This is a genomic window from Micromonospora sp. A3M-1-15 (assembly GCF_024213425.1).
Classification (GTDB): Bacteria; Actinomycetota; Actinomycetes; order Mycobacteriales; family Micromonosporaceae; genus Micromonospora; species Micromonospora chersina.
Window position 1 is genome coordinate 1 of sequence record NZ_JANAVK010000001.1, and the last position, 454,447, is coordinate 454,447.

The 454,447-nt window shown below is 74.3% G+C and carries 412 protein-coding genes, 7 pseudogenes and 2 riboswitches (1 of these 421 cut by a window edge); of the genes and pseudogenes, 180 read left to right on the forward strand and 239 right to left on the reverse strand.

Features of this window, described 5'->3' with window-relative positions; all coding sequences use genetic code 11:
* Positions 1-627: 627 nt before the first annotated feature.
* On the reverse strand, positions 628-1,911 hold the full coding sequence (gene tyrS / locus NLX85_RS00005; protein WP_254333519.1) for a tyrosine--tRNA ligase: 1,284 nt from the start codon (positions 1,909-1,911) through the stop codon (positions 628-630).
* A 104-nt stretch (positions 1,912-2,015) separates the two neighbouring features.
* Between tyrS and NLX85_RS00010 the strand changes: the two genes are divergently transcribed.
* From NLX85_RS00010 to NLX85_RS00025, 4 genes are all read left to right on the forward strand, one after another.
* The gene (locus NLX85_RS00010; RefSeq protein ID WP_091309546.1) at positions 2,016-2,405 is read left to right on the forward strand and encodes a PaaI family thioesterase; all 390 of its coding nucleotides are present in this window, start codon (positions 2,016-2,018) and stop codon (positions 2,403-2,405) included.
* 83 nt (positions 2,406-2,488) lie between these two features.
* Positions 2,489-3,715, forward strand: a complete 1,227-nt coding sequence (locus NLX85_RS00015; protein WP_254330970.1) for an NRAMP family divalent metal transporter — start codon at positions 2,489-2,491, stop codon at positions 3,713-3,715.
* Positions 3,712-4,092, forward strand: coding sequence for a hypothetical protein (locus tag NLX85_RS00020; RefSeq protein WP_254330971.1), 381 nt, complete (start codon positions 3,712-3,714; stop codon positions 4,090-4,092). The genes NLX85_RS00015 and NLX85_RS00020 overlap by 4 nt, the downstream gene beginning before the upstream one ends.
* Positions 4,079-4,396, forward strand: a complete 318-nt coding sequence (locus NLX85_RS00025) for a PRC-barrel domain containing protein (protein ID WP_254330972.1) — start codon at positions 4,079-4,081, stop codon at positions 4,394-4,396. Before NLX85_RS00020 ends, NLX85_RS00025 begins: the two co-directional genes overlap by 14 nt.
* A 28-nt stretch (positions 4,397-4,424) precedes the next feature.
* On the opposite strand, the gene NLX85_RS00030 is transcribed toward NLX85_RS00025, so the two are convergent.
* From NLX85_RS00030 to NLX85_RS00040, 3 genes are all read right to left on the reverse strand, one after another.
* On the reverse strand, positions 4,425-5,759 hold the full coding sequence (locus NLX85_RS00030; protein WP_254330973.1) for a hemolysin family protein: 1,335 nt from the start codon (positions 5,757-5,759) through the stop codon (positions 4,425-4,427).
* A 124-nt stretch (positions 5,760-5,883) separates the two neighbouring features.
* Complete coding sequence (locus NLX85_RS00035) at positions 5,884-6,510, reverse strand: YgjV family protein (protein WP_254330974.1); 627 nt, start codon at positions 6,508-6,510, stop codon at positions 5,884-5,886.
* Between the two features lie 10 nt (positions 6,511-6,520).
* Entirely contained in the window at positions 6,521-7,024 is a 504-nt protein-coding gene (locus NLX85_RS00040) for a GNAT family N-acetyltransferase (protein WP_254330975.1), read from the reverse strand.
* Between the two features lie 143 nt (positions 7,025-7,167).
* Here NLX85_RS00040 and ppdK point away from each other — a divergent pair, with 143 nt between their 5' ends.
* The 3 genes from ppdK (at position 7,168) to NLX85_RS00055 (ending at position 10,766) form a co-directional block, all read left to right on the forward strand.
* The gene (gene ppdK, locus NLX85_RS00045) at positions 7,168-9,828 is read left to right on the forward strand and encodes a pyruvate, phosphate dikinase (protein WP_254330976.1); all 2,661 of its coding nucleotides are present in this window, start codon (positions 7,168-7,170) and stop codon (positions 9,826-9,828) included.
* Between the two features lie 13 nt (positions 9,829-9,841).
* Complete coding sequence (locus tag NLX85_RS00050) at positions 9,842-10,294, forward strand: hypothetical protein (protein WP_254330977.1); 453 nt, start codon at positions 9,842-9,844, stop codon at positions 10,292-10,294.
* A gap of 178 nt (positions 10,295-10,472) precedes the next feature.
* On the forward strand, positions 10,473-10,766 hold the full coding sequence (locus NLX85_RS00055; RefSeq protein ID WP_254333521.1) for a hypothetical protein: 294 nt from the start codon (positions 10,473-10,475) through the stop codon (positions 10,764-10,766).
* On the opposite strand, the gene NLX85_RS00060 is transcribed toward NLX85_RS00055, so the two are convergent.
* Complete coding sequence (locus NLX85_RS00060; protein WP_091309580.1) at positions 10,730-11,206, reverse strand: cyclic nucleotide-binding domain-containing protein; 477 nt, start codon at positions 11,204-11,206, stop codon at positions 10,730-10,732. The genes NLX85_RS00055 and NLX85_RS00060 overlap by 37 nt on opposite strands.
* Before the next feature lie 208 nt (positions 11,207-11,414).
* Between NLX85_RS00060 and NLX85_RS00065 the strand changes: the two genes are divergently transcribed.
* On the forward strand, positions 11,415-12,311 hold the full coding sequence (locus tag NLX85_RS00065; protein WP_254330978.1) for a universal stress protein: 897 nt from the start codon (positions 11,415-11,417) through the stop codon (positions 12,309-12,311).
* Positions 12,312-12,421: 110 nt separating this feature from the next.
* Positions 12,422-13,312 (forward strand): universal stress protein, encoded by an 891-nt coding sequence (locus NLX85_RS00070; RefSeq protein ID WP_254330979.1) that lies wholly within the window; start codon positions 12,422-12,424, stop codon positions 13,310-13,312.
* A gap of 20 nt (positions 13,313-13,332) precedes the next feature.
* Here NLX85_RS00070 and NLX85_RS00075 read toward each other — a convergent pair whose 3' ends face one another.
* The 5 genes from NLX85_RS00075 to NLX85_RS00095 all read right to left on the reverse strand — a co-directional run bounded on the left by NLX85_RS00075 (position 13,333) and on the right by NLX85_RS00095 (position 17,371).
* On the reverse strand, positions 13,333-13,959 hold the full coding sequence (locus NLX85_RS00075) for an FMN reductase (protein ID WP_254330980.1): 627 nt from the start codon (positions 13,957-13,959) through the stop codon (positions 13,333-13,335).
* Positions 13,956-15,095, reverse strand: coding sequence for an LLM class flavin-dependent oxidoreductase (locus NLX85_RS00080; RefSeq protein WP_254330981.1), 1,140 nt, complete (start codon positions 15,093-15,095; stop codon positions 13,956-13,958). Before NLX85_RS00080 ends, NLX85_RS00075 begins: the two co-directional genes overlap by 4 nt.
* Before the next feature lie 218 nt (positions 15,096-15,313).
* Entirely contained in the window at positions 15,314-15,589 is a 276-nt protein-coding gene (locus NLX85_RS00085; RefSeq protein WP_254330982.1) for a ubiquitin-like small modifier protein 1, read from the reverse strand.
* Positions 15,590-16,672 (reverse strand): exo-alpha-sialidase, encoded by a 1,083-nt coding sequence (locus tag NLX85_RS00090; protein WP_254330983.1) that lies wholly within the window; start codon positions 16,670-16,672, stop codon positions 15,590-15,592. It lies immediately after the preceding gene.
* 81 nt (positions 16,673-16,753) lie between these two features.
* Positions 16,754-17,371: a DNA-3-methyladenine glycosylase gene (locus NLX85_RS00095; protein WP_254330984.1), complete on the reverse strand. Its 618-nt coding sequence runs from the start codon at positions 17,369-17,371 to the stop codon at positions 16,754-16,756.
* A 92-nt stretch (positions 17,372-17,463) separates the two neighbouring features.
* Between NLX85_RS00095 and NLX85_RS00100 the strand changes: the two genes are divergently transcribed.
* Together NLX85_RS00100 and NLX85_RS00105 are read left to right on the forward strand one after the other, a co-directional pair.
* Positions 17,464-17,889 carry a DNA-binding protein gene (locus NLX85_RS00100; RefSeq protein ID WP_091321695.1) on the forward strand — a complete coding sequence of 142 codons (426 nt, stop codon included), beginning with the start codon at positions 17,464-17,466 and terminating at the stop codon, positions 17,887-17,889.
* 63 nt (positions 17,890-17,952) lie between these two features.
* Positions 17,953-18,306: an MmcQ/YjbR family DNA-binding protein gene (locus NLX85_RS00105; RefSeq protein ID WP_254330985.1), complete on the forward strand. Its 354-nt coding sequence runs from the start codon at positions 17,953-17,955 to the stop codon at positions 18,304-18,306.
* A 40-nt stretch (positions 18,307-18,346) separates the two neighbouring features.
* Here the strand turns inward: NLX85_RS00105 and argH are convergent, their stop codons facing one another.
* The 14 genes from argH to NLX85_RS00175 all read right to left on the reverse strand — a co-directional run bounded on the left by argH (position 18,347) and on the right by NLX85_RS00175 (position 33,856).
* Positions 18,347-19,810, reverse strand: coding sequence for an argininosuccinate lyase (gene argH, locus NLX85_RS00110; protein ID WP_254333523.1), 1,464 nt, complete (start codon positions 19,808-19,810; stop codon positions 18,347-18,349).
* 14 nt (positions 19,811-19,824) lie between these two features.
* Complete coding sequence (locus tag NLX85_RS00115) at positions 19,825-21,030, reverse strand: argininosuccinate synthase (protein WP_254330986.1); 1,206 nt, start codon at positions 21,028-21,030, stop codon at positions 19,825-19,827.
* Entirely contained in the window at positions 21,027-21,542 is a 516-nt protein-coding gene (locus NLX85_RS00120) for an arginine repressor (RefSeq protein ID WP_254330987.1), read from the reverse strand. Before NLX85_RS00120 ends, NLX85_RS00115 begins: the two co-directional genes overlap by 4 nt.
* Positions 21,539-22,462 carry an ornithine carbamoyltransferase gene (gene argF, locus NLX85_RS00125; RefSeq protein WP_254330988.1) on the reverse strand — a complete coding sequence of 308 codons (924 nt, stop codon included), beginning with the start codon at positions 22,460-22,462 and terminating at the stop codon, positions 21,539-21,541. Before argF ends, NLX85_RS00120 begins: the two co-directional genes overlap by 4 nt.
* Positions 22,459-23,658, reverse strand: a complete 1,200-nt coding sequence (locus NLX85_RS00130) for an acetylornithine transaminase (RefSeq protein WP_254330989.1) — start codon at positions 23,656-23,658, stop codon at positions 22,459-22,461. Before NLX85_RS00130 ends, argF begins: the two co-directional genes overlap by 4 nt.
* The gene (argB, locus tag NLX85_RS00135; RefSeq protein ID WP_254330990.1) at positions 23,655-24,542 is read right to left on the reverse strand and encodes an acetylglutamate kinase; all 888 of its coding nucleotides are present in this window, start codon (positions 24,540-24,542) and stop codon (positions 23,655-23,657) included. Before argB ends, NLX85_RS00130 begins: the two co-directional genes overlap by 4 nt.
* On the reverse strand, positions 24,539-25,711 hold the full coding sequence (argJ, locus tag NLX85_RS00140) for a bifunctional glutamate N-acetyltransferase/amino-acid acetyltransferase ArgJ (RefSeq protein ID WP_254330991.1): 1,173 nt from the start codon (positions 25,709-25,711) through the stop codon (positions 24,539-24,541). Before argJ ends, argB begins: the two co-directional genes overlap by 4 nt.
* 55 nt (positions 25,712-25,766) lie before the next feature.
* On the reverse strand, positions 25,767-26,768 hold the full coding sequence (argC, locus tag NLX85_RS00145; RefSeq protein WP_254330992.1) for an N-acetyl-gamma-glutamyl-phosphate reductase: 1,002 nt from the start codon (positions 26,766-26,768) through the stop codon (positions 25,767-25,769).
* Positions 26,769-26,860: 92 nt separating this feature from the next.
* A complete protein-coding gene (locus tag NLX85_RS00150; RefSeq protein ID WP_254330993.1) occupies positions 26,861-28,039 on the reverse strand; it encodes an MFS transporter in 1,179 nt (392 codons plus the stop codon).
* Positions 28,036-29,457, reverse strand: a complete 1,422-nt coding sequence (locus NLX85_RS00155; protein ID WP_254330994.1) for a hypothetical protein — start codon at positions 29,455-29,457, stop codon at positions 28,036-28,038. The genes NLX85_RS00150 and NLX85_RS00155 overlap by 4 nt, the downstream gene beginning before the upstream one ends.
* Positions 29,454-30,524 (reverse strand): ABC transporter substrate-binding protein, encoded by a 1,071-nt coding sequence (locus NLX85_RS00160; protein WP_254330995.1) that lies wholly within the window; start codon positions 30,522-30,524, stop codon positions 29,454-29,456. Before NLX85_RS00160 ends, NLX85_RS00155 begins: the two co-directional genes overlap by 4 nt.
* Positions 30,525-30,813: 289 nt before the next feature.
* The gene (locus NLX85_RS00165) at positions 30,814-31,839 is read right to left on the reverse strand and encodes an NAD(P)-dependent oxidoreductase (RefSeq protein WP_254330996.1); all 1,026 of its coding nucleotides are present in this window, start codon (positions 31,837-31,839) and stop codon (positions 30,814-30,816) included.
* 8 nt (positions 31,840-31,847) lie between these two features.
* Entirely contained in the window at positions 31,848-32,648 is an 801-nt protein-coding gene (locus tag NLX85_RS00170) for a glycosyltransferase family 2 protein (protein ID WP_254330997.1), read from the reverse strand.
* Positions 32,645-33,856: a nucleotide sugar dehydrogenase gene (locus NLX85_RS00175; RefSeq protein WP_254330998.1), complete on the reverse strand. Its 1,212-nt coding sequence runs from the start codon at positions 33,854-33,856 to the stop codon at positions 32,645-32,647. Before NLX85_RS00175 ends, NLX85_RS00170 begins: the two co-directional genes overlap by 4 nt.
* Before the next feature lie 182 nt (positions 33,857-34,038).
* Here NLX85_RS00175 and NLX85_RS00180 point away from each other — a divergent pair, with 182 nt between their 5' ends.
* A complete protein-coding gene (locus NLX85_RS00180) occupies positions 34,039-34,203 on the forward strand; it encodes a hypothetical protein (RefSeq protein ID WP_254330999.1) in 165 nt (54 codons plus the stop codon).
* Positions 34,204-34,251: 48 nt separating this feature from the next.
* Here NLX85_RS00180 and pheT read toward each other — a convergent pair whose 3' ends face one another.
* The 10 genes from pheT to NLX85_RS00230 all read right to left on the reverse strand — a co-directional run bounded on the left by pheT (position 34,252) and on the right by NLX85_RS00230 (position 43,287).
* Positions 34,252-36,801 carry a phenylalanine--tRNA ligase subunit beta gene (gene pheT, locus NLX85_RS00185; protein ID WP_254331000.1) on the reverse strand — a complete coding sequence of 850 codons (2,550 nt, stop codon included), beginning with the start codon at positions 36,799-36,801 and terminating at the stop codon, positions 34,252-34,254.
* Between the two features lie 40 nt (positions 36,802-36,841).
* Positions 36,842-37,915 (reverse strand): phenylalanine--tRNA ligase subunit alpha, encoded by a 1,074-nt coding sequence (gene pheS / locus NLX85_RS00190; RefSeq protein ID WP_254333525.1) that lies wholly within the window; start codon positions 37,913-37,915, stop codon positions 36,842-36,844.
* A 172-nt stretch (positions 37,916-38,087) separates the two neighbouring features.
* On the reverse strand, positions 38,088-38,972 hold the full coding sequence (locus NLX85_RS00195; protein ID WP_254331001.1) for an RNA methyltransferase: 885 nt from the start codon (positions 38,970-38,972) through the stop codon (positions 38,088-38,090).
* A gap of 32 nt (positions 38,973-39,004) precedes the next feature.
* Positions 39,005-39,397, reverse strand: a complete 393-nt coding sequence (rplT, locus tag NLX85_RS00200) for a 50S ribosomal protein L20 (RefSeq protein ID WP_091263835.1) — start codon at positions 39,395-39,397, stop codon at positions 39,005-39,007.
* Between the two features lie 32 nt (positions 39,398-39,429).
* Complete coding sequence (rpmI, locus tag NLX85_RS00205) at positions 39,430-39,624, reverse strand: 50S ribosomal protein L35 (RefSeq protein ID WP_148426695.1); 195 nt, start codon at positions 39,622-39,624, stop codon at positions 39,430-39,432.
* 19 nt (positions 39,625-39,643) lie between these two features.
* Positions 39,644-40,294 (reverse strand): translation initiation factor IF-3, encoded by a 651-nt coding sequence (gene infC, locus NLX85_RS00210; protein WP_088970981.1) that lies wholly within the window; start codon positions 40,292-40,294, stop codon positions 39,644-39,646.
* Positions 40,295-40,626: 332 nt separating this feature from the next.
* Positions 40,627-41,085, reverse strand: a complete 459-nt coding sequence (locus NLX85_RS00215) for a PH domain-containing protein (protein ID WP_254331002.1) — start codon at positions 41,083-41,085, stop codon at positions 40,627-40,629.
* A gap of 89 nt (positions 41,086-41,174) precedes the next feature.
* Positions 41,175-42,137 carry a DMT family transporter gene (locus NLX85_RS00220; protein WP_254331003.1) on the reverse strand — a complete coding sequence of 321 codons (963 nt, stop codon included), beginning with the start codon at positions 42,135-42,137 and terminating at the stop codon, positions 41,175-41,177.
* On the reverse strand, positions 42,134-42,979 hold the full coding sequence (gene hisG, locus NLX85_RS00225) for an ATP phosphoribosyltransferase (RefSeq protein ID WP_254331004.1): 846 nt from the start codon (positions 42,977-42,979) through the stop codon (positions 42,134-42,136). The genes NLX85_RS00220 and hisG overlap by 4 nt, the downstream gene beginning before the upstream one ends.
* Positions 42,980-43,023: 44 nt before the next feature.
* Positions 43,024-43,287 carry a phosphoribosyl-ATP diphosphatase gene (locus tag NLX85_RS00230; RefSeq protein WP_189198339.1) on the reverse strand — a complete coding sequence of 88 codons (264 nt, stop codon included), beginning with the start codon at positions 43,285-43,287 and terminating at the stop codon, positions 43,024-43,026.
* 135 nt (positions 43,288-43,422) lie between these two features.
* Here NLX85_RS00230 and NLX85_RS00235 point away from each other — a divergent pair, with 135 nt between their 5' ends.
* Together NLX85_RS00235 and NLX85_RS00240 are read left to right on the forward strand one after the other, a co-directional pair.
* The gene (locus NLX85_RS00235; protein ID WP_254331005.1) at positions 43,423-44,037 is read left to right on the forward strand and encodes a helix-turn-helix domain-containing protein; all 615 of its coding nucleotides are present in this window, start codon (positions 43,423-43,425) and stop codon (positions 44,035-44,037) included.
* Positions 44,034-45,389, forward strand: coding sequence for an MFS transporter (locus tag NLX85_RS00240; protein ID WP_254331006.1), 1,356 nt, complete (start codon positions 44,034-44,036; stop codon positions 45,387-45,389). The genes NLX85_RS00235 and NLX85_RS00240 overlap by 4 nt, the downstream gene beginning before the upstream one ends.
* A gap of 60 nt (positions 45,390-45,449) precedes the next feature.
* Here NLX85_RS00240 and ribH read toward each other — a convergent pair whose 3' ends face one another.
* From ribH to rpe, 7 genes are all read right to left on the reverse strand, one after another.
* A complete protein-coding gene (gene ribH, locus NLX85_RS00245) occupies positions 45,450-45,947 on the reverse strand; it encodes a 6,7-dimethyl-8-ribityllumazine synthase (protein ID WP_254331007.1) in 498 nt (165 codons plus the stop codon).
* Positions 45,948-45,949: 2 nt separating this feature from the next.
* Entirely contained in the window at positions 45,950-47,215 is a 1,266-nt protein-coding gene (locus NLX85_RS00250; protein ID WP_254331008.1) for a bifunctional 3,4-dihydroxy-2-butanone-4-phosphate synthase/GTP cyclohydrolase II, read from the reverse strand.
* Positions 47,212-47,907: a nicotinamide riboside transporter PnuC gene (pnuC, locus tag NLX85_RS00255; RefSeq protein WP_254331009.1), complete on the reverse strand. Its 696-nt coding sequence runs from the start codon at positions 47,905-47,907 to the stop codon at positions 47,212-47,214. The genes NLX85_RS00250 and pnuC overlap by 4 nt, the downstream gene beginning before the upstream one ends.
* Positions 47,907-48,518 (reverse strand): riboflavin synthase, encoded by a 612-nt coding sequence (locus tag NLX85_RS00260; protein ID WP_254331010.1) that lies wholly within the window; start codon positions 48,516-48,518, stop codon positions 47,907-47,909. The genes pnuC and NLX85_RS00260 overlap by 1 nt, the downstream gene beginning before the upstream one ends.
* Before the next feature lies 1 nt (position 48,519).
* A complete protein-coding gene (gene ribD, locus NLX85_RS00265) occupies positions 48,520-49,581 on the reverse strand; it encodes a bifunctional diaminohydroxyphosphoribosylaminopyrimidine deaminase/5-amino-6-(5-phosphoribosylamino)uracil reductase RibD (protein ID WP_254331011.1) in 1,062 nt (353 codons plus the stop codon).
* Positions 49,582-49,750: 169 nt separating this feature from the next.
* A riboswitch (FMN riboswitch) is annotated at positions 49,751-49,923 on the reverse strand.
* A gap of 81 nt (positions 49,924-50,004) precedes the next feature.
* Positions 50,005-50,961 carry a response regulator gene (locus NLX85_RS00270; protein ID WP_254331012.1) on the reverse strand — a complete coding sequence of 319 codons (957 nt, stop codon included), beginning with the start codon at positions 50,959-50,961 and terminating at the stop codon, positions 50,005-50,007.
* 1 nt (position 50,962) lies between these two features.
* Entirely contained in the window at positions 50,963-51,643 is a 681-nt protein-coding gene (gene rpe / locus NLX85_RS00275; protein WP_254331013.1) for a ribulose-phosphate 3-epimerase, read from the reverse strand.
* A gap of 259 nt (positions 51,644-51,902) precedes the next feature.
* Here rpe and NLX85_RS00280 point away from each other — a divergent pair, with 259 nt between their 5' ends.
* Positions 51,903-52,790 (forward strand): septum formation family protein, encoded by an 888-nt coding sequence (locus NLX85_RS00280; RefSeq protein ID WP_254331014.1) that lies wholly within the window; start codon positions 51,903-51,905, stop codon positions 52,788-52,790.
* Between the two features lie 87 nt (positions 52,791-52,877).
* Positions 52,878-53,768 (forward strand): septum formation family protein, encoded by an 891-nt coding sequence (locus tag NLX85_RS00285; protein WP_254331015.1) that lies wholly within the window; start codon positions 52,878-52,880, stop codon positions 53,766-53,768.
* A gap of 43 nt (positions 53,769-53,811) precedes the next feature.
* On the opposite strand, the gene NLX85_RS00290 is transcribed toward NLX85_RS00285, so the two are convergent.
* From NLX85_RS00290 to pyrR, 22 genes are all read right to left on the reverse strand, one after another.
* Entirely contained in the window at positions 53,812-55,551 is a 1,740-nt protein-coding gene (locus NLX85_RS00290) for a M28 family peptidase (protein ID WP_254331016.1), read from the reverse strand.
* Positions 55,552-55,740: 189 nt separating this feature from the next.
* Entirely contained in the window at positions 55,741-58,071 is a 2,331-nt protein-coding gene (locus NLX85_RS00295) for a M4 family metallopeptidase (RefSeq protein WP_254331017.1), read from the reverse strand.
* Between the two features lie 222 nt (positions 58,072-58,293).
* Positions 58,294-59,694 (reverse strand): helix-turn-helix transcriptional regulator, encoded by a 1,401-nt coding sequence (locus tag NLX85_RS00300; protein WP_254331018.1) that lies wholly within the window; start codon positions 59,692-59,694, stop codon positions 58,294-58,296.
* Between the two features lie 93 nt (positions 59,695-59,787).
* Positions 59,788-61,347 carry an RsmB/NOP family class I SAM-dependent RNA methyltransferase gene (locus tag NLX85_RS00305; RefSeq protein WP_254331019.1) on the reverse strand — a complete coding sequence of 520 codons (1,560 nt, stop codon included), beginning with the start codon at positions 61,345-61,347 and terminating at the stop codon, positions 59,788-59,790.
* Positions 61,344-62,270, reverse strand: coding sequence for a methionyl-tRNA formyltransferase (gene fmt / locus NLX85_RS00310; protein WP_148426965.1), 927 nt, complete (start codon positions 62,268-62,270; stop codon positions 61,344-61,346). Before fmt ends, NLX85_RS00305 begins: the two co-directional genes overlap by 4 nt.
* A 5-nt stretch (positions 62,271-62,275) precedes the next feature.
* On the reverse strand, positions 62,276-62,836 hold the full coding sequence (gene def, locus NLX85_RS00315) for a peptide deformylase (protein WP_254331020.1): 561 nt from the start codon (positions 62,834-62,836) through the stop codon (positions 62,276-62,278).
* Between the two features lie 42 nt (positions 62,837-62,878).
* Positions 62,879-64,123 carry a cytochrome P450 gene (locus tag NLX85_RS00320; RefSeq protein WP_256566181.1) on the reverse strand — a complete coding sequence of 415 codons (1,245 nt, stop codon included), beginning with the start codon at positions 64,121-64,123 and terminating at the stop codon, positions 62,879-62,881.
* A gap of 114 nt (positions 64,124-64,237) precedes the next feature.
* Positions 64,238-65,221 (reverse strand): AAA family ATPase, encoded by a 984-nt coding sequence (locus NLX85_RS00325; protein ID WP_254331022.1) that lies wholly within the window; start codon positions 65,219-65,221, stop codon positions 64,238-64,240.
* Between the two features lie 226 nt (positions 65,222-65,447).
* On the reverse strand, positions 65,448-67,580 hold the full coding sequence (locus tag NLX85_RS00330) for a primosomal protein N' (protein WP_254331023.1): 2,133 nt from the start codon (positions 67,578-67,580) through the stop codon (positions 65,448-65,450).
* 59 nt (positions 67,581-67,639) lie between these two features.
* Entirely contained in the window at positions 67,640-68,830 is a 1,191-nt protein-coding gene (metK, locus tag NLX85_RS00335) for a methionine adenosyltransferase (RefSeq protein WP_229791991.1), read from the reverse strand.
* Positions 68,831-68,928: 98 nt separating this feature from the next.
* Positions 68,929-70,137 carry a bifunctional phosphopantothenoylcysteine decarboxylase/phosphopantothenate--cysteine ligase CoaBC gene (coaBC, locus tag NLX85_RS00340; protein ID WP_254331024.1) on the reverse strand — a complete coding sequence of 403 codons (1,209 nt, stop codon included), beginning with the start codon at positions 70,135-70,137 and terminating at the stop codon, positions 68,929-68,931.
* A 15-nt stretch (positions 70,138-70,152) separates the two neighbouring features.
* The gene (rpoZ, locus tag NLX85_RS00345; protein WP_007075826.1) at positions 70,153-70,416 is read right to left on the reverse strand and encodes a DNA-directed RNA polymerase subunit omega; all 264 of its coding nucleotides are present in this window, start codon (positions 70,414-70,416) and stop codon (positions 70,153-70,155) included.
* A 46-nt stretch (positions 70,417-70,462) separates the two neighbouring features.
* On the reverse strand, positions 70,463-70,996 hold the full coding sequence (locus NLX85_RS00350; RefSeq protein WP_254331025.1) for a guanylate kinase: 534 nt from the start codon (positions 70,994-70,996) through the stop codon (positions 70,463-70,465).
* 25 nt (positions 70,997-71,021) lie between these two features.
* Entirely contained in the window at positions 71,022-71,339 is a 318-nt protein-coding gene (mihF, locus tag NLX85_RS00355) for an integration host factor, actinobacterial type (protein ID WP_013285515.1), read from the reverse strand.
* A 179-nt stretch (positions 71,340-71,518) separates the two neighbouring features.
* Complete coding sequence (gene pyrF / locus NLX85_RS00360) at positions 71,519-72,355, reverse strand: orotidine-5'-phosphate decarboxylase (protein ID WP_254331026.1); 837 nt, start codon at positions 72,353-72,355, stop codon at positions 71,519-71,521.
* A gap of 146 nt (positions 72,356-72,501) precedes the next feature.
* Complete coding sequence (locus NLX85_RS00365) at positions 72,502-73,776, reverse strand: adenosylmethionine--8-amino-7-oxononanoate transaminase (RefSeq protein WP_254331027.1); 1,275 nt, start codon at positions 73,774-73,776, stop codon at positions 72,502-72,504.
* A gap of 30 nt (positions 73,777-73,806) precedes the next feature.
* Complete coding sequence (locus tag NLX85_RS00370) at positions 73,807-74,823, reverse strand: quinone-dependent dihydroorotate dehydrogenase (RefSeq protein ID WP_254331028.1); 1,017 nt, start codon at positions 74,821-74,823, stop codon at positions 73,807-73,809.
* A 97-nt stretch (positions 74,824-74,920) separates the two neighbouring features.
* Complete coding sequence (gene carB, locus NLX85_RS00375; protein WP_254331029.1) at positions 74,921-78,268, reverse strand: carbamoyl-phosphate synthase large subunit; 3,348 nt, start codon at positions 78,266-78,268, stop codon at positions 74,921-74,923.
* On the reverse strand, positions 78,261-79,406 hold the full coding sequence (gene carA / locus NLX85_RS00380; protein ID WP_254331030.1) for a glutamine-hydrolyzing carbamoyl-phosphate synthase small subunit: 1,146 nt from the start codon (positions 79,404-79,406) through the stop codon (positions 78,261-78,263). Before carA ends, carB begins: the two co-directional genes overlap by 8 nt.
* Positions 79,403-80,734 (reverse strand): dihydroorotase, encoded by a 1,332-nt coding sequence (locus NLX85_RS00385; protein ID WP_254331031.1) that lies wholly within the window; start codon positions 80,732-80,734, stop codon positions 79,403-79,405. Before NLX85_RS00385 ends, carA begins: the two co-directional genes overlap by 4 nt.
* Positions 80,731-81,657 carry an aspartate carbamoyltransferase catalytic subunit gene (locus tag NLX85_RS00390; RefSeq protein ID WP_254331032.1) on the reverse strand — a complete coding sequence of 309 codons (927 nt, stop codon included), beginning with the start codon at positions 81,655-81,657 and terminating at the stop codon, positions 80,731-80,733. The genes NLX85_RS00385 and NLX85_RS00390 overlap by 4 nt, the downstream gene beginning before the upstream one ends.
* Positions 81,654-82,235: a bifunctional pyr operon transcriptional regulator/uracil phosphoribosyltransferase PyrR gene (pyrR, locus tag NLX85_RS00395; protein WP_148426723.1), complete on the reverse strand. Its 582-nt coding sequence runs from the start codon at positions 82,233-82,235 to the stop codon at positions 81,654-81,656. The genes NLX85_RS00390 and pyrR overlap by 4 nt, the downstream gene beginning before the upstream one ends.
* A gap of 286 nt (positions 82,236-82,521) precedes the next feature.
* Between pyrR and NLX85_RS00400 the strand changes: the two genes are divergently transcribed.
* Positions 82,522-83,010: a transcriptional regulator gene (locus NLX85_RS00400; protein WP_013285505.1), complete on the forward strand. Its 489-nt coding sequence runs from the start codon at positions 82,522-82,524 to the stop codon at positions 83,008-83,010.
* Positions 83,011-83,071: 61 nt separating this feature from the next.
* Here the strand turns inward: NLX85_RS00400 and nusB are convergent, their stop codons facing one another.
* The 4 genes from nusB to aroB form a co-directional block, all read right to left on the reverse strand.
* Positions 83,072-83,482 (reverse strand): transcription antitermination factor NusB, encoded by a 411-nt coding sequence (gene nusB / locus NLX85_RS00405; protein ID WP_210406048.1) that lies wholly within the window; start codon positions 83,480-83,482, stop codon positions 83,072-83,074.
* 23 nt (positions 83,483-83,505) lie between these two features.
* Entirely contained in the window at positions 83,506-84,063 is a 558-nt protein-coding gene (gene efp, locus NLX85_RS00410; protein WP_212836907.1) for an elongation factor P, read from the reverse strand.
* Between the two features lie 128 nt (positions 84,064-84,191).
* Positions 84,192-84,623: a type II 3-dehydroquinate dehydratase gene (gene aroQ / locus NLX85_RS00415; RefSeq protein ID WP_254331033.1), complete on the reverse strand. Its 432-nt coding sequence runs from the start codon at positions 84,621-84,623 to the stop codon at positions 84,192-84,194.
* Positions 84,620-85,696, reverse strand: a complete 1,077-nt coding sequence (gene aroB / locus NLX85_RS00420) for a 3-dehydroquinate synthase (protein ID WP_254331034.1) — start codon at positions 85,694-85,696, stop codon at positions 84,620-84,622. Before aroB ends, aroQ begins: the two co-directional genes overlap by 4 nt.
* 137 nt (positions 85,697-85,833) lie before the next feature.
* Here aroB and NLX85_RS00425 point away from each other — a divergent pair, with 137 nt between their 5' ends.
* Positions 85,834-86,358 (forward strand): DUF2243 domain-containing protein, encoded by a 525-nt coding sequence (locus tag NLX85_RS00425; RefSeq protein ID WP_254331035.1) that lies wholly within the window; start codon positions 85,834-85,836, stop codon positions 86,356-86,358.
* Entirely contained in the window at positions 86,355-87,131 is a 777-nt protein-coding gene (locus NLX85_RS00430; protein WP_254331036.1) for a cytochrome c oxidase assembly protein, read from the forward strand. Before NLX85_RS00425 ends, NLX85_RS00430 begins: the two co-directional genes overlap by 4 nt.
* On the opposite strand, the gene NLX85_RS00435 is transcribed toward NLX85_RS00430, so the two are convergent.
* From NLX85_RS00435 to NLX85_RS00490, 12 genes are all read right to left on the reverse strand, one after another.
* The gene (locus tag NLX85_RS00435) at positions 87,121-87,630 is read right to left on the reverse strand and encodes a shikimate kinase (RefSeq protein WP_254331037.1); all 510 of its coding nucleotides are present in this window, start codon (positions 87,628-87,630) and stop codon (positions 87,121-87,123) included. The two genes, NLX85_RS00430 and NLX85_RS00435, sit on opposite strands and share 11 nt — an antisense overlap.
* Positions 87,627-88,805 carry a chorismate synthase gene (aroC, locus tag NLX85_RS00440; protein WP_254331038.1) on the reverse strand — a complete coding sequence of 393 codons (1,179 nt, stop codon included), beginning with the start codon at positions 88,803-88,805 and terminating at the stop codon, positions 87,627-87,629. Before aroC ends, NLX85_RS00435 begins: the two co-directional genes overlap by 4 nt.
* A 125-nt stretch (positions 88,806-88,930) precedes the next feature.
* On the reverse strand, positions 88,931-89,746 hold the full coding sequence (locus tag NLX85_RS00445) for a shikimate dehydrogenase (RefSeq protein ID WP_254331039.1): 816 nt from the start codon (positions 89,744-89,746) through the stop codon (positions 88,931-88,933).
* The gene (mltG, locus tag NLX85_RS00450; RefSeq protein WP_254331040.1) at positions 89,746-90,966 is read right to left on the reverse strand and encodes an endolytic transglycosylase MltG; all 1,221 of its coding nucleotides are present in this window, start codon (positions 90,964-90,966) and stop codon (positions 89,746-89,748) included. The genes NLX85_RS00445 and mltG overlap by 1 nt, the downstream gene beginning before the upstream one ends.
* Complete coding sequence (ruvX, locus tag NLX85_RS00455) at positions 90,963-91,424, reverse strand: Holliday junction resolvase RuvX (RefSeq protein WP_254331041.1); 462 nt, start codon at positions 91,422-91,424, stop codon at positions 90,963-90,965. Before ruvX ends, mltG begins: the two co-directional genes overlap by 4 nt.
* 75 nt (positions 91,425-91,499) lie before the next feature.
* Positions 91,500-94,178 carry an alanine--tRNA ligase gene (gene alaS / locus NLX85_RS00460; protein WP_254331042.1) on the reverse strand — a complete coding sequence of 893 codons (2,679 nt, stop codon included), beginning with the start codon at positions 94,176-94,178 and terminating at the stop codon, positions 91,500-91,502.
* Positions 94,175-94,480: a DUF6167 family protein gene (locus NLX85_RS00465; RefSeq protein WP_148426735.1), complete on the reverse strand. Its 306-nt coding sequence runs from the start codon at positions 94,478-94,480 to the stop codon at positions 94,175-94,177. The genes alaS and NLX85_RS00465 overlap by 4 nt, the downstream gene beginning before the upstream one ends.
* Positions 94,481-94,511: 31 nt before the next feature.
* Entirely contained in the window at positions 94,512-94,973 is a 462-nt protein-coding gene (locus NLX85_RS00470; RefSeq protein WP_254331043.1) for a DUF948 domain-containing protein, read from the reverse strand.
* 152 nt (positions 94,974-95,125) lie between these two features.
* Entirely contained in the window at positions 95,126-95,743 is a 618-nt protein-coding gene (locus tag NLX85_RS00475) for a hypothetical protein (RefSeq protein ID WP_254333527.1), read from the reverse strand.
* Positions 95,744-98,640: 2,897 nt separating this feature from the next.
* A complete protein-coding gene (locus tag NLX85_RS00480) occupies positions 98,641-100,131 on the reverse strand; it encodes a replication-associated recombination protein A (protein WP_254331044.1) in 1,491 nt (496 codons plus the stop codon).
* Positions 100,132-100,205: 74 nt separating this feature from the next.
* Entirely contained in the window at positions 100,206-100,418 is a 213-nt protein-coding gene (locus tag NLX85_RS00485) for a hypothetical protein (RefSeq protein ID WP_091309808.1), read from the reverse strand.
* A gap of 108 nt (positions 100,419-100,526) precedes the next feature.
* On the reverse strand, positions 100,527-101,081 hold the full coding sequence (locus NLX85_RS00490; protein ID WP_254331045.1) for a GNAT family N-acetyltransferase: 555 nt from the start codon (positions 101,079-101,081) through the stop codon (positions 100,527-100,529).
* Between the two features lie 26 nt (positions 101,082-101,107).
* Between NLX85_RS00490 and NLX85_RS00495 the strand changes: the two genes are divergently transcribed.
* Positions 101,108-101,848 (forward strand): GNAT family N-acetyltransferase, encoded by a 741-nt coding sequence (locus tag NLX85_RS00495; RefSeq protein ID WP_254331046.1) that lies wholly within the window; start codon positions 101,108-101,110, stop codon positions 101,846-101,848.
* 39 nt (positions 101,849-101,887) lie between these two features.
* Here the strand turns inward: NLX85_RS00495 and NLX85_RS00500 are convergent, their stop codons facing one another.
* The 4 genes from NLX85_RS00500 to aspS form a co-directional block, all read right to left on the reverse strand.
* Positions 101,888-103,264: an MFS transporter gene (locus tag NLX85_RS00500; protein WP_254331047.1), complete on the reverse strand. Its 1,377-nt coding sequence runs from the start codon at positions 103,262-103,264 to the stop codon at positions 101,888-101,890.
* A complete protein-coding gene (locus NLX85_RS00505; RefSeq protein ID WP_254331048.1) occupies positions 103,261-103,854 on the reverse strand; it encodes a transcriptional regulator in 594 nt (197 codons plus the stop codon). The genes NLX85_RS00500 and NLX85_RS00505 overlap by 4 nt, the downstream gene beginning before the upstream one ends.
* Positions 103,855-103,923: 69 nt before the next feature.
* Entirely contained in the window at positions 103,924-104,733 is an 810-nt protein-coding gene (locus NLX85_RS00510) for a sugar nucleotide-binding protein (RefSeq protein ID WP_254331049.1), read from the reverse strand.
* Positions 104,734-104,795: 62 nt separating this feature from the next.
* A complete protein-coding gene (aspS, locus tag NLX85_RS00515; protein ID WP_254331050.1) occupies positions 104,796-106,601 on the reverse strand; it encodes an aspartate--tRNA ligase in 1,806 nt (601 codons plus the stop codon).
* A 145-nt stretch (positions 106,602-106,746) separates the two neighbouring features.
* Here aspS and NLX85_RS00520 point away from each other — a divergent pair, with 145 nt between their 5' ends.
* Positions 106,747-107,460, forward strand: coding sequence for a DUF998 domain-containing protein (locus tag NLX85_RS00520; RefSeq protein ID WP_254331051.1), 714 nt, complete (start codon positions 106,747-106,749; stop codon positions 107,458-107,460).
* Here the strand turns inward: NLX85_RS00520 and NLX85_RS00525 are convergent.
* From NLX85_RS00525 to NLX85_RS00535, 3 genes are all read right to left on the reverse strand, one after another.
* On the reverse strand, positions 107,429-109,033 hold the full coding sequence (locus tag NLX85_RS00525) for an MFS transporter (RefSeq protein ID WP_254331052.1): 1,605 nt from the start codon (positions 109,031-109,033) through the stop codon (positions 107,429-107,431). The two genes, NLX85_RS00520 and NLX85_RS00525, sit on opposite strands and share 32 nt — an antisense overlap.
* Positions 109,034-109,130: 97 nt before the next feature.
* On the reverse strand, positions 109,131-110,180 hold the full coding sequence (locus NLX85_RS00530) for a S1 family peptidase (RefSeq protein WP_254331053.1): 1,050 nt from the start codon (positions 110,178-110,180) through the stop codon (positions 109,131-109,133).
* A 209-nt stretch (positions 110,181-110,389) separates the two neighbouring features.
* The gene (locus NLX85_RS00535) at positions 110,390-110,863 is read right to left on the reverse strand and encodes a helix-turn-helix domain-containing protein (RefSeq protein ID WP_254331054.1); all 474 of its coding nucleotides are present in this window, start codon (positions 110,861-110,863) and stop codon (positions 110,390-110,392) included.
* Between the two features lie 56 nt (positions 110,864-110,919).
* Here NLX85_RS00535 and NLX85_RS00540 point away from each other — a divergent pair, with 56 nt between their 5' ends.
* On the forward strand, positions 110,920-111,429 hold the full coding sequence (locus NLX85_RS00540) for a PaaI family thioesterase (RefSeq protein ID WP_254331055.1): 510 nt from the start codon (positions 110,920-110,922) through the stop codon (positions 111,427-111,429).
* A 14-nt stretch (positions 111,430-111,443) separates the two neighbouring features.
* Here NLX85_RS00540 and NLX85_RS00545 read toward each other — a convergent pair whose 3' ends face one another.
* The 3 genes from NLX85_RS00545 to NLX85_RS00555 all read right to left on the reverse strand — a co-directional run bounded on the left by NLX85_RS00545 (position 111,444) and on the right by NLX85_RS00555 (position 114,581).
* The gene (locus NLX85_RS00545; RefSeq protein ID WP_254331056.1) at positions 111,444-112,379 is read right to left on the reverse strand and encodes an acyl-ACP desaturase; all 936 of its coding nucleotides are present in this window, start codon (positions 112,377-112,379) and stop codon (positions 111,444-111,446) included.
* A gap of 51 nt (positions 112,380-112,430) precedes the next feature.
* Positions 112,431-113,771 carry a histidine--tRNA ligase gene (gene hisS, locus NLX85_RS00550; RefSeq protein WP_254331057.1) on the reverse strand — a complete coding sequence of 447 codons (1,341 nt, stop codon included), beginning with the start codon at positions 113,769-113,771 and terminating at the stop codon, positions 112,431-112,433.
* A gap of 90 nt (positions 113,772-113,861) precedes the next feature.
* The gene (locus NLX85_RS00555) at positions 113,862-114,581 is read right to left on the reverse strand and encodes an MBL fold metallo-hydrolase (protein ID WP_254331058.1); all 720 of its coding nucleotides are present in this window, start codon (positions 114,579-114,581) and stop codon (positions 113,862-113,864) included.
* A gap of 260 nt (positions 114,582-114,841) precedes the next feature.
* On the opposite strand from NLX85_RS00555, the gene NLX85_RS00560 reads away from it, so the two are divergent.
* Positions 114,842-115,711 (forward strand): peptidylprolyl isomerase, encoded by an 870-nt coding sequence (locus NLX85_RS00560; RefSeq protein ID WP_254331059.1) that lies wholly within the window; start codon positions 114,842-114,844, stop codon positions 115,709-115,711.
* A 66-nt stretch (positions 115,712-115,777) separates the two neighbouring features.
* Positions 115,778-116,617 (forward strand): peptidylprolyl isomerase, encoded by an 840-nt coding sequence (locus NLX85_RS00565; protein WP_254331060.1) that lies wholly within the window; start codon positions 115,778-115,780, stop codon positions 116,615-116,617.
* A 72-nt stretch (positions 116,618-116,689) separates the two neighbouring features.
* Here NLX85_RS00565 and NLX85_RS00570 read toward each other — a convergent pair whose 3' ends face one another.
* The 8 genes from NLX85_RS00570 to ruvC form a co-directional block, all read right to left on the reverse strand.
* Positions 116,690-119,161: a bifunctional (p)ppGpp synthetase/guanosine-3',5'-bis(diphosphate) 3'-pyrophosphohydrolase gene (locus NLX85_RS00570; RefSeq protein ID WP_374628038.1), complete on the reverse strand. Its 2,472-nt coding sequence runs from the start codon at positions 119,159-119,161 to the stop codon at positions 116,690-116,692.
* Positions 119,162-119,394: 233 nt separating this feature from the next.
* Entirely contained in the window at positions 119,395-119,961 is a 567-nt protein-coding gene (locus NLX85_RS00575) for an adenine phosphoribosyltransferase (RefSeq protein WP_254331061.1), read from the reverse strand.
* A 93-nt stretch (positions 119,962-120,054) separates the two neighbouring features.
* Positions 120,055-121,248 (reverse strand): protein translocase subunit SecF, encoded by a 1,194-nt coding sequence (gene secF / locus NLX85_RS00580; RefSeq protein WP_254331062.1) that lies wholly within the window; start codon positions 121,246-121,248, stop codon positions 120,055-120,057.
* A gap of 1 nt (position 121,249) precedes the next feature.
* The gene (gene secD / locus NLX85_RS00585) at positions 121,250-123,187 is read right to left on the reverse strand and encodes a protein translocase subunit SecD (RefSeq protein WP_254331063.1); all 1,938 of its coding nucleotides are present in this window, start codon (positions 123,185-123,187) and stop codon (positions 121,250-121,252) included.
* Between the two features lie 222 nt (positions 123,188-123,409).
* On the reverse strand, positions 123,410-123,700 hold the full coding sequence (yajC, locus tag NLX85_RS00590) for a preprotein translocase subunit YajC (protein WP_374628039.1): 291 nt from the start codon (positions 123,698-123,700) through the stop codon (positions 123,410-123,412).
* 194 nt (positions 123,701-123,894) lie between these two features.
* Complete coding sequence (gene ruvB, locus NLX85_RS00595; RefSeq protein WP_254331065.1) at positions 123,895-124,959, reverse strand: Holliday junction branch migration DNA helicase RuvB; 1,065 nt, start codon at positions 124,957-124,959, stop codon at positions 123,895-123,897.
* On the reverse strand, positions 124,956-125,558 hold the full coding sequence (gene ruvA / locus NLX85_RS00600; protein ID WP_254331066.1) for a Holliday junction branch migration protein RuvA: 603 nt from the start codon (positions 125,556-125,558) through the stop codon (positions 124,956-124,958). Before ruvA ends, ruvB begins: the two co-directional genes overlap by 4 nt.
* Positions 125,555-126,082, reverse strand: coding sequence for a crossover junction endodeoxyribonuclease RuvC (ruvC, locus tag NLX85_RS00605; RefSeq protein ID WP_254331067.1), 528 nt, complete (start codon positions 126,080-126,082; stop codon positions 125,555-125,557). Before ruvC ends, ruvA begins: the two co-directional genes overlap by 4 nt.
* A gap of 181 nt (positions 126,083-126,263) precedes the next feature.
* On the opposite strand from ruvC, the gene NLX85_RS00610 reads away from it, so the two are divergent.
* On the forward strand, positions 126,264-127,046 hold the full coding sequence (locus NLX85_RS00610; RefSeq protein WP_254331068.1) for a 3-hydroxybutyrate dehydrogenase: 783 nt from the start codon (positions 126,264-126,266) through the stop codon (positions 127,044-127,046).
* Positions 127,047-127,060: 14 nt separating this feature from the next.
* Entirely contained in the window at positions 127,061-128,980 is a 1,920-nt protein-coding gene (locus NLX85_RS00615; RefSeq protein WP_254331069.1) for a helix-turn-helix domain-containing protein, read from the forward strand.
* A 13-nt stretch (positions 128,981-128,993) separates the two neighbouring features.
* Here the strand turns inward: NLX85_RS00615 and NLX85_RS00620 are convergent, their stop codons facing one another.
* The 11 genes from NLX85_RS00620 to NLX85_RS00670 all read right to left on the reverse strand — a co-directional run bounded on the left by NLX85_RS00620 (position 128,994) and on the right by NLX85_RS00670 (position 140,865).
* Positions 128,994-129,602 (reverse strand): TetR/AcrR family transcriptional regulator, encoded by a 609-nt coding sequence (locus NLX85_RS00620; RefSeq protein WP_254331070.1) that lies wholly within the window; start codon positions 129,600-129,602, stop codon positions 128,994-128,996.
* 11 nt (positions 129,603-129,613) lie between these two features.
* Positions 129,614-131,179 carry an MFS transporter gene (locus tag NLX85_RS00625; RefSeq protein ID WP_254331071.1) on the reverse strand — a complete coding sequence of 522 codons (1,566 nt, stop codon included), beginning with the start codon at positions 131,177-131,179 and terminating at the stop codon, positions 129,614-129,616.
* A 68-nt stretch (positions 131,180-131,247) separates the two neighbouring features.
* Positions 131,248-131,925, reverse strand: coding sequence for a transcriptional regulator (locus NLX85_RS00630; protein ID WP_254331072.1), 678 nt, complete (start codon positions 131,923-131,925; stop codon positions 131,248-131,250).
* A 118-nt stretch (positions 131,926-132,043) separates the two neighbouring features.
* Positions 132,044-133,204: an acyltransferase gene (locus tag NLX85_RS00635; RefSeq protein ID WP_254331073.1), complete on the reverse strand. Its 1,161-nt coding sequence runs from the start codon at positions 133,202-133,204 to the stop codon at positions 132,044-132,046.
* Between the two features lie 53 nt (positions 133,205-133,257).
* The gene (locus NLX85_RS00640) at positions 133,258-134,574 is read right to left on the reverse strand and encodes a glycosyltransferase 87 family protein (RefSeq protein ID WP_254331074.1); all 1,317 of its coding nucleotides are present in this window, start codon (positions 134,572-134,574) and stop codon (positions 133,258-133,260) included.
* Positions 134,575-134,803: 229 nt separating this feature from the next.
* Positions 134,804-135,823, reverse strand: a complete 1,020-nt coding sequence (locus NLX85_RS00645; RefSeq protein ID WP_254331075.1) for a branched-chain amino acid ABC transporter permease — start codon at positions 135,821-135,823, stop codon at positions 134,804-134,806.
* Positions 135,820-136,701, reverse strand: coding sequence for a branched-chain amino acid ABC transporter permease (locus NLX85_RS00650; RefSeq protein WP_091309901.1), 882 nt, complete (start codon positions 136,699-136,701; stop codon positions 135,820-135,822). The genes NLX85_RS00645 and NLX85_RS00650 overlap by 4 nt, the downstream gene beginning before the upstream one ends.
* A 7-nt stretch (positions 136,702-136,708) precedes the next feature.
* The gene (locus NLX85_RS00655) at positions 136,709-137,959 is read right to left on the reverse strand and encodes an ABC transporter substrate-binding protein (RefSeq protein ID WP_254331076.1); all 1,251 of its coding nucleotides are present in this window, start codon (positions 137,957-137,959) and stop codon (positions 136,709-136,711) included.
* Positions 137,960-138,006: 47 nt separating this feature from the next.
* Positions 138,007-138,699 carry an ABC transporter ATP-binding protein gene (locus NLX85_RS00660; RefSeq protein WP_254331077.1) on the reverse strand — a complete coding sequence of 231 codons (693 nt, stop codon included), beginning with the start codon at positions 138,697-138,699 and terminating at the stop codon, positions 138,007-138,009.
* Positions 138,686-139,447 (reverse strand): ABC transporter ATP-binding protein, encoded by a 762-nt coding sequence (locus NLX85_RS00665; protein WP_254331078.1) that lies wholly within the window; start codon positions 139,445-139,447, stop codon positions 138,686-138,688. The genes NLX85_RS00660 and NLX85_RS00665 overlap by 14 nt, the downstream gene beginning before the upstream one ends.
* Before the next feature lie 218 nt (positions 139,448-139,665).
* Complete coding sequence (locus NLX85_RS00670) at positions 139,666-140,865, reverse strand: FAD-dependent monooxygenase (RefSeq protein WP_254331079.1); 1,200 nt, start codon at positions 140,863-140,865, stop codon at positions 139,666-139,668.
* Positions 140,866-141,009: 144 nt separating this feature from the next.
* On the opposite strand from NLX85_RS00670, the gene NLX85_RS00675 reads away from it, so the two are divergent.
* Complete coding sequence (locus NLX85_RS00675; protein ID WP_254331080.1) at positions 141,010-141,942, forward strand: TetR/AcrR family transcriptional regulator C-terminal domain-containing protein; 933 nt, start codon at positions 141,010-141,012, stop codon at positions 141,940-141,942.
* Here the strand turns inward: NLX85_RS00675 and NLX85_RS00680 are convergent.
* From NLX85_RS00680 to NLX85_RS00695, 4 genes are read right to left on the reverse strand one after another with little or no spacing between them, the layout of a single operon-like run.
* Positions 141,926-143,002: an alcohol dehydrogenase catalytic domain-containing protein gene (locus NLX85_RS00680; protein ID WP_254331081.1), complete on the reverse strand. Its 1,077-nt coding sequence runs from the start codon at positions 143,000-143,002 to the stop codon at positions 141,926-141,928. The genes NLX85_RS00675 and NLX85_RS00680 overlap by 17 nt on opposite strands.
* Entirely contained in the window at positions 142,999-144,441 is a 1,443-nt protein-coding gene (locus tag NLX85_RS00685; RefSeq protein ID WP_254331082.1) for an aldehyde dehydrogenase family protein, read from the reverse strand. Before NLX85_RS00685 ends, NLX85_RS00680 begins: the two co-directional genes overlap by 4 nt.
* Before the next feature lie 45 nt (positions 144,442-144,486).
* On the reverse strand, positions 144,487-145,140 hold the full coding sequence (locus NLX85_RS00690) for a TetR/AcrR family transcriptional regulator C-terminal domain-containing protein (protein WP_308210622.1): 654 nt from the start codon (positions 145,138-145,140) through the stop codon (positions 144,487-144,489).
* A 2-nt stretch (positions 145,141-145,142) separates the two neighbouring features.
* Complete coding sequence (locus tag NLX85_RS00695; protein ID WP_254331083.1) at positions 145,143-146,564, reverse strand: hypothetical protein; 1,422 nt, start codon at positions 146,562-146,564, stop codon at positions 145,143-145,145.
* Between the two features lie 178 nt (positions 146,565-146,742).
* Here NLX85_RS00695 and NLX85_RS00700 point away from each other — a divergent pair, with 178 nt between their 5' ends.
* Positions 146,743-147,915, forward strand: coding sequence for an acyl-CoA dehydrogenase family protein (locus NLX85_RS00700; RefSeq protein ID WP_254331084.1), 1,173 nt, complete (start codon positions 146,743-146,745; stop codon positions 147,913-147,915).
* Positions 147,916-147,962: 47 nt separating this feature from the next.
* On the opposite strand, the gene NLX85_RS00705 is transcribed toward NLX85_RS00700, so the two are convergent.
* Positions 147,963-149,000 carry an aminotransferase class V-fold PLP-dependent enzyme gene (locus tag NLX85_RS00705; RefSeq protein ID WP_254331085.1) on the reverse strand — a complete coding sequence of 346 codons (1,038 nt, stop codon included), beginning with the start codon at positions 148,998-149,000 and terminating at the stop codon, positions 147,963-147,965.
* A 142-nt stretch (positions 149,001-149,142) separates the two neighbouring features.
* Complete coding sequence (locus NLX85_RS00710; protein WP_254331086.1) at positions 149,143-150,570, reverse strand: cation:dicarboxylate symporter family transporter; 1,428 nt, start codon at positions 150,568-150,570, stop codon at positions 149,143-149,145.
* 134 nt (positions 150,571-150,704) lie between these two features.
* On the opposite strand from NLX85_RS00710, the gene NLX85_RS00715 reads away from it, so the two are divergent.
* The 3 genes from NLX85_RS00715 to NLX85_RS00725 all read left to right on the forward strand — a co-directional run bounded on the left by NLX85_RS00715 (position 150,705) and on the right by NLX85_RS00725 (position 153,378).
* Positions 150,705-152,291, forward strand: a complete 1,587-nt coding sequence (locus NLX85_RS00715) for a sensor histidine kinase (protein ID WP_254331087.1) — start codon at positions 150,705-150,707, stop codon at positions 152,289-152,291.
* Complete coding sequence (locus NLX85_RS00720) at positions 152,288-152,968, forward strand: response regulator (RefSeq protein ID WP_254331088.1); 681 nt, start codon at positions 152,288-152,290, stop codon at positions 152,966-152,968. The genes NLX85_RS00715 and NLX85_RS00720 overlap by 4 nt, the downstream gene beginning before the upstream one ends.
* A 68-nt stretch (positions 152,969-153,036) precedes the next feature.
* On the forward strand, positions 153,037-153,378 hold the full coding sequence (locus NLX85_RS00725; RefSeq protein ID WP_254331089.1) for an NIPSNAP family protein: 342 nt from the start codon (positions 153,037-153,039) through the stop codon (positions 153,376-153,378).
* A gap of 10 nt (positions 153,379-153,388) precedes the next feature.
* On the opposite strand, the gene NLX85_RS00730 is transcribed toward NLX85_RS00725, so the two are convergent.
* Together NLX85_RS00730 and dnaE are read right to left on the reverse strand one after the other, a co-directional pair.
* Positions 153,389-154,015 carry a suppressor of fused domain protein gene (locus NLX85_RS00730; RefSeq protein WP_254331090.1) on the reverse strand — a complete coding sequence of 209 codons (627 nt, stop codon included), beginning with the start codon at positions 154,013-154,015 and terminating at the stop codon, positions 153,389-153,391.
* A gap of 111 nt (positions 154,016-154,126) precedes the next feature.
* Complete coding sequence (gene dnaE, locus NLX85_RS00735; protein ID WP_254331091.1) at positions 154,127-157,663, reverse strand: DNA polymerase III subunit alpha; 3,537 nt, start codon at positions 157,661-157,663, stop codon at positions 154,127-154,129.
* A gap of 186 nt (positions 157,664-157,849) precedes the next feature.
* Between dnaE and NLX85_RS00740 the strand changes: the two genes are divergently transcribed.
* Positions 157,850-158,191, forward strand: a complete 342-nt coding sequence (locus NLX85_RS00740) for a PadR family transcriptional regulator (RefSeq protein ID WP_212836962.1) — start codon at positions 157,850-157,852, stop codon at positions 158,189-158,191.
* Positions 158,188-159,132, forward strand: coding sequence for a permease prefix domain 1-containing protein (locus NLX85_RS00745; RefSeq protein ID WP_254331092.1), 945 nt, complete (start codon positions 158,188-158,190; stop codon positions 159,130-159,132). Before NLX85_RS00740 ends, NLX85_RS00745 begins: the two co-directional genes overlap by 4 nt.
* Before the next feature lie 63 nt (positions 159,133-159,195).
* Here the strand turns inward: NLX85_RS00745 and NLX85_RS00750 are convergent, their stop codons facing one another.
* Complete coding sequence (locus NLX85_RS00750; RefSeq protein WP_254331093.1) at positions 159,196-159,765, reverse strand: GNAT family N-acetyltransferase; 570 nt, start codon at positions 159,763-159,765, stop codon at positions 159,196-159,198.
* A 165-nt stretch (positions 159,766-159,930) separates the two neighbouring features.
* Here NLX85_RS00750 and NLX85_RS00755 point away from each other — a divergent pair, with 165 nt between their 5' ends.
* Both NLX85_RS00755 and NLX85_RS00760 read left to right on the forward strand, forming a co-directional pair.
* Complete coding sequence (locus tag NLX85_RS00755) at positions 159,931-160,470, forward strand: RNA polymerase sigma factor (protein WP_254331094.1); 540 nt, start codon at positions 159,931-159,933, stop codon at positions 160,468-160,470.
* The gene (locus NLX85_RS00760) at positions 160,463-161,005 is read left to right on the forward strand and encodes a hypothetical protein (RefSeq protein WP_254331095.1); all 543 of its coding nucleotides are present in this window, start codon (positions 160,463-160,465) and stop codon (positions 161,003-161,005) included. The genes NLX85_RS00755 and NLX85_RS00760 overlap by 8 nt, the downstream gene beginning before the upstream one ends.
* Before the next feature lie 9 nt (positions 161,006-161,014).
* Here the strand turns inward: NLX85_RS00760 and NLX85_RS00765 are convergent, their stop codons facing one another.
* Positions 161,015-162,400 (reverse strand): serine/threonine-protein kinase, encoded by a 1,386-nt coding sequence (locus NLX85_RS00765; RefSeq protein WP_254331096.1) that lies wholly within the window; start codon positions 162,398-162,400, stop codon positions 161,015-161,017.
* Positions 162,401-162,586: 186 nt separating this feature from the next.
* Here NLX85_RS00765 and NLX85_RS00770 point away from each other — a divergent pair, with 186 nt between their 5' ends.
* Complete coding sequence (locus tag NLX85_RS00770; RefSeq protein WP_254331097.1) at positions 162,587-163,183, forward strand: hypothetical protein; 597 nt, start codon at positions 162,587-162,589, stop codon at positions 163,181-163,183.
* Positions 163,184-163,316: 133 nt separating this feature from the next.
* The gene (locus tag NLX85_RS00775) at positions 163,317-163,910 is read left to right on the forward strand and encodes a hypothetical protein (RefSeq protein WP_254331098.1); all 594 of its coding nucleotides are present in this window, start codon (positions 163,317-163,319) and stop codon (positions 163,908-163,910) included.
* A gap of 67 nt (positions 163,911-163,977) precedes the next feature.
* On the opposite strand, the gene NLX85_RS00780 is transcribed toward NLX85_RS00775, so the two are convergent.
* From NLX85_RS00780 to pgsA, 7 genes are all read right to left on the reverse strand, one after another.
* The gene (locus NLX85_RS00780) at positions 163,978-164,727 is read right to left on the reverse strand and encodes a YebC/PmpR family DNA-binding transcriptional regulator (RefSeq protein ID WP_254331099.1); all 750 of its coding nucleotides are present in this window, start codon (positions 164,725-164,727) and stop codon (positions 163,978-163,980) included.
* Positions 164,728-164,988: 261 nt separating this feature from the next.
* Positions 164,989-165,594: a pyridoxal 5'-phosphate synthase glutaminase subunit PdxT gene (pdxT, locus tag NLX85_RS00785; protein WP_254331100.1), complete on the reverse strand. Its 606-nt coding sequence runs from the start codon at positions 165,592-165,594 to the stop codon at positions 164,989-164,991.
* 56 nt (positions 165,595-165,650) lie between these two features.
* The gene (gene pdxS, locus NLX85_RS00790) at positions 165,651-166,568 is read right to left on the reverse strand and encodes a pyridoxal 5'-phosphate synthase lyase subunit PdxS (RefSeq protein WP_308210623.1); all 918 of its coding nucleotides are present in this window, start codon (positions 166,566-166,568) and stop codon (positions 165,651-165,653) included.
* 136 nt (positions 166,569-166,704) lie between these two features.
* Complete coding sequence (locus tag NLX85_RS00795) at positions 166,705-167,208, reverse strand: hypothetical protein (protein WP_254331101.1); 504 nt, start codon at positions 167,206-167,208, stop codon at positions 166,705-166,707.
* 82 nt (positions 167,209-167,290) lie between these two features.
* The gene (locus NLX85_RS00800) at positions 167,291-168,451 is read right to left on the reverse strand and encodes a glycosyltransferase family 4 protein (protein ID WP_254331102.1); all 1,161 of its coding nucleotides are present in this window, start codon (positions 168,449-168,451) and stop codon (positions 167,291-167,293) included.
* A 13-nt stretch (positions 168,452-168,464) separates the two neighbouring features.
* Complete coding sequence (locus NLX85_RS00805) at positions 168,465-169,400, reverse strand: phosphatidylinositol mannoside acyltransferase (protein WP_254331103.1); 936 nt, start codon at positions 169,398-169,400, stop codon at positions 168,465-168,467.
* Positions 169,397-170,017: a phosphatidylinositol phosphate synthase gene (gene pgsA, locus NLX85_RS00810; RefSeq protein WP_254331104.1), complete on the reverse strand. Its 621-nt coding sequence runs from the start codon at positions 170,015-170,017 to the stop codon at positions 169,397-169,399. Before pgsA ends, NLX85_RS00805 begins: the two co-directional genes overlap by 4 nt.
* A gap of 252 nt (positions 170,018-170,269) precedes the next feature.
* Between pgsA and NLX85_RS00815 the strand changes: the two genes are divergently transcribed.
* Complete coding sequence (locus tag NLX85_RS00815) at positions 170,270-172,432, forward strand: elongation factor G-like protein EF-G2 (protein ID WP_254331105.1); 2,163 nt, start codon at positions 170,270-170,272, stop codon at positions 172,430-172,432.
* A 121-nt stretch (positions 172,433-172,553) separates the two neighbouring features.
* On the opposite strand, the gene NLX85_RS00820 is transcribed toward NLX85_RS00815, so the two are convergent.
* The 4 genes from NLX85_RS00820 to thrS all read right to left on the reverse strand — a co-directional run bounded on the left by NLX85_RS00820 (position 172,554) and on the right by thrS (position 177,103).
* Positions 172,554-173,612 carry an aldo/keto reductase gene (locus tag NLX85_RS00820; RefSeq protein ID WP_254331106.1) on the reverse strand — a complete coding sequence of 353 codons (1,059 nt, stop codon included), beginning with the start codon at positions 173,610-173,612 and terminating at the stop codon, positions 172,554-172,556.
* Between the two features lie 74 nt (positions 173,613-173,686).
* The gene (locus NLX85_RS00825; RefSeq protein ID WP_254331107.1) at positions 173,687-174,307 is read right to left on the reverse strand and encodes a hypothetical protein; all 621 of its coding nucleotides are present in this window, start codon (positions 174,305-174,307) and stop codon (positions 173,687-173,689) included.
* A gap of 137 nt (positions 174,308-174,444) precedes the next feature.
* The gene (locus tag NLX85_RS00830; RefSeq protein ID WP_374628040.1) at positions 174,445-175,011 is read right to left on the reverse strand and encodes an HIT domain-containing protein; all 567 of its coding nucleotides are present in this window, start codon (positions 175,009-175,011) and stop codon (positions 174,445-174,447) included.
* A gap of 67 nt (positions 175,012-175,078) precedes the next feature.
* Positions 175,079-177,103 (reverse strand): threonine--tRNA ligase, encoded by a 2,025-nt coding sequence (gene thrS, locus NLX85_RS00835; RefSeq protein ID WP_254331108.1) that lies wholly within the window; start codon positions 177,101-177,103, stop codon positions 175,079-175,081.
* 205 nt (positions 177,104-177,308) lie between these two features.
* Between thrS and NLX85_RS00840 the strand changes: the two genes are divergently transcribed.
* Positions 177,309-178,196, forward strand: coding sequence for a DUF1775 domain-containing protein (locus tag NLX85_RS00840; protein WP_254331109.1), 888 nt, complete (start codon positions 177,309-177,311; stop codon positions 178,194-178,196).
* A gap of 41 nt (positions 178,197-178,237) precedes the next feature.
* Here NLX85_RS00840 and NLX85_RS00845 read toward each other — a convergent pair whose 3' ends face one another.
* Positions 178,238-179,164 carry an ADP-ribosylglycohydrolase family protein gene (locus NLX85_RS00845; RefSeq protein WP_254331110.1) on the reverse strand — a complete coding sequence of 309 codons (927 nt, stop codon included), beginning with the start codon at positions 179,162-179,164 and terminating at the stop codon, positions 178,238-178,240.
* Between the two features lie 73 nt (positions 179,165-179,237).
* Between NLX85_RS00845 and NLX85_RS00850 the strand changes: the two genes are divergently transcribed.
* The 3 genes from NLX85_RS00850 to NLX85_RS00860 all read left to right on the forward strand — a co-directional run bounded on the left by NLX85_RS00850 (position 179,238) and on the right by NLX85_RS00860 (position 181,856).
* On the forward strand, positions 179,238-179,927 hold the full coding sequence (locus NLX85_RS00850) for a response regulator transcription factor (protein ID WP_089155714.1): 690 nt from the start codon (positions 179,238-179,240) through the stop codon (positions 179,925-179,927).
* A gap of 29 nt (positions 179,928-179,956) precedes the next feature.
* Positions 179,957-181,345 (forward strand): HAMP domain-containing sensor histidine kinase, encoded by a 1,389-nt coding sequence (locus NLX85_RS00855; RefSeq protein WP_254331111.1) that lies wholly within the window; start codon positions 179,957-179,959, stop codon positions 181,343-181,345.
* Positions 181,346-181,580: 235 nt separating this feature from the next.
* Positions 181,581-181,856, forward strand: a complete 276-nt coding sequence (locus NLX85_RS00860; protein ID WP_254331112.1) for a hypothetical protein — start codon at positions 181,581-181,583, stop codon at positions 181,854-181,856.
* Here the strand turns inward: NLX85_RS00860 and NLX85_RS00865 are convergent.
* Both NLX85_RS00865 and NLX85_RS00870 read right to left on the reverse strand, forming a co-directional pair.
* Positions 181,813-182,838, reverse strand: a complete 1,026-nt coding sequence (locus NLX85_RS00865) for an adenosine deaminase (protein WP_254331113.1) — start codon at positions 182,836-182,838, stop codon at positions 181,813-181,815. The genes NLX85_RS00860 and NLX85_RS00865 overlap by 44 nt on opposite strands.
* Positions 182,835-183,662 carry a trans-aconitate 2-methyltransferase gene (locus tag NLX85_RS00870; protein ID WP_254331114.1) on the reverse strand — a complete coding sequence of 276 codons (828 nt, stop codon included), beginning with the start codon at positions 183,660-183,662 and terminating at the stop codon, positions 182,835-182,837. Before NLX85_RS00870 ends, NLX85_RS00865 begins: the two co-directional genes overlap by 4 nt.
* Positions 183,663-183,746: 84 nt before the next feature.
* Here NLX85_RS00870 and NLX85_RS00875 point away from each other — a divergent pair, with 84 nt between their 5' ends.
* Both NLX85_RS00875 and NLX85_RS00880 read left to right on the forward strand, forming a co-directional pair.
* On the forward strand, positions 183,747-184,730 hold the full coding sequence (locus tag NLX85_RS00875) for an aldo/keto reductase (RefSeq protein ID WP_254331115.1): 984 nt from the start codon (positions 183,747-183,749) through the stop codon (positions 184,728-184,730).
* A 91-nt stretch (positions 184,731-184,821) separates the two neighbouring features.
* On the forward strand, positions 184,822-185,019 hold the full coding sequence (locus tag NLX85_RS00880) for a hypothetical protein (protein WP_254331116.1): 198 nt from the start codon (positions 184,822-184,824) through the stop codon (positions 185,017-185,019).
* 93 nt (positions 185,020-185,112) lie between these two features.
* Here the strand turns inward: NLX85_RS00880 and NLX85_RS00885 are convergent, their stop codons facing one another.
* The 7 genes from NLX85_RS00885 to NLX85_RS00915 form a co-directional block, all read right to left on the reverse strand.
* Positions 185,113-185,316 carry a cold-shock protein gene (locus tag NLX85_RS00885; protein WP_091424054.1) on the reverse strand — a complete coding sequence of 68 codons (204 nt, stop codon included), beginning with the start codon at positions 185,314-185,316 and terminating at the stop codon, positions 185,113-185,115.
* A gap of 288 nt (positions 185,317-185,604) precedes the next feature.
* Positions 185,605-185,877 (reverse strand): DUF4235 domain-containing protein, encoded by a 273-nt coding sequence (locus NLX85_RS00890; protein ID WP_254331117.1) that lies wholly within the window; start codon positions 185,875-185,877, stop codon positions 185,605-185,607.
* On the reverse strand, positions 185,874-186,215 hold the full coding sequence (locus NLX85_RS00895; protein ID WP_091310072.1) for a DUF3618 domain-containing protein: 342 nt from the start codon (positions 186,213-186,215) through the stop codon (positions 185,874-185,876). The genes NLX85_RS00890 and NLX85_RS00895 overlap by 4 nt, the downstream gene beginning before the upstream one ends.
* Entirely contained in the window at positions 186,212-186,646 is a 435-nt protein-coding gene (locus tag NLX85_RS00900; protein WP_254331118.1) for a phage holin family protein, read from the reverse strand. The genes NLX85_RS00895 and NLX85_RS00900 overlap by 4 nt, the downstream gene beginning before the upstream one ends.
* A 300-nt stretch (positions 186,647-186,946) precedes the next feature.
* Positions 186,947-188,143, reverse strand: a complete 1,197-nt coding sequence (locus tag NLX85_RS00905; RefSeq protein WP_254331119.1) for a mechanosensitive ion channel family protein — start codon at positions 188,141-188,143, stop codon at positions 186,947-186,949.
* 77 nt (positions 188,144-188,220) lie between these two features.
* Positions 188,221-189,042, reverse strand: coding sequence for a DUF1206 domain-containing protein (locus NLX85_RS00910; RefSeq protein ID WP_254331120.1), 822 nt, complete (start codon positions 189,040-189,042; stop codon positions 188,221-188,223).
* A gap of 61 nt (positions 189,043-189,103) precedes the next feature.
* Positions 189,104-189,469: a hypothetical protein gene (locus NLX85_RS00915; protein ID WP_254331121.1), complete on the reverse strand. Its 366-nt coding sequence runs from the start codon at positions 189,467-189,469 to the stop codon at positions 189,104-189,106.
* 74 nt (positions 189,470-189,543) lie between these two features.
* Here NLX85_RS00915 and NLX85_RS00920 point away from each other — a divergent pair, with 74 nt between their 5' ends.
* Positions 189,544-190,770, forward strand: coding sequence for a cysteine desulfurase-like protein (locus NLX85_RS00920; RefSeq protein WP_254331122.1), 1,227 nt, complete (start codon positions 189,544-189,546; stop codon positions 190,768-190,770).
* Positions 190,767-191,054: a GNAT family N-acetyltransferase gene (locus tag NLX85_RS00925; protein ID WP_254331123.1), complete on the forward strand. Its 288-nt coding sequence runs from the start codon at positions 190,767-190,769 to the stop codon at positions 191,052-191,054. The genes NLX85_RS00920 and NLX85_RS00925 overlap by 4 nt, the downstream gene beginning before the upstream one ends.
* A 39-nt stretch (positions 191,055-191,093) precedes the next feature.
* On the opposite strand, the gene NLX85_RS00930 is transcribed toward NLX85_RS00925, so the two are convergent.
* Positions 191,094-192,596: a glycoside hydrolase family 3 protein gene (locus NLX85_RS00930; RefSeq protein ID WP_254331124.1), complete on the reverse strand. Its 1,503-nt coding sequence runs from the start codon at positions 192,594-192,596 to the stop codon at positions 191,094-191,096.
* 136 nt (positions 192,597-192,732) lie between these two features.
* On the opposite strand from NLX85_RS00930, the gene NLX85_RS32910 reads away from it, so the two are divergent.
* Positions 192,733-192,855, forward strand: coding sequence for a hypothetical protein (locus NLX85_RS32910; protein ID WP_256566104.1), 123 nt, complete (start codon positions 192,733-192,735; stop codon positions 192,853-192,855).
* An 85-nt stretch (positions 192,856-192,940) separates the two neighbouring features.
* Entirely contained in the window at positions 192,941-193,891 is a 951-nt protein-coding gene (locus NLX85_RS00935) for a TIGR03557 family F420-dependent LLM class oxidoreductase (protein ID WP_254331125.1), read from the forward strand.
* Here NLX85_RS00935 and NLX85_RS00940 read toward each other — a convergent pair.
* Together NLX85_RS00940 and NLX85_RS00945 are read right to left on the reverse strand one after the other, a co-directional pair.
* Positions 193,858-194,529, reverse strand: a complete 672-nt coding sequence (locus tag NLX85_RS00940) for a TetR/AcrR family transcriptional regulator (RefSeq protein ID WP_254331126.1) — start codon at positions 194,527-194,529, stop codon at positions 193,858-193,860. The genes NLX85_RS00935 and NLX85_RS00940 overlap by 34 nt on opposite strands.
* Positions 194,530-194,608: 79 nt before the next feature.
* Positions 194,609-195,448 carry a class I SAM-dependent methyltransferase gene (locus tag NLX85_RS00945; protein ID WP_254331127.1) on the reverse strand — a complete coding sequence of 280 codons (840 nt, stop codon included), beginning with the start codon at positions 195,446-195,448 and terminating at the stop codon, positions 194,609-194,611.
* 116 nt (positions 195,449-195,564) lie between these two features.
* On the opposite strand from NLX85_RS00945, the gene NLX85_RS00950 reads away from it, so the two are divergent.
* The 3 genes from NLX85_RS00950 (at position 195,565) to NLX85_RS00960 (ending at position 198,930) form a co-directional block, all read left to right on the forward strand.
* Entirely contained in the window at positions 195,565-197,196 is a 1,632-nt protein-coding gene (locus NLX85_RS00950) for an ATP-dependent DNA helicase RecQ (protein WP_254331128.1), read from the forward strand.
* A 66-nt stretch (positions 197,197-197,262) separates the two neighbouring features.
* The gene (locus tag NLX85_RS00955; protein ID WP_254331129.1) at positions 197,263-197,766 is read left to right on the forward strand and encodes a hypothetical protein; all 504 of its coding nucleotides are present in this window, start codon (positions 197,263-197,265) and stop codon (positions 197,764-197,766) included.
* 123 nt (positions 197,767-197,889) lie between these two features.
* Positions 197,890-198,930, forward strand: a complete 1,041-nt coding sequence (locus NLX85_RS00960; RefSeq protein WP_254331130.1) for a helix-turn-helix domain-containing protein — start codon at positions 197,890-197,892, stop codon at positions 198,928-198,930.
* 170 nt (positions 198,931-199,100) lie between these two features.
* Here the strand turns inward: NLX85_RS00960 and NLX85_RS00965 are convergent, their stop codons facing one another.
* Genes NLX85_RS00965 through NLX85_RS01000 form a run of 8 tightly spaced genes read right to left on the reverse strand, consistent with a single transcriptional unit; the run spans position 199,101 to position 207,831 of the window.
* Positions 199,101-200,087, reverse strand: a complete 987-nt coding sequence (locus NLX85_RS00965) for a DNA topoisomerase IB (protein ID WP_254331131.1) — start codon at positions 200,085-200,087, stop codon at positions 199,101-199,103.
* Positions 200,071-201,042: a glycosyltransferase family 9 protein gene (locus NLX85_RS00970; RefSeq protein WP_254331132.1), complete on the reverse strand. Its 972-nt coding sequence runs from the start codon at positions 201,040-201,042 to the stop codon at positions 200,071-200,073. The genes NLX85_RS00965 and NLX85_RS00970 overlap by 17 nt, the downstream gene beginning before the upstream one ends.
* A complete protein-coding gene (locus tag NLX85_RS00975) occupies positions 201,039-201,746 on the reverse strand; it encodes an SDR family oxidoreductase (protein WP_254331133.1) in 708 nt (235 codons plus the stop codon). Before NLX85_RS00975 ends, NLX85_RS00970 begins: the two co-directional genes overlap by 4 nt.
* Positions 201,743-203,239 carry a PfkB family carbohydrate kinase gene (locus NLX85_RS00980; protein ID WP_254331134.1) on the reverse strand — a complete coding sequence of 499 codons (1,497 nt, stop codon included), beginning with the start codon at positions 203,237-203,239 and terminating at the stop codon, positions 201,743-201,745. The genes NLX85_RS00975 and NLX85_RS00980 overlap by 4 nt, the downstream gene beginning before the upstream one ends.
* 11 nt (positions 203,240-203,250) lie before the next feature.
* Positions 203,251-203,943 carry an SIS domain-containing protein gene (locus tag NLX85_RS00985; protein ID WP_254331135.1) on the reverse strand — a complete coding sequence of 231 codons (693 nt, stop codon included), beginning with the start codon at positions 203,941-203,943 and terminating at the stop codon, positions 203,251-203,253.
* Positions 203,943-205,160, reverse strand: a complete 1,218-nt coding sequence (locus NLX85_RS00990; protein WP_254331136.1) for a glycosyltransferase — start codon at positions 205,158-205,160, stop codon at positions 203,943-203,945. Before NLX85_RS00990 ends, NLX85_RS00985 begins: the two co-directional genes overlap by 1 nt.
* Entirely contained in the window at positions 205,145-206,119 is a 975-nt protein-coding gene (locus NLX85_RS00995) for a glycosyltransferase (protein ID WP_254331137.1), read from the reverse strand. The genes NLX85_RS00990 and NLX85_RS00995 overlap by 16 nt, the downstream gene beginning before the upstream one ends.
* Positions 206,116-207,831, reverse strand: coding sequence for an HAD-IIIA family hydrolase (locus NLX85_RS01000; RefSeq protein ID WP_256566106.1), 1,716 nt, complete (start codon positions 207,829-207,831; stop codon positions 206,116-206,118). The genes NLX85_RS00995 and NLX85_RS01000 overlap by 4 nt, the downstream gene beginning before the upstream one ends.
* Before the next feature lie 153 nt (positions 207,832-207,984).
* Between NLX85_RS01000 and NLX85_RS01005 the strand changes: the two genes are divergently transcribed.
* The 3 genes from NLX85_RS01005 (at position 207,985) to NLX85_RS01015 (ending at position 209,743) form a co-directional block, all read left to right on the forward strand.
* Entirely contained in the window at positions 207,985-208,422 is a 438-nt protein-coding gene (locus NLX85_RS01005; protein WP_308210624.1) for an SRPBCC family protein, read from the forward strand.
* Positions 208,419-208,862 (forward strand): SDR family NAD(P)-dependent oxidoreductase, encoded by a 444-nt coding sequence (locus NLX85_RS01010; protein ID WP_254331140.1) that lies wholly within the window; start codon positions 208,419-208,421, stop codon positions 208,860-208,862. The genes NLX85_RS01005 and NLX85_RS01010 overlap by 4 nt, the downstream gene beginning before the upstream one ends.
* Before the next feature lie 113 nt (positions 208,863-208,975).
* Positions 208,976-209,743 carry a polyprenol monophosphomannose synthase gene (locus NLX85_RS01015; protein ID WP_254331141.1) on the forward strand — a complete coding sequence of 256 codons (768 nt, stop codon included), beginning with the start codon at positions 208,976-208,978 and terminating at the stop codon, positions 209,741-209,743.
* A 302-nt stretch (positions 209,744-210,045) separates the two neighbouring features.
* On the opposite strand, the gene NLX85_RS01020 is transcribed toward NLX85_RS01015, so the two are convergent.
* On the reverse strand, positions 210,046-211,638 hold the full coding sequence (locus NLX85_RS01020; RefSeq protein ID WP_254331142.1) for an NAD(P)/FAD-dependent oxidoreductase: 1,593 nt from the start codon (positions 211,636-211,638) through the stop codon (positions 210,046-210,048).
* A gap of 72 nt (positions 211,639-211,710) precedes the next feature.
* Here NLX85_RS01020 and NLX85_RS01025 point away from each other — a divergent pair, with 72 nt between their 5' ends.
* Positions 211,711-213,144 (forward strand): aldehyde dehydrogenase, encoded by a 1,434-nt coding sequence (locus tag NLX85_RS01025; protein ID WP_254331143.1) that lies wholly within the window; start codon positions 211,711-211,713, stop codon positions 213,142-213,144.
* A 60-nt stretch (positions 213,145-213,204) separates the two neighbouring features.
* Here NLX85_RS01025 and NLX85_RS01030 read toward each other — a convergent pair whose 3' ends face one another.
* A complete protein-coding gene (locus NLX85_RS01030) occupies positions 213,205-213,609 on the reverse strand; it encodes a ChaB family protein (protein WP_254333534.1) in 405 nt (134 codons plus the stop codon).
* Between the two features lie 144 nt (positions 213,610-213,753).
* Here NLX85_RS01030 and NLX85_RS01035 point away from each other — a divergent pair, with 144 nt between their 5' ends.
* The 4 genes from NLX85_RS01035 to NLX85_RS01050 all read left to right on the forward strand — a co-directional run bounded on the left by NLX85_RS01035 (position 213,754) and on the right by NLX85_RS01050 (position 216,112).
* Positions 213,754-214,728, forward strand: coding sequence for a YihY/virulence factor BrkB family protein (locus NLX85_RS01035; protein WP_254331144.1), 975 nt, complete (start codon positions 213,754-213,756; stop codon positions 214,726-214,728).
* Between the two features lie 86 nt (positions 214,729-214,814).
* Positions 214,815-215,231, forward strand: a complete 417-nt coding sequence (locus NLX85_RS01040) for a DUF2795 domain-containing protein (RefSeq protein ID WP_254331145.1) — start codon at positions 214,815-214,817, stop codon at positions 215,229-215,231.
* Positions 215,232-215,286: 55 nt separating this feature from the next.
* The gene (locus tag NLX85_RS01045; RefSeq protein WP_254331146.1) at positions 215,287-215,748 is read left to right on the forward strand and encodes an SRPBCC family protein; all 462 of its coding nucleotides are present in this window, start codon (positions 215,287-215,289) and stop codon (positions 215,746-215,748) included.
* Between the two features lie 100 nt (positions 215,749-215,848).
* Complete coding sequence (locus NLX85_RS01050; protein ID WP_254331147.1) at positions 215,849-216,112, forward strand: hypothetical protein; 264 nt, start codon at positions 215,849-215,851, stop codon at positions 216,110-216,112.
* 43 nt (positions 216,113-216,155) lie between these two features.
* On the opposite strand, the gene NLX85_RS01055 is transcribed toward NLX85_RS01050, so the two are convergent.
* The gene (locus NLX85_RS01055) at positions 216,156-217,394 is read right to left on the reverse strand and encodes a sugar MFS transporter (protein WP_254331148.1); all 1,239 of its coding nucleotides are present in this window, start codon (positions 217,392-217,394) and stop codon (positions 216,156-216,158) included.
* Positions 217,395-217,561: 167 nt separating this feature from the next.
* On the opposite strand from NLX85_RS01055, the gene NLX85_RS01060 reads away from it, so the two are divergent.
* Positions 217,562-217,774, forward strand: coding sequence for a hypothetical protein (locus NLX85_RS01060; protein WP_254331149.1), 213 nt, complete (start codon positions 217,562-217,564; stop codon positions 217,772-217,774).
* Here the strand turns inward: NLX85_RS01060 and NLX85_RS01065 are convergent, their stop codons facing one another.
* Positions 217,775-218,221 (reverse strand): hypothetical protein, encoded by a 447-nt coding sequence (locus NLX85_RS01065; RefSeq protein ID WP_091310182.1) that lies wholly within the window; start codon positions 218,219-218,221, stop codon positions 217,775-217,777.
* 164 nt (positions 218,222-218,385) lie between these two features.
* Between NLX85_RS01065 and NLX85_RS01070 the strand changes: the two genes are divergently transcribed.
* Positions 218,386-218,748 carry a DUF6401 family natural product biosynthesis protein gene (locus NLX85_RS01070; RefSeq protein WP_254331150.1) on the forward strand — a complete coding sequence of 121 codons (363 nt, stop codon included), beginning with the start codon at positions 218,386-218,388 and terminating at the stop codon, positions 218,746-218,748.
* 57 nt (positions 218,749-218,805) lie between these two features.
* Here the strand turns inward: NLX85_RS01070 and NLX85_RS01075 are convergent, their stop codons facing one another.
* A complete protein-coding gene (locus NLX85_RS01075; protein WP_254331151.1) occupies positions 218,806-219,669 on the reverse strand; it encodes a hypothetical protein in 864 nt (287 codons plus the stop codon).
* A gap of 200 nt (positions 219,670-219,869) precedes the next feature.
* Between NLX85_RS01075 and NLX85_RS01080 the strand changes: the two genes are divergently transcribed.
* The 3 genes from NLX85_RS01080 (at position 219,870) to NLX85_RS01090 (ending at position 224,169) form a co-directional block, all read left to right on the forward strand.
* On the forward strand, positions 219,870-222,005 hold the full coding sequence (locus NLX85_RS01080) for a SpoIIE family protein phosphatase (protein WP_254331152.1): 2,136 nt from the start codon (positions 219,870-219,872) through the stop codon (positions 222,003-222,005).
* A gap of 41 nt (positions 222,006-222,046) precedes the next feature.
* The gene (locus tag NLX85_RS01085; RefSeq protein ID WP_254331153.1) at positions 222,047-222,808 is read left to right on the forward strand and encodes an HAD family hydrolase; all 762 of its coding nucleotides are present in this window, start codon (positions 222,047-222,049) and stop codon (positions 222,806-222,808) included.
* A gap of 65 nt (positions 222,809-222,873) precedes the next feature.
* A complete protein-coding gene (locus tag NLX85_RS01090) occupies positions 222,874-224,169 on the forward strand; it encodes a cation:proton antiporter (protein WP_308210625.1) in 1,296 nt (431 codons plus the stop codon).
* Here NLX85_RS01090 and NLX85_RS01095 read toward each other — a convergent pair.
* Positions 224,119-225,174, reverse strand: a complete 1,056-nt coding sequence (locus NLX85_RS01095; protein WP_308210626.1) for an anti-sigma factor RsbA family regulatory protein — start codon at positions 225,172-225,174, stop codon at positions 224,119-224,121. The two genes, NLX85_RS01090 and NLX85_RS01095, sit on opposite strands and share 51 nt — an antisense overlap.
* Positions 225,175-225,237: 63 nt before the next feature.
* Positions 225,238-226,185, reverse strand: coding sequence for an NAD(P)/FAD-dependent oxidoreductase (locus NLX85_RS01100; RefSeq protein ID WP_254333536.1), 948 nt, complete (start codon positions 226,183-226,185; stop codon positions 225,238-225,240).
* 102 nt (positions 226,186-226,287) lie between these two features.
* Between NLX85_RS01100 and NLX85_RS01105 the strand changes: the two genes are divergently transcribed.
* On the forward strand, positions 226,288-226,575 hold the full coding sequence (locus NLX85_RS01105; RefSeq protein ID WP_254331154.1) for a DUF3072 domain-containing protein: 288 nt from the start codon (positions 226,288-226,290) through the stop codon (positions 226,573-226,575).
* Here the strand turns inward: NLX85_RS01105 and NLX85_RS01110 are convergent.
* A complete protein-coding gene (locus NLX85_RS01110; RefSeq protein ID WP_254331155.1) occupies positions 226,506-227,006 on the reverse strand; it encodes a metallophosphoesterase in 501 nt (166 codons plus the stop codon). The two genes, NLX85_RS01105 and NLX85_RS01110, sit on opposite strands and share 70 nt — an antisense overlap.
* A 41-nt stretch (positions 227,007-227,047) precedes the next feature.
* Positions 227,048-228,832, reverse strand: coding sequence for a glycoside hydrolase family 15 protein (locus NLX85_RS01115; RefSeq protein ID WP_254331156.1), 1,785 nt, complete (start codon positions 228,830-228,832; stop codon positions 227,048-227,050).
* Between the two features lie 111 nt (positions 228,833-228,943).
* Between NLX85_RS01115 and NLX85_RS01120 the strand changes: the two genes are divergently transcribed.
* Positions 228,944-229,531 carry a general stress protein gene (locus NLX85_RS01120; protein WP_254331157.1) on the forward strand — a complete coding sequence of 196 codons (588 nt, stop codon included), beginning with the start codon at positions 228,944-228,946 and terminating at the stop codon, positions 229,529-229,531.
* Positions 229,532-229,583: 52 nt separating this feature from the next.
* On the opposite strand, the gene NLX85_RS01125 is transcribed toward NLX85_RS01120, so the two are convergent.
* Complete coding sequence (locus NLX85_RS01125) at positions 229,584-230,168, reverse strand: DUF1684 domain-containing protein (protein ID WP_254331158.1); 585 nt, start codon at positions 230,166-230,168, stop codon at positions 229,584-229,586.
* A gap of 126 nt (positions 230,169-230,294) precedes the next feature.
* Here NLX85_RS01125 and NLX85_RS01130 point away from each other — a divergent pair, with 126 nt between their 5' ends.
* Both NLX85_RS01130 and NLX85_RS01135 read left to right on the forward strand, forming a co-directional pair.
* Positions 230,295-230,777: a MarR family winged helix-turn-helix transcriptional regulator gene (locus NLX85_RS01130; protein WP_254331159.1), complete on the forward strand. Its 483-nt coding sequence runs from the start codon at positions 230,295-230,297 to the stop codon at positions 230,775-230,777.
* A 10-nt stretch (positions 230,778-230,787) separates the two neighbouring features.
* The gene (locus NLX85_RS01135; protein WP_254331160.1) at positions 230,788-231,774 is read left to right on the forward strand and encodes a pirin family protein; all 987 of its coding nucleotides are present in this window, start codon (positions 230,788-230,790) and stop codon (positions 231,772-231,774) included.
* 50 nt (positions 231,775-231,824) lie between these two features.
* Here the strand turns inward: NLX85_RS01135 and NLX85_RS32915 are convergent, their stop codons facing one another.
* On the reverse strand, positions 231,825-231,953 hold the full coding sequence (locus NLX85_RS32915; RefSeq protein WP_255509960.1) for a hypothetical protein: 129 nt from the start codon (positions 231,951-231,953) through the stop codon (positions 231,825-231,827).
* Between the two features lie 139 nt (positions 231,954-232,092).
* Between NLX85_RS32915 and NLX85_RS01140 the strand changes: the two genes are divergently transcribed.
* Positions 232,093-233,682, forward strand: a complete 1,590-nt coding sequence (locus tag NLX85_RS01140; protein ID WP_254333538.1) for a phospholipase D-like domain-containing protein — start codon at positions 232,093-232,095, stop codon at positions 233,680-233,682.
* On the opposite strand, the gene NLX85_RS01145 is transcribed toward NLX85_RS01140, so the two are convergent.
* Positions 233,631-234,386: a hypothetical protein gene (locus tag NLX85_RS01145; RefSeq protein WP_254331161.1), complete on the reverse strand. Its 756-nt coding sequence runs from the start codon at positions 234,384-234,386 to the stop codon at positions 233,631-233,633. The genes NLX85_RS01140 and NLX85_RS01145 overlap by 52 nt on opposite strands.
* A 357-nt stretch (positions 234,387-234,743) precedes the next feature.
* Between NLX85_RS01145 and NLX85_RS01150 the strand changes: the two genes are divergently transcribed.
* Positions 234,744-235,568, forward strand: coding sequence for a SigB/SigF/SigG family RNA polymerase sigma factor (locus tag NLX85_RS01150; protein WP_254331162.1), 825 nt, complete (start codon positions 234,744-234,746; stop codon positions 235,566-235,568).
* Between the two features lie 91 nt (positions 235,569-235,659).
* Here NLX85_RS01150 and NLX85_RS01155 read toward each other — a convergent pair whose 3' ends face one another.
* Complete coding sequence (locus NLX85_RS01155; RefSeq protein ID WP_254331163.1) at positions 235,660-236,391, reverse strand: class I SAM-dependent methyltransferase; 732 nt, start codon at positions 236,389-236,391, stop codon at positions 235,660-235,662.
* 96 nt (positions 236,392-236,487) lie between these two features.
* Between NLX85_RS01155 and NLX85_RS33600 the strand changes: the two are divergent.
* Positions 236,488-238,023: pseudogene (locus NLX85_RS33600) on the forward strand (helicase-related protein); the annotation flags it as partial.
* 120 nt (positions 238,024-238,143) lie between these two features.
* A pseudogene (locus NLX85_RS33605) lies at positions 238,144-239,130 on the forward strand (ATP-dependent helicase C-terminal domain-containing protein); the annotation flags it as partial.
* Positions 239,131-239,135: 5 nt separating this feature from the next.
* Here NLX85_RS33605 and NLX85_RS01165 read toward each other — a convergent pair.
* A complete protein-coding gene (locus NLX85_RS01165; RefSeq protein ID WP_254331165.1) occupies positions 239,136-239,861 on the reverse strand; it encodes a PP2C family serine/threonine-protein phosphatase in 726 nt (241 codons plus the stop codon).
* 205 nt (positions 239,862-240,066) lie between these two features.
* Between NLX85_RS01165 and NLX85_RS01170 the strand changes: the two genes are divergently transcribed.
* The 4 genes from NLX85_RS01170 to NLX85_RS01185 all read left to right on the forward strand — a co-directional run bounded on the left by NLX85_RS01170 (position 240,067) and on the right by NLX85_RS01185 (position 244,526).
* Positions 240,067-242,676, forward strand: a complete 2,610-nt coding sequence (locus tag NLX85_RS01170) for a glycoside hydrolase family 9 protein (RefSeq protein WP_254331166.1) — start codon at positions 240,067-240,069, stop codon at positions 242,674-242,676.
* 64 nt (positions 242,677-242,740) lie between these two features.
* Positions 242,741-243,061, forward strand: a complete 321-nt coding sequence (locus NLX85_RS01175; RefSeq protein WP_254331167.1) for a multidrug efflux SMR transporter — start codon at positions 242,741-242,743, stop codon at positions 243,059-243,061.
* A gap of 50 nt (positions 243,062-243,111) precedes the next feature.
* Positions 243,112-244,017 (forward strand): hypothetical protein, encoded by a 906-nt coding sequence (locus NLX85_RS01180; protein ID WP_254331168.1) that lies wholly within the window; start codon positions 243,112-243,114, stop codon positions 244,015-244,017.
* Positions 244,014-244,526, forward strand: a complete 513-nt coding sequence (locus tag NLX85_RS01185) for a hypothetical protein (RefSeq protein ID WP_254331169.1) — start codon at positions 244,014-244,016, stop codon at positions 244,524-244,526. Before NLX85_RS01180 ends, NLX85_RS01185 begins: the two co-directional genes overlap by 4 nt.
* 7 nt (positions 244,527-244,533) lie before the next feature.
* On the opposite strand, the gene NLX85_RS01190 is transcribed toward NLX85_RS01185, so the two are convergent.
* Complete coding sequence (locus tag NLX85_RS01190; protein WP_308210693.1) at positions 244,534-245,088, reverse strand: GNAT family N-acetyltransferase; 555 nt, start codon at positions 245,086-245,088, stop codon at positions 244,534-244,536.
* A gap of 108 nt (positions 245,089-245,196) precedes the next feature.
* Here NLX85_RS01190 and NLX85_RS01195 point away from each other — a divergent pair, with 108 nt between their 5' ends.
* The 3 genes from NLX85_RS01195 to NLX85_RS01205 are packed head-to-tail and all read left to right on the forward strand — an operon-like array spanning position 245,197 to position 248,036.
* Positions 245,197-246,237, forward strand: coding sequence for a serine hydrolase (locus NLX85_RS01195; RefSeq protein WP_254331171.1), 1,041 nt, complete (start codon positions 245,197-245,199; stop codon positions 246,235-246,237).
* Entirely contained in the window at positions 246,237-247,490 is a 1,254-nt protein-coding gene (locus tag NLX85_RS01200) for an MFS transporter (protein WP_254331172.1), read from the forward strand. The genes NLX85_RS01195 and NLX85_RS01200 overlap by 1 nt, the downstream gene beginning before the upstream one ends.
* Before the next feature lie 12 nt (positions 247,491-247,502).
* A complete protein-coding gene (locus tag NLX85_RS01205; protein WP_254331173.1) occupies positions 247,503-248,036 on the forward strand; it encodes a GNAT family N-acetyltransferase in 534 nt (177 codons plus the stop codon).
* A gap of 4 nt (positions 248,037-248,040) precedes the next feature.
* On the opposite strand, the gene NLX85_RS01210 is transcribed toward NLX85_RS01205, so the two are convergent.
* The 4 genes and pseudogenes from NLX85_RS01210 to NLX85_RS01225 all read right to left on the reverse strand — a co-directional run.
* A complete protein-coding gene (locus NLX85_RS01210; RefSeq protein ID WP_254331174.1) occupies positions 248,041-248,298 on the reverse strand; it encodes a UBP-type zinc finger domain-containing protein in 258 nt (85 codons plus the stop codon).
* Positions 248,295-249,875 (reverse strand): Na+/H+ antiporter, encoded by a 1,581-nt coding sequence (locus NLX85_RS01215; RefSeq protein WP_254331175.1) that lies wholly within the window; start codon positions 249,873-249,875, stop codon positions 248,295-248,297. The genes NLX85_RS01210 and NLX85_RS01215 overlap by 4 nt, the downstream gene beginning before the upstream one ends.
* Before the next feature lie 11 nt (positions 249,876-249,886).
* The gene (locus NLX85_RS01220) at positions 249,887-250,726 is read right to left on the reverse strand and encodes a YafY family protein (RefSeq protein WP_254331176.1); all 840 of its coding nucleotides are present in this window, start codon (positions 250,724-250,726) and stop codon (positions 249,887-249,889) included.
* A gap of 7 nt (positions 250,727-250,733) precedes the next feature.
* Positions 250,734-250,928, reverse strand: a pseudogene (locus NLX85_RS01225) (HTH domain-containing protein); the annotation flags it as partial.
* On the opposite strand from NLX85_RS01225, the gene NLX85_RS01230 reads away from it, so the two are divergent.
* The gene (locus tag NLX85_RS01230) at positions 250,927-251,373 is read left to right on the forward strand and encodes a VOC family protein (RefSeq protein ID WP_254331177.1); all 447 of its coding nucleotides are present in this window, start codon (positions 250,927-250,929) and stop codon (positions 251,371-251,373) included. The pseudogene NLX85_RS01225 and the gene NLX85_RS01230 sit on opposite strands and share 2 nt — an antisense overlap.
* Before the next feature lie 23 nt (positions 251,374-251,396).
* On the opposite strand, the gene NLX85_RS01235 is transcribed toward NLX85_RS01230, so the two are convergent.
* The 3 genes from NLX85_RS01235 to NLX85_RS01245 are packed head-to-tail and all read right to left on the reverse strand — an operon-like array spanning position 251,397 to position 254,083.
* A complete protein-coding gene (locus NLX85_RS01235) occupies positions 251,397-252,362 on the reverse strand; it encodes a TIGR03885 family FMN-dependent LLM class oxidoreductase (RefSeq protein WP_254331178.1) in 966 nt (321 codons plus the stop codon).
* Between the two features lie 41 nt (positions 252,363-252,403).
* Positions 252,404-253,816, reverse strand: a complete 1,413-nt coding sequence (locus tag NLX85_RS01240) for an NADP-dependent succinic semialdehyde dehydrogenase (protein ID WP_254331179.1) — start codon at positions 253,814-253,816, stop codon at positions 252,404-252,406.
* Between the two features lie 12 nt (positions 253,817-253,828).
* The gene (locus NLX85_RS01245) at positions 253,829-254,083 is read right to left on the reverse strand and encodes a DUF6343 family protein (protein WP_254331180.1); all 255 of its coding nucleotides are present in this window, start codon (positions 254,081-254,083) and stop codon (positions 253,829-253,831) included.
* Between the two features lie 174 nt (positions 254,084-254,257).
* On the opposite strand from NLX85_RS01245, the gene NLX85_RS01250 reads away from it, so the two are divergent.
* Together NLX85_RS01250 and NLX85_RS01255 are read left to right on the forward strand one after the other, a co-directional pair.
* The gene (locus NLX85_RS01250; RefSeq protein ID WP_254331181.1) at positions 254,258-254,878 is read left to right on the forward strand and encodes an antibiotic biosynthesis monooxygenase; all 621 of its coding nucleotides are present in this window, start codon (positions 254,258-254,260) and stop codon (positions 254,876-254,878) included.
* 113 nt (positions 254,879-254,991) lie between these two features.
* Positions 254,992-255,834 carry a GDSL-type esterase/lipase family protein gene (locus NLX85_RS01255; protein ID WP_254331182.1) on the forward strand — a complete coding sequence of 281 codons (843 nt, stop codon included), beginning with the start codon at positions 254,992-254,994 and terminating at the stop codon, positions 255,832-255,834.
* Between the two features lie 33 nt (positions 255,835-255,867).
* On the opposite strand, the gene NLX85_RS01260 is transcribed toward NLX85_RS01255, so the two are convergent.
* From NLX85_RS01260 to NLX85_RS01270, 3 genes are all read right to left on the reverse strand, one after another.
* Positions 255,868-256,653 carry an EcsC family protein gene (locus tag NLX85_RS01260; RefSeq protein ID WP_254331183.1) on the reverse strand — a complete coding sequence of 262 codons (786 nt, stop codon included), beginning with the start codon at positions 256,651-256,653 and terminating at the stop codon, positions 255,868-255,870.
* A gap of 40 nt (positions 256,654-256,693) precedes the next feature.
* Entirely contained in the window at positions 256,694-256,840 is a 147-nt protein-coding gene (locus NLX85_RS01265) for a hypothetical protein (protein ID WP_254331184.1), read from the reverse strand.
* A gap of 93 nt (positions 256,841-256,933) precedes the next feature.
* Complete coding sequence (locus NLX85_RS01270) at positions 256,934-257,812, reverse strand: peptidase M23 (protein WP_254331185.1); 879 nt, start codon at positions 257,810-257,812, stop codon at positions 256,934-256,936.
* Positions 257,813-258,204: 392 nt separating this feature from the next.
* Here NLX85_RS01270 and NLX85_RS01275 point away from each other — a divergent pair, with 392 nt between their 5' ends.
* From NLX85_RS01275 to NLX85_RS01285, 3 genes are read left to right on the forward strand one after another with little or no spacing between them, the layout of a single operon-like run.
* Positions 258,205-259,131 (forward strand): proteasome assembly chaperone family protein, encoded by a 927-nt coding sequence (locus NLX85_RS01275; protein ID WP_254331186.1) that lies wholly within the window; start codon positions 258,205-258,207, stop codon positions 259,129-259,131.
* A gap of 37 nt (positions 259,132-259,168) precedes the next feature.
* Positions 259,169-259,966: an exodeoxyribonuclease III gene (locus tag NLX85_RS01280; RefSeq protein ID WP_091310320.1), complete on the forward strand. Its 798-nt coding sequence runs from the start codon at positions 259,169-259,171 to the stop codon at positions 259,964-259,966.
* Between the two features lie 22 nt (positions 259,967-259,988).
* The gene (locus NLX85_RS01285; protein ID WP_254331187.1) at positions 259,989-260,309 is read left to right on the forward strand and encodes an antibiotic biosynthesis monooxygenase; all 321 of its coding nucleotides are present in this window, start codon (positions 259,989-259,991) and stop codon (positions 260,307-260,309) included.
* Positions 260,310-260,316: 7 nt separating this feature from the next.
* On the opposite strand, the gene NLX85_RS01290 is transcribed toward NLX85_RS01285, so the two are convergent.
* A complete protein-coding gene (locus NLX85_RS01290; protein WP_254331188.1) occupies positions 260,317-260,520 on the reverse strand; it encodes a hypothetical protein in 204 nt (67 codons plus the stop codon).
* A 248-nt stretch (positions 260,521-260,768) separates the two neighbouring features.
* On the opposite strand from NLX85_RS01290, the gene NLX85_RS01295 reads away from it, so the two are divergent.
* Complete coding sequence (locus NLX85_RS01295; protein ID WP_091310330.1) at positions 260,769-260,993, forward strand: winged helix-turn-helix domain-containing protein; 225 nt, start codon at positions 260,769-260,771, stop codon at positions 260,991-260,993.
* A gap of 337 nt (positions 260,994-261,330) precedes the next feature.
* On the opposite strand, the gene NLX85_RS01300 is transcribed toward NLX85_RS01295, so the two are convergent.
* Positions 261,331-262,005, reverse strand: a complete 675-nt coding sequence (locus NLX85_RS01300; RefSeq protein ID WP_254331189.1) for a class F sortase — start codon at positions 262,003-262,005, stop codon at positions 261,331-261,333.
* An 8-nt stretch (positions 262,006-262,013) separates the two neighbouring features.
* Positions 262,014-262,604: a hypothetical protein gene (locus NLX85_RS01305; protein ID WP_254331190.1), complete on the reverse strand. Its 591-nt coding sequence runs from the start codon at positions 262,602-262,604 to the stop codon at positions 262,014-262,016.
* Between the two features lie 132 nt (positions 262,605-262,736).
* Between NLX85_RS01305 and trmB the strand changes: the two genes are divergently transcribed.
* Together trmB and NLX85_RS01315 are read left to right on the forward strand one after the other, a co-directional pair.
* Positions 262,737-263,441, forward strand: coding sequence for a tRNA (guanosine(46)-N7)-methyltransferase TrmB (trmB, locus tag NLX85_RS01310; protein WP_254331191.1), 705 nt, complete (start codon positions 262,737-262,739; stop codon positions 263,439-263,441).
* A gap of 47 nt (positions 263,442-263,488) precedes the next feature.
* Positions 263,489-265,993, forward strand: coding sequence for an RNA helicase (locus tag NLX85_RS01315; RefSeq protein WP_254331192.1), 2,505 nt, complete (start codon positions 263,489-263,491; stop codon positions 265,991-265,993).
* A 58-nt stretch (positions 265,994-266,051) separates the two neighbouring features.
* On the opposite strand, the gene NLX85_RS01320 is transcribed toward NLX85_RS01315, so the two are convergent.
* Positions 266,052-267,680, reverse strand: coding sequence for a peptidase (locus NLX85_RS01320; protein WP_254331193.1), 1,629 nt, complete (start codon positions 267,678-267,680; stop codon positions 266,052-266,054).
* Between the two features lie 159 nt (positions 267,681-267,839).
* Between NLX85_RS01320 and NLX85_RS01325 the strand changes: the two genes are divergently transcribed.
* The gene (locus tag NLX85_RS01325) at positions 267,840-268,484 is read left to right on the forward strand and encodes a hypothetical protein (RefSeq protein ID WP_254331194.1); all 645 of its coding nucleotides are present in this window, start codon (positions 267,840-267,842) and stop codon (positions 268,482-268,484) included.
* 91 nt (positions 268,485-268,575) lie between these two features.
* Here the strand turns inward: NLX85_RS01325 and NLX85_RS01330 are convergent, their stop codons facing one another.
* The 6 genes and pseudogenes from NLX85_RS01330 to NLX85_RS01355 form a co-directional block, all read right to left on the reverse strand.
* Complete coding sequence (locus tag NLX85_RS01330) at positions 268,576-270,066, reverse strand: MFS transporter (protein WP_254331195.1); 1,491 nt, start codon at positions 270,064-270,066, stop codon at positions 268,576-268,578.
* Positions 270,063-271,841: an IucA/IucC family siderophore biosynthesis protein gene (locus NLX85_RS01335; RefSeq protein WP_254331196.1), complete on the reverse strand. Its 1,779-nt coding sequence runs from the start codon at positions 271,839-271,841 to the stop codon at positions 270,063-270,065. Before NLX85_RS01335 ends, NLX85_RS01330 begins: the two co-directional genes overlap by 4 nt.
* Positions 271,838-272,413: a GNAT family N-acetyltransferase gene (locus NLX85_RS01340; protein WP_254331197.1), complete on the reverse strand. Its 576-nt coding sequence runs from the start codon at positions 272,411-272,413 to the stop codon at positions 271,838-271,840. Before NLX85_RS01340 ends, NLX85_RS01335 begins: the two co-directional genes overlap by 4 nt.
* On the reverse strand, positions 272,410-273,690 hold the full coding sequence (locus NLX85_RS01345) for a lysine N(6)-hydroxylase/L-ornithine N(5)-oxygenase family protein (RefSeq protein ID WP_254331198.1): 1,281 nt from the start codon (positions 273,688-273,690) through the stop codon (positions 272,410-272,412). The genes NLX85_RS01340 and NLX85_RS01345 overlap by 4 nt, the downstream gene beginning before the upstream one ends.
* 25 nt (positions 273,691-273,715) lie before the next feature.
* A complete protein-coding gene (locus NLX85_RS01350) occupies positions 273,716-275,248 on the reverse strand; it encodes an aspartate aminotransferase family protein (protein ID WP_254331199.1) in 1,533 nt (510 codons plus the stop codon).
* Positions 275,249-275,371: 123 nt separating this feature from the next.
* A pseudogene (locus tag NLX85_RS01355) lies at positions 275,372-275,839 on the reverse strand (siderophore-interacting protein); the annotation flags it as partial.
* A gap of 51 nt (positions 275,840-275,890) precedes the next feature.
* Here NLX85_RS01355 and NLX85_RS01360 point away from each other — a divergent pair.
* A complete protein-coding gene (locus NLX85_RS01360; protein WP_254331200.1) occupies positions 275,891-277,942 on the forward strand; it encodes a penicillin acylase family protein in 2,052 nt (683 codons plus the stop codon).
* A gap of 14 nt (positions 277,943-277,956) precedes the next feature.
* Positions 277,957-278,514: a GNAT family N-acetyltransferase gene (locus NLX85_RS01365; protein WP_254331201.1), complete on the forward strand. Its 558-nt coding sequence runs from the start codon at positions 277,957-277,959 to the stop codon at positions 278,512-278,514.
* Positions 278,515-278,570: 56 nt separating this feature from the next.
* Here NLX85_RS01365 and NLX85_RS01370 read toward each other — a convergent pair whose 3' ends face one another.
* Genes NLX85_RS01370 through NLX85_RS01385 form a run of 4 tightly spaced genes read right to left on the reverse strand, consistent with a single transcriptional unit; the run spans position 278,571 to position 282,483 of the window.
* The gene (locus NLX85_RS01370) at positions 278,571-279,515 is read right to left on the reverse strand and encodes an ABC transporter substrate-binding protein (protein ID WP_254331202.1); all 945 of its coding nucleotides are present in this window, start codon (positions 279,513-279,515) and stop codon (positions 278,571-278,573) included.
* Positions 279,516-279,554: 39 nt separating this feature from the next.
* Positions 279,555-280,397, reverse strand: coding sequence for an ABC transporter ATP-binding protein (locus NLX85_RS01375; protein ID WP_374628041.1), 843 nt, complete (start codon positions 280,395-280,397; stop codon positions 279,555-279,557).
* Positions 280,394-281,440: an iron chelate uptake ABC transporter family permease subunit gene (locus NLX85_RS01380; protein ID WP_254331203.1), complete on the reverse strand. Its 1,047-nt coding sequence runs from the start codon at positions 281,438-281,440 to the stop codon at positions 280,394-280,396. The genes NLX85_RS01375 and NLX85_RS01380 overlap by 4 nt, the downstream gene beginning before the upstream one ends.
* On the reverse strand, positions 281,437-282,483 hold the full coding sequence (locus NLX85_RS01385; RefSeq protein WP_254331204.1) for an iron ABC transporter permease: 1,047 nt from the start codon (positions 282,481-282,483) through the stop codon (positions 281,437-281,439). The genes NLX85_RS01380 and NLX85_RS01385 overlap by 4 nt, the downstream gene beginning before the upstream one ends.
* A 122-nt stretch (positions 282,484-282,605) precedes the next feature.
* Between NLX85_RS01385 and NLX85_RS01390 the strand changes: the two genes are divergently transcribed.
* Both NLX85_RS01390 and NLX85_RS01395 read left to right on the forward strand, forming a co-directional pair.
* Complete coding sequence (locus NLX85_RS01390; protein WP_254331205.1) at positions 282,606-283,538, forward strand: MerR family transcriptional regulator; 933 nt, start codon at positions 282,606-282,608, stop codon at positions 283,536-283,538.
* A gap of 4 nt (positions 283,539-283,542) precedes the next feature.
* The gene (locus NLX85_RS01395) at positions 283,543-283,902 is read left to right on the forward strand and encodes a YciI family protein (RefSeq protein WP_212837058.1); all 360 of its coding nucleotides are present in this window, start codon (positions 283,543-283,545) and stop codon (positions 283,900-283,902) included.
* Positions 283,903-283,912: 10 nt separating this feature from the next.
* On the opposite strand, the gene NLX85_RS01400 is transcribed toward NLX85_RS01395, so the two are convergent.
* Together NLX85_RS01400 and NLX85_RS01405 are read right to left on the reverse strand one after the other, a co-directional pair.
* Positions 283,913-284,743, reverse strand: coding sequence for a phytanoyl-CoA dioxygenase family protein (locus NLX85_RS01400; RefSeq protein ID WP_254331206.1), 831 nt, complete (start codon positions 284,741-284,743; stop codon positions 283,913-283,915).
* Between the two features lie 88 nt (positions 284,744-284,831).
* Positions 284,832-285,302 carry a cytidine deaminase gene (locus NLX85_RS01405; protein ID WP_254331207.1) on the reverse strand — a complete coding sequence of 157 codons (471 nt, stop codon included), beginning with the start codon at positions 285,300-285,302 and terminating at the stop codon, positions 284,832-284,834.
* Between the two features lie 192 nt (positions 285,303-285,494).
* On the opposite strand from NLX85_RS01405, the gene hrpA reads away from it, so the two are divergent.
* Complete coding sequence (hrpA, locus tag NLX85_RS01410) at positions 285,495-289,490, forward strand: ATP-dependent RNA helicase HrpA (protein ID WP_254331208.1); 3,996 nt, start codon at positions 285,495-285,497, stop codon at positions 289,488-289,490.
* Positions 289,491-289,573: 83 nt separating this feature from the next.
* On the opposite strand, the gene NLX85_RS33340 is transcribed toward hrpA, so the two are convergent.
* Both NLX85_RS33340 and NLX85_RS01420 read right to left on the reverse strand, forming a co-directional pair.
* The gene (locus tag NLX85_RS33340; RefSeq protein WP_374628042.1) at positions 289,574-291,685 is read right to left on the reverse strand and encodes a multicopper oxidase domain-containing protein; all 2,112 of its coding nucleotides are present in this window, start codon (positions 291,683-291,685) and stop codon (positions 289,574-289,576) included.
* A 166-nt stretch (positions 291,686-291,851) separates the two neighbouring features.
* Entirely contained in the window at positions 291,852-292,787 is a 936-nt protein-coding gene (locus NLX85_RS01420; protein WP_254333540.1) for a LysR family transcriptional regulator, read from the reverse strand.
* Between the two features lie 29 nt (positions 292,788-292,816).
* On the opposite strand from NLX85_RS01420, the gene NLX85_RS01425 reads away from it, so the two are divergent.
* The 7 genes and pseudogenes from NLX85_RS01425 (at position 292,817) to NLX85_RS01460 (ending at position 300,587) form a co-directional block, all read left to right on the forward strand.
* A complete protein-coding gene (locus NLX85_RS01425) occupies positions 292,817-293,548 on the forward strand; it encodes a succinate dehydrogenase cytochrome b subunit (RefSeq protein WP_256566110.1) in 732 nt (243 codons plus the stop codon).
* A 1-nt stretch (position 293,549) separates the two neighbouring features.
* Positions 293,550-295,484, forward strand: coding sequence for a fumarate reductase/succinate dehydrogenase flavoprotein subunit (locus NLX85_RS01430; protein ID WP_254331210.1), 1,935 nt, complete (start codon positions 293,550-293,552; stop codon positions 295,482-295,484).
* The gene (locus NLX85_RS01435; protein WP_254331211.1) at positions 295,481-296,242 is read left to right on the forward strand and encodes a succinate dehydrogenase/fumarate reductase iron-sulfur subunit; all 762 of its coding nucleotides are present in this window, start codon (positions 295,481-295,483) and stop codon (positions 296,240-296,242) included. Before NLX85_RS01430 ends, NLX85_RS01435 begins: the two co-directional genes overlap by 4 nt.
* A 155-nt stretch (positions 296,243-296,397) precedes the next feature.
* Positions 296,398-297,583, forward strand: a pseudogene (locus NLX85_RS33235) (zinc-dependent alcohol dehydrogenase).
* Entirely contained in the window at positions 297,580-298,524 is a 945-nt protein-coding gene (locus tag NLX85_RS01450; protein WP_254333544.1) for an SDR family NAD(P)-dependent oxidoreductase, read from the forward strand. Before NLX85_RS33235 ends, NLX85_RS01450 begins: the two are co-directional and overlap by 4 nt.
* A 128-nt stretch (positions 298,525-298,652) precedes the next feature.
* On the forward strand, positions 298,653-299,798 hold the full coding sequence (locus NLX85_RS01455) for an MBL fold metallo-hydrolase (protein ID WP_374628043.1): 1,146 nt from the start codon (positions 298,653-298,655) through the stop codon (positions 299,796-299,798).
* A gap of 135 nt (positions 299,799-299,933) precedes the next feature.
* Positions 299,934-300,587 (forward strand): GNAT family N-acetyltransferase, encoded by a 654-nt coding sequence (locus NLX85_RS01460; RefSeq protein ID WP_254331213.1) that lies wholly within the window; start codon positions 299,934-299,936, stop codon positions 300,585-300,587.
* Positions 300,588-300,648: 61 nt separating this feature from the next.
* Here the strand turns inward: NLX85_RS01460 and NLX85_RS01465 are convergent, their stop codons facing one another.
* Complete coding sequence (locus tag NLX85_RS01465; RefSeq protein WP_254331214.1) at positions 300,649-302,160, reverse strand: deoxyguanosinetriphosphate triphosphohydrolase family protein; 1,512 nt, start codon at positions 302,158-302,160, stop codon at positions 300,649-300,651.
* A 154-nt stretch (positions 302,161-302,314) separates the two neighbouring features.
* Here NLX85_RS01465 and NLX85_RS01470 point away from each other — a divergent pair, with 154 nt between their 5' ends.
* Positions 302,315-304,864 (forward strand): Tex family protein, encoded by a 2,550-nt coding sequence (locus NLX85_RS01470; protein WP_254331215.1) that lies wholly within the window; start codon positions 302,315-302,317, stop codon positions 304,862-304,864.
* Positions 304,865-304,983: 119 nt separating this feature from the next.
* A complete protein-coding gene (locus tag NLX85_RS01475; protein ID WP_254331216.1) occupies positions 304,984-305,418 on the forward strand; it encodes a hypothetical protein in 435 nt (144 codons plus the stop codon).
* On the opposite strand, the gene NLX85_RS01480 is transcribed toward NLX85_RS01475, so the two are convergent.
* Entirely contained in the window at positions 305,381-306,391 is a 1,011-nt protein-coding gene (locus tag NLX85_RS01480; protein ID WP_254331217.1) for a DUF389 domain-containing protein, read from the reverse strand. The two genes, NLX85_RS01475 and NLX85_RS01480, sit on opposite strands and share 38 nt — an antisense overlap.
* Before the next feature lie 210 nt (positions 306,392-306,601).
* On the opposite strand from NLX85_RS01480, the gene NLX85_RS01485 reads away from it, so the two are divergent.
* From NLX85_RS01485 to NLX85_RS01535, 11 genes are all read left to right on the forward strand, one after another.
* Positions 306,602-307,285 (forward strand): sugar transferase, encoded by a 684-nt coding sequence (locus tag NLX85_RS01485; RefSeq protein WP_308210630.1) that lies wholly within the window; start codon positions 306,602-306,604, stop codon positions 307,283-307,285.
* Between the two features lie 77 nt (positions 307,286-307,362).
* Positions 307,363-308,511: a DegT/DnrJ/EryC1/StrS aminotransferase family protein gene (locus tag NLX85_RS01490; RefSeq protein ID WP_254331218.1), complete on the forward strand. Its 1,149-nt coding sequence runs from the start codon at positions 307,363-307,365 to the stop codon at positions 308,509-308,511.
* A complete protein-coding gene (locus NLX85_RS01495; RefSeq protein ID WP_254331219.1) occupies positions 308,508-309,146 on the forward strand; it encodes a NeuD/PglB/VioB family sugar acetyltransferase in 639 nt (212 codons plus the stop codon). Before NLX85_RS01490 ends, NLX85_RS01495 begins: the two co-directional genes overlap by 4 nt.
* The gene (locus NLX85_RS01500; RefSeq protein ID WP_254331220.1) at positions 309,143-311,833 is read left to right on the forward strand and encodes an O-antigen ligase family protein; all 2,691 of its coding nucleotides are present in this window, start codon (positions 309,143-309,145) and stop codon (positions 311,831-311,833) included. The genes NLX85_RS01495 and NLX85_RS01500 overlap by 4 nt, the downstream gene beginning before the upstream one ends.
* Entirely contained in the window at positions 311,830-313,032 is a 1,203-nt protein-coding gene (locus tag NLX85_RS01505; protein WP_254331221.1) for a glycosyltransferase family 4 protein, read from the forward strand. Before NLX85_RS01500 ends, NLX85_RS01505 begins: the two co-directional genes overlap by 4 nt.
* Positions 313,029-313,943, forward strand: coding sequence for a D-glucuronyl C5-epimerase family protein (locus NLX85_RS01510; protein WP_254331222.1), 915 nt, complete (start codon positions 313,029-313,031; stop codon positions 313,941-313,943). The genes NLX85_RS01505 and NLX85_RS01510 overlap by 4 nt, the downstream gene beginning before the upstream one ends.
* Before the next feature lie 25 nt (positions 313,944-313,968).
* The gene (locus tag NLX85_RS01515) at positions 313,969-315,108 is read left to right on the forward strand and encodes a glycosyltransferase family 4 protein (protein WP_254331223.1); all 1,140 of its coding nucleotides are present in this window, start codon (positions 313,969-313,971) and stop codon (positions 315,106-315,108) included.
* Positions 315,109-315,180: 72 nt separating this feature from the next.
* A complete protein-coding gene (locus tag NLX85_RS01520; protein WP_254331224.1) occupies positions 315,181-316,461 on the forward strand; it encodes a glycosyltransferase family 4 protein in 1,281 nt (426 codons plus the stop codon).
* A 102-nt stretch (positions 316,462-316,563) separates the two neighbouring features.
* A complete protein-coding gene (locus NLX85_RS01525) occupies positions 316,564-318,423 on the forward strand; it encodes a nucleoside-diphosphate sugar epimerase/dehydratase (protein ID WP_254331225.1) in 1,860 nt (619 codons plus the stop codon).
* Positions 318,424-318,588: 165 nt separating this feature from the next.
* Positions 318,589-321,699 (forward strand): M14 family metallopeptidase, encoded by a 3,111-nt coding sequence (locus NLX85_RS01530; RefSeq protein ID WP_254331226.1) that lies wholly within the window; start codon positions 318,589-318,591, stop codon positions 321,697-321,699.
* 90 nt (positions 321,700-321,789) lie between these two features.
* Entirely contained in the window at positions 321,790-322,713 is a 924-nt protein-coding gene (locus NLX85_RS01535; protein WP_254331227.1) for an NAD(+)/NADH kinase, read from the forward strand.
* 9 nt (positions 322,714-322,722) lie between these two features.
* Here NLX85_RS01535 and pgm read toward each other — a convergent pair whose 3' ends face one another.
* Both pgm and glgC read right to left on the reverse strand, forming a co-directional pair.
* The gene (gene pgm, locus NLX85_RS01540; RefSeq protein ID WP_254331228.1) at positions 322,723-324,366 is read right to left on the reverse strand and encodes a phosphoglucomutase (alpha-D-glucose-1,6-bisphosphate-dependent); all 1,644 of its coding nucleotides are present in this window, start codon (positions 324,364-324,366) and stop codon (positions 322,723-322,725) included.
* A 31-nt stretch (positions 324,367-324,397) separates the two neighbouring features.
* Positions 324,398-325,630 carry a glucose-1-phosphate adenylyltransferase gene (glgC, locus tag NLX85_RS01545; RefSeq protein ID WP_254331229.1) on the reverse strand — a complete coding sequence of 411 codons (1,233 nt, stop codon included), beginning with the start codon at positions 325,628-325,630 and terminating at the stop codon, positions 324,398-324,400.
* A gap of 95 nt (positions 325,631-325,725) precedes the next feature.
* Between glgC and glgA the strand changes: the two genes are divergently transcribed.
* From glgA to NLX85_RS01565, 4 genes are all read left to right on the forward strand, one after another.
* Complete coding sequence (gene glgA / locus NLX85_RS01550; RefSeq protein ID WP_254331230.1) at positions 325,726-326,934, forward strand: glycogen synthase; 1,209 nt, start codon at positions 325,726-325,728, stop codon at positions 326,932-326,934.
* A gap of 38 nt (positions 326,935-326,972) precedes the next feature.
* On the forward strand, positions 326,973-329,075 hold the full coding sequence (locus tag NLX85_RS01555; protein WP_254331231.1) for an alpha-1,4-glucan--maltose-1-phosphate maltosyltransferase: 2,103 nt from the start codon (positions 326,973-326,975) through the stop codon (positions 329,073-329,075).
* Complete coding sequence (glgB, locus tag NLX85_RS01560; RefSeq protein WP_254331232.1) at positions 329,063-331,165, forward strand: 1,4-alpha-glucan branching protein GlgB; 2,103 nt, start codon at positions 329,063-329,065, stop codon at positions 331,163-331,165. The genes NLX85_RS01555 and glgB overlap by 13 nt, the downstream gene beginning before the upstream one ends.
* Before the next feature lie 291 nt (positions 331,166-331,456).
* Positions 331,457-332,914 (forward strand): hypothetical protein, encoded by a 1,458-nt coding sequence (locus NLX85_RS01565; protein WP_254331233.1) that lies wholly within the window; start codon positions 331,457-331,459, stop codon positions 332,912-332,914.
* A gap of 131 nt (positions 332,915-333,045) precedes the next feature.
* Here the strand turns inward: NLX85_RS01565 and NLX85_RS01570 are convergent, their stop codons facing one another.
* On the reverse strand, positions 333,046-334,086 hold the full coding sequence (locus NLX85_RS01570) for an App1 family protein (RefSeq protein ID WP_212837085.1): 1,041 nt from the start codon (positions 334,084-334,086) through the stop codon (positions 333,046-333,048).
* 78 nt (positions 334,087-334,164) lie between these two features.
* Here NLX85_RS01570 and NLX85_RS01575 point away from each other — a divergent pair.
* The 6 genes and pseudogenes from NLX85_RS01575 to NLX85_RS01600 all read left to right on the forward strand — a co-directional run bounded on the left by NLX85_RS01575 (position 334,165) and on the right by NLX85_RS01600 (position 344,160).
* Positions 334,165-335,815: pseudogene (locus tag NLX85_RS01575) on the forward strand (hypothetical protein).
* A 22-nt stretch (positions 335,816-335,837) separates the two neighbouring features.
* Complete coding sequence (yaaA, locus tag NLX85_RS01580) at positions 335,838-336,635, forward strand: peroxide stress protein YaaA (protein WP_254331235.1); 798 nt, start codon at positions 335,838-335,840, stop codon at positions 336,633-336,635.
* Between the two features lie 108 nt (positions 336,636-336,743).
* A complete protein-coding gene (locus NLX85_RS01585) occupies positions 336,744-337,409 on the forward strand; it encodes a hypothetical protein (RefSeq protein ID WP_254331236.1) in 666 nt (221 codons plus the stop codon).
* A 164-nt stretch (positions 337,410-337,573) separates the two neighbouring features.
* Positions 337,574-339,841: a helix-turn-helix domain-containing protein gene (locus NLX85_RS01590; protein ID WP_254331237.1), complete on the forward strand. Its 2,268-nt coding sequence runs from the start codon at positions 337,574-337,576 to the stop codon at positions 339,839-339,841.
* Positions 339,842-340,030: 189 nt separating this feature from the next.
* Complete coding sequence (locus NLX85_RS01595) at positions 340,031-343,078, forward strand: S8 family serine peptidase (RefSeq protein WP_254331238.1); 3,048 nt, start codon at positions 340,031-340,033, stop codon at positions 343,076-343,078.
* 122 nt (positions 343,079-343,200) lie between these two features.
* Positions 343,201-344,160, forward strand: a complete 960-nt coding sequence (locus NLX85_RS01600; RefSeq protein ID WP_254331239.1) for a TAXI family TRAP transporter solute-binding subunit — start codon at positions 343,201-343,203, stop codon at positions 344,158-344,160.
* Between the two features lie 6 nt (positions 344,161-344,166).
* Here the strand turns inward: NLX85_RS01600 and NLX85_RS01605 are convergent, their stop codons facing one another.
* Positions 344,167-345,621, reverse strand: coding sequence for a HAMP domain-containing sensor histidine kinase (locus tag NLX85_RS01605; protein ID WP_254331240.1), 1,455 nt, complete (start codon positions 345,619-345,621; stop codon positions 344,167-344,169).
* 10 nt (positions 345,622-345,631) lie between these two features.
* Positions 345,632-346,300, reverse strand: a complete 669-nt coding sequence (locus tag NLX85_RS01610; RefSeq protein ID WP_254331241.1) for a response regulator transcription factor — start codon at positions 346,298-346,300, stop codon at positions 345,632-345,634.
* A gap of 109 nt (positions 346,301-346,409) precedes the next feature.
* Between NLX85_RS01610 and NLX85_RS01615 the strand changes: the two genes are divergently transcribed.
* Positions 346,410-347,660 (forward strand): glycosyltransferase family 39 protein, encoded by a 1,251-nt coding sequence (locus NLX85_RS01615; RefSeq protein WP_254331242.1) that lies wholly within the window; start codon positions 346,410-346,412, stop codon positions 347,658-347,660.
* Between the two features lie 35 nt (positions 347,661-347,695).
* On the opposite strand, the gene NLX85_RS01620 is transcribed toward NLX85_RS01615, so the two are convergent.
* Positions 347,696-348,007 carry a hypothetical protein gene (locus NLX85_RS01620; RefSeq protein ID WP_254331243.1) on the reverse strand — a complete coding sequence of 104 codons (312 nt, stop codon included), beginning with the start codon at positions 348,005-348,007 and terminating at the stop codon, positions 347,696-347,698.
* Between the two features lie 113 nt (positions 348,008-348,120).
* On the opposite strand from NLX85_RS01620, the gene NLX85_RS01625 reads away from it, so the two are divergent.
* Both NLX85_RS01625 and NLX85_RS01630 read left to right on the forward strand, forming a co-directional pair.
* Positions 348,121-348,459, forward strand: a complete 339-nt coding sequence (locus NLX85_RS01625; RefSeq protein ID WP_254331244.1) for a DUF952 domain-containing protein — start codon at positions 348,121-348,123, stop codon at positions 348,457-348,459.
* 151 nt (positions 348,460-348,610) lie between these two features.
* Positions 348,611-349,153 carry an acyltransferase gene (locus tag NLX85_RS01630; RefSeq protein ID WP_091310492.1) on the forward strand — a complete coding sequence of 181 codons (543 nt, stop codon included), beginning with the start codon at positions 348,611-348,613 and terminating at the stop codon, positions 349,151-349,153.
* 57 nt (positions 349,154-349,210) lie between these two features.
* On the opposite strand, the gene NLX85_RS01635 is transcribed toward NLX85_RS01630, so the two are convergent.
* The 4 genes from NLX85_RS01635 to NLX85_RS01650 all read right to left on the reverse strand — a co-directional run bounded on the left by NLX85_RS01635 (position 349,211) and on the right by NLX85_RS01650 (position 355,629).
* On the reverse strand, positions 349,211-350,959 hold the full coding sequence (locus NLX85_RS01635) for a CDP-glycerol glycerophosphotransferase family protein (protein WP_254331245.1): 1,749 nt from the start codon (positions 350,957-350,959) through the stop codon (positions 349,211-349,213).
* Between the two features lie 200 nt (positions 350,960-351,159).
* Positions 351,160-352,443: a nucleotide sugar dehydrogenase gene (locus tag NLX85_RS01640; RefSeq protein ID WP_254331246.1), complete on the reverse strand. Its 1,284-nt coding sequence runs from the start codon at positions 352,441-352,443 to the stop codon at positions 351,160-351,162.
* 4 nt (positions 352,444-352,447) lie between these two features.
* Entirely contained in the window at positions 352,448-354,019 is a 1,572-nt protein-coding gene (locus tag NLX85_RS01645) for a glycosyltransferase (protein ID WP_254331247.1), read from the reverse strand.
* Entirely contained in the window at positions 354,016-355,629 is a 1,614-nt protein-coding gene (locus tag NLX85_RS01650) for a glycosyltransferase family 4 protein (protein ID WP_374628044.1), read from the reverse strand. Before NLX85_RS01650 ends, NLX85_RS01645 begins: the two co-directional genes overlap by 4 nt.
* Before the next feature lie 243 nt (positions 355,630-355,872).
* Here NLX85_RS01650 and NLX85_RS01655 point away from each other — a divergent pair, with 243 nt between their 5' ends.
* Positions 355,873-357,063, forward strand: coding sequence for a hypothetical protein (locus tag NLX85_RS01655; protein ID WP_254331248.1), 1,191 nt, complete (start codon positions 355,873-355,875; stop codon positions 357,061-357,063).
* 29 nt (positions 357,064-357,092) lie between these two features.
* Here NLX85_RS01655 and NLX85_RS01660 read toward each other — a convergent pair whose 3' ends face one another.
* Complete coding sequence (locus NLX85_RS01660; protein ID WP_254331249.1) at positions 357,093-358,973, reverse strand: hypothetical protein; 1,881 nt, start codon at positions 358,971-358,973, stop codon at positions 357,093-357,095.
* 401 nt (positions 358,974-359,374) lie between these two features.
* Here NLX85_RS01660 and wecB point away from each other — a divergent pair, with 401 nt between their 5' ends.
* From wecB to NLX85_RS01675, 3 genes are read left to right on the forward strand one after another with little or no spacing between them, the layout of a single operon-like run.
* Positions 359,375-360,460 carry a non-hydrolyzing UDP-N-acetylglucosamine 2-epimerase gene (gene wecB / locus NLX85_RS01665; protein WP_254331250.1) on the forward strand — a complete coding sequence of 362 codons (1,086 nt, stop codon included), beginning with the start codon at positions 359,375-359,377 and terminating at the stop codon, positions 360,458-360,460.
* 34 nt (positions 360,461-360,494) lie between these two features.
* Positions 360,495-361,901: a glycosyl transferase gene (locus NLX85_RS01670; protein WP_254331251.1), complete on the forward strand. Its 1,407-nt coding sequence runs from the start codon at positions 360,495-360,497 to the stop codon at positions 361,899-361,901.
* Entirely contained in the window at positions 361,898-364,021 is a 2,124-nt protein-coding gene (locus tag NLX85_RS01675) for a glycosyltransferase (protein ID WP_254331252.1), read from the forward strand. Before NLX85_RS01670 ends, NLX85_RS01675 begins: the two co-directional genes overlap by 4 nt.
* 73 nt (positions 364,022-364,094) lie before the next feature.
* Here NLX85_RS01675 and NLX85_RS01680 read toward each other — a convergent pair whose 3' ends face one another.
* The 5 genes from NLX85_RS01680 to NLX85_RS01700 all read right to left on the reverse strand — a co-directional run bounded on the left by NLX85_RS01680 (position 364,095) and on the right by NLX85_RS01700 (position 370,427).
* On the reverse strand, positions 364,095-365,732 hold the full coding sequence (locus NLX85_RS01680; RefSeq protein ID WP_254331253.1) for a glycosyltransferase family 4 protein: 1,638 nt from the start codon (positions 365,730-365,732) through the stop codon (positions 364,095-364,097).
* 81 nt (positions 365,733-365,813) lie between these two features.
* The gene (locus tag NLX85_RS01685; RefSeq protein WP_254331254.1) at positions 365,814-367,472 is read right to left on the reverse strand and encodes a glycosyl transferase family 1; all 1,659 of its coding nucleotides are present in this window, start codon (positions 367,470-367,472) and stop codon (positions 365,814-365,816) included.
* Positions 367,473-367,504: 32 nt separating this feature from the next.
* Positions 367,505-368,533, reverse strand: a complete 1,029-nt coding sequence (locus NLX85_RS01690) for a Gfo/Idh/MocA family protein (protein ID WP_254331255.1) — start codon at positions 368,531-368,533, stop codon at positions 367,505-367,507.
* Positions 368,530-369,639, reverse strand: a complete 1,110-nt coding sequence (locus tag NLX85_RS01695; RefSeq protein WP_254331256.1) for a DegT/DnrJ/EryC1/StrS aminotransferase family protein — start codon at positions 369,637-369,639, stop codon at positions 368,530-368,532. Before NLX85_RS01695 ends, NLX85_RS01690 begins: the two co-directional genes overlap by 4 nt.
* 155 nt (positions 369,640-369,794) lie before the next feature.
* Positions 369,795-370,427 carry a TetR/AcrR family transcriptional regulator gene (locus NLX85_RS01700; RefSeq protein ID WP_107074716.1) on the reverse strand — a complete coding sequence of 211 codons (633 nt, stop codon included), beginning with the start codon at positions 370,425-370,427 and terminating at the stop codon, positions 369,795-369,797.
* Between the two features lie 161 nt (positions 370,428-370,588).
* Here NLX85_RS01700 and NLX85_RS01705 point away from each other — a divergent pair, with 161 nt between their 5' ends.
* The 4 genes from NLX85_RS01705 to NLX85_RS01720 all read left to right on the forward strand — a co-directional run bounded on the left by NLX85_RS01705 (position 370,589) and on the right by NLX85_RS01720 (position 375,659).
* The gene (locus NLX85_RS01705; protein WP_254331257.1) at positions 370,589-371,491 is read left to right on the forward strand and encodes an ABC transporter permease; all 903 of its coding nucleotides are present in this window, start codon (positions 370,589-370,591) and stop codon (positions 371,489-371,491) included.
* Complete coding sequence (locus tag NLX85_RS01710; protein ID WP_254331258.1) at positions 371,484-372,284, forward strand: ABC transporter ATP-binding protein; 801 nt, start codon at positions 371,484-371,486, stop codon at positions 372,282-372,284. The genes NLX85_RS01705 and NLX85_RS01710 overlap by 8 nt, the downstream gene beginning before the upstream one ends.
* Before the next feature lie 144 nt (positions 372,285-372,428).
* Entirely contained in the window at positions 372,429-373,940 is a 1,512-nt protein-coding gene (locus tag NLX85_RS01715; RefSeq protein WP_254331259.1) for a bifunctional cytidylyltransferase/SDR family oxidoreductase, read from the forward strand.
* A gap of 21 nt (positions 373,941-373,961) precedes the next feature.
* Complete coding sequence (locus NLX85_RS01720) at positions 373,962-375,659, forward strand: CDP-glycerol glycerophosphotransferase family protein (RefSeq protein ID WP_254331260.1); 1,698 nt, start codon at positions 373,962-373,964, stop codon at positions 375,657-375,659.
* Positions 375,660-375,667: 8 nt separating this feature from the next.
* Here NLX85_RS01720 and NLX85_RS01725 read toward each other — a convergent pair whose 3' ends face one another.
* The 5 genes from NLX85_RS01725 to NLX85_RS01745 form a co-directional block, all read right to left on the reverse strand.
* The gene (locus NLX85_RS01725; RefSeq protein WP_254331261.1) at positions 375,668-376,420 is read right to left on the reverse strand and encodes an alpha/beta fold hydrolase; all 753 of its coding nucleotides are present in this window, start codon (positions 376,418-376,420) and stop codon (positions 375,668-375,670) included.
* Between the two features lie 105 nt (positions 376,421-376,525).
* Positions 376,526-377,356 carry a C39 family peptidase gene (locus NLX85_RS01730; RefSeq protein ID WP_254331262.1) on the reverse strand — a complete coding sequence of 277 codons (831 nt, stop codon included), beginning with the start codon at positions 377,354-377,356 and terminating at the stop codon, positions 376,526-376,528.
* A 208-nt stretch (positions 377,357-377,564) separates the two neighbouring features.
* Positions 377,565-377,706, reverse strand: a riboswitch (cyclic di-AMP (ydaO/yuaA leader).
* A gap of 305 nt (positions 377,707-378,011) precedes the next feature.
* Entirely contained in the window at positions 378,012-378,788 is a 777-nt protein-coding gene (locus NLX85_RS01735) for a hypothetical protein (RefSeq protein WP_254331263.1), read from the reverse strand.
* A 159-nt stretch (positions 378,789-378,947) separates the two neighbouring features.
* On the reverse strand, positions 378,948-379,400 hold the full coding sequence (locus NLX85_RS01740) for a hypothetical protein (protein WP_254331264.1): 453 nt from the start codon (positions 379,398-379,400) through the stop codon (positions 378,948-378,950).
* Positions 379,401-379,563: 163 nt separating this feature from the next.
* Positions 379,564-380,766, reverse strand: a complete 1,203-nt coding sequence (locus NLX85_RS01745) for an acyltransferase (protein WP_254331265.1) — start codon at positions 380,764-380,766, stop codon at positions 379,564-379,566.
* 87 nt (positions 380,767-380,853) lie between these two features.
* Here NLX85_RS01745 and NLX85_RS01750 point away from each other — a divergent pair, with 87 nt between their 5' ends.
* Positions 380,854-381,489: an alpha-ketoglutarate-dependent dioxygenase AlkB gene (locus NLX85_RS01750; protein WP_254333557.1), complete on the forward strand. Its 636-nt coding sequence runs from the start codon at positions 380,854-380,856 to the stop codon at positions 381,487-381,489.
* Positions 381,490-381,584: 95 nt separating this feature from the next.
* Positions 381,585-382,922, forward strand: a complete 1,338-nt coding sequence (locus NLX85_RS01755) for a uracil-xanthine permease family protein (protein ID WP_254331266.1) — start codon at positions 381,585-381,587, stop codon at positions 382,920-382,922.
* 60 nt (positions 382,923-382,982) lie between these two features.
* On the opposite strand, the gene NLX85_RS01760 is transcribed toward NLX85_RS01755, so the two are convergent.
* Together NLX85_RS01760 and NLX85_RS01765 are read right to left on the reverse strand one after the other, a co-directional pair.
* Positions 382,983-385,472 carry a DNA topoisomerase (ATP-hydrolyzing) subunit A gene (locus tag NLX85_RS01760; protein WP_254331267.1) on the reverse strand — a complete coding sequence of 830 codons (2,490 nt, stop codon included), beginning with the start codon at positions 385,470-385,472 and terminating at the stop codon, positions 382,983-382,985.
* Between the two features lie 31 nt (positions 385,473-385,503).
* On the reverse strand, positions 385,504-387,618 hold the full coding sequence (locus NLX85_RS01765; protein ID WP_254333559.1) for a type IIA DNA topoisomerase subunit B: 2,115 nt from the start codon (positions 387,616-387,618) through the stop codon (positions 385,504-385,506).
* Between the two features lie 144 nt (positions 387,619-387,762).
* Between NLX85_RS01765 and NLX85_RS01770 the strand changes: the two genes are divergently transcribed.
* Together NLX85_RS01770 and NLX85_RS01775 are read left to right on the forward strand one after the other, a co-directional pair.
* Positions 387,763-388,419: a class I SAM-dependent methyltransferase gene (locus NLX85_RS01770; protein ID WP_254331268.1), complete on the forward strand. Its 657-nt coding sequence runs from the start codon at positions 387,763-387,765 to the stop codon at positions 388,417-388,419.
* A 121-nt stretch (positions 388,420-388,540) separates the two neighbouring features.
* Positions 388,541-389,797, forward strand: coding sequence for a hypothetical protein (locus NLX85_RS01775; protein WP_254331269.1), 1,257 nt, complete (start codon positions 388,541-388,543; stop codon positions 389,795-389,797).
* A gap of 69 nt (positions 389,798-389,866) precedes the next feature.
* On the opposite strand, the gene NLX85_RS01780 is transcribed toward NLX85_RS01775, so the two are convergent.
* Both NLX85_RS01780 and NLX85_RS01785 read right to left on the reverse strand, forming a co-directional pair.
* Positions 389,867-390,499, reverse strand: coding sequence for a class I SAM-dependent methyltransferase (locus NLX85_RS01780; RefSeq protein WP_254331270.1), 633 nt, complete (start codon positions 390,497-390,499; stop codon positions 389,867-389,869).
* Positions 390,499-390,936, reverse strand: a complete 438-nt coding sequence (locus NLX85_RS01785) for an Rrf2 family transcriptional regulator (RefSeq protein WP_254331271.1) — start codon at positions 390,934-390,936, stop codon at positions 390,499-390,501. Before NLX85_RS01785 ends, NLX85_RS01780 begins: the two co-directional genes overlap by 1 nt.
* 161 nt (positions 390,937-391,097) lie before the next feature.
* Here NLX85_RS01785 and NLX85_RS01790 point away from each other — a divergent pair, with 161 nt between their 5' ends.
* The gene (locus tag NLX85_RS01790; RefSeq protein ID WP_254331272.1) at positions 391,098-392,306 is read left to right on the forward strand and encodes a globin domain-containing protein; all 1,209 of its coding nucleotides are present in this window, start codon (positions 391,098-391,100) and stop codon (positions 392,304-392,306) included.
* Positions 392,307-392,779: 473 nt separating this feature from the next.
* Here NLX85_RS01790 and NLX85_RS01795 read toward each other — a convergent pair whose 3' ends face one another.
* Both NLX85_RS01795 and NLX85_RS01800 read right to left on the reverse strand, forming a co-directional pair.
* Positions 392,780-393,484: a YwiC-like family protein gene (locus tag NLX85_RS01795; protein WP_256566255.1), complete on the reverse strand. Its 705-nt coding sequence runs from the start codon at positions 393,482-393,484 to the stop codon at positions 392,780-392,782.
* A gap of 179 nt (positions 393,485-393,663) precedes the next feature.
* The gene (locus tag NLX85_RS01800; protein ID WP_254331274.1) at positions 393,664-393,993 is read right to left on the reverse strand and encodes a cupin domain-containing protein; all 330 of its coding nucleotides are present in this window, start codon (positions 393,991-393,993) and stop codon (positions 393,664-393,666) included.
* Between the two features lie 217 nt (positions 393,994-394,210).
* Between NLX85_RS01800 and NLX85_RS01805 the strand changes: the two genes are divergently transcribed.
* The 12 genes and pseudogenes from NLX85_RS01805 (at position 394,211) to NLX85_RS01860 (ending at position 407,006) form a co-directional block, all read left to right on the forward strand.
* Entirely contained in the window at positions 394,211-395,863 is a 1,653-nt protein-coding gene (locus NLX85_RS01805; RefSeq protein WP_254331275.1) for a carbamoyltransferase C-terminal domain-containing protein, read from the forward strand.
* Entirely contained in the window at positions 395,860-396,894 is a 1,035-nt protein-coding gene (locus NLX85_RS01810; RefSeq protein ID WP_254331276.1) for a glycosyltransferase family 2 protein, read from the forward strand. The genes NLX85_RS01805 and NLX85_RS01810 overlap by 4 nt, the downstream gene beginning before the upstream one ends.
* Before the next feature lie 35 nt (positions 396,895-396,929).
* The gene (locus NLX85_RS01815; RefSeq protein WP_254331277.1) at positions 396,930-398,507 is read left to right on the forward strand and encodes an HAD-IIIA family hydrolase; all 1,578 of its coding nucleotides are present in this window, start codon (positions 396,930-396,932) and stop codon (positions 398,505-398,507) included.
* A gap of 44 nt (positions 398,508-398,551) precedes the next feature.
* Entirely contained in the window at positions 398,552-399,526 is a 975-nt protein-coding gene (locus NLX85_RS01820) for a glycosyltransferase (RefSeq protein WP_254331278.1), read from the forward strand.
* Positions 399,511-400,728 (forward strand): glycosyltransferase, encoded by a 1,218-nt coding sequence (locus tag NLX85_RS01825; protein ID WP_254331279.1) that lies wholly within the window; start codon positions 399,511-399,513, stop codon positions 400,726-400,728. The genes NLX85_RS01820 and NLX85_RS01825 overlap by 16 nt, the downstream gene beginning before the upstream one ends.
* Positions 400,728-401,298, forward strand: a pseudogene (locus NLX85_RS01830) (SIS domain-containing protein); the annotation flags it as partial. The gene NLX85_RS01825 and the pseudogene NLX85_RS01830, both read left to right, overlap by 1 nt.
* 370 nt (positions 401,299-401,668) lie before the next feature.
* Positions 401,669-403,081 (forward strand): PfkB family carbohydrate kinase, encoded by a 1,413-nt coding sequence (locus NLX85_RS01835; RefSeq protein ID WP_254331280.1) that lies wholly within the window; start codon positions 401,669-401,671, stop codon positions 403,079-403,081.
* A 70-nt stretch (positions 403,082-403,151) separates the two neighbouring features.
* Positions 403,152-403,847: an SDR family oxidoreductase gene (locus NLX85_RS01840; protein WP_374628045.1), complete on the forward strand. Its 696-nt coding sequence runs from the start codon at positions 403,152-403,154 to the stop codon at positions 403,845-403,847.
* The gene (locus tag NLX85_RS01845) at positions 403,844-404,836 is read left to right on the forward strand and encodes a glycosyltransferase family 9 protein (RefSeq protein ID WP_254331281.1); all 993 of its coding nucleotides are present in this window, start codon (positions 403,844-403,846) and stop codon (positions 404,834-404,836) included. Before NLX85_RS01840 ends, NLX85_RS01845 begins: the two co-directional genes overlap by 4 nt.
* Positions 404,837-404,859: 23 nt before the next feature.
* Positions 404,860-405,717 (forward strand): alpha/beta fold hydrolase, encoded by an 858-nt coding sequence (locus tag NLX85_RS01850; protein ID WP_254331282.1) that lies wholly within the window; start codon positions 404,860-404,862, stop codon positions 405,715-405,717.
* 125 nt (positions 405,718-405,842) lie between these two features.
* Positions 405,843-406,481, forward strand: a complete 639-nt coding sequence (locus tag NLX85_RS01855; protein ID WP_254331283.1) for a hypothetical protein — start codon at positions 405,843-405,845, stop codon at positions 406,479-406,481.
* Between the two features lie 132 nt (positions 406,482-406,613).
* Complete coding sequence (locus tag NLX85_RS01860; protein WP_254331284.1) at positions 406,614-407,006, forward strand: hypothetical protein; 393 nt, start codon at positions 406,614-406,616, stop codon at positions 407,004-407,006.
* 70 nt (positions 407,007-407,076) lie between these two features.
* Here NLX85_RS01860 and NLX85_RS01865 read toward each other — a convergent pair whose 3' ends face one another.
* Positions 407,077-407,280: a GTPase activator gene (locus NLX85_RS01865; protein ID WP_254331285.1), complete on the reverse strand. Its 204-nt coding sequence runs from the start codon at positions 407,278-407,280 to the stop codon at positions 407,077-407,079.
* A gap of 61 nt (positions 407,281-407,341) precedes the next feature.
* Positions 407,342-408,232, reverse strand: coding sequence for a DUF72 domain-containing protein (locus NLX85_RS01870; protein ID WP_254331286.1), 891 nt, complete (start codon positions 408,230-408,232; stop codon positions 407,342-407,344).
* Between the two features lie 119 nt (positions 408,233-408,351).
* On the opposite strand from NLX85_RS01870, the gene NLX85_RS01875 reads away from it, so the two are divergent.
* Together NLX85_RS01875 and NLX85_RS01880 are read left to right on the forward strand one after the other, a co-directional pair.
* On the forward strand, positions 408,352-408,858 hold the full coding sequence (locus NLX85_RS01875; protein ID WP_254331287.1) for a DinB family protein: 507 nt from the start codon (positions 408,352-408,354) through the stop codon (positions 408,856-408,858).
* A 95-nt stretch (positions 408,859-408,953) separates the two neighbouring features.
* Positions 408,954-409,730 carry a hypothetical protein gene (locus NLX85_RS01880; RefSeq protein ID WP_254331288.1) on the forward strand — a complete coding sequence of 259 codons (777 nt, stop codon included), beginning with the start codon at positions 408,954-408,956 and terminating at the stop codon, positions 409,728-409,730.
* Positions 409,731-409,812: 82 nt separating this feature from the next.
* Here the strand turns inward: NLX85_RS01880 and NLX85_RS01885 are convergent, their stop codons facing one another.
* Positions 409,813-411,030: a S8 family peptidase gene (locus NLX85_RS01885; RefSeq protein WP_254331289.1), complete on the reverse strand. Its 1,218-nt coding sequence runs from the start codon at positions 411,028-411,030 to the stop codon at positions 409,813-409,815.
* A gap of 292 nt (positions 411,031-411,322) precedes the next feature.
* Between NLX85_RS01885 and shbA the strand changes: the two genes are divergently transcribed.
* The 3 genes from shbA to NLX85_RS01900 are packed head-to-tail and all read left to right on the forward strand — an operon-like array spanning position 411,323 to position 413,970.
* Positions 411,323-411,895: an RNA polymerase sigma factor ShbA gene (gene shbA, locus NLX85_RS01890; RefSeq protein WP_254331290.1), complete on the forward strand. Its 573-nt coding sequence runs from the start codon at positions 411,323-411,325 to the stop codon at positions 411,893-411,895.
* The gene (locus NLX85_RS01895; protein ID WP_254331291.1) at positions 411,892-413,193 is read left to right on the forward strand and encodes a hypothetical protein; all 1,302 of its coding nucleotides are present in this window, start codon (positions 411,892-411,894) and stop codon (positions 413,191-413,193) included. Before shbA ends, NLX85_RS01895 begins: the two co-directional genes overlap by 4 nt.
* A 30-nt stretch (positions 413,194-413,223) precedes the next feature.
* Complete coding sequence (locus NLX85_RS01900) at positions 413,224-413,970, forward strand: Pr6Pr family membrane protein (protein WP_254331292.1); 747 nt, start codon at positions 413,224-413,226, stop codon at positions 413,968-413,970.
* A gap of 25 nt (positions 413,971-413,995) precedes the next feature.
* Here the strand turns inward: NLX85_RS01900 and NLX85_RS01905 are convergent, their stop codons facing one another.
* Both NLX85_RS01905 and NLX85_RS01910 read right to left on the reverse strand, forming a co-directional pair.
* On the reverse strand, positions 413,996-416,083 hold the full coding sequence (locus tag NLX85_RS01905) for a glycogen debranching N-terminal domain-containing protein (RefSeq protein ID WP_254331293.1): 2,088 nt from the start codon (positions 416,081-416,083) through the stop codon (positions 413,996-413,998).
* Entirely contained in the window at positions 416,080-416,466 is a 387-nt protein-coding gene (locus tag NLX85_RS01910) for an SCP2 sterol-binding domain-containing protein (RefSeq protein ID WP_254331294.1), read from the reverse strand. The genes NLX85_RS01905 and NLX85_RS01910 overlap by 4 nt, the downstream gene beginning before the upstream one ends.
* Positions 416,467-416,614: 148 nt before the next feature.
* Here NLX85_RS01910 and NLX85_RS01915 point away from each other — a divergent pair, with 148 nt between their 5' ends.
* On the forward strand, positions 416,615-417,595 hold the full coding sequence (locus NLX85_RS01915) for a glycoside hydrolase family 88 protein (RefSeq protein WP_254331295.1): 981 nt from the start codon (positions 416,615-416,617) through the stop codon (positions 417,593-417,595).
* On the opposite strand, the gene NLX85_RS01920 is transcribed toward NLX85_RS01915, so the two are convergent.
* Positions 417,579-418,088, reverse strand: coding sequence for a DinB family protein (locus tag NLX85_RS01920; protein ID WP_254331296.1), 510 nt, complete (start codon positions 418,086-418,088; stop codon positions 417,579-417,581). The genes NLX85_RS01915 and NLX85_RS01920 overlap by 17 nt on opposite strands.
* Positions 418,089-418,171: 83 nt before the next feature.
* Between NLX85_RS01920 and NLX85_RS01925 the strand changes: the two genes are divergently transcribed.
* Positions 418,172-418,687, forward strand: a complete 516-nt coding sequence (locus NLX85_RS01925; RefSeq protein WP_254331297.1) for a 2'-5' RNA ligase family protein — start codon at positions 418,172-418,174, stop codon at positions 418,685-418,687.
* A gap of 21 nt (positions 418,688-418,708) precedes the next feature.
* Here NLX85_RS01925 and NLX85_RS01930 read toward each other — a convergent pair whose 3' ends face one another.
* Positions 418,709-419,167, reverse strand: a complete 459-nt coding sequence (locus NLX85_RS01930; protein WP_254331298.1) for a GNAT family N-acetyltransferase — start codon at positions 419,165-419,167, stop codon at positions 418,709-418,711.
* Positions 419,168-419,388: 221 nt separating this feature from the next.
* On the opposite strand from NLX85_RS01930, the gene NLX85_RS01935 reads away from it, so the two are divergent.
* The 4 genes from NLX85_RS01935 (at position 419,389) to NLX85_RS01950 (ending at position 424,046) form a co-directional block, all read left to right on the forward strand.
* Positions 419,389-420,492: a hypothetical protein gene (locus NLX85_RS01935; protein ID WP_254331299.1), complete on the forward strand. Its 1,104-nt coding sequence runs from the start codon at positions 419,389-419,391 to the stop codon at positions 420,490-420,492.
* A 105-nt stretch (positions 420,493-420,597) separates the two neighbouring features.
* A complete protein-coding gene (locus tag NLX85_RS33345; RefSeq protein ID WP_254331300.1) occupies positions 420,598-421,425 on the forward strand; it encodes an MEDS domain-containing protein in 828 nt (275 codons plus the stop codon).
* A complete protein-coding gene (locus NLX85_RS01945) occupies positions 421,422-422,384 on the forward strand; it encodes a sensor histidine kinase (protein WP_254331301.1) in 963 nt (320 codons plus the stop codon). Before NLX85_RS33345 ends, NLX85_RS01945 begins: the two co-directional genes overlap by 4 nt.
* Before the next feature lie 111 nt (positions 422,385-422,495).
* Complete coding sequence (locus tag NLX85_RS01950) at positions 422,496-424,046, forward strand: hypothetical protein (RefSeq protein WP_254331302.1); 1,551 nt, start codon at positions 422,496-422,498, stop codon at positions 424,044-424,046.
* Positions 424,047-424,193: 147 nt separating this feature from the next.
* Here NLX85_RS01950 and NLX85_RS01955 read toward each other — a convergent pair whose 3' ends face one another.
* A complete protein-coding gene (locus NLX85_RS01955) occupies positions 424,194-427,466 on the reverse strand; it encodes a BTAD domain-containing putative transcriptional regulator (protein ID WP_254331303.1) in 3,273 nt (1,090 codons plus the stop codon).
* A gap of 132 nt (positions 427,467-427,598) precedes the next feature.
* On the opposite strand from NLX85_RS01955, the gene NLX85_RS01960 reads away from it, so the two are divergent.
* From NLX85_RS01960 to pip, 3 genes are all read left to right on the forward strand, one after another.
* Entirely contained in the window at positions 427,599-428,468 is an 870-nt protein-coding gene (locus tag NLX85_RS01960; RefSeq protein ID WP_254331304.1) for an alpha/beta fold hydrolase, read from the forward strand.
* A 79-nt stretch (positions 428,469-428,547) separates the two neighbouring features.
* Positions 428,548-428,922 (forward strand): hypothetical protein, encoded by a 375-nt coding sequence (locus NLX85_RS01965; protein ID WP_254331305.1) that lies wholly within the window; start codon positions 428,548-428,550, stop codon positions 428,920-428,922.
* A gap of 43 nt (positions 428,923-428,965) precedes the next feature.
* Positions 428,966-429,922 (forward strand): prolyl aminopeptidase, encoded by a 957-nt coding sequence (gene pip, locus NLX85_RS01970; protein WP_254331306.1) that lies wholly within the window; start codon positions 428,966-428,968, stop codon positions 429,920-429,922.
* A gap of 6 nt (positions 429,923-429,928) precedes the next feature.
* Here the strand turns inward: pip and NLX85_RS01975 are convergent, their stop codons facing one another.
* A complete protein-coding gene (locus NLX85_RS01975; protein ID WP_254331307.1) occupies positions 429,929-430,687 on the reverse strand; it encodes a hypothetical protein in 759 nt (252 codons plus the stop codon).
* A 157-nt stretch (positions 430,688-430,844) separates the two neighbouring features.
* On the opposite strand from NLX85_RS01975, the gene NLX85_RS01980 reads away from it, so the two are divergent.
* The 3 genes from NLX85_RS01980 to NLX85_RS01990 all read left to right on the forward strand — a co-directional run bounded on the left by NLX85_RS01980 (position 430,845) and on the right by NLX85_RS01990 (position 433,998).
* On the forward strand, positions 430,845-431,678 hold the full coding sequence (locus NLX85_RS01980) for a metallophosphoesterase (RefSeq protein WP_254331308.1): 834 nt from the start codon (positions 430,845-430,847) through the stop codon (positions 431,676-431,678).
* Positions 431,675-432,340 carry a 4'-phosphopantetheinyl transferase superfamily protein gene (locus NLX85_RS01985; RefSeq protein WP_254331309.1) on the forward strand — a complete coding sequence of 222 codons (666 nt, stop codon included), beginning with the start codon at positions 431,675-431,677 and terminating at the stop codon, positions 432,338-432,340. Before NLX85_RS01980 ends, NLX85_RS01985 begins: the two co-directional genes overlap by 4 nt.
* A gap of 278 nt (positions 432,341-432,618) precedes the next feature.
* Complete coding sequence (locus NLX85_RS01990; protein ID WP_254331310.1) at positions 432,619-433,998, forward strand: glycosyl hydrolase family 18 protein; 1,380 nt, start codon at positions 432,619-432,621, stop codon at positions 433,996-433,998.
* Positions 433,999-434,050: 52 nt separating this feature from the next.
* Here NLX85_RS01990 and NLX85_RS01995 read toward each other — a convergent pair whose 3' ends face one another.
* The 3 genes from NLX85_RS01995 to NLX85_RS02005 all read right to left on the reverse strand — a co-directional run bounded on the left by NLX85_RS01995 (position 434,051) and on the right by NLX85_RS02005 (position 437,477).
* The gene (locus NLX85_RS01995; protein ID WP_254331311.1) at positions 434,051-435,031 is read right to left on the reverse strand and encodes a DUF2804 domain-containing protein; all 981 of its coding nucleotides are present in this window, start codon (positions 435,029-435,031) and stop codon (positions 434,051-434,053) included.
* Positions 435,032-435,078: 47 nt separating this feature from the next.
* Entirely contained in the window at positions 435,079-435,492 is a 414-nt protein-coding gene (locus NLX85_RS02000; RefSeq protein WP_254331312.1) for a hypothetical protein, read from the reverse strand.
* Positions 435,493-435,590: 98 nt separating this feature from the next.
* Complete coding sequence (locus NLX85_RS02005) at positions 435,591-437,477, reverse strand: P-loop ATPase, Sll1717 family (RefSeq protein WP_254331313.1); 1,887 nt, start codon at positions 437,475-437,477, stop codon at positions 435,591-435,593.
* Positions 437,478-437,637: 160 nt separating this feature from the next.
* Between NLX85_RS02005 and NLX85_RS02010 the strand changes: the two genes are divergently transcribed.
* Positions 437,638-438,204 carry a snapalysin family zinc-dependent metalloprotease gene (locus NLX85_RS02010; protein WP_254331314.1) on the forward strand — a complete coding sequence of 189 codons (567 nt, stop codon included), beginning with the start codon at positions 437,638-437,640 and terminating at the stop codon, positions 438,202-438,204.
* Positions 438,205-438,268: 64 nt separating this feature from the next.
* On the opposite strand, the gene NLX85_RS02015 is transcribed toward NLX85_RS02010, so the two are convergent.
* Both NLX85_RS02015 and NLX85_RS02020 read right to left on the reverse strand, forming a co-directional pair.
* The gene (locus NLX85_RS02015) at positions 438,269-439,162 is read right to left on the reverse strand and encodes a hypothetical protein (protein ID WP_254331315.1); all 894 of its coding nucleotides are present in this window, start codon (positions 439,160-439,162) and stop codon (positions 438,269-438,271) included.
* A 347-nt stretch (positions 439,163-439,509) separates the two neighbouring features.
* A complete protein-coding gene (locus tag NLX85_RS02020; protein WP_254331316.1) occupies positions 439,510-440,268 on the reverse strand; it encodes a peptidylprolyl isomerase in 759 nt (252 codons plus the stop codon).
* 162 nt (positions 440,269-440,430) lie between these two features.
* Between NLX85_RS02020 and NLX85_RS02025 the strand changes: the two genes are divergently transcribed.
* The gene (locus tag NLX85_RS02025; RefSeq protein ID WP_308210636.1) at positions 440,431-440,778 is read left to right on the forward strand and encodes an STAS domain-containing protein; all 348 of its coding nucleotides are present in this window, start codon (positions 440,431-440,433) and stop codon (positions 440,776-440,778) included.
* A 42-nt stretch (positions 440,779-440,820) separates the two neighbouring features.
* A complete protein-coding gene (locus NLX85_RS02030) occupies positions 440,821-441,210 on the forward strand; it encodes an ATP-binding protein (protein WP_254331317.1) in 390 nt (129 codons plus the stop codon).
* 6 nt (positions 441,211-441,216) lie between these two features.
* On the opposite strand, the gene NLX85_RS02035 is transcribed toward NLX85_RS02030, so the two are convergent.
* The gene (locus NLX85_RS02035) at positions 441,217-442,776 is read right to left on the reverse strand and encodes a PP2C family protein-serine/threonine phosphatase (RefSeq protein ID WP_254331318.1); all 1,560 of its coding nucleotides are present in this window, start codon (positions 442,774-442,776) and stop codon (positions 441,217-441,219) included.
* Between the two features lie 200 nt (positions 442,777-442,976).
* Here NLX85_RS02035 and NLX85_RS02040 point away from each other — a divergent pair, with 200 nt between their 5' ends.
* From NLX85_RS02040 to NLX85_RS02065, 6 genes are all read left to right on the forward strand, one after another.
* Complete coding sequence (locus NLX85_RS02040; RefSeq protein ID WP_254331319.1) at positions 442,977-444,158, forward strand: RNA ligase RtcB family protein; 1,182 nt, start codon at positions 442,977-442,979, stop codon at positions 444,156-444,158.
* Positions 444,155-444,775: a peptide chain release factor H gene (gene prfH, locus NLX85_RS02045; protein ID WP_254331320.1), complete on the forward strand. Its 621-nt coding sequence runs from the start codon at positions 444,155-444,157 to the stop codon at positions 444,773-444,775. Before NLX85_RS02040 ends, prfH begins: the two co-directional genes overlap by 4 nt.
* 174 nt (positions 444,776-444,949) lie before the next feature.
* Positions 444,950-446,002: an ATP-dependent DNA ligase gene (locus tag NLX85_RS02050; protein WP_254331321.1), complete on the forward strand. Its 1,053-nt coding sequence runs from the start codon at positions 444,950-444,952 to the stop codon at positions 446,000-446,002.
* A 132-nt stretch (positions 446,003-446,134) separates the two neighbouring features.
* Positions 446,135-446,293 (forward strand): hypothetical protein, encoded by a 159-nt coding sequence (locus tag NLX85_RS02055; RefSeq protein WP_254331322.1) that lies wholly within the window; start codon positions 446,135-446,137, stop codon positions 446,291-446,293.
* Between the two features lie 266 nt (positions 446,294-446,559).
* Positions 446,560-447,552: a GGDEF domain-containing protein gene (locus NLX85_RS02060; RefSeq protein WP_254331323.1), complete on the forward strand. Its 993-nt coding sequence runs from the start codon at positions 446,560-446,562 to the stop codon at positions 447,550-447,552.
* A 214-nt stretch (positions 447,553-447,766) separates the two neighbouring features.
* Positions 447,767-448,594, forward strand: a complete 828-nt coding sequence (locus tag NLX85_RS02065; RefSeq protein WP_254333565.1) for a DUF72 domain-containing protein — start codon at positions 447,767-447,769, stop codon at positions 448,592-448,594.
* A 9-nt stretch (positions 448,595-448,603) separates the two neighbouring features.
* On the opposite strand, the gene NLX85_RS02070 is transcribed toward NLX85_RS02065, so the two are convergent.
* A complete protein-coding gene (locus NLX85_RS02070; RefSeq protein WP_254331324.1) occupies positions 448,604-450,028 on the reverse strand; it encodes an ATP-binding protein in 1,425 nt (474 codons plus the stop codon).
* Positions 450,025-451,683, reverse strand: a complete 1,659-nt coding sequence (locus NLX85_RS02075; RefSeq protein WP_254331325.1) for an FAD-dependent oxidoreductase — start codon at positions 451,681-451,683, stop codon at positions 450,025-450,027. Before NLX85_RS02075 ends, NLX85_RS02070 begins: the two co-directional genes overlap by 4 nt.
* A 207-nt stretch (positions 451,684-451,890) precedes the next feature.
* Here NLX85_RS02075 and NLX85_RS02080 point away from each other — a divergent pair, with 207 nt between their 5' ends.
* On the forward strand, positions 451,891-452,349 hold the full coding sequence (locus tag NLX85_RS02080; RefSeq protein ID WP_254331326.1) for a DUF5709 domain-containing protein: 459 nt from the start codon (positions 451,891-451,893) through the stop codon (positions 452,347-452,349).
* A 338-nt stretch (positions 452,350-452,687) separates the two neighbouring features.
* Positions 452,688-454,447 carry the 5' portion of a phosphocholine-specific phospholipase C gene (locus NLX85_RS02085; RefSeq protein WP_256566114.1) on the forward strand. 313 nt of this gene lie beyond the right edge of the window, so only the first 1,760 of its 2,073 coding nucleotides appear in the window; it begins with the start codon at positions 452,688-452,690; the stop codon falls past the right edge of the window.

Below are 454,447 nucleotides of genomic sequence, written 5' to 3' on the forward strand. Positions count from 1 at the left end.
AGGATCAAACTCTCCAACAAAAATCTTTGTTGAACAATCATCCTGACAACAAAAGTGTTGCCAAAGGAATCCCAACCAATCAGACCAGAGCCTGACCAGTCCGGGGTATAAATCAATTTGGCACTGGCTTATCAAGCACCCTGTTGAGTTCTCAAAGAACAACCACACACCATCCGGAAACCCCACACCGTGGAGCCCCCGTCCGGGGCATTTCGTTCATCCCGCACCGCCGCTCTCGCGCCGGGCACTTTTACTACGTTACCCGGTGGTTTCTGCCGTGTCAAACCGGTGTTTCGCGGTTTGTCGCGCCTTCCACCCTTTTGCCGGGCACCACTATTCGACCGGCTCGCGCCGGGCGCCTCGTGGAATTCGGCAGGACGGCCGCTGCGGTTTCCCGCTCGCTCGTCCGTGTCCCTGCCGGCCGATAACCTTACCCGGTCGGTTCCGCCTCGCCAAATCCGCCTCCCGGCGAATCCGGGGCACCGCCCGTATTCGGTCCTGCGCTCCGGCCTTCCAGGTCTTTCGCCTGTTTCGTCCGTTCCGCGCTGGCAGAGAGAAAGTTACGCGCCCGGCGGATTGATCGTCAAATCCGCCGGGCGCGTCCCGCGTCACACCGTCGACGTGGAGCTATCTGCCCAGCTCAACGCCGGCGAAGCTGCGCTTGCCGCGGCGCAGGACGAGGTAGCGGCCGTGCAGCAGGTCTGCCGGCGACACGGTGGCGTCCACCTCGGCGATGCGCACGTTGTTGACGTACGCGCCGCCCTCGGCGATCACCCGGCGCGCCTCCTTCATGCTCGGCACCAGGCCGGACTCCTTGAGCAGGCCCGCGACGTCGGGCAGCTCGTCGAGGTGCACCAGACCGGCCTCGGTGAGCGCGGCGCGCAGCGTCTCCGGGGACAGCTCGTCGAGCGAGCCCCGGCCGAACAGCGCCTGGCTGGCCGCGACGGCCTGGGCCATCTCCCGCTCGCCGTGGACGAGCGTGGTCAGCTCCTCGGCGAGCGCCCGCTGGGCGAGCCGCGCCTGCGGCCGTTCCGCCGTGGCCTTCTCCAGCTCCTCCAGCTCCTCGCGGGAGCGGAAGCTGAAGTACCGCAGGTAGCGGCTGACGTCCCGGTCGTCGGCGTTGACCCAGAACTGGTAGAAGGCGTACGGGCTGGTCATCTGCGGGTCGAGCCAGACGGCGCCGGTCTCGCTCTTGCCGAACTTGGTGCCGTCCGACTTGGTCACCAGCGGCGTGGTGAACGCCTCCACGGGGCCGGCGCCCCGGCGGCGGATGTAGTCCACGCCGGCGGTGATGTTGCCCCACTGGTCGGAGCCGCCGTACTGGAGCTGGCAGCCGTGCCGGCGGTGCAGCTCGAAGAAGTCGTTGGCCTGCAGGAGCTGGTAGCTGAACTCGGTGTAGCTGATGCCGGTCTCCAGCCGGGCCTTGACCACCTCGCGCGCCAGCATCTTGTTGACCGGGAAGTGCTTGCCGACGTCCCGGAGGAACTCGACCACCGACATCTCGCCGGTCCAGTCCAGGTTGTTGACCAGTTGCGCCGCGTTCTCCCCGGTGTACGAGACGAACGGCGAGAGTTGGTCGTGGATGCGCTGCACCCAGCCGGCGATGACCTCAGGCGGGTTGAGGGTGCGCTCGGCGCTCTCCTTCGGGTCGCCGATCTGACCGGTGGCGCCACCCACCAGCAGCAGCGGCCGGTGCCCGGCCAGCTGGAGCCTGCGGGCCATCACGACCTGCATGAGGTTGCCGACGTGCAGGCTCGGCGCGGTCGGGTCGAAGCCCACATAGAAGGTCGCACTCCCGCCGTCGAGCAGCGCGCGCAGCTCGTCGAGGCCGGTCGAGTCCTGGATCAGGCCCCGCCACAGCAGTTCTTCGGTCAGGGAGTCCCGCCCCTGCGGGAGGTTGCTGTCGGTCACGGTCACCGATTCTCCCCCATCACCGGCCCCGGCCCGTACCGGGTTTGCCTCTCGGGGGCCGCGACTAGGCTGGCGACGGCGTCGCGCGAGAGGGAGGGGTCGCCGTGGAGGAGCCGGATCTGACCGGGGGCTTCGTCGCCCTGCTGGGCCTGAAGTTCGACGAGGTGAGCGGGGACCGGGTGGTGATCCGCTGGCAGGTCCGTCCCGAGCTGCACCAGCCGTACGGGATCCAGCACGGCGGGGTCTACTGCTCGGTGGTGGAGACGGCGGCCAGCATCGGCGGCGCCCTGTGGCTGGGTGACAAGGGCAAGGTGGTCGGGGTGTCCAACCAGACCGACTTCCTGCGTGCCGTCCGCGACGGCGAGCTGACCGCGGTCGGCACCCCGATCCACCGGGGCCGCAGCCAGCAGCTCTGGCTCGTGGAGATCACCGACGAGGGTGGCCGGCTGGTCTCGCGCGGCCAGGTGCGGTTGCAGAACCTCACCGGCGCCTGACCCCGGGCTGGTCGATTCGCCCGAAAAGAGGGATCTGACGCCGATATCGTCGCGTCGATGAGACCGTCCGCTCCCGACCCGACGTGAGGAAGCTGCTCGCCGCCACACTCGGCGTGCTGTCCGCCATCGGCGGCTTCGTCGACATCGGCGACCTCGTGGCGGCGAGCCAGGCCGGGGCCCGCTTCGGGATGGCCCACGCCTGGGTGCTGCTCGTCGGGGTGGTGGGCATCTGCGCGTACGCGGAGATGGCCGGACGGATCGCGGCGGTGAGCGGCCGGGCGGTGTTCGACCTGGTCCGGGAGCGGCTGGGGCCGCGCGTCGCGCTGCTCAACCTGGTCGCCTCCTGGCTGGTCACGGTGATCACGCTGGCCGCGGAGCTGGGTGGGGTGGCGCTGGCGTTGCAGCTCGCGACCGGGCTGAGCTACCTGCTCTGGGTGCCGGTGGCCGCGGTGGCGGTCTGGTTGGTGCTCTGGCGGATGCGCTTCGAGCTGATGGAACGGGTCTTCGGCCTGGCCGGGCTGGCCCTGCTGGTCTTCGCGGTCGCGCTGCTCGCGCTGCCCACCGACTGGGCGGAGCTGGGGCGCGGGGCGCTGCGGGTGAGCTCCGGTGGCGAGACCTGGTCGGTGTACTGGTTCGTGGCGGTGGCGCTGTTCGCCTCGACGGTCAGCCCGTACGAGGTGTTCTTCTTCTCCTCCGGCGGGGTCGAGGAGCGGTGGAGCGCCGCCGACCTGGCGCACGCCCGCTCGAACGTGCTGATCGGCTTCCCGGTCGGCGGGTTCCTGGCGCTGTCGCTGATCGCGGTGGCGACGGTGGCGTACCACCCGTCCGGGGCGTCGCTGGACACCCTCGACCAGGTGGCCCGGCCCGTGCTGACCGCGCTGGGCGGGGCCGGGCTGGCCGCCGCGGTGCTGGCGTTCTTCGCGGTGACCTTCGGGGCGGCCCTGGAGACCGGGCTGTCGGCCGCCTACGCGGCGTCGCAGTACTTCGGCTGGCAGTGGGGCAAGCGGGTCAGCCCACGGGAGGCGGCCCGGTTCCACAGCGTGCTGCTGGTCGGGTTGCTGCTCGGCGTGCTGCTGCTGATGACCGCCGTGGACCCGGTCCGGCTCACCGAGTACATGCTGGTGCTCAGCGCGGTGGTGCTGCCGCTGACCTACCTGCCGATCCTCGTGGTGGCGAACGACCGCGGCTACCTCGGCGACCGGGTCAACGGGTGGTGGACGAACCTGCTCGGGGCGGTGTTCCTGCTGCTCATCGTCGCCGCCTCGGTGGCGGCGATCCCCCTGGCGATCATCACGAGGATGGGGCGATGAGGATCCAGCTCGCCAAGCAGTTGCTCGACCGGCAGATCGTCGACGTCGACGGCCGGCTCGTCGGGCGGGTCGACGACATCGCGTTCGCCGTCGACGAGGAGGGCTACCCGTACGTGGACTGCCTGCTCACCGGGCAGGCGGCGCTCGGGCTGCGGGTCGGCGGCCGGATCGGGCGGATCCTGACGGCGGTGGCCGACCGGTTCACCGACGACCCGCCGGCGGCGCCGCTGCGCGTGGCGCTCACCCAGGTCGACCGGGTGGACAGCGTGGTGCGGCTGCGCTGCCCGGCGGCCGACCTGCCGCCCTCGCCGGTGGAGGCCTGGCTGCGCCGGCACCTGATCGACCGGATCCCGGGAGCCGGCCGTGCGAGCGGGTGAGCTGCTCGGCCGGACCGCGTACGACCTGCGCGGGCGGCGGTTGGGCCGGGTGGTCGACGTCGTGGTGCGGGGCGGCTGGCCGCCGGAGCGGCTGCGGATCACCGACGTCATCGTGGCCGGCCACTGGTGGGCCCGGGTGGCCAGCCGGCTGATCGGGCCGGAGCGGCACCCGTCGGGGCCGTGGCTGCTGCGCGCCGTGACCCGGCTGCTGAGCCGGAGCACCCGTCAGTTCCCCGCCGACACGGTGCAGCTCCTCCCGCCGGTGTCCGGCTTCCCGTTCGGGTCACCGGCCGACCGGAGCTGAGGGCGGGGGACGGCGGGGCGGCGCCGGCTCAGCCCCGCGCCTCGTCGAGGACCGGCGCCTCGACCTCCTCGGAGTCGTCGCGCCGGTCGTGGCGGCTGTGGCGGCGGAGCCGGACCTCGGTGATCGCGTGGTGGTCGACGCCGGCCACCGCCAGGTCCCAGCCGTCGACGCGGACGCTCTCCCCGGCGACGGTCGGGATGTGCCCGAGGCAGATGAGCACGAGCCCCGCGATGGTGGTGTAGTCGCCCGCCGGGCGGTTGGGCAGGTCGACGCCCAGGTCGGTGAGGTCGTGCACCGGGAAGGTGCCGGGCAGGACGATGGTCCCGTCCTCCTCGGTGCGGACCGAGCTGAGGTCCCGGTCGGTCTCGTCGTAGATCTCGCCGACGATCTCCTCGAGGATGTCCTCCAGGGTGACGATGCCGTCGACCGCGCCGCGCTCGTCGACCACCAGCGCGATGTGCTGGCGTTCCGCCTTGAACTGGCGCAGCGCGTCGACCACCGGCAGCGAGTCGGGCAGCAGCATGGGGGGTCGCGCGATCTCGTCGACCGGCCGGTCGTCGGGGACGCCGACCAGGTCGCGCAGGTGGATCACACCGACCGCGTCGTCCAGGCCGCCGTGCCGGACCACGGGCGCCCGGGAGTGGCCGGTCGCGGCGAGGACCAGCCGGGCGGCGTCCGCGGTCGTCCCGCTGTCCAGGGTGAAGACCTGCAACCGGGGTACGAGCACCGCGCGCAGTTGCCGGTCGGCGATCTCCACGGCGCCGGCGATGATGGTCCGCTGCTCCTTGGTGAAGCCGTGGTTGCCGGCCACGATGTCGCGCAGCTCGTCCGGGCCGATCTCCTCCGGCTCGTGTTTCGGGTTCAGCCCGAAGAGGCGGACCACCAGGTCGCTGGTGGCGCCGAGGGCCCAGACCGCCGGTCGGGTGACGCTGGCCAGGAGGTCGAGCGGGCGGGCCACGAGGAGGGCCCACCGCTCGGCGGACTGCATGGCGATCCGCTTCGGGGCCAGTTCCCCGAAGACCAGGGTGACGAAGGTGAGCGCCAGGGTGACGCCGACGATGGCGACCGTCTCGGCGGCGTCGCCGAGGGCGCCGAGCAGCGGGACGAGGGGCTTCGCCAGCGACACCGCGGCGGCGGCGGAGGCCAGGAAGCCGGCCAGGGTGATGCCGATCTGGATGGTGGCCAGGAACCGGTTGGGGTCCTTGGCCAGCCGGGCCAGGGTGCGGCCGGCGCGGCTGCCGCGTTCCAGTCGCTGGAGCTGGCTGTCGCGCAGCGACACCAGGGCCATCTCGCTGCCGGCGAAGGCCGCGTTGACGATCACCAGAACTCCGACCAGGGCCAGTTGGCTCCAGTAGCTCTGCACGCGCGGTTCTCTCCCTCGACCCGACCCGGGCCGGCCGCAGTGGCCGCCCCGTCGCCGCCCGGGGCCCGGGCGGCGTCGCCCCTCTGTGCCCCGCGGGCGGGCCGCGCAATCCTCCGGCGGCGGGTCAGGCGGGAGCGGGCAGGTCCAGCACGTACGCGTCGCCCTCGGGGCGGAAGCCGAGCCGGTGGTAGTAGGGGGCGACCATGCCGGGCGGGCTCACCACCCGGCGGAAGCCCCGGTCGGTGAACAGGCGGCTGCGTCGGTAGACGAACTCGCCCGGGGTGAAGTCGCGGAACGGCGGGGTCACGTAGTCCAGGTCGATCTGGGCCACCCCGCCCGCCTCGGCGTGCGAGACCACCACGCCGACCACCTCGTCGGCGCGGACCACCAGGAACGCCGAGCGGTCGGCGGCGCCCGGGTCCCAGCGGAAGTCGGGGTTGAACCGGGCGATGTCGGCGGCGTGCACCCGCAGGGTGTGTGCCAGGAAGGCGTCACCGGTGCCCACCTCGACCACCTCGTAGGTCTGCGCGTCGTGCCGGGTGGCCAGCATCCTCCGCAGGTACCAGACGTTGATCACCGCGAGCACCACGTTGAGCCCGACCATGGGCCACACGTGCACGGCGGCGTTGTAGCCGATGAGGATGAGGCAGCCGAGCAGGTTGAGCGCGCGCAGCCGCAGGATGCGGGTCTGCAGAAGCGACCAGACCAGCAGCGCGGAGCCGGCCCAGCCGACGAGTTCCAGCCAGTTCACCCCGGGGAGACTAGTGGCCGCCCTGGTCAGTCGCCTCGGCGGGCAGCTCCAGCACGTACTCCTCGACCTCGGCGCCGCGGCCGTTGGCGTACCCGGAGTCCTCGCCGACCACCACGAAGCCGCACTTGCGCAGCACCGCCAGGGAGGCGGCGTTGTCCTTGGCGGCGCGGGCGTGCACCGGCCGCTGCGGCAGCTCGCGCAGCAGCGCGGCGAGAGCGGCGGTGGCATGGCCGCGACCCCAGTGAGCGGAGTCGATCCAGTAGCTGACCTCGGTGCGGTCCCCCACCGGGAAGGCGGCCACGCGCCCGACCACCGCGCCGTCGACCGTCACGGTGCGGTTGACGATGCGCGGGTCGGCCCGGATGCGGGCCCAGTGGGCGTCGAAGGCGGCCCGGTCGGCCGGGTCCTTCGGGCCGAAGGCGGCCATCCAGTTGGCCTGCGGATCCTGCTCGTGGGCGAAGAACGCCGACAGGTCCTCGTCGCGTACCGGCCGGAGTCGCATCTCACTGGTCACCCGGCGGACCATACGCGGACCCACCGACAGGTTCGGGACCTCCGGCCCGGCCCGGGTCCCGTCCGGCCCTGCCGCGGCGGCCGGTCGCACCGGTTACCTGGACGTGGGACACCGGGTCCCGTGCTGAGCCGAGGAGGCCGGACATGGCCAGGTACGTCTACGACTTCATCGAGGGTGACCGGAGCCGGGCCGACGTGCTCGGCGGCAAGGGCGCCAACCTGGCCGAGATGACCCGGCTCGGGCTGCCCGTCCCGCCCGGGTTCACCGTCACCACCGACGCCTGCCGGGCCTACCTCGCCACCGGCGCGCCTCCCGCCGGGCTGTTCGAGGAGGTCAACGCGCACCTGCGGGAGATCGAGGCGCGGCTGGACCGGAGGCTCGGCGACCCGGGCGACCCGCTGCTGCTGGCCGTCCGGTCCGGCGGCCGGTACTCGATGCCGGGGATGATGGAGACGATCCTCGACATCGGGCTCAACGACACCACCGTCGGCGGGCTGGCCGCGCACAGCGGCGACGAGCGGTTCGCGTGGGACTCGTACCGGCGGCTCATCCAGATGTTCGGCCACACCGTGCACGGCATCCCGCCCGAGGAGTTCGCCCACGAGCTGGCGGCGGTGCGGGCCACCGCGGGGCCGGCCGGGCCGAGCGCCGGGCAGCTGCGGGACCTGGTCGACACGTACAAGAAGATCTTCGCCCGGCACGTCGGGCACGACTTCCCGCAGGCGCCGCACGAGCAGCTCTTCCTGGCGATCCGCTCGGTGTTCGCGTCGTGGAACTCGGAGCGCGCCCGGATCTACCGCCGGCAGGAGCGCATCCCGGACGACCTCGGCACCGCGGTGAACGTGATGGCCATGGTCTTCGGCAACCTGGGCCCGGACTCCGGCACCGGGGTGGCGTTCACCCGCGACCCGGCCACCGGCGCCCCCGGCGTGTACGGCGACTACCTGGCCGACGCGCAGGGCGAGGACGTGGTGGCCGGCATCCGCAACACGGTCCCGCTGGCCGAGCTGGAACGGCTGGACCCGGTGAGCTTCCGCCGGCTGGGCGAGATCATGGCGACGCTGGAGCGGCACTACCGGGACCTCTGCGACATCGAGTTCACCATCGAACGCGGCCGGCTCTGGATGTTGCAGACCCGCGTCGGCAAGCGGACGGCGGCGGCGGCGTTCGTGATCGCCGCGCAGCTCGTCGACGAGGGGCTGATCGCCCCGGACGAGGCGCTGACCCGGGTCACCGGCGCGCAGCTCGCCCAGCTCATGTTCCCCGCGTTCGACCTCACGGGCGCGCCCGAGCCGCTCGCGGTCGGCGTGGGCGCCTCGCCGGGCGCCGCCGTGGGGCGGGTCGTGTTCGACTCGGCCGCCGCCGCGGCCGCCACCGAGCCGGTGATCCTGGTACGCCGGGAGACCAACCCCGACGACCTGCCCGGCATGATCGCGGCGGCCGGGGTGCTCACCTCCCGCGGTGGCAAGACCTCGCACGCCGCCGTGGTCGCCCGCGGCATGGGGCGGACCTGCGTGTGCGGGGCCGACGCGCTGCGGATCGACAGCGAGCGCGGCGAGGTGGCCGTCGGCGACCGGGTGGTCCGGGCCGGCGAGGTGATCTCGATCGACGGTGACACCGGCCGGATCTGGCTCGGCGAGATCCCCGTGCAGCCGTCCCCGGTGGCCCGCTACCTGGCCGGCGAACTGGACGCCGAGGCGGACCCGCTCGTCGCCGCCGTGCACCGGCTGCTCGGCCACGCCGACACGGTGCGCAAGCTGGGCGTACGGGCCAACGCGGACACGCCGCAGGACGCCGGCCGGGCCCGCCGCCTCGGCGCCACGGGCGTCGGGCTGTGCCGCACCGAGCACATGTTCCTGGGCGAACGCCGGTCCCTCGTCGAGCGGCTGATCCTGGCCGACGGGCCGGCGGAGCGGGAGGCCGCGCTGGCCGCGCTGCTGCCGTTGCAGCGCGCCGACTTCGTCGGCATCCTCGCCGCGATGGACGGGCTGCCGGTGACCATCCGGCTGCTCGACCCGCCGCTGCACGAGTTCCTGCCCCCGCTGGCCGAGCTGACCGCCCGGGTGGCCCGCGCCGAGGCGCTCGGCGAGGACCCGGGCCGGGACGGCACGCTGCTCACCGCGGTGCGCCGGATGCACGAGGCCAACCCGATGCTGGGGCTGCGGGGCGTCCGCCTCGGGCTGGTGGTGCCGGGCCTGTTCGCCATGCAGGTGCGGGCGGTGGCCGAGGCGGCCGCCGAGCGGGTCCGGGCCGGCGGCGACCCGCGCCCGGAGATCATGGTGCCGCTGGTCGGTGACGTACGGGAACTCGCCGCGGTCCGGGACGAGGCCGAGCGGGTGCTGGCCGGCGTCGACGGGGCACCGGAGATCCCGATCGGCACCATGATCGAGGTGCCGAGGGCGGCGCTGACCGCCGGGGAGATCGCCGCCGAGGCGCACTTCTTCTCCTTCGGCACCAACGACCTGACCCAGACCACCTGGGCGTTCTCCCGGGACGACGTGGAGGGCTCGTTCTTCGGGGCGTACCTGGAGCGCGGGATCTTCCCGGTGTCGCCGTTCGAACGGATCGACGCCACCGGCGTCGGCCGGCTGATCCGGCTGGCCGTCGCCGAGGGCCGGGCGGCCCGGCCCGGGCTGACCGTCGGGGTCTGCGGGGAGCACGGCGGCGACCCGGACTCGGTGGCGTTCTTCGCCGAGGCCGGCCTGGACTACGTGTCCTGCTCGCCCTACCGGGTGCCGATCGCACGGCTGGCCGCCGGCCGGGCGGCCGTCGCCCCCACCACCGGCACGTCCGACTCCCGCTAGGAGGGCAGCTGCGATGACCGCCATCTTCAACCCGACGGGTCCGGCCCCGGCCCCGGTGCCGACCCGTCCGCTCTCCACCCCCGCGCCCACGCCGGCGCCGGCCGGGCCGGTCGGCCCGGTGCTGGAACTGCCCGGCACGCCGGCCGCCGCGCTGGTGCCGGTCACCCACGCGGGCCGGCCGGTCGGGGCGTTCGTCGTGGCCGGCGGGCGGGTCCGTTACCGCCGGCTGGCCGACCCGGACCGGCTCGTCGCGGCCGCCGCCGGGGCCTTCGCCGTGGCCGCGCTCGCCGCCGCCGTGGGGGTGGTGGCGACGACCCGGCGCCGGCCGCCGGCGATCCGCACGGTCACCATGGGCCCGGGCGGCTGGGTCAGCCTGCGCGGCGCCCCGCTGCCTCCGCTGCGGCCGGACCGGCGGCCGTGGTGGGCCCGGGCGCTGCGGGCCCGCCGCCTGGTCGTCGACCGCTGACCCGCACCGGGTACGGCCGCCGCCTCCGTCGAGGCCGGCGGCCGTGCCCGGTCCGGGGGCTGCCGGACCGTCGGTGTGCCCGGTGGACCCGACCCGCCACGTCACACGGCGGGTGGACCGGCACCTCGACCGGCACCGGACGGACCGGGTGGGGCGGAGGATCGTCGGGGTGAACAGAATGCTGCAGCGCCCGCGCGGCCGGGCACTTCCCATGCGTACCCGCCGACCCACCGTCACGGGGCCGAGCGCGGCCGGCCCGCGTGCCCTGGGCCCGACGGCGGCCGCGCCGCTGGCGCTCGCCGCGGCGGCGCTCGGCGCGGTGGCGATCGGCCGGCTCATGATCGCCCGCCTGGCCGTCAAGCGGGCGGTGATCCGTGAGCTGCGGATCGGCCGGCTGGAGGTGGACGACCTGGTCGTCCACCGGCACACGGTCGGTCAGCCGGTCGGCGGGAGCACCGCCGGGAGGTCGTAGAGGTCGAGCAGGCGGACCCGGGCGGCGTGGAGCCGGTCCACCACGACGCTCATGAAGCGGGTGGTGAGCTGCCGGCCCAGCGCGTCGTCGGACTCCATCAGCCGGCGTACGCCCGCGGCGCTGAGCTCGACCGCCGTGCTGCGCTGGACCGCGACCGCGCCGAACTGCCAGCGGTAGGGCGGGAAGAGCCACGACCAGCCGAGCACCCCGCCCGGGCCGATCGTCTCGATCCCCACGTCGCCGCGGCCGGGCACCGGGAAGTCCAGCGCCACCTGGCCGCCGCGGACCAGCCAGAACCGCTCGGCCGGCTGCCCGGCCCGGAACAGCCGGTGCCCGGGGTGCCAGACCACCGGGCGGGCGTAGCCGGTCAGCGGGGGCAGCCACTCCTCGGGCAGCCCGGCGAGGAAGGGGTGTACGCGGAGCATCTCCAGCGGGGTCATCGGTCGCTCGCCTCCCAGGGTCGGACGGGGATCCCCGGCCGCCCACCGGGTCCCGGTGCGCACGCGTCACGGGCGGATCGTCCCGACTCCATCGGACTCCCGTCCGGCCCGAAATGTCAGGGCCGTTGGTCCCGAACCGGCCGGGTGCAAGGCCTCTGCCTGCGCGGCGCCCACCGGAGGACCCTGGAGGTGGACGAAGGAGGACGTGATGACCGACAGATCCGGTGCCCCCGTTGTGGTGGGCGTGGACGGTTCCGCCACCGCTCTGGACGCGGTCCGGGTGGCCGCGCGGGAGGCAGTGGCCCGGCACCGGCCGCTGCGGGTGGTGCACGCGTTCCTGTGGCCGCTGCTCGGCACCCCGCTCGGTCCGCTCGCGGCCGGCATCCCCCACGAGGAGCTGCGGCAGGAAGCGGACAAGCTGGTCGCCGAGGCCGTCGACGAGGCCCGCAAGGTCGACGCCGAGCTGCCGGTGACCGGCGTCGCGCGCGACGGCGGCGCCGTCGCGGTGCTGCTGGAGGAGAGCCGGAACGCCGCGCTGCTGGTCCTCGGCCACCGCGGACTGGGCGGCTTCGCCGAGCTGCTGGTCGGCTCGGCGGCCGTCGGGCTCTCGGCCCGGGCGGACTGCCCGGTGCTGGTGGTGCGGGGCGAGCCGCGCGCCGACGGCCCGGTGGTGGTCGGGGTGGACGGCTCCGCGCTCTCCACGGAGGCGATCGGCTTCGCGTTCGCCGAGGCGGCGCAGCGCGGCACCGACCTGGTGGCGGTGCACGCCTGGCTCTACCCGGCCCCGGTCGGACCCGGCGACATCGTGCCGCTGGTCTACGACCCGGAGCAGCTGCGCGCGGAGGAGGAGCGGGTGCTCGCCGAGGCGGTCGCCGGCTGGGCCGAGCGCTACCCCGAGGTCCGGGTACGGCGGAAGCTGGTCGCCGGCGCTCCCGCTCCCGTGCTGGTGGCGGAGTCCGCCGACGCGCAGCTGGTCGTGGTCGGCGCGCACGGCCGGGGCAGCCTGGGCGGGCTGCTGCTCGGCTCGGTCAGCCACGCGGTGCTGCACCACGGGCGCAGCCCGCTGGCCATCGTCCGGCACCGCCGGGGCCACGCCGCGAGCTGACCCCGACACCCGTCCGCGCCGGCCACTTCCCCCCTCGGCCGGCGCGGACGGCCGTGTTCGGGAGCTACGGGCCGGGTCATGGTCGACAATGGGCGGAACCGACCGGAAGGATGCCGATGAACCGACCTGTCGTGGTGGGCGTCGACGGATCGTCGACCAGCCTCACCGCCGCCGAACACGCCGCCCGGGCCGCCGTCGCGCGGTCCCGGCCGCTGCACCTGGTGCACGGCTACCTGCATCCGCTCGGCTACGGCGTGCCGCTCAACCCGTACGACCTCGGGGTGCCGGCGCCCACCGAGGAGTCGCGGAAGATGTTGGAGCAGGTGGCCGCGGAACTGGTCGGCCGGCATCCGACCCTGCGGGTGGAGGTGCGCCAGGTGGCCGGTGGCCCCGGCGTCACGCTGGTCGAGGAGTCCCGCCGGGCCGAGCTCGTCGTGGTGGGCAGCCGGGGTGTGGGCGGCTTCGCGGGGCTGCTGCTCGGCTCGGTCAGCAACCAGGTCGCGCAGCACGGGCACTGTCCGGTGCTGGTGGTCCGCCCGGCGGAGCAGCCGATCCCGGTGCGGGGCCCGGTGCTGGTCGGGGTGGACGGGTCCGAGTCCGCCGGGTACGCCGTCCGGCTCGCCGCCGACGAGGCGGTCCGCCGGGACGCCGACCTCGTGCTGGTGCACGTCCGCACACCGGAGCGGGGCGCGGTGGCGCCCGACGCCGCGGCGGAGGCCACCGCCGCCGGGCAGGCCGAGTCCGTCGAGCTGCTGGCCGGGGCGGCCGCCCGGATCCGCGCGGACCATCCGGTGCTGAGCGTCGTCGAGCGACCGGTGGTGGCCGCCTCCCCGGAGCAGGCGCTCATCGAGGCGAGCGGGGAGGCGGCGCTGGTGGTGGTCGGCTCCCGGGGCCGGGGCGGCTTCGCCGGGCTGCTGCTCGGCTCGGTCAGCCAGGCGCTGGTGCAGCACGCCCACTGCCCGGTGCTGGTGGCCCACCCGTACGAGCCGGCCGACGACTGAGTCGCCGGCCGGCGTCGGGCTCAGGCCGGGTCGCGGCCGGCGAGCAGGTTCTCGAAGCTGGTGGTGAGGGCGAACGGGTCGGCCGGGCCGGTGGCCGCCGGGCGGCGGTCCACCTGCTCGGCCAGCTCCGTTCCGGCCCGCCGGATCCGGGCCCGCAACGCGCTGTCGTCGCCGTCGCCGGCCCAGTCCTCGGGCGCGGCGAAGACCGCCGTGGGCAGCACCACGGCCCGCAGGTACGCGAACATCGGCCGGACCGCGTGCTCCAGGGCGAGCGAGTGCCGGGCCGTGCCGCCGGTGGCCCCGATGAGCACCGGCCGGTCGGCCAGCGCCTCCTTCTCCACCACGTCGAAGAACGACTTGAACAGCCCGCTGTACGAGGCGTTGAAGATCGGGGTGACCGCGATCAGCCCGTCCGCGCCGGCGACGGTGTCCAGCGCCGTGCGCAGGGCGGCCGGCGGGAAGCCGGTGAGCATGTGGTTCACCACGTCGTGGGCGTGCTCGCGCAGCTCCACCGTTCGGATCTCCACCTCGGCGCCGCGCCGGACCAGCTCGTCGCGGGCTGCCGCGGCGAGCTGGTCGGCGAGCAGCCGGGTCGACGAGGGCTGGCCGAGGCCGGCCGAGACCACGGCCAGGGTGCGGCGGGTCATCGGGCCTCCTCGGGCGCCTTGCCGGTCACGTCGTCGACGGCGTGGACGGTGCTGTCCTTGGCGCCGCCCGCCGCGGCCAGCAGCGAGGCGTGCGTGGGCGCCTCGGGCACGTGCGCCGGGCGCAGCGAGTCGAACTCCTTGCGCAGCACCGGGACGACCTCCTCCCCCAGGATGTCGAGCTGCTCCAGGACGGTCTTCAGCGGCAGCCCGGCGTGGTCCATGAGGAAGAGTTGGCGCTGGTAGTCGCCGACGTACTCGCGGAAGCCCAGCGTCCGGTCGATGACCTGCTGCGGGCTGCCCACGGTCAGCGGGGTCTCCCGGGTGAACTCCTCCAGCGACGGCCCGTGCCCGTAGACCGGGGCGTTGTCGAAGTACGGCCGGAACTCGCGCACCGCGTCCTGCGAGTTCTTCCGCATGAACACCTGGCCGCCGAGGCCGACGATGGCCTGGTCGGCGGAGCCGTGGCCGTAGTGCGCGAAGCGCTGCCGGTAGAGGCCGACCATCCGCTGGGTGTGCTCCTTCGGCCAGAAGATGTGGTTGGCGAAGAAGCCGTCGCCGTAGTACGCGGCCTGCTCGGCGATCTCGGGGCTGCGGATCGAGCCGTGCCAGACGAACGGCGGCACGCCGTCGAGCGGGCGCGGGGTGGAGGTGAACGACTGCAGCGGGGTGCGGAAGCGGCCCTTCCAGTCGACCACGTCCTCGCGCCACAGCCGGTGCAGCAGGTCGTAGTTCTCGATGGCGAGCGGGATGCCGTTGCGGATGTCCTGCCCGAACCAGGGGTAGACCGGACCGGTGTTGCCGCGGCCCATCATGAGGTCCACCCGGCCGTCGGCCAGGTGCTGGAGCATCGCGTAGTCCTCGGCGATCTTCACCGGGTCGTTGGTGGTGATCAGCGTGGTCGCGGTGGACAGCAGCAGCCGCTCGGTGCGGGCGGCGATGTGGCCGAGCAGGGTGGTGGGCGACGACGGCACGAACGGCGGGTTGTGGTGCTCGCCGGTGGCGAACACGTCCAGCCCGACCTCCTCGGCCTTGAGCGCGATGGCCACCATGGCCTTGATCCGCTCATGCTCGGACGGCAGCCGCCCGTTGGTCGGGTCGACCGTGACGTCGCCGACGGTGAAGACTCCGAACTGCATGACCGGCTCCTCGCGTGGGGCCCGGACCACTCCGGCCCGGGATCGCTCCGCACAACATATTTGACGAGTCAACTATTCCGGAGCGACCTCGGCACCACGTGGCCCACCTCACCCCACCCCCCGCCAGAACGATCAAGAGGTTTGCGTCAGGAACCGGGCCGATTCCGACGCAAACCTCTTGATCAACGGCGCTGGGCGGGGGATGCGGGAGGGCGGGGTCAGCCGCCCGCCACCGAGGGGAGGATCTGGATCTCGGCGTTGTCGGGGACGGCGGCATCCAGGCCGCCGGCGTGGCGGCAGTCCTCGCCGTCGATGTAGACGTTGACGTAGCGGCGCAGCTCACCCCGCTCGTCGCGGATCCGGCGCGCCAGCCGGGGCCAGGTGGCGGCCAGCTCGTCGAGGACCGCCCCCAGGGTGCCGGTCGCGGCCACGGCCAGCCGGCTCTCCCCGCCGGCCTCGGGCCGGAGCGGGCCGGGCAGCAGCACGGTGACCACTCAGACCTCCGCGGCCCGGACGCAGAGCACGTCGGGCAGGTGCGCGGCGACCCGCGACCAGGAGTCGCCGTCGTCGGCGCTGGCGTAGACCTCGCCCGAGCGGGTGCCGAAGTAGACCCCGGCCGGGTCGTGGTCGTCGGCGCACATGGCGTCGCGCAGCACCGAGGGATAGAACGGTCCCTCGGGCAGGCCGGCGGTCAGGGGCTCCCAGCTCTCCCCCGCGTCGGCGGAGCGGTAGACCCGGCAGCGCCGGTCGGTCGGGAACCGCTCGCCGTCCGCGGTCAACGGGAAGGCGTAGACGGTGCCGGGGCGGGACGGGTGGGCGACGATCGGGAAGCCGAAGTCGCTGGGCAGGCCCGCGGCGATCGAGCTCCAGCTGAGGCCGTCGTCGTCGGAGCGGTAGACCCCGTGGTGGTTCTGCGCGTAGAGGCGCTCGGGGTCGCCGGCGTCCCGGGCGATCTTGTGGACGCACTGGCCGAACTCGGGCCACTCGTCCGGCAGGAAGTACGCCCGGATGCCGCTGTTGCCGGGCGCCCAGCTCGCCCCGGCGTCCTCGGTGCGGTAGACGCCCCCGGTGGACATCGCCACCGCCATCCGGCCCGGGTCGCGCGGGTGCGGGAGCACGCTGTGGACGGCCTGGCCGCCGAAGCCGGCGGCCCACTGCTCGCGGTGGGGGTGGTCCCAGAGCGCCCGGACCAGGCTGAAGCTGCGCCCGCCGTCGTCGGAGCGGAACAACGCGGACGGTTCGGTGCCCGCCCAGACCACCTCGGGCTGGTCCGGGCCGGCGGGGGTGAGCTGCCAGACCCGGCCCAGGCTGGCCCCGGTGTCGGCCGGGAACGCCACCGGCGCCTGCTCGGGCTCCTGCCACGAGCCGCCCAGGTCGTCGCTGGTGGCCACGCTGGGGCCGAAGTGCGAGCTGGTCATGCCGGCCAGCAGCCGGGGCCGGCCGGGGCGCTTGTCGACGGCGACCGCGTAGACCCCGGTCATGGGGAAGTGCGGGCCGCTCACCGCCCAGTCCCGCCGGTCGGTGCTGGTGGCCAGGAAGAGTCCCTTGCCGGTGCCGATCGCGAGCAGCGTCGTCATGCCGGTCCTCCCTCGTCGACGGGTGCCGTGATTATCGCCACACCCACCGACAGGAATCCCACCCGGCGCGCCGAGCGCCGGTCAGCTTCGGGTCCGGGGCACGTGCCGGCGGTACGCGCTCACCGTCGGGTCGCCCGCGATCCAGAACCGCCACGGGACGTCGTGGGCGCCGGTGACGCCCACCCGGGGCCCGGCGGTGACCGCCGCCTCCGGCACCGGCGCGAGCGGAGGCCGCAGGCGCACCGGACCGTCGCCGAACAGGTCGGCGCCGTAGACGGACCGGTCGATGCCGAGCGCCGCGCAGAGCCGGGCGGGCCCGCGCGCCAGATCGACGTCCTTGCGTACGGCCGGTCGGCGCTCCCGGGCGACGTCGAGGCCGTCAACCACCTCGCCGGCACGCAGCAGCACGGCCGACGCCTCTCCGTCCGGCCCGGTCACCACGTTCATGCACCAGTGCATGCCGTAGGTGAAGTAGACGTAGGCGTGCCCGGCCGGGCCGAACATCACGGCGTTGCGCGGGGTCCGCCCCCGGTGGGCGTGCGAGGCGGGGTCTCCGGCGGTGCCGGCGTACGCCTCGACCTCGGTGATCCGGACCGTGACCCCGTGGCCGCTGAGCCGGCAACCGAGCAGCCCCTCGGCGGCGGGAACCACCGGGCCGGCGAGCAGGTCGGAGAGAGCGGAGAGGTCGGTCGCGGTCACCGCAGAACCCTAACCGGATCCCCGAAGGTGAGCACGAATTGCTTTCAACGGGGCGTTGACAAAATGTTGTTCAAGGGTGTGGGATGAACGACATGGTCACGCTGGATAACGACCCGTTCACCGCTCCGGATGCTGCCCAGGCGCGGGCCCACCGCAACTACGCCGCGCTGCTGCGGATCGCCGAGCGGCACGCCGGCACCGACGCCCGCCGCCGGCGCTACGCGCACCCCGACGTCCCCGACGCCTACGAGGCGGCGACGCTCGTGATGGCCCTCGCCGGCGGGGCGGAGCTGGCGGAGGGCGAGGAGCCGGTCGACCAGGCCGACCTGATGGCCGCGCTGACCCTGATCCCGCACGTGCGCGCCGAGGTCGACGCCCTGGAGGCCGGGCTGCTGCAGGTGGCCCGCGGCCGGGGGCTGACCTGGCAGGCCATCGCCTTCGGGCTCGGGCTGGGCAGCGCCCAGGCCGCCCGGCAGCGCTACGAGCGGCTCACCGTGCGCACCGGCACCGGCGACTGACCACCGCCGGAGGAGTCACAGCGGCGGGCGAGACTGTCCCGGACGACGGCACGGGAGGACGCGATGACGCGCGAGGAGATGCTGGCCTACTGCCTGGCCAAGCCGGGCGCCTGGCTGGACCGGCCGTGGGAGGGCGACGAGGTGGTGAAGGTGGGCAGCCGGATCTTCGCCTTCCTGGGCGCCCCCGAGGGCGAGGGCCGGGTCGGGGTCAAGTGCGGCCCGTCCCGGGAGGTGGCCGACGAGTGGCTGCACCGGTTCCCCGACGACGCCCGCTCCTCCCCCTACATCGGCCGCTCCGGCTGGAACACCCTGCGGCTCGGCGGCGGCATCCCGGACGACGAGCTGATCGAGGCGGTCGACGGGTCGTACGACGCGGTGGTGGCGAAGCTGCCCAAGCGCGAGCGACCGACGGCCTGACCCCGCGCGGCGGCCGGGGCCACCGCGCGGGGCGTCGGACTCAGCGGGGCACGACCCGCTCGGCGGTCCAGTCCCGCCAGCCGGCCAGCCGGTCCGCGGCGGCCGCGAGCTGATCGGCCACCGGCCCGGGGCCGGTCGAGCCGGGGGTGATCCGGGCGGCCAGGGCGGAGCGCACCGACAGCACGTCCCGCACCGACGGGTCGAGATGCTCGCTGACCGCGGCCAGGTCGTCGTCGGAGACCTCGTCGAGAGCGCAGTCGCGGGCCACGCACAGCGCCACCAGCCGGCCGGTGATCTCGTGCGCGTCGCGGAACGGCACGTTCCGGCGGACCAGCCAGTCGGCGACCTCGGTGGCCAGCGAGAAACCGACCGGAGCGGCGGCCACCAACCGGTCGACCCGGACCGTCATCGTGGAGATCATCCCCGCGAGGGCGGGCAGCAGCAGCTCCAGGGTGTCGACCGCGTCGAAGGCCGGCTCCTTGTCCTCCTGCATGTCCCGGTCGTAGGTCATCGGCAGGCCCTTGAGCATGGTGAGCACGCTCATGAGGCCGCCGACCAGGCGGCCGGACTTGCCCCGGGCCAGCTCGGCGATGTCCGCGTTCTTCTTCTGCGGCATGATCGACGACCCGGTGGCGAACGCGTCGTCCAGCTCGACCCAGCCGAACTCGTGCGACGTCCAGAGCACCACCTCCTCGCCGAGGCGGGACAGGTGCACGCCGATCATCGCGGTGACGAAGAGGAACTCGGCGACGAAGTCCCGGTCGGCCACCGCGTCCATCGAGTTGGCGAAGGACGTGCGGAAGCCCAGCTCCTTGGCGACCGCCACCGGGTCCAGCGGCAGGCCGGACCCGGCGAGCGCGCCCGCGCCGAGCGGGCTCACGGCACACCGGTGGTCCCAGTCGCGCAGCCGCTCCAGGTCCCGCAGCAGCGGCTGCACGTGGGCGAGCAGCCAGTGCCCGAAGGTGACCGGCTGGGCGTGCTGAAGGTGGGTCATGCCGGGCGCGGCCGTGTCCACGTGCCGCTCCGCCTGCTCGACCAGGGCCTCGGCCAGCTCGACCAGCCGGGCGGCCACGCCGCGGGCGTGGTCGCGCAGGTAGAGCCGCAGGTCGGTGGCGACCTGGTCGTTGCGGGAGCGGCCGGCGCGCAGCTTGCCGCCGAGGCTGCCGAGCCGCTCCAGCAGGCCGCGCTCCAGGGCCGTGTGCACATCCTCGTCGTCGACCGTGGGACGGAACGCCCCGGAGGCGCAGGCGGCCTCCAGGTCGTCCAGCGCGGCCAGGATCCGCCCCAGCTCCTCCGGGTCGAGCAGGCCGGCGCCGGCCAGGACCCGGGCGTGCGCCCGGGAGCCGGCGATGTCGTACGGGGCGAGGCGCCAGTCGAACTGGACGCTCACCGACAGCCGCGCGAGCGCCTCGGCGGGCCCGCCGGCGAACCGGCCTCCCCAGAGACTCGTCCGGTTGGCGGGGGCGCTGTTCTCGGTCAGGCTCTTGTCGTCCACCCCACCCATTGTGCTGTTCACGATCAGGAACCGCCCAGCCGGGCGTCCCGCGCGGCGGCCATCTTGCTCGGCAGGCCCCAGAGCTGCACGAAGCCCTTGGCGAGGGACTGGTCGAAGGTGTCGCCGGTGTCGTAGGTGGCCATGCCGAAGTCGTAGAGGCTGGCCTCGGAGCGCCGGCCCGTGACGGTGGCCCGGCCGCCGTGCAGGGTGAGCCGCACCTCGCCGGAGACGTGCTGCTGGGCGTCGTCGATGAACGCGTCGAGGGACTTCTTCAGCGGCGAGAACCAGAGGCCGTCGTAGACCAGCTCGCCCCAGCGCTGGTCGACGCCGCGCTTGAACCGGGCCAGGTCCCGCTCGACGGTGACCGCCTCCAGTTCCTGGTGGGCGGCGATCAGGGCGATCGCGCCGGGGGCCTCGTACACCTCGCGGCTCTTGATGCCGACGAGGCGGTCCTCGACCATGTCGAGCCGGCCGACGCCCTGGGCGCCGGCGCGCCGGTTCAGCTCCAGGATCGCCTGGTACGGGGTGACGGTCTCGCCGTCCACGGCGACCGGCACGCCGGCGTCGAAGGTGATGACGACCTCGTCGGCGTCGCGCGGCTCGGCCGGGTCGGCGGTGTACGAGTAGAGGTCCTCGATGGGACCGTTCCAGATGTCCTCCAGGAAGCCGGTCTCCACCGCGCGTCCCCACAGGTTCTGGTCGATGGAGTACGGCGACTTCGCCGACACGTCGATCGGCAGGCCCTTCTCCTCGGCGAAGGCGATCGCCTTGTCCCGGGTCCAGGCGAAGTCCCGGGCCGGCGCGATGATCTTCAGGTCGGGGGCGAGCGCGTTCAGGCCGACCTCGAAGCGGACCTGGTCGTTGCCCTTGCCGGTGCAGCCGTGCGACACGATGGTGCCGCCGTGCTTCTGCGCCGCGGCCACCAGGTGCTTGACGATCAGCGGCCGGGACAGCGCGGAGACCAGCGGGTAGCGGTCCATGTAGAGGGCGTTGGCCCGGATCGCCGGCAGGCAGTACTCGGCGGCGAACTCGTCGCGCGCGTCCACCACCTCGGACTCGACTGCGCCGCAGTCCAGCGCGCGCTGCCGGATGGCGTTCAGGTCCTCGCCGCCCTGCCCGACGTCGACCGCGACCGCGATCACCTCGGCGCCGGTCTGCTCGGCCAGGTAGGGAATGGCGACGGAGGTGTCGAGACCCCCGGAGTACGCCAGGACGACCCGCTCGGTCATGGTGTGGTGCTCCCTTCAACGTTCTCTTCCCGGCGGGCCCACGCGGCGAGCTTCTCGCCCAACGCGGCCCCGCCGACGGCCTCGCGGGCCACGACGAGGATGGTGTCGTCGCCGGCGATGGTGCCGACGATCTCGGACAGGCCCGCTCGGTCCAACGCGCTGGCCAGATAGTGGGCTGCGCCCGGCGGGGTGCGCAGCACGGCGATGTTGCCGCTGGAGTCGACCCCGTTGAGCAGCTCGCGCAGCAGCCGGACGAGGCGGGCCGGCGCGGCCTCGGCCTCGCGCAGCGGCCGGTGGCCGTCCTCGGGGATCAGGTAGACGCCCCGCCCGTCGCCGCCGCGCGCGGTGACCGCCCCGAGTTCCTTGAGGTCCCGGGACAGGGTGGCCTGGGTGACCTGGATGCCGTCACCGGCGAGCAGGTCGGCCAGCTCGGTCTGCGAGTGGATGGCCTTGTCGCGGATCAGCTCGACGATGCGGCCGTGCCGCGCGGCACGGGTCAGCGGGGCGGTCATGATGCCTCCAGGAGAAAGGTCAGCAGCGCCTTCTGGGCGTGCAGGCGATTCTCCGCCTGGTCGAAGACGGCGCTGTGCGGCCCGTCGAGCACCTCGTCGGTGATCTCCTCGCCCCGGTGCGCGGGCAGGCAGTGCAGCACGATGACGCCGGCCGCGGCGTGGCCGAGCAGCGCGTCGTTGACCTGGTACGGCAGGAACGGGGTGATCCGGTCCTGGCCGTCGGACTCCTGGCCCATCGAGGTCCAGGTGTCGGTGGCGACCACGTCGGCGTCGCGGACCGCCTCGACCGGGTCGGTGACGACCCGCACCGACCCGCCGGTGCCGGCGGCGATCTTCTCGGCCCGGGCGACGATCTCGGGATCCGGCTGGAATGCGGCCGGGCCGGCGATCCGCACATGCATCCCGGCGGTCGCCCCGGCCAGCAGGTACGAGTGCGCCATGTTGTTCGCCGCGTCCCCGACGTACGCCAGGGTGCGCCCGGCCGTGGCGCCGAAGTGTTCCCGGACGGTGAGCAGGTCGGCGAGGAGCTGGCAGGGGTGGTAGGTGTCGGTGAGCGCGTTGACCACCGGCACGGTGGCGTGCGCGGCGACCTCGGCGATCCGGTCGTCGCCGTGGGTGCGCAGCACGATCGCGGCGACGTAGCGGGACAGCACCCGGCCGGCGTCGCCGAGGGTCTCCCCCCGGCCGAAGTGGGTGACCTGGGTGTCCACCACGAGCGGGTGCCCGCCCAGCTCGGCGATGCCGGCGTCGAAGGAGATCCGGGTGCGCAGGCTCTGCTTGTCGAAGAGCACCGCCACCGACCTCGGCCCGGCGAGCGGCTTGTGGGCGAACCGGTCGGCCTTCATCCGGGCGGCCAGGTCGAGCACGGCCGCCTGCTCGGCGGGCGAGAGGTCGTCGTCCCGCAGGAAGTGGCGGATCATGCGGGGACCTCCGTGGCGGTGGTGGGGGCGGGCGCCGCGGCGTCCAGGGCGGCGGGCAGCGCGGCGAGGAAGGCGTCGGCCTGCTCGGCGGTGAGGATCAGCGGCGGGGCGAGCCGGACCACGCCCGGCTGCACCGGGTTGACCAGGAACCCGGCCTCGCGCAGCGCGCCGGCCACCGCGCCGGAGACCGGCGCGTCGAGCACGATGCCCAGCAGCAGGCCGGCGCCGCGGACCTCGGTGACGAGCGGGTGGCCGAGCCCCTCGACGCCGCGCCGCAGCCGCTCCCCGATCCGCTTCACGTGGTCGAGCAGCCCCTCGTTGGCAATGGTGGCGACCACGGCGAGCGCGGCGGCGCAACTGACCGGGTTTCCCCCGAACGTGGTGCCGTGCGAGCCGGGCGTGAGCAGTTCGGCGGCCCGCCCGAAGGCCAGGCAGGCGCCGAGCGGCAGCCCCCCGCCGAGCCCCTTGGCCAGGGTGACGACGTCCGGCTCGACGCCCTCGGCCTGGTGGGCGAACCAGTGCCCGGTGCGGCCGACGCCGGTCTGCACCTCGTCGAGCACCAGCAGCGCGCCGTGCGCGGCGGTGATCCGTCGGGCCTCGGCCAGGTAGCCCGGCGGCGGGACGACGACACCGTTCTCGCCCTGGATCGGCTCGACGATCACCATGGCGGTGGCGTCGGTGACCGCCTCGGCCAGGGCGGCGGCGTCGCCGTACGGCACGTGGGTGACCTCGCCGGGCAGCGGGCGGAACGGGTCGGCCTTGGCCGGCTGGCCGGTGAGCGCCAGGGCGCCCATGGTCCGGCCGTGGAAGCCGCCGTGGGTGGCCACCACGTGGGTGCGTCCGGTGAGCCGGGAGAGCTTGAACGCGGCCTCGTTCGCCTCGGCGCCCGAGTTGGCCAGGAACACCCGGCCGGGGCGGCCGGCCAGGGCCAGCAGCAGCTCGGCCAGGGCCACCGGCGGTTCGGCGACGAACAGGTTCGACACGTGCCCGAGGGTGGCGACCTGTCGGGACACGGCGGCCACCACGGCCGGGTGGGCGTGGCCGAGGGCGTTGACCGCGATGCCGCCGAGCAGGTCGACGTACTCCCGGCCGGTCTCGTCGACCACGACGGCGCCGGAGCCGGACACGAGCGCCAGCGGCGGGGTGCCGTAGTTGTCCATCATGGCCGCGGACCAGCGTTTCACAAGGTCACTCATCCGGCGCTCACCATCGTTCCGAACCCTTCCGACGTGAAAACTTCGAGGAGCGTGGAGTGGGCGACCCGGCCGTCGACGACGTGCGCGGCGGGCACTCCCCCGCGCACCGCCCGCAGGCAGGCCTCCATCTTCGGGACCATCCCGGACTCCAGGGACGGCAGCAGCTTCGCCAGGTCGTCGGTGGTGATCTCGCTGACGAGGCTGGCCGTGTCGGGCCAGTCGGCGTAGAGGCCGGGCACGTCGGTGAGGACGACCAGCTTGCGGGCGTCCAGGGCGACGGCGAGCGCGGCGGCGGCCGTGTCGGCGTTGAGGTTGTGCAGCACCCCGTCGACGTCCGGCGCGACAGTGGAGATGACCGGGATCCGGCCGGCCGCGATGAGGTCGGCCACCGCGGAGACGTCCACCGACTCCACGTCGCCGACCTGCCCGACGTCGACCGGCTCCCCGTCCACGTACGCGGGGCGGCGCACCGCCGTGAACAGTCCGGCGTCCTCGCCGGAGAGGCCGACGGCGAACGGGCCGTGCGCGTTGATCAGCCCCACCAGCTCGCGGCCGACCTGCCCCACGAGGACCATCCGGACCACGTCCATGGCCTCGGGCGTGGTGACCCGCAGGCCGCCCTTGAACTCGCTGGCGATGCCGAGCCGGCCGAGCATGGCGGAGATCTGCGGGCCGCCGCCGTGCACGACGACGGGCTTGAGGCCGGCGTACCGGAGGAAGACCATGTCCGCGGCGAACGCCCGCTGGAGTTCGGGGTCGACCATGGCGTTGCCGCCGTACTTGACCACGACGGTGGCCCCGGAGAAGCGGGCCAGCCAGGGCAGGGCCTCGATGAGCGTCTCGGCCTTGGCCTGGGCCCGGGTGAGGTCTGCGGTGAGGCTCATGTCGAGTAGGCCGAGTTCTCGTGCACGTACGCGTGCGACAGGTCGTTGGTCCAGATCGTCGCGGCCGCCTCGCCGGCGTGCAGGTCGATTCGGATGGTGACGTCGCGCCCGGCGAGGTCCACCTTGGCCCGGTCCTCGGCGGCGGCGCCGCCCCGGCACACCCAGATCCCGTTGACCGCGACGTCCACGCCGTCCGGCTCGAACGCGGCGGTGGTGGTGCCCACGGCGGCGAGGATGCGCCCCCAGTTCGGGTCGTTGCCGAACAGCGCGGTCTTCACCAGGTTGTTCCGGGCCACCGAGCGGCCCACCTCGACCGCGTCGTCCTCGTCGGCCGCGCCGACCACGTCGATGGCGATCTGCTTGGTGGCGCCCTCGGCGTCGGCGACGAGCTGCTGGGCCAGGTCGTGGCAGGCGGCGGTCACCGCGGCGGTCAGCTCCGCGTCGCTGGGCTCGATGCCGGAGGCGCCGCTGGCCAGCAGCAGCACCGTGTCGTTTGTGGACATGCAGCCGTCGGAGTCGACCCGGTCGAAGGTGACCCGGGTGGCGGCGCGCAGCGCGGCGTCCAGGGTCTCCGGCCCGGCCACCGCGTCGGTGGTGAGCACGCAGAGCATGGTGGCCATGGCCGGGGCGAGCATCCCGGCGCCCTTGGCCATGCCGCCGACGGTCCAGCCGCTCCCCCGGGCCACGGTGGTCTTGGACCGGGTGTCGGTGGTCATGATCGCCTCGGCGGCCGGGTGGCCGCCGTCGCGGGACAGGCCGCGCACCGCGCCGCGGACGCCCGGGAGGAGCTTGTCCATGGGCAGGCGCTCGCCGATCAGGCCGGTGGAGCAGACCGCCACCTCACCGGCGCCGACCATGAGCCGGGGGCTGCTGGCGGTCAGCACGGCGGCGGTGTGCTCGGCGGTGGCGTGGGTGTCCTGGAAGCCGGCCGGGCCGGTGCAGGCGTTGGCGCCGCCGGAGTTGAGGACCACGGCGCGGACCACGCCGCCGCGGACGACCTGCTGGGTCCAGAGCACCGGCGCGGCCTTGACGCGGTTGGCGGTGAAGACGCCGGCGACCCCGGCGTCGGGGCCGTCGTTGACGACGAGGGCGACGTCGCCGGCGCCGCTGGCCTTGAGGCCGGCGGCCACGCCGGCGGCGCGGAAGCCCCGGGGGGTGGTGACGGTCACTGAGCCGTCCCTTCGCTCGCGACTGCGGGGCTCCGCTTCGCTGCACTCCGCGCGCTCACGGTGCCACTCCAAAAACAGGAAGGCCGGTGGTCTCGGGGAGGCCGAACATCAGGTTGGCGTTCTGCACGGCCTGGCCGGCCGCGCCCTTGCCCAGGTTGTCGATGGCGCTGACCACGACCACCCGGCCGGAGTCGACGTCGACCGTGGCCTGGAGGTGGCAGGAGTTGCCGCCCGCGGTGGCGGCGGTGTGCGGCCAGGCCCCCTCGGGCAGCACGTGCACGAAGGGCTCGTCGGCGTACGCCGCCGCCAGCGCCTCGCGCGGGTCGGCGTCGCCGGTGGGTACGGCCGTGACGGTGGCCAGGATGCCCCGCGGCATGGGCGCCAGGACCGGGGTGAAGGAGAGGCTGGTCGCGCCCGTGGCCTGCTTGATCTCCGGCACGTGCTGGTGGGCGCCGACCTTGTAGGGCGACAGGTCGCCCATCACCTCGCTGCCGAGCAGGTGCGGCTTGGCGGCCCGGCCCGCACCGGAGGTGCCGGAGGCGGCGACCACCACCACGTCGGTGGGGAACACCGCGCCGGCGGCGATCAGCGGGGCGAGCGCCAGGGTGGTAGCGACCGCGTAGCACCCGGTGTTCGCGACCCGGTCGGCCGCGGCGACGGCGGCCCGCTGGCCGGGCAGTTCGGGCAGCCCGTAGGTCCAGGCGCCGGCGTGGTCGCCGCCGTAGTAGCGGGCCCAGGCGTCGGCGTCGCGCAGCCGGTGGTCCGCGCCGAGGTCGACCACCTTGACGGGGCCGGGCAGGGCCGCGGCGAGGGCCGCCGACTGGCCGTGCGGCAGGGCCAGGAAGACCAGGTCCGCGTCGGCCAGGGTGGTCGGGTCGGTCGCCCCGAACACCAGGTCCAGCCCGGCGAGCTGCGGGTGTACGGCGGCGACGGGCCGGCCGGCCGAGGCGTGGGCGGTGGCGGCGACCAGGTCGAACTCGGGGTGCCCGGCGAGCAACCGGAGCAGTTCGCCGCCGGCGTACCCGCTCGCGCCGGCGACCGCGACTCGGATGCCCATACTCACCTCCGCATGACTATGCAGAGAAGATATCAGCCCGGTCGGCGCGACTGCAAGTCTATGCAGTGCTCAGCATGACCAAACATGCATGGTCAGTGCGCCGGCGGCCGCCCCGGCAGTTTCCGGATCTTCCACAGCGCCAGGGCCACCACCGCGACACCGAACCCGGCCCAGATCCCGGCGGCGTACGGGGTGGAGTGGGTCTCCGCCAGCACGCCGAGGAAGGGGCGGGCCAGCGCGATGCCGACGCCGGCCAGGCAGGAGACCAGGCCGAAGATCATGGCGCGGACCGGCCGGGGGCTGACCTCGTTGGTAAACACCTCCAGCAGCGTCATGCCGAGGGCGTATCCGAAGCCCATCACCGGCAGGAACACGAACGGGCCCAGCCGCGCGGCCTGGCTGAGCGCGGCCAGGGCGCCGAGCACCAGAAGGAACGCGCAGGTCAGCGCCGTTCTGCGGTGTCGCATGCCCAGGTGTCCGGCGGCCAGCCCACCCAGCACGGAGGCCGCCGCGAAGGCGGCGTACATCCAGCCGGTGACCTGGGCCGGCAGGCCCAGTTCCAGCGCCAGCGGCTGGAACAGGATCCGCGCGCTCCAGCCGAACAGCAGCAGCAGAGCCCCCAGCCAGACCGCCTGCCGGACGCGAACCTCGGCCATCGCGCCCCGGACCCCCGCCAGCACCGAGGACAGCCGGGCCACCAGCCGCGGCCCGGTGATCTCGGGCAGGGTGAGCGCGAGCAGGAAGGCGCCTGCGGCCAGGGCGGCCGTGACCGCGAACGGCAGCCGCGGGTCCGCCTCGTACAGGTAGCCGGCAGCCAGCAGCGAGAGCAGCACCGACACGTTGCCGGCCGCCCGCGACAGGCCGAACGCCTTCGACGGGTCGATCTCCCGGTCGCCCCGGGTGCAGAGTTCGTACAGGTACGTGCTGGCCGCCCCGGACGTCAGGGCCCAGAGCACTCCCCAGAGGATCCAGGCCGCGAACAACATCCGCACCGAGTGGATCTGAGTGATCAGCACGAACGTGACCACCGAGCCACCGGCCAGTGCCAGGTACGTGCGCCGCCGCCCCAGCAGGTCCGCGAGCGCCCCGACCGGGAACTCGCAGAGGACCGAGACGATCCGGAAGACCCCGTCGGCGAGCACCGCCGTGGTCAGCGGGAACCCGAGATCCAGCAGGTAGATGAGCCAGATCGGAAACCAGAACTGCACCTCGAGCAGGAACTGGGTGACGATGAACGTGCGGATCGGCCGGCTCCGCAGCGCCGCTCTCATGAGCTCTTGTCGCGGCGGAAGAAGAGGTAGAGGGTCACCAGCAACGCCGACACCACCCCGGAGCTGACCAGGATCGCATCCGCCGGCTGCGCCGCGACCCAGTCCACCAGGCCGGACCGCCCCAGGTCGTAGGCCGCCATTTCCGGGTCGCTGGCGATCGACCGCCCGAACTCGGTCAACGCCAGGGCCGTGCCGAGGACCGAGGTCATGGCGATGCCCAGGAGGATGAGGTCGGTGAACATCGCGGACCGGGCCGTCCGCCGGGCGGCCAACTCCGCCAGCCGCCGGGAACAGATTTCGATCTTGTACCGTACCGGCTCCTCCAGGAGCTGGGCGTAGTCCCAGAACTCGAGGATCGCGTCCATCTCGGCCCGGACCGCGCGGGTGAGGTACTTCGACAGGTCCCGGCGCTCGATGATGGCCAGCTCCGCCCGCTGGCTCAGGCTGGTCAACTGCCCCTTGAGCCGCTCCAGCTCCCACCGGGAGCCCGCCGCCGCCGAGTCCGCGAGGATCTGCGACAGCCGGTTGTCGATCCGGTCCAGCACGCCGTAGAAGACCTGGGCGTAGCGCAACGCCTCCCACTGGTCGTGGAACGGGTCGCCGGGCGCCATCCGCCCGCCCACCCGGGTGTGGTCCAGGAAGAGATAGTTCAGCCAGCGGACCAGGTGGTTGACCTCGCCGTCGAGCAGCCGGTCCGCGGGGGCCCGGTCGTCCCCCGGGATCACCACGTCCTTGAGCCAGTGCCGCACCGCCTGCGCGGCGGACGGTTCGCCCGGATCCACGACCAGGCTGCGGGTGACCCACAGCGGCTCGCCGAACTCCGGGGTCACCGGGTCGTGCTCCGGGGTGGCCGCGAGGATGATCCGCTCGTCGGGGTCCGCGCGGCGCAGCAGCGCCAGCACCGGTTGCAGGTACCGCCGCACGGTCTCCCGCGCCACCCGCTCACCCGTCGCCACCGCGCGAGCCTGGAGGTCGTCGAGGCTGCCCGGCACGTCGCCGGCACCCTCGGCGAGCGCCGACGAGACGTCCGCCAGCAACTCCAACAGCAGCAGGCCGTGGTCGTACAGCCGGAAACTGATCTCCGCGATCCCGGGCAGGCCGTCGGACCGTCCGCACAGCGCCGTCGGCAGGTGCTCCGGGCGCAACGTGCCGGCGAGGACGTGCACCGGCCGCTCCACCGCGTGGTCGCTGATCGTCCGATACCGGTTCAGCGTGCTGACCGCCCAAACGTGCGCCAGCACGACCTCCGGGGGCGGGACGGCCTCGTCGCCGCCGGGCGCCAGCCGCGCGACCAGGTCGTCGACCGCGGGTTGCTGCCCGGCCCAGAAGTCGGCGTACCCGGTGGGGTCGCGCAGCGGCGCGCCGGGCACCGCGTAGTAGTCCACCACCACCGGGGCGAGGATCCGGAGCTGGGTCACGACCCCTCCGGCGTGAGCAGCAGGGCCCGGGCGTCGACGTACAGCGCCCGCCCCTGCGCCGGACCGTTCGTGATCTTCACCGGCACCAGGATCCGTTTCGCCGGGGCACGGGCGGCCGGGGTACGGGCGGAGCTGACGAACGCCTCCGGCCAGCTGATCACCCGGGCCCGCGTGCCCCGGGGCGCCAGCAGCAGCACGTCGCCCCTGTCGTCGAGCAGCTCCACCAGCCCGCCGTCGGTGGTGGGCTCCAGTGTCACCTCCTGTGTCGCCGACGGCTCCAGCTCGGCGACGATCTCCTCGTAGTCCCTGCTCCGGCGCATCTGTGCCAGCTCCGCGTTGAACTCCCGCATCACGGTGGCGGCCTCACGGGTCTTCGGCATCATGAAGTACAGGCCCTCGACCGAGTGCACCAGCGGGTCGTCGCCGCGCAGGTGGCCGAAGTCCCCCGCGTCGGCGGCCAGGGAGGGATCGGCCAGCGCCGCCTGCCCGGACAGCAGCCCCTCGGCGAGCACGTCGATCTTGCCGTCGGCCAGCGCCTGGAAGCCCTGCACCGTCGAGTCGAACTCCACCAGCCCGGTCACCGCGGAATCCAGCTCGTCCCAGTAGTCGTAGCCGGCGATGCCGCCCACCCGCAGTCTCGACAGGTCGGTGGCGGAGGAGATCCGCGGCTCGCCCTCGCGGCGGTCGTAGAACAGGACGTACTCGAAGTCGATGAGCCGGTCGGAGAGCAGGAAGCGGTCGCGTCGCGACTGGCTGCCCACCAGGGGGAACATGCCGATGGAGGCGCCGGAACCGAGCTGGTCCTCGGTCAGGGCCCACGACGACGCGTACCGGACCTCGGGCCGGTAGCCGGACCTGCTGAGGACCTCGACGACCAGCTCGGTCATCGGACCTCCGTGCGGCAGGTCCGGACCGACGAACGGCGCCCAGTCTCCACTGGAGATCACCACCGGCCGGGGCGGCGACGTGGGCGAGGAACGCACCCCGACCGCCACGATCGCCGCGGCGACCAGCACCGTCGCGACCAGCGCCACCACCGGTCCCCAGGTACGCAGCCGTCGGAGCACTGTGGACACCTGGCGCGGATTCCGGGTCACACTGGGTTCCCATCCGGAGAGAGTGGACGAGGCGTTGTTGGCGGCACCGCGTGTCGCCCCGTGTCTGAGGAACCCGTAGCGTACAAGATCCGGTCATCCGGTCCCGGTGCGCGAGATCCCCGCCGACCGACCCGTCCGCCGCCAGTTCATGCACCGCATCGCCTGGGCATGAGGGCAGGACGAAGATCACCGCGCCGGAGACGCCGACGGCCCGCGTCGCGGAGAGCGACACGGGCCGTGCGGGGACGAACGGCGGACGTCAGAGGCGGCCCTCCTCGACCGCCCGGGTCACCCACGGGATGACCTCGTCGAGCATCGCGTCCAGCGAGGTGGTGGCGGTGAAGCCGAGCACCTCGCGGGCCTTGGTCACGTCCGGCACCCGCTTCTGCACGTCGTACTGGAAGGGTTCGTCGGAGACGTGCCGGAATGGCACGTCCGGGCCCTTGATCTTGCGCCAGATGAGCTCGGCCAACTCCAGCACGCTTGTCGACTCGGCGGTGGAGAGGTTGAAGTCCTCGTTGTGGGCCGCCGGATGCTCGATCGCGGTGGCGATGCCCCGGGCCAGGTCCCCGCCGTAGGTGTAGTGCCGCACCTGGCCGCCCTCGCCGAGGATGTGCAGCGGGTCCTGCCCCTTGACGATCTTCTGCACCAGGTCGGGCACCACGTGCGACATGGCCAGCTTGACGTTGCCGGAGAGCACCTCGACCTGGCCGAGCGCGCGCCCCTCCCCCACGCCGACGCAGTTGAACGGCCGCACGATCGTGTACGGCAGCCGGTACTGCTCCCAGGCGGCCCGGGCGTAGTACTCCACGGCCAGCTTCTGGAACCCGTACGACGACAGTGGCGGTGGGATGCGCCGCTCGTCGCCCTCCCTGCTCGGCCAGTGCTCGGTGGACTCGAAGACCATCGAGGAGGAGAGGTAGGTGACCTTCGCCAGCCGGCCGTCCCGATGTGCACGGATGGCCGCGTCGCAGGTGGCCGCCATGATCCGCTCGTTGGTCGCGAGCAGGTCGTAGGCGTACGCGTGGAAGTAGGAGATGCCGCCGATCATCGCCGCACCCGCGACCAGGTGGTCACAGCCGTCCAGCAGCGTGGTCAGCAGGTCTGCGTCCCGCGCGTCGCCCTCGACGAACCGGAACCGCGGGTGGTCGTCGTAGCTGTGCGTGACCGGGCCGTACTTGGAGAAGTTGTCGATCCCGACGACCTCGTGGCCCCGGCCCAGCAACTCCTGCACCAGGTAGCCGCCGATGAAGCCGGCCGAGCCAGTTACCAGGACTTTCGCCACGTGCGCTCCTATGCGGTCTTCTCGTACTCGGTGCTGTCGTGCGGTGCGCGCGGCGGCGGCGCCGGAACCGACCGCGAGCCGGCCGCCCGGGCCGCCAGCGTCTCCCGGTTCAGTCGTCGACCGTAGGCGAAGAAGTACCAGCGCAGGTAACCGGGGAGGAACCGACCCAGGTCGAAGTGGGACTCCCCGAGCGGCCGATCCAACCAGATCGTGGGTATCTCGGCGACCGGCAGGCGCAGCCGGTTGGCCTTGGCGGTCAACTCGAGCCCGATCTCGAAGCCGGTCCGCGACTCGATGCCCACCTCGCGGACGAACGCGGTGTCATACGCCTTGAAACTGTTGGTGGCGTCCCGGGTACCGACCCGGGCGAACGTGTACAGGCTGCGCCCCGCCCAGCGGGACATCATCCGCTTCAGCCGCGGCCCGCCCACCTGCTGGCCGCCCGGCATGTAGCGGGACGCGGCCGCGACCACCACGCCGCGGTCCACCAGCCGGGCCAGCTCGTCGATCTGGCGCGGGTCGTCACAGCCGTCGGCCATCGTCACCACCACGACCGGGGCGAGCGCCGCGTCGATGCCGAACCGGATGGCGTTCGCCGGGCCCCGGCCGTAGGTGTTGAGCACCGCCCGCACCCTCGGGTCGGTGCGGGCGACCTGTTCCACGTACGGGACGGTGGTGTCCTCCGGCATGTCGTGCACGATCAGCACCTCGGCCGGCAGCAGCATCTCCCGCAGCATGCGCTCCAGGCAGCGCAGGATCGCCTCGCCCTCGTTGTAGACCGGCACGATCACCGACACCCGCGGCGTCATACCCGCACCCCGGTTCCGGTCAGGCCCCACATGTCGATGACCGGCAGGTCGGTCTCCAGCCGGGCGTACTGCTCGTGCGGAGCGGCGATCACCAGCAGGTCCGCGCGGCGCAGCACCTCGTCCAGGTCGACGAGACGGTCGTCGGCGACGTACGGGTCGGTGCAGAGCGTCTCACGGGTCTTCAACGCGAGGATCTTGCGCAGCTTGTACGCGAGACTCTCCCGCGGATCGTCGCTGCCGCCCTTGAACGCCATCCCGAGGATGCCCACCGTCAGATCCGCAAGATCGAACCGGTCTTCGAGGCGGGACACCAGGTAGAGGGGCAGCCCCTCGTTGATCAGCATCGCGGAGTGGCCGAGCACGAAGTTGTTCCGGTTGAACGCGGCCAGCTGCATGGTGTCCTTGAACAGGCAGGGGCCGGCGGCGAAACCGGGCATCGGCAGATCGGCGGCCCGCGGGTAGTCGTGCGCGACCGCGTGCCGGATGCGGGCGAAGTCGAGCCCGAAGTCGTTGGCCATCATCCAGAACTGGTTCGCGGTGGCGAACTTGATGTACCGCCAGGTGTTGGTGAACAGCTTCGCCAGCTCGGCCTCCTCCGGCTCGAGCGGCACGATCTCCTCGGTCAGGTGCCGGAAGAGCTTCTCCGCCCGGTCGAGGGCGTGCGGCGTACGGGCGGCGACGATCTGCGGCAGCGTGAACAGCTCCGTCATCGCCCGACCCTCGGCGATCCGCTCCGGGCAGAACGCCACGTCGGCCCGGATGCCCTTGCCGACCAGGAGCTTCTCCGTCAGCGCCGTCACCCCCGGGTAGACGGTGCTGCGCAGCACCACCAGCTGCCCGTCGCGCAGGTGCTCGGCGCAGCGCTCGAGCGCCCGGGGCACCGCACCCAGGTCCGGGTTCAGGTGCTCGTCGACAGGAGTGCCGACGACCACGACCAGGTGCTCGGAGGCGCCGACGCTGACCGGGTCGGTGCTGGCCCGCAGCCGGCCGGCGGCCACCGCCTCGGCGAGCGGCTCGGCGGCGTCCGGCTCGGCGAAGGGCAGGATGCCGGCGTTCACCGTGGCCACCGCGTCGGCGTTGATGTCGTACAGCACGACGGACAGGCCGCGGGAGGCGAATGCGATGCCCAGCGGCAGACCTACCCGACCGCAGCCGCCGACGATGCACACGTCGATGGAGATGGGCGGCGGAGCCGGATCCTCGGACATGGCTGGACTCCCGTGGGGTGGCGGGGGTGTGATCCCGGCGATGGCCGGAATCCAAGCAGGTTAACCGCTCACAAGTGACCCGTGGGTAGCCGAAGATGCCGTCGCCGCTGACCTTTCGGACGATCCTTGACGCTCCGCGACATCCCGATCACCGCGGGCGAGCGACGAATTGACAGCCGCCCATGGACGGCGGCGCGCTGGCCGCGCCGAACGACCTGGTGGTCGGCCCGATCGCCCGGACCCTTCGCGCCGACCAACCGCTACTCGCGCACCGTGCGGTCGGGGGCACCCCGAGCACGCTGGGCGTCGGCGGCTCCTCCCGGATCACGCTGCCCTGCACCGGCTGAGCACGCGAACGGGCCCCGCCCGCGGTGGGCGGGGCCCGTCCGGTGCGCTCAGGCGCCGCGCAGGGTGGCGCCGAAGCGTTCCGCGGCCCGGGCAACCGCCGCGTCCCGGGCGGCCACCGCCTCCTCGCCCGCGAGGGTCCGGTCCGGTGCCCGGAACGTCAGCTTGTACGCCAGCGACCGGCGGCCCGCGCCGAGCTGCTCGGACGCGTACACGTCGAAGAGCCGGACGTCCTCCAGCAGCGGGCCGGCGCCCTCGACGAGGGCCCGCTCCACCTCGGCGGCCGGGACCGACTCGTCCACCACCAGCGCCACGTCGATGAGGGCGGGCGGGAAGGTGGAGACGGCCGGGCCGGCCACCACCGGCGCGGCGGGCAGTGCGTCCAGGTTCAGCTCCATGGCGCTGGTCCGCCGGGGCAGCTCCAGCGTCGCCACCACGGTCGGGTGCAGCTCACCGGCGTGCCCGACGACCGTGTCGTCCACCAGCAGCTCGGCGCAGCGGCCGGGGTGCCAGGGGGCGCGCTCGGCGGCCCGGACGGTGACCCGGTCGGCCGGGATGCCGGCGGCGGCCAGCACCGTCCGGCCGGCCTCGACGGCGTCCGCCCAGCCGGCCGCGCGTCCCGCGCCCCACCAGCCGGCCGGATCCAGCTCGCCGGTGAGCGCCACGGCGACGTGCCGCGGCTGGTCCGGCACCACCGCGTCGGCGCGGGCGAACTCCTCGTCGGTCGGGCGCCGGTCCACGCCCATGGCGGGCGGCGCGCCGGCGCCCGGACGGGGGTGGAACACCGTGCCGATCTCGTAGATCGCCACGTCCCGCTGGCCCCGGCCGACGTTGCGCTTGAGGATGCCGAGCAGCGGGCCGAGCAGCGTGGTGCGCAGCAGCGGCTCCTCCTCGGACAGCGGGTTGGCCACCCGCACCGCGGGGCGGCGCGGGTCGTCGGCCGGCAGGCCGAGCTGGTCGGCCAGCTCCGGAGCCACGAACGGGTGCGCCAGGACCTCGACGTACCCGCGCTCGGCGAGCGACCGGGCGACCGACCGGCGGCGCTGCTGCGGCGCGGTGAGGCCGCGGCCGGGGGGCGCGGTGGGCAGCACCGACGGCACCCGGTCGTAGCCGTCGAGGCGGACCACCTCCTCGACCAGGTCGGCCGGGTCGGTGAGGTCGGGCCGCCAGCTCGGCGGGGTCACGCTCAGCACGTCACCGCCGGCCGCGGCGGTGGCACCGGTCTCGCCCGGGTCCTCGCCGAGCCGGTCGGCGCCCCGGGTGACCGTGCAGCCGACCCGCTCCAGCAGCTCCACCACCCGCTCCGTCGGGTACGCCACGCCGACCCGGCGCGTCGGCAGGTCCGCCGGCAGGGTCACCGGGGTGCGCGGCCGGACGTGGTCGAGGTCGAGGACCTCGGCGCCGACCGTGCCGCCCGCGTGCTCGGTGAGCAGCCGGACCGCCTTCTCCAGCGCCACCAGCGGCAGCGCCGGGTCGACGCCCCGCTCCCAGCGCTTGGCCGCCTCGCTGAACAGCTTGTGCCGCCGGGCGGTGCGGCCCACCATGGCCGGGTCCCAGTGCGCCGCCTCGAAGAGCACGTCGGTGGTGGAGGCGACGACCTCGCTGGTCTCGCCGCCCATCACCGCGGCGAGCGAGATGGGGCCCGTGTCGTCGCAGATCACCATGTCCTCGGCGACCAGCGTGCGGGTGACGCCGTCCAGCGTGGTCAGCTTCTCGCCCGCCTCGGCCCGGCGGACCACCAGCGGTCCGCTGATCCGGTCGGCGTCGAAGGCGTGCATCGGCTGGCCGAGTTCGAGCATCAGGTAGTTGGTGATGTCGACCGGCAGCGAGATGCTGCGGACGCCGGCCACGGTGAGCCGCCGGGACATCCAGCCGGGGGTCTGCGCGGTCGGGTCGACGCCGCGGACCATCCGGGCGGCGAACCGGTCGCAGCCCACGGTGTCGCGCACCTCGACGGGGTACGCCGGCTCGGCGGTCGCGCCCGGGGCCGGCAGGTCGGCCGGGTCGCGGAACGGCACACCGAGGGCGTGCGACAGCTCGCGGGCGAGGCCCCGCACGCTGAGCGCGTACCCGCGGTCCGGGGTGATCTCCAGCTCGACCACGACGTCGTCGAGGCCGACCACCGGGCGCGCGTCGTCGCCGGGCTTGGCAGGGGTGTCCTCGGGCAGCACGATGATGCCCGAGTGGTCGTCGCCCAGGCCCAGCTCCTTGGCGGAGCAGATCATGCCGTTCGAGTTGCGCCCGTACGTCTTGCGCGCGCCGATGTGGAAGTCGCCGGGCAGCACGCCGCCGGGGAGGATCACCACGACCAGGTCGCCCTGCGCGAAGTTGCGCGCCCCGCAGACGATCTCCTGCGGCTCGCCGGTGCCGTTGGCGGCGCCGACGTCCACCCGGCAGAACCGGATCGGCTTCTTGAAGCCGGTCAGCTCCTCGATCTCCAGCACCTCACCGACCACCAGCGGGCCGGTGACGGTCTCCCGCAGGTCCACCACGGAGTCGACCTCGATGCCGAGGTCGACAAGCGCCTGCTCCAGGTCGCCGGTGGGCAGGTCGGCCGGGAGGTCGACGTGCTCCCGCAGCCAACTGACAGAAACTCGCATGACTGTTAAACCACCGTCTCCGTAACTCGTGCCCGCACCGTCAGACCCCGAACGCGCGGGTGAACCGCACGTCGCCCTCGGCCATGTCCCGCATGTCGCTGACCCCGTGCCGGAACATCACGGTCCGGTCGATGCCCATGCCGAAGGCGAATCCGGAGTAGACCTCCGGGTCGATGCCGCAGGCGCGCAGCACCCGCGGGTTCACCATGCCGCAGCCGCCCCACTCGACCCACTGCGGACCGTCCCGGTGCTCCGGGAACCACACGTCGAACTCGGCGGACGGCTCGGTGAACGGGAAGTAGTGCGGCCGGAACCGGGTCTTCGCGCCCTCGCCGAACATGGCCCGGGCGAAGTGGTCGAGCGTGCCGCGCAGGTGCGCCATGGTGATGCCCTTGTCGACCACGAGGCCCTCGACCTGGTGGAAGACCGGGGCGTGGGTGGCGTCCAGCTCGTCGGTGCGGTAGACCCGGCCGGGCACCACCACGTAGATGGGCGGCTTGCGGGTCAGCATGGTGCGCGCCTGCACCGGCGAGGTGTGGGTGCGAAGAACAAGGCCCGAGCTCTCCGCACCGGCCGGGGGTGCGATGTGGAAGGTGTCCATGAGGCCGCGCGCCGGGTGGTCGGCGGGGATGTTCAGCGCGTCGAAGTTGGTCCACTCCAGCTCGACCTCGGGGCCCTCGGCCACCTCGTAGCCCATCCCGATGAACAGGTCGCTGATCTGCTCCATGAGGGTGCTCAGCGGGTGGCGGGCGCCGCGCGGCCGCCGGGCGTAGGGCAGGGTCACGTCGACCCGCTCCTCGACCAGCACCCGCTCGGCCTGCTCGCGCTCCAGGATCTCCTGCCGGGCCGCGTACGCGGTCTCGATGGCACGGCGGGCCTCGTTGACCCGCTTGCCGGCGTCGGACTTGGCGGCCGGCGGCAGCGCGCCGATCTCCCGGCGCGCGAGCGACACCGGGGACCGGTCCCCGAGGTGCGCGGGGCGCAGCGCGGTCAGCGCGTCCGGGTCGGCGGCCGCGGCGAACGCCTTCTCGGCGTCGGCCACGGCCGCGGCCAGGGCGTCCGGGTCGAGCAGGGCGACCTGCTTCGGGTCGTACGGATCGTTGCGGTAGCTCATGGCGTACGGGCACTCCCTCACGGCGGCGCCGGCCCTCACGGGCGGCTAGGCGAGTCTACGGACGCGCGGCTTCGCCGCAGCCCGCCGGTGGGAGTTTCGCGCAGGAGGAAGGGTCAGGCCCGCCGCCCGCCGACACCGGCGGGCTGGCTAAACGAACGCCGTGGCGCGTTCATCATCCGGCTGACTCCCCTGCTGTGTGTCCACGCGGACCCGCGGGTCGGCGCAGAGCTCTGGCTGAAGCGTACAGGCAGACGGCCGCGGCCGCAGCCAGGTTCAGGCTCTCGGCGCGCCCGTGCAGCGGCACCCGCACCCGGGCGTCGGCCGCGGCGGTCAGCTCCTCGGGCAGCCCGTGCGCCTCCGAACCGAAGAGCCAGGCGGTCGGGGCGGCGAGCCGGCCGGCGTCGGCGAGGTCGTCGAGGTCGCTGTCGCCGTACCCCGTCGTGGCCAGGACGGTGAGCCCGGCGGCCCGCAGCGCGGCGACCACGGCGACCGGCCCGGTGGCGCGGACCACGTCGACGTGGAACAGGCTGCCGGCGGAGGCCCGCACGCACTTGCCGTTGTAGGGGTCGACGGCGTCGCCGGCGAAGATCACCGCGCCGGCGCCGGCCGCGTCGGCGGTGCGCAGCACGGTCCCGGCGTTGCCCGGGTCGCGGATCTCGGCGAGCACCGCGACCAGGCGCGGTCCGCGCGCCAGGGCGGAATCCAGGGGTACGTCGAGGTGCCGGCAGACGGCGACCAGCCCCTGCGGGGCGACGGTCTCGGCGAGCGCGGCGAGGGCCTCGTCGGTGACCTCGGAGACCGGCACGTCGGCGCGGGCCGCCTGCGCCGCGAGGTCGGCGTGCCGGTCCAGGGCGGCCGGGGTGCCGAACAGCTCGACCACGGTGCCGGCGCGGGCCAGCGCCTCGCGGACGGCCTGCGGTCCCTCGGCCAGGAACCGGCCGGTGGCCTCCCGGTCCCGCCGGCGCTGGAGCCGGCGGGCGGCGACCACCCGCGGGGTACGCGGGGTGAACGGGCCGGGGACAGCGTCGAGGCGCCTCCCGTGCGGTGCTGTCGGCATGGGAGACGCCTCGATCTGCTGGTGCGGGTGGATCAGGCGGCCTGGGCCGCGGCGCCACCGGTGCCCTCGGCCGCCACGGCGGCGCGGGCCAGCTCGACGATCGCGGCGAACGCCGCGGCGTCGTTGACGGCCAGGTCGGCCAGGATCTTGCGGTCGACCTCGATGCCGGCCAGGCGCAGGCCCTGGATCAGCCGGTTGTAGGTCAGGCCGTTGGCCCGGGCGCCGGCGTTGATCCGCTGGATCCAGAGCTGCCGGAAGTCGCCCTTGCGGTCGCGACGGTCCCGGTAGGAGTACTGCATCGAGTGCAGCACCTGCTCCTTGGCCTTGCGGTAGAGCCGGGAGCGCTGACCGCGGTAGCCGCTCGCGGTCTCCAGCAGGGTACGACGCTTCTTCTGGGCGTTAACAGCCCGCTTGACGCGTGCCATCTCAACTCCTTCTTCGGTTCAGGTGGCGCGCGTCAGCGGCCGAGCAGCTTCTTGATGCGCTTGGTTTCGGCCTTGGCCAGCTCAACGGTGCCGGTCAGCCGCCGGGTCTGGGTGGAAGGCTTCTTCTCCAGGTTGTGGCGGAGGCCGGCCTGCTGGGCAACGATCTTGCCCTTGCCGGTCACCTTGACCCGCTTGCCCATACCCGTGTGGCTCTTCATCTTCGGCATGTGGAACGTCTCTCCCCTGTTACTGGCCGCTGGTGTCAGCGGTCGTGCCGGTCTCGCCGGCTGCTGCGGTCTCGCCGGCCGCCGGGGTCTCGCCACCTGCCGGGGCGGCCGACTCCTCCGCGGCCCGGTCGCGGGGCCCGCCGCGGGACGCCGTGGCGGCGACCGCGGAGGCCTTCACGGCCCGGTGCGGAGCGAGAACCATGATCATGTTTCGACCGTCCTGCTTCGGAGCGGCCTCGACGTATCCCAGGTCCGTGATCTCGGACTCGAGCCGGCGCAGGAGCCGGTAACCCAGCTCCGGGCGGCTCTGCTCGCGACCGCGGAACATGATCGTCACCTTGACCTTGTCGCCGGCCTTGAGGAACCGCACCACGTGACCCTTCTTGGTCTCGTAGTCGTGCGGGTCGATCTTCGGCCGGAGCTTCATCTCCTTGATGACGGTCTGCTGCTGGTTACGCCGCGCTTCGCGCGCCTTGAGTGCGCTCTCGTACTTGAACTTGCCGAAGTCCATGAGCTTGCACACCGGCGGGCGCGCCATCGGCGCAACCTCGACCAGGTCCAGGTCGACGTCCGCGGCCAGCTGCAGGGCGCGCTCCAGCGGGACGATGCCCACCTGCTCACCCTCAGGGCCGACCAGTCGGACCTCACGTGCCCGGATCTGCTCGTTCACGCGTGGTTCGACGCTGATGGGGCCTCCTCGAGTCGAGTCTTCCGTGGTGCCGACTCCGCGGGCTCCCGGACGGGAGCCGACCCGGAAAGCAGAAGGCCCCGGCGCATGCCAGGGCCCACTCGACCGGTCGGCACGATCACAGGATCGCGCATCCGGGACCGGGACGTGCCCGGAACCGGGAGACCGGGACCCGGCCACCTACGGTGGGCGACTCGGGTGGGAGCAGGCGCTCCGCTTCAGGACCGCCCGGAGGGCAGTCTGGTCGACTCCGCAACACTACACCCTCGCCCCAGCCCACCCCAAACCGGCCGGGCCGGGGCGCGGCGGGGCGGTCAGCGCGGCGTGGCCGCGTCGGCCAGGGCGGCCAGTTGGGCCTGGTGCAGGCGGCGCAGGGCACGGACCGCCTCGACGGCGCGCTCCTTGTCGGCGGCCTGGAGGGCGACCATCGGCAGCAGGTCGTCGTCGTGCAGCTCCAGGCTGGCCCACGGAGCGCCCCGGTCGAACCGGACCCCGCGGATCACCTCCCAGGGCAGCTCGTACGAGCCGATCACGTTGCGGACCCGGACACCCCGGGCGTCGGCCACCACCCGGGGACGGGTGAAGAGCAGGAAGCCGAGGGCCCCGAAGACGCCCAGCCCCACCATGGCGAGCTGGTCGCCCCGCTGGAACGAGCCGTAGCCGTCGCCTGTCGCGCCGGTCAGGGAGGTGGCCACCAGGCTGAACACCACCAGCAGCGTGACGGCCGACGCCCAGCAGACCACCCGGACCCGCCGCGGCCGCACGGTCACCACAGAATCGCCTCGAACCGCCGCCTCGCTTCGCTCCGCGCCGGCGCGAGGCGCCGCGCTGCTGAGCCTGCTGGTTCGCTCGCTCCGCTCGCTCACGGAACCAGTCTGCCATCCGGCTCGGGCTCGCGTTCCGCCGCCACGCGCCGCGGCGCGCGCCGGCCCCGGCCCGCCACCAGCACCGCCACCCCGGTGAGCACCGCCCCCGCCAGCACGGGCAGGCGCACCCCGGGACCGCCGGGCACCGCCACGTCCAGCAGCAGGGCCCCGCCGAGCTGCCCGGCCACCAGCGCCAGGCCGGTGCGCAGCACCCCGGCGGCGCGGACGCCGACCAGCAGCGCCAGCACGATGCCGACGCCGAACAGGCCGCCGACGTAGAGCCACCACTGGGTGGGCCAGCTCGGGTGGTGGGCCAGCGCGCCGGCCAGCGCCGCCACCGCGGCGATCACCGAGGTGCTGACCGCGAAGTTCACCGCCAGGCCGGCGGCCGGGCCGACGGCCGCGGCGACCCGCCCGTTGAGCGCGGACTGCAACGCCACCGCCAGGCCGCCGGCGACCGAGAGCAGCACCAGCCCGACCGCCAGGTCACCGACCGGACGGCCGAGCTGGGCCAGGGTCACCGCGGCGATCCCGAGCAGCGCCCCGGCGACCCGGGGCCCGGTGAGCGGCAGCCGGCCCGTCGCGGCCAGCCCGGCCCGGTCGACGGCCAGGCCGCCGAGGCTGCCCCCGGCCACCTGGGCGATCGTGAAGATCGCCACCCCGAGCGCCGGCACCACGTACGGGCCGATCACCACGATCGCCGCCCCGCCCAGCCCGCCCAGGAAGGCCCACCAGGGCAGGCCGGAGCGGCGCAGCCCGGCCAGCCCGGCGCGCATCGAGGGGACGGCGACCAGACCGAGCAGCACGATCAGGGACCCGCCGAGGTTGTTGACCACCGCGCCGATGAGCGGGTCGCCGGCCCGCTCCCCCAGCTCGGCGTTGACCACGCCCTGCGCGGCCGAGGCCACCCCGCCGAGGACGACCACGGCCAGGGCGGCCGGGACCGGCAGCGGCCTCACAACCGGCAGGCGTGGATGTTGGTGACGAGGATGGCCCGGGCGCCCAGCTCGTACAGCTCGTCCATGATCCGGTGCACGTCGTCGCGCAGCACCATGGCCTGCACGGCCACCCAGCCCTCCCGGTGCAGCGGGGAGACCGTCGGCGACTCGATGCCCGGCGTGAGCGAGCTGGCCCGGTCCAGCAGGCCGGCCGGCACGTCGTAGGCGAGCATCACGTAGCGGCGGGCGACCAGCACGCCGTGCAGCCGGCGCAGCAGCTGCTCCTGCTGGGCACTGCCGGGGGCGCCGGCCCGGCGGACCAGCACCGCGGAGGAACGCAGCAGCGGCTCGCCGAAGACCACGAGGCCGGCCTGGCGGAGGGTGGCGCCGGTCTCGACCACGTCGGCGACCACGTCGGCCACGCCGAGCCGGATGGCGTTCTCCACCGCGCCGTCCAGCCGGATCACCTCGGCCTTGACGCCCAGCTCGGCCAGGTGCCGCTCGACCAGCCCCGGGTACGCGGTGGCGATCCGGCGCCCGCCGAGCTGCTGGACCGAGTCCACGTCGTCGGGGCGGGCGGCGAACCGGAAGGTGGCCCGGCCGAAGGTGAGGTCGACGACCTCCTCGGCCGGCGCGCCGGAGTCGACCAGCAGGTCGCGCCCGGTGATGCCGACGTCCAGGTCCCCGGAGCCGACGTAGGTGGCGATGTCCTTGGGGCGCAGGTAGAAGAACTCGATGTCGTTGGGCTCGTCCCGGCAGACCAGGTCCTTCGGGTCGGTGCGCTGGCGGTAGCCCGCCTCGCGCAGCATCCCGGCGGCCGACTCGGCCAGGGCGCCCTTGTTGGGTACGGCGACACGCAGCATGGGAGTGCTCCTTCGATCGATGAACTGATCAGCGGACGGGGCACTCACAGATGTCGGTAGACGTCCTTCAGGTCGAGACCGGTGGCCAGCATCAGCACCTGGGCCTGGTAGAGCAGCTGGGAGATCTCCTCCGCGGCCCGCTCCGGGCCCTCGTGCTCGGCGGCCATCCACGACTCGGCCGCCTCCTCGACGACCTTCTTGCCGATGAAGTGCACGCCCTTCTCCAGAGCGGCGACCGTGCCCGAGCCCGGGGTGCCGGCGGCGGCCTTGGCCTGCAGCTCGGCGAACAACTCCTCGAACGTCTTCACGGAAGGCGATTCTTCCAGCCGCCCCGGGTGACCACTCGGCCCGGGTCCGGCGCGGCGGGACGCAGACCACATGGTGGACGCAATCCTGGAAGCAGGCCTTTCGAAACTTGCCTTTCGAAGGATACCCTTCGACGCGTGACAGAGCAGCGTTCCCGCGAGATCACCGACGTCGACACCCTGCGCGCCTTCGCGCACCCGCTACGGCTGCGCATCCTCGATGCGGTCGGCGTGCACGGCCCGCTGACGGCCACGGAGGTGGCCGAGCGGGTCGGGGAGAGTCCGGCCAACTGTTCCTGGCACCTGCGCCAACTCGCCAAGTACGGGTTCGTCACCGAGGCCGGCGGCGGCACCGGCCGGCAGCGGCCGTGGCGGCTGGTCACCGACGGGCACCAGTGGGGCAACGGCGAGGAGAGCCCCGAGCTCGCGCGGGCCGGCGACGCAGCCGCCCGGGTCCTGCTCGACCTGGAGTACCGGAAGCTCTGGGACTGGATGGCGGCCCGCCGGCAGCAGTCCCCTGAATGGCGGGACGCAGGTTTCTTCAGCCAGTTCGTCAGCTGGTACACCGCCGACGAACTCCAGGAGCTCCAGGAGGAGCTCCGCGCGCTGCTCGCCCGCCACCTGGACCGGCTCGCCGACCCCACGGCCCGCCCGCCCGGCTCGCGGCCGGTGCGGCTGATGGCGTGGGGCGTGCCCGAGGTCGACGGCCCCACCGTCACGGACACCGACACCGAGGGGAACGGGGAACGATGAGGCAGCTGCTGCGCCGGCCGGACTTCCGGCGTTTCTTCCTGGCGTTGACCGTCAGCATGATCGCCGAGTCGGTGCTCCTGCTGGCCCTGGCGGTGTGGGTGAAGGAGCTCACCGGCTCCGACGGGCTGGCCGGCGCCACCTTCGTCGCGCTGACCGCGCCGATGGTGCTGGCCCCGCTGGTCGGCTGGGCGGTCGACCGGGCGCCCCGCCGGACGCTGTTCGTGGCGCTCAACGCGGCCACCGCCGTGCTGCTGCTGCCGCTGCTGGCAGTTCACGACGCCAGCCGACTCTGGGTGGTCTACGCCGTGGCCGCCGGCTACGGGCTCTCCTACATCGCGCTCGGCGCCACGGTCACCGCGCTCGTGCAGGAACTGGTCTCCGCCGACCTGCTACCCGACGCCAACGGGGCGTCCCAGACCGTCAAGCAGGGGCTACGGCTGGTCGGTCCGCTGCTGGGCGCCGGGCTCTACGTGCTGCTCGGTGGTCCGGCGCTGGCCGCCGCCTGCGCGCTCGGGTTCCTGTTGGCCGGCGCGGTCGGGTTGACCGTGCGCCCGGCTCCGCTGTTGGCGGCGCCGGCACCCGGGTTCCCGTCGGCGGGATCGGACGGGATCGGAACTGCCGTGACGGCGCCGACCGCAGCGGAGGCCCGCACCGGCGAAGGCGGGCGCGGCGAACTGGTCGCCGGGGTCCGGCATCTGGTGGGCGAGCCTGCGCTACGTCGAGCGCTGGTGGCGGCGGTGGCCGCTACGATCGGGTTGGGCTTCGGGGAGACGCTCTGGTTCGCGTACGTGGACCAGGGGCTCGGGCGGGAGCCGGCCTTCCTGGGGGTGCTGGTCTCCCTGCAGGGGGTCGGCGGCCTGGTCGGCGGACTTGCCTCGGCGACACTCCTGCGGCGGCTCGGGGAACTGGGCGCCATGGCACTCGGCGTGGCCGCCGTCGCGCTGGGGTGTCTGGCGCCGGTCTGGCCGACCCTCGGCCTCGCCGTCGCGGCCAGCCTGCTGATCGGGCTGGGGCTGCCGGTCGCGCTGGTCGGCACGATGACACTGGTGCAGCGACGCACGTCGACGGACCTGGTAGGTCGCGCCTCAGCGGCACTCGACGCCCTCGCGAGCGGACCGCAGGCGGTGGCGATCGGCGCGGGCGCGCTGCTGGTCGGCCTGGTCGACTACCGACTGCTCTACGCAGTGACCGGGGCCTTGCTGCTGGCCACCGCCGGCTACCTGCTCAACGGCCGCCGCCTCACCGCCCCGGTTACCGAGCCGAACGCGGCTATGCCGGCCGGGTCCGCGGCGGCCGACCCCACGAGGGCCGGCGCCGCATCCCGGTCGTCCAGCGGTGCCACCGCCCCCTGACTCTGCTCCGCCCCGCCGAGCGGGAGCCGATCACACGGCGGCGGCCACCTGCGGCTCGGATCAGGCGAAGCCCACCCGGCGACCGGTGGCGGCGTCGAGGTCGCGGACGGCCAGCGAGGCGTCCAGCGCCGCCACCGTGGCCGCCCAGCCCTTGTCCTCGGCCGAGCCGGGCAGCCCGGCCCGGTCCCGGGCCTGCTCGATGGTCTCCACGGTGAGCACCCCGTGGGCCACCGGCTTGCCCTCGTCCAGCGCCACCCGGGTCAGCCCCTCGGTGACCGACTGGCAGACGTAGTCGAAGTGCGCGGTCGCGCCCCGCACCACCACGCCGAGGGCGACCACCACGTCGTACCGGCGGGCCATGGCCTGGGCCACCACGGGCAGCTCGACCGAGCCGGCCACCCGGGCCACCACGGACCGCGCGCCGCACGCCTCGGCCGCGGCCACCGCCCGGTCCACCATGTGGTCGGTGAGGTCGCCGTGCCAGCGCGCGGCCACGATGCCGACGGTCAGCCCGGCGGCGTCCACCACGGTCACGCCCGGTTCGCCGAAACCCGCCATGTCTATGCTCCGATCTCGTCGCCGGCGACCGGGCGGCCCATCGGCGCCTCGGTCACCTCGTCCAGCCCCTCCAGGAGGTGGCCCATCCGGTCCCGCTTGGTGCGCAGGTAGCGCACGTTCTCCGGGTTGGACCGCACGGGCAGCCCCTCCCGGCCGCTCACCGTGAGGCCGTACCCCTCCAGGCCGGCCCGCTTGGCCGGGTTGTTGGTCAGCAGCCGCATCGAGCGGACGCCGAGGTCGTAGAGGATCTGCGCGCCGGTGCCGTAGTCCCGGGCGTCGGCCGGCAGACCCAGGTCGAGGTTGGCGTCGACGGTGTCCCGCCCCTGGTCCTGGAGCTGGTACGCCTGGAGCTTGTGCAGCAGGCCGATGCCCCGCCCCTCGTGGCCGCGCACGTAGAGCACCACGCCCCGGCCCTCCTGGGCCACCCGGGCCAGCGCGGCCTGCAACTGCGGGCCGCAGTCGCAGCGCAGCGAGCCGAAGACGTCGCCGGTGAGGCACTCGGAGTGCACCCGCACCAGCACGTCCTTCCCGTCGCCCAGGTCACCCATGACCAGCGCCACGTGCTCGGCGGGGTCGTGCTCGGCGCGGTAGCCGAGCGCCCGGAACACCCCGTACGGGGTGGGCATCCGCGCCTCGGCGACCTGCTCGACCTGCTTCTCGGTGCGCCGCCGGTAGGCGATCAGGTCGGCGATGGTGACCAGGGTCAGCCCGTGCTCGGCGCAGAACTTCTCCAGGTCGGGCAGGCGCATCATGGTGCCGTCGTCGTTGACCAGCTCGCAGAGCACCCCGGCCGGGCGCAGCCCGGCCAGCCGGGTCAGGTCCACGGCCGCCTCGGTGTGCCCGGGGCGGCGCAGCACCCCGCCCTGGCGGGCGCGCAGCGGCACCACGTGCCCGGGGCGGGCCAGGTCGGTCGGGTCGGTCGACGCGGCGGCGAGCAGCCGGATGGTGTGCGACCGGTCGGCGGCGGAGATGCCGGTGCTGATCCCCTCCCGGGCGTCCACGGTCACCGTGTACGCGGTGCCCCGCCGGTCCTGGTTGGTGTGGTGCATGGGCGGCAGGTCCAGCCGGTCGCACTCGCTGTCGGTGAGCGGCACGCAGATGTAACCGGACGTGTAGCGGACCATGAACGCGACCAGCTCCGGGGTGGCCAGCTCGGCCGCGAAGATCAGGTCGCCCTCGTTCTCCCGGTCCTCGTCGTCGACCACGACGACGGGCCGGCCGGCGGCGATGTCCGCCACCGCCTGCTCGATGCTGCCAAAGCTCGTCATGCCACGGCCTCCGAGTACGTCGGCGGGATCGGGGTGCGGGTGGGCGGGGTCGCCCGGGAGGTGCGCCACCAGGCGTACATGCCGGCGGCGCAGAACCCGCCGTAGACCAGGTACATTGCGGCCGACGGGTAGAAGCCGCCCTGGAGCAGCAGCGGCACGCCGACCGCGTCGACGGCGATCCAGACCAGCCAGAACTCCACCCAGCCGCGGGCCATGCCGTAGGTGGCGAGCAGGCTGCCGACCAGGATCCAGGCGTCCGGCAGCGGCCCCCAGGAGCCCAGCGCGGCCAGCACCGGGTACGCGGCGGCGGTGCCGACCACCGCGGCGGCGAGCAGGCCCAGCCGCTCCGGCCGGGTGGCCCAGCGCGGGGTGACCGCCGGCTGCTCCCCGCCCCCGGCGCGGCGGTTGCGCGACCAGCGCCACCAGCCGTAGACGCTGACCGCGAAGAAGAAGACCTGCCGGCCGGCCTGGCCGTAGAGGTCGTGCGCCTGCGGGGTGGCGAACACCCCGCCGAGGAAGACGGTGAACAGCAGCGCGTTGCCGATCATGCCGACCGGCCAGGCCCAGACCAGCCGGCGCAGCCCGAGCAGCGCCGAGGCGAGGCCGAAGACGTTGCCGACGATCTCCCGGACCAGCACCGGCGAGCCGGCCACGTGCACCTGGGCGTCGAGCAGCCAGCCGAGCGGGCCCATCAGCGGTCGCCTCCCGCCGCGCGGTCGCCGAGCAGCCGCTCGACGTACTTGGCCAGCACGTCCACCTCGAGGTTTACCGGGTCGCCGGCGCCCTTGGCGCCGAGGGTGGTGAGCTTCAGGGTGGTGGGGATCAGCCCGACCGAGAACCAGTCGTCGCCGACCCCGGCGACGGTCAGCGAGATGCCGTCGACGGTGATCGAGCCCTTCTCCACCACGTAGCGGGACAGGCCCGCGGGCAGCCGGAACCGGACCGTCTCCCACTGCGCGGCCGGCTCCCGGCTCAGCAGCTCGCCGACCCCGTCGACGTGCCCCTGCACGAGGTGGCCGCCGAGGCGGCTGTTCAGCCCGGCGGCCCGTTCCAGGTTGACCGGGTCGCCGGGGCGCAGCGCGCCGAGCGCGGTGCGGCGCAGCGTCTCCCCCATCACGTCGGCGGTGAAGACCCCGCCGTCGACGTCGACCACGGTGAGACAGACCCCGTTGACCGCGATGGAGTCGCCGTGCCGGGCGTCCGAGGTGACCAGCGGGCCGCGGACCGCGACCAGCGCCGAGTCACCCCCGGTGTCGGTGGTCCGGACGATCTCGCCCAGTTCCTCGACGATGCCGGTGAACATGTCAGGCCTCCCTCTTCCGGGGCAGCGCGGTGATCCGCAGGTCGGGGCCGACCTGCGTAACGTCGGTGAGCTCCAGGTCGATGGCGTCGGCGATGGTGGTCACGCCGGCGTCCAGCAGCGCGGTGGGGCCGGCGCCGAGCAGCTTGGGCGCGACGTACCCGACGATCCTGTCGACCAGGCCGGCGGCGAGGAACGCGCCGGCCAGGGTGGGGCCGCCCTCCAGCAGCGCGGCCCGCACGCCGCGGTGGTGCAGCTCGGCGAGGAGCGCCGCGAGGTCGACCCGGCCGTCCGGGCCGGCCCCGACCTCCGCGGCGGTGGCCACCCAGGTCCGGGCGGCGCCGTCGCGGACCCGGGCCTCGGCCGGGGTACGCCCCGAGCTGTCCACCACCACCCGCAGCGGCTGCCGGATGGCGAGGGTGCCGTCGCGCAGGTTGCGGGCGGTGAGCCGGGGGTCGTCGGCGAGCACGGTGCCCACCCCGGCGATGACCGCGTCGACGGTGCCGCGCAGGGCGTGCACGTCGATCCGGGACGCCTCGGAGGTGATCCACATGCTGGTGCCGTCGGCCGCTGCGGAGCGCCCGTCGAGGGTGGCCGCGTACTTCCAGATGAGGTACGGCCAGCCGCGGCGCATCGAGGTGAGCCAGGCGATGTTGCCGGCCTCGGCCTCCTCGGCGCGTACCCCGACCTCGACCTGGATGCCGGCGGCGCGCAGGGTGGCCGCGCCGCCGGAGGCGACCGGGTTCGGGTCCGGGACGGCGACGACGACGCGGGCGACGCCGGCGGCGATGAGGGCGTGGCTGCAGGGGCCGGTGCGGCCGGTGTGGTCGCACGGTTCCAGGGTGACCACCGCCGTGCCGCCGCGGGCGCGCGTGCCGGCCTGGGCCAGCGCGACGATCTCGGCGTGCGGACCGCCGGCGTACGCGTGGAAGCCCTCGCCGACGACCTCGCCGTCGGCGTCCAGCAGGACGCAGCCGACCACGGGGTTGGGGCTGGTGGCGCCGAGGCCGCGGGCGGCCAGCGCGATCGCGCGACGCATCGCCTCGTCCACGGAGACGCTCGCCATCGCCAGCCCTGTCCTCTCGCTCGCCGGTCACGCGCGGGCGGTGCGGGGAGAAGGCGGCACGGGTGCCGCGGACACGCGGCGGCGGAGATCCGGGGACGGCACAGCCGGCCCCGGGGAGCCCACGCGGCGGCTGAGGGTGCTCAGCGCCCGGCAGGGCCCTCCCCGTCCCGCGCGCTGTCTCCCATCCGGACTTTCTGGGGGCGGACGAGCCGCACCCCAACCGTCGGCCCCGGATTCTCACCAGGTCCACCGTCCGGCCGAAGCCGTCCGGGTCGCGGGCTTACCACGGTCGGACCGTGGATCACCGCCGGTTCGGAATTTCACCGAGCCCCGCCAGCGCGTGGTGGGTACACCGGAAGTCTTACACGCCGGGCGGCGGGTCGCGCCACAGAGGCGAGCTACTTCACAGCGCGGGCCGGTTCGTCACGTCACGCCCCGGCGCCGGTCGACCGCGACGTATGACCCGGGTTGGCTCTTGGCGACCGTCTTCATCTCGGAGGCGACGGCGATCGCCTCGAGGGGGTCGCTGAAGCGCTTGCCGGAGTCGGAGAGGGAGACGCCGATGGAGAGGGTGACGAGGGCGGCACGGCGGATGTTGCCCCGCCGGTCCTTCAACTCGACGAAGCCGCGCTCCCGGTCGGTCGGGTCGTAGAGGGTGTCGGCGGCCGTCTCGAAGTCGACCACGGCCCGGCTGGTGAGCGGCCGGACCTGGGACGGGGTGCAGACGATGACGAAGTCGTCGCCGCCGACGTGGCCGAGGAAGGCCGGTGGCAGCCCGATCGAGACCACCGCCCGGTGCAGGCTGCGGGCCAGGGCGGAGATGAACTCGTCGCCGCGGACGAAGCCGTACCGGTCGTTGACGCTCTTGAACCGGTCGATGTCGATGTAGCCGACGGCGTAGTCGACGCCGCTGCGCACCCGGTCGCTGATCTCGCGCCGGATCCGGCTGTTGCCGGGCAGCCCGGTCAGCGGGGAGACCTCCCGGAACTCCTTGTTGCGGCGCAGCGTGGAGCTGACCCGGGCGACCAGTTCGGCGGTGTCGAAGGGCTTGACCAGGTAGTCGTCGGCGCCGGCGCTGAGGCCGTTGACCTTGTCGGAGGTCATCCCCTTGGCGGTCAGCATGATCACCGGCAGGGCCGAGGTCATCGGGTCGGCGCGCAGCCGCCGGGTCAGCTCCAGGCCGTCGATCCGCGGCATCATGAGGTCGACCACGGCGAGGTCCGGCCGGTGCCGCTCGATGACCTCCAGGGCCTCCTGGCCGTCGCCGGCGTGCAGCACCTCGAAGCCGTGCAGCCGGAGGTTGAACTCGACGAAGCGGGCGATGTCCTCGTCGTCGTCGACGACCAGGATGACGTCGGGTCGGTCGCCGGCCGGGTCCACGTCAGGCCCCGGTCGTCGCGCGTTCCGCCAGGCCGCGCAGCCGGCGGACCGCCTCGGCCGGGTCGTCGGCGCCGTAGACCGCGGTGCCGGCCACGAAGGCGTCGGCGCCCGCCGCGGCGGCCTGCTCGATGGTGTCCGCGGCGATGCCGCCGTCCACCTCGATGCGCAGTTCCAGGTGGCCGCTCGCGACGTGCCGCCGGGCGGCGCGCACCTTGTCGAGCAGGTGGGGGATGAACCGCTGGCCGCCGAAGCCCGCCTTGATCGTCATGATCAGCAGCGTGTCGAAGCTGGGCAGCAGGTCCAGGTACGGCTCGATCGGGGTGTCCCGGTCGATCGCCAGCCCGGCCTTCGCCCCGGCCGAGCGCAGGTCCTTGGCCAGCGCCACCGGGTCGTCGCACGCCTCGGCGTGGAACGTGACGTTGTACGCGCCGGCGTCGGCGTACCCGGGCGCCCAGCGGCGCGGGTCCTCGATCATGAGGTGCACGTCGAAGGGGAGCTCGGTCGCCGCGCGCAGGCTCTGCACCACCGGGAGCCCGATGGTCAGGTTGGGCACGAAGTGGTTGTCCATGACGTCCACGTGCAACCAGTCGGCGGCGTGCTCGACGGCGCGGACCTCTTCGGCGAGGCGGGCGAAGTCGGCGGCCAGGATGCTGGGCGCGACGATCAGCGGCGGTACGGTCACGGGGCCAGTGTACGAACGCGGTCACCCGCCACCCGCAGGGCGGCACCGCCGGGAACCCGCTGTGACCCCGCCGTGACCCCGGGTGCAGAATCGGCCCGTCCGGCGCGAGAAATCGACACGAAAAGCCATCCGCGACTGGCCGATCGATCGAAACGGGGCGAAACTCCTACAGGGACGGTCACGTATGCTGCTCGCCCGGTCACGGGGAACGCCGCACGGGCCGTGACGACCGGCTGTCATCTCCCGGAAAGGGCGGACGATGCGACGGTGGCTCCTGACGCTGGCGCTGGCCGGCACGGCGACGGTGGTCCTGGCCGGCTGCGTCCCGCCGCACCGCGCCGACGGGGACCTCACCGACGACTGGGCCGCGCTGCCGGCGCCGCGGCTGTTCGTCCCCGCCACGGACGCCTGCCTGCCCCGGCTCACCGCGGTGGTGCAGGCCGCCACCTACGAGACGGTGGACTGCGCGGGCAGCCACCTGGCCGAGGCCGTGCACGTCGGCACCTTCACGGGACCGACGGCGCAGGGTGCCCGGCCGGAACCGGGGTCGCCCGCGCTGCGGTCCGCCCGCGCCGAGTGCGACCAGCGGGCCCGTGAGGTGATCGGCGGGGACTGGCACTCCGCCCGGCTCACCCTCAACATCGCGCTGCCCCCGGTGACCGCCTGGGTGGCCGGGGCCCGCTGGTTCCGCTGCGACCTGGCCGAGACCGACAGCATCGACAACACCCGGCCGGTCAACCGGCTGGGCAGCCTGCGCGGCGCCATGGTGGGCGACAACACGCTGGTGCACCGCTGCTTCGACCCGAAGCTGATCGGCGAGAACCTGAACTACATGGCCCCGGTGCTCTGCACCGAGCCGCACCGGGCCGAGTTCGTCGGCGTCTACGAGGAGCGGGACCGGACCTGGCCGGACTTCACCCGGGCGGCCCCGGAGGTGCACCGCCGCTGCATGGCGCTCATCGCCGCGTTCGCCGCCGTGCCGAACAACGCCGACCTGCCGTACCGGGCCGGTTCGATCTTCTACCCACCGTCGCAGCGGGAGTGGGAGGAGGGCGACCGGGGGGTGCGCTGTTTCCTGTGGAGCGACGACCGCAGGCTGACCCGGTCGATGCGCGGGGCCGGGCCCGAGGGACTACCCGTCATCTGAGCCCCGGTGCCGTATGCTGCACCGCCGAGGCGTACCCGGCGCTCGGCGCCGGTGGCCCGACCACGGACGACGGGGAGGTCGGTCGCGATGCGGCGATGGTGGGCGGCGGTCGCCGTGGGCGTGACGGCGGCGTTGGCACTGGGCGGCTGCGGCGCGCCGGCCGGGGTCGACCGCGACCTGGCCGACGACTGGCCCGCCTTCGGCGCCCCGACGGCCTTCGTGCCCGAGTCCGGCACCTGCCACCGCACCATCCAGGACGTCGGCTACCTGAGCGGCTACAGCCCGGTCGACTGCGCGACCACGCACCGGGCCGAGACGCTGCACGTGGGCACCCTCACCGGCCCGGACGCGGAACGCGGCGCTCCCCCGCGGGCCGGCTCGGCCGGCACCCGGACCGCGCACGCCGAGTGCACCAGGCAGGTCAACAAGGCGGTCGGCGCGGACTGGCACGCGGGGCGGCTGCGGCTGTCGGTGGTCTTCCCGTCGGCCCTGGCCTGGACCGGCGGGGCCCGCTGGTTCCGCTGTGACGTCTCCGAGGTGGCCGGGCTGGACGACGGCAGCGTCACCGCGCGCAGCGGCAGCCTGCGCAACGCCCTGAAGGCCGGCTCGCCGCTGGCGCTGGGCTGCTTCGACCCCAAGCTCAAGAAGGACGACGTGGAGGAGATGAAGCCCGTCGCCTGCACCGCCAAGCACCACGCCGAGTTCGTCGGGGTCTACCACTTCCCCGACATCGGCTACGCCGAGTTCCAGCGCACCTCGCTGCGGGCGCACAAGGGCTGCCGCGGGCTGATCGCGAAGTACGTGAAGGTGCCGAACAACGGCGACCTGGTCTACCGGGCCGGCACGATCATCTACCACCCCTTCGAGGAGGAGTGGAACGACGGCGACCGGGGCGTGCAGTGCTTCCTCTGGGTCTCCGACCGGACGCTGACCCGCTCGCTCAAGGGCGGCGGCAGCAAGGCCCTGCCGGTCACCTGAGCGGGAACGGGGTGGGCCCGCGAGCCCACCCCGCCCCGGTCGCTCAGCCGACCTGGAGGGTGACGTCGTCGATGACGAAGCTGGTCTGGAGCGATGCGTCCTCCACCCCGGTCCACTTCAACGTCACCGTCTGCCCGGCGTACGCCGCCAGGTTGAAACTGCGCTGCGCGTAACCGCTCGCCGCGTTCAGATTCGAATACGTCGCCAACGTCGCCGACCCCACCTGCACGGTCAGCTTGTCGTACGCCGTGCCCGTCGTGGTCTCCGCCGTGTCGATGTGCAACCAGAACGACAGCGTGTAGCTCGAACACCCGGCCGGAACGCTCACCGGCTGCGACAACGTGTCCGTGTGACTGCTGCCGTACCCGTCCAGCCACGCCTTGTACGAACCCGTCCGCGCCGCCTGACTCGACGAGTTCGTGATGACACCCGACGACGCCGTCCACGGCGCGCTGCCCGACTCGAAACTACTGTTACCGATGAGCTGGCCGCCGGTGCAGCCGCCCGTGCCGGTCACCGTGACGGTGTAGGCGGCGCTGCGGGTGACCGAGCCGGTGCCGGTGACTGTGATGGTGAAGGTGCCGGTGGTGGCCGTCGCGGAGGCGCTGACGGTCATGGTGGCCGAGCCGCCGGAGGTGACCGAGGTCGGGCTGAAGCTCACCGTCACCCCGCTCGGGGCGCCGGTGGCCGACAGGCTCACGGTCTGGGCGCTGCCGCTCGTGGTGGCGGTGCTGACGGTGGCGGTGGTCGAGCCGCCCCGGGCGACGCTGCCGGAGGTCGGGCTGACCGCGACCGAGAAGTCGTTGGTCGGGGTGCCGCCGCCGACCGCGAGCTGCCAGATCGCGTACGCGACGCCGTCGGCGCTGCGGTTGAGCACCGTCGCGCTGATGTTGCTCGTGGTGTCGCAGGAGCGGTGGTAGCAGGAGTCGTACGCCACGTTCGCGGTGCCGCCCCACTTGGCGGCCTGGGCGCTGGTCTTGCGGGCGCTGGCGCCCGCCGCGTAGCCGGAGGTGGGGATGCCGGCCTGCTGGAAGGAGTAGTCGTCGGAACGGCCCTGGCCCTCGACGTTCTCCTCCGGCTGGAGGTTCAGCGAGTCCCAGTACGCCTTCAGCGGCGCCGCCGTGGTGGAGGTGAGCCGGTTGATGAAGTAGCCGCCGTTGGTCGAGCCGACCATGTCGAAGTTGTAGTAGCCCTTGATGTAGCCGCGCTGGGTGGCGCTGAGCTGGTTGACGTAGAACTCCGAGCCGTTGAGGCCCTGCTCCTCGTCGGTCCACCAGGCGAACCGGACGCGCTTGGTCATGCTCGGGTTCTGCTGGGCGAGGACCAGCGCGTTCTCCAGCAGGGTGGCCGATCCGGAGCCGTTGTCGTTGATGCCCGGGCCGGCGGAGACGCTGTCCAGGTGCGCGCCGAACATGACCACCTGGTCGGCCGGGCCCTGCGGCCAGTCGGCGATCAGGTTGTTCGACGGGTAGGTGCACGCGGAGCAGTACTGCTCGGTGACCGTGTAGCCGGCGGCCTGGAGCTTGGCCTTCACGTAGCTGACCGAGGCGGTGTAGCCGGCCGAGCCGGCCCGCCGGGTGCCGCCGTTGTTCGTGGCGATGGTGTTGAGCTGGGTGAGGTGGGCCTGGACGTTTGTCACCGAGATGTCCGGCGCGGCGGCGGCGAGCGCGGGGGCGGCGCTCACCGGCGCGGGGGCGGCGGAGGCGGCCGTGGTGGTGAGGGTCGCCGTCACGGCGGCGAAGAGGGCGATCGCGAGGCCCGCGGTCGGCGTTCTGTGTCTCATGGAGACTCCTCGTGGGGTTGGCGGGGACGTGCTGGCGGGGTGGCGCGACCCGTGGACCCCGGTGGGAGCCCCGGTGTCGGCGGACCGGTGATCGGAACAGTTACATGTATCGATGAAAGAGTCAACGGGGGTGTCACATGGTGCGCGGAGCGGGACCGCCGTCGCCGGTCGGCCCCGCCCCGCGATCACCTAGCCGACCTGGAGGGTGACGTCGTCGATGACGAAGCTGGTCTGGAGCGAGGCGTCCTCCACCCCGGTCCACTTCAACGTCACCGTCTGCCCGGCGTACGCCGCCAGGTTGAAACTGCGCTGCGCGTAACCGCTCGCCGCGTTCAGATTCGAATACGTCGCCAACGTCGCCGACCCCACCTGCACGGTCAGCTTGTCGTACGCCGTGCCCGTCGTGGTCTCCGCCGTGTCGATGTGCAACCAGAACGACAGCGTGTAGCTCGAACACCCGGCCGGAACGCTCACCGGCTGCGACAACGTGTCCGTGTGACTGCTGCCGTACCCGTCCAGCCACGCCTTGTACGAACCCGTCCGCGCCGCCTGACTCGACGAGTTCGTGATGACACCCGACGACGCCGTCCACGGCGCGCTGCCCGACTCGAAACTACTGTTACCGATGAGCTGGCCGCCGGCGCAGCCGCCCGTGCCGCCCACGGTCAGCACGTACTGGGCCGTGTGGCTGGTCGAGCCGCTCCCGGTGACCGTGATGGTGTACGTGCCGGCCGCCGCCGACGTGGAGGCGCTCACCGTCATCGTCGACGAGGCGCCGGAGGTCACCGAGGACGGGCTGAAGCTCACCGTCACCCCGCTCGGGGCGCCCGTGGCCGACAGGCTCACGGTCTGGGCGCTGCCGCTCGTGGTGGCGGTGCTGACCGTCGCGGTGGTGGACGCGCCCGGCTGGACCGAGCCGGACGCCGGGCCGACCGTCAGCGAGAAGTCGTTGCCCGGGGTGGCCGAGCAGGTGGGGTCGGCGGTCTGCGCCGGCACGCTGACCGCGTCCCACGCCGCCTTGGTCCGGCTGAACAGCCCGCAGGTCGCGTCGAGGTTCTTCGCCGCGGTCAGGGTCGCGGTCCGGTACTTCTTGTAGGTCATTCCGGAGGTCTTGAGCAGCATGCCGCCGTAGAAGATCCGGCCGGCGTTCTGGATGCCCACCCCGGTGACCGTGGAGCCGTTGCAGGTCGGGCTGGTCGGCTTGCCGCTGCCCGGGTTCGAGCCCTCGGCGAGCAGGTAGAACCAGTGGTTCATCGGGCCGGCGGCCGCGTGCTCCTCGGTGCTCGGGATGGCGGAGCTGTAGCAGTTCGGGTCGCTCAGCGCGCTCGGGTCGTACATGTTGCGGATCGGCCCCTGGCCCACCAGGTTGATCATCTCGCCGACCAGGTAGTCGCCGGGGGTGTCGTAGGGAGCCGGCTCGTTCGCGTACGCCTCGGTCAGCGCGCCCATGATGTCCCCGGTGGCCTCGCCGAGGCCGGACTCGTTGCTGCTGGCGCCGCCCGGCGTGAACTGGTCGATGCCGTGGCCGAACTCGTGGGCGACGACGTCCATGGCGCCGATCCACTCGTTCGCGTTGTTGTGCCCGATGGCGATCTTCGTGCCGTCCCAGTACGCGTTGACCTGGTTCAGCCCGACGCGGACCGGCCAGCTGCCGCCGTTGCCGTCATGCCCGTTGCGGCCGAGCCAGTTCTTGAGCATGTCCCATTCCTTCTGCGCCCCCCACATGACGTCGACGCAGCCGGTCTCCTTGCTGGTGGGGTTTCCGGTGCCCCACGAGTCGGTGGACTTGGACATGACCGTGCCGGTGCTGAAGTCGGCGCAGCTCAGCCCCGGGCGGTTCGGGTCGCGCAGCGAGTACGTCCCGCCCGAGGCGGTGGTGCTGATGCTCAGCGGGTTGGGCCCGTTCCACCTGCTGTTGCCGGTGCCGGCCTTGACCTCGTCCCACGTGTCGACCACCGCCCCGGTCCGGGCGTCGACGAAGACGTGCAGGCGACTCGGCGCGGTGCGGGTGGCGCCGGTCAGCACGGTCTCCCAGGCCAGCCGGGGCCGGTCGTCCCGGATCCGGACCACCAGTCGCTGGGAGTCCACCTGCTCCACGGTGGCCAGTTGCCGGCGGGCGGTGGCCGCGGCGGCGCCGGCGGTGACCGTGGCGGTGGTCGGCACGGCGATCCGGGCCGAGGTCGCCCCGCGCACGGCGCGGACCAGGCCGTCGCCGTCGGCCAGCACGACCGCGTCGCCGCCGACGACCGGCAGGCCGCGGTAGGTCCGCTCGTACGCGACGGAGTAGAGCCCGTTCACCCACGGGGTGACCAGCGCCCGCTCGTAGCGCTCGTCGGAGCCCTTGGCCAGGGCGTCGACGCCGGCCGCGGCGGCCCGGTCGGCGGCGGCCAGCGCCCGGTCCAACGGGGTGGCGGGGGCTGCCGGGGTGGCGGGGGCGGCCGAGGCGGCCGGGATGGCGACCGCCGCCACGGCGGCCACGACCGCCAGGGCGAGTCCGGCCGTACCGGATCTGCGTCTCATGGTGACTCCTCGCTGGCGCGCGGTTCGGCGCGCGATGGGGGTTGGAGGCGCCCGGACGTGTCCGCGGGTGCTGTCGCGCCCGGCTGACTGAGGGGTTCGCCGGTCGGCACGACACGTTCACGTCCGGGCCAGGAGACGTTCACATTCGCCGATCTTCTGGTCAACGAGGATGAACCAGGGTCGTGAATGCTTGTCACATTCCGGCACATCCGCCGGGGCGGGTCACTCCCCCGCGACGCGCGTCCGCTCGGCCAGCTCCCGGACCTCGGGCAGGTCGGACCAGCCGCGCGCCAGCCGGGCCCGCAGGCCGCGCAGCTCGTGCCGGATGGTGGTCCGGCCGCTCCCGGCCGCCTCCTCGGCCACCGGGGCGAGCACCGCGACGGCCGCGTCGGGTTCGCCGGCGCAGGCGTGCGCGTCCGCCAGCCGCACCGTGAGCAGCAGGTACGACGGACGCATCCGGGCCGGCAGGTGGGCCAGCGAGCGCGCGGTCGCGTGCACGGCGCGGCGGGCCTCGGCCCGGTCCCCGGTGTGCGCGGCGAGGTCGCGCAGCGCCCCGCCGATCGAGGACTCCGCGCGCACCACACCGGCGTCCCCGGTGAGCCAGGGCGCCTCCGCCGCGTCCCGGTCGTCCAGCCGGTCCAGCCGCCGGCGGGCCAGCAGCACCTGGCGGCGGCATTCGGCGGCGTCCCCGCCCAGGCCGTGCGCCCGGGCCTGGTAGAGGTGGGAGAGGGTGGACATCCAGCCGCGCTGCCGGTCGACCGCGCCGAGCGCCCGCGCGTACGCCAGCGACGAGGCCGGATCCCGGTCCAGCCGGGTCAGCGTGCAGAAGTCGCTGAACAGGGTCGCCCGCGCCACCGCGTCGTCACCCGCCCCCGCCCACCGCAGCCCGTGCGCCACCCAGGCCATGCCCACGACGCTCTGCCCCCGCTGCATGCGCAGCCGGGCGGCGAGCTGGGCGTACTGGGCGGCGAGGCGGAGCAGCGGCAGCGGCGAGCGGCCGGCCCGGTCGACCGTCTCCGCCCAGGCCACCAGCAGGTGCAGGATCCGCTCGATCGAGGTGACCACCTCGGTGGAGACCTGCTCGACCGCTGCCCGCGTGTAGCCGGGCAGCAGCGCGGTGAGGCCGTGCACCAGGTCCGGCACGGGCCGGTCCGGCAGCGCCGCCGGGCCGCCGTGGATCAGTCGGGCGAGCGCCGGCAGCACGTCGTGCGGCCCGGCCACCGCGCACCCGGCGGCGCCGTGCTGCGGGCAGGCGAAACCCGCGTACGGCAGCCGGGTCGGCCAGACCGGCACCCCGGGCGCGGCCAGCGCCTCGGCGCCCTCCACGGCGGGCAGCACCGGGAACAGTGTCGGGTCGGACGGCGCGCCGGACGGCCGGCGGCCGTCGCCCGGCTCGGCCAGCGCCACCAGCGCGCCGCCCGAGCCGAGCAGCGTGTCGAGCCGGGCCGGCAACCCCATCGGGGGCTCCCGCAGGCCGCTCTCCAGCTTGCTGATCACGCTGTAGTGGTAGCCGACGCGCAGGCCGAGCTGCCCCTGGGTCAGCCCGGCCCGCCGGCGCCACACGCGCAGCTCACGGCCGAACCCGGCCCACGGCCGGCCCGGCGGCGGATCCTCGGCATCCATGCGCCCCTCCCACCCGCCCGGCACGCGGGCGCGCGCCGGGCCGGGTGGTGCAGGCATACCCCAACCATCCGAACCCGTCAATCGGGTCCGCGTTCAGCCCCGACGCAGCACGGCCAGGAACATCGCGTCGGTGCCGTGCCGCTGCGGCCACAACTGGACCGTGGGGCCGTCCCCCAGGCCCGGCATGCCGGCGGGCAGCAGCGGCCGGGCGTCGACGAAGTCGACCGGGAAGCCGCACCGCCGGGACGCCTCGGTCACCGTCACGTGCGTCTCCACCGTGTGCGGCGAGCAGGTCACGTACGCGACCAGGCCGCCCGGCCGGACCGCGCGCAGCGCCGCGGTGAGCAGTTCCCGCTGCAACCGGGTCAGCGGCGGCAGGTCCGACGGCTGGCGGCGCCAGCGGGACTCCGGCCGGCGGCGCAGCGAGCCGAGCCCGGTGCACGGGGCGTCGACCAGCACCCGGTCGAAGTGCCCCTCCGGCAGCTTCGGGTCGGCCCCGACCGTGCGCCCGTCGGTGTGCAGCACGGTGACCGGCAGGCCCCGCGTGGCCTGGGCGACGAGCCGGGCCCGGTGCTCGGCGACCTCGACCGCGGTGAGCCGGGCGCCGCGCTCCTCGGCCAGGGCGCCGAGCAGGCCGGCCTTGCCGCCGGGGCCGGCGCACAGGTCGAGCCAGCGGCCGTCCGGCCCGTCCAGCGGCGCCACCGCTAGGGCGTTCGCCACCAGCTGGGAGCCCTCGTCCTGGACGTGCGCGCGCCCCTCGGCCACCGCCGCCAGGTCGCCCGGGGCGCCGCCCGCGAGGTAGACCGCGTACGGCGAGAAGGCGCCGGGCGCCCCGCCGACCTCGTCGGCCAGCGCCACGGGGTCGGCCAGGCCGGGCCGGGCGCACAGGTGCACCGGCGGGCGCTCGTTGTCCTCGATGAGCAGGCGGGCGGTCTCGCGCAGGTCGCCGCCGAGCGCCTCGGCGAAGGCTCGCACGATCCACTGCGGATGGCTGTACGCCAGCGCCAGGTGGCCGATCGGGTCGGTCTCCTCGGACGGGGCGAGCTTCGCCACCCAGCCGTCCGTGTCGCGGCCGGCCACCTCGCGCAGCACCGCGTTGGCGAAGCCGGTGGCCCCGGGACCGACCGTGCGGACCAGGTCCACGGTGGACGACACGGCCGCGTGCGCCGGCACCCGGGTGTGCAGGAGCTGGTAGGTCCCGAGCCGCAGCGCGTCCCGCACCGGCGGGTCGATCCGCTGCACGTCCCGGCCGGCCGCGTCGGTGATGATCGCGTCCAGCGTGCCGGTGTGGCGCAGCGTGCCGTAGGTCAGCTCGGTGGCGAAGGCGGCGTCCCGGCCGGTCAGCCCCTCGTCGCGGAGCATCGCGGGCAGCACCAGGTTGGCGTACGCGTCGTCCCGGTGCACCGCCGCGATCGCCTGGTACGCGACGTGCCGGGGCAGGTCCACGGCCGGACGGACCGGACGCCGGACGCCGCCGCGCCGGTCGGCGCCGAAACGCCCCTCGCGCGGCGGCCCGTCGCCCCGGCGCCCCGGGCGCTCACCGCGCTCCGGGCGGCCCCGGTCCCGGTCCCGCTCGCCACCGCGCCCGGCGTCGCCGGAGCGGCCGCCACGCGGACCGTCGGAGAACCGCCCGGGCTCGGACGGCCCGGTCACGCGAGCACCTCGCCGGCGGCGACCCGGGCGCCGCGCGCCCAGTCGCCGGCCGACATGGCCTTCTTGCCGGCCGCGCGCACCTCGCCGAGCTGCACCGGCACGGTGCCCGTGCCGGCCAGCACGCGGGCCTTCTCGACCAGCAGCTCGCCGGGCTTCAGCTCCGGGCCGTTGGCCACCGGGGTGACCGGGCCGAGCTTGACCCGGTCGCCGCGGAAGGTGGTCCACGGGCCGGGGGCCGGGGTGCAGGCGCGGATCCGGCGGTCCACGGCGAAAGCCGGGTCGGCCCAGCGGACCCGGGCGTCCTCGACGGTGAGCTTCGGCGCGAGGGAGACCCCGTCGGCCGGCTGCGGCTCGGCCCGGGCGGTGCCGGCCTCCAGCGCGTCGAGCACGGCCACGAGCAGCCCGGCGCCGGAGTGGGCGAGCCGCTCCAGCAGGTCCCCGGAGGTGTCGGCGGGCCGGACCTCGTCGGTGACCGTGCCGTAGACCGGGCCGGTGTCCAGGCCCTCCTCCAGCTGGAAGACGCTGGCACCGGTCAGCTCGTCGCCGTGCAGCACGGCGTGCTGCACGGGCGCGGCGCCGCGCCAGGCGGGCAGCAGCGAGAAGTGCAGGTTGATCCAGCCGAGCCGGGGGATCTCCAGCGCCGCCGGCGGCACCAGCGCGCCGTAGGCGACCACCGGCACGCAGTCGGGGGCCAGCTCGCGAAGCCGGTCGAGGAACTCGGGCTCGCGCGGCCGCGCCGGGGTGAGCACCTCGACGCCGTGCGCGTCGGCCCAGGCGCCGACCGGGGAGCGGACCAGGCCCCGGCCGCGGCCGGCGGGAGCGTCGGGGCGGGTGACCACGGCGAGCAGCTCGTGGCCGGAGGCGGCGATGGCGTCGAGCGCGGGCACGGCGACGGCCGGCGTGCCGGCGAAGACCAGGCGCATCCGGGTCACCGCCCCAGGCCGAAGGGGTTGCCGGTGGCGTGCGGGCTGAGCTTGACGGTCGGCGGGGCGGCGGCGTCGTACCACTCGGCCTGCCGGATCGCCTTCATGGCCTCCTTGCGGCCGGCCGGGTCGAGCCGGTCGACGAAGAGCACCCCGTCGAGGTGGTCGGTCTCGTGCTGCACGCAGCGGGCCATGAGGCCGGTGCCGACGATCTGCAGCGGGTCGCCGTAGCCGTTGAAGCCCTTGGCGATGACGTTCTGCCGGCGCTTGGTGTCGAAGTAGAGCCCCGGGATGGACAGGCAGCCCTCGGGGCCGTCCTGTTCCTCCTCGTCGGGGAACTCCAGCACCGGGTTCACCAGGTGGCCGAGGATGTCGTCCACCTCGAAGGTGAACACCCGAAGGCCCACCCCGAGCTGCGGCGCGGCCAGGCCGGCGCCGTTCTGCTCGCGCATCGTGTCGGTCAGGTCGGCGATGAGCTTGCGCAGCTCGGCGTCGAAGTCGACGACCGGGTCGGCCGGCGTGCGCAGCACCGGATCGCCGAACAGACGGATGGGCTGGACGGTCACGCGGAGTGGCTCCTTGTCTGGGACGAGTGGTGCCGTACCAGTCTACGGAGTCGATCCGGTCGCCCCGGCCGGCGTACCGCGATCGGTGACCGGCGACGCTTCGTCACCGACGGTGACCGGCAGGGTGGCGTACCCGCGCAGGGTGAGCCGGACCCGTCGCTCGCCCGGCCCGGCCAGGGCGAGGCCGGGCAGCCGGCGCAGCAGCAGCGGGAACGCCACCTGCGCCTCCAGCCGGGCCAGGCCGGCGCCCAGGCAGTAGTGCGGGCCGGCGCCGAAGGACAGCGGGTGGATCTGCGGGCGCCAGGGGTCGAAGCGCTCCGGCTCGGGGTAACGGCGGGGATCCCGGTTCGCCGCGCCGAGCATCACGATCATCCAGCTCCCCGCGGGCAGGTCGACGTCGCCGTGCCGGGACGGGGCGGTGCTCATGCGGGAGGTGAGCTGCACCGGTGAGTCGTACCGCAGCAGCTCGTCGACGTAGGCGGGCGCGAACTCGGGGTGCTCGCGCAGCGTCGCCGTCTCGCGGGGGTGGTCGAGCAGCACCACCAGGCCGTTGCCGAGCAGGTTGGTCGTGGTCTCGAAGCCGGCCACCAGCAGCACGATCAGGTTCGCCAGCAGCTCGTCGCCGGAGAGGCGATCGCCGTCGGCGTCGTGGGCCTGCACCAGCGCGCTGGTCAGGTCGTCGGCAGGGGCCCGGCGGCGGGCCGCGACCAGGTCCATGAAGTAGTCGCGCAGCTCGCCCGCGCCCCGGTCCGCCACCGCCAGCTCCTCGGGGGTGATCTCGGGCTCCAGCACGCCGGTCAGGTCGGTGGCCCAGCGCCGGAACAGCGGCCGGTCGGCCGCCGGCACGCCGAGCAGCGCGCAGATCACCGCCACCGGCAGGGGGTACGCGAACTCCGCCATGAAGTCCACCGGCGCGCCGTCCCGGCCGCGGGCCATCATCCCGTCGATCAGCAGGTCGGCCTGCGCCTCGACCACGTCGTGCATGGCGGCGATCCGGCGCGGGGTGAAGGCGCCGGCCGCCAGTCGCCGCATCCGGCTGTGGTCGGGCGGGTTGGTGCGCAGCATCGACCGGGAGATCGACAGGACGGCCGGGCTCTCCCGCCAGCCGGGCAGGAACTGGTCGCGCAGGTCGTCGTCCATCACCCCGAACCGGGCGTCGCGGAGCATCGCGTCGGCCTCGGCGTAGCCGGTCACCAGGTAGAAGACCGGACCGGCCTGGACCACCGGGCCGTGCGCGCGCAACCGCTCGTACGTCGGGTACGGGTCGACCCGTCCCGATGGTGACATCAGCAGCGCGAGATCGTCGGCAGCGTCCACGGTCGGCCTCCCCAGGCATCGGAGACCTTCATCATGCTCCGGTCCGCCCGATCGGGCGATCCCGTGCCCCGCCCGGCGGCCCGCTCAGGCGCCGGCGCCCGGCTCCCCCGCCAGCACGGCGCCCCCGCCGAGCAGGGCGTGCTCGGGCAGCGGCAGCTCGAGGCCGTGCGCGGCCTCCCAGTCGTGGATCAGGCCGGGTCGGGCCTGGGCGGCGAAGAAGTCGACCGCGCTCATCCCGCCGACCACCGGCTCGTCCACCTCGGCGACCAGCCGGGCGGGGACCAGCGGGAAGCCGCTCTGGAGGGCGGCGCTGAGCCGGCGGTGGCCGTCGACCACGAAGAAGTACTCGCCGGTGTAGCCGATGTTCACCGGCTCCAGGGCCTCGTCGCCGGATCCGGCCACCTCACCCACGAACTCCGAGTCCCACAGCCCGCGCAGGGTGGTGATGTCCTCGGTCGGGTAGACCCGGGCCGGGTCGAGCAGCAGCAGCGGCTGGCCGTCGCGCAGCACGTCCGCGCCGAGCCGGCCCTCGTAGACGTCGATGACGTGCTGGATCACCTGCTCCGGGGTGGCCCGGGTGGTGTCGCAGACCAGGTCGTAGTTGCGCAGCCGGGCCTTGTCGACGCCGTAGCGCACGATGAACCGGCCGCGCTCGCTCTCGCTGCGCTCGCGGAGCTTGGCCTTCGCCTCCTCCATCGAGGTGTAGCTCTCGGCCGGGCCGGACGGGCGGGCCAGCACCCGCCGGGCCGCCTCGGTCGGCTCGGTGATCATGTGCACCTTGAGCGCGTCGGTGAAGAAGTGCCAGGCCAGCCGGGAGTCCATCACGAGGCTCTCACCGGAGGCGGCGATGTCCCGCTGGAGCTGGTCGACGTAGCCGTCGACGGCCTGGTCCAGCTCGGCGTGCAGGTTGAGCTGGAGGGCGGTCATCTGCCGCTCCTGGGCCATCTGGCGGTAGAGGTCGCCGACGCTGACCCGGCGCAGCCCCAGCCGCTTGGCGATCTCGACGGAAACGGTGCTCTTGCCGCTGCCGAGGTCACCGTTGAAGACGATCGACTGACGAACGGTCACGACTGGTCCACCCCTGATCACCGGCTGATTGACATCATCGAATCCGCGTCGGCTCGACGCACTCCCGCTGCACCGCGCCGCGCCCGGGAGCCGTCGTGCGCCTGGGCATGACGGGCGATGCTATCACGCGTCTTCCACCCATTTGCCGGACGAGGTGTCCGACAAACCCCAGGTCACGACCGTACGCGACGGCTCGGGTGCGCCACGTCACGGGTGGCGGGCGGGCTCAGAACAGGCTGAGCGGGTCGATCTGGAGCCGCACCGGGTCGGCCGCCTTGCGGGCGCTGCGCTGCCCGGCGGCCGTGTGCAGCGCCCCGGCCAGGGCGGCGGCCCGGGCCCGGGGCACCCGGACCAGCATCCGTTCCCGCCCCTCGTCGGCCGGCACCGGGCCGAGCACCTCGGCGCCGTCGGGCAGCCGGGCGCCGGCCAGCAGGTCGGCCACCGCGTCGGCCACGCCGGTGACGCTGGCCATCCGCACCGCCGGCGGGAAGCCCAGCTCGCGGCGCTCGGCCAGTTCCCGGGTGGCGAACCAGGCGGAGTCCCAGCGCAGCAGCGCCTGCACCGGCGCGAGGGCGCCGTCGGCGACCACCACCACCCGGCCGCCGGCCGGGCCGGGTCGGGCCAGCGCCGCGGCGGCCAGCCAGCGGCGCAGCGCCTCCTCACCGGCCCGCAGGTCGGCCCGGGTGAGCAGCGCCCACGAGTCGAGCAGCAGCACCGCCCCGTAGCCGCCCTCGGCGACCGGTTCCGCGCCGGGGGTGGCGATCACCAGGCCGGCGCCCGCCGGCACCGTGGCGAGCACCTCCTCCCGTCCCGAGGTGCGCACCGGCACCCCCGGGAAGGCCCGGCCCAGCTCCTCGGCGGTCCGCCGGGCCCCGGTGACCGAGGCGCGCAGCCGCCGCCCGCCGCACTCCGGGCAGGCGTACGCGGCGGCGACCCGGCCGCACCAGCGGCAGGCGGGCACCCCCTCGGCCGACGGCAGGCCCAGCGGCCCGGCGCAGTGCGGGCAGCGGGCCGGGGCCCGGCAGTCGGCGCAGGCCACCGAGGGCAGGTAGCCGCGGCGGGGCACCTGCACGAGCACCGGCAGGTCGGCGCGGAGCGCGTCCCGGGCGGTGGTCCAGGCCAGGCTGGGCAGCCGGGCGGAGGCGGCACCGGGGTCCCGGGCCAGGTGCGGGTCGTCCCCGGTGGGCGCGATCGCCGGCATCCGGGCCCGTACGGTCGCGCGGTCGGCGACCACCTCGCGGGCCCAGCCGGTCTCCACGAGCAGTTGGGCCTCGGCGGTGCGGGCGTACCCGCCGACCAGGGCCGCGACCCCGGCGAGCTGGGCCCGGGTGAGCAGCACGTCGCGGGCGTGCGGGTAGGGCGCCCGGGGCTCGGCGTGCAGGTCGTCCCCGTCGTCCCAGACGGCGACCAGGCCGAGCCGCTCGACCGGGGCGAACATGGCCGCCCGGGTGCCGATCACCACGGGCACGTCGCCGCGGCGGGCGGCCAGGAAGGCGCGGTAGCGGCGGGCCGGTCCGGCCGCCGCGGAGAGGCAGGCGTGCCGCCCGGTCCCGAGGACGGCGGTCAGGGCGGCGTCCAGCCGGTCCAGGTCGCGGGCGTCGGCCACCACGACCAGGGCGCCCCGGCCGCCGGCCACGGTGGCGGCCACGGCGTCGGCGTACCGGTCGGCCCAGTCCTCGCCGGGCAGCGCCGACCAGACGGCCCGGGCGGCCCGGCCGGCGGTGAGGGCCCGCAGGAACGCCGGTCCGGCCGGGTAGTCCCGCCACCCACGCGGGTCGACCTGGGCGACAGCGTCCGGGCCGGCGTCCGCGGAAGCGTCCGCCGGGGCGGCGGGGTCGGCGGCATCGGCGGAGGCCGGAGTGGCGGCATCGGCGGAGGCCGGGGTGGCGGCATCGGCGGAGGCCGGAGTGGCGGGAAGGGCCGGCCCGGCGGCACCGGCGGAGGCCGCGGTGGCGGGGCTGGTGGCATCGGCGGACGCGGGGACGGTCGGATCGGCGGCGGCCGGCGAGGTGGCCTCGGCGCCGGCCGCGTCGGTCGCCGTGACGTCCTTCTCGACGCGGGCGTGCCGGGGCGGGACGGCGAGCCGGAGCACGTCGGCGAGGCTGCCGGCGTAGCGGTCGGCGACCGCGCGGGCCAGCTCGGCCACCTCCGGCGCCAGCACCGGCACCGGGGAGACCACCTTCTCCAGGTACGCCAGCTTGGGGTGCGCGGACTCCGCGACGCGCTCCAGCAGCCAGCCGTCGACGAGCTGCCCGGCGAAGCGGACCTTCACCCGCACCCCCGGGCGGGCGTCGGCGTCGAGGGTGTCCGGAACGAGGTAGTCGAAGGGGCGGTCGAGGTGCGGCAGGGGCACGTCCACGCAGACGCGAGCGACCGGCGACCCCTCGGCGGGTCGCCGGTCGCCGCGCCTGGTGCCGGTCAGGCTCCCGCGGCCGACTTGAGGTCGGCGGCCCGGTCGGTGCTCTCCCAGGTCAGGTCCGGCAGCTCCCGGCCGAAGTGGCCGTAGGCGGCGGTCTGCTGGTAGATCGGGCGGAGCAGGTTGAGGTCCCGGATGATCGCGGCCGGGCGCAGGTCGAAGACCTCGGCCACGGCCTTCTCGATCGAGGCGACCGGCACGGTCTCGGTGCCGAAGGTCTCGATGAAGAGGCTCACCGGGTGGGCCTTGCCGATCGCGTACGCGACCTGCGCCTCGCAGCGCTCGGCCAGGCCGGCGGCGACGACGTTCTTGGCCACCCAGCGCATGGCGTACGCGGCGGAGCGGTCCACCTTGGACGGGTCCTTGCCGGAGAACGCGCCGCCACCGTGGCGGGCGTAGCCGCCGTACGTGTCGACGATGATCTTCCGGCCGGTGAGGCCGGCGTCGCCCATGGGACCGCCGATCTCGAAGCGCCCCGTCGGGTTGACCAGCAGCCGGTAGCCCTCGGTGTCCAGGCCGAGGCCCTCCAGCTCGGGGGTGATGACGTGGTCGCGGACGTCCGGGGTGAGCAGCGACTCCAGCGAGATGTCGGCCGCGTGCTGGCTGGAGACCACGACGGTGTCGAGCCGGACCGGGCGCAGCCCGTCGTACTCGATGGTCACCTGGGTCTTGCCGTCGGGCCGCAGGTAGGGGATCGTGCCGTCCTTGCGCACCTGGGCGAGCCGGCGGGCGAGCCGGTGGGCGAGCGCGATCGGCAGCGGCATGAGCTCGGGCGTCTCGGAGCAGGCGAAGCCGAACATCATGCCCTGGTCGCCGGCGCCCTGCGCGTCCAGCGCGCTCTCCGACGAGCCGGTACGCAGCTCGAACGCGTTGTCCACGCCCTGCGCGATGTCCGGCGACTGGGCGCCGATGGAGACGCTCACGCCGCAGGAGGCGCCGTCGAAGCCCTTCTTCGACGAGTCGTAGCCGATCGACAGGATGGTGTCCCGCACGATGGTCGGGATGTCGGCGTACGCCTTCGTGGTCACCTCGCCGGCGACGTGCACCTGGCCCGTGGTGATCAGCGTCTCGACCGCGACGCGGCTGTGCGGGTCCTTGGAGAGCAGTGCGTCGAGAATGCCGTCACTGATCTGGTCGGCGATCTTGTCCGGGTGGCCTTCCGTGACCGATTCGGACGTGAAGAGACGTGTCACGGCACTCCTAAGCATGTGAAGACTTTTAAAGGTCGCTCGGCGGCAGTTTAGTCACCGTGCTTCCAGGGTGACCCGGGGAACCGGAGAGTGACCAACCGTCAGGACCGCTCCCGCAACCGGGCGGCCACGAGGTCCCAGACGGCGTCGGCCAGGTCCTCCTTGGGCTGCTCGGGCATCCGGTGCACCGACCCGTCCGCCCCGATCACCGTGGCGGCGTTGGTCTCGGCTCCGAAGACCTTGTCCACCCCGACCTCGTTGATGACGATGAGGTCGGCGCGCTTGCGGGCCAGCTTGGCGCGGCCGTTGGCCTCCGCGTCGCCGGTCTCCGCGGCGAAGACCACCAGCACCTGCTCCGGCCGCCGGCGCCGGCCCAGCTCGGCCGCGATGTCCGGGTTGGTCACCAGCTCGATGGTGGGCGCGCTGCCGTCGTCCGACTTCTTGATCTTACCCGGCGCGTACGTCGCCGGACGGAAATCGGCGGGCGCGGCGGCCATCACGACGGCGTCCGCGTCGGCGGCCGCCTCCAGGGTCGCCTTGCGCAACTCCTCCGTGCTGCCCACCCGGACCAGGTCGGCGCCGGCCGGGTCGGCGAGCGCGACGTTGGCCGAGACCAGGGTGACCCGGGCGCCCCGGGCCACGGCGGCGCGGGCGAAGGCGTAGCCCTGCTTGCCGGAGGAGCGGTTGCCGAGGAAGCGGACCGGGTCGAGCGGCTCCCGGGTGCCGCCGGCGGTGACCACCACGTGCCGGCCGGCCAGGTCGGCGGGGGCGGCGCCGCCGCGGGCGAGGGCCCGGCGGGCGACCGCGAAGATCTCGGCCGGGTCGGGGAGCCGACCCTTGCCGGTGTCCTTGCCGGTGAGCCGGCCGACCGCGGGCTCGATCACCACGACGCCGCGGGACCGCAGGGTGGCCACGTTGGCGACGGTGGCCGGGTGCTCCCACATCTCGGTGTGCATGGCCGGCGCCAGCACCACCGGGCAGCGCGCGGTCAGCAGCGTGTTGGTGAGCAGGTCGTCGGCGAGGCCGTGGGCGGCCTTGGCGAGCAGGTCGGCGGTGGCGGGCGCCACCACGACGAGGTCGGCGTGCTGCCCGAGGCGGACGTGCGGCACCTCGTGCACGTCGGACCAGACGTCGTCGGCGACCGGCTGGCCGGAGAGCGCGGCCCAGGTCGGCGCCCCGACGAACCGGAGCGCCGACGCGGTCGGCACGACCCGGACCCGGTGGCCCGACTCGGTGAAGAGCCGGAGCAGCTCACACGCCTTGTAGGCGGCGATGCCGCCGCCGACCCCGAGGACGATCTCGGCGGCCATCGGCGCGGGCGGGGCTTACGGCTGGTCGGTCGGCTCGGCGGTGAGCAGACCCGCGTTGATCTCGCGCATGGCGATGGAGAGCGGCTTCTCCTGGGGGGTGGTCTCCACCAGCGGGCCGACGTACTCCAGCAGGCCCTCACCGAGCTGGCTGTAGTAGGCGTTGACCTGGCGCGCGCGCTTGGCGGCGAAGATGACCAGCGCGTACTTCGAGGTGGTCTTCTCGAGGAGCTCGTCGATCGGCGGGTTGGTGATGCCCTCGGGGTTGGCGATGGATCCCACGAAATAACCTCTGCGTCTTTGTGCACCGCCCGGAGGCGGTGGCCTCTCAACCGCTCGGGCGCGGTCGGGCCGGAGCCAGGAAGGAAGAACCGAGCAAGCCTACCAGCTCCTCGGCCGCGCGCTCGGTCCGGTCGTGCAGCACGGCGTGTGCGAAGGCGGCCGCGACGGCCGGGTCCGGCCGGTACGCCGGCGGGGTGAGCAGCACCAGCCGGGCGTCCGGGGCCACGGCCCGGACGGCGAGCGCGCCGGGCAGGTCCAGCGGGAGCAGGACCGGCTGCCCCTGCGCGAGCCGGGACCGCACGCCCGCGCGCGGCACCCCGCGCCGGTACGGCCCGATCCGGCTCCACTCCAGCAGCTCGTCGGCCGCGACCATGCGGTCGAAGCCGGTCGCGTCGAGGAAGAGCCGGTCGACGCCGTCCACCTCGCCGGGGCAGGCCGGCCGGGTGGTCGCGGCCACCGGCACCCACACGGACGGGAGGCGCGCCCGGACCAGCTCGACGACACTCCCCCCGCCGGCCCCAGAAGGTCCGGCCAGGACAGTGAGCCGAGCCGCCGGGCGCGCCTCGTCATCCATGCTCACCGCTTGTTTCTACACGGTGGGCCGTTCAGTTGGCGGCGAACTCTCCAAGCAGCGCCTTGCGCTGCTGCTCGCCCAGGCCACGCAGCCGACGGCTGTCAGCGATCTTGAGCTTCTCCATGATCTGGGTGGCTCGGATCTTGCCGATGCCCGGCATCGCCTGGAGCACGGCCGAAACCTTCAGCTTGCCCACGACGTCGTCGGACTCGGCCCGCTCGAGGACGGTGGCGAGGGTGGTCTTGCCCTGCTTGAGCTGCTCCTTCAGCTCAGCACGGGCCTTGCGGATCTCCGCGGCCTTCTCCAGCGCGGCAGCGCGCTGTTCGGGGGTCAGTGACGGGAGCGGCACCAGTTCTCCTCAGGTCCCTAGTACGACGGGCGGGGCGCACCGCCGCATCTGTGAAACGTGGTGTCGCTGGCAACCAAAGGGGTCCGTGGTTCCCAGCGCGGGGAAAACTAGCGGTCAACGGAGTTTTCGGCAACGTGGACGCGCGAAGATCAACGGAAAGTGACCGAGCCGTCAGTCAGTCACGAGGTGGCCAGGGCGGCCCGGCACTCGGCCAGCACCCGGTCGGTGGCGGCCCGCAGAGCCTCCTGGTCGGGCCCCGCGCCCAGCACCTCGCGGGAGTAGGACGGCAGCACCGAGGGCAGGCTGGAGCCGAACACGGTACGCAGGTCCGCGGCCGTCGCGCCCTGCGCGCCGAGCCCGGGGGCGAGCAGCGGACCGTTCACCGCGGCGAGGTCGTGACCCGTGTCGCCGATCGTCGCGCCGACCACGAGTCCGAAGCTGCCGAGGGGATCGGCACCCCGGTTGAGCTGGGAAATCTCGTCGATGACGGTCTGCGCGACGGTGCGCCCGTCGGCCCCGACGGCCCGCTGCACGGCGGCTCCCTCGGGGTTCGAGGTGAGGGCCAGGACGAACACCCCGCCGCCGTGCGCGGCGGCCAGCTCGAACATCGGCGCGAGCGAACCTACTCCGAGGTAGGGACTCGCGGTGACCGCGTCGACATACAGCGGGCTGGATGGATCGAGGTACGCCGAGGCGTACGCGCTGACCGTCGAGCCGATGTCGCCGCGCTTGACGTCCAGCAGAACGAGCGAGCCCGAATTTCGCAACTGTCGGATAGTTGACTCAAGAATTCCGACACCACGGGACCCGAAGCGCTCGAAGAACGCCGACTGGGGCTTGACCACGGCCACGCGGTCGCCGATGGCCTCCACCACGATCCGGCAGAACCGGTCGAGGCCCTCGACGTCGTCGGGCAGTCCCCAGCGGGCGAGCAGCCCGGGGTGCGGGTCGATCCCCACGCAGAGCGGTCCCCGCTCGGCCACGGCCCGGTGCAGGCGGGCGCCGAAGGTCTCCATGCGACTCTCCCTCTCCCTCGCGCGGTCTCGCGCCGCGCTGTCCGGCGACGGGTGCGCCGCCGCTCGTGCTCCTGTCCCGGCCGCCGTGCGGTGGCCGGACCGTCCTGCCGCCACCGGGCGCCGGTCGCCGGTGGCCTCCCGCCGGCTCAGCCCGCCTTGACCGCCGCCTCGATCCCGGCCGCGATCCGGGCCACGTCCGCCTCGTCGGTGACGTACGGGGGCATGGTGTAGACCAGGTCCCGGAACGGCCGCAGCCAGACGCCCTGCCCGACGGCGGCGGCGGTCGCCCGCGGGATGTCCACCTCGTGGTCGAGCTGCACCACGCCGATCGCGCCCAACACCCGCACGTCGGCCACTCCGGGGGTGCCACGGAGCGGCTCCAGACCGGCCCGCAGCCCCTCGGAGATCCTCGCCACCCGCCCCGCCCAGTCCGCGCCCCGCAGCAGGCCCAGGGAGGCGTTGGCGACCGCGCAGGCGAGCGGGTTGCCCATGAAGGTCGGGCCGTGCGCCAGCACCCCGTCGGTGGAGATGCCCCGCGCCACCTCCGGCGTGCAGAGCGCCGCGGCCAGGGTGAGGTAGCCGCCGGTGAGCGCCTTGCCGACGCAGAGCACGTCCGGGGCGACCCCGGCGTGCTCGGCGGCGAACATGGTGCCGGTCCGGCCGAAGCCGGTGGCGATCTCGTCGAAGACCAGCAGGATGCCGTGCGCCCGGGTCACCTCGCGCAGTACCCGCAGGTAGTGCGGGTGGTGGAACCGCATCCCGCCGGCGCCCTGCACGACCGGCTCCACGATCACCGCCGCCAGCTCGCCCGCGTGCCGCTCCACCGCGTCCACAAGCGCCGCCTCGTACGCCGGGTCGGGCGGGGTGTCGAAGCCGGCCGGCGGCACCGGCGCGAACACCTGCCGGGGCAGCACGTCGCCCCAGAGGTGGTGCATGCCGCCCTCGGGGTCGCAGACGCTCATGGGGTGGAACGTGTCGCCGTGGTAGCCGCCCCGCCAGGTGCCCAGCCGGCGGCGTTCCGGCCGCCCCAGGGCCCGCTGGTACTGCAGGCACATCTTCACGGCGACCTCGACGCTTACCGACCCGGAGTCGGCCAGGAAGACGTGCTCCAGGCCGTCCGGGGCCAGCTCCACCAGGGTCCGGGCCAGGCGTACGGCGGGCTCGTGGGTGAGGCCGCCGAACATCACGTGGCTCATCCGGCCGAGCTGGTCGGTGACGGCGGCGTCCAGCACCGGGTGCCGGTAGCCGTGGATCGCCGCCCACCAGGACGACATCCCGTCGACCAGTTCCCGCCCGTCGGCCAGCCGCAGCCGCACCCCCTGGGCGCTCTCCACGACGTACGGCGCGCCGGCCGCCGGCAGGGCCGCGTACGGGTGCCAGACATGCCGCCGGTCGGCGGCGAGGATCTCCTCGGGCGTCACGGTTCTCCTTCGTGGTGTCCGGGCGGCCGGTCAGCGTCGGGCGGCCGCCCGGGCCGCCGACCGGACCAGGGCCGGGCCGCGGTAGATGAAGCCGGTGTAGAGCTGGATCAGGCTCGCGCCGGCGTCGAACATCCGGGCGGCGTCGTCCGGGTCGAGGATGCCGCCGACGCCGACGACCGGCAGCCGGCCGCCGGTCTCCCGGTGCACGAAGGCGACCACCTCCCGGGCGCGGGCGGCCAGCGGGCGGCCGGAGAGGCCCCCGGTCTCCGCACCCCGTGCCCGGTCGGCCGGGGCGAGCCCGTCGCGGGCCAGCGTGGTGTTGGTGGCGATCACCCCCGCCGCGCCGCGGTCGAGGCAGACCTCCAGCAGCTCGGCGATCGCCGGCTCGCTGAGGTCGGGGGCGATCTTCACGAGCACGGGCTTCTCCCCCACCAGGGCCGAGAGCAGCGCGTCCAGGTGGGACCGGTCCTGAAGGGACCGCAGCCCCGGGGTGTTCGGTGAGGACACGTTGACCGCGAAGTAGTCCCCGTGCCCCTTCAGCGCGCGGTAGGAGGCCAGGTAGTCCTCGACGGCCCCGTCCAGCGGGGTCACCTTGGACTTGCCGAGCGAGATGCCCAGCGGCACGCCGATCGGGCGCGGCAGCGCCGCAAGCCGGGCCGCGAGGGCCTCCGCGCCGGCGTTGTTGAAGCCCATCCGGTTGACCACGGCCTCGCTGTCGCGCAGCCGGAACAGCCGGGGCCGGGGGTTGCCCGGCTGGGCGTGCGCGGTGACGGTGCCGACCTCGACGAAGCCGAAGCCCAGCGCCGGCCACGCCGGCAGCGCCACCCCGTTCTTGTCCATCCCGGCCGCCAGCCCCACCGGGTTCGGGAAGTCCACCCCGAACACCGTCCGCGGCGCCGCCTGGAAGTACCGCGCCCGCAGCGCCCTGAGCACGGCCGCCCGCCGGGACACGGAGGCCAGCCGCTCCAACGTCCACTCGTGCGCCGCCTCGGCGTCCCCACCCCCGATCCCGAACAACCGAGGCCGCACAACCTTCTCGAAGATCACGCCGGCCTCCCCCGCCCGGCCGCGTCGATCATGAAGTTGTCGCCACGACACGCCGGCGCGCCGGGCAACAACTTCATGATCGACGGCAGCGGGGGTGTCACTCGCCAGCCCGGAGGGCGGCGTGGAGTTCCTGGAGGGGGCGGACGCGCATGTCGCCGCGGATCCTCGCCTCGATGCCCATTACCGCGGCCGCGGCGCCGGGCACCGTGGTGATGCACGGGATGTCGGCCGTCACGGCGGCGCTGCGGATCTCGTAGCCGTCGGAGCGGGCGCTGGCGCCGGAGCCCTGCGGGGTGTTCACCACCAGGGCCACGTCGCCGCCGAGGATCAGCGAGACGGCGTCCTCGCCCTCGCCCGACTCGTAGTGCTTGCGGATCTGCTCGCAGGCGATGCCGTGCCGGCGCAGCACCTCGGCCGTGCCGGTGGTGGCGACGATCTCGAAGCCCAGGTCGGCCAGGCGCTTGATCGGGAAGATCATGCCGCGCTTGTCCCGGTTGGCCACCGAGACGAAGATCTTGCCGGCGGTCGGCAGCGACCCGTACGCGGCGGACTGCGACTTGGCGAAGGCGTGCCCGAAGTTGGTGTCGATGCCCATCACCTCGCCGGTGGACTTCATCTCCGGGCCGAGCAGCACGTCGATGCCCTTACCGGACGGGGTGCGGAACCGCTTGAACGGCAGCACCGCCTCCTTGACCGCGATCGGGGCGTCGACGGGCATGGTCCCGCCGTCCCCGGTGGGCGGCAGCATCCCCTCGGCGCGCAGCTCGGCGACGGTGGCGCCGAGCGCGATCCGGGCCGCCGCCTTGGCCAGCGGCACGGCGGTGGCCTTCGAGACGAACGGCACCGTCCGGGAGGCGCGCGGGTTGGCCTCCAGCACGTACAGCATGTCGCCCTGGAGCGCGTACTGGACGTTGAGCAGGCCCTTGACCCCGACGCCGCGGGCGATTTCCTCGGTGTAGCGGCGCACCTGGGCCAGGTGCGAGCCGGCCAGGGTGATCGGCGGCAGGGCGCAGGACGAGTCGCCGGAGTGGATGCCGGCCTCCTCGATGTGCTCCATGACGCCGCCCAGGTAGACCGCGCCGTCGGCGTCGACGAGGGCGTCCACGTCGATCTCGATGGCGTCGTCGAGGAAGCGGTCCACCAGCACCGGGTGGTCCGGCGAGATGTCGGTGGCCCGGCCGATGTAGTCGCGCAGGGTGGCGTCGTCGTAGACGATCTCCATGCCCCGGCCGCCGAGCACGTACGACGGGCGGACCAGCACCGGGTAGCCGATCTCGTCGGCGATCGCCTTGGCCTCGTCGTAGGAGGTGGCCATGCCGTGCGCCGGGGCGCGCAGCCCGGCCCGGGCCAGCACCGTGCCGAACGCGCCGCGCTCCTCGGCGAGGTGGATCGACTCCGGGGAGGTGCCGACGATCGGCACGCCGGCGTTCTTGAGCCGCTGGGCCAGGCCGAGCGGCGTCTGCCCGCCGAGCTGCACGATCACCCCGACCACGCCGGGGCCGCCGGCCGCCTTGCCGGAGGTGTCCTCGGCGTGCCAGACCTCCAGCACGTCCTCGAAGGTGAGCGGCTCGAAGTAGAGCCGGTCGGCCGTGTCGTAGTCGGTGGAGACGGTCTCCGGGTTGCAGTTGACCATGACCGTCTCGTAGCCGACCTCCCGGAGCGCCATGACGGCGTGCACGCAGGAGTAGTCGAACTCGATGCCCTGCCCGATCCGGTTCGGCCCGGAACCCAGGATGAGCACCTTGGGCCGGTCCGAGGGCCCGACCTCGGTCTCCTGGTCGTAGGTCGAGTAGTGGTACGGGGTGGTCGCCTCGAACTCGGCCGCGCAGGTGTCCACCGTCTTGTAGACGGGCCGGACCCCGAGCCGGTGCCGCAGCGTGCGGACGCCGTCCTCGGCGGCCAGCTCGGGGCGGAGCGCGGCGAGCTGCCGGTCGGACAGGCCGGACCGCTTGGCCCGGCGCAGCAGGTCGCCGTCGAGCACCGGGGCGTCGACGATCTCGGCCCGCAGCTCCACCAGCGCGGCGATCTGGTCCAGGAACCAGGGGTCCATCCCGCCGGACGCCTCGGCCACCTCGGCGATGGAGGCGCCCAGCCGCAGCGCCCGCTCCACCGTGTAGATCCGGCCGTCGTGCGGCATCCGCAGCGCGGCGAGGGTGTTCTCCTTGGTGGCCCCCTCCGGGTCCGGCGTGGTCCAGAAACCCGATGATTTGGTTTCCATCGAGCGCATGGCCTTGTTCAGCGCCTCGGTGAAGTTGCGCCCGAGGCTCATGGCCTCGCCCACCGACTTCATGGTGGTGGTCAGCTCCGGGTCCGCGCCGGGGAACTTCTCGAACGCGAACCGGGGGATCTTCACCACCACGTAGTCCAGGGTCGGCTCGAACGCCGCCGGGGTCTTCAAGGTGATGTCGTTGGGGATCTCGTCGAGGGTGTAGCCGATGGCCAGCTTCGCGGCGATCTTGGCGATCGGGAAGCCGGTGGCCTTCGACGCGAGGGCCGAGGAGCGGGACACCCGCGGGTTCATCTCGATCACGACGATCCGGCCGTCGGCCGGGTTCACCGCGAACTGGATGTTGCAGCCGCCGGTGTCGACGCCGACCTCGCGGAGGACCGCGATGCCCAGGTCGCGCAGGCGCTGGTACTCCCGGTCGGTCAGCGTCATGGCCGGCGCCACGGTGACGCTGTCGCCGGTGTGCACGCCCATCGGGTCGACGTTCTCGATCGAGCACACCACCACCACGTTGTCGTGGCGGTCGCGCATGAGTTCGAGCTCGTACTCCTTCCAGCCGAGCACGCTCTCCTCGATGAGCACCTCGTGCACGGGGCTGGCGGCCAGGCCGGCGCCGGCGATCCGCTCCAGGTCCTCGTCGGTGTGCGCCATGCCGGACCCGAGGCCGCCCATGGTGAACGACGGCCGGATCACCACGGGCAGGCCCAGCTCGCCGGCGGTGTCGCGGACCTCGTCCATCGAGTGGCAGACCCGGGAGCGGGGCACCAGCGACGACGGGTCGGCCAGGCCCAGGCGTACGGCGGCCTTGGCCACGATGTCCTTGAACAGCTGCCGGTCCTCGCCCCGGTTGATGGCGTCGATGTTGGCGCCGATCAGCTCGACGCCGTACTTCTCCAGGACGCCGGCCTCGTGCAGGGCGACCGCGGTGTTCAGCGCGGTCTGCCCGCCCAGCGTGGGCAGCAGCGCGTCGGGGCGCTCCTTGGCGATGACCAGCTCGACGAACTCGGGGGTGATCGGCTCGACGTACGTGGCGTCGGCGAACTCCGGGTCGGTCATGATCGTCGCCGGGTTGGAGTTGACCAGGCTGACCCGGATCCCCTCGCTGCGCAGCACCCGGCAGGCCTGCGTGCCGGAGTAGTCGAACTCGCAGGCCTGGCCGATGACGATCGGACCGGAGCCGATCACCAGGACGTGCTTGAGGTCGGTCCGCTTAGGCATCCTTGCGCCCCTCGATGAGTTCGGCGAAACGGTCGAAGAGGTAGTCCGCGTCGTGCGGGCCGGCCGCCGCCTCCGGGTGGTACTGGACGGTGAAGGCGGGCACGTCCTTGGCCCGCAGCCCCTCGACCACGTTGTCATTGAGGCAGACATGGGAGACCTGCACGCCGCCGAACTCGGTCTCGATCACCTGGTCGGGGACGACCGCGCCGTGCGCCGCGCCCGGCACCTCGACCGCGAAGCCGTGGTTGTGGCTTGTCACCTCGACCTTGCCGGTGGCCCGGTCGAGCACCGGCTGGTTGATGCCGCGGTGGCCGTAGCCGAGCTTGTAGGTGCCGAAGCCGAGCGCCCGGCCGAGGATCTGGCTGCCGAAGCAGATGCCGAACAGCGGGATCCGCCGGCCCAGCACCTCCCGCGCCAGGGCGACCGGGCCCTCGGCGGTGGCCGGGTCGCCCGGCCCCGGCGAGAAGAAGACCGCGTCCGCGCCGGTGGCCAGCAGGTCCTCGATCGAGGAGCCGGCGGGCAGCACGTGGGTGGTGACGCCGCGGGCGGCGAGCCGGCGCGGCACGTTGCGCTTGATGCCGAGGTCCAGGGCCGCGACGGTGAATCGGTGCTCGCCGACCGCCTCGACCACGTACGGCTTCTCGGTGGTCACCTCGGCGGAGAGGTCCGCGCCGACCATCTGCGGCGCGTGGCGGACCCGGTCGAGCAGCGCCGCCGGGTCGTCGTCGACGCTGGAGATGCCGACCCGCATGGCGCCGCGCTCGCGCAGGTGCCGGGTGAGCGCCCGGGTGTCGACACCGCTGATGCCGACCACGCCCTCGGCGGCGAGCCGGTCCTCCAGGCCGCCGGTGGCCCGCCAGTTGGAGCCGATCCGGGCCGGGTCGCGCACCACGTAGCCGGCCACCCAGATCCGGCCGGACTCGTCGTCCTCGCCGTTGACGCCGGTGTTGCCGATGTGCGGCGCGGTCTGCACCACCACCTGCCGGTGGTAGGAGGGGTCGGTGAGGGTCTCCTGGTAGCCGGTCATGCCGGTGTTGAAGACCGCCTCACCGAAGGTCTCCCCGACGCTGCCGTACGCCTCGCCGTGGAACGTGCGCCCGTCCTCCAGGACGAGGATCGCGGGCCTCCGCTTGGTCATCGAACTGCCTTTCCGTCCAGGACCGTCGGCTCGCCGCGCAGGAAGGTCGCCACGATGCGACCCGGCAGCGTCATGCGGGCGTACGGGGTGTTGCGACTGCGACTGGCCAGTTCCGCCGGCTCGATCACGCGGCGGGCGGCCGGGTCGACCAGGGTCAGGTTGGCCGGCACGCCGGGGGCCGGGTCGAGGCCGTGGGAGTCCAGCCCGGCGATCCGGGCCGGGGCGCGGGACATCCGCTCGGCGATGAGGTCCCACTGCGGCCCGAGCACGTCCAGCGCGATGGAGAGCGCCGTCTCCAGGCCGAGCATGCCCGGCCGGGCGTACGCCCACTCGCACTCCTTGTCCTCCACGGCGTGCGGCGCGTGGTCGGTGGCCACGATGTCGATCACGCCCTCGGCCAGGGCCGCCCGCAGCGCGGCGACGTCGGCCGCGGTGCGCAGCGGCGGGTTGACCTTGTAGACCGGGTCGTAGGGGCCGGTCGGGCTCCAGTTGTCCGCGAGTGCGGGGCTCGCAAGCTCACCCCTCCCGCTCACGACCTCGTCGGTCAGCAGCAGATGGTGCGGGGTCACCTCGGCGGTGACCTTCACCCCCCGCGCCTTGGCGTGGCGCAGCACCTCGACGCTGCCGGCGGTCGAGACGTGGCAGATGTGCAGCCGGCTGCCGACGTGCTCGGCCAGCAGCACGTCGCGGGCGATGATCGCCTCCTCGGCGACCGCCGGCCAACCGGTCAGCCCGAGCCGGGTGGAGACCTCGCCCTCGTGCATCTGCGCGCCCTCGGTGAGCCGGGGCTCCTCGGCGTGCTGGGCGACCACCCCGTCGAACGCCTTGACGTACTCCAGGGCCCGGCGCATCAGCTTCGGGTCGGCGACGCAGTGCCCGTCGTCGGAGAAGATCCGCACCCGGGCCGCCGAGTCGGCCATCGCGCCCAGCTCGGCCAGGCGCTCGCCGGCCAGGCCGACGGTGACCGCGCCGATGGGCTGCACGTCGACCAGGCCGGCCTCCCGGCCGAGCCGCCAGACCTGCTCGACCACGCCGGCCGTGTCGGCCACCGGCGAGGTGTTCGCCATGGCGCACACGGCGGTGTAGCCGCCGAGCGCCGCCGCCCGGGAACCGGACTCGACGGTCTCGGCGTCCTCCCGGCCCGGCTCGCGCAGGTGGGTGTGCAGGTCGACGAGGCCGGGCAGGGCCACCAGGCCGGTGGCGTCGAACACCGTGGCGTCCGGCGCGGTCAGCCCGGCGCCGGCCTCGGCCACGACGCCGTCGCGGATCAGCAGATCGGTCGGCGCGCCGCCGACCACACTCACGTTCCTGATCAGGTACGCGGTCACCGGTTGTTCCCTCCGAGCAGCAGGTAGAGGACGGCCATCCGCACGGAGACCCCGTTGGCGACCTGTTCGACGATGGTGGAGCGGGGCGAGTCGGCCACCTCGGGCGTGATCTCCATCCCCCGGTTCATGGGGCCGGGGTGCATGACGATCGCGTGCTCGGGCAGCCGGCGCATCCGCGGGCCGTCCAGCCCGTAGCGGCGGGCGTACTCGCGGGCCGAGGGGAAGTAGGAGTCGTTCATCCGCTCCCGCTGCACCCGCAGCATCATCACCACGTCCACACCGGGAAGAACGGTGTCGAGGTCGTAGGAGACGTCGGTGCCGGGAGCGAGCGCGGGTGAGATGTCGACCGGAATGAGGGTCGGCGGGCCGACCAGGGTGACCTTCGCGCCGAGGGTGGACAGCAGCAGCACGTTGGAGCGGGCCACCCGGGAGTGCAGCACGTCGCCGACGATCGCCACGTGCAGGCCGTCCAGGCGGCCCAGCCGGGAGCGCATCGTGTAGGCGTCGAGCAGCGCCTGGGTGGGGTGCTCGTGGGTGCCGTCACCGGCGTTGACCACCGAGCCGTCCACCCAGTTGGCCAGCCGGTGCGGGGCGCCGGAGGCGGGGTGCCGGACGACCACCGCATCGGCCCCCATGGCCTGGAGGGTGAGCGCGGTGTCCTTCAGGCTCTCGCCCTTGGCCACGCTGGAGCCCTTGGCGGAGAAGTTGATCACGTCGGCGCTGAGCCGCTTGGCGGCCGCCTCGAACGAGATCCGGGTGCGGGTGGAGTCCTCGTAGAAGAGGTTGACCACGGTGCGGCCGCGCAGCGCGGGGAGCTTCTTGACCTCACGCCCGGCCACGGTGGCCATCTCGGCCGCGGTGTCCAGGATCTGGACGGCGGTGGCCGCGTCCAGGTCGGCCCCGGAGAGCAGGTGGCGGATCATGAGGTGCCTCCGTGCAGCCGGACCTCGTCCGCGCCGTCGGTCTCGGCCAGGGTGACCTTGACGTTCTCGGCGAGCGCCGTGGGAATGTTCTTGCCGACGTAGTCGGCGCGGATCGGCAGCTGGCGGTGTCCCCGGTCGACCAGGACGGCGAGCTGCACCGAGGCCGGGCGGCCGACGTCGGACAGCGCGTCGAGGGCGGCCCGCACGGTGCGGCCGGAGAAGAGCACGTCGTCGACGAGGATCACCCGCCGGCCGTCGATCCCGCCCGGGGGCAGGTCGGTGGGGCCGACCGCGCGGGTGGCGTTGCGGCGCAGGTCGTCGCGGTAGAGCGTGATGTCGAGCACGCCGACCGGGACGGTGACGTCCTCGAAGGTGCTGATCCGGGCGGCGAGGCGCCGCGCGAGCGGGACACCGCGGGTGGGGATGCCGAGCAGCACGGTGTCGGCGGCGCCCTGGGTCTTCTCCAGGATCTGGTGGGCGATGCGGTCGACCACCCGCGACACGTCGGCGGCGGCGAGGATCACCTTCACCGAGGGTTGTCGCGGCGGCGACGGGTGGGCAGCCGGTGGGTAGGCCACGGCGGACCTCCTTCCCCGCCTCACGGGACGGGTCGTTAAAGGACGTCTGGTTGGCTCCGGCGGGCCGCGGAGGGCCCGGACCGGGGCTTCACGCCACGTTACCAGCGGTCACCGGCTGGACCGCCGCCGGTCCTGACCAGTGGGTCAGCGTGGAGAAATGCGGACAAGCCGTACGCCCTCCCCAACTGGGGTCGTCACCAACACTTGACCCCGTGTCGCAATCCCCGTACCGTCACGCTCCGTAGCGATAGCTGGGAGAACCCCGAGCAGCACTGGGAGTGTCCGAATGCCCTCTGAATACGCCAAGTCGCTGGGCGCCCGCCTGCGCTCCATCCGCCAGCAGCAGGGCCTGTCCCTGCAGGGGGTGGAGGAGAAGTCGAACGGGCGGTGGAAGGCCGTGGTGGTCGGCTCGTACGAGCGCGGCGACCGTGCCGTCACCGTGTCCCGCCTGGCGGAGCTGGCCGACTTCTACCGCGTTCCCGTCTCGGAGCTGCTGCCCGACGGCAGCGGAGTGCGCCACGAGCCCACCAGCAAGATCGTTCTGGACCTGGAGCGGCTCTACGACGAGGCCTCCGAGGACCTCGCCTACGTCGCCCGGTACGCCCGCGCCATCCAGCAGCAGCGCGGCGACTACAACGGCCGGGTGCTCTCCATCCGCGCCGACGACCTGCGCGCCCTCGCGATCGTCTACGACGCCTCCCCGTCGGGCCTGATCGAGCGGCTCACCGAGCACGGTGTGCTGGTCGCCGACCCGCGGGCGTTCTTCGCGTCCTGACCCGCACGACACCAAGGGCCCGCGCCGTCCGGCGCGGGCCCTTCGTCGTGCACGAGGTGGTTCAGCGGGTGGCGTACTCGGCGATGCGGCCGAGGATGCCGTTGAGGAAGCGCGGCGAGTCGTCGGTCGACATCTGGCGGGCCAGCTCGACGGCCTCACTGATCGCCACCGCGTCGTCGATCTCGTCGACGTAGAGCAGCTCGTAGACCGCGATGCGGGCCAGGTTGCGGTCGACCGCCGGCATCCGGTCCAGCGTCCACCCCTCGGCGTAGCTGGCGATCACCTCGTCGATCCGGTCCAGGTGCGCCGCGACGCCCTCGACCAGGCCGACCGCGTAGCCCACGTGCTCGGGTCGGGGCTTCTCGATCCGCTCCAGGTAGCCGGCGAGCACCTCCACGGGCGGCCGGTCCCGCAGGTCGGCCTCGAAGAGCACGTCCAGCGCCCGCTTGCGCGCCTTGCGGCGCGCCGGCATCTGCTGCTTGGGACCCTCGGCCATCAGGCTCGGCCGAGGTAACGGCCGTCGCGGGTGTCGACCTTGATCTTCTCGCCGGTGGTGATGAAGAGCGGCACCTGGACGGTCGCGCCGGTCTCGACGGTGGCCGGCTTGTTGCCGCCGGTCGACCGGTCGCCCTGCAGACCCGGCTCGGTGTAGGTGATCTCCAGCACGACCGAGGTCGGCAGCTCGATGTAGAGCGGCACGCCCTCGTGGGTGGCGACGGTGGCCTCGGCCTCCGGGAGGAGGTAGTTGGCCGCCTCGCCGACGGTGCCGCCAAGGACGGTGATCTGGTCGAACGTCTCCAGGTCCATGAAGACGTAGTCCTCGCCGTCGGCGTAGAGGTACTGCATGGTGCGCTTGTCGACGGTCGCGGTCTCGACCTTCGTGCCCGCGTTGAAGGTCTTGTCGACCACCTTGCCGGACAGCACGTTCTTCAGCGTGGTACGCACGAACGCACCGCCCTTACCGGGCTTGACGTGCTGGAACTCGACGACGGCCCACAGCTCGCCGTCGAGGTTGAGTACCAGGCCGTTCTTGAGGTCGTTGGTGGTGGCCATTTCCTGCCTTGATCATCAATTGGCGGACAGACCTGTGAAGTCTACTAGCTGTGTCGAACCGGGACCGCCGCGCTGAGCGCCGGCCACCGCCCACCGACCCGGTCCACCCGCCCCGGACGTGCCGAACGTCACCTGACGCGGCCGGCCAGGTGGTGCAGAGCCAGCCGGTAGCCGTCCACGCCCAGCCCGCAGATCACCCCGGTGGCCACCGCCGAGACCACCGAGTGGTGCCGGAACTCCTCGCGGGCGTGGATGTTGGAGATGTGCACCTCGACCAGCGGGCCGCGGAGCATGGCGCAGGCGTCGCGGACCGCGATCGAGTAGTGCGACCAGGCGGCCGGGTTCAGCACCACGGCCGCGCCCTCGTCGGCCGCCGCGTGCAGCCAGCCCAGCAGCTCGTGCTCGGCGTCGGTCTGCCGGACCACCACGTCCAGCCCCAGCTCGCGACCGGTCTGCTCGCACATCGTGACCAGGTCGGCGTAGCTGGTCACCCCGTAGACGTCGACCTGGCGGGTGCCGAGCCGGCCCAGGTTGGGCCCGTTGAGCACGTACACCCTCACGAGCTGATCTCCCGGTACGCCTCGGCCAGCAGCTCGTCCGGCGGCGCCTCCAGGATCGCCGGGCGGGCCAGGCCGTCCAGCACCACGAAGCGCAGCCGGCTGCCCCGGGCCTTCTTGTCCACCCGCATGGCGGCCAGCAGCTCGGGCCAGGCGTCGGCCCGGTAGCCGGTGGGCAGGTCGAGCGCCGCCACCACGGCCCGGTGCCGCTCCGCGGTGGCCGCGTCCAGCCGCCCCGCGAGCCGGGCCAGGGTGGCCGCGTAGACCAGGCCCACCGCGACGGCGTGACCGTGCCGCCAGCGGTAGCCCTCCACCTTCTCGATGGCGTGTGCCAGTGTGTGCCCGTAGTTGAGCACCTCGCGCACCCCGGACTCCCGGAGGTCACCCGAGACGACGTCGGCCTTGACCCGGACCGCCCGCTCGATCAGCTCGCGGGTCACCGGCCCGGTCGGGTCCAACGCGGCGGCCGGGTCCCGCTCCACCAGGTCGAGGATCACCGGGTCGGCGATGAACCCGCACTTGACCACCTCGGCCATCCCGGCGGCCAGGTCGGCCCGCGGCAGGCTGTCCAGCGTCGCCAGGTCGCAGATCACGCCGGCCGGCGGATGGAAGGCGCCCACCAGGTTCTTGCCGGCCGCGGTGTTGATCCCGGTCTTGCCGCCGACGGCGGCGTCGACCATCCCCAGCAGGGAGGTCGCCACCGGCACCCAGCGCACCCCGCGCAGCCAGCTGGCCGCGACGAACCCGGCCAGGTCGGTGACCGCGCCGCCGCCCACCCCGACCACCGCGTCGGTGCGGGTGAAGCCGGCCTCGCCGAGCCGGTCCCAGCAGGCCGCCGCCACGTTGACGTGCTTGCCCGCCTCGGCGTCCGGCACCTCGATGAGCAGCGGCGCCACGCCCGCCGCGCGCACCCGCCCGGCCAACTCCTCGGCCAGCCCCTTGAGCGGGGGCGCGTGCAGGAAGGCCACCCGGTCGGCGCCGGGCAGCAGCCGGGGCGGCGGGTCGAGCAGGTCGCGTCCCACCAGCACGTCGTACGGCCGGTCGCCGCCGACCGGGATCCGGGTCACCTCGTCCATCGCCGGCAGCCTAGTCGAGCCGACGGCGCCGGGGCGGCGACTGTCCACTTCGTGGCCGGTCCGCCGTCACCGACGTTTGACGGGACGGGTGCGGGCAGTAACGGTGGGACGAAACCCCCAACGGCGGAGGTGCGGGCATGAACCGACCAACCATCGACGGCGCGGACATCCGGGTACCGGCCACGATCCTCGGCGTGGGACTCGGCGGCTTCGCCGACGGCATCCTGCTCCACCAGCTGCTCCAGTGGCACCACATGCTGAGCAGCACCGACAGCGACCGGGTCGGGATCAAGCCGTACCCGGTCGACACCGTGCCCGGGTTGCAGATGAACACCGTCTGGGACGGGCTGTTCCACACGGTCACCTGGGTCGCGGTGCTGACCGGCCTGGCGCTGCTCTACGCCCGGGTCACCCGGTCCCGGGGCCGGCTGTGGCGCTCCCCCGCCCTGTGGGGCTGGGCGCTTGTCGGCTGGGGCCTGTTCAACCTGGTCGAGGGGATCGTCGACCACCAGATCCTCGGCATCCACCACGTGCACGGCGGCCCGCACCAGCTCTGGTGGGACCTGGGCTTCCTGGCCCTCGGCGCGGTCCTCGTCGCGGTCGGCTGGGCGGTGCAGCGGCGGGCCACCGTCGTCGACCTCTGCGCCGCGGACCGGCGGTGAGCCTCACCCACGCCGGGCACGCGGCCGGCGGCTTCCCGGCCGCCGCGCTCGTACCCCTGGCGCTGTTCTGGGCCTATCTGGCGGCGGCGCTGCGGCAGCGGGACCCGGGCCGGCCCGGGTGGGACCACCGGCGGACGGCGAGCTTCGGCCTCGGCGCGGCGCTGCTCGCCGCGGGGCTGCTGCTGCCCGCGGCCGACCTGCCCGGGCACATGGCGCAGCACCTGCTGCTGGGCATGCTGGCACCGCTCGCCCTGGTGCTCGGCGCCCCCGGCACGCTGGCGCTGCGCACGGTGGACCGGCGGGTCGGGCGGGCGGCGCTGCGGCTGCTGCGGCACCCGGTCCCGCGGGTGCTCGCCCACCCGGTGACCGGGCTGGTGCTCACGGCCGGCGGGCTCTGGCTGCTGTACCTGACCCCGCTGTACCGGGCCACCCTCGCGAGTCCGGCGCTGCACGGGCTGGTGCTGCTGCACTTCGTGCTCAGCGGCTACCTCTTCACCTGGTCCGTCGCCGGCCCGGACCCGGGACCGCACCGCCCCCGGGTACCGGTCCGCCTCGTGGTGCTCGGTGCGGGGGTGGTGGCGCACGCCGTGCTCGCCCAACTGCTCTACGCCGGCGTGCTGGTGGACGTGCCGGCGACCGGCAACGAACTGCGGGCCGGCGCCACGGTCATGTACTACGGCGGCGACCTGGCGGAGATCCTGCTCGCCCTCGCCCTGCTCGTCACCTGGCGGCCGGAGCGGGCGGCGCCCCGGCCCGCCGCGGTCAGGGCTTGAGCAGGGCGGCGACCTCGGTGGCGATCTCCTCGGGGTCACGCCCGTCGGTGCGCACGGTCGCGGTGGCCACCTCGGCGTAGAGCGGGCGGCGCTGCTCCATGAGGTGCTTGAGCGTGGCACGCGGGTTCAGCGCCAGCAGCGGGCGGCCGGAGCCCAGGCCGACCCGCTTCACCGCGTCGGACAGCTCCACCGACAGGTGCACCACGGTGTGCCCGATCAGCGCGGCGCGGTTCTCCTCGGCGAGGACCGCGCCGCCGCCGAGGGCGAGCACCCCCGGGTGCGAGGCCAACCCCGCCGCCACCGCGGCGCGTTCGAGGGTACGGAAGTGCTCCTCTCCCTCGTCCACGAAGATCTCCGGGATCGGCTTGCCGGCGAGCTGCTCGATGTCGGCGTCGGTGTCCCGGAACTCGACGCCGAGCGCCGCGGCGAGCGCCCGCCCCACCGTGGTCTTGCCCGAGCCGGGCGCCCCCACCAGCACGCAGACCGGCCGGGTGCTCATTTGATCACCAGCGCGTCGAGGTAACCGGACAGGTTGCGGCGCATCTCGGCGACCGAGTCCCCGCCGAACTTCTCCACCGCCGCCTCGGCCAGCACCAGCGCCACCATGGCCTCGGCCACCACGGCCGCGGCCGGCACCGCGCACACGTCGGAGCGCTGGTTGATCGCGGTGGCCGGCTCGCCGGTGACCACGTCGACCGTGGACAGGGCCCGGTTCAGCGAGGAGATCGGCTTCATGGCCGCCTTCACCCGCAGCGGCTCGCCGGTGGTGATGCCGCCCTCCAGACCGCCGGCCCGGTCGGTCACCCGCCGCACGCCGGTGGCGGTGGGCAGGATCTCGTCGTGCGCCTCCGACCCGCGGGAGCGCGCCTGCTGCCAGCCGTCGCCGATCTCCACGCCCTTGATGGCCTGGATCGACATCAGCGCGGTGGCCAGCCGGGCGTCGAGCTTGCGGTCCCACTGCACGTGGCTGCCCAGGCCCGGCGGCACCCCGTACGCCAGCACCTCGACCACGCCGCCGAGCGTGTCGGCGGCCTTCTTCGCGGCGTCGACCTCGGCGACCATCCGGGCGCTGGCCTCCGGGTCGAGGCAGCGCAGCGGGTCGGCGTCGATCCGGGCGGCGTCCTCCGGCGTGGGCCGCAGGCCGGGCTTCGCGGCGACCGGACCCAGCTCCACCACGTGGGAGACGATCTCGATGCCGAGAGCCTGCTTGACCAGGGCCTTGGCGACCGCGCCCACGGCCACCCGGGCGGCGGTCTCCCGGGCGCTGGCCCGCTCCAGGATCGGCCGGGCGTCGGTGTGGCCGTACTTCTGCATGCCGGCCAGGTCGGCGTGGCCGGGGCGGGGGCGGGTGAGCGGGGCGTTGCGCGCCTGCCCGGCCAACTCCTCCGCGTCGACCGGGTCGGCGGCCATCACGGTGCGCCACTTCGGCCACTCCGAGTTGCCCACCCGGACGGCCACCGGGCTGCCGATCGTCACGCCGTGCCGGAGCCCGCCGATGATCTCGACCTCGTCCTGCTCGAAGGACATCCGGGCGCCCCGGCCGTAGCCGAGCCGGCGCCGGGCCAGCTCGCCGGAGATCTCCGTGGTGGTCACCTCGACGCCGGCGGGCACACCCTCCAGCAGCGCGACGAGGGCGGGTCCGTGCGATTCACCTGCAGTCAGCCAGCGCAACACAGCGGTCAGTCTGTCACGCCCGGTGTCCGCCGCGTCGCCCTGCCCGCCGCGTCCCGCCCTGCGGACGCGCCCGTCCGGACGGCGGGCGCGCGGCGACGTTCTTGAGGCCGGAGCGGGCCTCGTCGTCAGGCCGTGGGGCGCGCCCGCGCCAGCGCGGCGCGCATGGCCGCCCGGGGGGCGGCCACGCCCGTGAAATGCTCGAACTGGCCGACCGCCTGCGCGAGCAGCAGGTCCAGCCCGGAGACCACCCGGCAGCCCGCGGCGAGCGCCGCCGCGGCCAGCGGCGTGGGCCACGGGTCGTAGACCACGTCGAAGAAGACCGTCGCCGGCCGCCAGTCGAAGTTCTCAGCGAGCGGGTCGGCCACGCCCTTCGGCACCGTCGAGACCACGAGGTCGGCACGGGCGTGCGCCGGGTCGCCGTCCCAGGGCGCGCCGACCAGCGGGACACCGACCGCCTCGGCCATCGGGCACAGCTCCTGCACGGCCTCGGGCCGGCGGGCCACCACGGTCACCTCGGCCGCGCCGATCCGGGCCGCCGCCGCGACGGCCGCCCGGGCGGTGCCGCCCGCGCCGAGCACGGTGACCGTGGCGCCCGACGCGCAGCCGGCGGCCGTGAGCACGTCGACCATGCCGGCGACGTCGGTGTTGTCGGCGTACCAGGTGCCGTCCGGCCGGCGTACCAGCGTGTTGGCGGCGCCCACCGCGGCGGCGACCGGCGAGACCTCGTCGGCCAGCGCGAGCGCGGCCTCCTTGCCCGGCATGGTGACCGACAGGCCGGCCCACTCCGGGCCCAGGCCCGCGACCAGGCCGGCCAGCTCGTCGGCCGCGCACTCGATCCGGGTGTACGACCACCCGGTCAGCCCGGCCGCCGCGTACCCGGCGTTGTGGATCACCGGGGAGAGCGAGTGGGCGATCGGCCGGCCGACGACGGCGGCCCTCATCAGGTGCAGTTCTCCCCGGTGAGCACCTTGTTGTCGCACATCTTCTTCTGGAGCTGGCGGAAGTCGGCGTCGTTCGAGCCGTAGCCCATGGTGCCCTTCTGGTCGACCGTCATGAAGAAGATCCAGTCGCCGGGCGGGGGCTCCAGGGCGCCCTTGAGCGCCGCCTGGCCCGGGTTGCTGATCGGGGTGATCGGCAGGCCGGCCACGTTGTGCGTGTTGTACGGGTTCTTCAGGTCGTTGATCTCGCTCTGCAGCAGGTCGTCGGAGTCCTTCGGATCCTTGCCCTGGAGGCGGAAGTAGTAGTTGATGCCGCTGTCGATGCCGAGGCACTTGCAGGGGATCTTGCCGGCGTAGACCCGGTTGTAGATCACCCGGGAGACCTTGGGCAGGTCGACCGCGTTGACCGACTCGGCCTCGGCGATCGAGGCGGTGATCAGCGCCTCGTACGGGGAGATCTTGCGCTCCTTCTGCGCCCGGTCGACGAAGTTGAGCTCCTGGCTGACGCGCAGGAACTCGTCCACCATCATCGACAGGATCTGCTCGGCGGTGGCCTTCGGCGGGATCTCGTAGGTCGACGGGTAGAGGAAGCCCTCGATGCTCTTCGGGCCCTTCTTGCCGTCCTCCCGGTTGAACCAGAAGGCGGGCACGCCCAGCTTGACCGGGTCCTTCGCGGCGTCCTGGAAGTCCTTGACCGGGATCTTCGTCTGCTTCGAGAGGATCTGGTAGATGTTCAGGCTGATCGTGCCCTCGGGGATGGTCACCCCGTTGACCACCCGGCTCTTCGGGTCGAGCATCAGCGTGATCACGTCCGCGGCCTTCATCTGCTTGCGGACCTTGTACCGGCCGACCTGGATGTTCTTGCTGCGCGAGTTCGCGTCGGCGGCCTCGATGAACGCCTTGGTGCTCTTCACCACGCCGGCGTCGTAGAGGGTGTTGCCGATGTCGGTGAGGGTGTCGCCGCCCTTCACCTCGACCAGCGCCTCGCCCGTGCCCGGACCGTCGTAGTCGGGGGTGACGAAGTGGTTGCGGATCCGGTCGAAGCCGACGTACGCGCCACCACCGATGCCACCCAGCAGCACGAGCGCCATCAGCAGGGCGAAGATGGTCTTGCCCCGGCCGCCACCCGACTTGCCGTTGCGCTTGCGTACGGCGCCGCGCCGGTGCCGGCCCTTCTCCCCCCTCTCCGCGTCGTCGAAGCCCAGGTCAAGATCGTCGATCATTGCGTCCGCCTCCGCTGCGCGTCCAGCCAGCTCTGCAGAATCTCCACCGCGGCGGCCTGGTCGACCACCGCCCGTTGGCGCTTTCCCCGGACGCCCCGTTCGGCCAGCCTACGACTCGCCACCACGGTCGACATCCTCTCGTCCGTCAGCGTCACCGGAATCGGCCCCATTACATCGGCCAATCGGTCAGCGTAAGCCGAGACGTTCACCGCGGCCGGGCCGTGCTTTCCGGCGAGGTTGACCGGCAGGCCGACCACGATCTCGACCGCCTCGTGCTCGGCGGCGAGCCGCACCAGCTCGGCGATGTCGGTGGGCACCGCGTCCGGCGCGGCCGTCAGGTCGCGGGCGAGGGTGACCAGCGGGGTGGCCAGGATGCCGTGCGGGTCGGAGCGGGCCACCCCGACACGGACCTGGCCGACGTCGACCCCGAGCCGGACACCACGGGACAGTTCAGCCATCTACCGGACACCCTTCCTCCGGTACGGGCCAGGGCGGACCCGGCGGTCCGCCCTGGCGTCGATCGGTGCCGTACATCAGGCGTCGGCGATCGCCTTTTCCACGGTGGCCAGCAGGTTCGGCGCCTCCGCGGCGGGCAGGCCGCCGCCCTGAGCGAGGTCGTCGCTGCCGCCGCCCCGACCGGAGAAGGCCGCCTTCACCAGGTCCTTCGCGGTCAGGCCCCGACCCCGGGCGGCCTGGTTCACGGCCACCACGAGGGACGCCTTCCCGTTGGCCCGGGCGGCCACCGCCACCACGGCCGGGCGGGCCGGGTCGATCCGGCCCCGGATCTCCTGGGCCAGGGTCCGCACGTCGTTGCCGGCCGCGCCCTCGGGCGCCTCGGTGCCGACGTACGCGACGCCGCGGACGTCCTTCGCCTGCGCGGCGAGGGCCGCGGCCCCGCCGAGCACGAGCTGGGCGCGGAGCTTCTCCAGCTCCTTCTCCGCGTCGCGGAGCTGCGTGACGGTCTGCTCCACCCGGTCGGCGACCTGGTCGCCCGGCACCCGGAACAGCTCCGCGAGCCGGGAGACCAGCAGGTGCTCCCGGGCCAGGAAGCCGAAGGCGTCCATGCCCACCAGCGCCTCGATCCGGCGCACACCGGAGCCGACCGACGCCTCGGAGAGGATCTTGACGAGGCCGAGCTGGGCCGAGCGGGCCACGTGCGTGCCGCCGCACAGCTCCCGGGCGTAGTCGCCGACCTCGACGACCCGGACCCGCTCGCCGTACTTCTCGCCGAACAGCGCCATGGCGCCGATCCGGCGCGCCTCCTCCTGGGTGGTGATGAAGGCGTGCACCTCCAGGTCCGCCAGGAGCACCTCGTTGACCTGCTGCTCCACGTCGTGCAGCACGCTCGGCGCCACCCCGGTCGGGGTGTTGAAGTCGAACCGCAGCCGGCCCGGCGCGTTCAGCGAACCCGCCTGGGTGGCCGACTCGCCGAGGAAGTTGCGCATGGTCTGGTGCACCAGGTGGGTGGCGGTGTGCGAGCGGGAGATGGCCCGCCGGCGCGACACGTCGATCTCGGCGTAGCCGGTCTCGCCGGCGCGCACCTCGCCGCGGAGCACCTTGGCCCGGTGCACGATCAACCCGGGCACCGGCTGCTGCACGTCGAAGACCTCGAGCTGGCCGCCGCCGACCGTGATGAGGCCCTGGTCGGGCTGCTGGCCGCCGCCCTCGGCGTAGAACGGGGTGGTGTCGAGCACCAGCTCGATGGTGTCGCCCTCGACCGCCGCGGCCACCTCGGCGCCGCCGGCCAGCAGCGCGCGCACCCGGGACTCCCGGTTCAGCTCGGTGTAGCCGGTGAACTCCACCGCCCCGCCGCCGTCCAGCACCGACCGGTACGCCGACACGTCGGTGTGCCCGGTCTTGCGCGCCTGCGCGTCGGCCTTGGCCCGGCTGCGCTGGTCGGCCATCAGCCGGCGGAAGCCCTCGGCGTCGACCTGGAGGCCCTGCTCGCCGGCGATCTCCAGGGTCAGGTCGATGGGGAAGCCGTACGTGTCGTGCAGCTGGAACGCCTTGTCGCCGGAGATCGACGCCTTGCCGGCCGACTTGGTCTCCGCGATGGCGGTGTCCAGGATCGTGGTGCCGGCCCGCAGCGTGGCGAGGAAGGCGTCCTCCTCGGCGTACGCGTACTGGGAGATCCGGCCGAACTCCTCGGCCAGCTCCGGGTAGGACGGGGCCATGCAGTCCCGGGCCACCGGCAGCAGCTCGGGCAGCGCCCGGTCCTGGTAGCCGAGGAGGCGCACCGCGCGGATGGCCCGGCGCATGATCCGGCGCAGCACGTAGCCGCGGCCCTCGTTCGACGGGGTCACCCCGTCACCGATGAGCATGAGCGCGGTGCGGACGTGGTCGGCGATCACCCGCAGCCGCACGTCGTCCGGATGCGACTCGCTGGCCACGTGGCCGGAGTGCGCGCCGTAGCGCTTGCCGGTCAGCTCGGCGGCCCTGGCGAGGATCGGGCGGACCTCGTCGATCTCGTAGAGGTTGTCGACGCCCTGGAGGATGGAGGCCATCCGCTCCAGGCCCATGCCGGTGTCGATGTTCTTCGCCGGCAGCTCGCCGAGGATCGGGTAGTCCTCCTTGCCGGTGCCGGGCCCCCGCTCGAACTGCATGAAGACGAGGTTCCAGAACTCCATGTAGCGGTCCTCGTCGACCGCCGGCCCGCCCTCGCGGCCGTACTCGGGGCCACGGTCGTAGAACAGCTCGGAGCACGGGCCGCACGGGCCGGGGATGCCCATCGACCAGAAGTTGTCGGCCTTGCCCCGGCGGACGATCCGCTCGGCGGGCACGCCTACCGAACGCCAGATCTGGAACGCCTCGTCGTCGTCCAGGTAGACCGTCGGCCAGATCCGCTCCGGGTCCAGCCCGAAGCCGCCCGCCTCGACCGGCTTGGTGACCAGGTCCCAGGCCAGCGGGATGGCGCCGTCCTTGAAGTAGTCGCCGAAGGAGAAGTTGCCGTTCATCTGGAAGAACGTGCCGTGCCGGCTGGTCTTGCCGACCTCGTCGATGTCCGGCGTCCGGATGCACTTCTGCACGCTGACCGCGCGCCGGTACGGCGGGGTCTGCTGGCCCAGGAAGTAGGGGACGAACTGCACCATGCCGGCGTTGACGAACAGCAGGTTCGGGTCGCTGATGGCGGGCAGCGGAGCGGACGGCACCACGGCGTGGCCGTTGGCCTCGAAGTGGGCGAGGTACCGCCGCTTGATCTCCGCCGTCTTCATCGCTGGTGCTCCTCCGGGAAAATCTCTCGGTCGCCGATACGCGGGTCCTCCCGCAGCTCGGCGAACTGGTCGTCGTACGCCTCGCCGCGGGCGAAGGCCTCGTGGATCTCCTGCTCGCGCTCGGCCATCCCGGCCCGGACGTCGTCCACGAAGCTCCGGACCGACTCGACGAGACCACCGGCGGACTCGGACAGCCCGCTGGCGATGCCCGCCGGCGTGTACGCCTGCGCCGTCCGGGTGGCCTTACGGACCACCAGGACGCCCACGGCCAGCCCGATGCCCAGCCAGAACAACCGCCTCATGCTCTCATCCTCCCGCTGTTCGCCGGCCGGGTCAGCGGTTGCCGCGCCTGGCGGCCCGGCGCTGCTGCTTGATGGTGTCGCGCACCTCGCGCTCGGTCTCCGCGTGCCGGCGGGCGGCGGCGGCCTTGCGCACGCCGTAGCCGAACGCGGCGACCTTGACCAGCGGGTTCGCGGCGGCGGCGGAGACCACGGTGGCCAGGTTCGCCACGTTGGCGGTGACGTTCTGCGCGTGGGTGGTCATGGTGTCCACCTTGGCGAGTTGCAGGTTGACCCCGTCCAGGGAGGTCTGCACCTGCTCCAGGGCGGTGTTGACGTTCTTCACGGTGGTGTTCACGTCACCGAGCAGCGGCGCCGTGCGGTCGTTCAGGTCGGCGATCATGCGGGTCGTCGCGTCCACGGTGTGCCGCAGCCGCAGGATCGGCACCGCCAGCACGAGCACCAGCATCAGGAACGCGCCGGCCGCGATCAGCGCAGCGATCTCTCCACCACTCACGCCCATGTCCTCCTCAAGCAGTGTCCCGGGGCCCGACGCCCCGGGACGCGCGACCGTACCTACCCGGTCCGCCGCACGCCGACCCGTGACCGGTCAACGGGGCGGACGGGCCCCGCCAGCCCCAGACCCTACCGTCCGTGATGGAAACCGGCTCACGACGGTGAGGGTGTCGCCTCGCCGAGCGGATCGTCGGTGAGGGTCGGGTACGGGTCCTCACCGGTGAGTGACGGATCGGTGCTCGGCTGTGGTCCGGTGCGCTCGTCGTCGATCGCGTTGCGCACCTTCACCGACACCAACGAGCCGGCGCACTCCCCCGCTGCGGGCGCGGGCGCCGGAGACGGCGGTGCCTCGCCGTCCGCGGGAGCCGGCACGCAGGTGGGCTCGCGGACCCAGAGGTCGAGGGTGAGTTCGTCCCGGCGCCAACAGGTGTAGCTCCCCTTGACCTTCTGCTCCGGGCAGCGGTTCACCTTCCAGCGCTCCCAGCCGTCGCGGGTCAGCGCAGCCTCGTAGACCTGGGCGGTCTCCTTCCACGCCTTCTGCGACTCGACGGTGCGTTCGCGCAGCCGACAGTCCTGGAAACACCACCGGCTGCCGCTCACGTTGTCCACCGTCTTCGCCGCCGCCCAGGACGGCACGCCCAGCGCGTCGAGGGTGTCGAAGACCGGGTCGTGGCTCAGCGTGCGCAGCCCGAAGAAGAGCGGCACGGCACCGAGCAGCACCACGCTGACCAGGGCGAGGATGCCCATCCGCAGCCGCCGCCGCTCGCGCATCTGCCGGCGCAGCTCCGAGCGGGCGCCACGCAGGCCGCCCGCCGCGTCGTCGGTCTCCCCCGGCGTGGCGTCGGCCCGCCGCAGCGCCGGTCCGGCGCCGTCGCCCGGTCCCGGCCGCGCCCCCGCCGGCTCGCCCGGCGGTACGACCGCCGCGGCCCGCGCCACCGCCGGCGCGCCGGGTCCCGGCGGCACGGCACCCGGGCCGGGTCGGGTGGGTTCCGGCGCGAGCGGGGCCCGGCCGGCCGGCCGGTCCTCCGGCGCCTCGGGGCGGCCCACCGAGGCGGCCGCGCGGGCCACCGGGGGCGCACCGGCCGCGGCGCGCGGCCCCGGCTCGCCCGCCGGGTGCGGGTCACCCGCCGGCGGCATGCCGCCGTCCGGGCGCGCCGAGCCACGGGCGGGACCACGCGGGTCGCCGCCCGCGGGGAAGCCACCGGTCCGTGCGGGATCACCGGCGGGGAAGCCCCCGGTGCGCGACGGGTCGCCACCGGTGCCACGCCCACCGGCGCCGCCCGGGCCCCGTCCGCCGTGACGGTCGCCGGCCGGCACACCGCCGGTGCGGGCCGGGTCACCGCCGACCGGGAATCCGCCCGTGCGCGCCGGGTCACCACCGGCGGGGAAACCGCCCGTGCGGGCCGGGTCCCCACCGGCGGGGAAACCGCCGGTGCGGTCGCTGTCCGGTCGGGCGGCGCCACGGGTGCCGTCGTCCGGGGTGGTCGGCCGGCCGGCCGGGCCACCGGGCCGGGCCGCGCCGCGCGCGGGGCCGGGCTGGTCGGGCTTCACCGGCGGCACGGCCGCGCCGGCGCGGCCGGCCGCGCCGTGGTCGGGGCCTACCGGCCCGGCGCGCCGGGCTGCGGTCAGGTCGTCGGCCGGGGGACCGCCGGGGTGGCGGACCGCCGGCATGGCGGGGTCGCTGTGCGAGGTGCGGCCGGCCTGCCGCAGCCAGTCGGCGGGCCGCTCGGGCCGCTGCGGGCGCGGCTCGTCGGCCTCCCCGCGCGCCCCGCGACGCGGGGCGGGCGGAACGTCCCCGCTCACGCCGGGTCCGCTCGCCGCTTCGGACGCGGCACGGCGGCCGGCCGCACCGTCGGGCGCGGCGCGGCGGCCGGGCGCGGCCGGACCGTCACCGGCGGACCGTCGGCCGGACGGCATCGCGGCGTCGTCGGGTGCACCCCGGCGACCCGGTCCCGTGGCGGCGTCGTCGGCGGCGGCACGCCGGCCGGACGGCATCGCCCCGTCGTCGGGTGCGCCCCGGCGACCCGGCGCCTCGCCGGCGGCACGGCGGCCGGACGGCATCGCCGCGTCGTCCGGGACGGCGCGGCGGCCGCGCGACACAGCAGGGCTCTCGGGCGCCGCGTGCCCGCCGGCCGGCATGGCGGCTCCGTCGGGAGCGCCGCGGCGACCGGGCGGGACCGCGGGTGCGTCCGGGGCCGTGCGGCCGCCGGGCGTCGACGGGGCGGCGCCGGCCCGCCGGCCGGTGGGCGGCACGTCGGCGCCGGCACCGGGCCGGGAGCCGGGCGGGGCGTCGGCCGGGGCGCGGCGCGGGGTCGGCGCCGGTCCGTCCGGCCGGCGGTCCGCGTCGGGTCCGGCACCGGGCACCGGCGGGGCGTTCCCGGTGCGCGGCACCGCGGGCTGGTTCGGTTCGCCGGCGCGGCGACGGCCACCGGGCCGACCGCCGGCGGTCTCCACGGGGGGCATCCCGGCCGTGGACGGTTCGGGGCGCTGCGGGGCACGGCCACGGCCCGACGCGGCGTCGCCCGGGTGCGGAGCGCCGGTCACCGGGTCGGCGGCCCGGCCGACGCCGGGCGCGCCGGCGCGCGCCGAGGGCACGCCCGTGCGGCCGGTATCGGGCTCGACGGCGGCCCGCCGGCCGGAACCGGAGACGGGTCGGAGCGCGGGGTCGACGGCGCCGGAGGCCGGCCGGCGGCCGGCGCCGGGCGGAGCACCGTCGGGCGTCGCGCGGCGGCCGGCGCCGGAGACCGGGCGGACGCCCGGGTCGGCGTCGTCGGGAAGGGCGCGCCGTCCGCCACCGGAGACGGGCCGGACCGCCGGGTCCACGCCACCGGGCCGCGCGCCGGTGGGCGCCTCGGCGCCGTGCCGTCCGCGCGGGATGGGCGGGGTGGGCGGAACCGCGGGCCGGGCGCCGTCCGGGCCCGGGGCCTGCGGCCAGCCGGGACCGGGATTCGGGCCGCCGTAACCGCGTTCGGGTGCGGGGCCGCCGCCCGGACCGGTGCGGCCGGAAACCGGGCCGCCGCCCGGAGCGGTGCGGCCGGGAACCGGGCCGGCGGGGGGCGCGACGCGCGGGCCGGGCGGCCCGCTCATCCGGCCGGGAGCCGGCGGGACCGGGGGTTGCTGCCCGGTCGGCGGGTCCGGGTTACGACGGGGCGGGCGGGACGGCTCGCCGGGGCCGCGCGCGGGCTCGGCGGGGCGCCGGGACGGTTCGGGTGTGCCGGGCCAGGGGCCGTCCACGGGGCGACGCGGGGCCGCCGGATCGGGGCCGCCGGGGCGGACCGGTGGCGCGGCCGGACCGGCCGGGCCGGCCTCCGGGACGCGGCGGGCGGGCGGGGTCTCCGGCCCGGGCCGGGTGGCTCCGGGCGGTGGCGCCGCGCCCGGGCGGGCAGCCCGGGGCGGTTCGGCCGCGGGCGGGCCGGGCCGGGGCCCGGGAGCGGCCGGTGGCATCCCGCCCCGCGCGGGCGGCACGGCGCCGGGCGCCTCCCCGCCCGGGCCCAGGTCACTGCGCTGCTGCTTGGCCGTCCGCAGGTCGTCGATCCAGCCGAACTCCTCGCCGGCGGTCGCCTCGTCCGGCTCGGCGTCGGCCTTGCCCCGCCCCCACCGGCGGCCCTTGGCACGCGGGTCGCGCCGCTCGTCGGGGCCGTCCGCCGGCCGCTCCGGACCACGCGCCATCACTGCTGACCCTCCCCCACGGCGTCGCTGCCGCCCTCGCTCGCCCCGTCGACCCGCTCGGCGCCCGCCGGTCGGGCGCCGTTCACCGCGGCCTCCGCCCGCGCCGGCGGCGCGGGCAGACCGCGCACGATCCGGCGCAGCAGCGGCAGCCGGGTGGCCACCGCCCGCTCCGCGCCGTGCGCGCTGGGCTGGTAGTAGTCGGTCCCGACGAGGTCGTCCGGAGCGTACTGCTGGGTGACCACGCCGCGGTGGTCGTCGTGCGGGTAGCGGTAGCCGGCCCCGTGCCCGAGGCCCCGGGCGCCGGCGTAGTGGGAGTCGCGCAGCCCGCGCGGCACCGCCCCGCCGCGACCGGCGCGCACGTCGGCGATAGCCGCGCCGATGGCAGTGGTGGCCGAGTTGGACTTCGGTGCGGTGGCCAGGTGGATGACCGCCTGGGCCAGGTTGAGCTGGGCCTCGGGCAGGCCGACGTATTCGACGGCGTGCGCGGCGGCGGTGGCGACGGTCAGCGCGCTGGGATCGGCCATGCCGACGTCCTCGCTCGCGAAGATCACCATGCGTCGGGCGATGAACCGGGCGTCCTCGCCGGCGACCAGCATCCGGGCCAGCCAGTGCAGCGCGGCGTCCACGTCCGAGCCGCGCATGCTCTTGATGAACGCGCTTGTCACGTCGTAGTGGGCGTCACCGTCGCGGTCGTAGCGCACGGCCGCCACGTCGACCGCCTGCTCGGCGACGGCGAGGTCGATCCGGCCCACGCCGCGCGCGGTCGCGGTGGCCGCCGCCGCCTCCAGCGCGGTCAGCGCCTTGCGGACGTCGCCACCGGCGAGGCGGACGAGGTGGTCCTCGGCGTCCGTCTCCAGGCTGAGCGCGCCACCGAGCCCGCGCTCGTCGGCGACCGCGCGGCGCAGCAGGCCGCGGACGGCGTCGTCGTCGAGGGGCTGGAGGGTGAGCAGCACGCAACGGGACAGCAGCGGTGAGATGACCGAGAAGTACGGGTTCTCGGTGGTCGCCGCGAGCAGGGTGACCGTGCGGTCCTCGACGGCGGCGAGCAGCGAGTCCTGCTGGGTCTTGCTGAAGCGGTGCACCTCGTCGATGAAGAGCACGGTCGGCGGGCCGCCGGCCCGGCGCTGCCGGCGGGCGGTCTCGATCACCGCGCGGACGTCCTTCACCCCGGCGGTCAGCGCGGACATGGCGACGAAGCGGCGGTCGGTGGCCCGGGCCACCAGGTGGGCGATGGTGGTCTTGCCGCTGCCGGGCGGCCCCCAGAGGATCACCGACATCGGGGCCGCGGCCTCGACGAGTTGGCGCAGCGGGGCGCCCGGGGCGAGCAGGTGGTCCTGACCGACCAGCTCGTCGATGCTGGCCGGGCGCATCCGGACGGGCAGCGGCGAATCCGCCGCGGCGGCGGTGAACCCGTCGACGCCGCCGGAACCCGCGTGGGCGCTGGGCGCTCCGGCGGGTTCGCCGAGGGTGAAGAGGGCGTCGGATTCCATCACGAGAACAGTACCGGGCCGGGCCGACGGCGCTGGAATCGCGCCGCCGGCCCGGCCCGGATGGTCGTTTCCGGTCAGCCGCGACCCGGGCGCCGACCCCGGTACCACCGGCCGCCACCGCCGCCGCGCGGGCCGGAGCCGACCCCGGCCAGGTAGAGGGAGAGCAGCAGGAAGCCGATGAGCATGAGGGTGTGGGTGTTGAACAGGTCGGGCGCGCCGAAGTTCGTGTTCAGGAAATCGATCAACAGGGCGAAGCCGAACACGATGGCCGCGAGAATGGCGAGCATGGTCGTTCCTCCGGTGGGGGGTCCCAGTAGGTCGGCCACCGATGTACCCAATCGGTCTGTTCGTCAATCTCCACCGTGGAACGCCGGCTCCGCCGCCGGCGGGCGCCGTCAGCGGTCGGTGGCGAGGATCGCGTACCGCACCGAGTCCCACCAGGAGCCGCGGACGAGCAGGTGGTCGCGGCTGATCCCCTCGTAGCGCAGGCCGGTCTTCTCCAGCACGCGCCGGGAGGCGGCGTGGTCCGGCCGGGTGGTCGCCTCCACCCGGTGCAGTCCCACCGGCCCGAACGCCAGGTCGAGCAGCAGCCCGGCGATCTCGGTGCCGAGGCCCCGGCCCCAGTGGTCGGGGTGCACCACGTAGCCGATCTCGCCGCGCCGGTGCGGCACGCTCTCCACGGTCAGGGTGCCCAGCCCGAGCAGCCGGTCCCCGTCGACGGCGGCCAACCGGTATTCCGGCCGCGGCTCGCCGGCCGCCTCCTCCCGCCAGCCGGACAGGGCGGCGCGGACCTCGTCCCGGGAGGGCGCCCGCTCGTCGAGCACCCGGTCGAGCACCCGCGGCTCGGTGAGCAGCGCGTGCAGCGCGGGCACGTCGTCGTCGGCCCATTCGCGCAGCACGCAGCGCCGGCCTGGCAGGCGCACCGGTCGTACGGAGTGGACGGGGGTCACGATTTCTCCTCTCGTAGGCTGGCCGCATGATCACTGCCGAGGAGGTCCTGTCGGGGCGGGACACCCTGCTCGCCGCCACCGGCCACCACCCGTACGCCCGGCACGCCCTCTGGCGGGACCACGAGGCGCGGGGCTGGCGGCGGGGCGGCACGGTCGGCTGGCTCCTCCCGCCGGGGCAGGGGCCGGCGGGCGGGGCGGTCGGGGCGGCCGGGCCGGCGCTGGACGTCTTCGCGGGCCTGGTGGCGGACGGGACGCTGCACGCCGGCCAGTGGCTGCACCTGCCCCGGACCGCCGCCGAGGAGGTCGCCGACCGGTTCACCGTGGCCCGGCTCGACGAGTGGGACTTCCTGTGGACCAGGACCGCCCCGCCGCAGCAGCCGGCGGAGGAGCGGGTCGTCCGCCTCGGCGAGGCCGACCACCCCGCGCTGGCGGCGCTGATCGAGGAGGCCTTCCCCAGCACCACCTCCCGCCCGGGTGACCCGCGGATCGTCGACTGGTACGGCATCCGCGACGGCGACCGCCTGGTGGCCTGCGGCGCCGACCGCAGCCGGGGCGACGTCGGCTTCCTCGCCGGGCTGACCGTGGCGCCGGACCGCCGGGGCCGGGGGCTCGGCGCAGCGCTCACCGCCGGGATGACCCGTGCCCTGTTCAGCCGGTACGACCACGTGGCGCTCGGCGTCTACACCGCCAACGCCGGCGCGATCCGGCTGTACCGCCGGCTGGGCTACACCGGCACCGAGCCGCGTACCTCGGTCCACCTGGGCTGATCCCCCCACCACGACCACCTCCCCGGGCCGGGCACGGGCTCAGTCCGACCGCGCGGGTGTGGAGACGGCGACCGTGACCGGGTCCACCGGGCCGGCGGGGTCGAGCGCCGGACCGGGGTGGCCCGGACCGGAGGCCGAGTCACCGGGCCGGCGCTCGCCCGGGTCGGGCTCCGCGTCCGCCGTCCGGCGCCCGGCCCGCCAGGCCGGCAGGTAGAGCGGGGCGGCCACGGCGAGCACCACGGCGCCGACCAGCATGGCGACGCTGATGCTGGTGGCGTCGGCCAGGGCGGTCAGCACCACGGCGCCGAGCGCGCCGGCCGGCTGGCCCATCATCGAGTTCAGCGAGAGCACGCTGGTCCGGTACGGGCCGTCGACCTGCCGGTGCAGCAGCCCCATGTGCAGCGGGTTCGACGCGCCGTGCACGGTGTAGCAGGCCAGGTAGGCGATGAGCACACCGACCGGGCCGGCGAGCAGGCCCATCCCGACCACGGTGACGCCCTGGAGGACCCGCATGAGCGCGGCGGCGGGCGCGGCGCCGAGCCGGCGCAGCAGCAGCGGGGTCAGGGCGGCGCCGGCCGCGTTGGCGAGCCAGGCCGCCGAACTGGCCGGGCCGAGCAGCGCGGCGGCCCGGTCGGCGCCGCCGACCACCTCGGCGAGGCGCACGGGCAGCAGCGACTCGAAGGTGATCATGCCGAAGCCCCAGAACAGCTCGACCGCGACAAGCGCGAGCAGCACCCGGTTGCGGCGCAGCAGGCCGACGGCCTGGACGACCATCCGGGGCGCCTCGGCCACCGAGGCCCGCACGGCGGCGGCGCCCCGGGCCGGCCGGTGCTCGACGAGCAGCACGGTGAGCGCGACCAGCGCGGCCCCCTGGAGGGCGATGGCCACCAGCACGGGCAGGGTCAGCGCGCTGAGCGGCCCGACCGGCCCGAACGCGACCAGGCCGCCGCCGAGCAGCGCGCCGGCGCCGATGGCGACGCCGGCCACGGTGCCCGCCCAGCCCAGGCCGCGCTCGTACTCGGCCTTCGGGTCGGCGGCCAGGGTGGCGTCGACGTACCAGGACTCCAGCGGGCCGCTGTCGAGCGCCCGGTAGATCCCCTGCAGGGCCCAGACCAGGAAGAACAGCCAGAAGGAGTCGGCCACCGCGAAGAGCACCAGCGAGGCCAGGCAGACCGCCCACGCGACGACCAGCACCGGCTTGCGGCCGAGCGCGTCGGCCAGCCCTCCGGTGGGCAGCTCCAGCGCCAGCACGGCCAGGCCCTGCGCGGTGGCCAGCAGGCCGATCTGGGACAGCGACAGGCCGCGCTCCTGCATGAGCAGGATCATCACCGGGACGAGCAGGCCGGTGGGCAGCCAGCGCAGCCCGTAGAGGGTGAGGTAGCGGAACCGGACCTGGCGTACGGAGAGCGCGGTCACCGGAACTCCTTCAGCAGGGGGTAGGTGGCGAAGTAGATCTGGACCGGCTCGGCGCCGGGCTCGGCCGGGTCGGCCTCGCCGCGGTGGCGTTCGAGGATCGCCCAGACCTCGGCCTGGATCCGCTCCAGCCGGGCGGCCGGGACGGTCAGGAAGCTGTCGCTCATCCCGAAGGCGTCCCGCCACTCCGGCGCCCATTCCTGCTTCGTGGCGAACCACTGCTCGGCGTGCTGCGCCAGGAGGCGCACCTGGTCGCCCTGGATCCAGTCGATGGCGGCGCGGGCGTCCGGGTCGTCGTCGTAGTCGCTCGGTTCGAAGTTGGAGACGTCGTGCGCCGCCTGCCACCAGCGTTGCCGGCCGGTGCCCCGGTCCGGGTCCTCCACGACGAGCCCCACCTCGGCGAGCTGGCGCAGGTGGTAGCTGGTGGCGCCGGTGTTGGTGCCGAGCATCTCGGCGAGGGCCGTGGCGGTGGACGGGCCCTTCACCCGGAGCGCGCCGAGCAGGCGCATCCGCAGCGGGTGGGCCAGCACCCGCACCTGTCGATGGTCCAGCCGCACTTCACGCGGCTCGGGACGCGACCTCTCGTTCTCCATGCCATGCACAATATCTGTGCACAGTTTCTGTGCACAAGAGTTCTGCACAGAAACTGTGCAAGCGGGGAATCAGGCCAGCACCTCGGTGATGCCGCGCAACCGGGTACGCAGTAGCCCGGCCGCCCGTGACGAGTCGAGGCGTACCAGGGCTGGACGGTGCAGGCCGGACTCGGCGATGGTGGCCGTCTTCAGGCCGGCCGGGTCCAGGCCCTCGTGCCGGGCCACGAGCAGGCCCATCTCGGCGCGGCTGACCGCCTCCGGTCCGGCCACGTTCAGCGGGCCGGCCAGGTCGGAGGGCACCAGTTCCAGCACCGCCGCGGCGAGGTCGGCCACGTGCACCGGGCAGCGGGCCTCGTCGGTGAAGAGGACGGCCCGGCCGGCCAGGGCGTCCCGGCAGAGCTGGATCTGCTTGCTCCCCTCCCCCACGATCAGCGAGGTCCGCACCAGCACCGCCCCCGGGTCGACGGCCCGCACCGCCGTCTCGGCGGCCGCCTTCGCCGCCCCGTACGGGTGCACGGGCGTGGGCACGTCGTCGTCCAGGTAGGGCGTCGGCCGGCCGGCGTGCAGCGCGTCGCTGGACAGGTGCACGAGCCGGGCCCCCACCTCGGCGGCGGCGTACGCGATGTGGGCCGCCCCGTCCGCCGTGACCGCCCAGTCGTCGTACCGGTAGGGGGTGGCCACGACGGCGTCGGGGCGTACCTCGGTCAGCAGCGCGCGCACGGCGGCCCGGTCGGTGACGTCGAGCCGGCGCGGCGCGACGCCCGGCACCGCGACGGCGGTCGAGTGGTACGTGCCGACCACCCGGTGCCCGGCCGCCACCGCCTGCCGGCACACCTCGGCGCCGAGGAGGCCGCTGGCCCCCACCACGAGCAGGTTCATCCCGTCCTCCAGACGTCGACAGGCCCGCGCCATCATGACGCGGGCCCTTCGTCGACCGAGGATCAGGTCGGGTCGGCCACCGGGGCGGCCGGGCCGGCGGTGCCGGCGTGCGGGCCGGTCGGCGCCTTCGGCTTGGCGTCGATGCCGGCCTCGGCGCGCTGCTGGCCGGTGATCGGCGTCGGTGCGCCGGTCAGCGGGTCGAAGCCGCCGCGGGTCTTCGGGAAGGCGATGACCTCGCGGATCGAGTCGGCGCCGGCCAGCAGCATGCAGACCCGGTCCCAGCCGAAGGCGATGCCGCCGTGCGGCGGGGCGCCGTACTTGAACGCCTCCAGCAGGAAGCCGAACTTGTCCTGCGCCTCCTCGGCGGTGATGCCGAGCAGGTCGAACACCCGCTGCTGCACGTCGCCGCGGTGGATACGGATCGAGCCGCCGCCGATCTCGTTGCCGTTGCAGACGATGTCGTACGCGTAGGCCAGCGCCCGGTCCGGCGCCTCCTCGAACCGGTCCACCCACTCGGCGTTCGGCGAGGTGAACGGGTGGTGCACGGCGGTCCAGCCACCCTCGTCCGTCTTCTCGAACATCGGCGCGTCGACCACCCAGCAGAACGCCCAGGCGCTCTCGTCGACCAGCTTGGCCCGCTTGGCGATCTCGACGCGGGCCGCGCCGAGCAGCTCCTGTGCCTCCCGGGCGTCCGTGCCGGCGGCGAAGAAGACGGCGTCGCCCGGCTTCGCGCCGACCGCGTCGGCCAGCCCGGCCAGGTGCGCCTCGGAGAGGTTCTTGGCCACCGGGCCGCGCGCCTCGCCGGTCTCCGCGTCGAGCACCACGTAGGCCAGGCCGCGCGCGCCGCGCGCCTTGGCCCAGTCCTGCCAGCCGTCCAGCTCCTTGCGGGTCTGGCTCGCGCCGCCCGGCATGACCACCGCGCCGACGTAGCCGCCCGCGTCGATCGCGCCGGCGAAGACCCGGAACTCGGTGCCGCGCAGGTAGTCGGTCAGCTCGGTCAGCTCGACGCCGTAGCGCAGGTCCGGCTTGTCCGAGCCGTAGCGGGACATGGCGTCGTGCCAGGTGATCCGCGGGATCGGCCGGGGGATCTCGTAGCCGGCCAGGTCGGACCAGAGCTTCGCCACGATCGCCTCGCCGAGGTCGATCACGTCGTCCTCGGTGACGAAGGACATCTCGATGTCGAGCTGGGTGAACTCGGGCTGCCGGTCAGCGCGGAAGTCCTCGTCGCGGTAGCAGCGGGCGATCTGGTAGTAGCGCTCCATGCCGCCGACCATGAGCAGCTGCTTGAACAGCTGCGGCGACTGCGGCAGCGCGTACCAGCTGCCGGGCTGGAGGCGGACCGGGACCAGGAAGTCGCGGGCGCCCTCCGGGGTGGAGCGGGTCAGCGTCGGGGTCTCGATCTCCAGGAAGTCCCGCTCGTGCAGCACCGTGCGGGCGAGCTGGTTGGCCCGCGAGCGCAGCCGCATGGCCTTCGCCGGGCCGCCGCGGCGCAGGTCGAGGTAGCGGTACTTGAGCCGGATGTCGTCGCCGGCCTCGATCTGGTCGTCGACCGGCAGCGGCAGCGGCGCGGCCTCGGAGAGCACCTCCAGGGCGGTCGCGGTCACCTCGACCTCGCCGGTCGGCAGGTCCGGGTTCTCGTTGCCCTCGGGGCGGCGGGTCACCTCGCCGGTCACCTTGACGCAGAACTCGTTGCGCAGCGCGTGCGCGTCCTCCTCGCGGAAGACCACCTGCACGACGCCGGAGGCGTCGCGCAGGTCGACGAAGATGACGCCGCCGTGGTCGCGTCGGCGGGCCACCCACCCGGCGAGCGTCACCGTCGAGCCGGCGTCCGCGGCGCGCAGGCTTCCGGCATTGTGGGTACGGATCACGGCTTGCGTCTCCTCATCTGGTCCACGTCTGCTCCCCGCATTCTGTCAGGGCGGGCGGGCCGCCTCCCGGGCACCCGCCGAGCCGGTCGGGTCGGTCCGCGGCGAACGCCGGGCCCCGGCCGGGCCGGACGGTTACCGTGGCCGGGTGCGTGCCGTACCGAGCTGGGCCGTGGCGACGGCCGCGGCGGCGCCCGTCCTGCTGGTGGCGGGCTCGACGGTGGCGGCCGCCCGGCAGCCGGCCGGCTACGACCCGGTGCGCGACACCATCAGCGAGCTGGCCGGGGTCGGCGCGACCGACTCGTGGCTGATGGCGGCCTGCCTGGTGCTGCTCGGCTGCTGCTACCTGGGCACCGCGCTGGTCCTGCACGCGGCCGGGCTGCCCAGCCGGTTCCTGCTCGCCGTCGGCGGGATGGCCACCATCGCGCTGATCGCCTTCCCCCGGCCGCAGGTCGGCGGCTCCCCGGCGCACGGGACGGTGGCCACGGTCGCGGTGCTCGCCCTGTCGCTCTGGCCGGCCGGGTCGGCGTTGCGGCTGCCCCGGGCCGTCCGGCGCGGCGTGGCCGCCTCCCCCGCCGGCGCGCCGCCGTGGGCGTTCCGCCGGCCGGTGGCCCTGGCCGTCACCGCGGTGCTGCTGCTCCTCTTCGGCTGGTTCGTCGTCGAGGTGACCGGCGGGTCGCGGACCGGGCTGGCCGAGCGGGTGGCCGCGCTGGCCGTCGCGCTCTGGCCGCTGGCCGCCGTCCTCTCCGCCCGGCGGGCGCACCGCCGCTGGTCGGCGCGGCCCGCGGGGCCACCGGTGGCGGACCCGTCCCGGCCGGGCGGGCCGCCGGTCAGTCCGGGTCGGCCGGGAGCAGGTGGTTGACCCGTACGTCGTCCCCGGCGAGCGCCCGGGCCCGCTCCTCGACCGCCCGGTCCGCCCCGGTGAGCCGGCCGCCGTGCTGGCGCAGGTGCTCCTCCCAGGAGGGCACCTGGTAGACCTCGACGAAGCCGTGCGTCCGCTCCCCGGACCGGAACAGCCCCCAGCGCATCGCCCCGGTCCGCCGCCGGGACCGGCCGACCGCCCGCATCGCCTCGACGAACTGGGCCTGTCGCTCGGGGTGGACGGTGTAGGAGACGGTGACCAGCACCGGGCCGCCGCGCGGGTGCGGCTCCAGCGCCAGGTGCGGCTCGGGCCAGTAGATCGCCGGGTCGCGGTCCACGCCCCGGGTCTCGCGCAGCGGCCACAGCAGCACGCTGAGCGCGCCGGCCGCCATCACCACGGCGGCCGCGGTGAGCGCCCCGACCAGGCCGGTGACCTCACCGAGCGCGCCCCAGGCGACCGCGCCGAGCGCCTGCCCGCCGGCGAAGACCATCTGGTAGACCGACAGGCCGCGGGCGCGTACCCAGCCGGGGAGGAAGAGCTGCATGGCGGCGTTGACGCTGGACAGCACGGTCATCCAGGCCAGCCCGGCCGGCACCAGCGCGGCCACCGCCACGGCCGGCGCCGGCACCAGCGCGAGGACCAGCAGCACCCCGGCGTAGAGGAGACCGGCGAGGAGCAGCAGCCGGTTGGTGGAGAGCGCCCGGCGCAGCCGGGGCAGGACGAGGGCGCCGGCCACCGCACCGACGCCGAGCGCGCCGAGCAGCACGCCGTACCCGCCGGCGCCCAGGCCGAGCCGGCGGCTGGCGACCAGCGGCAGCAGTGCCCACAGCGCGCTGCCCGGCACCACGAACACGGCGGCCCGCAGCAGGATCCGGCGGACCACCGGGGAGTGCCGCACGTACCGGCCGCCGGCGCGCAACGCCGCGGTGAACCGTTCGGGCGTCGGCTCGGTCTCCGGCCGCTCGGGCCGCCAGCGCAGCAGCGCCAGCGCGAAGATCGCGAACGAGACGGCGTTGACCGCGAAGACCACCGCGACGCCGGCCCGCGCCACGAGCACACCGGCGACCGCGGGCCCCACCGAGCGGGCCAGGTTGACGCTGATCGAGCCGAGCGCCGCGGCGGAGACGAGCTGCGCCCGGGGCACGAGTTCGGGAATCACGGCCTGCCAGGCCGGCAGGGTGAGCGCCTGTCCCACGCCGAGGCCGAAGGTGAGGGTGAGCAGCAGCGCCGGCGGCATCCGGTCGGCGGCGGTCAGCGCGGTGAGCAGGACGCCGACCGCGACCAGGAAACCCTGCACGGCGATCAGCAGCCGCCGCCGGTCGAAGGTGTCGGCGAGGGCGCCGGCCGGCAATGCCAGCAGCAGCACCGGCAGCATGCTGGCGGTCTGCACCAGCGAGACCAGGGTCGGCGCGTTGGGCCGGTCCACCAGCAGCCACTGGGCGCCGACGGTCTGCATCCAGGTGCCGACGTTGCTGGCCAGCACCGCCAGCCACAGGCCGCGGAACGCGGCGATCCGCAGCGGTGCCCAGGCGGACGCGGGCTGCGCGGTCGGGGTGGTCACGGGGGCGCTCACCAGGCGGAACGTACCCCGCGCGGCGGCGGTCAGTCCGGTGATCCACGAACGCGGAACGGGCCGCCGGTTCCCCGGCGGCCCGTGCGCGTGCGGTCGGTCAGTAGACGCTCACGCCGTAGACGCTGAGCGGCTCGGTGACCGGCTGGAAGTAGGTGGTGCCACCGGAGGAGCAGTTGCCGCTGCCGCCGGAGGTGAGGCCGAGCGCGGTGCTGCCGGAGAAGAGGGAGCCGCCGCTGTCGCCGCCCTCGGCGCAGACGTTGGTCCGGATCAGGCCGTACACGCTGCCCTCGGCGTAGTTCACCGTCGCGTTGGTGGCGCTGACGCTGCCGCTGCGCAGGCCGGTGGTGCTGCCGCTGCGCCGGACGCTCTGGCCGACGTACGCGTTGCCAGCCGTGGTGATGTCCTGGTAGCTGCCGTTGTAGAGGTAGACGTTGCCGGGCGGCGTGCTGCCGTTGGTGTAGCGCACGATCCCGTAGTCGTTGCCCGGGAAGCTGGTGCCGGCACGGCTGCCCAGCACGGTGGTCTGGCTGGAGTTGGAGTACCAGGTCGAGCCCAGGTTGGTGCAGTGCCCGGCGGTGAGGAAGTAGTACGTGCTGCCGCTGCGGACGTTGAAGCCGAGCGAGCAGCGGTACCCGCCGGTGTAGATGGCCTGGCCGCCGGAGAGGCGCTTGCTCAGCACGCCGGGCTCGGACACGATCCGGGTCGCGCCGCCGGTGCGGGCCACCGCGGCCTTGACCTTGTCCAGCTTGGCGCCGGTGACGGTGCTGTCGACGGAGACGACGACCTGGTTGGTGGCCGGGTCGGTCCACCAGGCGGTGCCGGGGATCTTGGCGGACCGCTCCAGTTCGTTGGCGGCGGCCGCGAGCTTGTCGGCGCCCCGGGTGACGAGCTTCGGGGTGGCGCCGGCGGCGCGGACCTGGCGGGCGGCCGCGGCGTCGGTCACCGCGACGACCATGGCGCCGCTGCTGTCGGCGTACGCGCCGGCGGCGCGGTCACCGAGCTTCGTGGCGAGGGCGGCGGCGGCGTCGGGCGACGCGGGCGAGGCGGGGGCGGCCTGGGCGGGTGCGCCGAGCAGCGAGCCGGTGACCAGGGTGCCGGCCATGGCGACGACGGCGGCGCGGCGGAGCATTGACCTCGTGGGTCGCATGTAACAACCTCCGGATGGGGGCGACGGGCACTGTCACGCGGACGCGCCCGGGGACAGCCCGGCCGACCTGGGGAAACCGGCCGGACGACCAAAGTATTCACATATTTAAGATCATGAGCAAGACGTGGCTTTGCCCGAATTCGCAGGGCCGCACGATGTAACCGCGAAGCAACATCGCCGACATCGGCTGTCAGAGCCGGCCGGGGCGCTCAGGCGCGGCGGCGGGCGCCCGGGCCCGGGCGCGGCACCACGTCGCGCGGGTCGGTCACCTCGTGCCCCTCGGCGCAGCGCAGCGCCACCCGGACCTCGGCGCCGCAGTCGCGGTGGGCGACGCTCAACGGCGAGCCGTCCGGGTCGGCCAGGTAGCGGTCGCCCCAGCCGAGCACCGCGACCAGCACCGGCCAGAGGTCGAGCCCCTTGTCGGTGAGCCGGTACTCGTGCCGCAGCCGGCTGCCCGGCTCCCGGTAGGGCTCCCGGCGCAGCACCCCCTGCTCGACCAGCATGGCCAGCCGGTTGGTGAGCACCTGCCGGGGAATGCCGGTGCGCACCCGCATGTCGTCGAAGCGGCGCACGCCGTTGAAGACCTCGCGGAGCACGACCAGGGTCCACCGCTCGCCGAGGATCTCCATGGCGCGGGCGATGGTGCAGTTCTCCACCGACCAGTCCAGTGCCGCGGGTCTCATGCCGACCAGGCTAGGTCTGATTGACAGACTCAGCAACGCGCTGCGAGGCTGAGTCCATGACACAGACGCAGGAGCGCAGCCGCACCTTCACCTGGTCCGACCCCGTCGCCGGGGCCGCGCACATCGGCCGTCGCAGCGGCCTGGAGCTGCTGCGCGCGATGATCGCCGGGGAGCTGGCCGCGCCGCCCGTCATGCACCTGCTCGACATGTCCCGGATGGAGGCCGACGAGGGCCGCGTCGCGGTCGAGCTGGTGCCGCAGGAGTTCCACTACAACCCGCTGGGCACCGTGCACGGCGGCGTCCTCTCCACACTGCTGGACACCGCGGCCGCCTGCGCCGTGCACACCACCCTGCCGGCCGGCGTCGGCTACACCTCGCTGGACCTGAACGTGAAGTTCCTCCGCCCGGTCACGGTCGCCAGCGGCACCCTGCGCTGCGAGGGCACCGTGCTCCAGCGGGGTCGCCGCACCGCCCTGGCCGAGGCCCGCCTGACCGACGCGAAGGCCCGCCTGATCGCCCACGCCACGTCAAGCTGCCTCCTGTTCCCGCTGGACCAACCCGCCTGACCCCCCGCCCGCCGTCAGCGGGTGGCGGCGAGGCGGGCGGCGCGGGCCGCGCGCTTCTCTTCGAACCGGGACGCCTGGGTCTCCAGGGTGTCCAGTTGGGCGGCGATCTGGTCGCGGGCGGCCTCGCCGTCGGCGTCCAGGCCGGTCACCTCGAACAGGTTCCACTGGCGCAGCACCGGGACCACCACCTCGTCCCGGTGCTGGCGCAGGTCGTAGATGCCGGCCAGGGCGATGGCCACCGACTTGCGGGCGAAGCCGTCGATGCCGACGCCCGGCATCTGGAAGTCGGCCAGCACGTCGGCGACGGCCCGCATGGCCTGGCTCGGGGCCAGCTCGACGGCGGCGCCCAGCAGGTTGCGGTAGAAGACCATGTGCAGGTTCTCGTCGGCCGCCACCCGGGCCAGCAGGGCCTCGCAGGTCGGGTCGCCGGTCGCCCGGCCGGTGTTGCGGTGCGAGATGCGGGTGGCCAACTCCTGGAACGAGACGTACGCCAGCGAGTGCAGCACCTCGTCGTCGTGGGTGTTGACGTAGCCCGCCGACATGTGGGTCATCCGGGCCCGTTCGAGGGCCACCGGGTCGACCGCCCGGGTCACCGTCAGGTAGTCGCGGATCGCCGTGCCGTGCCGCCCCTCCTCGGCCGTCCACCGGTGCACCCAGGTCCCCCACGCGCCGTCCCGCCCGAACAGCGTGGCGATCTCGTGGTGGTACGAGGGCAGGTTGTCCTCGGTGAGCAGGTTGACGATCAGCGCGGTCCGAGCCACGTCGGGGATGGTCGAGTCGCCCTCGGCCCAGGGCTCGCCGCCGAGGGGGCCGTCGAAGGTCCGCCCCTCGCTCCACGGCACGTACTCGTGCGGGAACCACTCCTTGGCCAGCGACAGGTGCCGGTCGAGGTTCTTCTCGACCACGGGTTCGAGCTCGCGGAGCAGAGCGGTCTGGCTGAGCACGGTCACGACGATCTCCCTACGGTGGCGTAACTTACGCCACCGTAGGTCCAATCGTCGTCAGGCGCCAGCGGTCGCGGGCCCGACCAGCGGTTTCAGGTCGGCCCGGGGCGGGGTCCACTCCCCCGCTGCGGCGGCCACCTGCTCGCCCGAGCGGATGTCCTTCACCTCGTCGCCCTCGGCCCCGGGGAACCAGACGTACGGGATGCCGCGCCTTTCGGCGTACCGGATCTGCTTGCCGAACTTGGCCGCGCTCGGCGACACCTCGGTCGGGATGCCCCGGGAGCGCAACGCCTCGGCGACCCGGTTGCTGGCCGGCCGCTCCTCCTCGGCGCTCACCGCGACCAGCACGCAGGTCGGCACGTCCCGGGAGACCGACAGCGCGCCCGCGCCGAAGAGCAGGCCGAGCAGCCGGGTCACCCCGATGGAGATGCCCACCCCGGGGAAGCGAGCGTTGCCGGAGCTGGCCAGGTTGTCGTACCGGCCGCCGGAACAGACCGAGCCGAACCGCTCGTAGCCGATCATCTGCGTCTCGTAGACGGTGCCCGTGTAGTAGTCCAGGCCGCGGGCGATCCGCAGGTCGGCCACGCAGAGACCGGGCGAGTGCGCGGCGGCGGTCTCCACCACGGCGGTCAGCTCCGCGATGCCCTCGTCGAGCAGCGGGTCGGTCACCCCTAGGGCGCGGACCGCGTCGGCGAACGAGGCGTCCGGCGCGGAGATCTCCGCGAGGGCCAGGCACGCCTTGGCCTGCGCCTCGCTCGCCCCGGCGGTCTCCGCCAGCAGCTCGGCCACCTTCGCGGGGCCGATCTTGTCGAGCTTGTCGACGGCGCGCAGGGCCGCCTCCGGGTCGGTCAGCCCGACCCCCCGGTAGAAGCCCTCGCAGATCTTGCGGTTGTTCACCTGGATCCGCACCGGCGGGATCGGCAGCGAGCGCAGCGCGTCGCCGATGACCAGCGGCATCTCGGCCTCGTAGTGGGCCGGCAGGGTGTCCCGGTCGACGATGTCGATGTCGGCCTGGAGGAACTCCCGGTAGCGCCCCTCCTGCGGGCGCTCACCCCGCCACACCTTCTGGATCTGGTAACGGCGGAACGGGAACTGGAGCTTGCCGGCGTTCTCCAGCACGTAGCGGGCGAACGGCACGGTCAGGTCGAAGTGCAGGCCGAGCGCGTCGTCGCCGGCCGGCCCGTCGGTGTCGGCCTGGAGCCGGCGCAGCACGTAGACCTCCTTCGAGGTCTCCCCCTTGCGCAGCAGCTGGTCGAGGGGCTCGACCGAGCGGGTCTCCAGCGGCGCGAAGCCGTACAGCTCGAAGGTGGCGCGGATCCGGTCGAGCACGAACTGCTCGATCATCCGCTGGGCGGGCGTCCACTCCGGGAAGCCGGAGATGGGCGTGGGCTTGCTCATGGCGTACTCCCTTGGCAGCCGCGCCCCGCGCGGCAGAGTCTCCGTAGGCGCCGCGCGGACCGCGCGGTGAGGTCGTGGGCCGCGGCCGGGCTACAGGCCGCGGGTGGGCGCCGCCGGGCGCGCGCCGCCGGTCCCCGACACCTCGACGAGGTACGGGTTGGTCACGCGCTCGCGGCCGATGGTGGTCTGCGGGCCGTGGCCGGGCAGGACGACCGTGTCGTCGGCCAGCGGGAGGACCTTCTCCCGGAGGCTGGCCAGCATGCGGGGCATGCTGCCGCCCGGCAGGTCGGTGCGGCCGATCGAGCCGGCGAAGAGCACGTCACCGGAGAGGCAGATCTGCTCGGCCTCCCAGGGCGAGCCGGCGCCGGGCATCCGGAACAGCACCGACCCGCCGGTATGGCCGGGGGCGTGGTCGACGGTGATCTCCAACCCGGCCAGCGACAGGGTCGCGCCGTCGGTCAGCTCCGCCACGTCGTCCGGCTCGGCGTAGGGCAGCCGCCCGCCGAAGAGCTGCGTGAGGTCCATCGAGAGCGCCTTGGACGGGTCGGCCAGCAGCTCCCGGTCCTCCGGGTGGACGTACGCGGGGATGCCCCGCGCGCCGCAGACCGGGGCCACCGAGAAGGTGTGGTCGAGGTGGCCGTGGGTGAGCAGCACGGCGGCCGGGTGCAGGCGGTGCTCGGCGAGCACGGCGTCGAGCCGGTCGAGCACGCCGATGCCGGGGTCGACCACCACGCACTGCTCCCCCGGCGCGGTCGCCACCACATAGCAGTTGGTGCCGAAGGCGTCCGCGGGAAAGCCGGCCACGAGCACGTCCGCTCCCCTTCCGTCCAGGTCGTCGTCCCTGTCAGCAGCCTAGTCGCACGGGCGACCCGGTTTCGCCGACCACCGGCCCCACCAGCCCCGCCCGGCACAGTGACAACGCCCGATAAACCCAGGCCGGACCTCGTACACCACTTTCCCAGCCGGTACCCGTACACTCTGGCGGGCGTGTGGCGTGGCGCACCCTCCCAGCGGACGGGCGGGCAGCGCCCGGCGCTGGCCAGAACCAGGGTAGAGGAAGGGGAGCACGGGTGGCTTCCAGCAGGGACCGGCAGCGCAAACTGGCGCGGGCCAAGCTCGACCGGCAGCTCGCCCGGCGGGCCGCGGCCGTGAAGCGCCGCCGGCAGATCCAGGCCGGTGTCGGCGCCGCCGTGGTGCTCGCGCTGATCGTGGTCGGTTCGGCCTGGGCGCTGGGCGCCTTCGACTCCGAGCCGAAGAAGCAGGCCGCCGAGGACACCTGCCTCTGGACCCCGCAGGACGCCACGGCCAACACCAACCTCAAGGACGTGGGCACCCCGCCCACCACCGGCCTGCCCACCACCGGCACCCGCACCATGACGGTCACCACCAACCAGGGCGGCCCGATCACCGCCGACCTGGACCTGGCCGCCGCCCCGTGCGGCGCGGCCAGCATCTCGTTCCTGGCCGGCAAGTCGTTCTACGACAACACCAAGTGCCACGAGATCACCACCGAGGGGGCGCTGCGCTGCGGCGACCCGAGCGGCAGCGGCATCGGCGGCCCGGCCTACTCGTTCTACAACGAGAACGTCCCCACCGCGCCGGAGGCCAGCCCCTCCGCCTCGCCGGCGCCGGCGCAGCCCCCGGCGTACCCGAAGGGCACGGTCGCCATGATCGGCAACCCGCCCGGCAGCAACGGCAGCCAGTTCCTGATCTTCTTCAAGGACTTCAACCCGCCCACCCCCGGCTACACGATCGTCGGCAAGGTCACCGGCGGCCTCGACGTGGTCGAGAAGATCGGCGCCCTGCCGACCGTGGACAATGGGAGCGGGGCCAAGGTCAAGCCGAAGACGGACGTGGTGATCCAGAGCCTCACCGTCGGCGAGCCGAACGCCGCGCCGGCCGCCACGAGCGCCCCGGCGGCGAGCCCCAGCGCCGGCTGACCCGGCCCGCCCCACCCTGAGCAGCGGCGAGCACCGCCGTACCCGAGAAGCATGTGAGGAGTGACCGTGACGTCCACGAGAGAGCGGCAACGCGCGGCGGCGCGGGCCCGCCTCGAGCGGGAGATGGCCGAACGCGCCGCCAAGGCCCGCAAGCGCCGGCAGACCCAGGCCATCGTCGGCGCCGCGGCCGTGCTGGTGCTCGTCGTGGCCGGCACCGTCTGGCTCGCCACCTCGCTCGGCGGTGACGACAAGAAGCAGAACACCGCCGGCGGCGACGGGTTCTCCCAGTGCGTGTTCAACGAGGTCCCCAAGGAGGGGCGCTCGAAGCAGATCAAGGATGTGGGGCTGCCCCCGACCCAGCAGGCCAACAAGGGCACCCAGACCATGACGATCGACACCAACCTGGGCCCGATCACCGCCAAGATCGACCGCGGCAACGTGCCCTGCACCGCGGGCAGCTTCACCCACCTGGCCAGCAAGGGCTTCTTCGACAACACCAAGTGCCACCGGCTCGTCACCGAGGGCATCAAGGTGCTCCAGTGCGGCGACCCGAGCGCGTCCGGCAAGGGCTGGCGGGAGACCGACGGCACCGGCGGCCCGAGCTACAACATGGCCGAGGAGAACCTGCCCACCGACAAGCGGCCCCCCTACCCGGAGGGCGTCATCGCGATGGCCAACTCCGGCCAGCAGGGCAGCACCGGCAGCCAGTTCTTCATCGTGTACGGCGACTCCCAGCTCGACCCGAACTACACCGTGCTGGGCACGATCACCGGCGGCATGGACCTGGTGAAGCAGGTCGCCGCGGCCGGTGACGACGGTGCCTTCGCCCAGCAGGCCGGCGGCGGTCACCCGAAGAAGGAGATCGTCATCAACAAGCTCAGCATGAGCGACATCCAGGGCGGCTGACCCGCCCGTACGACGCGAAAGCGCCCGCCGGCTGACCGCCGGCGGGCGCTTTTCGGTGTTCCGGGGGCCGGCTCAGGCGCCCGAGGTGACCCGGTAGGCGTCGAAGACGCCGTCGACCTTGCGGACCGCGGCCAGCAGGTGCCCCAGGTGCTTCGGGTCCGCCATCTCGAAGCTGAACCGGCTCACCGCAACCCGGTCCCGGGTGGTGGTGACCGTCGCGGAGAGGATGTTGACCCGCTCGTCGGAGAGCACCCGGGTGACGTCGGCCAGCAGCTTGTGCCGGTCCAGGGCCTCCACCTGGATGGCCACCAGGAACGTCGAGGCGGAGGTGAGCTTCCAGCTCACCTCGACCACCCGCTCGCTCTGCGCCCGCAGGTCCTCGGCGTTGGCGCAGTCGTCCCGGTGCACGCTCACCCCGCCGGAGCGGGTGACGAAGCCGAACACCGCGTCCGGCGGCACCGGGGTGCAGCAGCGGGCCAGCTTGATCCAGACGTCGCTGACCCCCCGGACCACCACGCCCGGGTCGGCGCTGCTCTGCCGGCTGCGCGGCGGCCGGGTGGCGACGGCGGTCTCGGCGATGTCCTCCGCCGCGCCCTCCTCGCCGCCGTACGCGGCCATCAGCTTCTGCACCACCGACTGGGCGGAGACCTGGCTGTCGCCGACCGCCGCGTAGAGCGAGGCCACGTCGGCCAGGTGCAGGTCTCGGGCGATCGCCATGAGCGCGTCCGAGGTGAGCATCCGCTGCAGCGGCATGCCCTGCTTGCGCATCGCCTTGACGATCGAGTCCTTGCCGGCCTCGATCGCCTCCTCCCGCCGCTCCTTGTTGAAGTACTGGCGGATCTTGGTGCGGGCGCGCGGGCTCTTGACGAAGCCCAACCAGTCCTGCGTGGGGCCGGCCGTGTCGGACTTCGAGGTGAAGATCTCGATCACGTCGCCGTTGGAGAGCGTGGACTCCAGCGGCACCAGCTTGCCGTTGACCCGGGCGCCGATGCACTTGTGCCCGACCTCGGTGTGCACCGCGTACGCGAAGTCCACAGGCGTCGACCCGGTCGGCAGCGGGATGACGTCGCCCTTCGGGGTGAAGACGTACACCTCCTGGCTGGACAGGTCGAACCGCAGCGCGTCGAGGAACTCACTCGGGTCGGCCGCCTCGCGCTGCCAGTCCAGCAGCTGGCGCAGCCAGGTCATCTCGTCGATGTGCGCCGGCGGACCGACCACCGGGACGCCCTTGTGCTCCTTGTACTTCCAGTGCGCGGCGATGCCGAACTCGGCGGTGCGGTGCATCGCGTAGGTGCGGATCTGCATCTCCACCGGCTTGCCGGTGGGCCCGATGACCGTCGTGTGCAACGACTGGTACATGTTGAACTTGGGCATGGCGATGTAGTCCTTGAACCGGCCCGGCACCGGCTGCCAGTTGGCGTGGATGACGCCCAGCGCCGCGTAGCAGTCCCGCACCGTGTCGACCAGGATCCGCACCCCGACCAGGTCGTAGATGTCGTTGAAGTCGCGCCCCCGCACGATCATCTTCTGGTAGATCGAGTAGAGGTGCTTCGGCCGGCCGGTCGTCTCCGCCTTGATCTTGGCGGCCTTCAGGTCGGTGGACACCTTCTGGGTCACCTGGCGCAGCAGCGCCTCGCGCTGCGGCTGGTGCTCGCCGATCAGCCGGTTGATCTCCTCGAACCGCTTCGGGAACAGGGTGCCGAAGGCGAGATCCTCCAGCTCCCACTTGATGGTGTTCATACCGAGGCGGTGGGCCAGCGGGGCGAGGATCTCCAGCGTCTCCTTGGCCTTCTGCTCCTGCTTGGGGCGGGGCAGGAAGGTCAGGGTACGCATGTTGTGCAGCCGGTCGGCCAGCTTGATCACCAGGACCCGGGGGTCCTTGGCCATGGCCACGACCATCTTGCGGATCGTCTCCGCCTTGGCCGCGTCGCCCAGCTTGACCTTGTCGAGCTTGGTGACGCCGTCGACCAGCAGGGCCACCTCGCCGCCGAAGTCGGCGCGCATCTGGTCGAGGGTGTATTCCGTGTCCTCGATCGTGTCGTGCAGCAGCGCCGCGACAAGCGTGGTGGTGTCCATGCCCAGGTTGGCCAGGATGGTCGCCACCGCGAGCGGATGGGTGATGTAGGGGTCACCGGACTTGCGGTACTGACCCGAGTGCCACCGCGCGGCCGTGTCGAAGGCGCGCTGGAGCAGCCGGGCGTCGGCCTTGGGGTGGTTCTCGCGGTGGGTGGAGATCAGCGGCTCCAGCACCTCGCTGACCTGCGAGGTCTGCCAGGGCGCGTTGAACCGGGCCAGCCGGGCGCGCACCCTCCGGCCGGTCGGCGCGTTGGAGAGGGCGAAGCCGCTGGCGGGCGAGGGGTCCGCCCCGGCGTCGGTCGGGAACGGCACCACGACCGCGCCGCCGTCCGCCTGCCCGTCGGGCCCGCTGCCGGGTCCGGTCACCCGGGCCGGCGGGTTGCCGCCGCTCCGCTCGGTCACCGAGCCGTCCGCGTCGCCTGTCGGGTGCACCGTGCCCTCCACCGGAGGGACGACATCGTGGGACACCGGCCTCCTCACCGCTCGCCGGGATGCGCCGGCCGTCCGGCCGACATCCTGTCCAACCGGCCGAGGGGCCGGAGTTGTTCCGCGCCGGTCACCGGGGGCCTCGCGGCCCCGGCGGCCCCGCACCGCCGGACGGTCACCCGCCCGGTCAAGCAAAGGGCAATGCTACCCGTACGCAGGGTACGCCGCCGCTCCGCCGGACGGACCGCGCCGGGTCGGCCCGACGGGCCGGCGGGTCAAACGGTCAGCAGGGCATGGACCGGACGCGGGGCGAGCCGCTCCCGCCCCTTGAGGAAGCCCAACTCCATGAGCACCGTGAAGCCGGCCACCGTGCCGCCGGCCCGCTCCACCAGGTCGAGGGTGGCCTCGGCGGTGCCGCCGGTGGCGAGCACGTCGTCCAGGACGAGGACCCGGCGGCCGGCCGTGAAGGCGTCCTGGTGCACCTCCAGCGTCGCCTCGCCGTATTCGAGGGCGTAGGAGGCCGAGTGGGTGGCCCGGGGCAGCTTGCCGGCCTTGCGCACCGGCACCACACCCACCCCGGTGGCGTACGCGACGGCCGCGGCCAGCACGAACCCGCGCGCCTCGATGCCGACCACCGCGTCGAACGAGTCCCGCCCGTGGTACGCGATGATCCCGTCGATCACCTCACGGAAAGCCGTGCCGTCGGCGAAGAGCGGCATCAGGTCCTTGAACATGACACCGGGCTTCGGGAAGTCCGGCACGTCCAGCACACGGCTGGCGACCAGTCGGGCGACCTCCGGGCCGCTGTCTCCCCGTACCCCGGTGGTGTGGGTCTCCGTCACGGTACGTCCCATGTCCTCTCGAACGACGGCGGCGTCCGTCATGCCGCTTTCACAGCATGGCGGACGCCGTCCGGTCGATCCCTACCGGGTGGGTCAGCGGCGCTTGCCGCCACCGGGCCGGTTGCCCCCGCCGCCGGCGGGACGCCCGCCCCGGGCGCCGGTGGGGCGCTTGGCGCCCGGCCGGGCGCCGACCTTCGGTGCGGCGCCGGCCAGGGCGGCCGCCTCGGGGTCGATGGTCTCCTCGGCGGTGGCCGCGGCGGCCCGCGGCGCGCCCTTCGGGGTGACCTCGCCGCGGGCGATGGCGCCCCGGCGGGCCAGCACCCGCTTGTTGTGCGCGCTGATCCGCGGGTCCTGGTTCTTCAGCAGCACCAGCAGCGGGGTGGCCAGCAGGATCGAGGTCAGGAAGGCCACCGCCATACCGACGAAGAGCACCAGACCCAGGTCCTTCAGGGTGCCCGCGCCCAGCAGGCCGGCACCGATGAAGAGCAGACCGCCGACCGGGAGCAGGGCGACCACCGAGGTGTTCAGCGACCGCATGAGGCTCTGGTTCAGCGCCAGGTTGGCCGCCTCGCCGTAGGTCTGGTTGTTGTTGGCGGTGATGCCCCGGGTGTTCTCCTGGACCTTGTCGAAGACCACCACCACGTCGTAGAGCGCGAAGCCCAGGATGGTGAGGAAGCCGATGATCGTCGACGGGGTGACCTCGAAGCCGACCAGCGAGTAGATGCCGGCGGTGAGCAGCAGGTTCGTGAAGAGCGACGCGATCGCGGCGGCCGCCATCCGCCACTCGAAGCGGAGGATCAGGTAGATCGCCACCACCGCCACGAAGATCACCAGGCCGAGCAGGGCGCGGGAGGTCACCTGACTGCCCCACGCCTCGGAGACCTGGCTGCCGCTGATCTGGTCGGGCTGGATGCCGAACGACTGCGCCATCTCGGTCTTGACCTGGTTGGCCTGCTCCGCGGTGAGCTGCCCGGTGCGCAGCTCGTAGTACTCGCCGCTGGTGCTGCCGACCTTCTGGGCGGTGACCACCTCGGCGCCGCCGCCCTTGGCCGCGAGCGCCGCGTCGACCTTCGCCTCGGCCTGCTCCAGCGTGCCGACGCTTGCCGGCACCTGGAACGAGTTGCCGCCGGCGAACTCGATGCCGAGCTTGAAGCCGCTGATCGCGAAGCTCAGCACCGCGATCAGCACCAGCACGCCGGCCACGCCGAACCAGAGCTTGCGCTTGCCGACGATGTTGAGATCAGCCTCGCCCCGGTAGAGCCGGGCGGCCAGACCACTCTTAGCCATCTCAGGCCTCCTTGACGCGCGGGTTGCGGCCGGTGCCCGCCTCGGCCGAGCGGGCCGGGAGCGCCCGGCCCAGGCCGCTGACCCGCGGGGACAGGAACGCCCGGGTGCGGGCGAACATCGTCATGATCGGGTGGCGGAAGAGGAACACGACGACCAGGTCGAGGATGGTCGCCAGGCCGAGCGCGAAGGCGAAGCCCTTCACCGCGCCGACCGAGACGATGTAGAGCACCACGGCCGACATCAGGGTGATGGCGTTCGCCGAGATGATCGTCCGACGGGCCCGGACCCACGCCCGCGGCACCGCGCTGCGTGGGCTGCGCCCCTCCCGGATCTCGTCCTTGAGCCGCTCGAAGTAGATGACGAACGAGTCCGCCGCCACACCGAGTGAGACGATCATGCCGGCGATGCCGGCGAGGGTGAGCGTGAACCCGATCGACCGGCCGAGCACCACCAGCGCGCCGAAGACCAGCAGCGCCGAGAGCACCAGGCTCAGGAAGATGACCGAGCCGAGCAACCGGTAGTAGAAGAACGAGTAGATGATGACCAGCAGCATGCCGATGCCGGCCGCCAGCAGGCCCGCCTTGAGGTGGCTGTCGCCCAGGGTCGCGGTGACGTTCTGCTGCTCCTGCGGCTCGAAGGTCACCGGCAGGGCGCCGTAGCGGAGCTGGCTGGCCAGCGCGTTGGCGCTCTTGTTGTCGAAGCTGCCGGTGATCTGTGAGTCACCGGTCAGCACGCCCTGGATCTCCGGGGACGAGACGATCTCGTTGTCCAGCACCACGGCGACCCGGCACTTGCCGTCCTGGCCGAGCGCGGTCTGGTCGCAGGCCTGCCCCTCGTTGGTGAACGCCTCGCGGGTCAGCGCGGTCCACTTCTCCTGGCCCTTGCCGGTGAAGTTCAGGCTGACCACCCAGGCGCTGGTCTGGTCGAGCTGGGCGGAGGCGTTCTTGACGTCGGTGCCCAGCACCTTGGCCTTGTCGAGCAGGTACTTGGCGCCGGACTCGCAGGCGACCGCCTGCTGGTTCTCGTCCTTGATCGACGCCGCCGGCCGGTCGTCGAGCTGGGCGCAGGTGATGGTCGGGACGTTGAACTGCATCCCGACCGGCAGCACCGCCACTTCCTGCGGGGAGAGCGTGCCGAACGGCTTGAGCTTGGCGGCCAGCGACGGGTCGGCGGTCAGGTCGGCCGGCGCCTGGAGGCCGGACGCGGCGGCCCAGGCGGCCGCACCCACCTTCTGCTCGATGGCCTTGCGCTGCTGCTCGACGCTCTGCGGCACCGGTTCGGCGCTCGGGCTCGGGCTCGCGGCGCTCGGCGTCGCCGACGGGGTCGGCGCGGCGGCGCTGGCGCTCGGCGTCGGGGCCATGCCGCCCTGCCCGCCGGCGCTCGGCGACGCGGTCGCCTTGGGGGCGCTGCCGGAGGGCTTCGGGGTGGCGCTGCCCGACGGAGCCGGGGTGGCGCTGCCCGACGGAGCCGGGGTGGCGCTGCCCGAGGGAGCCGGGGTGGCGCTGGCGGTCGGGGCCGGCGCGGCGGCGGCGCCGCTGCCGTCGGTGGCCTTGAGCACCTTGCGGAAGCGCAGCTCGGCGGCCTCACCGACGTCCGTCAGGTCCCGGTTCTGGCCGGGCAGGGAGATGACGATGTTCCGGTTGCCCTCGGTGACCACCTCGGCCTCGGCCACGCCGAAGGCGTTGACCCGGTTCTCGATGATCTGCCGCGCCTCCTCCAGGTTGGCGGCGGTCGGGGGCTTGCCGTCCACGGTGTTGGTGGCCTCGAGCGTCAGCCGGGTGCCGCCGACGAGGTCCAGGCCGAGCCGGGGCTCCAGCCGATCCTTCCAGCCACCGCTGGCGCCGCCCGAGAAGAACACCAAAAGATAGAGGACGACGAAGATGAACCCGAGCACGGCGAGCTGCCGTCCGGGCCGCATCTGTCCCTGAGGTGGTGCCACGGCTGTCCTGTCTCCCTGTACGGTCGCGCCGCTTCGGCAGCGGCGAGATGGTCGGGCCGGGGGTGTCCGCCCGACTGCTCCGGGGGTCGGCGCCGCCGGACGGCACGCCTCCCCGGCGCACGACGCGGCGGCGTCGCGCGGGGTACCTCGCGTGCCGGCGTCGGACGCCGACCCAACTATCCACTTGTGTGAGTGAATCCGCTGCCCCGTCCGGGGCCGGTGTCACTCCTTGACCGACTCGGCTTCCTCGGAGATCGTCTCGGCCTCCGGAACCTCGACCCGCTTGACCACGCGGGCGATCGCCGGGCGGGCGTACCGGGTCTGCACGCCCGGGGCCACCTCGATCAGAACGGTCTCGTCCTCGACGCCGGTCACCGTGCCGTAGAGCCCGCCGATGGTGACCACCTCGTCGCCCACGCCGAGCGCGGACTGCATCTGCTCGGCCTCACGGCGACGCTTCTGCTGCGGGCGGATCATCATGAAGTACATGACGCCGAAGAGCAGAGCGATCATGAGGATCGGCGTCAGACCGCCGGCCCCTCCGCCACCTGCTGCAAGGTTCTGCACGGTTGTCGACCTTCCCATTGGCCTCTGCTCCCCCCTGTGGGGTGCCGGAGCGGAGGCGACTTCTCACGTCCTGTACAAACCGCGGCGAAGTCTAATCCCTGCACCTGAGAACACCGAATGCGGCACAGATCACGTTCGGATCACGGCTGATCGGTCTGCGCCGAGAACAGATCGGGCACCGGAGGGGCATCCGCACCAAATGTACCATTCGGCGGCGTACGCCCCAGATGGTGCCAGGCGGCCGCGGTGGCGACCCGGCCGCGGGGCGTCCGCGCCAGCAGCCCGGCCCGGACCAGGAAGGGCTCGCACACCTCCTCGACCGTGTCCGGCTGCTCCCCCACCGCCACGGCGAGGGTGGAGAGCCCCACCGGGCCGCCCCGGAACGAGTCGACCAGGGCCGTGAGCACCGCCCGGTCGAGCCGGTCCAGGCCGAGCGCGTCGACGTCGTAGACGGTCAGGGCGGCCCGGGCGGTCTCCAGGTTGACCACCCCCTCGGCGCGGACCTCGGCGAAGTCGCGGACCCGGCGCAGCAGCCGGTTGGCGATCCGGGGCGTGCCCCGGGACCGGCCGGCGATCTCCGCCGCGCCCTCGACGGTGATCGGCACGCCGAGGATCCGGGCGGACCGGTGCAGCAGCGTCTCCAGGTCGGCCGGGGAGTAGAAGTCGAGGTGGGCCACGAAGCCGAACCGGTCCCGCATGGGCCCGGTGAGCAGCCCCGAGCGGGTGGTCGCGCCGACCAGGGTGAACGGCTCGACGTCGAGCGGGATGGCGGTCGCCCCCGGACCCTTGCCGACCACGACGTCGACCCGAAAGTCCTCCATGGCGCTGTAGAGCAGTTCCTCGGCCGGCTTGGCGATCCGGTGGATCTCGTCGATGAACAGCACGTCGCCCTCGGCGAGGCTGGTCAGGATGGCGGCCAGGTCGCCGGAACGCTCGATGGCCGGCCCGCTGGTCACCCGGATCCCCGAGCCCAGCTCGGCGGCCACGATGTTGGCGAGGGTGGTCTTACCCAAGCCAGGCGGCCCGGACAGGAGGATGTGGTCGGGCGGGGAGCCGCGCCGCATGGCACCCTGCAGCAGCAGGTCGAGCTGGTCGCGGACCCGGTGCTGGGCGATGAACTCCTCCAGCCGCCTGGGCCGGACGCTGGCCTCCGCGTCCCGTTCCGCGTCGCTGACGTACGCGGAGACCAGGTTCTCGTTGCTCATCGCGTGCGGCCCAGGAGGCGGATGGCCTGCTTGAGCAGGACCGGCACGGGCGGGGTCTCCCCGTCGATCGTCTCCGCGACCGCGGCCACCGCCTGCTCGGCCTGGGCGGCGGTCCAGCCGAGCCCGACGAGGGCCTGGCGGACCTGCTCGGGCCAGGCGCCGGCGGTCACCCCGGCCGCGCCGTCGGCGCCGATCGGCACCGGGCCGATCCGGTCGCGCAGTTCGAGGACGAGCCGCTCGGCGCCCTTCTTGCCGATGCCGGGCACCCGGGTCAGCGCGGCGGTGTCGGCGTTGGCGATGGCCTTGCGGACCGCGTCGGGGGTGTGCACGGCGAGCACCGCCTGGGCCAGGCGCGGGCCGACCCCGCTGGCGGTCTGGAGCAGCTCGAAGAGCTGCTTGGCGTCGTCGTCGGCGAAGCCGTAGAGGGTGAGCGAGTCCTCCCGGACCACCAGGCTGGTGGCCAGCCGGGCGGGCTGGCCGACGCGCAGCTCGGCGAGGGTGCCGGGGGCGCACTGCACGGCCAGGCCGATGCCGCCCACCTCCACCACCGCGTGGTCCGGACCGGTCGCGGTCACCGTGCCGCGCACGCTGGCGATCATCGTGCTCCTCCTCGTCGTGCCCGCTCCGCCGCGGCGGCCAGCTTGGATCGGGTGCCGCCACGCCAGACGTGGCAGATGGCCAGCGCCAGGGCGTCGGCGGCGTCGGCCGGGCGGGGCGGCTCGGGCAGCCGCAGCAGCCGGGTGACCATGGCGGTCATCTGCGCCTTGTCGGCCTGACCGGAACCGGTCACCGCGGCCTTCACCTCGCTCGGGGTGTAGGTCTGCACGGGCAGCCCGGCCCGGGCCCCGGCGAGCACGGCGATCCCGCTGGCCTGGGCGGTGCCCATCACGGTGCGGACGTTGTGCTGGCTGAACACCCGTTCGACGGCCACGGCGTCGGGCCGGTGCTCGGCGACCAGGTCGGTGAGCGAGCGGTCCAGGTGCAGCAGGCGCAGCGGCAGGTCGTCGGCGGGGTCGGTGTAGACCACGTAGTAGGCGACGAGGGTGCAGGGGCGGCCCGGCACGCCCTCGACCACGCCGACCCCGCACCGGGTTAGCCCCGGGTCGACGCCCAGCACGCGCACGCCGCCTCCTCCCCGAGCCGCCAGCAGTACGTGTGTTCGACACCTTACTGGTGCTCCCCGCCGCCCGGCCGGGCGGACACGCCGGGAGCCGGGGACGCGGCGGGCGCCACACACTGAAGCGGTCGAGTATGTGTCGCCGCCCCATGTGCCGCCGGCCACACAGCTCGTAACTTCTTGCGCCATGACGGCAGAACCCGTGGCGGTCCCCCACGTCGTGAACGTCGACCTCTCCGGTCGCGCCGCGCTGGTGACCGGTGGTGGCAGCGGCATCGGACGGGCCTGTGCCCTGCGCCTGGCGGCGGCCGGCGCGGCGGTGCTGGTGGTCGACCGCAACGTGGAGGCGGCCAAGGCGGTGGCCGCGGAGGCGGGCGGCCGGGCGGAGGGCGTCGACCTGGCCGACTCCGAGGCGGTGGACCGGCTCGGCGTCGACGTGGACATCGTCGTCAACAACGCCGGCCTGCAGCACGTGGCGCCGGTGCAGGACTTCCCCGTCGAGCGCTTCGAGTACATCCAGCGGGTGATGGTGGAGGCGCCGTTCCTGCTGATCCGCCGGGCGCTGCCGCGGATGTACGCGAACGGGTGGGGCCGGATCGTCAACATCTCGTCGGTGCACGGGTTGCGCGCCTCGCCGTACAAGGCCGCGTACGTTTCGGCGAAGCACGCGCTGGAGGGGCTGTCGAAGGTGGTGGCGCTGGAGGGCGCCGCGCACGGGGTGACGGCCAACTGCATCAACCCGGCGTACGTGCGGACCGCGCTGGTGGAGAGCCAGATCGCCGACCAGGCGGCCAGTCACGGCATCGGCGAGGACGAGGTGGTGGAGAAGATCATGCTGGCCCGGGCGGCGATCAAGCGGCTGATCGAGCCGGAGGAGGTGGCGGAGTTGGTGGCCTACCTGTGCTCGCCGCCCGCCGCGTTCATCACCGGCGCGTCGATCGCCCTCGACGGGGGCTGGACGGCCAACTAGTGGCCTCGCGCACAATGTCGGTCATGTCGTCGCCGGTCGAGTTCCTGGAGCTGCTGGCGCGGGAGGCCGCCCCGGTCGAGTTCGAGGGTCCGCTGGTCGCCGCCCGCGCCGCCGGCCTGCCCGCCGAGCGCCTCGCCGAGCTGGAGCAGGCGAAGCTGGTGGCGCTGCGGGTCCGCGCGCTGCTGGAGCGGCGGCGCCGCCGGGAGACCGAGCTCTCCGGCCTGTACGACACGGCCAGCGACCTGGCCGGGCTCCGCGACCTGGACGACGTGCTGCGGGCGATCGTGCACCGGGCGCGGATCCTGCTCGGCACCGACGTGGCGTACATGACGCTCAACGACGACGAGCGCGGCGACACCTACATGCGGGTCACCGACGGCTCGATCTCGGCGCGGTTCCAGCGGCTGCGGCTGGAGATGGGCGACGGCCTGGGTGGCCTGGTGGCGCAGACCGGCACCCCGTACGTCACGTCCAACTATCAGGAGGACGACCGCTTCAAGCACACCGGGGAGATCGACGGCGGGGTGGGCGAGGAGGGCCTGGTGGCCATCCTGGGCGTCCCGCTGCGGCTCGGGTCGAGCGTGATCGGCGTGCTGTACGCGGCCAACCGCTCGGCCCGGCCGTTCGCCCGGGAGGAGGTGTCGCTGCTGGTCTCCCTGGCCGCGCACGCCGCCGTGGCGATCGACACCGCCCGGCTGCTGGCCGAGACCCGGTCGGCGCTGGAGGAGCTGTCGGCGGCGAACAGCACGATCCGGGCGCACAGCAGCTCGGTGGAGCGGGCCGCGGCCGCCCACGACCGGATGACCGCCCTGGTGGTGCGCGGCGGCGGGATGGAGGACGTGGCGGCGGCGGTCACCGAGGTGCTCGGCGGGGCGCTGCTGGCGCTGGACGCCGAGGGGCGGCGGCTGGCCCGGGTGGGCGAGATCGAGGAGCCCGACCGGGCGGACATCGTCGAGGCGGTGGCCGCGTCCCGCACCGAGGGGCGCAGCGTGCGCCGGGGTCCGCTCTGGTACGCCGCCGTGGTGGCCGGCGCGGAGAACCTGGGTGCGCTGGTGCTGCGCCCGGACGGCGAGCTGGTCGACGCCGACCAGCGGATCCTGGAGCGGGCCGCGCTGGTGACCGCGCTGCTGCTGCTGTTCCGCCGCACGGTGGCGGAGGCGGAGGGGCGGGTCCGGGGCGAGCTGCTGGACGACCTGATCGCCCGGCCGCTGCGGGACACCGACGCGCTGCGCAGCCGGGCGCGCCGGCTCGGCGTGGACCTGGACGCACCGCACGTGCTCGTGGCGGTCGGCGACGACGCGATCGCCGCCACCGGCTCGGCCCGGCAGCGGGTGCTCTCCTGGGCCACCACGTACGCCTCGACCCGGGGCGGGCTGGCGGCGGCGCGCGACGGGCGGGTGGTGCTCATGCTGCCCGGCCAGGACGCGGGCGGCGCGGCCCGGGCGGTGGCCCGGGACCTGTCCCGGGTGACGGGCCGGCCGGTGACCGCCGGGTCCAGCGGGCCGTCCACGGGCCCGGCCTCGCTGGCGGTCACCTTCGCCGAGGCGGAGCGGTGCCTGACGGCGCTGGGCGCGCTGGGCCGGGCCGGGCAGGGGGCGAGCACGGCCGAGCTGGGCTTCGTGGGGCTGCTGCTGGGCGCGGTCGGGGACTCGGGCGACCGGGACGTGGCCCGCTTCCTCACCGCCACCGTGGGGCCGGTGGTCGACTACGACGCCCGGCGGGGCACCGCGCTGGTGAAGACGCTGGAGGCGTACTTCGGGGTGGGTGGCAGCCTGGCGCGGGCGGCGGAGCTGCTGCACGTGCACGTCAACACGGTGACCCAGCGGCTGGAGCGGGTCGGGCAGCTGCTCGGCGCGGACTGGCAGAAGCCGGAGCGCGCCCTGGAGGTGCAGCTCGCGCTGCGCCTGCACCGCCTGCGCACCCCGGCGGCCTGACCCGCCCAGCGGTTCAGCGGGCGCGGATGCCTTCGAAGACGCTGTCCACGATCCGCTCGGGGAGGATCCGCTCGTCCAGCTCGGGGTGCCAGCGCAGGACCCGCTGGATCAGCATGGGGCCGGTGAGCAGCGCCATGGCCAGCTCGATGTCCAGGTCGGCGCGGAGCTCGCCGCTGTCCACCCCGCGGCGCAGCACCTCGCGCATCAGCTTCCGCCGCGGCTCGATGATGTTCTGGTAGAGCTGGAAGTGGTCGGGGCTGCGGTTCACCTCGGGCACCAGGCACGGCATGATCCTGGCGGCGCGCGGGTCGACGTTGTGGCCGACGGCGCCGACGAGCAGCACCAGGTCGTCGCGGACGGAGTGCCCGGCGGGCTGGGGCGGCACCCCCTTGAGCCGGCGCAGCGCGTCCATGAGCAGCGCGTCCTTGCCCGACCAGCGGCGGTAGATGGTGGCCTTGCCAACTCCGGCGCGGGCGGCGATCGCCTCGATGGAGAGCGCCTCGAGGGTGCTGCCCTCGGCGAGCAGGTCGAGGGTGGCCTCGATGATCGCTTCGTCCGCGCGGACGCTCCGCGGTCGCCCGGGCGACCGCGGAGCATCAGCCGTAGAGGTCATGTCAGACATTGTCGCCGAACCTACGCGGTCCCGGCCAACTCCCGCTCGGTGGCCGGCCGGGCGTCGGTCTCGATCACCGGGCGGCCGGGCATCCAGCGCAGCACGATGACGAAGCCGAGAAGCGCCACCAGCGCGGACACCCCGGCCGCCCAGTGCATCGCCGAGACGAACGAGCTGTTCGCCGCGTCGATGAGCCGGGGGGCGCCGGCGCCGAGCCGGCCGGCGACGGCGTACGCCCCGGAGATCGACTCCTGGGCCGCGTCGCGCACCGGGCCGGGCAGGCCGGACACGGCCGAGGCCACGTCGTTGCGGTAGACGGCGGAGAGCACCGAACCGAGGACCGCCACGCCGAGCGCGCCGGCCACCTGGCGGACGGTGTTGCTCACGGCTGAGCCCACGCCGGCCTTCTCCCGCGGCAGCGCCGACATGATCGACTCGGTGGCCGGCGGCATGATGTTGGCCATCCCGGCGCCCTGCACGAAGCCCAGCGCCGAGAAGATCCAGATCGGGGTGTCCGCGTCGATGAACACGAACGCGCCGAGCGCGGCGGCGGTGAGCAGCAGCCCGACCGCGGCGACCGCCCGGCCGCCGTAGCGGCGCACCATGGCGGCGCTGCGCGGCGCGAAGATCAGCTGGGCGGCCGCGAAGGGCAGGAAGAGCAGGCCGCTCTCCAGCGGGCTGTACCCGCGGACCAGCTGGAGGTAGAACGCGCCGAAGAACATCACGCCCATGGCGGCGAAGAAGACCAGGCCGACCAGCGCCACCGGGGCGGCGAAGCGGGGCACCCGGAACAGCCGGACGTCCAGCGACGGGTGGTCGCTGCGCAGCTCGTGGGCGACGAACCAGCCGAGCACCGCGAGCCCACCGACGATCGCCAGCCACACCCGCGGCCGGTCGAAGCCGTGCTCGCCGCCGTCGATGATGCCGTAGGTGAGGGCGACCAGGCCGACCACGGAGAGCAGCACACCGAGCACGTCCACACGGCCCGGCCGCGGGTCGCGGGACTCCGGGACGAGGGCGGCCACGAGCACCACGCCGAGCACCACGACCGGCACGTTGATCAGGAAGACCGAGCCCCACCAGTAGTGCTCCAGCAGGGCGCCGCCGAGCACCGGGCCGATGGCCACGGCCAGGCCGACCGCCCCGGCCCAGATGCCGATCGCCTTGGCCCGTTCCCGGGGGTCGAACACGTTGGAGATGATCGACAGGGTCACCGGCATGATGGCCGCGCCGCCGACGCCCATCAGCGCGCGGGTGGCGATCAGCTGGCCCGGGTCCTGGGCGTACGCGGAGAGCAGCGAGGCCAGCCCGAACAGCGCCAGGCCGACCATCAGGAAACGCTTGCGACCGAGGCGGTCGCCGAGGACGCCGAAGGTGAACAGCAGCCCGGCGAAGACCAGGGTGTAGGAGTTGATCGCCCACTCCAGCTCGCCCTGGCTGGCCCCGAGGCCGTGCACCGGGTCGGCGAGGGTACGCAGGGCGACGTTGAGGATGGTGTTGTCGAGGACGACCACGAGGAGGCTGATCACCAGCACCCCCAGGATCGCCCACCTCCTCGGGTGTCCGGTGTTCTCGTGCGGTTCCACTCGGGTTTCTCCCCCCGACTCACCCGCGTCAAATACGATACGGGACAGACTCGTAAACGCTGCTGAGCCTAAGTGAGAGTGTTTCGATACGGAACCGGTTCGTATCGTTTGTGCTCCAGGTCACCCCGTCGGGTCAGGCAGGCGGCGGTCGCCTCGGCCAGCGAGGTGAGGCGGGCCGAGAGCGGCGCCACGGGCTCGATCCAGCCCGGACCGGCGGCGTGCAGGCGTACCCCGGGAAAGTCCTTCCGGAGGCGGACCAGACGGTGGGCGCGGCCGGTGGCCGGGCTCTGCGACCAGACCACCACGACGCGCGGGCGGACCCGGGCCACCGCCCCGGCCAGCGCCGTCCAGGGCAGCGCCGGTCCGAGGTGCAGGCAGCCCCGACCCCGCTCGCGCAGCGCCGCGGCGAGCGCGTGCAGCCCGAGGCAGTGCGTCTCCTGCTCGGCGCCGGCGAGCAGCACGCCGTCGGCGGGCAGCGGCCGGCCCGGCTCGCGGCGGAACACGTCCAGGCCGACCCGGATGCCCTCGGCGAGGGCGTGCTCGACGGCGATCTCGGCCGCGCCGTCACCGCCCAACATGGCCAGCAGCGGCAGGCAGACCTGCTCCCAGGCCGCCGCGACCCCGGCCTCGGCGGCCAGGTCCAGCACCAGCGCCGCGACCCGCTGGTCGTCCAGGTCCTCGGCGGCGGCGCGGAGCTGCTTGCGGGCCGGCTCGACGGCGTCGGCCGGCATCGGTTGGGTCAGCACCAGACGTACCCCCGGGTAGCACTCCACTACCCGGGATTCGTCGGGACGGCGCGGTCCGGATGCGCCCTCCGGAGGAATTTGTCGGCGCCGCGGGGCCAGGTCGTGCCCCGCGGCCTCGTCAGCTCGCCTCGCGCACCTGACGCATGGACGCGCTGAGCTGCCGCTTCATCCAGCGGGCGACGGGTCGCTCGATGAGCCGGTGGATCAGCCACGCGGCAAGGAGCAGGGCCGCGACCAGAGCGGTGATCAGCACCCACGGCGGCATGAGGTCCTGGGCCCGCTCGATGACGGCGAGCCCGACCGTCTGGTGGATGAGGTACAGCGGGTAGGTCAGCGCTCCGGCCGTCGCGACCCAGCCCGCCTTGACCCAGGCGAAGCGGTTCAGGGCGACCGCCGCCATCACGAGGAAGAAGAGCGTCACGATGACGGCCGTCGGCGCGAAGGCGACGTCGCGTGCCTGGGCGAGGTTGGGCAGCCGGGTGAGCGCGATCAGCCAGGAGAGGCCGACGATCGACCACAGCAGCAGGCTCGGGCCGAAGCGGTGGATCAGGTAGAGGGCGATGCCCGCGATGAAGTAGCTGGAGTGGTTGGCCGCCACCACGTTGGTGAGCCACGGGTTGCCGAGCTTCGGCACGATCAGCGAGGCGACCGTCCAGATGGCGCAGAAGGCCACCACGCCGCGGTAGGACAGGCCGCGCGCCACGAGGATGGCGAAGAAGATGTAGAAGGCCATCTCGACGGTGAGCGTCCAGTACGACAGGTCGAGGTGCCGGATGCCGAGGAAGTCCTGCATCATCGTCAGGTTGCCCAGCACCTCGCGGGCCTGGACACGGGGGCCCCGGGGCACGGCCACGAGCACGGCGGCCGTGAGCAGGACGGCGAACCAGTAGGCGGGGTAGAGCCGCACGACCCGGGAGACGAAGAAGTCCCCGACGGAACGGCCCCAGGCGCTCATGCAGATGACGAAGCCACTGATGATGAAGAAGAGCTGCACGCCGAGGAAGCCGTACTTGGCGACGGAGTGCACCGGGCCGAAGTTGGTCGCGGCGGAGGCGTCCCAGACGCCGATCTTGTCGCCCACGAGGTGGTACGCGACAACCATGAGGGCCGCGCCCAGACGCAGTCCGTCGAGGACCAGCAGGCGCGGCCGTCGGGCGGGAGCGGTCCCGGCGGCCGGGGCCGGCGCGCCGGCCTGCCGCGGCAGCTCCGGGCGCTGGCCGGGCTGAACCGGGCCGGTCGTCGGCGCGGCGACCGCGCGCTCGTCCATCGCCTGCGTCATCGACGCCTCCTGGTGGTCGTGACGGTCGAGTCGGTGACGGTCGGGGAAGGTGGTCATGGGGCGGCGGCGACGCTGACGGCCGGCATTGCCGTCGGCTCCCGCTCGGAGCGCCAGTACAGCCACACCGCGGCGAGCGCGAACAGTACCAGCATGGTCGGCACGTAGGGGTCGACGGCGAACCGCCGGGCCAGGCCGTCCAGGTGGCCCGCCTGCCAGATCAGCCCTCTCGGGATGGTGTCGCCGTTCCGGGCGGGCCCCGGCCACATGAGGAAGGGCAGGATCGCGGCCACCGCCACGACGGCGGTGAGCACCCGCGCCCGGACGGGTGAGCGGCGCACGACGTCGACGAGGACGACCGCCATCGGGCCGATCCAGATCCAGTAGTGCGACCAGCTCACCGGCGAGATGAGAAGCATGGTGAAGGCCACGAGGACCATGGCCATGGCCTCCTCGCCGTGCCGCTGGAGCGCGGTGGCGAGGGCGAGGCCGGCGACCAGGACGACGACCACGGACAGCATCCACCAGATCGTGTTCTGCTGGTCCGTCTCGAGCAGGCGTGCCGTGAAGCCCTGCAGGGACTGGTTGCCGCCGTAGCGCGGGCCGGAGGTCATCAGCACCCGGTGCGAGTCGAACGCCCGTCCGGTCAGCCAGTAGTCGTACGAGCCGCCCGGCTGGATGATCGCGCCCAGCAGCGTGAGCACGACGAAGGTGCCCGTCGCGACGACGGCGGCCCGGATCCGCCGCGTGAGCAGCAGGTAGAGCACGAAGAGGCCGGGCAGCAGCTTGGTCGCGGTCGCGGCGCCGATGCCGATGCCCTTGAACCGGCTGCGGTCGGACAGCGCGAGGTCGGCCACGACCAGCAGCATGACCAGGATGTTGATCTGGCCGAGACCGAGGTTGCGCTGCAGCGGCTCGGTCCAGACCAGCACCGCTCCGACGGCGGCGACGACACCGAGGCGGCCGCGGGTGCCCTCGTAGCCGAGCATCCTGGTGGTGAACCACAGGGCCACGAGCATCGCCGCGATACCCAGAGTGGTCATGAGATGGAGGGCCACCCGCTCGTCGAACCAGGTCAGCGGGACCAGGAACGGCAGGGTGATCGGCGGGTAGGTGTAGGGAAGCCCCAACCCGGTGTACCCGAGCTGGTAGACGGGCTGCCCGTCCAGGAACGCGTGGGTGGCCCCGAGGTACATCATGAAGTCCGTCCCGCCGAACGGATAGGCACGCACGAATGCGATGTATGCCGCGAGCGAGACGGCCAGCATGGCCACGCCAGGGAAGAGGAGCCAGTTCGGTACGGCGGTGCGCGGGCGGGCGGCGTGATCGGCCGCCACGCCGGCGGCGAACCGGCGGATGCGCTGGATGACCATAGTGGGCCGAATCTTAGCCCGGATCGCCCGCACCGTGGGTAACGACCCCTCTCGCATTCAGTGACTTACCGTAGTTGACGGATCGCTCACCGTAACGGTCCGCCGAGCAGGTCAACGGCCACCATGGCGATCACGCCCGGCAGCGAGGCGTGGGCGTGCGGAGCCCGGGGCGACCGTGACCGGCGCGAGGCCGTACGGGCACGATCGCCCCGAGCCGCCGTGGTGGGGACTATCCGCGGCGGGCCGCTCCCCAGCGCCGGAGCAGGTGGGCGACCGTGCCCCAGATGCCCCGCCGGAACAGCAGCACGACGAGGACGAAGATGCCGCCGGTGACCAGGCCGATGGCCTCGAAGCCGGAGAACGACAGCCAGTCCTCCAGGCGGACCACCAGGGCCGCCCCGAGCACGCCGCCCCAGAGGGTGCCGATGCCGCCGAGCACCACCACGATGACCGCCTTGCCGGAGGTCGTCCAGTGCAGCACGTCCAGCGAGACGAACCGGTGGCCGACCGCGAAGAGCCCGCCGCCCAGACCGGCCAGGAAGCCGGACAGGACGAACGCGGTCAGCTTGTAGCGGTGCACCGGGTAGCCCAGCGCGCGTGCCCGGGCCGGGTTGTCCCGGATGCCGACCAGCACCCGGCCGAACGGCGAGTGCACGATCCGCCAGGCGGCGAGCAGGCCGAGCAGCACGATCGGCAGGATCGCGTAGTAGAAGTAGTAGTCGTCGGTGAGGTCGACCCCGAAGAAGGAGCGGGGCACGCCCTGGAGGCCGTTCTCGCCCTGGGTGACCGACCGCCACTCGTTGGCCACGTAGTAGACCATCTGCGCGAAGGCCAGGGTGACCATGGCGAAGTAGATGCCGGTGCGCTTGACCGCGAGGTAGCCGATCGGCAGCGCGAGCAACGCCGCGGCCAGGGCGCCGGCCAGCACGGCCGCCGGGAAGGGCAGGCCGACGTGGATCGCGACCAGCCCGGTCACGTACGCCGAGGTGCCCCAGAAGGCGGCGTGCCCGAAGGACATCAGCCCGGTGAAGCCGAGCAGCAGGTCCACCGAGACGGCGAAGAGCGCCCAGCACAGGATGTCCACGGCCACCGCCGGGTAGAGCCCGTTCGGCAGCCAGAGCGCCACGGCCAGGCCGGCGGCGAGCAGCGCGTACCGGACCCAGCCGGGCGCCCGGGCGACGGTGAGCAGCCCCGAGGGCGGGGCGGGCCGGGCCGACTCCTCGGCGGGGGTGTCGACGGCGCTCGTCATGCCGGTGCCTCCTCACGGCCGAACAGGCCGGCCGGCCGCCAGAGCAGCACCGCGGCCATCACCACGAACACGACGGTCTGCGACACGATCGGGAAGTCCGACAGGTACGCCTCGCCCCAGGCCTGGATCAGGCCGATGCCGAAGCCAGCCGCGACCGAGCCGAAGATCGAGCCGAGGCCGCCGATCACCACGACCGCGAACACCACGATGATCAGGTCGGCGCCCATGAGCGGGTTCACCGCCCGCATCGGGGCGGCGAGCACCCCGGCCAGCCCGGCCAGGGCGATGCCGAAGCCGAACACCGGGGTGACCCACTTCCCCACGTCGATGCCGAAGGCCCGGGTCAGCTCGGGACGCTCGGTGGCGGCCCGGACCACCATGCCGACCCGGGTCCGGCCGAGCACCCACCAGACCGCGACGCAGAGCAGCACGGTGAAGCCGAGGATGAAGACCCGGTAGGTGGGGAAGTCGAAGAGTCCGAAGTCGACCGTCCCGCTCAGCTCGGCCGGGGTGGCGTACGGGCTGGACTGCACGCCGTACCGGGACTTCACCAGGTCCTGCAGGATCAGCGTGAGGCCGAAGGTGAGCAGGAAGTTGTAGAGCGGGTCGAGTCGGGTCAGCCGGTGGATCACCGCCCGCTCCAGCACCATGCCGAGCAGGCCGAGCGCCAGCGGCATGATCACCAACGCGGCCCAGAACGGCACGCCCGCCTCGGCGAGCAGCACGTACGCCCCGAAGGCGCCGAGCATGTAGAAGGCGCCGTGGGCGAAGTTCACCACCCGGAGCATGCCGAAGATGACCGCGAGCCCGAGGGCGAGCAGGGCGTAGAACGCCCCGCCCACCAGCCCGTTGAACGTGTTCTGCAGGAACCCTGACATCAGCGCGTCACATCTTGCAGTCCGGCGACGGCGTACGGAACGCCTCGGCCGCCGGGATGGTCTTGAGGATCTTCACGTAGTCCCAGGGCTCGCCGACCTCGGCCTGCGGCTTCACCTGGGCCAGGTACGCGTCGTGGATGACCCGGTGGTCCTCGGCGCGGATCTTGCCGTTGCGCAGGAAGAGGTCGTTGACCTCCTTGCCCTCCAGGCCCTTCACCACGGTGTCCGCGTCGTCCGTGCCGGCGGCCTGCACGGCCTCCAGGTACTGCATGGCGGCGGAGTAGTTGGCCGCGTGGGCGAAGGACGGCCGGGTGCCGGTCTCCTTCTGGAACTTGTCGGCCCACTCCCGGTTCTGCTGGTCGAAGTTCCAGTACCAGGCGTCGGTGTAGGTGGTGCCGGCGAGCGCCGCCGGGGTGAGCGAGTGGATGTCGGTGATGAACATGAGGCCGACGGCCAGCCCGACGCCCTTGTCCCGCAGCTTGAACTCGTTGTACTGCTTGACCACGTTGACCAGCTCGGCGCCGGCCTGCATGGTGCCGAGCACCTGCGGCTTCGGGTTGAGCGTGGGGGCCTTGAGCAGGAACGAGGAGTAGTCGCCGCTGGTGTTCGGGAACGGCGCGCCGTCCTTGCCGACGACCTGCCCTCCGGCGGCGGTGATGGCGGCGGAGAAGCTCTTCTCCATGTCCTGCCCGAAGGCGTAGTTCGGGTAGAGGATGTACCAGTTCTTGCCGACCTGCTCGGTGGTCACCGTGCCGGTGCCGTGGGCCAGCATGTAGGTGTCGTACGCGTAGTGGAACGTGTACTTGTTGCAGCTCTTGCCGGTCAGATCCGTGGTCGCCGCGCCGATGTTGAAGTAGAGCTTCTTCTTCTCCTTGGCCACGTCGGCGACCTTCAGGGCGGCCGAGGAGGTCGGCACGTCGAGGATGGCGTCGACGCCCTTGCGGTCGTACATCTCCTGGGCCTTGCTGTTGGCCACGTCCGGCTTGTTCTGGTGGTCGGCGGTCTCCACGCTGATGTTCTTGGTGACGGCCTTGTCGCCGTACTTGGCCTTGAAGTCGGCGATGGCCATCTCCACCGCCTTCACCGAGTTCTTCCCGGACAGCTCCGAGTAGGCCCCGGACTGGTCGTTGAGCACGCCCAGCACGATCTTGTCGCCGGTCAGCTTCGAGTCGCCACCGGACTGGGGGCCACCGCCGCCGCAGCCCGCGACCAGCAGCGCCGCCGCCGACGCGGCGGCCACACCCACGCTTCTACGCATGTCCAAATCCCTTCGTACCGCGCGGTCCACGCGGGTCAGCCGTCGTTTCAGATGCCGAGGTACGCCAGCAGCTCGCGCTCCCGCGAGCGCACCTCGGAGTTGTCCATCGCCTCCGCGATCCGTCCCTCGGCCAGCAGGTAGTGCCGGTCGGCGACGCCGGTGGCGAAGTGCAGGTTCTGCTCGACCAGCAGCACGGTCACGCCGTGCTTCTTGGCCTCCCGCAGCAGGTCGCCGACCTGCTGCACGAGCAGCGGCGACAGGCCCTCGGTGGGCTCGTCGCAGAGCAGCAGCCGGGCGCCCATCCGCAGCACCCGGGCCAGGGCGAGCATCTGCTGCTCGCCGCCGGAGAGCATGGTGGCCGCCGAGTCCCGCCGGCTGTAGAGGGCGGGGAACGCCTCGTACACCCGCTCCAGCGACCACGGGTCGGGGCCGACGCGCGGCGGCAGGGTCAGGTTCTCGGTGACGGTCAGGGTGGCGTACGCGCCCCGGTCGTCGGGGACCCAGCCGAGCCCGAGCCGCGCCCGCTTGTACGCGGGCAGCTTCGTGACGTCCCGGTCGGCGAAGCTGACCGTGCCGCGCTGGCCGGGGTGCAACCCCATCACCGACCGCAGCAGGGTGGACTTGCCGGCGCCGTTGCGCCCGACCAGGGTGACCACCTCGCCGGCGGCCACCTCCAGGCTCACCTCCCGCAGCACCTGGGCCTCGCCGTACCAGGCGGAGAGGTTCTCAATGCGCAGCATCCGCGGCTCCCAGGTAGGCGGTGATGACCCGCTCGTCGGCGCGGACCTGCTCGTACGGCCCCTCGACCAGGATCTTGCCGGCCTGGAGGACGGTGACCGTGTCGGCGAGCCGGCCCACCACGCTCATGTTGTGTTCGACCATGACCACGGTCCGGCCCTCGCGGACCCGGGCGATCAGGTCGACGGTGCGGTCGACGTCCTCCAGCCCCATCCCGGCGGTGGGCTCGTCGAGCAGCAGCACCTTCGGGTCGAGGGCGAGCGCGATGGCCAGTTCCAGGGCGCGCTTGCGCCCGTAAGCGAGGGCCTCGGCCGGTGCCTCGGCCAGCTCGGCGAGGCCGACCATGGCGAGCAGTTCGTCGGCCCGGGCCCGGTAGCGGCGCATCAGCTTCGCGGAGCGCCAGAACCGCCAGCCCAGGCCGCTCGGCGACTGGAGGGCCAGCTCGACGTGCTCCCGCGCGCCCAGCTGCGGGAAGAGGCTGGTGATCTGGAAGGAGCGGGCCACGCCGAGCCGGGCGACCCGCTCCGGAGGCAGGCCGGTGACGTCCCGGCCGGCCAGCTCGATCCGGCCGCCGCTGGGCGGCAGGAATCCGGTGAGCAGGTTGAACAGGGTGGTCTTGCCGGCGCCGTTCGGCCCTACCAGGGCATGCACGGTCTCCGGCGCCACGTCGAGGTCGACCCCGTCGACCGCCCGGAAGCCCCGGAAGTCCCGGGTCAGCCCACGGGCCGACAGGATCGCTTGGCCGGCCATCGCCTCACCCTCCGCACGTCCGTCCCGCGGCGGCCAGGTCGGTGACCGGGGTCACAGGGCCGTCGCGTGGAGGAAACCTACGGCGCACCGGCAGAGTCGAGCCATGTCGATCCTCCACACATTCGGCCGGGAGGGGACGGGCTCGCCCCCCATAGGGGGCGGGCCCGTCCGGGGGCGACCCGACCGATCGGCGGCCGTCGACATGTGGTGCGGCACCGTCACCGGGCCGCCGCGTACTCCGGCAGGTCGAACCCGTCGGCCTTGCTGAAGAAGAGCCGGGTGGCGAGCCCGCGCAGCGGGCGGGAGGTCATGGCCCGCATCGACGCGTCACGCATCCGGATCGCGGTCCGGCTGGCCGGCAGGAACCCGGAGATGCCCCCGCCGGGGAGCTCCTGGCCGCGGGTCACGTGCGGCCGCAGCAGCTCCTCGTAGCGGCGGTACGCGAGCGCGTGGTCGCTCCGGGCCGCGGCCAGCTCGCCGGCCAGCAGGTACGCCCCGACGAGCGCCAGGCTGGTGCCCTGCCCGGTGAGCGGGGACGGGCACCAGGCGGCGTCGCCGAGCAGCGCCACCCGCCCGGCGCTCCAGCGCTCCATCCGCACCTGGCCGTACCGGTCGAAGTAGAAGTCGCCCGCATCCGGGGCGGCGGCCAGCAGCTCGGCGGCGCGCCAGCCGACGCCGGCGAAGCGCTCGGCGAGCAGCCGCTGCTGGGCGGCCTGGTCCCGGCGGTCCACGTCGAGTTCCGGGGAGCGGAAGCTGAAGAACGCGGCGGTCCGGCCGTCCCGGGTGGGGCGGGTGCCGACCACCCGGCCGTCGGGCGCGTTGTGCAGCAGGAACCAGCCGGTCTCGTCCGGGTGCGGGGTGGAGAAGTAGGCCAGGTACGCGCCGAGCGGCCGGACGTACGCCGACTCGGGGCCGAAGGCGAGCGCCCGGGTGCGGGAGTGCGAGCCGTCCGCCCCGACCACCAGGTCGACGGTGCGCGGGGCGGAGCGGTCGAAGGTGAGCCGCACCCCGTCCCCGGTCTGCTCCAGCGTCTCGATCGAGTCGTCGAAGACGTACTCGACGTCGTCCCGGGTCGCCTCGTACAGCAGCCGGGCCAGGTCGCCGCGCTCGATCTCGATGTCGGCGACGATGCCCTCCCCGCCGAAGGCGTGCACCGGCAGCCGGGCGCGCACCCCGCCCCGCTCGTCGACGTACGCCATGCCCTTCTCCCGGAGGGTCTCGGCCCGGATCCGGGCGGTCAGCCCCATCCGGTCGACCACCTCCCGGGCGGTCCCCCGCACGTCGACCGCCTGCCCGCCGGGGCGCAGCCCGGGGGCGCGTTCCACCACGGTCACGGCGAAGCCGTGCCGGCGCAGCCAGAAGGCGAGGGCGGGGCCGGCCACGCCGGCGCCGGAGATGAGCACGGTCCTGTCGTTCATGGTGTTCTCCCGAGTTCGCGCGTACACCGTCCATCCGGTGTGCGGTCGACGCTAAGGTCCGGCGCGTCCGAGCGCTTCCGGCGACCTAGTACGCTGCCGGTTTCGGGGGGTCCCGGCGAGGCGGTGTACTAGTACGCTGCCGGGATGGCGCAACGGGGTCAGGGTCAGGAGCCGCCGTACCGGCGGATCGCCGCGGAGATCCGCCGCCGGATCGACCTGGGCGAGCTGCGGCCGGGCGACCGGGTGCCCTCGGCCCGCCAGCTCACCCGCGAGCACGGGGTGGCCATCGCCACCGCGACCCGGGTGCTCGCCCTGCTGCGCACCGAGGGGCTGGTGCTGACCCGCCCGGGCGCCGGCACCGTGGTCGCCGAGCCACGGCGGGAGCCGGGGCGGGCGGAGCCGGAGCTGAGCCGGGATCGGGTGCTGCGCACCGCGGTCGCGCTGGCGGACGAGGGCGGCCTGGCCGCGGTGTCCATGCGGCAGATCGCCGGCGAGCTGGGCGTGGCCACCATGTCGCTCTACCGGCACGTGCGTGGCCGGGACGAGCTGATCCTGGCGATGGCCGACGCGGTGCTGGCCGACGCCCCGCTGCCGGCCGCCGAGCCGGCCGGCTGGCGCGCCCGGCTCGACGTGCTCGCCCGGGCGCAGTGGGCCGTCTACCGACGGCACCCTTGGGTGCCGCACGTCATCTCGATCGCCCGGCCGCAGCCGCTGCCGCACGGCATGGCGCACACCGACCGCGCGCTGCGGGCGACCGCCGGCCTGGGCCTGGAACCGCAGGTGCGCTGGCACGTCGCGGTCACCCTGATGGCATACGTGAAGGGCATCGCCACGAACCTGGAGATGGGCGCGCAGGCGGTGCAGGACACCGGCCTCAGCCACGAACAGTGGGTGGACCGGCAGCAGGCCACGTTCCAGCAGCTGATGGCCGGTGGCGGGCTGGCCACCATGGACGCCCTGACCGCCGGCGGCGTCGACCTGGACCTGGAGAGCGTCTTCGACTTCGGCCTGCGCCGGCTGCTCGACGGGTTCGCCGCGCTGGTCGAGGGCCGGCCCGGGGTCAGTCCGGGAAGGTGACCACCCAGCGGGCGCCCTCGCCCCGGGCCAGCCGGCCCAGGGCCGCGGGCGCCTCGTCCAGGGGGACGGTGCCGCTGACCAGCGGAGCCAGGTCCAGGCTGCCGTCGGCGAGCGCGCCGGCCAACTCCGGCACCTCCCGGTCGGGGTCGGAGGAGCCGTAGACCGAGGACCGCAGGGTGCGCGCCGAGTGGAAGATGTCCAGCGCCGACAGGCTGAGCAGGTCGTCCTTGGCGCCCATGCCGACCACGGTGACCGCTCCCCCGCGCCGGGTGCAGCGCCAGGCGGCCCGGATGGTGACGGACCGGCCGACGCACTCGAAGGCGTGGTCGACGCCGCGACCCTCGGTGCGCGCCCGGACCTCCTTGGCCAGGGTGTCGTCGGAGCGGAGGAAATCGGTGGCCCCGGCGGCGAGGGCCAGGTCCCGCTTCGCCTCGGCCACGTCGACCGCGAGGATCGGGCCCGCGCCGGCCCGCCGGGCGGCCGTGAGCACGGCGAGGCCGACCCCGCCGAGGCCGATCACCGCGACCGACTCGCCGGGCGCGACCCGGGCGGTGTTGCGGACCGCGCCGGTGCCGGTGAGCACCGCGCAGCCGAGCAGCGCGGCCTGCTCCGGCGGCAGGCCGGGCGGGACCGCGATGGCGGCCCCCTCGGGCACCACCACCTCCTCGGCGAGCGCGCCGAGACCCAGGGTGACCTGGAGCGGGCCGCCGTCGGCGGTCTGCCCCCGGGCCACCGAAGCGCCGGTGTTGGCGGTGCAGAGCCAGGGCTCGCCGTGCCGGCAGTGCCAGCAGGCCCGGCAGGCGGGCGCCCAGTTGAGCACCACGGGCGTGCCGACGGCCAGCCGGGTGCCGGGGCCGGCCTCGGCCACCACGCCGGTCGCCTCGTGCCCGAGCACCAGCGGGTACGCGGGCGCCACGGTGCCGTCCACCATGGCCAGGTCGGAGTGGCAGATGCCGGCGGCCCGGATCCGGACCCGCAGCTCGCCGGGGCCGGGGTCGGGCAGGCGTACCTCCTCGACGGCCGGGGAGGCGCCCCGGCCGCGGACCACGAGCGCCCTCACCGCTGGATCGCCTTCAGCTCGGTGAACTCCTCGACGCCGTACCCGCCCAGCTCACGGCCGAGACCGGACTGCTTGTAGCCGCCGAACGGGGCGAGCGGGTTGAACGCGCCGCCGTTGACGTCCACCTGCCCGGTACGCAGCCGCCGGGCCACGGCCAGCGCCGCCTCCTCGTCGGCGGACCAGACCGCGCCGGCCAGCCCGTACCGGGAGTTGTTGGCGATGGCGACCGCCTCGTCGGTGTCGGCGAACGGGATGACGGCGAGCACCGGGCCGAAGACCTCCTCCTGGGCGAGGGCGCTGTCCGGGTGGACGTCGGCGAAAACGGTGGGCGCGACGAAGTGCCCGCGCGGCGGCAGCGGCGCGTCCGGGCCGCCGGCGACGAGCCGGGCGCCGTCGGCGAGGGCCCGGTCGACGTGCCCGCGGACCCGCTCGGCCTGGGCCGCGGAGACCAGCGGGCCGAGCCGGGTGGCCGGGTCGAACGGGTCGCCGAGCCGATATCCGGCGACGGCCGCCGCGACCAGGTCCACCGCCTCGGCGTAGCGGTCGCGGTGGACCAGCATCCGGGTCCAGGCCGTGCAGGTCTGGCCGGAGTTGAGCAGGGCGTTGCCGACGCCCACCTTGACGGCGGTGGGCAGGTCGGCGTCGGCGAGGATGACGTTTGCCGACTTGCCGCCGAGTTCCAGGGCGACCCGGGCGATCCGGTCGGCGGCCAGGTGGGCGATCCGCCGGCCGGTGGCCGTGGAACCGGTGAACGAGACGAGGTCGACGTCGGGGTGGGCGGCGAGCGCCTCGCCGACCACCGGCCCGGTGCCGGGCACCAGGTTGACCACCCCGGGCGGCAGCCCGGCCTCGGTGACCGCGTCGAAGAGCAGGTACGCGGTGAGCGGGGTCAGCTCGCTGGGCTTGAGCACCACCGTGCAGCCGGCGGCGAGGGCCGGGGCCACCTTGGCCACGACCTGGTGCAGCGGGTAGTTCCACGGGGTGATCGCGCCGACCACGCCGACCGGTTCGCGGACGACGAGGGAGTTGCCGACGGTCTCCTCGGCCGGCGGGCGGGCGGCGAGGTCGACCATGCTCCGCAGCACCGTCAGCGGCAGCCCGGCCTGCACCCGGGTGGCGAGCTTGAGCGGGGTGCCCAGTTCGAGGGCCACGGTGCGGGCGATCTCGTCGGCGCGGGCGGCGAGCGCGGCGTGCAGCCGGTCCAGGTGCGCGGCCCGTTCGGCGGGGAGGGTGGCGGCCCAGCCGGGGAAGGCGGCCCGGGCGGCGGCGACGGCCCGGTCCACGTCGGCCGGGTTGCCGGCGGGAACCTGCCCGATGACCTCCCCGGTGGCCGGGTTCTCGACCGGGATCGTCCCGCCGTCCGCCGGGTCGACCCAGTCCCCGGCGACGTGCAGATGGCGGCGGACCAGCAGGGCGGGGGGCGCGTCGGCGAGATCCATGGCGTCCCTTCGGGGGGCGGGAAACTAGCAGTGGGAGTTTTGACGCTACCCCGGACCGCTGCCCGGTTCCAGAGGGGCCACCGTCCGGGCGTACTCGGCGGCGAGGCCGTGCAGCAGCGCGTCCAGGCCGAGGGTGAACGCGCCCTCGTCGACGCTGCGCTGGTGGCCGCGCAGCCGGTGGGCCTGCGTGAGGTGCGGGTGGGCCGCGTACAACTCCGGGTCCTCCACGAAGCCGCGGGCGAACGAGCCGAGCGCCGACCCGGCCACGAAGTAGCGCAGCGCGGCGCCGATGTGGGTGGCCCGGGCCGGCGGCCAGCCCGCCCGGACCAGCGCGCCGTAGACGGCGTCGGCCATGGCCAGCGCGGCCGGCCGGCGGCCCGGGCCCTGCGCCAGGTAGGGAACGATGTTCGGGTGCGCGGCCAGCGCCTCCCGGTAGGAGCGGGCCCAGCGGCGCAGCGCCTCGACCCAGTCGTGCCGGTCGAAGACGCTCACGTCGACGGTCCCGGTGACGCTGTCCGCCACGGCGTCGAGGATCTCGTCCTTCGTGGCGAAGTGGTTGTAGAGCGAGGGGCCCTGCACGCCGAGCGCGGCGGCCAGCCGGCGGGTGGAGAGCGCGCCGAGACCGTCGGCGTCGATGAGCACGAGCGCGGTCTCGACGATCCGGTCCCGGTTGAGCAGGGCCTGGCGGGGACGCGGCACGGTCAGACCTCCCCGGTCGGCGAGGTCGCGGCGGCGCCCAGGATCCCCGCCTCGGCAAGGATCCGCTCGATCAGCTCGGCGGGCAGGTTGCGGTTGCGCGCCGCTGCGCCGGCCGTGGCGGGATCGTCCAGCAGTTCGGCCAGCCGGTCGAGGTGCAGGCGGGGGTCGGCGGCCACACTCGACCGGACGTGCGCGTCGGGATCGCGGCTGAGCCGGTCGATGAGGTCCGCCGGGGCCTCCGGATCGTGACGGACGAGCATCCGCGCCCGCGGGTCGGCGGAGTCGGCCAGGCGGGCCAGCCCGACACGCGGGAAGTTCGGTCGGCCGACGAGCATGCCCGCGGTGATGACCTGGGCCTCCAGATAGGTGGCGAGCAGAACGTCCCCCGGGACCCCGTCGTGGTTCTCGCAGAGGAGCAGCCGGACCGCGAAGTCCTCGTCGGCGGCGAGCCGCGCCACCTGGTCCGGCCGCAGATGCGGGCTGTACGCCGCGCTGCGCCGCAGCCCGACGTGGGCCGAGCCGACGGCCTCGTCGAGCGCGTCGGGGTCGTCACGACGGTCGAGCACCCAGCGGGCCGGGCTGAGCCGGTCGGTGGGGCGCACCCGGTAATCGACGGCGGCACGCTCGGCCTCGGTCAGCCCGGGACGAAGGGAGAGCCGCAGCCGGACCGTCGGATCGGGATCGACGACCAGCTCGTCGACGAGATCGCGGGGCAGGTGCGGATTCTCCGCCACCGCCGCGCGCACGCCCGTGTCGTCGTGGCGGGCCAGCCGCTCCGCCGACGCCCGGTCGAGCGGCGCGTCGACGGCGACGGCGGCCAGGTGCCAGCCGTCGGACCACGCCGCGTCGAGCACCTCGGCCAGCAGCGCCGGCCGCCGCCGGCAGGCGCGCCGGGCCGCCGCCCGGCGCACGTCCGGGTCGGGGTCGGCGAGCAGCCGGTCGGTGACCTCCTCCGGCGGGTCGGCCCAGCGGGCGTACGCCGAGATCCGCACCACCGGGTCCGGATCGTCGACCAGCCCGGCGCGGACGCTCGCCGGGCACTGCCAGGAGTCGGCCACCGCCTCCCGCACCCGCCTGACCGGGTCCGCGGCCAGGCGGGCGTACGTCGGCTCGGGCAGCGGGTCGGGCGTGGCCCGGAAGACATCGGGCCCGGCCGCGAGCGCCGTGCGGACCGTCGGGTGGGGGTCGTCGACGAGCAGGGCGCGCTGCTCGGGCGTGGCATGCCAGCTGTCGGCCAGGGACAACCGGATCGGCACGTCCGGATGCGCCGCCGCCGCGCGGCAGACCTCGTCGGGCAGGTCGGCGCGGAAGATCAGCACCGCCTGGCCCGCGGTGCGGTGGTCGAGCATCCGCACCAGCAGCTCCGGCGGCGTCGCCGGGTTGCCGGCCACGCCCCGCACCCGTTCCCGGACCAGCTCCGGCAAACCACCCTCCCCCGGTCGGAACCACCTGCTCACGCACCCTATCGGTGCGTACCCGGGCCAGGGGTCGCCGCGTCGGCGGAAGGAGGGGTCTGGACGGATTAAAACTTACACCGCTAGTTTAAGAGCGAGCGCCGCCACACCGCGGCGGTTCCACCGCCACGCCGACCGAGGGAGCATCGTGGACTTCGCACTGTCCGACGAGGAACGGGCCGTCCGGGACACCGTGCGCGCCTTCGTCACCCGCGAGGTGCTGCCGCTGGAGCAGGAGGTGCTGCGCCGCGAGCGCGCCCACCAGCCCGGCCTGGACCGCTCCGAGCTGCGCGAGTTGCAGCTCAAGGCGAAGAAGTTCGGCTTCTGGGGCCTGGCCACCCCCGAGGAGTACGGCGGGATGGACCTCCCCGCGGTGCTCCAGTCGCTGATCTGGACCGAGCTGGGCCGCTCCTTCGTGCCGTTCCGTTTCGGCGGCGAGGCCGACAACATCCTGTTCCACGCCACCGAGGAGCAGAAGCGCGAGTTCCTCCTCCCCACCATCGAGGGCGAGCGGATCTCCTGCTTCGCGATCACCGAACCGGGCGCCGGCTCGGACGCCGCGAACATCAAGCTGCGCGCCCGCCGCGACGGCGACGACTGGGTCCTCGACGGCGAGAAGACGTTCATCACCAACGGCAACGACGCCGACTTCGCCATCGTCGTGGCGGTGACGGACCCGGAGAAGGGCGGCCGCAACGGCGGCGCGACCGCGTTCCTGGTGGATCGGGCGATGGGCTGGCGGTCGGAGTTCATCCAGACCATGGGCGAGGGCGGCCCGGCGTCGTTGATCTTCGACGGCGTACGCGTGCCGCACCGCAACATCCTCGGGGAGGTCGGCCAGGGCTTCACGCTGGGCATGGAGTGGATCGGCAAGGGCCGCTACACCATCCCCTCGCACGCCATCGGCATCGCCGAGCGGGCCCTCCAGATGGCCATCGACCACGCCAACACGCGGGAGACCTTCGGCGCGAAGATCGGCACCAACCAGGCGATCCAGTGGATGATCGCCGACTCGGAGACCGAGCTGGAGGCGGCCCGCTGGCTGGTGCTGAAGTCGGCGTGGACGGTCGACCAGGGCCTGGACCCGCGGCACGCCTCCTCGATGGGCAAGCTCTACGGCGCCGGCATGGTCAACCGCGTGGTCGACCGGGTGCTCCAGATCCACGGCGGCATGGGCTACACCCGGGAACTGCCGATCGAGCGCTGGTACCGGCAGGTCCGGCTGTACCGGATCTTCGAGGGCACCGACGAGATGCAGCGGCTGATCATCTCCCGCGACCTGCTGCGCGGCTACACGAAGATCGGCGGCCACCTGGCCTGACGCGGTGGTGGCTCCCACCCGGTCCCGGGGTGGGAGCCACCGTCACCTCAGCCGGTCAGCGCCGCGAGGGCCAGGTCGACGTCCTCCTCGGTCGTGTAGAGGTGGAACGCGGCACGGACCCGTCCGGCGCGCACCGCCGCCCGCACCCCGGCCCGCTCCAGCTTCTCCTGCGCGCCCGGCACCTCGACGGCGACGATCGCGCTGTCGCCCGGCGGCCGGCCCAGCCCGGCGAGGAACCGGTTGGCCAGCGCCACGTCGTGGGCGTGCACGGCGGGCAGCCCGATCTCGGCGAGCAGTTCCAGGGCGGGCGCCGCACCGACGTAGCTGAACCAGGCCGGCGAGATGTCGAACCGCCGGGCGTCGTCGGCCAGCCGCAGCGGCGGGCCGTAGTAGGAGGCGTGCGGGTCGGCGCCCGCGTACCAGCCGGCGGCGTCGGGACGCAGCCGCTCGCGCAGCGCCGGCGCCAGGTAGCCGAAGGCCGCGCCGCGCGGCGCCATCAACCACTTGTAGGCGGCCACCGCCACCACGTCGGCCAGCCCGGCGTCGAAGGGCAGCCAGCCGGCGGCCTGGGTGGCGTCCACCGCGACGAGGGCGCCGTGCGCGCGGGCCGCCGCGACGATCGTCTCGTACGGGGCGACCGCGCCGTCGGCGGACTGCACGAGGCTGAACGCGACCAGGTCGGTGTCGGCGTCGATCGCGTCGACCAGGCCGTCCAGCGGCACGGTGCGGACCCGGACGCCCCGCTCCTGCTGCACCAGCCAGGGGAACAGGTTGGACGTGAACTCGACCTCCGGGACGACCACCGTGGCGCCGGCCGGCAGCGCGGCCGCCACCGGGGCGAGCAGCTGCGAGGCGGTGCTGCCGATCGTCACGTCCGTCGGGGCCACCCCGACCAGCCGGGCGAACCCGGCGCGGGCCCGCTCGGCGGCGACACCCCAGCCCTCCCAGGAGATCCGGCCCACCCGCCAGTCCGCCAGGGCGTCCTGCAACGCCTGCCAGGCCGGCTCGGGCGGCAGCCCGTAACTGGCGGTGTTCAACCAGCCGGGCTCCGGCTGCCACAGCTTCTGCGCCTGTTCCACGTCCATGGCACCGACGCTAACGATCATCGCGGGCCACCGGGACGGCCAATCCTCGCCTCGTGGTCCCCGCCGGCCCGCCGCCATGCCGACCGGACCTCGCCGGCCGGACCTCGCCGGGCCGCGGCGACCGGGCCCGCCGGACCGGGGGTCAGGCGGGCCCGGGGCGGGCGGCGGTCGGGTCAGGCCGGCGCGTGGCCGGGGTGGCCGGTCGCGGCGCCGGGACCGGCTCGAGGGCTTCGTCGGCCCGGTCCTCGTCGTCGTCGAGCATGGTGGCCTCGTCGAACGGGCGCTGGCCGCTGAGCACGGCGCGGGCCTGCGCCCGGTCGAACTCGCCGGTCCAGGTGCCGACCAGCACGGTGGCCACCGCGTTGCCGGCGAAGTTTGTCAGCGCCCGGGCCTCGGACATGAACCGGTCGATGCCGACGATCAACCCGACGCCGTCGACCAGGTCCGGGCGGTGCGACTGGAGGCCGCCGGCCAGGGTGGCCAGCCCGGCGCCGGTCACGCCGGCCGCACCCTTCGAGGCGATGATCATGAAGGCCAGCAGGCCGATCTGCTCGCCGATCGCCATGGGCTTGCCCAGCGCGTCGGCGATGAACAGCGCGGCCATCGTCAGGTAGATGGCCGTGCCGTCGAGGTTGAAGGAGTAGCCCGTGGGCACGGTGATGCCGACGACCGGCTTGCTGACGCCGAAGTGCTCCATCTTGGCGATCAGCCGGGGCAGCGCCGACTCCGACGACGAGGTGGACAGGATCAGCAGGAACTCCCGGCCCAGGTAGCGCAGCAGGGAGAAGATCGAGACACCCGACACCAGCCGCAGCAGCGTGCCGAGCACCACGATCACGAAGATCAGGCAGGTGGCGTAGAAGCCGAGCATGATCTGGGCCAGGCTGGTCAGCGCGTCCACGCCGGTCGCGCCGACCACGGCGGCGATCGCGCCGAAGGCGCCGATCGGGGCCACCCACATGATCATCGCCAGCACCTTGAAGACGAGGCGCTGGATCACCTCGACGGCACGCAGCACGGGCTCACCGCGCCGGCCCATGGCCTGGACGGCGAAGCCGACCAGCAGGGCCACGAGCAGGGTCTGGAGCACCGAGCCCTCGGTCAGCGCGGAGAACAGCGAGGTCGGGATGATGCCGAGCAGGAACTCGACGGTGTCGCCGCTCTCGCCGCCGGCGGCGGACTTGCCCGCGTCGGCCACCTCCGGGCCGAGGTTCAGGCCCGAGCCGGGGTGGATGATGTTGCCGACCACCAGGCCGATGGCCAGCGCCACCGTCGACATGAGCAGGAAGTAGCCGAGCGCGAGGCCGCCGACCTTGCCGACCCGGGCCGCCTGCCGGACGGAGCCGACGCCGAGGACGATCGTGCAGAAGATGACCGGGCTGATCATCATCTTGATCAGGTTCACGAAGCCGGTGCCCAGCGGCTTCAGCTCCTTGCCGACCTCGGGCGCGGCGAGGCCGACCACGATGCCGGCGAGGACGGCCACGATGACCGCCAGGTAGAGGTACCGGGTCCGGTCCCGGCGGGCGGGCCGGGCGGCCTCGGGGGTGGATGTGGTGGTGGTGTCCATGCCGACAATGTGACGCCGGTCTCAGCGCAGGGCACGCTTGCGTTCATTCTGTTCACCTCCGCGGCTCGCGGCCGAAACCGGACCGGGCGGGTGCGCCAGACTTGCGGGACGACCGGGGCGGGAGGAGGGGATCGGTGGCCCGACGGCAGTGGAGCATCGCGGGGCAGCTCTTCGCCCTCCAGGCGGTGGTGGTGACGCTGCTCGTGCTGGCCGGCGCTGCCGGCGCCGTCTGGCTGGCCCGCAGCGACTCCCAGCAGGCCGCGAAGGACGAGGTGCTGGCCGTGGCGCAGGCGGTCGCCGGCTCCCCCAACGTCCGCGCGGCCCTCACGACCGCCGACCCGCCGGCCACCCTCCAGCCGTACGCGGAGGCCACCCGGGTGGCCACCGGAACGGACTTCGTGGTGGTGATGGCCCCGGACCGGACCCGCTACTCGCACCCGAGCCCGGAGCTCATCGGGCAGCCGTTCATCGGCGACATCGGCCCGGCGCTGTCCGGCGAGCCGTTCACCGTCACCAACGTCGGCACGCTCGGCGAGTCGGTGCGCGCGGTCGTCCCCGTGTACGACGACGAGCACCGCATCATCGGGCTGGTCTCGGTGGGCATCACCACCCGGGCGATCAACCGGAAGCTGCTCGCCCAGGTGCCGGTGCTGCTCGGCGCCGCCGCACCCGCCCTGGCCCTGGCGGCCACCGGTTCCTGGCTGCTCAGCCGCCGGCTGCGGCGGCAGACCCACGGCCTCGGGCCGGGCGAGATGACCCGGATGTACGAGTACTACGACGCGGTCCTGCACTCCGTCCGCGAGGGGCTGCTGGTGCTGACCCGCGACCGCCGGGTGGCGCTGGTCAACGACGAGGGCCGCCGCCTGCTCGGGCTGGCCGACGACGCCGCGGTGACGGACCGGCCGGTCACGGGAATCGACCTGCCGCCGGCGGTGGCCGAGCTGCTCGCCTCCGGCCGGGACGCGCACGACGAACCGGTCCTGGCCGGCGACCGGGTGCTGGTGGCCAATCAGCGGACCACCCGCTTCGAGGGAGCGGCCCTCGGCACCGTGCTGACCCTGCGCGACCAGACCGAGCTGCGCAACCTGGCCAGCGAGCTGGACTCGGTCCGCGCCCTCACCGAGGCGCTGCAGGCGCAGACCCACGAGTCGGCGAACCGGCTGCACACCGTGCTCACCCTGGTGGAGCTGGGCCGCACCGACGAGGCGGTCCGCCTGGCCACCCGCGACCTTGCGCTCGCCCAGCAGCTCACCGACCGGGTGGTCGGCGCGGTGACCGAACCGGCACTGGCCGCCCTGCTGCTCGGCAAGTCGGCGCAGGCCGGCGAGCGCGGCGTGGACCTCGTGATCGAGCCGGACTGCCGGCTCGACGACAGCCCGCTGCCCACCACCGACCTGCTCACCGTGGTCGGCAACCTGGTCGACAACGCCCTGGAGGCGGTCGCCGGCGCCCCGCCGCCGCGCCGGGTCCGGGTCTTCGTCGGCGCGGTCGACGACGAGCTGGTGGTCCGGGTCGGCGACAGCGGCCCCGGACTGGACCCGGACCGGGTGGCGGACGCGTTCCGGCGCGGCTGGTCCACCAAGAGCGCCGGCCGGGGGCTCGGCCTGGCGCTGGTCGGGCAGGTGGTCCGCCGGCACGGCGGCGCCGCGGAGGTGACCCGCACCGACGGCGGGGAGACCCTGTTCACCGTCCGGCTGCCGGTGCCGAAGGTGGCCCGATGAGCGACGTCCGGGTGCTGGTGGTCGAGGACGAGCCGCTGCTGGCCGAGGCGCACCGGGCGTACACCGAACGGGTGCCCGGCTTCGTGGTGGTCGGGGTGGCGCACACCGCGCGGGACGCGATGGCGGCGCTGCGCCAGCGCGGCGGCACGGACGTCGACCTGGTTCTGCTCGACTTCCGCCTGCCCGACCTGCACGGCCTGGACGTGTGCCGGGCCCTGCGGGCGGCGGGCAGCAGCGTCGACGTGCTGGCGGTGACCTCGGCGCGGGACCTCGCCGTGGTCCGCACCGCGGTGTCCCTCGGGGTGACCCACTACCTGCTCAAGCCGTTCACCTTCGCCGCGTTCCGCGACAAGCTGGAGCGGTACGCCGACTACCGGCGGCAGGCCCTCGCCGACGGCGAGGTGGGCGCCCAGCACGAGGTGGACCGGATGTTCGCCACCCTGCGCGGGGCGAGCCGGCACACCCTGCCCAAGGGCCTGGACGAGCAGACCCTGCACACCGTGCTGGCCGCCCTGGGCGACGGCGGGTTGTCCGCCACCGAGGTCGGCCGGCGCACCGGGATCTCCCGGGTGACCGCCCGGCGCTACCTGGAGTACCTGGTCTCCGCCGACCGCGCGGTCCGCGCCCCCCGCTACGGGACGCCGGGCCGCCCCGAGGTGGAGTACCGGCCGACCTGACGGCAGGGGTGGATCGGGCGGCGCGGGGACGGATAGCGTCAGCCTCGCAGCCACTCCGGAGGTCGTCGATGATTCTCGAGATCCGCACCTACCGCCTGAAGCCCGGGACGATCGACGAGTTCGTCCGGGTGATGCGCGAGGAGGCAGCCCCGCTGCTCGCCCGCTTCGGCATCAGGGTGGTGGCCGCCGGGGCGTCCCTGGCCCGGGAGGACGGCCACGAGGAGGCGTACCTGATCCGGGGTTTCCCGTCCCTGGCGGTGCGGGACGAGCAGGAGGCGGCCTTCTACAGCAGCGACGCCTGGCGCGACGGCCCCCGCGATGCCGTCCTGTCGCGCATCGAGAGCTACCACACGGTGGTGCTGGAGACCTCCGACGCCGCCGCCGACGTCCTGGGCGGCCATCGGCTCTGAGCCGCGCGTCCTAGCCGCGACGACGCAGCAGCCGGCGCAGCCGACCGGGTTCTTCCTCCACCACCGAGGCCCGCGCCGGATCCGCCGGGTCGATGCCGGCGTCCTCCAGTCGCTGTTCCAGCGCCTCGAGACCGTGCGTGTGGCGGAACGTCTTCTCGGCCCTGGTGATGGGCAGCAGCCAGAGCACCCGGATGTGCCCCTCGGGCAGGGCGCAGACCTCCAGGTCCGGGCCCCAGAGGTACGGGAGGCTCACCAGCAGGTGGTCACAGCGCGACCCGGGCGTCCACGGGCGACCGATCGGCACGGTGTGTCCCACGTCCAGCGCGTTGCGTCCGCCCGCGGCGTGGTAGTACGCGTTCATCGTGACCGTCTCGACGTGCTGGTCGGACGGCTCGGCCGTGTAGAGGACGAATTCGAGACCGTGTCCGTGGTGCTGGGTCACGTCCCACAGGCCGGCGCTCACGTACAGCCAGCCGCCCTCCCCCGGCCCGGGCGAGAGGCGGAAGACGTGGAAGGCGGGAACCCGGCCGTGGATGGGCCCGACGGCCGGCGGCAGCACGTCCAGCGCCCGGGTGGGGAACCGCGCCCGCAGGTGGTCCCGCAGGTGGACGGCGGACGGCGACAGCTCATGATCCACCGGCCGATCCTGTCACGGGAGCGTCCCCGCACACGCGTCGAGGCAGGCCAGGAAATCGGGCACCAGGTCCCGGACCCGCAGCAGTTGGCTGGAGGGCACGGGACCCGGCGCTCAGCTCACATTGGCCGGGCCGAGGACGCTCTTCAGGTCGCCCATCAGCGCGGTGGTGGCGGCCACCCGGAACGGGCCGAGGCGCAGCGTGGTGACCTTGCCGCCGTTGAGCAGCTTGACGTGCACCTCGGTGTCGCCCGGGTGCAGCACCAGGGTCTCCTTGAGCTTCTCCACGAGCGGCGGCGTGCAGCGGTGCACCGGGATGGTGAGGGTGACCGGCTTGTTCGCCGGGTTGCTGGTGACGTCCGGCATGGACATGTCCATCGCCATGATCCGCGGCGTGTCGTCGCGGCGGTCGACCCGCCCCTTCACCACCACGATGGCGTCCTCGGCGATGTACTGCCCGATCACCTCGTAGGTGTTGGGGAAGAAGAGCGTCTCCACCCCACCGGCCAGGTCCTCCAGCGTGGCCGAGGCCCAGGCCCGGCCCTGCTTGGTGACCCGGCGCTGCACGCCGGACAGGATGCCGGCCAGGGTGACCACCGCGCCGTCGGGCACGGTGCCCTCCTCGGACAGCGCGGCGATGGTGGTGTCCGCCGCCGCGCCGAGCACGTGCTCCAGACCGAAGAGCGGGTGGTCGGAGACGTAGAGGCCGAGCATCTCGCGCTCGAAGGCGAGCTTGTCCCGCTTGTCCCACTCGCTCTCGCCGATGACGGGCATGACCGTGGTGCTGCCCCCGCCGCCGTCCACGTCACCGAAGCCGGCGCCGAACAGGTCGTACTGGCCGACGGCCTCCTTGCGCTTGACGTCGGCGTACGCGTCGATGGCGTCGGCGTGCACGGCGAGCAGGCCCTTGCGGGTGTGCTTCAGCGAGTCGAAGGCGCCCGCCTTGATCAGCGATTCGATGGTCTTCTTGTTGCAGGCCACCGCGTCCACCTTGGACAGGAAGTCGTAGAAGTCGGCGTACTCGCCCTTCTCCTCCCGGCACCGCATGATGGCCGCCACCACGTTCGCGCCGACGTTGCGCACGGCGGCCAGGCCGAACCGGATGTCCTCGCCGACCGGGGTGAACGGCCCGGCCGAGGTGTTGACGTCCGGCGGGAGGACCTGGATGCGCATCCGGCGGCACTCCGAGAGGTAGAGCGCCATCTTGTCCTTGTCGTCGCCGACGGAGGTGAGCAGCGCCGCCATGTACTCGGCCGGGTAGTGCGCCTTGAGGTACGCGGTCCAGTACGACACCAGCCCGTACGCGGCGGAGTGCGCCTTGTTGAACGCGTAGCCGGCGAACGGGACGAGGACGTCCCACACGGCCTGGATGGCCTCGTCGGAGTAGCCGCGCTCGCGGCAGCCGTCCCGGAACGGGACGAACTCCTTGTCGAGGATCTCCTTCTTCTTCTTGCCCATGGCCCGGCGCAGCAGGTCGGCCTGGCCGAGGGTGTAGCCGGCGAGGATCTGCGCGGCGCGCTGCACCTGCTCCTGGTAGACGATCAGGCCGTAGGTGGGAGCCAGGATCTCGCGCAGCGGCTCCTCCAGCTCCGGGTGGATCGGCGTGATCTCCTGGAGGCCGTTCTTGCGCAGCGCGTAGTTGGTGTGCGAGTCCACGCCCATCGGGCCGGGCCGGTAGAGCGCCAGCACGGCCGAGATGTCCTCGAAGTTGTCCGGCTTCATCAACCGCAGCAGCGAGCGCATCGGCCCGCCGTCGAGCTGGAACACGCCCAGGGTGTCGCCGCGGGCCAGCAGCTCGTAGGCCGCCTTGTCGTCCAGCGGCAGGCCCAGCAGGTCCAGCTCCGTGCCGTGGTTGAGCTGGATGTTCTTGACCGCGTCGTCGATGATCGTGAGGTTGCGCAGGCCGAGGAAGTCCATCTTCAGCAGCCCGAGCGACTCGCAGGTCGGGTAGTCGAACTGCGTGATGATGACGCCGTCGGCGTCCCGCCGCATCAGCGGGATGTGCTCGATGATCGGCTCGGCGGACATGATGACGCCGGCGGCGTGCACACCGGTCTGCCGGATCAGGCCCTCGATGCCCTTCGCGGTCTCGATGACCTTCTTGACGTCGGGGTCGGACTCGTAGAGGCCGCGGATCTCGCCCGCCTCGGCGTAGCGCGGGTGCTTCGGGTCGAAGATGCCGGAGAGCGGGATGTCCTTGCCCATCACCGCGGGCGGCATGGCCTTGGTGATCCGGTCGCCCACCGCGTACGGGTAGCCGAGCACCCGCGCCGAGTCCTTGATCGCGGCCTTTGCCTTGATGGTGCCGAAGGTGGCGATCTGCGCGACCTTGTCCTCGCCCCACTTGTCGGTGACGTAGCGGATCACCTCACCGCGCCGGCGCTCGTCGAAGTCGATGTCGACATCGGGCATCGAGATGCGCTCGGGGTTGAGGAACCGCTCGAAGATCAGGCCGTGCGGGATCGGGTCCAGGTCGGTGATGCCCAGGGCGTACGCGACAAGCGAGCCGGCGGCCGAGCCGCGGCCCGGGCCGACCGCGATGCCCTGGCTCTTCGCCCACTGGATGAAGTCGGCGACCACGAGGAAGTAGGACGGGAAGCCCATCTGGATGATGACGCCCAGCTCGTACTCCGCCTGGACGACGTGGCCCTCCGGGATGCCGTTCGGGAACCGGCGCTTCAACCCCGCGAAGGTCTCCTTGCGGAACCAGGACTCCTCGGTCTCGCCCTCCGGGATCGGGAACCGCGGCATCAGGTTGTGGAACTCGAACATCCCGGCCGGGTCGACCTTCTCGGCGACCAGCAGGGTGTTGCGGCAGCCCTGCTGCCACAGCTCGGACGAGTCGACGGCGCGCATCTGCTCGGCCGACTTGACGAAGTAGCCGCCGCCCTCGAAGCGGAACCGGTTGGGGTCGGCGACGTTGCTGCCGGTCTGCACGCAGAGCAGCACGTCGTGCGCCTCGGCCTGCGCCTCGTGGGTGTAGTGCGAGTCGTTGGTGACCACCGGCGGGATGTCCAGCTTGCGGGCGATCTCGGTGAGCCCGTCCCGGACCCGGCGCTCGATGTCGAGGCCGTGGTCCATGATCTCCAGGAAGTAGTTGTCCTTGCCGAAGATGTCCTGGTAGGCGGCGGCCACCTTGAGCGCCTCGTCGAACTGGCCGAGCCGCAGCCGGGTCTGCACCGCGCCGGAGGGGCAGCCCGTGGTGGCCATGATGCCCTCGGCGTGCTCGGCGATCAGCTCCATGTCCATTCGCGGCCACTTGACGTAGTGGCCCTCCATGGAGGCGCGCGAGTTGAGCTTGAACAGGTTGTGCAGGCCGTCCCGGTTCGCCGCCCACATGGTCATGTGGGTGATCGCGCCGTTACCGGAGACGTCGTCGCTCTTCTGCTCCGGGCGGCCCCACTTGACCCGCTGCTTGTGGAAGCGCGACTCCGGCGCCACGTACGCCTCGACGCCGAGGATGGGCTTGACCCCGGCGGCCATGGCCTGCTTGTAGAAGTCGTTCGCGCCGTGCATGTTGCCGTGGTCGGTGATCGCCACCGCCGGCATGCCGAGCCGCGCGGCCTCGGCGAAGAGGTCCTTGAGCCGGGCCGCCCCGTCGAGCATCGAGTACTCGGTGTGTACGTGCAGATGCGCGAACGAATCGCCCATGCGTGGCGCCCCCCGGGGTGTGGATCAAGGCTGCGTCGGAGTCGACCGACCCACCCTACCGAGGCGATCTGACCGGCTCCACCGTCCGCGCCGAGGGTGGCCCGGGTCTCTCTGTCCCGATGGTGTGGACGCACACGATGCTGTGCGGGTTGCGTATAGTGTGTGGCACACACTATCGTGTGATGCATGGTGAGCGACGAGGTCCTCCGGACCCATCTCCAGGAGCTACGACGCGGCACCGTGGTGGTGGCCAGCCTGGTCGCCCTGCGCCGGCCCGACTACGGCTACGCGTTGCTGCAACGGCTGGCCGCGCACGGCTTTCCGGTCGACGCCAACACCCTCTATCCCCTGCTCCGGCGGCTCGAGGAGCAGGGGCTGCTGACCAGCGAGTGGAACACCGAGGAGAGCCGGCCGCGCAAGTTCTACCGCACCAGTGACGACGGCGAAGCGGTGCTGGGCCGCCTCCTCGACGACCTGACCGCGGTGCAGACGTCCGTCACCCAGCTGATCGAAGGAGTGGGACGATGAGCTCCCTGACCGACCGTTACCTCGCGGCCACCCTGCGGGCCGTGCCGCAGCAGCGCCGGGCGGAGCTCGGTGACGAGCTACGCGCCTCCATCGAGGACATGATCGAGGACCGGGCCGCCGGCGGGGAGGACCGCGGCGCCGCCGAACGGGAGGTGCTCACCGAGCTGGGCAACCCCGAGCAGCTCGCCGCCCGCTACACCGACCGCCACCTCCAGCTCATCGGCCCGCGCTACTTCCTGGTCTGGTGGCGGGTGCTGCGGACGCTGCTCACCTTCATCCCGGCGATCGTGGGCGTGGTGACCGGCGTGGTCAAGGCGACGGTCGGCGGCGAACCGGGCGCGGCGATCGGCGCCGGCGTCGCGAGCGGGTTGCAGACGGCGGTGCAGATCGCCTTCTGGGTCACCCTGTGCTTCGCCGTGCTGGAGCGCATGGGCACCTCGCTGAACCTGCCCGAGTGGACGGTCGACCAGCTGCCCGAGGAGACGCGGGAGCGGCAGATCACCCTGGTCGACAGCTGCGCCTCCATCGTGTTCCTGCTCGTCACCGTCGCGTTCCTGCCCTGGCAGCACTTCCAGCCCTGGCTCTCTGGTAACGGCTCCCGGCTGCCGATGATCGACCCGGCGCTCTGGAGCTTCTGGCTGCCGGCGCTGATCGTGGTGCTGGTCGCCACCATGGGCCTGGAGATCGCGAAGTACCGGGCCGGCCGGTGGACCTGGCCGCTGGTCGCGGTCAACGCCGTGCTCAACCTGGCGTTCGCGGCGCCGCTGGTCTGGCTGCTGCTCACCGATCGGCTGCTCAACCCGGCGCTGATCGAGCGGTTCGCCTGGCTGCGGGAGGGCGGCGCGGAGGACGTGGCCCAGATCGCCACCGTGGTCACCGCCGTGGTCGTGGTCTGGGACGTGATCGACAGCGCGGTCAAGGCCCGCAAGGCCGTCGGCTGAAACACCGCCGGCCCGGTCGCGCGCTCCTCGCCGAGGCGCGACCGGGCCGGCGTACGGCCGGGCTCAGACCCGCGCCGCCAGGGCCCGCCACTCCCGGGCGAGCAGGGCGTACACGGCCTCGTCGGTCCACTCGCCCTTGACGTACTCGTTCTCCCGCAGGTGCGCCTCCCGCCGCATGCCCAGGCGCTCCAGCACCCGCGCCGAGGCGGTGTTGCGGGCGTCCAGCCGGCCGACGATCCGGTGCAGCCCGAGGCCGTCGAAGCCGAGCCGCAGCATCTCCCGGGCCGCCTCCGTGACGTACCCCCGGCCGGTGTGGTCGGGGTGGGCGACATAGCCGATCTCGCCCTGCCGGTGCTCGCCGCTGGTCCAGCTGAGCAGCACGTCGGCGACGAACTCGCCGGTGTCCGCCAGGACGACGGCCAGGTTGAGCACGTCGCCCGGCGCACGCAGCGCCGTGCGGCGCACCATCCGGTCCACCGCCGCCCGGGCGGCCGCGTCGTCGTACGGCTCGTGGTAGAGGAACCGGCAGACCTCCGGCCGGCCGCGGTAGTCGCGGAGCACGGCGAGGTCGTCGGCGGTGAAGGCGCGCAGCAGCAGGCGGTCGGTGCGCAGCGGCAGGTCGGGGACGAGCATGCCGGCAGGGTACGGGCGCGGCGGCCGGCCGGTCAGCCGAGTTTCCCCCGGCGACCCGGTCGAGACGGCCGGGAGTTGCGTCGGCTGCCGGACTCGTCCGGGTCGTCCGGTCGCCGGCGGGCATAGCCTGGGGGCCCGGCCCACCGGCGAGCACTGGACGCGCTGATGCCTCTCCCGGACGGTACCGACGAACTGGCCCGGTCGGCCGCGCGCGGTGACCGGAGAGCGCTCGACGCGCTGCTGGTCGCCGTGCGGCCCGAGGTGCTGCGCCAGTGCGCCCGCCTGCTGCCCCACCGGCAGGACGCCGAGGAGGCCTGCCAGGACGCGCTCCTGGCGCTGGCCCGCGGGATCACCCGGTTCGAGGAGCGGTCGTCGTTCCACACCTGGCTGTACCGGCTCACCGCCAACCGGGCCCGCTCCACCTACCGCGTGCTGCGCCGGCGCTGGCAGCTCGAGGCCGGCGGCGTGCCGCTGCCCGACCCGCCCGATCCTCGGCGGACCAGCGTGGTGGCCGGCACCCGGCTCGACCTGCTCGACGCGCTCGACGCGGTCCCGCCCGACCTCGCCGAGGCGGTGACCCTGCGGGACGTGCTCGGGCTGAGCTACCGCGAGATCGCCGGCCTGCTCGACCTGCCCGAGGGCACCGTGAAGTCCCGGATCCACGAGGCCCGCCGGCAGGTGCGGCGGCGGATGTCCGATGGCTGAGCCGCCCCGCCGGCGCCGCCGACGAGCCGCCCCCGCCCTCGCCGCGCTCGCCGTCCTCGCCGGGGCGCCGGCCTGCGCCGACCGCTCGGTCTCGCCCCTGCCGGTCCGGCCAGCGACCCCGGCGGCCAGCACCGTCGGCGCAGCCGGGCCGCCCACCACCGCCGCCGCAGGAACGTCGACGGTCACGCGGCCAGGCCGCAGCCCCGCGCCGCCCCCGCCCACCCGGAGCCGGACGGCCCGGCCGACCCCGTCGGCGTCGACTGCGCTGCCGAGCGCCTGTCTCGGCGCGGTGCGCTACGACCTGGTCCTCGCCGAGACCGAGCTGGCGCTGGTGCCGTCGCTCTGTTTCGCCACCGGCGGCGTGCTGCGCATCCGGGGCATCGGGCCGGGCCTGGTCACCGTGGACCGGGCGGACCTGGTCTCCCGCAGCTACGAGGCCGGCGTGGTGGACATCCGGTTCGTGCTGGCCGGCACCGTCGTGGTGACCATCCCCCAGGACGGCCGGACGTACCCGATCACGGTGGTGGTGGTCTGACCGGGCGGCCTACCGGACCCGCACCCCGGCGAGCAGGGCGTCGACGAAGTCCTCTCCGCTGCCCGGCGGTGGGGTGAGCTGCACGTAGAGCAGACCGGCCGGGGCGGCCCGCCCGGCGGCCTCGACGATCACCGGCCGGCCGCCGGGGCAGGCGAACGCGGCCACCACCCAGTCGACGCCGCCCTGCCGGGTGCGCCGCACCGGCGCCGGGGCGCAGTCCGCGTGCGGGCGTTCGGCGAGGAAGCCCTCGGGCGTGGTGCGGCGGGCCGTGCCGGCGGAGAGGCCCACGAAGGCGCCGGGCACCGCCGGGTCCGCCGCCCAGCGGCCCGGGTCCGGTGACACCACCAGCGCCGGTTCCAGCTCGCCGTCGTCGCCGTACTGCCCCGCCCAGCCGGTGCCGTCGGCCCGCCAGCCGTCCGGCAGGGCGACGGTGAGCGGGCCGCTGCGCCCCACGGCGCCGGTCGGGGTGCGGCCGGCCGCGTCGCCCGCGGTGGCGCCCAGGGCGACGAGCACCACCGCGACCGCCCCCGAAGCGGCGAGCCGCCGCCGACGGGGCGGCCGCCCGGCGCGGGTCGTCGCGGCCCGCCCGGCGCGGGCCGTAGCGGCGTGCCGGAGGGCCGCGCGGAACGCCGCGGCGTCCGGGTATCGGTCGGCCGGCCGCGCGGCGGTGGCCGTGCGGAGCACCGCGGCCACCCCGGGCGGCACGCCGGCCCGCAGCCGCGGCAACGCCCGGCCGGACCGCCGGTCCTCCCGCGCGCCTGCCGGCGCCGTGGCGTCGCCGAGCAGCCGGACGCCGAGGCGGCCCAGCCCGAACACGTCCGCGCGGGTGTCGACGACCGCGAACGGGTCGTCCTGCTCCGGCGCCATGTAGCCGGGGGTCCCCGCCCGGGCGGTCAGCCCGGAGGCGGCGGCGAGCGCCTTGGCCAGCCCCAGGTCGGCGACGAGCACCCGCTCGCCGCCCGGCCCCGACCGGAAGAGGATGTTGCCGGGCGTCAGGTCCCGGTGCACCACCCCGTGCCGGTGCAGCACCGCGACCCCCGCCGCGATCTCGTCGAGCAGCGCGACGGCCGCAGCGGCCGGCAGCGGACCCCGCGCCAGCCGGTCCCGGAGGCTGCCGCCGTCCGCCCAGGCCAGCACGGCGTACGGGCGGCCGTCGGGCAGTTCGCCCACGGCGTGCACCCGGACCAGGCGGTCGTGGTCCAGCCGGCGCAGCAGCCGCGCCTCGTCCAGGAAGCGTTCCCGCACCCGCAGGTCGTGGCTCCAGTTCTCGGCCAGCACCTTGATCGCCACCCGGCCGTCGAGCGCCGGGTCGTACGCGAGCCAGACCGTCGCGAAGGAGCCCGCTCCGAGCAGCCGCTCCACCCGGTAGGTCCCGATCCGCGTCGGCGCGGTCACCGCATCACCTCCGCCGATCGCCACCCGGCCGCCGTTCCCTCGACGGTAGACGCCGCACCCGGCCGGCGGCTGTCCCGACGGCGTCGCCTCCCGGTCGTGCGGCGGGACGGTCGGCAACCCGACGAACCGAACCGGCCCGGCCGGAGACCAACAGGGCAGGAGGAAGCCCACGGAAGGAGACTCGCCATGAACCGTCTCTCGTCCACCGTCCTCACCGGGCTGTGGCCGATGGGTGAGCCGCCCCGACGGGGCCGCCGGCGGGCCGCCGCCCGGACCGCCCTCGCCGTCCTGGCCGTCCTGGCCGTCCTGGTCGGGGCATCGGCCTGCGCCGACCGTTCGGTCTCGCCCCTACCGGTCCGGCCACCGACCCCGGCGGCCAGCACCGTCGGCGCCGCCCCGTCGCCCACCTCCGCCTCCCCCACCCCGGAACCGCCGACGGCCACCTCGCCGAGCCGGAGCCCCGCGCCGCCCCGGAGCCGGACGGCCCGGCCGACCCCGTCGACGTCGCCCGCGCTGCCGAGCGCCTGTCTCGGCGCGGTGCGCTACGACCTGGTCCTCGCCGAGACCGAGCTGGCGCTGGTGCCGTCGCTCTGTTTCGCCACCGGCGGCGTGCTGCGCATCCGGGGCATCGGGCCCGGCCTGGTCACCGTGGACCGGGCGGACCTGGTCTCCCGCGACTACGAGGCCGGCGTGGTGGACATCCGGTTCGTGCGAACCGGCACCGTCGTGGTGACCATCCCCCAGGCCGGCCGGACGTACCCGATCACGGTCGTGGTGGTCTGACCGGACGGCCTACCGGACCCGCACCCCGCCGGTCGCGTGGCGGGACGGTCGGCAACCCGACGAACCGAACCGGCCCGGCCCGGCCCGGCCGGAGACCAACAGGGCAGGAGAAGCCAACGGAAGGAGACCCGCCATGAACCGTCTCTCGTCCACCGTCCTCACCGGGTTGCTGGCCCTCGCCGCCGCCGTCCCGGTGACCGTCGCCGCGCCGGCCTCCGCCGCCGCGCCGACGGCCGGGACGACCGCTGACCGGGCGCCGACGGGCGGCCGGGCGGCCGTCGCGACGGTCGAGGTGCTCGGCGTCCGCGGCGCCGGACCGTACCGGATCGGCGCCCGGCTGGACCGGCTCACCGCGGCCGGCCTGATCGACTGGACGGCGCCGGGGTGCGCCGGGGTGGTGGCCGCCGGCGCCACCGGAGCCTGGGCCGGGGTGATCATCCTGACCTTCCGGGACGGCCGGCTGGTGTCGGTGGGCACCGCCACCGTCCCGCCCCGCTCACCGGCCGGCGCGTCGGTCGGCATGTCCTTCGCCGAGCTGGAGCGCATCTACGGGCGGCGCGGGGCGCTGATTCGCAACGACGCCGGGGACGCCGAGGCCTACCTGGTCCGGTTCGGGTCCCGGGTCGAGCTGTTCACCGGCCACCCGATCCGCCCCGGCGTCGGCTGGTACGAGGCCGGGCTGGCCTCCCACGTCGAGCGGGCCTTCCGGCACGGGCCGTCCTGCTGACCGGGCCGGAGACGACGTCGCGCCGGGCGACCAGGTCGCCCGGCGCGGCACGCACTCGCGGTCGAGGTCAGCCGACCGCGGCCATGACCTCGTCGGAGACGTCGAAGTTGGCGTAGACGTTCTGCACGTCGTCGCAGTCCTCGAGCACGTCGATCAGCTTGAAGATCTTGCGCGCGCCGTCCTCGTCCAGTGGCACGTTGACGCTGGGGATGAGGGAGGACTCGGCCGACTCGTACTCGATGCCGGCGTCCTGCAGGGCGGTGCGGACCGGGATCAGGTCGGTCGGCTCGGAGACCACCTCGAACGCCTCGCCGAGGTCGTTGACCTCCTCGGCGCCCGCGTCGAGGACGGCCATCATGACGTCGTCCTCGCTGGTGCCGGCCTTGGGGACGATCACCACGCCCTTGCGGGAGAACATGTACGACACCGAGCCGGCGTCGGCGAACGAGCCGCCGTTGCGGGTGAGCGCGGTGCGCACCTCGGTGGCGGCGCGGTTGCGGTTGTCGGTGAGGCACTCGATGAGCAGCGCGACGCCGTTCGGGCCGTAGCCCTCGTACATGATCGTCTGGTAGTCGGCGCCGCCGGCCTCCAGCCCGGAGCCGCGCTTGACCGCACGGTCGATGTTGTCGTTCGGGACGGAGTTCTTCTTCGCCTTCTGGATGGCGTCGTAGAGGGTCGGGTTACCGGCGGGGTCCCCGCCGCCGGTCCGGGCCGCCACCTCGACGTTCTTGATCAGCTTGGCGAACATCTTGCCGCGCTTGGCGTCGATGACGGCCTTCTTGTGCTTGGTGGTCGCCCACTTTGAGTGGCCGGACATCTCATACCTCCGTCTGTTGACTCACGCCTGCGTCGACTGTCCGCGCCCGCGCCGAACCAGGACCGCCGGGCGGTCGGCTGGGGGGCGGCGGCGGGCGGTGAGCCCTGCCGAACCGCGGCAATCCTACCGAGGTCGCGTCCCCGCATGTCACACCCGGCACCGTGACCGGGCCGGCCGAGTGACCGGGGGCCTCCTCGAAAGGCAGGCGACCGGCCCCGGGAAAGATGCCTCACGGGCGTCGCAACCAGGAGAAAAGGCGCCTCAGGCGGTGGCGCGGACCAGATCCACGAAGTAGCGGTGCAGCCGCAGGTCGCCGGTGAGTTCGGGGTGGAACGAGGTGGCCACCAGGTGGCCCTGCCGGACCGCGACGATCCGGCCGGCGGCCGGCCCCTCGGTGACCCGGCCGAGCACCTCGACGCCCGCGCCGACCCGCTCGACCCAGGGGGCCCGGATGAAGATCGCGTGGAACGGCTCGCCCTCGACACCGGCGATCTCCACCGGCGCCTCGAACGAGTCGACCTGCCGGCCGAACGCGTTGCGCCGGACGGTCATGTCGATGCCGGCGAAGCCGCGCTGGTCGGGGCGGCCGTCGAGCACCTCGGCGGCCAGCATGATCATGCCGGCGCAGGACCCGTAGACCGGCATGCCGCCGGCGATCCGCTTGTCGATCGGCTCGCGCATCTCGAAGATGTCGGCGAGCTTGCTCATGGTGGTCGACTCGCCGCCCGGGATCACCAGGCCGTCGACCGCGTCCAGCTCGGCCGGCCGGCGCACCGGACGGGCGTCCGCGCCGGCCCCCGCCAGGGCGGCGACGTGCTCGCGCACGTCGCCCTGGAGGGCGAGCACACCGATGACGGGTGCGGTCACTCCCCGCTCCTCTCGCTCGTCGGACGGGGCCCGGTCCGGGCCCCGTCCGGTCGCCGTCACCAGCCGCGCTCGGCCAGCCGGTGCGGCTGCGGGATCTCGTCGACGTTGATGCCGACCATCGCCTCGCCCAGGCCGCGGGAGACCTTGGCCAGCACGTCCGGGTCGTCGTGGAAGGTGGTGGCCTTCACGATCGCGGCGGCGCGCTGGGCCGGGTTGCCCGACTTGAAGATGCCCGAGCCGACGAAGACGCCCTCGGCGCCGAGCTGCATCATCATGGCCGCGTCCGCCGGGGTGGCGATGCCGCCCGCGGTGAACAGCACGACCGGCAGCTTGCCGGTCTCGGCGACCTCCTTGACCAGCTCGTACGGCGCCTGCAGCTCCTTGGCGGCCACGAACAGCTCGTCCGTCGGCAGCGACTGGAGCCGGCGGATCTCCTTGCGGATCTTCCGCATGTGGGTGGTGGCGTTGGAGACGTCACCGGTGCCGGCCTCACCCTTCGAGCGGATCATGGCGGCGCCCTCGGTGATCCGGCGCAGCGCCTCGCCCAGGTTGGTCGCGCCGCAGACGAAGGGGACGGTGAACGCCCACTTGTCGATGTGGTTCTCGTAGTCGGCCGGGGTCAGCACCTCGGACTCGTCGACGTAGTCGACGCCGAGGGACTGGAGCACCTGCGCCTCGACGAAGTGGCCGATCCGGGCCTTGGCCATGACCGGGATGGAGACGGCGTTGATGATGCCGTCGATCATGTCCGGGTCGCTCATCCGGGAGACGCCGCCCTGGGCGCGGATGTCGGCGGGCACCCGCTCCAGCGCCATGACGGCGACGGCGCCGGCGTCCTCGGCGATCTTGGCCTGCTCGGCGGTGACCACGTCCATGATCACGCCGCCCTTGAGCATCTCGGCCATGCCCCGCTTGACGCGGGCGGTGCCGACGACCGGGTTGGCGTTGGTGTTCGGGGAGGTGGATTCGGGCACGGGTCATCGCTCCTTGGACGTGCTCGGGGGGTGGCTGCCAGAAGGCTACGACGGGGTCAACGCCGGTCCGACAGCCAATCAGACCCCCGGTGGCCTGCTCTGTGGTCGGCGTCACGGGGGTCGGGCCACCGCCCGCTCAGCCGGTGGTGACGTCCGCGCGCGGGGTGAGGGTCGGGTCGTCGACGTCGAAGTAGCGCGGCCACTCCCGGCCGCGTCCCATCCGGAACAGGCGTACCAGCGGGCGGCTGCGGGCCGACCGGGCGTCCCGGACCAGGTCGGTGTGCACCTGCCGGGCCAGGGCCAGCCGCCGGCTGGCCGCGATCACCGCCTCGCAGGCCGGGTCGTCGGGGTCCAGTTCCACCGTGCGCAGCTGCCGGGTGAGGTCGTTCTCGGCGGCCTCCCGCTCCGCGGGGACGGCGTCCAGGGCGATCCGGGCCGCCGCGTAGAGCTCCACGCCGTACCGCTGCTCGGCCAGCACCGCGGCGGCGGCCGCGCGGCGCAGCAGGTGCGCGTCGAGCGCCCGGGCCGCGGACTCCGCGCGCGCCTGCAGCCGCTCGACCCGGCCGGCGGTCCAGATGAGGTACGCCGAGACCAGCCCGAGCACCAGGACCGCGCCCACCACCCACCACATGCCCGGCATCGTAGTGCTGCTCCTCATCCCGCCCGGCCCGCGCGGGCACCGGTCGACGCGCTCGTCACAGCGGCCACACCGGCCACCGGGTTCAGCCCAGCCCCGCCCATTCCTGGTCCATGACCCGGCCGTCGGTGGCCTCGATCGCCGCTGCGTATACCTCCAGAACCCGGCGGGCAACCACGGGCCAGTCGAAATTCGCCACCACCTGGTCGCCGCAGGCGGTCAGCGCGGCCCGCTGACCGCCGTCGTCGAGCAGCTCCGCCAGGGCGGTACGCAGCGCCGCCGCGTCACCGGTCGGGAAGAGGCGGCCGGCCCGCCCGCCGTCCAGGACCCGGCGGAACGCGTCCAGGTCGCTGGCCACCACGGTGGTGCCGGCCGCGAGCGCCTCGGTGAGGATCATCCCGAAGGACTCCCCGCCGGTGTTCGGCGCGACGTACAGGTGCAGGCTGCACAGCATGCGAGCTTTGTCCGCCTCGGAGACCAGGCCCAGGAAGGTGACCCGGTCCCGCAGGCCGGCCGGGAACTGCCCGTAGAGGTCGTCGGCGTCGCCCGGCCCGGCCACCAGCAGGCGCAGCCCGGGGCGGTGCGGCGCGAGCGCCACGAAGGCGTCCCGCAGGATCGGGAAACCCTTGCGGGGCTCGGTGAACCGGCCCAGGAAGCCGAGCGTCCCGCCGGTGCCCGGCGCGCACTCTCCCGGCCAGCCCGGCAGCGGCTCGACGCCGGCGAACTTCGCCACCGCCACCCCGTTGGGGATCTCCACGGCACCGCCGTCCATGTGCTCGACCTGCACCTTGCGGGCCAGCGCGCTCACCGCGATCCGGGCGGTGATCCGTTCGAGGAGGATCTGGAGCACGCCCTGCGCGGCGGAGAGCACCCGGGACCGGGTCATCGCGGTGTGGAAGGTGGCCACCACCGGCCCCCGGGCGCACAGCACGGCGAGCATCGACAGGCTCGGGGTGAGCGGCTCGTGCACGTGCAGCACGTCGAAGTCGCCCCGGTTCATCCAGCGCCGCACTCGCGCCGTGGAGACCGGGCCGAACGCGATCCGGGCCACCGACCCGTTGTACGGCAGCGGCACGGCCCGCCCGGCCGACACCACGTACGGCGGCAGCGGCGAGTCCTCGTCGGCCGGGGCCAGCACGCTCACCTCGTGACCGAGGCCGAGCAGCGCCTCGGCCAGGTCCATGACGTGGTTCTGCACCCCGCCCGGGACGTCGAAGGAGTACGGGCACACGATGCCGATCCGCATTGCGCCCGCTCCCTCAGATCGTCCCGGTGGTGGCCGCCGGCGGCGCCGGGGCGGTGGAGCCGTCCGCGCGCTGGTCCAGCCACATCCGCTGCAACATGTGCCAGTCTTCCGGATGCCGGGCGATGCCCGCCGCAAGACCGTCGGCAATCCGCTGGGTCACCGCGCGTACCCGGGCGTCCAGCGGGGCGCTGTCCGGGTGGGGCAGCTCCAGCGGGCCCTCGAGGGCGGCGCGGGGGCGGTCCGGCTCGTACCAGAGCGAGGCCACGTAGAGCGGCGCGCCGGTGCGCAGCGCCAGCAGGGCCGGGCCGGCCGGCATCCGGGTCCGGCCGCCGAAGAACTCCACCTCCACGCCCCGGGCGGAGAGGTCCCGGTCGGCGAGCAGCGGCACCACGGCGCCGGCCCGCAGGCGGTCCACCAGCACGTCGAACGCCGGCCGGTCACCGCCGCTGGTGGGCAGGATCTCCATGCCGAGGCCCTGCCGGAAGGCGAGGAAGCGCTCGTAGACGGCCTCGGGCTTGAGCCGCTCGGCGACCGTGGTGATCGGCCAGCCGGTGGCGGCCACCCAGGCGCCGGCGGCGTCCCAGTTGCCGGCGTGCGGCAGCGCGACCACCGCGCCCCGGCCGGCCGCCACGTCGGCGGCGAGCTTCTCCTGGCCGTCGAGGTGGAACCCGGCGAGGATCTGCTGCCGGCTCAGGCTCGGCAGCCGGAACGCCTCCATCCAGTACCGGGCGTACGAGCGCAGGCCGGCGCGGACCAGCCGGTCCAGCTCCGCCTCGGGCAGCTCCGGGCCGACCACGCGGCGCAGGTTGGCGCGCAGTCGAGCCGTACCCTTGCCGCCCCTGCGGTGGGCGCTGTCGGCGCCCGCCCGGAAGGCGGCGGCGACCACGGGCCGGGGCAGCGCGCGGGCCAGCCGCCAGCCGGCGACGTAGCCCACCTCGGTGAGGTTCACTCCCGGCCGACCAGCTGCGCCTGCCGGTACACGTGGGCCATCCGCTGGCCGACCGTGAAGATCGAGACGGCGGCGAGCAGCCAGAGCGCGATCTCCAGGGCCGGGTCGACGCCGAGGCCGGTGAGCAGGCCGCCCACCCCGACGATCAGCAACCGCTCGGTGCGCTCGGCGATGCCCACGTTGCAGGTCATCCCGAGGCCCTCGGCGCGGGCCTTCACGTAGGAGACCAGCCCGCCGGCGGCCAGGCAGAGCAGCGCCGCGGCCACGCCGGAGTACTGGTGCTCGGTGGCCAGCCAGTACGCGACCGCGCCGAAGACCGCGCTGTCGGCGACGCGGTCCATGCTCGAGTCGAGGAAGGCACCGAACCGGGTGGAGCCGCCGCTCATCCGGGCCATCGTGCCGTCGAGCAGATCGGTGAGCGCGAAGACCGTGACGATCAGCGCACCGGCGACCAGATGACCGCGGGCACCGAAGCCGAGCGCGCCGACGAGCACGCCGACGGTGCCGGTCACGGTGACCGCGTTGGGGGACACACCCGCGCGGAGCAGTCCGCGCGCGACCGGCTCCACGACGCGGGTCATGCCCGCGCGGGCCGTCACTTGGAAGATCTTCGCCATGGCTGTCCCACGATAACGGCCGGCAGCGGCCGGGGACACAGCCGGTCGTACCGACCCGCCAGGCGTACTTGTGCCGACCCGGTTACGGGTGTGAGATCGAGCGTGGGAGGTGAGCCAGTTCACCGGATCACCGGTCCGCGTACCCGTCGTTGAGGAGATCACCGGAAGATATCGCCGCGGCGCCCGTCCGGGGCCGCTTCCCCGTCGCGCGCGGCGGTCGCCACCACCACCGGTTGAGGGAGGTGCGCCGCGATGGCGCAGAAGAATCAGGAGAAGGGTGTCACCGGCGGCGCGCCGGTGGTGACCGAGCCCGGCAGGGTTCGCAACGTGGTGCTCGTCGGGCACTCCGGGGCGGGCAAGACGACCCTGGTCGAGGCGCTGCTCGCGACCAGCGGCACGATCGGCCGGGCCGGCAGCGTCACCGACGGCACCACGGTCTGCGACCACGACCCCGCCGCCGTCCGCCAGCAGCGCTCGGTGAGCCTGGCCTGCGCCCCGCTGCTGCACCGCGACGTCAAGGTCAACCTTCTGGACACCCCCGGGTACGGCGACTTCGTCGGCGAGCTGCGCGCCGGGCTGCGGGCCGCCGACGCGGCGCTGTTCGTGGTCTCCGCCGTCGACGGCATGGACGCGGCCACCGCCGCGCTCTGGGAGGAGTGCGCCGCGGTCGAGATGCCCCGCGCCGTCGCGGTGACCCGGCTGGACCACCCGCGCGCCGACTTCGACGAGGCCGTGGCGCTCTGCCAGCGGGTCTTCGGCGACAACGTGCTCCCGCTCTACCTGCCGATGCTGGGCGACGACGGCGAGTCGGTGGCCGGCCTCATGGGGCTGATCACCCGGCGGGTCTTCGACTACTCCCAGGGCCTGCCCGCGGCGGTGCGCGAGCCCGACCCGGAGCACCTGCCCGCCATCCAGGAGTCCCGCAACGAGCTGATCGAGGGGATCATCGCGGAGAGCGAGGACGAGACCCTCATGGACCGCTACCTGGGCGGCGAGGAGATCGACACCGACGTGCTCATCACCGACCTGGAGACGGCGGTCGCCCGCGGCCACTTCTACCCTGTGGTGCCGGTCTGCGCGGAGACCGGCGTGGGCCTCGACGCGCTGCTGGACGGCCTGGTGGCGGCGTTCCCGTCGCCGCTGGAGCACGAGCTGCCCGCGGTCACCGGGGTGGACGGCTCGCCCCGGCCGCCGCTGGCCTGCGACCCCGACGGCCCGCTGGTCGCCGAGGTGGTCAAGACGACCGTGGACCGGCACGTCGGCCGGGTCTCCCTGGTCCGGGTCTTCTCCGGCACGCTCCGCCCCGACCAGGTGATCCACGTGTCCGGGCACGGCATGGCCGAGCGCGGTCACCCCGACCACGACGCCGACGAGCGGGTCGGCCACATCTACAGCCCGCTCGGCGCGACGCTGCGCGAGGTGCCCACCGCGGTGGCCGGTGACATCTGCGCGATCACCAAGTCGGGCAGCGCGGAGACCGGCGACACCATCTCCGTCAAGGAGGAGCCGCTGCTCATCGCCCCGTGGGAGATGCCGGAGCCGCTGCTGCCGGTGGCCATCGTGGCGAAGAGCCGGGCCGACGAGGACGCCCTGGCCCGCAACCTGGCCCGGCTGGTCGCCGGCGACCCGACGCTGCGGCTGGACCGCAACGCCGAGACCCACCAGCTGGTGCTCTGGTGCATGGGCGAGGCGCACGCCGACGTGGTGCTCGATCGGCTCCGCGCCGGCGGGGTGGAGCTGGAGACCGAGCCGGTCCGGGTGGCGCTGCGCGAGACGTTCACGGCCGGCGCCAAGGGGCACGGCCGGCACGTCAAGCAGTCCGGCGGCCACGGCCAGTACGCGGTCTGCGACATCGAGGTCACACCCCTGCCGCGGGGCGCCGGCTTCGAGTTCGTGGACAAGGTGGTCGGCGGGGCCGTGCCGCACAACTACATCCCCTCCGTGGAGAAGGGCGTCCGGACGCAGATGGAGCGCGGCCTGGTCGGCGGCTACCCGGTGGTGGACCTGCGGGTGACCCTCTTCGACGGCAAGGCGCACAGCGTGGACTCCTCCGACGCGGCGTTCCAGACCGCGGGCGCGCTCGCCCTGCGGGACGCCGCCGAGAAGGGGCAGCCGACGCTGCTGGAGCCGGTCGACGAGGTGACCATCCGGGTGCCCGACCCGTCGGTGGGCGCCGTGATGGGCGACCTGTCCGGCCGGCGCGGCCGGGTGCTCGGCACCGAGCCGGACCCGGACGCCGAGGGCCGCACCCTGGTCCGCGCCGAGGTCCCCGCCACCGAGCTGCTGCGCTACGCCGTCGAGCTGCGCTCGATGACCGCCGGCACCGGCACCTTCCGCCGCGAGTTCGCCCGCTACGAGCCGATGCCCGCCCACCTGGCCGAGCAGGTCCGCAAGGAGGCCGGCAGCCGCCCCTGACCCGCGCCACGACCCCCCACCACCGTCACCGCCCGCCTCGATCATGGAGTTGTGGTTCCCGGTCCATCCGGTTGCGACCGTTTTCGGCGGTGCCACCACTCCGTGACCGCGGCGGCGCTGGTCAGGGGCGGGCGGCCGGGACGGGTGGCATCGGCCAGTGCGGGCGGTCGGCGTCGCGCAGGGCGGCCGCGCGCAGGGCGGCGAGCCGGCGCTCCACCTCGGCGAACTGGTCCGCGGCGAGCGGGCCCCGGGCCAGCGCGGCGGCGTTCTCCTCCACCTGGGCGACCGTGCGGGCGCCGGGGATCGGCACCGCCCGGCCGCTGCGCGCCCAGATCCAGCCGAGCGCGCCCTGCGCCAGGGTCCGGCCGTCGGCGGTGAGCGCGTCGCGGACGGCGGCGACTCGGCGCAGCCACTCCGGTGCGGGCCGGCCGCTGCGGAACCACTCCAGCCAGGTCGGCGCGGTGCCGCGCACGTCGTCGCGGGGCAGCGTCGACGCCGGCGTGTACTTGCCGGTGAGCAGCCCCATCCCGAGCGGCCCCCGGGCCAGGCTGGCCAGGTCGTGCTTCTCGCAGACCGCCAGCATGGCCGGGGCGTCCCGGAGCACCGACAGGCCGTGCTGCACGGCGGTGGCGCCCCGGGCCACCTGGGCGAAGGCCGCGGCGCGGTCGGCCCGGTCGGTGCTCCAGCCGTACGCCCGGACCAGGCCGTCGGCCACCAGGTCCTCCAGGGTGCCGATCAGCGCCTCGGCCCGGGGCACCGGCAGGTCGCCGAGGTGCAGTTGGTACAGGTCGATCCGGTCGGTGTCCAGCCGGCGCAGCGAGTCCACGACGGCCCGCCGCAGGTACTCCGGCGAGGCGTCCTCCCCGGTGGCCTGCCGGGTCCGCTCGTCGAACGTGTAGCCCCACTTGGTGGCGATCACCGCCTCGTCGCGGCGGCCGGCGAGCGCCCGGCCGAGGACCCGCTCGCCGTGCCCGGCCCCGTACGTGTCGGCGGTGTCGAAGAGCGTCACCCCGAGGTCGAGCGCGCGGCGGACCGCCCGGACCGACTCCTCGTCGTCGACCGCGCCCCAGCCAAGCGGGCGGGCACCCTCGGCCCACGGGCCGCCGATCGCCCAGCAGCCCATGCCGAGGGCGCCGACCGCGATGCCACTGCGACCCAACGGCCGCGTGCTCACTGCCATCGCCGCATCCTGCCACCTTCCCAAGACCCGTGGGCGGCTTCCTCACCCCCGGTGCCGGGCCGGCCGGCGGACGGTCAGCGGGCGTAGGCCAGCAGCACCGGGTCGGCCTGGCCCGCCCAGGCGCCGGTCAGCCGGGCCGGCGTCGGGGCCTCGGCCGGGGCCGGCCGGCGGACCAGGGCCAGCTCCGCGCCACCGGCGCGGATCAGCGTCGGGTCGCCGTCGACCACCTCGTCGACCAGGTCGAACGCCGGCGAGGTGCCGGACCGGCTGCCGGTCAGGGTCATGCTGGCCGGGCGCACCTCGCGCCGGCCGTCGACCTCGAAGTACTCCTCCGCCTGCCCGGCGTCGGCGAGGACGGCCGCGGCCAGGGCCGGCGGGTAGACCGGGTCGCCGCAGGCGTCGTACACCCAGCGTGGGCCCAGCACGGAGTGCTCGGTGGTGCCGACCAGCCAGCGGTCGGCGCCGGCCAGCGGCGCGGCCCGGTAGGTCAGCGGCACCTGGAGGACCGGCCCGTCGCCGGCCCGGACGAGGATGGTCTCGATGCCGACCTCGCCGGCCGGGTCGTCGAACCGGTAGGCGGCCACCCGGGTGACCTCCGCGCCCGCCGTGCCGGCGAACCAGGGCCGGCCGGGCAGCCAGGTGGCGAGCAGGTCGAGCTTCGAGGGGCGCAGTTCCGCGCGGTGCAGCAGGGCCATGCCCAAGATCGTACTGCCGGGGGCGGACCGCAGGGGGCGCCGACCTCCCGGCGGCGCGGCACCGCCCCGCGACGTCAGCCCGGCGGCGCGGCACCGCCCTCCGGGTCAGCCGGGCGGCGGGCGCACCGCGGGCGGCGTCAGGCCGGCCAGGCCTTGGCGAACAGGTCCCGGGTGTCGGCGAGCAGTTGCGGCAGGACCTTGGTGCGGCCGATCACCGGCATGAAGTTGGCGTCGCCGCCCCACCGTGGCACCACGTGCTGGTGCAGGTGCGCCGCGATGCCCGCGCCGGCCACGCCGCCCTGGTTCATGCCCAGGTTGAAGCCGTGCGCGTTGGAGACGTGCCGGACCACCCGCATGGCGTCCTTGGTGAACGCGGCCAGCTCGGCGGTCTCCGGCACGTCCAGCTCGGTGTAGTCGGCCACGTGCCGGTACGGGCACACCAGCAGGTGGCCCGGGTTGTAGGGGTAGAGGTTGAGCACCGCGAAGACGTGCTCGCCCCGGGCCACCACCAGGCTCTCGTCCGGCGGCAGGCCGGGGGCGAGGCAGAACGGGCAGCCGGTCGGCTTCTCGTACCCGCCGGCGGGCCGGTCCTCGCCCGAGATGTAGGTCATCCGGTGCGGCGTCCAGAGCCGCTCCAGCCCGTCCGCCAGACCGTTGTCGCCGCCGCCGCCGGTGCCGTCGAAGTGCCGTTCCGCCCCAGTCACACGCCGATCCTACGGTCACCGCGCCGTCGCCCACCCGTCCGGACCGGCCGGGTGGGAGACGGGTGGCTCAGGTGTTGGGCGTGCCCTCCGCCGACGGGCCCGAGTTGGTGCGGGACTCGGCGACGTCCCGCACGTGGGCCACCGCCTCCTCGATCGGCACGCCGTTGCGCTGGGACCCGTCCCGGTAGCGGAAGGAGACCGTGCCGGCGGCCACGTCGTCGTCACCGGCGATCACCATGAACGGGATCTTCTGCTGCTGGGCGTTGCGGATCTTCTTCTGCATCCGGTCGTCACCGGCGTCGACCTCGGCCCGGATGCCCTGCTTGCGCAGCGTGGTGACGAAGTCCTGGAGGTAGTCGGTGTGGTCCTCGCGGATCGGGATGCCGACCACCTGCACCGGGGCGAGCCAGGCCGGGAACGCGCCCGCGTAGTGCTCGGTGAGCACGCCGATGAACCGCTCGATCGACCCGAACTTGGCGCAGTGGATCATGACGGGCTGCTGCCGCGTGCCGTCGGCCGCCTGGTACTCCAGCCCGAAGCCCTTCGGCTGGTTGAAGTCGTACTGGATGGTCGACAGCTGCCAGGTGCGCCCGATGGCGTCCTTGGCCTGGACGGAGATCTTCGGGCCGTAGAAGGCCGCGCCGCCCGGGTCCGGCACCAGGTCCAGCCCGGTCTCCATCGCGCACTGCTCCAGCACGGCGGTGGCCGTCGCCCAGTCCTCGTCGGACCCCACGAACTTGTCGAGCCGGGCCTCGTCGCGGGTCGACAGCTCCAGGTAGAAGTCGTCGATGCCGAAGTCCTTGAGCAGGCTCAGCACGAAGTTGAGCAGGTGCTTGATCTCGGCGGGCGCCTGCTCCCGGGTGCAGTAGGAGTGCGAGTCGTCCTGGGTCAGGCCGCGCACCCGGGTCAGCCCGTGGACCACGCCCGACTTCTCGTAGCGGTAGACCGACCCGAACTCGAACAGCCGCATCGGCAGCTCGCGGTAGGACCGACCGCGCGACCGGTAGATCAGGTTGTGCATGGGGCAGTTCATGGCCTTGAGGTAGTAGTCCGCGCCCTCGAGCTCCATGGGCGGGTACATGCCGTCGGCGTAGTAGGGCAGGTGGCCCGAGGTGTGGAAGAGCCCTTCCTTCGAGATGTGCGGGGTCCCGACGTACTGGAAGCCCTCCTCGATGTGGCGGGTGCGGACGTAGTCCTCCATGACCCGCTTGAGCACGCCACCCTTGGGGTGGAAGACCGCCAGGCCGGAGCCGATCTCGTCGGGGAAGCTGAACAGGTCCAGGTCCGCGCCGAGCTTGCGGTGGTCGCGCCGGGCGGCCTCCTCCAGCAACTTCAGGTACGCCTTCAGCTCGTCCCGCGTCGGCCACGCGGTGCCGTAGACCCGCTGGAGCTGCGGGTTCTTCTCGGAGCCACGCCAGTAGGCGGCGGCCGAGCGCATCAGCTTGAACGCGCCGATGAGCCGGGTGTTCGGCAGGTGCGGGCCGCGGCACAGGTCCGACCAGCAGACCTTGTCCTCGTTGGCGGCGAGGTTGTCGTAGATGGTCAGCTCGCCGCCGCCCACCTCCATCACCTCGGAGGAGTCCAGCCCCTCGCCCTTGACCTCGATCAACTCCATCTTGAACGGCTCGGCGGCCAGCTCGCCGCGCGCCTCGTCCAGGCTGCTGAAGCGGCGCCTCCGGAACCGCTGGCCGGACTTGACGATCTCCTGCATCCGCTTCTCGAGCTTCGCCAGGTCGTCCGGCTGGAACGGCTTGGCCACCTGGAAGTCGTAGTAGAAGCCGTTCTCGATGGGCGGGCCGATGCCGAGCTTGGCCTCGGGGAACACGTCCTGCACGGCCTGGGCCAGCACGTGCGCGGTGGAGTGGCGCAGCACGTTCAGCCCGTCCGGGCTGTCCAGGGCGACCGGCTCGACCGCGGTCTCCTCGGCCGGCTTCCAGTCCAGGTCGCGCAGCACGCCCTGCGGGTCGCGGACCACCACGATCGCCTTCGGACCGTTCATCGGCAGCCCGGCCGCGGCCACCGCGTCGGCCGCCGTCGTCCCGGCGGCGACGACGACGGGGTCGGCCACGATCGGGGTACGGGGTGCGGACACGGTGACTCCTGTCGTCGACGGGTTCGGCTGTGCCGGGTACCGGCCCCTGCGATGCTATCGGTCGCCCCGACCCGCGCCGTCAGCGACGCCGCGCTCCCCCGACCGATCAGTTCCGTCCCCCGTTGAACCTTTCCGCCCCGGCGCCCGAACTACCGGGTGGGGCCGGAGCCGGTTGCCGGCCGCGTCGACACGGATGGGGACGACCATGACGATGACCCGTCGGGGCCGCTGGTGGGCGACGGCGCTGCTGGCCGGCGCGCTCGGCGGCACGCTGGGCTGGCCCGCCGCCGCGAGCGCCGCCGAGGTGACCCTCACGACCTCACCGGCCCAGGTGCGGCAGGGCGACGCCATCGAACTGGCCGTGGTGCTGCCCGAGGAGCGGTCCGGCAGCCGGACCAGCCGGATCGAGCTGCGGATGCCCGCGGACGCCCCGATCGGCGAGGTCTATCCGCTGTCCGTGCCGGACTGGGCGCCCACCATCACCACCCGCACGCTCGACCGGCCGGTCGCCGGCATCCACGCCTCGGAGCTGAACCAGGTGACCGACGCGGTGACCTGGATCCGGATGCCGGGCGGCTCCACCGGGCCGGCCCGGCTGTCGCTGGGCATGGGCCCGATGCCGGCCACCGACAAGCTCGCCTTCACGGTGGTCCAGACCTACGCCGACGGCACGGTGGTCCGCTGGGCCGACCCGCCCGGCGGCGCGCACCCCGCCCCGACGGTCACCCTGCTGCCGCCGCTGCCGGGCGCCGGCGCCCCCGGCGACCCGGCCGCCGCGCCGGCCGGCCACGCCGGCCACGGGGACCCGGCCGCCGAGCCGCCGGCCGAGGCGGCCACCCCGGCCCGGCCCGCCGACGACGGACCGAGCGCCGACCTGCTGCTGGGCGGGGGGCTGCTCGCCGGGCTGGCCGGCGGAGCGGCCCTCGGCTGGCTCCTGAGCCGCCGCCGCACCACCCTCACCCTGCCGTCCGACTCCCCCGCGCCGCCCGCCGGCGACCCCACCCCCGCGGGCGACACCCCCGAGGACGACCCTGCCGGGCCCCACGCCGCCAGCACCGGAACGGCACCCCTCACCCCCTCGGGCTCCCGCTGAGCGCTCCGCCCGCGGAGAGATCCACCACGCCGGACGGGCGGTCAGGCGGGGGTGGTGAGCCAGTCCGGGAGGGGTTCGCGGGCCGCGAGCCAGCCGTCCGGGACGCCGCCGGGGGTGCCCACGCCGGTGTGCGCGGCCACCACGCCGCCGACGATCGCCGCCGTGGTGTCCACGTCCCCGCCCGCCTCGACGCAGGCGCGGATCGCGGCCGGGTAGTCGTGCAGGTGGGTGGCGGCGACCCAGAGGCAGAAGGGCACGGTGTCCTGCGCGGTCACCCGGGAGCCGTTGCCGAGCGCGTCGGCCACCTCGGCGGCCGGGTGGCCGGGCAGCGCGGCGGCCCGGCGTACGCCCCGGTGCACCTCGCCGGCCGGGTCCAGGGCGCCGGCCACCACGGTGAGCAGCCGGGCCGGCTCGGGCGGGTCCCCGTCCAGCCGGCCCCGGGCGGCCAGCGAGGCGGCCACCGCCACGGCGACCGCCCCGGCGATCCCCTCCGGGTGGGCATGGGTCACCTCGGCCGAGGCGCGGGCCTGGTCGGCGGCCCGCCGGGTGGAGTCGGCGTACCAGGCGCCGAGCGGGGCCACCCGCATGGCCGCCCCGTTGCCGCAGGAGCCCTGCCCGTCGAACGCGGACGCGGCGGCCACCGGCCAGGGCGTGCCGGCGCGGATGAGTTCGAGGAGTTCCACGGCGCCGGTGCCGTAGCGACGGGCCGGGTCGTAGTGCGCCGCGAAGGCGAGCGCGAGGGCGTCCCGGTCGACCCGACCGTGCGCGGCCAGCACGGTGAGCACCGAGCAGGCCATCTCCGTGTCGTCGCTCCACGGCCAGGGGCCCGGCGGGAGCGCGTCCGCCCAGGCGGCCACGGCCCGGCCCGGCACGAAGAACCGGGCGCCGAGGGCGTCGCCGACCGACAGGCCGGCCAGCGCGTCGCGGGCGAGCGTGAGGCGGGTGTCGGGGAAGAGAGTGAACGTCATCGCCGTCCCAGCTTGCCCGTTTCCGGGGAGTGCCGCAACGCGATCAACTTGCCACGCCGAGTACGGTGCTGACGTGGCAACCGTCCTCCTGGTCGAAGACGATCACGTCGTACGCGGTGCGATGCTGCGCTCCCTCACCGACCGGGGACACGCGGTGCACGCCGTCGGCACGGCGCTGGACGCGCTGCGCCGGGTGGCCGCCGAGACCCCCGACCTCGTGGTGCTCGACCTCGGCCTGCCCGACCTGGACGGCTCCGACGCGCTGCGGATGCTGCGCGGGATCACCGACGTGCCGATCATCATCGCCACGGCGCGGGACGACGAGCAGTCGGTGGTCCGGCTGCTGCGTGCGGGCGCCGACGACTACATGGTCAAGCCGTTCACCGGCGCCCACCTGGACGCCCGGATCACCACCGTGCTGCGCCGGGCCGGCCGGGCCAGCCGCACCGTCCAGCCGGCCGTGCACACGGTCGGCGGCCTGCGGGTGGACGTGGGCGAGCGCAGCGCGGTGCTGGACGGGGAACCCCTGGCCCTCACCCGCAAGGAATTCGACCTGCTGGCGTATCTCGCCGCACGTCCCGGCCGGGTAGTGTCCCGGCGGGAACTCTTGGAGGAGGTATGGCGGCAGCCTTCGGTCGGCGAGGACCAGACCATCGACGTTCACCTGTACTGGCTGCGCCGCAAAATGGGCGAGTCCGCGGCGAAGCCGCGCTACCTGCGCACCGTGCGGGGGGTCGGCTTCCGGCTGGTGGCGCCGGACTGAGGCCGGCGCTGGCCTGGCTCACGGCCGGCATGTGCAGCCTCGTCGCGCTCGCCTTCCTCGTCCCGCTCGGGATCACCCTGTCCGACCAGGAGCGGGAGGAGAAGCTGGCCGACGCGGCCCGGCGCAGCGCGCTGGTCACCGGCGCGCTCGCGGTCAGCACCGACCCGGAGATCGTCCGGCGGGCGGTTGCGGCCAGCGGCGACGACCCGGCGCTGCGGCCCGTCGTACACGGCATCGGGGTCGACGAGACCGCGGGCCGCGCCGACGCGGCGGCGCTGGACCGGGCCGCCGCCGAGCGGCGCTCGGTGGTCACCGAGGTGGCCGGCGGCGTCCTCCGGCTGGACCCGGTGGTGCTCGGCGACCGGGTCGCCGTGGTGGAGGTCTTCATCCCCGACGACGTGCTCGACGAGGGTGCCGGCGGGCGGTGGCTGCTGCTGCTCGCGGTGGCGGTGGCGCTGGTCGGCGCCGCGGTGGTGGTGGTCGACCGGGTGGCCGCCCGGGCCGTCGACGCCACCGGCGAGCTGGTGAAGGCGGCCCTCGCGGTCGGCGACGGCGAGCTGGGCGTGCGGGTGGAGCCGACCGGGCCGCGGGAGCTGGCGGAGGCCGGGCACGCGTTCAACCGGATGGCCGAGCGGCTGGTCGCGCTCCGCGCCGACGAGCGGGAACTCGTGGCCGACCTGTCGCACCGGCTGCGGACGCCGCTGACCGCGCTGCGGCTGGACGCCGAGGCGCTGGAGTCCGACGACACCAGCATCGGCACGTTCAGCGAGGCGGAGCTGGACCGCCGCCGCGGCATCCGGCGGATCCGGCAGGCCATCGTCACGCTGGAGGGCGAGGTCGACCAGCTGATCAAGACGACCCGCAAGGCGGTCGGGCAGGAGACCGGCCCGGCGACCTGCGACGTCAGCGAGGTGGTCCGGGACCGGATGGTCTTCTGGTCGGCCCTCGCGGGCGACCAGAACCGGCCGCACCGGGTGGTCGGGGCGCAGCTGCGGATCCCGGCGCCGGTGCCCCGGGCCGAGCTGGCCGCCGCGCTGGACGCGGTGATCGGCAACGTCTTCCGCTACACGCCGCAGGGCACCGCGTTCGAGGTGGCGGTGAGCCGGCGGGACGGCTGGGTGGCGATCCGGATCGACGACGCCGGCCCCGGCATCCCCGACCCGGACCGGGCGTTGCGCCGCGGCGCCAGCGACCAGGGCTCCACCGGGCTGGGGCTGGACATCGCCAAGCGGGTCGCGTTGCAGGCCAACGGCTCGGTGAGCATCGACCGGGCCCGGCTCGGCGGGGCCAGCGTGGTGATGCTGCTGGCCGACCCGGAGGCGACGCCCCGGCAGGTCAACCGGTTCGGCCTGGTGGGCCGGATGGCGCGGGACGCCCGGGAGCCGCGGGCCGGCCGGCGCTGGCCGCGCCCGCGCTGAGGCGGTGGCTGTGGGCCGCCGCAAGTTCTCCTTAGGAGTGGGTTAACGACGGCCGGAACGGGCGTCCGGGCTGTCAGGATAAGGACCGAACCCATCAGTTCCGTCGGCCGGGACGCCCCGTAAGAACTCCGGTCGTCGGAGCCGTGCGCGCGGCGGGAGTTCGGTCCCCCCACACCTCGCTCCCGCCGCGCGCCACTCCCCCGTCGAGTCGCACCCCGGGCGTGAGGTGACCATGATGACGCCGACCGTCAGCCGCCTGCTCCGCTGGGCCACCGTGATCGGTCTGGGTGTCGCCCTCACGCTCGCCGCCTGGCAGGACCCCGTGCACGCGGACGGCCCCGGCCGCTCCGCGGGCGGCCTGCCCGCCGCCGCCGTGGTGGTGGCCGCGGTGGTCGGGTTCGGACTGGCCCTGGCCGGGCGGCGCCGGCCGCTGCGGGTGTCCCGCCGGCCGACGCCGTCCCGTCCGGTCAGCGCGTCGCGGCCGCCGCGTACGCGTCGATCTCGCCGCTGATCCGGGCCTTCTCCGCCGGCTCCAGGAACGCGGCGGTCACCGCGTCGCGGGCCAGTGCGGCCACCCCGGCGTTGTCGAGGTTCAGCAGGCGGGCCGCCACGGCGTACTCGTCGTTGAGCGTGGTGCCGAACATCGGCGGGTCGTCGGAGTTGACGCTGACCAGCACGCCGGCCTCGACGAGCTGCGGCAGCGGGTGCTCCTCGATGGTCGCCACCGCCCGGGTCCGGACGTTGGAGGTGGGGCAGACCTCCAGCGGGATCCGCCGCTCGGCCAGGTAAGCCAGCAGCGCCGGGTCGAGGGCGGCGGAGATACCGTGGCCGATCCGCTCGGCGCCGAGCTCGCGCAGCGCGTCCCAGACCGTCTCCGGGCCGGTGGTCTCGCCGGCGTGCGGCACCGAGCGCAGCCCGGCCGCGCGGGCCTGGTCGAAGTACGGCTTGAACTGCGGCCGCGGCACCCCGACCTCCGGGCCGCCCAGCCCGAAGCTGATCAGCCCGTCCGGCCGCTGGTCCAGGGCGATCCGCAGGGTCTCCTCGGCGGACGGCAGGCCGGCCTCGCCGGGGATGTCGAAGCACCAGCGCAGCGCGATGCCGAAGTCGGCCTCGGCCCGCTTGCGGGCGTCCTCGATGGCCTCGCAGAACGCCGGCGCCGGGATCCCGCGGTGCACGTGGGAGTACGGCGTGACGGTCAGCTCGGCGTAGCGGACCTGCTGGCGGGCCAGCTCCCGGGCCACCTCGTGGGTGAGCAGCCAGACGTCGTCGGCGTCCCGGATGAGGTCCACGACGCTGAGGTAGACCTCGATGAAGTGGCCGAAGTCGCGGAACGCGAAGTAGTCGGCGAGCGCCTCCGGGTCGGCCGGGACGGGGCTGCGTCCCTCGTGCCGGGCGGCCAGCTCGGCCACGATCCGGGGCGAGGCGGAGCCGACGTGGTGCACGTGCAGCTCCACCTTGGGCAGTCCGGCGATGAAGGTGGGCAGGTCGGTCACGGGTTCTCCTCTGCGCGGGCGCCGGTGCGGGCCACCACGAAGATCCGGCGGAACGGGAAGTACACCTGACCCTGCCGCACCGGGTACGCCTCGGCGAGGCGTACCCCCAGCTCGGCGCGGAAGTCGGCCCAGCCGGCGGCGTCGAGCGCGGCGCGGACCGGGCGCAGCGCCGTCCCCTCCATCCAGGCCAGCACCGGATGGTCGGCGCCGGCGGCCGGGAGCAGGTGCACGTAGGTAGTCTCCCAGGCGTCGACGGCGCAGCCGGCACCGACCAGCAGGGCGGCGTAGTCGACCGGGTCGTCGACGGGCGCCTCGCGCAGCAGCGGGGCGAGGGTGTCGCGCCACCGGTCCCGCCCGGCGACCTCGCGCAGCGCGCGGTGCGACGGGGCGGCGAAGTTCCCCGGCACCTGGAACGCCAGCCAGGCGCCGGCCGGCAGCGTGGCGGCCCACCGGGTGAGCAGCTCCTGGTGGCCGGGCACCCACTGGAGCACCGCGTTGCAGACCACCACGTCGGCGTCGGGCTCCGGACGCCAGTCCCGCACGTCCTGGACCGAGAAGGAGACCGGCTCGGCCAGGACGCCGGTCCCGGCGAGGCTGCGCACCCGTGCCATTGCGCGGGCCCGTGCGATCATCTCGGCGGAGGAGTCCAGGCCGGCGATCCGGCTCTCCGGCCACCGGCCGGCGAGGGTCGCCGTGAGGGTGCCCGGGCCGCAGCCCAGGTCGACGACCGCGCGGGGCCGCTCCGCGGGGACCCGGGCCACAAGGTCGTGGAAGGGCCGGGAGCGCTCGTCGCCGTAGCGCAGGTAGGTGCTCGGGTCCCACATGACAGCCTCCAAACCGTACGTACGTCTTGCTAGACGGTACGGCCCGACGAGCGCCGCGGCAAGCGGCTCACTAGGCTCGACCGGGTGGAACAGCGCAGCTTCGACCGGCTCGGCCGGCACGTCGGCATCATCGGACTCGGCGCCTGGCAGCTCGGCGCGGACTGGGGCGAGGTCAGCGAGAGCGCCGCCCTCGACGTGCTGGGCGCCGCGGTCGACTCCGGGGTCACCTTCCTCGACACCGCCGACGTGTACGGCGACGGCCGCAGCGAGCAGCTGATCGGGCGGTTCCTGCGCGAGCACCCCGGGCACGGGCTGACCGTGGCCACCAAGATGGGCCGGCGGGTGCCGCAGGCGCCGGAGGCGTACACCCTGGACAACTTCCGGGAATGGACCGACCGGTCCCGGGCCAACCTCGGCGTGGACACCCTCGACCTCGTGCAGCTGCACTGCCCGCCCAGCGCGGTCTTCGCCGACGACCGGGTCTTCGACGCCCTGGACACCCTGGTCGCCGAGGAGCGCGTCGCCGGGTACGGGGTCAGCGTCGAGACCTGCGACCAGGCGCTCACCGCGATCGCCCGGCCCGGCGTGGCAAGCGTGCAGATCATCCTCAACGCGGTGCGGCACAAGCCGCTGGAGCGGGTGCTGCCCGAGGCCGCGAAGGCCGGGGTGGGCATCATCGCCCGGGTGCCCCTGGCGAGCGGCCTGCTCTCCGGCCGGTACGACGAGAACACGACCTTCCCGGCGGACGACCACCGCAACTTCAACCGGCACGGCGAGTCCTTCGACGTCGGCGAGACCTTCTCCGGCGTCGACTACGACCTGGGCCTGTCCGCCGTGCGCCGGCTCGCGCCGCTCGTCGGCGAGGACCGGACGATGGCCCAGTTCGCGCTCCGCTGGATCCTCGACCAGCCCGGCGTCACCGTGGTCATCCCGGGCGCCCGCACCGCCGAGCAGGCCCGGCGCAACGCCGCCGCGGCCGGCCTGCCGCCGCTCACCGAGGTGGAGCTGGCCGCCGTCCGTGCCACCTACGACGAGCTGATCCGCCCGCAGGTGCACGACCGGTGGTGAACCCGGAGCGGCCGCGCGTCGGCGTGCCGTCGCCGCGGGCCGGCGCCCGCGGGCATGCTGGAGCCGGACGCGCGCCGTCGGAGGGAGAACGATGAGGGGCTGGTTCCGGCTCACCGTGGGGCTGCTCGCCATCGTGCTCGGTGCCCTGTGGACCGTGTCGGGGCTGGGGTACGTCGAGGGCAGCGTGCTGACCGACCAGCGGATCTGGGCGGCCGTCGGCCCGGTGCTCGTCCTCATCGGACTCGTCGCGCTCTGGTTCGGCATGCGGGCGCGGCGCCGGCGCGGCTGACGCGCGCAAGGCGTCCACAATGCGGAAAGCCCCGCCTCCCGGGAAGGGACGCGGGGCTCACGCACCGGCCGGCGCGGCCGGTGCTCCGTCAGCTCAGATGGGGCGGACCTGCTCGGCCTGCGGACCCTTCTGACCCTGGGCGATCTCGAACTCCACCCGCTGGTTCTCCTCCAGCGTGCGGTAGCCGCTGGACTGGATGGCCGAGAAGTGGACGAACACGTCAGCACCCCCGCCGTCGACGGTGATGAAGCCGAAGCCCTTGTCAGCGTTGAACCACTTCACGGTTCCCTGCGCCATGTGTATCTCCTTCTAAAACTGGCGGCCGAGCACGCCGTGCGGCCGATTGGCCGTTTTCGAGCAGCGGCGCCTGAGGCGGCCCCCGGTGAAGGAGACTTCTCTCAACCCACGCGTCTCTCAACAGCGTGAGACAGCAAACCACGTACGCAAAAACTTCGCACAGCCTACCGGACGAAATTCTCCGACATGTGACCTGACGGTTGCGGCAGAGCCACTGGCCGGGCCGGTCGGGCCATGCGAAAGGCCCCTGTCCACCAAGGTGGAAAGGGGCCTTTCGTGCGTATGGAATCAGTCGGGCCAGTGGCCGGTGAGCCGGCGTACGCCGACCGCCCCGCCGCGGTCCACGGCGGCCCGGACGACCGCGAAGATCGCGCCCTGCAAGGCCGCGGCGGCCAGGATCTCGCCCCAGCGGCGGTCCTCGTCGGTGGCGCTGGGCGCCTCGCCGTCGCCGGCCGTGAGCTTCCAGACCTGCCGGAAGATGACACCGGCGACGGTGCCGGCGGCCAACCCCATCAGCACCCCGACCGGCTTGTACGCCGCCCTGCCGATGCCCCTGCTCACCTGCGCCTCCCTCGGACGATCAGCAGCGCCACCGCGGTGACCACGGCACCGGCGGCCACAGCCGCCCACGGCACCGGGTTGCGCCCGACCGCCCCACCCTTCTCGTACGCCTGCGCCCGGACCAGCCGGGCCTTCTCCGCCGCCTGCCCGCGCACCCGGGCCACGGTCAGCGCCGCCTGCTGCCGCAACCGCGCCTTCGCCTGGTCGGCGGAATGCCGGACCAGGGTCTTGACGTCGGCCCGCGCGGCGAGCAGCTCCATCGTCTCACCCAGCTCCACCCGGGTCCGGCGGATCTCCTCCCGGAGCGCCGCCACGTCCCCGGTCCCGTTGCCGGTCATCCCCGCCTCCCGTCCTTCACCGCGGCGGTGACGGTGTCGACGTCCGCCCGGACGCTGCGGACCGTCGCCTCCGGCACCGGCGGGACGGCACGGCTGACCTGCTTCTTGCCGACGAGCGCCAGGATCCCGGCGAGCAGGAACAGCGCCACCGCCACGATCAGCGCCGCCAGCCAGGCCGGCATGACCAGGTCCAGCAGCAGGATCACCGTGGCGACCAGCGCGCCGGCGCCGTAGAGGGCCATCACCCCGCCGCCGCCGAACAGACCGATCCCGATCCCCGCGTGCTTGCCCTTCTGGGTCAGTTCCGCCCGGGCCAGCGCCAACTCGTCCCGCACCAGGCGGGTGACCTGTTCGGTGGCCCGCTGCACCAGTTCCGCGGTGGACGGCTCGCTCCCGGTCCGGGACGTGCTGCGACTCGCGACGTCAGCCATGCTGTCCTCCTTTCATCATCACCGCGCTGTATGCCCGGAGTCGCCGCCCGTCAATCCTGCGCGGAGCGGCCGGTCGGCCCGGCCGCGCACCACCTTCTGGCCCGGCCGCCGGGCGGCGGCCGGAACCGGGGCGTGCGCAGCAGGTCCCCCTTAACGGGCCGATCAAACGCAGCCGGCCCGACATGCCGCGAATCCACCGGCATCCGGCAGGTGCAACGGGCCGGCCGGGGCCGAGGTCACGACGCGCGGAGCCCCCGGCGCCGCGAGGGGCTGCCGGGGGCTCCGGAACGGGGTACGGGGTCAGCGGCGCGCTTCGGCGTGCTCCTCGCGCCCCACGAACACCTCGCTGCGGGCCTCGCCGTCGTCGCTGCCGCCGAAGACCCGCGCGTCGTCGGGAACCTCGGTGTCGGGCAGCCGGCGCACCGGCCGGCGCGGCTGCACCGCCTGCCAGGGCGGCGTGCCGGCGGTGTCGCCCACCTCGGCGCGCAGCCGGGGCAGGGCGGTGGGGCGCTGGTCGCGTACCCAGGCGACCAGGTGCTCGCGGACCAGGCAGCGCAGGTCCCACAGGCTGCCGGCGTCGGCGGCGCTGACCAGCGCCCGGACCTTGACCAGGCCGCCGGTCGCGTCGGTCACCTGGAGCACGCAGACCCGGCCGTCCCACAGCTCGGTGCCCTCGCACAGCCGGCGCAGCTCCTCCCGCATGGCCTGCACCGGGATGGCCCAGTCCAGGTCGAACTCCGCGGTGCCGAGCACGGCCGCCTCGGTCCGGGTCCAGTTCTGGAAGGGGGTGCTGGTGAAGTAGGAGGTGGGCAGGATCAGCCGGCGGTCGTCCCAGATCTGCACCACCACGTAGCTGAGCGTCAGCTCCTCGATCCGGCCCCACTCCCCCTCGACCACCACCACGTCGTCGAGGCGTACCGCGTCGCTGAACGCGAGCTGGAGTCCGGCGAAGACGTTGCCCAGCAGGCTCTGCGCGGCCAGCGCGGCGACCACACCGACCACACCGGCGCTGGTCAGCACGCCGGCGCCGATGCCGCGGACGGCCGGGAAGGTCATCAGCATCACGCCGAGGGCGAGCACCACGATCACCGCGATGGTCAGCCGGCGCAGCAGCACCACCTGCGTACGCACCCGCCGGGCGTGCCGGTTGTTCGGCACGTCCACCCGGAACCGGGCCAGCGCGGTGTCCTCGGCCACCACCAGCAGCGAGGCCACCAGCCAGGCGGCGGCGGCGATCAGGGCGAGCACCAGGGCGTGCAGCACCAGCTGCCGCCAGGGGCTGCCCACCGCGTACGGGGTGGTGAACCGGACCGCGAGCTGCACGGCGAGCACGGTCGCGGCCACCTGGAACGAGCGGTGCGAGTGGTCGGTCAGCTCGGTCATCAGCAGCGAGCGCCGGCCGAGCCGGCGGGTGAGCCGGTGCACCACCTCGACCAGCAACAACGCGACCGCCGCCGCGGCGAGCGCGGCGGCGGCGGTCACGAGGTAGGTCTGCACGTTTCTCCATCTCCCTCCGGCCGGGCGGAATCGGGCAAAGGCCCAATGGTGCCCGGACTATCGCGTATCGACCAGGATCACACCCGGCGATAGCGCGACTGGAGGAAGCAGTAGACGCCGAAGGCGGCGATGCCGAGCGCCATGAGCGCCAGCAGCACCGGCCCGTAGGACTGGTCGCGGAGGGTCCGCAGCGCGGCGTCCAGGCCACGGGCCTTCTCCGGGTCGTACTTCACGGCGGCCACCACGATCAGCAGGCCGGCGAGGGCGAAGACCGCGCCCCGGGCCGCGTACCCGGCCATGCCGAGGCGGCGGGTCAGGGTGTGCGTCTTCGGGCTCATCTCGCCGGTCTTGAGGTTGCGCTCGAACTTCTTCTTGAGCCCGTAGATCACCATGCCGATGCCGACCGCGGCGAGCACCAGCCCGGCGAGCCCGACCAGCCACCGGCCACCGTCGGAGGCCATCAGCTTCTCGGTGAACTGCTGCTGCTGGTTGGCGGCGTTGGCGCTGGCGTCCTGGACGACCTTGATGGCGGTCCAGCCCAGCCAGACGAAGACGATCACGCGCACGACGGAGGCGATCCGCTCGAAGAGCTTCTCCCTGCCCCGCAGGTAGCGGTGGCCGATGACCGCCTCGAACGCCTGCCAGATGGCCATGGCGAAGAGCCCCACGGCGATGGCGACCAGCAGGAACTTGCCCATGGGCTGGGCGCCGAGGGTGCGCAGGGCGCCGTTCTGGTTGCCCTCCTCCCCCGACTTGCCGAAGGCGATCTGCAGGGCCAGCCAGGCGAAGAGGAGGTGCACGATCCCGTAGCCGATGAAACCGGCCCGGGTCAACAGTTCGAGCCACCTGCTGTTCGCGGCCTGGGCGGCGGTGGCTCCGGCGTTCCGGGTGAGAGACATGGCGCCTCAATCTCCCGGTGCGAAGATTTCCAAACGTCGGCCGCCGCCGCCCGGCGCGCGATCAGCTGTTCGGGTCGCGTGCCACCCGGATGACGACCTGCTGGTCGGTGACGCTGTCCAGGGTCACTGAGAAGCCGCCGGCCTGGGCGGCCTGCTGGCCGACGGTGAGCGAGAGCTGCTCGCCGGCCACCTCCACGGTGACCTGGTCGCCCTCGGCCCCGACCAGCTTCGCCTCGACGCCCAGGATGCTGGCGCTGGCCTCGACGCCACGGTCGAAGGTGACCGTGCAGGCGTCCAGGCCGCAGTCGGTGGAGGCGTTCTCCGAACTGCATCCGGCCAGCAGCGCGACGCCGAGGGCGAGCCCGGCGAACAGGCCGGCGGCACGGCGGAGAGGGGTCGGCGAGGGGGAAACGCGTCGGTTCGTCACCCGGCCAAGGGTACGAGACGACGGCCACACCGCCACCCACCGGTGATCGGCCGGGGGCGCGTTAGGGTCCCGGCATGCCCTTCGACATCGCCCGCACCCGGGCCGCCTACCCCGCCCTGACCGAGGGTTTCGCCCACTTCGACGGCGCCGGGGGCACCCAGACCGCCCGGCCCGTGATCGAGGCGGTCAGCGCCGCGATGACCGCCGCCACCGGCAACCGGAGCACCGCGTTCGTGCCGGGCCGGCGGTCGCTGGACCTGGTCGCGGCGGCCCGCGCCGCGGTGGCCGACCTGCTCGGCGCGGAGGCCGCCGGGGTGGTGCTCGGGCCGAGCGCCACGGCGCTGACGTACACCCTGGCCCGGACGCTCGGCGCGGGCTGGGGGCCGGGCGACGAGGTGGTGGTCTCCCGGCTGGACCACGACGCCAACGTCCGGCCGTGGGTGCAGGCGGCCGAGGCCGCCGGGGCGGCGGTGCGGTGGGCCGAGTTCGACCCGGCGACCGGCGAGCTGCCCGCCGGCCAGTACGCCGACCTGGTCACCGAGCGCACCCGGCTGGTCGCGGTGACCGCCGGCAGCAACGCCGTCGGCACCGCGCCGGACGTGGCGACGATCGCCAAGACCGCGCACGCGGCCGGCGCGCTGGTCTGCGTGGACGGGGTCCACGCCGTGCCGCACGGCCCCACCGACCTGGCCTCGCTCGGCGCGGACTTCCTGGTGACGAGCGCGTACAAGTGGTCCGGGCCGCACCTCGCCGCGATGGCCGCCGACCCGGCCCGGTGGGCGTCGCTGCGCCCCGCGAAGCTGATCCCCTCCTCCGACGCGGTCCCGGACCGGTTCGAGTACGGCACCCCGAGCTTCCCGCTGCTGGCCGGGGTGACCGCGGCGGTGGACCACCTGGCCACCCTCGACCCGGCCGCGACCGGCAGCCGGCGGGACCGGGTCCGGGCCGGGCTGGCCGCCGCCCAAGCGCACGAGGAGGCCGTCTTCGAGCGGCTGCTGGCCGGGCTGGCCGCGCGCCCGTTCGTGACCGTGTACGGCTCGCCGGCCCGGCGCTGCCCCACCGTGTCGTTCCGGGTGGCCGGGTCGAGCCCGGCGGACACCGCCGCGGCGCTGGGCGCGGCCGGGGTCTGCCTCTCCTCCGGCGACTACTACGCCTACGAGTACTTCCGGACGATGGGCCTGCGGGACAGCGGCGGCGCGGTCCGGGCGAGCGTCTACCACTACAACACCGCCGAGGAGGTGGACCGCTTGCTCGCCGAACTGGACCGGCTGGCGGCCGCCGGGGAGAGAATGGCCCGGTGAGCTTCCTGGTCGAGGAGAACCCCGCGAAGCACCGCTTCGAGATCCTGGTCGACGGCGCGCTGGCCGGGTTCACCGCGTACGTGCCGCGCGGGGAGGTGCTGGTCTTCACGCACACCGAGGTGGACGACCGCTTCCAGAACATGGGGGTGGGCTCGGCGCTGATCCGGGGCACGCTCGACCAGATCCGCGAGCGCGGCGACCGGATCGTGGTGAAGTGCCCGTTCATGGGGGCGTTCATCCAGCGCCACCCCGACTACGCCGACCTGGTGATCCCCGAGCCCTGACCGGGGCGGGCCGGCCGACCCGACCCGGTCCGGGTCGGGTCAGCGGGCGCCGGCGAGCAGTTCGGCGGCGGCGACGGCGGCGGCCCGGGTCGCGCCGTGGGTGGCCACGTGCACCGCCCCGGTGACCAGCTCGGGCACGCCCAGCTCGACCACCACCGCGTCGGGGCGGGTGGCCAGGGCGCGGGAGACCGCGTCCCGCATCCAGTCGTGCCGGTGCAGGTCCCGCACCACCAGCACCAGCGGGCGGCCGGCCGTGCCGGCGGACGGGTCGGCAGGGACCTCCTCCCGGGCGTACCGGGCGGTCGTGGTGCCGGGGGTCAGGGCGGCCAGCGGCGCGGCGATCCCCCACGGGGTCTCCTCGCCGATGGCGATGTTGCGGGGCGGCGCGAACTCCACCACGTGGGCCGGGCCGGCCAGCGGCAGCAGCCCGCCCGTGGTGGCGACCACCCGCAGGGCCCGGCGGGCGGCGGCCAGCCCGATCGCCGAGCCGGCGTCGCCGGGCCGGGCGTCGGACCGGCCGGCGCGGGCGGCGACCGTCCAGGCCGCCAGCTGTCCGACCCGCTTCGCCGCCTCGGCCAGCCGCTCCTCCGGCAGGTCCCCGGAGACCACCGCGGCCACGATGGCGTCCCGCAGCTCGCGGGCGTCGGCCTCGGTGGCCCGCTCCCCGCCCACGCAGATGGCGTCGGCACCGGCGGCGAGCGCCCGGACGGCCGCCCCGGCGAAGCCGTACCGGTCGGCGACGGCGCGCATCTCCACCGCGTCGGTCACCACCACGCCGCCGAAGCCCAGCTCCTCGCGGAGCAGGCGGCCCAGGATGAGCGGGCTGAGCGTGGCCGGCAGCTCCGGGTCCAGCGCCGGCACCAGCAGGTGCCCGGTCATCACCGCCTGCGCCCCGGCCGCCACGGCGGCCCGGAACGGGGCCAGCTCCACGGCGTCCAGGCGGGCCCGGTCGCCGCCGATGCGGGGCAGGTCGTGGTGGGAGTCGACCCGGGTGTCACCGTGCCCGGGGAAGTGCTTGGCGCAGGCGGCGACGCCGCCGGCCTGCAGGCCGCGGACCCAGGCGGCGGTGTGCCGGGCGACCAGGGCCGGGTCGGCGCCGAACGAGCGGACCCCGATCACCGGGTTCGCCGGGTTCGAGTTGACGTCGGCGTCCGGGGCGTAGTTCAGCGTCACGCCCACCGCGGCCAGCTCGGCGCCCAGGTCCCGGGCCACCTCCTCGGTCAGCGCCGGGTCGTCGACCGCGCCGAGCGCGAAGTTGCCGGGCCGCGAGCTGCCCCGGGCCGACTCGATCCGGGTGACGTCGCCGGCCTCCTCGTCGATGGCCACGATCACGTCGGGCCGCTCGGCGCGCAGGTTCGCGGTCAGCTCGGCGACCTGCTCGTGGTCGACGACGTTGCGGGCGAAGAGGACCACCGATCCGAGACCCTCGCCGAGCCAGCGGCAGACCCACGGCGGCGGTGTGGTGCCGACGAACCCGGGTTGCAGGACGGCGGCCGCCAGGGCCGCCAGGTCACCGGTCGCTCCCACGATCCGCTCGCTCATGCGCTGTCGTACCCCCGTCTTCCCCACGGCCCGCCGCCCCGGCGGTGCTGACATGGTCACACCGCGTCCGGAAATAGTCAACAATCCTTACTGTTAGCGGCTGGCACCGCCGGCCGGCCCGTGGGAGAGTGCGACCATGCATCCCGCGCTGCTCGCCGACGCCACCAGCGCCGCGGACATCCCCGGCGTACGCCTGCTCGGCCTGGTGGTCGGCGGCCTGTTCCTGCTGATCGCCATCCGGGCGATGTTCCGCCGGTAGCGGCCGCGTTCGGACCCGGTCTCCCGGGGGTAGGGCTGTCGGTGTCCCGGGTGCGCCCGGCACCCGGACGCGGCGAGGGGGCACGATGAGGATCGGCTACTTCCTGTCCAGCGAGGAGTACACCCCGGCGGAGCTGCTGGAGCAGGCCCGCGGCGCCGAGCGGGCCGGCTTCGAGGCACTGTGGATCTCCGACCACTACCACCCCTGGGTCGACGCGCAGGGCCAGAGCGCCTTCGTCTGGTCGACCATCGGGGCGCTCAGCCAGGTCTGCCGGCTGCCGGTGACCACCGCGGTCACCTGCCCGACCGTCCGCATCCACCCCGCCGTGATCGCGCAGGCCGCGGCCACCAGCGCGGTGCTGCACGACGGGCGCTTCGTGCTCGGGGTGGGCACCGGCGAGGCGCTGAACGAGCACATCTTCGGCGACCCGTGGCCGCAGGCCGACGTCCGGCTGGAGATGCTCGAGGAGGCGGTCGAGGTGATCCGGGCTCTGTGGACCGGCGACTTCGTCAACCACCACGGCAAGCACTACACCGTGGAGCACGCCCGGATCTACACCCGCCCCGACACTCCCCCGCCGATCTACGTCTCCGGCTTCGGTCCGAAGTCGATCGAGCTGGCCGCCCGGATCGGTGACGGCTACGTGAGCACCATGCCCGACGCCGACATGGTCCGCCGGTTCCGCGACTCCGGCGGCGGCGACAAGCCCTGCCAGGCCGGCTTCAAGGCCGCGTACGCCGACAGCGAGGACGAGGGCGTGCGGATCGCGTACGAGCGGTGGCCCAACGCCGGCGTGCCGGGCGAGCTGTCCCAGGTGCTCCCGTCGCCGCGCCACTTCGAGCAGGCCGCGCAGCTCGTCCAGCCGGAGATGATGAAGGAGTCGTTCGTCTGCGGCCGCGACGCCGACGCCCACCTGGAGATGATCGACAAGTACGCCAAGGCCGGCTTCGACGAGATCTACGTGGCCAACACCGGCCCGCACTGGCAGGGCCTGTTCGACCTCTACGAGCGTGAGGTGCTCCCCCGGCTGCGCTGAGCCCCGCCCCGCTCCGGCAGGACGCCGTGCAGCAGCGTGGCGACCAGGGCGTCCACCAGGTCCGGGGCGGGCTGCGGGGGCGGGCCCGCCGGGTCGAGCAGCCCGCCGAGGACCAGGTCGTGGCAGACCCCGACGACCAGCGTGGCCACCGCCTCCGGGCGGACCGTCGGGGCGACCCGGCCGAGCCGCTGCTCCGCGCGCACGTAGCCGGCCAGCTCCCCGCGCAGCCCGTGTCCGCCGCCGAGCGGGGCGGGCAGCTCGCCGAGGCGGGCCAGCAGCTTCGGCTGGGTGGTCAGCCCGGCGAACGCCGGCAGGATCGCCGCGTGCAGCGCCAGCGCCCGGTCCAGGTAGGCCCGCAGGTTCGCCTCGACGGTCGCCTCGCCCGGGCGCGGGGCCGCCCCCTCCCGCGCCGCCTCGACCGCCCGCACGTGCGCGTGCAGCGCGGCCGCGAGCAGCTCCTCCTTGTCGGCGAAGTGGTTGTAGAGCACCCCGTCGGCGACACCGGCCTCGCGGGCGATGTCGCGGACGGTCAGCCCGGCCACGCCGCGCCGGGCCACCAGCCGCCCGGCGGCGGCGATCAGGTGCTCCCGCAGGCTCTGCTCGCCGCCCCGCAGCGCGGCGGCTCTTCTGGGTGCCATCACGAGGATCCTAGGCTCCGCCGGGCCCGGCTCCCCCGAGCGAGCCGGGTCCGGCGGACGCCTGTCGACGGCCGCCGGCTCACCCGGGCCGGCGCGCGGTCACCAGCCAGGCCGCGGTGCGCAGCCGGACGCCGTCCGGCCCCTCGTACGGCCGCACCGCCTCGGCCAGGGCGACCCGCACCCGGTCGCCGGCCGCCGGGTCGAGCGGTTCGAGCCGGTGCCGGACCGGCCCCCAGCCGGCCAGGAACGCGGCGGCGTCGGCGGCGTCCCGCCCCCAGGTGCCCGGCTCCTGCCGGGGCGCGCACTCCACGTCGACGAAACCGGCGTCGGTGAGGACGGACCGCACCACCGCGGGGTCGGCGAGGGAGAGCGGCTCGCCGACGGCCGTGCCGTCGCTGCCGGTGGGCGGCAGGTGCGCGGCGAGCGGGGCGAGCGCCGCGCCGAGGTCTCCCCGGCGGATGTCGTCGAGGCAGACGAAGGCGAGCCGCCCGCCAGGGCGCAGCGCCCGGCCGAGGTTGGCGAACGCGGTGACCGGGCCGGCGAAGAACATCACCCCGAACCGGCTCAGCGCGACGTCGAAGGCCGCCGGCGGGAAGGGGTGGACCTGGGCGTCGGCCCGGACGAAGTCCACGTTGCCCACCGCCTCGGCGGCGGCCGTTGCCCGAGCCCGGTCCAGCATCGGCGCGGAGAGGTCCACCCCGAGGGCCGTGCCGGCGCCGGAGCGGCGGGCGGCAAGGCGGGTGAGCTGGCCGGTGCCGCAGCCGACGTCGAGCACCCGGTCGCCGGGCCGGACCGCGGCGAGCAGCGGCTCGTTGAAGCCGCTGTTGATCGCGTCGTACCGCCGCTGGTGGTCGGCCCAGTGCCGGCCCTCGTAACCGTTCCAGGCCCGCTCCTGCTGGTCGTTCGGGATGGTCCGCACGGCGCCTCCTGATGAACGCTTGTTCATGAACGAGCATTCATAATGCGTGCGCGTGACGGTGACCGTCAACCCCGCCCGGTTTCGCGGGTGATCGCCAGGGGTACCTGCGGCCACTGATGAGACTGACCACGCACTCCACGACCCTGCGCCGCGCGGCCAAGAGCCTCTTCGGCTGGACCGCCCTCCGGCCCAACCAGCTGGCCGCCATGCGCGCGGTCATGAAGCGCCGCGACGCCCTGGTGGTGCTCCCCACCGGCGCCGGCAAGTCGGCGATCTACCAGATCCCGGCCAGCCTGATCCCCGGCCCCACGGTGGTCATCTCCCCGCTGCTCGCCCTCCAGCAGGACCAGATCGCCGCGCTCAACGAGCGGCAACGCCCCGAGCTGCGGGCGGTCCGGATCAGCTCCGACGAGACCGCGGCCCAGCAGGCCGGGGCGATCGAGGAGATCCGGGCGGGACGGGCCGAGTTCCTGTTCATCACCCCGGAGGCGCTGAGCAACCCGGACCGGCTCGCCGAGGTCCGCGCGCTCAAGCCGGCGCTGGTCGCCATCGACGAGGCGCACTGCATCTCCGCCTGGGGGCACGACTTCCGCCCGGACTACCTGGCGCTCGGCCACCTCATCGAGGGCATCGGCCGGCCGCCGGTCGTGGCGCTGACCGCCACCGCCTCCCCGCCGGTCCGCGACGACATCGTCGCCCGGCTGCGACTGCGCGACCCCGAGGTGGTGGTGTCCGGGCTGGACCGCCCCAACCTCTTCCTCGAGGTGGCGCACTGCCCCACCGACGACTACCGGTGGCGGCGGCTGGTCGCGCTGCTGCGCGACGACGAGCGGCCCGGCATCATCTACGTGCCGACCCGGCGGGCGGCCGAGGAACTGGCCCAGCGGCTCACCGACGCGGGCTTCCCGGCGCAGTACTACCACGGCGGGATGCCGACGAACGCCCGCAACGACCTGCACGAGGCGTTCCTCGCCGACCAGGTGCCGATCATGGTGGCCACCTCGGCGTTCGGCATGGGCATCGACAAGCCGAACATCGCCTGGGTGGTGCACATGGCGCTGCCCGACTCGCCGGACAGCTACTTCCAGGAGATCGGCCGGGCCGGCCGGGACGGCGCGCCCGCCCGGGTGCTGTTGCTCTGGCGCGCCGAGGACGTCGGCCTCCAGCGCTACTTCAGCGGCGGCCTGCCCGACGAGAAGGAACTGACCGAACTCGCCGCGCTGCTGCGCAAGCAGGCCCGGAACAAGAAGGAGCTGCGCGAGCTGACCGGGCTCGGACCGCGCAAGCTCGGCCAGTACCTGTCGCTGCTGGAGCAGGTGGGCGCCGCCGAACCCCGCGCCCGGCAGCGGATCGCCGCCCCCCGGTACGCCCCGGCGGCCGCCGAGTCCGGCCGGGCCGCGCTCGCCGAGGCGGAGCGGCAGCAGACCGTGACGCGGTCGCGCACCGACATGATGCGTGCCTTCGCGGAGACCACCGGTTGCCGGGGGCAGGCGCTGCTGGCCTACTTCGGCGAGCAGATGAGCGAGGTCTGCGGGCACTGCGACAACTGCCACGCCGGCACCAGCGTCGCCGGCGACGGCGCCGTCGGCCCGTTCCCGGTGCACAGCCAGGTACGGCACCCGGAGTGGGGCGCCGGCCTGGTGCTCAGCTACGAGGAGGACAAGATGACAGTCCTCTTCGACGAGGTGGGCTACAAGACGCTGTCCGTCCGCGTGGTGTCCGAACAGGGCCTGCTGGAGCTGGACTAGCCTGACCCGGGCACCGCGGGAGCGGTGCCCGTCGACAACGACGACCACGGCGAAAGGGGCTTGATCGTGATCGAGCAGCCGGCGTACACCGGGTTCGGTTTCTCCGACGAGGAGTGGGGGCTGCTGGTCGGTCTGCCGCAGGCGGTCCTCACCGCGGCGGCCGCGGCCGAGTCCGACGGCACCCGGCGCACCATGGCCGAGAACGCCGCCGGGCTGGAGACCATCGCCGCGGGCCGCGAGTCGGCCAGTCCGCTGGTGGCCGCCGTCGCCGGCGAGGTCGTGTCCCGGGTGGGCGACCCCGAGGCCGGCGCGGAGCTGCCGGTCATCACCCCGGACGACCCGCAGGCGATGATCGAGGACGTGCTCGGCCGGGCCGGGCAGGCGTCGGCGCTGCTGTCCGGCAAGATCGACGAGGGGCAGGCCGGCGCGTACCGGCACTGGCTCGTGGAGATCGCCGAGCAGGTGGTCGGCGCTGCCTCCACCGGCGGCATCCTGGGCCTCGGCGGGGACGTGGTGAGCGACTCGGAGCGGCGCTTCCGCGACCGGCTCGCGCACGTGCTCACCGACTGACCGGACTGTTAACAGAAAATTTCACGCCGGTCAATGACGGATATGTCACGCCCCACGAGTGCAACTCCCGGCCTCGTGGGGCGTCCTGCTTGATGAAGGGTGACCGAACCACGGGGGTCGTGCATGGATACGGAATTGCAGCGGCAGGTCTTCGACACGGAGCAGGTGCCCGCCGCCGACCGCTTCGGACTGTGGCTGGACATGCTCGCCGGCACGCCCGGGCTCATGCGGGTACGCACAGAGCACGCCGACAACTTCGTCGCGCGTTCGGAGTTCCTCGACCTGGGCCCCATGCAGCTGGTCCGCCACCGCTACCCCTCGCTGGACGGCGTCCGGAGCCGGAAACTGATCCAACGTTCCGACGCCGACTACTACGTGCTCGCGCTGACCCTCGCCGGCACCGGCATCGCGGACCAGGACGGGCAGCGCGGCGTCTGCCGCCCCGGCGACTTCACCTTCTACGACTGCGCCCGCCCGCAGGAGCTGAGCCACCACGGCAACGACGACAACCCCTCCGTCCGGTCGATCGTGGCCTTCATCCCGTACGAGGCGCTGCCCCTGCCCCCGCGCCGGCTCGCCCCGCTGTTCGCCGGCCGGATGTCCGGCACCGAGGGGATCGGTGCGCTGCTGTCGAACTACCTCATCCAGCTCACCGGCCATCCCGAGCAGTACCACGCGGCGGACGCCGAGCGGCTCGGGGGCGTCGGGCTCGACCTGATCTCCACTCTGCTGGGCCGGCACCTGGTCTCCGAGGACGCGGTGCCCACCGAGGTGCGGCGGCGGGCCCTGCTGGCCCAGGTGCGCTCGCACGTCCGCCAGCACCTCGGCGACGCCGCGCTGAGCCCGCAGTCGATCGCCGACGCGCACCACGTCTCGGTCCGGTCTCTGCACCGGCTCTTCGAGGCCGAGGAGACCACGGTCGCGGCGTACATCCGGGACGAGCGGCTGGAGCGGTGCCGCCGGGACCTCGCCGACCCGGCGCTGGGCGACCGGCCGATCCAGCTCGTCGCCGCCCGCTGGGGCTTCCGCGACAAGGCCCACTTCAGCCGGGCGTTCCGGGCCGCGTACGCGGAGACGCCCCAGGCGTACCGGGCGCGCCACCTGCAACCGGCACGGATCGTCAACACCACGGCATCCGCAATCAACTCGGAGCGGACATACTGAGTGCGGGCCGGCCGGGCGACCGGCGCGGCCCACTGGTATCGGGGGGCCGTGGCGAGGCGCCCGCGGCAGCTCAGCCGCGGGCGACCGCCCGGTAACGCCACCCACCCTCGACGGCCCGCACCGGTTTCCGGCCCCGTCGTGCTTCCCCCCAGGACTGACGGCGGGGCCGGTCAGGCCTCCTCCTCCAGCAGCACCAGGACGGCCTTCTCCACGGCCTCGCGGGGCATGTCCGGCTGCACCGGGACCAGCACCCCGTCGTGGTAGAGGTCGACCACCCGCGGGTCCACGTAGGACGTCCGGGCCACCGTGGGCGTGTTGCCAAGCAGGTCGGCGACCGAGCGCATCACCGCCGCCACCGCCCGCCGGCGGGCCGTCGTGGAGCGCTGCGGGCCGACCGTGGCCAGCTCGGCGGCGGCCAGCACGGTGGCGTGCCAGGTGCGGAAGTCCTTGGCGGTCATCTCCCCGCCGCTGGCGTCGCGCAGGTAGTCGTTGACCTCGTCGCTGCGCACGTCCCGCCAGGTCCGGCCGTCCCAGTAGCCGAACAGGCGCTCCTCGGACCGCCGCCGGCGGCGCAGGTTGGTCAGCACCCGGCACAGCTCGGGGTCCTCGATGCGGCGGACCTGCTCGATGCCGCCCTTGGCGGGGAACTCGAAGACCACGCAGCCGCCCCGCGAGCGGGCGTGCTCGGGGCGCAGGGTGGACACGCCGAAGGTGGCGTCCTCACCGGTGGCGTACTGGTCGCTGCCGACCCGGAACGTGCCCATGTCGAGCAGCCGCGCGACGGTGGCCAGGATCCGCTCCCGCCGCAGCCCGCGCAGCGCCAGGTCATGCGCGACCCGGTCGCGCAGCGCGGGCAGCCGGTGGGCCACCTCCAGCACGTGGTCGAACTTGGCCTCGTCCCGCTTCTCCCGCCACTTCGGGTGGTAGAGGTACTGCTTGCGCCCCGCCGCGTCGATCCCGGTGGCCTGGATGTGCCCGTTCGGGTACGGCGAGATCCACACGTCCCGCCAGGCCGGCGGGACGACCAGCTCCCGCAGCCGGCCCAGCTCGTCGGGGTCGCGCACCGGTTCGCCCTTCGCGTCCACGAAGAGCCAGCCCTTGCCGCGCCGCCGGCGTCCGTACCCCGGCCTGCCCGGATCACTACGCCGCAATCGCACCGGAGACCCGCACCGCCCGTTCCGCCTCGTCCACTGCGGCCACCACCTCGTCGACCTCGATGGCCGCCAATGTCGGGTGGGTTCCTACCCCACCGGAAGCGGGCCAATCGGCGTCGATACCGGCACGGTCGGTGGCCCCGAGCACCCGGTGCCGGGCGCGATCGGGCGGCGGGCCCCAGTGCGCCGCCGGCACCGGCCCGAAGAGCACCACCGAGGCGGTGCCGTAGCCGGTGGCCAGGTGGGCCACCCCGGTGTCCCCGCTGACCACCAGCCGGGCGTCGGCCACCAGCGCGGCCAGCTCGGCGAGGCCGGTGCGGCCGGCGAGCACCGCGGCCGGGGGCAGCGCGGCGTCCCGCGCCACCCGGGCGGCCAGGTCCCGCTCGTCGGTCGAGCCGGTGAGCACCACCCGGTGCCCCCGGGCCGTGAGGGTCCGGGCCAGCGCCGCGAAACGGTCGGCCGGCCAGCGCTTCGCGGGGATCTTGCTGCCGGGGTGCAACACCGTGACGCCGGCCGGCACGCCGGCCGCGGGCGGGCGGCGCAGCGCCAGGTCGCCGGGGTCGGCCGGGAGGCCGTACCAGTGCAGCAGCCGGCACCAGCGGCGCACCTCGTGCTCGTCGTCGTCCCAGGCCGGGCCGGCGAGGTGTCCGGCCTCGGCGTTGCGGTGGGCGAGCAGCCGGCCCGGCCGGGCGGCGGCGAGCATCCGGTGCGACCGCGGGCCGCGCCCGTGCAGGTTGACCGCCACCTCGGGCGGCGGCCCGGGCCACGCCGCCCGGTCGGCCAGCCCCGAGGTGGGCAGCACCCGGTCGACCACCCCGGTCAGCTCGGCCAGCGGCGCCAGCCACGCGGGCGCGGCGAGCACCAGCTCCCGGCCCGGGAGGCCGGCGCGCAGGCCCCGCAGCGCCGGGACGGCGGTGGCCAGGTCGCCGACCCCGAGCGCCCGCAGCACCAGGATCACGGGTACGAGGACTCCTGCTCGGCACAGACCACCATCTCGCGTACGGCGCAACCGGCCGGCTGGGAGAGGGCGAACATGACCGCGGCGGCGGTGTCGGCCGGCTCGTTGAGCACGGCGTCCGGGCCGGGGCGGTACCGGACGTCCCGCTCGTCGAAGAAGGCGGTGCGCATGCCGCCGGGGATGAGCAGGGTGACCCCGACGGCGCCGGCCAGCTCGGCGGCGAGCGCCCGGGTGAAGCCCACCACCCCGAACTTCGCCGCGCAGTACGCGGTCGCGTCGCTGACCGCCTTCACCCCGAGCGTGGAGGCGACGGTGACGATGCTGCCCCGGGACGCCTCCAGGAAGGGCAGCGCGGCCCGGATCACCGCGGCGGTGGCGAGCAGGTCCACCGTGACGATCCGTTCCCAGGTCTCCGCCGGCACGTCGATGAGCTTCCCCGGCACGTCCATCCCGGCCGCGGTGACCACTCCGTCCAGCCCGCCCGAGCGTTCCGCGAGGTCGCGGGTGGCCGCCTCGGCGGCCCGGGTGTCGGCCAGGTCGCACTCGACCCAGGGCACCCCGTCGGCGGGGCGCTGCCGGTCCAGCACCAGCGGACGGCCGCCGGCCCGGGCCACCGCGGCGACCACCGCCGCGCCCAGTCCGCTGGACCCGCCGGTGACCAGGACGGTGGAGCCGGTCCCGGGCGGACCGCTGCGCTCGCTCATCGTGCTCCCTTCGCCGTCGACCGGACGACCGTCTCCCCGGCCGGCTCCGCCGCCGGCACCGCCGGGCCGGGCCAGCCCGCCGTGCCCCGCCCGGCCCGGGCCGCCGCGATCATGTCGGTGGTGGAACGGCCGTCCAGGTAGGGCACGACCACCGTGTGCCCGCCCCAGCGGGCCAGGACCTCCCCCTCGGGCAGGGTCTCCGCGCCGCCGCCGCTGGCGTAGTCGCCGCCCTTGACCCAGATGTCCGGTCGCAGCCAGGACAACGCCGCGTGCGGGGTGGGCTCGTCGAAGATCAGCACCGCGTCGACGCAGCCCAGCGCGGCAAGCAGCCGCCCGCGGTCGCCCTGCGGCACGACCGGCCGCTCCGGGCCCTTCAGCCCGGCCACGCTGGCGTCGGAGTTGAGGCAGACCACCAGGCAGTCGCCGAGCTGCCGGGCCGCCTGGAGGGTCGCCACGTGCCCGGCGTGCAGCAGGTCGAAGCAGCCGCCGGTGGCCACGACCGTGCCGCCGGCCGCGCGTACCCGGGCCACCACCTCGCCGGCCGCGGCGGCGCCGATCCGGTCCCCGCCGCCGACGACCACCGCAGGGGCGGCGGTCCGGACCGGGGCGGGCAGCGCGGTGGCCACTCCCCCGACGGCGACGTACGCGGACGCCTCGGCGACCGCCTCCTGCACCGCCTCGGAGACCAGGGCGCCCCGGGCCAGGGCCAGGGTGGCCGCGGCGGCGAACCGGTCCCCGGCGCCACAGGTGTCCCCCTCGGCGGCCGGGGCGGGCACCACCAGCGGGGTGGAGCCGGCGTGGCAGAGCAGTGCGCCGTCCCCGCCCAGGGTCACCGCCACGGCGCCGGCCTGCCAGCGCCGGCGCAGCGCCTGGGCGCCCCGGGACGCGGTGACCAGCCGGGACGCGCCCGGCGGCGCCTTGGCCAGCTCGCGCGCCTCGGACTCGTTCGGGGTCGCCAGGCTCACCCCGGGCACCGCGGCCGGACCGCGCGGGTGCGGGTCCCAGACCACCGGCGCCCGGGTCGCGGCGAGCGCGGCGCGCAGTGCCGGATGCCGGGCGACGCCCCGGCCGTAGTCGCTGACCAGCACGGCGGAGGCGGTGGCGATCAGGCGCAGCACCGCCTCGCTGGGCTCGCCCGGATCGCCGGCCGACCCGCCCCGGTCGTGGCGCAGCAGCACCCGGCCGCGGGCCCGCAGCCGGATCTTCTCCGGGGTGGCCCCGGCCAGCGGCAGCGCGTACAGCTGCACACCGGCGGCGGCGAGCAGGGTGCCGAGCCGGGCCCCACCCGCGTCGTCGGCGACCGCGGTGACCAGGGCCACCTCGGCGCCCTCGGCGGCGGCGAAGACGGCGGCGAGGCCGGCGCCGCCGGGGCGGTCGACGTGCGTGGTCTCCTCGAGCACCGGCACCGGGGAGTCCGGGCAGAGCCGGTTCACCACCCCCTCGACGTCCCGGTCCAGCAGGGTGTCACCGAGCACCACCACGGGTCCCGTCATGCTCGACCTCCTCATCGGGCCTGCACCTTCCCGTCCGGGCCGTCGCCGAGCACCACCTCGACACCGGTCCGCACCGCGTCGGCCGGGGTCCGGCCGGCCGCCCGCGCGGCGAGCGCCGCGGGCAGCGCCCGGTCGACGTACTCGCAGAGCACGTGGGTGGCGACCAGGTGCAGCTCCTGCACCACCTGGCTGTCCGGCGAGTCGATGGCGAGGGTCTCCTCGCAGGACCCGGCGAGCGGGTTGGGGGCGGGGCCGGTGAAGGCCCAGCAGCGTAGGCCGGTGTCTTGTCCGGCGCGGGCGGCGGTGAGGAGGTTGGTGCTGGTGCCGCTGGTGGACATGAGCAGGAGGATGTCGTCGGGTCGGCCGTGGGCGCGGACCTGGCGGGCGAAGACCTCGTCGTAGCCGTAGTCGTTGCCGATGGCGGTGAGGGCGGAGGTTTCGGCGTGCAGGGCGATGGCGGAGAGGGGTTCGCGGTCGTCGCGGAGTTTGCCGACGAGTTCGGCGGTGAGGTGCTGGGCCTCGGCGGCGCTGCCACCGTTGCCGGCAACCAGCAGCCGCCCGCCGGTGGCCAGCCGGTGCGCCAGCTCCCCGCCCCAGCGGGCCAGCAGCTGCTCCGCGTCGCGCAGCGGCAGCAGCGCGGCGGCCAGTCGGGTCAGGTGGTCCTCCAGCACCGTCCCCCCGACGGCCGGCGTGGGGGCCGCCATCAGGCGACCACCCGGGTGGGCCGGCGCACGGTGGCCACCTCGGCGTACAGCTCCGCGAGCCGGTCGGCCGTGGTGGACCAGGAGTAGCGGGTGCGGGCCCGTTCCAGGGCCGCGGTGGCGTAGGCGAACCGGCGGATCCGGTCGCCGAGCAGCCCGCGGATCGCCGCGCCGAGGGCCGCCGGGTCGCGGGCCGGCACCAGGTCACCGGTCCGGCCGGGCACCACCGTGTCCCGGAGCCCGCCGACGGCGGTGCCGATCACCGGTACGCCGCACGCCATCGCCTCCAGCGGGGTCAGCCCGAACGGCTCGTACCAGGGTGCGGCGACCAGCACGTCGGCCGACCGGTACCAGCGCCCCATCTCCTCCCGGGGCACCGCCCCGATCAGCTTCACCCGGTCGGCGATCCCGCAGGACTCGGCGAGCGCCCGCAGCCGCAGCGCGTACGGGTCGGTCTCCAGCAGCCCGGCGGGCGGGCCGCCGACCACCACGCACTCGGCGTCCGGCACCAGCGCGGTGGCCCGGATGACGTCCTGGAAGCCCTTGCGCTCGACCAGCCGGCCGACGGTGAGGATCCGGGGCCGGGCGCCGTCCCGGTCGGCGACCGGGCCCAGCGGCGCGAAGGTGGACAGGTTCACCCCGGACGGCACCACGGTCATCCGGGACCGGGGCACCCCCATCCGGACCAGCTCGGCGACCTCGTCCTGGCACTGGGCGACCACCCGGTCGACCGAGCGGCCCAGCCGGCGCTCGTGCGCGACCCGGCCCGGCGGGCTGGTGTCCTGCGCGCCCTGGTGGCGGCGCTTGACCGTGCCCAGCGCGTGGTACGTCTGCACCACCGGCACCCCGGTGCGCCGCCCGGCGGCCAGCCCGGCCAGCCCGCTCATCCAGAAGTGCGCGTGCACCACCTCGGGCTGCCAGTCGCCGGCGCGCCAGCGGTCGGCCAGCCACTCCCCGAACGCCGGCATGTACGGCAGCAGGTCGTCCTTGGCCACCGGCTCGGCCGGTCCGGCGGGCACGTGCACCACGTCGTACCCGTCCGGGGCGCGGACCGTCACGGGCAGGTCCACGGCGTCGAGCCGGGTGTGGACCCGGACGTCGTGACCGGCGGCCACGAGCGCGGCGGAGAGCTCCGCGACATGCGTGTTCTGGCCGCCGGCGTCCTCCCCGCCGAGAACGGCGAGCGGGCTGGCGTGCTCCGAGATCATCGCGATGCGCATACTTCCTCCTCCAGCAACCGGTCCCAGTCGGCGAGGAATCGCTCCAGGCCGTAGCGGTTCCGGGCGGCGGTCCGGGCCGCGGCGCCCGCCCGGCGGGCCGCCGCCGGGTCGTCCAGCAGGCCCCGGGCCGCCTCGACGAGCACGTCGACCCGGGTGGAGAGGGCCCCGGCGGACGGCGGCACGGCCTCCACGGCCTCGGTGGTGGCCAGCGCCACGACCGGCATGCCCATGGTCATGGCCTCGACGAGGCTCAGCCCGAGGGAGGTCCACCGGCACAGGTGCAGGTACGCCCGCCGCTTCGCCAGCTCGGCGTGCATGGCGTGCTGCGGCACGTCGTCGTGGCTGGTGAGCCGGTCCGGCGGCAGGCCCAGGTGCTCGGCGAGCCCGGCCACCCTCATGCCGTACACGTCGAGCGGGGCGAGGTCGGCGAAGCGGGCCAGCAGGTCGGTGCCGGTGACCCGCCAGCGGCGGATCGGCTCGTTGATGACGACGGCGAGGCGGTCCAGCTCGCCGGTCCACTCGACGGCCGGGGCGACCACCCCGTGCTCGACCACCGCCGTGCGGGTGCCGCCGTTGTCCCAGAACAGCTCGTTGAATCCGGTGACGTGGGTGAGCAGCAGGTCGTCCCGGTCGGCCATGGGGTGCCGGTTGTTCGGCACGTCGCCCTTGGGGGTGTTGTGCTCGACGTAGATCGCCGGCAGGTCCCGGCCCACCCGGCGGCCCAGCCACTCGCAGGCCAGGTCGAACTCCTCGGGCCGCTGGAGCAGCACCACGTCCACGTCGGCCCGGCGCAGCTCCGCCGGGGTCACCTCGACGGCGCTGTCCGGCCACGGGTAGGTCCGCGCCCGGCCCAGCCCGTACGCGCCCCGGTCCGGGGTGACGGGCACCAGGTAGCGGTGCTTGCCGTGCACGAACGACGTGGTCCAGGAGCCGTGCACGTGCCACACCAGGACGTTCATCCGACCACCCCGCCCGGGACGGTGAGCAGCGGCTCCGGCGCGTCGGCGGGCACTCCGAGCAGCCGCAGCGCCTCCAGCACCCGGCCCGGCTCGACGGCGGACAGGCAGGGATGGCCGGGGACCGGGCAGCGCACGGCCCGGGTGTCCCGGCAGGCCGCCCCGGCGTCGCCGAGCCGCACGGTGGGCACCCGGTAGGGCCCCCACTGCCCGAACGGGACGGTCGGGGCGAAGAGGCTGACCACCGGCACGCCGAGCGCGGCCGCCAGGTGCGCCGGCCCGGTGTTGCCGACCACGAGCGCGCCGGCCCGGGCGACCACCGCCGCCAGCTCGCCGAGGCCGGTACGCCCGCCCAGGTCGAGGCCGCCGGCGGCGGCCACCTGCGCGGTCAGCTCCCGCTCGTCGGGCCCGCCCGTGACCACCACCCGGTAGCCGGCGGCGCTGAGCACCCGGACGATGCGGGTGGCCAGCTCGAACGGGCAGGCCCGGGTCTCCACCGAGGAGCCCGGGTGCAGCACCACGTAGCCCGGCTCGCCGGCGGCGGCCGGGGCGGGCGGCAGCCGGTCGGCGCGCAGCCGCAGCCCCGGCTCGTCCCCGGCGGGCAGGGCGAAGCCGGCCGCGGCGGCCAGCGACAGCGCCCGCTCCGGCTCGGGCACCCCGACCGGCACCCGGTGCCGGACGTCCAGCAGGGCGCCGGGGTAGTCGTCGCTTATCGCGCTGATCCGGGGGACGCCGGCCATCCGCAGCAGCAGAGCGAGGGGCAGCGCCGACTGGTGGAAGGAGGTGAAGACGACCGCCTCGTCCGCACCGACGGCGGCGAGCCGGTCCACCAGGGTGCGCATCCCGGCCGGGTCGACCGGCGGGGCGGGGGCGTCGATCCAGGGCAGCGGCCACTCGATGATCTCGTCGACGCCGGGCAGCAGCTCCGCGGCCGCCCGGCCGCGTGGCCCGCAGAGCAGCACCACCCGTTCCGCCCCGGCCGCCACCGCGCGGATGCCGGGGCCGGTGACCAACACGTCGCCGGCCGCGTCGCTGCGCGCCACCAGCACCGTGCCCCCCCGGGGCGCCGGCTCGGGCGGGGCCACGAGCCGCATCCGGCCGAGGATGGTGCCCACCGCGTCCGGCAGGTCGGCGGCGACGCTCGGCGCGGCGGCCACCTCGGCCGCCCGCGTGGCCGGGGTGGGTACCAGGATCCCGGCGGCGCCGGCCGCCGCGGCGGCGGCCATGTCGGCGCCGATGTCGCCGACCAGCACACAGCGGGTCGGCGTGGTCCCGAGCGCCCGGGCCGCGGCGTGCACCAGCCCGGGGGCCGGCTTGCGGCAGGCGCAGCGGTCCGGCTCGCCGTGCGGGCAGATCTGCCAGCTGTCGAAGGGCCCCAGCAGCTCCTCCACCCGCGCGTTGACCCGGCGCAGGTCGTCGGCCGTGAAGCAGCCCCGGGCCAGGCCGGACTGGTTGCTCACCACCGCCAGGCGCAGCCCGGCCGCGCGCAGCCGGTCCAGCGCCTCCCGGGCGCCGGGAAGCGGCCGGACCTTTTCCGGGTCGCCGTTGTAGGGCACGTCCTCGACGAGCGTGCCGTCCCGGTCCAGCAGCACCGCGTCGTACAGGCCGGACGGGAACCGGTCAGCACCCGGGTCAACCCGGGCTGACCTGCACTGATCCCGCTCGTGGTCCCGTCGCACGGGCGGCGGGTTCCCGACCCCCCGGGGAGTAAACATCAACTTCGGCGGAGCCGCCTCCGCCGGTGCCGCACGGCCGGTCCGCACCCTGCTCCCGCCGGCCCGGTCCGGCGTTACCCGCCACCGCGGAGAAGCTAACCCGGCCGCCGTTAGCGGCGGTCGGGGCGGGGGTATGGGATTGGGGTGGCGATTGTGGAGAAAGTGATCGACGCGCCCCCGCAACAGGTCTTCGACGTGCTCGCCGACGGGTGGACGTACAGCGACTGGGTGGTGGGCACGGTGCACGTCCGCCAGGTGGACGACACCTGGCCCCGGGTGGGCAGCCGGCTGCACCACAAGGCCGGCCCGTGGCCGTTCTCCCTCCAGGACACCTCGACCGTGCTGGAGTGCGACGCCCCGCACAAGTTCGTGGTACGGGCCGGGCTGTGGCCGGCCGGCGAGGCGATCGTGGTGTTCCGCCTGGAGCCCCTGGACGGCGGCCGGACCCGGGTCACCATCGGCGAGGACTTCGCCGCCGGTCCGCTGCGCTGGGTGCGGAACAAGCTCAACGACCTGGTGCTGCACCAGCGGAACAAGGAGACGTTGCGCCGGCTCTCCGACATCGCCACCCGGCAGAAGGCGGACCGGTGACCCAGCGGGTGGTGATCACCGGAGCCAGCGCGGGCGTCGGGCGCGCGGTGGCCCGGGCGTACGCGGCGCGCGGCGCGCGGCTGGCCCTGCTGGCCCGGGGCGCCGCCGGGCTGGCCGCCGCCGAGCGGGACTGCCGCCGGCTCGGCGCCGCCGAGGTGCGCACCTACCAGGTGGACGTGGCCGACGCCGGCGCGGTGCTGGCCCGGGACGGTTACGACAGCCAGCAGACCGACACGCCGATCGACCCGGCGACCTGGCGGGACAACCTGGACCGGCCGGGCGACGACGAGCGGGACCGGGGCGCCGAGGGGGTGTTCACCGACCGGGCCCGCCGACACTCGGCGGCACTGTGGGTGAGCGCGCACAAGCCGGCCGTGTCCGCGCTGACGCTCGGCGGACTGCTGCTGGCCACCGGCGGGCTGGCCCGCAGGCTACGCTGACCGCCCGCCCCGGCGGACGGTCAGAATCCTCCGGGCGGGCGTCTGTGCGGACCGCACGGAGAGGACTGGCTACCCTCTCAGGTGAACCTGTCGGCCGACCGAGGATGTCCGTGATGATCGAACCCGTGCAGTTGCCCTCCCCGTGGCGCGACGCACGCCTGACCGTCGTCGTTCCGACCTACAACGAGGCGGGCAACCTCCCGACGCTGGTCGAGCGCCTCCTGGCGCTGCCGCTGCCGGGGTTGAAGGTGCTCGTCGCGGACGACAACTCCCCGGACGGCACCGGCGAGGTCGCCGACAAGCTGGCCATCGAGCACCCGGACCGGGTGATGGTGGTGCACCGACCGGGCAAGGAGGGCCTCGGCCGGGCGTACGTGGACGGCATCGGCCGGGCGCTGGACGACGGCGCCGACTACGTCGCGCAGATGGACGCCGACCTGTCGCACCCGCCGGAGGCGCTGCCCGGCATGCTCGGCGCGCTGCTCTCCACCCAGGCCGGCGTGGTCATCGGCTCGCGCTACGTGCCGGGCGGCGAGCTGGACGAGAACTGGCCGCTCTACCGTCGCGCGCTCAGCGGCTGGGCCAACCTCTACGTGCACACCCTGCTGCGGGTGCGGATCCGCGACCTGACCGCCGGGTTCAAGATCTGGCGGGCCGACGCGCTGCGCGACATCGGCCTCCAGCGGGTGCAGTCCAACGGCTACAGCTTCCAGGTGGAGATGCACTACCTCGCCACCAAGCTGGGGCACACGATCCTGGAGGTGCCGATCCGCTTCGAGGAGCGCCGCGAGGGCGCCTCGAAGATGACGACCGCCACCAAGATCGAGAGCGCGCTCATGCCGTTCAAGCTGCGCACCCGGCACCGCAACCTGGACACCTGACCCGCAGGCGCCTTCCGCACGGACACCGGCCTCACGCCGCGTCACGACGACGCGGCGTGAGGCTTTTCCGTCGGGCGGCCACAACCCCGCACCCGCTTTGCTCTGCAGCCATCACCGCAACACCCGCCCCACCTGCGCGGCACGGAGCGGCTCGGTCGCCGCGTCGGCGCGAGCCGGGCACCGTGCGTGACCGCCGCGTATGCGGCTGCAGAGCAAAGGCGCTGTGGGAGAGGTGCCGGCCGGCGGCAGCGGTCACCAACGGTGACGGGAAGCGAAGAGAGTGCGCCCTGCCGCGTGGCCGGTCACCGGTAGACGGTGCGGTGCGCCGCGCCGATCGCGCTCGCGTACAGGTCGCCGGTGAGCGCCCGGTCGCGGGCCAGGGCGGCCCGGGCGGCGTTCGCGCCGGGCGCGCCGTGCACGCCGCCGCCGGGGTGCGCCGAGGCGCTGGCCAGGAAGAGCCGGTCCACCGGGGTGTCCGCGCGGCCCAGGCCGGGGATCGGCCGCAGGAAGAGCTGCTGGTACGCGGCCGCGGTGCCCCCGCCCAGCGCGCCACCGACCAGGCTCGGCTCGGCGTCCTCCAGGTCGGCCGGGCCGGCCACGTGCCGTCCGACGATCAGCGAGCGGAAGCCCGGGGCGGCCTCCTCCAGCACCTCCTCCATCCGCTCCACGTGCCCGGCGATCTCCTCGGCCCGCCAGTCCCGCCGGAACGGCAGGTGGGTGTACGACCAGAGCGACTCGGTGCCCGGCGGGGAGTGGCTCGGGTCGGCCATCGACATCTGCCCCACCAGCAGGAAGGGGTCCCGGGGCAGCTCGCCGCGGGCCAGCGCCCCCGCGTACGCGGTGAGCCCGTCCAGGTCGGCGCCGAGGTGCACGGTGCCGGCGCCGGCCACCGCCCGGTTCTTCCACGGCACCGGCGCCGACAGCGCCCAGTCCACCTTGAGCGTGGAGCCGTCCCACTTGAAGTGCGCGAGGTCCTCGACCAGCCGGGGCGGCAGCGCCGCCGCGCCGACCAGGTCCAGGTAGAGCGCCGGGGCGGGGACGTCGGCGAGCACCGCCCGGCGGGCCCGCCAGTCGGCGCCGCCGGCGGTGCGCACGCCCATGGCCCGGCCCCGGGCGGTGAGCACCCGGTCGACGCGGGCGCCGTACTCGATCCGGCCACCCCGCTCGACCAGCCGGGCCACCAGCGCGTCGGTGATCCGCTGCGCGCCGCCGACCGGCACCGGCCAGCCGACCTGCTGGCCGAGCATGGCGAGCAGCCAGCCGTACACCCCGGAGCCGGCCTCCTCGGGCGACAGGTCGGTGTGCAGGGCGCAGCCGGCCAGCAGCGCCGGACCGCCCTCGCCGGCGAAGAGTTCGTCGCCGAGCTTGCGTACCGGCACCACGAGCCGGCGGGCCAGCCGCAGCGCGCCGGAGACCTTCAGCCGGCGCAGCAGGGTCAGCCCGCCACGCACCGGCGGGAACGGGCTGGTGATGGTGTCGAGCATCGGCTCGGCCACCTGGAGCCAGTCCGCGTACGCGTGCCGCCAGCGGTCGCCGTCGCCGGGGGCGAACGTCTCCAGTGAGGCCGCGGTGACGTCGAGGTCGCGGTTGACCACGGCCGCCCGGCCGTCCGGAAGCAGGTGGGCCAGCACGTCCGGCGAGTGGGTCCAGGACAGCCCGTGCCGCTCCAGGCCCAGGCCGCGCAGCACCGGCGAGGCGTACCCGAGGGGGTAGAAGGAGCTGTAGAGGTCGCTGAGGTAGCCGGGGGCGGTCACCTCGGCGGAGCGCACCGCCCCGCCGGGGACCTGGGTGGCCTCCAGCACCAGCACGTCCCAGCCCGCGTCGGCCAGCAGGTTCGCGGCCACCAGCCCGTTGTGCCCGGCGCCGATGACGACGGCGTCCGCGGTCGAAATCATCCGATCCGCCTACCCGGCCGGTTACCGGGCGAAACGCGTTTGCCTCGCCGGGGTCGGGGCATCCACTGCCGCATGTACACGGTTGCGCAGCTCATAGGTGGAGTCTGGGGTGCCGGTGGTGAGGGGGGCGAGCTGGTCGTACACGATCCGGCCGACGGCTCCCCGGTGACCACCGTGCCGGTGGCGACGGCGGACGAGGTGGCGAAGGCGGTCGAGGCCGCCCGGGGCGCGGCGGCGGAGTGGGCGGCGACGGCCCCGGCGGAGCGGGCGGCGGCGCTGCACCGCGCGGCCGACGCGATCGAGGCCGCCGCCGACGAGCTGGCGCAGGCCACCACGGCGGAGATGGGCAAGCCCCTGGACGACGCGCGCGGTGGCGTGGCGGCGGGAATCGGCACTTTGCGACAGTACGCCGAACTCGGCCCGGTGCGGGGCGGGCGGACCCTGCACGGCGCTCCCTCGGCGCTGGACTTCATGGCCCCCGAGCCGCGCGGCGTGGTCGCCGCGATCACCCCCTGGAACGATCCGGTTGCGGTCTCCTGCGGCCTGCTCGGCGCGGCCCTGGTCACCGGCAACGTGGTGCTGTACAAGCCGAGCGAGCGCACCCCGGCGACCGGCTGGCTGCTGGCCCGGGCCCTGGACCAGGCGCTGCCGGCCGGGGTGCTGTCGCTGCTCACCGGTGGCGCCGAGGTGGGCGCGGCGCTGGCCGGTCAGGACGTGGACGTGGTGGCCCATGTCGGCTCCACCGCCACCGGCCGGGCCATCGCCGCCGCCGGCGCCCGCACCGGCGCGAAGGTGCTGCTGGAGAACGGCGGCAGCGACCCCCTCGTCGTGGACGCGGGCGTGGATCCGGTGTGGGCGGCCGAGCAGGCTGCGCTGGGCTGCTTCGCCAACGCCGGGCAGATCTGCGTCGCGGTGGAGCGGATCTACGTGCACCGCGACGTGGCCGAGGACTTCGTCGACGCGCTGGTGGAGCGGGCCGAGGCGCTCGCCGTGGGCCCCGGCCGCGACCCGGGGACGCAGCTCGGGCCGCTGGTCGACCGGCGGCACCGGGACCACGTGCACGGGCAGGTCACCGCGGCGGTGGCCGAGGGTGCCCGGGTGCGCACCGGCGGCGCGGTGCCGGACGGGCCGGGCGCGTTCTACCCGGCGACGGTGGTCAGCGACTGCCGGCACGAGATGGTGCTGGTCCGCGAGGAGACGTTCGGTCCGGTCGCCCCGGTGGTCGTGGTCGACTCGTTCAGCGAGGGCCTGCGCTGCGCGGCCGACTCCCCGTACGGGCTGGCCGCCACGGTGCTGACCGGCTCGATGAGCCACGCGCACCGGGCCTGGCGGGAGCTGCCGGTGGGCACCGTCAAGGTCAACGCGGTGTTCGGGGGCGCGCCGGGCGGCGCCGCGCAGCCGCGCCGCGGCAGCGGCCAGGGCTTCGGGTACGGCCCGGAGCTGCTGGACGAGTTCAGCACGGTGAAGGCGGTGCACATCGAGGCCCCGGGCGGCGGCCACTGGTGAGCGGCACGACGGGAGCCCGGGACCTGCGCGGTCCCGGGCTCCCGTGTCGTGGCGGGCCGGTCAGCGGCCGCCGCGCGCCTCGCGGGTGGCCTTGTCGTTCGCCTTCTCGATCGCCTTGACCAGTTCCGGCTTGGTCATCCGGGACCGGCCCGGCACGTCGAGCTTCTTGGCCACCTCCATGAGGTGCTCCTTCTTGGCGTTGGCGTCCACCCCGGCCGCCGTGGGGGCCCGCCGGGCGGGGCCGCCGCCGGCCGCCTGCCGGTCGCTCGGGCCCTTGCGCCCCTTCGGCTCCCAGTGGTCGCCGACCTTCTCGAACTCGTGCTTCACCGCGGCGAAGGCGGTGCGGTGCGCCCGCTCCCCCTCGCCGTAGGTCTCGACCGCCGAGTCGTGCGTCTTCTCCCAGGTCCGCTGCGCCTTCGCCGGGGAGCGCTTCAGCGTGCTGGGCAGTACCTCGCGCCCGGGCATCTCGTCCTCCTCCGTCTCCGTGGGATCCACTACGAATTCCCGCACCGGTCCAGGGCAAACCGGCACCGGTTTGTCGGCTTCCCCCACCGGGTACCGCCCGGGCCACCTGCCGGAGGTGCGCCCGGCGGCGCGGAGGAGGCGGTCATGACGGCGACGGATGCGGCGGCCGGCGGCCGGCAGCGGGCCCGGATCCCCCGCCGGGTACGCCAGTTGAGCTGGGCCACCTGGCGCGGGGTGCTGGTCCGCAGCGGGCGCAACTTCGTGAAGGACAACTGCGCCGACTGGGCCGCCGCGCTCACCTACTACGGGGTGCTGGCGCTCTTCCCCTCGACGATCGTGGTGGTCGCCCTGGTCGGGCTGGTCTCCGACGGGCCGCGCACGGTGGACACCGTGATCGACCTGGCCCGCGAGATCGGCGCCGGTTCGGTGGTCGGCAACGACGCCTTCGTCACCGTGGTGCGCAACGTGGTGGAGCAGCAGGGCCCGGCGAAGGTGCTGCTGAGCTTCGGTCTGCTCGGCGCGCTCTGGTCGGCGTCCGGGTTCATCGGCGCGTTCACCCGGGCCTCCAACGCGATCTACGGCGTCGAGGAGGGGCGGCCGTTCTACCGGCTGCGACCGGTGCAGATCGGGCTCGCCGGGCTGTCGCTGGTGCTGCTGGCCGTGGTGGCCCTGGGTCTGATCGTCAGCGGCCCGGTCACCGACTTCGTGGGCGACCGGCTGCACGCCGGCGGGCTGACCCGCCAGGTGTGGACGGTGGCGAAGTGGCCGCTGCTCGCGCTGGTGGCGATGACCCTGCTGTCGCTGCTGTTCTGGATCGCCCCGAACGTCCGGCAGCCCCGGTTCCGCTGGCTCACGCCGGGCGGGGCGCTGGCCCTGCTGGCCTGGGTGGCCGCCTCCTTCGGCTTCGGCCTCTACGTGGCCAACTTCGGCTCGTACGACGTCACCTACGGCAGCCTGGGGGCGGTCATCGCCTTCCTGGTGTGGCTGTACCTGTCGAACTGCGCGCTCATGTTGGGCGTGCAGGTCAACGCGGAACTCCAGCGGGGCCGGATGATCCAGGCCGGCGTCGAGCATCCGGACGAGCCGGTGCTGGCGCCCCGCGCGACGCCGGATTCCTGACCGACTTGGCCCGGTTCGGCGCCGGATGCCCGGATCGGCCGGCCGCCGTCGGTTTACCTGCGGCCCCCTCGGGCATGTCTGTCGGCATGGAACGAGTCAGCAGCAAGCACTCGCCCAGGGTTGACGACAACATGGCTCAGGACGTGAGCGGCCTGGTCCAGGGCCCGGGGGCCGGGGGCTCCCGCGTCGAGGAGTCCCGCCAGCCGGAGCCGGCCGGCGAGGACCAGCCGGAGCCGAAGACGCTCACGGCCGGCGCCAGCCGCGGCGGCAACCCGCAGGGAATGAGCATGGACGACGTCGAGGCGCGCAGTCGGCTCGGCCGGTTCATCACCATGACCGCCCTGCCCGGCGACCGCGACACGCTGGTGGCCAACGCCCGGGAGAACCAGGCGCCCGACGACATCATCACCGCCCTGGAAGGCCTGCCCGAGGGCACCCGCTACCAGACGGTTTCCGAGGTGTGGGCCGCGCTCGGGCACAAGAACGAGACGACGCGCTGGTGAGGGGACCGGCCCACGGTCCGTGCACACACACCGGCGGGACAGGAGGAAGACAGACATGAGCGGCGTTATGGAACACGTGGACGTGGCCGTCCCGATCCGCACCGTCTACGACCAGTGGACGCAGTTCGAGGAGTTCCCGCACTTCATGGAGGGTGTCCAGGAGGTCCGGCAGCTCTCCGAGACGATGACCCACTGGACGGTGGAGATCGCCGGCGTGAAGCGCGAGTTCGACGCCGAGATCACCGAGCAGTTGCCGGACGAGCGGGTGGCGTGGCGCTCCACCGGGGGCACCCAGCAGGCCGGTGTGGTGACCTTCCACCGCCTGGACGAGGGGAACACCCGGGTCACCCTCCAGATGGAGTTCGAGCCGCACGGCGTGGTCGAGAAGGCCGGCGACAAGCTGGGCGTGGTGGACCGCCGCACCAAGGGCGACCTGGCGCGGTTCAAGCAGTTCATCGAGCGGCGCGGTCAGGAGACCGGCGCCTGGCGCGGCAAGGTCGACCGGCCGACTCCCTGACTCATCCCCCGTACGCGAACCCCGATGGCCGCCGGTGCTCCGGCGGCCATCGCCGGGTCCGGGGCCGTTTGCGATCATCCGGTCCGGGTACCGCAGGGGAATGACCGACAACGACAGCCACGTGTGGCGCGACGAGGAACGCACTCCCCTGCGCGAACTGGACCGCGCGCTCGCCGGGTCGAGCCTCGACGGGCAGGCGGACGACGTCACGGGCAACGACGCCGGCGAGGAGTCCGCGTTCGGCCACGGGCCGGAGGCGGTGGACCGGGGCGCCGGCCCGGAGGCGGAGCGGCGGGAGATGACCGACGCGGACCGGGCGTACCGGCCGTCGACGACCGGCCGGACCGGCCCGGACAACATGTGAGCCCCTCCCCCCGGGCCCGCGCGGCCCGGGGTGCGCCGGTCGGTCAGGACGCCGGGCGGGCGCGGCGGTCGCCGGCGGCGTGCAGGGCGACGAGCGTGACGGCGAGCACCACCAGCGCCGGGCCGAGCGCGGCCACCGAGATCCGAGCCAGCAGCACCCCGACCGCGGCCGGCACCAGGGCGGCGCCCAGGCCGGCCGCGCCGATCTGCAGGCCGATGGTCCGGTCGGCGTGGTCGCGGCCCACCCGTTCCGCCGTGGTGAGGGTGAGCAGCGGGAAGACCGGCGCCGCCGCGAAGCCCACCACGAGCAGGCCGGCGACGGTCACCCAGCCCGGCGCGGGCAGCGCCACCAGCACCGCTCCCCCGGCCATGCCGAGCAGGCTGCCGCGCAGCACCCGGGCACTGCCCAGCCGCTCCGCCACGATCCCCTGCACCACCCTCCCCACGAACAGGCTGCCCCAGTAGCCGGAGACGCAGAGCCCGGCGACCGCGGCGGCGAGCCCTCGCCCCTCGGTGAGCAGCAGGAACGCCCAGAGCCCGGTGGACACCTCGATGGCCACGTAGACGGCGAAGGCCGCCCCGCCGAGCCAGACGGCCGGCAGCCGCAGCGTCGCGCCGATGGAGCTCCGGCGGGCGGCCGGCGCGGCCTCGGCGGGCCCGCCGGGCACCACCTGCGGGGCGATCGGGTCGGGTGGCAGGGTCGCGCCGGCCGGCGGGCCGGCCCGCCAGAGCCGCACGGTGAGCGCGAACGCGGTGGCCAGGGCCAGCTGGGCGACGGCCACCACGGCGTACCCCCAGCGCCAGCTCAGGCCGGCGCCGAGCACCGCGGTCATGATCAGTGGACCGATCGCCACGCCGAGCCCGAAGAACGCGTGCATCCAGTTCATGTGCCGGGGGCCGAAGGCGCCCGCCGCGTACGCGTTGAGCCCGGCGTCGATCGCCCCGGAGCCGAGCCCGAGCACCAGCGCGAAGCCCACCATGACGGCGAGCGCGGGGGTGGACGCGTAGCCGGTGAGGGCGACGCCGGCCAGCAGGGTGCTGCCGGCGAGCAGCCAGCCGACGCCGAGCCTGGCCAGGGTGAACCCGGCGAGCACGCTGGAGGTCAGGTAGGCCACCGTGCCCGCCGTGAGGACCACCCCGACCGCCTCGGTCGGCACGCCCAGGTCCCGCCGGATGGAGGGCCAGCCGACCCCGATGAGGCCGTCGGGCAGGCCGAGGCTCACGAAGGCGAGGTAGGCCAGGAGCAGCAGGGCGGGGCGCGGTGGAGCGGGGGCGCGGGACACGAGGATTCATCCTGCCCGCCCCGCCGGACCGGGCCGCGCCGTGGGTGACCGGGCCCTCAGCCGAACGGATAAAAAGTGCAATACGGACGGCCGAGAAAACGGACAGCCCATCCAGAATCGGCCGAACGGCTGACGGCGATGCCCCTGTCCCGCGCAAGACTTTCGGGATGCAACAGGGCTCCGGTTTCCTCTCCCAGCGTCAGCGCCGTCTGGCGTGGCTCGGCTTCCTGCTCGCCGCGATCCAGGCGCCCGTCGCCGCCAAGCTGGTCAACGACAGCTCCTGGCTGTTCAGCCTCGTGGTGGCGCTCATGGTGGCGACCGTGATCGTCGCCGACGACGGCGTACGCCGCCAGCCGGCGCAGGCCCGCTCCTCCGACTGATCAGCCCTCGGCCGGGCGCGCCTCGTGCCCCGGTCGCCCCGGGCTGCGGCGGCGTTCCTTCATCTCCGCCTCGTAGAGGTGCCGCCGGCCGTCCACCAACTCGTCGCGGGCCTGCCGGTCCAGCTCCCGGAAGAGCGCGTAGTACCCGTCGTCGAAGTCCTCGACGATCTGGAAGGTCCAGCGGCCCGCGATGACGTTGCGGCCGAGCAGGTCCCCCTCGATCCGCTCGGCGAGCCGCGGGTGCCCGGCGGAGCGGAAAAGGGACACGGCGTCGTCGAGCATCAGGTCGGCGTGCCCGATGAGCTGGTGCAGCGAGTAGAGATGGCCGCGGGCCCGCTCGACGCACTCCAGCGCCTCGCTGAGCTTGCCCAGGGCCTCGACCGTGGCGTCACTCACGCCGGCCGGCCGGCGGTGTGCCTGGTCGGGTCCGTCCGCCTGCTGTCCCATTCCGTTCCTCCGCGGGGTCGGCTGCGTGCTCTGCGCGGTTTCCCTTCTGCCCCCGGACGCACGGCTCAATCCCCGCGGGCGGGGCCCGGCATCGGCCGGACGACCCGGACATCGGCCGGTCGGCCGAGGCCGCCCCGCCCCCGGCGCGGCTAGCCTCGGTCACCATGCGTGTGCCGAACAACCGGGTGGCGACCCGTTCCGCGGCGGTGGCCGCGAGGTCCAGCCTCACGACGCTCACCGCCGTCGTCGGCACCGCCGGCCTCGCGGCGGCCGCCGCCAACCCCGGCCTGCTCGCCGCGGTCGACCAGCACGCCGCCGCCGTCCGCGACAGCCTGCACGGCGACCGCCGCCCGCTGACCGTGGCGGCGCTCGCCGGTTACGCCGAGGGGATGCGCGACGCGGCGCGGGAGCAGGGCTGGCAGCCGCCGGTCGAGCCGATCGACTGGTCGGAGCCGGACTGGCTGCTCACCCGCCTGCTCGCGGTCTGCCTGCTGACCCGCGCGCTGGACCCCCGCGACCTGGCCTGAGACACGGCGGAGGGTGCCCGCGATCGCCCCGCGGACACCCTCGTCGCCCCGTTCCCGTCAGCCGTTCGGCCGGCGGAACTGCTGGGTCTCGTCGCCCACGTTGCCGGACCGGTACGTGCCCTGCGCGCCGGACATCGACGACTGCGGCATGGCCGGGCTGGGCTGGCCGCCCCGGTCGGCCATCTGCCGCTCGTAGTCGCTGCGACCGGCACCCTGCGCCTGACGCTGCTCCTTGATCGCCCGGGACTCCTCGGCGGCCCGGTCGAGCCACCGGTCCCAGCGAGCCTGCATCGGCTTCACCAGACCACCGCCCACACCGATCACCAGGATCCCGGCGATGGTGCCGAGGAACGCGATGAGCACCGGTGTGGTGACCGTGGTGGCGATGCCCACCTGGTTCAGCGCGGCGATCACGCCGAGCGCCAGGATGAAGACCGCCGTCAGGTCGGCGAGGATCTTGCCGTACGAGAGCCCGCCGAGCGCGCCCGTGACCAGGTCCCGCACCGCGTTGGCGATGGCCGCGGCGATGACCACGATGACGATCGCCACGAAGGCCCGTGGCAGCCACGAGACCACGCCACGGATCAGGTCACTGATCGCGTTGGGTCCCCACACCCCGAAGGCGAACTGCAGGGTGAACAGCAGGACCGCGTAGTAGGCCAGTTTGGCCAGGATGTCGCTGGCGTCGTATCTCGTGCGTTCGAGCGCGCGTTTGATGCCGCCACGTTCGACGGCGCGGTCGAACCCCACCCGTTCCAGTGCCGCGTCCACGATTTTGAGGACGGCTCGGGCGATGAGCCAACCCACCACGAGGATCGCGATGAACGCGATGGCCCTCGGGATGAAGAGCAGCACCGACCTCCAGAAATCGGTCAGGGCGTCACCGATGTCGGCCTGCCCGACCGCGAGGGTTTTCGGCATGTTGTCCCTCCTGTCGCGTGAACTGCGCCGCCCGCATACCCGGTGGTTTCGGCAGCACGCCGGGCCGACCCGGGGCAATTTCCCGACATGGCCGGCTGAACCGGCCCTGACCTGCCCTAACACCCACGCCGACCCGGGCTGCCGGCCGACGCGGGCGCGTGATCGAAACCTGACCGCCAGGCTCCGGTTAGGCTGCGGTCATGTCAGGCACCGTCGGGCGGGTCCCCTCGCCGTCAGCCCCCACCCCGGGAGCGCCCGCCGGTCCGGACGCCACCGGGTCCGCCGCCGCCGTCCTGGCCCACCCGTGGGCGGACACGCCGCTCGGCGCGCCCGAGGGCTGGGACCCGGCGGTCCGCGCCGTGGTCGACCTGGTGCTGGCCTCGCCGGTGCCGATGGCCCTGCTCTACGGCGAGGACCTGGTCCTGCTCTACAACGACGGCTACGCCGAGCTGATCGGCGAACGGCACCCGGCGGCGCTGGGCCGGCCGGCGGCCGAGGTGTTCGCCGACGTCTGGCACGACCCCGCCGCCGGCGAGGTGGTCACCCGGGTCTACCGGCGGGGCGAGCCCTACCTGGAGCGGGAGGCGGTGCTGCCGGTCGACCGGCACGGGGCCGGTCCCGCCGAGCCGGCGGTGTTCACCCGCGGCTACTCCCCCGTCCGCGACTCCGCCGGCCGGATCATCGGCGTGCTCACCGTGGCCGCACAGACCACCCAGGTCACCCAGCAGCTGCAGAGCCTCAGCGACTTCGCGGCCGCGCTCTCCGGCACCCTCACCCTGGACGACGTCGCCCGGGTCACGCTGCGCTACTGCCTGCACTCCTTCGACGGCGACCGGGTCTCGTTCGTGGTCGACGAGGGCTCCGCCTGGCGGATGGTGCGCCGGGTCCGGGGCGAACTGCTGGACGAGGCCGACGAGCGGCTGCCCCCGCTGTGGCGGCGGATGCCCGCCGACTCGGCGATCCCGATCGTGGTGACCGCGCGCAGCGGCGTGCCGTCCTTCGTCGCCGACGGCCAGCCGCTGCGGGACACCGCGGCGGACCGGCACGACCAGAAGATCCGCGCGCTCGCCTCGCTGCCGCTGCGCTCGACGGTGATCCGCGGCGCGCTGACCGTCGGCTATCAGGCCGCGCACCCCTGGTCGCCCGCGGAACGGGCCCTGCTCGCCGCCTCCGCGGAGCTGGTCGGCCAGGCGGCCGAGCGGGCCCGCCGCTTCGAGACCCAGCACGGCACCGCCCAGATGCTGCAACGCAGCATGCTCCCGGAGCGGCTGCCCGACCTGCCCCGGCTGCGGATCGCCGCCCGTTACGACCCCGGCGTCGACGGCAACGCCGCCGGCGGCGACTTCTACGACGCGTTCGTGCTGCCCACCGGCGCGCTCGGCGTGGTGCTCGGCGACGTGGCCGGGCACGACGTGCAGGCCGCCGCCCGGATGGGCCAGGTACGCGCCGCGCTGCGCGCGCTGGCCCTCTCCGATCCCCGGCCGGACGCGGTGCTCGGCGGCCTGGACCGGCTGGTGGCCAGCCTGGGCACCGAGGGCGGCACCCAGGAGCTCTTCGTGACCGTGGTGTTCGGGGTGATCGAGGCCGACCGGGAGCGGATCACCCTGGCCAGCGCCGGCCATCCGGCGCCGCTGATCCGGCGCTGCCCGGTCGAGGGCGAGCCGGTGGCCGAGTACGTCGAGGTGCCGCCCGGGCCGCCGCTGGGCCTGGGCTGCCACCCGCCGACGGTGACCGTGCCGTTCCGCCCCGGCGACACCCTGCTGCTGTTCAGCGACGGGGTGGTGGAGCGGCGCTGGCAGGACCTGGGCGCCGGCCTGGCCGGCCTGGGCGCCGCGGTGACCGCCGCGAGCAGCGGCGACCCGCGGGCGCTCTGCGCGGTGGCGAGCGCCGCCGTGCCGGGCGCCACCGAGGACGACGTGGCCGTGCTGGCCGTGGAGCACGCGGTCAAGCCGAGCCGGTCGGCCAGCATGGAGGTGCCGGCCGAGCCGACCGCGCCGAGCCGGGTCCGGCACTGGCTGACCGCCCAACTCACCGACTGGCACGTGCCCGAGGGGGTGGTCGGCGCGGCGGTGCTCTGCACCAGCGAGCTGACCACCAACGCCCTGCTGCATGCCGGCACCGCCGCCCGCGTGGAGATCGACCTGAGCGCGGAGCGGCTGCTGGTCTCAGTCGCCGACTCCGGCACCCGCGGCCAGGTGACCCGGACGCAGACCGACACGCTGAGCAGCCGCGGGCGCGGGCTGGGCCTCATCGAGGAGCTGAGCGACGCCTGGGGCACCGACCCCACGGTGCGCGGCTCGACGGTCTGGTTCGAAATCCTCATCCCCGCCGGGTGAGTCGCGCGTCGGCGCGGACCCGGGCGGGTAGAAGGGGAGCCATGCCTGACGACAACCGCTGCGGCGTCCTCTTCGACGTGGACGGCACCCTGGTCGACACCACGTACCTGCACACGGTGAGCTGGTGGGAGGCGCTGCGCCAGGGCGACCACCGGGTGCCGATGGCGCGGATCCACCGGGCCATCGGGATGGGTTCGGACAAGCTCCTCGACCACCTGCTCGGCGCGGAGCGGGACCGGGAGGCGGACGGCAAGCTGCGCGACACGCACGACGCGCTGTACGCCGAGTACTGGGAGCGGCTGGCGCCGCTGCCCCGGGCCGTGGACCTGCTGCGCGCCTGCGCCGCCCGGGGGCTGCGGGTGGTGCTGGCCACCTCGGCGGCCGAGCACGAGGTGTCCGCCCTGCGGGCCGCCCTCGACGCGGACGACGTGATCGACACGGTGACCTCCTCGGCGGACGCGGCGGAGAGCAAGCCGGCGCCGGACATCCTGGAGGCGGCGCTGGCCCAGTCGGGACTGGCCGCCGAGCGGGTGGTGTTCGTCGGCGACTCGGTCTGGGACGTGGCCGCCGCCGGCAAGCTGGACGTTCCCTGCATCGGCCTCACCTGCGGCGGCACCAGCCGCGGCGAGCTGGCGGGCTCGGGCGCGGTGGCGGTCTACGACGACCCGGCCGCGCTGCTGGACGGCCTCGCCGACAGCGCGATCGCCGCCCTCACCGACCCGACGAGGTCGGTTCGCGCCCCGCGCCGGGCCGGCGACACGGTGACCGGTCCCACCGGGGAGAAGACGGACACCGAGGCATAGCGGGCTCCTCCACGGGGCACAGGTGACCACCTGCCCGCGCCGCGGGCGGTGCGAAGGGTGGTGCCGTGGAACCGGTCGATGTCGCGTTCGCCCTGGTGGGCGTCGGTGCGTTGCTGGCGGGGATCCTGCCCCGGGTGCTGGAACGCCGGCCGCTGTCGATGCCGATCGCGTTCCTCGGCCTCGGCATGCTGGTCTTCCTGCTGCCCACCGGGCTGCCCACCCCCGACCCGCTGCGCTGGCCGGAGCTGACCACCCACCTCACCGAGATCGGCGTGATCGTCGCGCTGATGGGCGCCGGTCTCAAGATCGACCGGCCGTTGAGCTGGGCCCGCTGGTCGTCGACCTGGCGGCTGCTGGCCGTCGCCATGCCGCTGTGCATCGCCGCGGTGGCGCTGCTCGGCTGGTGGTGGGCCGGCCTGGTGCCGGCCGCCGCGCTGCTGCTGGGCGCCGCGCTCGCCCCGACCGATCCGGTGCTCGCCTCCGACGTACAGGTGGGCGAGCCCACCGACGTGGAGGACTCGGAGGACGAGGTGCGCTTCGCGCTCACCTCCGAGGCCGGGCTGAACGACGGCCTGGCCTTTCCCTTCGTGTACGCGGCCATCGCGATCGCCACCACCAGCCTCGCCCCGGCGGACTGGCTGGCCCACTGGCTCGCCGTCGACGTGCTCTACAAGCTCGCCGTCGGGGTGGGCGGCGGGCTGCTCGTCGGCTGGCTGCTCGGCAAGCTCTTCTTCCGGGCCCCGAGCGAGCTGCGGCTGGCCCGGCACTCCGAGGGCTTCCTGGCCCTCGCCGCGACCTTCCTGGCGTACGGGCTGGTCGAGGTGGTTGGCGGGTACGGCTTCCTGGCCGTGTTCGTGGCCGCCCGGGCGATCCGGGCCGCCGAGCGCACCCATGAGTTCCACTCCGTGCTGCACGACTTCGCCGAGCAGGTGGAGCGGCTGCTCACCGTGCTCTTGCTGCTGCTCTTCGGCGGCGCGGTGATCGGCGGCCTGCTCGCCCCGCTGACCTGGCCGGCGGCCCTGGTCGGGCTGGCCCTGGTCTTCGTGATCCGGCCGCTGGCCGGCTGGCTGTCGCTGCGCGGCGCGCCGGGCCGCCCGGCCGAGCACTGGGTGATCTCGCTGTTCGGCATCCGCGGCGTCGGCTCGTTCTACTACCTGGCGTACGCCACCAGCAAGACGGACTTCCCGCAGGCCGACCTGGTCTGGGCCACGGTCGGTCTGGTCGTCGTGGTCTCGGTGGTGGTGCACGGCATCGCGGCCACGCCGGTCATGCAGTTGCTGGACCGGGAGGGTGAGCGGACCCGGGACGCCTCAGAGCGGGGCCGGGCGGACGAACCCGCCCTGGACGGCGTCCGGGGCTGACCGTGGCGCCGGCACGCGGGCGGCCGGCAGTTCCAGGCGCAGCCGAACGGTGGTGACCCCGGCGGCGACGTGCACGTCCACGAGGTCGCAGAGCCGGTGCACCAGCAGCAGGCCCCGCCCGCGCACGCTGGTTACCGGCGGCGGGATCCGGCCGGCCAGCGGATCGGCCAGCTCACCCGGGCCGCTGACCTCGCAGACCAGCTCGCCCGCGGCCGCCCAGCACCGTGCGACGGCCGGGCCGGTGCCGTGGCTGAGCGCGTTGGAGGCCAGCTCGGTGACGGCGATCCGCAGGTCGTCGACCCGCTCGGCGGCGAGGCCGGCGGCCTCGGCGACGGCGGCGACCGCCGCGCGCAGCGCCCCGAGACCCTCCGGACGGACCGGCTCGGTGAGCACGCCGCCGGGCGGCGGGGGCAGCGGGCGGGCCAGCCGGCGCAGGGCCGTCGCGGGCGGCAGGTAGTCGGCGCTGGGCCGGGCCACTCCCCCGCTGAGCAGCCAGGGGTGGGTCCGGGCGACGTCGCCCAGCGTGCCGGCCGGCAGTCGGGACCTGTCGAACAGGCAGCGCGCGGTGAGGGGCTGGTCGGCCAGGGCGAGGTTGATGATCGCCTCGTGCTCGACGCAGTGCCGGTACGCGGCCGGCCGCCGGCCGGGCCAGAGCGACTCCCCGACCACGCGGACGCGGCGGCCGGGGAAGCGGTGCACCAGACTCCGCAGGGTGGCAGCGACGATGGTGGCAGGGTTCCGCCCGATCACCGCCATGTCGGCCAGTTCGACGCCGTCGAGCGGGTCGAGCAGCGGCCGCAGGAGGCGCAGCCGGTCGGTGGGCACGGCGACCAGCACCGGCTCACCGGCGGCCCGACCGGCCTCGACGAACTCCTCGACGGCGGCGCGGTAGTCCCGGTCGTCGGCGTAGAACAGCGCGTCGTGGCGCAGCCCGCCCTCCGGGAACGGCGACCGGTCGTCCCCGGTCGTGCCGCCACCCGGCCGACCGCCGGCACCGTTCACCACCCGTACACCTCCGCGACGAAGGATACCCGTGGGTGACGGGCCGCCTGCGCGCAGTGGCACGGGTCAGCCACGGTCCGCGAGGAGCCGGGCGGCGAGGGCACGGCCCAGGTCGCGGCCGGAGCGCCAGGCGCCCTGCACCCGGGGCTTCCCGAACGCGTCGCCGGCCACGCCGATCCCGTCGTCGTCCAGGTGGTAGGCGCCGTCGCCGCCGGCCGCCGGCTTCGCGTACGTCCAGCGGTGCACGTGGGTCAGCTCGGCCGGCTCGGGCAGGCCGAACAGGTCGCGGACGGCCTGCTCGACGGCCGGGCCGGCGGCGGTGGGCTGGAGCAGGTGCCCGGCGGCGAACTCGGGGGTGGTGTGGGCCACCAGCACCGGGGCCCCGTCGCCGCGCCGGTCGCCGTCGTCGCAGACCACGCTGAGCACCGGGTGCCCGTTGACGAACGCGCCCCGGAAGTCCGGCCAGCGGCGGGCCGGGAAGCGCAGCACCCCGGCCAGCGCGGGAGACCAGCGCTGGGCCGTCACCGCCCGGGTCGCCGCCTCCAGCGCGGGGTCGAGCAGCAGGGCGGCCTGCGGGCCCGGCATGGCGAGCACGACCGCCTCGGCGGCCCGCCCGTCCACCCGGGGCCCCGGCTCGACCGTCATGACCAGCCGGTTGTGCGCCACCGGCAGGTCACCGGCCAGGTGCTCCACCAGCGAGCGGAGCCCGCGCGGGGCGGCCCAGCGCACCGGCCCGGCCACCTCCTCGCGCCCCCGCGGCCCGTAGGAGACCAGCGTGTCGGTCCACTCCCGGGCCAGGCCGGCGGCGCGCCACCGGTCGACCACGGCGGCGAAGTCGGGGTCGTCGACGGTGAAGTAGGCGGCGCCCAGGTCGGCGGGGCGGCCGTCGAAGCGCCTGCTGGCCATCCGCCCGCCGGTCACCCGGGCCCGTTCCCGGACCTCCACGGGGATGCCGGCCCGGGCCAGCTCGGCGGCGCACGCCACTCCGGCGATGCCCGCGCCGACCACCACCACACCCGCCCGGTCCGCAGCCACGCCGATGATCGTAGGCGGCGGCGGGCATGAAGGCCGGGAGACGGGGGTAGTGGTACACCTGTTCGAGGAGAGGTGATCACCATGGCCGACCGCAGCAACGACCCCGTCAACCCGGACGCCGCCGTCAAGGACCCGGACGACTGGGTCACCGGCGACGAGCCGCCGACCGCCGCGCAGGAGTCGTACCTGCACACCCTGGCCCGCGAGGCGGGCGAGGAGGTGCCGGAGGGGCTGACCAAGGCCGAGGCGTCCCGCCGGATCGACGAGCTCCAGGCGGAGACCGGCCGGGGGCCGGTGAGTCAGCGCGGGGGCAGGCGGTGCAGCTCGACGCGGTCGAGCCGCCCCGCCGCCACCCGCGCGGTCAGGTAGGTGGCGTGCGGCTGGGCCCGCCGGTCGGTGGGTGAGCCGGGGTTGAGCAGCCGCAGGCCGCCCGGGGCCACGGTGTCCCACGGAATGTGGGAGTGCCCGAAGACCAGCAGGTCGCAGTCGGTGAAGGCGGCGGCGCAGCGTTCCTCCCGGCGGGTCTTCGGTCCGGTCTCGTGCACCACGGCCACCCGCAGCCCGTCCAGCTCGACCCGGGCCACCTCCGGCAGCCGGGCGCGCAGCGGCGGCCCGTCGTTGTTGCCGTACACCCCGACCAGCCGGCGGGACCGCGCCGTCAGGGCGTCCAGCAGGGAGACGTCCACCCAATCGCCGGCGTGCACCACCACGTCGGCGGCCTCGACCGCCGCCCAGAGCGGCGCCGGCAGGTCCCGCGCCCGCTTCGGCACGTGCGTGTCGGCCATGATGACCAGTTCCATCCCCCGATCCTGCCGGCCGGCCCGGCCGCTGTCGCGCCGGCTCAGGCGCCGAGCCGCTCGGCGACCGCGGTGATCCGGCCCGCGGCGTTGATGAGGCCGATGTGCGAGTAGGCCTGCGGGAAGTTGCCGAGCTGCTCGCCGGTGGCCTGGTCGATCTGCTCGGCGTACAGGCCGAGGTCGTTGGCCCGGGCGGCGAGTTGCGTGAACAGCCGCTGGGCCTGGTCCAGCTCGCCGGCCTCGGCCAGGCAGCCGGCCAGCCAGAACGAGCAGATCACGAAGCCCGCCGGGTCGTCCTCCCACCGGCGCAGCAGGCCGTTGTGGGACAGCCGGCGCGCGACCAGGTCGATGGTGGCGCGCATCCGTGGGTCGTCGGCGGGCAGGAAGCCCACCAGCGGCATGATCAGCACCGAGGCGTCCAGCTCGTCGGAGTCGAACGCGCCGGTGTACGCCCCGACCCGGTCGTTCCAGCCCAGGCGGAGCACCGCCGCGCGCACCTCGTCGCGGGCGGCCGCCCAGCGCGCCACGTCGGCGGGTTCGCCGATCCGGGGCCCGAACCGGACGGCCCGGTCCAGCGCGGTCCAGCACTGCACCTTGGACGACAGGTAGTGCCGCTCGGCGTCGCGCGTCTCCCACATCCCGGCGTCGGGCCGGCGCCACTCCCGCACCGCCTGGTCGGCGAGGGCGTGCAGCAACTGCCGCACGTCGGCCGACATGGGGTCGAGATAGTGGCGCATCAGCCACGCCGCGTCGAGGACCTCGCCCAGCACGTCGGCCTGCCGCTGCCGCCAGGCGTCGTTGCCGACCAGGACCGGCCGGCTGCCGGCGTACCCGGCGAGGTGGTCGAGGTGGTGCTCGGTGAGGTCCCGCTCGCCTTCGACCCCGTACATGATCGGCACCGCCTCGTCGCCGATCCGGCCCATCGCCCGGGCCACCCAGCTGAACTGCCGGTCGGCCTCGTCCGGGCACGCGGCCAGCCAGAGGGCCTGGAGGGTGAGGCTGAAGTCGCGCAGCCACACGAAGCGGTAGTCGTAGTTGCGGTCCCCGCCCAGCTTCTCGGGGAGCGAGGTGGTGGGCGCCGCCACCACGGCCCCGCTGGGCCCGTAGGTCATCCCCTGCACCACCATCGCGCTCCGGCGGACCATGTCGCGGTAGAGGCCGTGGTATTCGTGCAGGTCGGCCCAGGACCGCCAGCCGGCGACGGTGTCGGCCAGCACCTGGTCGGCGTCGGGCAGCGCCGGCGTGCCGCCGCGGTAGGTCGGGGCGTACCCGAGGGTGAAGTGGTGGGTGCTGCCGGCGCGGGCGGTGAACCGCCCGGAGGCGCCGCCGTCGCCGCAGGTCAGCGGCACGTTGGCGCGCAGCTCCAGCCGGCACGCGCCGGCCGTCGCCCCGATCACCCCGTCGGCGTGGGTGAGGTAGGCGCGGACCCGGCCGTACTCGAAGCGGGGCGCGTAGTCGACCCGCATCGGCACCTCGCCGGTGAGCCCCTCGACCACGCGGACGAGCACCCCCGGCGACCGCAGCCCGACGTGGTGACCGCGTGCGCCGGGCTCCAGCGCCAGGGCGTCGGTGACGGCCGCGGTCCCGGTCCCGGTGCGGAAGACGGTACGCAGCACGAGCGCGTCCTCCAGGTAGGACCGGGTGCTGGTGAACTCGCCGGCGGGCCGGATGCTCCAGTGGCCCGCGTCGTCGTCGAGCAGGCGCCCGAAGACCGACGGCGCGTCGAAGCGGGGCGGACACCACCAGTTCACCGAGCCGGCCCGGTCCACCAGGGCCGCGCTGTGCCCGTCGGCGAGGAACCCGTGCTCGCTGATCCGTCCGGTCCTCACGCGGTTGGCTACCCGGCCCGGCGGCCGCCATGCGCGCCGCCATCCGTCCGGACGGATGCGTTACCGAGCGACGGCGGCGGGAACGCAGCGGGTTGACGAAGGAGGATGCTCATGACCAGACCCTCGAGTCCGACCGCGGCCTGGCGGCCCGGCATGCCGGGCAGCGACAACCTCCCGTCCGGCCCGAGCGGTCGTCCGTCGCCGCCGAGCGGGGACGGGCACGGGCCGCAGGCCGGCCCACCGACCGTCACGATCGGGTCGTACCCGGACTATCCGTCCGCCCAGCGGGTGGTGGACTATCTGGCCGACAACCGGTTCCCGGTGGAACGGACCTCGATCGTGGGGACGAACCTCACCCTGGTCGAGACCGTGATGGGCCGGCTGACGACGGGCCGGGCCGCCCTGGTGGGCGCGGGCACCGGCGCCTGGTTCGGCCTGTTCATCGGGTTGCTCTTCGGCATCTTCACGGCGGGGAACTGGGTCGCGGTGATCCTGGTGGGCCTCGTGATCGGGGCGATCTGGGGCGCCGTGTTCGGCGCGGTCGCCCACGCCATGACGGGGGGCCAACGGGACTTCACCTCGGCCAGTTCACTGCGGGCCAGCCAGTACGCGGTCACCGTGGACGCGGAACTGGCCGACCAGGCCCGGCAGCTGCTCGGCCGGATGCACCTGACGCCGACCGGCGCCACCGCCCGCTGACCGGTCGTTCCCGACGCCCCGGCGCGTTCCGTCGCGCCGGGGCGTCACCGCGTCAGTGGTAGGCCCGCTCGCCGGCGCGGATCGGGACGTCGACCCGGTTCTCCGGCGGGGCGAGGGGGCAGGCCCACCGGTCGTCGTAGGCGCAGCTCGGGTTGTAGAGGTAGTTGGCGTCGAGCCGGACGCGGTTGCCGGGCAGCACGGTGAGGCCGCGCCCGAAGGTGCCCTTCACCGTGTCGGTCAGGTAGCGCCCGCCGCCGTACGCCTCGGTGCCGCAGGTGGCGTCGCGCAGCGGGAGGAAGAGCCCGCCCCCGTACGCCTCGATCCACCACAGGGTGAGCGGACCCCAGGGCGTCTCCGCGACCGCGACCCGCCGGTACCGCACCACTCCGTCGGGGCCGCCGGTGTCGATGGTCTCGGTGCCCGACGCCGGGCGCAGCGGCGCCTCGACCACGGCGGCCGGGTCGGGCGGGAACCAGCGCAGCCCGGTGAAGCCGGGCCGGTCGGCGGCCGGCAGCGGGCTGCTGGGGTGGCTGCGGAACAGCTCGTCCCGGGCGGCCCGGAAGCCGGCCAGGTCGAGGTCGGAGAGGTAGAGCCGGGCCACCCGCTCCCGCCAGTCCTGCACGTCGAGATCGTCCACCCTCCGACCCTAGCCCGGGCGCACGGTTCAGATTTCAATGTCCCCCATGTCAAGCACCAATGTTGTGCGGCTCACCCCCGAGCGAGAGGACTTGTTTAAATTTTAAATAGTGCTACTGTCGTGGCCATGACGGAGAGCCTGGACGCCGAGCGGATGGCCTGCTGGCGCGCGTACATCGAGGCGAGCCAGCGGCTGTTCACCCAGCTCGAGGACGACCTGCGCGCCGACAGCGAGCTGAGCTTCGCCGACTACCACGTGCTGGTGCTGCTCTCCGAGGCGCCGGGGCAGCGGCTGCGGATGGGTGAGCTGGCCGGCCGGCTGGTGTTCTCGCCGAGCCGGCTGACGTACCAGATCTCCTCGATGCAGAAGCGCGGCCTGGTGGCCCGGGAGTCGTGCCCGGACGACCGGCGCGGCAACGAGGCGGTGCTCACGGCCGCCGGCCTGCTGACCCTGCGCGAGGCGGCGCCGCACCACCTGCGCTCCGCGCGTACCCACCTGATGGACGACCTCGACGACGCCGAGGTCGCCTGCCTCACCCGGGTCTTCGAACGGCTCGGCCGGCGCCTGCGCGCCGACCGCGACGTGTCGTCCACCCCGGCCGACAAGTAAGGAGCCCGAGATGCCCGCGATCACCGTCGACGACGTCCTCGTCCTGCCCCGCCTGCCGGAGCTCGCCGAGTCCACCACCTTCCGCCCGGTCCGCCGGGTGACCACCGCGCCGAGCGGCTACGAGGGCGAGGGCTTCCCGGTCCGCCGGGCCTTCGCCGGGGTCCCGATGAACGAGCTGGACCCGTTCATCCACCTCGACCAGATGGGCGAGGTCGACTATGCCCCGGGCGAGCCGAAGGGCACCCCGTGGCACCCGCACCGGGGCTTCGAGACGGTGACCTACATGATCGACGGGATCATGGACCACCAGGACTCGCAGGGCGGCGGCGGCACCATCACCGACGGCGACACCCAGTGGATGACCGCCGGTCGTGGCCTGCTGCACATCGAGGCGCCGCCGGAGCACCTGGTGATGAGCGGCGGCCTCTTCCACGGCCTCCAGCTCTGGGTCAACCTGCCCCGCGTGGCGAAGATGAACCCGCCGCGCTACCAGGACATCCGCGGCCGGGAGTCGGCCCTGCTGACCACGCCCGACGGCGGCGCGCTGATCCGCGTGATCGCCGGCGAGGTCGCCGGGCACCGGGGCCCGGGCTCGACCCACACGCCGATCACCATCGCGCACGTGACGCTCCAGCCCGGCGCCGAGCTGAACCTGCCCTGGCGGCCGGACTTCAACGCGCTGGTCTACGTGCTGGCCGGCCGGGGCACCGTCGGCACCGACCGGCGGCCCGTCCACCTCGGCCAGCTCGCCGTGCACGGCGCGGGCGACGCGCTGCGGGTCACCGCGGACGCGCGGCAGGACGCCAACACCCCGGCGCTGGAGCTCTACATCATGGGCGGCCAGCCGATCCGCGAGCCGGTGGCGCACTACGGCCCGTTCGTGATGAACACCCGGGCCGAGCTGATCCAGGCGGTCGAGGACTACCAGGCCGGCCGGCTCGGGGTGGTCCCGGCCGAGCGGCTGCCGCACAGCGGCGGCGAGGGCGACCGCCCCTGACCGCTCGATCCGACGGGCGTCCCGGTTCCCCGGGGCGCCCGTCGCCGGTCTCAGGAGACGGCGAAGATGCCGGCCACCCCGAGGATCACCATCAACAGGACCGCCACCAGCGCACCCCGTTCCCCCTCCACCGCCTGCTCGCGGTATTCGGTCACGGTGTTCGTCGTCTCGGCGGGCATGCTGTGGCCTCCTCGGTTTCGCGATCCAGGGGTCCGGTGCACCCCCACGCGAACACCGTGCCGACCTGGGGCGGTCGGCGTGCGGGGCCGTGCCGGGGGTCCTACCGTGAGGACGTTGTCGACCTCGGGAGGCTGGAACGTGGCGATGCGGGACTGGTTCCTCTCCGCACAGGAACGCGCCAACCCAGGGTCTGAGTTACCCGTCTGGACGAGCGGAAACCTCGCCGAGCCGTTAATTCACGGCGGCGCGTACTTCGACCGGCTGGTCAGTGAGGTGGAGCAGCTCGGGGAGGGCGACCACCTTTTCTTCACCGACTGGCGCGGCGACCCGGACCAGCGGATGCGGCCGGACGGCCCGACCGTGGTGCAGCTATTCGCCCAGGCCGCCCAGCGCGGGGTGGTCGTCAAGGGCCTGATCTGGCGCTCCCACCTCGACGCGCTCTCCTACAGCGAGGAGGAGAACCGCGACCTCAGCGAGGCGATCTGCGCCGCCGGCGGGGAGGTGCTGCTCGACCAGCGGGTCCGCCGCGGGGGCTCGCACCACCAGAAGCTGGTGGTGCTGCGCCACCCCGGCGACCCGGAACGGGACATCGCGTTCGCCGGTGGGATCGACCTCTGCCACAGCCGGCGGGACGACGCGGCGCACGGCGGCGACCCGCAGCCGGTCGCCATGTCCCCGCGGTACGGCCCGCACCCGCCCTGGCACGACGTGCAGCTCGCGCTCCGCGGGCCGGTGGTCGGCGCGCTGGACACCACCTTCCGGGAACGGTGGACCGACCCGATGCCGCTGGACTCGGAGAACCCCATGGCCTACCTGCGGGACCGGCTGCGCGGCTCGGACCTGAGCCCGGACCCGCTGCCCGACCAGCCCGCCGACCCGCCGCCCTGCGGGCCGCACCACGTCCAGGTGCTGCGCACCTACCCGGCGGTGCGCCCGCGCTACTCGTTCGCCCCGGACGGCGAGCGGACGGTGGCCCGGGGCTACACCAAGGCGGTCCGCCGGGCCCGCCGGCTGATCTACCTGGAGGACCAGTACCTCTGGTCGACGGAGGTGGCCGACCTCTTCGCCCGGGCGCTGCGCGAGCAGCCGGAGCTGCACCTGGTGGCCGTGGTGCCCCGGCACCCGGACGTGGACGGCCGGTTGGCGCTGCCGCCGAACATGGTCGGCCGCGCGCAGGCCCTCGAACTCTGCCACCGGGCCGCCCCGGACCGGGTGCACGTCTTCGACGTGGAGAACCACGAGGGCACCCCGGTCTACGTGCACGCGAAGGTCTGCGTGGTGGACGACGTCTGGGCCAGCGTGGGCAGCGACAACTTCAACCGGCGCTCGTGGACCCACGACAGCGAGCTGTCCTGCGCGGTGCTGGACGACACCCGGGACGAGCGGGCCCCGACCGACCCGGCGGGGCTGGGCGACGGGGCCCGGGTGTTCGCCCGGGAACTGCGCCTGCGGCTGTGGCGCGAGCACCTGGACCGGGACCCGGACGGCGGGGAGGACCGCGACCTGCTCGACCCGGCCGACGCCGTCGCGGCCATCACCTCGGCGGCGGAGGCGCTGGAGCGGTGGCACGAGTCCGGCCGCACCGGGCCCCGCCCGCCGGGACGGCTGCGGCCGCACCGGCCGGAGCGGCTGCCCTGGCACACCCGGCTGTGGGCGCTGCCGGCGTACCGGCTGGTCTACGACCCGGACGGCAGGCCGCTGCGGGCCCGGCGCGCCGGCACCTGGTGAGCCGCCGCGACCGGGTCGCCGGTGGACAGCGGCTCGTCCAGCGCGTTCGGCCGGGCCGGGTACGCGAACGACACCCGGGGCGAGTAGAAGCCCCAGCAGATCTGTAGCGGGTTGGCCGGCCGGAGCGCGTACACCGGGTGCTCCGGGGCGAGGAACTCCACCGACTCGACCTCGAACGGCGACACCGGCTCGGCCACGTACGGGTAGTCCGCGACGATCAGCTCGCCGTCGCGCTCGGTGAGGTAGCGGTGGTGGCCGTTGTGCGCCTCGGTGCCGGTGTGCCCGACGCGGGCGGTCACCTGGATGAGCGGGCGCCCGTCGGCCCAGGTCTCGGCGACGAGCCGACCACCCCGGACGTCGACCAGGGTCTCCCCTGCCACGGCGGGCGCGCCGCGGGCGGACGCGTACTGCCCGACCCGCGGGCTGGAGGCGAGGTAGTGGGTCCACCAGCCGCCGGGGATGTCGCCGTCGGGCGGCTCCATGTCCGCGAGCGAGACACCGAGGAAGGAGAGCGAGTAGGCGCCGAACCCGGACGTCTGGGTCTCGTCGTCGACCACGTACTGGCAGAGGAAGACCTGGTGGTCGGGGTGCGGGCGGAGGGCCGCCGGGACGAGCGCAGCGACCGCCTCGGGGTCCGCCGGGAGCCAGCTGAACAGCAGGGTCCGGGCGTTGACGACGAGTTGCGGGGCGGCGGGATCCAGCAACGGTGCCTCCGTAGACGTGTACACCTGGACGCTACGGGCGGTCCCATCGGCGGGACAAGGACGGAAAGGCGACAGTGTGCGCCGACTGTCGGGTTTCACGTTGACCGGTCGACCCGGCGGTTCGTCCGTTCGGTCAGCCGGCCCGGACCGCCTCGCCCCCGGGCACCGGTCGGCCATCCGAGGGTTTCTGCCCCGGTTCACGCGCTTCATGCCGTGACACGGCTTAAGTACATCGTACTTTCGGCTAGATTTTCTCCGACCGATCAGGTTAAGGTGGCTTCCGAACGGCCCAACTGAAGCTAAACCGAAGCGTCACGTCTTTTTTGTTTCGCGGACGAGGTGCAGGGAGGACCACCCATGACCGCGCACACGATCAGCGAACCGGCGACGACAACGCCGTCCACGACCGAGAAGCTCGACCCGCGGGCGCTCACCGACAGCGCCGCGAACCTGCTCAACGCGATGGCGGCCCTGCCCGCCAACCACCCGTCGCGCGCCGCGCTGCGCGACCGGGCGATCGAGGCCTGGCTGCCGCTCGCCAACCACCTCGCCCACCGCTACAGCGGGCGCGGCGAGCCCACCGACGACCTGGCGCAGACCGCCGCCGTCGGCCTCATCAAGGCGATCGACAAGTTCGACCCGTCCCGCGGCGTCGACTTCGCCGGCTACGCCATCCCGACCATCATCGGTGAGCTGAAGCGCCACTTCCGCGACCGCACGTGGGACATCCGGGTGCCGCGCCGCCTCCAGGAGCTGCGGCTGGCCATCTCCGACGCCAACAGCACGCTGCTGCAGAGCCTCGGCCGCTCGCCGACGGTCGCCGACATCGCCGGCCACCTCAACCTCACCGAGGAGGAGGTCCTGGAGGGCCTGGAGGGCGCCCGCGCCTACAACGCGGTGTCGCTGTCCACCCCCACCGGCGACGGCGACCGGGCCACCGAACTGGGCGACATGCTCGGCGGCGAGGACGGCGAGTTCGAGCTGGCCGAGCTGCGGGTGGCCCTCGGGCCGGCGCTGGCCACGCTCGACGAGCGCGAGCAGAAGATCCTCACGCTCCGCTTCTACGGCAACCTCACCCAGTCGCAGATCGCCGAGCAGATCGGCGTCTCGCAGATGCACGTGTCCCGGCTGCTGGCCCGGGCGCTCACGAAGCTGCGGGGGCAGCTCGACGGAACGTACTAGGGGGTGGCGGCGGTGGCCGGGTCGGCGGGCCCGGCCACCGTTGCGTCCACTCCGGCCCGGTCGGCGATGCGCCGGCCGGGCCGTTCCGTGTTCAGCGCAGCACCAGCAGGTCCAGCGCGTCGACCACCGGGGCGTGCGGGGTCCGCCGCGCCGCCTCGCGCAGCCGGCGCAGCCCCCGGTCGTAGTCGGCGTCGTCGAGCAGCACCAGCGGGGTGTGCGCCTCACGCCGCAGCCCGTCGGCGGCCGCCCGCAGTGACCGGGCGCTGACCTGGGGCACCGGCTCCAGCGCCACGGGGGCGAACCCGGCCGACTCGAACGCCGCGCAGACCTCGGCGACCGAGGGGTAACCGTCAAGCACCCGCAGCGCCTCCGGGAACCAGCGGAACAGGCTGACCCCGCCGCCCCGGCCCGCGAAGACCGACCGGATCAGCACCGGCGCGCCGGGCCGCAGCACCCGGCGCAGCTCGGCGGCGACCGCCGGCAGGTCGGGCAGGTGGTGCACCACAGTGGAGATCCACGCGCCGTCCAGGCCGGCCGCCGCGAGCGGCAGCGCCTCGGCACGGCCGGCCACCATTCCCGGGTACGCCGAGCGGGCCCGCATCGCCGCGGCCGGCTCGACCGCCAGCACGTGCACCCCGTACCAGTCGCGGAAGGCGGCGGCCCAGGCGCCGGTGCCGGCGCCCAGGTCGAGCACCCGGTCGCCGGGCCCCACCCGCAGGTGCCGGGACACCGCGGCGCGCCAGCTCGCCAGGCCCTCGACCGGCAGGTGCCGGGTCGCCGCGTAGGCGGCGGCCGAGGGTTCGTCGTACGCCATCATCGCCATGACCGTCACTCCACGCCATGAAGCGGTCACGGTCAATGTGAGAAGTCGAACAGGACCGCGCACCGGCCGCCCGGCCGGGAGTGCGAGAGTGGGTCCGTGCTCTCCGACGTCTCCCTGGACCTGCCGGTCCGGCCGGTGCTGCCGGCGCTGGTCGAGGCGCTGGGCGCGGCCGGCGCGGCGGTCCTGGTGGCGCCCCCCGGCACCGGCAAGACCACCCTGGCGCCCCTCGCGGTGGCCGCCGAGGTCCCCGGCCGGGTGGTGATCGCCCAGCCCCGCCGGGTGGCCGCCCGGGCCGCCGCGCACCGGATGGCCGCCCTGCTCGGCGAGCGGGTCGGCGAGCGGATCGGGTACGCCGTACGCGGCGAGCGCCGGGTCGGCCCGCGGACCCGGATCGAGGTGGTCACCACCGGCCTGCTGGTACGCCGGCTGCACCACGACCCCGAGCTGCCGGGAGTCGGCGCGGTGCTGCTCGACGAGTGCCACGAGCGGCAGCTCGACGCCGACCTGGCGCTGGCGTTCAGCGTGGAGGCCCGCGGCACGCTCCGGCCGGACCTGTGGCTGCTGGCCATGTCGGCCACCCCCCGGGCGGACCGGTTCGCCGCACTGCTCGGCGGGGGTGCTCCGGCGCCGGTGGTGCGGGCCGAGGCCGCCCTGCACCCGGTGGACCGGATCTGGGCGCCGCCGCCCCGCCCGGTCGCCGCGCCCGGTGCGGGCCGGGTGGACCCGGCGCTGCTGGACCACGTGGCTGCCACCGTCCGCCGGGCGCTGCGCGAGCGGAACGGGGACGTGCTGGTCTTCCTGCCGGGCGCGGGCGAGATCGCCGCCGTCGCGGGCCGCCTGGCCGACCTGCGCGACGCGGTCGCCGTGCTGCCCCTGCACGGCCGACTCCCCGGCTCCGCGCAGGACGCGGCGCTGGCGGCGCTGCCCGGACGGCGCCGGGTCGTGCTGGCCACCGCCGTGGCGGAGAGCAGCCTGACCGTGCCCGGGGTACGCGTCGTGGTGGACGCCGGGCTGAGCCGGGTGGCCCGTACCGACCTGGCCCGCGGGCTGGGCGCGCTGGTCACCGTGCCGGTGTCTCGGGCGGCGGCCACCCAGCGGGCCGGACGGGCCGGCCGGGAGGCGCCGGGGGCGGTCTACCGGTGCTGGTCGGAGGCGACCCACGCCCGGCTCGCCCCGCAGCCCGAGCCGGAGATCGCCACCGCCGACCTGACCGGGTTCGCCCTGGAGCTGGCCGCCTGGGGCACCCCGGACGGCGCCGGCCTGGCGCTGCCCGATCCCCCGCCGCCGGCCGCGCTGGCCGTCGCCCGGGACACGCTGACCACCCTCGGCGCGGTCGACGCCGACGGCCGGATCACCGCCCGGGGGCGGGCCATCGCGGCCGCCGGCGCGCACCCCCGGCTGGCCCGGGCGCTGCTCGACGGCGCGGAGCGGGTCGGCGCCGACCGGGCCGCCGAGGTGGTCGCTCTCCTCGCCGAGGAGACACTGGGCGGCGCCGGGGACGACCTCACCGCCCTCTGGCGCCGGCTGCGCACCGGCGTCGACCCGGGCGCCACCGCCCGCTGGCGCGCCGAGGTGCGCCGCCTCCGCACCGCGCTCCCCGCCGCCCGCCCTGGACGTTCCGGACCGGCCCGGCCGGACCGCCGACCCGACGAGCACGCCGCGCCGGATCGCGTGGCGGACGACCGGGCCGCCGGGCACGCCGCGCCGAGTCGCGTGGCGGACGACCGGGCCGCCGGGCACCCCGCGCCGGACCGCCTGCCCGACGATCTGGCGGCGGGGCTTCTCGTCGGGTTGGCGTATCCGGAGCGGTTGGCTCGGGTGCGGCGGGCCGGTGGGTCGGCGTACCTCATGGCGGGCGGGACCGCCGCGGAGCTGGCGGGCGGGTCGGGGCTGGTGGGGTCCGTCTGGCTGGCCGTCGCGGTGGCCGACCGCTCCCCCGGCGCGCCGACCGCCCGGGTCCGGCTGGCCACCCCCGTTGACGAGGCGACCGCCCGGGAGGCCGGCGGGCCGCTGCTGCGCGCCGCGCGCGAGGTCGGCTGGTCCGGCGGGGACGTGGTGGCCCGCGAGGTGGTGCGGCTCGGCGCGATCGAGCTGGTCGACCGGCCCCTCGCCGCGCCCGACCCGGCGGAGCTGGCCGAGGCGGTGCTCACCGGGCTGCGCCGCGAGGGCCTGGCGCTGCTCACCTGGACGCCCGAGGCCACCGCGCTGCGCCGGCGGCTGGCCTGCTGCCGGCAGGCGCTCGGCGACGGGTGGCCGGACGTCTCCGACGCCGCGCTGCTCGCCGCGGCACCCACCTGGCTGGGCCCGGAGCTGGCCCGCGCCCGCCGCCGGGCCGACCTGGCCCGCGTCGACGTGGCGGCGGCGCTGCGGCGGCTGCTGGACTGGCGGCAGGCGGCCCGGCTGGACGAGCTGGCGCCGGAGCGGCTACCGGTGCCCAGCGGGTCGCGGATCCGGCTGGACTACGCCGATCCGGCCGCCCCGGTGCTGGCCGTGAAGCTCCAGGAGACGTTCGGCTGGCAGGACGCCCCGCGGATCGCCGACGGCCGGGTGCCGGTGCTGCTGCACCTGCTCTCCCCCGCCGGCCGGCCGGTGGCGGTCACCGCCGACCTGGCCTCCTTCTGGCGGACCGGCTACCCGCAGGTGCGGGCGGAGCTGCGCGGCCGCTACCCCCGCCATCCGTGGCCGGAGGACCCGACCAGCGCCGAGCCGACCCGGCGCGCCAGCCCGCGCCGGCGCTGACCCGGCTACTCCTCGACGACGTCGGCGATGACCACGGTGACGTTGTCCGGGCCCCCGGCCCGCAGGGCCAGGTCGATGAGCTTGGCCGCGCACGCCTCCCGGTCCGGGTAACCGCCGAGCACCTCGGCGAGGGTGTCGGGGCGGACCACGTTGGAGAGGCCGTCGCTGCACAGCAGCCAGCGGTCGCCGGCCCAGGGCACCATCGTGGCGTAGGTCGGGGAGACCTCGTCGCCCTGCAACGCCTGGGTCACCACGGCCCGGCGGGGGTGGCTGCTCGCCTGCTCGGCGGTGATCACGCCCTGGTCGACCAGCATCTGCACGAAGGTGTCGTCGCGGGTGACCTGCTTCAGCACGCCCTCCCGGAACAGGTAGGCCCGGGAGTCGCCGACGTGCGCGAGGGCCAGGCAGCTGCCGGTGCGGGCGAAGAGCAGCGCGGTCAGGGTGGTGCCCATGCCCTGTCGTTCCGGGTCCTCCTCGACCGCCCGCCGGATCCCCGCGGTGGCCAGCTCGATGCTGCCCTGGAGGGCGGCGACCAGCGCGTCCTCGGGGGTCTCGACGTCCAGCGGCGCGAACGCGTCCATCGCGATGCGGCTGGCCAGGTCACCGGCGGCCATGCCGCCCATGCCGTCGGCGACGGCGACCAGCCAGTTGCCGGCGTGCTGGGCGTCCTGGTTGCCACTGCGGATCAGCCCACGGTCGCTCGCCCCGACGGAACGAAGCTTCAGGGTCATGGGAGGCAGCCTGCCAGTTGGAGGGCTCGGTTGTCTCTAGGAGATCAGGACCATGCTACGTGGCGCGGTGAATTTCACTGTCGGCGGCGGGGTGCGGGCCATCGGGGCAGATCGATTGACAGCGCGGGAACACGCTGGAAACATCGGTCCGGTAGTGGGAGCGCTCCCAGCTCCCGGCCCCCTGCTGAGCACGGAAGGAACCTCCGTGACCCCATCCCGACGCCGGCTCACCGCCCTCACCGCGGCCGCCGCCCTGGCGCTCACCGGCGGCACCGCCGCCCCGGCCCGCGCCGAGGTGCCGCCGGACGCCCCCGAACAGCTGCGCAACGGCGACTTCAGCGCCGGCGCCTCCCCCTGGTTCTCCTACGGCACCGGCGACCTCGGCGTCACCGACGGCCGGCTCTGCACCACCGTCGCCGGCGGCCTGGCCAACCCCTGGGACGCCGGCATCGGCCAGGACGCCGTGCCGCTCATCGCCGGCGCCGAGTACGAACTCTCCTTCGACGTCTCCGCCACCCCCGGCGCGGCCGTCAAGGCCGTGCTCCAGCTCGGCAGCGCCCCCTACACCACGTACGCCAGCGTCGACGCCACCGCGACCGGCGCCGCCCAGCACGTCGCCAGGACCTTCACGGCCCCGGCCGACAACGCCGGCGCCCAGTTGATCTTCCAGGTCGGCGGCAGTCCCGAGGCGCAGACGTTCTGCCTGGACAACGTCTCGCTGCGCGGCGGCGAGGCGGCACCGCCGTACGAGCCGGACACCGGGCCCCGGGTGCGGGTCAACCAGGTCGGCTACCTGCCCGGCGGGCCGAAGATCGCCACCGTGGTCACCGACTCCGCCGAGGCGCTGCCCTGGCAGCTGAGGTCGGCCGCCGGGACCGTGGTGGCCGGCGGGACCACAGCCCCGCGCGGCGTCGACCCGGCCTCCGGGCAGCGGGTGCAGACCGTCGACTTCTCCGCGTACCGCACCCCGGGCACCGGCTACACCCTGGTCGTCGACGGGGAGACCAGCCACCCGTTCGACATCTCCGGCACCCTCTACGACCGGCTGCGCGCCGACTCGCTCCAGTTCTTCTACGCCCAGCGCAGCGGCACCCCCATCGACGGCGACCTGATCGGCGCCGCCTACGCCCGCCCGGCCGGCCACCTCGGCGTGGCGCCCAACCAGGGCGACACCCAGGTGCCCTGCCAGCCCGGCGTCTGCGACTACTCCCTCGACGTGCGCGGCGGCTGGTACGACGCCGGCGACCACGGCAAGTACGTGGTCAACGGCGGCATCGCCACCTACCAGCTGCTCAACGCCTTCGAGCGGACCAGGACCGCCGAGAGCGCCGCCGGCGGGACGGCGCTGGGCGACGCCACCCTGCGGGTGCCGGAGCGCGGCAACACGGTCCCGGACATCCTCGACGAGGCCCGCTGGGAGCTGGAGTTCCTGCTGCGCATGCAGGTGCCGGCCGGCGAGCCGCTCGCCGGGATGGTCCACCACAAGATCCACGACCGGAACTGGACCGGCCTGCCGCTCGCCCCGCAGGACGACCCGCAGCCCCGCGAGCTGCACCCGCCGTCCACCGCCGCCACGCTCAACCTGGCCGCCGTGGCCGCGCAGTGCGCCCGCCTCTTCGCCCCGTACGACGCCGCGTTCGCGGCCCGCTGCGGCGCCGCCGCGAAGACCGCGTACGCGGCGGCCAAGGCCCACCCGGCGGTCTACGCCTCGGCGGCCGACGGCACCGGCGGCGGCGCGTACGACGACACGAACGTGGCCGACGAGTTCTACTGGGCGGCCGTCGAGCTGTGGCTGACCACCGGCGCGTCGGCGTACCTGACCGACCTCACGGCCTCGCCGCTGCACACCGCCGACGTCTTCGCCACCGGCGGGGCCTTCGGCTGGCAGAGCGTGGCCGCGCTGGGCCGGCTCGACCTGGCCACCGTGCCCAACGGCCTGCCGGCCGCCGAGCGGGCCCGGATCCGCGCCTCGGTGACCGCCGCGGCCGACCGCTACCTGGCCACCGCGCGGGACCAGGCGTACGGGCTGCCGCTGCCCGGCGCGGCCGACGCGTACGTCTGGGGCAGCAACAGCAACGTCGTCAACAACGCGATCGTGCTGGCCACCGCGTTCGACCTGAGCCGGGACGCGAAGTACCGGGACGGGGCCGTGCAGAGCGCCGACTACCTGCTCGGCCGCAACGCGCTGAACATGTCGTACGTGACCGGCTGGGGCGAGCAGCACGCGCGCAACCAGCACAGCCGGATCTTCGCCCACCAGCTGAACCCGGACCTGCCGAACCCGCCCGCGGGTTCCCTCGCCGGTGGCCCGAACGCCGCCCTCCAGGACCCGTACGCGGCCAACCTGCTCGCCGGCTGCGCGCCGATGTTGTGCTACGTCGACGACATCAACTCGTACGCGACAAACGAGGTGGCGATCAACTGGAACTCCGCGCTGGCCTGGCTGGCGTCGTTCCTCGCCGACCAGGGTGACGCGGCGGCCGTGCCGGCGCCCACCTGCGCGGTCACCTACACCACCCACGGCAGCTGGCCGGACGGCTTCACCACCCAGGTGACGGTGCGGAACACCGGCACGGCGGCGGTGACCGGGTGGAGCCTCCGGTGGGCGTTCGTCGGTGACCAGAAGGTGAGCGGCTACTGGTCGGCGAAGGTCACCCAGTCGGGCGCCACGGTCACCGCGAAGAACGAGTCGTGGAACGCGAGGATCGCCCCCGGCGGCACGGTCACCTTCGGGCTGAACGGCTCCACGTCCGGCGGCCCGAACCCCAACCCGGACCTGATCACCCTGAACGGCGCCGCCTGCACCATCTCCTGACCGACCGGTGGCCTCCCGCCCGGCGGGAGGCCACCGATCGCCGGGCAGGCGTGATCATGGAGGCATGGCGTACCTCTTCCTGCTCGGCGCGATCACCGCCGAGGTGATCGGCACCAGCCTGCTCAAGGCGACCGACGGCTTCACCCGGCTCTGGCCCACCGTCGGCCTGGCGGTCGCCTACCTGTCCGCGTTCGGGCTGCTCTCCCTGGCCGTCAAGGACATCCCGGTCGGCGTCGCGTACGCGGTCTGGTCCGGGCTCGGCACCGCCGCCATCATGGCGATCGGGGCGGCCTTCCTCGGCGAGCCGCTGACCGTCGCCAAGGTGGCCGGCGCGGGCCTGGTGATCGCCGGGGTGGTCGTGCTGAACCTCGGCGGCACGCACTGACGCCGAAACCCGGTGGACGCCCGCGGCGCACGTCCGCGAGGGTGGCGGCCATGGACGGGAACGGACTGTCCGGCGCGGAGCGTCGGGTGTGGGCGACGCTGCCGGAGGGGACGCGTGCCGCCCTGGCCGGACTGCCGGCGGCTGACCTGCGCACGCTGCTGCTCACCGTGGCCCGCGACCGGGCCGCGACCGTCCGCCCGGCCGACGTGGTGCGGCGCTGGCGCGAGGACCGCTTCGTCCGCCCGGCCGACGTCGACCCACGCGCGCTCGCCCGACTGGAGGCCCACGTCTGGGACCTGCTGCCGGCCGACGTGGCGGGGGTCGAGCTGTCCCCCGTCGCCCCGCTGGGCACCTGCGCCGCCGTGGCGCCGGTGAGCCAGAACCGGATCATCGGCACGACCCGCGGCACCGAGGTGGTGAGCGACCCGACGAACGCCCTGGCCGTCGAGGCGGCGGTACGCCGGCGGCGAGCCGGCGAGGTCCACCTGGCCGCCGCGCACCGGGTGCTTCGGGCGCAGGACTTCGGCCCCGGCACGGCGGCGCACTTCCGGCTCTTCACGCTGGTGTCCAGCGCCCGGGACACGGGTTCGGGCCACACCGAAGCGCGGCTGCTCGTGCGGCACCTGACCTTCTGGCGGTCGGTGCTCGCCGAGCTGGCCGGTCCGGCCACGCCCGCGCTGCACGTCACGCTCCTCGACGACCCCGTCCTGGCCGACCGGCTCGCCGACACCGTCCGCCCCGCGCTCGCCGGCGGGGCCGTGCCGCTGCGGGACGAGCCGGAGCGGGAGCGGGGGCGCGGCTACTACGTGGGCGCCGCCCTGCGCCTCACCCTGGCCGGCGGCGACCGTGAGGTGGGCGACGGCGGGTTCACCGACTGGACGGCCCGGCTGACCGGCGACGCCAAGGAGCGCTGCCTGATCTCCTGCCTGGCCACCGAGCGCCTGGTGCGGCCGTGAACGGTCTCGTGGTCCAGCGCATCCGGGTGCGCTGGACCAGCCGGGACGCCGCCGCGGCCACCGTCCGGGGCCGGCTCCCCCAGGCGTACGCGCTGCCGCCGCTGCCGGCCGGCGGGCTCACCGTGCACGAGGTGCTGCGGGACGAGGCCGCCGGCTACCGCCCGGTGGAGGAGGTGCGGGAGGGCGAGGCCGCGGCCCGCCAGGCGGGGCTCTGGATCGGATGGCGCGACGGCGTAGCGCTGGTCGACCGGCTGCCGAGCCACGCCTCGTTCCCGGTGCGGCGGGCCGGCGCCCGCCTCTTCACCCTCGCCCCGGGCGAGCTCGGGCGGTGGCGGGCGAACTTCCGCTTCACCGGCTGCCAGTGCTCCGCCCGCTGGTGGTACGAGCAGTGGACCCTGCACGTCGCCCACGCCCCGGCCCACCCCGACCTGTTTTGGGACGCTCGCTGGTCACGGGACCGGGACGAGCGGGTGCACCTGTACGGCGGCCCGCGTCCCGGCCGCCGCTGAACCGGCGTCAGGCCACCGGCCGTCGCATGGCGATCCGGTCGGCCGGGTCGAGCCCGAGCGCCGCCTCGGCGGCCAGCAGGCCGGCCAGCCCCGGCGTCACCTCGGCCCCGGCCAGCTCGCGGAACCCGCAGCGCGCGTAGTACGGCCCGTTCCACGGCACGCTGCGGAACGTGGTCAGGGTCAACGCGGGCAGTCCCGCCCCGGCGGCCCACCCGGCCACGTCGTCGAGCAGGCCGCGGCCGATCCCTCGCCGGGCGTACCCGGGATCGACGCTGAGCTGCTGCACGTGCGCGCAGCCGTCGACCAGGTCGACCACCGCGAAGGCCACAGGACGGTCCGCGGCGTCGACAGCGACCCGGAGCCGGCCGGCCCGCTGGGCGGCGGCCAGCACGTCCAGCGGCAGCGGTGGCATGTCGGCGACGTCGGCCATACCGATCTCCCGGAACGGGGCGCCGGAGGCCACCTCGATCCGCTGCACCTCGGTCAACTCGTCGGCCCGGGCGGTCCTCTTGCTTTCCACGGCCCCGACCCTGGCAGAGCGGCGCCGGGCCCGCGAGGCGATTTCCCGTCGCTACCCCCGTGGACCGTGCCCGTCGGTCGCCCCGCCGGTGTGACAGGGGTCGCGTCGTGCGGGCCACCCACCCGGCGGCACCCAGCCTAGGGTCGGGCCATGACCGTCAACGGGGACGTCAGCGTCGATCTCGGCGCGGTGCGCGCCGCCGTCGCCCGGCAGGCCGCGCGGGTGACCGAGGGTATCGCCCACATGGACCGCTACCTCGCGGCGCAGGTGGCCGACGAGTCGCACCGCGAGGTGACCGGGCCGTTGCTGCCGGGCGCCGGGGCGAGCGGCGTGATCCGTCACCGTGGCGAGGTGATCGCCACCTGGGGCGACCCGGCGACCCCGGAGATGCTGTTCAGCGGCACCAAGGCCGTCGTCGCCACGGTCGCCGGGGTGGCCTTCGACCGGGGCCTGCTCGATCCGGCGGCGCACGTGCTCGACAGCGTCGACCACCCGTTCCTCACTGGCCTCGGGGTCGAGGGGATCACCTGGGAGCACCTGCTCCAGCAGACCAGCGGCTGGACCGGCGAGCTCTGGGGCAAGCCGACCGGGGTGGACGCGCAGAGCCGCCGCGAGGGCTTCGAGCGGGAGGGCGCGCCCGGCACCGGGTGGGCCTACAACGACGTAAGGGTGAACCTGCTCTGCCTGGCGCTGACCCTGCTGTTCCGCCGGCCGCTCGGCGACGTGCTCCACGAGGCCGTGCTGAATCCGCTGGACGCCTCCTCCTCCTGGTCCTGGCACGGGTACGCGGACTCGCTGGTCGAGCTCGACGGAATCCGGGTGCGGGTGGTCAGCGGCGGCGCGCACTGGGGCGGCGGGCTCTGGATCTCTGCCGCCGACCTGGCCCTGCTCGGCGAGGTCTACCAGGGCGGCGGCACGTGGCGGGGCCGGCGGCTGCTCAGCGCGGAGTGGATTCGTCGCACCTGGGCGCCGTGCCCGCTCAACCCCGACTACGGCTACCTCTGGTGGCGCAACGAGTCGAGCCGGGTGCAGCCGGGCGCGCCCCGGACGGGCCGCTGCGCGCGGGGCAACGGCGGCCGGCACCTGCTCTGGGTCGACCCCGCCCGCGAGCTGGTCATCGCCTCCCACTGGGGCGACCGCGTGGCCGAGCTGATCACCGAGGTCTCCGCAGCCCTGCCCACACGCCGCTGATGGGTCGGCTCTCGCCGATCCCGCCGCCGGGCGCGCTGCGCACCCTCTCGCTTGCCACCCTGGCCAACACGGTGGGCTCCGGGCTCTGGCTGGCCGGTGGCGCCCTCTACCTGACCCGTGACGTCGGGCTCTCCCCCGCCGCGGTCGGCGCCGGCCTCACCGCCGCCTGGCTGGTCGGGCTGACCGCCAGCGTGCCCCTCGGCGCGCTGGCCGACCGGCGCGACCCGCGTACCCTCCGCGCCGCCATCCAGCTGGGCCAGGCGGTCGCGGCGGCGGCGTACCTGCTGGTGGGCTCGGTGCCGGCGTTCCTCGCGGTGGCGATCCTCGAGACCCTGCTGGCCTCGGGCAACCTGGCGGTCCGCGCCGCGCTCGTCGCCGCGGTCGCCGGCCCGCGGGGCCGGGTGCACGCCTTCGCCACCCTGCGCGCGGTGGCCAACCTGGGCATCGCGGTCGGCGCCGCGCTGGCCGGGTTCGCCCTGGCCGTGGACACCCATCGGGCGTACCAGGTGCTGGTGGTCGGGAACGCGGCCACCTACCTGCTGTCGGCGGCGCTGCTCATGCGGCTGCCGGCCCACCCGCCGGCGGCGCGCGCTCCCGCGGCCGGCCGGCCGCGCCGGGCGCGGGCGCTGCGGGACGGGCGGTTCCTCGCCGTGAGCGGCGCGTCGGCCGTGCTTGCCCTGCACCTGACGGTGCTCACGCTGATCGTGCCGCTGTGGACGGTCACCCGGGCCGGCGCGCCGCCGCCGGTGGTGTCGGCGGTGCTGCTGACCAACACGGTGCTCACCGTGCTGCTGGCGGTCCGGTTGAGCCGGGGCGCGGACACGGCCGCTCCCGCGGCCCGGAAGCTGCGCCGGGCCGGCCTGGTGCTGGCGGCGGCCACGCCGCTCTACGCGGCCACCGCGGGCCTGCCCACCGTCGCGGCGGTCGTGCTGCTGCTGGTCGCCACGGCGGTGTGGACGTTCGGCGACCTGTGGCACGGCGCCGCCGGGGCGGGGCTCGCCTACGACCTGGCCCCGCCGGACGCCATCGGCGCCTACCAGGGGGCCGACGGCCTGCTCGCCGGACTGGCGCGCGCGGTCGGCCCGGCCCTGCTCACCCTGCTGGTGCTCGACGGCGGGGTGCCGGGCTGGCTGGCGCTCGGCGCGCTCTTCGCCGCCGTCGGCCTGGCCGCCCCGGCGCTGACCCGGTGGGCCCTGGCCAACCGGGAGCCGGCCCGCCCGGTGGCCGGCGACCGTCCGGCCGCGCCGGTGTAGCAGCATGGCGGCATGACGGACCAGCAGACCATCGCGATCCGCCCCGGCGGCCCGGCGGACGCCGCCGCCGTGCTGCGGCTGCTCGACTCGGCCACCGCCTGGCTCGTGGCACGCGGCCGGACCGGCCAGTGGGGAACCGGGCCGGCGTCGACCGACCCGCGCCGGATCGCCCAGGCCGACGCGTGGGCCACCGGCGGTGGGCTGTACCTCGCGACGGCCGGCGACGACGCGGTGGGCGCCCTCGTGGTGGGGTCGGCCACCGCGTACGTGCCGCCGGCCACCGAGCCGGAGCTGTACGTCAACCTGCTGGTCACCGACCGGGCGTACGCGGGCCACGGGATCGGGGCGCGGCTGCTGGCGTACGCGGCGGAACTGGCCCGCGACCGTGGCCTGGGGCTGCTCCGGGTGGACTGCTACGGCGGGGACGACCGGGCGCTGGTCCGGTTCTACGAGGGCTGCGGCTTCACCGCCACCGACCGGTTCACGGTGGAGCGGGAGGGCCGGGAGCCCTGGCCGGGGCAGGTGCTGGAGCGCCGCCTCGGCTGACCGGTCAGCCGATCTCCTCGTCGACGAAGCACCAGCGCCACGACTCGCCGGGCTCGATCGAGCGCATCACGGGGTGCGCGGTCGACTCGAAGTGCTTCGTGGCGTGCTGGTAGGGCGAGGAGTCACAGCAGCCCACGTGCCCGCAGGTGAGGCAGGCGCGCAGGTGCACCCAGTAGTCGTTGCCGATGGCCACGCAGTCCGGGCACTCGGTCGTGGTCTTCGGGTCGGCGTCACCCGCGTCGGTCAGGTGTGCGCAGCTCACTCGTCGGCCTCCTGTCGCAGCAACGACTCTTCCAGGTCCAGGTCACGGTATGCGCTGACCAGGACCTCCTCCGGGATGCGCCCGGAGTCGCGGGCGGCGCGGAACACTTCCCGCTCCGCGTCGATCATCTCTTTCCGCAGCCGACCGTACGCCTGCGAGGGGGTTTCCCGCGCGGTGCCCCCGAGCCGTTCCCAGGCCAGGTTGGTGCGGCTCTGCACCAGCCCGCGCAGCCGTTCCACGACCGCCTCGGGCGCCCCGTCGGCGAGTTCCTCCAGCCGGTCCCGGGCGGCCCGGCTGGCCTGCTGCTGCACGGCGGCGGCGGAGAGCGCGTCCTGCACCGGGTCGTCCGGCGGCAGTTTCGCCGCCCGCGCCACGGCCGGCAGGGTGGCGCCCTGCGCCACCAGGGTCACCACGATCACCGCGAACGCCAGCCAGATGAACAGCTGCCGGGGATACTCCCGGCCGTCGGCCAGGGTGAGCGGCAGCGCGAGCGCGGCGGCGAGGGTGACCACCCCGCGCATCCCGGCCCAGCCGATGACGAGGGGGACCTGCACCGGGAGCGGCGCGTCCCGGCGGCGGCCCCGGGGCACCAGCCGGGCCAGGTAGGTGGCCGGGATGAGCCAGACGAACCGGGTCAGCACGACGGCCGCCAGCACCGCGACGGTGATCCCGACCAGCCGGCCCGCCGGCTCGTCCAGGTCCCGGAGCACCTCGCGCAGTTGCAGGCCGACCAGCAGGAAGACCAGCCCTTCCAGCAGGAACTGGATGAGCCGCCAGAACGCGCCGACCTGGAGCCGGGAGGCGGCCGACATGAGCAGTGGCTGCTTGTGCCCGATGCCCAGCCCGGTGACCACCACGGCGACCACCCCGGAGGCGTGGATCTCCTCGGCGGCGAAGACGACCGCGAACGGCACGATCAGGGACAGCGCGTTGTCGAGGACCGGGTCGGTGATGCGCTTGTGCAGGTGGCCGAAGACCACCACGCCGAGCAGACCGACGAGGACGCCGCCGCCGGCCGAGACGAGCACCTCGCGCGCCACCTCGCCGGCTCCGACGTGCCCGCCGGCCGCGGTGGCCGCGGCGACCGCGACCCGCAGCAGCACCAGGGCGGTCGCGTCATTGACGAGGCTCTCGCCCTCCAGGATGGTCACGATCCGCCGGGGCAGGCCCACGCGGCGGGCCACCGCCGTGGCGGCGACCGCGTCCGGCGGCGCGACCACCGCGCCGAGGGCCAGGCAGATGGCGTACGGCACGCCGGGCAGGATCAGGTGGACGACGGTGCCCACCACGAACGCCGTGAAGATCACCAGCCCGACGGCGAGCAGCAGGATGGGCCGGAGGTTGAGCCGGAACGCGGGCACGGAGGTCTTCAGCGCCGCCACGTAGAGCAGCGGCGGCAGGATGCCCACCAGCACGAGTTCCGGGTCGAGGCGCACCTGCGGGAGACCGGGCAGGAAGGACAGGCCGAGGCCGAGCACGACGAGCAGGATCGGCGCCAGCAGGCCGAGCCGCCGGGCGAGCGCCGCGCCGAACGTCGCGATCGCGAGAAAGACCACGACCTCGATCAGAGCTTCCATGGGGTACGAGCCTAGGTGTTGCCGGGCGTCGGGCCGGTGCCGGCCATCGCGGCGAGCCGGCGGGCGAGCAGGGCGACGGCCTCCCGCAGCTCCGGAGGCTCCAGCACCTGCGCCTCAAAGCCCAGCCGGGCCACCTGCACGGCGAGCCAGTCCAGGCCGTCCCCGCCGACGGTGAGGACGCACCACCCGTCGGCGTCGTCCTCGACGCGTCCCACCTGGGGCGGCACCAGCTCCCGGACCCGTCCGGCCGGCGCGTGCACCCGGACGCGGGCGAGATACCGGTACGGCGACCCGGTCACGGACCGCTGCACGTAGGCCACCGGGTCCGGGTGCTCGCGCGCCCGGAAGCGCCAGGTCGTGGCCACCACCTCGCTCATCCGGTCCAGCCGGAAGGTGCGCCAGTCGTCGCGGTCGACGTCCCGGGCCATCAGGTACCACCGGCGGCCGGTGGTGACCATCCGCACCGGCTCGACCGTGCGTTCGCGCTCCCCGCCCTCGCGGCCGGGGTACCGGAACCGCACCCGCACGAGGTCGCGGCAGGCCCGCGCGAGGGTCACCAGCAGCTCCGCGTCGATCTCGACGCCGGGGCCGACGAGGGTCTCGGTGGCGCCGTGCACCGCGCGCACCTCGGCGCGCAGCCGGGCCGGCATCACCTGGTCGAGCTTCGCGAGCGCCCGCAGTGCCGCCTCGCCGGCGCCGGCGACCGTGCCTCCCGAGGCCAGCCGCAGGGAGACGGCGGTGGCGATCGCCTCCCTCGTCGTCGAGGAGCAGCGGCGGCAGCCGGGTGCCCGCGCCGAGCTGGTAACCGCCGCCGACGCCGGACGTCGCGTGCACGGGGTAGCCGACCGCACGCAGCCGCTCCACGTCGCGGCGCACCGAACGGTCGGTGACGCCCAGCTCGGCGGCGAGTTCGCCGGCGGTCCAGGACGGCCGCCGCTGCAGCAGCGCCAGCAGCCGCAGCACCCGTTCGGTCGTCGCCTCAACGGTCATGTCCGCATGGTTCCACAGATCGCGGAACGATCCTGTCCGCGATCCCGGGCAGACTGTCGCCATGACCGAACAGACGCGGACCGTCCAGATCACCTTCGACTGCGCCGACCCGGCCGCCCTGGCGGCCTTCTGGGCCACCACCCTCGGCTACCGGCTCCAGGACCCGCCCGGGGGCTTCGAGTCGTGGGAACAGGCCCTGGAGGCGATGGGCGTGCCGCCGGAGCGGCGCAACGACGCCTCCGCGGTGGTCGACCCCGCCGGCACCGGGCCGCGGCTGTTCTTCCAGCGGGTACCGGAGGGCAAGCAGGCGAAGAACCGCGTGCACCTGGATGTGCGGGCCGCCCCGGGGCTGTCCGGCGACGAGCGGATGGCGGCCCTGGAGGCGGAGGCCGAACGGCTCGTCACGCACGGCGCCACCCGGCTGCAACGCCACGAGCCCGCTCCCCCGCTCGGCGCCGGTCACCTCATCATGGCCGACCCGGAGGGCAACGAGTTCTGCCTCGACTGATCAGCCGTGCCGCACCGCCGTGCTCAGGCGGCGGTGCGGAGCTTCGGCAGCACCTCGGCCCCGAACGTGTCGATGAAGGCGCGCTGCTCCTGCCCGACGTGGTGCAGGGCGATCTGGTCGAAGCCCAGCGCCACGTACTCCTCCAGCCAGCCGACGTGCCGGCCCAGGTCGGCCGAGACGTTGACCACCGAGGTCACCCGCTCCATGGACACCTGCTCGCTGACCACGTCGAAGTGGTCGGCCAGCTCCAGGTCCCAGCAGACCGGCGGGGCGAAGACGTTGCTGCGCCACTGGTCGTACGCGACGGCCTCGGCCTCGGCCTGCTCGGACGCCCAGCTCACGTGCACCTGGAGGTGCAGCGGCCCGCGCCCGCCGGCGTCCCGGTAGGCGTCGGTCATCCGCCGCAGGTGCTCGACCGGGGCGTTGACGGTGATCAGGCCGTCGGCCCACTCGGCGCACCAGCGGGCGGTCTCCACGCTGACCGCCGCGCCGATCAGCGCGGGCGGCTGCTCGGGCCGGGTCCACAGCTTCGCCCGGTCCACGGTGACCAGCCCGTCGTGGCTGACCTCCTCGCCGGCGAGCAGCGCCCGAATCACGTCGACACACTCGCGCAGGCGGGCGGCACGGACGTCCTTGCGCGGCCAGCCGGTGCCGGTGATGTGCTCGTTGCTCGCCTCGCCGGTGCCGAGCGCGGCCCAGAACCGTCCCGGGTACATGGCGGCCAGGGTGCCGATGGCCTGGGCGATGATCGCCGGGTGGTAGCGCTGGCCGGGCGCGTTGACCACGCCGAACGGCAGGTTGGTGGCCTGGAGCGCGGCGCCGAGCCAGGACCAGGCGAAACCCGAGTGGCCCTGGCGGGCGCTCCACGGCGAGAAGTGGTCCGACGACATGGCCGCGTCGAAGCCGGCGCGCTCGGCGTGGGTCACCGCCGCCAGCAGCTTGGCCGGGTGGATCTGCTCGTGGGACGCGTGGAAGCCGAACACCGTCATGGGCGCATCTCCTACCCATGACGGCGTCCGGCCAATCGCGACTACTCGGAGTGCGCCCCGGCCCCGGCGCCGGCCTCCCCCTCGCCGACCCAGACGGTCTTGGTGTTGCAGAACTCCCGCATGCCCACGGCGGACAGCTCGCGCCCGTACCCGGAGTTCTTCACCCCGCCGAACGGCAGCTCCGGATAGGACGTGGTCATGCCGTTGATGAAGACGTTTCCGGCGTCCAGGTCGACGGCGAAGCGCTCCTGCTCGGCCGGGTCGGTGGTCCAGGCGTTGGACCCGAGGCCGAAGTTGGTGCCGTTGGCGACCTCGATCGCCTCCTCGTAGGAGTCCACCCGGTAGAGGCCGGCGACCGGCCCGAACACCTCCTCGGACCACATCCGCATCCCCGGTCGCAGGTCGGTGACCACGGTCGGCGGGTAGTACCAGCCGCCGCCGGACGGCTTCTCGCCGCCGCACAGCACCGTGGCGCCGTTGTCGACGGCGTCCTGCACCTGGGAGTGGATCTCGTCGCGGCCGCCCTCGCTGGCCAGGGGGCCGACGTCGGTGATCTCGTCCATCGGGTCGCCGACCCGCAGCGCCGACATGCGGGCCGCGAACTTCTCGGCGAAGGCGTCGAAGACGTCGGTGTGCACGATGAACCGCTTGGCGGCGATGCAGGACTGGCCGTTGTTCTGGCAGCGGGCCGTGGTGGCCACCTCGGCCGCCTTGTCCAGGTCGGCCGAGGGCATCACCACGAACGGGTCGCTGCCGCCCAGCTCCAGCACGGTCTTCTTGAGTTCCCGGCCGGCGATCTGGGCGATCGAGCGGCCCGCGCCCTCGCTGCCGGTCAGCGTGGCGGCCCGGACCCGGGGGTCGCTGAGGATCCGGTCCACCTTCTCGGACCCGACCAGCAGGGTGGTGAACGCGCCCTCCGGGAAGCCGGCCCGGCGGAACAGCTCCTCCAGGTAGAGCGCGGTCTGCGGGACGTTGGAGGCGTGCTTGAGCAGCCCCGTGTTGCCGGCCATCAGGGCCGGCGCGGCGAACCGCATCACCTGCCACAGCGGGAAGTTCCACGGCATCACGGCGAGCACCGGGCCGATCGGCTGGTGCCGCACGTACGCCCGCTTCGCCTTGACCGCGGCGGCGTCGGCGGGCTCGTCGGCGAGCATCTTCGCGGCGTTGGCGGCGTAGAAGCGGCAGGCCGTGGCGCACTTGGTGACCTCGGCCTTCGCGGCCGCGTACGTCTTGCCCATCTCGGTGGTCATGAGCCGCGCGGTCTCGTCCCGCTCGGCGTCCAGCAGGTCGGCCGCGGCGATCATCCACCGGCCCCGTTCGGCGATGGTGGTGCCGTGCAGCTGCCGGAAGGCGAGGTCGGCCCGCTCGATGGCAGCGTCGACCTGCTCGTCCGACATGGCGTCGTAGGTCTTGAGCACCTGCCCGGTGGCGGGGTTGGTGGTGGCGATGGGCATGTCGTACTCCTGTCACTCGAACAGCGAGTGCCGCGCGCCCGGCTCCTCCCGGTGGCGCGCGGCGCGGCGGCGCTGGATGACGACGAGGTCGACCACGGCCACCACGGCGAAGATCGCGCAGACGACGCCCAGCCAGGCCACGTCGGCCGCGAACGCAAGCACCGCGAAGACGGTCATGGTGACCAGGCCGAACAGGGCGAGCACGAGCCGCAGGTTCAACGCGCTGTACGCGGCGTTGACCCGGCGGCGGGGCTGTGATCGCGTCATTCCCCCGGGCTACCCCCGGGTGGCGCGGGTTAACCGGTCCCGGCGGGACGGCCCGGCCGCGGCCGGTGATCCCGGACACCAAGCGGGTACTCCCCGGATGCGCCGGCCCGGACGGTGCGTTACACCGGTCTGCCAGGACCGGCGGAGATCCCGCCGGCGGCGGAGAGGACGGGCATGACCACGACGCACGCGGTGCCGGTGACGGTTGCCGTCTCGCGGCGCGCCGACCCGGCGCGCACCGACGAGATGGTGGCGTGGATCCGGGCCGGTACGGCGCTGGCCGAGAGCTTCCCCGGCTTCCTGGGCGCCGGGTTCGTCCGCACCGCGCCCGGCTCCCCGGAGTGGCACGTGATGTACCGCTTCGCGAACCAGGACACGCTGCGCGACTGGGAGGACTCCCCGCAGCGGCACTGGTGGCTGACCTCGGCGCAGGGCATCGTCGAGCACACCCGCACCGAGCGCCGCACCGGCATCGAGGGCTGGTTCGACGCGCCCGTGGACCACGTGGTCGAGACGTTCGCGGGGGGCGACGCCGAGCCGGCCGCGCCGGCCGCCCCGCCGCGCTGGAAGCAGGCGGTCACCATCTGGCTGGCGTTCTTCCCGCTCAGCCTCACCGCCACCCTGCTCACCGCCCGGTTCATCGCCGACGTGCCGCTGGCGGCTCGGACGCTGCTCATGACGCTCTGCCTGACCCCGCTGATGACCTACCTGGTGCTGCCCCGGATCACCCGGGCGCTGCACTGGTGGCTGCACGGCCAGCCCGCCCCCTGGCGCCGCCTCCCGGACCGGTCGTAACACGCTCATGTGAACGACGGTTGTCGATGCCGGAAAGGTGACAGACTCCCCGTCCGGACGGCCGAGGCGCATAGGGTCGACGCGCCGCTTCATGCCGCCGGACGGGGGACGGTATGCCTCGACGTTGGATCGCCGCGCTGGCCTGCCTCGCGGCGCTGGTCGCGCTCGCCTGCGACGGCGAGGGCTCGGCGTCGCCCCGCCCGTCGGGCTCCGCGCCCCCCGGCGCGCCGAAGGTGCTGACGGCGCTCGGCGACTCGGTCACCACCGGCTTCGGCTCCTGCCTGGTGCTGGTGAGCTGCGAACGCAACTCCTGGTCCAGCGGGGACGGCATCCGGGTGCACAGCCTCTACCGCCGGCTGCGCGACGACAACCCGACGCTGCGGGCCTACAACCGCGCCGTCCCGGGCTCCCGCGCGGCCGGCCTCACCGACCAGGCCCGGGCCGCGGTACGCGACAGGGCCGACCTGGTCACCGTGCTGATCGGGGCGAACGACGCCTGCCGCGACGACATCGCCGGGATGACCCCGGTGGCCACCTTCCGCAAGCAGGTCGACGCGGCCCTGGCGGTGCTGCGCAAGGGCCGGCCGAAGGCGCGGGTGCTGGTGGTCAGCCTGCCCGACCTCCACCGGCTCTGGGAGATCGGGCACACCGAGTCCCGGGCGGTGCGGGCCTGGTCGCGCGGCATCTGCCCGGCGCTGCTGGCCGACGCCACGTCGACCGCGCCGGCCGCGGTGGCCCGGCGCGCCCGGTTCCGCGAGCGGATCGACGCGTACGACGGGCAGCTGCGCGCCGCCTGCCGGGCGTACGGGTCCCGCTGCCGGTGGGACGGCGGCGCGGTGCACCGGACCCGGTTCAGCCTAGACGAGGTGAACGCGCTGGACTGGTTCCACCCGAACGCCGCCGGCCAGGACCGGCTCGCCGACGTCACCTGGGACGCGTCCGGCTGGGCCGACTGACCGTCCCCGCAGCCGGGTGGGCCGGGCCGGCCGTCAGGGCCGGCGCGGGCCGGGCACCTGCCGGGGGCCGCCCCGGTAGAGGGCGCGGGCCCGGTCGGCGAGGTCCTTGGTGGCCGACGAGTTGGCCCAGGTGCCGAGGATGATCGCGGCGCCGGGGATCACCTTGGCGAACATCCGCTTGGCGGCGCGCACCCCGGCCATCCGGGCCAGCCGCACGCCGAGCTGGAGCATCACCCGGCCCAGCGGGCGCTCCCCGCCCATGCCGAACAGGGCGCCGGCCCGCTCCCGGCCGGCGGCCACCCCGAGGGCGAGCCGGGCGCTCTCGGCGACCTTGTGCACGCGCTGGAGCACCAGCAGGTCGGTGGCCCGGTCCGGGTGGACCGGGTCGACGCCGTACGCGGCCGCCACGTGCAGCACCAGCCGGGCCTGGGTCCAGGCCAGCACGCCCACGTCGATGACCGCGCCCGGCAGCCCGGCCACACCGGAGACCGCGCCGGAGAGCCGGGCGTGGTTCACGAACTTGCGCACCGCCTGCTCGGCCAGCTCCTCGGCGGGTACGTCGGGTCGCTGCGCCCGCTCCCGCTCGGCCCACTGCGCCGCCTCCGGCCCGAGCCGGCGCACCGCCTCCAGGGCCAGGTGCTCCGGGGCGTACTGCGGGTCGTCCCGCATCCGGTCCCACAGCTTCGCCGGGGGCGCTTCGGGCGCGTCCACGGGCGCGGCCGGCTTCGCGTCCACGGGCGGGGCCGGCTTCGCGTCCACGGGCGGGGCCGGCTTCGGGGGAACGGTGGGCTCGCCGTCGACGGGGGCGGGGTCGGTCACGAGGGGGCTCCCGGGGGTCGGTACTGCGGGGGCGGAGCGGTCAGCGCCGGCGGGACGACAGCCGGGTGGCGAGCTGCTTGAGCCTCGCCTGGTTCTCCGGCTTGGCCAGCTCGCGCCGGCCGCGGTCGACCAGCTGCTGGCCACGGGGCGACCGCAGGAAGGCGCTGAGCCGTTGCACCAGTGACATGACGTCCTCCTGTCCGCGGTCCCCTCCCATGTGTACCCGGGACCGGCAAGTCCCTGGTACCCGGGCCGGCCCTCCGGCAACCCCGGCCGCGGGTCAGCCCAGGATCTCCTTGACCACCGCGTTGGCGCGCCATTCGTGCTGGGCGTACGCGTCGGGGAACGCGGAGACCTGGACGGCCTGGGCCGCGACGCTGAGCGGCAGGTCCTGCCAGCCGGGGATCTCCTCCAGCGCGGAGAGGAACGCCTGGGTGGCGTACTCCGGGTCCATCAGCTCCTCGACGGTGCCCCAGCCGCTGCTCGGACGCTGCTGGAACAGCCCGACCGAGTCGTGGTCCCAGCCGATGGCCTGGTGCGGGTAGTTCTGCGACTCGGGCAGCACGCCGCTGGCGTAGTTGAGCAGGGTGCTCTCCTGCATGGCGGTGGCCACCGCGATGACCAGGCCGCGACGGGGCACGCCCATCTCCCGGCCGGCCTGCACGATCTTCTTGGCGTTGTTCATCTGGGTCTGGTCCAGGCCGGCGACCGGGACGATCCGGCGCGGCGTGGGCTTCGCCTTGGGCTTGGGCTTCGCGGTGGCCGAGGGGGTGGCCGACGGGGTGGCGGCGCTCGGAGTGGCCGCCGGGGCGGTGCTCTCGCGGTCCAGGTCGCGGGAGGCGGCGTCGACGGCCGCCCGCTGGGCGGCCTCCGCCGACACGGCGGGGCTCGGGGTGTCGCCGGCCGCGCGGGCGCCGATCTGGCTGAAACCGCCCACCAGGCCGAGGCAGCAGACCGCGCCGGTGGCCACGGCCATCTTCGTCCGGCCGGGCCGGGCGGCGAGGGGGTTCATGAGGGCGTTGAAGCGGGTACGCAGGAAACCACGGGGAGTGGTGGCCGCCGAAGAAGCGGTCGACTGAACGGTCGAGGGGGTATCGTCCGAACGGTCAGCCGAGCCGTCGAGGCCGTACTGGTCGTCGAGGGTGCCGTCGTCACGCATTCGACGAGGCTAGACAGGGCAAACCGGGATCACCCAGGCTCAAAGGGTGGCCCTCGCCACACTTCGCACTCCCAGAACCGGACATCCGTCGGCGGCCCGGGGCGGCCCGTGACGGACCTCGCGACCCGGGAAAACCTCCGGTCCACCCCGGGCCGCGTCGCCCCGGGCAGGAACCTCGCAGCCCTCCCCGTCGGGAACAGTGATCGACTAACTCGTCCTTTCGGCCGAACCGGACCTCGCCCGTCAGGGGGAACGATCCCGTCACCGACACCGAACTGTGATCATCGTTCGGCCCGTAACGGAATGGACCACGGCGGCCGGTACGTTGGCCGAACCGGGGAGGCCGTGCGCGCACGGCCCACCCGTACGCGTCGACAGGAAGGTCCGAACCGGTGCTCGACCCACACGAGCTCTACGAACTCAGCGACGATCTGCCCGACCTCGGCCAACCGGTGCTGATCCAGGCGCTCACCGGCTTCGTCGACGCCGGCAACGCCACCCGGCTGGCCCGCGAGCAGCTGCTCACCTCCCTGGAGGCGCGGCCCATCGCCCGCTTCGACGTCGACCAGCTCTTCGACTACCGCTCCCGCCGGCCGGTGATGACCTTCGTCGAGGACCACTGGGCCGACTACGACGCCCCGGCGCTGGAGCTGCACCTGCTCCGCGACGACGACGAGACCCCGTTCCTGCTGCTCACCGGCCCCGAGCCGGACCTCCAGTGGGAACGCTTCGTGGCCGCCGTCGCCGCCCTCTCCGCCCGCCTCGACGTGCGGCTCACCGTCGGGCTCAACTCGATCCCCATGGCCGTCCCGCACACCCGGCCCAGCGGCGTCACGGCGCACGCCACCCGGCCCGAGCTGATCTCCGGCTACGAGCCCTGGCTCCAGAAGGTCCAGGTGCCGGCCAGCGTCGGCCACCTGCTGGAGTACCGCCTGGGCGAGCAGGGCCGCGACGCCCTGGGCTTCGCCGCGCACGTGCCGCACTACGTCGCACAGACCGAGTACCCGGCCGCCGCCGACGCGCTGCTCTCCGCCGTGTCCCGCAGCACCGGCCTGCTGCTGCCCCGCGACGGCCTGGGCTCCGCCGCCGAGGTGGTGCGGGTGGAGATCGACCGCCAGGTCGCCCAGACCGAGGAGGCGGCCACGCTGGTCCAGGCCCTGGAGGAGCAGTACGACACGTTCGCCCGGGGCCGCGGCGAGAAGAACCTGCTCGCCCAGGAGACCGGCCCGCTGCCCACCGCCGACGAACTCGGCGCCGAGCTGGAACGCTTCCTCGCCGAGCAGACCCGCCCCGGAGACACCGACACCCCGCGGGGGTGACCCGGCGGGGCGGCCGCCGATGCGGCAGGCTGGAGACATGCGCCTGGCGACCTGGAACGTCAACTCGGTGAAGGCCCGCCTCCCCCGGCTGCTCGACTGGCTGGCCACCACGAAGCCCGACGTCGTCTGCCTGCAGGAGACCAAGTGCCCCGACGGGGCGTTCCCGGTCGCCGAGGTGGGCGAGCTGGGCTACGAGGCGGCCAGCCACAGCGACGGCCGGTGGAACGGGGTTGCCATCCTGTCCCGGGTGGGGCTGGCCGACGTGGCGGTCGGCTTCCCCGGCGAACCGGGCTTCCCCGAGCCGGAGGCGCGCGCCATCTCGGCCACCTGCGCCGGCCTGCGGGTCTGGTCGGTGTACGTGCCGAACGGCCGCTCCCCCGACGACCCGCACTACGCGTACAAGCTGGCCTGGTTCGCGGCGCTGCGGGACGCCCTGGAGCCGGAGCTGGCCGGCGGGCTGCCCCTCGCCGTGTGCGGGGACTTCAACGTCGCCCCGACCGACGCGGACGTCTGGGACCCGGCGCTCTTCGTCACCTCCACCCACGTCACGCCGGCCGAGCGCGCCGCCCTGGCCGCGCTGCGCGACCTCGGTCTCGACGACGTGGTGCCCACCCCCATGAAGGGCCCGCACCCCTACACCTACTGGGACTACCGGGCCGGCATGTTCCACCAGAACAAGGGCATGCGCATCGACCTGGTCTACGCCTCGGCGCCGTTCGCCCGCGCCGTCACCTCGGCGTACGTGGACCGGGAGGCGCGCAAGGGCAAGGGCCCGTCCGACCACGCCCCGATCGTGGTCGACGCCGAGTTGGTGCCGACCGTCGAGACGTTCTGACCCGGCTCGTTAGGGTGGAGCCATGGCAGTCGTGAAGATCAACGCGATCGACGTCCCGCCCGGTGCCGGCGACGAGCTGGAGAAGCGGTTCGCGGCCCGCGCCGGCGCCGTGGAGAACTCCCCTGGCTTCCTCGGCTTCGAACTGCTCCGCCCGGTCGCCGGGGAGAGCCGCTACTTCGTCTACACCCGCTGGGAGAACGAAGAGGCGTACCAGGCGTGGGCGCAGGGGCCGTCCCGGGCCGCGCACGCCGGCGGCGAGGGCGGCGAGCCGCGCAAGCCCGTCGCCACCGGCGCCACGCTGCTGGAGTTCGAGGTCGTCCAGCACGTGCCCGGCAAGGGCTGACCGCCTCCTACTTCTGGAACATGGTCGAGGCCACCTCGGCCATGAGCTTCAGTGCCCAGTCGAGCTGCGGGCAGGTGTCCCGGTCACGGCACTCCAGGCAGCCGCCGGCCCGCCAGGGCTGGTCGAGCGCCCGGGTCCAGTGCGTGTCGATGATCCGCATCATCGCGAACAGCTCGTCGACGGGCGTGATGTCGCCGTCATCCATCGGCATGGTCGACGCCTTCCGCAAGTGAGCGAGGGCCCCGCCCCGGGCGGAATCCGCTGCATCGTGCGCCCGGGGCGAGGGGACCGGAAACCCCGGATTGCTGAAGTCCAGGAGCAGCCGTTCCACTGTCTCACTGTATTCAGTGTCTCACTGTAGTCAAGTTCTCACTGTCTCCACTTCGCCGCGTTGTCGCCTTGTCCCGGTCAGGTGCGGGCTGGAAACATGATCTCCGCTGAAGTCCAGGAGAGCCGATCATGCCGACCAGACCACCGCACTACCGACGCGTCGCCGACGACATCGAGGCCAAGATCCGGGCTGGCGAATACGCGCCCGGGCAACAACTGCCGTCCGTGTCGGAGATCGGCGAGATCTACAACGTCGCCAGGTCGACGGCCTACCGCGCCGTGAAGGAACTGCACGCGCGCAATCTCATCTACGGACAGCAGGGCCAGGGCGTCTTCGTCACGGAATCGGAGTAGCCAGCCGGGGCGAGAGGCGCGCCCCCATCCGGCCGGCCGACTCATCCGTCGTCGCAGGGACCGCCCTGGCTGGACCGACCTCCGGATCTTGGACAGTTGCCGTTAGCTCTGAACGGTAACTGTCCAAGATCCGGAGCGGCATGCGGAACCGGCGCAGGCACGCGGAGCGCCGGGCGGACCGCGACGACGCTCGGTGGAACGCCATGAAGGTCTCCCGCCGGCCGAGACATCCATGACGTTCCACTCACCGGCCGCCGTGTCGTCGACTCCGGCTCGGGGAGGCGGCGGCCGGGACACCGCCTGCTCGGCGAGCCGGAGGTAGATCACGGGCGCGGCGTCAGGGGTTGCGGGTGTCGAGGAGTGAGGCGAAGGCGATCACGTTGTCCTGGTAGCCGGTGTGGCCGCCGACCCACTCGCCGCCACACGTGATCAGCCGCAGCTCCGCCGGGCCGGAGTCGCCGTAGACCCGGTCGGCCGGGAGGTTGGCCTTGTCGAAGTACTCGACGGTGTCGACCTTGAAGGTGACCACGCTGCGGTCCTTTCGGGTCACCTCGATCCGGTCCCCGGGCTTCAGGTCGTGCAACCGGTAGAAGACCGCCGGCCCGCTCTTGGTGTCCACGTGCCCGACGATGATCGCCCGGCCCGGCTCGCCGGGCACCGCCCCGCGGTTGTACCAGCCGGTCTGGTGGTGCTCGGTCAGCGGCGGGACGGCGATCGAGCCGTCCCGCGCCTGGCCGACCGGGGTGACCGGGGCGGTGACCTTGATGGCCGGCACGGCGAGGCGGACCGGCAGGCTGGCCGGCTCCCGCGCCGGGGTCGGCTCGGCGCTGTGCCGGCTCGGCCCGGTCGCCGCGTCGGCCCAGTCGAACGGCCCGGCGGTCCGGCCCAGGCCGGCACCGGTGGCGAAGACCCCGACCAGCACGAGCAGCACGGCGAGCGGCGTGGACCACGGGCTGCGGGCGCGGGCCCGGGCCGCCCGGGCGGTGGGCTGGGGGGTCGGGTCAGCGGCCATGGCGGGGCTCAGCGCCGGGCGGCGCCACGGAGGGTACGGGGCTGCCGGCGGGACGCGACCACGCCGACCACCGCGCCGACCACGGTCAGTCCGAGCCCGACCGGCACCAGCAGGCCGCCGAGGCCACTGCCGCCGGCGGTGCCGCCGAAGCCGGTCGCCGGCCCGCGGCTGGGCTGCACCCGCTCCACCACCTGGAGCATGGTGGACGCGGTCTGCCCGCCGGGGCACTCCAGCTTGACCCGGTAGTTGCCGGGGCGGGTGCGGTCGCGGACCATCGGCGATGCGGTGAGCAGGCCGCGCTGCGGCTGCACCTGGATCCGGCCGAACGCGTCGGAGACCACGGTCGCCGGCACCGAGTTGTCCCGGCAGCTCGCCCGGATGCCGACCAGGAAGCCGGGCTCGACGGTGCTCGGGGTGACCTCCACGAAGACCACGTCGGCGGGCGACGGCTGCGTTCCCGGCTGCCCGGGCGCGGGCTCGGCAGCGAGCACCGGAGCGGCGGCGGGCGGGCCGGCCTGGGCGGGCGCCGCGCCGACCAGCGGGGCGGTGCACGCGGCGGCCGCGACCAGCAGCGCCGCACGTCCCGTGACTGACACCATGCCCCCTCCCGGCCCCGCGCCGGCGGTGACGGGCGGCGGGCCACCCGTCGTGCCGTACTGGGATGAATCCTCTCACCCCGGGCCGCACATCACATCCGATCCGCTCCGGCGGTCGCGTACGCTCGGGTCGCTGTGACCTCCACCGACTTCAGCGCCGCGCCGCCGGCCCACGCCGCCCGTATCCGCACCTTCCACCCGCGTCGCGGGCGGATGAGCGACCGGCAGCGCGACGCGCTGGCCCGGCTCTGGCCCGCGTACGGCCTGGAGATCGACGACCTGGACGGGCCGTGCGATCCGGCGGCGCTGTTCGGACGGCGGGCGCCGCTGGTGCTGGAGATCGGATCCGGCATGGGCGACGCGACCGCCGCCATGGCGGCCGCCGACCCGGACCGACACTATCTGGCGGTAGAGGTGCACACGCCCGGAATCGCCAACCTGCTCGAACTGGTCGAACGGCACGGTCTGGGCAACGTCCGGGTCGCCAAGGGCGACGCGCTGGACCTGGTCCGGGCCATGCCCGAGGGTTGCCTGGACGCGGTGCACGTCTTCTTCCCCGACCCGTGGCCGAAGGCGCGCCACCACAAGCGGCGGATCATCCAGCCGGCGCACGTGGCGCTGCTGCGCTCCCGGCTGGTCCCCGGCGGGACGCTGCACTGCGCCACGGACTGGGCGGAATACGCCGAGGCCATGCGGGAGACGCTGGCCGCCGACCCGGGGCTGGTCGACGTGCACGGCGGCTTTGCGCCCCGCCCGGCGCACCGGCCGGTGACCAAGTTCGAGCGCCGGGCGCTGACCGCCGGGCGGGAGATCTTCGACCTGATCCACCGGCGGCGCTGAACCCGGTTGGCGCGGGGGCCCATGATCCAGGCACGATGGGAGCCGCCATGACTCTCACCGCCGCGCTGCCGAAGAGCGCCGACCCCGACACCCTCTACGACGCGTTCGCCGGCTGGGCGTCCGAGCGCGGTCTCGACCTCTACCCCCACCAGGAGGAGGCGGTCATCGAGATCGTCTCCGGCGCGAACGTGATCATGAATACGCCGACCGGCTCGGGCAAGAGCCTGGTGGCGATCGCCGCGCACTTCGCGGCGCTGGCCGACGACCGGACCACTTTCTACACCGCGCCGATCAAGGCGCTGGTGTCGGAGAAGTTCTTCGCCCTCTGCGAGGTCTTCGGCGCGGAGAACGTCGGCATGCTCACCGGCGACGCCAGCGTCAACGCCGACGCCCCGATCATCTGCTGCACCGCGGAGATCCTGGCCAACCTGGCGCTGCGCGAGGGCGCCCGGGCCGACGTCGGCCAGGTGATCATGGACGAGTTCCACTTCTACGCCGAGCCGGACCGGGGCTGGGCCTGGCAGGTGCCGATCATCGAGCTGCCGCAGGCCCAGTTCGTCCTGATGTCCGCGACGCTCGGCGACACCACCCGCTTCGTGGACGACCTGACCCGGCGCACCGGGCGGCCGACCGCCGTCGTCCGCTCGGCCGAGCGGCCGGTCCCGCTCCTCTTCTCGTACGCGATGACACCGCTGCACGAGACCCTGGAGGAGCTGCTGGCGACGAAGCAGGCCCCGGTCTACGTCGTGCACTTCACCCAGGCCGCCGCGCTGGAGCGCGCCCAGGCGCTGATGAGCGTGAACGTGTGCACCCGCGCCGAGAAGGACATGATCGCCCAGGCGATCGGCAACTTCCGGTTCACCTCGGGCTTCGGCAAGACGCTGTCCCGGCTGGTCCGGCACGGCATCGGCGTGCACCACGCCGGCATGCTGCCCAAGTACCGCCGCCTCGTGGAGACCCTGGCCCAGGCCGGGCTGCTCAAGGTCATCTGCGGCACCGACACCCTCGGCGTCGGCATCAACGTGCCGATCCGCACGGTGCTCTTCACCGGCCTGTCGAAGTACGACGGCACCCGGACCCGGCTGCTCAAGGCCCGCGAGTTCCACCAGATCGCCGGCCGGGCCGGGCGGGCCGGCTTCGACACCCTCGGCCGGGTCGTGGTGCAGGCCCCCGAGCACGTCATCGAGAACGAGAAGGCGCTGGCCAAGGCGGGCGACGACCCGAAGAAGCGCCGCAAGGTGGTGAAGAAGAAGCCGCCGGAGGGTTCGATCGGCTGGGGCGAGCCGACCTTCCAGCGCCTGGTCGAGGCCGAACCCGAGCCGCTGACCTCCAGCTTCCAGGTCAGCCACTCGATGCTGCTCAACGTCATTGGCCGCCCCGGCGACGCGTTCGCCTCGATGCGGCACCTGCTCACCGACAACCACGAGGACCGGGCCGCCCAGCGCCGGCACATCCGCCGGGCCATCGCCATCTACCGGGCGCTGCGGGCCGGCGGCGTGGTCGAGGAGCTGCCCGAGCCGGACGAGCAGGGCCGCCGGGTGCGGCTCACCGTCGACCTCCAGCTCGACTTCGCGCTCAACCAGCCGCTCTCCCCGCTCGCCCTGGCCACCATCGAGCTGCTGGACCGGGAATCCCCGTCGTACGCGCTGGACGTGCTCAGCGTGATCGAGTCGATCCTCGACGACCCGCGCCAGGTGCTCTCCGCGCAGCAGTTCAAGGCCCGCGGCGAGGCGGTCGCCGCCATGAAGGCCGAGGGCATCGAGTACGAGGCCCGCCTGGAACTCCTCGACGAGGTGACCTGGCCGAAGCCCCTCGCCGAGATGCTCGACTCGGCGTACGAGATGTACCGGCAGGGCCACCCCTGGGTCGCCGACCACCAGCTCTCCCCCAAGTCCGTGGTCCGCGACATGTACGAGCGAGCCATGACCTTCCCCGAGTACGTCCAGTTCTACGGGCTGTCCCGCTCCGAGGGCCTGGTGCTGCGCTACCTCGCGGACGCGTACAAGACGCTGCGGCAGACCGTCCCCGAGGACGCGAAGACCGAGGAACTGGTCGACCTCATCGAGTGGCTGGGCGAGCTGGTCCGCCAGGTCGACTCCAGCCTGATCGACGAGTGGGAGCGGCTGCGCAACCCGTCCGACGTCGCCGAGGTGGCCGCGTCGCTGGACGACCGGCCGCCGGCGGTCACCCGCAACGCCCGGGCGTTCCGGGTGCTGGTGCGCAACGCGCTGTTCCGCCGGGTCGAGCTGGCCGCCCTGCGCCGCTGGGACCTGCTCGGGGAGCTGGACGCCGAGCAGGGCTGGCACGCGGACGCGTGGGCGGACGCGCTGGAGCCGTACTTCGAGGCGTACGACTCGATCGGGGTGGGGCCGGACGCGCGCGGGCCGGCGCTGCTGATGATCGAGCAGGGCCGGGAGAAGTGGACCGTACGCCAGATCCTGGACGACCCGGACGGCGACCACGACTGGGGCATCAGCGCCGAGATCGATCTCGCCGCCTCCGACGAGGCGGGCGCCGCGGTGATCCGGATCGTCGACGTCGGACAGCTCTGACCCCGCTCGCGCCGCGGGGGTGGACCGGAGACCGGCCCACCCCCGCGGCGTCGGCGGATCAGTCGCGCGGCGTCTGGAACGCCACGCGGCGACGACGGAACATCACGAACAGCACGGCGCCGAGCGCGAGCACGGCGGCGCCGACGCCGGCCAGCGCGACGGCCGGGGCGCCGGTGACCGGCAGGCCGCCGCCGGAGCCACCGCTGCCGTCACCGGAGCCGCCCTGGCCGCCGGTGATGACGATGCGGGCGGTGTTGTTCGCCGGGTTCGACTCGGTGGAGGAGGTCGCGCCGTCGACCACGATCGTGCCGTCGGTGCCCGGAGCTGACTTGATCTTCAGCTTGACGGTGGCCTTGATCCGGCCGTAGCCGGAGAAGACGCTGGGGAACTCGCTCTCGAAGTTGCAGCGCAGCTTCGCCGACTCCGGCAGCTGCTTGCCCGGGGTGCCGTCGGTGTAGCACCAGTCGGCGGGCAGCAGCACCGTGCCGCTCGGCGCGGTGATGACGACGCCGGGGCCGCCGCCGTCGGACGGGCCGTTGTTCACGACCTCGTAGGTGAGGTCGACCGTCTGCCCGACGGTGCCCTTCACCGGCGGGGCGGTGACGGCGACGTCGAGCGTGTTCTTCTTGGTCCAGAACTGGATGTCGGCGTAGTTGTCCGACTCGTCGAGCTCACGCTCCACGACGGACCGCTTGGCGAGGCCCGCCTGCACGGCCTTGGCGTGCAGCTTCTCGGCGGCGGAGGCGAACGACGGGCCGTTGCCCTTGGTGGCCGCGACCTTCTTCGCCGCCTCCGCCTCGCCGGCCAGGGCCGTGCTGAAGGCGGCGTAGTTCTCGTCCGGTCCGGGCAGGTTACGGCCGAACGTGATGTTGAACAGCGAGGCGCCGGTTTCGTCGTCGAACAGCAGCAGCCCCTCGCCGGGCTTGAGCGTCAGCGGCACCGTGCAGGTGACCTGGCTCGGCCCGTACACGTAGGGCGCGCCGGTGTCCTTCGGGTAGTAGTCGACGTAGGTGCAGTCGCTGTACCGCTCGACGAAGGTGGCGCCGGTGGGCAGGTCCACCCGGACCGTGAAGTCCGTCGCGGGGCTGTCGCCCTCGTTGAGGACACCGCTGTAGAGCGGGACGCGGTCGCCCGGGCCGACCGGGTGCGCCTTGTCGTTCAGGTTGTCGGCGGCGGCGACCAGGTCGGGGCCCGACGCGACCACGGTGACCGGGAAGCTGGTCGTGTTGTCGCCGGGGTTGGCGTCGTCCTCCGCGCCGGCGATCGTGACGGTGACCGAGCCCGCGTCGCCGGGCGTGGCGCCCGTGCGGCTGGCCAGTGACACCGGGTAGACGGTGGTGACCTGTCCCGCCGCGAGACTGCCCACCGTGCAGGTGACCTTGGCATCGGCCAGCTTGCAGGTGTCGTCCCAGTCCGACACGGAGGCGGTGACCGCGTCGGAGAGCTTGCTCAGGTCGAGGGTGACGGTCACCGCGGTCGCGTCGGCCTCGCCGTAGTTGTAGACGTACATGCCGATGGTGGTGCCGCTGTTGTCGATCTCCGCGACGGGGTCGCGGTCGAACGAGACGGAGAGATCGGGCAGCGCGTCCGCCGCGTGGGCCGGGGCGGAGAAACCGACCAGCGCGGTCATCGCCAGCAGCGCCGCGCCGGCGGCGAGGCGGGGCCAACGGGCCGTGAGGGATGTCATGTGTGTGCTCCGGGAGAGAACGAAGGAAGCCCGCACTCTAGTTGATGACCAGCATCCGCGATGTCCCGTGCGAAGAGGCCACTCCAGACCCCTGGGCGATGTCAGACCCGTCGATTAGAATGTATGTACTAATCGAGCTTTTGACCTGGGAGGATGCTCGTGACCGCGCCCACCTCCGCCCCTGTCACCCCCTACGCCACCCTCCTCGGGTTCACCCGCTACGTGGACCGCACCGGACCCACCAAGGCCACCTTCGTGGGCGGCCTGCGCAAGCAGCGGGCGAGCCGGCACGGCTTCAACCCGCACGGCCAGTTCGTCAAGGCGCTCAAGGCCGACGTCGCCTTCCACACCGGCGGGACGCACCTGGCCCAGATCGCCGACCTGGTCAAGCCACGCTGGCGCCCGCTCTACGAGGCGCTGGTGCCCGGCGCGACCACCTGGTTGCACTCGCTCGGCGAGCCGGCCGGCGTCGACCTGGCCCAGACCCGCGACGCGCTGGCCATGCTGGGCGACCTGCCCGTGAAGATCAACCCGCAGTTCGGCGTGCGCTACGCCGACGGCCGCGCCGAGGCGATCCGGCTGCACTTCGACGAGGCCCCGCCGAGCGAGGAGACGACCCTGGCGACGCTGCACCTGATGGCCCGGCACATGGACGCGGTCCTGCCGCACGCCGAGCCGGTGCTTGTCGACGTCCGGCGGGGCGAGTCCCACCGGATGCCGGCCGACGTCAAGCCGGAGCAGGTCGAGCAGTGGCTGGCCGGCGAGGCCGCCGCGTTCCGCGCCATCTGGTCCACCGCCGCCTGACCGGACCCGCCCCGACGAGCGGCCGCCCCTCCCCGGGCGGCCGCTCGTCCGTGTCGACCCCGGCGCCCCGGGTGGGCCGCGCCCGGCGCCGTCACCGGTGCCGGGCGCGGTGCAGCAGGTAGGCGGTGACCAGCCCACCGGCCAGCACGGCCACCGCCCCCGCCGTCTGCCCGGTCTCCAGCGCCACCCGGAAGGCGTCCCGGACCAGCGCGCGGTCCCGGTCGGAGCCGGCGGCGGCCAGCGCGGCGGGGAACGAGCCGGCCCCGGCCAGCGCGGCCGGCAGCAGGGCGGCGAACCGCGCGTTCAGCACCGCGCCCAGCACGGCCACGCCCAGGCTGCCACCGACCTCGGTCATGGTGCCGTCGACACCCGCCCCGGCGCCGGCCCGCTCCGGCGGCAGGGCGCTCACCACCGCCTCGACGATCGCCGGGTTGGCCAGCGCGCAGCCGGCCCCCATGAGCAGCAGTCCGCCGAGCAGCGCCGGATAGCCGTCGCCCGGGGTGTACGTCACGGCCAGCAGGCCGACGGCGAGCAGCGCCATCCCGACGGCGACCGCGGCCGGCCGACCCGTGCGGCGGATCAGCGCGGCGGCCACGCCGGTGAGGTTGAGCGCCACGATGGAGAGCGCGAACGGCGCCATCCGCAGCCCGGCCTCCCAGGCCGGATAGCCGCGGACGAACTGCAGGTGCTGGGTGAGCAGGAACAGCGCGCCGGTCGCGCCGAAAGTGATCAGCACGACGCCGGAGACCGCGCCCGCGAAGCGGGGGTCCCGGAACAGCCCCATGTCGAGCATCGGGTCGGCGACCCGCTGCTCCCAGGCCACGAAGACGCCGAGCAGCACGGCGCCGGCGGCGGCCGCGGCGAGCACCGCCGGGGCGGTCCACCCCTCCTCCGGCCCGGCCGTGATGGCCCAGACCACGCCGGTGAGCCCGGCCGTGGAGAGCAGCACGCCGAGCACGTCGAGGCGGCCGGTGGCGGCCCTGCGGGACTCCGGCACCAGCAGCCGGACGGCCATCAGGCAGACCAGCACCACCGGCACGTTCACCAGGAAGATGGCCTGCCAGGGCAGGTGGGCGAGGATCGTCCCGCCGACCGGCGGCCCCACGGCGAAACCCAGCGCGCTGGTCGCCGCCCAGACCCCGATGGCCCGCTGGCGCGCCGGGCCCTCGAACACCTGCACGGCCACCGCCAGGGTGGCGGTGACCAGCAGCGCGCCTCCGACGCCCATGCCGGCCCGGGCCGCGATGAGCTGACCGGTGGTGGTGGCCAGCCCGGCGGCAAGCGAGCCGGCGCCGAACAGCACGAGGCCGGCCAGCAGCATCCGCCGCCGGCCGTACCGGTCGGCCGCGCTGCCGGCGCTGATCAGCAGGCCGGACAGGACCAGGGCGTACGCGTTGATGATCCACTGCACGTCGCTGGTGCTGGCGCCCAGTTCGGTGGTGAGCACCGGCACCGCCACGGTGAGCACGGTGTTGTCCAGCACCACGGTGACGTGGGCCAGGCACAGCACGGCCAGGATCCACCAGCGGTGCCGCAGGACCGCCGGCCCGACCGGGGCGACCGGCGCCGCGAGGGCGCTCACGGCCGCGGGGCGTGCGGGGCGAGCGGGTTGGCCAGCGTTCCCGCGAACTGGAGCGCCGCCGACGGGTCCGCCAGGTCGACCATCTGCTGGTTGTCGCGCAGTTGCAGCCGGTTCAGGCAGGAGAGCGGGACCTCCTCGGCGAACAGGTCGTGCCGGTCGGCCAGATGCGGCACCGACCCGGTGTAGGCGCGGACGCACTCGGCCACGGTCCGCCAGAAGGTCTCCTCGTCGGCGATGCCCTCGGTGGCCAGGATGGCGTTGAGGTGGCGCAGGAACGAGTCGAACACGTCGGTGAAGACGCAGAGCACCTTCTCGTCCTCGGGGACGGCGGCGCGGATCCGGCGTACCGCCTCGGGCAGGTCGGCCGCCGGGTCCATGACCACGATCTCCTCGGCGATGTCCTTGAAGACCACCCGCTCCACCACGCCGTCGCGGAGCACCAGGATGACGTTCTCACCGTGCGGCATGAAGGCCAGGTCGTAGGCGTGCAGCGCGTGCAGCAGCGGCACCAGGTAGGCGTCCAGATAGCGGCGCAGCCAGTCCGCCGGGGCCAGCCCGGACGCGGCGATGAGCGCACCGGCGAACGAGCGACCGGCCCGGTCGACGTGCAGCAGCGACGCCATGGTGGCCAGCCGCCGCCCGGGCTCCAGGCCCGGCACCGGGCTCTCCCGCCAGAGCGCGGCGAGCATCTTCCGGTACGGCGAGTACCTGTCGGTCGCCGCCTCGAACTGCCGGTGCCGGTAGCCGATGGCGGCCCGCTCCCGGATGATGGTCAGCCCGGTCCGCCGGAACACCGGGTCGGCGGCGATCAGGTCGGCCAGCCAGTCGTTGATGGCCGGGGTGCGCTCCATGTACGCGGCGGACAGCCCGCGCATGAAGCCCATGTTGAGCACGGAGAGCGCGGTCTTCACGTAGTGCCGGTGCGGGTCGGTGACGTTGAAGAAGGTGCGCACCGACTGCTGGGCGAGGTGCTCGTCCGGCCCCTCGCCCAGCGGCACGAGGCGTCGCCGGGCCACCTCGCCGGCGAAGGTGACGGCCAGCTTGTTCCACCACTGCCAGGGGTGCACGGGCAGCAGCAGGTAGTCGGCCGGGTCGAGGCCGAGCCCGGTGAGGGTACGGGCGAACCCGGCGAGGGTCTCCGCGCCCAGTTCGGCGCGGACGTGGGTGTCGTAGTCCAGGTCGGCGGCGCAGGTGAAGGTGGTGTGGTCGCGGTGGGCGGCGAGCCAGAGCAGCCGGACCGGCCGGCCGGCCTCCGGGGCGTACCGGTGGTGGTCGTGCACGCCCCAGCCGATCCGGCCGCTGTTGGCCACGAAGCACGGGTGACCCTCGGTCATCGCCGTCTCGATCTGCTGGAAGTCGGCCCCGACCAGCTCGGCCGCGTCCGACTCGGGCCGGGCCAGCTTGTACGCGAGCCCGGCCAGGGTGGAGGTGATCTCCTCCAGGTAGACCGGCAGGACGGCGTCGGTGAGGCCGAGCGCGCCGCGCAGCTCCAGGCAGAGGTCGACCGCGTCCAGCGGGGCCTCCCGCCCGTCGACGTGCCGGGTCAGGCCGGCGGAGTCGATCCACCAGTGGTTCAGGCTGAGCTGCCGGGCCGCGAAGCGGTACTCGACGCTGCCGTCGTCGCCGCGTACCCGGTAGTGGCCGGGGCCCTGCGGTTCGGGGGTGATGAGCCGTTCGTGGGCGAACTCGGCCAGGGCCTTGCGGACGAGCCGGCGGTTGGCGGCGGCCCAGAGTTCGGGGGTGAGGTGGTCGACGGCGGCGGCGGGGGTGGTCACGCGGGGGCCTCTCTGCGGGTGGCGGCCAGGAACTGCTCGCGGGTGCACACGCTGAGCAGGGCGGTCTTCTCGGGCTTGGCGACCGGGCCGACGACGGTGAAGCCGACGGCCGCGTTCAGCGCGTGCACGGCGGTGTTGCGCACGTCGGGCTCGACCACCACCCGGCCGGTGGCCGGGTCGGCGAAGAGCCAGTCCAGCACCGTGGTGATGACGGCGAGGGTGAAGCCACGCACCGGCGTGTCGGTCGGCGCGCAGAGGAAGTGCATCCCCACGTCGCCCTCGGCCGGGTCGTAGAGGCCGACCAGCTCGACCCGGGCCGGGTCGTAGCGCTCGGCCAGGAACGCCGGCCGGCCCTGCCAGGACCCGAGGTACGCGTCGTGGTGCGGGTGCGCGGCGATCCGCCGGTACTCCTCGGCGACCCGGGCCACGTCGGCGTCCCGCATCATCCAGAACAACGCCTTGGGGTGGGTGACCCAGCCGTGCAGCAGCGCGGCGTCGGCGTCCGGGTCGAGCGGGCGGAGGCTGAACTCGCCGAGCCGCGGGTCGTCCCGGCGGTGCGTGGCCACGGTCATGACGCCACTCCGAACTCCTGGAACGCGATGCTCTTCTCGATCGGGTAGTGCTCGCGGCCGGTCAGCTCCCGGATGATCCAGGAGTTGCGGTACGGGCCCATGCCCAGGTCGGGCGAGGTGACGCTGTGCGTGTGGGTGCCGGCGTTCTGGAGGAAGACGCCCCGTCCCGTGTGGTCGATGCTGTAGTTGCGGGCCACGTCGAAGCGGCCGTGCCCGTCGAAGCGGAGCCGGTCCCGGATCGGGTCCAGGAAGGCGGGCACCCGGTAGCGGTAGCCGGTGGCCAGCACCAGCCCCTCGGTCTCCAGGGTGAGGTCGCGGCCCTGCTCGACGTGGTGCAGCCCGAGGGCGTACGTGCCGCGCGCCGGGTCGTGGGCCGCGTCGGTCAGCTCGGTGTTGGTGAGCAGCCGGGTGGGCACCGGGCCGCCGACGCTCTTCACGTAGAGCAGGTCGAAGATCGCGTTGATCAGCTCGGCGTCGATCCCCTTGAACAGCCCTTTCTGCTCGGCCTCCAGGCGGTAGCGGGTCGGCTCGGGCAGGGCGTGGAAGTAGTCCACGTAGTCCGGGGAGGTCATCTCCAGGGTGAGCTTGGTGTATTCGAGCGGGAAGAAGCGCGGCGAGCGGGTGACCCAGTTCAGCTGGTAGCCATGGCTGTCGATGTCGGCCAGCAGGTCGTGGTAGATCTCGGCGGCGCTCTGCCCGCTGCCGACCACGGTGATGCTCCGCTTGCCGCGCAGCGCCGCCCGGTGCTCCCGGTACCGCGAGTTGTGGATCACGTCGCCGCCCAGCCCCTCGCAGGCCGGCGGCACGTACGGCGGCATGCCGGTGCCGAGCACGAGCCGGCGGGCCCGGTGGGTCACCTGCCGGCCGCCCGCCCGGGCGTGCACCACGTACCGGTCGTCGACCGGGTCGTGCTCGATCGCGGTGACCTCGTGTCCGAACCGGACGGCGGGCAGTTTGGCGGCCGCCCACCGGCAGTAGGCGTCGAACTCGGCGCGCAGCGGGAAGAAGTTCTCCCGGATGTAGAAGGGGTAGAGCCGGCCGGTCTCCTTGAGGTAGCTGAGGAAGGAGTACGGCGAGGTCGGGTCCGCGAGCGTGACCAGGTCGGCGAGGAACGGGGTCTGGAGGTGGGCGCTCTCCAGCAGCATGCCGGGATGCCAGTCGACGTCGTTGCGGGCCTCCAGGAACAGGCCGTCGAGGTCGTCGATCGGGGCGGTCAGGCAGGCCAGGCCGAGGTTGTACGGGCCCAGCCCGACGGCGACGAAGTCATGGGTCGACATGGTGTTCTCCAGGGCGGGCGGCCGGTCAGCCGACCGGGGTCAGCTCGTCGGCGGTGCGGGTGCGCGCGTACCAGCCGGCGTGCTCGGCGATCAGGTCGAGGACCGCGGCGACGTCGTCCCCGGTGGTCTCGGGGTTGAGCAGGGTGAACTTCAGGTGGTGGGCGCCGTCGACCCGGGTGCCGGCGACGAGCGCGGCGCCGGAGGTGGCGAGCGCCTCGCGGGCGTACAGGTTGGCGTCGTCCACGAGGTCGGCGGCCAGGCCGGCCGGGCGCCAGCGGAACACCAGGGTGCTGAGCGTCGGCCGGGTGACCACCTCGAAGCGGGGGTCGGCGGCGAGCAGGTGCCACGCTTCCCCGGCCCGGTCGACCACCTCGTCGAAGAGCGCGCCGACGCCGTCCGCCCCCATGATCCGCAGGGTGAGCCAGAGCTTGAGCGCGTCGAATCGGCGGGTGGTCTGCAGGCTCTTGTCGACCTGGTTGGGGATGCGCTGCTCGACGGCGCGCGCCGGGTTGAGGTAGTCGGCGTGCCAGGTGGCGTGCCGCAGCGTCCGCCCGTCGCGGACCAGCACGGCGCTGGAGCTGACCGGCTGGAAGAAGGACTTGTGGAAGTCGACCGTCACCGAGTCGGCCCACTCGATGCCGTCGAGCAGGTGCCGGCGGGTCGGTGAGACAAGCAGCCCGCAGCCGTACGCGGCGTCGACGTGCAGCCAGACGCCGGCCGCCGCGCAGATGTCGGCGACCTGCGGCAGCGGGTCGATGCTGCCGAAGTCGGTGGTGCCGGCGGTGGCGACCACGGCCATCACGAGCAGCCCGTCCGCCCGGCAGCGGGCGATCTCCCGGGCCAGCGCGTCGGGACGCATCCGCCGCTGCGCGTCGGTGTCGACGGTGCGGACCGCGTCCGGGCCGAGGCCGAGCAGCCGGGCCGCCTTCTGCACGCTGAAGTGGCCGGCGGCGGAGGTGAGCACCCGCATCCGGGACAGCGCCTCGGATCCGGGCCGCAGTCCGGCCCGCGCCCTGGTCTCCTCCCGGGCCAGCAGCAGCGCCTGGAGGTTGGAGTGGGTTCCGCCGCTGGTGAACACCCCGTCGGCGGCGGCGCCGAGCCCGATCCGCCCGGCCGTCCAGTCGACGAGCCGGCGCTCGATGAGCGTTCCGCCGGCGCTCTGGTCCCAGGTGTCCAGCGAGGAGTTGACCGCGCTGAGCACCGCCTCGCCGAGCAGGGCGGGGATCACCACCGGGCAGTTCAGGTGGGCGAGGTAGCGGGGGTGGTGGAAGTAGACGGCGTCGCGCAGGTAGACGTCGTGCAGTTCGTCGAGGGCCGCGCCGGGGTCGCCGAGCGGGCGGTCGAGGTCGACGGCCGCGACGCGCGGGGCGAGGTCGTCCGGGCCGGCCCCGGTGAACGGCCGGTCCGCGGTGGCCACCCGGCGGGCCACCCGCTCGATGCCCTCGGCCAGCACGGCGCGGTAGCGGTCCAGCGAGCGGGCGGTGAACAGGTGGTCCCGGGCGGCGGCCGGGCCGGCGCCGGACGACGGGGCCGGAACGCTTGCTCCGGGCAGACTCATGGGCAGTCCTCAGTGGTCGGAAGCGGGCACGACGGCTGGGCGCGACCGCACGGCGCGGTCCCGCGCGGTCCGGAAATTATCGCGGAAGTTAGGGTACCCTAACCTAACTTCCGATCAAGGCGGTCAGCGGACACTCCAGTAGCCGAGCGAGGTCACCTGGTGCCGCCCGACGCCGAGGGTGCGGCGCAGGTGCCGGGTGATGTCCCGGGTGCTGGCCGCCTCGACGGCCACCCAGTAGTGCGCGTCCTCGGTGGCCGGCAGCGCGTCCCGGACGGTCTTCACGAGGCCCTCGCCGTCGGCGTCGCGCGGGATCCAGGTGACCTCGTGGTGGTCCCGGGCGCGCGGTGCCAGGACCCGCTCGCCCTCGTGGGCGTACTCCAGCCAGACCGTCGCCGGCACGTCGGCGGCCGCGTCGAGCAGGCTGTTCACCGCCGGCAGCGAGGCGGCGTCGCCGACCAGGTAGAGGTGGCGCGGCGCGGGCTCGGGCAGGGCGAAGGCGCTGCCCTGCACGGTGGCCTCGATGGTGTCACCGACGGCCGCGGTCTCCGCCCAGCGCGCCGCGCACCCGTCGTGCAGGGCGAACTGTTCCGCTTCACGTCGCCCCTCCAGTAAGGCTAAGTTAGGGAAGGGTAGCCTAAGTTGATGTTCACGAAGGGGCGGGCCGGCATCCGTCGCGACGCCTGGGGCGTACCGCAGCTGTGGGGCGACACCGTCGAGGAGCTGGCCCGGCTCCAGGGCCGGGCCGCCGCGCTGGACCGGGCCTGGCAGATCGAGGTCGAGCGGTGGCGCGCCGAGGGTCGGCTCGCCGCCCACCTCGGCCCCGCCGAGCTGGGCTGGGACCGGTTCGCCCGGCGGGCCCGCCTCGCCGACACCGCGGCCCGCTGCTACCGGCGCCTCTCCCCCGCCACCCGCCGCTGGGTCTCCGCGTACGTGGAGGGGGTGAACGCCGGGCTCGCCGAGGGCGCATCCGGCGCGCCCGAGTTCGCGGCGACCGGCTGCGCCCCCGGCCGGTGGCGGCCCTGGTCCCCGCTCGGCGTCTTCCTCGTGCAGCACATCCTTTTCGGCACCTTCCCCAACAAGCTCTGGCGGGCGCACGTCGAGGCCACCCTCGGCCCGGCGGCGACCGGCCTGTTCGCGGTGGAGGGACCGGGCGGGTCGGGCAGCAACGCCTGGGTGGCGCCCGGTGACCCGGCCGCCGGCCGGGGGCCGGTGCTGGCCGGCGACCCGCACCGGGTGCTCGAACTGCCCGGCATCTACCAGCAGGTCCGGCTGGCCTGCCCCGAGTTCGACGTGCTCGGATTCGCCTTCCCCGGGGTGCCGGGGCTGCCGCACTTCGGCCACGCCGGCGAGGTGGCCTGGGCGGTCACCAACGCGATGGCCGACTACCAGGACGTCTACCGCGAGCACCTGCGCCGCGAGAACGGGCGGGTGCTGGTCCGGGACGCCGACGGCTGGCTGCCGGCCCGCCGCCACGTCGAGCGGATCCGGGTCCGGGGCGCCGCCACCGAGCCGGTCGAGGTGATCGAAACCCCGCGCGGCCCGGTGATCGACCACGACCGGCACACCGGTGAGGCGCTCAGCCTGCGGGTCCCGGCCCGGGTCGAGGCGGACCTCGGCTTCGACGCGCTGCTGCCGCTGCTGCGGGCGCGGACCGTCGACGACGTCGCCGAGGCGCTGCGCTGCTGGGTCGAGCCGGTCAACAGCGTGCTGGTGGCCGACCGGCACGGCGGGGTACGCCAGCTCGTCGCCGGGCTGGTGCCGGTGCGCGACGACCGCTGCCGGTGGGCGCCGGTGCCCGGCTGGGAGCCGCGTTACCGCTGGTCCGGCCGGTACGCCGAGACCAAGCCGGTCGAGGTGACCGGGACGGCGGTCTGCGCCAACGACCGCCGCGACGACGTGGCCGACCTCGGGGTCGACTTCGCGCCCCCGCACCGCGCCGCGCGGATCCGGGAGCTGCTCGCCGCGGGCGTCCCGTCCCACGCCGTGCACGTCGACACCCGGCTGGCGGCCGGTCCACTGCGGGCGCTGCTGGACCGGCTGGACCCGGCGGCGCTCGACCCGGCCACCCGCGCGCTGCGCCGGCGGCTGCGCGCGTGGGACGGCCGGATGGCCGCCGACAGCACCGACGCCGGCGCCTGGGCGGCCTGGCGCACCGCCCTGGTCCGCCGGCTGCACGACCACCCCCGGCTGCGCCCGCTGCGGGCCCCGGCCCGGTACGACGGGCTGTTCGCGCCGTGGACCGACCCCCTGACCCGGCTCGGGCACGCCCTCGACGCGCTGGTCGGCGGGGCGGACCGGCTGGGGGTGGACGTCGGCGCGGTCGCCGCCGCGGCGCTCGCCGAGGTGGCGGCGGCCGGCCCGGCACCGGCGTGGGGCGCGCGGCACCGGCTGCACCCCGTGCAGCTCGGCGTGGCGTCCGACGTGGACACCGCGGTAGCGGCGATGCGCGAGCGGGTGGCCCTCGGCGGCGACACCGACTGCGTGCTCGCCACCTCCAGCGTGCCCGGGGTCTCCGACGCCTGCTGGCGGGGCCCGGTGGCCCGCTACGTCTGGGACCTCACCGACCGCTCGCGCAGCCGTTGGGTGGTGCCGTTCGGCGCCTCCGGCCGGCCGGGCGACCCGCACTTCGACGACCAACTGCCGCGCTGGGCGGCCGGCGAGCTGATCCCGGTGCCCGACACCGACCTCACGTGAGAAGGAGACCCGTCATGACGTACCAGGAGAAGCTGGCCGGCCTCGGCGAGCTGCGGCTCGTCCCGGTCGACCCGGCGGTGGACGCGGCGCTGCTGCACGGCTGGGTGACCCAGCCGTGGGCCCGGTTCTGGGGCATGGGCGACCACACCGAGGCGGAGGTGCGCGAGGTCTACGAGTTCCTCGACGGCCTGGCCACGCACCACGCCTACCTGATCACCCTGGACGGCACGCCGGTCGGCCTGTTCCAGAGCTACCAGCCGGAGGCCGACCCGGTCGGGGAGCGCTACCCGGTCCGGCCCGGCGACGTCGGGATGCACCTGATGCTCGTGCGGGGTGAGCAGACGCGCGGGATCACCTCGGCGGTGGTTCCCGCCCTGGCCCGGTTCCTCTTCACCGATCCCGCCGCGCGGCGTGTCGTCGCCGAGCCGGACGTGCGCAACGACCGCGCGCTGCGCCGGCTGGAGGCGGAGGGCTTCACCCTCGACGCCGAGATCGACATGCCGGACAAGCGGGCCCGGCTGGCCTTCCTCACCCGCGACCGGTTCGAGGCCGGCCACCCGGTCCCGGCCTGAGGACGGCAGCGCCCGCCCGGCACGGGGCCGGGCGGGCGCTGGACGGTACGGGTGGCTCAGGCGGCCAGGTACTTCTCCAGGTCGTCGACGATCTTGTTGGCGGCGCCGACGCCGATGCCGGTCATCCAGACCTCGTCGGAGACCACGTGCGCCTTGCCCGCCTTGACCGCGGACAGGCCCTGCCAGAGGCTGCCGGCGGTGACCTTCGCCTGCTCGGCGGCGGCCTTCTCGCCGTACGCGGTCACGAAGACGACGTCGCCGTCGACCTCGTTGACCCGCTCGGGGCTGACCAGGTCGAAGCGCTTGTCCTCCTTGCCCTCCAGCAGCTGCCGTGCGGGGCGGCCCAGGCCGGTGTCACCGACCACGATGCCGGAGAACGAGTCCGGACCGTAGACGCGGATGTTGCCCGGGATGAAGCGCACGATGGAGACCTTCCGCGACGAGGCGTCGCCCAGCTTCGCGCCGAAGTCCTTGGCCCGCTTCTCGTACGTGGCCAGCAGGTCCTTTGCCTGCTGCTCCTTGCCGAGGGCCTTGCCGTCGAGGAGGAAGTTCTCCTTCCAGGTGATGCCCACCTTCTCGGTGAAGACGGTCGGGGCGATGGCGGACAGCTCGTCGTAGAACTTCTCCTGGCGGAACTTGCTGCCGAGGATGAGGTCCGGCTTGAGCGCGTTGATCGCCTCCAGGTCGGGCTCGGTGAGCACCCCGACCTCCTTGATGCCGGCGAGCTTGTCCGCGCCGAAGTAGGTGGGCCAGCTCTTCGCCTCGCCGGCGGTCGCCGCGCCGACCGGGGTGACGCCCAGCGAGAGCGCGGTGTCGATCTTGTCGGTGTCGAGCACCACCACGCGCTTCGGCTCGGCGGGCACCTTGCTGGTGCCCATGGCGTGGGTGATCTCCCGGGTCTCCCCGGCGGCGGTGCCGGAGACGGGGTCGCTCTCCCCACAGGCGGTGAGGCCCACCCCGAGGGCGAGGGCCGCGGTGAGAGCGGCGGCGAGACGACGCATCAAAAAGTCCTTTCCTGACAGGTACGGGTCGACGCGCGGTCAGGCGTCGCCGACGGAGGCGCCGGCCGGGGCCGGCGTGGCGGCCGGAACGGCCGAGGTGTGGGTGAGGGCCGGCACCACGAGCGGGGCGCCGGTGACCGGGCAGGGCACGACCACGCAGTCGAGCCCGAAGACGTCGCGGACCAGGTCGACCGTGAGGATCTCGCGCGGCGGGCCGGCGGCGACCACCGCGCCGGCGCGCATGGCGACCAGGTGGTCGGCGTACCGGGCGGCCTGGTTGAGGTCGTGCAGCACGGCGACCACGGTCCGGCCGCGCTCGGCGCGCAGCCGGTGCAGCAGGTCCAGCACCTCCACCTGGTGGGCCAGGTCGAGGAACGTGGTCGGCTCGTCCAGGAGCAGCGCCTCGGTGTCCTGGGCCAGGGTCATGGCGATCCAGACCCGCTGCCGCTGCCCGCCGGACAGGGTGTCCACCGGCCGGTCGGCGAGCTCCGCCACGTCGGCCATGGCCAGGGCCGCCTCGACGGCGCGGCCGTCCTCCGCGGACCACTGCCGCCACCAGCGCTGGTAGGGCTGCCGCCCCCGGCCGACCAGGTCGGCCACGGTGATCCCCTCCGGCACCAGCGGGCTCTGCGGCAGCACGCCGAGCCGCCGGGCCACCTCGCGGGTGGGCAGGTCGCGGATCGCCGTGCCGTCGAGCAGCACCGCGCCGCGGCGCGGGGTGAGCAGCCGGGCCATGGTGCGCAGCAGCGTGGACTTGCCGCAGGCGTTCGGCCCGACGATCACCGTGAACGCGTCGGCGGGCAGGTCGAGATCCAGACCGTCCAGCACGGTCCGGGTCTCGTATCCGGCGACCAGGTCACGGGTGGACAGCATCGCGGTCACGACCGCCTCCCTCGGGTGCGCAGCAGCAGGAAGATCAGGTAGGGGCCGCCGATCGCCGCGGTGAGCACGCCGGCCGGGAGCTGGGTGGGCGCGAACAGCCGGCGGCCGGCCAGGTCGGCGAGCACCAGCAGCAGCGCTCCGAGCAGGGCCGAGCAGAGCAGCGGCGGCCGCTCCGCGCGGACCAGCCGCCGGGCCACCTGCGGGGCGACAAGCGCCACGAAGTCCACCGCGCCGACCTGGGCGGTGACCGTGGCGGCGGCCAGCACGCCGGTGGCGGCCAGGCCGATCCGCCGGGCCACCGGGCGCAGCCCGATCCCCCGGGCGGTGTCGTCGTCCAGGGCGGTGCTGCGCAGCGCCCAGGCGGCCCAGAGCAGCACGGGCAGCAGCACGGCGAGGGTGCCGGCGATCCAGGCCGCCTCAGCCCAGCCCTTGCCGGCCAGGGTGCCGATAAGCCAGAGCTGGGCGCGCAGCCCGTCGATCGGGTCGGCGGCCAGCATGACCACCTCGGTCAGCGCGCGGAGCGCGAACGCCACCGCCACACCGGCCAGCACGAAGCGCTGCGCGGCCAGGCCGTGCCGCGCACCGAGGGCGAAGACCAGGAGGGCCGCCACCAGGCCGCCGACCAGCGCGGCCGGCGCCACCAGGACCGCCGCGGCGCCACTGGTCAGGGCCACCGTGGCGGCCAGGCCGGCGCCCTGGGTGACGCCGATGACGTCGGGGCTGGCCAGCGGGTTGCGGGCGACGCTCTGGATCAGGGTGCCGGCCACCCCGAAGGCCGCCCCGGCCAGCGCCGCGAGCACCGCGCGGGGCAGCCGCAGGTCGAGCACCACGAGGTCGTACGGGGTGCCGGCGCCGGCGAGCGCCCGCAGCACGTCGACCGGCGCCACGTACGGCGTCCCGAGCGAGAGACTGACCACCACGGCACCGGCGAGCAGCACGAACAGCGTGACCGCGACCAGCACCGGCCGCCGACGCACCGGCACGCTGAGCGGCCCGACCCGCACGAGCGACCGTCCGGCCAGAGCGCCTGTCGACGTGCTCATGCCGTCACGACCTTGGCGCGGCGGACCAGGAGAGCCAGGAGGGGGGCGCCCAGCAGGGCGGTGATGATGCCGGCCGGGATCTCGCCGGGTGGGGCGACCAGCCGGCCCAGCACGTCGGCGCCGAGCACCAGGGCGGGGCCGAGCAGCGCGGCGACCAGCAGGGTCCACCGGTGGTCGGCTCCGACCAGGGCCCGGGCCAGGTGCGGCACGGCCAGCCCGACGAAGGCGATCGGCCCGGCGGCGGCCACCGCGGCGCCGGTGAGCAGCACCCCGCCCCCGCCGGCGGCGAGACGGACCAGGGCGATCCGGTGCCCGAGGCCGCGGGCGACGTCGTCGCCGAGGGCGAGCGCGTCCAGGCCGCGGGCGGCCAGGGCCGCGAGCGCGGTGCCGGCCAGCACGAACGGGAGCACCTGCCCGGCGACGCCGACGTCCCGGCCGGTGAGGCCGCCGACCACCCAGAACCGGTACTCCTCGAAGGTGCGGGCGTCGATGCTGAGCAGCGCGTACACGACGGCGCCGAGACCGGCGTCGAGGGCCGCGCCGACCAGCGCGAGGGTGACCGGGCTGGCGCCCTCGCGGGTGCGGTTGGCCACGGCGAAGACCAGCAGCCCGGCGAGCAGCGCGCCGGCGATGCCGAACCAGACGTACCCGGTGAGCGTGCTCACGCCGAAGACGGCGATGGCCAGCACCACGCCGAAGGACGCGCCGGCGCTGACCCCGAGGATGCGCGGCTCGGCGAGCGGGTTGCGGGTGACGGCCTGGAAGAGCACCCCGGCCAGGGCCAGCGCGAGCCCGACGACCAGCCCCAGGGCGGTACGCGGCAGCCGCAGCTCGCGGACGATTGTGGTGGCCTCGCTCCCGTCCGGGGCGACCAGGGCGTGCCACACCTGGTCGGCGGAGAGATGGCGGCTGCCGAGCGCCAGGCTGGCCAGCAGCGCGGCGAGGAGCAGGAGCGCCGCCGCCAGGGTGACCGCGAGGCGGCGGGGCACGCCGCGGCGGCGGGGGGCGTCGGCCCGGGCGGGCCGGACGGCGACGGTGGTCACGGGGTGTTCGCCTCTCGGATTAGGTACGCCTTACCTTAACTGAGCTGGTTAGGCTCGCCTAACTCGGCTTCGTCGATGCGCGGCTTGCGCCTCCACCAGGGGGAGGCGGCAGGGTGGGCGGCATGGACGGTGTGACGCGCTACTCGATCGGCGACCTGGCCCGGCGGACCGGGCTGCCGGTGAAGACCATCCGCTTCTGGTCCGACCGCGGGATCGTGCCGCCGACCGACCGCGGCCCGACCGGGCACCGCCGCTACGGCGCCGACGCCCTGGCCCGCCTGGAGCTGGTGCGGACGCTGCGCGAGCTGGGCGTCGACCTGCCCACGGTGCGCCGGGTGGTGGAGCGGGAGGTCGCCCTGCCCGACGTCGCCGCGGCGCACGCCGAGGCGCTGGCCACCCAGATCCGGGTGCTGCGGCTGCGCCGGGCCGTGCTGACTGTGATCGCGCGGCGTGGGTCCGACGCCGCCCGCGCCGAACTCCTGCACCGGCTGGCCGGGCTCGCCGAGGCGGAGCGGCGGCGGCTGGTCGACGAGTTCCTCGACGGCGCCTTCGCCGGCCTGACCGATCCGGCGTTCCCGGGGATCCGCCGCTCGCTCACTCCAGAGCTGCCCGAGGATCCCGCCGACGAGCAGGTCGAGGCGTGGGTGGAGCTGGCCGAGCTGGCCGTGGACCCGGAATTCCGGGCGGGCCTGCGCCGGCTGGCGGAGCAGCATGCCGCCGACCGGGCCGGCACGCCCGGGGTCCGGCGGGACGCCGTCGCGGTGGTGCGGGCGGAGGTCGCCCCGGCGCTGGCCGCCGGCGTCGACCCGACCGCACCCCACGCCGACCCGGTCGTCGCCGCGGCCACGAGCCGGTACGCGCGGCTCTGCGGCCGCCCGGACGACGCCGACCTGCGTCACCGGCTGCTGGACCGGCTGGAGTCCGCCAACGACCCGCGGCGGGAGCGGTACCTGCGCCTGCTCTCCGTGGTCAACGGCTGGCCGCCGCCGGAGAGCCTGACCCCGGTGCTCGACTGGTCGATCCGGGCGCTGCGGGCCCGGCAGCCCCTAACCTGAGGACATGCGATTCGACCAGCACACGGTGGTGCTCCTGGTCCGCCCGGACGACGCGCCCGACCTGCCGCAGGACGCCCTCGACCGGCTCCAGGACGCGCACCTGGCGCACCAGGCCGGGCTGGTGGAGCAGGGCGCCGTCCTCGCGGCCGGCCCGTTCCTCGGCGGCGACGACGAGCGGATCCGCGGCATCGCGGTGCTCTCGGTGGACCCGCAGATGGCCCGCGAGCTCTACGCCAACGACCCCGCCGTACGCGCCGGGCGGCTGGTGGCGCAGGTGCTGAGCTGGATGGTGCCGGAGGGCAACGTCCGCTTCGAGCAGGTGCCGGTGCCCCGCTCGATGCTGGAGGCCGCCACCGGCGACTGACCGGCCCGCCTCACTCCGCGCCCATCACCAGCCCCTCGATGGTGTGCTTCTGGCGGATCGGCACGAGGGAGTCGACCACCGGGCAGTGCAGGTGGGCCCGGACGAGGTCGGGCAGGGCCGCCCAGTAGTCCCGGGTCACCGCCATGTCGTGGTGGGCGGCGTTGCCCGCGCCGGGCGCGTCGACGCCGAGCACCAGCACGGGCCGGGCCAGGTCGCTGACGTTCGGGGTGCCCCGGTGGACGGTCAGCGCGGAGCGCGCCGAGATGTCGCCGCGCTTCGGGTACTTGCGCACGGCGCGGGCCTCGTAGCGGGGGTACCGGTCCTTCGGCGGGAACATCTCGTGGTCGAAGTCGCGGCCGTCGTCCCACTGGGTGCCCGGGGCGATCTCGAACGGTCCCATCTCCTCCACCGTGTCGACGGTGGTCAGGTTGAACGCCAGCGAGGTGAGCCGGCGCCGCAGGCGGGTCTCCTCCGGCATGGGGAAGTCCCGGTGCCACGGCTGCATCTTCGCGCCGGGGAACGGGATGTCGAAGCCCAGCTCGACGATCTCGTAGTCGGGACCGAGCACCGCGCGGCACACCGACACCACCCACGGGTGGGTGACCAGGTCGACGAAGCCGCGCAGCTGCTCGGGATGGATCTCGACGTACCACCGCTCCGGGCCGCGGCCGACGGCGCCGTCGGGCCGGGACCGGGCCTCCCGGAACGCCGCGTGGATGTCCTCGTCCACCCGTTCGACCCAGTCGACCCCGAAGGCGCCACGGCACGCGGTGATGCCGTCGCGGTAGAGGTCGCCGAGGGCCTCGACCGGGGTCTCTTCCGCAAGCACGTCCGATGTCATCGGGCCTCCTCGTCCGGCGGACGACCCGAGTATTACAACGTTGTAGAAGGCTCGCAAGAAGAGCCGGAACCACGTGCTGGGAAGGCCGTCAGTCCTCGGCGGCCTGACGGCTGCCCGGCACCACCGGCATGGGCCACACGCCGGTACGCGGCGGCCCGGCCGGGACCTCGACCTGGTGGTCCGACCAGACGTACGTCTCGGGCAGCAGGTCGCTCACCGGGACCGCGCGCAGCGCGTCCGGCGGCCCGACGATCACCCGGATCGACGGGAAGTAGTCGAGGAGCACCTGCCGGCACCGGCCGCAGGGCGGGATGACGCCCCGGCCCCGGTCCCCCACCGCCACGATGGTCTCCAGCTCGCCGGCCCCCTGGGTGGCGGCGGCGCCGACGGCCACCACCTCGGCGCACGGGCCGCCGGTGAAGTGGTAGACGTTCACGCCGGTGAAGACCCGGCCGTCGGTGGTCCGCGCGGCGGCGGCGACGGTGTGGTTCTCGCTGCGGCAGCGCAGCTTGGCGACGGCCGTCGCGGCCTGCACCAGCGCCCGGTCGGTGTCGCGCATGATCATCCCCCCGTCGTCGGCCTCGCCTCGGCGGAAACTCTAGCCGGGCCGCGGCCCCCCACCCGGGAGGGCGCGCGGGGGGTGGCCGCGGCCACCCGGCCCGGCGGCGGCCGCCCGGTAACCCGGGGGCGCTGCGCGCGCCCGGTAACCCGGGGGCGCTGCGCCGCGCGGCTGCCTATCCTTGGCGACGACATGCAGAATCCAGCCGCACCCGCCGTACCCGAGACCGTCCGCGACCTGCACCGCCGCCTCCCCGCCCTCATGTTCCGCGACCAGCGCCGGCTCCAGCGCCGGCTGGACGGGGCACGGAAGCTGCGCGACCCGCAGCGCCGGGAGTCGGCGCTGGCCGAGATCGCGACCGACGTGGCCCGGGCCGAGGCGCGGCTGGCCGCCCGGCGGGCCGCCGTGCCGACGGTCACCTATCCGGCGCAGCTTCCGGTCAGCGAGCGCAAGGACGACATCGCCGCCGCCATCCGCGACCACCAGGTGGTGATCGTGGCCGGCGAGACCGGGTCCGGCAAGACCACCCAGCTGCCCAAGATCTGCCTGGAGCTGGGCCGCGGCGTCACGGGGCTGATCGGCCACACCCAGCCCCGCCGGCTCGCCGCGCGGACGGTGGCGGACCGGATCGCCGAGGAGCTGGGCACCGAGCTGGGCGACGTGGTCGGCTACAAGGTGCGCTTCACCGACCAGGTGGGCGACAACAGCCTGGTCAAGCTGATGACCGACGGCATCCTGCTGGCCGAGTTGCAGACCGACCGGATGCTGCGCCAGTACGACACGCTGATCATCGACGAGGCGCACGAGCGCAGCCTCAACATCGACTTCATCCTCGGCTACCTCCGGCAGCTGCTGCCCCGCCGCCCCGACCTCAAGGTGGTCATCACCTCGGCGACCATCGAGACCGACCGGTTCGCGAAGCACTTCGCCGACGCCGAGGGCAACCCCGCGCCGGTCGTCGAGGTGTCCGGGCGGACCTACCCGGTGGAGGTGCGCTACCGGCCGCTGGTCGAGGTCACCGAGGCCGACGAGGAGGACGACGCCGACGAGGAGAACGTCCGGGACCAGATCCAGGCCATCGGCGACGCGGTCGAGGAACTGGCCGCCGAGGGGCCCGGCGACATCCTGGTCTTCCTCAGCGGCGAGCGCGAGATCCGGGACACCGCCGATGCGCTCGGCAAGCTGGTGCAGAAGAAGCGCTCGCTGCTCGGCACCGAGATCCTGCCGCTCTACGCCCGGCTCTCCACGGCCGAGCAGCACCGGGTCTTCGCCCCGCACGCCGGGCGCCGCGTGGTGCTCGCCACCAACGTCGCGGAGACCTCGCTGACCGTCCCCGGCATCAAGTACGTGGTGGACCCGGGCACGGCCCGGATCTCCCGCTACTCCAGCCGGCTCAAGGTGCAGCGGCTGCCCATCGAGCCGGTGTCGCAGGCGAGCGCCAACCAACGCAAGGGGCGCTGCGGGCGTACCTCGGACGGCATCTGCATCCGCCTCTACGACGAGCAGGACTTCGCCTCCCGGCCCGAGTTCACCGACCCGGAGATCCTGCGCACCAACCTGGCCTCGGTCATCCTCCAGATGACCTCGATCGGGCTGGGCGACATCGGCGCGTTCCCGTTCATCGACCCGCCGGACCGGCGCAACGTCACCGACGGCGTGAACCTGCTGCACGAGTTGGGCGCGCTGGACCCGGCCGAGACCGACCCGGCGAAGCGGCTCACCCCGCTCGGCCGGCGGCTGGCCCAGCTCCCGGTCGACCCGCGGCTGGCCCGGATGGTCCTGGAGGGCGAGCGCAACGGCTGCGCCACCGAGGTGGTGGTGATCGCCGCCGCGCTCTCCATCCAGGACCCGCGCGAGCGGCCCGCCGACAAGCAGGCCCAGGCCGACCAGGCGCACGCCCGGTTCGCCGACCGGGAGTCGGACTTCGTCGCGTACCTGAACCTGTGGCGTTACCTGCGCGAGCAGCAGCGGGAGCTGTCCTCCAGCGCGTTCCGGCGGATGTGCAAGGCCGAGTACCTGAACTACCTGCGGGTACGCGAGTGGCAGGACATCGTCAGCCAGCTCCGCCAGGTGCTGCGCACCTCGGACAAGGGTGAGGGCCGGCGCGGCGGCGGCGCGGACCTGCCGGAGGAGATCGACACCCCGAAGGTGCACCAGTCCCTGCTGCCCGGCCTGCTCTCCCACCTGGGGCTCAAGGACGCGCAGAAGCACGAGTACCTGGGCGCGCGCGGGGCCAAGTTCGCGATCTTCCCGGGTTCGGCGCTGTTCAAGAAGCCGCCGCGCTGGGTGATGGCCGCCGAGCTGGTGGAGACCTCCCGGCTCTGGGGCCGGGTGGCCGGCCGGGTCGAGCCCGAGTGGGTCGAGCCCCTCGCCCAGCACCTGGTCAAGCGCAGCTACAGCGAGCCGCACTGGGAGAAGAAGCAGGCAGCCGTGATGGCCTACGAGAAGGTCACCCTCTACGGCATCCCGATCGTCACCTCCCGCAAGGTCAATTTCGGCCGGATCGACCCGGCGTTGAGCCGCGAGCTGTTCATCCGGCACGCCCTGGTGGAGGGCGACTGGCAGACCCACCACCAGTTCTGGCGGGACAACCAGCGGCTGCTGACCGAGGTGGAGGAGCTGGAGAACCGGGCCCGGCGGCGGGACATCCTGGTCGACGACGAGACGATCTTCCACTTCTACGACCAGCGGATCCCTGCCGACGTGGTCTCCGGCCGGCACTTCGACACCTGGTGGAAGAAGACCCGCCGGGAGCAGCCTGAGCTGCTGACCTTCACCCGCGAGCTGCTGGTCAATTCCGGGCGCGGCGGCGTGGACGAGACCGACTACCCGGACGAGTGGCGGGCCGACGGGGTCGCCCTGCCGCTCACCTACACCTTCGACCCGGGCACCCCGACCGACGGCGTCACCGTGGACATCCCGCTGCCGCTGCTCAACCAGGTGCCCGCGGAGAGCTTCGACTGGCAGGTGCCCGGCCTGCGCGAGGAACTGGTGATCGCGCTGATCCGGTCGCTGCCGAAGGCGATCCGGCGCAACTTCGTGCCGGTGCCGGACTACGCCCGGGCCGCGCTCGCGCAGATGCCCGCCGGCGAGGAGCCGCTGCTCGACGCGCTCGCCCGGCAGCTGCGCCGGATGACCGGGGTGACCGTGCCGGCGGACGCCTGGGACGTGGGCAAGCTGCCGCCGCACCTGCGGGTCACCTTCCGGGTGCTCGGCGAGGACGACAAGCCGGTCGCCGAGGGCAAGGACCTGCCGGCCCTGCAACGCGAGCTGCGCCGGGAGGTGCGCCAGGTCGTCGCCGCCGCCGCACCCGACGTGGCCCGGACCGGGCTGACCGGGTGGGACATCGGCACCCTGCCGCGCACCATCGAGCAGGTCCGCGCGGGGTACGCGGTGACCGCGTACCCGGCCCTGGTCGACGAGGGCACGACCGTCGGGGTGAAGGTGTTCGACTCTCCGGGAGAGCAGGAGGCCGCGCACTGGGCCGGCACCCGGCGGCTGCTCCGGCTGACCGTGCCCTCCCCGGCGAAGTTCCTCCAGGGGCGGCTGAGCAACGAGGCCAAGCTGGCGCTGTCCCGCAACCCGCACGGCGGGGTGCCGGCGCTGATCGAGGACGCCGCGGGCGCGGCCATCGACAAGCTCATGGCGGACGCGGGCGGCCCCGCCTGGGACGCCGAGGGCTTCGCGGCGCTGCGCGACCGGGTCCGCGCCGACCTGGTCGACACCGTGGTCGAGGTGATGGGCCGGGTCCGGCAGGTGCTGGGGGCCGCGTACGCGGTCGAGCAGCGGCTCGGCGCCACCCGGAACCTGGCCGTGGTGGCCGCCCTGGCCGACATCCGCAACCAGCTCGGTGGCCTGGTGCACAAGGGCTTCATCACCGAGGCGGGCTACGCCCGCTTGCCCGACCTGCTGCGCTACCTGACCGCGATCGAGCGCCGGCTGGACCGGCTGCCCGGCAACCCGCAGCGGGACAAACAGCAGCAGGACCGGATCGCCGTGGTGCAGAAGGAGTACCAGGACCTGCTCGCCGCGCTGCCGCCGGCGAGGCGGCAGTCCACGGCCGCCCGGCAGATCCGCTGGATGATCGAGGAACTGCGGGTGAACGTCTTCGCCCAGGCGCTGGGCACCCCGTACCCGGTCTCCGAACAGCGCATCTACCGGGCGATGGACGACGCTGAGGGCCGCTGACGGGGCGGTCGACGGCCCTGGACCTGGCAGGGCGAGGCGGTTGGTGATCCGCCTCGCCCCGCCGGTGACCATGGACAGGAAGGTCAGCAGCGCTTCCGGGCGGTGGGCTGGCCGGGCTGTGGCGGGCCGATGCGGTAGGGCCGCATCATCTCGTTGTCCTCGTGCTCCACGATGTGGCAGTGCCAGACGAACTGGCCGGGGGTGTTGAACTGTGCCCTCACCCGCGTCACCTGCTCCGGGAGGGCAACAACCGTATCCTTGAAGCCCGTCTCCCACGACTGCGGAGGTTGCGGCGAACCCACGACCTCAACCGTCTGCGTGGCCGGGTCCACGGTGATGGCCTGGCGGTTCACCACCTCGAACTTCACCTCGTGGATGTGGATCGGGTGAGCGTCGGCGGTGGTGTTGTAGAGCTCCCACACCTCGGTGTCCCCGACGGCCGGGTTCTCGGTGACGGGGTCCGCCCACCCTCTCGCCGTCCAGACCAATGCGCCGGTGTTCGGTTCGGGGGCTACGGTGCCGAGAAGCACTTCCACCGGCCCCTCGACGGGATCGCCGTTCGCGTTGAATCCCGTGGCAGCCTGCTCGATGAGCGCCAGCCTCCGGGTGAACGTCTCCCCTGGCAGCGGGGTGATGCCCGGCAGCTGGAGGAACTGCGGCGGGGTCGAGGTGTCGCGGCCCATCCTGTGTACGACCCGGAACTGCATGATCTGGCCCGTCGTGGCCGGATCGGCAACGTTGGCGCTCGGGAAGGGCTCGTCGGGGCCGGCGTTGCGCAGCACGTAGCTCCCGACCGGCACGTTGGTGAAGTCGACGATGAGGTCGGCCCGCTCGGCAGGGCTCATCAGCAACTGGTTCCCGTTGGTCGCGGTGAGGTTCACCGGGGCGGCGAGGAAGCCACCTTCGTTGCCGATCGCCCACACCTCGACGCCGGGGATCTGGTTGAAGTCGAGAACGAGGAAGCGCGCGTCGCAGCCGTTGAGGGCCCGGAAGCGGTAGCGGCGCCGCTCAACCTCCAGGAACGGCCAGGTGTTGCCGTTGACCATGATCGTGTTGCCGAAGAACTCGGGGTTCCAGATCGGCGAGAACGGCCCGTCCGGGATGTAGGGGCGCACGATGCCGTCGAAGAGCGCGCGGCTGTCGGGATAGAACAGTGAGCCGTCGGCGTTGAACGACCGGTCCTGGATCCCGAGAGGGATCTCACGGTAGCGCCTGTTCGGCGGGTCGTTCTCCTGCGGCGCCGGCCCTGGCAGTGTCGCCCGGCGACCGGTGCGGCTGTCGCGCACCGCGTCGTCGCCGGCGGGGCCGCCGCGGATGAGGTAGAAGCCGGCGGGGCCGGCGTACACGTTGAGCCGGGTCATGCCCAGCGTGTGGTCGTGGTACCAGTTGGTCGAGGCGCGGTCGCGGTTGGGGTACTGGAAGATGGCGAGCCCGGGCCTCCAGGTCACACCGAACTTCGCCGCCGCCTTGCCCTTGAAGAAGTTGTACCAGGTGCCCTCGGTGGCGAAGCCGGCCGGGATGTCGTCCGCGTCGGGCAGGAACCACGCCTCGGCGTACCCGTCGCTCTCGTCGCCCACCCCGACCGCGCCGTGCACGTGGGTCACCAGAGGCACGGGACCGGTGTACGCCTCCGGCGTTGACGTGAACATGGGGCGGGAATCCCGGCCGGCCGCGCCACCTGGCGGGTTGGCCCAGTGCAGGGTCGGGTCGACCGGCAACAGGTGCGGCAGGAAGTTGCCGCACTGGTCGACCAACTCATTGATCCACTTGACCCGGACCGGTCGGTCGTACCTCGCCTCGATCGTCAGCGAGGGCGCGTGATGAAGGTCGGGACGCCTGCGTCCGTGCTTTTTCCCACCGCCGACGGGGCCGTATCCCCATACCGTGGTGGCCGGCAGTGTCGCCGGCAGGATCTGCTCCTGGAACTGGCGCACCGAGATCTCGTAGTAGTCGATCTCTTTGCCGCGTGAACAGATGACATCCGCCCGCGGCATCGCCGGCGGGATGAGCAGCGGTGTGACGAACTTCGGCACCGTGGTCGGATCGAGCGTGCCGCCAGGGATCTGGGCCAGCGCCTCGGTCCCACCACCCGGCAGGTAGGCGTAGAGGACCACACTTGCTCCCGCAACACCCGCTGACTTGATGAAGGTACGCCGGCTCAACGGCCTGAGCGGCGTGTCGACAAGATCCGTCACTTACTGCACCCCCGTGCCTATACGCCACGTGCCTGATGCACGCCGAAAGTCTGATACGAGATTATTATCCGACCCTGGCACGTATTAGGGCTGAACAGGAGCCTGCTGCCATAAACTTCCGAATGAGCCTCATTGCCCGGTCCGTGGGCCGGACAGCGGACCCCAGCTAGAGCGGCTCGACCCCCGGCGGCAGCTCGTCGGCGGCGGTGGCGTCGTGGACGTACTCCAGCAGGATGCGGCGCAGCTCGCGGCCGGCGTGGGTGGGCACCACGTCGCGGCGGCGGGCCACCGCGATGGTCCGGCGGACGCCGGGCGGGACGAGCCGGGTGACCCGGATGCCCGCCCGGCGGGCCACCACGATGCCGGGGACCAGGGCGACGCCGAGCCCGGCCTCGACGAAGCTGAGCACGGCGTCCATCTCGCCGCCGTCCACCGAGAGGGTCGGCTCGAAGCCGGCCGCCCGGCACGCCTGGAGGGTGGCGTCGCGCAGGTCGTAGCCCTCGCGGAACATCACCAGCGGCAGGTCGCGCAGGTCGGTGATGCGCACCTCGCCCCGCTCGCTGGCGGCCGGCAGCGGGTCGACCGAGGCGACCACCAGGCTCTCCCGCAGGATCGGATCGGCGCGCAGCCCCGGGTCGGTGCCGGTCGAGGGCTCGATGATCAGCGCCAGGTCGAGGTCGCCGCGGAGCAGGTCGCGGACGAGGTCCTGCGAGCCGCCCTCCTCGACGCGCAGGTCGACGGTGGGGTGGGCGTCGCGGAACCGGCGCAGCACCGGTGGCGCCAGCGAGGTGGCCAGGCTGGGCGTGGCGCCGAGCCGGACCCGGCCCCGGCGCAGCCCGACCAGCTCCTGCACCTCCCGGGTGGCGGTGTCGACGTCGGCGAGGATCCGCTTGGCCAGCGGCAGCAGCACCTCCCCGGCCGCGGTGAGGGCGATGTTGCCTCTTACCCGCTCGAAGAGCGGGGCCCCCAGGTCGGTCTCCAGGGCGTGAATTTGCTTACTCAGGGAGGGCTGGGTGATGCCGACCAGGTCGGCAGCTTGGGTGAAATGTCGTACTTCTGCGACCGCGACGAAGTACCGGAGCTGATGGAGCTGCATCTCTATAGCCTACGGCTATCAAGACTGCGAGTTCGATGCATTGGACGACTGATCAAAGTCCTCCTAGCGTCGGTCAGGTGGTAATCACGAAAACTCGGTCGCCCATCCGCTCGAACGTCGGCCTCAAGGCCGTCATGGCGGTGACGGGCATCATCCTGGTGCTGTTCCTGATCGCGCACATGCTCGGCAACCTGAAGATCTTCACGGGCGAGACGTCGTTCGACCACTACGCGCACTGGCTGCGCGAGATCGGGACGCCGCTGCTGCCGTCGACCTGGTACCTGTGGATCCAGCGCACCGTGCTCACCGGGGCCGTGCTGGCGCACATCGTCTCGGCCACCGTGCTGGCCAGGCGCGCCCGGGCCGCCCGCCCGGTCCAGTACGCGCACCGCCGGAAGATCCACGTCAACTACGCGGCCCGCACGATGCGCTGGGGTGGTGTGATCATCCTGCTCTTCGTGATCTACCACCTGCTGGACCTGACCACGGGTCACCTGAACCCGCAGGGCGACCCGGCCAACCCGTACGGCAACGTGGTCCAGGACTTCGCGGCGGACCGCTGGTACGTCACGCTCTTCTACACCCTGGCGATCGTCACGCTCGGCTTCCACCTGCGGCACGGCGCCTTCAGCGCGTTCCGCAGCCTCGGCCAGCAGACCCCCAAGGGGGAGCGCCGGGCGCGCGCCGCCGCCCTGGTCTTCGCCGTCGCGCTCTGCGCCGGCTACCTGGTGGTCCCGTTCGCCGTACTCACCGGATTGGTGGCCTGACATGGATCTCTACACCAACGGCGACCCGATCGCCGACACCAAGGCTCCCGACGGCCCCATCGAGACCCGCTGGGAGCGCCACCGGTTCGAGATGAAGCTGGTCAACCCGGCCAACCGGCGGAAGCTGACCGTGATCGTGGTCGGCACCGGCCTGGCCGGCGGCTCGGCCGCCGCGACCCTGGCCGAGCAGGGCTACCACGTGAGGTCCTACTGCTACCAGGACAGCCCGCGCCGGGCCCACTCGATCGCCGCGCAGGGCGGCATCAACGCCGCCAAGAACTACCGCAACGACGGCGACTCGGTGCACCGCCTCTTCTACGACACCGTCAAGGGCGGCGACTTCCGCTCCCGGGAGTCGAACGTGCACCGGCTGGCCGAGGTCTCGGTCAACATCATCGACCAGTGCGTGGCCCAGGGCGTCCCGTTCGCCCGCGAGTACGGCGGCCTGCTCGACACCCGCTCGTTCGGCGGCGCGCAGGTGCAGCGCACCTTCTACGCCCGGGGCCAGACGGGCCAGCAGCTGCTGCTCGGCGCGTACCAGGCCCTGGAGCGGCAGATCGGCCTGGGCAACGTGGAGATGAACTCCCGCCACGAGATGCTCGAGCTGGTGATCGTCGACGGCCGGGCCCGCGGCATCGTGGTCCGCGACCTGGTGACCGGCGAGATCACCACCGAGATGGCCGACGCCGTCGTGCTCGCCTCCGGCGGCTACGGCAACGTCTTCTACCTCTCCACCAACGCCAAGGGCTGCAACGTCACCGCCTCCTGGCGGGCGCACCGCAAGGGCGCGTACTTCGCCAACCCCTGCTACACGCAGATCCACCCGACCTGCATCCCGGTCTCCGGCGACCACCAGTCGAAGCTGACCCTGATGAGCGAGTCGCTGCGCAACGACGGCCGGGTGTGGGTGCCCAAGGCCAAGGGCGACGACCGCAGCCCGCGGGACATCCCCGAGGGCGAGCGGGACTACTACCTGGAGCGGATCTACCCCTCCTTCGGCAACCTGGTCCCCCGGGACATCGCCTCCCGCGCCGCGAAGAACGTCTGCGACGAGGGCCGCGGCGTCGGCCCGGGCGGGCTCGGCGTCTACCTCGACTTCGCCGACGCCATCAACCGGCTCGGCCGGAAGGCCATCGAGGCGAAGTACGGCAACCTCTTCGAGATGTACGAGCGGATCACCGGCGAGGACCCGTACGAGGTCCCCATGCGGATCTACCCCGCCGTGCACTACACGATGGGCGGCCTCTGGGTCGACTACGACCTCCAGTCGAGCATCCCGGGCCTGTTCGTGATCGGCGAGGCGAACTTCTCCGACCACGGCGCGAACCGGCTCGGCGCCTCGGCGCTCATGCAGGGCCTGGCCGACGGCTACTTCGTGCTGCCGAACACCATCGCGAACTACCTGGCCGCAGGCCCCTTGGAGAAGGTCGACGCCAGCCACCCCGAGGCGGTCGCGGCGCGGACCGAGGTCGAGGACCGGCTCCAGCGGCTGCTGGCGATCAACGGCGACCGGACGGTGGACTCGTTCCACCGGGAGCTGGGCCAGATCATGTGGGAGCACTGCGGCATGGAGCGCTCCGAGGCCGGGCTGCGCAAGGCGATCGACGAGATCCGCACGCTGCGCGACGAGTTCTGGCAGCGGGTCCGCGTCCCGGGCGACGGCGAGGGGCTCAACCAGTCGCTGGAGAAGGCCGGCCGGGTGGCCGACTTCTTCGAGCTGGCCGAGCTCATGTGCATCGACGCCCTGCACCGCGAGGAGTCCTGCGGCGGCCACTTCCGGGCCGAGCACCAGACCCCCGACGGCGAGGCGCAGCGCGACGACGACCGGTTCTCCTACGTGGCGGCCTGGGAGTACGCCGGCACCGGCCTTCCCGTGCTGCACAAGGAAGACCTGACCTTCGAATACGTCCACCCCACGCAGCGGAGCTACAAGTGAACCTGACCCTGCGCATCTGGCGCCAGAAGGGCCCCGAGGACAAGGGTCAGATGGTGACCTACCAGGTGCAGGACGTGTCCCCGGACATGTCCTTCCTGGAGATGCTCGACGTGCTCAACGAGCGGCTGATCCTCGACGGCGACGAGCCGGTCGCGTTCGACCACGACTGCCGCGAGGGCATCTGCGGCATGTGCAGCCTCATGATCAACGGCGAGGCGCACGGCCCGCAGCGCGGCACCACGGCGTGCCAGCTGCACATGCGGCAGTTCTCCGACGGCGACACGATCGACATCGAGCCGTGGCGGGCCCGGGCCTTCCCGGTGGTCAAGGACCTGGTGGTCGACCGGAACGCCTTCGACAAGATCATCTCCGCGGGTGGCTACATCACCGCGCCGACCGGCAGCGCCCCGGAGGCGCACTCCACGCCGGTGGCCAAGGCGGACGCGGACGCCGCCTTCTCCTCGGCCGCCTGCATCGGCTGCGGCGCCTGCGTGGCGGCCTGCCCGAACGGCTCCGGCATGCTGTTCACCGCTGCCAAGATCACCCAGCTCTCGCTGCTGCCGCAGGGCCAGCCCGAGCGGTACACCCGGGTGATCGGCATGGTCGACGCGCACGACGAGGCCGGCTTCGGCGGCTGCACCAACATCGGCGAGTGCGCGACGGCCTGCCCGAAGGGCATCCCGCTGAACACCATCGGCCGGCTCAACCGGGACTACCTGAAGGCGACGTCCAAGCGCGCCGGCACCCCGGGCTCCTGAGTCCCCCGGCCGTCGAGCCACCCCGACCGCCGCGCCCCGCACCCGGGGCGCGGCGGTCGCCCTTTTCCGGGGTACGCGGGCCGCCCCGCCGCCGGTTCAACCCCACCCCCGCGGGTAGCAGTCCGATGGACGGCACCGAGAGGGGACATTCAGGCATGAAGGCACTGACCTGGCACGGCAAGCGTGACGTCCGCGTCGAGGACGTACCGGACCCCCGGATCGAGGAGCCGACCGACGCGGTCATCCGGGTCACCTCGACCGCCATCTGCGGCTCCGACCTGCACCTGTACGAGGTGCTCGGGCCGTACCTGAAGCCCGGTGACGTCCTCGGCCACGAACCCATGGGCATCGTCGAGGAGGTCGGCGCGGGGGTGACCCGGCTCAAGCCCGGCGACCGGGTGGTCGTCCCGTTCAACATCTCCTGCGGCTCGTGCTGGATGTGCGACCGCCAGCTCTACGCCCAGTGCGAGACCACCCCAGGTGACCAGCCAGGGCAAGGGCGCCGCGCTGTTCGGCTACACCTCGCTCTACGGCTCCGTCCCGGGCGGGCAGGCCGAGTACCTGCGGGTGCCGCAGGCCCAGTTCGGCCCGATCAAGATCCCGGAGACCGGCCCCGACGAGCGCTGGCTCTACCTCTCCGACATCCTGCCCACCGCCTGGCAGGCGGTGAAGTACGCGGACACCCCGCCCGGCGGCACCCTGGCCGTGTTCGGCCTCGGCCCGGTCGGACAGTTCAGCGCCCGGATCGGGCGGCACCTCGGCGCCGGCCGGGTGATCGGGCTCGACCTGGTGCCCGAGCGGCTGGAGATGGCCCGCCGGCACGGCATCGAGGTGCTCGACGTCAGCGAGCTGGACGACGTGCCGGGCGCGCTGGTCGACCTGGTCGACGGGCGCGGCCCGGACGCGGTGATCGACGCGGTCGGCATGGAGGCGCACGGCGCGCCGCTGGGCAAGGTCGCCCAGGCCGCCGCCGGGCTGCTCCCCGACAAGCTGGCCCAGACCATGACCGACAAGGCCGGCGTGGACCGGCTCGTGGTGCTGTGCGCCGCGCTCAAGGCGGTCCGGCGCGGCGGCACCGTGTCGGTCTCCGGCGTGTACGGCGGCGAGCAGGACCCGATGCCGCTCATGGAGATGTTCGACCGGGGCGTCCAGCTGCGCATGGGGCAGTGCCACGTGAAGCGCTGGGTCGACGAGATCATGCCGCTGCTCGCCGGCGACGACGACCCGCTCGGCGTCGAGGACCTGCGGACCCACCGGCTGCCCCTGGCGCGGGCGCCGCAGGCGTACGAGATGTTCCAGAAGAAGCAGGACGGCTGCGTCAAGGTCGTGCTCGAACCGTGAGCCGGACGGTGGTGATCACCGGCGCGACCAGCGGGATCGGCCGGGCGGCGGCCCGGGAGTTCGCCGGCCGCGGGGACCGCCTGGTCCTCGCGGCCCGCTCCCCCGCCACCCTGGCCGAGGTACGCGACGAGTGCCGGGCGGCCGGCGCCGACGTGCTGGTCGTGCCCGTGGACGTCACCGCGCCCGGCGCCCTGGCCGCGCTGGCCGACGCGGCCGAGGCCGAGTTCGGCCGCATCGACGCCTGGGTGCACACCGCCGCCGTGATGACCTACGGCCGCTTCGACGAGACCCCCGCCGAGGTCTTCGACCAGGTCATCCGCACCGACCTGCTGGCCGCGGCCGAGGTGGCCCGGGTGGCGCTGGGCCGCTTCCGGGCCGCCTCGGCCGGCACCCTGGTCCTCACCGGCTCGGTCCTCGGGCACATCACCGCGCCCTACATGAGCGGCTACGTGGCGGCCAAGTGGGGCCTGCAGGGACTCACGCGCTCGTTGCAGCAGGAGGCCCGGGAGACCCCGGGGGTGCGGATCTGCCTGGTCAACCCGGGCAGCGTCGACACACCGGTCTACCGGCAGGCGGGCAACTACCTGGGCCGGGTCGGCCGGCCGCCGCCGCCCGTCACCACCCCGGAGCGGGTGGCCCGGGCGATGGCGCACTGCGTCGACCGGCCCCGCCGGGAGGTCTCGGTGGGGCGGCTCAACGTCGTCATGCGGTTCGGCTTCACCGTGCTGCCCGGGGTGTACGACGTGCTCGTGGGGCCGCTGATGCGGCTCGCCGGGCTGACCGACCAGCCGGTGGCGCCGCACCCGGGCATCGTCTTCGCGCCGAACCCGGCCGGCGAGGCGGTCCGGGGCGGCTGGCTGCCCGACGTGTCGCGGGTGGTCCGGTCGGTGGGCGGGGTGACCGCGGCGGCCGGCTCGGCGCTGCTGCGCCGGCTGCGCTGAGCCGTGCCTGCGCGCCGTCTCTGCCGCCGGGCCCGCGCCGCCGGATCCGCCTGCCCTGCCTCGTCGCCCGCGCGGGGTGGCGGGCAGATGGCTACCGTGTACTGCGGGACACGGCGGAGGGACGGATCATGCGGGAACCGGACGACCGGGCACTGGAGCAGGCAGCCGGCGGGCGGCTGTGGCGGATGACGGGGCTGGCCGCGGTGGCCGGGCTGGCCTGGGCGGCGCGGGACGTGCCCGCGCAGCTCGGCGGCCGGCTCGCCGGCGCCCGCGCGGAGCGGGCGGCCCGCTCGCCGCGCTTCCGCGACGGCACCTTCCACAACCCGTCGGGCACCCGCAGCACCATGGTCGCCGACCCGGGCCGCAACCTGGTCAAGGAGCTGATCTTCGGCAAGCAGAAGCGGCGGCCGGACAGCGCCGTGCCGCTGCTGCGCCCAGCCGACCCGGCCCCGGCCGACCCGGCCCGCGAGCTGAGCGTCGTCTGGTACGGCCACGCCTCCACGCTTGTCGAGATCGAGGGGCACCGGGTGCTGCTCGACCCGGTCTGGAGCGACCGCTGCTCGCCGTCCGCACTTGTCGGGCCGCGCCGCATCCACGAGCCGCCGGTACGCCTCGACGAGCTGCCCCGCCTCGACGCCATCCTCATCTCGCACGACCACTACGACCACCTGGACATGGAGACCGTGCGCGGGCTGCTCGCCCACCAGTCGGCGCCGTTCCTGGTGCCCCTCGGCGTCGGCGCCCACCTGGACCGGTGGGGCGTGCCGGAGGACCGGATCGTCGAGCTGGACTGGTCGGAGAGCCACCGGGTGGGCGGGCTGACGCTCACCGCCACCGCCGCCCAGCACTTCTCCGGGCGGGGCCTGCGCCGCGACGGCACGCTCTGGAGCTCCTGGGTGGTCGCCGGCGCGCACCGGAAGGTCTTCTACACCGGCGACTCCGGCTACTTCGACGGCTACGCGGAGATCGGCGCGGAGCACGGCCCGTTCGACGTCACGCTCATGCAGATCGGCGCGTACGACCGGGCCTGGCCGAGCATCCACATGTTCCCCGAGGAGGCCGTCGCCGCCCACCTCGACCTGCGCGGCGGGCTGTTCGTCCCCGTGCACTGGGCCACCTTCAACCTGGCCCTGCACGACTGGTCGGAGCCGGTGGACCGGCTCTGGGCCGAGGCGAAGGCCCGCGACGTCCGGCTGGCCGTGCCGCGCCCCGGCGAGCGGGTGGTGGTGGACGAGCCGCCGGCGGTCGACGGCTGGTGGCAGGCCGTCGCCTGAGGACCTGCTGGGCGTTTGGTTCCCGATTACCCCGCCATGTCTGGTAGACCATTCGGGTGAGCCGTCCCCTCGGCCGGCTCCGCCCGTCATCCCGGTGCCCCCCTCCGCCGGCTCGCCGTCTCATCGAGGAGCACCATGCTGAACGGCCGCCTGGTGGCGATCCGTCCCACGCACGCGGAAGACCTGGACTTCCTGGCCGACCTGGCCAACCACGACCAGGTCCGGCACAACGTCGGGGGCTGGGGTTGGCCGGTGTCCCGGGATGCCCAGCCGGAATGGCTACGGCGGTCCCACGCCGATCCGAGCGTCCAACGGATGACCGTCACCGACCCGGTGTCGGGGCAGCCGTGGGGGTTCACCGGCCTGTGGGAGATCGATTGGCACAACCGGGGCGCGCTCACCGGGATCAAGCTGATGCCCGGCCTGACCCCGCGCGGGGCCGGCACCGACGCGATCATGCTCACCATGGCCTGGAGCTTCTACGAGGTCGGCCTCCGGCGCCTGCACAGCACCATCCTGCCGTTCAACGAAGCGAGCCTGGGAGCCTACGTACGCCACTGCGGCTGGCGCGTCGAGGGCCGGGACCGCGAGGCGGTGTTCCGGCGTGGCCAGTGGCACGACGTCCTACGGGTCGCCGCCCTGCGCACCGATTTCGACGCCCTGCCGGCGGCGGAGGAGTACATCGAGCGGGTCTGCGGGCCGCGGCTGCCGGTCCCGGTCCAGCCCGAGCGGGGTCACGACCACGACCCGGTCGCGTTCGCCACCACCGGGACGCCGGGCAGGGGCTGAGCCCTCGTCGCCGGGCGGCGGGCGGGAGCCGGTTCCCGGTCCCGCCCGCCCCACTGGAGAGTCACAGGACGAAGGCGTCCGTCCAGAGGGCACCCGAGCGGCCGGACAGCGCGTCCAGCATGGCCACCGCCTGCCCGTCGGTGAGCTGCGCGACGAAGTCGACGATCGCCCGCCCCCGGGCCCGGCCGATCCGGTCCGGGGTACGCGGGTGCAGCTCCGCCTCGGCCAGCTCCACCAGGTCGTGCAGCCGGCGGGGCAGCCGGGACTCCTCCTCCGGGTCGAGCAGCCACTCCCAGAGCGCCTCCACGAGGGTGCCGAGCAGCCGCGCCTGGCCGCGCTGGTGCAGGGCCAGGTCCGGGCGGGCCAGCACGAACCGGTGGTGGACGAACTTGAGCACCTGCACCTCGTGCCACTGCGGCCGGGCCAGCAGCACGTGCCCCGAGCGGACGTCCGGCTCCGGGGTCACGGTGATGGCGTCCACGAACCGGGTGGACCAGCGCGCGGAGAACCGGGCCACGTACTGCTCGGCCTCGATCGAGCCGTCGAAGGGCAGCGCCAGCAGCCCCTCCACCAGCTCCTCGCGGACGTGCTCGACGGCGGCGGCGAACGCCTCGTCGTCGGCGATCCAGGCGTCCTTGCGGTGCAGCTGGCGGCGCAGCCGCTCGATCGCCGCCCCGGGCCGCCGGCCGGCCGCGACCAGGGCGGAGGAGGTGATCGCCCGGAAGTGCCCGCACTCGCGCTGCCAGGCCATCAGCTCGGCGGCCACCGCGCCCTGCTGGAGCACACCGACCCGGTAGAAGTCCTCCACGTCGTGGATGGCGTACGCGATGTCGTCGGCGGTGTCCATGATCGACGCCTCGGGGGTCTGCTGCCAGTCCGGGATCCGGCCGGCGAACGGCTCCCGGGCCTGCCGCAGGTCGTCCACCTCGGTCCGGTACGCGCCGAACTTCACCGACCCGCTCTCCGGGTCCTCCGGCGGGGCCGCCGCGCCACGCGGCGCCGGGTCCAGGTGCCGCGGGTGCGGGTCCGGGTGGTCCAGCCGGGTCCACGGGTACTTCAGCATCGCCGCCCGGACCGCCGCGGTCAGGTCCAGGCCGGTGGTCGCCGCGCCGCGGATCTCCGTGCTGGTGACGATCCGGTACGACTGGGCGTTGCCCTCGAAGCCGTCGGGCAGGCCGAGCCGCTGCCGGGCCAGCCGGTCCAGCACCCGCTCCCCCAGGTGCCCGAACGGCGGGTGGCCGAGGTCGTGGGCGAGCGCGGCGGCCTCCACCACGTCCGGGTCGCAACCGCCCAGCTTCTCCAACAGGTCGCGGTGCGCCGGGTCGGCGGTCAACCGCTCGGCGACCGCCCGCGCCACCTGCGCCACCTTGAGGCTGTGGGTGAGCCGGTTGTGCACGAGCAGCCCCGACCCGCCCGGGCTGATCACCTGGGTCACCCCGCCCAGCCGGGCGAAGAACGGCGACCCGACGATCCGGTCCCGGTCCGCCCGGAACGGGCTGGCCGCCAGGTCGCCGAGCGCCCGGGCGCTGCCGCCGAAGAGCCGCCGGGCCCGCGGATCCGCAGCTTGTTCCATGATCGCCACGCTAGCGCAGGGTGCCGCAGGTCGCGATGCGCCTGCCGACCCGTGGGGCCCGTGTGGCGGATGGGCCTCGGCGGGTGCCGCGCGGCCGGCCGTGGCGGGACCGGCACAATGGCTGCCGAACCCACCCGAGAAGGCGGATCAGATCGTGACCCAGTCTGTGCACCAGCGGATCGCCGAGGAACTCGGCGTCGCCGAACGTCAGGTGCGGGCGGCCGTGGAGCTGCTCGACGGCGGCGCCACCGTGCCGTTCATCGCCCGCTACCGCAAGGAGGCCACCGGCCTGCTCGACGACGCGCAACTGCGCACCCTGGAGGAGCGGCTGCGCTACCTGCGCGAGCTGGACGAGCGGCGCGCCGCGGTGCTGGAGTCCATCCGCGGCCAGGGCAAGCTCGACGGGGCCCTGGAAGCGCAGATCATGGCGGCCGACTCGAAGTCGCGCCTGGAGGACATCTACCTGCCCTACAAGCCCAAGCGGCGGACGCGCGCCCAGATCGCCCGCGAGGCCGGGCTGGAGCCCCTCGCCGACACGCTGCTGGCCGACCCGACGCGGGACCCCCGGGACACGGCCGCCGGCTACGTCGACGCCGACAAGGGGGTGGCCGACGCCGCCGCCGCGCTCGACGGGGCCCGGGCCATCCTCATCGAGCGCTTCGCCGAGGACGCCGACCTCATCGGCACGCTGCGCGAGCAGATGTGGTCGCGGGGCCGGCTGGTCTCCCGGGTACGCGAGGGCCAGGAGACCACCGGCGCCAAGTTCGCCGACTACTTCGACTTCGCCGAGCCGTACCCGAAGCTCCCCTCGCACCGGATCCTCGCCATGTTCCGGGGCGAGAAGGAGGGCGTGCTCGACCTGACCATGGACCCGGAGGCCGACGGCGACTCCGACGCCGTGGTCACCGGCCCCACCCGTTACGAGGCGGCCATCGCCGGCCGGTTCGGGGTCGGCGACCAGGGGCGGCCCGCCGACCGGTGGCTGACCGACACGGTGCGCTGGGCCTGGCGTACCCGGATCCTCATCCACCTCGGCGCCGACCTGCGGCTGCGGCTCTGGCAGGCGGCCGAGGAGGAGGCCGTGCGGGTCTTCGCCACCAACCTGCGCGACCTGCTGCTCGCCGCGCCGGCCGGCGCCCGCCCCACCATGGGTCTCGACCCGGGCCTGCGCACCGGCGTGAAGGTGGCCGTGGTCGACGCCACCGGCAAGGTCGTCGCCACCGACACGATCTACCCGCACGAGCCGCGCCGGCAGTGGGACGCCTCCGTGCACACGCTGGCCACCCTGGCCGCGGCGCACGGCGTCGAGCTGATCGCCATCGGCAACGGCACCGCCAGCCGGGAGACCGACAAGCTCGCCGGTGACCTCATCAAGCGGCACCCGGAGCTGAAGCTGACCAAGGTGGTCGTCTCCGAGGCCGGCGCGTCGGTCTACTCCGCCTCCGCGTACGCCTCGCAGGAGCTGCCCGGGCTGGACGTCTCGCTGCGCGGCGCGGTCTCCATCGCCCGCCGCCTCCAGGACCCCCTGGCCGAGCTGGTGAAGATCGACCCGCGCTCGATCGGCGTCGGGCAGTACCAGCACGACCTGTCCGAGGTGAAGCTCTCCCGCTCCCTCGACGCGGTGGTGGAGGACTGCGTCAACGCGGTCGGCGTCGACGTCAACACCGCCTCGGCGCCGCTGCTCACCCGGGTCTCCGGCATCGGCGCCGGGCTGGCCGAGAACATCGTGCTGCACCGTGACGCCAACGGGCCGTTCCGCACCCGGGCCCAGCTGAAGAAGGTGCCCCGGCTCGGGCCGAAGGCGTTCGAGCAGTGCGCCGGCTTCCTGCGCATCCCCGGCGGCGACGACCCGCTCGACTCCTCCAGCGTGCACCCCGAGTCGTACCCGGTGGTGCGGCGGATCCTCGCCCACACCGGGCAGGACCTGCGCGCGCTCATCGGGAAGTCGGCGATCCTGCGCGGGCTCCGGGCGACCGAGTTCGTCGACGACACGTTCGGCCTGCCCACCGTCACCGACATCCTCGGCGAGCTGGAGAAGCCCGGCCGCGACCCGCGCCCGGAGTTCCGGACCGCCACCTTCGTGGAGGGCGTCGAGAAGATCAGCGACCTGACGCCGGGGATGGTGCTGGAGGGCGTGGTCACCAACGTGGCCGCGTTCGGCGCGTTCGTCGACGTCGGCGTGCACCAGGACGGCCTGGTCCACGTCTCCGCCATGTCGCACACCTTCGTGAAGGACCCGCGCGACGTGGTGAAGTCCGGCGACGTGGTCCGGGTCCGGGTGCTCGACGTCGACGTGCCCCGCAAGCGCATCTCACTGACCCTGCGGCTGGAGGACGAGGCTCCGGCCGGCGGCGGACGCCCGCCGGGCGGCGAGGGGCGCCGTGACCGCGGCGCGCCGGGCGGCGGCGACCAGCGCGGCGGGCGGGGCCACGACCGGGGCGGCCAGGGCGGCGGCGGCCAGGGCGGCGGTGGCCAGCGCGGCGCTCAGGGCGGCGGTGGCCAGCGCGGCGCTCAGGACGGCGGTGGCCAGCGCAGCGCTCAGGACGGCGGTGGCCAGCGCGGCGCTCAGGACGGCGGTGGCCAGCGCGGTGACCGGGGCGGCTCGCGCGGCGGCTCGCAGCCGCGGCAGGGGCGCGGCGGCGGGGCGCCGGCGCCGGCCAACAGCGAGATGGCGGAGGCGCTGCGCCGCGCCGGCCTGGCCTGAGTCCGACACAAGGAGGATCTTGGACAGTTGCCGTTCATTCCGAACGGCAACTGTCCAAGATTCGACGTGCCGGCCCGCGGTCGGGGCGGCGGCGGAGCGGCGCGCGTACCCTCGCGGTCGTGGGTGGGGACGACGGCCTGGAGTGGCGGGAACAGCAGCGCCGGGCGGTGCGGGCGCACGCGGCGGCCGACGCCCGGCAGCGCGCCGCCGAGCAGGCGGAGGCCGCGGAGCTGGTGGCGCGGTTCGCCGCCGAGGCGCTGCGGCGCGGGCTGCGCACCGACCGGTTGGCGGCGGCCGGCTACGACGGGCGCGGCCGCTACCGCACCCGGATCACCGGCTGGTACCTGGATCGGGCGCGGAGCCGCGCGGTGGACACCGAGGGCCGTTTCTACCTGCTCACCGTGCCGCCGAGCCTGCGGGCGCGCCTGTTCGGGGCCGACCCCGAGCCCGCCCCGCCACCGCTGGTGGTCGGCCGCGGCGGCCGGGACGGCGAGTCGGTGCCCCTGGCCACGCTGCTCAGCCTGCGTCTCGAGGCGGGCGACGACTGGCGCTGACCCGCGCGGGACGCCGGTCGGCCCGCTGCCGCGGCACGCCCCGGGTGGTCCGCCGCTGCACCTGCCGCCACCAGCAGAGCTGCACGACGAGGGTGAGCAGGCCGGCCAGCACGATGGCGGCCAGGTTGATCACGAGTTGGAGGGCGGAGCCGGCCGCCTCGTGCCACACCCCATAGGCGGCCGCGACCGCCACGTTCGCCGCCGCCGGCACGGTGGTCACCGAGATCAGCACGCCGACCAGCGAGCCGGACTTCTTCGAGGTCAGCGACAGCATCCCGGCGATCCCGGCGAGCAGGCCGACCACCCAGGAGAGCGCGTCGGGGCGCCAGATGAAGTCGGTGAGCGGCCGCTCGGCCAGCAGCATGTCCCGGCTGACCAGCCCGGCCGCGGTGAGCGCCCAGGTGCTCAGCACGGTGACCAGCATGGCGGCGAGGAAGCCGACCACCAGGGCGTGCACCGAGCGGCCGATGATGTGCGGCTGCCGGCGCAGCAGCGCCACGCAGAGCGCGGCGAGCGGGCCGAACTCGGGGCCGACCACCATGGCGCCGACGATGAGGATGGGCTGGTCGAGCAGCACGCCGATGCCGGCGATCATGGTGGCCACGGTGATCAGCGCCAGGAAGGTGCCGGTGAGCACGGTCTGCTCGCCGGTCTTCGCGGCGATCTCGTCCCAGACCACGGCGTCCTCGCCGTGCCCGGGGGCGGCCTCCGCGGCCCGGTCCGCCGCGGCGGAGAGGGTCAGCTCCACGTCGTCCGCGGCGATCGCCCCGTGCGCCTCGACGCCCAGCTCCTGGAGCTTGCGCAGCACGCCGTCGGCGCTCTCCCGCACCACGTCGCAGGTGATGTAGTCACCGGCCGGCTGGCGGGCGGCCCCGGCCAGCACCACGAGGTGGGTGACCCCGGGATCGGCCGCCAGCAGGTCGACGACCGCCGGCGAACGGTCGGTGGGCGCGATCACCCGTAAATGCAGCACAGTGCGTCCTCTCCCGAATGAACGTCCCGCGAATCTACTGCGGCTCGCAGGGCCGGCCGGCCGCGCACCACGGTCACCCCGTGTCCCGCACGGGATCAATGCGTTGGATCCAGGGAGGTATCGCCCCGAAAACGCGAAACAGGGCCTTCAGTTCCTCTTTGGGGTGTAACAACCTTTGTGTCACGTAATTAGAGGTTTGCGAGGTTTGACGTGCTGCTTCCGGAGCGAAGGATCCTCCCGCCGCCGCACCCTGCGGAACGGCTCCGGCAGGATCGCCTCAAGCGAGCCCTCGACGTGACCGTCGCGACGGTGCTGCTGATCCTCGCCGCCTTCCTCATGGCGGTCCTGGCACTGCTGGTGCTGGTGGCACACGGCCGTCCGGTGCTGTTCCGGCAGTGCCGCGCGGGCCTCGCCGGCCGGCCGTTCCAGCTGCTCAAGTTCCGCACCATGCGGGCGCCGGACCCGGTCCGAGGGCTGGTCTCCGACGCCGACCGGCTGACCCGGCTGGGCCGCTGGCTGCGGGCCACCAGCCTCGACGAGCTGCCTTCGCTGGTGAACGTGCTGCGCGGCGAGATGAGTCTCGTCGGCCCTCGGCCGCTGCTGGACCACTACCTGTCCCGTTACTCCGAGCGGCAGGCGCGGCGGCACGAGGTGCGCCCGGGCATCACCGGGCTCGCCCAGGTACGCGGCCGCAACGCCCTCAGCTGGGAGGAGAAGTTCGAGTACGACGTCTGGTACGTCGACCACCGCTGCCTGCGGTTGGACCTGTCCATCCTGGTCGCCACCGCCCGGACGGTGCTGCTCCGGGAGGGGATCAGCGCGGAGGGCGTCGCCACCGCGCCGGAGTTCGTCGGCGCCCGCGCACTGACCGCGGTGGACGGCGGGCGCCGGTGACCGTCACCCGCTCCCCCGCCCAGCCCGACCCGGCGCGGGCGCCCTCGTCCACCACACGCCGAACCGGAAGGAAACCGATGACGCGGACCATCCATCTCTCACCCCCGGACGTGGGGCCCCTCGAGGAGTCGTACCTGATCGCCGCCCTGCGTTCCGGCTGGGTCGCGCCGGTCGGGCCGGACCTGGCGGCCTTCGAGCGCGAGGTGGCGGCGCGGGTCGGCACCGCCGGCGCGGTGGCGGTGAGTTCCGGCACGGCGGCGCTGCACCTCGCCCTGCTCGGCGTCGGGGCGGGCGCGGGCGACGTGGTGGTGGTGCCGACGCTCACCTTCATCGCCACCGCCAACGCGGTGCGCTACACGGGCGCCCGGCCGGTCTTCGTCGACTGCGACCCGCGCACCGGGAACCTGGACGTGGCCCTCACCGCCGAACTGCTCCACGACCTGGTGCGCCGCGGCGAACGCGTCCGGGCGGTCGTGCCGGTGGACATGTTCGGCAGTTGTGTCGACTACACGGCCCTGCTGCCGATCTGCGCCGAGCTCGGAATCCCGGTTGTCGAGGACGCCGCCGAGGCGCTCGGCGCCCGGCACGGCGGGCAGCCGGCGGGCTCCTTCGGCCGGGTCGGCGCGCTCTCCTTCAACGGCAACAAGATCATCACCACCTCGGGTGGCGGAATGCTCGTCTCCGACGACCAGGTGCTGCTCGACCGGGCCCGCCACCTGGCCACCCAGGCCCGGGAGCCGGTGCCGCACTACGAGCACCGCGAGACCGGGTACAACTACCGGCTCAGCAACCTGCTGGCCGCGCTGGGCCGGGCCCAGTTGCTCCGGCTCGACGGGATGATCGGTCGCCGCCGTGACCTGCGGGACCGGTACGCCAAACTCTTCGCCGCGGTGCCCGGGGTGCGGGTCCTCGGCGAGGAGGACGACGAGTCCAACTGCTGGCTGACCAGCATCGTGGTGAACCCCGGCCAGGCGGGCTGGCACGCCACGGACCTCGCCGCGCACCTCGCCCGGCACGACATCGAGACGCGTCCGGTCTGGAAGCCGATGCACCTGCAGCCGGTCTTCGGCGCCGCGGAGGGCCGGTTCACCGGGGCCGCCGAACAACTGTTCCGGGACGGCCTCACCCTGCCCAGCGGGTCCGCCATGGACACCGGCCAGGTCGCCCAGGTCCTCACCGTGATCGGTGCGTTCCTCGCCGAGCGGACGGGAGCGTCCCCCGCGTGACGACCGACCTGGTGATCGTCGGGTGCGGCGGTCACGGCCGAGAGGTGCTGGGCATCGTCCGGGCCGTCAACGGCGACGCGCCGCGCTGGCGCCCGGCCGGCTTCGTCGACGACCGGCCCGCGGAGGAGAACCTCAAACGCGTCCAGCGGCTCGACGTGCCGTATCTGGGCGGGCTCGACCGGCTCCGGGACCTGCCGCCGGACACCCACGTGGTGATCGGCATCGGGGACCCCCGGGTCCGCCGCACGGTGGGCGCGCGCCTGGACGGGTACGGACTGCCGGTGGCCACCCTGGTCCACCCGGCGGCCACGGTCGGCCCGGACGTCGCGTACGGGGAGGGCTTCGTCGCCTTCGCCGGCGCCCGCGTCACCACCAACGTGACGATCGGCCGGCACGTGCACCTCAACCAGAACGTCACCGTCGGCCACGACAGCACCCTGGCCGACTACGTGTCGGTCAACCCGCTCGCCGCCGTCTCCGGCGACTGCCGGCTCGGGGAGGCGGTCCTGGTGGGCACCACCGCCGCCATCCTCCAGGGTCTGACCGTGGGGGCCGCCGCCACCATCGGCGCCGGCGCCTGCGTGGTCCGGGACGTCCCGGCCGGTGTGGTGGTGAAGGGAGTGCCGGCCCGGTGAGCATCCCCGTGGACCTCGAGCGGCCGCGTCACCTGGCGCCGCGCACCGCCGCGCCGCCGGACGGGGTCACCGTGCCCGCCCCGCCCACCGCCGTCGGCATCCGCACGCTCGCCGTCGCCGCGGCCGGCACCGCCGGCTCCCGCGTCGCGTCCCTGCTGATCAGCCTGGCCGCGGGGATCCTCTCCGCGCGCGCTCTCGGCCCTCACGACCGGGGCCTGCTGGCGGTCGCCATCGCGGCCAGTGCCGTCTTCAGCACGGTGTGCGCGGTCGGCATGGACACCGCCAACCTCCGGCTGGCCGGCCGGTCACCCGGCCACCACCGGCACGCGGTCCGGGCAAGCGTCCGCTACGCCCTCCTCGCCGGCACGGCGCTCGCCGGGGCGTGGGCCGCCGCCGGGCTGCTGCTCGGGCCGGGGGTACGCCTGGGTCTCGAGCCGGCCACCTTCGCGCTGGCCCTGGCGCTGTGCCCGGTGGTGCTGCTCAGCACGCTGCTCGGCTCGGTCGAGATCGGCCGGGGACGCTCCGCCGGCTACAACCTCGTCGTGGTGGCGGCACTCACCGTCTACCTGGCCGGACTGGGCGGCCTGGTGGTGTCGGGCCGGGTCTCGGCGCTCACCGCCCTCGCCGCGTACGGGCTGGGACAGGTCGCCGGGCTGGTGGCGCTGATCTGGCGCAGCCGGCCGGAGCGCGGTGCCCACCGCTCCGGTGACGTGGTCGAGTACCGCTCGTCCGCGCGGCGGGCCTACCTGCCGAACCTGGCCCAGTTCGGCATGATCCGGGTCCAGGTGCCGGTGATCCAGCTCCTGGTGGGCGCCAGCGCCGTCGGCGTCTACTCGGTGGCGCTCTCGCTCGCCGAGGTGCTGCTGATCATCCCGATCGCGGTCAGCCTGGTGCTGATCCCGCCGGTGGCGAACGGCCAGGCGAACTGGCGCTCGGTGGTGCACCTGGGCGGCCGTACCCTGCTGGTGACCAGCGTGGGAGCCGCGGCGCTGGCGGTCGCGGCGCCGTACGTCGTGCCACTGCTCTACGGCCACGAGTTCGACGGCGCCGTCGCGACCGTCTGGGCGTTGCTGCCCGGCGTGGCGGTCTTCGCGCTCGCCCGGGTCGGGCAGAGCTACCTGACCGCGACCGACCGGCCCGCCGCCACGGTGGTGGCGGCGGTCGCCGCAACGGCGGTCGGGGTGGCCGCCATGGCGGTGCTCGTGCCCCGTCTCGACGCCGTCGGCGCCGGCCTGGCCGGCAGTGCCGGCTACCTGGTCTATGCGGCCGTGATCGCCCCCGCGTTCCTCCGCGCCGACCCGCGACGGGGCGCGCGCCGGCGGGCGGCGCCCCAGGGCGGGTGGCGCGGAGCCGCCGGGGGCGGAAGCTCCCCGGTGCTGGTCGGCGGGCTCGGCGCGGTGGCCGCCGTCGGGGCGGGCCTGCTGGCCACCCGGCTGGCCGACGTGCCGCTGGCCTTGCCCACCATGGTCGCCGCCCTGCTGCTGGTGGGCGTGGTCGCCGCCGTCCCCGCGACCGCGCTCTGGGGGCTGGCCCTGGCCGCTCCGGCGGCCCAACTGCCCGAACCGTACGCGGTCAGCCCGGTGGTGCTGCTGGTGTTGAGCGCCGCCGCCGCTGTCGGCGCGCTGGTGCGGCGACGCGTCACCTGGCGGGACCGGCACTGCTCCCTGCTGGTGGTAGCGCTGCTGGCCGTGCTGCTGTTCGGCGCGACCGTGATCGGCCCCGGGGAGGGCCTGGTCGCCTCGGTCACCCAGGTCGCGGTCCTGGCCGTACCCCTGGTCTGCCTGCCGCTGGCGGTCCGGGACGGGCCGTCGGCCTGGTCGCTGCTGCTCGGGTTCGCGTTCTCCGCGACCGTGGTCGGGGTGGTCCAGACCGTCACCACGATGCGGGACGGGGCGGCCGCGCTGCTGTCCGGCACGTCGGGCGAGGCGAACCACAACATCTGGGGTCCGATGCTCGTGGTCGCCCTCGCCGTCCTGCTCGCTCGGTGGGGTCACCCGGCGCCGGTGTCGTTGCGGCTCGCGATCCTGGTGGCGCTGCCGGTCCTGCTGCTCGGTGTCGGCTACTCCTACAGCCGCTCCTCCTACCTCGGCGCGGCGGCGGTGCTGGTCTGCTTCGCCCTGCGGCGGCTGGCCCGGGTGGGACTGTGGTTGGTGGTGACCCTGGTCGTAACCGTCGGGGCGGCGCTCCCCGGCGCGAACCTGGTGCCGGAGACCATCAGTACCCGGATCAACGAGACCACCGCGACCGGGGCCCTCGACGTCTCGTCCGGCCTGCGGCTGGACATGTGGGCGGCGGCGCTGCGGATGGCGGGGGACTTCCCCGCCTTCGGCGTCGGCTACCTGAACTTCAACGAACGGCTGCCGGAGTACTTCATCCAGCACGTCACCGGGGGTTCGTACCAGGCCGGTCCCCGGCTCAGCCTGCTGGCCCATCCGCACAACCTCTACCTGACCGTACTGGCCGAGACCGGTCTGATCGGCACGGCGCTGCTCGTCGCGCTGCTCGTGCTGGTCTACCGGTCGGTCTGGCGGGGCTACCGCACGCGTACGGGGTGGGTGCCGGAGGCGGCCCTGCTGGGCGGCATCGGGTTGGCGGTCTGCTCGCTGACCGGTGAGCCGCTGCTCACGCTGCCGGTCCTCATCCCGTTCGTGCTGCTGCTCAGCACCGCTACCCGGAGACCGACATGACCCCATCCACGCCGCCGGAGGCTTCCGGTCCCCTCCGGATCCTCCAGGTCACCAGCACCCCGAACGGCGGGAGCTGGTTCCACGACCAGGTCGTCGGCCTGGCCCGGCGCGGCCACCAGGTCCGGGCCGTGCTGCCGGCCGAGGGGGCGCTGTCCGCGCGGTTGCGCACCGCCGACGTGCCGGTGGAGATCGTGCCGCTCAACGGCTGGCGCCCCCGGCAGTTGCCCCGCGTGGCCGCCGCCGAGCTGCGCCTGATCCGGCTGATCCGGGAGTTCCGTCCGCACGTCGTGCACGCGCACCTGCTCAAGGCGAACATCGCCTGCCGGGTGGCGAGGCTGGCCGTCACCCGGGGCCTGCACGTCAACCAGGTCACCGGGATCAACCACCTGCGCAGCCCGATCCTGCGCCGGATCGACCTCGCCACGCTCTCCCGCGCCGACGTCCTGATCGGCTCCTGCACCGCGTTCGCCGACCGGTACCGCCGGTTCGGCGCCCGGTCGGTGGCGGTCAGCCACTACGGATGCAACGTGCGGCGCCTGGACCCCACGGCGTCCGGCCGCCCCTTCCGGGCCGAGTTCGGCCTCGGTGACGACGTGCCGACGATCGGCATGGTGGCCCACATGTACCCCACCCGCCTCCGCGCCTTCCGGGACATCGGGGTCAAGGGACACGAGGTGCTGATCGACGCGGTGCCGCGGGTGCTGGCCCGCGTGCCCGGGGCACACGTCTTCATCGTCGGCGACGAGTTCGTCGGCGCCGGCGACTACCGCCGCGAGCTGGAGGCCCGGGTGGCCCGGCTCGGCGTGGCCGACCGGGTGCACTTCACCGGCCACCGCACGGACGTGCAGAACGTCCTCGCCGCGATGGACGTGCTTGTCAACCCCTCCATGGAGGAGTCGGCGTGCTACGCGATGATCGAGGCGCTGCTCATGGAGAAGGGCGCGGTCGCCAGCGACGTCGGCGGCCTGCCGGACACCGTGCAGCACGGCGAGACCGGCCTGCTCGTCCCGCCCGGCGACCCGGTCGCGCTGGCCGAGGCCCTCGTGACGCTGCTCGCTGATCCGGAGCGCCGCCGGGAGATGGGGCGGCTCGGCCGGCAGCGATGCCTGCGCCGGTTCGACATCGACCGCACCGTGGCCGACGTCGAGTCCGTGTACCGCACGGCGCTGGCCGCCGCCGGGACAGGGAGCTCGTGGTGACCGCGCTCCGGTCGCTGCTCGCCAGCGGCGTACGCGACCTGCGGGTCCGCGACTACCCGGTGGCCGCCGGCGCGCGTCGGGACGGACGCGGGCCGTTTCCCATGGTCTGGACGGACCTGCCGGGCGGCACGGCGCTGGACGCCGACGGCGTCGTCACCGCCACCGGCCCCGACGGGCGCGCCTACCCGAACCCGGTGTCCATGTGCCTGTACGCGCTCGGCGAGCACAGCCGGGCGCTCGCCGAGGACCGGCCGGACCGCGACCGCTTCGGACCGTTCCTCACCCAGGCGTCGTGGCTCCGGGCGCACCAGGACGGGGAGGGTGGCTGGCGCTATCCCGTGCCGGTGCCCCGGTACGGGGTGGGGCCGGGCTGGTACTCCGGCATGGCGCAGGGCATGGCGGCGTCCACTCTGCTGCGCGCGCACGACCTCACCGGCGAACGGTCCTACCTCGACAGCGCCGACGGCGCCGTCGAGGTACTGCTGCGGCCGGTCGACCGGGGCGGCTGCGCCGACTACGACGAGCGGGGCCGGCCCTTCCTGGAGGAGTGTCCGGCCTCGCCGCCGAGCCGGGTGCTCAACGGCGCGCTGTTCGCCCTCTTCGGGCTCATCGAGCACCAGCACCGCACCGGCGGGAGTGCCCACCTGGCCGTACAGGACCGGCTGGCGGCGGAGTTGGCCGGGTTCGACCTCGGCTACTGGTCCCGGTACGACCTGCGCTGGTCGTGGCCCGCGTCCGTGAACTACCACGCCCTGCACGTCTCGCTGCTCGCCGCCACGGCGGGCCTGACCGGGATGCCCGTGTTCGACGACGTCGCCGGTCGCTGGCGGGCCCGGCTGCGGGACCCGGCGAGCCGGCTACGCGCCCGGGTGGTCAAGGCGACTCAGGTCTGGCGGCACCGCCGTGGCTGACTGCGGTGCCGGGGAAGGTTCCCGGGTGCTGCTGCTCGGCCCCGCGCAGTCCCTGCACACCCGCCGGTGGGCCGCCGCACTGGCCGGCCGGGGGCACCGGGTGGTGCTGGCCGGCTGGGCGCCGGCCGAGCCGCTGGCCGGCGTGGACCTGCGGGTCCCGCCCGGCGCGCCCGGCGCCGGCCGCAGCTCGCTGGGCGCCGTACGACGGCTGCTCGCCACCGGCTGGTGGCTGCGCCGCGAGGTCCGCCAGGTGCGGCCAGACGTGGTGCACGTCCACTCGGTCGGCCGGGCCGGGCTGCTCGCCCTCGCCCTGCCCCGGGTTCCGGTCCGGGTGGTCACCCCGTGGGGCAGCGAACTACGCGCCGCCACCCGGTCCCGGCTGCGCCGCTGGGTCACCCGGCTCACCCTGCACCGGGCCGACCTGGTGGTGCCGACCTCCCGGTCGGTGACCGAGGAGATCACCCGCCGGTACCGGGTGCCGGCCGCGCGCACCGCCACCCTGTCCTGGGGCGTGGACGACACGCTGCTCGCCAGCCTGGGCACCGTCGACCCGGCGGCGGTACGCCGTCGGCACGGCATTCCGGAGCAGGCCACCGTCCTGCTGTCGATGCGGGGCGTGGCGCCGGTCTACCGGCCGGACGACGTCCTGAGCGCCTACGGGCACGTCAGGGGCGAACGGCCGGACCTTCACCTGGTCGTGCTCGCCGGCCACGTGCCCGGCGAGGCGTCGGCGGCCCGTGAGCACGCCGCCGGCCTGGCTCGGGTCCGGGAGATGGCCGACACGTCGTCCGGACGGCTGACCCTGGTGGACCGGACGCTGTCGCCGGCCGAGACGTTCGCGTTGATGCGGGCCAGCGACGTGGCGCTCTCCGTGCCGCGCGGCGACCAACGCAGCTCAGCGGTCCTCGAGGCGGCCCTCGCCGGGTGCCGGCTGCTCCTGTCCGACCTGCCGCCGTACCGCGAACTCCTCGCCGACGGCCTGGTCGCCGAGGTGTTGCCCGAGCCGCTCGCCACCACGCTGGCCGGTCGGCTACGCACCGTACAGGGCCTGCCAGCCGTCGACCGGGCGACCAATCGCGCCTTCATCGAGACGCACGAGCTCTGGTCGCGCCAGGTGTCCGCGATGGAGCACTGGTACCGGCGGTTGTCGTCCACCACGCGGTGACCGGCCGTCGTCTCTTTCCGTTCCCCGCGCGGCACCGGGTGCCGCGCCGTCGACCGTCAGATCGGAGGGACCGTGACTGACCACGTCCCCGCTCAGCGTCACGTCCTCGTCCTCAACCACTACGCCAAGCCGCTCTCCGAGCCCGGCGGAACCCGGCACGTCGAGCTGTTCGGCCGGCTCTCCGGCTGGGACTACACCATCGTCGCGGGCGACCGCGACGTCTACTCACGCCGGCGGTTCCGCAACCGTGAGCCGCACTTCGTCCGGGTGCGGGTGCCCGGCTACACCCGGAACAACCACCGCCGGGTGTTGAACTGGCTGGGCTACGCGGCGGGCGCCCTGGTGGCCTCGCTCGCCCGGCGCCGTCCGGCCCTGGTGTACGCGTCGTCTCCGCACATCCTCACCCCGGTCGCCGGTTGGCTGGCGGCCCGACTGTGGCGGGTGCCGTTCGTGTTGGAGATCCGCGACCTGTGGCCGGAGTCGATGGTGAGCACCGGGCACCTCCGGGAGGGGTCGCTGGTGCACCGGGCGTTGCGGGCGCTGGAGACCTGGCTGTACCGCCGGGCGGACCGGATCGTCATCGTCGCCGCCGGCTGGCGGTCGTACTTCCGCTCCCTCGGCGTGGACGAGGCGAAGCTGACCTGGGTGAGCAACGGGGCCGATCCGGAGGCGTTCGCCCTCCGCCACGACCGGTACCGCCCGCTGCGCGACCGGATACCGGTGCACGGGCGGCTGATCGTCTTCGCGGGGGCGCACGGCGAGGCCAACGGCCTGGATGAGTTGCTCGACGCGGCGGCGGAGCTGACCGAGCACACCTTCGCGCTGATCGGTGACGGGATCGACAAGACGCGCCTGGTGGCGCGGGCCCGGGCCGAGGGCCTCGCGAATGTGCACTTCCTCGACATGATGCCGAAGACCGAGCTCGCCGGCGTCCTGGGCGGCGCGGACATCGGCGTGCACGTACTCGCCGACGCGGCGGTCTTCCGGCTCGGGGCCAGCCCCAACAAGCTCTACGACTACCTGGCGGCCGGCGTGCCGGTGGTGACCAACTGTCCGGGCGAGCCGCACGAGATCGTCAACGAGTCCGACTCGGGCGCCGCGGTGGAGCCCGGCAAGCTCGTGGTCGGGCTGCGCGGGCTGGTCGACCTGGACGACGGGACGCTGCGCGCGATGGGCGGGCGGGGCCGGCTGCACATCGGGAAGCACCGGTCCCGGGCGGTCATGGCGGCGCGCCTGCAGGCCGCGCTGGACGAGCTCGTGCCGCCCCGCGGATCCGGTGGCCGCCGGGTGCCGGTCGGCCGGGGCGTCGCGGACACCGAGGCGTCCTCACATACACGCCGAATCGCCCATTAAATGCGAAACCCCGACAAAACCCCTTCCCACCCGGTAAGCAGAGAAGGACAAGCGGCCGCCCTGCCGGCGGCCACGACGCGGGTGATCAACAGGGGAGAACAGATGCCGCGGGAAGCAATCACTGCCGAGAACGCAGGCCAGGCCGGTAGACGGCGGAGAGCCGTCCAGCTCCTGGTCGCCGACACGGCGGCGTGGCTCGGCGGGAGCGTGGTGGCCGTGTGGGCCCGGTACGAGTTCGACCTGACCCCGGGGCAGCTCGCTCGGGCGGTCGCGATCGGCCTCACCGCCGCCGCACTGCACCTCGGTGGCACGGTCGTCCGGCGGCTCTACGCGGGGCGCCACCCACTCGGCAGCCTCGGCGAGATCCGCGGCCTGGCCGCCACCACGGCCGTGACCGCAGCCCTGCTGCTGCTCACGCTCGCGCCGCTGCCGCAGCGCCCGGTTCCGGCAAGCACGCCGGTCGTCGGGGCGGCGCTGGCCCTGCTGCTGATGTTCGGCACCCGTTCCGTCTACCGGCACCAGCAGGACCGGGCGTTGCGCCCCCGGGCCGCCGACGCGCAGAAGGTGCTGCTCTTCGGCATCGGTTCCGCGGGCGAGGGCCTGCTGCGGTCGATGGTCAGCGACCCGGCCAGCGCCTACCTGCCGGTCGGCCTGCTCGACGACGACCCGGACAAGCGCGACCTGCGGATCCACGGGGTGCGGGTGCTCGGCGGCCGGCACGACGTGGCGGCCGCCGTGCGCCGGACCGGCGCGAGCAGCCTCATCCTCTCGGTGGCCAACGCCGACGCCGACCTGGTGCGCCAGATCCGGGAGGCCACCCTGGCCACCGGAGCGGCGTTCAAGGTGGTCCCCCCGGTACGCGAACTGGTCAACCACCGGATCACCGTGAACGACGTGCGGGACCTGCAGATCAGCGACCTGCTGGGCCGGCGACAGGTGGTCAGCGACCTGACGCTGGACCACGACGGGCTCCGGGGACGACGGATCCTGGTCACCGGCGCGGGCGGGTCGATCGGCTCGGAGCTCTGCCGGCAGATCATGCGGGCCGACCCCGGCGAGCTCATGATGCTGGACCGGGACGAGTCCGCGCTGCACGCACTGCAGATGTCCCTCGCCGGTCGGGCCCTGCTCGACAGCCCCGAGCTGATCCTCGCCGACCTGCGCGACGACGAGGGGATCCGGCGGATCTTCCAGGACCGGAAGCCGGAGATCGTCTTCCACGCGGCGGCGCTCAAGCACCTCACGCTGCTCCAGCGCCACCCGGGCGAGGCGGTCAAGACGAACGTGTGGGGCACGCTGACCGTGCTGGACGCCTGCCGGGACGTCGCCCGGTTCGTGAACATCTCCACCGACAAGGCCGCCGACCCGGTCAGCGTGCTCGGCTACTCGAAGCGGATCACCGAGCGGTTGACCGCGCACGCCGGCGCGAACCACCCCGGCACGTTCCTCAGCGTGCGCTTCGGCAACGTGCTGAGCAGCCGGGGGTCGGTGGTGACCGCCTTCCAGCGACAGATCGAGGCGGGACTGCCGGTGACCGTCACCCACCCCGACGTGACCCGCTACCTGATGACCGTCCAGGAGGCGGTGCACCTGGTCCTCCAAGCCGCCGCCATCGGCCGCGACGGCGAGGCGCTCGTGCTGGACATGGGCGAGCCGGTCCGCATCCAGGACCTCGCCCGGGAGATGATCGCCCGGGCCCCGAACCCCACCCCGATCGTCTACACCGGACTGCGCCCCGGCGAAAAGCTGCACGAGGACCTGCTCGGCACCGGTGAGGTCGACGTCCGGCCGCTGCACCCGCTGATCTCCCACGTGCCGGTGCCGGTGCTGGACCCCATCGAGGTCGCCGCGCTCGATCCGTTCGACGACCCGCAGAAGATCGTCGCGCACCTCGCCCAGCTCTGCGACCGGGCGTTCGACCCGGCGGCCGACCGACCGCTCGACGTCGAACTGTCCCACTGATCCGCTCCACGCGGCCCGCCCGGCACCGGGCGGGCCGCTTCGCGTCCGCCACTCGGAGCTGGCACTTCGGCACAGTGAGTAGCCGAGAGATCCATTGAACCATTGACATACGTGCGCCGCAGCGGCCAGGCTCGCGCCTGATGTCCTTCCACCGAAGGGGGCGCGATGAGACCGACACGGCTGGCGATCGCCGGCGTGTTCACCCTGGTCGGCGCGATGGCGCTGACCGCTCCGGCCAGTGCGCGGCCACCGTCCGACCCGGGCGGCCGCGACGGGCTGGAGGTCTACGTCGGCACGGTCGACGCCAGGCAGTTGGAGAAGCTGCGGGCGGCCGGGGTCGACCTGGACGAGGACCACCGGTCCGCCGATCCGGCCGGGGCCACCACGATCGAAACCGTGCTCACCCGACGAGCGGCGGACAGGCTCGCCAGCCAGGGCGTGCCGCTGACCGTGAAGAAGGTCCGGGGCAAGCCGGCCTCCGAGGTGCTACGCGAGCAGGCCGCGGCCGGCTGGAAGGCGTTCCGGTCCTACAGCGAGCCGGGCGGCATCCGGGACGAGTTGACCGCGACCGCGGCCCGGTATCCCGGACTGGCGAAGGTGGAGACCATCGGGCGTACGGTGCAGGGCCAGCCGATCCTCGCGGTGAAGGTCACCCGCGGCGCGCGCACTCTGCCGGACGGGAAGCGGCCGGCCGTGCTCTACGCCAGCACGCAGCACGCCCGCGAGTGGATCACCCCGGAGATGACCCGCCGGCTGCTGCACCACGTGCTGGACAACTACGGCGCCGACCCGGAGATCACCCGGCTGGTGAACACCACCGAGTTGTGGTTCCTGCCCGTTGCCAACCCGGACGGCTACGACCACACCTTCACCAGCGGCAACCGGCTGTGGCGCAAGAACCTGCGGGACAACGACGGCGACGGCCGGATCACCGGCGTGGACGGCGTCGACCTCAACCGCAACTTCGGCTACAAGTGGGGGTACGACGACGAGGGGTCCTCACCGGAGCCGGCCAGCGACACCTACCGGGGCGCCAAGCCCAACTCGGAGCCGGAGACCAGGGCGCTGGACGGACTGTTCCGGCGGGTCGGCTTCGAGTTCTTCGTCAACTACCACTCGGCCGCCCAACTGCTGCTCTACGGCGTCGGCTGGCAGGTCAGCACCCCCACGCCCGACGACGTGATCTACGAGGCGATGGCCGGCGACGACGACCACCCGGCGGTGCCCGGATACGACCCGGACATCTCGGCCGAGCTGTACACCACCAACGGCGACACCGACTCGCACGCGCAGGTCCGCTACGGCGCGCTCGGCTTCACCCCGGAGATGTCCACCTGCCAGACGGCCGCCGCGTCCGACCCGGACGACCAGTGGCGCCCGGAGGACTGCGTCAGCGGCTTCGTCTTTCCGGACGACGAGAAGCTGATCTCGGCCGAGGTGGCGAAGAACCTGCCGTTCGCCCTGGCGGTGGCGAAGTCCGCGGCCGACCCGGACGAGCCCTCCTCGGTGGTCGGCCGGAGCACCCCCGACTTCGTGGTGGACGCGTTCGACACCTCGTACGGGCGCACCCAGCAGGTCGCCTCGGTCACCCGGCGTGCGCTGAAGGACGTGCGGATGCACTACACGGTCAACGGCGGCCGACCGAAGACCACCAAGGTCCGCGAGTGGCGCGGCGGAGAGCGGTACGGCGACACCAACGACCGCTACTACGCCGAGCTGCGCGGCACGGTCACCGGTACGAGGCCCGGCGACCGGGTGGAGGTCTGGTTCACCGGGGTGAAGCCGCGCAAGGGCCCGGTGACCAGCGCGCACTTCACCTACCGTGTGCATCCCGACATCGACGGCGACGTGCTGGTCCTCGCGGTCGAGGACGTGACCGGACCCAGCCCGGCGCAGGACGGGACCGCCGCGAAGTACGCCGCCGGAATCGCCGCCTCGGTCGAGAAGGCCGGGCACCGCGCCGACGTGTACGACTTCGACACGATGGGCCGGAAGGCGCCGCACCCGCTCGGGGTGCTCTCGCACTACCGGGCGGTGGTCTGGGAGACCGGGGACGACGTCATCCTCCGCGCCCCCGGGCAGGTCGCCGGCACCACGGCCGAGGCGGCGCTCACCACCGAACTGGCGGTGCGGGACTACCTCAACGAGGGCGGCAAGGTCCTGGTCAGCGGCAAGTACGCGCTGTTCGCGCAGGGCTCCGACGGCGGGTACGTGTATCGGCCGGGCGCCCCGCCGGAGTGCGTGGACCCGGACGACGTGGCCTGCCTGCCGCTGCTCAACGACTTCCAGCAGTACTGGCTGGGGGCGTACAACTACCTCGGCGACGGGGGCACCGACCCGGCCGGCGACCCGTACCCGGTGCGCGGCTCGGCCGGGGCGTTCACCGGCTTCACGGGAACCCTCAACGTGCCCGGGTCGGCCGGCAACCAGGACCACACCGCCTCGTTCCTCAGCACGTCGAGCTTCCTGCCACCGGACCGGTACCCCCAGTTCGCCAGCTCCGCGGCCGTCGACTGGGCCCGGCCGGGCGCCGCGCCGTACGATCCGCGCACCGGTGACTGGTACGTGTACAGCGGACGCGCCGACGAGGCGTACAAGCGGCTCACCCGCACCGTCGACCTGACCTCGGCGACCACCGCCGAGCTGCGCTTCGCCACCTCGTACGACATCGAGGAGAACTGGGATTTCCTGATCGTCGAAGCGCACGAGCTGGGCAGCGACGACTGGACCACGCTGCCGGACGCCAACGGACACACCCGGCCCGTCGCCGGGGAGAGCTGCGCCTCGGGCTGGGTGGACGAGCTGCACCCGTTCCTCGCCCACTACCAGGGCACGGACTGCTCCCCGACGGGCAGCACCGGGAGCTGGCATGCGGCCACGGGGTCGTCCGGCGGATGGCAGGAGTTCGCCGTCGACCTGTCCGGGTACGCCGGGAAGAAGGTCGAGATCGCCATCTCGTACGTCTCGGACTGGGGCACCCAGGGCCTCGGCGTCTTCCTGGACGACGCCCGGGTGACGGTGAACGGGTCGGTGGTCTCGGACACCTCGTTCGAGACGCCCGACCTGGGCGGGTGGACGGTGGCCGGCCCGCCGGCCGGCTCGGGGCCCGCGGCGAACGACTGGAGCCGCAGTGAGCAGGCGTTCGAGGAGGGCTCGGCGGTGGTCACCGCCGACAGCGTCTACCTCGGCTTCGGGCTGGAGGGGCTGGCCCCGGCGGCCCGGGACGATATGGTCGCCCGGTCGCTGAGCCACCTCACCGGTCGGCCGCGCCGCTGACCCGGGGCCGGCGCGCCGGCGGTGGTCCCGCCGCCGGCGCGCCTGCCCGTACGCCCCGCCGACCGGCCCCGGATGTGGTGAGCTGTACGGGTGGCGGGACTGGGTCTGGTGCTACACCCCACCCGGGACGTCTCCGAGGTGGTCGGGATCATCGAGCGGTGGGCGTCGGGCCACCGCAAGACGCTGCTGGTCCGCGCCGAGGACGAGCACCGGGTGCCGTCCTGCGTCGAGCCCGTCCCCGCGGACGAGCTGGCCGTCCGCGCCGACGCCCTGATCAGCATCGGCGGCGACGGGACCATGCTGGGCGCGCTGCGCATGGCGGTGCGCGACCCGAAGCCGGTGCTCGGCGTGCACCTGGGCCGGCTCGGCTTCCTCGTGGAGGTCGAGCCCCCGGACCTGCCGGAGGCGCTGAGCCGGCTCGCGGCGAAGGACTTCACCGTCGAGTCGCACGCCTGCCTCGCCTGCGACGTGTGCGGCGACGACGTGGTGGCCTTCAACGACATCGCGCTGGTCCGCCAGCCCGGCTCCGGGTTCGTCACCGCCACCCTCGCGGTGGACGGCCAGCGGTACGGCTACTACCGCTGCGACGCGTTGGTGGTCAGCACGCCGACCGGCTCGACGGCGTACAGCTACGCGGCGGGCGGCCCGCTGATCTCGCCGGCGGCGGACGCCGTCGTGGTGACGCCGTCGGCGCCCATGGCGGGCATCTCCCGCTCGGTGGTGCTCGCCCCGGAGGAGAGCATCCGGCTCGACCTCCGGCCGAACTCGGCGGCGGTCGCCGTCGAGATGGACGGGCTGGTGATCAAGGAGGCGGCGACCGAGGGAGCGGTGCAGATCCGCTACCGCCGGGACGCGGGACGGGTGGTCCGCTTCGACCCGCAGCGCTACCAGGAACGCAACCAGCTCAAGCTGAGCCTGCTCGACCTGCCCTTCCTGCCCGACCAGCTCCGCGAGCTGCTGCCCGAGGAGCTGCGCCGGGAGCGTGACCAGCGGGAGCTGGAACCGCCCTGCTGACCCGGCGGGTCAGGCCCGCGCGAGCACCTCGGAGACCAGCGCCTTCGCCTCGTCCTGGATCCGGGTGAGGTGCTCCGGCCCCCGGAACGACTCGGCGTAGATCTTGTAGACGTCCTCGGTGCCCGACGGCCGGGCGGCGAACCAGCCCGACTCGGTGGTCACCTTGAGCCCGCCGATCGACGCCCCGTTGCCTGGCGCCGTGGTGAGGGTCGCGCTGATCGGCTCGCCGGCCAGCTCGGTCGCGGTCACCTGCTCGGGCGACAGCTTGGCCAGCACCGCCTTCTGCTCCCGGCTGGCCGGGGCGTCGATCCGGGCGTACGCGGGCGCACCGAAGCGCTCGGCCAGCCCGGCCCAGTGCTCGCTCGGGGTCTTCCCCGTGGTGGCGATGATCTCCGAGGCGAGCAGGCAGAGCAGGATGCCGTCCTTGTCGGTGGTCCAGGTGCTGCCGTCGCGGCGCAGGAACGAGGCGCCGGCGCTCTCCTCGCCGCCGAAGCCGACCGCCCCGTCGAGCAGGCCGGGCACGAACCACTTGAAGCCGACCGGCACCTCCAGCAGCGGGCGGCCCAGGTCGGCGGCGACCCGGTCGATCATCGAGGAGGAGACCAGCGTCTTGCCGACCGCCGCCGCCGGCCCCCACTGCTCGCGGGTCCGGAACAGGTGGCCGATGGCCACGGCCAGGTAGTGGTTGGGGTTCATGAGGCCACCGTCGGGCGTGACGATGCCGTGCCGGTCGGCGTCGGCGTCGTTGCCGGTGGAGACCGCGAACCGGTCGCGGGCCGCGATCAGCGAGGCCATCGCGTTCGGCGACGAGCAGTCCATCCGGATCTTGCCGTCGCCGTCGAGGGTCATGAACCGCCAGGTCGGGTCGACCGTCGGGTTGATCACCGTGAGGTCGAGGCGGTGCCGCTCGGCGATCTCCCCCCAGTACGCCACGCTCGCCCCGCCCATCGGGTCGGCGCCGATGCGCACCCCGGCGTCCCGGATCGCGGCGATGTCCAGCGCGGCGGGCAGGTCGTCGACGTACCGGGCGAGGAAGTCGTACTCGCCGGTGGTGTCGGCGGCGCGCGCCCGCGCGTACGGGATGCGCTTCACCTCCTTGAGCCCGGCGGCGAGGATGCTGTTCGCGCGGTCCTGGATCCACTTCGTGACGTCGGTGTCGGCGGGCCCGCCGTGGGTGGGGTTGTACTTGAAGCCGCCGTCGTCGGGCGGGTTGTGCGACGGCGTGATCACAATGCCGTCGGCGAGCCCGGCGGTGCGGCCCCGGTTGTGGGTGAGGATGGCGTGCGACAGCGCGGGCGTGGGGGTGTAGCCGTCCCGGCTGTCCACCAGCACGGTGACGTCGTTGGCGGCGAGCACCTCCAGCGCGCTGGCCTCCGCCGGGGCGGAGAGCGCGTGGGTGTCCCGGGCCAGGAAGAGCGGGCCGGAAAGGCCCTGCTCCCGCCGGTAGTCGCAGAGCGCCTGGGTGACGGCGAGGATGTGGTCCTCGTTGAAGGCGTTGCGCAGGCTCGACCCGCGGTGCCCGGAGGTGCCGAACGAGACCTGCTGCGCCGGGTCGGTCGGGTCGGGGTGCCCGGCGTAGTAGGCGGTGACCAGCCGGGGCACGTCGACCAGGTCGGCGGGCTCGGCGGGCTGGCCGGCACGGGGGTGGGCCACGGTCGGAACCTCCTTGCGAAGTGCGGGTGGATCAGGGCTCGACGCGCTGGCCCTTGCCGATGACGACGATGCCGTTGTCGGAGACGGTGTACCGCTGGCGGTCCTTCTCCAGGTCGACGCCGATCTCGGCGCCCTCCGGCACGTAGACGTTCTTGTCCAGGATGGCCCGGCGGACCACCGCGTGCCGGCCGATCTCGACACCCTCCATGAGCACCGCGCCGTCCACGTGCGCCCAGGAGTGCACCTTCACCCGCGGGGCCACGATCGAGTTCTCCACCAGCGAGCCGGAGATCACCGACCCGGGCGACACCATCGAACTGACCGCGCGGCCGACCCGCTCGCCCCAGGCGTGCACGAACTTGGCCGGCGGGTACGGCGGCTGGTTGCTGTAGATCGGCCAGTCGAAGTTGTAGAGGTTGAACACCGGGTGGACGTTGATGAGGTCCATGTGTGCGTCGTAGAAGGAGTCGAGCGTCCCCACGTCCCGCCAGTAGCCGCGGTCCCGGTCGGTGCTGCCCGGCACCTCGTTGTCCTTGAAGTCGTAGACGTTGGCCTCGCCGCGCTCGACCAGCATGGGGATGATGCTGCCGCCCATGTCGTGCTTGCTGGTCTTGTCCTCGGCGTCGCGCTCGACCGCCTCGCAGAGGGCCTTGGTGCTGAAGACGTAGTTGCCCATCGAGGCGTAGATCTGGTCGGGCGCGTCGGGCAGCCCCACGGCGTCGGTGGGCTTCTCGCGGAACGCCCGGATCCGCCGGCCGTCCTCACCGACCTCGATGACCCCGAACTGGTCGGCCATCGACAGCGGCTGCCGGATGCCGGCCACGGTGACCGCGGCGCCGGAGGCGATGTGGTCCTCCACCATCTGCCGCGGGTCCATCCGGTAGATGTGGTCGGCGCCGAAGACGATCACGTGGTCCGGCTGCTCGTCGTTGATCAGGTTGAAGCTCTGGTAGATCGCGTCGGCCGAGCCGGCGAACCACCACGGGCCGCGGCGCTGCTGCGCCGGCACCGGGGTGACGTAGTTCCCGAGCATCGTCGACATCCGCCACGTCTGCGTGATGTGGCGGTCCAGCGAGTGGGACTTGTACTGGGTGAGCACGACGATCTTGAGAAAGCCGGCGTTGGCCAGGTTGGAGAGGACGAAGTCGACCATGCGGTACATCCCGCCGAAGGGGACGGCCGGCTTCGCCCGGTCGGTCGTGAGGGGCATCAGGCGCTTGCCCTCTCCGCCGGCCAGGACGATCGCGAGCACCTTGGCAGCCATGCTCAGACGCTATCCATCCCGCACCGACTTCACCACTCGTACGGGCACGTTTCCGCACCCGGTGCGGCGGGGGAAAGCACGCTAGGGTGCCGGTCATGAGCGATTCCGCCCGGCTGCGTGTCGACCTGCTCACCCGCGAGTACCCGCCGGAGGTCTACGGCGGCGCCGGGGTGCACGTCGAGTACCTCGCGCGCGAGCTGCGCCGCCTCGCCGACGTGCGGGTGCACTGCTTCGGCGCGCCCCGCGACGAGCCGGGCGTCACCGCGTACGCCGAGCCGGCGGCCCTGGCCGGCGCGAACGCCGCGCTGCGCACCATGGGCGTCGACCTGGAGATGGCCGCCGGCGCGGCCGGCACCGACGTGGTGCACAGCCACACCTGGTACGCCAACCTGGCCGGGCACACCGCGAAGCTGCTGCACGGGGTGCCGCACGTGGTCACCGCCCACAGCCTGGAACCGCTGCGCCCGTGGAAGGCCGAGCAGCTCGGCGGCGGCTACGCGCTCTCCTCCTGGTGCGAGCGGACCGCGTTCGAGGCCGCCGACACGGTCATCGCGGTGAGCGAGGGGATGCGGCGGGACGTGCTGACCGCGTACCCGGAGGTCAACCCCGACCGGGTGCGCGTGGTCTACAACGGCATCGACACCGCGCAGTACACCCCGGACGCGGGCACCGACGTGGTGGACCGGCTCGGCATCGACCCGGCCCGCCCCAGCGTGGTCTACGTCGGCCGGATCACCCGGCAGAAGGGCCTGCCGTACCTGCTGCGGGCGGCCCGGGAGCTGCCCGCCGACACTCAGCTCGTGCTGCTGGCCGGGGCCCCCGACACGCCGGAGATCGCCGCCGAGGTGGAGGGCCTGGTCGCCGAGCTGCGGGCCGGCCGCTCGGGCGTGATCTGGATCGCCGAGATGCTGCCCAAGCACGAGGTGATCCAGGTGCTCACCCACGCCACCATCTTCGTCTGCCCGTCGGTCTACGAACCCATGGGCATCGTCAACCTGGAGGCCATGGCGTGCGAGACCGCCGTGGTGGCCACCGCCACCGGCGGCATCCCCGAGGTGGTCGCCGACGGGGAGACCGGGCTGCTGGTCCCCATCGAGCAGGCGGGCGACGGCAGCGGCCGGCCGCTGGACCCGGAGCGTTTCGTGGCCGACCTGGCGGCGACGATCAACGACCTGCTGGCCGACCCGAAGCGGGCCGAGGAGTTCGGTCTCGCCGGCCGCCGCCGGGCCGTCGAACACTTCTCCTGGGACACCATCGCGCAGCGCACGCTGGAGGTGTATCGGTCGGTGGGCGCCGCCGGCTGACCCGAGCGCGAAGCGATCTCGCGCAGTAGGTTGAACCGGTGACTGGACGGTTCCCGATCGAAGACGTCTCCCCCGTCGTCGCCTGCGGTCGCTACCCGGCCAAGGCGGTGGTCGGCGAGATCGTGCCCGTGTCGGCCCGCGCCTACCGCGAGGGCCACGACGCGCTCGGCTGCAACGTGGTCTGGCTCGGCCCGGACGGCGCCGCCCGCCCGTTCACCCGGATGCGCCCCGGCGAGCCCGGCCAGGACCGCTGGCACGCCACCATCCGACCCGACGCGGTCGGCACCTGGCGGTTCACCGTGGAGGCGTTCCAGGACCCGTACCTGACCTGGCAGAACGCCGTCACCAAGAAGGTCGCCGCCGGCCAGGGCCCGGCCGAGCTGGCCAACGACCTGGCCGAGGGCGCCCGGGTGCTGGAAGCCGCACTCGACCTCGTGCCGAAGGACGAGCTGGACCGGGTCCGGGCCGCGGTCGCCGCGCTGCGCGACGACGACGAGGAGCTGCCCCGCCGGGTCGGCCCGGCGCTCGACCTGGCCCCGCTGCTCTGGGACCACCCGGTCCGCGAGCTGGTCACGACCGGCGACGAGCACAGCCTCTGGGTCGACCGGCCCCGGGCGCTGTTCTCCGCCTGGTACGAGTTCTTCCCCCGCTCCGAGGGCGCCATCCCGGCCACCGTCGACGCGCCCGCCCGCTCCGGCACCTTCGTGACCGCCCTGGACCGGCTGCCCGGCGTCGCCGCCATGGGCTTCGACGTGCTCTACCTGCCGCCGATCCACCCGATCGGCCGGGTCAACCGCAAGGGCCCGAACAACGCGCTCACCGCCGGGCCGGACGACGTCGGCTCGCCGTGGGCGATCGGCGCCGCCGAGGGCGGCCACGACGCCATCCACCCCGACCTGGGCACGCCGGAGGACTTCCGCGACTTCATCGCCGCCGCCGCCGAGCAGGGGCTGGAGGTGGCCATGGACCTGGCGTTGCAGTGCGCCCCGGACCACCCGTGGGTGACCGAGCACCCGGAGTGGTTCACCACCCGGGCCGACGGCAGCATCGCGTACGCGGAGAACCCGCCGAAGAAGTACCAGGACATCTACCCGCTGAACTTCGACAACGACCCGGAGGGCATCCGGGCGGAGATCCTGCGGGTGGTGCTGCACTGGGTCGGCGAGGGCATCCGGATCTTCCGGGTCGACAACCCGCACACCAAGCCGTTCGACTTCTGGCACTGGCTGATCCGGGAGGTCAAGAAGGTCGACCCGGACGTGCTGTTCCTCGCCGAGGCGTTCACCCGCCCGGCGATCATGCACGGGCTCGGGAAGATCGGCTTCACCCAGTCGTACACCTATTTCACCTGGCGCACGTCGGCGGCCGAGATGCGGGAGTACTGCGCGGAGCTGGTCGCGGCGGCCGACTACATGCGGCCCAACTTCTGGCCGAACACGCCCGACATCTTGCACGAGTCGCTCCAGCACGGCGGCCCGCCGATGTTCAAGATCCGGGCGGTGCTGGCCGCGCTGCTCTCCCCCTCCTGGGGCATGTACGCCGGCTACGAGCTGTTCGAGCACGTCGCCCGCCCCGGCGCCGAGGAGTACCTGGACAACGAGAAGTACGAGCTGCGCCCCCGGGACTGGGCGGGCGCCCAGGAGCAGGGCCGCTCGCTCGCCCCGTTCATCGCCACCCTCAACCGGGTCCGCCGGGACAACCCCGCCCTGCACCAGCTGCGCAACCTGCGCTTCCACGACATCGACAACCCGGCGCTGCTCTGCTGGTCCAAGCACGACCCGGACACCGGCAACACGGTGATCGTGGTCTGCTCGTTCGACTCCCGCGCCGTGCAGTGGGGCAACACCACCCTGGACATGCCGGCGCTCGGCTTCGACTGGCACGAGCGGTTCACCGTGCACGACGAGCTGACCGGCGCCGACTACGACTGGGGGCAGCGCAACGCGGTGCGGCTCGACCCGTACCTGCAACCCGCGCACGTGCTCACCGTGCGGCGGCCCGCCCCGCCGGCCGAGCCCGAGGCCGCGCCGCCGGCCCCGGCGGCGCCCGACCTGACCGTCGAAGACGTACCCGCCGACCTCTCCGGCGGCACCGCCCCGACCGCACCGGCCGCGAAGGACGACGCACGATGGACCAGCTGATCGCCGGCGAGACGCACGACCCGCACGCCACGCTCGGCGCGCACCCCGCCGACGGGCGCACCACCATCCGCACCCTCCGCCGGGGCGCGGCCGACGTGGCCGTCATCGCCGGCGACGAGCGGCACCCCATGAAGCGGGTGCACGACGGGGGCGTCTTCGAGGCCGTGCTGCCCGGCGAGGTGCTCGACTACCGGGTCGAGGTCGACGGCGCGGTGCACGACGACCCCTACCGCTACCCGCCCACCCTCGGCGAGCTGGACCTGCACCTCATCGGCGAGGGCCGGCACGAGCGGCTCTGGGAGGCGCTCGGCGCCCGGGTCTTCGACGAGGGCGTGGCGTTCACCGTCTGGGCGCCCAACGCCCGCGGGGCGCGAGTCATCGGCGACTTCACCGGTTGGGGGCCGGACGACGGCTGGCCGATGCGCTCGCTCGGATCGAGCGGGGTGTGGGAGGTCTTCGTGCCCGCCGCATCCGTCGGCAGCCGCTACAAGTACCGGATCCTCGGCGCCGACGGGCACTGGCGGGACAAGGCCGACCCGCTCGCGGCCCGCACCGAGGTACCGCCCGCCACCGCCTCAGTGGTGCACCACTCCCGGTACGCCTGGGGCGACGCCGACTGGCTCGCCCGCCGCGCGCGCCGGCAGCCGCACCAGGAGCCCATGAGCGTCTACGAGGTGCACCTCGGCTCCTGGCGCCCCGGCCTCGGCTACCGGGAGCTGGCCGAGCAGCTCACCGCGTACGTCACCGAGCTGGGCTTCACCCACGTCGAGTTCCTGCCCGTCATGGAGCACCCGTTCGGCGGCTCCTGGGGCTACCAGGTCACCGGCTACTACGCCCCCACCGCCCGGTTCGGCGACCCCGACGAGTTCCGCCACCTGGTCGACCGGCTGCACCAGGCCGGCATCGGGGTCATCCTCGACTGGGTGCCGGCGCACTTCCCCAAGGACGAGTGGGCCCTCGCCCGCTTCGACGGCACCCCGCTCTACGAGCACCCCGACCCGCGCCGCGGCGAGCACCCCGACTGGGGCACGTACGTCTTCGACTTCGGCCGCCGCGAGGTCCGCAACTTCCTGGTCGCCAACGCCCTCTACTGGCTGGACGAGTTCCACGTCGACGGGCTGCGGGTCGACGCGGTCGCCTCGATGCTCTACCTGGACTACTCCCGCCAGGAGGGCCAGTGGGCGCCCAACGTGCACGGCGGCCGGGAGAACCTGGAGGCCATCGCGTTCCTCCAGGAGGTCAACGCCACCGTCTACAAGCACCACGCCGGGGTGGTGATGGTCGCCGAGGAGTCCACCGCCTGGCCGGGCGTCACCCGCCCCACCGCCGAGGGCGGGCTGGGCTTCGGCTTTAAGTGGAACATGGGCTGGATGCACGACACCCTGCTCTACACCTCCAAGGACCCGATCTACCGCCAGCACCACCACCACCAGCTCACCTTCTCCCTGGCGTACGCCTGGAGCGAGAACTACGTGCTGCCCATCAGCCACGACGAGGTGGTGCACGGCAAGGGCTCCCTGACCGGCAAGATGCCCGGCGACACGTGGCAGCGGCTGGCCAACGTGCGGGCGCTGCTCGCGTACATGTGGGCGCACCCCGGCAAGCAGTTGCTCTTCATGGGCTGCGAACTCGCCGACGACCGCGAGTGGAGCGAGGAACGCGGCCTCGACTGGTACCTGCTGCACGACCCGGCGCGCGCCGGCGTGCAACGGCTCGTCGGCGACCTGAACCGGGCCTACCGGGCCACCCCGGCGCTCTGGACCCAGGACACCGACCCGGCCGGCTTCCGCTGGATCGCCGGGGACGACGTCGCCAACAACACCGTCTCGTTCATCCGGATCGCCCCCGACGGCCAGACCCTCGTCTGCGTGGCCAACTTCTCCGCGCTGCCGTTGGAGGGCTACCGGGTCGGCCTGCCCGCCGGCGGCGCCTGGACCGAACTGCTCAACACCGACGCCCACCACTACGGCGGGTCGGGGGTGGGCAACCTCGGCACGGTGCACGCCGAGAGCGTGCCCTGGCACGGCATGCCGGCGTCGGCGGCGCTGCGGGTGCCGCCCCTCGGCGTCCTCTGGCTCCGCCCCGCCTGAGACCAGCCCTCTGCCCCCTTCCCGCCGCTGCCCGCTGCCGGATCTTGGCGAGTTGCCGTTCGTGGCGAACGGTAACTCGCCAAGATCTCCGGGCGCCGCGCCCGATGTGCGCGGAGAGTAGCGCCATCGCCCGCGATCCCTACGCTGCGTGGAGATGTCGCGCGGAGCCGCGATCGACCTGAACGGACGTGCGTCACCCTCCGTACCGCTGAACGGATGCCGGACACCCGTGACGGACGAGGCGGAGGAGCTTCGATGGCGTGGAGCAGAGGCACAACCAGGCGACGGGGAATGGCGGGCCCGTCCCGGAACCGGAAGATCGCGGGCGGCGTGGCGCTGGCCATGACGGCCGGCGCGGCGTTCGCGGTCGCCACCGGCACCGGCCAGGCGGCCGAGAACTGCCAGGGCCTGGACACGGCGCTGCGCAACAACCTGACCTTCATCGCCGACCAGCGCCGCAACCCGGACGCCAACTCGGCGGGCCGGATCGCCAACCGGCAGGCCGTGGTCGACCTCATCCAGCAGCGCCGGACCGCCGCCGGCTGCACCGGGACGGTCGAGGTGGCCGGTGCGGCCTGCCCGAGCGTGCCGTGGGAGCAGGCGATGGGCACTCAGCTCGGCCGCGCCTGGGCGATGACCGAGCAGATGGCCGGCGAGCGCTCCGGGCAGCTCGTCGACCCGCAGGTCACCGGGGCACGGGTGAAGCGGCTCGCTGGCCTCGTCAACGAGGTACGCGGCATCGTGCAGGGCGCCCGGGAGGCACAGGCCGGAAAGGCCGGGTCCACGGCCGGCGAAGCCGGCAACGCCGGTGCGGCTGGCAACGCCGGTGCGGCTGGCAATGCTGGTGCGGCTGGCAATGCGGGCGGAGCCGGCAAGGCTGGTGGAGCCGGCAAGGCTGGTGGTGCGGCTGGTGCGGCGGGCGGCGCGGAGCGGGCCGCCGGCATCATCAACGCGATCGGCGGCCTCCTGGGGCAGATCGCCGCCATCGTGCAGGCGGCCCAGCAGGCGGACGATGGCCAGCAGGCAGGTGACGGCCAACAGGCAGGCGGGGCGCCGGGCGATCAGCAGGGTGCCGAGGAGCAGGACGGCGCGGGCCAGCAGAACGGCGGCGAGGCGGCAGCGGACCAGCAGGGCCAGGCCGAGCAGCAGGACGGTCAGGCGGCCGATGGGCAGCAGGACGGCGACCAGGCCGCAGACGGCGACCAGGCCGCGGACGGCGACCAGGCGGCCGACGATGGCCAGGCGGCAGCCGCCGGGAAGCGGGTCGCGCAGCGGCTTCAGCAGGTCCGAGCGCGCATCCAGCAGCTCCGGGCGATCGTCCAGCAGATCCGCGCCGCCCGCCAGGCCGCCCGCGACCAGCGCGGCCAGGGCCAGGACGTCGGTCAGGGCCAGAGCGGCCAGGGCCAGGACGTCGGTCAGGGTCAGGGCCGGGGCGCCGACCAGGCTCCCGGCCGGAACAAGGGCATGAACCAGGCCGGTGAGGGCGTGAACCAGGGTGGCCAGGGCCAGGTCTACATGGTCGCCGACCCGAGCGTGCCGGGCTGCGCCCCGTCCGACCCCGGCCAGGGCGTCGGCGACGCAGGCGGGCAGAACGGCGCCGACCAGCAGGAAGGCGCACGGGACGGCAGCAGCAGCGAACCCGCCGGCTCAACCGCAACCGACCCGGTCACCGAGGACCCGGGCACCGACGCCGGCATGACCGACCCCAGCGCCGATGCCGACGCCTCAATGACCGGTGCGAACGAATGAGGGATCGGGCACCGACACCGGCCCGCGGCATGACGCCCCACTGACCACCAGAGCGACGTCGATCATGAGGTTGACGGTTCTCGGAGAGATCGGCTTCGCCGTCAACCTCATGATCGGCACAAGAGGGAAGCTCAGACCAGCCCAGCTTCGCGGAGGAGTTTCCAGAGGCCGGCGCCGTCGGGGGCGGCCAGCCACTTCTGGCCCACCGGGCCGGCGGAGGGGCGGCCCGGCGGGGTGGGCAGGCTGCCGGCGAGCACCGACTGGGTGGGCGAGAGACGGCGAATCGCCACCCCGGCCACGTTGTCCGGGTGGGCGGCGGCGAACTCGCGGTAGATCTCCTGGTCGTGCTGCCCGTCGTCGCCGATGAGCAGCCAGCGGACGTCGGGGAACTCCCGGGCCAGCCGGGCCAGGGTGGCCCGCTTGTGCTCCCGGCCGCTGCGGAACCACCGGTCGGCGGTCGGCCCCCAGTCGGTGAGCAGCAGCGGACCGGCCGGGTAGAGGTGCCGGGAGAGGAACCGGGTCAGCGTCGGCGCGACGTTCCAGGCGCCGGTGGAGAGGTAGAAGACCGGTGCCCCGGGGTGGGCGGTGACCAGGCGCTCGTACAGCACCGCCATGCCGGGGACGGCGGCCCGGGCGTGCTCGTCGAGGACGAAGGTGTTCCAGGCGGCGAGCAGCGGCCTGGGCAGCGCGGTCACCATGACCGTGTCGTCGATGTCGGAGAGGATGCCGAACCGGACCTCCGGGTCGAGGATGCGGACCAGCGCCTCCACCGGCTCGGCGTCGGCCACGCTCAGGCGTACGCAGCCCCAGCCCGGGGTGAAGTCGGCCTTGATGACGGTGTCGACGAAGCCACTGCGGTCCGCGGTCGCCTCCTGCGTCACGCCGCCCGCCTCGATGGTGACCTTGGCGTGCTTGGCGGGCAGGGTGGTGAAGCTGCGCCAGCCCCGGACCTTCTCCAGCCGGCCGCGCTGGCGGGTGTCGGGGCGACCCAGCAGCACCCGGCAGAGCACCCGCGCCCAGCCGGGGGCGCCGTACCCGGCGTACGCGATGATGTTGGCCTGCCACCCGGTGCGCCGCAGCCGGCGCTCCACCAGGCCGTGCAGGGCATCCTCGATGCGGGCGGCCCGGTGCAGTTGCGGCACGGCCAGCTGGTCCGGTGGTGTGGGTGGCACGCTGTCACCCTGCCACAACCCGGGCGCACCGGCCACGCGAGTGGTCTGCGCCGATCCCCCCGCCGCCCGACGCCGGGCGTGACAGACTGCGGTCGAGGCGACGACGGGGGCGTTGGTCGTGTCGAGACCAGAGCGGGAGCCGGGACGATGGCGTCCGGCGCTGGACCGGCCGGCGCTGGTGGCGTTGCTGCTCGGTGTGGCCGGGGTGGGCTACCGGCTGGTGCTGACGCTGCTCACCCTGCCCACCTCGAACAGCGACGAGGCGACCTTCGGCCTGGCCGCCCTGCACATCGCCACCGGGAACGAGCGGCCGGTCTTCCTCTACGGCCAGCGCTACATGGGCATGCTGGAGTCCTACCTGGCGGCCCCGCTGGTGGGCTGGGCCGGGGCGAGCTGGCCGTTGCTGCGGCTGCCGCTGCTGGCGCTCTACGCGGTCTTCCTGTGGCTGGCGTACCGGTTGACCCGCCGGCTCTTCTCCCCCTGGCTGGCCACCTTCGTGGTGGGCCTGCTGGCGCTCGGCTCGGAGCGGGTGGTCCGCGACCAGCTCACGGCGGTCGGTGGCCGGCCGGAGGTGAAGCCGGCGGTGCTGGCGATGGTGCTGATCGCGGTGGCCCTCGGCGAGCGTCGGGTCCGGCACCGCTGGCTGGCCACCGGCCTGTTCGGGCTGCTGGCCGGGGTGGCGCTCTGGTCGGACTGGCTGATCGTGCCGTACCTGGCGGTGGCCGGGTTGCTGCTGCTCTGGGCCGCGCCCCGGGACCTGGTGGGCTGGCCGGGGGTGCTGCTCGTGGTGGGCTTCGTGCTCGGTGTCGCGCCGATGGTGAAGGACAACCTGGTGGCCCCGGACGGGCAGGACTCGCTGTCGGTGTTCCGGGAGATCAGCACCAAGGACGGCGCGACGCCGTCGCTGGCCGAGCGGCTGCACGGCGGCCTGCTGGAGGGGGTGCCGCTGGCCTCGGGGCTCTGCCCCATGGACGGCTGCGCCCGCTGGGCGCAGTGGTTCGGGCTGCTCTACCCGGTGCTGCTGGTGGCCGCCGCCGGGCTCGGGCTGGTCGCGTTCCGCCGGGCCACGGACCCGGCCGCGCGGACCCGGGCCGTGGCGGTCCTCGCCCTGGTCGCCGGGGCGGCGCTGACCCTGCTGGCGTACGTGCGCAGCCCCCTCGCCGCGACGGACCCGCTGGGCAACTCCCGGTACCTGTCGGTGCTCCAGATCTCGCTGCCGGCGGTGCTCTGGCCGCTCTGGCGCGCCGCCGCGCACGCGGTCCGGGCCACCGCCGGCGGGGCGGCCCGGCTCGCCGGCGCGCTCGCCGGGCTGGTGCTGGCCGCGCTGGCGGCCGCCACCCTCGCCGGCACCGCGGCGTTCGTGGCGGACGCCCCGTCGCTGCGCGCCGAGGAGCGGCAGGCCCGGGAGCTGGCCGACGCGGTGCGCCGGGCCGGGCTGCGCGAGGTGTACGGGGACTACTGGACCTGCAACCGGCTGATCTTCAACACCGGCGAGGCGGTGGCCTGCGCGGTGCTCGACGGCGACCTGAGCCCGGGGCAGAACCGCTATCCGGCGTACTGGAAGCAGGTGGGGCGGGCGGCCCGGCCCGGGTACGTGGTGGCCGTCGGCTCGTCGGCGGAGCGCGGGCTGCGCCGGATGCTCGGCGACCGGGCCGACGCGGCGGTGGTGGCCGAGGTCGGCGGCTATCGGGTGTACCACCCGGATGCCGCCGTGCGGCCGTGGCGCTGAACCCGGCCCGTACGCTGTGCCGATGCTCATCCTCCTGCCCCCGTCGGAGGGGAAGGCCGAGGCCGGCACCGGCCGGCGGCTGGACCTGTCGAAGCTCTCCCTGCCGGAGCTGAACCCGGCCCGGGAGGAGGTGCTGGCCGCCCTGGTCGACCTCTGCGCCGGCCCGGACGAGGCGGCAGCCCGCGAGGCGCTGGGCCTGAGCGAGGGGCAGCGCGGCGAGCTGCGGCGCAACGCGCGGCTGCGGGCGGCGGCCACCGCGCCGGCCGGCCGGATCTACACGGGGGTGCTCTACGAGGCGCTCGACCTGGCCACGCTGCCTCCGGCGGCGGAGCGGCTGGCCCGCCGCTCGGTGCTGGTCAGCTCGGGCCTGTGGGGCGCCGTACGCCTCACCGACCGGATCCCGCCCTACCGTTGCCCGGTCGGGGCGCGGCTGCCGGGCGTCGGGGCGCTGTCGGCGTACTGGCGCACGGCGCTGGCCGAGGCCATGGCGGCGGCCGCCGGGAAGGGTCCGGTGCTGGACCTGCGCTCCGGCGCGTACGCGGCCACCTGGGCGCCGCGCGGGGCGGTCGCCGAGCGCACCGTGACCGTGCGGGTGCTGCACGAGCGGGAGGTGGACGGGGCGCCGACCCGGTCCGTGGTGAGCCACTTCAACAAGGCCACCAAGGGCCGGCTGGTCCGCGACCTGCTCACCGCCGGGGCCCGGCCGCGGACCGCCGACGCGCTGGTCGGGGCGCTGCGCGAGCTGAAGTACCAGGTCGAGGAGCAGCCGCGGGCGGCCGGCCGCCCCCGCCAGGTCGACGTGGTCGTCACCGAGCTCTGAGGGCGGCTTGCCGCAAATTTTGCTCAAGGCTCGGTCGCAGCGGTTTCGCGGCACGGACGGCGGGGGCCACGGTTAGGGAACCCCGACACCGACCAAGGAGCTGTTCCGATGGCCCCCGAGTCCACCGCACTGCTCGACCGGCCCCGCCAGTCGTCACCACCCCCGCCACTGGACTGGCTCACCCTGGCCGACGCCTTCGAGGTCGCCTGCCTGGTGCGCTGCACCCCGCCACCGGCCACCGACGCGCGCCGGCTCGACGTCGGGGCGTACCGGGGCGGGATCGCCGAGTTCAACCGCGAGGACGCGGCGCACCGGATGCGGCAGCTGCTGCACCGGCTGGACGTGCCGGTGGAGCACGAGCTGGCCACGGGCGGCCTGCGCCGCCGGTACGAGCTGCACCGGCTGTCGGTGCCCCGGGAGCACCGGCCGGCGTACGCGACCCTGCTGGAGGCCGGCTGGCGGCAGGGCCGCCGGGAGCTGCTCGGCGGACCCTTCCCCGGGGCGTCCACGGCCCGCCGGGTGTGGCGGCCCCGGCTGGCCGCCGCGGCGTGGCGGGCGGCGCTGCTGGCCGGCGGCCGGCACGTACGCCGGCACAGCCTCGGCATCCGGCTGGCCGACCGGGACCTGGCCGCGGTGCTGGTCCGGGGCGCGGCGCTGCTGGAGGTCCCGGCGGTGCTGCGGCCCGGCGCGGGCTGCTTCCTGGTGAGCGTGGCCAACGGCCCGCACCGGGTGCGGATCACCGAGAGCGCCAAGCTGGCCCCGGCGGCCTGCTGAGCCACGCCGTGCCGCGGCAACACGCGCGCAACAGAGCCCGGTTAGCGTCCGTTCGTTGCGCCGCGACCTGCGGGCCGACACGTCACCGAAAGTGTGGACACAGCTTGCTTCGCCCCAGCGCCGACCATGCGGTCCCGCCCGCGTCGGGGTGGCACACCGGTGACGTGCGACAGCTGGCGGCCCTGCTGCGCGAACACCGGATGGCGGCGCGGATCAGCCAGGAAGCGCTCGCGGAGACGGCCGGGGTGGCCGTCCGGACCGTACGCAACCTGGAGGGCTCCCGGATCGCCCGCCCGCGTCGCCGGACCGTGGAGGAACTCGCGAACGCGCTCGGCCTGACCGGCGAACCGCGTGCCCGGCTGCTCCGGACGGTGCACGGGACCGCTCCGGCGCCGGCCTGGCAGCACAGCAGCCTCCCCCCGGTGGTGCCCGACTTCGTCGGTCGGCAGGCCGAACTGGACCAGCTGGTCGCGCAGGCACGGTGCCTCGCCGGACAGCCGGGGGGCAACGCCACGGTCGTGATCAGCGGCCAGCCGGGCGTCGGCAAGACCAGCCTGGTCGTGCGGGCCGCGCACGCCCTCGCGGCGGAGATACCCGGTGTCGCGTGCCACGTCGACCTGCGCGGCATGGACCTGGCGCCGCTCTCGGCCGACCAGGCGATGGAACAGCTGCTCACCACCCTGCGTGGCGGCCGGGGCGGGCCGTTGCCGCCCGGCCCGGGCGAACGGCTCGCCCTCTACCGGATGCTGACCGCCACCCGTCCCGGCCTGCTGGTGCTCGACAACGCCGCCACCGAGGCGCAGGTACGACCCCTGCTCCCGACGGGTCCCGGCTGGCTGACGCTGGTCTCCAGCCGGTTCAGCCTCGGCGGGCTGGAGAGCACCGGCCGGCTGCGTCTCACGGACCTCGATGAGGCCACCGCGACGAGGCTGCTCGAGGAGATCGTCGGCGCCGATCGGGTGTCCGCCGAACCGGAAGCCACCACCGAACTCGTCCGGCTGTGCACCGGACTGCCCCTCGCCCTGCGGGTGGCGGCCAACCGGCTCGCCTCCCGCCCGTCCTGGAGCGTCGGCTGGCTGGTCGAGCGGATCCGTGACGAGACCCGCCGCCTCGACCTGCTGCATCCCGGCGACGCCCGGCTCCGCGCCGGGTTCAGCCTGTCGTACGACCAGCTGCCGGAGATCGCGCGGCGGACCCTGCGCCGGCTCGCATTGCTGCCCTGGCCGGACTACTCCGCCGCCCCGGTGGCCCGGTTGCTGGGGGTCGACGTCGGCGCCGCCGAGGCGGCGCTGGAGACGCTGGCGGACGCGAGCCTCCTGTCACCGGCGGCGGCGCCCGACCGTTACCTGCTGCACGATCTGCTTCGCGTCTTCGCCGCCGAGCGCCTCGCCGCCGAGGAACCGCCGGTGGATCGCGACGAGGCCGCCGCCCGGGTCCGGGCGTGGTTGCTCGGGATGGTGGAGGTCGCCGGCCGATGGCTCGACCCCGACCCCAGGCGGGAACCGGCCGCCGACACCGCGTTCGGCGGTGTCCATGCCGCCATGGCGTGGCTCACCGCCGAGCGGCACGGCTGGTGGTGGGCCGTGCGGCAGGCCGCGGCGACCGGGCGGCACCGGGACGTGATCGCCGCCGCCGACGCGCTCTACTGGTACTCGGACCGCTACCACCACGTGATCGACTGGTCGGAGCTGTTCGGCCTCGCCGTCACCGCGGCGCAGGCCAGCGGCGACACGGTGGCGGAGGCCGCACAGCGCAACGCCCTGGGCTGGGTCCAGACCATGGTGCTGGACCGACCGGCGGACGCGGTCGCGCAGCACCGCGAGGCCCTTCGACTGGCCGCCGCGGCTGGTGACCGGCGCAACCTCGGCTGGGCGTGCTTCTACCTCACGGGCGAGCGCTACCGCGCCGGCGACCTGGCGGGCGCCGCCGAGGTCTGTGCTCGGGCACTGCGCGAGTTGACCGGCGCGGGGGACCTGACCGGGCGGATCATCGCGTCGTACACCCTGGCCGACATCCGGCGCCAGCGTGGCGACGCCGGAGCCGCGCTCACCCACCTCCGGCGCGCGCTCGACGACTGGCAGGCCGCCATGGTGGATCTACCGGCCCACCACCGCCTCGCCAGTCGACCCCTGACGGGTTGGATCCACGACCGGCTCGGACGGGCCCACGCGGACCTGGAGCAGTGGCCCGAGGCGATCGCCTCGATGGAGGCGGCAGCCGCCGACTTCGCGGCCGGGGGCGACCCGTACGGTTCGGGTGAAGCCGCGCTGGGCCTCGCCGAGGCGCTGCTGCGGGCCGGCGACTCCCGCGGGGAGCGGGTCCTGCTGGACGCGGTACGGGACTTCGAGGCCGACGGCGACCAGGCGCGGGCGGCTCGGGCTCGGCGGCTGCTCGCCCCCGGCCCGGGGCCCGACACGGCAAATTGCCGGTGATCTTGCCTGGTCGACCAGGGTCGTCGACCTTAGCGTCTGCTTGAACGTCATCCAGGTTGCCGACGACGAATCGCAGCCCGCCAATGGTGGTGAACCGAACCGGTTGGGGTGGCGTCGGCACTCCTCCGCATCGAGGGGGTGCGTCCACGCTTGGGAGCGCTTCCAAGCACTGGTTCTGGAAGGAGCCTCGTGGCTACGAGCACGAGTGGTACCCGGCGCCGAAGGGGACTCGCGATACCGCTGCTGGTCCTCACCCTGGCCGGCGCCGGCACGGTCGCCGGCGCGGGCACGGCGTCGGCAGCATCGACCGGGTCGCCCCGGGTCGCGGACAGCGGCCTCGACTTCACACCGGCCGAGAACGGCGACCGGGTGGACCTGACCGGCGGCGGGGGCCGAACCGGGAAGTCCGACACGAAGCCGGAGGTCGCCCCCACCGGCCCCGGGCGCTACGTCGTCGAGCTGGCCGAGGAGCCGGTTTCGACGTACACCGGCGGGATCTCGGGGCTGGCCCGGACCCGCCCGGCGCCCGGCAAGCGGCTGGAGCCGCACTCGGCGGCGGCGAAGGCGTACCGGCAGCACCTGGGCAACCAGCGCAGCGCCGTGGCCGAGGCGGCCAAGGTCAAGGTCGACCAGGTCTACACCACCGCCTTCGACGGGTTCTCCGCCACGCTGACTCCCACCCAGGTCGACGCGTTGAAGCGGGACAAGCGGGTCCGTTCGGTCACCGCCTCCCGGGCGTTCAGCATCAACCAGGCATCGCCGGGCGAGGCCACGCCCACCCCGACGCCCGCCGCGCCGACCGGTGCCGCGCCGGCCGCCGTGCAGACGCCCGCCGGGTCGAAGCCGGGCAGCGACACCGGCGCCGGGATCGTGATCGGCGTCCTGGACTCCGGCATCTGGCCGGACAGCCCGTCGTTCGCCAAGGCCATGCCGGCCCCGGCGGGCTGGCACGGCACCTGCCAGACCGGGTACGCCTTCGTGGTCGAACACTGCAACGGCAAGATCGTCGGCGCCCGGTACTTCGCCGACACGTACCTCGCCGCCACGGGCGGACTGCCGGAGGGCGAGTACCTCTCCCCCCGGGACATGGTCGGGCACGGTACGCACACCGCGTCGACCGCGGCCGGACTGCCCGTCGAGCACGTCACCATCTCGGGGCGGGACTTCGGTGCGATCTCCGGCGTGGCGCCGGACGCGCAGATCGCCGTCTACAAGGTCCTCTGGGGCGGTTCGGGGTACGACGCCGACATCATCGCCGGCATCGACGCGGCGGTCGCCGACGGCGTGCAGGTGCTCAACTACTCGATCGGGAAGCAGTTGGGGGACTGGGAACCGAACACCCCGATCGGCACCGCCTTCCTCAACGCCACGCTGGCCGGGGTCTTCGTCTCGGCGTCCGCCGGCAACGACGGCTTCAGCGGCGCGATCAGCAACGCCCAGCCGTGGGTGACCACGGTCGGCGCGGCGGTGACCAACGTGAACGAGGGGACGGTCCAGCTCGGCAACGGCACCGAGATCGTCGGCGCCTCGCTGGACGTCCTCCCCGGTGGCCAGGCCCGCCCGCTGGTCTTCGGCGAGCAGGCCGGCAGTCTGTACGACGGCTCGGCGTACTGCTACGGCCTGGACCCGGCGAAGGTGAAGGGCAAGGTGCTCGCCTGCGCCCTGGACTACCCGTACGGCCAGGTGGCGGAGGCCAAGGCCAACGGCGCCGCGGCGCTCATCCTCTTCGACCCCTGGGGCAACTTCCGGGTCAACTCGATCTACGACTTCCCGGTGGTCTACCTGAACACCAGGGAGCAGTCCGGCAAGCTCTTCAACTACCTGATGCGCCACCCCACCGACGGCACCGCGCTGGTCACCTCCGGCGGTGACGGCTCCAGCGTCCCCGGCGTGCCGAGCGTCGCGGACTACTCGTCGACCGGGCCGGACAAGACGCACAACGGGCTCATGAAGCCCGACCTGGTCGCGCCGGGCAGCGACATCATCGCGGCCGTCTCCCCGCCCGGTAACTTCGGCCGGCAGTACGACGCGTACTCCGGCACCTCGATGGCGGCCCCGCAGGTGGCCGGCGCGGCAGCGATCCTGCGGGCGGAGCACCCCGACTGGTCGCCCGGTGCGGTCGCCTCGGCGCTGCGGACCACCGCCACCGACACCGTGGGCACCGCCAACCCGCTCGCCCAGGGCAGCGGCATGCTCGCCCTGGACCGGGCCGACGACCCGGGGCTGGTCATCGAGCCGGCCGCCGCGGACCTGGTCGCATTCGGTGCGGCGGCCCAGCCGGACGGCCGGGACCTGAACCTGCCGTCGATCTCGCTGCGCGAGTACGACGGGACCAGGTCGGTGACGCTGACCCGCAAGCTGACCAACGTCGGCGGCAGGCAGGAGACGTACCAGGCCTCGGTCACCGGGCTGCCGGGCATGCAGGTCAGCGTGTCGCCGAAGGCGGTGACGGTGCCACCGGGCAAGACCGCCACGGTCACCATCACGCTGCGGCGCGGCAGCGCGCCGTGGGACCGCTATGTCACCGGCGCGATCACCTGGCGCAGCACCGCCCACGAGGTACGGATTCCGGTCGCCGCGCGCCCGTGGGGCATCTCCCCCCGGATCTACGACGACAACCTGGAGGAGTTCGGCCGGCTCGTCAACGGCGCCTACGGGCTGCTGGAGCCGGGCTTCACCGGCAAGATCTCCGGCCGGTCGACCGGGTACACCCCCATCCAATGGAACTCGTACTCGATGCCGGCGGGAGTCAACGGCGGCGTCTTCGACCCGGAGGCCCTCGGAGTGCGGGCGCACACCTTCACCGTGCCGGCGGGCAGCGCCGGGATCGTGGTGGAGACCGCCACCGACGACCCGAACACCAACCTCGACCTCTGGCTGTACAAGGGTGACAAGCTGGTGTACCGGAGTGCCGCCGACTGGCACAGCAGTGAGCGGGCCTGGGTCTTCATGCCGGAAGCCGGCACCTACACGGCGTACGTCTTCGCGGAAGCCTCCGGCGGCCCGGTCGTCGACTACCGGCTCGGCCACGTGATCCTCAGCCGCGACGGCCACTACGCCCCCGCCACGCTGGAACTGCCGGCCAGGGTGGAACGGGGCACGACCCCGTCGTACAAGCTCCGACCGAACGCTCCGCTGGAGGAGAACGTCGAGTACTGGGCGTACACCGAGTTCGCCGTCAACGGGGAGGTGGTCCCCGGACATCTGGCCTCCACCACGCAGTACTTCTGGGAGTGACGCGCTGATACCGGATCCGGTGGGGCGGAGCCCTCAGCTCCGCCCCACCGGGCCGCAACCCCGCCGGGCCGCCGGCCCGGCGGGGTTGCGCGACGGGCCGTGCACGGCGCACAGTGCAGCCCGTGAACCGACACTGGCCCGTGCCCGGCCGACGCCGGACCGCCGCCGCGACGGCGCTGGCGCTGCTGCTGGTGTCGGCGCTCGCCGGCCTGGCCGGCTGCCGGGACGAGCCCACCGAGCCGGTGCGGATCCGGATCGCCACCGGTAGCCCCACGGCCGTCTACCACGCCTTCGGCCAGTCGCTGGCCGCCCTGCTCAACCGGGAGCTGCCCGGCGTGCGGGCCAGCGTGGTGGTCACGGCGGCGTCCGCGCAGAACGTCCGGCTGGTCGGCTCCGGCGAGGCCGAGCTGGGCTTCACCCAGGCAGACGTGCTGCCGCCGCACGCGCCGGAGCACCCCACGGTGCTCGCCGTGGCCCGGGTCTACGACGACCTGCTGCACCTCGTCACCACCGCCGGCGGTCCGGTACGCACCCTCGCCGACCTGCGCGGACGGCGGGTGTCGGTGGGCGCCGACGGCTCCGGCACCGAGGTCACCGCCACCCGGCTGCTCACCGTGGCCCAGCTCGGCGGCACGGTGGTCCAGGAGCACCTCGGCCTGGACGACTCGGTGGCGGCGCTGCGCGCCGGCCGGATCGACGCCTTCTTCTTCTCCGGCGGCCTGCCGGTCCGCGGCGTCGCCGAGCTGGCCGGGCGCACCTCGGTCCGGATGGTCGACCTGGGCGAGTGGACCGAGCCGCTGCGCAGCGGCTACGGGCAGGTCTACGTGACCCGGGACATCCCCCGCTCGGTCTACGGGGCGGACCCGGTCAGCACGGTGGCGAACCCGAACTACCTGATCGTCCGCGCCGACCTGCCCGCGGAGCTGGTGCGTGAGGTGACCCGGCTGCTGATGGAGCGCCGGGAGGAGCTGGCCGCCGCGCACCCGGCGGCCGGCCGGATGAGTCCCCGGGCCGCGATCGTCACCACCCCGCTGCCGCTGCACCCGGGCGCGGCGGAGTGGTACCGGGCCACCAAACCCTGAGGCGGGTCAGCGCCGCCCGGCCTCGGAGCCGACCCGTTCCACCGGGCCGTCGCCGGGCGCGGCGGCGGGTCCGTCCGGCTCGCCCGGCTCGTCGTCGGGGGCCGGGAACCACACCTCGGCGACCAGCCCCCGGGGCTCGCCCTGGCGCATGGTGAGCCGGCCGTCGGAGGCGTCGACAAGCACCGCGACGATGGTGAGCCCGAGCCCGGCGCCGTCGACGTTCTGCACGTCCGGGGCCCGCCAGAACCGCTCGGTGGCCTGGTCGAGCTGGCTGGCCGTCATGCCGGGGCCGGTGTCCCGCACCTCCAGGGCGGTCCCGCCGTCGGCCGGCCGTACGGTGACCGTCACCGCTCCCCCGGCGCCGCTGAACTTGACCGCGTTGTCGATCAGCGCGTCGAGCGCCTGGTCGATGGCGGTCGGCACGGTCCGGGCGTACGCGGGCGCCCCGGTCGTGTCGAGCGCGAGGGTGACCGACCGGTGCCGGGCCAGCGGCAGCCAGGCCGCCACCCGCGAGGCGGCGATGCCGGCGGCCTCGACGGTGACCCGCTGGTTCTCCTCCCGCTCGGCGCGGGCCAGGGTGAGCAGCGCGTCGAGCACGGTGGCCAGCCGGTCGGTCTCCTCCAGCGCGAGCCGGTGCTCGGCCCGGCCGTCGGGGTCGGTCAGGCTGGGCCCCAGCTCCTCCACCCGCAGCCGCAACGCGGTCAGCGGGTTGCGCAGCTGGTGGCTGGCGTGCGCGACGAACGCCCGCTGCCGGTCCATCACGTCGGAGACCGCGTCGGCCATGTCGTTGAAGCTGGTCGCCAGCCGGCGCAGCTCGGGCGGGCCGAGCCGGGGGCGGACCCGGGCCCGCCGGTGGCCCTCGGCGATCTCGTGGGTGACCGCGTCCAGCTCGGTGACCGGGCGCAGCACCCAGCCGGCCAGCCCGAACGCCGTGGAGACGCAGGCCAGCACCGCGAGCAGGCCGATCCCGGCGAGCAGCAGCCACCAGGCGGTGACGGTGCGGCGCACCTTGGCCGCCGGGGTCGTGGTGATCACCGCGCCCAGCACCTCGCCGCCGTCGTTGATCGGGACCGCCACCACGAGCGGCCCGTCCACCCACGGCCACACGGACTCCGGCCCGCTGAACTGCTGCCCGGAGAGCGCGGTGTCCAGGGCCGGGTCGGTGCCCGCGCCGAACTCCCAGCGGGCCGAGGCGGCCACGGTGCGGCGGTCCCGGTCCACCACGGCCGCGCCGACGCCGTAGAGGTCGTCGTAGGCGGCCAGTTCCCCGTCCAGCGGGCCGGGGGTGCCGCCGCGCAGCGCCGGGCCGGCCAGCGAGGCGAACCGGGTGGCGTCGGCGAGCCGGTCGGCGCGGACCCGGTCGGTCTCCCGGGTGGCCAGGGTGGCCGCGAGGGGGGTCTCCAGGGCGAGCAGCACCAGCACCATCAACAGCAGGTAGCTGATCACCAGCCGGCGGCGCACCGGGGCCTCCTCACTCGCCGCGGAGCCGGTAGCCGACCCCGCGGACGGTCTCGACAAGCGTCGGGTCGCCGAGCTTGCCGCGCAGCGAGCCGACGTGCACCTCGACGGTGTGCCGGTCGGCCCAGGTGGTGCCCCAGACGTCGAGCAGGATCCGGTCCCGGGGCACGGCCACCCCGGGCTGGCGGGCCAGGGAGAGCAGGATGTCGAACTCCTTGCGGGTGAGCGCCACGGGCCGGCCCGCCACGGTGACGGTCCGGCCGCCCACGTCGATGCGGACGGCCCCCGCCTCGATGAGGTGACGTTCCGGCACGGTGTGCGCGGCCCGGCGCAGCACCGCCTCGATCCGCGCCTGGAGTTCCACCATCGAGAACGGCTTGACCACGTAGTCGTCGGCGCCCAGCCGCAGCCCGAGCACCCGGTCGCGTTCCTCGCCCCGGGCGGTGACCGCGATGATGCCGAGCTGGCTGCTGCGGCGGCGCAGCTCCCGGCACAGGTCGGTGCCGTCGCCGTCGGGCAGGGTCAGGTCGAGCAGCACCAGGTCGCACGGGGCGGCGGAGAGCGCGGCCTGGACGGTGGCGGCGTGCTCCACCTCGTATCCGCGCCGGGTCAGCGCGGACGACAGGGCGGCGGCCACCCGACGATCGTCCTCGACCAGGAGGATCCGCACCCGTGTCTCCATCCGCTCGACGTGCTGCCCTGCGAATGGTGGCAGACACGGCCGGACAAGGGGAGACCCCGGGCGCACCGTCGAGGCGGCGGACGCCGCTGGTGAGCTAAGGTTCCGCTCTGTGTCCGCAGCTGCCACCACACCTGACTTCCCGGCCACCGGCCCCGTCGGCGCCTCGTCCGCCGGCCCCGACCGTCCCGGTGGCGCCGGCGGTTCCGTGGACGCGGACGGCCGGGCGGACGATCGCCCGGCCCTGTGGCGGCGGTACCCGGCCGCGACGGCGCTCGTGCTCTACGCCCTGCTCCGGCTCAGCGGGCTGGTCATCCTCGCGATCTTCGCCCACCGGGCGGGGGCCGACTTCTGGTCCCTGCTGAACAACCGCTTCGACGCCCTCCGGTACGTCCAGGTCGCCGAGGACGGGTACGACAAGGGGTTGACCGCCGACCACCCGGAGGTGTTGAAGAGCAATCTGTCCAACCTGCCGTTCTTCCCGCTCTATCCGGGCCTGATCGCGTTGGTCACCGCGGTCACCCCGTTCTCCGCCTCGGTCTCGGCGCTGATCGTGTCGTGGACGGCCGGGCTGGCCGCCGCGTGGGGCATCTACGCCGTCGGCGCGCACGTGGCGTCCCGCCGGGTCGGGCTGATCCTGGTCGCCCTCTGGGCGCTCCTGCCGCACGCCGTCGTGCAGAACATGGCCTACACCGAGACGATCTTCACGGCGCTCGTGGCGTGGACGCTGTACGCCCTGCTGCGCCGGCAGTGGCTGACCGCCGGTCTGCTCTGTCTGGTCGCCGGCCTGTCCCGGCCCACCGCCACCACGGTGGCCGCCGCCGTGGGGTTGACCGCGCTGGTGGCGATCGTCCGTCGCCAGGACGGCTGGCGGCCGTGGGCGGCGGCGGCGCTCTCCCCCCTCGGCTACCTGGGCTACCTGGCCTGGGTCGGGCATCGCCTGGGCCGCCTCGACGGCTACTTCTACCTCCAGGAGACGACCTGGCGGATCGGCTTCGACGGCGGAGCCTCGACATTCACGGCGTTCAAGCAGGTGCTGACCGAGCCGGAGAGCCTCGTCTCCTACATGTCCACCCTGCTGATGGGCCTGGCCGTGGTGCTCATCGTGCTGCTCGTGGCGCACCGGTATCCGCTGCCCCTGGTGGTCTACTCGATCGCGTTCTTCCTCATCACCGTCGGGACCGAGAACTACTACTGGGCGAAGGGCCGCTACCTGGTTCCGGCCTTCGCCCTGCTCCTGCCCATCGCCGTCGGGCTGGCGAAGGCCCGCCGGAGCACCCTGCTGGCGGTGCTCGGGTTCCTCCTGCTCGCCTCGGGCTGGTACGGCACGTACCTGAGCCTGGTCTGGCACGCGTCGCCCTGACCGGCCCCGCCGCCCCGACCCCTGACCGGCCGCCGTCAGATGCCGAAGACCTCGTCCGCCGTGGCGTCCCGGACCCCGTCGGTGAAGCCGCGGAAGCCCGGGTCGGCGTGACTGGCCGGCACGCTCGTCACGTTCTCGCCGGTGGCCTCGGTGACGGCGTCGACCAGCGGCGGGAAGTCGATCTCGGCGTCGTTGAAGGAGTCGTCGTCGGCCTGCCCGAGGTTGATCACCTGCTGGACGTCGTCGGTCGGGGTGTCCGGGTCACCGGCCCAGTCGGCGCCCGCCCGGTAGCACTCGTCGTAGACGCCCCGCTGGCCGTCGGTCCAGTCGTCGTCGTAGCTCTGCATGCCCACCCCTCCGCGGCCGCCGCACCCCGAGCATGCCGGCTCCGGGTGTGCGGCCGGGGGCGTACACCGGAACCGGCCCACGGCGGGCGGGCGCCGGTCTCTAGGCTGCGGTGGTGATCTACAAGATTCTGGCCACCAGCGAGTGGGAGCAGGCGCAGGCGGCCGGGCGGTTCACCGGCACCGCGATGGACCAGCAGGACGGCTTCATCCACCTGTCGGCGGCGGACCAGGTGGTGGAGACGGCCCGCCGGGTCTTCGCCGGGGTCGCCGGCCTCACCCTGCTCGCGGTGGACGAGGCGCGGCTCGGCGACGCGCTGCGCTGGGAGGTGTCCCGCGGCGGGGCGCTCTTCCCCCACCTCTACGCCGCGCTGCCGGTCGACGCGGTGCTGGCCGCGCACGCCCTGCCCGCCGACCGGCCCGCCGCCGACGCGGTGGCGGAACTGGTCGCCTGACGGCTCGTTATGCTGCGTCGAGCCCGCCCGCCGGCTCCGGAAGTCCGGCGCGGCCGGGTGGTCCTGGCCCGGCCGGGCGCGCGGCGGTCAACCGGCGCGGCCGCCCGGCACCGACGGCGCGACGACGCGCCCTGCGACGATGCGAGATGACATGACTGACACCACCAACCGGTCCGCCTCCGTCTTCGTCCACCCGACGGCCGACGTGGAGGACGGCGCCCAGGTCGGCGACGGCACCAAGGTCTGGCACCTGGCCCACGTCCGGTCGAGCGCCCAGGTCGGCGCCGGCTGCGTGATCGGCCGCAACGTGTACGTCGACGCGAACGTCACCGTCGGCGACCGCGTGAAGATCCAGAACAACGTCTCGGTCTACCAGGGCGTCACCATCGAGGACGAGGTCTTCGTCGGCCCGTGCGCGGTGTTCACCAACGACTTCCGCCCGCGCGCCCAGAACCCCGACTGGACGATCACCCCGACCATGGTCCGCCGGGGCGCCTCGATCGGCGCCAACGCCACCCTGGTCTGCGGCATCGAGGTGGGCGAGTACGCGATGATCGCCGCCGGCTCGGTGGTGACGAAGGACGTCAAGCCGTACCAACTGGTGGCCGGCAACCCGGCCCGGCCGAAGGGCTGGGTCGACGAGAAGGGCGAGGTCGTCTCCCGGGACGTCGACAACCCGCCGCACCAGGGCTGAGCGCGCGACGGGGGCGGCGACCGGACCGGTCGCCGCCCCCGTGCCCCGCGGCGCCGGTCAGCCGCAGAGCCGGTCGATCTCGTCCCGGAACCGGTCCATCGGGTTCACCCCGGCCGGGCCGAGCAGGTACGCCTTCAGCTCCCGCCGCGCCCCGGTCATCGGGTCGTCCCCGGCCCGGGTGACGGCCAAGACCTCCGGCAGCTCGCCGCAGTCGGCGGAGAGCAGGTACGCCGCGCGCGCCGTGGGGAAGGTCCGGCGGAACTCGTCCGCCGGCAGGCCGGCCGGGTTGGCCACCACGTACGGCCGCTCGCTCTGCACCCAGTCGGAGACCACGCTGGAGACGTCGCTGACCAGCAGGTCGGTCACGTTGAAGCAGTCGAACAGGGCCGGGGTCCGGCCGGTGACCACGAGGTGCGCGGCGCCGTCCAGCGACGTCGGGCCGGTCCGGCCGCCCGCCGCCCGGATCCGGGCGACGATCCGCTCGTGCGCCGCCCGCGCCTTCCTCGACCGGGTGCCGGTCAGCGGGTGCGGTTTGTAGATCAGCCGCAGGTCGCCGGCGGCGAGCAGCCCGGACACGATCCGCTCCCCCATCAGCACCAGCGAGGTGTGGTACGGGTCGTCGTCCAGCCAGCCCTCCCAGGTGGGGGCGTAGAGCACGGTGAACACGTGGTCGGCGGCGCCCGAGCCGAAGGTGTGCACCCCGCCGAGTTGCGGCCGGCCGATCTCCACGATGTCGCGGTCCAGCACGCCCACCCCGGCCCGGGCGTACCGCTCCCGGCCGGCCGGACCGGCCACCCAGACCTCGTCGTAGACCTTGCTGTACGGGTTGACGCTGGCCTGCTTGTCGCTGTCGCCGTGGCCCACGAAGACGTGCTTCACGCCCGGCTCGCGCAGCAGGTGGATGTTGGCGCCGGCGTTGGCCACGTAGAGGGCGACCCGGATCGGGGCCAGGTCGAGGTTCATGAAGTCGACCCCGGCCGGTACGCAAATCACCGGTAGCCGGGTGTCGGCCAGCGCACGGAACGCCTCCTCGGAGCGCAGCAGCACCACCGCGCGCCGGCCGGCCGCCTCGACCGGGGCGAGCCACATGTTGACCTGGTAGACGTCCTTGGCCGGCCCGGCGAAGTAGAGCGCCACCTCGGGCCGCTCCCGGGCCAGCCAGTCGTGCACGGCGGGCAGCACGCCGGGGGCCTCGCCCCGGCCGGGCCGCCGGGTGAGCGTCAGCACCGCGGCGGTGACCAGCCCGGCGGCCAGGGTGACCACGCCGGTGACCACCACCGGGGCGACCCGGTCGACGGCCGCGGCCACCACGGCCGCCGGCACGAGCAGCACGTTGAGCAGGGGCAGCCGCAGGCCGGCCAGGCGCCCTGCCCAGGCCGGCGGGACCGGCGCCCGGCGCAGCGCGCCGAGGTCGAGGTTGCGGGTCAGCGCCGGGGTGGCGGCCCGCCCGTCGACCGCCCGGGCCAGCGCCGCGGTGCCGACGGCAACGGTCCAGAGGGCGGCCGGCAGCAGCAGCACCGCGACCGTGCCGGCCCGGCCGGGGCGGACCGCGCTCACCACCAGCAGCACCACGGACAGGTCGCGGACCAGGCGCCGGAAGACCAGCCCGAGGCCGGCCTTGCGGAGCAGCCCGCCGGTCTCGGCGTACCGGGTGGCGAGGGTCAGCTCACCGGCGAGGACCACCGCCGCGGCGACCGCGTACGGGACCACCAGACCGAGGACCCCGGACAGGATCATGACCCCGTAGCCGAGCAGCGTCAGGCCCACGGCGGCGAAACCCCGCTGGCTGCGCACTCTGCTGAACAACGGCACGCTCCCTGTCTGCCCACCGGCGGCGAGCCGGCCCGACAGCGGGGCAGCCGCGACCTGGAAACGGGGCAAGCAGGACAAGTATCGCCGGGGTGCCGGACGGGCGAACGGCCGTTGGACGACGCTCACCCCGGCGGGCGGCGCGACGCAGCGGGCCCCGGCCGTCACACGGCCGGGGCCCGGAGGCTGCGGGCGGGTCAGCCGCCGATGACCACCCGGCGGACGCCGGTCCAGCGCGCCGGGTCGGTGACGCGGCGGCCGTCGACAAGCACCGTCACGCCCGGCAGGTCGGCCGGGGTGAGGTTGCGGTACTCGGCGTGGTCGGCCTGGATCACCGCGGCGCCGACCGGCTCGCCCTGGTAGCCGGGGAGGCCGTGCGCGGCCAGCTCCTCGTTGGAGTACATCGGGTCGGCGACGTACGGGACGGCGCCCCGCGCACGCAGCGCCTCGACGGTCGGGAAGACGCCGGAGAAGGCGGTCTCCTTGACGCCGCCCCGGTAGGCCGCGCCGAGCACCAGCACGCCCACCCCGGTCAGGTCCCCGTACGCGGCGGCGAGCAGGTCGACGGCGTACTCCGGCATGGCGGCGTTGGCCTCGCGGGCCGAGCGGACCACGGTGGCCGCCGGGTCGTTCCACAGGTACATCCGCGGGTAGATCGGGATGCAGTGCCCGCCGACGGCGATGCCCGGCGAGTGGATGTGGCTGTACGGCTGGGTGTTGCAGGCCTCGATGACCTTGGTTACGTCGACGCCCACGGTGTCGGCGAAGCGGGCGAACTGGTTCGCCAGGCCGATGTTGACGTCCCGGTAGGTCGTCTCGGCGAGCTTGGCCAGCTCGGACGCCTCGGCCGAGCCGAGGTCCCAGACGCCGTTCGGGCGGTCGAGGTCCGGGCGCTCGTCGAAGTCGAGCACCGCCTCGTAGAAGCGCACGCCGTGCGCGGCCGACGCCTCGTCGATGCCACCGACCAGCTTGGGGTAGCGGCGCAGGTCGGCGAAGACCCGGCCGGTGAGCACCCGCTCCGGGCTGAACACCAGGTGGAAGTCCTGGCCGGCGGTCAGGCCGGAGCCCTCCTCCAGCATCGGCGCCCAGCGGTTGCGGGTGGTGCCGACCGGCAGCGTGGTCTCGTAGCTGACCAGGGTGCCCGGCTTGAGCCCGCGGGCGATGGCCCGGGTGGCGTCGTCCATCCAGCCGAAGTCCGGCACGCCCTCGGCGTCCACGAAGAGCGGCACGACCACGACGACCGCCTCGGACTCGGCGACCGCGGCGGCCGTGTCGGTGGTGGCCGACAGCAGCCCGGCGGCGACCGCCTCCTTCAGCTTGACGTCCAGGTCGGCCTCGCCGGGGAACGGCACGGCACCGTCGTTGACCAGCTGGACGACCCGCTCGGAGACGTCGGCACCGAGCACCCGGTGCCCCTTCGAGGCGAACTGCACGGCGAGCGGCAGACCGATCTTGCCGAGCGCGACGACGCAGATGTTCATGAAACTACTTTCCTCCAGAGGGCCAGATTCGGCGCAGGCGGGCAAGGAACCGACCGGGGGTCACCGGCGTGATCGCGACGATCACCTGGCCCTTGTGATTGGTGGTGGGCGTGACGAGGTGGAACCGGACGCCGTGCCGGGCCAGCAGCCGGGGCGCCGCGACGCGGCGGTCCGTGCGCAGCGGCGCCGAGGCCGTCCCGCCCAGCGCGGTCACCTTGGCACGCACCACCCGGCGCTCGCCGTTCGCCGCGACGACCGCGAGCAGCCGGTCCATCGCGAAGTCCGTCCGTACGACGGTACCGGTGCCCTCGGGAGCGACCGACGTCACACCCGCCAACTCGCCGACGCTGACCTGGATGGCCTCGGCGGACAGCTCGGACAGCTCGGCCCAGCGGCTGTGTGCGGTGACCACGAGCGCGCGGGCGCCGGTGGCGTCCCGCCCCCAGTCCAGCCCGGTGGCGGTCAGCTTCGCCAGCGCCTTGGCGGCCTGGTCGGTGATGTCGTACCAGTCGTCCGGGTAGCCGAACGCCGGGTCGCGGAAGCCGACGTGGTGGGCGTACCAGCGGCCGTCCTCGACGGTGACCTCGGGCAGCACCTTGTCGGACTGCTGCCGGATCAGCTCACGGAGCTGCGCCAGGTCGCCGTCGCGGGCGACCGCCACCCGCACCCGCACGTCGCGCGCCATCCGGGCCAGGACGCCCTCGGTCAGGTACGCCTCGGCGAGCTTGCGGACCCGGTCGTGGACGTGCTGCTGGACGTCCGGGGAGAGCTCCAGGAACTCCGCCCGGAGCAGCTTCGCCACCTCCCAGCTGAAGTGGCGCAGCAGCACCGCCTCCCGGCGCGGGCCCGGCTCGATCAGCCCGGCCACGAAGCCGACCAGCTCCTCGGCGCAGCGCAGCCGCTCCTCGAAGCGGCTCGCGTAGGTGATGTTCTGCGCGTTCTCCCGCTTGACCGCGTAGTAGTACTCGTAGTCGGCGAGGACGGAGACCTTCTTCGCCCGGAAGCACGCCTCCAGCGTGAACGGCTGGTCGCTGCCCATCGGCATGTCGGTGCGGAACCGCAGGCCGTGGCGCTCGACCAGGTCCCGCCGGAAGAGCTTGGTGTTCGACAGCGACCAGGGCAACTCGCTGTCGAAGAGGTCGACCTGTTCCGCGGTGCTCGCGTAGATCGCCTGGTGCACGTAGCGCTTGTTGGTGCCGACCATCCGGCCGAGCACCACGTCGGACTCCCACCGGTCGGCGGCGGCCACCAGGCGCTCCAGCGCCTCCGGCCCGAGGTGGTCGTCGGAGCCGATGAAGAAGACGTACCGGCCGCGGGCGTGGTCCAGCCCGAGGTTGCTCGGGGCGGCCGGGCCGCCGGAGTTGGCCTGGTGCAGCACCCGGACCGTGTCCGGGTAGCGGGCGGCGAAGCGGTCCAGCTCGGCGCCGCTGCCGTCGGTGGAGCCGTCGTCGACGGCCAGGACCTCCAGCCGGTCCAGCCCGATGGTCTGCCCGACCAGCGACTCCAGGCAGGTGGTCAGGTACGGCATGGTGTTGTAGACGGCCACGACCACCGTCACGTCCGGCACCCGGCTCATGCGCCCGCCCCCACCGAGGTCGGGGCCGGGTCGCCGGCCGGGGCCGGGCGCGGCGGGGCGTCGGGCAGCAGCCGGGAGTAGACGCCGTCGAGCACCTGCGCCTGCGCCTCCCAGGTCCAGCCGGCCAGCAGTCCGGGCCGGTCGTACGCGGCGCGGTAGCGCTCCGGGTCGGCGAGCACCGCGCTGACCGCCCGGACGAAGTCGGCCACGTCCTCGGCCGTGAACACCTCGCCCTGCCCGGTCTCCCGGACAGTGTCCGCCATCGTCCGCACGTCGGAGACGACCAGCGGGAGGCGGGCGTGTGAATACTCGAAGAACTTGGTGATCAGGGCGATCTCGTGGTTGGGCCAGTGCTGGATCGGGATGACGCCGACCTGCGCGCCGGACAGGAACCGGACCACCTGGTGGTGCGGAACGTAGGGCAGCAGATGCACCCGGTCCGCCACGCCCAGCTCACCGGCCCGGGTGACCAGGCCCTTGACGTACGCCGACGTGGGCTTGTTGACCACGAACGCGACGTGCGCGCCGGGCAGCCGGGGCAGCGCCTCGACCATCACGCCGAGGCCGCGCTTGGCGGCGGCCACCCCGCTGTAGACCAGCAGCGGGGTCTCCGGGCCGATGCCGCAGAGCGCCCGGATGTCCGGCACCGGCTCACCCGCGTCGGCCGGCAACTCGTCCACCGCCGGGGCGTTGAGCACCACCGCCGGGCGCTCGGCCAGCCCGTGCTCCCGCTGGAGCAGGTCGGCCAGGCCGCCGGAGACGGTCATCGTGGCGTCCGCGTACGGCACGTACTCCCGCTCGTGGGCCACGTTGCCGGGCAGCCAGCGGGCGTTGTCCCGCCACGGCTGCACGCCGGGCAGGTACTCGTGGGCGTCCCACACCAGCGCGATCCGGCGGCCCTTCGCGGCGGCCCGGATCTTGGCGCGGGCGCCGACGCCGATCATCCGGAAGTCGTTGGCGTGGATCACGTCCGGGGCCAGCTCGTCGACGACCGGGCCGTAGGCCAGTTCGTAGTCCCACAGCCCCGGCTCCAGGCGGCGCCACGCGCCGTCGCCGCGCAGCCGCTGCCAGAACAGCGTGTACGCCCGGTCCCAGGGACCGTCGAGCTTGCGGCTCTTCCGGGCCTGGTTGAGCTGCCGGTTGCGGAAGCCCACCCACTTGCGGGTCAGGCCGGCGAGCTTCTCCTCGGCGCGCAGCGCCGCCCAGGGCAGGCCACCGGGCCGGCCGGCGCCGGACTCCCGGGCCGCGGTGGTCAGCGCCGCCCGCCGGACCGCCAGGTCGGCCCGCCAGGCCTTCACGGCCTGGGTGCGGTGGGCGGCGATGCCGGACGGCGGGTAGGCGAGCGGCCGGCGCAGCCACACCCGCCGGAACTCGTGCCGGCGCTTGGCGAGCGGCTCGGGCATCGGGATCAGGCGGACCTCGGCGTCGCCGAGCCGCCACTGCTGCGGCTGCCCGACGGGCGCGCGCCCGAGGAGGACGACGTCCCAGCCGGCCTCGGCCGCCGAGCGGGCGGCCTTCTGTACCCGGGAATCACCGATGACCCCGTTGTCCACCAGCATGACGACCCGTCCCCGGGTGGCCGCCGCTGCGGTCGTGCCGTCAGATCGCATTCCTTGCCCGTCTCCGTCGTCGCCAGCACCGCGCCCGCGGACCCGAGCGAGTCTACGACAACGGATCGGCGCGAAACGTCCACCGCCGTCGGCGGTCCGCGCCAACGCGCGCCGGTTGCTACCCTCCATGCTGTTCAACGACCGGCGACGTCTCCCGTTCGCGGGCCGGGCCGGCCCAGCGGCCTCCCGACGCGCTCGGCGAGCCGTCGGATCGCCCCAGCTCAGCGCGGACGGGATCGCACAATGGACGTGGTGACGACCGAGGAACCGAGCCGGCCGACGCCGGCCCAGCCCGCGGCGCCGGCGACCCCGGACCCACGCCGCCCCGGCCCCGGACAGCGGCTGCGGGCCGCTGCCCGGCACGCGCTGCCCGCGCTCGTGGTCTACGGCGTGATCCGCCTCGTCGGGCTGCTCACCGTCTACGTGTGGGCGCGCAACGTGGGCGCGTCCCCGAGCGATCGGCTCACCCGGTACGACGGCAACTGGTACCTCGCGATCGCCCAGCACGGGTACGACGGGTACGAGAAGACGCAGAGCAACATGGCGTTCTTCCCGCTCTACCCCGGCCTGACCGCCGGCCTCGACCGGATCTCCCCGCTCAGCACGCACGACGCGGCCCTGATCGTGGCGTGGCTCGCCGGGCTGGCGGCCGCCTGGGGCCTCTTCGCGATCGGCGCGCACCTGCACGACCGGCGCACCGGGGTCCTGCTCGCCGCACTCTGGGCGGCGCTGCCGCACGGCGTGGTGGAGTCGATGGGCTACAGCGAGAGCCTGTTCACCGCCCTCGCCGCCTGGACGCTGTACGCGCTGCTGCGCCGCCACTGGGTCACCGCGGGGGTGGTCTGCCTGTTCGCCGGCCTGACCCGGCCGACCGCCTCGTCGCTGATCCCGGTGGTGGGGCTGGCCGCGCTGATCGCGGTCGTCCGGCGCCGGGACGGCTGGCGGCCCTGGGTCGCCATGCTGCTCGCGCCGGCCGGCTGGCTCGGCTACCTGGCCTGGGTGGGCACGCGGACCGGGCGCCCGGACGGCTGGTTCCACATCCAGTCCGCCGGTTGGGGCACCAGCTTCGACTTCGGCGACTACACCCTCCACCGCGGGCAGGCGGTGCTGGCGCAGTCGACCCCGCCACAGATGCTGATGGTGAGCGTGGTGGGGCTGCTCGCGGTGATGTTCCTCGTGCTGAGCGTGCTCGACCGGCAGCCCTGGCAACTGCTGCTGTACAGCGGGTTGCTGCTGGTCACCACGCTGGGCTCGGCGGGCTACTACCACTCCAAGGCGCGGTTCCTGCTGCCGGCGTTCGCGCTGCTGCTTCCGGCGGCCGTCGGCCTGGCGCGGGCGGGCCGGGCCCGGGCGGTCACCGTGCTCGTGGCGCTGACCGCCTTCTCCGCGTACTTCGGCGGCTACCTGCTGCTGATCTGGAAGGGGTCGCCGTAACCGTCAACCGGTGACGGGCGGCACGCCCCTCACCGCGTGAACGGCCGGACGTCCCAGAGCCAGACGTCGTCCACCCGCTGTCCCGGGCCGTACAACGCGTCCAGGACGATCTTCAGGTTGTCGCGCCCGCGGGGTCCCCGGTCGGGCAGCGCCACGGCGTCGGCCTTCCAGTACCGGACGTCGGACCGTGCCTGGGCGACGTCCGCCGGGCCGACCGCCGTGTCCCGTTCCCCGCGCGAGACGGCGGTGAGCAGCTTCGCGGTCGGCTGCGGCTCCACGCCCCAGCGGCCGGTGGCGTCGGTGGCGGAGACCGGGCCGAGGAAGTAGCCCTCCGGCACGGCGAAACCGGCCACCGCGGCGGAACTCCAGTAGAGCGAGGTCATCCCGCGGACCGGCACCGGCACCAGGGTGCGGCCGGGGGCCACGTGGTCCTGCCACGCGCCGCTGGTGACGAAGTCCGGGACGGGGACCCGGCCGCGGACCTCCAGCGGGGTGGGCAGGATCGGCAGCAGCGCGGCGAGCGCCGCCACCGCGGCCAGCCGGGGGACCAGGCGGGCTTCGCCCGCGTCGGTCACCCGCATCCGGCCGAGGCGGTCGCCGGTGACCGCGAACAGCACGCCGAGCGCCGCGGTCGTGATCAGCGCGAACCGGGCGACCACCACCGAGTCGAAGATCGGCAGGTCGCTCAGCAGCGCGAACGGCGCCGGCACGTCGGTACGCCTGCTGCCCCAGGTCCAGGTGGTGCCGACCGAGAGGACGGCGGAGACCGCCGTCACCACGCCCAGCACCCGGACGACGATCTCGCGGCGCAGCCACCAGCAGGCGGCCAGCGCCAGCACCACCACCGACCAGCCGTAGAAGCTCGACTGCTCGGTGGTGTTCGGGCCCCACGGCAGCGCGCTGGCCCGTCCACCGGCCACCGACTCGGTGGCGTAGCGCACGAACGAGCCGACGGTCAGCGCGTAGACGTCGGGGTCGCCGGGGTGCCCGACCCGGTGCTGCGGCCCGGCGAACTGCATCCACAGCGGGTACGCGGCGGCGGCTCCGACCAGCACACCGGTGATCGCGAGCCCGCCGAGCAGCGCCGGGGCCCGTCCCAGTGCCGCGCGCGGCCGGAAGACCAGGTATCCGAGCAGCATCAGCAGGCAGCCGAGCGCCGTCAGGAACAGGATCTCCAGGCTCACGAAGAACTGCGCCACCACGAGCCCTCCCAGCACCAGCCCGTCGCGGACCGGGCGGGCGTCGCGGGCCAGCCTGACGACCCGCCACAGGATGAACGGCACCAGCCACTGGGCGGTGATGTGCGGATGCCCGTTGCTGTGCGAGACGAGGGCCGGCGCGAAGGCGCAGAACAGGCCGCCCACGAAGGCCGCGGCCCGGGACGACACCAGATGCCGGGAGAGCACGTGGTACCAGGCGTATCCGGTGCCGGCCAGGTTGAGCGTGATGAAGAGCAGGTACGAGAAGGGCGCGCCGAACAGGAGGGTGAACGGCGACAGGACCAGGCCGGGAAGCTGCATCCCCACGTTGGTCATCAGGTTGACGCCGGCCGGGGCGTTCTGCAGCGTGGTGAAGAACGGATTCTCCAGGTGGCTGACCGCGTGCGCGGCGTAGGCCAGCATCCACTCGTTGAAGCCCTGGTCGTCGGGCCGGCTGCCGAGCAGCCGGCCGCCCGGATCGAGCCAGCCACGGGCGGTCACCCACAGGGCGCCGGCCAGGTAGACCGAGGCGGCCAGCAGGTCCGGGCGCGGCCGGCGCCGGCGTGCGGGGGCGGCCGGCGACCCGGCCGGGCGCCGCGCCGCGTCGACCGGCGGCTCGGTCCGGTCGGGGGCCGCCTCGACGGTGGCGGCGGCCACCGGTCCGGCGTCGGCGGAGACGCGGGTCCGGCCGTCAGGGCCCGAGGCCGTCATATCGCCATATTCTACGCAGATCACCCCCCTGGTCAGGCGCGCCACGCCCGGACGGGGGCGCCCCGGCCGCGCCGGCGGGCGTCACGGGAGCCGGTACGGGGCGGACGGCCGCGCACGTTCGGTTAGGGTGGTGCGCTGTGTCCCGCCCTCGCGCCGCTCGTCGCCGTCCGCACCGGTCGGGCGCGGATGACCGGAACCGTCCGGTGGCGTCGCGCACCGTCCCCCGCCGACCGCCACCGCGTGCGTCGTCCGGCGCCGGCCAGGGCACTACTATTTCCAGGGCGCCCGCCCACGACCCGGGCCTTCGCAGCCGGCGCGCCGAGCTGAACACGGCCACCGGCCCCCGCCGCCGGTGCCAGATCCACCCGTAGTCCCCGTCGCAGATCACGAGGAGTCACGTAGTGAAGGTCGTCAGCATTGTCGGCGCCCGACCGCAGTTGGTGAAGCTGGCGCCCATCGCCGCGGCGTTCGCCGAGGACGGGTGCGAGCACGTGATCGTGCACACGGGCCAGCACTACGACGCGGACCTGTCCGACGTGTTCTTCTCCGGCCTCGGCATCCCGGACCCGGACGTGCACCTCGGCATCGGCTCCGGCAGCCACGGCGTGCAGACGGGCAACACCCTGGCGGCGCTGGACCCGGTGCTCGCCGCCGAACGGCCGGACTGGGTGCTGGTCTACGGCGACACCAACTCGACCCTGGCCGGCACGCTGTCGGCCGTGAAGCAGCACCTGCGGGTGGCCCACCTGGAGGCCGGGCTGCGGTCGTTCAACCGGCGCATGCCGGAGGAGCACAACCGGGTGCTCACCGACCACGCCGCCGACCTGCTGCTCGCCCCCACCGAGGAGGCCGTGCGGCACCTGACGGCGGAGGGCCTGGCGTCGCGCTCGGAGCTGGTCGGCGACGTCATGGTGGACGTCTGCCTGCGGGTCCGCGACGACGTGTCGCGCGGCGGCCTGCCCCGGCCGGCCCTGCCCGAGGGCATCGACCCGGACGCCCCGTACCTGTTGGCCACCCTGCACCGCGCGGAGAACACCGACGACCCGCAGCGGCTCGCCACGCTGCTCGACGCGCTGGCCGACCTGCCCGTGCCGGTGGCGCTCCTGGCCCACCCGCGGCTGGTCGCCCGGGTCGAGGAGCACGGGCTGAAGCTGTCCCGCGGCTCGCTGCACGCCGGCCGTCCGCTGCCGTACGCCGCCATGGTGGCGGCCGTGCTCGGCTCGGTCGGCGTGGTCACCGACTCCGGCGGCCTCCAGAAGGAGGCCTACCTGCTGGACCGCCCGTGCACCACGCTGCGGACCGAGACGGAGTGGGTGGAGACCCTCGCGGACGGCTGGAACGTCCTCGTTCCGGACCCGCGCGAGCTGGGCGCGCAGTGGGCGACGACGGCCACCCGTCCCGCCCCGGAGGCGCCCCGCGGCACCCCGTACGGCGACGGGCGGGCGGCCCACCGCGTCGCCGAGACGCTGCGCCGGCACCTGGCATGACGACGCGTCCCCTCTTCACGATCGGCTACCTGCGATGAGCAACCGAGTCCTCCCCCTCCCCCGGTCCGGTGGCGGCAAGCGACCGCATGCCATCTACCTGGCGATCGGCTTCCCACCCGCGGCGAAGAGCAGCGCCTACCGGCTGCGCGAGACGGCGAACCAGTTCGTCGCCCTGGGCTGGGACATCACCGTCATCACCATCTGCCAGGAGGCCTGGGAGCGGGAGTACGGCCTGGACCACACCCTCTCCGAGAAGGTCGACCCGCGGGTCAAGGTGGTCGAGCTGCCGCTGATCCGGGAGGACCTGGAGACCGACATCCGGGCCTTCTCCGAGGAGCGCTCGCTCGACCCGGCCGGGTGGATCAAGCGGCTGCGCCAGCGCGAGCAGAAGGTCTTCCCCGAGCCCGTCTTCGGCGGCTGGCGGCACGACCTGGAGCAGGCGGTGCTGCGGGTGCACCGCGAGCACCCCGCCGACCTGCTGCTCGCCTCCTGCGCCCCGTACGTGAACCTGGCCGCCACGTGGAAGCTGTGGGAGGAGCACAAGGTCCCCTACGCGGTGGACTTCCGCGACGGCTGGTCGCTGGACGTCATCGGCGGCGGTGAGGCCTTCACCCGGGACTCGGTCTCCGGCCGCTGGGAGTCCAAGGTGCTGGAGCACGCCATCGCGGTCTGGTGCGTCAACGACCCGATCGCCGGCTTCTACCGCGAGCGGTACCCCCACCTCGCCGACCGGGTGCACGTCGTGCGCAACGGCTACGACGAGGACAGCCTGCCGGACGTCACCGGCCGGTCGCCGGACCCGGCCGCCGGGCTGACCTTCGGCTACCTCGGCTCGGTCAACTTCACGCCGGCCTTCCTCGAGTCGGTGCTCGACGGGTGGCGGATCGCCCGCCGGGACGACCCGGTGGTGGCCAGCTCCCGGTTCGAGGTGCGCGGGCACATCGGCGCCGGTCCGGCCCGCGAGGCCAACCGTCACATGGACCTGCTCAAGGAGGCCGCCGTCGACGGGGTCAGCTTCGGCGGCCCGGTGCCGAAGGCCGACCTGGCCGCCACCTACGGCTCCTGGGACGCCCTCGTCCTGATGCTGGTCGGCGGCCGCTTCGTCACCTCCGGCAAGGTGTACGAGTTCATGGCCACCGGCCTGCCGGTGCTCTCCGCCCACGACGTCGACCACGACGCGTCGAACATCCTGGCCGGGCACCCGCTGTGGACCGGGGCCGTCGGCCTGGACCCGCACCGTCTCGCAAACTCCTTCAGCGAGGCCGCCCGGATGGCCCTGAAGGCGACCGACGCCGACCGGACCACCGCGCGCCAGCTCGCCCGCCGGTTCGCCCGGCCGGCGGTGCTCGGCCCCGCCGTGCGACACCTCACCGAACTCGTCCGGCCCACCACGGCCGGCGACTCCGCCCCGGCCGCTTCGACGGAGGATGTCCAGCTGTGACCACCGTGCTCATCGTGGCCGCGACCGCGCCGAAGCAGCCGGCCGTCCTGATCGAGGCGCTCGAGCGCTTCCGTGCCCGGGGCGCCAGCGTCACCGTGGCGTGCTTGTTCAACAGCGCGGACCTGCCGGTCGACCCGGCGCTGGCGGAGGTGCGCACCTTCGCCGTACCCGGGGAGAAGCGGGACGCCCGGCTCCGCAAGGCGCTCGGCCGGGCGCCGGCCAACCGGAAGGTGTGGTTGCACGCCCGGCGCAACCCGTGGCTGCGGCAGCTCGTCCGGAAGGCGGACCTGCTGGTCGCCCTCGACGCGCGCGCCGTGCACACCGTGTGGGAGATGGCCCAGCGCAACACCCGGGCCGGCGCCTACTACGGGCTCGTGCCGGCGCAGCGGGCGCTCGACGCCCGGCGGACCGAGTCGGTGGGCCGGCGGCTGGAGCGTCAGGTCTCCGCGGCGGCGGGCATCGGCGCCCGGGGCGCGCGCCGGGCGGCGACGCAGACCGTCCGGACCACGCTGAGCAAGGCCACCGGCCAGACGGTCATGAGCAACCCGGCGGGGGCCTGGTTCTGGACCCGCGCGGTGGCGGCTCCCCGCGTGCCGGACCGGTTCCGCAGCAAGCTCGCCGTCCGGCTGCACGACAGCGCGGTGAAGGCCGGCCGGCCGGCCGTCGCCGCCCGGGCCGCCTCCGCCGCCGTGAGCCGGATCAGCAGCGCCGGCACCCGCGCGGACGTGCTGACCAAGGCCGCGCAGGCCGAACTGGCCCTCGGCCGCGTGCCGACCGGCCTGCACGACGCGATCCGGGCCCAGCTGGCGCTGGCGGACAGCCTGCTGCCCCGGGACAGCAAGAAGGCCGCCGCGGCCGTGTCCAAGGCGTGGAGCCTGGCCTCCAACCGGGTGCTGCACTTCGACCGGCTCTCCTCGCCCATGAGCGAGGACCCCGGGGCCTTCCTGGCGCCGTTCCGCGAGAGCACCGCGGCCCGGAAGCTGTCCGCGAAGCGGGGCCGGATCGCCCCGGCCGCTCCGACGCCCGCCGACCGGCCGCTGCGCCTGCTGGTCACCACGCTCATCAACGACAACTTCCTCCAGGAGATCCTGGAGCGCTACCGGGCGATGCCGAACGTGGAGGTCCGGTTCCTCGACCTCTACGACGACCCGGTGACCCGCCCGCTCGCCCTGAGCGGCAGCACCGTCATGGAGCACCTCCTGGCCGGCGAGTCGTCGTACGGCGCCAAGATCGAGGAGTGGCTGCGGCCGCACCTGGACTGGGCCGACACCGTCTTCGTCGACTGGTGCCAGGCCACCGCGGCGCTGTTCACGCTGCACGACCCGGGCACCGCCCGGATCATCGTCCGACTGCACAGCTTCGAGGCCTTCAACTTCTGGCCGCACCTGGTGGACTTCTCCCGGGTCGACGACGTCGTCTTCGTCTCCGAGCACCTCAAGGACCTGTCCACCGCGGTGCTGCCCCAGCTCACCGAGGCGGACGGCCCCCGGCTCCACGTCATCGACAACGCGATGGACCTCCAGCGGTACCCCCGCGCGAAGCCGGCGGACGCCCGGTTCACCCTCGGCATGGTCGGGTTCAGCTCGGTGGCGAAGGACCCGCGCTGGGCGGTCGAGGTGCTGCGCAGGCTGCGCGAGCGGGACGAGCGCTACCGGCTCACGCTCATCGGCAGCGACTTCAACAACCGGACCAGCAAGCCGGCCAAGGACTACGGCAAGCTGTTCAGCCAGGACCTGGCGGAGCTGGAGCCGCTCGGCGCGGTCCGGCGGTACGGGCAGACCGACGACGTACCGGCCGCGCTCCAGGAGGTGGGAGTCATCCTCAGCGCCTCCGTGCGGGAGAGCTTCCACTGTGGCCTGGTGGAGGGCGCGGCCAGCGGGGCGGTGCCGGTGGTCCGGGACTGGCCGTTCTTCGCCCGAAAGCCGCACGGCGCCCGTAGCCTCTTCCCCGCCGACTGGGTGGTCGACACCCCCGAGGAGGCCGCGGAGCGGATCCTGGCCGCCACTGCCACCGAGGAGCGGTGGGCGGAGGCCGGGCGGGCCGCGTCCGAGCACGTCCTGAAGACGTGGGACTGGACCGTCACCCAGTCCGGGTACGACCGGCTGCTGCTGGGCGACTGAACCTGCGGCGGAAAGCAGGGAAAACGGGAAGGGGCCCGGCCGATCGGCCGGGCCCCTTCCTCGTGGGCGTGATTCAGCGGACCGGGACGGCCGACCGCTGCGCCGGTACGGACGGGGTGGCGGGGTCCGCCGCCGGGAGCGCCTTCGGGTGGTCCGGCAGCAGGCGGGTGTAGACCTCGTCCATCACCCGGGCCTGCGCCTCCCAGGTCCACTGCTCCAGCACGCCCGGCCGCTCGTACGCGGCGCGGTACCGCTGCGGGTCGTCCAGCACCGCCCGCACCGCGCGCAGGTAGTCGTCCAGGTCCTCGGCGCGGAACACCTCGCCCTGCCCGGTGGCCCGGGTCGTCTCGGCCATCGTCTTGACGTCGCTCACCACCATGGGCAGCCGACCGTGGGCGTACTCGAAGAACTTGGTGATCAGCGCGATCTCGTGGTTCGGCTTGTGGTGGATCGGGATGACGCCGAGGTCGGCGGGGGCCACGAAGGCGGAGACCTGCCAGTGCGGCACGTACGGGAGCAGGTGCACCCGGTCGGCCACGCCCAGCTCGGCGGCGAGTTCCTCCAGCTCGTACATGATCGGCACCTTGCCGTTCGGGTGCACCGACACCAGCGCGACGTGCGCGTCGGGCATCTGTGTCAGGCCCCGGATCATGATGTCCACCCCGCGCGACGGGTTGATGCCGCCGCAGTAGACCAGCAACGGGGTGGTCGAGTCGATGCCGCAGAGCGCCCGGATGTCCGGCACCGGCACGGCCCGCTGTTCCGGGGTCAGCGCGGCGGGTGGGGCGTTCAACACGACGGCCGGCTGCTCGGGCAGGTCGTGGGTCTCCCGGAGCAGGTCGCCCAGCGTCGAGGAGACGGTGATGACGGCGTCGGCGTAGGGCGCGTGCTCGCGCACGTACGCGATCTGGGCCGGCAGCCAGCGCAGGTTGGTGGGCCGGCCGATGATGCCCGGGACGAACTCGTGGGCGTCCCAGACCAGCTTGACGTCGCGGCCGCCGGCCCGGGCCCGCATGGCGGCCCGCGCCCCGACGCCGAGCATCCGGAAGTCGTGCGCGTGGATGAGGTCCGGTTCGAGCTCGTCGACGACCGGGGCGAAGGCCAGCTCGAAATCCCACAGCTCCGGGTCCAGCCGGCGCCAGGCGCGGTCGCCCTGCAGGCCCTGCCAGAACCGCAGGGCGGCCCGGTCGAGCCGGGAGTTCGGGTCCTGCTGGCGCTCCTGCAGCCGCTTCAGCTCCTGCGACCGGAACTTGACCCACTGGAACGAGATCTTGTTGAGGAAGTACGGCGACGCCAGCCGGGCCTTGCCGGTCAGCTCGGCCCAGCGCGCCCCACCGCCGCTCCGCGCCACCTTGATCTCGGAGAGCCGGAAGTTGAGGTCGTCCCGCCGGGCCTTGAGCTTGTTCAGCTTCCGCTTCGCCTCGGGACCCGGCTTGTAGGCCAGCGGGCGGCGCAGCAGGGCGCGACGATAGGTGACCGGGTGCGGGAGCCGTCGGGGCACCCGGATGAGGCGCACCTCGGCGTCACCGAGCCGCCAGGTCTCCTCCGCGGCGGCGCTCTTCAGGATGCCGACCAGGATCACCTCCCAGCCGGCCTCGGCGGCCGACCGGGCGGCCTTCTGCACCCGGGAGTCGCCGTGGACCCCGTTGTCGACCAGCATCACCACCCTCCCCCGGGTCGGTCGGGCGTCGGTGGACGGCACAGCAGGCATCGGGTGCTTCTCCTCGTTGACGGGTCTGGCACGGTCGGTCCGGCTCCCCCTCGCCGGTCGTCCGGGGACGACCGCCGCGGGTCACCGGAGGAAAGCGTCGAAGACCTCGGCGGTCCGCCGACCGTCGTGCTGGTCACGGACGTACGTGGGCCCCTCGGCGGCGAGCGCCGTCGCGGCGGCACGGTCGTCGAGCAGCGACTCGATCGCCTTCACCAGCGTGGTGGGCGTGGCGTTCACGATGGGTGGTTGGACGCCGACCCCGCGGTGGGCGGCCTCGCTGAGGTAGGCCACCACCACCTTGCCGGCGGCCATCCCCTCACAGGAGAACGTGCCGTAGCTGCCGATCACGAGCTGGTCGACGACGATGTCGGCGTCCTGCACCTGGCGGCGCATCTCGCTGTACGGCAACCCTTCCACCAGCCGCAACTCGATGATCCGCCGGTCGTGCAGCTCCTGCAACCCGGGCAGGAGCCGGTCGGTGCCCTTGGTCCAGCGGTTGGACGGGGCGTGCAGCACCACCGGGCGGGCCCGCTCCAGCACCGGACGGTCGCACGTCCAGCCGTCGACGTCGACCACCAGCGGGGCCCAGGTGGCGAAGGGCACGTCGTCCAGCAGGTCGGGGGTGGTGACGAACAGCGGCAGGCCGCTCTCCTCGGCGGTGCGCCGGTTCCGCTCGGCCACCACGGTGAGCCGCTCCCGCAGGTCCTCCGGGGCGTCCCGGAACGCGGACTCGGCGTGCCGTTCCAGGTGCGTTCCCGGGTGTCGGATCTCACTGCCGTGCGCCAGCAGCGCGACCTTGATCCGGGCCCGGCGCAGGGCGGGAAGGTCGGCCGCCACGTCGTCGCCGTTGAGGCGGCCGAGCACCGGGCGGAAGGCGTCGACGATCAGGTGGGTGTACGCGCCGAGCACCCGCCGGATCTGGTCCAGCTGCACGTCGAGCTGGTGTTCGGCCGGGAAGTGCAGGTAGCGGTCCGCCGGGTACCGGTAGTTCGCCGGTGGCTTGGCCACGACCAGCTCCACGCCGACGTCCGGGCGGGCGGCGCTGATCGCGGCGGCCAGCGCGGAGAGCTGACCGGCGTAGTTGGCGGTGCCCAGGCCCAGCCGCACGGGCCCGGCGCCCAGGGCCCGCCAGGGACCCGGTGTGCCGGCCTCGACGGGCGCGACGATCGGCTCCGCCGCCTCCGGCGCCTCGGCGGTGCGGTCCCACGCCCGCTCGACGGCCTTCACGAAGGACGGCACCGACCCGGGGGCGAACAATTCGCCGGTCCGGTGCCGGGCCAGGTACTCGCGTACCGGCCGGGCGTTGCCGGCCACGATCCGCAGCCCGGCGGCCCGGTAGGCGTCGAGCACGGCGGGCACCGACGCGGCCGGGTCCCCCGCCGGGGCGAACCCGAGCACGGCCAGGTCCGCCGAGGCGAGGAAGGCCGGTGTCAGCCGACGCGGGCGGGGCACCTCGTGCACCCGCCGGCGCGCCTTGCCGGCACGGCGGATCAGCTCCCGCACGGCCGCCCCGTCCGCATCGGTGCGGACGAGAGCCAGGTGGAACTCCGGCAACCGGACCAGGGCGGCCAGGATGCCGCCGAGCGCCCGGTCGTCCGCGATGCCACCCGCGTGCACGAGCAGCGGCGTGGTGGCGGGGAGCTCGCAGAGCTCGCGTACCGAAGGGGTCTCCCAGGGCCGATCGCCGGCGGCGGCCCGGCGGAGCGCGATGCGCCACCGCCGGGGGAGCCGCCGCTTCACCGCGGAGACCGTCCGCCGAACCGGCGCCGGGCTCATCGCAGGGCCGGCTCCGCGTCGTTACCGGCGGCCGCCACGGAGACGACCTTCCCGTCGGACGCGGACTCGAGGAGCCCGGCGGCGACCCGCACGGTCCGCAGGCCCTGCCGCAGGGTCACGATGTCGCTCTGCTTGCCCTCCACGGCGTCGCGGAAACGCTCGTGCTCGACCAGCAGCGGCTCGCGCTTCGGGATCGCGTAGCGGACCATGTCGCCCTCGGCCACGCCGCGGAACGCGCGCAGCGCCTCCCACTCGGTGTCGATGGCGGCGTTGGCGTAGAAGGTCAGGTCGGCGGTGAGCGTGTCGGCGACGAAGCAGCCCTTGTCGCCGGTGACCACGGTGGACCGCTCCTTGAGCGGGCTCAGCCAGTTGACCAGGTGGTTGACCATCGTGCCGTCGGCGAGCTGGCCGACCACGGCGACCATGTCCTCGTGCAGGCGGCCGCTGCGGGAGACCGTACGGGCCGACACGGAGGTGTATTCCTGGCCGGTCACCCAGGCGGTCAGGTCGATGTCGTGGGTTGCCAGGTCCATGACCACGCCGACGTCGGCGATCCGGTGCGGGAACGGGCCCTGGCGCCGGGTGACGACCTGGAAGACCTCGCCCAGCTCGCCGGCCTCCAGCCGGGTGCGCAGGCTCTGCAGCGCCGGGTTGTAGCGCTCGATGTGCCCGACACCGGCCACCAGGCCGGCGGCCTCGAACGCCTCCACGAGCGTGGTGGCGGCGTCGACGGACTGGGCCAGCGGCTTCTCGATCAGCGCGCAGACGCCGTTGGCGGCCAGCTCCAGGCCGATCCGCTCGTGCAGCGCGGTCGGGCAGGCGACGACCGCGTAGTCGATGCCCAGGGCCAGCAGGTCGGCCAGCTCGGGGACGACCGGGGCGCGGAGCGTGCCGGTCACGTCGCCGGCCGGGTCGACCACGCCGACCAGCTCGACGCCGTCCAGGTTGGACAGCACCCGGGCGTGGTTGCGCCCCATCGCGCCCAGGCCGATGAGGCCGGCGCGCAGCTTGCGGCCCCCGCTCATCGGGCACCCCCGGCGAGGTTCGCGCCCTCGGCGATCCGCTCCAGGTCGGCCGGGCTCAGCGACGGGTGCACCGGCAGCGAGACGACCTCGGCGGCGGCCCGCTCGGTCTCCGGCAGGTCCCACGGGCCCGGCTTGCCCTCGGAGTCGAGGTAGGGCTTGAGGCGGTGGATCGGGGTCGGGTAGTAGACCGCGTTGCCGATGCCCAGCTCGGTGAGGCGGGCCATGGCCGCGTCCCGGTTGCCCTGCACCCGCACGGTGTACTGGTGGTAGACGTGCTTGGCGGCGTCCGCCACGGGCGGCGTGACCATCCCGGTGATCTTCGAGTCGAGGAACTTGGCGTTGGACCGGCGCTGCTCGGTCCACTCGGCGAGCTGGGTGAGCTGAACCCGGCCGATCGCGGCGGCCACGTCCGTCATCCGCATGTTGGCGCCGACGATCTCGTTGGCGTACCGCTGCTCCATGCCCTGGTTGCGCAGCAGCCGCAGGGTGCGGGCCAGCTCGGCGTCGGCGGTGGTGACCATGCCGCCCTCCAGGGCGTGCATGTTCTTGGTGGGGTAGAAGCTGAAGCAGCCGGCGGTGCCGAAGGCGCCGACCGGGGTGCCGTGCAGCGTGGCCCCGTGCGCCTGGGCGGCGTCCTCCACCACGGCGAGGCCGTGGCGCTCGGCGATCGCCATGATCTGGTCCATGGCGGCCGGGTGGCCGTAGAGGTGGACCGGCATGATGGCGACGGTGCGCGGGGTGACCGCGGCGGCGACCGCCTGCGGGTCGACGCAGAAGCTGCCCGGCTCGATGTCCACGAAGACCGGCTCGGCGCCGACCAGCCGGACGGCGTTGGCGCTGGCGGCGAAGGAGAACGAGGGCACGATGACCTCGTCACCGGGGCCGAAGCCCAGCGCCATCAGGGTGAGCTGGAGCGCGGAGGTCCCGGAGTTGACGGCGACGCAGTGCCGGCCGGCGACCAGGTCGCCGAACTCCTCCTCGAACGCGGCGACCTCGGGGCCCTGCACGACCCGGCCGCTCCGCAGCACCCGGACAGCCGCCTCGATCTCGGCCTCACCGATGATCGGTCGTGCTGGGGGAATGAACTCTGGGTGCGGCCCGACCATGGGGCTTCCTCCTGTCGACACGGTTCTCACTTGGGGGGACGGTTTCGGGGGGATGGTAGCGGTTGCTGCTGCAAACGACCCGGTCGCAACCAATGTCCGACCAGATGTGGACTGATGTTCATGATCGACTGGCGCTCCGCGACCGTGATCCGGAGTCACACTTCCACCTCGTCGCGGACAGGCCCCAAGCATGCTACCCGGAGGGCCGCGACGATCGCGGAGGCCAGGCGGGGCACCTCCTCGACGTCCAGCGACGCCCGGGAGATGGCCATCCGCCAGTAGACCGGACCGACGATCAGGTCCACCGCGGCGCGCCGGTCGGTGTCCGGCGAGAGTTCCCCCCGCTCGACCGCACGGCCGATGAGGATCCGGCCGACGGCCTGCTGGTAGTCGTCCAGGGCGGCCTGGAGCTTCTCCGCGATCTGCGGGTTGCGGGCCGCCTCGGCCAGCAGGTCCGGGATGATCTGGGAGGCCAGCCGGTGCCGCAGCGCGCGGGCCATCACGTGGAGCAGGATCTCCAGGTCGCCGAGGAGGCTCCCGGTGTCCAGCAGCGGCAGGTTGCGTCCCGCCGCCGCCGAGACCATGTCGAGCACCAGGTCGAGTTTCGAGCGCCACCGGCGGTAGATCGCGGTCTTGCTGACCCCCGCCCGGCGGGCCACCGCCTCGATGGAGAGGCGGCCGTAGCCGACCTCGGCCAACTCCTGCATCACGGCGGCGCGGATGGCACTGGTGATCTCCCCGCGCAGCACCGCCGCGCCGGCCGGGGCACGCCTCTTCTCGGTCGTCACGTGGGACAATGTAGCGCAACGACGGTACGGTTGCGTCCCGACGTGTTTTGGACTACCTTCCACGCAGCAGCGAGGCACCCTCCCCGCCCGGCCACGCTAGATTTCAACGCCGCGACACATCTCCTGCTCCCCATCGGCACGAAAGATCGGAGCGCCTGACCATGGCCAACACCGCGGTGGCCGACCCCGAATCCGGGCTGACCCGGGCCCAGCTCGCCCAGCGGTACGGGCTGCGGGTCGCCGGGGAACGCCCGCCTCTGGCCGAGTACGCCCGCCGGCTGTGGGCGTACCGACACTTCATGACCGCGTACTCGCGGGCGAAGGTCGCCTCGTCGCTCAGCAACACCCAGCTCGGGCAGCTCTGGCAGGTGCTGACACCGCTCACCAACGCGGCGGTCTACTACCTGATCTTCGGCGTGATCCTGTCCCAGCACCGGAGCGTGTCGAACTTCATCGCCTACCTGTGCACCGGCGTGTTCATCTTCATGTTCACCCAGACCGCGGTGCAGAACGGCACGAGCGCGATCACCGGCAACCTGGGGCTGATCCGGGCCCTCCAGTTCCCCCGGGCCGCGCTGCCGATCACCGTCACCCTGGTGCAGCTCCAGCAGCTGCTCATGTCGATGATCGTGCTGGCCGCCATCGTGGTGCTGACCGGCGAGCCGATCACCTTCCGCTGGTTGCTGATCGCCCCCATGCTGCTCCTGCAGACCATCTTCAACGTCGGGCTGACCATGGTGATGGCCCGGCTCGGCTCCAAGGTCACCGACCTCAAGCAGGTCATGCCGTTCGTGATGCGGACCTGGCTGTACGCCTCCGGCGTGCTCTACCCGGTCTCCCTGTTCCGGGAGCACCTGCCGCCCTGGGCGGCGGCCGTCCTGGAATGGAACCCGCCGCTGGTCTTCATCGAGCTGGCCCGGTACTCGCTGCTCGACTCGCACCAGGCGAACCTGGTGAGCTCCCCCCTGCGGCTCTGGGCGCTCGGCCTGTTCTGGGCGGTCGTCATGGGCATCGGCGGGTTCGTCTACTTCTGGCGCGGAGAAGAGGAGTACGGCCGTGGCTGAGCAGATCCAGCCGGCGGGCAGCGCCGCCGTGGTGGACTCGGGGCGCGTCCCCACCGTCGTGGTGGACGACGTGCACGTGATCTACCGGATCCACAAGGGCGCCACCGGCGGCACCACCCCGGTCTCGGCGCTCAAGCGGATCGTGTCCCGGACCAAGGCGCCGAGCATCCGCGAGGTGCACGCGGTCAAGGGCGTGAGCTTCACCGCGTACGAGGGTGAGGCCATCGGCCTGATCGGCAGCAACGGCTCCGGCAAGTCGACCCTGCTGCGGGCCATCGCCGGCCTGCTCCCGCCGGCCCGCGGCGCGGTCTACACGCAGGGCCAGCCGTCCCTGCTCGGCGTGAACGCGGCCCTGCTCAACGACCTCTCCGGCGAGCGCAACGTAGTGCTCGGCTGCCTGGCCATGGGCATGCCGCCCGAGGAGGTCAAGCGGCTGGCGCCGGAGATCATCGAGTTCTCCGGAATCAACGAGCGCGGCGACTTCGCCTCGCTGCCGATGCGCACCTACTCCTCCGGCATGGGCGCCCGGCTGCGCTTCGCCATCTCCTCGGCGAAGAAGCACGACGTGCTGCTCATCGACGAGGCGCTGGCCACCGGTGACCGCAAGTTCCGGGCCCGCAGCGAGCAGCGGGTCCGGGAACTGCGCGACAGCGCCGGCACGGTCTTCCTGGTCAGCCACTCGATCGGCTCGATCCGGGACACCTGCGAGCGGACCATCTGGCTGGAGAGCGGTGTCCTGAGGATGGACGGCCCCACCGACGAGGTCTGCGACGCCTACGAGAACCAGAAGTAGCCGTCCGGGAGCGCACCGGTCCCGGGCTCGCCCGGGTCGGTGCGCTCCGTCGTACGCGTTAAGGTTTCCTGGTTGCCGGCGAAAGTTCACCACCCGGTCATCCAGTCGCAAAACCCCATCCACCCGCAGAAGTGAGGAACGGCAATGACGCAGGACCGCACCCCCGCACCGGACGCCGCGCCGGCGAGCCCGGCGCCCTGGCGCCCCTCGCGGACGGTGGCCGTGATCCTCGCCGGGGGGACCGGGACGCGTCTCGGGCTGGGCATCCCGAAGCAGCTGCTGAAGATCGCCGGCAAGCCGATCATCGAGCACACCCTGGCCGTATTCGAGGCCGCGCCGGAGATCGACGAGATCATCGTGCTGATGGCCGCCGGCCACGTGCCCGACGCCGAGCGGATCGTCGCCAACGCCGGCTTCCGCAAGGTCAGCAAGGTGATCGAGGGCGGGGACACCCGCAACGACACCACCCGGATCGCGCTGGACGCGGTCGGCGAGGGCGACGTCAACATCCTCTTCCACGACGCGGTGCGCCCGCTGGTCAGCGCCCGGATCGTGCGCGAGTGCGTGAACGCGCTCTGGACCTACTCGGCGGTGGACGTGGCCATCCCGTCCGCCGACACGATCATCCAGGTCGACGAGGACGACTGCATCACCGGCATCCCGGTCCGCGCCACGCTGCGCCGCGGCCAGACCCCGCAGGCGTTCCGCTCCGGCACCATCCGCGAGGCGTACCGGCGGGCCGAGGGCGACCCGGACTTCGCCGCCACCGACGACTGCGGCGTGGTGCTGCGCTACCTGCCCGGCACGCCCATCAAGGTGATCGACGGCTCGGACGAGAACATCAAGGTCACCCACCCGGTCGACGTGCACCTGGCGGACAAGCTCTTCCAGCTCGCCGCCGCCCAGGTCCCCAAGCTCACCGACCACCGCAGCTACTCCGAGGAGCTGACCGGCCGGACCATCGTGGTCTTCGGCGGCAGCTACGGCATCGGCCACGACCTCACCGAGCTGGCCCGCCGCTACGGCGCCCAGGTCTTCCCGTTCAGCCGCTCCACCACCGGCACCCACGTCGAGCGGGCCGACGACGTGGCCGCCGCGCTGAAGACCGCCTTCGAGGCGACCGGCCGCATCGACCACGTGGTGGTCACCGCCGGGATCCTGGAGAAGGGCGCCCTGGCGGAGATGGACGAGGAGACGATGGATCGCCTCCTGCACGTCAACTTCGTGGGCCCGGTCACCATCGCCCGGCAGTCGCTGCCGTACCTCCAGCAGACCAAGGGCCAGCTGCTGCTCTACACCTCCAGCTCCTACACCCGGGGCCGGGCGCGCTACGCGCTCTACTCGGCCACCAAGGCCGCGCTTGTCAACCTGACCCAGGCGCTCGCCGACGAGTGGGCCGAGTTCGGCGTACGGGTCAACTGCGTCAACCCGGAGCGCACCGCCACCCCGATGCGCACCAAGGCGTTCGGCGAGGAGCCGGAGCACACCCTGCTCTCCGCCGAGGCGGTCGCCCAGGCCTCCCTGGACGTGCTGATCTCGGAGCTGACCGGTCAGGTGATCGACGTCCGCCGGGCGCCCGGCGAGCCGGTCGCCGCGGTGCCCGCCCAGGCGGGCGCGCACGACGCCGAGCAGTTGCCCACCGGCGTCGACGCCTGACCGGCGGACGGGACGAGCCAGATGCGTGGTGACCTGGTCCGGAAGCTGCTCGCCCGGGTGCTGACCACCGGGCTGGCGGTGCTGGCCTTCCTCGTCGTGGCACTCACCGGCGCGACCGGCTGGGGGCTGGCCGTCGCGGTGGCCGCGCTCGCCGCCACCGCCTGGGAGCGCCGGGTCCGGCCCACCGCCGACGGCCTCGCCGAGTCGGTGCTGGTCGCCGCCGGCATCCTGGTCGGCTACGCCCGCCGCCTGGACGCCGGCTTCGACCCGGCGCTGGCCGCCACCGCGCTGGTCCTGCTCGGCCTGGTGCTGCTGGTCGGGCCGCTGCGCGACGCCGGCGCGCTGGAGATCCGGGCGGCCAACCTGCCGGTCCGGTCCTGGACCCCGCTGGTCGCCGCCCGGCTCGGCGACGCGCTGCTGGTGCTGCTCGCCCTCGTGGCGCTCGCGGCCGGCCTGGCCCTGCCCGCCGGGGTGGCCCTGGTGGCCGCGCTGCTGGTCGCGGCGGGCTGCGGCGCGGTCGGCCTGGACCTGGCCCGCCGCCGGTTCCGGCCGCCGGCCGGCGGCGGCCCGGTGGGCCGGGCGGTGCGCCGCCACCAGCCCGAGTTCGTCCTCTACTTCTCCGCCCCGCCCGGTTCCGAGTACCAGGTCACCATGTGGCTGCCCTACCTGGAGCGGATCGGCCGGCCGTTCATGGTGCTGCTGCGCGAGCCCGAGTTCCTGCCCACCGTGGCCGCCGCGACCCGCGCGCCGGTGGTCTTCTGCCCCACCCTGAAGACCATGGACGAGGCCCTGGTGCCGAGCCTGCGGGCAGCCTTCTACGTCAACCACGGCGCGAAGAACAGCCACTGCATCCGCTTCTCGCAGCTCACCCACGTGCAGCTGCACCACGGCGACAGCGACAAGGCGCCCAGCGCCAACCCGGTCTCGGCCATCTTCGACAAGATCTTCGTGGCCGGTCCGGCGGCGATCGAGCGGTACGCCCGGGCCGGCGTGGACATCCCCGCCGAGAAGTTCGTCGTGGTCGGCCGCCCCCAGGTCGAGGCCATCGAGGTACGCCGGGAGCCTGCCACCGCCCCGGCGCACCCCACGGTGCTCTACACGCCCACCTGGACCGGGCACCACGCCGACGCCAACTACTGCTCGCTGCCGGTGGCCGAGACGGTGATCCGCCGGCTGCTCGACCGCGGGGCCACGGTGATCCTGCGGGCGCACCCCTACACGGCCCAGAACCCGGCCTCGGCGCGGCAGCTGGCCCGCCTCACCGAACTGCTCGCCGCGGACCGGGCGAAGACCGGCCGGGCGCACCTGTGGGGGGCGGCGGCCGGCCGCGACCTGACCCTCACCGAGTGCGTCAACCGCGCCGACGCGCTGGTCTCGGACGTCTCCGGGGTCATCTCCGACTGGCTCTACTCCGGCAAGCCGTACGCGGTCACCGACATGGGCGTCGACGGCGAGCACTTCGTCGAGCGGTTCCCCCTCACCGGCTCCGGCTACGTGCTGCGCCGGGACATGTCGAACGTGGACGAGGTGCTGACCGAGCTGCTGGACACCGACCCGAAGGCTGCGGACCGGTGGGCCACCCGCGTTCGCTACCTGGGTGACTTCCCGGCCGAGTCGTACGCCGAGGTGTTCCTCGACGCCGCCCGCCGGCAGCTCACGGCGGACTGGACCGCGCCCGCCCCGCGGGACGGCTCGCCGATCCCCTCCCCCGCCGCCTGAGCGGGCGGTCAGAGGTACGCGTCGAGGAGGGCGAGCACGGCGGCCGGGTCCTCGACGTGCGCGTTGTGGCCCAGCCCCGGCAGCGTGGCGACCGGGACGCCCAACTCCTTGAGCTGCGCGTCGGTCACCATCGGGTCCTGCTCGCCGCGAGCCAGCAGCACCGGGACGTCGGTCGCGGCGAGCAGCGCTGGCAGCCGGGGCTCCCCCACCGCGAACGCGGCCGGGTCCATGGCCAGCCGCCAGCGGCCGTCCTCGCGGCGCAGCCCCGCCTCCACCACCGGGTGGTCGGGGGCGAACAGCCCGGCCAGCCCGGAGACCCGCAGGTAGCGGCGGGCCGCCTCGTCCCGGGTGGCGAACCAGGTCACCGGCCGGGCGGCCAGCTCGTGGGCCTTCTCCAGGTCGACCGGGGACCACACGGCCTTGATGCCGAGCCCGACCACCGCGTCGACCGGCAGGCGCCGCGACCGCGCGGCCAGGGCCAGCGCGACCACCCCGCCGAGCGAGTGCCCGAGCAGCACGAGCCGGTCGTGGGGGCCGAGCCGCTCGGTCACCGGGCCGAGCCCCTCGACCACGCGCCGGGCCAGGGCCTCGAAGGAGTAGCCGGGCAGCGGCGGCGACCAGCCGTGCCCGGCCAGGTCGGGGGCGAGCCAGCGCCCCGCCCAGTGGCGCTCCAGCAGCGGCGCCCAGGGCAGCCACACCTCACCGGTGGCGCCCATGCCGTGCAGCAGGAGCAGATGGCGGGTACCCGTCTCGTCGCCCATAGGGCGCAGTGTGCCACCGGACGGACACCCGGCGCGAGAGCGGACACCGGCGCGGACGGCGTCGGGCACCGGCTCGGTGGAGCCGGTGCCCGACGGGAGGGGTGATCAGGCGGAGTAGCCGCGGGTGGCGGCCCAGTTCGCCAGGTCGATGGTGCTCATCCAGTACGCGGGCAGCGCCGCGTTCGCCGAGTCCGCGATCCGGACGGTGCGGCCGTCGTTCTTGTAGCCGACCACGGCGATGTAGTGGCCGCCCGGGAACGAGTGCCAGCCGCCGTCGGTGTCCGTGGCGTCGCCGGCGATGTTGACCACCACGCCCCGGCCGTCGGTGATCGCCTTGACCACGTCCGCCTGGAGCTGGTCGATCTTCTCCGGGCTCGCCGAGCCGCCGAACATGTGGGTCCGGTACGGGTTGCCCTTGACCATCTGGTTCAGGCCCCGGGTGGTGTCCTCGGCCGAGTTGGTGCCGTTCTCGCCGGCGTTCAGCGGGGCGATCATCGCGTCCTGGGTGGTCTCGACGCCGCTCGCGCTGAGCGCGTTGCGCACCGCGGCCGGGCCGCAGTTCCAGTAGGCGGTCTGCGCCTCGTAGGTGTAGTCGAGCACCTTGGTCGACGGGGGCTTCGGCTTGGCCTTCGGGGTGGTGTCCGGGTCGGCGGTGGCCTTGGCGGCCGGCTTCGCGGCCGACGGCGACGCGCTCGGCGAGACCGAGGGCGACGGGACGGCCACCCGGGCCTCGCCCCGGCTGGCGACCTCACCGAGCCGGGAGCCCAGCTCGGCGACCGCGGCGGTGTTCTCCTGCTGGACCGGGGCGTCGTCGCCGGCGGCGACGGCGGCGCCGGCGCCGCCGGCCAGCACGAGCGCCGCGGCCGAGCCGGCGATGATCTGGTACGGGCGTTCGGTCACGAGGCGGCGCAGCTGACGCTTCAGGTGGTGCTTCACTGTTTCCTCCACGGGGCGTGGCGGCACACGCCGGCCCGCCGCGCGGAGGAACTCACGCGCGCTGCGGGGCGGATGGCCGCGGAACGGGGAGCGCCCGGGGGGACCGGGCGGTCGGGGCGGTTGCCGGGTTCGGTCGCCGTCAGGCGAGCGCCGGCACCGCGATGCCGTGGAGGCGGGGGGACGAGCGAGGGGTGGGCACGAGGAATGGCACTCCTTCCGTGACCGCCGACCGGGTTAGCTGACGGATTCGGGCGGGAAGTACGCCCTACCGCAGGCCGTGGCCCGCGGATTCACCCCGGTGTTGCTGTGGGTCCCCGGTTCGTGAGAACACGATTAGGCGGGTCGGCGCGGCGTCGCCTCTTGCGATCGAAAACCGCTCCGGACGCGCCGACACTACCGGGGGGTACGCCGGCTGCCAAGCACTCCCACCTGCGTAAACCTCGTGCACCACTACAGATATCGGAACACTCGGTCACTCACTTCACTCAATGGGACGAGCAGTTACGGCGGCACCGCGCGGCAAAAAGCGGACATCCGGTGGCGACCGTCCCGGAATTGCGGGGGTCAATCGCCCGACCCGGCCCCGATGACCGTTTCCGCGGTCGGGGTGACCGGGCTCACCGAATTCGGGTAACGATTCGGCCGACCCCGCCGGTCAGCCGGCCCGGGCCGGGCGCCAGCGCGCGGCGGCCGGGACCGGAGCCGGCGCCGTCTCGTCCCGCCCCGGCACCGTGGCCGCGGCGTCGCCCGCGACGGCGGGGCGCAGCGCGTCGGCCGCCGCGTACGCCTCCGCGGCCAGGGTCCGGGCCGCCTCGGCGGCCAGCTCGGCGTCCCGCCAGGCCCGCCGCTCCCGCTCGGCGGCCGCCGCCCAGCCGGCCCGGCGGCCCTCGCGTACCGCCCGGGCCAGCACGATCTCCTGCTCGGCGGGGTGCCGGCGCGGGTCCCACCCGTTGCGGCGGGCCAGCACGTCGGCGAGCTGCCGGGCGCTCAGGTCGCCCCGCCAGTGCGCGGCCATCGCGGCGTGGTGCAGCCAGCGCTCCCGGGCCGCGTACTCGGCCGGTGTGCGCGGGGTGTGCGGTGCGGGCAGCGCGGCGGCTCCGGCGAAGCGGCGGGCGGCCGCCTCGGCCTCGTCGTACGCCCGCCAGGACCGGTCCGCCTCGTCCTGGGCGGCCAGCCACTGCTCCCGCCGCCTCCGGGCGGTCTGCGCGGCCCCGGCGGCGGCCACCGCCACCTCGTCGGCGTAGCGGCGCAGGTCGGCCCGGCGGGCGGCCTCCTCGGCGACCGGGTCGGGCACCGGATCGGGCCCGTCGTCCCGCTCCGGGCGGGCGATCAGCACGGCGAGCAGGCCCAGGGCCAGCAGGAGCAGGGCCGACCAGATCGCGGCGGCCTCGGGGACCTCGGTCAGGAAGCGGTAGAGAACGGTCTGCGGCATGGTCGGCACCTCACGGGAGAGAACGTGGCGGAGAGGTGTCCGCACGAGCCGTGGGAGCGGCGGTGTGCACCGGGAACGGGTGCCGGGCCGCCGACGGGCGGGTGCGGGGGTGAGGTTCGGTGCGTGCGGTGGGCGCGGGCCGGCGGCCCACGGGTGGGGTCAGCGGGCGGGCGGGGCCCGGGAGCCGACGGTCGCGGGAACCAGCCCGGCCAGCACGACAGGCCGGTCAGCCGGGCGGGTCGCGGCCCGGGGCACGGCCACCGGCTCGGGCCCACCGGCGGGCACGGCCTGCCGGTCGACGTCCGCCCCGCTTTCGAGATCCCGCCCGGCGACGACGGCGGCCCGGCCGGCTGTCCCCCGGAAGTCCGGGCCGGTGACGACGGCGGTCCGGCCGGCCCCGTCCCCGAGAAGCTGCGCGCCGGCGCCGGGCTGGAGGGTCAGGCCCTCGACCGGGGCCACCGCGGAGGACGCCACCGGTGCGGTCGCGGCGCCGCCGACCGGCAGCGCCGCCGCGCCGAACGAGCAGGCGGCGAGCACGGCCAGGCTGGCCAGTGTGCGGGCGATCCAGCGCGCCACCCACCACACGGGACAGGCGAGCGCGATCGGCAGCACGGGTACAAACTACCGCCGATGCCGCCACATCGCACCGCCGCCGGGCGTGTCGCGCCATCCGTCAACCGGACGACGTCCAAGGTGGACACCGGCCGGCGCGGGGCGGCGGGACACCCTTGCCGGATCCGGCCGCGGCGGGCGACGCCGGCGGGCCGCGCCCGGCTCAGCCCGGGTCGCGCCGCCCGGCGTACTCGATGGACCTGGCCGGGGTGACGGGTGCCGCGACCGGGCCGGCGGGGGCCGGCCGCGGGCCGGGCACGGACGGCGCCGGCACGGCGGTGGCCGCCGCCGGGCGGCCACGGCGGGGCGGCCCGAGACGGCGCACCAGGGGCATCTCCACCCAGTGGTGCAGAGCCGCGGCGAGCAGCAGGTTGAGCAGCAGGAGACCGAGCACCGCGAGCGGCCCCCACCACCCGCGCAGACCCGCGCCCCAGTCCCCGGTGAGCCGCAGCACGGTGGTCATGACCAGCACGTGCACCAGGTAGAAGGCGAACGAGACCTCGCCGAGCCAGACCATCGGGCGGGACCGCCACGGCGTGCGCCGGCCCCGGACGTCGGCCTCCGCGGCGGCGGTGATGACGAGCAGGTAGGCCACCGCGAGCAGCGCCGCCCAGAACTCGGCGCGGATCCACTGCCCGGCCACCACCCAGGTGGCCACGAACAGCAGGCTGGCAGCGGCCAGGTTCGGCCCCCGCCAGCGGCCCCGGCGCAGCAGTTCCGCGGCGGCCGCCCCCATCCAGAACTCGACGGAGCGGGTGACCGGGAAAATCTGGGTGAACCACCAGCGACTCTCCTCGGGCACCAGGAGCTGGGCGGGCCAGAGGGCCAGGATGAGCAGCGGCACGGCGACCACCACCGCCCACAGGACGCCGACGCGGGCCCGGCGCAGCCACGGCAGCACCAGCGGCAGGCACAGGTAGAAGGCCAACTCGCAGGAGAGCGACCAGCTCACGTTGTTGACGCTGTAGAAGTAGCCGTCGAGGGGGATCCACGCCTGCACCAGCAGGAGGTTCCCGATCGCGGCCCACGGGGCGACCGGGTCGGCGAACCAGAACGCGACGGCCAACGCCACCGCGAAGGTCACCAGGTGGTTCGGGTAGATCTTGGCAAGCCGGCGACGGAGGAAGGTGCGCCGCGGCTCGCCGTCCCGGTACGACCACACCAGCACGAATCCGCTGAGGACGAAGAAGAACTCCACCCCGGACAGGCCGAGGGCGAACGCCCGGTCCAGCACCGCCCGGACATCGGGCTCCGCGACGATCCGCATGGTGCCGACGTGGAAGGCGAACACCAGCAGGGCGGCCATCCAGCGCAGCCCGGTGAGCGACGGCAGCCGGGCGGCGCGGGTGGCCGGGGCGCTTGTCACCCGGGGCACCCTACCCGGTGGTAGTCGGGGCCGCCGACGGACGGCGCTAGCACCGTTCCTCGTACGCGTGTACGAGAGCAGGGTACGATCGGCGGCGTGTACCAGCCCTCGATGCTCGACCTCGCCGAGCAGGGCCCGTCCCTGGGCCCGCTCGCCGGCCGGCTGCGCCGGCACGAGCTGAGCCGGGGCGCCTGGGTCGACCACCTGCCCGGCTGGGTGGCGGGCTCCGACGCGGTGCTCGACACGCTGCTGCACGAGGTGCCGTGGCGGGCCGAGCGCCGCACCATGTACGACGCCGAGGTCGCCGTTCCCCGCCTGCTCTGCTGGTACGGCGCCGGCCGGACGCTGCCCCACCCGGTGCTCACCGCGGCGCGTGACACGCTCACCCGGCACTACGCCGACGAACTGGGCGAGCCCTTCGTCACGGCCGGCATGTGCCTCTACCGGGACGGCCGGGACAGCGTGGCCTGGCACGGCGACACCCAGGGCCGCTCCGCGCACACCGACACCATGGTGGCCATCGTCTCGTTCGGCTCGCCCCGGCCGCTGCTGCTGCGCCCCCGGGGCGGCGGCGGGACCAGCCTGCGCTTCCCGCTCGGGCACGGCGACCTGGTGGTGATGGGCGGGTCCTGCCAGCGCACCTGGGAGCACGCCGTCCCGAAGACCGCCCGGCCGGTCGGCCCCCGGGTCAGCGTCCAGTTCCGGCCCGCCGGGGTGGCCTGACGCCGAGGCGGCCCCGAGCCCCGGCCGGCGCCGTGCTAGAAACAACTCTCAGGGTCGATCACGCCCCCGTCACCTGACGACGCGAAGGGCGCAGCATGACCCAGTCCCCCACCTCCCGCTGGTCCCCGTGGCGCCTGCACGGCAACGGCCGCTCGGTCACCCCCGGCGATGTCGTCCACCCCGACGAGCGGCTCTCCTGGCCGCGGACGGTCGGCGTCGGCGTGCAGCACGTCGTCGCCATGTTCGGCGCCACCTTCACGGTGCCGCTGATCACCGGCTTCCCGCCGGCCACGACGCTCTTCTTCTCCGGGCTGGGCACGCTGCTGTTCCTGCTGATCACCGGCAACCGGCTGCCGTCGTACCTGGGATCGTCGTTCGCCTTCATCGCCCCGGTGCTGGCCGCGAAGACCGACGGCGGCATCGGTGCGGCGCTCGGCGGCATCGTGGTGGCCGGCGCGGCGCTGGCGCTGGTCGGCGTGGTGGTGCAACTGGCCGGGGCGCGCTGGATCGACGCCCTCATGCCGCCGGTGGTGACCGGCGCCATCGTGGCCCTGATCGGGCTCAACCTGGCCCCGGTGGCCTGGGACGGCGGCGGCAGCGGCACCGGGTTCAAGTCGCAGCCGCTCATCGCGGTGATCACGCTGGTCGCGATCCTGGCCACCACGGTGCTCTTCCGCGGCTTCCTGGCCCGGCTGTCGATCCTGCTCGGCGTGGTGATCGGCTGGGTGCTGGCCGCGCTGCTCGGCAAGCTCGACCCGACGGCGGTCACCACGCTGAAGGAGGCCGCCTGGGTGGGCCTGCCGCAGTTCCACGCGCCGAGCTTCGGCCTGCGCGCCGTGGTGCTGGTCATCCCGGTGATCCTGGTGCTGATCGCGGAGAACGCCGGGCACGTGAAGGCGGTCGCCGCGATGACCGGGCGGAACCTGGACCGGGACATGGGCCGGGCGTTCCTCGGCGACGGCGTCGCCACCGTGCTGGCCGGCGCGGGCGGCGGCTCCGGCACCACCACGTACGCGGAGAACATCGGCGTGATGGCGGCGACGCGGGTCTACTCGACGGCCGCGTACTGGGTGGCCGGGTTCGCGGCGGTGCTGCTCGGGCTCTGCCCGAAGTTCGGCGCGCTGATCCTCACCGTGCCGGCCGGCGTGCTGGGCGGCGCCACCACGGCCCTGTACGGCCTCATCGCCGTCCTGGGCGCCCGGATCTGGATCGAGAACCGGGTGGACTTCCACGACCCGGTCAACCTGATGACCGCCGCGGTCGCCGTGATCGTCGGCGCGGCCAACTACACCCTGACCGCCGGGGACCTCTCCTTCAACGGCATCGCCCTGGGCACCGCCGCCGCCCTGGTGATCTATCACGGCATGCGCCTGATCGCCCACCTCCGCGGCACGACCCCGGCCTCCCGTCGAGGCCCCGAACCCGAACTCTGACCCCCTGATGCGGATAGGGGCCCTGCGGCGCAGCCGCAGGGCCCCTATCCGTGCTGACGATCAGTCGCGGTCGATCTGGTGGCCGATCACCGTGGGGCCGAGCATCACCGCGAAGCCGGAGCCGTCGCGGCGGGGGTCGGCCGGCGGCAGCTCGACCGGATCGCCGGTGGCGGTGGCGCCGACCGGGCGCGGGCCGATCCAGGCCACGGCCAGGTCCAGCTCACCCTTGAGGAACCGCTGGGCGCGCACGCCGCCGGTCGCCCGCCCCTTCGCCGGGTACGCCTTGAAGGGCGTCACCTTGACCGTGGCGCCCGTCGAGGTGACCACCATCGGCTCACCGTGACCCGGGTCGTCGGTGCGGATCGCGCCGAAGAAGACCACCCGCGTGCCGGCCGGCAGGTTGATGCCGGCCATGCCGCCGCCCTTGATGCCCTGCGGCCGGACCACGGACGCCGCGAAGCGCAGCAGCGACGCCTCCGAGGAGACGAACGCCAGGGTCTCCGCCCCGTCGGTGAGCCAGGTCGCCCCGACCACCTCGTCGCCGTCGCGCAGCGAGATCACCTCGAACTCGTCCGAGCGGACCGGCCACTCGGGCGCGCAGACCTTCACCACGCCGTGCCGGGTGCCGAGCGCCAGGCCGGGTGAGCCCTCGGCGGACGGGCCGAGCGGGGCCAGCCCGACGACCGTCTCGCCGGGCTCCAGCGGCACCAGCTCCGCGGCCGACATGCCGCCGCGCAGCGACACCGTGCCGGACTGCTCGGGCAGCACCGGCAGCGGGAGTACGTCGATCTTGAAGGCCCGCCCGGCGCTGGTCACCAGGAGCACCCGGCCGCGGGCGGTGGAGTGCACCGCCGCGCGTACCGCGTCGTGCTTGACCCGGCCGCTGCGCCGGCGCGCCTCGGCGGCCTCCTCCGACTCGGCCGCGGTCCGGGCGACCAGACCGGTGGCGGAGAGGATGACCTGGCAGGGGTCGTCGGCGACCTCCAGCGGACCGGCCGGCACGGAGGCCGCCAGGACCTCCTTGAGGTCGCCGTCGACCAGGGTGGTGCGGCGGTCGGCGCCGGACTGCTTCACCACGGCGGCCAGCTCGTCGGAGACCAGCTTCCGCAGCACCTTCGGGTCGTCGAGGATCTTCGACAGCTCGGCGATCTCGCCGCGCAGCTTCTCCTGCTCGGCCTCCAGCTCCAGCCGGTCGTACTTCGTGAGCCGGCGCAGCGGGGTGTCCAGGATGTAGGTGGCCTGGATCTCGGACAGCTTGAACTTCTGCATGAGGCCGTCCTTGGCGGCCTGGGCGTCATCGCTGGCCCGGATCAGCTTGACCACCTTGTCGATGTCGAGCAGGGCGATCAGCAGGCCGTCGACCAGGTGCAGGCGCTCCTCGCGCTTGCGCTTGCGGTACGCGCTGCGCCGGGTCACCACCTCGTAGCGGTGGGCCAGGAAGACCTCCAGCAGCTGCTTGAGGCCCAGCGTCTGCGGCTGGCCGTCCACGAGGACCAGGTTGTTCACGCCGAAGGACTGCTCCAGCGGGGTGAGCCGGTAGAGGTCGGCCAGCAGCGCCTGCGGGTTGACACCGACCTTGCACTCGACGACCAGCCGGGTGCCGTTCTCCCGGTCGGTGAGGTCCTTGACGTCGGCGATGCCGGTCAGCCGCTTGGTCTTGTTGACCTCGTTGGTGATGGCCGCGATGACCTTCTCCGCGCCCACCCCGTAGGGCAGCTCGGTGACCGTGATGGCCTGCCGGCCCCGGCTGCCCTCCAGCGGGCCGGTCTCCACCCGGGCGCGCATCCGCACCACGCCGCGCCCGGTCTCGTACGCCCGGCGCACCTCGTCCAGGCCGAGCAGCAGCCCGCCGGTGGGCAGGTCGGGCCCGGGGACGAACTCCATGAGCTTGTCCAGCGTGGCGTCCGGGTGGTTGATCAGCCAGCGGGCCGCCTGGACCACCTCGGCCAGGTTGTGCGGGATCATGTTGGTGGCCATCCCGACCGCGATCCCGGACGCGCCGTTGACCAGCAGGTTGGGGAAGGCCGCCGGCAGCACGGTGGGCTGGGTCAGCGAGCCGTCGTAGTTGGGCTCGACGTCGACGGTGTCCTCGCCCAGTTCGCCGACGAGCAGCATGGCCTCGCGGGACATCCGGGCCTCGGTGTAGCGGGCAGCGGCCGGGCCGTCGTCGGGCGAGCCGAAGTTGCCGTGCCCGTCGATGAGCGGCACGTTGAGCGAGAAGTCCTGCGCGAGCCGGACCATCGCGTCGTAGATCGCCGCGTCGCCGTGCGGGTGGTACTTGCCCATCACGTCGCCGACGATCCGGGCCGACTTCACGTGGCCCCGGTCGGGGCGGTGGCCCTGCTCGTGCATCGACCAGAGGATGCGCCGGTGCACCGGCTTGAGCCCGTCCCGGGCGTCGGGCAGGGCTCGCGAGTGGATGACCGAGAACGCGTACTCCAGGTAGGAGTCCGAGACCTCGTTGACCAGCGGGTTGTCGAACACCCGGGCGCCGGCCTGGTCGAAGGCGGAGAGGTCCGCCTTGGCGCGGTCGTCCTTGCGGCGTGCCATGGTTCAGCTTTCCCTTCGAAGAACCCGGTGGTCAGGCGTCGATGGCGTCGCGGTCGACCAGGTCGGCCGATTCGATGAGCCAGTTGCGGCGGGGCTCGACCTTCTCGCCCATGAGCAGTTCGAGGATCCGCTCGGCGGCCTCGACGTCGTCGAGGGTGATCCGGCGGACCGCCCGGGTCGCCGGGTTCATGGTCGTCTCCCAGAGTTCGTCGGCGTCCATCTCGCCGAGACCCTTGAACCGCGGGATGGGCGTGACGATCTGCTTGCCGGACTTCTCCAGCTTGCGGACCGTCGCCTCCATCTCGGCCTGCGTGTAGGTGTAGACGGTCTGCGGGTTGCGGCCCCTGGTGGTGATCTTGTGCAGGGGCGGCATGGCCGCGTACAGCCGGCCCGCCTCGATCAGCGGTCGCATGTAGCGGGCGAAGAGCGTGATGAGCAGGGTCCGGATGTGCGCGCCGTCCACGTCCGCGTCGGCCATGATGAGCACCCGGCCGTAGCGCAGGGCGGAGAGGTCGAAGGTCCGCCCCGAGCCGGCGCCGAGCACCTGCACGATCGCCGCGCACTCGGCGTTGTCCAGCACCTGCTGGAGGTTCGCCTTCTGCACGTTCAGGATCTTGCCGCGGATCGGCAGCAGGGCCTGGTATTCCGAGGAGCGGGCCATCCGGCTGGTGCCGAGCGCGCTGTCCCCCTCGACGATGAACAGCTCGCTGCGGTCCACGCCGGTGGCCCGGCAGTCGACCAGCTTGGCCGGCATCGACGCGCCCTCCAGGGCGGTCTTGCGCCGGGCGGCGTCCTTCTGCTGCTTCTGCGTGAGCCGGACGCGGGCCGCGTCGACGATCTTCTGGAGCACCGTCCGGGCCTCGGCCTTGGTCCTCCGGTCCTCCAGCCACGCCTTGAGGTGCGCCTCGACCAGGCCCTGGAGCACCTTGGTGATGCCCGCGGTGGACAGCTCGTCCTTGGTCTGCGAGGTGAACTGCGGCTCCGGGATCCGCACATGCACCACGGCGGTCATGCCCTCCAGGACGTCGTCCAGGGTGGGCGCGTCCTCCTTGGGCTTGAGCAGGCCGCGGGTGTTGCGGGCGGCCTCCGCCAGCGTGCGGGCCAGGGCCCGCTCGAAGCCCTTGCGGTGGGTGCCGCCGTGGGCGTTGCGGATGGTGTTGGTGAAGCACTCGACGGTGCGCTCGTAGCCGGTGCCCCAGCGGAAGGCCACCTCGACCTCGGCCCGGCGCTGCACGTTGGACTGCATGACGCCGTTGGCGTCGGCGGCGTTCTCCCGGTAGGTGCCCTCGCCGGTGACCAGCAGGGTGCCCGAGACCGGGCGGTCGCCGGCCGGGGCGAGGTATTCCACCATGTCGGTGAGGCCGTTGGGGAAGTGGAAGTTCTCCTCGACGGCCTTCTCGCCGGTCTCGTCGCGCAGCCGGTAGGCCACGCCGGGCACCAGGAAGGCGGTGTTGCGCAGCTTGAGCCGGACCGCCTCGGTGTCGAGCGCCGCGCCCGTCTCGAAGTAGCGCGGGTCGTGCCACCAGCGGATCGAGGTGCCGGTGCGCTGGCCGCGCTTCATGGCGCCGACGATCTGGAGGCCGGGGCCGGGGGTGAACGGCGCGTCCGGCCCGTCGCCGTCGAAGATCCCGGGGACGCCGTGCCGGAACGACATCGAGTGGACCTTGCCGCCGCGGCGGACGGTGACGTCGAACCGCCGGGAGAGTGCGTTGACGGCCGAGGCGCCCACGCCGTGCAGGCCACCGGAGGTCTTGTAGCCGGAGCCGCCGAACTTGCCGCCCGCGTGCAGCCGGGTCAGCACCAGCTCCACGCCGGAGATGCCGGACTTGGCGTGCACGTCGGTCGGGATGCCGCGACCGTCGTCGTCGACCCGCACCGAGCCGTCGGCGTGCAGGATCACGTCGACCTTGGTGGCGTGACCCCCCACACCCTCGTCGGTCGAGTTGTCGAGGATCTCGTTGACGAGGTGACCCACGCCACGGCTGTCGGTCGAGCCGATGTACATGCCGGGGCGCTTCCGGACGGCATCGAGGCCCTCCAGGTGCGTCAGGTCGTCGGCCCCGTACAGGGTCTCAGGCTGTGCGGTCAACTGGTCGTACTCCCAGGTCTCGGCGGTGTGGTGCCGGTCACCGTGTCGATTCCCCAACTCGATCGCCACGGGCGGCGCGCCGCAGCGAGCCTAGCCCGGCGCTCCGACAGAGCTGTGGCACCCGTGCGGTGCGTTGTCCGGTTAGGCTCCCGGCGGTCCGTGCCACCGCCCTCGTGAGGGGGCTGGAGCGAGGAGGCGTCCGTGCGGGACAACGTCGTGAACAGCCCGGTGTCTTCCCGGACCGCCGCCGGGGACGAGCCGGTCGACCGCTTCGAGCGGCTCTACGCCGAGGCCGAACGGGGCGCGGCGGTGGTGCCGTGGGACCGGGACGGCCCGCACTCGCTGCTCGCGGAGTGGACCGACCGGGAGCGACCGGACGGCACCGGCCGCCGCGCCCTCGTGGTCGGCTGCGGCTTCGGCCGCGACGCCGAGCACCTGGCCCGGCTGGGCTTCGCCACCGTGGCCTTCGACATCTCCCCCACCGCGGTGCGGACCGCCCGCCGCCGCCATGCCGGCTCCCCGGTCCGGTACGAGACCGCCGACCTGCTCGACCCGCCGGCCGCCTGGCTCGGCGGGTTCGACCTGGTGCTGGAGAGCATGAACGTGCAGGCGCTGCCGGCCGGGGTCCGGGAGCGGGCGATCCCGGCGGTGGGCCGGTTGGTCGCACCCGGCGGGACCCTGCTGGTGATCATGGCTGGCCGGCGCGACGACGAGGAGGTCGAGGGCCCGCCCTGGCCGCTGACCCGGGCCGAGCTGGACGCCTTCGCCGCCGGGTCGCTCGTCCCCGCACGGACCGAGGAGATCGTCGCCCCGGACGGCGGGCTCCGCTGGCGCGCGGAGTTCCGCCGGCCCGCCTGACCCAACCCGCCCACGGCCCGGCGCGCCCCGCGCGCCGGGCCATTGACGTGCGTCACACGGCCGTGGTCTGATCGCCTCCTCAGAGGATCTTTCACATTTAGATGTGTGAGGGGGTCGGGACATGTCCCTGTTCCGTCGTGCCGCGCTCGCGGCGGCGCTGGCCGTCGCCGCGGTGGCGCTGCCGGCAGCCGTGGCGCCCGCCGGGCCCGCCGCGGCCGCCCTGCCCACCGCCGCCGTGGCGCTGGGCGACAGCTTCATCAGCGGCGAGGGCGCCGGGGCGTACGCGCCGGTGGTCGACGTCAACGGGGTGGCCCAGGGCTTCCCCGGCTGGTCGGCGCCGAACAGCAACGCGTACTTCTGCCACCGCTCGCCGAACGCCTCGCTCTTCCAGGCCGACCTGCCGGGCATCGCCGCCCGCTTCAACCTGGCCTGCTCGGGCGGGCAGCCCTACGACATCGCCGGCGCCTCCGCGACCCGGACCAAGGGGCGGCAGGTGAGCGCCCAGCTCGACCAGCTCCGCGCGGTGGCACAGACCCACGACATCGACCTGGTGCTCGTCGGCCTCGGCTCGAACAACAGCTCGTTCACCTTCGGCAGCGTGGCGGAGAAGTGCGCCAACCGCTTCATCGCCGACGCCTGGACCGGCTGGTGGGAGTTCTGGGCGTACCTCGGCGGGCCCGTCGAGCAGGAGCCGTGCACGGACGCCGACCTGGCCACCGCCGCGCAGTTCAGCGCGGCCACCGCGGAGACCACCGCGGCGGTCCGGCAACTGCTCACCACCCTCGACCAGATCGACGCCGACGGCCAGCACCGGGTGGTGTTCCAGGACTACACCAACCCGCTCCCCACCGACCTGGCCTCGCCCTACTGGACTGAGGACGACCGGGACGACACCCGGGACAAGTTCCGCGCCCTCGGCGCCGAGCGGTACGCGGCCGGCTGCCCGATCCACCGGGCCAGCCTCGCGCCGGGCCAGCGCTTCTCCCAGGGCCTCGGCACCCTGGTCAGCTCGGTCCGGACCACCCTGGCCGCCGAGTTCCCGCAGGACGACCTGGTCTACCTGAACGTGCAGCGCGCCTTCGACGGCGCCCGGCTCTGCGAGTCGGCGGGCAGCCCGGGCAACGCCCTGGCCACCCCCATCCGGCTCATGGACGGCCCGACCGGTGTCTTCGTGACCAGCCTCTCCGGCTACGACAAGCTCGACATCCAGCGGATCGCGAACGCCTGCGGCACCTACTTCCAGACCTGCCAGGAGTCCTGGCACCCGAGCGCCGCCGGCCACCGGGTGCTCGGCCGCTGCCTGACCGGCGCCGCCGCGACCGGCGCACGGGCGGTCTCGTGCGTCCGCGCCCCGGACGGCACGATCACGGTGAGCTGACCGGCGTCGTGGGGCGTCCCCGCTCGGGGGCGCCCCACGGCGGGTCGCGCCGGAGCCGGCACGCGGGACTCAGGGACGGACAGCCGCGCCGAGAACGTGCGGCGACGCGGGACCCGGCATCCCGGCCGGCGGGAAGCGGAACCGGTCCAGCTCGACCACCGTGAAGCCGGCCGCCCGGATCGCCGTCACGGTGTCCCGCGCGGTGTGGCAGCCGGCGCAGCAGAGCGGCCAGAGCGTGGCGTCCGCCAGGCGCTGGGCCCGGCGCAGCCCGGGTGTCTCCGCGACGACGTGCTCGTAGAAGCGGAGCTGCCCGCCCGGCCGGAGCACCCGGCGCGCCTCGCGCAGCGCCACCGCCTGGTCGGGCACCGAGCAGAGCACCAGCGACAGCACCACCGCGTCGGCGCTCGCGTCGGCGACCGGCAGCGCCTCGGCCAGGCCGGCGGCCACGGTCACCGGCACCGGGGCGTCGGGCACGGCGGCCCGGAGCGCGGCGCGCAACCGGGGCTCCGGCTCCACGGCGAGCACCCCGGTGACGGTCGACGGATAGTGCGGCAGGTTCCGCCCGTTGCCGGCGCCCACCTCGACCACCCGGCCCCGCAGCCCGGCCACCAGGCGGCGCCGGTGCGCGGCGGCGCCGGCCCGGTCCATGGCGACGCTGGCCCGGGCGAAGACCCGGGCGAAGATCGGATGCGAGACGGCCATCAGGGACGCACCGGTGGGGCGCCGAGGGCGAGCAGCAGCGGACCGGCCGCGCCGTCGGCCAGGTCGCCGAGGCGTACGCCGTCGAGCACGGCGAGGAAGGCGGCCTGGGCCCGGCGCAGCTCGCCGCGCAGCCGGCAGCCGGCGACCAGCGGGCAGGCCGGCTGCTCGCAGTTGACCACCTCGTCGTCACCCTCGAAGGCCCGGACCACGTGGCCGACGGTCAGCTCCCCGGCGTGCTCGGCGAAGGTCACCCCGCCGGAGCGGCCCCGGATGGTGACGAGCACGCCGAGCCGTTGCAACCGCTGCACCACCTTGGCCACGTGGCTGCGCGGCAGCGCGAGCTGGGTGGCGAGCTCGTCCACCGTCGTCCGGGCCGGGGAGGCGGCGGTCAGCATGGCGATGCGCAGCGCCATGTCGGTCGACCGGTTGAGCTTCACGCCTCGACCCTAGCCAGCGGTCGCTCGTCGCGACACGGGTCGAACCGCCCCTTGCCGGGTGTGACGAGCGCTACCGCGACCCCGGGACCTTCGACCCTGAAGAGGAGTTTTGGATGCCTGTTCAGTGGTGAGCGACCTGTTCGACGCCACAAGGAGTAATCGTGCTTTCGGAATCCTCAGCAGCGGTGGTGACGGCGACCCTGCCCGCCGTGCAGGCCAACGGCGAGGCGATCACCGGCCGGTTCTACCAGCGCATGTTCGCCGCCCACCCGGAGCTCCTGAACATCTTCAACCGGAGCAACCAGGCCACCGGCACGCAGAAGGCGGCGCTGGCCGGCGCCGTGGTCGCGTACGCCGAGCACCTGATCGGGGGCAGCGCCGTGCCGTGGGGGCCGATCCTGGACCGGATCGCGCACAAGCACGTCTCCCTGGGGATCACCGCCACCCAGTACACGATCGTCGGCCGGCACCTGATGGCCGCGGTGGCCGAGGTGCTCGGCGAGGCGGTCACCCCCGAGGTCGCGGCGGCCTGGGACGAGGTGTACTGGCTGCTGGCCTGCGAGCTGGTCGCCCGGGAGGCGCGCCTCTACACCGAGGCCGGGGTGCCGGAGAACGGGTCGGTGTGGCGCGAGTGGCGGGTCACGGACAGGACGGCGGAGACGCCTGACGTGGTGTCGTTCACCCTGGTCCCCGCCGACGGCGGAACGGTGCCCGGCTTCACCGCGGGCCAGTACACCTCCGTCGCCGTCGACCTGGACGGCGGCCGCGGCCAGCAGATCCGGCAGTACAGCCTCTCCGGCCGGCCCGGCGCCGACCACTGGCGGATCACCGTGAAGCGGGTACGCGGGACGGGCGGCGCGCCCGACGGCATGGTCTCCGGCTTCCTGCACGAGCGGGTGGCCGTCGGCGACACGCTGCGGCTCAGCCCGCCGTTCGGCGAGGTCAGCGCGCTCGGCGGCGGGGAGCCGCTGCTGCTGGTCAGCGCCGGCATCGGACTGACCCCGGCCATGTCGGCGCTGGCGCACCTGACCGCCACCGAGCCGGAGCGGCCGGTGACGCTGGTGCACGCCGACCGCAGTGGGGCCGCGCACGCGCTGCGCCACGAACTGCCCGCGCTCCAGGAGCGGCTGCCGAACCTGTCGGTGCGCCTCTGGTACGAGGACGCCGCCGGCGCCGAACTGGCCGGCATCAAGGCGGAGATCACCGAAGGGCTCGTGGACCCAGCGCTGGTCCCGCTCGCCCCCGACGCGTACGTGCACCTGTGCGGGCCGGTGCCGTTCATGACCCTGGTCCGGGGCGGCCTGCTGCGCCGGGGCGTACCGGCCGAGCGGATCGCGTACGAGGTGTTCGGTCCGGGCATGCTGCGCTGAGGCTCGCCATCCGCGGCGACCGGGGCCGGTGTCGGGCACTGCCCGACACCGGCCCCGCGCCATCTCGGCGACCCATTGTGATCCCACCCGCCACCCGGCTCGAAGGAAGACCGCAGCCGCAACCGACCGCACATAACCGCGACCACGCTCCGTGAGACCGCTGCCGCCCCGGCATCCCCCGCAGACTCGCTTTGCTCTGCAGCCCTATAGGCATCGCTCACGGAGGGTTGCCGGTGCGTATAGGGCTGCAGAGCAAAGGCGGGCTGGGGGTGGTGGGGGGCCGGGGGACTTGGTGCGCGTTTTGGCTGCTCGGTCAGAGGATGCTGGCGGCGACCCCGGAGGCGGACCCTCAGCAGTGCCGTCACGTTTCGTAACCACGACCGTCGGAGGCGGCAGTCACTCAGGGTCGCGAGCGCCGGCCCCGCGGGCGGCGTCGGGCCACTGGCGGGCCGCGGCACGGCCCGCGTTCCCGGTCAGGCCCAGCGGGCGGCCACCGCGGCGAGCACCAGCAGGGTGCCGACCATCTCGATCAGTCCCACCCGCACCGGGCTGAGCCTCCGGCCGGGCAGGACCCCCGCCCGGAGCAGCAGCAGCGCGAAGACCGCCGCCACCGCCGGCCCCCATCCGGCGACCATCGCCACCGCCAACGCCACCAGGTGGTACGCAAGCGAGGCCCACCGGTACCGGGCGCTCCCCCGCTCCCGGATCATCGTCTTGACGTACAGCACCGTGCCGACCAGGTACGCGCCGACCGCCGCCGCCACCCCGACCAGGTCGGCCGGCGGGACCTCGGCGACGGTGGCCACCACGAACACCACGAGCAGGCTCTGGGCCACCGAGGCGAGGTCGTTGAGCAGGGCCCGTTCGCGGCGGAGCCGGGCGTGGCCGACGTTGACGGCGAGGAGCACGGCGTAGAGCGGGACGTAGCCGAGGACGGCGGGGCGGGCGAGCAGCACGGGCACCCCGAGCAGCGCGGTCGCCCCGCCGTAGACCAGGAGCTGCGGGCGTACCCGGTCGGGGCGGCCGGTCTTCACCGCGAGCAGGGCGTAGTACGAGAACAGGTACCCGGCGAGCCCGACGCCGAGCACGGGCAGGTGCGGCCAGTGCGGACCGGTCACGCCGACCGCCGCGACGTACGGCAGGAGCAGCATCGCCCAGGCGCCGTGCTGCGGCGGCAGCCAGCGGTTCCGGCGGCCACGGGCCGGTCGAGCGGACCGCGCGGCCGGACGACCGGAAGCGCGTCGGGCGGCGAACCGACCCGAGCCGGTTCCGGCTGCGGGCCGATCCGCGGCGGGCTGACGGGAGATGGAGTCCGCGGCGGGACCGGTGCCGGTGGCGCTCAACGGTCGGACGGCGCTCACCCGCGGGCGACCGTGAGCAGCACCACGGCGTCCTCGTCGGCGTGCAACGCGTGGTGGGCGTCCGGGATCACCAGCAGGTCTCCCGCCGAACCCGGCCAGGTCCGGTCCCCGGCGGTGAGCCGGACCCGTCCGCGCAGCACCTGGAGCGTCGCGCCGCCAGGGCTGGCGTGCTCCGCCAGGGCGTGGCCGGCGACAAGCGCGACCAGCGTCTGTCGCAGCAGGGTGGTCGGACCGCCGTGCAGGGTCCGGGCGCTGCGCCCGCTGTCGGTGGCCCGGGCCAGGGTGAGCTGCTCCTCGGCGAGCACGGGCAGTGAGGACGGGGACACGAAGACACCTCCCGGTCGGATCGTCGCGGGCACGGGGGCACCGGAGCCGGAAGCGACTGCCGGAGCCAACTGCGCCGCTTTGCCCAGCTTCGCCGCTTCATACGGCGCCGACCAGGGGCTTTGGTCCCGAATTGGAAACTCCACAACGGAGATTCGACTTCTCGGAGAAGTCGATGATCTACCGGTTAGGGCGGGGTCGCCAGGGTAGGGACCACTCATGCGCGTCCTTGGAATCAACGCGATCTTCCACGACCCCGCGGCCGCCCTGGTGGTCGACGGCCGGGTGGTGGCCGCCGCCGAAGAGGAGCGGTTCAGTCGCCGCAAGCACGGCAAGCGGCCGGTGCCCTTCTCCGCCTGGGAGCTGCCCGAGCTGTCCGCCGCATGGTGCCTGGCCAGCACCGGGATCGACGTGGACGCCATCGACGCGGTCGCGTACTCCTTCGACCCCGGCCTCTGCCGCGACGCGGCCGAGCTGGGCCTCAGCGACCCCTGGGACTGGCTGCGGGTCGACTACGCCCGGCGGGCCCCGCAGTTCCTGGCCGCCGCCCTGCCCGGGCTCGACCCGGACAAGGTGCGGTTCGTGCCGCACCACGTCGCCCACGCGGCCTCCGCCGGCCTGGCCGCCCCGCCCGCCGGCGACGACACCGCGGTGCTGGTGCTCGACGGCCGCGGCGAGGTTGCCAGCCACCTGGCCGGCGTCTACCGCGACGGCCGGCTGTCGCCGCTGTACTCCCAGCAGCTCCCCCACTCGCTCGGCCTGCTCTACGAGGACCTCACCCGACACCTGGGCTTCCTGCACTCCAGCGACGAGTACAAGGTGATGGCGCTGGCCTCCTACGGGCGGCCCCGGCACCTGGGCCTGCTCCGTGACCTGGTGCGGGTCACCGACGACGGCGGCTTCCAGGTCGAGCGGATCGACTGGTCGAGCATGGCCAAGGCGGTCGCGGCCGGCGGCGAACTGGCCGAGGAGCACGCCGACCTGGCGTCCAGCGTGCAGGCGCGGCTCGAGGAGGTCGTCCTCGACCTGTCCCGCTGGCTGTACGACGCCTCCGGCGGCGCCACCACCCTGGCCATGGCCGGCGGGGTGGCGCTGAACTGCGTGGCCAACGCCCGGCTCGCGGCCGAGGGGCCGTACCGGGACGTCTGGGTGCAGCCGGCGGCCGGTGACTCGGGCACCGCGCTCGGCGCGGCGCTGCACGTGGCCGGCGAGCTGGGCGACCGGTCCGCCCCGATGGCCGGCGCCGACCTGGGCCGGGGCTGGTCGGACGAGGAGCTGGAGGCGGAGCTGCGCCGGGCGGAGCTGCCGTACACCCGGCCGGCGTCGATCGCCGCCGAGGCGGCCCGGGTGCTCGCCGACAACGGGATCGTCGCCTGGTACCAGGGACGCAGCGAGTACGGTCCGCGGGCGCTCGGCCACCGGTCGCTGCTGGCCCACCCCGGCGACCCGGACACCACCCGACGGATGAACGACGTGAAGGGCCGCGAGCAGTTCCGGCCGATCGCCCCGATGGTCCGCGCGGAACGCTTCGCGGAGCTGTTCGACGGGGTGTACCCCAGCCCGTACATGCTCTTCGTGCACCGCGTGAAGCCGGAGTGGCGGGACCGGATCCCGGCGGTCACCCACGTCGACGGCACGGCCCGGGTGCAGACCGTGCACCCGGAGACCGAACCGGTGGTGGCCGAGCTGCTGGCCGAGTTCGAGCGGCGCACCGGGCTGCCGGTGGTGGTGAACACCTCGCTGAACACCGCCGGGCGGCCCATGGTGGACACCCCCCGCGAGGCCATGGAGCTGTTCGGCTCCGCCCCGGTGGACCTGCTCGCCCTCGGCCCGTTCGCGGTGCACCGCCGCGCACTGGGCGACGCCCGATGATCAGCGTGGTGGTGCCCACGCTGGGGCGGCCCAGCCTGGCCACCCTGCTCGACGCCCTGGCCGGCCAGCTCGACGAGCTGCCCGGGGCCGAGCTGTTGCTGGTCGACGACCGGCGCGACGACACCGGCGAGCTGGCGGTGCCGGGGGCGCTCGCGGCGTACACGAAGGTGCTGACCGGGCGCGGCGCGGGCCCGGCGGCGGCCCGCAACCTGGGCTGGCGGGCGGCGCGCGGCGAGTGGGTGGTCTTCCTCGACGACGACGTGGTGCCGGCGCCGGACTGGGTCCGGCGGCTGCGTGCCGACCTCGCGGTGGCGGGCGGGACCGGTGGCGTGCAGGGCGTCGTGGACGTCCCGCTGCCCGCGCACCGGCGCCCCACCGACTGGGAACGCGGCACCGCCGGCCTCGCCGAGGGACGGTGGATCACCGCCGACATGGCCTACCGCCGGGCGGCCCTGGCCGCCGTCGGCGGCTTCGACGAACGTTTCCCCCGCGCCTACCGGGAGGACGCCGAGCTGGCCCACCGGGTCCGGCGCGCCGGCTGGGACCTGGTCCAGGGCCGGCGGCGGGTCACCCACCCGGTCCGGTTGGAGAGCCGCTGGGTCAGCCTGCGCACGCAGCGCGGCAACGCCGACGACGCGCTGCTGCGCCGGCTCTACGGCCGCCGCTGGCGCGCCGACCTCGACCTGCCTCCGGGGCGGCGGCCCCGGCACGTGGCGGTCGCCGCGGCCGGCACCGTGGCGCTGGCCGCCGCGGCGCTGCGCGCCGCTCCCCTCCGCTCCGCCCGCGCCCGGCGGGCGCTCGGCGTGCTCGGCGGCGTGGCGGCGCTCGGCTGGGTGGCCGGCACCGCCGAGTTCACCCGGGCCCGTGTCGCGCCCGGCCCGCGCACCCCCGACGAGGTCGCCACCATGCTGGTGACCAGCGCGCTCATTCCACCGCTCGCCGTGGTCCATTTTGTACGGGGCTGGTGGCGCGCCCGCGCCGTCCCCGCCGGGGCGCTGGTCACCGCGCGCGATCCCGGAGCGGGACGGTGATGTTTAGTTCCTTGTCCCGGGGCAACTGTCCGGCCATGAATCCGTCCGGTCCCGCCCTCTACGACGCGGTGCTGCTCGACCGCGACGGCACGCTGGTCGAGGACGTGCCCTACAACGGCGACCCGGAGAAGGTCCGGCCGCTTCCCGGCGCCCGCGAGGCGCTGGACCGGCTGCGCGCGGCCGGGCTCCGGCTGGCCGTCGTGACCAACCAGTCCGGACTCGCCCGCGGCTACTTCACCGAGCGCGAGATGCACGCGGTGCACACCCGGATCGAGGAGCTGCTCGGCCCCTTCGACCACTGGGCCATCTGCCCGCACGACGACACCGACGGCTGCGCCTGCCGCAAGCCGGCCCCCGGCCTGGTGCACGAGGCCGCCCGGGCGCTCGGCACCGCGCCCCGGCGCTGTGTGCTGGTCGGCGACATCGGCCGCGACATGGCCGCCGCGCTCGCCGCCGGTGCCACCGGGATCCTGGTGCCCACCCCGGTCACCCGCCCCGAGGAGGTCGCCGAGGCGCCGGCCGTCGCCCGGGACCTGCCCGGCGCGGTGGCCGAGATCCTGCGCCGGGAGCGGGCGGTACGCCCGGTGGCGCCGCGCACCGGGCCGGCCGGCACGGTGCTGGTGGCGCGCAGCGACTCGGCCGGCGACGTGCTGGTCACCGGCCCCGGCATCCGCGCGGTGGCGGCCGGGGCGGAACGGGTGGTGCTGCTCTGCGGGCCACGCGGCCGGGCGGCCGCGGAGCTGCTGCCCGGCGTCGACGAGATCATCGAGTGGCCGCTGCCCTGGATCGACGGCTCCCCCGGGCCGGTGGACGCCGACGACATGCGCCGGCTCACCGCCCGGCTGGCCGCGGTGGGCGCCGACGAGGCGGTCGCCTTCACCTCCTTCCACCAGTCGGCGCTGCCCCTCGCTCTGCTGCTGCGGATGGCCGGCGTCCCGCGGATCAGCGCGATCAGTGACGACTACCCCGGGTCCCTGCTGGACGTCCGGCACCGGGTGCCGGTCGGGGTGCCCGAGCCGGAGCGGGCGCTGTCGCTGGCCGCCGCGGCCGGCTTCGCCCTGCCCGCCGGCGACGAGCCGGGGCTGCGGCTCCGCGCCGACCTGCCCGCGCCCGCCGTCGACCTGCCCGCCGGCGACTACCTGGTGGTGCACCCCGGCGCGTCGGTGCCGGCCCGGGCCTGCCCGCCGGAGCGCTGCGCCGAGATCGTGGCCGCACTCGCGGCCGACGGGCACCGGGTGCTGGTCACCGGTGGGCCCGGCGAACGGGAGCTGACCGCCCGGGTGGCCGCCGCCGGCGGCACCGACCTCGGCGGGACGACCGACCTGGCCGGGCTCGCCCGGATCCTCGCCGGGGCCCGCTGCCTGGTGGTGGGCAACACCGGGCCGGCCCACCTCGCGGCCGCCCTCGACACCCCGGTGGTCAGCCTCTTCGCCCCGACCGTCCCCTTCGGGCAGTGGGCGCCCTACCGGGTGCCGACGGTCCGGCTCGGTGACGCCGAGGCGGCCTGCCGGGACACCCGCGCGGCCCGCTGCCCGGTCGCCGGGCACCCCTGCCTGAGCGGCGTCGACCCCGCCCGGGTGGTCGCCGCCGTCCGCCGGCTCGCCCCCGGCTGAAGCCACCCGACCACGCCCCCGCCCCGCCGCCGACGAGGAGAGAGATGAACGTTCTGCTCTGGCACGTGCACGGCTCCTGGACGACGTCGTTCGTGCACGGGAAACACCGGTACCTGGTGCCGGTCACGCCCGACCGCGGCCCGTACGGGCTGGGCCGGGCGCGCACCTACGCGTGGCCGGAGAACGCCGTCGAGGTGACGCCGGAGGAGCTGGGACGGACCGACGTCGATCTGGTGATCCTGCAACGGCCCGAGGAGCTGGAGCTGGCCGAACAGTGGCTGGGCCGCCGGCCCGGCCGGGACCTGCCGGCGATCTACGTCGAGCACAACACCCCCAAGGGCGACGTGCCGGACACCCGCCACCCGATGGCCGACCGGGACGACCTGCTGCTCACCCACGTCACCCACTTCAACGAACTGTTCTGGGACAACGGCGGCACCCGCACGGCGGTCGTCGAACACGGCATCGTGCCGCCGAAGGTGGAGTGGACCGGCGAGCTGGACCGGCTCGCCGTGGTCACCAACGAGCCGGTACGCCGCTGGCGGGTCACCGGCACCGACCTGATGCCGCGCTTCGCCGCCGTCGCCCCGCTGGACGTCTTCGGCATGGGGGTGGCCGGGCTGCCCGAGCGGACCGGGCTGCCGCCGGATCGGCTGACCGCCCACGACGACCTGCCGCAGGAGCGGATGCACGCCGAGGTGGCCCGGCGGCGGGCGTACCTGCACCTCTGCCGCTGGACATCGCTCGGGCTGAGCCTGATCGAGGCCATGACCATCGGCATGCCGGTGGTCGCGCTGGCCACCACCGAGGCCGTGGACGCCGTGCCGCCCGACGCGGGGGTGCTCTCCACCCGGGTGGACACCCTCGTCGAGGCGGCCCGCTGGCTCACCGAGGACCGCGACGCGGCGTACCGGCTCGGGGCACGGGCACGCGAGGTGACGAAGGAACGCTTCGGGCTCGACCGGTTCCTCGCCGACTGGGACCGGCTCATGGAGGAGGAGACATGCGCATCGCGATGATTTCGGAGCACGCCAGCCCGCTCGCCGTCCTCGGCGAGGAGGACGCCGGCGGGCAGAACACCCACGTGGCGGAGCTCGCGGCCGCGCTGGTCGGCGAGGGGCACGACGTCCGCGTCTACACCCGTCGGGACTCCACGGCCCTGCCCGAGGCGGTGGCCACCGCGGACGGCTACCAGGTGTGCCACGTGCCGGCCGGCCCGGCGCACCGGGTGCCGAAGGACGAGCTGCTGCCGTACATGGGCGAGTTCGGCAGCTGGCTGGCCGACACCTGGCGGCGCGGCGGCTGGACCCCGGACGTGGCACACGCGCACTTCTGGATGAGCGGGTTGGCCACCGTGCACGCCGGGCGGCGGACCGGGGTGCCCACGGTGCTGACGTACCACGCGCTCGGCACGGTCAAGCGCCGGCACCAGGGCGCGAAGGACACGAGCCCGCCAGGGCGGATCGGCTACGAGCGGACGCTCGGCCGGGCCGCGGACCGGGTCATCGTGCAGTGCGAGGACGAGGTCGCCGAGCTGGTCCGGATGGGCGTGCCCCGGTCCCGGATGGCGCTCGTCCCGTCCGGCGTGAACCAGGCGGTGTTCCGCCCCGACGGCCCGGTCGCCCCGCGCGACCCGGCCCGCCCCCGCATCCTCACCGTCGGCCGGATGGTCGAGCGCAAGGGCTTCCTGGAGGTGGTCCGGGCGCTGCCCGCGGTGCCCGACGCCGAGTGCGTGGTGGTCGGCGGCCCGCCGGCCGACCTGCTCGCCGCCGACTCGTTCGCCCGGCGGCTCTCCGCGCTGGCCGAGTCGTGCGGCGTGGCCGACCGGGTGAAGCTGGTCGGCGCCGTGCCCCGCGAGGAGATGGGCGCCTGGTACCGCTCGGCGGACGTGCTGGTCGCCGCACCCTGGTACGAGCCGTTCGGGCTCACCCCCCTGGAAGGAATGGCGTGCGGGGTGCCGGTGGTCGGCACCAATGTCGGCGGCATCGCCGACACCGTCGTGGACGGGCTCACCGGTGACCTCGTGCCGCCCCGCGACCCCCGCGCGCTCGGCACCGCGCTGCGCCGGCTGCTGTCCGACAAGGTCCGGCGGTTCGCGTACGCCACGGCGGCGCTGGACCGGATCCGCAGCCGGTACTCCTGGAAGCGCTGCGCCGAGCAGCTCGGCGCGGTCTACGCCTCGCTGACCACGGCCTCCCGGCCGGCGCCGGCGGTGGCCTGATGAGCCACCACGACACCCTCGACGCCCACCTGTCCGGGCTGGCGGCGGCGCTGCTGCCGTACCGGCGGGAGGCCGAGCGGCTGGCCGGCTGGGGCACCGAGCTGGCCTGGACGCTGGCCCGGGGCGGGCGGCTGCTGGTCGCCGGCAACGGTGGCAGCGCCGCCGAGGCCCAGCACCTCACCGCCGAACTCGTCGGCAAACTCCGCGACGACCGCGAACCCCTCTCCGCCATCGCCCTGCACGCCGAAACCTCCGCCCTCACCGCCATCGGCAACGACTACGGCTACGACGAGGTCTTCGCCCGCCAGGTCCGCGCCCACGGCCGACCCGACGACATCCTCCTGCTCATGTCCACCAGCGGCACCAGCACCAACCTCCTCACCGCCGCCCGCGCCGGACGCGACACCGGCCTACGCTGCTGGGCCTTCACCGGCCCCGCCCCCAACCCGCTCGCCGACCTGTGCCACGACGTGCTCGCCGTGCCGTCCCCGGACAGCCAGGTGGTGCAGGAACTGCACCTGGTCTCCACGCACCTGCTCTGCGAGTACGTCGACCAGGCGCTGCCGCTGATCCGGCAGCTGCCGACCGCGTCCGTACCGGCGCCCCGGGCCGGGACCTTCGCCCGCTGGGCGACGCCGCCCGCCCTCACCGGCGACGACCGGGACGGCGTCGACGGGACCGTGGCGGACGGCCATCTGCTCGCCGGGGTGGGCTCCGGCCCGCCCCTGGGCGTCGGCCGAGGGCTGGACGGGCACGCGCGGGACGAGGCCCGCCCGAACGGGCACCGTCCGGTCGACGGGCACGGCCGCAACAGCCACAACGGACACTCGGCCAACGGACACTCGGCCAACGGACACTCGGCCAACGGGCACGCGGCCAACGGGCGTCCGGCCAACGGGCGCCACGGGCACGGGTCCACCGGCACCGGGTGGGTGCAGCCGTGAGCGGCCCGCTGGTCGTGGTCGGCGACGCGCTGCTGGACCGGGACGTCACCGGCGTGGTCGGCCGGGTCGCCCCGGACGCCCCGGTACCGGTGCTCGACGAACGGTCGGCCACCGACCGGCCGGGCGGCGCCGGACTGGCCGCACTGCTCGCCGCCGGACAGGACACCGAGGTGGCGCTGGTCACCGCGCTCGCCGACGACGCCGGCGGGGCCCGCCTCGCGGAACTGCTGGCCGAGGCGGGGGTGGCGGTCTACCCGTTGCGCCTGCCCGGCGCGACGGCCGAGAAGATCCGGCTCCGCGCCGGCGGGCAGACCCTGCTCCGGCTGGACCGGGGCGGCGAGCCGCAGGCGCCGGGCCAGCCCTCGGAGGCCGTGCTCGAACTGCTCTCCCGGGCGCGGGCCATCCTGGTCAGCGACTACGGTCGCGGCCTGGCCCGGCAACCCGCGCTGCGCGCCGCGCTGGCCGAGACGGCCGCCCCGGTGGTCTGGGACCCGCACCCGCGCGGCCCGGCCGCGGTGGCCGGGGCCCGCCTCACCACGCCGAACCTGGGCGAACTGCGCGGGCTCACCGGGGACGCGGGCGCCGGCTCGGGGCTCTCCACCGCCACCCGGGCCGGGCAGGAGCTGCGCCGCCGGTGGCGGGTCGGCGCGGTCGCGGTGACCATGGGCCCGGACGGGGCGGTGCTCTGCCACTCCGGCGGCACCCCGCTGGTCGTTCCGCCGCCGTCCACCGTGGGGCACGTGGAGGACACCTGCGGCGCCGGGGACCGGTTCGCCGCCACCGCCGCGCTGGCGCTGGGCGACGGCGCGTCGACCGCCGAGGCCGTGCAGGCGGCGGTCGAGGCCGCGTCGGCGTACGTGGCGGCCGGCGGGGCGGCCGGCCTGCACCGGGCGCCGGAGCCGCGGCCCACGCCGTCCGCCGCGCGCACCGCCGAGGAGCTGGTGGCCGAGGTACGCGCCGGCGGCGGCACGGTGGTCGCCACCGGCGGCTGCTTCGACCTCCTGCACGCCGGGCACCTGGCCACCCTCCAGGCGGCCCGCCGGCTGGGCGACTGCCTGGTGGTGTGCCTCAACTCCGACCGCAGCGTCCGGGGCCTCAAGGGACCGGAGCGCCCGGTCCACCCGGAGCAGGACCGGGCCCGGCTGCTGGCCGCCCTGGACTGCGTCGACGCCGTGGTGGTCTTCGACGAGCCCACCCCGCACCAGGTGCTCGCCCGGCTGCGCCCGGACGTCTGGGTCAAGGGCGGCGACTACGCCGGCGACGGCGCGCCCGAGCTGCCCGAGGCGGAGCTGGTGCGCCGCTGGGGCGGGCGGGTCGTCACCGTGCCCTTCCTGTCCGGCCGGTCCACCACCGGCACCATCTCCGCCGCGCGCCAGCGCGGCCTCCACCTCGTCAAGGGAGCGGTATGAGCGAGCGTCAGCGAGCGGATCATCAACGCAGTGCGCCTCAGGGCGGCACGGAGCGAAGCGGAGTGCCGGCATGAGCAGGGATCTGAACGGGCGCGCCATCCTCGTGACCGGCGGGTCGAGCGGACTCGGTGCGGCGGTGGTGAGCGCGGTGGCCAAGGCCGGCGGGCGGCCGTACGTGCTGGACCGGCGGGCGCCGGCCGACGGGGTGCCCTGGGTCGAGTGCGACCTGGCCGACACCCGGGCCGCCGAGGCGGCCACCCGGCAGCTCGCCGAGCAGGCCGGCGGGCTGGACGGCGTGGTGACCGCCGCCGGCATGGACGTGCCCGGCCGGCTGGCCGATGTCGACGGCGCGACGTGGGACCGGATCGTGACCATCAACCTGCTCGGCACCGCCGCGGTGATCCGAGCGGCGGTGCCGCACCTGGAGCGGGCGCACGGCACGGTGGTGACCGTGGCGTCCACGCTGGGCGTGAAGGCGGTCAGCGACGCGACCGCGTACTGCGCGGCGAAGTTCGGGGTGGTCGGCTTCACCCGGGCGCTCGCCGCCGAGCTGGCCGGGACGGTCGGCGTCACGCTGCTGATCCCGGGCGGCATGCGGACGGCGTTCTTCGACGACCGGGACGAGCGGTACAAGCCCGGCCCGGACGCGATCCTCAACGACCCGGCGGACACCGCCGAGGCGGTCATGTTCGCGCTGTCCCAGCCGCCCGGCTGCGCGGTACGCGAGCTGGTGGTCTGCGCCGAGCAGGAGTCCTCGTACCCGTGATCCTCGTGCTCCGGGCGCTCGGCGTCGGCGACCTCGCCACCGGGGTGCCGGCGCTGCGCGCGCTGCGTGCCGCGTACCCCGCGGAGGAGCTGGCGCTTGTCGCGCCGCGCTGGCTGGCGCCGCTGGTGGAACTGGTCGGGGTCGTGGACCGGCAGGTCTTCGCGGACGGGCTGGGCCACCTCGGGTGGTCCGGCCCGCCGCCCGCGGTGGCGGTGAACCTGCACGGCCGGGGGCCGGAGTCGCACCGGATGCTGGCCGAGGCCCGGCCGCGGCGGCTGCTGGCCTTCGCCAACGCCGACGCCGGGTGGCACGACGGTCCGCCGTGGCGGGCCGAGGAGCACGAGGTGGACCGGTGGTGCCGGATGCTCGGCTGGTACGGCAGCCCCGCGGACCGCACCGACCTGGCGCTGCGCCGACCCGGGCCGGGTGCGCTGCCGACCGGGGTGACGGTGGTGCATCCGGGCGCCAAGGCGGCGCAGCGGCGCTGGCCGCCGGAGCGGTTCGCCGCGGTGACGCGGGAGCTGTCCGGGCGGGGCCACCGGGTGGTGGTCACCGGCAGTCCCGGCGAGCGGGACCTCGCCGCCGAGGTGGCCCGCCGGGCCGGGTTGCCGGCCGACGCCGTGCTGGCCGGCGCGACCGATGTCGGTGAGCTGGCCGCGCTTGTCGCCCATGCCCGCCTGGTGCTGTGCGGGGACACCGGGGTGGCTCACCTGGCCACCGCCTTCGCCACCCCGTCGGTGCTGCTCTTCGGCCCGGTGCCGCCCTCGTGGTGGGGACCGCCGCCGGACCGGCCGTGGCACGAGGCGCTCTGGGTCGGGCCGCGCCCGGCCGGGGACGGCCCGGGGGTGCACCCGGCGCTGGCCGAGCTGGACGTGCCGGCGGTGCTGGCGGCGGTGGACCGGGTGACGGCGGCGGCCCGGTCGCGGGTGGGAGCAGTGCGCCGGATTCCCGCGCAGGCGGCTCACCCACCCCTTGCTACCCGTCGGTAGCTTCCCGCCCGTACGCTGAGCCGGTGAACGGGGACTACACGCAGGAGTTCGTCGAGGTCGACGGGGCGCGGATCGGCGTCCAGGTCCACCCCGAGCCGGACGGGCCGCCCGGCGCGCCCGTGGTGGTGATCTGGCCCGCCATGGGGGTCCGTGCCCGCTACTACCGGCCGTTCGCCGCCGCCCTGCGCGAGGCCGGGCTGGCCGTCGTGGTGGTCGACCTGCGGGGCACCGGCGAGAGCACGCCCACCCCCGCCCGCAGCTGCCGGTACGGCTACGCCGAGCTGGCCACCGACGTCGGCGCCGTGCTCGACGCGCTCAAGCCCCGGCTGGACGGCCGGACCCGGCTGTTGCTCGGGCACTCGCTGGGCGGGCAGGTCGCGGTGCTGCACCAGGCGCTGCACGACGCCGACCGGGTGGACGGGCTGGCCCTGGTGGCGGTGGGCATCCCCTGGTGGCGCGGGTACCCGGGGCTGCGCGGCTGGGGCGTGCTGCCCTACACCCAGGGCATCGCGGCGGTCGCCCGGCTGCTCGGCGTCTGGCCGGGCTGGGGGTTCGGCGGCAGGCAGGCGCGCGGGGTGATCCGGGACTGGGCGTACACCGCCCGGACCGGCCGCTTCCCGGTCCTCGACGGCGTCGACGCCGACGCCGCCGTCGGGCGAGTCCGCACGCCGGTGCTCGCGGTCAGCGTCGACGACGACCAGTACACGCCGCACGAGACGTTGGACCACCTCTGCGGCAAGCTCGCCGCCGCCCCGGTGACCCGGCACCGCTACACCGTCGCCGAGGCGGGCGCCCCGCTGGACCATTTCACCTGGGTACGCGCCGCCGACCCGCTGGCCGCCCGGGTCGCCGCGTTCGCCGCCGCGCTGCCGCGTCGCTGACCCGGGACGCCCCGGACGGACGGGCCGGAACCGGGCGGGCTGATCCGCCGCCCGGAAAACGGGTGCGTAGCCGCGCCGAAGGTGGGTAAGCCGCACCGCCCGAACACGGCGGAGGGGGATCAAGGATGTCCGAACGGCACACCGCGTTGCGCTCGATGCACGACCTGGGCCTGGCGGCCTGGTTCGGCGGCTCACTGATGGGAGCGCTCGGCGTCAACGGCGCGGCGGCGAAAATCGACGACTCGACCCAGCGGCTGCCGGTCGCATCGGCCGGCTGGGCGCGCTGGACCCCGGTCAACGCGGCGGCGATCGGCGCGCACCTGGCCGGCGCCGTCGGCGAGCTGGTGACCGAGAGCCCACGGGTGGCCGCCCAGGCCGGGGTGGCGAAGATGAGCACGGTGAAGACGGCGCTGACCGTGGGCGCGCTGGCGGTGACCGGCTACAGCCGGCTGCTCGGCATGCGGCTGCAGAAGGCGGGCGGGCCGTCCGTCGAGGGGGCCACCGAGCCGAACTACCAGACGCCCTCGAACGTGGCCGCCTCACAGCGGCAGATGAAGCTGCTCCAGTGGGCCATTCCGGCGCTGACCGGCGCGCTGGTCGTGGTGTCGGCGTACATGGGTGAGCAGCAGAAACCGGGACAGGTGTTCCGCGGCCTGCTCGGCCGAGCCGGCGGGCTGGCGAGCGCCCCGATGGCGATCGGAAAGATGGCCGGGATGACCGGGATGCACGCGACGAAACGACCGATGGCCATGGCCGGTCGGTGACCCGCTCCGCGGCCGGCGGCCCACATCGGGGTGGGGCGCCGGCCGCGCGGCGTACCCGGGGTCCGGCGCATGACCGGCCCGGTGGCGGGCAATCAGCACGGGCACGGGGGAATCCAGCCAGGTGAGGTGGCCATGACCAGCAAGGACCGATCGGGTAGGGGCGAGGGGCGGGGGCCCGAGGCGGCCGCGCCGTGGGGCACCACCGACGGCTTCGACGCCGACCCGCCGTGGGGCGCGGGCGAGGACGACCCGATGGACGAGGGCAGCGAGGAGAACGCCGTCCCGGAGGGCCGGCGGGGCGAACGCCGGGCGGCGGGCGCCGGACCGGGCGGGCCGAAGGCCGGCCGGCACGGGTTCGGCCCGGTGGAGCCCACCCGGGCCGCCGAGGCGGGACCGGGCGCGCCGCCCGATCCGGCGCCGTCCAGACGGACCTTTCCCGACGACCGCGCCGACGGGGACCTCGGGGACAACGCGCTGGAGGACGCCACCGGCATGCGTCCGGAAGGGGTCAGCTGGCGCGGCTGACCTGGACCGCCGGATCGAAGACGACACGACGCCCGGGGCGCCTCACCGCCCCGGGCGCCGTCCCGTCCGATCAGGAACCGGTGCCGTCCTCCCCCGGCCGGCCCAGCGTCGACGGCTCGTTGTCCGGCACCGGCGGCTCGGCCACCGGGTGGCCGGTGTCGTCCACCAGGCCCGGGGCCATGCTGCCGCCGTGCGCCTCCTCGGCCTCCCGGGTCGCCCGGGGATCCCGGTCGTCCCGGGCCAGGCCACCGGGCTCGTCCCGCCGCTCGTCCACGCGCTCCCCCTCGCTGTCGTCCCTCGGCACCGCCGGTACCCGGGAGGTGCCGGCGGAAACCTCAGGCCCGCGCGGCGGCGGGTGCGACGCCGAGCAGCCCGGCGAGCCGGGCGGCGTCCCGCTGGGCCTGGTCGCCGCAGCAGTTGTTGAGCAGCACGTGCAGCTCGGCGCACTGGTCGGCCAGCTCGCGCAGCAGCACGGACCAGCGCCGCAGCTCCTCCTCGCCGTAGGCGTAGCGGAACCGGTCCTGCTTGTCGCCGCTCTCCCAGGCGGTGCTGTGCCCGTGGAACCGCACCACCGCGAGGTCGGTGGTGGCGGTGAGGATCGGCGGCACCGAGGAGGCGTGCCCCTGGGGCATGTCCACGCAGACGTACCCGAGCCCGTTCTCGCGCAGGAACGTCACGGTGTCCACCACGGCGTCCTCGGTGAACCAGGAGGAGTGCCGCAGCTCGACGCTGACCGGCCAGGGCCGGCAGCGGAGGGCCGCGGACAGGATCCGCCGCTTGGCCGCGTCGCCGCGGGCCAGCCAGGGTGGGAACTGGAGCAGCACGGCGCCGAGCCGGTCGGCCGCCGCGAGCGGCGCCAGCGCCGCGTGGAACCGGTCCCAGAGTTCGTCGTACGCCCCGGCGGACAGGTCCCGCCAGCGGATCCGGCTGGGGCCGCCGGCCGGGCGCAGCTCCCGGGGCAGCGCGTCGACCGGGGTGTGGTGGCCGGTGAAGAGGCGGAACGCCTTGACGTCGAAGGTGAATCCGGGCGGGGTGGCGGCCGCCCAGCCCTCGGCGGTCTCCGGCGCGGGGATCGCGTAGTAGGACGTGTCCACCTCGACCAGGCCGAACCGCTCCGCGTACCAGCCGAGGCGGCCGGCCGGCGTGTTGGCCGCGCGGGGGTACCAGCCGGAGCGGACCAGCATCTGGTCGGCCCAGGAGGACGTGCCCACCTTGATGACACCCATGTAATTCAGTGCACCGCGATCCGGACGAATCGGCAACCCGGGGCCGTCCGGTGGGTAACCGGGAAAGTGTCGGTGGCGGGTCGTACGGTGTCCCCGGTCCTCGATGAAAGGCAGGCGGCATGAGCGTCTCCGACCAGGTCCGCACCGGCGAGCGGGCCGACCTGCTCGCCACCCTCCAGCGGCACCGCGGCTTCCTCCGGCAGACCGTGACGGGGCTCGACGACGAGCAGGCCGCGCGGCGCAGCACGGCCAGCGAACTCTGTCTCGGCGGCCTGATCAAGCACGTGGCCGGCACCGAGCACCGGTGGATGCGGTTCGCGGTCGGTGGCGCCGAGGCGATGCAGAGCGAGCCGGTCGACTGGGCCGGCCAGTTCCGGATGGCCGAGGGCGAGACCCTGGCCGGGCTGCTCGCCGAGTTCGACCGGGTGGCCGCCGAGACCGACGCCCTGGTCGCCACCCTCGACCTCGACACCGCGCACCCGCTGCCGAGTGCGCCCTGGTTCGAGCCGGGCGCGAGCTGGACGGTGCGCCGGGTGCTGCTGCACCTCATCGCCGAGACCGCGCAGCACGCTGGGCACGCCGACATCATCCGCGAGTCGATCGACGGAGCGAAGACCATGGGTTGACCGGCGGCGAGGTGACCGATCTCACGCGCCTCAATGGGGCGGGCGGGGGTTTCCGGTGTGACGCCACGGCCGGTGGCGGCGCTGAGGGACACGAGATGAACGGACACCGCATGGACCAGGAGACCGTCGAGCGCCTGCTCGTCGGTCCCGCCGCCGACGCGCAGGACGGTCCGGAGGCGCTGGTCCGGTTCCTCGACGCCGTCCGCGCCGCTCCCCGTCCGCACGAGCTCAGCGGCGAGGGGGCCGCCCTCCAGGCCTTCCGCATGGCGCAGGCCGGCGACCCGGTCCCGCTGAGGGCGTCCCGTCCCGAGCGACGGCTGCGCGCCGGGCTGGTCGGCGCGAAACTCGCCCTGGCCGCCCTGCTGGCCACCGCCACCGGCGGTGTCGCGCTCGCCGCCGTCACCGGCCACCTGCCCGGCCCGCTGGGCGGTGGCGCGGACACCACGGCCAGCCCGAGCGCCGGGGCCGACGGCCGACCCACGCCGACCGGCGATCCGAGCCACCCCACCACCCCGGCCGGCGACCCGACCGACCCGCCGGGCAGCTCATCGGCGCTGGCCGGTCTCTGCACCGCCTACCGGGCGGAGGGCGACGACCGGCGCCGCGTTCTGGAGAAGCCGCGGTTCGCCGACCTGGTTGCCGCCGCCGGCGGGCGGGAGCAGGTCGCCGCCTACTGCGACCACCTGCTCGACGGCAAGGGCAAGCCGAACGACCCCGACCCGACGCGACGGCCGAGCGACGAGCCCACCGGCCGGGTCACCGGCCGGCCGGAGCAGACGCCGGACAAGCCGCCGGCCGATTCACCGCCGACCACCCGCCCCGCCGGTCCGTCGGTGCGGGAGCCCAACTCGGTCGGCGCGTCCCCGCGCTGACCCGCAGCCGCACCGGGCGCCCACCCGCGCACGCACGAACCGTGCCGGCCCTCGTCGGGCCGGCACGGTCGTGGCGTCACGGTCAGAAGGTGGCCACGTTCAGCAGCTTCTCCTGGATGCCGTCCGGGTCACCGGCCGGCCAGCTGTAGTTGGTCGTACCGGCCGACTGGAGGGCCGACTTGACCGCGCTCGGGGTGGCCGTGGGGTGGGTCGCCTTGTAGAGGGCGGCGCCACCGGCGACGTGCGGGCTCGCCATCGAGGTGCCGGAGATCGTGTTGTAGCCGCCGCCCTTCCAGGTCGAGTAGATGCACACGCCCGGGGCCATGAGGTCGACGTCGGCGCCGTAGTTGGAGAAGTCGGCGATGGTGTCGTCCACGTCGCTGCGGCAGGTCGCCGCGGCTCCGCCGCCCGGCAGGCCGTTGAAGTCGGCCAGCGCGGAGACGGTGATGACCTCGTCGTACGCGGCCGGGACGTGGTTGGCGGCGTTGTCGGTCTCGTTGCCGGCGGCCACCACGTACGTCACGCCGGCCGCGACGGAGTTGCAGATCGCCTCGTGCATCGCGTCCTTGTTGCTGCCGCAGGCGCTGTCGGAGCCGGAGCCGCCGAGGCTCATGTTGGCGACCTCGATCTCGCTGGCGTGCGCGGTCACGTAGTCGATGCCGCAGATGATGCTGGAGAACGAGCCGCTGCCGGCGTTGTTGAGCACGCGGACCGGCCAGAGCCGGGCACCGGGAGCCATGCCGACCACGCCGACGCCGTTGTCGAGCGCGCCGATGGTGCCGGCGACGTGCGAGCCGTGGCCGTTGCCGTCGTTGGCGCTGTTGCCGGTGGAGCAGTTCTTCGCCCCGGCGGTGTACACGTTCAGGTCCGGATGGGTGAGGTCGATGCCGGTGTCGATGACCGCGACGTCGACGTTCACCCGCTCGTCGGCGCCGTTGATCTTCGCGGTCGGGCTCAGCTCGGCATCGGCCCGGTTGATGCCGGTCGGCGTGGTCTGGGCGTCGGCCGTCACCACCCCGTCGGGCTGGACGAGGAGCACCCGCGAGTCGCGGGCCAGGCGCGCCGCGGCGGTGGCGCTCATCCGGGCGGAGTAGCCACGCAGGGCGTGCTCGTAGACGTGACCGACCGTGGCACCGGTCGCCCGGGACTGCTCGGCAGCGACCGACGACGAGTTGGCGTCGGCGCGGAGGACGACGATGTAGCCGCTCTCCGCCTCGGCGCGCGGGGCGGCGGTGGCGCCGGTCGCCGAGGCGGCGACGACGATGCCGGTGAGCATCGCGACGCCCAGTGTCTTGCGCATGGGGGTTCCTCTCCACGTGCGGGTCGGGCGGATGGCCCACGTCGAGGCTGACCCCGTCGAGGGCCGCCGGAACAGAGCAGATCGGCATTCGTTATTGGAAATATATAAATTAGGGGGAAAAGCCGCACAACGACCGACCTGATGTCGGGAACACCAGGTCAAGCGAGCGGGGCACCGCCTCCTGCACGGTTATCGCCACCGGCGGGCAGGGTGTTTCACCCGACCCCTTGGCCGCACGGCGGACGCCGGTTACCGTCGATCCAGCCACGGCGGAAGGGCCTCGTTGACCTCTATGGACACACCGGATCCCGACCTGGTGCGGCGGGCGGCGGCCGGCGATCCGGCGGCGGTGGCCCGGGTGCTCACCGTGATCCGGCCGATCGTGGTGCGCTACAGCCTGGCCCGGTTGGGTCACGTCGGCGCCGGTGGCGCGACCGCCGAGGACGTCGCCCAGGAGGTCTGCCTCGCGGTGCTGCGCGCGCTGCCCCGCTTCGTCGACCAGGGCCGCCCCTTCCTCGCCTTCGTCTACGGCATCGCGGCCCGCAAGGTCGCGGACGCCTGCCGGAGCGCGAGCCGGGACCGCACCGACAGCGTCGCCGAGGTGCCCGACACCGCCGACCCGGCGCCGGGGCCGGAGCCCCGCGCGCTCAACGCCGACCTGAACGCCCGCCTCAGCGAACTGCTGGCCCAGTTGCCCGCGACCCACCGGGAGATCCTGGTGCTCCGCCTGGCGGTCGGCATGACGGCCGACGAGGTCGGTACGGTGCTCGGCATGACCGGTGGGGCCGTACGGCTGGCGCAGCACCGCGCGCTGACCCGGGTGCGCGCCCTCGCCGGCGACTCCCTCTCGGCGGTGATCCGGTGAGCGCCGCCGACCCCGCCCCGCGTCCCGAGGACCCGGTGCGGCGCGACGACGAACTGCTCGACGCGCTCCGCCACGGCGCGCTCCCGGCGGACGACCCGGTGGCCGCCCTGCTCGGCGGCTGGCAGGCCCAGGTGGAGGCCCGCGCCGTCGAGTTGGAGAGCAGGCCGTGGCCGGCCCTCGATCGCCGGCCCGCGGACGACCCGCCGGTTCCGGCGGAACCGGCCGGGGTGGGGCCGGTCCGAGCCGTCCCGCCCGCCGGAAAGCTCGGCCGGCCGGTCGACCCGGCGGGTGCGCCGGAGCCCGGTGAACCGGCCGGGAAGGGCCCGGGACGGGGACGGTCCGGCGGCCGGCGCCGGCGGGTCCGCGTCCTCTCCGGGGCGGCGCTGACCCTGGTGACCCTGGCCGGCGGGCTCGGGCTCGGCTCGGCCCGGGCCGAGCCGGGTGGCCTGCTGTGGCCGGTCACCGAACTGGTCTGGACCGAGCGCGCCGACGCCCTGGTCGCCGAACGCGAGATCGACCGGATGCTCGACCAGGCCCGGCGCGACCTGGGTGCCGGCCGGTACGCCGAGGCCCGCACCGACCTCGAACGTGCCGCCGCGCTCCTGGGCCGCCTGGGCGACGGGCCCGGCGCCACCCGGATCCGCGACGACCTCACGGACCTGTGGCAGCGCCTGCCGGCGGCCGGGGTGACCCCGGTCCCGTCGCCGGCCCCGCCCGGGGCGCCGGCCACCACGCCGGCCCCACCCGGGGCCCCGGGCACCACGCCGCCCGGCTCCGGGGTGAGCGGCGACGTGGGCACCGCCCCGGCCACGGTCCCGCCCGCCGGCGGCGACCCCGCGCCCGAGCCGGGCCACAGCCGGACGCCCGGGCGCCCGGCCCGGCCGCCCGCCACCACGTCGCCCGCGACGGCTCCGGCCACCACCGCACCGCTCACCGGCGCCGGCCGGGACGGTCACACCACCCCGCTCCGGCCGGCCCCGCGGACCGGCCCGCACACCGCCCCCGACCGGCCCGGCCCGCACACCCGCCCGGACCGGCCGACCCCGGGAACCGCCCCCGACCGGCCGGACCCGGCCCCCGGCGCCGACCGGCCCGGGTCCGCGGTGGACCGGGCGCGGGCCACCGCCGACCGGCCCTCCCCCGGCGAGTCGCCCCCGGCCGACCCGCCGACCGGCGCGGGAGCCGACCAGCCGACCGGCGCGGGAGCCGTCTCGCCCGCCGCGAGGCCGGCAGCGACGCGGGCCGTTCGACCCGCCGCGCCGGACCAGCCGACCACCGGGCGGGCCACGCCTCCGTGACCGACGGGGGCCGGCTGATAGCTTGCCCCGGTGACTCCGCGGCGTCGCCGACTGGCGATCCTCTTCCGGCTGGCCGTCGTGCTCGGCGTGGTGGCCGGCATCGTGCTCACCGCGCTGGGCCCGGCCACCGTGAGCGGCCTGCTGCCGTACTTCACCATCCAGAGCAACGTGGCCGTCGGCGTCTTCGCCGGGTACGCCGCCTGGCGGGCCTGGCAGGGCCGCCCGGAGCCGCCGAGCGCGCTCAAGGGCGCCGTGACCCTCTACATCACCATCACGGGCACCGTCTACCACCTGGTGCTCGCGAACCCGGCCAGCCCGTTCGCCATGGTCCAGCCGCACCGGGAGCCGGGCGAGTGGTGGGGCAACCAGTTCCTGCACACGGTGGTGCCGCTGCTCGCGATCGCCGACTGGGCGCTGTTCGACCGCCGTGGCCGGCTGCGCCCGCGGTACGCCGCCTGGTGGCTGGCGTTCCCGCTGGCGTACCTCGGGTTCGCCCTGGTGCGGGGGCTGGTCGTGCACCGCTACCCGTACCCGTTCCTCGACGCCGGGCAGCTCGGCTACGGCGGCGTGGGCCTCAGCGCGCTCTTCTTCGCCGTCGCGTTCTGGCTGCTCGGACTCCTCCTCGTCGGCGTCGACCGGGGGCTGGCCGGGCGGGGCCGCGCCGTGCCGGCGGAGCCGGCCCCCGCCCCCGCCGGTACACAACAGCCCGCCCCCGCCGGCACACAGCAGCCCGCCCCCGCTGGCACGCCGGAGCAGAGCGCGGCCGGACCACGCTGACCGGCGGCGCCCCGGCCCGCGTCGGTCACCCGGTGGTGCGCCGCTCACCGCTCGCGCCGCCGACCCGGACCCGCCGGCCGGTGGTGCGGTCGCGGCCGTAGGAGTCGGCCCGCCCCCAGCGCCCCGGCACGTCCAGCAGCTCGATCCGGCCGTACCCGTCGGGGACGCACGGGTTCACCAGCAGGTTCTCCCCGCACGGGCGCAGCCCGAGCATGGTGGCCAGCAGCATCAGCAGGCCGCCGGAGGCCCACGATTGCGGCCGGCCGGCCGCCGGAAGCTGGACCGGGTACTTCGTGACGTCGCGCGGATAGCCGGCGATCACCTCCGGCACCGAACCGCCGAGCGTCTCCGCCACGGCGAAGATGCCGGCCACGACCTGGGCCGCCTCGGCGTCGTACCCGTAGCGGCGCAGGCCCGCCGCGACGAGCGCGTTGTCCGACGGCCAGACCGCGCCGAGGTGCGCGCCGACCGGGTTGTAGGGCCGCTGCCCGGTGGCGTACGTGCGCACCCCCCAGCCGGTGAAGAGTTCGGGGCCGGACAGGTGCGCGGCGACCGCGTCGGCCCGCTCCGGCTCGACGATGCCGCTCCACAGCAGGTGCCCGAGGTGCGAGGTGAGCGCGTCCACCGGCCGCCCGTCCGGGGTGAGGGCCAGCGCGTAGTAGCCCCGGTGCGGCAGCCAGAAGTCCCGGTCGAACCGCTCGCGCAGCCGCGCGGCCTCGGCCTCCAGCCGGTCGGCGTACCCGGGGTCGCCCCAGACCTCGCGGGCCAGCCGGGCGCCCCGGACCTTCGCGTCGTACGCGTACCCCTGCAACTCGCAGGTCGCCCGGGGGTACGGCGGCTCGACGGCGTGCCGGTCGACGATGGCCCCCGGCGAGTTGCGCCAGGTCTGGTTGGCCACCCCGTTGACGGTGTTGCGCGGCTGGTAGCGCAGGTACCCGTCGCCGGTGGAGTCGCCGTACTCGTCGAGCCAGTCCAACGCCATCCGGGCCGGGTGGCGCAACTCCCGGACGAGGTCGGTGTCGCCGGTCCAGAGCTCGTACTCGTCGAGCAGGACCACGAACAGCGGCGTGGTGTCGGCCGCACCGTAGTAGAACGCCGTGGGCTGCTCGCCGAAGGCGGCCTGCTCGCCGTACCGCAACTCGGCCAGGATCTTCCCGGGCTCCTCGTCGTGGTAGTCGTCGAGCCGGCCGCCTTGGAGCAGGGCGAGCAGCCGCAGGGTCGCCGGGGTCAGCTCCGGGGTGAACGGCAGCGTCGCCAGGCAGGTGACGAGGGCGTCCCGGCCGTACAACGCCATGGCCCAGGGCAGCCCACCCACCGGCACCCGGGCGTTGTACGACAGCGGCGTGTAGCGCAGCGACGCCAGGTCGGTCAGCGCCTGCCGGTACGCCGACATCAGGGGTTCCCGGTCGGCGATGAGCTGCGGCGCGTGGTCGAACCAGCGGGCGAGGTCCTCGCGCATGTCGTGGCGGACGTGCTGGCGGTGGGACTGCAGGCTGGCCCGCAGGTCACGTCCGCCGGCACCCTGGATGATCATGCCGACGTGCAGGTCGGTGTGCCACTCCCCGTCCGGGTCGACCCGGATCCGGAAGGTCATCCCCCGCCGGTCGACCTCGACGGGCGCGGTGCTGGAGACGAAGGTCTCCCGGGCGAACCGGCCCCGCCCGTAGCAGATCCGCAGCTGCCGGTGGACCGGGTCGGCGACGACCTCCGGCCGGCGCTCCGCGGGGCGGAGGATCTCCGCGGTGTCGGCGAAGTCGCTGCCGATCTCCATCCGCACGGTGAACTCGGCGGGCTCGGCCGAGTGGTTGAGCACGGTGATCCGCTCGTTGAAGCTCTCGTTGAGGGACCGGTGCCGGATCACCGAGAGGTCGGCGTCCACGTAGTGGCTGGCGGCGCCGGGGACCAGCACGAACCGGGTCTCGAAGTAGGCCAGCTCGTCCCGGGACAGGGCGTGCAGCCGCTCACCGTCGACGGTGAGCACCCAGCGGGACAGGAAGCGGGTGTCGAACGAGAACAGCCCGATGGGGGCGTACGGCGCGACCTCCATGTCGCCCTGCCCGTCGCTGAGCACGAAGGCGTTGCCGGCGCGGATGTTCACCAGCTCCTGCTTCATGGCGCCCCCACCCGGCTTCCGGCGCCAGCCACCTCGCGGGGATGCCGGGCGTCGGGCGGACCCGGGAAGATCCGGCGCAGCGACAGCAGCAGCCGCAGGTCGCCCTGCGCGGTGAGGTCGTTGCGCAGCAGGGCCGCGGCCGGGTGCAGCCGGCCGGCGGCGATCCGGTCGAACACCTCCCGGTCGGCGCGGACCACCAGGTCGGCCTCGTCGGCCAGGCAGCGGGCCACCCGTACCTCCTGGTGGTCGATGGTCAGATACCAGTGTTCGGTCCGCGCCCCGTCCCCCAGGTCCAGCCGCATCGTGCCGGCGGTGGTCTCCGGCAGGTCGGGGTGCCGGCCGGCGACCTCCCGGTCCAGGTACTCCGCGGCCGAGACGCTCATCGGTCCCTCCCCCTGTCCGTCGTCGCGGCTCACCTCCGGGCGGCTCCGCCCGCTCCCGCAGCTTCCCCGCCGGCCGGGTGAGTCGAACTCACCCCGTACGGGTGAGAGAGGGCTGGTGCGCGGGGCGGAAGTCGGGTAGTCCGGAGCGATGGGGATGATCGGGGACGCCACGACCGACCGGGTGCTCGCGGCGCTGCTGGCCATGCAGCGCCAGTCCTGGGAGCAGGGGGTGACGGGGCACGCCCTGCTCGACCTCGGGCTCGGTGAGCTGGCCGTGCTGGTCGCCGACGCGGCGGTGACCCGGCAGCATCCGGACGGGCGCCTCGGCGACGTGTCCGGCGAGGCCGGCGCGGTCAACGGCGCCGCCTGCGGCGAGGTGGTCCGGTACGCGGCCACGACCGACGGGGATCCCCGCTTCACCGCCGCGCTGGACGCGCAGCTCGACTGGCTGGTCACCCGGGCGCCCCGGGCCGCCGACGGCACCCTGTTCCACCTGCTCGACGGCCGCCAGGTGTGGGCGGACACGGTCTACATGGTGGTGCCGCTGCTCGCGCTGGCCGGCCGGACGGACCTGGCCGCCGTGCAGGTCGAGGGGCACCGCCGCCGGTTGTTCGACAGGCGCACCGGCCTCTACGCGGCCCGCTGGGACGAGGACCGGGGCGAGCTGGACCAGCCGCAGCCGTGGGGCACCGGCAACGGCTGGGTGGTCGCCGGGATCGCCCGGGCGCTACGGCTCGCGCCGGACTGGCCGGCCGGACTCCGCGCCGAGCTGGCCGCGCACGCCAGCACGGTGCTGGACGCCTGCCTCGCGTACCGGGCCGACGACGGGCTCTTCCCCGACGTGCTCGACGACCCGGGCTCGTTCCGCGAGGCGAACACCGCCCAGCTGCTCGGGTACGCGGCGCTCACCGGGGTGGCCGACGGCTGGCTGCCGGCGTCCTGGCTGGGCACCGGCGCGGAGCTGCTGGCCGCGGCGGGCCGGCGGGTCGACCGGCGCGGGCGGGTCACGGGGGTCAGCGGCGCGCCGGACTTCACCCGACCCGGCACCTCGCCTGAGGCGCAGGCGTTCCACCTGCTCGGGCAGGCCGCACTGGGCCGGGCCCGGGCGGCGGTCAGCCCCGCTGGATGAGCCCGCGCACGTACGCGGCCTGGCCGACGTGCTGGAGGTCGTCGTCGAGCACGCTCACCAGCCGTACGCCGAGGGTGACCGGCGGATCCCAGTTCTCGTCGACCACCCGGTCCAGGTCAGCTGGGCCCAGCCCGCGCAGGTACGCCAGGGTCCGGTCGACCACCGCCCGGTGGTAGTCGAGCAGCACCCCGCCGTCCTCCGGCCGCACGCGGGCGATCTGCTCGGGTCCGTGCCCGAAGCCGGTGTCGTTCGGGTCCGCGGTCAGCCCGCACCGCCCCGCCCAGTCGCCGGTGACCCAGAGCTGCTCCTCCCCCAGCACGTCGGCGACGTGGTGGTCCTGGAGCCGGGTCAGGTGCCACACCAGCCAGCCCACCGGGTTCGACCCGGGGGCCGGGGCCTGCCGCAGCTGTTCGGGGCCGAGCCCCTCGACCGCGCCGGCCACCAGGTCGGGCAGCCGGCCGTACGCCTCGGTCAGCAGGTCGTTCACGTCCACGGTCCACGCTCCTCCGCCGTCGGTGCCACCCGGGCAGTACCGCCCTGGCCGGGCGGCAAACCTCGCCCCCTTAGGGTGATCGCGTGGTCGCGGCGCTGGAGCTGTATCTCGACACCGACGCCACCCGGCGGATCCGGGTGCTCTGGGACGCGTTGGAGGCCGAGGGCGTGCAGAGCATGCGGTCGCTGCTGGAACAGCGGCACCGGCCGCACGTCTCGCTGGCGGTCGCGCCGCGGCTCGACCCGCACCAGGTCGCCGAGGCGCTCGCCGGGATGGTGGTGGCCGCCCCGCTGCGGCTGGAGTTCCAGCACGCCGGGCAGTTCGTCGGGCGGGTGCTCTGGCTCGGTCCGGCGCCCACGCCGGAGTTGCTGGCCCACCACGGCGCGGTGCACGAGCGGCTGGCCCGGGCCGGCATCGGCCTGGTGGAGCACTACCAGCCGGGCCGCTGGGTGCCGCACTGCACGCTCTCCATGCGGGTGCCGAACGCGCTGATGGCCGCGGCGGTGCGCCGCTGCCTCGAGGTGCTGCCGCTGACCGCCACCGTGGTCGGCGCGGCCGTCACCGACCACGCCCGGGGCATCTCCCACCCGCTCGGCTGACCGCCGCCCGGCCGCAGCCGGTCAGCGCGGTCCGAAATCCACCAGGAAGGTCGGGTATTCAGGCTGTGGGCAGGGGTCACCGCGGTGGCCGAGCCGCTCGTAGAAGGGCGCGGCGCGCTCCCGGTGGGCCTGCCATTCCAGGTGGCGGGCCCGTGCGGCCGCCCACTCCGACACCGCCGCGAGCAGCGCCCGGCCCACGCCCCGCCGGCGCCGGTCCGGGCGGACGTGCAGGTCGTGCAGGCGGACGGTGCGGTGCGCGTCGCCGGAGCGCAGGTGCGGGCCGTGGTCCTGGGCGGCGGCGTACCCGGTCAGCCCGTCGTCGTCCACCGCGCCGAGCAGCGCCCAGCGGGGGTCGGCGAGCAGCAGCAGGAAGCGCTCCCGGTGGATCTCGGCGGGCTCGTCGCCGACGCCCATGTCCCGCAGCATCGGCCACAGCCGCGGCCAGTCCGCCCCGGTCAGCTCCCGTACGGTGATCGACACGCCGTCCAGGATGCGTGCCGCACCGGGCGGGGGCCAGCGGTTTCCGGCCCCGGCGGCCGGCGGCTCCCCGCGTCCGGCGGACCGCGTTTTTCGCCATCTGCTGGCGGTGATGGCGCTGCCGCCGAACCGACGCAAGCTGGTAAAAGCGCAGGTCAAGGCCGTCCTGGCCACCCGAGGACGTGCGGCCGGAGCGCCACGAGCACGCCTTACGGAGGCATCCCATGGCCGCACCCGTCATCCGTTCCGTCACCGCCGAATCGACAGTCCTGCTGCCCGGGCAGTCCACCACCGTCCGGGTGGACGCCTACCATCCCGACTCGCGGCTGCTGACCCTCTCCGGCCGGGTCAGCGACCCCACCGGCGCCGCCTGGGACAGCCCGGTCCGGGTGGACCTGAGCGTGCCGCTGACCGTCCAGCTCGGCAGCGGCGCGCCCGGGGTGACCGTCACGCCGAACCCCACCGACCCGACCCGCTTCACGGTGACCGTGCTGGCCGGCCGGGGCACGGTCACGTTGACCGCGACGGCCCGGGACGGCGCCGGCCGGACCGGCACCGCCACCACGACCCTGGCCGTGCCGCTGCTGGTGGGGATGAGCGCCGAGAAGGGGGCGCGGACCCAGCGGGCGGTGGCCGAGTACCCGGGCATTCGTTACATGCGCGACTTCGGCACGGACGGCGGCGACGCGGACGCCCTGCCGGAGCTGCCGCCGCTGAACGCCGGCAAGTTCGTCGACGCCCCGTCGGCCGTCATGCACGTCTCGTGGAAGGACGACGTCGAGCAGTTGACCGGCTGGCTGGACGGGCTGAGCCGGCCGGTCTACCTGACCTGGTACCACGAGCCGATGGGCGATGTGACGCCGGCCACGTACCGGACCACCGCGACCCGGGTGGCGCAGATCGTCGCCGCCCACCGCAACCGGCGGTGGGTGCTCGGGCACGGCCCGATCGTCACCCGCTACTGGCTCGACGAGGGGCGCGGCAACCCGGCCGACTGGGGGTACCCGGGCATGACCCACTACGGCGTGGACTGCTACTCCCGGGACACCGCGACGTACTGGCCGGCGTCGCGGATGTTCGGGGTGGCGTTCGGCAAGGTGCACGCCGCGTACCCGGGGATCCGGCTGCTGGTGCCCGAGTACGGGCTGAGCCGCACCACGGCCGACACCACCGGCGCGGGCCGGGCCCAGGCGATCCGTGACCACGTGACCTGGCTGCGCCAGCAGAACGACGTGGACGCGGTCGCCTACTGGAACAACTGGGCCGAGTTCGAGCTGGGCGACCCGCCGCTGGAGTCGACCGCCTGGCGGAACCTGCAGCTCGCCTGACGCGCCCGACCCGGCCCGGCGCCACCCCTCCGGGCCGGGGTGGGGTGGCCGCCGGAGAGCCCTCCGCGCCGGGTGTGCCTAGACTGGCCGGGTGGGGCAGACCGAGTGACCAGCGACAGCGCGTCGTCGACCGCGTACGGTCACGCCTGCCTCGTCTACGACGACCCGGTGGCGCTGGACGCCCGGGCGGTCGCCCACCTGGCCGCGGGCCTGGCGGCCGGTGAGCAGGTATGGCTGGTCGCCCCCGGCGACACCGACTCCCTGGCCCGCCGGCTGGAGCGCCTCCCCGGCCGCGACGACGCGCTGCGCCGGCGCGCGCTCCGGCTGCTCCCGGTGGAGCACGCCTACCGCCACGACGAGATCGTGGACCCGGAGAAGCAGGTCCGGGCGTACGAGACGGCCACGACGGAGGCGCTGGCCGCCGGCTACACCGGCTTCCGGGTGTTCGCCGAGGCCACCACGCTGGTCCGCAGCCCTGCCCAGCGGGACGCCTTCACCCGGTACGAGCACCTCATCGACCGCTGGATGCGGCACCACCCCATGTCGGCTGTCTGCGCCTACGACCGCCGGGAGTTGAGCGAGGCGGCGATCGCCGAGCTGGCCTGCATGCACCCCGAGACCAACACCGATGTGCTGTTCCGGCTGCACGCCGGGGACGGCGAGGCGGTCGTCGAGCTCGCCGGGGAACTCGACCCGTCCACCCACCGGCTCTTCGCCGCCGCGCTGGACCGGGCCGACCCGCGACCGGTGGACGGCCGACTCGTGCTCGACGCGACCGGGCTGCGTTTCGTCGACCACCGCAGCCTGCTGCACCTGGGCGACCACGCCCGCCGGCACGACGCCACAGTCGTGCTGCGCACCTCGCGCTCCGCCGCGGCCCGGCTCGTCGAGCTGTTGGACCTCGACGAGGTGCGGGTGGAGGTGGTCCGATGAGGACGGGAGCCGCCGCCGGTCACGTGGGCTACTACCACGAGGCGATCCTCTACGACTCCGACGAGCACCTGCTGTCCGTCGTGCTGCCGTTCCTGCTCGGCGGCGTCGAGGCCGGCGAGCCTACCGTGGTGGGTCTCGGCGGGCGCAACGCGGAGCTGGTCCGCCGCGCCCTGCCCGCCGACACCAAGGTCACCTTCCTGCCCGGCGGCGACGTCTACGCCCGCCCCACGGCCGCGATCCGCTCCTACCGCAAGCTGCTCGCCTCGTACGTGGCCGACGGCGCCCGGCAGATCCGGATCGTCGGCGAGCTGCCGCGGCCCGTGCTCGGCGCCACCTGGGACTGGTGGGCCCGCTACGAGTCGGCCATCAACCACGCGTACGACGACTTCCCGCTCTGGAGCATGTGCGCGTACGACACCCGGACCACGTCGGCGCGGGTGCTGGCGGAGGTCACGCGGACCCATCCCCGGGTGGCGATGCCCGACGGCAGCCACGTGCCGACCGACGACTACACCGAGCCGCCGACCTATCTAACCGAGCAGCGGCTGATGCTGCCCGACCCGGTGCAGCGGACGGCTCCGACGGTCGAGCTGACCGACCCGACCCCCGCCGAGGCCCGGGACGCGGTACGCGCCGCCCACCTGGGCCAGCTTCCCGCCGACGGTGTCGACGACCTGGTCGTGTCGGTCAGCGAGGTGGTGAGCAACGCGCTGCGGCACGGGGTGCCGCCGGTGCGGGTGCGACTGTGGAGCGCCACGGACCGGATGGTGGCGACCGTGTGCGACGGCGGCCCCGGCCCCACCGACCCGTACGCCGGACTACTGCCCGCGGGCAACGGCGCAGCCGGTGGCCTGGGCCTGTGGATCAGCCACCAGTCCTGCGACCACGTGGCGCTGCACCGGGACGCCGACGGCTTCACCATCCGGCTGACCGCGGGTAACCCGCACTTCCCGGTCTGAGGCGGGGCGGGGCGGAAGCCGCGGGCCGACGGCGGTACCGTTGCGCCTCATCATGCCCTGCGGGGCGGTCATCCGCCGGCCTGGCGCTGGCGAACCGACGGAGGATGGCGCATGTCCAACGGCGAGGAACCGTTCGCACCCCACGACGACGTGTCCGCGCGACCGAGGTTCGACCCGGCGCTGCGGGGCTACGACAAACGCCAGGTGGACCGGTACGTCGAGCAGATGGACGGCGAGCTGACCGCCGTGACGGCCGACCGGGACCGGGCGTACGCGCAGGTCCGGGAGCTGACCGCGCAGGCGCAGCGGGCGCAGACCGAGGCCGCCGAGCTGCGCCAGCGCCCGACGCAGGTGGACCGGGCGTCCTTCCGCGACCTCGGCCCGATGGTCGACCAGATCCTCGACCTGGCCGAGAAGCAGGCCGGGCAGATCACCGAGGCGGCCACCAGGCGCGCCGCCGACCTGCAGGCGCAGGCGGAGAAGGTGCTGGCCACCGCGCGCGAGGAGGCGGAGCGGGAGCGGCGCGAGCTGGCCGAGGAGTTGTCCACCCGGCGCGCCGAGCAGGAGAGGGCGGACGAGGAGCGGCGGACCGCCGCGCAGGCGGAGCTGACCGCGATCCGGGAGCTGACGGAGAAGCTGCGCACCGAGGGGCAGGCCGCCCACGACCGGGCCCAGCAGGAGGCGAAGCGGATCGCCGAGCAGAGCACCCAGCAGGTCGAGCAGGCGCGCTCCGCGTCGGAGGCGCTGGTGAAGGCGGCGCGCACCCAGATCCAGCAGGAGGTGCAGGCCAACCGGAGCAAGGCCCAGCAGGAGCTGGCTCAGTGGCAGGCCACCATGGCCCGTGAGCTGGACGAGCGGCGGGCGGCCGCCGAGCAGGAACTGGCCGACCGGGCCAGCGCCGCCGAACGGGACATCGCGGCCCTGGTCGCCGAGGCCCAGCAGTACGCCACCGAGGTCCGCGAGCGCGCCGACGAGGAGACGGCGGCGCACCAGGAGCAGCTCGCCACGGTGCAGCAGGAGCTCCAGCAGCGGCAGGAGGCCCTCGCCCAGCTCCAGGCCGAGCTGGAGACGGTCGACGAGCAACTGGAGCACACCCGCCGGGAGATCGGCACGATCGAGCAGCAGGGCGCCGCGCTGGAGGAGCAACTCGTCGAGGTACGCCGGGACCTGGCCGCCGAGACCAAGCGGCTGGACGAGGCGCGCCGGGCGGCGGACCTGGCCGAGCAGCACGCCAAGGACACCCGGGCCCGGGTGCAGCGGGAGGCCAAGCGGGTCGCCGACCTGGCCGCCGCGGCGGTCATGGCGGCCGCTGCGGGCGGCGTGGAGACGGCCGAGTACCCGCAGGTGGCGCCGCGTCCGGTCGCCCCGCCCGCGGAGGCCGTCCCGGTGGTGGTGCCCGCACCGGCCGCAGTGCCCGCCCCCGTGGTGGTGCCCGCCCCGGCCGCGCTGGTCGACCCGGCCGGGCTGGCGACCGACCCGGGGCCCGCCGAGCCGGCCGACGGGGCGCGGCCCCGCGCCGAGCCGTTCCTGGAGCGGGCCTCCCTGGAGCGGCCGAGCTTCGACGCGTTCGCGGTGCGCACCCCGGCGCCGCGCCCCGCCCCCGAGACCGAGGCCACCGGGGAGCCCGCGGCCGGTCCGGACGGTGTCCCCGCCAACGCCTGACCGTCGGAGCGCGTGCCGCCGGCGCCCTGGGCTGCCGCACCCCGTCAGCCCGGCGGGCCGGCGGCACCCTCGGCAGCCACCTCCGCGGTCGCCGCGGGCTCGGTGCGGGGCCAGGGAGCGCCGGATCCGCGCCGGTGAGTGATGCGGTCAGGCGAGGGCGGCGGCCAGGTCGGCGAGGTAGCCGGCCACCGGGCCCGCCGTGAGCACGCCGCTGCCCGCCCCGGCCAGCTCGTCGGCGGCGGGGCGCAACGCGGCGTGCAGCCGCGCCATGGTGGGCCGGTCGTCGAGGGCGAGGGCGGCGCAGGCGGCGACGCAGAGCCGGGCCTCGCGCAGCAGGTCGTGCGGCGACTCCGGCAGGGAGCGCAGCGACGCGGCCGCCTCGTCCCGGCGTCCCGCGGCGAGCAGCGCCAGCGGCCGGACCCACGGCGCGTACGGGCCCGTGGCGGTGGCGTCGACCAGCGCCGGAGCGGGGTCGTCGCCGGTGGACAGTCGCAGGCAGAGCAGGGCGAACGGCAGCAGCCCGCCCGCCATGCCGGGCATCTGCCCGGCGTCGAGCCGGACGGCCGCCGCGCGGTACGCCGCCTCGGCCTCGGCGCGGTGGCCCGTGACGGCGAGCCGGAGTGCGGCGTACCAGGCGGTGAAGACGCCGACCAGCGGCAGTTCGTAGCGGGTGGCGAGCCGGTCGGCGGCGTCCGCGTGGGCGTCGGCGGCGGCCAGGTCGGCGCGGGCGCAGTGCGCCTGGAGCGCGATGAGGTGCCCGAGCACCTCGAAGGTGACCAGCCCGTGCCGGGCGGCCAGGTCGACCAGTTCGGCGCCGACGCGGGCGCGTTCCGGGGCCCGTCCGGCCCGGTCGAAGGAGTGCATGAAGCGGGCGTTGAGCGCGAAGGCCAGCAGCGCCGGGTCACCGAGCCGGCGGGCGATCCCCTCCGCCTCGGCGGCCGCCCGCCGGCCCCGGTCGCCGGTCTCGCCGCGCAATTCCAGGGCGAGGGTGCAGAGCAGCCGGCCGCGCCGGGCCGCCTGGTCGGCGGGGAGCGCGGCGAGGGCGGCCTCGGCGGCGACGACGATGCGCCGGGACAGCTCCTCGTCGTCGTTGCGGGTCCAGACGGCCGGCACGTCGAACGCGGCCAGCACGTCCGCGGTGAGCCCGGGGTCGGCGAGCCGTTCGACGGTGGCGACCGCCTCGGCGCGCAGGCCACGGGTCCGGTCGAGGTGGCCGGTGACGGCGAGGCCGCGACCCCAGCCGATGAGCGCCGCCAGCCTTCCGCGTACGTCCGTCCCGCCGGCCCGGTCGTGGGCGGCGACGGCCTGCTGCCAGAGCCGGGCCGCCTCGTGCGGGTGGCTGCGGCGCTCGGCCCGCTCGGCGGCGGCAGCGGCGTACCGGGCGGCGCGGGTCGCGGCGTCCGGACCGGGGGCCTGTCCGAAGTGGTGGGCGAGGGCGGTGACGTCGTCCGGCCGGAGCCGTTCGAGCGCCGCCCCGACGGCGGCGTGCCAGCGGGCCCGTCGCGGGGCGGACAGGTCGGTGTAGAGGGTGTCGCGGACCAGGATGTGGCCGAACCGGGTGCCGTCGGGGGTGAGGAAACCGGCCTGTGCGGCCCGGTCCACGGCGTCCAGCATGGCCTCCTCGCCGGCCAGCGCGGCCAGCACGTCCGCGTCGAGGTCACGGCCGAGCACCGCGGCCTGCCGCAGCACCGTCCGGGTCGACCCGGGCAGCAGCGCCAGGCGGTGCCGGATGATGTCCCGCACGCCGGCCGGCACGGTGTCGAGCGCGGCGGCCCCCTCGGCGGCGAGCAGCCGGGCGAGTTCCCGGGCGAAGAACGGGTTGCCGCCGCTGCGCCGGTGCAGCACCCGCACGGTGTCCCCGTCGGCCGGCCCGGCGACCGCCCGGACCAGGTCGGCGGTCTCCGCCTCGGCGAGCCCGCCCAGGTAGACCCGGACCGGTTCGGTGCGGGCGAGGCGGGCCAGGGCCCCGGTCAGCGCCGGCGTGATCCCGGTGGCCCGGTACGTGCCGACCGCGAGCACCGGCCCGGTCACCGCCTCCGGCCCGGTGAACAGCGCGGTCAGCAGGTCGAGGGTGTCCTCGTCGGCCCGGTGCAGGTCGTCGAGGACGAGCAGCACCGGGCCGCGCCGGGCGGCCGCGCGGAACCGGGTGCCCGCGATCCGGTGCAGCCGGTACCGGGCCACCGCCGGCTCCTCCGCTTCCGGAGGCTCCGCCGCTACCTCCGGTTCCGCCGGCTCCGCCGGGGCGGGCAGGGCGGCGGCGAGCTGCGTCCACGGCCAGGCGGCCGGGGCGCCCTCGTACTCGGGGACCCGCCCGACGGCGCAGGTCCAGCCGACGGCGGCGAGCCGGTCGGCCAGCGCCTCGACGAACGCGGTCTTCCCCGCGCCGGCATCGCCGGAGACCAGCGCGAGGGCGGGCCGGCCGCGCCGGGCCACCTCCGCGGCGAGCCCCGTCAGGCTCGCCAGTTCGGCCACACGCCCCACGAAGGGCCGCCGCTCCTCCGCCGCTCCCCCGGCGGTCACCGACAGCCGGGCGGGCGCCGGGACGGGGGCGGACGGCGGAGCCGGGGCGGGCGCCGGGACCGGGGCGGGCGGCGAAACCGGAGCGGGCGCCGGGACCGGGGCGGGCGGCGTCGGGTCGAGGTACGGGGCCTGGGCGAGGATGTCGGCCTCCAGCCGGCGCAGCCGGGGGCCGGGGTCCACCCCCAGCTCCCGCACCAGCACCGCCCGGGCGTCCCGCAGCGCGGCGAGCGCGTCGCCCTGCCGGCCGGCCCGGTAGAGGGAGACCGCGAGCAGCCGCCAGGTCTCCTCCCGCAGCGGGTGGGCGGCGGCCTGGGCGCGCAGGTCGCTCGCGGCCTCGGCGGCCCGGCCCAGGGCCAGCAGCGCCTCGGCGCGCCGCGCGACGGCGAGCATCCGCAGCTCGCCCAGCCGGTCGATCTCCGCCCGCGCCCAGGGCTCGCCCGCGAACTCCGCGTAGGCGGGGCCGCGCCAGAGGGCGAGCGCGTCGTCCAGGGCGGCCAGCGCCGGGCCGGCGCGCCCGGCCGCGAGCAGCTCCCCCGCCGCCGCGACGGCCGCGTCGAACCGGCCCGCGTCGACCGCCTCGGGGGCGGCCGCGAGCGCGTACCCGGGTGGGGCCGTGACCAGCAGCCGGGCCGGCTGCCGTGGCGGCCGGTCGGGCTCCAGGGCCCGGCGGAGGTCGGCCACGAAGGTCCGGACCGCGCCGACCGCCCCCTCGGGCGGCTCCGCCCACAGGTCGTCGACGAGCCGGTCGACCGGCACCACCCGGCCCCGGGCGACCAGCAGGCGGGCCAGCACCGCGCGCTGCCGGGCGCCCTTCAGCGCCACCGGGCCGCGATCGCCGGCCGCCACCAGCGGCCCGAGCACCCCGAAGGTCGTTCCGGGTACGCGCGGCGGGCTGGTCACCCCGCCCACTCTAGGCAGCCCGGTGCGCCCGCACCGGCGGCCCGGCCAGGGCACTCATCGGATGCTGACCGGCCACTGACCGGCCCCGGGCAGGCTCGACGGGTACCCGATCGCACCCGGAGAGGACCTCTCATGATCAACGGATTCGCGCAGCGCCGTGTCACCGTCGCCGACGGCGTCGCCCTGCACGCCGCGGTGGGCGGCAGCGGCAGCCCGGTCGTGCTGCTGCACGGCTTCCCGCAGACCCACCTGATGTGGCGGCACGTCGCCGCCGACCTCGCCGCCGACCACACGGTCATCTGCCCCGACCTGCGCGGCTACGGGGACAGCGACAAGCCCGCCGACACCGACGGCACCGCGTACGCCAAGCGGACCATGGCCGCCGACGTGGTGGCTCTGGCCCGGGCGCTCGGGCACGAGCGGTTCGCCCTGGCGGGGCACGACCGGGGCGCCCTGGTGGCCATCCGGGCCGGCCTGGACCACCCGGAGACGGTCACCCACCTGGCCGCGCTGGACGTGCTGCCCACCCTCGACACCTGGGAGGTGATGCACGGCGTCACGGCCGCCGTCGGCTTCCACCTCTACCTGATGGCCCAGCCGCCGGGCCTGCCCGAGCGGCTGATCGGCGCCGCCCCGGACGAGTTCTTCGGGCACTTCCTCGACCTGTGGGCCGGCGACCCGGAGGCGATCCCCGCCGACGTGCGTGCCGCGTACCTGCGGGCCTGCCGGGCGGCGGTGCCCTCGATCGTGGCGGACTACCGGGCGTCGGCGGGCGTCGACCTCGCGCACGACGAGGCGGACCGGGCCGCGGGCCGGGTGCTGCGGATGCCGGTCACCGTGCTCCAGCAGGACTGGGGCGCCGCGCTCGGTTTCGACGCGGCGGCGCGCTGGCGGGCCTGGGCGCCGGACCTGCGGCACGTGCCGGTGTCGTACGGCCACTTCATGGCCGAGGAGGCGCCGGCCGAGGTGGTGAAGGAGCTGCGTGCGCTGCTGGCCCGATGATGCTCTTGCCCCGGACTGTGAAAGGTGCAAATATTCGGATCACTTTACGTGTTGGCTCATGTTCGGGGGGTTGATCGACATGCGGAAGGCTTCCTCGATCGCTGCGGCGGTCACACTGACGATCGGCTGCACCGGTGTCGCGGTGGTGAGCGTGGCGGGCCCGGCCAGCGCCACGTGCAGCCACGCGCACTCCAACATCGACACCAAGTTCGGCACGCTCTTCAACGCCAGCAACGTCAACATCCGCACGGGCCCGCACACCAGCTGCGGCTCGCTCGGCTACGGCCAGCTCAGCCACAGCGTCGACTTCCACTGCTACGCCAGCGGTGACCGGGTCAGCGCGAACGGGCACACCACCTACACCTGGACCTACCTGAAGGACACCACCACCGGGGTGTCCGGCTGGGTCGCCGACGCCCTCCTGGACAACCTCGGCAGCGGCGTCGCCTGCTGACCGCCCCCGCACGGCCCGCCCCGAGCGGGCAGGATGGTCCGGCATGACCGAGCCACGCCTGTACCCGCCCGTCGAGCCGTACGCCACCCACCGGATCGCCGTCGGCGACGGCCACCAACTCCACGTGGAGGAGGTGGGCGCGCCGGACGGCGTACCCGCGGTCTTCCTGCACGGCGGCCCCGGCGGCGGCCTGGTGCCGGCGGCGCGCCGGTTCTTCGACCCGCGACGCTACCGCGCCGTGCTGTTCGACCAGCGCGGCGCGGGGCGCAGCACACCGTTCGGTGAGCTGCGCGCCAACACCACCGGGCACCTCGTGGCCGACCTGGAGACGATCCGGGAGCGGCTCGGGATCGACTCCTGGCTGGTGTTCGGCGGGTCGTGGGGGGTCACCCTCGGCCTGGCGTACGCCCAGGCCCACCCGGACCGGGTCACCGGCCTGATCCTGCGCGGGGTGCTGCTGCTGCGGCGCAGCGAGCGGGACTGGTTCTACCAGGGCGGCCTGCGCCACCTCCAGCCGGACGAGTGGGACCGCTTCGTGGCGCCGATCCCCGCCGCCGAGCGGGACGACGTGCTGGCGGCGTACCACCGGCGGCTGCACGGGCCCGACGAGGCGCAGGCGCGGGCCTGCGCGGTCGCCTGGGGCCGCTGGGAGGCGGTCAACTCCTCGCTGCGCCCCGACCCCGGGGTGCTCGCCCACTTCACCGCCGAGGAGCAGGCGCTGCCGATCGCCCGGATCCTGTCCCACTACGCCGTGCACGGCGGCTTCCTCACCGAGTCGCAACTGCTCGACGGCGTGGACCGGATCCGCCACCTGCCCGCCGTGATCATCAACGGCCGCTACGACCTGTGCTGCCCGCCGGTGTCGGCGTACGACCTGGCCCGGCGCTGGCCCGAGGCCGAGCTGCGGATCGTGCCCGACGCCGGCCACTCGGCCGCCGAGCCGGGCATCGCCCGCGAACTGCTCCGGGCCACCGACCGCTTCGCCGACCTGCTCGCCTGATCCGGCCTACGTCGCGAGCAGCGCCCGGATCGGGTCGGCGATGGCCGGGTCGAGCGGGAACCGGGCCGCCAGCCAGTCGAGCGTGGCCCGGGCGGCGGCCCGGTTGTGCCGGTAGCCGGGCACCATGGCGGCCAGCGGCAGCACCTCCGGCGGGTACGCCTGCTCGACCCGGCGGCTCGGGTCGAACGGGTCCCGCCGGTGCGCCGCCGACGGCTCGGTGAGCCGCAGGAGGGCGAGCACCCGGTCCACCGCGTACGACTGGATGAACCGCGAGGCGGTGAGCCGTTCCCCGCGCAGCTCCCGGTGCAGGCCGACGTAGAGGTTGGTGAGCGCCTCGTTGAGGTGGAACTCGACCGTGTCGTACGGCGTGGCCGGGCGCGGCGGCGCACCATTGCCGGCCAGCCCGGCCGGCGCGTCGGGGCGCTGCCACACCACCCGGGCGCCGGTGAACGGCAACCGGGCCAGCTCGGCCACGGTGAAGACCGCGTACTCGACGAAGATCCCGTCGGCGTAGCGCGCCTTGCGGCCGTTGCGCTCGTTCGCGAAGCTGAACGCCACCGGGCAGGGCGCGGCCAGCCAGTCGATCGAGTCGACGTAGCGGGCGACCGCGCCGTCCGAGACGACGAGGAAGAAGTCCAGGTCGGAGTGGTCGTCGAGCCGGTCCCGGTCGACGCCGGCGGAGCCGAGGCCGAGCAGCGCCACGGCGTCCGGCCGGGTGGCGAGATGGGCGGCGAGGTCGTCGAGCCGACGCAGCATCGGGTGCATGCCGTCGTCCCTTCCGTGAAGAGTCGACGTTTCAGCCCGTGCGGCCCTGCACCGCCGCCGGGGTCGCGACACCGATGCCGGCCATTCTGCGTCGGACCCCCGACACCGGACAAGTCACGGCTGTCCATCGGCCGGCGGCGCTGGCAAGATCGACCGGGTGACGGGTGCGCTGTTCGCGGTCAGTGACCTCCATGTGTCGTACGCCGAGAACCGCACGGTCGTGGACGGCCTCCGGCCGGACTCCGGGGACGACTGGCTCATCGTGGCCGGCGACGTCGGCGAGGTGTTCGCGGACATCGAGCGGACGCTGCGGCAGCTCCGCGACCGGTTCGCCCGGGTCGTCTGGGTGCCCGGGAACCACGAGCTGTGGACCCACCCGGCCGACCCGGTGACGCTGCGCGGCGAGGCCCGCTACGACGCGCTGGTCGGGATGTGCCGTGACCTGGGCGTGCTCACCCCGGAGGACGACTATCCGGTGTGGCACGGCGAGGGCGGGCCGGTCACCGTGGCGCCGCTGTTCCTGCTCTACGACTACTCGTTCCGCGCCCCCGGCACGAACTCGAAGGACGAGTCGCTGCGCGCGGCGTACGCGGCGGGGGTGGTGTGCACCGACGAGATGCTGCTGCACCCCGACCCGCACCCGGACCGGGAGTCGTGGTGCTGGGCGCGGGTCGCCGAGACCGAGCGGCGGCTGGCCGCCGTCGACCCGGCGCTGCCGACCGTGCTGGTCAACCACTGGCCGCTGGTCCGCCAGCCCACCGACGTGCTCTGGTATCCCGAGTTCGCCCAGTGGTGCGGCACCGACCGCACGGCCGACTGGCACCTGCGGCACCGCGCCGCCGTGGCGGTCTACGGGCACCTGCACATCCCCCGCACCACCCACTACGACGGGGTGCGCTTCGAGGAGGTCTCGCTGGGCTACCCGCGCGAGTGGGGTCGGCGGGGCGGCGAGCCGCGGCCGATGCGGCGGATCCTCGGCGGCGCGGCGTGATCGAGACCCTGCTCCCGCCGGCGGCGGTGCCCGTCGAGGCGTTCTCCGACATCCCCGGCGAGGCCCCGTACCCGGGCGAGGAGGACCTGCTCGCCCGGGCCGTGGAGGCCCGCCGCCGCGAGTTCGTCACGGCCCGCCGCTGCGCCCGGGAGGCCCTGGCCCGCCTCGGGTACGCCCCGGCGCCGATCCGCCCCGGCCCGAAGCGGGAGCCGCTGTGGCCGGCGGGTGTGGTCGGCAGCATCACCCACTGCGCCGGGTACCGGGCCGCCGCGGTCGCCCGGGACACCGCGCTGGCCGGGCTCGGCATCGACGCCGAGCCGCACGAGCCGCTGCCGGACGGCGTCGCCGAGGTGGTGACGACGGCCGGCGAGCCGGAGTCGCTGGCCCGGCTGCGCGCCGACCGTCCGGGGGTGCACTGGGACCGGCTGCTGTTCAGCGCCAAGGAGTCCGTCTACAAGGCCTGGTATCCGCTGACCGGCCGCTGGCTCGGCTTCGAGGACGCCGAACTCTCCGTCGACCCGGCCGCGGGGAGCTTCACGGCCCGGGTGCTTGTCGACGCCGCCCGCGCGGACGGCGGCCCGCCCCTGGCGGCGCTGCACGGCCGCTGGCTGGTCGCCGACGGGCTCGTGGTCACGGCCGTGGCCGTGCCCCGGCAGCCCTGATCCGGTGACGGTCGCCGGTCGCGCGGGAACCTCCACCCGGTACGTGCAGATTCGATTCACCGGCAACACCGGCTGACCCGCGGGCCAACTCGCCCAGCTTTCGGTCCACTCCGGACAACTCATCGAAAGGCATCGTTGACGGCTTAGTTAATGCTCTTTAATATTTGGCCTACCTCGAGGAAGACCATCCCCTGTCCGACCCGTACGCCCGCCCGGCGCCTGGCCTCGACCAGCGCCGGCCGGGCGGCACGGCGCCCCCTGCACCGGGAAGGCCCTCGATGTCCGCACCGCGCCCCCGCCGCCGCTCCCCCGTGGCCGCCGGCCTGCTCGCCCTGGCCACCGCCACCGCGACGCTCGCCCTGACCCCGGCCGCCGCCGAGGCCGTCGTCCTGCCGAACAACTTCAAGAGCGTCGGCTACATGCCGTCCTGGAGCGGCAGCGTCAACAGCATCCAGTACGGCAAGCTCACCCACGTCAACTACGCGTTCGCGCTGCCCAACAACGACGGCAGCCTGCGCCCGGTGGAGAACCCCAGCAAGCTCTCCTCACTCGTCTCGCTCGGGCACGCCAACAACGTCAAGGTGTCGATCGCGATCGGCGGCTGGAACGACGGCGACGACTCGGCGTTCGAGGCGCTCGCCGCGAACTCCGGCGCCCGGGGCGCCTTCGTCACCAACGTGGTCAACTTCGTCAACCAGTACAACCTCGACGGCGTCGACATCGACTGGGAGTATCCCGACCCGGGCGCCTCGGCCAACAACTACACCCTGCTCATGCAGCAGCTCGGCAGCGCGCTGCACAGCCGCGGCAAGCTGCTCACCGCCGCCGTGGTCGCCGAGGGCTACTACGTCGACGGCGTGCCGACGGCGGTCTTCGGCTCCGTCGACTGGCTGAACATCATGGCGTACGACGGCGGCAGCCCGCACGCCAACTACGACTGGTCGGTCAACAGCGTCAACCTGTGGAAGTCGCGTGGCCTGCCCGCCGCCAAGGCGGTGCTCGGTGTCCCCTTCTACAGCCGGCCCGGCTACTACACCTACGCCGCGCTTGTCGGCATGGACCCGGCCAACGCCAACCGCGACTGCACCACGGTGAGCGGCACGCAGCAGTGCTACAACGGCGTACCGACCGTGAAGCGCAAGACCCAGTGGGCGCTGGCCAACGCCGGCGGGATGATGAACTGGGAGCTGTCCCAGGACACCACCAACGCGACCTCGCTGGTCACCGCCATCTACGACACCGTCATGGGCGGCGGCACCCCGCCGCCGAGCGGGCGTACCGGCCCGATCACCGGCATCGGCGGCAAGTGCGTCGACGTGGCCGCGGCCGGCACCGCCAACGGCACGGCGATCCAGCTCTACACCTGCAACGGCACCGCCGCGCAGAGCTGGACGGTGGCCGGCGACGGCACGCTGCGGGCGCTGGGCAAGTGCGCCGACGTGACCAGCGGCTCCACCGCCAACGGGGCGAAGGTGCAGCTCTGGGACTGCAACGGCACCGGGGCCCAGGTCTGGCAGGCCCAGTCCAACGGCACCCTGCGCAACCCGCAGTCGAACAAGTGCCTGGACGCCACCGACAACAGCTCCGCCAACGGCACCCGGCTGCAGATCTGGGACTGCTTCGGCGGCGCCAACCAGGTGTGGCGGCTGCCGGCCTGACCGTCGACAGGCGATCCCCGCCGCGCCGTCCCGGCGCGGCGGGGATCCGCCGTCACCAGCGGTTGCGGGCCTCCTCCGCCCAGCCGACCAGGCCGTCGAGGTCCACCCGCTCGCCGTCGTCGGTGGCGGCCCAGCCGGAGAAGTGCCCGAAGCACTGGTGGGTCTCCCCGGCCAGCACGCCGAGGTTGGTGCGCGCCACCCGCTCGTGGAACGGGTGGAACGTCACGTCCACGCGGTCGCCGGTGATCCGCCACGGCCGCAGCCAGTCGGCCCGGTCGTAGCGCCAGGTGAGGTCGGCGCCGATCTTGTGCAGCCGCCCGTCGACGAAGACCGCGTTCTCGGTCGAGCCGGTGCCGTCGGTCCACCTGCCACCGAGCTGGACGGCCCGCCCCGGTCCGCTGCCGGCCGCCCAGTTCCAGCGCGCCGAGTACGGCCACTTGCCGCGCCCGTGGTCGAGCACCGCGAACGACTCCCCCGTGTCCACCGGGAACGCCGTGCCGTCCACCCGCAGCGTGCCCCGCACCGGCCGGCCGACGTCCTTGAGCGTGTACTGGAACCGTCGGGTGCTCCACGGCACCACCACGCCCAGCGACTCGTGCCCGGGTGGCAGCGGCGCCACCAGGTCGACCTCGATGCCGGGCGCGGTGGCCCGGATGCTGCTGCCGTCGGGGCGCTGGTCGACGTGGACGGCCAGGCCGCCGCCGCGGGCCCGCACCTCGCCGGCGCCGCTGACCGGCGGCAGCACCGTGCCGCGGGCGAACGGGACCACCGCCTCGGTGGTCCGCTCGACACCGTCGCGGCGGTCCAGCAGGTAGACGCTGTGCACGCCGGCGTAGTCCAGCGACGAGGCGACCAGGCCGACGATGTGCGTCGGGGTGACCACGCCCCAGTACTCCCAGCGCTTGGCCCGGCCCCAGCCGCGCAGGTTCGCCCGGTGCAGCGGCCGGCGGCTCCAGCCCACCGCCGCCGGGTTCAACCGTCCGTCCGGCCGGCACAGGTCGACCGGCTCGGTGATCTCCCGCTCGTGCGTCATCGACGCAGGCTACCGGCTCGGGCCGCACCCGCGACCCGTCGCGGCGGTCAGCCGACCCGGTTCAGGTTCGGCCGGCCGGTGCGGGCCCGCTGCCGGTCCGCGGGCACCCGCGGGCCGTCCACGGCGAGCATCCGGTCGGCCGCCGCCAGCCCGGTCAGCGCCGCGCCGTAGGCGGCCAGCTCGCGCTGGAAGTGCTCCACCTTGGCGTACCAGAACTTCAGCTCCGGGTTCATGGCCTTGGCGTTGATGTACCCGACGATGTCGGTGTCCGGCGTGATGCCGCGGCGCGCGTAGCAGCGGTCGAAGGCCGCCTTGGTCCGCTCGTACCGCTCGTTCATGGCGGTGAGGCCGGCCTCGGCCTCCAGCAGCCGGTCACGCAGGTACCGCACGTACGTGGGCGGGACGCCGGCCGGTGCGGGGCTGGGCCTCCGGTGACCGTCGGCTTCGTTGGGGAACGCCATGACCGCCCTCCTTCCTGCGGTCGAAGTGCAGAGACATCCTTCTACCCCCGGTCGGGGCGGGTCATGCCCGGATGCGGTGACGACCGGCGCGGGGGCCGTCAGGTGTCGCTGGAGCGGGCCACCGCCCGCCGCACCCGGGTCGCCTCGTCCCGCAGGGTGTGCACCAGGGCCGCGCCGGTCGCACTGTCGGCCAGGCCGTTGCCGCCGAGGGTACGGGCGATCTGCTCGAAGAAGTCGGCGACCTCGTTGGCCGTCCCGATCGCCTCGCCGACGCTGGACGGCCCGGCCGCGTACTCGATGACCGACAACCGCTCGGAGATCTCCCGGCGGGCGCTCTCCGGCAGCTCGGCCGCGCCCAGCGCCGCCCGGACCCGCTGGTAGGCGCGGCGAACCTCGCCGACCAGGGCGATCTCGCGGCTCGGTCGGGCGCCGACCACGTTGCCGATGACGCCGAGTTGGTAGCCCACGTTCCCGGTGACCGACCGGGTGCGCTGCGGCGGCACGAAGTGGCCGAGGTTCACCGGCGCCTGGGCGTTGAGCCCGGCGCGGAAGCACGGGTGGACGTGGAACTCGTTCTCGTGCGGTTCCAGCACCTCCCGCCGGGTGCCGCCGTAGACCGTGTCGCCGCCGCGCCGCACGCCGAGGAAGCCGAGGCCGAACAGGATGTCGATCACCGTGTCGGCGTCCAGCACGTGGGCGTACTCGGGGAACTGCTCGACCAGGCTGTCGCGCACGTCCGCGAAGCGGGCCCGGAGCGCCTTGCGGGTGACCAGGTAGCCGGTGTTCTGGAACAGCGCGTAGAGCCGGGTCAGGAAGGGATAGCTGACCAGGTATTCGTTGCCGAGGTCCTGGAGCTTCCAGCGGGAGAAGTCCCGGGCGGCCGCCCGGACGTCCATCGTCCAGATCGTCCGGTGGCCGTGCCGCACCGCGGTGTCCCGGCAGAGGGTGACGAACTGGATGACGTCGCGGGGGCGCAGCAGGGTTCGCGAGGTCAGGTAGTCCAGGATCGGCTCGCCGTCGACCGCCTCCGGCAGCACCCGGCCCCACAGCTCCTCGGCCGGCACGGGGCGGCCCAGCGACGCCGAGGCGCGTCGCAGCAGCACCTCACCGAGCAGCTCCGGGGTCCAGTCGATGCGCTCCTCCTCGCCGCGGAACTTGTCGCTCTCGGTGAACTGGAGCGAGTCGTAGATGTCGCTGCGCAGGAACAGCGTGCAGCGGACCGCACCGCCGAACAGGCTGCGCACGTGCTTGCTGGCCAACAACAGCCCGACCACCATCGCGTCGGAGGCCGGGTCGTTGGACCAGATCTGCTCCACCTGGTCGACGGCCAGCAGCAGGGTCGGGTGGTCGGCAGGACAGGCCAGCTCGGCGATCGCCCGCCCGATCACCTCCTCCAGCACGTCGAGTTGCCGCGCCGCGCGGGCCCCCTCGGATGCCTGCACCTCGACCGAGCCGTTGACGCCGAGCGCCCCCACCCCGATCGAGGAGGCGCGCAGCCGGCCCATGCCGGACAGCACCCGGTCGTACAGCTTCTGGTCGCCGCTCTCGTGGTGTCGGCGGAGGAAGCGCCGCAGCCGGCGGACGTTCGCCGGCGGGCGGCGCAGCCGGCGGCGGTGCCGCTGCCGGGCGTGGCCGACCAGGTGCCGGCTGATCTGCACAGCGAAGACGTACCGCCAGACCAGGGACTTGGCCGTCTCCGGGTTCAACCCCTGCAGCTCGAAGCGGCGCAGCTCCTCGCCCGTCGCGTCGTCCGGCGTGATCAGGCTGGTCACCACGCCGCCGTCCGGGCCGCCGTCGAGCAGCCGGCAGATGGCGCTCTTGCCGGCGCCCTTGCGGCCGATGACGAGGCTCTTGCGCCCGTGCAGGGCGGCCTCGTACGCGGCGGTCGGCAGGAAGCCCTGCCGGAGCAGGCCGCTGGCGATGTCGGACTCGGCGTCGTCACGGCCGAAGGTGAGCCGGGCGAGGTCGATCGACGGGTCGTCCACCTCGGACCCTCCCCTCAGGCCGGACACGTCTCGTGCCGCACCGAACACGGTAGGCACTGGACGTCCGGAACGCCAGGCCGTCGAGGCTTGATATCGATGTGCGCCGATATATAGGCTGAGCCGGTCCCCGCTCGACCCCGTCCCACAAGGAGAGTGAGCGATGCGTCTCCCCAAGGTCACCCGGCTCCTCGCCACCGTCGCCACCGCGGCACTGGCGGCGCTGGGCGCCGTCACCGTCGACGCGGCGCCGGCCGCCGCAGCCGTCCGCAACGTCTGCTACAACACCAGCCAGGCCGGGCCGTTCGCGAGCTACGCCGTGCAGGCCGCCTCGATCTGGAACAACGCCACCAACAACATCAACATGGCGCAGTGCGGCTCGAACCTGATGATCTACTACACCTACGGCGGCGGCTCGTACGCCCAGCGCACGAGCCTCGGCAACGGCCGCGTGGTCATCGACTACTACCAGGCGCAGCAGTACTCGCCGCTGCGCATCATGACCCACGAGATCGGGCACATCCTCGGCCTGCCCGACAACTACAACGGCAACTGCGCCATCCTGATGTCCGGCGGCAGCGCCGGCACCAGCTGCACCAACCCGTACCCGAGCTCCACCGAGGCCGCCCGGGTCGACTCGCTGTTCGGCTTCGCCGCCCGCAGCGCGGTGACGCCGCAGGTCTTCACCGGCAGCTGGCCGGCACCCGTCGCGGCGGGCGCCCAGCGCTGACCGGCGGAAACGACGAAGCCCGGCCGGGCCGGCGGAGACGCCGACCCGGCCGGGCGGTCCCGGCTCAGGACAGGAACTTGTCCAGCGCGGCCTCGATGGTGCCGCTGTCGGGAGAGGCGTACGACTTCATGGTGAGCTTGTTGTACGAGATGAAGCTCGGGCACCGGTTCGCCGGGGCGCTCACCGTGCCGCCATCGCCGATCTTCTCACCGGTCTTCGCCGCGTAGAAGGTCAGCTCGTAGCGCGAGGAGATGTAGGAGACCGTGACGACCTTCCCGTCGCTGTTCTTGTAGTCGCACTTCTTGGGCGTACCCTCGCTGCCCTCCACGACCTTCAGGCAGCCGACCACCGCGACCGACTCGAAGTCGGCGCTCTTGCTGTAGTACGGCTTGGCCGAGCTGATCGACTTGGACGACCAGTACGACGGCCGGTCGGGCGAGTTCGCGAACGTGTACGCCTTGGCCGGGGAGCCGGCGGTGTACGGAGCGGCGTTGAGGATCGGGCTGCCGTCGCAGACCGAGGACATGTCGCTGGAGTAGCGGGCCGTCACCGCGTTGTTGTTCGACGGCTCCGGCGTCTCCGACTCCGACCCTCCGGCGGACGGCCCGGCGGTCGGGCCGGCCGGGTTGCTGCTGCTCGACGCGACCGGATCGGGCTTGTCGTCGCCGGCAGCGAGGAAGAGGCCGACACCGCCGCCGCAGAGCGCCAGCAGGACCACCGCGGCGCCGGCGGAGAGCCCGATGATCAGGCCCTTGTTCGACTTCGCCGGCGGTACGGGAGCGCCGAACTGCGGGGGCTGACCGGGCTGGCCGTAGCCGGGGTACGCCCCGGGCTGGGCCGGCTGCCCCCACTGCGGGTTGACGTTCGGGCCCGGCTGCTGCCCCCCGTAGTTCGGGTCCGGCTGCGCCCCGTAGTTCGGGTCCGGCTGCCCCCCGTACGGGGGGTAACTGTTGGTCATCTGACGCCCTTATCGCTGTCGACGGGTACCCCGGCAATGGATCACGGACAGGGTAGTGAGCGGCGCAAATTCCACCGCCGATCGACGAGCGGCACCGGGCCCAGGGCCGACACGGTGCGTGTCGGTCCGCCCATCCGTCCGTGATGGACCGGGGCGGCCACCGACGCTCGCTCGGGGCCGTTCGACCGGCTGGATCACCGTGCTGGCGGGGGATTCGGCCGCCCGGGCAGCCGGTGCGGCACCCCGCGGCCACCCGGCCGCCAACGTGACGGACATCACCTTCGATCGATGGGACGCGTCCCACCGCGGGTCCCGGCGGGGCGGCGCACCGCCCCGCCGGGGGTGGCTCAGCGGCCCCGGGTGGCCTTGCAGATCTCCACCGGCAGGGCCGGCGCGCCGTCGATCAGCGCCGGGTCCTCGGGCGTGGCGGCGATGCCGCCCGCCGCGATCCGGTCCAGGGTGGCCAGCCCGGCCTCGTCGATCGTGCCGAACACGGTGTAGTTGGGGCGCAGCGCCGAGTCGGACTGGACCAGGAAGAACTGGCTGCCGTTGGTGTCCGGGCCGGCGTTCGCCATGGCCAGGGTGCCCCGGGCGTAGAGGCGGCGGACCCCGGTCGGGTCGGTCGGCGCCGGCGGGAGGTCGGTCGGCAGCTCGTCGGCGTACCGGTAGCCCGGCCCGCCCTCGCCGGTGCCGGACGGGTCACCACACTGGAGCACCTTCAGCGTCGGGTACGCGGTGAGCCGGTGGCAGGGCGTCCGGTCGTAGAACCGGTGCCGGGCCAGGTGCAGGAAGCTCTGCACGGTGCACGGGGCCTGCTCGCGGTCGAGGGTCAGCCCGATCGGCCCCTGGTTGGTCCGCAGCGTGACCCGGACCGTACCCCGGTCGGGCGTGTGGCGGGGGTCCGGCGGCAGCGGCACCGGCCGGGCGGCCGGCTCGTCCGGCGTCGGCGTGTACGCGCACGGGCCCTTCGTGGGCGCCGGATCGGCCGCCGGCGCCGCGGACGCGGCGACGCCGCCGGTGGCGACCAGCGCGGCGGAGATCGTCGCCACCCCGGCGAGACGGGCCAGCAACGGCGGTACGGCGCGCGGTCGGGTTTCGCTCGACACGTGGGTCCTCCCTGGACTCGTGGTACCAGAAAGACCGGAGTCTATGGAGACGGTGACCGGATGTCGATGACGGTCGACGTGGTGCGCCCGGACCCGGGGTGCGCGCGTTGCCGCCGGCGCCCCGGAGGGTGACATGATGATGCGACCGAGCCGGTGCTCCAGGTGAGAAAGCGTGGGCTGCCCATGGCGTCCTTCCGGGCGAGGACCTCCCGCGAGCCGGGACGCACGGTGATCCGGCTGGCCGGCGAGTGCGACCTCGCCGCCCGCGAGCGGCTGACCGGCACGCTGCTGGCCGCCGTGGACGGCGCTCCGCTCGTGGTGGTCGACCTGGCCGCGGTCGAGTTCCTCGACTCCACCGGCATCCACGCGCTGGTGGCCGCGCACCACCGGGCGCGGGCGGCGGACGGCCGGCTCTACCTGGTCAACGCCACCGGGGCGGTGGCCGCCCTGCTGGAGCTCACCGGCGTCGGCGACCTGCTACGGCATCCCGGGGACGGGGCCGGCTCGTGACGACGGCGCGGGACGTGCCGGCCGCCCCCGGGGAGCGGGCCCATGACTGACCACCCCACCGTCCCGACCGACACCATGCCCTACCTGCGCGCGGCGGACCTGTCCGCCGTGCGGGCGTTCGTCTCGGCCCGCGCGCTGGCCGGCGGGCTGACCGCCGCCCGGGTGGACCTGCTCGCGCTGGTGGTGAGCGAACTGACCACCAACACGCTCCAGCACACCGACGGTGGCGGCTCGGTACGGGTCTGGGTCGAGGCCGGGCAGCTGTGCTGCGACGTCGTGGACCGGGGCGGGCCGCGCCCGACACCCGGCCGGATGCCGGCGGCCGACGCCGTCCGGGGCCGGGGGCTGGCCATCGTGGCGACGTTCTGCGACCAGGTCGACGTCCGGCCGGGTCCGGCGGGGACCGTGGTGCGCGTCCGATTCGACCTCTGAGGACGGTCAGGGCAGCACGCGGACGGCCAGGGTGCAGGTGTCGTCGTCCGGGCTGGGCCGGTGCAGCGCGTCGCGCAGGTGGGCCAGGGGGCGTGCCCCGGGTCGGCCGGAGAGCGCCGACAGGGCCGACCGCACCGCCGCCACCTGATCCTCCGGGTTGCCGGCGCGGCGTTCCACCAGCCCGTCGGTGTAGAGCAGCAGCACGTCGTCGCCGCGCAGCTCGGTGGTGACCACCGGGTAGCGGGTGGCGGGGTCGGCGCCCAGCAGCATCCCGGCGGGCCGGCCGAGGTCGCCGGTCGCGCCCGCCCGGGACAGCATGGGCAGCGGGTGCCCGGCCCGGGCCCAGGCCAGCTGCCGGGTGGCCGGGTCGAAGACCGCGATCACGGCGGTGCCGGTGATCGCCAACTGGCCGCAGAGCCGGTTCATGTGCCCGAGCAGCGCCGCCGGGTCGCGGATGCCGATCGAGAGCCACGCGACCAGCGCGAAGCGCAGGTGGGCCATCCCGCTGGCGGCCTCCAGCCCGTGCCCGGCGACGTCGCCGACCGCCAGGACGACCGACCCGTCCGGCAACGTCTCGGCGTGGTACCAGTCGCCGCCCACCCGCAGCGCGCTCTCCGCCGGCAGGTAGCCGACCAGCACCTCCAGGCCGGCCAGCGACACAGGCTCGCGGGGCACCGGTTGGATGAGGTTCTGGAGCTGGGCGGCGAGGCGGTGCTCGGCCAGCGCGGTCGTCTCCCGGGTCCGCAACTGGTCGCTGAGCTGCTCGATGGCGCTGCGCGAGTTCTCCCGGGCGGTCACGTCCTGGACCACCGCGTAGACCTTCACCGGCGCGCCGGCCTCGTCGCGGGCCACGTCCGACAGGATCCGGAGGTACTTGACGGTCCCGCCGGCGCGGAACCGCACCGTGACGTCCGACGCGGCGCCGCTGTCGAGCGTCTGCCAGGCTGCCTCGCGCAGGCCGTGGTCGTCGGGGAGGAGCGCGGCGGCCTGGTCGGCCCGGGACATCGGCCCCAGCGCCGGGTCGCGCTCGAAGATGCGGTACATCCCCGGGGACCATTCGCTGCGGCCGGTGACCAGGTCGTACTCGGCCCAGCCGAGGCTGCCCAGCAGCTCGGTACGCGCCAGCCGCCGCCGGTGCTCGTCCAGCCGCTGCCACCAGACCAGCAGCCCGTCCAGCACCCGGTAGACGCTCACGTCGAAGACCGAGTCGGTGACGACGCCCGCGCCGTGCCCGGCGTACCGGAAGTCGGGCAGGTGGGCGGACTCCCCGGTGGCCAGCACCTCGTGGTACGCCTGCCACAGCGGGCCGGCGACCATGCCCGGATAGAGCGCGCTGAGCCGCTGGCCGACGCGCTCGGCGCCCCGGCCGTGGACGTCCCGCCCCTGGGCGCTGGCGGCGGCGACCAGGAAGTCGACGACCGCGCCGTCCGGCGCCCGCACCGGCAGCAGCCAGGTGCAGCCCGCCGGGATCGTCGCCAGCACCTGCCGGACCGCCACCACCATCGGGTCGGCGGTCGACCGGGACGCCACCTCCGCGGGCGCGCGCGACACGGCCTCCTCTGCCATGCCGGCAGCGTAGCCATCTCCGGTGCGCCGCGGTGGATCCGAGTGCGGTCCGGCGAAAGTCGGTTGCCGCCAGTCGTGGACTCCGGGAGGCTGGCGCCCATGACGTTCTGACGGACCGCACTCGAAGCTCCCGGGCCGCGCGCGACGAGCCGCGCCGCCCCTGCCGTCCGCCTTGCCTCCTTCGCGAGAAACGAGCGTCCTTGTCCGCGCACCCCTCCCGGCGGGAGTCCCTGCCGCCGTCCCTCCCGGCCACCGTCTCCGTCTTCGCCTCCGCCGGCAGCTGGATCGAGTCCACCGCCCTCGACCAGTGCCGCCAGGTCGCCGCCCTCCCCGGCATGGTCCACGTCGCCGGCATGCCCGACCTGCACCCCGGCAAGGGCGCCCCGATCGGCGCCGCCATGACGTCGACCCTGCTCTACCCGTTCCTGGTCGGCTCCGACATCGGCTGCGGCATCGCCGTGTTCCCCATCGCGCTCCGGCGCGCCGTACCCGAGCGGCTGGCCGCCCGGTTCCCCGACCTGGACCGGGCGCTGGACCCGGAGCGGGACGCGGACGACCCGGCCTGGGCCGCCGTGGCCGGCGACATCCCCGCCGGCCACCTCGACGGCCTCGGCACGGTCGGCCGGGGCAACCACTTCGTCGAGCTGGCCCGGATCGGCACCGTCCTCGCGCCGGAGCACGCGAGCCGGCTCGGGCTCGACGCCGGCGACCTGGTCCTCGTCGTGCACAGCGGCTCCCGCGGGCTGGGCGAGCGGATCCTGCGGGCGCACACCGAGGCGCACGGCGCCGGCCCCGCCCCCGACCCGGCCGCCTACCTGGCCCGGCACGACGCCGCCGTGCGGTGGGGTTCGCTCAACCGGCGGCTGCTGGCCGCCCGGGTCGCGCACGCCCTGGGGGCGGAACCCGCCGCGCCGATCGTCGACCAGTGCCACAACCTGGTCGAGGTCCGCGACGGGTGCTACCTGCACCGCAAGGGCGCGGCCCCCGGCGACGGCCGGGACGTGCTCGTCGCCGGCACCCGGGGCACCCCCTCCTACCTGGTGGCCGCGCACGCCGGGCCGGCGGCCAACCACTCGGTGGCGCACGGCGCGGGCCGCAAGATGTCCCGCGCCGACGCGCTGCGCCGCGGCCGCGCCAAGCACACCGTCGAGGAGCTGCGCCGCACCCCGCTGGGCTCCGTCGTGGTGTGCGGCGAACGCCAGTTGCTCTTCGAGGAGGCACCCACCGCCTACAAGCGCATCGAGCAGGTGATCGGCGACCTGGTCGCGCACGACCTGGCCACGCCGGTGGCCACCACGGTCCCGCTGGTCACCTACAAGACGCCCGACCTCGGCCCCCGGTCGGAGCGCCGGGACAACCGGCGCGGGCGGGGCCGGCCGTGAGCGTCCACCTGCTCGTCTCCGCCGGACGGGGCCCGCAGGAGTGCGCCTGGGCACTGGCCATGCTGCTGCCCCGCCTGGAGGCCGACGCCGCCGGGCGAGGGCTGACCACCCGTCGGGTCGAGACGGTGCCCGGGGACCGGCCCGGCACCTACCGGTCGGTGCTGGTCCGGATCTCCGGCGCCGACGCCGCGGCGTTCGCCGCCGGCTGGACCGGCACCCTGTGCTGGCAGGCGCGTAGCCCGTACCGGGCCGGCAGCGGGCGCCGGAACTGGTACGTGACCGCCCGACCGTGCCAGGTGGACGCCCCGGTCTCGACGTTCGCCGAGACGGACGTCGAGGTGGTGGCCGTGCGCACCGGCGGACCCGGCGGTCAGCACCGGAACAAGGCCAGCACGGCGGTCCGGGCCACCCACCGCCCCTCGGGCACCGTGGTCGTGGTCGACACCGAGCGGCAGTTCAGCCTGAACCGCCGGATCGCCGTCGAGTTGCTGCGCCGGCGGATCGCGCAGGCCGACGACGCGGCCCGGCACGCCCTCACCGCCGACCGGTGGCGGGTCCACGACGAGCTGGTCCGCGGCGACCCCGTCCGGGTCGAACGCCCGAGAGCCGGCGGGTGATCGGCGCTCTGGGTGGTTTCGGTGGGAGCGTCACGGGTGGCGCGTCGGAGCGACGCCTTCGACAGGGCGGACGTTCGCCGGGCCGCTGCCCGGGTAACCGCGCCGGAGCCGACCAGGGGCCGTCACACGGGCCCCTCGCCCGGGGTTGACCGCCGGGCGATCCACGGAGACCCCATGCTGCGACCACCGCTCACCCCGATGCTCGCCGCGCCGGTGGCGGAGCTGCCCACCGGCCCGCACCTGGCGTACGAGCCGAAGTGGGACGGGTGGCGGGCCGTGGCGTTCCGCGACGCGGCGGGAGTGCGCCTGCAGTCCCGGGCCGGCCGGGATCTCACCGGCTACTTCCCCGACGTCACCGCGACGCTGCGGTCCCTGCCCGCCGGCACGGTGCTCGACGGCGAGCTGATCGTGTGGGCGGAGGGCCGCACCGACTTCGCGCTGCTCCAGCGGCGGGTGACCGCCGGGCGTGGACTCGCCGCGCTGGCCGACCGCCATCCCGCGCACTTCGTGGCCTTCGACCTGCTCAGCGACCCGGGCGGGGAGCCCCTGCTCGACCTCCCGCTGGCCGAACGGCGGGACCGGCTCGCGCGGCTGCTCGACGGCGCGCCCCCGGGACTCGTCCTCTGCCCGCAGACCGGGAACCTCGCGGAGGCCCGGGAGTGGCTCCGGACGTGGACCGACGCCGGCGTCGAGGGGATCGTCGTCAAGCGGCGCGACGGCCGGTACGAGCCGGGTCGGCGGGGCTGGCAGAAGGTTCGCGCCCACCGCACCGTGGAGACCCTCGTCGGCGGCGTCACGGGCCCGGTGACCGACCCGGACACGCTCCTCGTCGGCCGGTGCGACGACCGGGGGCGCCTGCGCTACCTGGGACGGACCCACCCGCTGCGCCGGCAGCAGCGCCGCGAACTCGCCGGGCTGCTCCGGCCGGCCGCCGCGCAGGGCCACCCCTGGCCGGAGCCACTGCCCGGCGGGTGGACCGGTCAGCTGAACCCGGCGCCGCCGCTGCCGTACACGCCGGTGCGCCACGACCTCGTCGTCGAGGTGGAGGTCGACACGGCGTACGAACACGGGCGCTGGCGGCACCGCGTCCGGCACCTGCGGCCCCGCCTCGACCTGGCCGCCGGCGACCTGCCCGTGCTCACCGACGGACCGGAGGCGCTGGGCGGTGACGGGGCGCCCGAGCCGGGCGGTGTGGGCACGGGCCGGCCGGGCAGGCGCACCGGGTGAGCAACTGGCAGAGACTGCTCGTCCCCGACACCGCGACCGGGGCTGAGGCCGTTTGTTCCCGGGCGGCTCGGGAAGCCGACGTCGGAGTGGCGCGCGGAGCCGCCCGCGCCAGCCCACGGAGGGAGTTCGACAATGGGCGACCGTGATCGGTTGCACGAGATGCGGCAGCAGGCCCACAGCGCGGGCATCGAGGGAAACTCCAAGATGACCGAGCAGGAGTTGCGCGACGCGCTGCGGCGGGTCGGCAAGGGTGAAAAGCCGCAGATGGCCAAGGAACACGCCAAGCGGTGACGGCCACGGTCGGGCGCCGGCGCCACCGGTGCCGGCGCCCGACCGTCAGCCCTGGGTGACCTGGGCGCTCCCCTGCGTCATATGAACAGGTGGTTAACGGCCTGTCTCTTGACGGCCGGTTGATGCACGCCATTGAATTTCGACGTGGTGAGCTGCCTCATCCGAGTGGCGTCCACATCGGCGGTCGGCGCGGGTGCGCCGGCTGGGCGACGTCGCGCCCGCATCAGCGCGCGCGGCCGAGGGCCGGGGGCACGGTGGACGGCGGGATGAGGGAGCGCCGCCGCCGCACGCTGATCAGCGCGGCCCTGCACGCGGTCTCCCACGCGGTCGCCGTCGTCTACTGCCTCATGACGCTCACCGGGCCGAACCGGGGGCTCATGCTCACGGCGTACGGCTGCGGCCTGGCCGCCGGCGTCGTGGGTTCCTGGGCGGCGACCCGCGTGACCACGAAGGCGTCCGGCTACCGGGTCTCGTTCACCCTCCTGATGATCACGCTGGTGGTCGCGGCGCTCGGCGCGCACTGGGACGGCGGAGTCACCTCGCCGGCGGCGCTCGGATTCGTGACCACGGCCGTGTTCGTGGCCGGCTACACCCCGCACCTGCGGCTCATGGTGGGGCTGGAGGTGCTCACCGTCGGGTCGTACGTCGTCGTCGCCGTCGCCGGCCCGCCGGCCCCCGCCGGTCACGTGTTCGTCTACCTGGCCGGCATGCTGGTCCTCGTCTCGGTCTGCTCCACGCAGACCCGGACCCTCGCCCGGCAGCGGTCGCAGCTGCGCGCCCTGGCGTCCCTGGACCCGCTCACCGGCGCCCTGAACCGGCGTGGCCTGGCCGAACTGGCGACGTTCCTGTTCCACACCGGCTGCCGCCCCGGCCCGTCCCTGCTCTGTCTCGACCTGGACGACTTCAAGCTGGTAAACGACCGCCTCGGGCACGCCGCCGGCGACGACCTGCTCCGCCGGGTGGTGGCGACGACCCGGAACGTGCTGCGGGCCGAGGACGCCGTGGCCCGGATCGGCGGCGACGAGTTCGTGGTGGTGCTCGGCGACGCCGACCGGGACTCGGCACGGGCCACGGCGGCCCGGATCGAGGCGGCGGTCCGGGGGCTGGCCGGCGTCAGCGTCGGCTCGGCCACCGCCCCGTACGACGGCGACAGCCTCGACCGGCTGCTGCACGTCGCCGACCAGCGGCTCTACCTGGCCAAGCAGCAACGCCGCCGCACCGCCGGCCGGCTGCTCGCCGACGGCACCGGGCGCGGCTGAGCGGACCGGACGGCGCCCGGGGCCGGCGAGCCACCCCGGCTCAGGCGACGAAGACGCAGAAGGGGTGGCCGGCCGGGTCGGCGCACACCGGCAGCGGCGGCCCGGTCGAACCCGGCGGCAGCCCCGGCGCCGGATACCGTTGCCGCGGCGTGGGTGGCCGCGCCGGGCGGTCGAGCGGTGGGAGGGTCGGATGCGCCTGCACGTGGGCTGCGCCATGTGGACGCACAGGTCCTGGCAGGGGCGTTTCCTGGCGCACCCGCTGCCGGCCCACGAGCGGCTGCGCGCCTACGCCGAGTGGTGCACGGCGGTCGAGGGGAACACCACCTTCTACGCGACCCCGACCCGGGAGACGGTGGCGTCCTGGGCCCGGCAGACCGATCCCGGCTTCCGGTTCGTGCCCAAGCTGCCGAAGGTCGTCACGCACGAGCGCCGGCTCACCGGCGCCGACGCGGAGCTGCGGGCCTTCCTGGACGCCGTCGAACCCCTCGGCCCGCGGGCGCACGCCCTCTGGGTGCAGCTGCCGGGCTCGTTCGGCCCCGGCGACGTGCCCGCGCTGGCCCGCTTCCTGCGCGGCCTGCCCACCACCCACCGGTACGCCGTGGAGGTCCGCCACCCCGCGTTCTTCACCGACCCCGGCGCGGTACGCGCCCTGGAGGAGACGCTGGCCCGGGCCGACGCGGAGTGGATCCCCTTCGACACCACCGCGTTCTTCCGTACCCCGCCGACCAGCGACGCGGAACGGGAGGCGTGGCTGAAGAAGCCCCGCCTCCCGCTGCGGACGCGGGCGCTGACCGACCGGCCGATCGTCCGCTACCTGGGCCGGGACGACCCCGCCCGGACGGTCGAGGGTTGGCAGCCGTGGCTCGACGTGGTGACCGGCTGGCTGCGCGAGGGCCGCTCGCCGACCGTGTTCGTGCACACCCCGGACAACGCCGACGCGCCCGACCTCGCCCGCCGCTTCCACGACCAGGTCCGGGCACGCCTGCCCGGGGTCGCGCCGCTGCCCGAGCCGGCGCCCGTCGCCCCGTCGACGCTGTTCTGAGGCGACCGGTCAGGCCGGCGCCAGCGGCAGCAGCACGACGAACCGGGTGTCGCCGGGTTCGGACTGCACCCGGATGTCCCCGTGGTGCTTGTTGACGACGATGCGATAGGAGATGTCCAGCCCGAGGCCGGTGCCCTCGCCGACGGGCTTCGTGGTGAAGAACGGCTCGAAGATGCGCGGCCGGATCTCCGGCGGGATGCCGGCGCCGGTGTCGCGGACCTCCACGATCAGGCGGTCCTCCTTGCGGCCGGTCCGGAGGGTCAGCGTGCCGCTGCCGGCCATGGCGCCCAGCGCGTTGTCGATGAGGTTGGTCCAGACCTGGTTCAGCTCGGCGGCGTACGCCGGCACGGGCGGCAGGGCCTTGTCGTACTCCTTCACCACCCGCACGCCGGCCGGGATCTTGGCCTGGAGCATGACCAGGGTGGCGTCCAGCAGGTCGTGCACGTCGACGGTCTGGTAGGGCGCGCGGTCCAGCTGGGAGTACTGCTTCGCCGCGCCGACCAGCCCGGAGACCCGGGTGACGGCGTCGTCGATCTCGCCCATGAGCAGCTCGGTGTCGATGGTGTACGTGATCCAGTGGATCGCCGACTCCAGGTCGTCGGCGCCGACCGCGGCGTCGACCTGGCCGAGCCACCCGCTGTCGATGCCCCCGGCGACCAGCGTCGGAGCCAGCTCCCAGGCGCCCCGGACGCCGTGGTCGTCGAGCCAGTCGGCCAGCTCGTCCTCGGCGTCGCTGGCGGCCAGGGGCGTGAGCGCGGGCGCGGCGGCGGCCCGCTTCACCGCCTCCTCCTGCAACGCCACGAGGTCGTGCAGGCGCCGGCCGTCGAGCCGGCCGTCGGCGATCATGGCGAGCTTGTGCCGCATCTTCGCGACCCGGCCGCGCAGCGCCGAGGTGGCCCGCACCGCGGCCGCCGCCGGGTTGTTGAGCTCGTGCGTGAGGCCGGCCGAGAGGGCGCCCAGGGCCAGCAGCCGCTCCCGCTCGCCGACGATGGTCTGCGTGTTGCGCATCCCGACGAACAGCCCCTCCAGCAGGTGGGTGGCCATCGGGAACCAGCTGCGCATCGCGTCGGCGATGATCTGGGCGGGGAGCGCGAAGACGGCGCAGTCGGTCACCGCGAAGAGGCTGTTCAGGTAGCGCTGCTCGGCCAGGTCGCCCACGTACGCCTGCATGGCGCCGCCGTAGACGCCGGGCTGGCTGGTCCGGCTGATCTCGACCTCGTCGCCCTGCACCCGGCGGTGCAGGGTGACGGTGCCGTCGAGCAGCACGTAGAAGCAGCTCGCCGGCTCGCCCTCGACGTAGACCGCCTCGCCGGCGCGGCGTCGCTCCACCCGGCCGTGCTCGGCCAGGTGCGCGAGCTGCTCCGGGGTGAGCGACTCGAAGAGGAAGAGGCGCCGCAGCTCCTCCGGCGTGAGCCGGTCGGTCTCGGTGGTCACTGTGCCTCCAGGTAGCGGTGCACGAGCGACACCGCCATGGCGCCCTCGCCCACGGCCGAGGCCACCCGCTTCACCGACTCGGCCCGCACGTCACCGGCGGCGAAGACGCCGGGCATGCTGGACTCCAGGTGGTACGGGTCGCGCGGCAGGCCCCAGCCGGCGGGCCGGCGGCCCCCACGGGTCAGGTCCGGCCCGGTGAGGACGAAGCCCCGGCTGTCCCGGGCGACCGCGCCGTCGAGCCAGTCGGTGTGCGGCTCCGCGCCGATGAACACGAAGAGCCAGGAGGTGCCGGCGCGCCGGGTCTCGCCGGTGCGGGTGTCGCGCAGGGTCACCTCTTCGAGGTGCTCCTGCCCGGCGCCGCCGACCACCTCGGTGTGCGGGTGGACCTCGATGGTGTCGATCCGGGCGATCTGGTCGATGAGGTAGCTGGACATCGACCGGGTCAGGTCGTCGCCGCGGATCAGCAGGTGCACCCGGCGGGCGTACCGGGAGAAGTGCACGGCGGCCTGGCCGGCCGAGTTCGCCCCGCCGACGATGTAGACGTCCTCCCCCGAGCAGCTCGGCGCCTCGCTGGCCACCGACCCGTAGAAGCAGCCCCGGCCGGTCAGCTCGGCCAGCCCCGGCGCGGGCAGCATCCGGTAGGAGACGCCGGTGGCGAGCACCACCGTGTGCGCGGCGACGCTGCTGCCGTCGGCGAACCGGAGCACGCGCGCCCCGCCCGCGTCCTCCAGGGAGACCACCTCGCGGGCGCTGAGCAGTTCGGCGCCGAACCGCAGTGCCTGCCGGCGGGCCCGGTCGGTCAGCTGCGCGCCGGACACGCCGTCGGGGAAGCCGAGGTAGTTCTCGATCCGGCTGCTCTGCCCGGCCTGGCCGCCGGTGGCCCGCCGCTCGATCAACACCGTCCGCAGGCCCTCCGAGGCGCCGTAGACGGCGGCGCCGAGCCCGGCCGGGCCGGCGCCGACCACCACCAGGTCGTAGAAGTCCGCGGCCGGCGTCGTGGCCAGCCCGACCTGCGCGGCCAGGTCGGCCGTCGTCGGCTGCACCAGCGACTTGCCGTCGGCCGTCACGACCAGGGGTACGTCGTTCGCCGTCACCCCGGCCGCCGTGAGCAGCTCGGCGCCCTCCGGCTCGTCGGCGAGCACCCAGCGGAACGGCACCAGGTTGCGGGCCAGGAAGTCCCGCGTCTTGAACGACGGGGCGGACCAGCGGTGCCCGACCACGCGCAGCTCGGGGGTGGCCGTGGCGGCCGTGGCCGTCCACGCCTCCAGCAGCTGGTCGAGCACGGGGTAGAGCTTCTCCTCCGGCGGGTGCCACGGCTTGAGCAGGTAGTGGTCGAGGTCGACCACGTTGATCGCGTTGATCGCGGCGTCGGTGTCGGCGTACGCGGTCAGCAGGACCCGGCGCGCGGCGGGGAAGAGGTCCATGGCGGCCTCGAGGAACTCGATGCCGTTCATCTGCGGCATCCGGTAGTCGGCGATCAGCACCGCCACCTGCTCGCCGCGGAGTTTCAGCTCGCGGAGCGCGTCCAGCGCCGCCTCGGCGGAGTCGGCCCGCACCACCCGGTAGCGGTCGCCGTAGCGGCGCCGGATGTCGCGGGCGACCGCCCGGGAGACGGCCGGGTCGTCGTCGACGGTGAGGATCGCGGGGTTGGGCATGGCGTCTACTAAAGCACCATCACCGCTCGGCACCCACCACGCGCCGTCTCCGGCCCACGCAGCCGGACCGCCCGCGCCGCCGGACGGGATCGTCGCCCGCGAGGCCCGGGGCCGGAAGCGGTGACCCCACCCCGCGGTGGTTGCCGGCCCGGGCGGCGGTTCTAGGCTGAGGTGGCAGTGCCGGGCGTTGACCAGGGAGGGATCGCCATGAGCCAGACCGAGCGGACCGACTTCGACGAGTGGAACGTGGCCGAGGACGACGGCGTCCTGGACGCCTCGGACACCCTCGACGACGACCGGGTCGGTGACCCCCTCGACACCGGCATCGTCGCCGCGGACCACTGGACGGGGGCGAACCGGTTCGGCACCACCCCCGCCGAGGAGCGCACCGGGGAGTCCCTCGCGCAGCTGCTCGCCCAGGAGGAACCGGACCTCGACCCGTACGCCGAGACGGCCGACGACGAGGACGAGCTGACCCGCCGGGGCTACGAGCAGGAGGCGCGGACGGGGCGCCTGGTCGCCGACGACGCGGGCTTCGGCGAGGACGAGCAGGCGGACTCGGTCGCCTGGGACGCCGGCGTCGACGGGGGCGGGGCCAGCGCCGAGGAGGCCGCCATGCACCTGGTCGACGACCCGAACGGCCCGGGAGACGGCCCCCTGCGCTGAACCAGCTGCCTGGTCCAGGTCGGCGACGATCGGTCGAGTAGCGCACCTGGGACCGGTCCACCACGCCGGCCGGGGTGCAGCTCACCCGGGGGCTGCTGGTCCTCGCGCGGGTCGCGGGGCGGCACCCGTGGTCGACCGGGCCGGCGCGGGCCGCCGCGTCGAGGAAGGGGCGGAGGCGAGAGGCTCGCCAGGGTGCGTGGATCTTGCTGTTCACCCGTCCCGGCCGACGGCTCGACCGGCGTTGGCGCAACGCTCGCGTTCCCGACACGTCAGGTCCACCTGGCGCCCATAGCGTGCATCCGCCAATCGTTCGGCGTCAGTCAGGTGGGTGCTCTGTCATGGCAAGTGTTGACCGTCGAAATTTCCTCAGGATGATGAGCGCTCCGGTGGCGGCAGCCGCCCTGCCGGTGGACTTCAGCAAGGCCTTCGCCATCCCGGCGAACAACCGGACCGGTTCGATCGAGGACGTCGAGCACGTCATCTTCCTCATGCAGGAGAACCGTTCCTTCGACCACTTCTTCGGCACGATGCGGGGCGTCCGGGGCTTCGCGGACCCGCACCCGGTGACGCTGCCCTCCGGCCGGAGCGTCTGGCACCAGCCGAACGGCGCCACCGACCTGCTGCCCTTCCGGCCCGAGGTGCCGGACCTCGGGCAGACCTTCCTGCCCGACCCGCCGCACGGGTGGGCCGACACCCACGGCGCCTGGAACGGCGGCCGGTTCGACCGGTGGGTGCCCAACAAGGGCGTGGTCACCATGACCCACCACACGCGTGGCGACCTCCCGTACCACTTCGCCCTCGCGGACGCCTTCACCGTCTGCGACAACTACCACTGCTCGGTGCTGGCCTCGACCGACCCCAACCGCTACCACATGTGGACCGGCTGGGTCGGCAACGACGGCAGGGGCGGCGGCCCGGTGATCGACAACGCCGAGGCGGGCTACGACTGGTCGACGTACCCGGAGCGGCTGGAGCGCGCCGGCGTCTCCTGGAAGGTCTACCAGGACGTCGGCCTGGGACTGACCGCCGAGGGCTACTGGGGGTGGACCGGCGACCCGTTCATCGGCAACTACGGGGACAACTCGCTGCTCTACTTCCACCAGTACCAGAACGCCCGGCCCGGCACGCCGCTCGCGGACCGGGCGAAGACCGGCACCGAGATCGTGCACCAGGACCGCTCCCCGGAGGCGCTGCTGGCCGACTTCCGCCGGGACGTGGCGAACGGGACGCTGCCGCAGGTGTCCTGGATCGTCGCGCCGGAGGCCTACAGCGAGCACCCGAACTGGGGCCCCGACTACGGCGCCTGGTACATGTCGCAGGTCGTCGACATCCTGGCCAGCCACCCCGAGGTGTGGAGCAGGATGGCCCTGTTCATCACGTACGACGAGGAGGGCGGCTTCTTCGACCACCTGGTCCCGCCGACGCCGCCGCAGAGCCGCGCCGAGGGCCTGTCGACGGCGCCCACGACCAACGAGATCTTCCCCGGTGACGGCCGGCGCGCCGCCGGCCCGTACGGCCTCGGCGTCCGGGTGCCGATGATCGTCGTCTCGCCGTGGACCCGGGGCGGCTGGGTCAACTCGCAGGTGTTCGACCACACGTCGCTGATCCGCTTCCTGGAGGCCCGGTTCGCGAAGGGCAACCCCGACCTGGTCGAGTCCAACATCACGCCGTGGCGTCGGGCCGTGGTGGGCGACCTGACCAGCGCGTTCGACTTCCGCACCCCGAACGCCTCGCCGCGGGTGACGCTGCCGGACACCGCCGACCTCAAGCCGGTCGACCTCACCCGCCAGCCCGACGAGGCCCCGGTGCCGCCGGCCGATCCGCGCCTGCCCGGCCAGGAGCGCGGGGTACGGCCCGCGCGGCCCATCCCGTACACCCTGCACGTGGACGGGCGGGCCGCCGGCACGTCGTTCCACCTGGACTTCCGCAACACCGGGGGCGCCACCGGGGTCTTCCAGGTGCGCTCGGCCGATCCCGCGCAGCCGCCCCGCACGTACACGGTCGAGCCGGGCCGGCAGGTGAGCGACACCTGGGACGCCACGGCCGGCTACAACCTGGAGGTGCACGGCCCGAACGGCTTCTTCCGCCGCTTCGCCGG

Excerpts from the sequence above, each read along its gene's own strand:
- NLX85_RS00020 (WP_254330971.1), top strand. The coding sequence starts at position 3,712 with ATGAGGATCCAGCTCGCCAAGCAGTTGCTCGACCGGCAGATCGTCGAC.
- ppdK (WP_254330976.1), top strand. The coding sequence starts at position 7,168 with ATGGCCAGGTACGTCTACGACTTCATCGAGGGTGACCGGAGCCGGGCC.
- NLX85_RS00050 (WP_254330977.1), top strand. The coding sequence starts at position 9,842 with ATGACCGCCATCTTCAACCCGACGGGTCCGGCCCCGGCCCCGGTGCCG.
- NLX85_RS00055 (WP_254333521.1), top strand. The coding sequence starts at position 10,473 with ATGCTGCAGCGCCCGCGCGGCCGGGCACTTCCCATGCGTACCCGCCGA.
- NLX85_RS00060 (WP_091309580.1), bottom strand. The coding sequence starts at position 11,206 with ATGACCCCGCTGGAGATGCTCCGCGTACACCCCTTCCTCGCCGGGCTG.
- NLX85_RS00065 (WP_254330978.1), top strand. The coding sequence starts at position 11,415 with ATGACCGACAGATCCGGTGCCCCCGTTGTGGTGGGCGTGGACGGTTCC.
- NLX85_RS00070 (WP_254330979.1), top strand. The coding sequence starts at position 12,422 with ATGCCGATGAACCGACCTGTCGTGGTGGGCGTCGACGGATCGTCGACC.
- NLX85_RS00075 (WP_254330980.1), bottom strand. The coding sequence starts at position 13,959 with ATGACCCGCCGCACCCTGGCCGTGGTCTCGGCCGGCCTCGGCCAGCCC.
- NLX85_RS00080 (WP_254330981.1), bottom strand. The coding sequence starts at position 15,095 with ATGCAGTTCGGAGTCTTCACCGTCGGCGACGTCACGGTCGACCCGACC.
- NLX85_RS00090 (WP_254330983.1), bottom strand. The coding sequence starts at position 16,672 with ATGACGACGCTGCTCGCGATCGGCACCGGCAAGGGACTCTTCCTGGCC.
- NLX85_RS00100 (WP_091321695.1), top strand. The coding sequence starts at position 17,464 with ATGGTCACGCTGGATAACGACCCGTTCACCGCTCCGGATGCTGCCCAG.
- NLX85_RS00105 (WP_254330985.1), top strand. The coding sequence starts at position 17,953 with ATGACGCGCGAGGAGATGCTGGCCTACTGCCTGGCCAAGCCGGGCGCC.
- argH (WP_254333523.1), bottom strand. The coding sequence starts at position 19,810 with ATGGGTGGGGTGGACGACAAGAGCCTGACCGAGAACAGCGCCCCCGCC.
- NLX85_RS00115 (WP_254330986.1), bottom strand. The coding sequence starts at position 21,030 with ATGACCGAGCGGGTCGTCCTGGCGTACTCCGGGGGTCTCGACACCTCC.
- NLX85_RS00120 (WP_254330987.1), bottom strand. The coding sequence starts at position 21,542 with ATGACCGCCCCGCTGACCCGTGCCGCGCGGCACGGCCGCATCGTCGAG.
- argF (WP_254330988.1), bottom strand. The coding sequence starts at position 22,462 with ATGATCCGCCACTTCCTGCGGGACGACGACCTCTCGCCCGCCGAGCAG.
- NLX85_RS00130 (WP_254330989.1), bottom strand. The coding sequence starts at position 23,658 with ATGAGTGACCTTGTGAAACGCTGGTCCGCGGCCATGATGGACAACTAC.
- argB (WP_254330990.1), bottom strand. The coding sequence starts at position 24,542 with ATGAGCCTCACCGCAGACCTCACCCGGGCCCAGGCCAAGGCCGAGACG.
- argC (WP_254330992.1), bottom strand. The coding sequence starts at position 26,768 with ATGGGCATCCGAGTCGCGGTCGCCGGCGCGAGCGGGTACGCCGGCGGC.
- NLX85_RS00150 (WP_254330993.1), bottom strand. The coding sequence starts at position 28,039 with ATGAGAGCGGCGCTGCGGAGCCGGCCGATCCGCACGTTCATCGTCACC.
- NLX85_RS00170 (WP_254330997.1), bottom strand. The coding sequence starts at position 32,648 with ATGACGCCGCGGGTGTCGGTGATCGTGCCGGTCTACAACGAGGGCGAG.
- NLX85_RS00175 (WP_254330998.1), bottom strand. The coding sequence starts at position 33,856 with ATGTCCGAGGATCCGGCTCCGCCGCCCATCTCCATCGACGTGTGCATC.
- NLX85_RS00180 (WP_254330999.1), top strand. The coding sequence starts at position 34,039 with ATGGACGGCGGCGCGCTGGCCGCGCCGAACGACCTGGTGGTCGGCCCG.
- pheT (WP_254331000.1), bottom strand. The coding sequence starts at position 36,801 with ATGCGAGTTTCTGTCAGTTGGCTGCGGGAGCACGTCGACCTCCCGGCC.
- pheS (WP_254333525.1), bottom strand. The coding sequence starts at position 37,915 with ATGAGCTACCGCAACGATCCGTACGACCCGAAGCAGGTCGCCCTGCTC.
- NLX85_RS00195 (WP_254331001.1), bottom strand. The coding sequence starts at position 38,972 with ATGCCGACAGCACCGCACGGGAGGCGCCTCGACGCTGTCCCCGGCCCG.
- rplT (WP_091263835.1), bottom strand. The coding sequence starts at position 39,397 with ATGGCACGCGTCAAGCGGGCTGTTAACGCCCAGAAGAAGCGTCGTACC.
- rpmI (WP_148426695.1), bottom strand. The coding sequence starts at position 39,624 with ATGCCGAAGATGAAGAGCCACACGGGTATGGGCAAGCGGGTCAAGGTG.
- hisG (WP_254331004.1), bottom strand. The coding sequence starts at position 42,979 with ATGCTGCGTGTCGCCGTACCCAACAAGGGCGCCCTGGCCGAGTCGGCC.
- NLX85_RS00240 (WP_254331006.1), top strand. The coding sequence starts at position 44,034 with ATGAGGCAGCTGCTGCGCCGGCCGGACTTCCGGCGTTTCTTCCTGGCG.
- ribH (WP_254331007.1), bottom strand. The coding sequence starts at position 45,947 with ATGGCGGGTTTCGGCGAACCGGGCGTGACCGTGGTGGACGCCGCCGGG.
- NLX85_RS00250 (WP_254331008.1), bottom strand. The coding sequence starts at position 47,215 with ATGACGAGCTTTGGCAGCATCGAGCAGGCGGTGGCGGACATCGCCGCC.
- pnuC (WP_254331009.1), bottom strand. The coding sequence starts at position 47,907 with ATGGGCCCGCTCGGCTGGCTGCTCGACGCCCAGGTGCACGTGGCCGGC.
- NLX85_RS00260 (WP_254331010.1), bottom strand. The coding sequence starts at position 48,518 with ATGTTCACCGGCATCGTCGAGGAACTGGGCGAGATCGTCCGGACCACC.
- ribD (WP_254331011.1), bottom strand. The coding sequence starts at position 49,581 with ATGGCGAGCGTCTCCGTGGACGAGGCGATGCGTCGCGCGATCGCGCTG.
- NLX85_RS00280 (WP_254331014.1), top strand. The coding sequence starts at position 51,903 with ATGCGACGGTGGCTCCTGACGCTGGCGCTGGCCGGCACGGCGACGGTG.
- NLX85_RS00285 (WP_254331015.1), top strand. The coding sequence starts at position 52,878 with ATGCGGCGATGGTGGGCGGCGGTCGCCGTGGGCGTGACGGCGGCGTTG.
- NLX85_RS00290 (WP_254331016.1), bottom strand. The coding sequence starts at position 55,551 with ATGAGACACAGAACGCCGACCGCGGGCCTCGCGATCGCCCTCTTCGCC.
- NLX85_RS00295 (WP_254331017.1), bottom strand. The coding sequence starts at position 58,071 with ATGAGACGCAGATCCGGTACGGCCGGACTCGCCCTGGCGGTCGTGGCC.
- NLX85_RS00300 (WP_254331018.1), bottom strand. The coding sequence starts at position 59,694 with ATGGATGCCGAGGATCCGCCGCCGGGCCGGCCGTGGGCCGGGTTCGGC.
- fmt (WP_148426965.1), bottom strand. The coding sequence starts at position 62,270 with ATGCGCCTGGTCTTCGCCGGCACGCCGGCCGTCGCCGTGCCCGCGCTC.
- NLX85_RS00320 (WP_256566181.1), bottom strand. The coding sequence starts at position 64,123 with ATGTCACCATCGGGACGGGTCGACCCGTACCCGACGTACGAGCGGTTG.
- coaBC (WP_254331024.1), bottom strand. The coding sequence starts at position 70,137 with ATGGCCGCCGAGATCGTCCTCGGGGTCGGCGGCGGCATCGCCGCCTAC.
- pyrF (WP_254331026.1), bottom strand. The coding sequence starts at position 72,355 with ATGGAGACCTTCGGCGCCCGCCTGCACCGGGCCGTGGCCGAGCGGGGA.
- carB (WP_254331029.1), bottom strand. The coding sequence starts at position 78,268 with ATGCCTAAGCGGACCGACCTCAAGCACGTCCTGGTGATCGGCTCCGGT.
- carA (WP_254331030.1), bottom strand. The coding sequence starts at position 79,406 with ATGACCAAGCGGAGGCCCGCGATCCTCGTCCTGGAGGACGGGCGCACG.
- NLX85_RS00390 (WP_254331032.1), bottom strand. The coding sequence starts at position 81,657 with ATGATCCGCCACCTGCTCTCCGGGGCCGACCTGGACGCGGCCACCGCC.
- NLX85_RS00400 (WP_013285505.1), top strand. The coding sequence starts at position 82,522 with ATGCCCTCTGAATACGCCAAGTCGCTGGGCGCCCGCCTGCGCTCCATC.
- nusB (WP_210406048.1), bottom strand. The coding sequence starts at position 83,482 with ATGCCGGCGCGCCGCAAGGCGCGCAAGCGGGCGCTGGACGTGCTCTTC.
- efp (WP_212836907.1), bottom strand. The coding sequence starts at position 84,063 with ATGGCCACCACCAACGACCTCAAGAACGGCCTGGTACTCAACCTCGAC.
- aroB (WP_254331034.1), bottom strand. The coding sequence starts at position 85,696 with ATGGACGAGGTGACCCGGATCCCGGTCGGCGGCGACCGGCCGTACGAC.
- NLX85_RS00425 (WP_254331035.1), top strand. The coding sequence starts at position 85,834 with ATGAACCGACCAACCATCGACGGCGCGGACATCCGGGTACCGGCCACG.
- NLX85_RS00435 (WP_254331037.1), bottom strand. The coding sequence starts at position 87,630 with ATGAGCACCCGGCCGGTCTGCGTGCTGGTGGGGGCGCCCGGCTCGGGC.
- NLX85_RS00445 (WP_254331039.1), bottom strand. The coding sequence starts at position 89,746 with ATGAGGGCCGCCGTCGTCGGCCGGCCGATCGCCCACTCGCTCTCCCCG.
- mltG (WP_254331040.1), bottom strand. The coding sequence starts at position 90,966 with ATGATCGACGATCTTGACCTGGGCTTCGACGACGCGGAGAGGGGGGAG.
- ruvX (WP_254331041.1), bottom strand. The coding sequence starts at position 91,424 with ATGGCTGAACTGTCCCGTGGTGTCCGGCTCGGGGTCGACGTCGGCCAG.
- alaS (WP_254331042.1), bottom strand. The coding sequence starts at position 94,178 with ATGAAGACGGCGGAGATCAAGCGGCGGTACCTCGCCCACTTCGAGGCC.
- NLX85_RS00465 (WP_148426735.1), bottom strand. The coding sequence starts at position 94,480 with ATGAGGCGGTTGTTCTGGCTGGGCATCGGGCTGGCCGTGGGCGTCCTG.
- NLX85_RS00475 (WP_254333527.1), bottom strand. The coding sequence starts at position 95,743 with ATGCGCGAGCGGCGGCGGCTGCGGATGGGCATCCTCGCCCTGGTCAGC.
- NLX85_RS00480 (WP_254331044.1), bottom strand. The coding sequence starts at position 100,131 with ATGGAATCCGACGCCCTCTTCACCCTCGGCGAACCCGCCGGAGCGCCC.
- NLX85_RS00485 (WP_091309808.1), bottom strand. The coding sequence starts at position 100,418 with ATGCTCGCCATTCTCGCGGCCATCGTGTTCGGCTTCGCCCTGTTGATC.
- NLX85_RS00495 (WP_254331046.1), top strand. The coding sequence starts at position 101,108 with ATGATCACTGCCGAGGAGGTCCTGTCGGGGCGGGACACCCTGCTCGCC.
- NLX85_RS00505 (WP_254331048.1), bottom strand. The coding sequence starts at position 103,854 with ATGGAGAACGAGAGGTCGCGTCCCGAGCCGCGTGAAGTGCGGCTGGAC.
- NLX85_RS00510 (WP_254331049.1), bottom strand. The coding sequence starts at position 104,733 with ATGAACCTGCTCGTGGTGGGGGCCAGCGGCCTCCTCGGCGCCGAGGTG.
- NLX85_RS00530 (WP_254331053.1), bottom strand. The coding sequence starts at position 110,180 with ATGCGACCCACGAGGTCAATGCTCCGCCGCGCCGCCGTCGTCGCCATG.
- NLX85_RS00535 (WP_254331054.1), bottom strand. The coding sequence starts at position 110,863 with ATGAGACCCGCGGCACTGGACTGGTCGGTGGAGAACTGCACCATCGCC.
- NLX85_RS00540 (WP_254331055.1), top strand. The coding sequence starts at position 110,920 with ATGACACAGACGCAGGAGCGCAGCCGCACCTTCACCTGGTCCGACCCC.
- hisS (WP_254331057.1), bottom strand. The coding sequence starts at position 113,771 with ATGAGCAAGCCCACGCCCATCTCCGGCTTCCCGGAGTGGACGCCCGCC.
- secF (WP_254331062.1), bottom strand. The coding sequence starts at position 121,248 with ATGGCTAAGAGTGGTCTGGCCGCCCGGCTCTACCGGGGCGAGGCTGAT.
- yajC (WP_374628039.1), bottom strand. The coding sequence starts at position 123,700 with ATGATCGCTCTGCTCTTCGGCGTCATGTACTTCATGATGATCCGCCCG.
- ruvB (WP_254331065.1), bottom strand. The coding sequence starts at position 124,959 with ATGAGCAACGAGAACCTGGTCTCCGCGTACGTCAGCGACGCGGAACGG.
- ruvA (WP_254331066.1), bottom strand. The coding sequence starts at position 125,558 with ATGATCGCCAGCGTGCGCGGCACGGTGACCGCGACCGGTCCGGACCAC.
- NLX85_RS00610 (WP_254331068.1), top strand. The coding sequence starts at position 126,264 with ATGACGGCAGAACCCGTGGCGGTCCCCCACGTCGTGAACGTCGACCTC.
- NLX85_RS00615 (WP_254331069.1), top strand. The coding sequence starts at position 127,061 with ATGTCGGTCATGTCGTCGCCGGTCGAGTTCCTGGAGCTGCTGGCGCGG.
- NLX85_RS00620 (WP_254331070.1), bottom strand. The coding sequence starts at position 129,602 with ATGTCTGACATGACCTCTACGGCTGATGCTCCGCGGTCGCCCGGGCGA.
- NLX85_RS00635 (WP_254331073.1), bottom strand. The coding sequence starts at position 133,204 with ATGACGCAGGCGATGGACGAGCGCGCGGTCGCCGCGCCGACGACCGGC.
- NLX85_RS00640 (WP_254331074.1), bottom strand. The coding sequence starts at position 134,574 with ATGGTCATCCAGCGCATCCGCCGGTTCGCCGCCGGCGTGGCGGCCGAT.
- NLX85_RS00645 (WP_254331075.1), bottom strand. The coding sequence starts at position 135,823 with ATGACGAGCGCCGTCGACACCCCCGCCGAGGAGTCGGCCCGGCCCGCC.
- NLX85_RS00650 (WP_091309901.1), bottom strand. The coding sequence starts at position 136,701 with ATGTCAGGGTTCCTGCAGAACACGTTCAACGGGCTGGTGGGCGGGGCG.
- NLX85_RS00655 (WP_254331076.1), bottom strand. The coding sequence starts at position 137,959 with ATGCGTAGAAGCGTGGGTGTGGCCGCCGCGTCGGCGGCGGCGCTGCTG.
- NLX85_RS00660 (WP_254331077.1), bottom strand. The coding sequence starts at position 138,699 with ATGCTGCGCATTGAGAACCTCTCCGCCTGGTACGGCGAGGCCCAGGTG.
- NLX85_RS00665 (WP_254331078.1), bottom strand. The coding sequence starts at position 139,447 with ATGGCCGGCCAAGCGATCCTGTCGGCCCGTGGGCTGACCCGGGACTTC.
- NLX85_RS00670 (WP_254331079.1), bottom strand. The coding sequence starts at position 140,865 with ATGAACGACAGGACCGTGCTCATCTCCGGCGCCGGCGTGGCCGGCCCC.
- NLX85_RS00675 (WP_254331080.1), top strand. The coding sequence starts at position 141,010 with ATGGCGCAACGGGGTCAGGGTCAGGAGCCGCCGTACCGGCGGATCGCC.
- NLX85_RS00685 (WP_254331082.1), bottom strand. The coding sequence starts at position 144,441 with ATGGATCTCGCCGACGCGCCCCCCGCCCTGCTGGTCCGCCGCCATCTG.
- NLX85_RS00705 (WP_254331085.1), bottom strand. The coding sequence starts at position 149,000 with ATGGACGTGGAACAGGCGCAGAAGCTGTGGCAGCCGGAGCCCGGCTGG.
- NLX85_RS00710 (WP_254331086.1), bottom strand. The coding sequence starts at position 150,570 with ATGGACACCACCACCACATCCACCCCCGAGGCCGCCCGGCCCGCCCGC.
- NLX85_RS00720 (WP_254331088.1), top strand. The coding sequence starts at position 152,288 with ATGAGCGACGTCCGGGTGCTGGTGGTCGAGGACGAGCCGCTGCTGGCC.
- NLX85_RS00725 (WP_254331089.1), top strand. The coding sequence starts at position 153,037 with ATGATTCTCGAGATCCGCACCTACCGCCTGAAGCCCGGGACGATCGAC.
- dnaE (WP_254331091.1), bottom strand. The coding sequence starts at position 157,663 with ATGGGCGATTCGTTCGCGCATCTGCACGTACACACCGAGTACTCGATG.
- NLX85_RS00740 (WP_212836962.1), top strand. The coding sequence starts at position 157,850 with ATGGTGAGCGACGAGGTCCTCCGGACCCATCTCCAGGAGCTACGACGC.
- NLX85_RS00745 (WP_254331092.1), top strand. The coding sequence starts at position 158,188 with ATGAGCTCCCTGACCGACCGTTACCTCGCGGCCACCCTGCGGGCCGTG.
- NLX85_RS00750 (WP_254331093.1), bottom strand. The coding sequence starts at position 159,765 with ATGCTCGTCCCCGACCTGCCGCTGCGCACCGACCGCCTGCTGCTGCGC.
- NLX85_RS00755 (WP_254331094.1), top strand. The coding sequence starts at position 159,931 with ATGCCTCTCCCGGACGGTACCGACGAACTGGCCCGGTCGGCCGCGCGC.
- NLX85_RS00760 (WP_254331095.1), top strand. The coding sequence starts at position 160,463 with ATGGCTGAGCCGCCCCGCCGGCGCCGCCGACGAGCCGCCCCCGCCCTC.
- NLX85_RS00770 (WP_254331097.1), top strand. The coding sequence starts at position 162,587 with ATGAACCGTCTCTCGTCCACCGTCCTCACCGGGCTGTGGCCGATGGGT.
- NLX85_RS00775 (WP_254331098.1), top strand. The coding sequence starts at position 163,317 with ATGAACCGTCTCTCGTCCACCGTCCTCACCGGGTTGCTGGCCCTCGCC.
- NLX85_RS00780 (WP_254331099.1), bottom strand. The coding sequence starts at position 164,727 with ATGTCCGGCCACTCAAAGTGGGCGACCACCAAGCACAAGAAGGCCGTC.
- NLX85_RS00795 (WP_254331101.1), bottom strand. The coding sequence starts at position 167,208 with ATGCCGGGCATGTGGTGGGTGGTGGGCGCGGTCCTGGTGCTCGGGCTG.
- NLX85_RS00800 (WP_254331102.1), bottom strand. The coding sequence starts at position 168,451 with ATGCGGATCGGCATCGTGTGCCCGTACTCCTTCGACGTCCCGGGCGGG.
- pgsA (WP_254331104.1), bottom strand. The coding sequence starts at position 170,017 with ATGGCGAAGATCTTCCAAGTGACGGCCCGCGCGGGCATGACCCGCGTC.
- NLX85_RS00815 (WP_254331105.1), top strand. The coding sequence starts at position 170,270 with ATGGCGCAGAAGAATCAGGAGAAGGGTGTCACCGGCGGCGCGCCGGTG.
- NLX85_RS00820 (WP_254331106.1), bottom strand. The coding sequence starts at position 173,612 with ATGGCAGTGAGCACGCGGCCGTTGGGTCGCAGTGGCATCGCGGTCGGC.
- NLX85_RS00825 (WP_254331107.1), bottom strand. The coding sequence starts at position 174,307 with ATGGCCCTGCTGCACCGCGCGGAACTGCGCCCCTCGAAGCTCGACCTG.
- NLX85_RS00840 (WP_254331109.1), top strand. The coding sequence starts at position 177,309 with ATGACGATGACCCGTCGGGGCCGCTGGTGGGCGACGGCGCTGCTGGCC.
- NLX85_RS00845 (WP_254331110.1), bottom strand. The coding sequence starts at position 179,164 with ATGACGTTCACTCTCTTCCCCGACACCCGCCTCACGCTCGCCCGCGAC.
- NLX85_RS00855 (WP_254331111.1), top strand. The coding sequence starts at position 179,957 with ATGTGCAGCCTCGTCGCGCTCGCCTTCCTCGTCCCGCTCGGGATCACC.
- NLX85_RS00860 (WP_254331112.1), top strand. The coding sequence starts at position 181,581 with ATGACGCCGACCGTCAGCCGCCTGCTCCGCTGGGCCACCGTGATCGGT.
- NLX85_RS00870 (WP_254331114.1), bottom strand. The coding sequence starts at position 183,662 with ATGTGGGACCCGAGCACCTACCTGCGCTACGGCGACGAGCGCTCCCGG.
- NLX85_RS00880 (WP_254331116.1), top strand. The coding sequence starts at position 184,822 with ATGAGGGGCTGGTTCCGGCTCACCGTGGGGCTGCTCGCCATCGTGCTC.
- NLX85_RS00885 (WP_091424054.1), bottom strand. The coding sequence starts at position 185,316 with ATGGCGCAGGGAACCGTGAAGTGGTTCAACGCTGACAAGGGCTTCGGC.
- NLX85_RS00895 (WP_091310072.1), bottom strand. The coding sequence starts at position 186,215 with ATGACCGGCAACGGGACCGGGGACGTGGCGGCGCTCCGGGAGGAGATC.
- NLX85_RS00900 (WP_254331118.1), bottom strand. The coding sequence starts at position 186,646 with ATGGCTGACGTCGCGAGTCGCAGCACGTCCCGGACCGGGAGCGAGCCG.
- NLX85_RS00910 (WP_254331120.1), bottom strand. The coding sequence starts at position 189,042 with ATGTCTCTCACCCGGAACGCCGGAGCCACCGCCGCCCAGGCCGCGAAC.
- NLX85_RS00920 (WP_254331122.1), top strand. The coding sequence starts at position 189,544 with ATGCCCTTCGACATCGCCCGCACCCGGGCCGCCTACCCCGCCCTGACC.
- NLX85_RS00930 (WP_254331124.1), bottom strand. The coding sequence starts at position 192,596 with ATGAGCGAGCGGATCGTGGGAGCGACCGGTGACCTGGCGGCCCTGGCG.
- NLX85_RS32910 (WP_256566104.1), top strand. The coding sequence starts at position 192,733 with ATGCATCCCGCGCTGCTCGCCGACGCCACCAGCGCCGCGGACATCCCC.
- NLX85_RS00935 (WP_254331125.1), top strand. The coding sequence starts at position 192,941 with ATGAGGATCGGCTACTTCCTGTCCAGCGAGGAGTACACCCCGGCGGAG.
- NLX85_RS00940 (WP_254331126.1), bottom strand. The coding sequence starts at position 194,529 with ATGGCACCCAGAAGAGCCGCCGCGCTGCGGGGCGGCGAGCAGAGCCTG.
- NLX85_RS00950 (WP_254331128.1), top strand. The coding sequence starts at position 195,565 with ATGAGACTGACCACGCACTCCACGACCCTGCGCCGCGCGGCCAAGAGC.
- NLX85_RS00960 (WP_254331130.1), top strand. The coding sequence starts at position 197,890 with ATGGATACGGAATTGCAGCGGCAGGTCTTCGACACGGAGCAGGTGCCC.
- NLX85_RS00975 (WP_254331133.1), bottom strand. The coding sequence starts at position 201,746 with ATGAGCGAGCGCAGCGGTCCGCCCGGGACCGGCTCCACCGTCCTGGTC.
- NLX85_RS00980 (WP_254331134.1), bottom strand. The coding sequence starts at position 203,239 with ATGACGGGACCCGTGGTGGTGCTCGGTGACACCCTGCTGGACCGGGAC.
- NLX85_RS00985 (WP_254331135.1), bottom strand. The coding sequence starts at position 203,943 with ATGGCGGCCCCCACGCCGGCCGTCGGGGGGACGGTGCTGGAGGACCAC.
- NLX85_RS00990 (WP_254331136.1), bottom strand. The coding sequence starts at position 205,160 with ATGCGCATCGCGATGATCTCGGAGCACGCCAGCCCGCTCGCCGTTCTC.
- NLX85_RS00995 (WP_254331137.1), bottom strand. The coding sequence starts at position 206,119 with ATGAACGTCCTGGTGTGGCACGTGCACGGCTCCTGGACCACGTCGTTC.
- NLX85_RS01000 (WP_256566106.1), bottom strand. The coding sequence starts at position 207,831 with ATGTTTACTCCCCGGGGGGTCGGGAACCCGCCGCCCGTGCGACGGGAC.
- NLX85_RS01015 (WP_254331141.1), top strand. The coding sequence starts at position 208,976 with ATGATCGAACCCGTGCAGTTGCCCTCCCCGTGGCGCGACGCACGCCTG.
- NLX85_RS01020 (WP_254331142.1), bottom strand. The coding sequence starts at position 211,638 with ATGATTTCGACCGCGGACGCCGTCGTCATCGGCGCCGGGCACAACGGG.
- NLX85_RS01025 (WP_254331143.1), top strand. The coding sequence starts at position 211,711 with ATGTACACGGTTGCGCAGCTCATAGGTGGAGTCTGGGGTGCCGGTGGT.
- NLX85_RS01030 (WP_254333534.1), bottom strand. The coding sequence starts at position 213,609 with ATGCCCGGGCGCGAGGTACTGCCCAGCACGCTGAAGCGCTCCCCGGCG.
- NLX85_RS01035 (WP_254331144.1), top strand. The coding sequence starts at position 213,754 with ATGACGGCGACGGATGCGGCGGCCGGCGGCCGGCAGCGGGCCCGGATC.
- NLX85_RS01040 (WP_254331145.1), top strand. The coding sequence starts at position 214,815 with ATGGAACGAGTCAGCAGCAAGCACTCGCCCAGGGTTGACGACAACATG.
- NLX85_RS01045 (WP_254331146.1), top strand. The coding sequence starts at position 215,287 with ATGAGCGGCGTTATGGAACACGTGGACGTGGCCGTCCCGATCCGCACC.
- NLX85_RS01050 (WP_254331147.1), top strand. The coding sequence starts at position 215,849 with ATGACCGACAACGACAGCCACGTGTGGCGCGACGAGGAACGCACTCCC.
- NLX85_RS01060 (WP_254331149.1), top strand. The coding sequence starts at position 217,562 with ATGCAACAGGGCTCCGGTTTCCTCTCCCAGCGTCAGCGCCGTCTGGCG.
- NLX85_RS01065 (WP_091310182.1), bottom strand. The coding sequence starts at position 218,221 with ATGGGACAGCAGGCGGACGGACCCGACCAGGCACACCGCCGGCCGGCC.
- NLX85_RS01070 (WP_254331150.1), top strand. The coding sequence starts at position 218,386 with ATGCGTGTGCCGAACAACCGGGTGGCGACCCGTTCCGCGGCGGTGGCC.
- NLX85_RS01075 (WP_254331151.1), bottom strand. The coding sequence starts at position 219,669 with ATGCCGAAAACCCTCGCGGTCGGGCAGGCCGACATCGGTGACGCCCTG.
- NLX85_RS01080 (WP_254331152.1), top strand. The coding sequence starts at position 219,870 with ATGTCAGGCACCGTCGGGCGGGTCCCCTCGCCGTCAGCCCCCACCCCG.
- NLX85_RS01085 (WP_254331153.1), top strand. The coding sequence starts at position 222,047 with ATGCCTGACGACAACCGCTGCGGCGTCCTCTTCGACGTGGACGGCACC.
- NLX85_RS01105 (WP_254331154.1), top strand. The coding sequence starts at position 226,288 with ATGGCCGACCGCAGCAACGACCCCGTCAACCCGGACGCCGCCGTCAAG.
- NLX85_RS01110 (WP_254331155.1), bottom strand. The coding sequence starts at position 227,006 with ATGGAACTGGTCATCATGGCCGACACGCACGTGCCGAAGCGGGCGCGG.
- NLX85_RS01120 (WP_254331157.1), top strand. The coding sequence starts at position 228,944 with ATGACCAGACCCTCGAGTCCGACCGCGGCCTGGCGGCCCGGCATGCCG.
- NLX85_RS01130 (WP_254331159.1), top strand. The coding sequence starts at position 230,295 with ATGACGGAGAGCCTGGACGCCGAGCGGATGGCCTGCTGGCGCGCGTAC.
- NLX85_RS01135 (WP_254331160.1), top strand. The coding sequence starts at position 230,788 with ATGCCCGCGATCACCGTCGACGACGTCCTCGTCCTGCCCCGCCTGCCG.
- NLX85_RS32915 (WP_255509960.1), bottom strand. The coding sequence starts at position 231,953 with ATGCCCGCCGAGACGACGAACACCGTGACCGAATACCGCGAGCAGGCG.
- NLX85_RS01150 (WP_254331162.1), top strand. The coding sequence starts at position 234,744 with ATGACCGCGCACACGATCAGCGAACCGGCGACGACAACGCCGTCCACG.
- NLX85_RS01155 (WP_254331163.1), bottom strand. The coding sequence starts at position 236,391 with ATGGCGATGATGGCGTACGACGAACCCTCGGCCGCCGCCTACGCGGCG.
- NLX85_RS01165 (WP_254331165.1), bottom strand. The coding sequence starts at position 239,861 with ATGACCCTGAAGCTTCGTTCCGTCGGGGCGAGCGACCGTGGGCTGATC.
- NLX85_RS01175 (WP_254331167.1), top strand. The coding sequence starts at position 242,741 with ATGGCGTACCTCTTCCTGCTCGGCGCGATCACCGCCGAGGTGATCGGC.
- NLX85_RS01180 (WP_254331168.1), top strand. The coding sequence starts at position 243,112 with ATGGACGGGAACGGACTGTCCGGCGCGGAGCGTCGGGTGTGGGCGACG.
- NLX85_RS01195 (WP_254331171.1), top strand. The coding sequence starts at position 245,197 with ATGACCGTCAACGGGGACGTCAGCGTCGATCTCGGCGCGGTGCGCGCC.
- NLX85_RS01200 (WP_254331172.1), top strand. The coding sequence starts at position 246,237 with ATGGGTCGGCTCTCGCCGATCCCGCCGCCGGGCGCGCTGCGCACCCTC.
- NLX85_RS01205 (WP_254331173.1), top strand. The coding sequence starts at position 247,503 with ATGACGGACCAGCAGACCATCGCGATCCGCCCCGGCGGCCCGGCGGAC.
- NLX85_RS01215 (WP_254331175.1), bottom strand. The coding sequence starts at position 249,875 with ATGGAAGCTCTGATCGAGGTCGTGGTCTTTCTCGCGATCGCGACGTTC.
- NLX85_RS01230 (WP_254331177.1), top strand. The coding sequence starts at position 250,927 with ATGACCGAACAGACGCGGACCGTCCAGATCACCTTCGACTGCGCCGAC.
- NLX85_RS01235 (WP_254331178.1), bottom strand. The coding sequence starts at position 252,362 with ATGACGGTGTTCGGCTTCCACGCGTCCCACGAGCAGATCCACCCGGCC.
- NLX85_RS01240 (WP_254331179.1), bottom strand. The coding sequence starts at position 253,816 with ATGCCCATCGCCACCACCAACCCCGCCACCGGGCAGGTGCTCAAGACC.
- NLX85_RS01245 (WP_254331180.1), bottom strand. The coding sequence starts at position 254,083 with ATGACGCGATCACAGCCCCGCCGCCGGGTCAACGCCGCGTACAGCGCG.
- NLX85_RS01250 (WP_254331181.1), top strand. The coding sequence starts at position 254,258 with ATGACCACGACGCACGCGGTGCCGGTGACGGTTGCCGTCTCGCGGCGC.
- NLX85_RS01255 (WP_254331182.1), top strand. The coding sequence starts at position 254,992 with ATGCCTCGACGTTGGATCGCCGCGCTGGCCTGCCTCGCGGCGCTGGTC.
- NLX85_RS01265 (WP_254331184.1), bottom strand. The coding sequence starts at position 256,840 with ATGTCACTGGTGCAACGGCTCAGCGCCTTCCTGCGGTCGCCCCGTGGC.
- NLX85_RS01270 (WP_254331185.1), bottom strand. The coding sequence starts at position 257,812 with ATGCGTGACGACGGCACCCTCGACGACCAGTACGGCCTCGACGGCTCG.
- NLX85_RS01280 (WP_091310320.1), top strand. The coding sequence starts at position 259,169 with ATGCGCCTGGCGACCTGGAACGTCAACTCGGTGAAGGCCCGCCTCCCC.
- NLX85_RS01285 (WP_254331187.1), top strand. The coding sequence starts at position 259,989 with ATGGCAGTCGTGAAGATCAACGCGATCGACGTCCCGCCCGGTGCCGGC.
- NLX85_RS01290 (WP_254331188.1), bottom strand. The coding sequence starts at position 260,520 with ATGCCGATGGATGACGGCGACATCACGCCCGTCGACGAGCTGTTCGCG.
- NLX85_RS01295 (WP_091310330.1), top strand. The coding sequence starts at position 260,769 with ATGCCGACCAGACCACCGCACTACCGACGCGTCGCCGACGACATCGAG.
- NLX85_RS01300 (WP_254331189.1), bottom strand. The coding sequence starts at position 262,005 with ATGGCCGCTGACCCGACCCCCCAGCCCACCGCCCGGGCGGCCCGGGCC.
- NLX85_RS01305 (WP_254331190.1), bottom strand. The coding sequence starts at position 262,604 with ATGGTGTCAGTCACGGGACGTGCGGCGCTGCTGGTCGCGGCCGCCGCG.
- NLX85_RS01315 (WP_254331192.1), top strand. The coding sequence starts at position 263,489 with ATGACTCTCACCGCCGCGCTGCCGAAGAGCGCCGACCCCGACACCCTC.
- NLX85_RS01320 (WP_254331193.1), bottom strand. The coding sequence starts at position 267,680 with ATGACATCCCTCACGGCCCGTTGGCCCCGCCTCGCCGCCGGCGCGGCG.
- NLX85_RS01340 (WP_254331197.1), bottom strand. The coding sequence starts at position 272,413 with ATGACCGTGGCCACGCACCGCCGGGACGACCCGCGGCTCGGCGAGTTC.
- NLX85_RS01345 (WP_254331198.1), bottom strand. The coding sequence starts at position 273,690 with ATGTCGACCCATGACTTCGTCGCCGTCGGGCTGGGCCCGTACAACCTC.
- NLX85_RS01350 (WP_254331199.1), bottom strand. The coding sequence starts at position 275,248 with ATGAGTCTGCCCGGAGCAAGCGTTCCGGCCCCGTCGTCCGGCGCCGGC.
- NLX85_RS01360 (WP_254331200.1), top strand. The coding sequence starts at position 275,891 with ATGTTCACGAAGGGGCGGGCCGGCATCCGTCGCGACGCCTGGGGCGTA.
- NLX85_RS01365 (WP_254331201.1), top strand. The coding sequence starts at position 277,957 with ATGACGTACCAGGAGAAGCTGGCCGGCCTCGGCGAGCTGCGGCTCGTC.
- NLX85_RS01370 (WP_254331202.1), bottom strand. The coding sequence starts at position 279,515 with ATGCGTCGTCTCGCCGCCGCTCTCACCGCGGCCCTCGCCCTCGGGGTG.
- NLX85_RS01380 (WP_254331203.1), bottom strand. The coding sequence starts at position 281,440 with ATGAGCACGTCGACAGGCGCTCTGGCCGGACGGTCGCTCGTGCGGGTC.
- NLX85_RS01390 (WP_254331205.1), top strand. The coding sequence starts at position 282,606 with ATGGACGGTGTGACGCGCTACTCGATCGGCGACCTGGCCCGGCGGACC.
- NLX85_RS01395 (WP_212837058.1), top strand. The coding sequence starts at position 283,543 with ATGCGATTCGACCAGCACACGGTGGTGCTCCTGGTCCGCCCGGACGAC.
- NLX85_RS01400 (WP_254331206.1), bottom strand. The coding sequence starts at position 284,743 with ATGACATCGGACGTGCTTGCGGAAGAGACCCCGGTCGAGGCCCTCGGC.
- NLX85_RS01405 (WP_254331207.1), bottom strand. The coding sequence starts at position 285,302 with ATGCGCGACACCGACCGGGCGCTGGTGCAGGCCGCGACGGCCGTCGCC.
- hrpA (WP_254331208.1), top strand. The coding sequence starts at position 285,495 with ATGCAGAATCCAGCCGCACCCGCCGTACCCGAGACCGTCCGCGACCTG.
- NLX85_RS01425 (WP_256566110.1), top strand. The coding sequence starts at position 292,817 with ATGCATTGGACGACTGATCAAAGTCCTCCTAGCGTCGGTCAGGTGGTA.
- NLX85_RS01430 (WP_254331210.1), top strand. The coding sequence starts at position 293,550 with ATGGATCTCTACACCAACGGCGACCCGATCGCCGACACCAAGGCTCCC.
- NLX85_RS01455 (WP_374628043.1), top strand. The coding sequence starts at position 298,653 with ATGCGGGAACCGGACGACCGGGCACTGGAGCAGGCAGCCGGCGGGCGG.
- NLX85_RS01460 (WP_254331213.1), top strand. The coding sequence starts at position 299,934 with ATGCTGAACGGCCGCCTGGTGGCGATCCGTCCCACGCACGCGGAAGAC.
- NLX85_RS01465 (WP_254331214.1), bottom strand. The coding sequence starts at position 302,160 with ATGGAACAAGCTGCGGATCCGCGGGCCCGGCGGCTCTTCGGCGGCAGC.
- NLX85_RS01490 (WP_254331218.1), top strand. The coding sequence starts at position 307,363 with ATGACGCGGACCATCCATCTCTCACCCCCGGACGTGGGGCCCCTCGAG.
- NLX85_RS01505 (WP_254331221.1), top strand. The coding sequence starts at position 311,830 with ATGACCCCATCCACGCCGCCGGAGGCTTCCGGTCCCCTCCGGATCCTC.
- NLX85_RS01525 (WP_254331225.1), top strand. The coding sequence starts at position 316,564 with ATGCCGCGGGAAGCAATCACTGCCGAGAACGCAGGCCAGGCCGGTAGA.
- NLX85_RS01530 (WP_254331226.1), top strand. The coding sequence starts at position 318,589 with ATGAGACCGACACGGCTGGCGATCGCCGGCGTGTTCACCCTGGTCGGC.
- glgC (WP_254331229.1), bottom strand. The coding sequence starts at position 325,630 with ATGGCTGCCAAGGTGCTCGCGATCGTCCTGGCCGGCGGAGAGGGCAAG.
- glgA (WP_254331230.1), top strand. The coding sequence starts at position 325,726 with ATGAGCGATTCCGCCCGGCTGCGTGTCGACCTGCTCACCCGCGAGTAC.
- glgB (WP_254331232.1), top strand. The coding sequence starts at position 329,063 with ATGGACCAGCTGATCGCCGGCGAGACGCACGACCCGCACGCCACGCTC.
- NLX85_RS01565 (WP_254331233.1), top strand. The coding sequence starts at position 331,457 with ATGGCGGGCCCGTCCCGGAACCGGAAGATCGCGGGCGGCGTGGCGCTG.
- yaaA (WP_254331235.1), top strand. The coding sequence starts at position 335,838 with ATGCTCATCCTCCTGCCCCCGTCGGAGGGGAAGGCCGAGGCCGGCACC.
- NLX85_RS01585 (WP_254331236.1), top strand. The coding sequence starts at position 336,744 with ATGGCCCCCGAGTCCACCGCACTGCTCGACCGGCCCCGCCAGTCGTCA.
- NLX85_RS01610 (WP_254331241.1), bottom strand. The coding sequence starts at position 346,300 with ATGGAGACACGGGTGCGGATCCTCCTGGTCGAGGACGATCGTCGGGTG.
- NLX85_RS01620 (WP_254331243.1), bottom strand. The coding sequence starts at position 348,007 with ATGCAGAGCTACGACGACGACTGGACCGACGGCCAGCGGGGCGTCTAC.
- NLX85_RS01630 (WP_091310492.1), top strand. The coding sequence starts at position 348,611 with ATGACTGACACCACCAACCGGTCCGCCTCCGTCTTCGTCCACCCGACG.
- NLX85_RS01640 (WP_254331246.1), bottom strand. The coding sequence starts at position 352,443 with ATGAACATCTGCGTCGTCGCGCTCGGCAAGATCGGTCTGCCGCTCGCC.
- NLX85_RS01645 (WP_254331247.1), bottom strand. The coding sequence starts at position 354,019 with ATGAGCCGGGTGCCGGACGTGACGGTGGTCGTGGCCGTCTACAACACC.
- NLX85_RS01650 (WP_374628044.1), bottom strand. The coding sequence starts at position 355,629 with ATGCGATCTGACGGCACGACCGCAGCGGCGGCCACCCGGGGACGGGTC.
- NLX85_RS01655 (WP_254331248.1), top strand. The coding sequence starts at position 355,873 with ATGGACGTGGTGACGACCGAGGAACCGAGCCGGCCGACGCCGGCCCAG.
- NLX85_RS01660 (WP_254331249.1), bottom strand. The coding sequence starts at position 358,973 with ATGACGGCCTCGGGCCCTGACGGCCGGACCCGCGTCTCCGCCGACGCC.
- NLX85_RS01670 (WP_254331251.1), top strand. The coding sequence starts at position 360,495 with ATGAGCAACCGAGTCCTCCCCCTCCCCCGGTCCGGTGGCGGCAAGCGA.
- NLX85_RS01680 (WP_254331253.1), bottom strand. The coding sequence starts at position 365,732 with ATGCCTGCTGTGCCGTCCACCGACGCCCGACCGACCCGGGGGAGGGTG.
- NLX85_RS01690 (WP_254331255.1), bottom strand. The coding sequence starts at position 368,533 with ATGAGCGGGGGCCGCAAGCTGCGCGCCGGCCTCATCGGCCTGGGCGCG.
- NLX85_RS01695 (WP_254331256.1), bottom strand. The coding sequence starts at position 369,639 with ATGGTCGGGCCGCACCCAGAGTTCATTCCCCCAGCACGACCGATCATC.
- NLX85_RS01705 (WP_254331257.1), top strand. The coding sequence starts at position 370,589 with ATGGCCAACACCGCGGTGGCCGACCCCGAATCCGGGCTGACCCGGGCC.
- NLX85_RS01715 (WP_254331259.1), top strand. The coding sequence starts at position 372,429 with ATGACGCAGGACCGCACCCCCGCACCGGACGCCGCGCCGGCGAGCCCG.
- NLX85_RS01720 (WP_254331260.1), top strand. The coding sequence starts at position 373,962 with ATGCGTGGTGACCTGGTCCGGAAGCTGCTCGCCCGGGTGCTGACCACC.
- NLX85_RS01725 (WP_254331261.1), bottom strand. The coding sequence starts at position 376,420 with ATGGGCGACGAGACGGGTACCCGCCATCTGCTCCTGCTGCACGGCATG.
- NLX85_RS01735 (WP_254331263.1), bottom strand. The coding sequence starts at position 378,788 with ATGCCGCAGACCGTTCTCTACCGCTTCCTGACCGAGGTCCCCGAGGCC.
- NLX85_RS01755 (WP_254331266.1), top strand. The coding sequence starts at position 381,585 with ATGACCCAGTCCCCCACCTCCCGCTGGTCCCCGTGGCGCCTGCACGGC.
- NLX85_RS01760 (WP_254331267.1), bottom strand. The coding sequence starts at position 385,472 with ATGGCACGCCGCAAGGACGACCGCGCCAAGGCGGACCTCTCCGCCTTC.
- NLX85_RS01775 (WP_254331269.1), top strand. The coding sequence starts at position 388,541 with ATGTCCCTGTTCCGTCGTGCCGCGCTCGCGGCGGCGCTGGCCGTCGCC.
- NLX85_RS01780 (WP_254331270.1), bottom strand. The coding sequence starts at position 390,499 with ATGGCCGTCTCGCATCCGATCTTCGCCCGGGTCTTCGCCCGGGCCAGC.
- NLX85_RS01805 (WP_254331275.1), top strand. The coding sequence starts at position 394,211 with ATGCGCGTCCTTGGAATCAACGCGATCTTCCACGACCCCGCGGCCGCC.
- NLX85_RS01810 (WP_254331276.1), top strand. The coding sequence starts at position 395,860 with ATGATCAGCGTGGTGGTGCCCACGCTGGGGCGGCCCAGCCTGGCCACC.
- NLX85_RS01815 (WP_254331277.1), top strand. The coding sequence starts at position 396,930 with ATGAATCCGTCCGGTCCCGCCCTCTACGACGCGGTGCTGCTCGACCGC.
- NLX85_RS01820 (WP_254331278.1), top strand. The coding sequence starts at position 398,552 with ATGAACGTTCTGCTCTGGCACGTGCACGGCTCCTGGACGACGTCGTTC.
- NLX85_RS01825 (WP_254331279.1), top strand. The coding sequence starts at position 399,511 with ATGCGCATCGCGATGATTTCGGAGCACGCCAGCCCGCTCGCCGTCCTC.
- NLX85_RS01840 (WP_374628045.1), top strand. The coding sequence starts at position 403,152 with ATGAGCAGGGATCTGAACGGGCGCGCCATCCTCGTGACCGGCGGGTCG.
- NLX85_RS01855 (WP_254331283.1), top strand. The coding sequence starts at position 405,843 with ATGTCCGAACGGCACACCGCGTTGCGCTCGATGCACGACCTGGGCCTG.
- NLX85_RS01860 (WP_254331284.1), top strand. The coding sequence starts at position 406,614 with ATGACCAGCAAGGACCGATCGGGTAGGGGCGAGGGGCGGGGGCCCGAG.
- NLX85_RS01870 (WP_254331286.1), bottom strand. The coding sequence starts at position 408,232 with ATGGGTGTCATCAAGGTGGGCACGTCCTCCTGGGCCGACCAGATGCTG.
- NLX85_RS01875 (WP_254331287.1), top strand. The coding sequence starts at position 408,352 with ATGAGCGTCTCCGACCAGGTCCGCACCGGCGAGCGGGCCGACCTGCTC.
- NLX85_RS01880 (WP_254331288.1), top strand. The coding sequence starts at position 408,954 with ATGAACGGACACCGCATGGACCAGGAGACCGTCGAGCGCCTGCTCGTC.
- NLX85_RS01885 (WP_254331289.1), bottom strand. The coding sequence starts at position 411,030 with ATGCGCAAGACACTGGGCGTCGCGATGCTCACCGGCATCGTCGTCGCC.
- shbA (WP_254331290.1), top strand. The coding sequence starts at position 411,323 with ATGGACACACCGGATCCCGACCTGGTGCGGCGGGCGGCGGCCGGCGAT.
- NLX85_RS01905 (WP_254331293.1), bottom strand. The coding sequence starts at position 416,083 with ATGAAGCAGGAGCTGGTGAACATCCGCGCCGGCAACGCCTTCGTGCTC.
- NLX85_RS01910 (WP_254331294.1), bottom strand. The coding sequence starts at position 416,466 with ATGAGCGTCTCGGCCGCGGAGTACCTGGACCGGGAGGTCGCCGGCCGG.
- NLX85_RS01915 (WP_254331295.1), top strand. The coding sequence starts at position 416,615 with ATGGGGATGATCGGGGACGCCACGACCGACCGGGTGCTCGCGGCGCTG.
- NLX85_RS01935 (WP_254331299.1), top strand. The coding sequence starts at position 419,389 with ATGGCCGCACCCGTCATCCGTTCCGTCACCGCCGAATCGACAGTCCTG.
- NLX85_RS01945 (WP_254331301.1), top strand. The coding sequence starts at position 421,422 with ATGAGGACGGGAGCCGCCGCCGGTCACGTGGGCTACTACCACGAGGCG.
- NLX85_RS01950 (WP_254331302.1), top strand. The coding sequence starts at position 422,496 with ATGTCCAACGGCGAGGAACCGTTCGCACCCCACGACGACGTGTCCGCG.
- NLX85_RS01960 (WP_254331304.1), top strand. The coding sequence starts at position 427,599 with ATGATCAACGGATTCGCGCAGCGCCGTGTCACCGTCGCCGACGGCGTC.
- NLX85_RS01965 (WP_254331305.1), top strand. The coding sequence starts at position 428,548 with ATGCGGAAGGCTTCCTCGATCGCTGCGGCGGTCACACTGACGATCGGC.
- pip (WP_254331306.1), top strand. The coding sequence starts at position 428,966 with ATGACCGAGCCACGCCTGTACCCGCCCGTCGAGCCGTACGCCACCCAC.
- NLX85_RS01975 (WP_254331307.1), bottom strand. The coding sequence starts at position 430,687 with ATGCACCCGATGCTGCGTCGGCTCGACGACCTCGCCGCCCATCTCGCC.
- NLX85_RS01990 (WP_254331310.1), top strand. The coding sequence starts at position 432,619 with ATGTCCGCACCGCGCCCCCGCCGCCGCTCCCCCGTGGCCGCCGGCCTG.
- NLX85_RS01995 (WP_254331311.1), bottom strand. The coding sequence starts at position 435,031 with ATGACGCACGAGCGGGAGATCACCGAGCCGGTCGACCTGTGCCGGCCG.
- NLX85_RS02000 (WP_254331312.1), bottom strand. The coding sequence starts at position 435,492 with ATGGCGTTCCCCAACGAAGCCGACGGTCACCGGAGGCCCAGCCCCGCA.
- NLX85_RS02010 (WP_254331314.1), top strand. The coding sequence starts at position 437,638 with ATGCGTCTCCCCAAGGTCACCCGGCTCCTCGCCACCGTCGCCACCGCG.
- NLX85_RS02015 (WP_254331315.1), bottom strand. The coding sequence starts at position 439,162 with ATGACCAACAGTTACCCCCCGTACGGGGGGCAGCCGGACCCGAACTAC.
- NLX85_RS02030 (WP_254331317.1), top strand. The coding sequence starts at position 440,821 with ATGACTGACCACCCCACCGTCCCGACCGACACCATGCCCTACCTGCGC.
- NLX85_RS02035 (WP_254331318.1), bottom strand. The coding sequence starts at position 442,776 with ATGGCAGAGGAGGCCGTGTCGCGCGCGCCCGCGGAGGTGGCGTCCCGG.
- NLX85_RS02050 (WP_254331321.1), top strand. The coding sequence starts at position 444,950 with ATGCTGCGACCACCGCTCACCCCGATGCTCGCCGCGCCGGTGGCGGAG.
- NLX85_RS02055 (WP_254331322.1), top strand. The coding sequence starts at position 446,135 with ATGGGCGACCGTGATCGGTTGCACGAGATGCGGCAGCAGGCCCACAGC.
- NLX85_RS02060 (WP_254331323.1), top strand. The coding sequence starts at position 446,560 with ATGAGGGAGCGCCGCCGCCGCACGCTGATCAGCGCGGCCCTGCACGCG.
- NLX85_RS02065 (WP_254333565.1), top strand. The coding sequence starts at position 447,767 with ATGTGGACGCACAGGTCCTGGCAGGGGCGTTTCCTGGCGCACCCGCTG.
- NLX85_RS02075 (WP_254331325.1), bottom strand. The coding sequence starts at position 451,683 with ATGCCCAACCCCGCGATCCTCACCGTCGACGACGACCCGGCCGTCTCC.
- NLX85_RS02080 (WP_254331326.1), top strand. The coding sequence starts at position 451,891 with ATGAGCCAGACCGAGCGGACCGACTTCGACGAGTGGAACGTGGCCGAG.